At 59.7% G+C, this 459,155-nt stretch carries 412 protein-coding genes, 8 tRNA genes, 3 rRNA genes, 1 other RNA gene, 5 pseudogenes and 1 riboswitch (2 of these 430 only partly in view); of the genes and pseudogenes, 218 read left to right on the forward strand and 211 right to left on the reverse strand.

Annotated features, from left to right (window positions below):
* From ACA067_RS02610 to ACA067_RS02625, 4 genes are all read right to left on the reverse strand, one after another.
* A protein-coding gene (locus ACA067_RS02610) for a hypothetical protein (protein WP_497460489.1) crosses the window boundary here: on the reverse strand, positions 1-246 show its start. The gene continues 420 nt to the left of window position 1, outside the view; only the first 246 of its 666 coding nucleotides appear in the window; it begins with the start codon at positions 244-246; the stop codon falls past the left edge of the window.
* Between the two features lie 73 nt (positions 247-319).
* On the reverse strand, positions 320-1,087 hold the full coding sequence (locus ACA067_RS02615) for a hypothetical protein (RefSeq protein WP_497460490.1): 768 nt from the start codon (positions 1,085-1,087) through the stop codon (positions 320-322).
* A 165-nt stretch (positions 1,088-1,252) separates the two neighbouring features.
* On the reverse strand, positions 1,253-1,783 hold the full coding sequence (locus ACA067_RS02620) for a ferritin-like domain-containing protein (RefSeq protein ID WP_150763626.1): 531 nt from the start codon (positions 1,781-1,783) through the stop codon (positions 1,253-1,255).
* A 134-nt stretch (positions 1,784-1,917) separates the two neighbouring features.
* Positions 1,918-2,850, reverse strand: a complete 933-nt coding sequence (locus tag ACA067_RS02625; protein WP_497460491.1) for a LysR substrate-binding domain-containing protein — start codon at positions 2,848-2,850, stop codon at positions 1,918-1,920.
* Between the two features lie 124 nt (positions 2,851-2,974).
* Here ACA067_RS02625 and ACA067_RS02630 point away from each other — a divergent pair, with 124 nt between their 5' ends.
* The 3 genes from ACA067_RS02630 to ACA067_RS02640 all read left to right on the forward strand — a co-directional run bounded on the left by ACA067_RS02630 (position 2,975) and on the right by ACA067_RS02640 (position 4,917).
* The gene (locus tag ACA067_RS02630; RefSeq protein ID WP_497460492.1) at positions 2,975-3,613 is read left to right on the forward strand and encodes an FMN-dependent NADH-azoreductase; all 639 of its coding nucleotides are present in this window, start codon (positions 2,975-2,977) and stop codon (positions 3,611-3,613) included.
* Complete coding sequence (locus tag ACA067_RS02635) at positions 3,614-3,919, forward strand: DMT family transporter (protein ID WP_497460493.1); 306 nt, start codon at positions 3,614-3,616, stop codon at positions 3,917-3,919.
* A gap of 107 nt (positions 3,920-4,026) precedes the next feature.
* Positions 4,027-4,917 carry an esterase/lipase family protein gene (locus ACA067_RS02640; protein ID WP_497460494.1) on the forward strand — a complete coding sequence of 297 codons (891 nt, stop codon included), beginning with the start codon at positions 4,027-4,029 and terminating at the stop codon, positions 4,915-4,917.
* Positions 4,918-5,034: 117 nt separating this feature from the next.
* Here the strand turns inward: ACA067_RS02640 and ACA067_RS02645 are convergent, their stop codons facing one another.
* Entirely contained in the window at positions 5,035-5,922 is an 888-nt protein-coding gene (locus tag ACA067_RS02645) for a DMT family transporter (protein WP_497460495.1), read from the reverse strand.
* Between the two features lie 96 nt (positions 5,923-6,018).
* Between ACA067_RS02645 and ACA067_RS02650 the strand changes: the two genes are divergently transcribed.
* The 3 genes from ACA067_RS02650 (at position 6,019) to ACA067_RS02660 (ending at position 8,447) form a co-directional block, all read left to right on the forward strand.
* Positions 6,019-6,807 carry an AraC family transcriptional regulator gene (locus ACA067_RS02650; protein WP_497460496.1) on the forward strand — a complete coding sequence of 263 codons (789 nt, stop codon included), beginning with the start codon at positions 6,019-6,021 and terminating at the stop codon, positions 6,805-6,807.
* Positions 6,808-6,878: 71 nt separating this feature from the next.
* Positions 6,879-7,184 carry a PsiF family protein gene (locus ACA067_RS02655; RefSeq protein WP_497460497.1) on the forward strand — a complete coding sequence of 102 codons (306 nt, stop codon included), beginning with the start codon at positions 6,879-6,881 and terminating at the stop codon, positions 7,182-7,184.
* Positions 7,185-7,433: 249 nt separating this feature from the next.
* Positions 7,434-8,447, forward strand: coding sequence for an AI-2E family transporter (locus ACA067_RS02660; protein WP_128874339.1), 1,014 nt, complete (start codon positions 7,434-7,436; stop codon positions 8,445-8,447).
* A 141-nt stretch (positions 8,448-8,588) separates the two neighbouring features.
* On the opposite strand, the gene ACA067_RS02665 is transcribed toward ACA067_RS02660, so the two are convergent.
* Positions 8,589-9,863: an Hsp70 family protein gene (locus tag ACA067_RS02665; protein ID WP_497460498.1), complete on the reverse strand. Its 1,275-nt coding sequence runs from the start codon at positions 9,861-9,863 to the stop codon at positions 8,589-8,591.
* A gap of 297 nt (positions 9,864-10,160) precedes the next feature.
* On the opposite strand from ACA067_RS02665, the gene ACA067_RS02670 reads away from it, so the two are divergent.
* Positions 10,161-11,108 (forward strand): DnaJ C-terminal domain-containing protein, encoded by a 948-nt coding sequence (locus ACA067_RS02670; RefSeq protein ID WP_497460499.1) that lies wholly within the window; start codon positions 10,161-10,163, stop codon positions 11,106-11,108.
* 23 nt (positions 11,109-11,131) lie between these two features.
* Positions 11,132-11,437 (forward strand): chaperone modulator CbpM, encoded by a 306-nt coding sequence (locus tag ACA067_RS02675; RefSeq protein ID WP_497460500.1) that lies wholly within the window; start codon positions 11,132-11,134, stop codon positions 11,435-11,437.
* A gap of 82 nt (positions 11,438-11,519) precedes the next feature.
* Here ACA067_RS02675 and ACA067_RS02680 read toward each other — a convergent pair whose 3' ends face one another.
* Positions 11,520-12,644 carry a sensor histidine kinase gene (locus ACA067_RS02680; protein WP_497460501.1) on the reverse strand — a complete coding sequence of 375 codons (1,125 nt, stop codon included), beginning with the start codon at positions 12,642-12,644 and terminating at the stop codon, positions 11,520-11,522.
* Positions 12,645-12,898: 254 nt separating this feature from the next.
* On the opposite strand from ACA067_RS02680, the gene ACA067_RS02685 reads away from it, so the two are divergent.
* Positions 12,899-18,142, forward strand: a complete 5,244-nt coding sequence (locus tag ACA067_RS02685; protein WP_497460502.1) for an NEL-type E3 ubiquitin ligase domain-containing protein — start codon at positions 12,899-12,901, stop codon at positions 18,140-18,142.
* A 64-nt stretch (positions 18,143-18,206) separates the two neighbouring features.
* Here ACA067_RS02685 and ureC read toward each other — a convergent pair whose 3' ends face one another.
* The 19 genes from ureC to cbiE form a co-directional block, all read right to left on the reverse strand.
* Complete coding sequence (ureC, locus tag ACA067_RS02690; RefSeq protein WP_497460503.1) at positions 18,207-19,907, reverse strand: urease subunit alpha; 1,701 nt, start codon at positions 19,905-19,907, stop codon at positions 18,207-18,209.
* A 173-nt stretch (positions 19,908-20,080) separates the two neighbouring features.
* Positions 20,081-20,389 carry an urease subunit beta gene (locus ACA067_RS02695; RefSeq protein ID WP_008011171.1) on the reverse strand — a complete coding sequence of 103 codons (309 nt, stop codon included), beginning with the start codon at positions 20,387-20,389 and terminating at the stop codon, positions 20,081-20,083.
* The gene (locus tag ACA067_RS02700; protein ID WP_497460504.1) at positions 20,389-20,922 is read right to left on the reverse strand and encodes a GNAT family N-acetyltransferase; all 534 of its coding nucleotides are present in this window, start codon (positions 20,920-20,922) and stop codon (positions 20,389-20,391) included. Before ACA067_RS02700 ends, ACA067_RS02695 begins: the two co-directional genes overlap by 1 nt.
* A gap of 5 nt (positions 20,923-20,927) precedes the next feature.
* The gene (locus ACA067_RS02705) at positions 20,928-21,461 is read right to left on the reverse strand and encodes a GNAT family N-acetyltransferase (RefSeq protein WP_497460505.1); all 534 of its coding nucleotides are present in this window, start codon (positions 21,459-21,461) and stop codon (positions 20,928-20,930) included.
* A gap of 9 nt (positions 21,462-21,470) precedes the next feature.
* Positions 21,471-21,773: an urease subunit gamma gene (locus ACA067_RS02710; RefSeq protein WP_497460506.1), complete on the reverse strand. Its 303-nt coding sequence runs from the start codon at positions 21,771-21,773 to the stop codon at positions 21,471-21,473.
* 182 nt (positions 21,774-21,955) lie between these two features.
* Positions 21,956-22,795, reverse strand: coding sequence for an urease accessory protein UreD (locus tag ACA067_RS02715; RefSeq protein WP_497460507.1), 840 nt, complete (start codon positions 22,793-22,795; stop codon positions 21,956-21,958).
* A gap of 55 nt (positions 22,796-22,850) precedes the next feature.
* The gene (gene urtE, locus ACA067_RS02720; protein WP_497460508.1) at positions 22,851-23,549 is read right to left on the reverse strand and encodes an urea ABC transporter ATP-binding subunit UrtE; all 699 of its coding nucleotides are present in this window, start codon (positions 23,547-23,549) and stop codon (positions 22,851-22,853) included.
* A gap of 146 nt (positions 23,550-23,695) precedes the next feature.
* Positions 23,696-24,565 carry an urea ABC transporter ATP-binding protein UrtD gene (gene urtD / locus ACA067_RS02725; protein WP_497460509.1) on the reverse strand — a complete coding sequence of 290 codons (870 nt, stop codon included), beginning with the start codon at positions 24,563-24,565 and terminating at the stop codon, positions 23,696-23,698.
* A complete protein-coding gene (gene urtC, locus ACA067_RS02730) occupies positions 24,562-25,641 on the reverse strand; it encodes an urea ABC transporter permease subunit UrtC (protein WP_497460510.1) in 1,080 nt (359 codons plus the stop codon). Before urtC ends, urtD begins: the two co-directional genes overlap by 4 nt.
* Positions 25,641-27,143 (reverse strand): urea ABC transporter permease subunit UrtB, encoded by a 1,503-nt coding sequence (urtB, locus tag ACA067_RS02735; RefSeq protein ID WP_497460511.1) that lies wholly within the window; start codon positions 27,141-27,143, stop codon positions 25,641-25,643. The genes urtC and urtB overlap by 1 nt, the downstream gene beginning before the upstream one ends.
* 160 nt (positions 27,144-27,303) lie before the next feature.
* A complete protein-coding gene (gene urtA / locus ACA067_RS02740) occupies positions 27,304-28,569 on the reverse strand; it encodes an urea ABC transporter substrate-binding protein (RefSeq protein ID WP_497460512.1) in 1,266 nt (421 codons plus the stop codon).
* A 351-nt stretch (positions 28,570-28,920) separates the two neighbouring features.
* Positions 28,921-30,297 carry a PepSY-associated TM helix domain-containing protein gene (locus ACA067_RS02745; protein WP_497460513.1) on the reverse strand — a complete coding sequence of 459 codons (1,377 nt, stop codon included), beginning with the start codon at positions 30,295-30,297 and terminating at the stop codon, positions 28,921-28,923.
* Between the two features lie 211 nt (positions 30,298-30,508).
* Positions 30,509-30,979 carry a DUF2946 domain-containing protein gene (locus ACA067_RS02750; protein WP_497460514.1) on the reverse strand — a complete coding sequence of 157 codons (471 nt, stop codon included), beginning with the start codon at positions 30,977-30,979 and terminating at the stop codon, positions 30,509-30,511.
* Positions 30,980-31,000: 21 nt separating this feature from the next.
* Positions 31,001-31,480 carry a copper chaperone PCu(A)C gene (locus ACA067_RS02755; protein WP_497460515.1) on the reverse strand — a complete coding sequence of 160 codons (480 nt, stop codon included), beginning with the start codon at positions 31,478-31,480 and terminating at the stop codon, positions 31,001-31,003.
* Positions 31,481-31,528: 48 nt separating this feature from the next.
* A complete protein-coding gene (locus ACA067_RS02760) occupies positions 31,529-31,927 on the reverse strand; it encodes a DUF2946 domain-containing protein (protein ID WP_497460516.1) in 399 nt (132 codons plus the stop codon).
* 97 nt (positions 31,928-32,024) lie between these two features.
* On the reverse strand, positions 32,025-32,315 hold the full coding sequence (locus ACA067_RS02765; RefSeq protein ID WP_497455125.1) for an addiction module antidote protein: 291 nt from the start codon (positions 32,313-32,315) through the stop codon (positions 32,025-32,027).
* Between the two features lie 132 nt (positions 32,316-32,447).
* The gene (locus ACA067_RS02770) at positions 32,448-33,176 is read right to left on the reverse strand and encodes a cobalt-precorrin-6A reductase (protein WP_497460517.1); all 729 of its coding nucleotides are present in this window, start codon (positions 33,174-33,176) and stop codon (positions 32,448-32,450) included.
* Positions 33,173-34,270: a cobalt-precorrin-5B (C(1))-methyltransferase gene (locus ACA067_RS02775; protein ID WP_497460518.1), complete on the reverse strand. Its 1,098-nt coding sequence runs from the start codon at positions 34,268-34,270 to the stop codon at positions 33,173-33,175. The genes ACA067_RS02770 and ACA067_RS02775 overlap by 4 nt, the downstream gene beginning before the upstream one ends.
* The gene (gene cbiE, locus ACA067_RS02780; protein WP_497460519.1) at positions 34,263-35,474 is read right to left on the reverse strand and encodes a precorrin-6y C5,15-methyltransferase (decarboxylating) subunit CbiE; all 1,212 of its coding nucleotides are present in this window, start codon (positions 35,472-35,474) and stop codon (positions 34,263-34,265) included. The genes ACA067_RS02775 and cbiE overlap by 8 nt, the downstream gene beginning before the upstream one ends.
* Before the next feature lie 166 nt (positions 35,475-35,640).
* Between cbiE and ACA067_RS02785 the strand changes: the two genes are divergently transcribed.
* From ACA067_RS02785 to ACA067_RS02810, 6 genes and pseudogenes are all read left to right on the forward strand, one after another.
* Positions 35,641-36,393 (forward strand): hypothetical protein, encoded by a 753-nt coding sequence (locus ACA067_RS02785; RefSeq protein WP_497460520.1) that lies wholly within the window; start codon positions 35,641-35,643, stop codon positions 36,391-36,393.
* Between the two features lie 130 nt (positions 36,394-36,523).
* Positions 36,524-37,837: pseudogene (cobG, locus tag ACA067_RS02790) on the forward strand (precorrin-3B synthase); the annotation flags it as partial.
* Complete coding sequence (locus ACA067_RS02795; protein ID WP_497462717.1) at positions 37,838-38,464, forward strand: precorrin-8X methylmutase; 627 nt, start codon at positions 37,838-37,840, stop codon at positions 38,462-38,464.
* Positions 38,461-39,195 carry a precorrin-2 C(20)-methyltransferase gene (locus ACA067_RS02800; protein ID WP_497460521.1) on the forward strand — a complete coding sequence of 245 codons (735 nt, stop codon included), beginning with the start codon at positions 38,461-38,463 and terminating at the stop codon, positions 39,193-39,195. Before ACA067_RS02795 ends, ACA067_RS02800 begins: the two co-directional genes overlap by 4 nt.
* Complete coding sequence (gene cobJ / locus ACA067_RS02805; RefSeq protein ID WP_497460522.1) at positions 39,195-40,898, forward strand: precorrin-3B C(17)-methyltransferase; 1,704 nt, start codon at positions 39,195-39,197, stop codon at positions 40,896-40,898. The genes ACA067_RS02800 and cobJ overlap by 1 nt, the downstream gene beginning before the upstream one ends.
* A gap of 412 nt (positions 40,899-41,310) precedes the next feature.
* Positions 41,311-42,102, forward strand: coding sequence for a hypothetical protein (locus ACA067_RS02810; RefSeq protein WP_497460523.1), 792 nt, complete (start codon positions 41,311-41,313; stop codon positions 42,100-42,102).
* A gap of 60 nt (positions 42,103-42,162) precedes the next feature.
* Here the strand turns inward: ACA067_RS02810 and ACA067_RS02815 are convergent, their stop codons facing one another.
* The 14 genes and pseudogenes from ACA067_RS02815 to ACA067_RS02880 all read right to left on the reverse strand — a co-directional run bounded on the left by ACA067_RS02815 (position 42,163) and on the right by ACA067_RS02880 (position 60,858).
* Complete coding sequence (locus tag ACA067_RS02815) at positions 42,163-42,759, reverse strand: MarC family protein (protein ID WP_497460524.1); 597 nt, start codon at positions 42,757-42,759, stop codon at positions 42,163-42,165.
* Between the two features lie 64 nt (positions 42,760-42,823).
* Entirely contained in the window at positions 42,824-45,601 is a 2,778-nt protein-coding gene (locus ACA067_RS02820) for a hybrid sensor histidine kinase/response regulator (RefSeq protein ID WP_497460525.1), read from the reverse strand.
* Positions 45,602-45,700: 99 nt separating this feature from the next.
* The gene (gene purD / locus ACA067_RS02825; protein ID WP_497460526.1) at positions 45,701-46,996 is read right to left on the reverse strand and encodes a phosphoribosylamine--glycine ligase; all 1,296 of its coding nucleotides are present in this window, start codon (positions 46,994-46,996) and stop codon (positions 45,701-45,703) included.
* Positions 46,997-47,149: 153 nt separating this feature from the next.
* The gene (gene purH / locus ACA067_RS02830) at positions 47,150-48,757 is read right to left on the reverse strand and encodes a bifunctional phosphoribosylaminoimidazolecarboxamide formyltransferase/IMP cyclohydrolase (protein WP_497460527.1); all 1,608 of its coding nucleotides are present in this window, start codon (positions 48,755-48,757) and stop codon (positions 47,150-47,152) included.
* Positions 48,758-48,838: 81 nt separating this feature from the next.
* On the reverse strand, positions 48,839-49,159 hold the full coding sequence (gene fis / locus ACA067_RS02835; protein WP_007907419.1) for a DNA-binding transcriptional regulator Fis: 321 nt from the start codon (positions 49,157-49,159) through the stop codon (positions 48,839-48,841).
* Positions 49,156-50,166, reverse strand: coding sequence for a tRNA dihydrouridine synthase DusB (gene dusB / locus ACA067_RS02840; RefSeq protein ID WP_497460528.1), 1,011 nt, complete (start codon positions 50,164-50,166; stop codon positions 49,156-49,158). The genes fis and dusB overlap by 4 nt, the downstream gene beginning before the upstream one ends.
* 185 nt (positions 50,167-50,351) lie before the next feature.
* Positions 50,352-51,566, reverse strand: coding sequence for a DUF3426 domain-containing protein (locus tag ACA067_RS02845; protein ID WP_497460529.1), 1,215 nt, complete (start codon positions 51,564-51,566; stop codon positions 50,352-50,354).
* Between the two features lie 30 nt (positions 51,567-51,596).
* Positions 51,597-52,475 carry a 50S ribosomal protein L11 methyltransferase gene (gene prmA, locus ACA067_RS02850; protein WP_497460530.1) on the reverse strand — a complete coding sequence of 293 codons (879 nt, stop codon included), beginning with the start codon at positions 52,473-52,475 and terminating at the stop codon, positions 51,597-51,599.
* Positions 52,476-52,805: 330 nt separating this feature from the next.
* Complete coding sequence (gene accC / locus ACA067_RS02855) at positions 52,806-54,164, reverse strand: acetyl-CoA carboxylase biotin carboxylase subunit (protein ID WP_084319199.1); 1,359 nt, start codon at positions 54,162-54,164, stop codon at positions 52,806-52,808.
* A 17-nt stretch (positions 54,165-54,181) separates the two neighbouring features.
* On the reverse strand, positions 54,182-54,643 hold the full coding sequence (gene accB / locus ACA067_RS02860) for an acetyl-CoA carboxylase biotin carboxyl carrier protein (RefSeq protein ID WP_054044024.1): 462 nt from the start codon (positions 54,641-54,643) through the stop codon (positions 54,182-54,184).
* A 48-nt stretch (positions 54,644-54,691) separates the two neighbouring features.
* Positions 54,692-55,144 (reverse strand): type II 3-dehydroquinate dehydratase, encoded by a 453-nt coding sequence (aroQ, locus tag ACA067_RS02865; RefSeq protein WP_017336343.1) that lies wholly within the window; start codon positions 55,142-55,144, stop codon positions 54,692-54,694.
* A gap of 141 nt (positions 55,145-55,285) precedes the next feature.
* Positions 55,286-57,025, reverse strand: a complete 1,740-nt coding sequence (locus tag ACA067_RS02870; RefSeq protein ID WP_497460531.1) for a protein-disulfide reductase DsbD — start codon at positions 57,023-57,025, stop codon at positions 55,286-55,288.
* 160 nt (positions 57,026-57,185) lie between these two features.
* Positions 57,186-57,695, reverse strand: a pseudogene (locus ACA067_RS02875) (methyl-accepting chemotaxis protein); the annotation flags it as partial.
* A gap of 1,492 nt (positions 57,696-59,187) precedes the next feature.
* The gene (locus ACA067_RS02880) at positions 59,188-60,858 is read right to left on the reverse strand and encodes a diguanylate cyclase (protein ID WP_497460532.1); all 1,671 of its coding nucleotides are present in this window, start codon (positions 60,856-60,858) and stop codon (positions 59,188-59,190) included.
* Positions 60,859-61,146: 288 nt separating this feature from the next.
* Between ACA067_RS02880 and ACA067_RS02885 the strand changes: the two genes are divergently transcribed.
* The 6 genes from ACA067_RS02885 to ACA067_RS02910 all read left to right on the forward strand — a co-directional run bounded on the left by ACA067_RS02885 (position 61,147) and on the right by ACA067_RS02910 (position 67,798).
* Entirely contained in the window at positions 61,147-62,214 is a 1,068-nt protein-coding gene (locus ACA067_RS02885) for a DUF2333 family protein (protein ID WP_497460533.1), read from the forward strand.
* Between the two features lie 3 nt (positions 62,215-62,217).
* Positions 62,218-62,790, forward strand: coding sequence for an NUDIX hydrolase (locus ACA067_RS02890; protein WP_497460534.1), 573 nt, complete (start codon positions 62,218-62,220; stop codon positions 62,788-62,790).
* Between the two features lie 183 nt (positions 62,791-62,973).
* Complete coding sequence (locus tag ACA067_RS02895) at positions 62,974-63,345, forward strand: translation initiation factor Sui1 (protein WP_150744004.1); 372 nt, start codon at positions 62,974-62,976, stop codon at positions 63,343-63,345.
* Between the two features lie 214 nt (positions 63,346-63,559).
* Positions 63,560-65,473: an arginine decarboxylase gene (gene speA / locus ACA067_RS02900; RefSeq protein WP_064675709.1), complete on the forward strand. Its 1,914-nt coding sequence runs from the start codon at positions 63,560-63,562 to the stop codon at positions 65,471-65,473.
* A gap of 232 nt (positions 65,474-65,705) precedes the next feature.
* Positions 65,706-67,019 carry a contractile injection system protein, VgrG/Pvc8 family gene (locus ACA067_RS02905; RefSeq protein WP_497460535.1) on the forward strand — a complete coding sequence of 438 codons (1,314 nt, stop codon included), beginning with the start codon at positions 65,706-65,708 and terminating at the stop codon, positions 67,017-67,019.
* Entirely contained in the window at positions 67,016-67,798 is a 783-nt protein-coding gene (locus ACA067_RS02910; protein WP_497460536.1) for a DUF4123 domain-containing protein, read from the forward strand. The genes ACA067_RS02905 and ACA067_RS02910 overlap by 4 nt, the downstream gene beginning before the upstream one ends.
* Before the next feature lie 28 nt (positions 67,799-67,826).
* Here the strand turns inward: ACA067_RS02910 and ACA067_RS02915 are convergent, their stop codons facing one another.
* Complete coding sequence (locus ACA067_RS02915) at positions 67,827-69,176, reverse strand: MATE family efflux transporter (RefSeq protein ID WP_497460537.1); 1,350 nt, start codon at positions 69,174-69,176, stop codon at positions 67,827-67,829.
* A 168-nt stretch (positions 69,177-69,344) separates the two neighbouring features.
* Positions 69,345-69,638: a hypothetical protein gene (locus tag ACA067_RS02920; protein WP_497460538.1), complete on the reverse strand. Its 294-nt coding sequence runs from the start codon at positions 69,636-69,638 to the stop codon at positions 69,345-69,347.
* A gap of 303 nt (positions 69,639-69,941) precedes the next feature.
* Between ACA067_RS02920 and ACA067_RS02925 the strand changes: the two genes are divergently transcribed.
* Genes ACA067_RS02925 through ACA067_RS02940 form a run of 4 tightly spaced genes read left to right on the forward strand, consistent with a single transcriptional unit; the run spans position 69,942 to position 72,237 of the window.
* Complete coding sequence (locus ACA067_RS02925) at positions 69,942-70,244, forward strand: MazG-like family protein (RefSeq protein WP_150797278.1); 303 nt, start codon at positions 69,942-69,944, stop codon at positions 70,242-70,244.
* On the forward strand, positions 70,244-70,993 hold the full coding sequence (locus ACA067_RS02930; protein ID WP_497460539.1) for a methyltransferase domain-containing protein: 750 nt from the start codon (positions 70,244-70,246) through the stop codon (positions 70,991-70,993). The genes ACA067_RS02925 and ACA067_RS02930 overlap by 1 nt, the downstream gene beginning before the upstream one ends.
* A 12-nt stretch (positions 70,994-71,005) precedes the next feature.
* Entirely contained in the window at positions 71,006-71,629 is a 624-nt protein-coding gene (locus ACA067_RS02935; RefSeq protein ID WP_497460540.1) for a DUF4136 domain-containing protein, read from the forward strand.
* A gap of 53 nt (positions 71,630-71,682) precedes the next feature.
* Entirely contained in the window at positions 71,683-72,237 is a 555-nt protein-coding gene (locus ACA067_RS02940; RefSeq protein ID WP_497460541.1) for a DUF4136 domain-containing protein, read from the forward strand.
* Positions 72,238-72,405: 168 nt separating this feature from the next.
* Here ACA067_RS02940 and ACA067_RS02945 read toward each other — a convergent pair whose 3' ends face one another.
* Together ACA067_RS02945 and ACA067_RS02950 are read right to left on the reverse strand one after the other, a co-directional pair.
* A complete protein-coding gene (locus ACA067_RS02945; protein ID WP_497460542.1) occupies positions 72,406-73,260 on the reverse strand; it encodes a MaoC family dehydratase in 855 nt (284 codons plus the stop codon).
* Positions 73,261-73,262: 2 nt separating this feature from the next.
* Entirely contained in the window at positions 73,263-74,615 is a 1,353-nt protein-coding gene (locus ACA067_RS02950) for a 3-oxoacyl-ACP reductase (RefSeq protein WP_497460543.1), read from the reverse strand.
* A gap of 273 nt (positions 74,616-74,888) precedes the next feature.
* On the opposite strand from ACA067_RS02950, the gene ACA067_RS02955 reads away from it, so the two are divergent.
* Together ACA067_RS02955 and ACA067_RS02960 are read left to right on the forward strand one after the other, a co-directional pair.
* A complete protein-coding gene (locus tag ACA067_RS02955; protein WP_497460544.1) occupies positions 74,889-76,166 on the forward strand; it encodes an acetyl-CoA C-acetyltransferase in 1,278 nt (425 codons plus the stop codon).
* A gap of 209 nt (positions 76,167-76,375) precedes the next feature.
* Complete coding sequence (locus ACA067_RS02960; RefSeq protein ID WP_497460545.1) at positions 76,376-77,167, forward strand: AraC family transcriptional regulator; 792 nt, start codon at positions 76,376-76,378, stop codon at positions 77,165-77,167.
* A 13-nt stretch (positions 77,168-77,180) separates the two neighbouring features.
* Here ACA067_RS02960 and holA read toward each other — a convergent pair whose 3' ends face one another.
* From holA to leuS, 3 genes are all read right to left on the reverse strand, one after another.
* Positions 77,181-78,218 (reverse strand): DNA polymerase III subunit delta, encoded by a 1,038-nt coding sequence (gene holA, locus ACA067_RS02965; protein ID WP_497460546.1) that lies wholly within the window; start codon positions 78,216-78,218, stop codon positions 77,181-77,183.
* A 39-nt stretch (positions 78,219-78,257) separates the two neighbouring features.
* Entirely contained in the window at positions 78,258-78,863 is a 606-nt protein-coding gene (locus ACA067_RS02970; RefSeq protein ID WP_497460547.1) for an LPS-assembly lipoprotein LptE, read from the reverse strand.
* A gap of 88 nt (positions 78,864-78,951) precedes the next feature.
* Positions 78,952-81,558 (reverse strand): leucine--tRNA ligase, encoded by a 2,607-nt coding sequence (leuS, locus tag ACA067_RS02975; protein WP_497460548.1) that lies wholly within the window; start codon positions 81,556-81,558, stop codon positions 78,952-78,954.
* Between the two features lie 278 nt (positions 81,559-81,836).
* On the opposite strand from leuS, the gene ACA067_RS02980 reads away from it, so the two are divergent.
* Both ACA067_RS02980 and ACA067_RS02985 read left to right on the forward strand, forming a co-directional pair.
* Positions 81,837-82,157: a hypothetical protein gene (locus ACA067_RS02980; RefSeq protein WP_064675724.1), complete on the forward strand. Its 321-nt coding sequence runs from the start codon at positions 81,837-81,839 to the stop codon at positions 82,155-82,157.
* Between the two features lie 106 nt (positions 82,158-82,263).
* On the forward strand, positions 82,264-83,025 hold the full coding sequence (locus ACA067_RS02985; RefSeq protein ID WP_497460549.1) for a YdcF family protein: 762 nt from the start codon (positions 82,264-82,266) through the stop codon (positions 83,023-83,025).
* Positions 83,026-83,149: 124 nt separating this feature from the next.
* Here the strand turns inward: ACA067_RS02985 and lnt are convergent, their stop codons facing one another.
* The 5 genes from lnt to miaB all read right to left on the reverse strand — a co-directional run bounded on the left by lnt (position 83,150) and on the right by miaB (position 88,571).
* A complete protein-coding gene (lnt, locus tag ACA067_RS02990) occupies positions 83,150-84,673 on the reverse strand; it encodes an apolipoprotein N-acyltransferase (protein ID WP_497460550.1) in 1,524 nt (507 codons plus the stop codon).
* A 14-nt stretch (positions 84,674-84,687) separates the two neighbouring features.
* On the reverse strand, positions 84,688-85,527 hold the full coding sequence (locus tag ACA067_RS02995; RefSeq protein ID WP_064675727.1) for a CorC family transporter: 840 nt from the start codon (positions 85,525-85,527) through the stop codon (positions 84,688-84,690).
* A 5-nt stretch (positions 85,528-85,532) separates the two neighbouring features.
* A complete protein-coding gene (ybeY, locus tag ACA067_RS03000) occupies positions 85,533-86,027 on the reverse strand; it encodes an rRNA maturation RNase YbeY (RefSeq protein WP_497460551.1) in 495 nt (164 codons plus the stop codon).
* Positions 86,020-87,036: a PhoH family protein gene (locus tag ACA067_RS03005; RefSeq protein ID WP_497460552.1), complete on the reverse strand. Its 1,017-nt coding sequence runs from the start codon at positions 87,034-87,036 to the stop codon at positions 86,020-86,022. The genes ybeY and ACA067_RS03005 overlap by 8 nt, the downstream gene beginning before the upstream one ends.
* Before the next feature lie 206 nt (positions 87,037-87,242).
* Positions 87,243-88,571 carry a tRNA (N6-isopentenyl adenosine(37)-C2)-methylthiotransferase MiaB gene (miaB, locus tag ACA067_RS03010; protein WP_165934008.1) on the reverse strand — a complete coding sequence of 443 codons (1,329 nt, stop codon included), beginning with the start codon at positions 88,569-88,571 and terminating at the stop codon, positions 87,243-87,245.
* Positions 88,572-88,705: 134 nt separating this feature from the next.
* On the opposite strand from miaB, the gene ACA067_RS03015 reads away from it, so the two are divergent.
* Positions 88,706-89,035: a DUF1820 family protein gene (locus ACA067_RS03015; protein WP_007894425.1), complete on the forward strand. Its 330-nt coding sequence runs from the start codon at positions 88,706-88,708 to the stop codon at positions 89,033-89,035.
* Between the two features lie 141 nt (positions 89,036-89,176).
* Here the strand turns inward: ACA067_RS03015 and ACA067_RS03020 are convergent, their stop codons facing one another.
* The 4 genes from ACA067_RS03020 to ACA067_RS03035 all read right to left on the reverse strand — a co-directional run bounded on the left by ACA067_RS03020 (position 89,177) and on the right by ACA067_RS03035 (position 92,725).
* Complete coding sequence (locus ACA067_RS03020) at positions 89,177-89,731, reverse strand: tetratricopeptide repeat protein (protein ID WP_497455167.1); 555 nt, start codon at positions 89,729-89,731, stop codon at positions 89,177-89,179.
* Positions 89,732-89,957: 226 nt separating this feature from the next.
* Positions 89,958-91,241 (reverse strand): glutamate-1-semialdehyde 2,1-aminomutase, encoded by a 1,284-nt coding sequence (gene hemL, locus ACA067_RS03025; RefSeq protein WP_497460553.1) that lies wholly within the window; start codon positions 91,239-91,241, stop codon positions 89,958-89,960.
* A gap of 27 nt (positions 91,242-91,268) precedes the next feature.
* On the reverse strand, positions 91,269-91,895 hold the full coding sequence (gene thiE / locus ACA067_RS03030; RefSeq protein ID WP_497460554.1) for a thiamine phosphate synthase: 627 nt from the start codon (positions 91,893-91,895) through the stop codon (positions 91,269-91,271).
* 32 nt (positions 91,896-91,927) lie between these two features.
* Positions 91,928-92,725: a hydroxymethylpyrimidine/phosphomethylpyrimidine kinase gene (locus ACA067_RS03035; RefSeq protein WP_307338062.1), complete on the reverse strand. Its 798-nt coding sequence runs from the start codon at positions 92,723-92,725 to the stop codon at positions 91,928-91,930.
* Between the two features lie 302 nt (positions 92,726-93,027).
* Here ACA067_RS03035 and ACA067_RS03040 point away from each other — a divergent pair, with 302 nt between their 5' ends.
* The 4 genes from ACA067_RS03040 to ACA067_RS03055 all read left to right on the forward strand — a co-directional run bounded on the left by ACA067_RS03040 (position 93,028) and on the right by ACA067_RS03055 (position 99,548).
* Complete coding sequence (locus ACA067_RS03040; protein WP_497460555.1) at positions 93,028-95,412, forward strand: 7TM diverse intracellular signaling domain-containing protein; 2,385 nt, start codon at positions 93,028-93,030, stop codon at positions 95,410-95,412.
* Between the two features lie 75 nt (positions 95,413-95,487).
* Entirely contained in the window at positions 95,488-97,137 is a 1,650-nt protein-coding gene (locus tag ACA067_RS03045) for an acyl-CoA dehydrogenase family protein (RefSeq protein WP_497460556.1), read from the forward strand.
* A gap of 191 nt (positions 97,138-97,328) precedes the next feature.
* A complete protein-coding gene (gene amn, locus ACA067_RS03050) occupies positions 97,329-98,828 on the forward strand; it encodes an AMP nucleosidase (protein WP_497460557.1) in 1,500 nt (499 codons plus the stop codon).
* Between the two features lie 75 nt (positions 98,829-98,903).
* A complete protein-coding gene (locus ACA067_RS03055) occupies positions 98,904-99,548 on the forward strand; it encodes a pseudouridine synthase (RefSeq protein WP_497460558.1) in 645 nt (214 codons plus the stop codon).
* Here ACA067_RS03055 and ACA067_RS03060 read toward each other — a convergent pair.
* Both ACA067_RS03060 and ACA067_RS03065 read right to left on the reverse strand, forming a co-directional pair.
* Entirely contained in the window at positions 99,540-99,749 is a 210-nt protein-coding gene (locus ACA067_RS03060) for a DUF2788 domain-containing protein (RefSeq protein ID WP_064675738.1), read from the reverse strand. The genes ACA067_RS03055 and ACA067_RS03060 overlap by 9 nt on opposite strands.
* 211 nt (positions 99,750-99,960) lie before the next feature.
* A complete protein-coding gene (locus ACA067_RS03065; RefSeq protein ID WP_497460559.1) occupies positions 99,961-100,440 on the reverse strand; it encodes an Lrp/AsnC family transcriptional regulator in 480 nt (159 codons plus the stop codon).
* Between the two features lie 434 nt (positions 100,441-100,874).
* On the opposite strand from ACA067_RS03065, the gene ACA067_RS03070 reads away from it, so the two are divergent.
* Positions 100,875-101,906: a DUF6515 family protein gene (locus ACA067_RS03070; protein WP_497460560.1), complete on the forward strand. Its 1,032-nt coding sequence runs from the start codon at positions 100,875-100,877 to the stop codon at positions 101,904-101,906.
* A 46-nt stretch (positions 101,907-101,952) separates the two neighbouring features.
* Here the strand turns inward: ACA067_RS03070 and ACA067_RS03075 are convergent, their stop codons facing one another.
* Both ACA067_RS03075 and pmcY read right to left on the reverse strand, forming a co-directional pair.
* Positions 101,953-102,846 carry a cation diffusion facilitator family transporter gene (locus ACA067_RS03075; protein WP_497460561.1) on the reverse strand — a complete coding sequence of 298 codons (894 nt, stop codon included), beginning with the start codon at positions 102,844-102,846 and terminating at the stop codon, positions 101,953-101,955.
* A 29-nt stretch (positions 102,847-102,875) separates the two neighbouring features.
* A complete protein-coding gene (pmcY, locus tag ACA067_RS03080; protein ID WP_064675741.1) occupies positions 102,876-103,295 on the reverse strand; it encodes a periplasmic Zn2+ metallochaperone PmcY in 420 nt (139 codons plus the stop codon).
* A gap of 109 nt (positions 103,296-103,404) precedes the next feature.
* Here pmcY and hrpB point away from each other — a divergent pair, with 109 nt between their 5' ends.
* From hrpB to argE, 4 genes are all read left to right on the forward strand, one after another.
* Positions 103,405-105,921, forward strand: coding sequence for an ATP-dependent helicase HrpB (gene hrpB, locus ACA067_RS03085; RefSeq protein WP_497460562.1), 2,517 nt, complete (start codon positions 103,405-103,407; stop codon positions 105,919-105,921).
* Between the two features lie 499 nt (positions 105,922-106,420).
* Positions 106,421-106,780 (forward strand): DUF6124 family protein, encoded by a 360-nt coding sequence (locus tag ACA067_RS03090; RefSeq protein WP_497460563.1) that lies wholly within the window; start codon positions 106,421-106,423, stop codon positions 106,778-106,780.
* Between the two features lie 117 nt (positions 106,781-106,897).
* Positions 106,898-107,575, forward strand: a complete 678-nt coding sequence (locus tag ACA067_RS03095; protein WP_338921677.1) for a DUF1028 domain-containing protein — start codon at positions 106,898-106,900, stop codon at positions 107,573-107,575.
* Positions 107,568-108,731 (forward strand): acetylornithine deacetylase, encoded by a 1,164-nt coding sequence (argE, locus tag ACA067_RS03100; protein ID WP_497460564.1) that lies wholly within the window; start codon positions 107,568-107,570, stop codon positions 108,729-108,731. The genes ACA067_RS03095 and argE overlap by 8 nt, the downstream gene beginning before the upstream one ends.
* A gap of 96 nt (positions 108,732-108,827) precedes the next feature.
* Here the strand turns inward: argE and ACA067_RS03105 are convergent, their stop codons facing one another.
* On the reverse strand, positions 108,828-109,748 hold the full coding sequence (locus ACA067_RS03105) for a LysR family transcriptional regulator (protein ID WP_497460565.1): 921 nt from the start codon (positions 109,746-109,748) through the stop codon (positions 108,828-108,830).
* A gap of 229 nt (positions 109,749-109,977) precedes the next feature.
* Here ACA067_RS03105 and ACA067_RS03110 point away from each other — a divergent pair, with 229 nt between their 5' ends.
* The 6 genes from ACA067_RS03110 (at position 109,978) to ACA067_RS03135 (ending at position 117,734) form a co-directional block, all read left to right on the forward strand.
* Positions 109,978-111,468, forward strand: a complete 1,491-nt coding sequence (locus ACA067_RS03110) for an aldehyde dehydrogenase (RefSeq protein WP_497460566.1) — start codon at positions 109,978-109,980, stop codon at positions 111,466-111,468.
* Between the two features lie 149 nt (positions 111,469-111,617).
* Complete coding sequence (locus tag ACA067_RS03115; protein ID WP_497460567.1) at positions 111,618-112,673, forward strand: gamma-aminobutyric acid-binding protein; 1,056 nt, start codon at positions 111,618-111,620, stop codon at positions 112,671-112,673.
* A gap of 101 nt (positions 112,674-112,774) precedes the next feature.
* Positions 112,775-114,220 (forward strand): amino acid permease, encoded by a 1,446-nt coding sequence (locus ACA067_RS03120; protein WP_497460568.1) that lies wholly within the window; start codon positions 112,775-112,777, stop codon positions 114,218-114,220.
* A gap of 28 nt (positions 114,221-114,248) precedes the next feature.
* The gene (locus ACA067_RS03125; RefSeq protein ID WP_497460569.1) at positions 114,249-115,631 is read left to right on the forward strand and encodes an aspartate aminotransferase family protein; all 1,383 of its coding nucleotides are present in this window, start codon (positions 114,249-114,251) and stop codon (positions 115,629-115,631) included.
* A 335-nt stretch (positions 115,632-115,966) separates the two neighbouring features.
* Positions 115,967-117,232, forward strand: coding sequence for a flavin-containing monooxygenase (locus ACA067_RS03130; protein ID WP_497438792.1), 1,266 nt, complete (start codon positions 115,967-115,969; stop codon positions 117,230-117,232).
* A 76-nt stretch (positions 117,233-117,308) separates the two neighbouring features.
* Positions 117,309-117,734, forward strand: a complete 426-nt coding sequence (locus ACA067_RS03135) for a RidA family protein (RefSeq protein ID WP_064675753.1) — start codon at positions 117,309-117,311, stop codon at positions 117,732-117,734.
* Positions 117,735-117,769: 35 nt separating this feature from the next.
* On the opposite strand, the gene ACA067_RS03140 is transcribed toward ACA067_RS03135, so the two are convergent.
* Both ACA067_RS03140 and ACA067_RS03145 read right to left on the reverse strand, forming a co-directional pair.
* Positions 117,770-118,846, reverse strand: coding sequence for an endonuclease/exonuclease/phosphatase family protein (locus ACA067_RS03140; RefSeq protein WP_497460570.1), 1,077 nt, complete (start codon positions 118,844-118,846; stop codon positions 117,770-117,772).
* A gap of 75 nt (positions 118,847-118,921) precedes the next feature.
* Positions 118,922-119,596, reverse strand: a complete 675-nt coding sequence (locus ACA067_RS03145) for a YciC family protein (protein WP_497462718.1) — start codon at positions 119,594-119,596, stop codon at positions 118,922-118,924.
* A gap of 178 nt (positions 119,597-119,774) precedes the next feature.
* On the opposite strand from ACA067_RS03145, the gene ACA067_RS03150 reads away from it, so the two are divergent.
* The 3 genes from ACA067_RS03150 (at position 119,775) to ACA067_RS03160 (ending at position 121,877) form a co-directional block, all read left to right on the forward strand.
* The gene (locus tag ACA067_RS03150) at positions 119,775-120,533 is read left to right on the forward strand and encodes a DUF2076 domain-containing protein (RefSeq protein WP_497460571.1); all 759 of its coding nucleotides are present in this window, start codon (positions 119,775-119,777) and stop codon (positions 120,531-120,533) included.
* Between the two features lie 230 nt (positions 120,534-120,763).
* Positions 120,764-121,243, forward strand: a complete 480-nt coding sequence (locus ACA067_RS03155) for a LabA-like NYN domain-containing protein (RefSeq protein WP_497460572.1) — start codon at positions 120,764-120,766, stop codon at positions 121,241-121,243.
* A gap of 22 nt (positions 121,244-121,265) precedes the next feature.
* Positions 121,266-121,877, forward strand: coding sequence for a 3'-5' exonuclease (locus tag ACA067_RS03160; RefSeq protein ID WP_064675758.1), 612 nt, complete (start codon positions 121,266-121,268; stop codon positions 121,875-121,877).
* Between the two features lie 118 nt (positions 121,878-121,995).
* Here ACA067_RS03160 and ACA067_RS03165 read toward each other — a convergent pair whose 3' ends face one another.
* The gene (locus ACA067_RS03165) at positions 121,996-122,451 is read right to left on the reverse strand and encodes an Lrp/AsnC family transcriptional regulator (RefSeq protein WP_497460573.1); all 456 of its coding nucleotides are present in this window, start codon (positions 122,449-122,451) and stop codon (positions 121,996-121,998) included.
* Positions 122,452-122,614: 163 nt separating this feature from the next.
* Here ACA067_RS03165 and yedA point away from each other — a divergent pair, with 163 nt between their 5' ends.
* A complete protein-coding gene (gene yedA / locus ACA067_RS03170) occupies positions 122,615-123,541 on the forward strand; it encodes a drug/metabolite exporter YedA (protein WP_497460574.1) in 927 nt (308 codons plus the stop codon).
* A 78-nt stretch (positions 123,542-123,619) separates the two neighbouring features.
* A complete protein-coding gene (gene rhlE1, locus ACA067_RS03175; protein WP_497460575.1) occupies positions 123,620-124,954 on the forward strand; it encodes an RNA helicase RhlE1 in 1,335 nt (444 codons plus the stop codon).
* A 129-nt stretch (positions 124,955-125,083) separates the two neighbouring features.
* Here the strand turns inward: rhlE1 and ACA067_RS03180 are convergent, their stop codons facing one another.
* Both ACA067_RS03180 and ACA067_RS03185 read right to left on the reverse strand, forming a co-directional pair.
* On the reverse strand, positions 125,084-126,325 hold the full coding sequence (locus tag ACA067_RS03180) for a TIGR03862 family flavoprotein (protein WP_497460576.1): 1,242 nt from the start codon (positions 126,323-126,325) through the stop codon (positions 125,084-125,086).
* A gap of 294 nt (positions 126,326-126,619) precedes the next feature.
* Entirely contained in the window at positions 126,620-127,540 is a 921-nt protein-coding gene (locus ACA067_RS03185; RefSeq protein WP_155000552.1) for a histone deacetylase family protein, read from the reverse strand.
* A gap of 85 nt (positions 127,541-127,625) precedes the next feature.
* Between ACA067_RS03185 and ACA067_RS03190 the strand changes: the two genes are divergently transcribed.
* From ACA067_RS03190 to ACA067_RS03200, 3 genes are all read left to right on the forward strand, one after another.
* The gene (locus ACA067_RS03190; protein ID WP_497460577.1) at positions 127,626-128,195 is read left to right on the forward strand and encodes a GNAT family N-acetyltransferase; all 570 of its coding nucleotides are present in this window, start codon (positions 127,626-127,628) and stop codon (positions 128,193-128,195) included.
* 104 nt (positions 128,196-128,299) lie between these two features.
* A complete protein-coding gene (gene tesB / locus ACA067_RS03195) occupies positions 128,300-129,169 on the forward strand; it encodes an acyl-CoA thioesterase II (RefSeq protein WP_497460578.1) in 870 nt (289 codons plus the stop codon).
* Positions 129,166-129,759: an HAD family hydrolase gene (locus tag ACA067_RS03200; protein ID WP_497460579.1), complete on the forward strand. Its 594-nt coding sequence runs from the start codon at positions 129,166-129,168 to the stop codon at positions 129,757-129,759. Before tesB ends, ACA067_RS03200 begins: the two co-directional genes overlap by 4 nt.
* A 134-nt stretch (positions 129,760-129,893) precedes the next feature.
* Here the strand turns inward: ACA067_RS03200 and ACA067_RS03205 are convergent, their stop codons facing one another.
* The 5 genes from ACA067_RS03205 to ACA067_RS03225 all read right to left on the reverse strand — a co-directional run bounded on the left by ACA067_RS03205 (position 129,894) and on the right by ACA067_RS03225 (position 135,474).
* Positions 129,894-130,853: an alpha/beta hydrolase gene (locus tag ACA067_RS03205; RefSeq protein WP_497460580.1), complete on the reverse strand. Its 960-nt coding sequence runs from the start codon at positions 130,851-130,853 to the stop codon at positions 129,894-129,896.
* Positions 130,853-131,743, reverse strand: coding sequence for a KPN_02809 family neutral zinc metallopeptidase (ypfJ, locus tag ACA067_RS03210; protein WP_497460581.1), 891 nt, complete (start codon positions 131,741-131,743; stop codon positions 130,853-130,855). The genes ACA067_RS03205 and ypfJ (ACA067_RS03210) overlap by 1 nt, the downstream gene beginning before the upstream one ends.
* A 151-nt stretch (positions 131,744-131,894) precedes the next feature.
* On the reverse strand, positions 131,895-132,761 hold the full coding sequence (gene ypfJ / locus ACA067_RS03215; protein ID WP_497460582.1) for a KPN_02809 family neutral zinc metallopeptidase: 867 nt from the start codon (positions 132,759-132,761) through the stop codon (positions 131,895-131,897).
* A gap of 147 nt (positions 132,762-132,908) precedes the next feature.
* Positions 132,909-133,742, reverse strand: coding sequence for an aldo/keto reductase (locus ACA067_RS03220; protein WP_497460583.1), 834 nt, complete (start codon positions 133,740-133,742; stop codon positions 132,909-132,911).
* The gene (locus tag ACA067_RS03225; protein ID WP_497460584.1) at positions 133,726-135,474 is read right to left on the reverse strand and encodes an FAD-dependent oxidoreductase; all 1,749 of its coding nucleotides are present in this window, start codon (positions 135,472-135,474) and stop codon (positions 133,726-133,728) included. Before ACA067_RS03225 ends, ACA067_RS03220 begins: the two co-directional genes overlap by 17 nt.
* A 167-nt stretch (positions 135,475-135,641) precedes the next feature.
* On the opposite strand from ACA067_RS03225, the gene ACA067_RS03230 reads away from it, so the two are divergent.
* The 4 genes from ACA067_RS03230 (at position 135,642) to ACA067_RS03245 (ending at position 139,472) form a co-directional block, all read left to right on the forward strand.
* Positions 135,642-136,418: an IclR family transcriptional regulator gene (locus ACA067_RS03230; protein WP_497460585.1), complete on the forward strand. Its 777-nt coding sequence runs from the start codon at positions 135,642-135,644 to the stop codon at positions 136,416-136,418.
* Positions 136,419-136,673: 255 nt separating this feature from the next.
* A complete protein-coding gene (locus tag ACA067_RS03235; protein WP_497460586.1) occupies positions 136,674-137,729 on the forward strand; it encodes a Gfo/Idh/MocA family protein in 1,056 nt (351 codons plus the stop codon).
* A 2-nt stretch (positions 137,730-137,731) separates the two neighbouring features.
* Complete coding sequence (locus tag ACA067_RS03240) at positions 137,732-138,547, forward strand: sugar phosphate isomerase/epimerase family protein (protein WP_497460587.1); 816 nt, start codon at positions 137,732-137,734, stop codon at positions 138,545-138,547.
* A 46-nt stretch (positions 138,548-138,593) separates the two neighbouring features.
* Positions 138,594-139,472 (forward strand): DMT family transporter, encoded by an 879-nt coding sequence (locus ACA067_RS03245; protein WP_497460588.1) that lies wholly within the window; start codon positions 138,594-138,596, stop codon positions 139,470-139,472.
* 135 nt (positions 139,473-139,607) lie between these two features.
* Here the strand turns inward: ACA067_RS03245 and ACA067_RS03250 are convergent, their stop codons facing one another.
* Positions 139,608-140,942, reverse strand: a complete 1,335-nt coding sequence (locus tag ACA067_RS03250) for an MFS transporter (RefSeq protein ID WP_497460589.1) — start codon at positions 140,940-140,942, stop codon at positions 139,608-139,610.
* Between the two features lie 632 nt (positions 140,943-141,574).
* Between ACA067_RS03250 and quiC the strand changes: the two genes are divergently transcribed.
* Together quiC and ACA067_RS03260 are read left to right on the forward strand one after the other, a co-directional pair.
* Positions 141,575-143,476: a 3-dehydroshikimate dehydratase QuiC gene (gene quiC, locus ACA067_RS03255; RefSeq protein ID WP_497460590.1), complete on the forward strand. Its 1,902-nt coding sequence runs from the start codon at positions 141,575-141,577 to the stop codon at positions 143,474-143,476.
* Between the two features lie 102 nt (positions 143,477-143,578).
* Complete coding sequence (locus tag ACA067_RS03260) at positions 143,579-144,256, forward strand: TetR/AcrR family transcriptional regulator (protein WP_497460591.1); 678 nt, start codon at positions 143,579-143,581, stop codon at positions 144,254-144,256.
* 103 nt (positions 144,257-144,359) lie between these two features.
* Here ACA067_RS03260 and ACA067_RS03265 read toward each other — a convergent pair whose 3' ends face one another.
* The 5 genes from ACA067_RS03265 to ACA067_RS03285 form a co-directional block, all read right to left on the reverse strand.
* On the reverse strand, positions 144,360-145,214 hold the full coding sequence (locus ACA067_RS03265; RefSeq protein ID WP_497460592.1) for a shikimate dehydrogenase: 855 nt from the start codon (positions 145,212-145,214) through the stop codon (positions 144,360-144,362).
* Between the two features lie 5 nt (positions 145,215-145,219).
* Positions 145,220-145,660, reverse strand: coding sequence for a type II 3-dehydroquinate dehydratase (aroQ, locus tag ACA067_RS03270; RefSeq protein WP_497460593.1), 441 nt, complete (start codon positions 145,658-145,660; stop codon positions 145,220-145,222).
* A gap of 341 nt (positions 145,661-146,001) precedes the next feature.
* The gene (locus ACA067_RS03275) at positions 146,002-146,913 is read right to left on the reverse strand and encodes a LysR family transcriptional regulator (RefSeq protein ID WP_497460594.1); all 912 of its coding nucleotides are present in this window, start codon (positions 146,911-146,913) and stop codon (positions 146,002-146,004) included.
* Between the two features lie 167 nt (positions 146,914-147,080).
* Positions 147,081-148,160 (reverse strand): tRNA (uridine(54)-C5)-methyltransferase TrmA, encoded by a 1,080-nt coding sequence (gene trmA, locus ACA067_RS03280; protein ID WP_497460595.1) that lies wholly within the window; start codon positions 148,158-148,160, stop codon positions 147,081-147,083.
* Positions 148,157-149,452, reverse strand: a complete 1,296-nt coding sequence (locus tag ACA067_RS03285; RefSeq protein WP_497460596.1) for an NCS2 family permease — start codon at positions 149,450-149,452, stop codon at positions 148,157-148,159. The genes trmA and ACA067_RS03285 overlap by 4 nt, the downstream gene beginning before the upstream one ends.
* Positions 149,453-149,674: 222 nt before the next feature.
* Between ACA067_RS03285 and ACA067_RS03290 the strand changes: the two genes are divergently transcribed.
* Together ACA067_RS03290 and ACA067_RS03295 are read left to right on the forward strand one after the other, a co-directional pair.
* Complete coding sequence (locus ACA067_RS03290; protein ID WP_497460597.1) at positions 149,675-150,121, forward strand: DUF4879 domain-containing protein; 447 nt, start codon at positions 149,675-149,677, stop codon at positions 150,119-150,121.
* 54 nt (positions 150,122-150,175) lie between these two features.
* On the forward strand, positions 150,176-150,727 hold the full coding sequence (locus tag ACA067_RS03295; RefSeq protein WP_497460598.1) for a DJ-1 family glyoxalase III: 552 nt from the start codon (positions 150,176-150,178) through the stop codon (positions 150,725-150,727).
* 6 nt (positions 150,728-150,733) lie between these two features.
* Here ACA067_RS03295 and ACA067_RS03300 read toward each other — a convergent pair whose 3' ends face one another.
* The 3 genes from ACA067_RS03300 to ACA067_RS03310 form a co-directional block, all read right to left on the reverse strand.
* Entirely contained in the window at positions 150,734-151,021 is a 288-nt protein-coding gene (locus tag ACA067_RS03300; protein ID WP_150744330.1) for a HigA family addiction module antitoxin, read from the reverse strand.
* A 13-nt stretch (positions 151,022-151,034) separates the two neighbouring features.
* Positions 151,035-151,313 (reverse strand): type II toxin-antitoxin system RelE/ParE family toxin, encoded by a 279-nt coding sequence (locus ACA067_RS03305; protein WP_497438764.1) that lies wholly within the window; start codon positions 151,311-151,313, stop codon positions 151,035-151,037.
* Between the two features lie 74 nt (positions 151,314-151,387).
* A complete protein-coding gene (locus ACA067_RS03310; protein ID WP_497460599.1) occupies positions 151,388-152,626 on the reverse strand; it encodes an MFS transporter in 1,239 nt (412 codons plus the stop codon).
* Between the two features lie 360 nt (positions 152,627-152,986).
* Between ACA067_RS03310 and ACA067_RS03315 the strand changes: the two genes are divergently transcribed.
* Genes ACA067_RS03315 through ACA067_RS03325 form a run of 3 tightly spaced genes read left to right on the forward strand, consistent with a single transcriptional unit; the run spans position 152,987 to position 155,662 of the window.
* Positions 152,987-154,426 carry a cytochrome ubiquinol oxidase subunit I gene (locus ACA067_RS03315; protein ID WP_497460600.1) on the forward strand — a complete coding sequence of 480 codons (1,440 nt, stop codon included), beginning with the start codon at positions 152,987-152,989 and terminating at the stop codon, positions 154,424-154,426.
* A 3-nt stretch (positions 154,427-154,429) separates the two neighbouring features.
* On the forward strand, positions 154,430-155,437 hold the full coding sequence (gene cydB / locus ACA067_RS03320) for a cytochrome d ubiquinol oxidase subunit II (RefSeq protein WP_497460601.1): 1,008 nt from the start codon (positions 154,430-154,432) through the stop codon (positions 155,435-155,437).
* A gap of 57 nt (positions 155,438-155,494) precedes the next feature.
* The gene (locus tag ACA067_RS03325; protein ID WP_064680606.1) at positions 155,495-155,662 is read left to right on the forward strand and encodes a DUF2474 domain-containing protein; all 168 of its coding nucleotides are present in this window, start codon (positions 155,495-155,497) and stop codon (positions 155,660-155,662) included.
* Positions 155,663-155,740: 78 nt separating this feature from the next.
* Here the strand turns inward: ACA067_RS03325 and ACA067_RS03330 are convergent, their stop codons facing one another.
* Complete coding sequence (locus ACA067_RS03330; protein WP_497462719.1) at positions 155,741-156,865, reverse strand: methyltransferase; 1,125 nt, start codon at positions 156,863-156,865, stop codon at positions 155,741-155,743.
* Between the two features lie 179 nt (positions 156,866-157,044).
* Positions 157,045-157,776, reverse strand: coding sequence for an autoinducer binding domain-containing protein (locus tag ACA067_RS03335; RefSeq protein ID WP_497462720.1), 732 nt, complete (start codon positions 157,774-157,776; stop codon positions 157,045-157,047).
* 323 nt (positions 157,777-158,099) lie between these two features.
* On the opposite strand from ACA067_RS03335, the gene ACA067_RS03340 reads away from it, so the two are divergent.
* Positions 158,100-158,876 carry a ferredoxin--NADP reductase gene (locus ACA067_RS03340; protein WP_497460602.1) on the forward strand — a complete coding sequence of 259 codons (777 nt, stop codon included), beginning with the start codon at positions 158,100-158,102 and terminating at the stop codon, positions 158,874-158,876.
* Positions 158,877-158,915: 39 nt separating this feature from the next.
* Here ACA067_RS03340 and mscL read toward each other — a convergent pair whose 3' ends face one another.
* Positions 158,916-159,332, reverse strand: coding sequence for a large-conductance mechanosensitive channel protein MscL (gene mscL / locus ACA067_RS03345; protein WP_497460603.1), 417 nt, complete (start codon positions 159,330-159,332; stop codon positions 158,916-158,918).
* A 640-nt stretch (positions 159,333-159,972) separates the two neighbouring features.
* Between mscL and radA the strand changes: the two genes are divergently transcribed.
* Complete coding sequence (gene radA / locus ACA067_RS03350) at positions 159,973-161,340, forward strand: DNA repair protein RadA (RefSeq protein ID WP_064675792.1); 1,368 nt, start codon at positions 159,973-159,975, stop codon at positions 161,338-161,340.
* Positions 161,341-161,469: 129 nt separating this feature from the next.
* Here the strand turns inward: radA and ACA067_RS03355 are convergent, their stop codons facing one another.
* Positions 161,470-161,838: a PilZ domain-containing protein gene (locus tag ACA067_RS03355; RefSeq protein ID WP_497460604.1), complete on the reverse strand. Its 369-nt coding sequence runs from the start codon at positions 161,836-161,838 to the stop codon at positions 161,470-161,472.
* Positions 161,839-161,996: 158 nt separating this feature from the next.
* On the opposite strand from ACA067_RS03355, the gene ACA067_RS03360 reads away from it, so the two are divergent.
* The 3 genes from ACA067_RS03360 (at position 161,997) to yjiA (ending at position 165,411) form a co-directional block, all read left to right on the forward strand.
* Entirely contained in the window at positions 161,997-164,063 is a 2,067-nt protein-coding gene (locus ACA067_RS03360; protein WP_497460605.1) for a carbon starvation CstA family protein, read from the forward strand.
* 15 nt (positions 164,064-164,078) lie between these two features.
* The gene (locus tag ACA067_RS03365; RefSeq protein WP_054616680.1) at positions 164,079-164,276 is read left to right on the forward strand and encodes a YbdD/YjiX family protein; all 198 of its coding nucleotides are present in this window, start codon (positions 164,079-164,081) and stop codon (positions 164,274-164,276) included.
* A 163-nt stretch (positions 164,277-164,439) separates the two neighbouring features.
* Positions 164,440-165,411, forward strand: a complete 972-nt coding sequence (gene yjiA / locus ACA067_RS03370; RefSeq protein WP_497460606.1) for a GTPase — start codon at positions 164,440-164,442, stop codon at positions 165,409-165,411.
* Positions 165,412-165,540: 129 nt separating this feature from the next.
* Here yjiA and ACA067_RS03375 read toward each other — a convergent pair whose 3' ends face one another.
* The 3 genes from ACA067_RS03375 to ACA067_RS03385 form a co-directional block, all read right to left on the reverse strand.
* The gene (locus ACA067_RS03375) at positions 165,541-166,269 is read right to left on the reverse strand and encodes a GntR family transcriptional regulator (protein ID WP_497460607.1); all 729 of its coding nucleotides are present in this window, start codon (positions 166,267-166,269) and stop codon (positions 165,541-165,543) included.
* A 26-nt stretch (positions 166,270-166,295) separates the two neighbouring features.
* The gene (locus tag ACA067_RS03380; RefSeq protein WP_338921726.1) at positions 166,296-167,000 is read right to left on the reverse strand and encodes a FadR/GntR family transcriptional regulator; all 705 of its coding nucleotides are present in this window, start codon (positions 166,998-167,000) and stop codon (positions 166,296-166,298) included.
* A gap of 67 nt (positions 167,001-167,067) precedes the next feature.
* Positions 167,068-168,396 carry a C4-dicarboxylate transporter DctA gene (locus ACA067_RS03385; RefSeq protein ID WP_497462721.1) on the reverse strand — a complete coding sequence of 443 codons (1,329 nt, stop codon included), beginning with the start codon at positions 168,394-168,396 and terminating at the stop codon, positions 167,068-167,070.
* Positions 168,397-168,398: 2 nt separating this feature from the next.
* On the opposite strand from ACA067_RS03385, the gene ACA067_RS03390 reads away from it, so the two are divergent.
* Positions 168,399-168,806, forward strand: a complete 408-nt coding sequence (locus ACA067_RS03390) for a hypothetical protein (protein ID WP_497460608.1) — start codon at positions 168,399-168,401, stop codon at positions 168,804-168,806.
* Here the strand turns inward: ACA067_RS03390 and glyA are convergent.
* Complete coding sequence (gene glyA / locus ACA067_RS03395) at positions 168,766-170,019, reverse strand: serine hydroxymethyltransferase (protein ID WP_497460609.1); 1,254 nt, start codon at positions 170,017-170,019, stop codon at positions 168,766-168,768. The two genes, ACA067_RS03390 and glyA, sit on opposite strands and share 41 nt — an antisense overlap.
* Before the next feature lie 366 nt (positions 170,020-170,385).
* Here glyA and ettA point away from each other — a divergent pair, with 366 nt between their 5' ends.
* Both ettA and gdhA read left to right on the forward strand, forming a co-directional pair.
* Positions 170,386-172,050 (forward strand): energy-dependent translational throttle protein EttA, encoded by a 1,665-nt coding sequence (gene ettA, locus ACA067_RS03400; protein WP_497460610.1) that lies wholly within the window; start codon positions 170,386-170,388, stop codon positions 172,048-172,050.
* A 349-nt stretch (positions 172,051-172,399) separates the two neighbouring features.
* Positions 172,400-173,737 carry an NADP-specific glutamate dehydrogenase gene (gdhA, locus tag ACA067_RS03405; RefSeq protein ID WP_497460611.1) on the forward strand — a complete coding sequence of 446 codons (1,338 nt, stop codon included), beginning with the start codon at positions 172,400-172,402 and terminating at the stop codon, positions 173,735-173,737.
* On the opposite strand, the gene ACA067_RS03410 is transcribed toward gdhA, so the two are convergent.
* The 4 genes from ACA067_RS03410 to ACA067_RS03425 form a co-directional block, all read right to left on the reverse strand.
* A complete protein-coding gene (locus ACA067_RS03410) occupies positions 173,734-174,228 on the reverse strand; it encodes a GreA/GreB family elongation factor (protein ID WP_497460612.1) in 495 nt (164 codons plus the stop codon). The two genes, gdhA and ACA067_RS03410, sit on opposite strands and share 4 nt — an antisense overlap.
* Positions 174,229-174,298: 70 nt before the next feature.
* Entirely contained in the window at positions 174,299-174,655 is a 357-nt protein-coding gene (locus tag ACA067_RS03415) for a hypothetical protein (RefSeq protein WP_497460613.1), read from the reverse strand.
* 215 nt (positions 174,656-174,870) lie between these two features.
* On the reverse strand, positions 174,871-176,724 hold the full coding sequence (locus tag ACA067_RS03420; RefSeq protein WP_497460614.1) for an Lnb N-terminal periplasmic domain-containing protein: 1,854 nt from the start codon (positions 176,722-176,724) through the stop codon (positions 174,871-174,873).
* Between the two features lie 218 nt (positions 176,725-176,942).
* The gene (locus tag ACA067_RS03425) at positions 176,943-177,431 is read right to left on the reverse strand and encodes a DUF3015 domain-containing protein (protein ID WP_138964178.1); all 489 of its coding nucleotides are present in this window, start codon (positions 177,429-177,431) and stop codon (positions 176,943-176,945) included.
* 274 nt (positions 177,432-177,705) lie between these two features.
* On the opposite strand from ACA067_RS03425, the gene ACA067_RS03430 reads away from it, so the two are divergent.
* A complete protein-coding gene (locus ACA067_RS03430) occupies positions 177,706-180,144 on the forward strand; it encodes a Lon protease family protein (RefSeq protein WP_497460615.1) in 2,439 nt (812 codons plus the stop codon).
* Between the two features lie 271 nt (positions 180,145-180,415).
* Positions 180,416-180,754 carry a PA4575 family protein gene (locus ACA067_RS03435; RefSeq protein WP_150764916.1) on the forward strand — a complete coding sequence of 113 codons (339 nt, stop codon included), beginning with the start codon at positions 180,416-180,418 and terminating at the stop codon, positions 180,752-180,754.
* 5 nt (positions 180,755-180,759) lie between these two features.
* Here ACA067_RS03435 and ACA067_RS03440 read toward each other — a convergent pair whose 3' ends face one another.
* Positions 180,760-182,580 carry a hypothetical protein gene (locus tag ACA067_RS03440; protein WP_497460616.1) on the reverse strand — a complete coding sequence of 607 codons (1,821 nt, stop codon included), beginning with the start codon at positions 182,578-182,580 and terminating at the stop codon, positions 180,760-180,762.
* 160 nt (positions 182,581-182,740) lie between these two features.
* Between ACA067_RS03440 and ACA067_RS03445 the strand changes: the two genes are divergently transcribed.
* The 3 genes from ACA067_RS03445 (at position 182,741) to bamJ (ending at position 184,412) form a co-directional block, all read left to right on the forward strand.
* The gene (locus ACA067_RS03445) at positions 182,741-183,229 is read left to right on the forward strand and encodes a TIGR00645 family protein (protein WP_150734735.1); all 489 of its coding nucleotides are present in this window, start codon (positions 182,741-182,743) and stop codon (positions 183,227-183,229) included.
* A 133-nt stretch (positions 183,230-183,362) separates the two neighbouring features.
* A complete protein-coding gene (locus tag ACA067_RS03450) occupies positions 183,363-183,674 on the forward strand; it encodes a DUF6482 family protein (RefSeq protein ID WP_497460617.1) in 312 nt (103 codons plus the stop codon).
* A gap of 120 nt (positions 183,675-183,794) precedes the next feature.
* A complete protein-coding gene (gene bamJ, locus ACA067_RS03455) occupies positions 183,795-184,412 on the forward strand; it encodes a BamJ family beta-barrel-assembly machinery protein (RefSeq protein WP_497460618.1) in 618 nt (205 codons plus the stop codon).
* A 111-nt stretch (positions 184,413-184,523) separates the two neighbouring features.
* Here bamJ and ACA067_RS03460 read toward each other — a convergent pair whose 3' ends face one another.
* The 3 genes from ACA067_RS03460 to ACA067_RS03470 all read right to left on the reverse strand — a co-directional run bounded on the left by ACA067_RS03460 (position 184,524) and on the right by ACA067_RS03470 (position 186,549).
* Positions 184,524-184,781, reverse strand: a complete 258-nt coding sequence (locus tag ACA067_RS03460) for a PA4570 family protein (protein ID WP_128874481.1) — start codon at positions 184,779-184,781, stop codon at positions 184,524-184,526.
* Positions 184,782-185,033: 252 nt separating this feature from the next.
* The gene (locus ACA067_RS03465; protein WP_497460619.1) at positions 185,034-185,375 is read right to left on the reverse strand and encodes a zinc ribbon domain-containing protein YjdM; all 342 of its coding nucleotides are present in this window, start codon (positions 185,373-185,375) and stop codon (positions 185,034-185,036) included.
* Positions 185,376-185,580: 205 nt separating this feature from the next.
* Entirely contained in the window at positions 185,581-186,549 is a 969-nt protein-coding gene (locus ACA067_RS03470) for a polyprenyl synthetase family protein (protein ID WP_497460620.1), read from the reverse strand.
* Positions 186,550-186,789: 240 nt separating this feature from the next.
* On the opposite strand from ACA067_RS03470, the gene rplU reads away from it, so the two are divergent.
* The 5 genes from rplU (at position 186,790) to ACA067_RS03495 (ending at position 190,549) form a co-directional block, all read left to right on the forward strand.
* Positions 186,790-187,104 carry a 50S ribosomal protein L21 gene (gene rplU, locus ACA067_RS03475; RefSeq protein WP_003176051.1) on the forward strand — a complete coding sequence of 105 codons (315 nt, stop codon included), beginning with the start codon at positions 186,790-186,792 and terminating at the stop codon, positions 187,102-187,104.
* Positions 187,105-187,138: 34 nt separating this feature from the next.
* Positions 187,139-187,414 carry a 50S ribosomal protein L27 gene (gene rpmA / locus ACA067_RS03480; protein WP_007943982.1) on the forward strand — a complete coding sequence of 92 codons (276 nt, stop codon included), beginning with the start codon at positions 187,139-187,141 and terminating at the stop codon, positions 187,412-187,414.
* Between the two features lie 193 nt (positions 187,415-187,607).
* Positions 187,608-188,831: an Obg family GTPase CgtA gene (gene cgtA / locus ACA067_RS03485; protein ID WP_064675815.1), complete on the forward strand. Its 1,224-nt coding sequence runs from the start codon at positions 187,608-187,610 to the stop codon at positions 188,829-188,831.
* Positions 188,832-188,954: 123 nt separating this feature from the next.
* Positions 188,955-190,073 carry a glutamate 5-kinase gene (gene proB / locus ACA067_RS03490; protein ID WP_497462722.1) on the forward strand — a complete coding sequence of 373 codons (1,119 nt, stop codon included), beginning with the start codon at positions 188,955-188,957 and terminating at the stop codon, positions 190,071-190,073.
* 11 nt (positions 190,074-190,084) lie between these two features.
* Positions 190,085-190,549 carry a CreA family protein gene (locus ACA067_RS03495; protein WP_497460621.1) on the forward strand — a complete coding sequence of 155 codons (465 nt, stop codon included), beginning with the start codon at positions 190,085-190,087 and terminating at the stop codon, positions 190,547-190,549.
* Positions 190,550-190,759: 210 nt separating this feature from the next.
* Here ACA067_RS03495 and rpsT read toward each other — a convergent pair whose 3' ends face one another.
* Positions 190,760-191,038 carry a 30S ribosomal protein S20 gene (rpsT, locus tag ACA067_RS03500; RefSeq protein ID WP_008154937.1) on the reverse strand — a complete coding sequence of 93 codons (279 nt, stop codon included), beginning with the start codon at positions 191,036-191,038 and terminating at the stop codon, positions 190,760-190,762.
* 252 nt (positions 191,039-191,290) lie between these two features.
* Between rpsT and murJ the strand changes: the two genes are divergently transcribed.
* From murJ to ispH, 6 genes are all read left to right on the forward strand, one after another.
* Positions 191,291-192,829 (forward strand): murein biosynthesis integral membrane protein MurJ, encoded by a 1,539-nt coding sequence (gene murJ, locus ACA067_RS03505; protein ID WP_497460622.1) that lies wholly within the window; start codon positions 191,291-191,293, stop codon positions 192,827-192,829.
* A 129-nt stretch (positions 192,830-192,958) separates the two neighbouring features.
* Positions 192,959-193,909, forward strand: a complete 951-nt coding sequence (gene ribF, locus ACA067_RS03510; protein WP_497460623.1) for a bifunctional riboflavin kinase/FAD synthetase — start codon at positions 192,959-192,961, stop codon at positions 193,907-193,909.
* Complete coding sequence (gene ileS / locus ACA067_RS03515; RefSeq protein WP_497460624.1) at positions 193,910-196,741, forward strand: isoleucine--tRNA ligase; 2,832 nt, start codon at positions 193,910-193,912, stop codon at positions 196,739-196,741.
* Positions 196,734-197,246: a signal peptidase II gene (lspA, locus tag ACA067_RS03520; RefSeq protein ID WP_497460625.1), complete on the forward strand. Its 513-nt coding sequence runs from the start codon at positions 196,734-196,736 to the stop codon at positions 197,244-197,246. Before ileS ends, lspA begins: the two co-directional genes overlap by 8 nt.
* A 7-nt stretch (positions 197,247-197,253) precedes the next feature.
* On the forward strand, positions 197,254-197,691 hold the full coding sequence (fkpB, locus tag ACA067_RS03525) for an FKBP-type peptidyl-prolyl cis-trans isomerase (protein WP_497462723.1): 438 nt from the start codon (positions 197,254-197,256) through the stop codon (positions 197,689-197,691).
* A gap of 135 nt (positions 197,692-197,826) precedes the next feature.
* Complete coding sequence (ispH, locus tag ACA067_RS03530) at positions 197,827-198,774, forward strand: 4-hydroxy-3-methylbut-2-enyl diphosphate reductase (protein ID WP_150747772.1); 948 nt, start codon at positions 197,827-197,829, stop codon at positions 198,772-198,774.
* Here the strand turns inward: ispH and ACA067_RS03535 are convergent.
* Positions 198,751-199,293: a GspH/FimT family pseudopilin gene (locus tag ACA067_RS03535; RefSeq protein ID WP_497460626.1), complete on the reverse strand. Its 543-nt coding sequence runs from the start codon at positions 199,291-199,293 to the stop codon at positions 198,751-198,753. The two genes, ispH and ACA067_RS03535, sit on opposite strands and share 24 nt — an antisense overlap.
* 131 nt (positions 199,294-199,424) lie before the next feature.
* Here ACA067_RS03535 and ACA067_RS03540 point away from each other — a divergent pair, with 131 nt between their 5' ends.
* Genes ACA067_RS03540 through thiO form a run of 7 tightly spaced genes read left to right on the forward strand, consistent with a single transcriptional unit; the run spans position 199,425 to position 206,241 of the window.
* Positions 199,425-199,898: a GspH/FimT family pseudopilin gene (locus tag ACA067_RS03540; RefSeq protein WP_497460627.1), complete on the forward strand. Its 474-nt coding sequence runs from the start codon at positions 199,425-199,427 to the stop codon at positions 199,896-199,898.
* A complete protein-coding gene (pilV, locus tag ACA067_RS03545; protein ID WP_497460628.1) occupies positions 199,895-200,344 on the forward strand; it encodes a type IV pilus modification protein PilV in 450 nt (149 codons plus the stop codon). Before ACA067_RS03540 ends, pilV begins: the two co-directional genes overlap by 4 nt.
* Positions 200,341-201,066 (forward strand): PilW family protein, encoded by a 726-nt coding sequence (locus ACA067_RS03550; protein WP_497460629.1) that lies wholly within the window; start codon positions 200,341-200,343, stop codon positions 201,064-201,066. Before pilV ends, ACA067_RS03550 begins: the two co-directional genes overlap by 4 nt.
* Before the next feature lie 11 nt (positions 201,067-201,077).
* Positions 201,078-201,557, forward strand: coding sequence for a pilus assembly PilX family protein (locus tag ACA067_RS03555; protein ID WP_497460630.1), 480 nt, complete (start codon positions 201,078-201,080; stop codon positions 201,555-201,557).
* The gene (locus ACA067_RS03560; protein WP_497460631.1) at positions 201,544-204,663 is read left to right on the forward strand and encodes a pilus assembly protein; all 3,120 of its coding nucleotides are present in this window, start codon (positions 201,544-201,546) and stop codon (positions 204,661-204,663) included. The genes ACA067_RS03555 and ACA067_RS03560 overlap by 14 nt, the downstream gene beginning before the upstream one ends.
* A gap of 14 nt (positions 204,664-204,677) precedes the next feature.
* Positions 204,678-205,085: a type IV pilin protein gene (locus ACA067_RS03565; RefSeq protein WP_497460632.1), complete on the forward strand. Its 408-nt coding sequence runs from the start codon at positions 204,678-204,680 to the stop codon at positions 205,083-205,085.
* A 55-nt stretch (positions 205,086-205,140) separates the two neighbouring features.
* Positions 205,141-206,241, forward strand: a complete 1,101-nt coding sequence (gene thiO, locus ACA067_RS03570) for a glycine oxidase ThiO (RefSeq protein ID WP_497460633.1) — start codon at positions 205,141-205,143, stop codon at positions 206,239-206,241.
* Positions 206,242-206,425: 184 nt separating this feature from the next.
* Here the strand turns inward: thiO and ACA067_RS03575 are convergent, their stop codons facing one another.
* The 4 genes from ACA067_RS03575 to ACA067_RS03590 all read right to left on the reverse strand — a co-directional run bounded on the left by ACA067_RS03575 (position 206,426) and on the right by ACA067_RS03590 (position 210,742).
* Positions 206,426-207,772 (reverse strand): sigma-54-dependent transcriptional regulator, encoded by a 1,347-nt coding sequence (locus ACA067_RS03575; RefSeq protein ID WP_497460634.1) that lies wholly within the window; start codon positions 207,770-207,772, stop codon positions 206,426-206,428.
* Positions 207,769-209,358 carry a sensor histidine kinase gene (locus ACA067_RS03580; RefSeq protein WP_497460635.1) on the reverse strand — a complete coding sequence of 530 codons (1,590 nt, stop codon included), beginning with the start codon at positions 209,356-209,358 and terminating at the stop codon, positions 207,769-207,771. Before ACA067_RS03580 ends, ACA067_RS03575 begins: the two co-directional genes overlap by 4 nt.
* Entirely contained in the window at positions 209,348-209,581 is a 234-nt protein-coding gene (locus tag ACA067_RS03585; RefSeq protein ID WP_128870787.1) for a PP0621 family protein, read from the reverse strand. The genes ACA067_RS03580 and ACA067_RS03585 overlap by 11 nt, the downstream gene beginning before the upstream one ends.
* A 138-nt stretch (positions 209,582-209,719) precedes the next feature.
* A complete protein-coding gene (locus ACA067_RS03590) occupies positions 209,720-210,742 on the reverse strand; it encodes an outer membrane protein assembly factor BamD (protein WP_497460636.1) in 1,023 nt (340 codons plus the stop codon).
* A 151-nt stretch (positions 210,743-210,893) separates the two neighbouring features.
* Between ACA067_RS03590 and rluD the strand changes: the two genes are divergently transcribed.
* The 7 genes from rluD (at position 210,894) to ACA067_RS03625 (ending at position 215,987) form a co-directional block, all read left to right on the forward strand.
* The gene (gene rluD, locus ACA067_RS03595) at positions 210,894-211,856 is read left to right on the forward strand and encodes a 23S rRNA pseudouridine(1911/1915/1917) synthase RluD (RefSeq protein WP_046048807.1); all 963 of its coding nucleotides are present in this window, start codon (positions 210,894-210,896) and stop codon (positions 211,854-211,856) included.
* Positions 211,853-212,578: a peptidoglycan editing factor PgeF gene (pgeF, locus tag ACA067_RS03600; RefSeq protein WP_497460637.1), complete on the forward strand. Its 726-nt coding sequence runs from the start codon at positions 211,853-211,855 to the stop codon at positions 212,576-212,578. Before rluD ends, pgeF begins: the two co-directional genes overlap by 4 nt.
* Before the next feature lie 130 nt (positions 212,579-212,708).
* Complete coding sequence (clpB, locus tag ACA067_RS03605; RefSeq protein WP_497460638.1) at positions 212,709-215,273, forward strand: ATP-dependent chaperone ClpB; 2,565 nt, start codon at positions 212,709-212,711, stop codon at positions 215,271-215,273.
* Between the two features lie 298 nt (positions 215,274-215,571).
* Positions 215,572-215,647, forward strand: a tRNA-Asn gene (locus ACA067_RS03610).
* Between the two features lie 9 nt (positions 215,648-215,656).
* A tRNA-Pro gene (locus tag ACA067_RS03615) sits at positions 215,657-215,733 on the forward strand.
* 5 nt (positions 215,734-215,738) lie between these two features.
* Positions 215,739-215,814, forward strand: a tRNA-Lys gene (locus ACA067_RS03620).
* A gap of 96 nt (positions 215,815-215,910) precedes the next feature.
* Positions 215,911-215,987, forward strand: a tRNA-Pro gene (locus ACA067_RS03625).
* 118 nt (positions 215,988-216,105) lie between these two features.
* On the opposite strand, the gene ACA067_RS03630 is transcribed toward ACA067_RS03625, so the two are convergent.
* The 5 genes from ACA067_RS03630 to ACA067_RS03650 form a co-directional block, all read right to left on the reverse strand.
* Positions 216,106-216,507 carry an HvfA family oxazolone/thioamide-modified RiPP metallophore gene (locus ACA067_RS03630; protein WP_497460639.1) on the reverse strand — a complete coding sequence of 134 codons (402 nt, stop codon included), beginning with the start codon at positions 216,505-216,507 and terminating at the stop codon, positions 216,106-216,108.
* A 318-nt stretch (positions 216,508-216,825) separates the two neighbouring features.
* Positions 216,826-218,124, reverse strand: a complete 1,299-nt coding sequence (locus ACA067_RS03635) for an NAD(P)/FAD-dependent oxidoreductase (RefSeq protein ID WP_497460640.1) — start codon at positions 218,122-218,124, stop codon at positions 216,826-216,828.
* A 60-nt stretch (positions 218,125-218,184) separates the two neighbouring features.
* Positions 218,185-218,358: a DUF3094 domain-containing protein gene (locus tag ACA067_RS03640; protein ID WP_064675841.1), complete on the reverse strand. Its 174-nt coding sequence runs from the start codon at positions 218,356-218,358 to the stop codon at positions 218,185-218,187.
* A 55-nt stretch (positions 218,359-218,413) separates the two neighbouring features.
* On the reverse strand, positions 218,414-218,941 hold the full coding sequence (locus ACA067_RS03645) for an MOSC domain-containing protein (RefSeq protein WP_497460641.1): 528 nt from the start codon (positions 218,939-218,941) through the stop codon (positions 218,414-218,416).
* On the reverse strand, positions 218,938-219,564 hold the full coding sequence (locus tag ACA067_RS03650) for a DUF1780 domain-containing protein (RefSeq protein ID WP_007970534.1): 627 nt from the start codon (positions 219,562-219,564) through the stop codon (positions 218,938-218,940). Before ACA067_RS03650 ends, ACA067_RS03645 begins: the two co-directional genes overlap by 4 nt.
* Positions 219,565-219,814: 250 nt before the next feature.
* Between ACA067_RS03650 and ACA067_RS03655 the strand changes: the two genes are divergently transcribed.
* Genes ACA067_RS03655 through ACA067_RS03665 form a run of 3 tightly spaced genes read left to right on the forward strand, consistent with a single transcriptional unit; the run spans position 219,815 to position 223,684 of the window.
* Positions 219,815-221,182 carry an aromatic acid/H+ symport family MFS transporter gene (locus ACA067_RS03655; RefSeq protein WP_497460642.1) on the forward strand — a complete coding sequence of 456 codons (1,368 nt, stop codon included), beginning with the start codon at positions 219,815-219,817 and terminating at the stop codon, positions 221,180-221,182.
* Positions 221,179-222,399 carry a benzoate/H(+) symporter BenE family transporter gene (locus ACA067_RS03660; protein ID WP_497460643.1) on the forward strand — a complete coding sequence of 407 codons (1,221 nt, stop codon included), beginning with the start codon at positions 221,179-221,181 and terminating at the stop codon, positions 222,397-222,399. The genes ACA067_RS03655 and ACA067_RS03660 overlap by 4 nt, the downstream gene beginning before the upstream one ends.
* A gap of 16 nt (positions 222,400-222,415) precedes the next feature.
* Positions 222,416-223,684: an OprD family porin gene (locus ACA067_RS03665; protein WP_497460644.1), complete on the forward strand. Its 1,269-nt coding sequence runs from the start codon at positions 222,416-222,418 to the stop codon at positions 223,682-223,684.
* Positions 223,685-223,692: 8 nt separating this feature from the next.
* On the opposite strand, the gene ACA067_RS03670 is transcribed toward ACA067_RS03665, so the two are convergent.
* Positions 223,693-223,935, reverse strand: a complete 243-nt coding sequence (locus ACA067_RS03670) for a DUF2790 domain-containing protein (protein WP_497460645.1) — start codon at positions 223,933-223,935, stop codon at positions 223,693-223,695.
* A gap of 121 nt (positions 223,936-224,056) precedes the next feature.
* On the opposite strand from ACA067_RS03670, the gene ACA067_RS03675 reads away from it, so the two are divergent.
* Together ACA067_RS03675 and ACA067_RS03680 are read left to right on the forward strand one after the other, a co-directional pair.
* Positions 224,057-224,989 (forward strand): LysR family transcriptional regulator, encoded by a 933-nt coding sequence (locus tag ACA067_RS03675; protein ID WP_497460646.1) that lies wholly within the window; start codon positions 224,057-224,059, stop codon positions 224,987-224,989.
* Positions 224,990-225,065: 76 nt separating this feature from the next.
* Positions 225,066-225,755, forward strand: a complete 690-nt coding sequence (locus ACA067_RS03680) for an energy-coupling factor ABC transporter permease (protein WP_497460647.1) — start codon at positions 225,066-225,068, stop codon at positions 225,753-225,755.
* A gap of 39 nt (positions 225,756-225,794) precedes the next feature.
* Here ACA067_RS03680 and yacG read toward each other — a convergent pair whose 3' ends face one another.
* From yacG to pilB, 5 genes are read right to left on the reverse strand one after another with little or no spacing between them, the layout of a single operon-like run.
* Positions 225,795-225,995, reverse strand: a complete 201-nt coding sequence (yacG, locus tag ACA067_RS03685) for a DNA gyrase inhibitor YacG (protein ID WP_123367803.1) — start codon at positions 225,993-225,995, stop codon at positions 225,795-225,797.
* Complete coding sequence (coaE, locus tag ACA067_RS03690) at positions 225,992-226,615, reverse strand: dephospho-CoA kinase (protein WP_497460648.1); 624 nt, start codon at positions 226,613-226,615, stop codon at positions 225,992-225,994. Before coaE ends, yacG begins: the two co-directional genes overlap by 4 nt.
* Positions 226,612-227,484 (reverse strand): prepilin peptidase, encoded by an 873-nt coding sequence (locus tag ACA067_RS03695; RefSeq protein WP_497460649.1) that lies wholly within the window; start codon positions 227,482-227,484, stop codon positions 226,612-226,614. The genes coaE and ACA067_RS03695 overlap by 4 nt, the downstream gene beginning before the upstream one ends.
* Before the next feature lies 1 nt (position 227,485).
* Entirely contained in the window at positions 227,486-228,703 is a 1,218-nt protein-coding gene (locus tag ACA067_RS03700; protein ID WP_497460650.1) for a type II secretion system F family protein, read from the reverse strand.
* Between the two features lie 2 nt (positions 228,704-228,705).
* Complete coding sequence (gene pilB / locus ACA067_RS03705) at positions 228,706-230,406, reverse strand: type IV-A pilus assembly ATPase PilB (protein ID WP_497460651.1); 1,701 nt, start codon at positions 230,404-230,406, stop codon at positions 228,706-228,708.
* Positions 230,407-230,632: 226 nt separating this feature from the next.
* Here pilB and ACA067_RS03710 point away from each other — a divergent pair, with 226 nt between their 5' ends.
* Together ACA067_RS03710 and ACA067_RS03715 are read left to right on the forward strand one after the other, a co-directional pair.
* On the forward strand, positions 230,633-231,043 hold the full coding sequence (locus tag ACA067_RS03710) for a pilin (protein WP_497460652.1): 411 nt from the start codon (positions 230,633-230,635) through the stop codon (positions 231,041-231,043).
* Between the two features lie 315 nt (positions 231,044-231,358).
* Complete coding sequence (locus ACA067_RS03715) at positions 231,359-231,712, forward strand: BON domain-containing protein (protein ID WP_497460653.1); 354 nt, start codon at positions 231,359-231,361, stop codon at positions 231,710-231,712.
* A gap of 203 nt (positions 231,713-231,915) precedes the next feature.
* Here ACA067_RS03715 and ACA067_RS03720 read toward each other — a convergent pair whose 3' ends face one another.
* The 15 genes from ACA067_RS03720 to dksA all read right to left on the reverse strand — a co-directional run bounded on the left by ACA067_RS03720 (position 231,916) and on the right by dksA (position 252,440).
* Positions 231,916-232,212: a DUF2845 domain-containing protein gene (locus ACA067_RS03720; protein ID WP_497462724.1), complete on the reverse strand. Its 297-nt coding sequence runs from the start codon at positions 232,210-232,212 to the stop codon at positions 231,916-231,918.
* Positions 232,212-235,163: a DUF748 domain-containing protein gene (locus ACA067_RS03725; RefSeq protein ID WP_497460654.1), complete on the reverse strand. Its 2,952-nt coding sequence runs from the start codon at positions 235,161-235,163 to the stop codon at positions 232,212-232,214. Before ACA067_RS03725 ends, ACA067_RS03720 begins: the two co-directional genes overlap by 1 nt.
* A gap of 92 nt (positions 235,164-235,255) precedes the next feature.
* On the reverse strand, positions 235,256-236,272 hold the full coding sequence (locus tag ACA067_RS03730; RefSeq protein WP_497460655.1) for a class I SAM-dependent rRNA methyltransferase: 1,017 nt from the start codon (positions 236,270-236,272) through the stop codon (positions 235,256-235,258).
* Positions 236,273-236,431: 159 nt separating this feature from the next.
* Positions 236,432-237,304 carry an oxygenase MpaB family protein gene (locus ACA067_RS03735; protein WP_497460656.1) on the reverse strand — a complete coding sequence of 291 codons (873 nt, stop codon included), beginning with the start codon at positions 237,302-237,304 and terminating at the stop codon, positions 236,432-236,434.
* Between the two features lie 119 nt (positions 237,305-237,423).
* Positions 237,424-239,361: an acetate--CoA ligase gene (gene acs, locus ACA067_RS03740; RefSeq protein ID WP_497460657.1), complete on the reverse strand. Its 1,938-nt coding sequence runs from the start codon at positions 239,359-239,361 to the stop codon at positions 237,424-237,426.
* Between the two features lie 171 nt (positions 239,362-239,532).
* Positions 239,533-241,197 carry a glucose-6-phosphate isomerase gene (gene pgi, locus ACA067_RS03745; RefSeq protein WP_497460658.1) on the reverse strand — a complete coding sequence of 555 codons (1,665 nt, stop codon included), beginning with the start codon at positions 241,195-241,197 and terminating at the stop codon, positions 239,533-239,535.
* A gap of 289 nt (positions 241,198-241,486) precedes the next feature.
* Complete coding sequence (gene panC / locus ACA067_RS03750; protein ID WP_497460659.1) at positions 241,487-242,347, reverse strand: pantoate--beta-alanine ligase; 861 nt, start codon at positions 242,345-242,347, stop codon at positions 241,487-241,489.
* On the reverse strand, positions 242,344-243,144 hold the full coding sequence (gene panB / locus ACA067_RS03755) for a 3-methyl-2-oxobutanoate hydroxymethyltransferase (protein WP_497460660.1): 801 nt from the start codon (positions 243,142-243,144) through the stop codon (positions 242,344-242,346). Before panB ends, panC begins: the two co-directional genes overlap by 4 nt.
* Positions 243,145-243,511: 367 nt before the next feature.
* Positions 243,512-243,997: a 2-amino-4-hydroxy-6-hydroxymethyldihydropteridine diphosphokinase gene (gene folK / locus ACA067_RS03760; protein ID WP_497460661.1), complete on the reverse strand. Its 486-nt coding sequence runs from the start codon at positions 243,995-243,997 to the stop codon at positions 243,512-243,514.
* Between the two features lie 3 nt (positions 243,998-244,000).
* Positions 244,001-245,401, reverse strand: coding sequence for a polynucleotide adenylyltransferase PcnB (locus ACA067_RS03765; protein ID WP_497460662.1), 1,401 nt, complete (start codon positions 245,399-245,401; stop codon positions 244,001-244,003).
* An 837-nt stretch (positions 245,402-246,238) separates the two neighbouring features.
* Positions 246,239-247,675: a sigma-54-dependent transcriptional regulator gene (locus ACA067_RS03770; protein ID WP_497460663.1), complete on the reverse strand. Its 1,437-nt coding sequence runs from the start codon at positions 247,673-247,675 to the stop codon at positions 246,239-246,241.
* Between the two features lie 22 nt (positions 247,676-247,697).
* Positions 247,698-250,652: a sensor histidine kinase gene (locus tag ACA067_RS03775; RefSeq protein ID WP_497460664.1), complete on the reverse strand. Its 2,955-nt coding sequence runs from the start codon at positions 250,650-250,652 to the stop codon at positions 247,698-247,700.
* Entirely contained in the window at positions 250,636-250,812 is a 177-nt protein-coding gene (locus tag ACA067_RS03780; RefSeq protein ID WP_003176118.1) for a hypothetical protein, read from the reverse strand. Before ACA067_RS03780 ends, ACA067_RS03775 begins: the two co-directional genes overlap by 17 nt.
* Positions 250,813-250,889: 77 nt before the next feature.
* A complete protein-coding gene (gluQRS, locus tag ACA067_RS03785) occupies positions 250,890-251,786 on the reverse strand; it encodes a tRNA glutamyl-Q(34) synthetase GluQRS (protein WP_497460665.1) in 897 nt (298 codons plus the stop codon).
* A 213-nt stretch (positions 251,787-251,999) separates the two neighbouring features.
* Positions 252,000-252,440 carry an RNA polymerase-binding protein DksA gene (gene dksA, locus ACA067_RS03790; RefSeq protein ID WP_007902025.1) on the reverse strand — a complete coding sequence of 147 codons (441 nt, stop codon included), beginning with the start codon at positions 252,438-252,440 and terminating at the stop codon, positions 252,000-252,002.
* Positions 252,441-252,772: 332 nt separating this feature from the next.
* Between dksA and ACA067_RS03795 the strand changes: the two genes are divergently transcribed.
* Entirely contained in the window at positions 252,773-253,945 is a 1,173-nt protein-coding gene (locus tag ACA067_RS03795) for a pyridoxal phosphate-dependent aminotransferase (RefSeq protein ID WP_497460666.1), read from the forward strand.
* On the forward strand, positions 253,945-254,658 hold the full coding sequence (gene sfsA, locus ACA067_RS03800) for a DNA/RNA nuclease SfsA (protein ID WP_497460667.1): 714 nt from the start codon (positions 253,945-253,947) through the stop codon (positions 254,656-254,658). The genes ACA067_RS03795 and sfsA overlap by 1 nt, the downstream gene beginning before the upstream one ends.
* On the opposite strand, the gene ACA067_RS03805 is transcribed toward sfsA, so the two are convergent.
* Positions 254,655-254,972: a Rieske (2Fe-2S) protein gene (locus ACA067_RS03805; protein WP_497460668.1), complete on the reverse strand. Its 318-nt coding sequence runs from the start codon at positions 254,970-254,972 to the stop codon at positions 254,655-254,657. The two genes, sfsA and ACA067_RS03805, sit on opposite strands and share 4 nt — an antisense overlap.
* Positions 254,973-255,139: 167 nt before the next feature.
* Between ACA067_RS03805 and ACA067_RS03810 the strand changes: the two genes are divergently transcribed.
* The 5 genes from ACA067_RS03810 (at position 255,140) to ACA067_RS03830 (ending at position 259,384) form a co-directional block, all read left to right on the forward strand.
* Positions 255,140-256,012, forward strand: coding sequence for a heme/hemin ABC transporter substrate-binding protein (locus ACA067_RS03810; protein WP_497460669.1), 873 nt, complete (start codon positions 255,140-255,142; stop codon positions 256,010-256,012).
* A 50-nt stretch (positions 256,013-256,062) separates the two neighbouring features.
* On the forward strand, positions 256,063-257,046 hold the full coding sequence (locus tag ACA067_RS03815; protein ID WP_497462725.1) for a FecCD family ABC transporter permease: 984 nt from the start codon (positions 256,063-256,065) through the stop codon (positions 257,044-257,046).
* Positions 257,046-257,813 carry a heme ABC transporter ATP-binding protein gene (locus ACA067_RS03820; RefSeq protein ID WP_497460670.1) on the forward strand — a complete coding sequence of 256 codons (768 nt, stop codon included), beginning with the start codon at positions 257,046-257,048 and terminating at the stop codon, positions 257,811-257,813. The genes ACA067_RS03815 and ACA067_RS03820 overlap by 1 nt, the downstream gene beginning before the upstream one ends.
* A 21-nt stretch (positions 257,814-257,834) precedes the next feature.
* Entirely contained in the window at positions 257,835-258,713 is an 879-nt protein-coding gene (locus ACA067_RS03825) for a ChaN family lipoprotein (RefSeq protein ID WP_497460671.1), read from the forward strand.
* A 386-nt stretch (positions 258,714-259,099) separates the two neighbouring features.
* A complete protein-coding gene (locus ACA067_RS03830; protein ID WP_497460672.1) occupies positions 259,100-259,384 on the forward strand; it encodes a DUF6124 family protein in 285 nt (94 codons plus the stop codon).
* Positions 259,385-259,698: 314 nt separating this feature from the next.
* Here ACA067_RS03830 and ACA067_RS03835 read toward each other — a convergent pair whose 3' ends face one another.
* The 3 genes from ACA067_RS03835 to ACA067_RS03845 form a co-directional block, all read right to left on the reverse strand.
* Positions 259,699-259,971: a TfoX/Sxy family protein gene (locus tag ACA067_RS03835; protein WP_096515175.1), complete on the reverse strand. Its 273-nt coding sequence runs from the start codon at positions 259,969-259,971 to the stop codon at positions 259,699-259,701.
* A 284-nt stretch (positions 259,972-260,255) separates the two neighbouring features.
* Positions 260,256-260,600, reverse strand: a complete 345-nt coding sequence (locus tag ACA067_RS03840) for a pentapeptide repeat-containing protein (RefSeq protein ID WP_497460673.1) — start codon at positions 260,598-260,600, stop codon at positions 260,256-260,258.
* A gap of 91 nt (positions 260,601-260,691) precedes the next feature.
* Entirely contained in the window at positions 260,692-262,248 is a 1,557-nt protein-coding gene (locus tag ACA067_RS03845; protein WP_497460674.1) for a bifunctional aminoglycoside phosphotransferase/ATP-binding protein, read from the reverse strand.
* A 118-nt stretch (positions 262,249-262,366) separates the two neighbouring features.
* Here ACA067_RS03845 and mrcB point away from each other — a divergent pair, with 118 nt between their 5' ends.
* Genes mrcB through ACA067_RS03860 form a run of 3 tightly spaced genes read left to right on the forward strand, consistent with a single transcriptional unit; the run spans position 262,367 to position 265,777 of the window.
* Positions 262,367-264,691, forward strand: a complete 2,325-nt coding sequence (gene mrcB / locus ACA067_RS03850; protein ID WP_497460675.1) for a penicillin-binding protein 1B — start codon at positions 262,367-262,369, stop codon at positions 264,689-264,691.
* A gap of 16 nt (positions 264,692-264,707) precedes the next feature.
* The gene (locus tag ACA067_RS03855; RefSeq protein ID WP_497460676.1) at positions 264,708-265,442 is read left to right on the forward strand and encodes a tetratricopeptide repeat protein; all 735 of its coding nucleotides are present in this window, start codon (positions 264,708-264,710) and stop codon (positions 265,440-265,442) included.
* Positions 265,442-265,777, forward strand: a complete 336-nt coding sequence (locus ACA067_RS03860; protein WP_497460677.1) for a YqcC family protein — start codon at positions 265,442-265,444, stop codon at positions 265,775-265,777. Before ACA067_RS03855 ends, ACA067_RS03860 begins: the two co-directional genes overlap by 1 nt.
* Before the next feature lie 3 nt (positions 265,778-265,780).
* Here ACA067_RS03860 and ACA067_RS03865 read toward each other — a convergent pair whose 3' ends face one another.
* Positions 265,781-266,203: a DUF4124 domain-containing protein gene (locus ACA067_RS03865; RefSeq protein ID WP_497460678.1), complete on the reverse strand. Its 423-nt coding sequence runs from the start codon at positions 266,201-266,203 to the stop codon at positions 265,781-265,783.
* Between the two features lie 399 nt (positions 266,204-266,602).
* On the opposite strand from ACA067_RS03865, the gene ACA067_RS03870 reads away from it, so the two are divergent.
* From ACA067_RS03870 to ACA067_RS03935, 14 genes are all read left to right on the forward strand, one after another.
* A complete protein-coding gene (locus ACA067_RS03870) occupies positions 266,603-268,327 on the forward strand; it encodes an acetolactate synthase 3 large subunit (RefSeq protein ID WP_497460679.1) in 1,725 nt (574 codons plus the stop codon).
* 2 nt (positions 268,328-268,329) lie between these two features.
* On the forward strand, positions 268,330-268,821 hold the full coding sequence (gene ilvN / locus ACA067_RS03875) for an acetolactate synthase small subunit (protein WP_003176102.1): 492 nt from the start codon (positions 268,330-268,332) through the stop codon (positions 268,819-268,821).
* Positions 268,822-268,869: 48 nt separating this feature from the next.
* Positions 268,870-269,886 (forward strand): ketol-acid reductoisomerase, encoded by a 1,017-nt coding sequence (ilvC, locus tag ACA067_RS03880; protein WP_122540428.1) that lies wholly within the window; start codon positions 268,870-268,872, stop codon positions 269,884-269,886.
* Between the two features lie 144 nt (positions 269,887-270,030).
* On the forward strand, positions 270,031-270,885 hold the full coding sequence (pssA, locus tag ACA067_RS03885) for a CDP-diacylglycerol--serine O-phosphatidyltransferase (protein ID WP_497460680.1): 855 nt from the start codon (positions 270,031-270,033) through the stop codon (positions 270,883-270,885).
* 58 nt (positions 270,886-270,943) lie between these two features.
* Positions 270,944-271,957: a protein-methionine-sulfoxide reductase catalytic subunit MsrP gene (gene msrP, locus ACA067_RS03890; protein ID WP_497460681.1), complete on the forward strand. Its 1,014-nt coding sequence runs from the start codon at positions 270,944-270,946 to the stop codon at positions 271,955-271,957.
* Positions 271,957-272,577 (forward strand): protein-methionine-sulfoxide reductase heme-binding subunit MsrQ, encoded by a 621-nt coding sequence (msrQ, locus tag ACA067_RS03895; RefSeq protein WP_497460682.1) that lies wholly within the window; start codon positions 271,957-271,959, stop codon positions 272,575-272,577. The genes msrP and msrQ overlap by 1 nt, the downstream gene beginning before the upstream one ends.
* A 544-nt stretch (positions 272,578-273,121) precedes the next feature.
* Positions 273,122-274,658: ribosomal RNA gene (locus ACA067_RS03900) — 16S ribosomal RNA — on the forward strand.
* Between the two features lie 124 nt (positions 274,659-274,782).
* A tRNA-Ile gene (locus tag ACA067_RS03905) sits at positions 274,783-274,859 on the forward strand.
* Positions 274,860-274,893: 34 nt separating this feature from the next.
* Positions 274,894-274,969: transfer RNA gene (locus tag ACA067_RS03910), tRNA-Ala, on the forward strand.
* 239 nt (positions 274,970-275,208) lie between these two features.
* A 23S ribosomal RNA gene (locus ACA067_RS03915) occupies positions 275,209-278,101 on the forward strand.
* A gap of 151 nt (positions 278,102-278,252) precedes the next feature.
* Positions 278,253-278,368: ribosomal RNA gene (rrf, locus tag ACA067_RS03920) — 5S ribosomal RNA — on the forward strand.
* Together the 16S, 23S and 5S rRNA genes with 2 tRNA genes alongside form the textbook arrangement of a ribosomal RNA operon.
* 148 nt (positions 278,369-278,516) lie before the next feature.
* Positions 278,517-279,176 carry a paraquat-inducible protein A gene (locus tag ACA067_RS03925; RefSeq protein WP_497460683.1) on the forward strand — a complete coding sequence of 220 codons (660 nt, stop codon included), beginning with the start codon at positions 278,517-278,519 and terminating at the stop codon, positions 279,174-279,176.
* The gene (locus ACA067_RS03930) at positions 279,163-279,786 is read left to right on the forward strand and encodes a paraquat-inducible protein A (RefSeq protein ID WP_497460684.1); all 624 of its coding nucleotides are present in this window, start codon (positions 279,163-279,165) and stop codon (positions 279,784-279,786) included. The genes ACA067_RS03925 and ACA067_RS03930 overlap by 14 nt, the downstream gene beginning before the upstream one ends.
* Positions 279,779-282,082 carry a PqiB family protein gene (locus tag ACA067_RS03935; protein WP_497460685.1) on the forward strand — a complete coding sequence of 768 codons (2,304 nt, stop codon included), beginning with the start codon at positions 279,779-279,781 and terminating at the stop codon, positions 282,080-282,082. The genes ACA067_RS03930 and ACA067_RS03935 overlap by 8 nt, the downstream gene beginning before the upstream one ends.
* Positions 282,083-282,310: 228 nt before the next feature.
* On the opposite strand, the gene mksF is transcribed toward ACA067_RS03935, so the two are convergent.
* Genes mksF through mksB form a run of 3 tightly spaced genes read right to left on the reverse strand, consistent with a single transcriptional unit; the run spans position 282,311 to position 287,128 of the window.
* On the reverse strand, positions 282,311-285,151 hold the full coding sequence (mksF, locus tag ACA067_RS03940; RefSeq protein ID WP_497460686.1) for an Mks condensin complex protein MksF: 2,841 nt from the start codon (positions 285,149-285,151) through the stop codon (positions 282,311-282,313).
* Positions 285,148-285,849, reverse strand: a complete 702-nt coding sequence (gene mksE, locus ACA067_RS03945; protein ID WP_497460687.1) for an Mks condensin complex protein MksE — start codon at positions 285,847-285,849, stop codon at positions 285,148-285,150. The genes mksF and mksE overlap by 4 nt, the downstream gene beginning before the upstream one ends.
* Positions 285,839-287,128, reverse strand: a complete 1,290-nt coding sequence (mksB, locus tag ACA067_RS03950; RefSeq protein ID WP_497460688.1) for an Mks condensin complex protein MksB — start codon at positions 287,126-287,128, stop codon at positions 285,839-285,841. Before mksB ends, mksE begins: the two co-directional genes overlap by 11 nt.
* Before the next feature lie 238 nt (positions 287,129-287,366).
* On the opposite strand from mksB, the gene ACA067_RS03955 reads away from it, so the two are divergent.
* Both ACA067_RS03955 and rimI read left to right on the forward strand, forming a co-directional pair.
* Positions 287,367-288,107 (forward strand): energy transducer TonB, encoded by a 741-nt coding sequence (locus tag ACA067_RS03955; RefSeq protein ID WP_497462726.1) that lies wholly within the window; start codon positions 287,367-287,369, stop codon positions 288,105-288,107.
* Positions 288,100-288,552 (forward strand): ribosomal protein S18-alanine N-acetyltransferase, encoded by a 453-nt coding sequence (rimI, locus tag ACA067_RS03960; RefSeq protein WP_497460689.1) that lies wholly within the window; start codon positions 288,100-288,102, stop codon positions 288,550-288,552. The genes ACA067_RS03955 and rimI overlap by 8 nt, the downstream gene beginning before the upstream one ends.
* A 146-nt stretch (positions 288,553-288,698) precedes the next feature.
* Here the strand turns inward: rimI and ACA067_RS03965 are convergent, their stop codons facing one another.
* Positions 288,699-289,103 carry a serine kinase/phosphatase gene (locus tag ACA067_RS03965; protein WP_497460690.1) on the reverse strand — a complete coding sequence of 135 codons (405 nt, stop codon included), beginning with the start codon at positions 289,101-289,103 and terminating at the stop codon, positions 288,699-288,701.
* Between the two features lie 169 nt (positions 289,104-289,272).
* On the opposite strand from ACA067_RS03965, the gene can reads away from it, so the two are divergent.
* The gene (gene can, locus ACA067_RS03970; RefSeq protein WP_338921788.1) at positions 289,273-289,917 is read left to right on the forward strand and encodes a carbonate dehydratase; all 645 of its coding nucleotides are present in this window, start codon (positions 289,273-289,275) and stop codon (positions 289,915-289,917) included.
* 6 nt (positions 289,918-289,923) lie between these two features.
* On the opposite strand, the pseudogene ACA067_RS03975 reads toward can, so the two are convergent.
* From ACA067_RS03975 to ACA067_RS03990, 4 genes and pseudogenes are all read right to left on the reverse strand, one after another.
* Positions 289,924-290,058: pseudogene (locus tag ACA067_RS03975) on the reverse strand (lysine methyltransferase); the annotation flags it as partial.
* Between the two features lie 65 nt (positions 290,059-290,123).
* On the reverse strand, positions 290,124-291,314 hold the full coding sequence (locus ACA067_RS03980) for a hypothetical protein (protein WP_497460691.1): 1,191 nt from the start codon (positions 291,312-291,314) through the stop codon (positions 290,124-290,126).
* Between the two features lie 182 nt (positions 291,315-291,496).
* Positions 291,497-291,817, reverse strand: a complete 321-nt coding sequence (locus ACA067_RS03985; protein WP_497460692.1) for a hypothetical protein — start codon at positions 291,815-291,817, stop codon at positions 291,497-291,499.
* Between the two features lie 310 nt (positions 291,818-292,127).
* A complete protein-coding gene (locus ACA067_RS03990) occupies positions 292,128-293,546 on the reverse strand; it encodes a short-chain fatty acid transporter (protein WP_497460693.1) in 1,419 nt (472 codons plus the stop codon).
* A gap of 201 nt (positions 293,547-293,747) precedes the next feature.
* On the opposite strand from ACA067_RS03990, the gene ACA067_RS03995 reads away from it, so the two are divergent.
* Both ACA067_RS03995 and ddlA read left to right on the forward strand, forming a co-directional pair.
* A complete protein-coding gene (locus ACA067_RS03995; protein WP_497460694.1) occupies positions 293,748-295,061 on the forward strand; it encodes an MFS transporter in 1,314 nt (437 codons plus the stop codon).
* Between the two features lie 29 nt (positions 295,062-295,090).
* Positions 295,091-296,185, forward strand: coding sequence for a D-alanine--D-alanine ligase (gene ddlA / locus ACA067_RS04000; protein ID WP_497460695.1), 1,095 nt, complete (start codon positions 295,091-295,093; stop codon positions 296,183-296,185).
* Between the two features lie 82 nt (positions 296,186-296,267).
* Here the strand turns inward: ddlA and ggt are convergent, their stop codons facing one another.
* Together ggt and ACA067_RS04010 are read right to left on the reverse strand one after the other, a co-directional pair.
* Entirely contained in the window at positions 296,268-298,100 is a 1,833-nt protein-coding gene (gene ggt, locus ACA067_RS04005) for a gamma-glutamyltransferase (protein WP_497460696.1), read from the reverse strand.
* 274 nt (positions 298,101-298,374) lie between these two features.
* Positions 298,375-298,451: transfer RNA gene (locus ACA067_RS04010), tRNA-Met, on the reverse strand.
* 320 nt (positions 298,452-298,771) lie between these two features.
* On the opposite strand from ACA067_RS04010, the gene ACA067_RS04015 reads away from it, so the two are divergent.
* Complete coding sequence (locus ACA067_RS04015) at positions 298,772-299,989, forward strand: MFS transporter (protein WP_497460697.1); 1,218 nt, start codon at positions 298,772-298,774, stop codon at positions 299,987-299,989.
* Positions 299,990-300,203: 214 nt separating this feature from the next.
* Here the strand turns inward: ACA067_RS04015 and ychF are convergent, their stop codons facing one another.
* The 8 genes from ychF to ACA067_RS04055 form a co-directional block, all read right to left on the reverse strand.
* On the reverse strand, positions 300,204-301,304 hold the full coding sequence (gene ychF / locus ACA067_RS04020) for a redox-regulated ATPase YchF (protein ID WP_497460698.1): 1,101 nt from the start codon (positions 301,302-301,304) through the stop codon (positions 300,204-300,206).
* A gap of 22 nt (positions 301,305-301,326) precedes the next feature.
* Positions 301,327-301,911: an aminoacyl-tRNA hydrolase gene (pth, locus tag ACA067_RS04025; RefSeq protein ID WP_046030136.1), complete on the reverse strand. Its 585-nt coding sequence runs from the start codon at positions 301,909-301,911 to the stop codon at positions 301,327-301,329.
* Between the two features lie 170 nt (positions 301,912-302,081).
* Positions 302,082-302,684, reverse strand: coding sequence for a 50S ribosomal protein L25/general stress protein Ctc (locus tag ACA067_RS04030; RefSeq protein WP_497462727.1), 603 nt, complete (start codon positions 302,682-302,684; stop codon positions 302,082-302,084).
* Positions 302,685-302,825: 141 nt separating this feature from the next.
* Positions 302,826-303,767: a ribose-phosphate pyrophosphokinase gene (locus ACA067_RS04035; RefSeq protein WP_003208392.1), complete on the reverse strand. Its 942-nt coding sequence runs from the start codon at positions 303,765-303,767 to the stop codon at positions 302,826-302,828.
* A 45-nt stretch (positions 303,768-303,812) separates the two neighbouring features.
* Positions 303,813-303,887, reverse strand: a tRNA-Gln gene (locus ACA067_RS04040).
* A gap of 36 nt (positions 303,888-303,923) precedes the next feature.
* Positions 303,924-304,775: a 4-(cytidine 5'-diphospho)-2-C-methyl-D-erythritol kinase gene (gene ispE, locus ACA067_RS04045; protein WP_497460699.1), complete on the reverse strand. Its 852-nt coding sequence runs from the start codon at positions 304,773-304,775 to the stop codon at positions 303,924-303,926.
* A gap of 2 nt (positions 304,776-304,777) precedes the next feature.
* Positions 304,778-305,395, reverse strand: a complete 618-nt coding sequence (gene lolB / locus ACA067_RS04050; protein ID WP_497460700.1) for a lipoprotein insertase outer membrane protein LolB — start codon at positions 305,393-305,395, stop codon at positions 304,778-304,780.
* A 4-nt stretch (positions 305,396-305,399) separates the two neighbouring features.
* Positions 305,400-307,124 carry a tetratricopeptide repeat protein gene (locus ACA067_RS04055; protein ID WP_497460701.1) on the reverse strand — a complete coding sequence of 575 codons (1,725 nt, stop codon included), beginning with the start codon at positions 307,122-307,124 and terminating at the stop codon, positions 305,400-305,402.
* Positions 307,125-307,439: 315 nt separating this feature from the next.
* Here ACA067_RS04055 and hemA point away from each other — a divergent pair, with 315 nt between their 5' ends.
* From hemA to ACA067_RS04085, 6 genes are all read left to right on the forward strand, one after another.
* Positions 307,440-308,729 (forward strand): glutamyl-tRNA reductase, encoded by a 1,290-nt coding sequence (gene hemA / locus ACA067_RS04060; protein ID WP_497460702.1) that lies wholly within the window; start codon positions 307,440-307,442, stop codon positions 308,727-308,729.
* Positions 308,726-309,808 (forward strand): peptide chain release factor 1, encoded by a 1,083-nt coding sequence (prfA, locus tag ACA067_RS04065; protein ID WP_128873681.1) that lies wholly within the window; start codon positions 308,726-308,728, stop codon positions 309,806-309,808. Before hemA ends, prfA begins: the two co-directional genes overlap by 4 nt.
* A complete protein-coding gene (gene prmC / locus ACA067_RS04070) occupies positions 309,809-310,639 on the forward strand; it encodes a peptide chain release factor N(5)-glutamine methyltransferase (protein ID WP_497460703.1) in 831 nt (276 codons plus the stop codon).
* Positions 310,633-311,388 (forward strand): molybdopterin-synthase adenylyltransferase MoeB, encoded by a 756-nt coding sequence (locus ACA067_RS04075; protein ID WP_497460704.1) that lies wholly within the window; start codon positions 310,633-310,635, stop codon positions 311,386-311,388. Before prmC ends, ACA067_RS04075 begins: the two co-directional genes overlap by 7 nt.
* Complete coding sequence (murI, locus tag ACA067_RS04080; protein ID WP_497460705.1) at positions 311,381-312,172, forward strand: glutamate racemase; 792 nt, start codon at positions 311,381-311,383, stop codon at positions 312,170-312,172. The genes ACA067_RS04075 and murI overlap by 8 nt, the downstream gene beginning before the upstream one ends.
* A gap of 118 nt (positions 312,173-312,290) precedes the next feature.
* Positions 312,291-312,809 carry an acyloxyacyl hydrolase gene (locus ACA067_RS04085; RefSeq protein WP_497460706.1) on the forward strand — a complete coding sequence of 173 codons (519 nt, stop codon included), beginning with the start codon at positions 312,291-312,293 and terminating at the stop codon, positions 312,807-312,809.
* Positions 312,810-312,948: 139 nt separating this feature from the next.
* Here ACA067_RS04085 and ACA067_RS04090 read toward each other — a convergent pair whose 3' ends face one another.
* From ACA067_RS04090 to ACA067_RS04120, 7 genes are all read right to left on the reverse strand, one after another.
* Positions 312,949-313,254: a YkgJ family cysteine cluster protein gene (locus ACA067_RS04090; RefSeq protein ID WP_008153413.1), complete on the reverse strand. Its 306-nt coding sequence runs from the start codon at positions 313,252-313,254 to the stop codon at positions 312,949-312,951.
* Positions 313,255-313,405: 151 nt separating this feature from the next.
* Positions 313,406-314,653, reverse strand: coding sequence for an NAD(P)/FAD-dependent oxidoreductase (locus tag ACA067_RS04095; RefSeq protein WP_497460707.1), 1,248 nt, complete (start codon positions 314,651-314,653; stop codon positions 313,406-313,408).
* On the reverse strand, positions 314,650-315,432 hold the full coding sequence (locus ACA067_RS04100) for an SDR family NAD(P)-dependent oxidoreductase (RefSeq protein WP_497460708.1): 783 nt from the start codon (positions 315,430-315,432) through the stop codon (positions 314,650-314,652). The genes ACA067_RS04095 and ACA067_RS04100 overlap by 4 nt, the downstream gene beginning before the upstream one ends.
* A gap of 114 nt (positions 315,433-315,546) precedes the next feature.
* Positions 315,547-316,992, reverse strand: coding sequence for a deoxyribodipyrimidine photo-lyase (gene phrB, locus ACA067_RS04105; protein WP_497460709.1), 1,446 nt, complete (start codon positions 316,990-316,992; stop codon positions 315,547-315,549).
* Between the two features lie 21 nt (positions 316,993-317,013).
* Positions 317,014-317,955: a MerR family transcriptional regulator gene (locus ACA067_RS04110; protein WP_497460710.1), complete on the reverse strand. Its 942-nt coding sequence runs from the start codon at positions 317,953-317,955 to the stop codon at positions 317,014-317,016.
* On the reverse strand, positions 317,955-318,914 hold the full coding sequence (locus ACA067_RS04115) for a YbgA family protein (protein ID WP_497460711.1): 960 nt from the start codon (positions 318,912-318,914) through the stop codon (positions 317,955-317,957). Before ACA067_RS04115 ends, ACA067_RS04110 begins: the two co-directional genes overlap by 1 nt.
* 231 nt (positions 318,915-319,145) lie before the next feature.
* The gene (locus ACA067_RS04120) at positions 319,146-320,132 is read right to left on the reverse strand and encodes an NAD(P)/FAD-dependent oxidoreductase (RefSeq protein ID WP_497460712.1); all 987 of its coding nucleotides are present in this window, start codon (positions 320,130-320,132) and stop codon (positions 319,146-319,148) included.
* 196 nt (positions 320,133-320,328) lie between these two features.
* On the opposite strand from ACA067_RS04120, the gene ACA067_RS04125 reads away from it, so the two are divergent.
* Together ACA067_RS04125 and hemH are read left to right on the forward strand one after the other, a co-directional pair.
* Positions 320,329-321,231 carry a TIGR01777 family oxidoreductase gene (locus ACA067_RS04125; RefSeq protein ID WP_497460713.1) on the forward strand — a complete coding sequence of 301 codons (903 nt, stop codon included), beginning with the start codon at positions 320,329-320,331 and terminating at the stop codon, positions 321,229-321,231.
* Between the two features lie 13 nt (positions 321,232-321,244).
* Positions 321,245-322,267, forward strand: coding sequence for a ferrochelatase (gene hemH, locus ACA067_RS04130; RefSeq protein WP_497460714.1), 1,023 nt, complete (start codon positions 321,245-321,247; stop codon positions 322,265-322,267).
* Between the two features lie 130 nt (positions 322,268-322,397).
* Here hemH and ACA067_RS04135 read toward each other — a convergent pair whose 3' ends face one another.
* Together ACA067_RS04135 and upp are read right to left on the reverse strand one after the other, a co-directional pair.
* Positions 322,398-323,672: a uracil-xanthine permease family protein gene (locus ACA067_RS04135; RefSeq protein ID WP_497460715.1), complete on the reverse strand. Its 1,275-nt coding sequence runs from the start codon at positions 323,670-323,672 to the stop codon at positions 322,398-322,400.
* Between the two features lie 2 nt (positions 323,673-323,674).
* The gene (gene upp, locus ACA067_RS04140) at positions 323,675-324,313 is read right to left on the reverse strand and encodes a uracil phosphoribosyltransferase (RefSeq protein WP_497460716.1); all 639 of its coding nucleotides are present in this window, start codon (positions 324,311-324,313) and stop codon (positions 323,675-323,677) included.
* Between the two features lie 177 nt (positions 324,314-324,490).
* Between upp and ACA067_RS04145 the strand changes: the two genes are divergently transcribed.
* The 4 genes from ACA067_RS04145 (at position 324,491) to ACA067_RS04160 (ending at position 326,527) form a co-directional block, all read left to right on the forward strand.
* Positions 324,491-325,048, forward strand: coding sequence for a hypoxanthine-guanine phosphoribosyltransferase (locus ACA067_RS04145; RefSeq protein ID WP_064675926.1), 558 nt, complete (start codon positions 324,491-324,493; stop codon positions 325,046-325,048).
* 4 nt (positions 325,049-325,052) lie between these two features.
* Positions 325,053-325,526, forward strand: coding sequence for a WbuC family cupin fold metalloprotein (locus tag ACA067_RS04150; RefSeq protein WP_497460717.1), 474 nt, complete (start codon positions 325,053-325,055; stop codon positions 325,524-325,526).
* A 165-nt stretch (positions 325,527-325,691) separates the two neighbouring features.
* Positions 325,692-326,177: a hypothetical protein gene (locus ACA067_RS04155; RefSeq protein ID WP_497460718.1), complete on the forward strand. Its 486-nt coding sequence runs from the start codon at positions 325,692-325,694 to the stop codon at positions 326,175-326,177.
* A gap of 62 nt (positions 326,178-326,239) precedes the next feature.
* The gene (locus ACA067_RS04160) at positions 326,240-326,527 is read left to right on the forward strand and encodes a PA4642 family protein (RefSeq protein WP_497460719.1); all 288 of its coding nucleotides are present in this window, start codon (positions 326,240-326,242) and stop codon (positions 326,525-326,527) included.
* 65 nt (positions 326,528-326,592) lie between these two features.
* Here the strand turns inward: ACA067_RS04160 and mqo are convergent, their stop codons facing one another.
* Together mqo and ACA067_RS04170 are read right to left on the reverse strand one after the other, a co-directional pair.
* Positions 326,593-328,101: a malate dehydrogenase (quinone) gene (gene mqo / locus ACA067_RS04165; protein ID WP_497460720.1), complete on the reverse strand. Its 1,509-nt coding sequence runs from the start codon at positions 328,099-328,101 to the stop codon at positions 326,593-326,595.
* A gap of 739 nt (positions 328,102-328,840) precedes the next feature.
* Complete coding sequence (locus ACA067_RS04170; RefSeq protein ID WP_497460721.1) at positions 328,841-329,074, reverse strand: hypothetical protein; 234 nt, start codon at positions 329,072-329,074, stop codon at positions 328,841-328,843.
* Between the two features lie 199 nt (positions 329,075-329,273).
* Here ACA067_RS04170 and ACA067_RS04175 point away from each other — a divergent pair, with 199 nt between their 5' ends.
* Together ACA067_RS04175 and ACA067_RS04180 are read left to right on the forward strand one after the other, a co-directional pair.
* Positions 329,274-329,858: a YajG family lipoprotein gene (locus ACA067_RS04175; protein ID WP_497460722.1), complete on the forward strand. Its 585-nt coding sequence runs from the start codon at positions 329,274-329,276 to the stop codon at positions 329,856-329,858.
* Positions 329,859-330,155: 297 nt separating this feature from the next.
* Positions 330,156-330,434: a hypothetical protein gene (locus ACA067_RS04180; RefSeq protein ID WP_497460723.1), complete on the forward strand. Its 279-nt coding sequence runs from the start codon at positions 330,156-330,158 to the stop codon at positions 330,432-330,434.
* Between the two features lie 159 nt (positions 330,435-330,593).
* Here the strand turns inward: ACA067_RS04180 and ACA067_RS04185 are convergent, their stop codons facing one another.
* The gene (locus ACA067_RS04185; RefSeq protein ID WP_497460724.1) at positions 330,594-331,760 is read right to left on the reverse strand and encodes a 1-acyl-sn-glycerol-3-phosphate acyltransferase; all 1,167 of its coding nucleotides are present in this window, start codon (positions 331,758-331,760) and stop codon (positions 330,594-330,596) included.
* Positions 331,761-331,899: 139 nt separating this feature from the next.
* Between ACA067_RS04185 and ACA067_RS04190 the strand changes: the two genes are divergently transcribed.
* The 4 genes from ACA067_RS04190 (at position 331,900) to ACA067_RS04205 (ending at position 333,984) form a co-directional block, all read left to right on the forward strand.
* The gene (locus ACA067_RS04190; RefSeq protein WP_008153387.1) at positions 331,900-332,082 is read left to right on the forward strand and encodes a CPXCG motif-containing cysteine-rich protein; all 183 of its coding nucleotides are present in this window, start codon (positions 331,900-331,902) and stop codon (positions 332,080-332,082) included.
* A gap of 13 nt (positions 332,083-332,095) precedes the next feature.
* Positions 332,096-332,356 carry a putative signal transducing protein gene (locus ACA067_RS04195; protein WP_497460725.1) on the forward strand — a complete coding sequence of 87 codons (261 nt, stop codon included), beginning with the start codon at positions 332,096-332,098 and terminating at the stop codon, positions 332,354-332,356.
* Between the two features lie 35 nt (positions 332,357-332,391).
* A complete protein-coding gene (locus ACA067_RS04200) occupies positions 332,392-333,015 on the forward strand; it encodes an SOS response-associated peptidase (RefSeq protein WP_497460726.1) in 624 nt (207 codons plus the stop codon).
* Between the two features lie 150 nt (positions 333,016-333,165).
* Positions 333,166-333,984, forward strand: a complete 819-nt coding sequence (locus ACA067_RS04205; protein ID WP_150797326.1) for a M48 family metallopeptidase — start codon at positions 333,166-333,168, stop codon at positions 333,982-333,984.
* A gap of 129 nt (positions 333,985-334,113) precedes the next feature.
* On the opposite strand, the gene ACA067_RS04210 is transcribed toward ACA067_RS04205, so the two are convergent.
* The 3 genes from ACA067_RS04210 to ACA067_RS04220 all read right to left on the reverse strand — a co-directional run bounded on the left by ACA067_RS04210 (position 334,114) and on the right by ACA067_RS04220 (position 336,960).
* The gene (locus ACA067_RS04210; protein ID WP_497460727.1) at positions 334,114-334,698 is read right to left on the reverse strand and encodes a TMEM165/GDT1 family protein; all 585 of its coding nucleotides are present in this window, start codon (positions 334,696-334,698) and stop codon (positions 334,114-334,116) included.
* A gap of 88 nt (positions 334,699-334,786) precedes the next feature.
* Positions 334,787-334,911: riboswitch (yybP-ykoY riboswitch) on the reverse strand.
* Between the two features lie 51 nt (positions 334,912-334,962).
* Positions 334,963-335,961, reverse strand: a complete 999-nt coding sequence (locus ACA067_RS04215; protein WP_497460728.1) for a methyltransferase — start codon at positions 335,959-335,961, stop codon at positions 334,963-334,965.
* A 33-nt stretch (positions 335,962-335,994) separates the two neighbouring features.
* Entirely contained in the window at positions 335,995-336,960 is a 966-nt protein-coding gene (locus ACA067_RS04220; protein WP_497460729.1) for a 2-hydroxyacid dehydrogenase, read from the reverse strand.
* A 91-nt stretch (positions 336,961-337,051) separates the two neighbouring features.
* Between ACA067_RS04220 and ACA067_RS04225 the strand changes: the two genes are divergently transcribed.
* The 5 genes from ACA067_RS04225 to ACA067_RS04245 all read left to right on the forward strand — a co-directional run bounded on the left by ACA067_RS04225 (position 337,052) and on the right by ACA067_RS04245 (position 346,181).
* Positions 337,052-337,681, forward strand: coding sequence for a LysE family translocator (locus ACA067_RS04225; RefSeq protein WP_497460730.1), 630 nt, complete (start codon positions 337,052-337,054; stop codon positions 337,679-337,681).
* A gap of 234 nt (positions 337,682-337,915) precedes the next feature.
* On the forward strand, positions 337,916-339,598 hold the full coding sequence (locus tag ACA067_RS04230) for a fatty acid--CoA ligase (protein ID WP_497460731.1): 1,683 nt from the start codon (positions 337,916-337,918) through the stop codon (positions 339,596-339,598).
* A 338-nt stretch (positions 339,599-339,936) separates the two neighbouring features.
* On the forward strand, positions 339,937-341,874 hold the full coding sequence (locus tag ACA067_RS04235) for a DUF1302 domain-containing protein (RefSeq protein WP_497460732.1): 1,938 nt from the start codon (positions 339,937-339,939) through the stop codon (positions 341,872-341,874).
* Between the two features lie 28 nt (positions 341,875-341,902).
* Positions 341,903-343,267 carry a DUF1329 domain-containing protein gene (locus ACA067_RS04240; RefSeq protein WP_497460733.1) on the forward strand — a complete coding sequence of 455 codons (1,365 nt, stop codon included), beginning with the start codon at positions 341,903-341,905 and terminating at the stop codon, positions 343,265-343,267.
* A 175-nt stretch (positions 343,268-343,442) separates the two neighbouring features.
* Positions 343,443-346,181 carry a winged helix-turn-helix domain-containing protein gene (locus ACA067_RS04245; protein ID WP_497460734.1) on the forward strand — a complete coding sequence of 913 codons (2,739 nt, stop codon included), beginning with the start codon at positions 343,443-343,445 and terminating at the stop codon, positions 346,179-346,181.
* 116 nt (positions 346,182-346,297) lie between these two features.
* On the opposite strand, the gene ACA067_RS04250 is transcribed toward ACA067_RS04245, so the two are convergent.
* Both ACA067_RS04250 and gltP read right to left on the reverse strand, forming a co-directional pair.
* Entirely contained in the window at positions 346,298-346,588 is a 291-nt protein-coding gene (locus ACA067_RS04250; RefSeq protein ID WP_497460735.1) for a hypothetical protein, read from the reverse strand.
* Positions 346,589-346,692: 104 nt separating this feature from the next.
* The gene (gene gltP / locus ACA067_RS04255) at positions 346,693-348,024 is read right to left on the reverse strand and encodes a glutamate/aspartate:proton symporter GltP (RefSeq protein ID WP_497460736.1); all 1,332 of its coding nucleotides are present in this window, start codon (positions 348,022-348,024) and stop codon (positions 346,693-346,695) included.
* Positions 348,025-348,701: 677 nt separating this feature from the next.
* On the opposite strand from gltP, the gene ACA067_RS04260 reads away from it, so the two are divergent.
* From ACA067_RS04260 to ACA067_RS04275, 4 genes are all read left to right on the forward strand, one after another.
* Positions 348,702-349,970: a malic enzyme-like NAD(P)-binding protein gene (locus ACA067_RS04260; protein ID WP_030129218.1), complete on the forward strand. Its 1,269-nt coding sequence runs from the start codon at positions 348,702-348,704 to the stop codon at positions 349,968-349,970.
* A 525-nt stretch (positions 349,971-350,495) separates the two neighbouring features.
* Positions 350,496-351,548, forward strand: coding sequence for an AraC family transcriptional regulator (locus ACA067_RS04265; RefSeq protein ID WP_497460737.1), 1,053 nt, complete (start codon positions 350,496-350,498; stop codon positions 351,546-351,548).
* A 222-nt stretch (positions 351,549-351,770) separates the two neighbouring features.
* On the forward strand, positions 351,771-352,415 hold the full coding sequence (locus ACA067_RS04270) for an MBL fold metallo-hydrolase (RefSeq protein WP_497460738.1): 645 nt from the start codon (positions 351,771-351,773) through the stop codon (positions 352,413-352,415).
* A gap of 115 nt (positions 352,416-352,530) precedes the next feature.
* Positions 352,531-353,259: a YiaD family glycine zipper/OmpA-like lipoprotein gene (locus tag ACA067_RS04275; protein ID WP_497460739.1), complete on the forward strand. Its 729-nt coding sequence runs from the start codon at positions 352,531-352,533 to the stop codon at positions 353,257-353,259.
* A gap of 293 nt (positions 353,260-353,552) precedes the next feature.
* Here the strand turns inward: ACA067_RS04275 and ACA067_RS04280 are convergent, their stop codons facing one another.
* A complete protein-coding gene (locus tag ACA067_RS04280; protein ID WP_497460740.1) occupies positions 353,553-353,987 on the reverse strand; it encodes a Z-ring associated ZapG family protein in 435 nt (144 codons plus the stop codon).
* A gap of 144 nt (positions 353,988-354,131) precedes the next feature.
* On the opposite strand from ACA067_RS04280, the gene ACA067_RS04285 reads away from it, so the two are divergent.
* The 3 genes from ACA067_RS04285 to zapE all read left to right on the forward strand — a co-directional run bounded on the left by ACA067_RS04285 (position 354,132) and on the right by zapE (position 357,326).
* Positions 354,132-354,761 carry an alpha/beta hydrolase gene (locus tag ACA067_RS04285; RefSeq protein ID WP_497460741.1) on the forward strand — a complete coding sequence of 210 codons (630 nt, stop codon included), beginning with the start codon at positions 354,132-354,134 and terminating at the stop codon, positions 354,759-354,761.
* A 24-nt stretch (positions 354,762-354,785) separates the two neighbouring features.
* Positions 354,786-356,141 (forward strand): tryptophan--tRNA ligase, encoded by a 1,356-nt coding sequence (locus ACA067_RS04290; RefSeq protein ID WP_497460742.1) that lies wholly within the window; start codon positions 354,786-354,788, stop codon positions 356,139-356,141.
* Positions 356,142-356,231: 90 nt separating this feature from the next.
* Complete coding sequence (gene zapE / locus ACA067_RS04295; protein WP_497460743.1) at positions 356,232-357,326, forward strand: cell division protein ZapE; 1,095 nt, start codon at positions 356,232-356,234, stop codon at positions 357,324-357,326.
* 226 nt (positions 357,327-357,552) lie between these two features.
* Here zapE and ACA067_RS04300 read toward each other — a convergent pair whose 3' ends face one another.
* The 5 genes and pseudogenes from ACA067_RS04300 to ACA067_RS04320 form a co-directional block, all read right to left on the reverse strand.
* Complete coding sequence (locus ACA067_RS04300; protein WP_497460744.1) at positions 357,553-358,533, reverse strand: asparaginase; 981 nt, start codon at positions 358,531-358,533, stop codon at positions 357,553-357,555.
* Between the two features lie 65 nt (positions 358,534-358,598).
* Positions 358,599-359,816 carry a hypothetical protein gene (locus tag ACA067_RS04305; protein WP_497460745.1) on the reverse strand — a complete coding sequence of 406 codons (1,218 nt, stop codon included), beginning with the start codon at positions 359,814-359,816 and terminating at the stop codon, positions 358,599-358,601.
* Between the two features lie 16 nt (positions 359,817-359,832).
* The gene (locus ACA067_RS04310) at positions 359,833-360,720 is read right to left on the reverse strand and encodes a nitrilase family protein (protein WP_497460746.1); all 888 of its coding nucleotides are present in this window, start codon (positions 360,718-360,720) and stop codon (positions 359,833-359,835) included.
* A 176-nt stretch (positions 360,721-360,896) separates the two neighbouring features.
* Positions 360,897-362,844 (reverse strand): annotated as a pseudogene (locus ACA067_RS04315) (flavin monoamine oxidase family protein).
* Positions 362,845-363,094: 250 nt separating this feature from the next.
* Positions 363,095-363,991, reverse strand: coding sequence for a GlxA family transcriptional regulator (locus tag ACA067_RS04320; RefSeq protein ID WP_497462728.1), 897 nt, complete (start codon positions 363,989-363,991; stop codon positions 363,095-363,097).
* 244 nt (positions 363,992-364,235) lie between these two features.
* Between ACA067_RS04320 and ACA067_RS04325 the strand changes: the two genes are divergently transcribed.
* Positions 364,236-365,372: an acyl-CoA dehydrogenase family protein gene (locus ACA067_RS04325; RefSeq protein WP_497460747.1), complete on the forward strand. Its 1,137-nt coding sequence runs from the start codon at positions 364,236-364,238 to the stop codon at positions 365,370-365,372.
* Positions 365,373-365,518: 146 nt separating this feature from the next.
* Here ACA067_RS04325 and ACA067_RS04330 read toward each other — a convergent pair whose 3' ends face one another.
* The gene (locus ACA067_RS04330; protein WP_497460748.1) at positions 365,519-366,559 is read right to left on the reverse strand and encodes an NADP(H)-dependent aldo-keto reductase; all 1,041 of its coding nucleotides are present in this window, start codon (positions 366,557-366,559) and stop codon (positions 365,519-365,521) included.
* A 245-nt stretch (positions 366,560-366,804) separates the two neighbouring features.
* Here ACA067_RS04330 and rplM point away from each other — a divergent pair, with 245 nt between their 5' ends.
* From rplM to ACA067_RS04365, 7 genes are all read left to right on the forward strand, one after another.
* Complete coding sequence (rplM, locus tag ACA067_RS04335; protein ID WP_007905295.1) at positions 366,805-367,233, forward strand: 50S ribosomal protein L13; 429 nt, start codon at positions 366,805-366,807, stop codon at positions 367,231-367,233.
* A gap of 14 nt (positions 367,234-367,247) precedes the next feature.
* Entirely contained in the window at positions 367,248-367,640 is a 393-nt protein-coding gene (gene rpsI / locus ACA067_RS04340) for a 30S ribosomal protein S9 (protein ID WP_003216038.1), read from the forward strand.
* Between the two features lie 266 nt (positions 367,641-367,906).
* Positions 367,907-368,500, forward strand: coding sequence for a ubiquinol-cytochrome c reductase iron-sulfur subunit (gene petA, locus ACA067_RS04345; protein WP_497460749.1), 594 nt, complete (start codon positions 367,907-367,909; stop codon positions 368,498-368,500).
* Complete coding sequence (locus ACA067_RS04350; protein ID WP_497460750.1) at positions 368,500-369,711, forward strand: cytochrome b; 1,212 nt, start codon at positions 368,500-368,502, stop codon at positions 369,709-369,711. The genes petA and ACA067_RS04350 overlap by 1 nt, the downstream gene beginning before the upstream one ends.
* Positions 369,711-370,493, forward strand: a complete 783-nt coding sequence (locus ACA067_RS04355) for a cytochrome c1 (RefSeq protein ID WP_497460751.1) — start codon at positions 369,711-369,713, stop codon at positions 370,491-370,493. Before ACA067_RS04350 ends, ACA067_RS04355 begins: the two co-directional genes overlap by 1 nt.
* A gap of 150 nt (positions 370,494-370,643) precedes the next feature.
* Positions 370,644-371,261, forward strand: a complete 618-nt coding sequence (locus ACA067_RS04360) for a glutathione S-transferase N-terminal domain-containing protein (protein ID WP_497438610.1) — start codon at positions 370,644-370,646, stop codon at positions 371,259-371,261.
* 16 nt (positions 371,262-371,277) lie between these two features.
* Positions 371,278-371,691: a ClpXP protease specificity-enhancing factor gene (locus ACA067_RS04365; RefSeq protein WP_497460752.1), complete on the forward strand. Its 414-nt coding sequence runs from the start codon at positions 371,278-371,280 to the stop codon at positions 371,689-371,691.
* Positions 371,692-371,763: 72 nt separating this feature from the next.
* Here the strand turns inward: ACA067_RS04365 and ACA067_RS04370 are convergent, their stop codons facing one another.
* The 4 genes from ACA067_RS04370 to ACA067_RS04385 all read right to left on the reverse strand — a co-directional run bounded on the left by ACA067_RS04370 (position 371,764) and on the right by ACA067_RS04385 (position 375,210).
* Entirely contained in the window at positions 371,764-372,342 is a 579-nt protein-coding gene (locus ACA067_RS04370; protein WP_497460753.1) for a BON domain-containing protein, read from the reverse strand.
* Positions 372,339-372,932 (reverse strand): phosphoheptose isomerase, encoded by a 594-nt coding sequence (locus tag ACA067_RS04375; protein WP_007972584.1) that lies wholly within the window; start codon positions 372,930-372,932, stop codon positions 372,339-372,341. Before ACA067_RS04375 ends, ACA067_RS04370 begins: the two co-directional genes overlap by 4 nt.
* A gap of 104 nt (positions 372,933-373,036) precedes the next feature.
* Positions 373,037-373,399, reverse strand: coding sequence for a YraN family protein (locus ACA067_RS04380; protein ID WP_221109653.1), 363 nt, complete (start codon positions 373,397-373,399; stop codon positions 373,037-373,039).
* Entirely contained in the window at positions 373,399-375,210 is a 1,812-nt protein-coding gene (locus ACA067_RS04385; RefSeq protein ID WP_497460754.1) for a penicillin-binding protein activator, read from the reverse strand. Before ACA067_RS04385 ends, ACA067_RS04380 begins: the two co-directional genes overlap by 1 nt.
* A gap of 176 nt (positions 375,211-375,386) precedes the next feature.
* Here ACA067_RS04385 and rsmI point away from each other — a divergent pair, with 176 nt between their 5' ends.
* The 18 genes from rsmI to lpxC all read left to right on the forward strand — a co-directional run bounded on the left by rsmI (position 375,387) and on the right by lpxC (position 394,903).
* On the forward strand, positions 375,387-376,292 hold the full coding sequence (rsmI, locus tag ACA067_RS04390; protein ID WP_497462729.1) for a 16S rRNA (cytidine(1402)-2'-O)-methyltransferase: 906 nt from the start codon (positions 375,387-375,389) through the stop codon (positions 376,290-376,292).
* 75 nt (positions 376,293-376,367) lie between these two features.
* Positions 376,368-376,721: RNase P RNA component class A (gene rnpB, locus ACA067_RS04395), an RNA gene on the forward strand.
* 354 nt (positions 376,722-377,075) lie between these two features.
* Entirely contained in the window at positions 377,076-377,531 is a 456-nt protein-coding gene (gene mraZ, locus ACA067_RS04400) for a division/cell wall cluster transcriptional repressor MraZ (RefSeq protein WP_008147486.1), read from the forward strand.
* Positions 377,528-378,475 carry a 16S rRNA (cytosine(1402)-N(4))-methyltransferase RsmH gene (gene rsmH / locus ACA067_RS04405; protein ID WP_497455376.1) on the forward strand — a complete coding sequence of 316 codons (948 nt, stop codon included), beginning with the start codon at positions 377,528-377,530 and terminating at the stop codon, positions 378,473-378,475. The genes mraZ and rsmH overlap by 4 nt, the downstream gene beginning before the upstream one ends.
* Positions 378,472-378,765 carry a cell division protein FtsL gene (gene ftsL / locus ACA067_RS04410; RefSeq protein WP_137803789.1) on the forward strand — a complete coding sequence of 98 codons (294 nt, stop codon included), beginning with the start codon at positions 378,472-378,474 and terminating at the stop codon, positions 378,763-378,765. The genes rsmH and ftsL overlap by 4 nt, the downstream gene beginning before the upstream one ends.
* On the forward strand, positions 378,765-380,504 hold the full coding sequence (locus tag ACA067_RS04415; RefSeq protein ID WP_497462730.1) for a peptidoglycan D,D-transpeptidase FtsI family protein: 1,740 nt from the start codon (positions 378,765-378,767) through the stop codon (positions 380,502-380,504). The genes ftsL and ACA067_RS04415 overlap by 1 nt, the downstream gene beginning before the upstream one ends.
* A complete protein-coding gene (locus ACA067_RS04420) occupies positions 380,504-381,967 on the forward strand; it encodes a UDP-N-acetylmuramoyl-L-alanyl-D-glutamate--2,6-diaminopimelate ligase (protein WP_497460755.1) in 1,464 nt (487 codons plus the stop codon). Before ACA067_RS04415 ends, ACA067_RS04420 begins: the two co-directional genes overlap by 1 nt.
* Positions 381,960-383,327 carry a UDP-N-acetylmuramoyl-tripeptide--D-alanyl-D-alanine ligase gene (locus ACA067_RS04425; RefSeq protein WP_497460756.1) on the forward strand — a complete coding sequence of 456 codons (1,368 nt, stop codon included), beginning with the start codon at positions 381,960-381,962 and terminating at the stop codon, positions 383,325-383,327. The genes ACA067_RS04420 and ACA067_RS04425 overlap by 8 nt, the downstream gene beginning before the upstream one ends.
* Positions 383,327-384,409: a phospho-N-acetylmuramoyl-pentapeptide-transferase gene (gene mraY, locus ACA067_RS04430; RefSeq protein ID WP_150767359.1), complete on the forward strand. Its 1,083-nt coding sequence runs from the start codon at positions 383,327-383,329 to the stop codon at positions 384,407-384,409. Before ACA067_RS04425 ends, mraY begins: the two co-directional genes overlap by 1 nt.
* Positions 384,410-384,414: 5 nt before the next feature.
* On the forward strand, positions 384,415-385,761 hold the full coding sequence (gene murD / locus ACA067_RS04435) for a UDP-N-acetylmuramoyl-L-alanine--D-glutamate ligase (RefSeq protein WP_497460757.1): 1,347 nt from the start codon (positions 384,415-384,417) through the stop codon (positions 385,759-385,761).
* Positions 385,758-386,975: a putative lipid II flippase FtsW gene (gene ftsW, locus ACA067_RS04440; protein ID WP_497460758.1), complete on the forward strand. Its 1,218-nt coding sequence runs from the start codon at positions 385,758-385,760 to the stop codon at positions 386,973-386,975. The genes murD and ftsW overlap by 4 nt, the downstream gene beginning before the upstream one ends.
* Complete coding sequence (gene murG / locus ACA067_RS04445) at positions 386,965-388,035, forward strand: undecaprenyldiphospho-muramoylpentapeptide beta-N-acetylglucosaminyltransferase (RefSeq protein WP_497460759.1); 1,071 nt, start codon at positions 386,965-386,967, stop codon at positions 388,033-388,035. The genes ftsW and murG overlap by 11 nt, the downstream gene beginning before the upstream one ends.
* Positions 388,028-389,488: a UDP-N-acetylmuramate--L-alanine ligase gene (murC, locus tag ACA067_RS04450; RefSeq protein WP_497460760.1), complete on the forward strand. Its 1,461-nt coding sequence runs from the start codon at positions 388,028-388,030 to the stop codon at positions 389,486-389,488. The genes murG and murC overlap by 8 nt, the downstream gene beginning before the upstream one ends.
* Entirely contained in the window at positions 389,485-390,465 is a 981-nt protein-coding gene (locus ACA067_RS04455; RefSeq protein ID WP_497460761.1) for a D-alanine--D-alanine ligase, read from the forward strand. Before murC ends, ACA067_RS04455 begins: the two co-directional genes overlap by 4 nt.
* A gap of 4 nt (positions 390,466-390,469) precedes the next feature.
* Positions 390,470-391,339 (forward strand): cell division protein FtsQ/DivIB, encoded by an 870-nt coding sequence (locus ACA067_RS04460; RefSeq protein WP_497460762.1) that lies wholly within the window; start codon positions 390,470-390,472, stop codon positions 391,337-391,339.
* 15 nt (positions 391,340-391,354) lie between these two features.
* On the forward strand, positions 391,355-392,614 hold the full coding sequence (gene ftsA, locus ACA067_RS04465) for a cell division protein FtsA (protein ID WP_033061341.1): 1,260 nt from the start codon (positions 391,355-391,357) through the stop codon (positions 392,612-392,614).
* Positions 392,615-392,685: 71 nt separating this feature from the next.
* Positions 392,686-393,879: a cell division protein FtsZ gene (gene ftsZ, locus ACA067_RS04470; RefSeq protein WP_064675982.1), complete on the forward strand. Its 1,194-nt coding sequence runs from the start codon at positions 392,686-392,688 to the stop codon at positions 393,877-393,879.
* 112 nt (positions 393,880-393,991) lie between these two features.
* The gene (lpxC, locus tag ACA067_RS04475; RefSeq protein WP_064675983.1) at positions 393,992-394,903 is read left to right on the forward strand and encodes a UDP-3-O-acyl-N-acetylglucosamine deacetylase; all 912 of its coding nucleotides are present in this window, start codon (positions 393,992-393,994) and stop codon (positions 394,901-394,903) included.
* A 147-nt stretch (positions 394,904-395,050) separates the two neighbouring features.
* Here lpxC and ACA067_RS04480 read toward each other — a convergent pair whose 3' ends face one another.
* From ACA067_RS04480 to ACA067_RS04505, 6 genes are all read right to left on the reverse strand, one after another.
* Positions 395,051-396,547 carry a GGDEF domain-containing protein gene (locus ACA067_RS04480; protein WP_497460763.1) on the reverse strand — a complete coding sequence of 499 codons (1,497 nt, stop codon included), beginning with the start codon at positions 396,545-396,547 and terminating at the stop codon, positions 395,051-395,053.
* 309 nt (positions 396,548-396,856) lie between these two features.
* Complete coding sequence (locus ACA067_RS04485) at positions 396,857-397,081, reverse strand: hypothetical protein (protein WP_497462731.1); 225 nt, start codon at positions 397,079-397,081, stop codon at positions 396,857-396,859.
* Between the two features lie 224 nt (positions 397,082-397,305).
* Positions 397,306-398,670, reverse strand: coding sequence for a heavy metal sensor histidine kinase (locus ACA067_RS04490; RefSeq protein ID WP_497460764.1), 1,365 nt, complete (start codon positions 398,668-398,670; stop codon positions 397,306-397,308).
* The gene (locus ACA067_RS04495) at positions 398,660-399,337 is read right to left on the reverse strand and encodes a heavy metal response regulator transcription factor (protein WP_150746174.1); all 678 of its coding nucleotides are present in this window, start codon (positions 399,335-399,337) and stop codon (positions 398,660-398,662) included. The genes ACA067_RS04490 and ACA067_RS04495 overlap by 11 nt, the downstream gene beginning before the upstream one ends.
* A 9-nt stretch (positions 399,338-399,346) precedes the next feature.
* Entirely contained in the window at positions 399,347-402,448 is a 3,102-nt protein-coding gene (locus ACA067_RS04500; RefSeq protein WP_497460765.1) for a multidrug efflux RND transporter permease subunit, read from the reverse strand.
* A complete protein-coding gene (locus ACA067_RS04505; RefSeq protein WP_497460766.1) occupies positions 402,445-403,605 on the reverse strand; it encodes an efflux RND transporter periplasmic adaptor subunit in 1,161 nt (386 codons plus the stop codon). Before ACA067_RS04505 ends, ACA067_RS04500 begins: the two co-directional genes overlap by 4 nt.
* Before the next feature lie 347 nt (positions 403,606-403,952).
* On the opposite strand from ACA067_RS04505, the gene ACA067_RS04510 reads away from it, so the two are divergent.
* On the forward strand, positions 403,953-404,210 hold the full coding sequence (locus ACA067_RS04510) for a hypothetical protein (RefSeq protein WP_007905458.1): 258 nt from the start codon (positions 403,953-403,955) through the stop codon (positions 404,208-404,210).
* Between the two features lie 147 nt (positions 404,211-404,357).
* On the opposite strand, the gene ACA067_RS04515 is transcribed toward ACA067_RS04510, so the two are convergent.
* The 5 genes from ACA067_RS04515 to norR all read right to left on the reverse strand — a co-directional run bounded on the left by ACA067_RS04515 (position 404,358) and on the right by norR (position 408,840).
* Positions 404,358-405,107: a YkgJ family cysteine cluster protein gene (locus tag ACA067_RS04515; RefSeq protein WP_497460767.1), complete on the reverse strand. Its 750-nt coding sequence runs from the start codon at positions 405,105-405,107 to the stop codon at positions 404,358-404,360.
* An 82-nt stretch (positions 405,108-405,189) separates the two neighbouring features.
* Positions 405,190-405,516, reverse strand: a complete 327-nt coding sequence (locus ACA067_RS04520) for a hypothetical protein (protein ID WP_497460768.1) — start codon at positions 405,514-405,516, stop codon at positions 405,190-405,192.
* Between the two features lie 179 nt (positions 405,517-405,695).
* On the reverse strand, positions 405,696-406,154 hold the full coding sequence (locus tag ACA067_RS04525) for a GNAT family N-acetyltransferase (protein WP_497462732.1): 459 nt from the start codon (positions 406,152-406,154) through the stop codon (positions 405,696-405,698).
* Between the two features lie 27 nt (positions 406,155-406,181).
* Positions 406,182-407,084 carry a chemotaxis protein CheV gene (locus ACA067_RS04530; RefSeq protein ID WP_497460769.1) on the reverse strand — a complete coding sequence of 301 codons (903 nt, stop codon included), beginning with the start codon at positions 407,082-407,084 and terminating at the stop codon, positions 406,182-406,184.
* Positions 407,085-407,289: 205 nt separating this feature from the next.
* A complete protein-coding gene (gene norR, locus ACA067_RS04535; RefSeq protein WP_497460770.1) occupies positions 407,290-408,840 on the reverse strand; it encodes a nitric oxide reductase transcriptional regulator NorR in 1,551 nt (516 codons plus the stop codon).
* Positions 408,841-408,993: 153 nt separating this feature from the next.
* Here norR and hmpA point away from each other — a divergent pair, with 153 nt between their 5' ends.
* Positions 408,994-410,175 carry an NO-inducible flavohemoprotein gene (gene hmpA, locus ACA067_RS04540; protein ID WP_497455397.1) on the forward strand — a complete coding sequence of 394 codons (1,182 nt, stop codon included), beginning with the start codon at positions 408,994-408,996 and terminating at the stop codon, positions 410,173-410,175.
* Between the two features lie 225 nt (positions 410,176-410,400).
* Here hmpA and ACA067_RS04545 read toward each other — a convergent pair whose 3' ends face one another.
* The 5 genes from ACA067_RS04545 to ACA067_RS04565 form a co-directional block, all read right to left on the reverse strand.
* A complete protein-coding gene (locus ACA067_RS04545; RefSeq protein ID WP_497460771.1) occupies positions 410,401-411,057 on the reverse strand; it encodes a helix-turn-helix transcriptional regulator in 657 nt (218 codons plus the stop codon).
* Positions 411,058-411,146: 89 nt separating this feature from the next.
* On the reverse strand, positions 411,147-412,274 hold the full coding sequence (locus ACA067_RS04550) for an NAD(P)/FAD-dependent oxidoreductase (protein WP_497460772.1): 1,128 nt from the start codon (positions 412,272-412,274) through the stop codon (positions 411,147-411,149).
* A gap of 143 nt (positions 412,275-412,417) precedes the next feature.
* Entirely contained in the window at positions 412,418-413,365 is a 948-nt protein-coding gene (locus tag ACA067_RS04555; protein ID WP_497460773.1) for an ornithine cyclodeaminase family protein, read from the reverse strand.
* Between the two features lie 139 nt (positions 413,366-413,504).
* Complete coding sequence (gene rhlB, locus ACA067_RS04560) at positions 413,505-414,992, reverse strand: ATP-dependent RNA helicase RhlB (protein ID WP_497460774.1); 1,488 nt, start codon at positions 414,990-414,992, stop codon at positions 413,505-413,507.
* A 98-nt stretch (positions 414,993-415,090) separates the two neighbouring features.
* Positions 415,091-415,747 (reverse strand): alpha/beta hydrolase, encoded by a 657-nt coding sequence (locus ACA067_RS04565; RefSeq protein ID WP_497460775.1) that lies wholly within the window; start codon positions 415,745-415,747, stop codon positions 415,091-415,093.
* 468 nt (positions 415,748-416,215) lie between these two features.
* Here ACA067_RS04565 and ACA067_RS04570 point away from each other — a divergent pair, with 468 nt between their 5' ends.
* The 6 genes from ACA067_RS04570 to ACA067_RS04595 all read left to right on the forward strand — a co-directional run bounded on the left by ACA067_RS04570 (position 416,216) and on the right by ACA067_RS04595 (position 422,585).
* Complete coding sequence (locus ACA067_RS04570; RefSeq protein ID WP_307338855.1) at positions 416,216-417,244, forward strand: amino acid ABC transporter substrate-binding protein; 1,029 nt, start codon at positions 416,216-416,218, stop codon at positions 417,242-417,244.
* A 65-nt stretch (positions 417,245-417,309) separates the two neighbouring features.
* Positions 417,310-418,491 carry an amino acid ABC transporter permease gene (locus ACA067_RS04575; RefSeq protein ID WP_497460776.1) on the forward strand — a complete coding sequence of 394 codons (1,182 nt, stop codon included), beginning with the start codon at positions 417,310-417,312 and terminating at the stop codon, positions 418,489-418,491.
* A gap of 10 nt (positions 418,492-418,501) precedes the next feature.
* Positions 418,502-419,599: an amino acid ABC transporter permease gene (locus tag ACA067_RS04580; protein WP_497460777.1), complete on the forward strand. Its 1,098-nt coding sequence runs from the start codon at positions 418,502-418,504 to the stop codon at positions 419,597-419,599.
* An 11-nt stretch (positions 419,600-419,610) separates the two neighbouring features.
* Positions 419,611-420,375 (forward strand): amino acid ABC transporter ATP-binding protein, encoded by a 765-nt coding sequence (locus ACA067_RS04585; RefSeq protein WP_038981658.1) that lies wholly within the window; start codon positions 419,611-419,613, stop codon positions 420,373-420,375.
* 256 nt (positions 420,376-420,631) lie between these two features.
* Positions 420,632-421,318 carry a FadR/GntR family transcriptional regulator gene (locus ACA067_RS04590; protein ID WP_497460778.1) on the forward strand — a complete coding sequence of 229 codons (687 nt, stop codon included), beginning with the start codon at positions 420,632-420,634 and terminating at the stop codon, positions 421,316-421,318.
* A complete protein-coding gene (locus ACA067_RS04595; RefSeq protein ID WP_497460779.1) occupies positions 421,281-422,585 on the forward strand; it encodes a CynX/NimT family MFS transporter in 1,305 nt (434 codons plus the stop codon). The genes ACA067_RS04590 and ACA067_RS04595 overlap by 38 nt, the downstream gene beginning before the upstream one ends.
* Before the next feature lie 6 nt (positions 422,586-422,591).
* Here the strand turns inward: ACA067_RS04595 and ACA067_RS04600 are convergent, their stop codons facing one another.
* The 5 genes from ACA067_RS04600 to ACA067_RS04620 all read right to left on the reverse strand — a co-directional run bounded on the left by ACA067_RS04600 (position 422,592) and on the right by ACA067_RS04620 (position 427,982).
* The gene (locus tag ACA067_RS04600) at positions 422,592-422,717 is read right to left on the reverse strand and encodes a hypothetical protein (RefSeq protein WP_497460780.1); all 126 of its coding nucleotides are present in this window, start codon (positions 422,715-422,717) and stop codon (positions 422,592-422,594) included.
* Positions 422,718-422,784: 67 nt separating this feature from the next.
* Positions 422,785-423,927, reverse strand: coding sequence for a DUF1120 domain-containing protein (locus ACA067_RS04605; protein ID WP_497460781.1), 1,143 nt, complete (start codon positions 423,925-423,927; stop codon positions 422,785-422,787).
* Between the two features lie 10 nt (positions 423,928-423,937).
* Positions 423,938-426,406: a fimbria/pilus outer membrane usher protein gene (locus ACA067_RS04610; protein ID WP_497460782.1), complete on the reverse strand. Its 2,469-nt coding sequence runs from the start codon at positions 426,404-426,406 to the stop codon at positions 423,938-423,940.
* A gap of 139 nt (positions 426,407-426,545) precedes the next feature.
* Entirely contained in the window at positions 426,546-427,262 is a 717-nt protein-coding gene (locus tag ACA067_RS04615) for a fimbria/pilus chaperone family protein (RefSeq protein WP_497460783.1), read from the reverse strand.
* Positions 427,263-427,340: 78 nt separating this feature from the next.
* A complete protein-coding gene (locus tag ACA067_RS04620) occupies positions 427,341-427,982 on the reverse strand; it encodes a DUF1120 domain-containing protein (RefSeq protein ID WP_497460784.1) in 642 nt (213 codons plus the stop codon).
* 348 nt (positions 427,983-428,330) lie between these two features.
* Between ACA067_RS04620 and ACA067_RS04625 the strand changes: the two genes are divergently transcribed.
* The 4 genes from ACA067_RS04625 (at position 428,331) to ACA067_RS04640 (ending at position 430,920) form a co-directional block, all read left to right on the forward strand.
* Entirely contained in the window at positions 428,331-428,963 is a 633-nt protein-coding gene (locus ACA067_RS04625; protein WP_497460785.1) for a response regulator, read from the forward strand.
* A 110-nt stretch (positions 428,964-429,073) separates the two neighbouring features.
* Complete coding sequence (locus ACA067_RS04630; protein WP_497460786.1) at positions 429,074-429,544, forward strand: nuclear transport factor 2 family protein; 471 nt, start codon at positions 429,074-429,076, stop codon at positions 429,542-429,544.
* Between the two features lie 40 nt (positions 429,545-429,584).
* Positions 429,585-429,896 carry a GIY-YIG nuclease family protein gene (locus ACA067_RS04635; protein ID WP_497460787.1) on the forward strand — a complete coding sequence of 104 codons (312 nt, stop codon included), beginning with the start codon at positions 429,585-429,587 and terminating at the stop codon, positions 429,894-429,896.
* A gap of 88 nt (positions 429,897-429,984) precedes the next feature.
* Complete coding sequence (locus ACA067_RS04640) at positions 429,985-430,920, forward strand: glutathione S-transferase family protein (protein ID WP_497460788.1); 936 nt, start codon at positions 429,985-429,987, stop codon at positions 430,918-430,920.
* A gap of 180 nt (positions 430,921-431,100) precedes the next feature.
* Here ACA067_RS04640 and ACA067_RS04645 read toward each other — a convergent pair whose 3' ends face one another.
* Positions 431,101-431,451, reverse strand: coding sequence for a glutaredoxin family protein (locus ACA067_RS04645; RefSeq protein ID WP_497460789.1), 351 nt, complete (start codon positions 431,449-431,451; stop codon positions 431,101-431,103).
* The gene (yejK, locus tag ACA067_RS04650; protein ID WP_497460790.1) at positions 431,451-432,455 is read right to left on the reverse strand and encodes a nucleoid-associated protein YejK; all 1,005 of its coding nucleotides are present in this window, start codon (positions 432,453-432,455) and stop codon (positions 431,451-431,453) included. Before yejK ends, ACA067_RS04645 begins: the two co-directional genes overlap by 1 nt.
* A gap of 394 nt (positions 432,456-432,849) precedes the next feature.
* Here yejK and ACA067_RS04655 point away from each other — a divergent pair, with 394 nt between their 5' ends.
* Positions 432,850-433,131, forward strand: a complete 282-nt coding sequence (locus ACA067_RS04655; protein ID WP_007905514.1) for an HU family DNA-binding protein — start codon at positions 432,850-432,852, stop codon at positions 433,129-433,131.
* Positions 433,132-433,340: 209 nt separating this feature from the next.
* Here the strand turns inward: ACA067_RS04655 and rlmF are convergent, their stop codons facing one another.
* From rlmF to ACA067_RS04685, 6 genes and pseudogenes are all read right to left on the reverse strand, one after another.
* Positions 433,341-434,363: a 23S rRNA (adenine(1618)-N(6))-methyltransferase RlmF gene (gene rlmF, locus ACA067_RS04660; protein ID WP_497460791.1), complete on the reverse strand. Its 1,023-nt coding sequence runs from the start codon at positions 434,361-434,363 to the stop codon at positions 433,341-433,343.
* Positions 434,364-434,629: 266 nt separating this feature from the next.
* Positions 434,630-437,476, reverse strand: coding sequence for a valine--tRNA ligase (locus ACA067_RS04665; RefSeq protein ID WP_497460792.1), 2,847 nt, complete (start codon positions 437,474-437,476; stop codon positions 434,630-434,632).
* Between the two features lie 256 nt (positions 437,477-437,732).
* Complete coding sequence (locus ACA067_RS04670; RefSeq protein WP_497455420.1) at positions 437,733-438,119, reverse strand: DNA polymerase III subunit chi; 387 nt, start codon at positions 438,117-438,119, stop codon at positions 437,733-437,735.
* Between the two features lie 8 nt (positions 438,120-438,127).
* Positions 438,128-438,556: a DNA polymerase III subunit chi gene (locus tag ACA067_RS04675; RefSeq protein WP_497460793.1), complete on the reverse strand. Its 429-nt coding sequence runs from the start codon at positions 438,554-438,556 to the stop codon at positions 438,128-438,130.
* A gap of 60 nt (positions 438,557-438,616) precedes the next feature.
* On the reverse strand, positions 438,617-440,107 hold the full coding sequence (locus ACA067_RS04680; protein WP_497460794.1) for a leucyl aminopeptidase: 1,491 nt from the start codon (positions 440,105-440,107) through the stop codon (positions 438,617-438,619).
* Positions 440,108-440,242: 135 nt separating this feature from the next.
* Positions 440,243-440,323 (reverse strand): annotated as a pseudogene (locus ACA067_RS04685) (outer membrane lipoprotein carrier protein LolA); the annotation flags it as partial.
* 164 nt (positions 440,324-440,487) lie between these two features.
* Between ACA067_RS04685 and lptF the strand changes: the two are divergent.
* From lptF to pdxJ, 8 genes are all read left to right on the forward strand, one after another.
* Positions 440,488-441,606, forward strand: coding sequence for an LPS export ABC transporter permease LptF (gene lptF, locus ACA067_RS04690; RefSeq protein WP_497460795.1), 1,119 nt, complete (start codon positions 440,488-440,490; stop codon positions 441,604-441,606).
* Complete coding sequence (gene lptG / locus ACA067_RS04695) at positions 441,599-442,660, forward strand: LPS export ABC transporter permease LptG (protein ID WP_497460796.1); 1,062 nt, start codon at positions 441,599-441,601, stop codon at positions 442,658-442,660. The genes lptF and lptG overlap by 8 nt, the downstream gene beginning before the upstream one ends.
* 171 nt (positions 442,661-442,831) lie before the next feature.
* Positions 442,832-444,631, forward strand: a complete 1,800-nt coding sequence (gene lepA / locus ACA067_RS04700; RefSeq protein WP_162441056.1) for a translation elongation factor 4 — start codon at positions 442,832-442,834, stop codon at positions 444,629-444,631.
* Between the two features lie 5 nt (positions 444,632-444,636).
* Positions 444,637-445,491, forward strand: a complete 855-nt coding sequence (gene lepB, locus ACA067_RS04705) for a signal peptidase I (protein WP_497460797.1) — start codon at positions 444,637-444,639, stop codon at positions 445,489-445,491.
* Between the two features lie 184 nt (positions 445,492-445,675).
* Positions 445,676-446,365, forward strand: coding sequence for a ribonuclease III (rnc, locus tag ACA067_RS04710; RefSeq protein WP_033053426.1), 690 nt, complete (start codon positions 445,676-445,678; stop codon positions 446,363-446,365).
* Entirely contained in the window at positions 446,358-447,260 is a 903-nt protein-coding gene (gene era / locus ACA067_RS04715) for a GTPase Era (RefSeq protein ID WP_150746885.1), read from the forward strand. Before rnc ends, era begins: the two co-directional genes overlap by 8 nt.
* A gap of 166 nt (positions 447,261-447,426) precedes the next feature.
* Complete coding sequence (recO, locus tag ACA067_RS04720) at positions 447,427-448,110, forward strand: DNA repair protein RecO (protein WP_497460798.1); 684 nt, start codon at positions 447,427-447,429, stop codon at positions 448,108-448,110.
* Positions 448,111-448,159: 49 nt separating this feature from the next.
* Positions 448,160-448,903: a pyridoxine 5'-phosphate synthase gene (pdxJ, locus tag ACA067_RS04725; protein WP_497460799.1), complete on the forward strand. Its 744-nt coding sequence runs from the start codon at positions 448,160-448,162 to the stop codon at positions 448,901-448,903.
* 125 nt (positions 448,904-449,028) lie between these two features.
* Here the strand turns inward: pdxJ and mltF are convergent, their stop codons facing one another.
* Positions 449,029-450,489, reverse strand: a complete 1,461-nt coding sequence (mltF, locus tag ACA067_RS04730) for a membrane-bound lytic murein transglycosylase MltF (protein ID WP_497460800.1) — start codon at positions 450,487-450,489, stop codon at positions 449,029-449,031.
* 286 nt (positions 450,490-450,775) lie between these two features.
* Here mltF and purL point away from each other — a divergent pair, with 286 nt between their 5' ends.
* Both purL and ACA067_RS04740 read left to right on the forward strand, forming a co-directional pair.
* Positions 450,776-454,672, forward strand: coding sequence for a phosphoribosylformylglycinamidine synthase (purL, locus tag ACA067_RS04735; protein WP_497460801.1), 3,897 nt, complete (start codon positions 450,776-450,778; stop codon positions 454,670-454,672).
* Positions 454,673-454,677: 5 nt separating this feature from the next.
* On the forward strand, positions 454,678-454,989 hold the full coding sequence (locus ACA067_RS04740) for an NGG1p interacting factor NIF3 (protein WP_497460802.1): 312 nt from the start codon (positions 454,678-454,680) through the stop codon (positions 454,987-454,989).
* Positions 454,990-455,173: 184 nt separating this feature from the next.
* Here the strand turns inward: ACA067_RS04740 and nagE are convergent, their stop codons facing one another.
* Together nagE and ptsP are read right to left on the reverse strand one after the other, a co-directional pair.
* Positions 455,174-456,889, reverse strand: a complete 1,716-nt coding sequence (gene nagE, locus ACA067_RS04745; protein ID WP_497460803.1) for an N-acetylglucosamine-specific PTS transporter subunit IIBC — start codon at positions 456,887-456,889, stop codon at positions 455,174-455,176.
* A gap of 29 nt (positions 456,890-456,918) precedes the next feature.
* Positions 456,919-459,155: the 3' portion of a phosphoenolpyruvate--protein phosphotransferase gene (ptsP, locus tag ACA067_RS04750; RefSeq protein WP_497460804.1), read on the reverse strand. Its footprint extends 280 nt past the window's final position; the window shows 2,237 of its 2,517 coding nt (coding positions 281-2,517); the start codon falls outside the window, past its right edge; it ends in the stop codon at positions 456,919-456,921.

Genomic DNA, 459,155 nt, shown 5'->3' on the forward strand with positions numbered 1-459,155 from the left:
CAGTAAGCTGCCAGGGATGAACTCGCTTCGCTGGACCACCTGGCTATTCAACGTCCATTTGAGATTGCCGACAAGTTCCTTATAGGTTGACCAGGATTTTTCCCGGGAACTACTTCGCTGTGCTGCCACCAGCTTTGCATATAAACTTGAATTTATAACGTCGCTCTTGAAAGTGTCATCAGGTGTGTTGCAAAAAACCATGAGGTTTTCAGCAACAAGATAGAGATCGAAAGTTGATCTGTCCATGAGTCCTTGTCCAAATGTAAAGCGGGAAGTGGTTGAATCGGCATTTTTTGCCGATTCAATTATTTAGAGTTCATTAAAAATCGGGAAGATCTTTAATGAACTGTTTTCCGGCTTCAGTGTACTTGTTGTAAAGGTCGCTACGCAGGCGCGAAAACGTGTTGGTGTCAAGGTAGGTGCGCACGGCACCGGATTTTATCGTGGTGGACTGCTTGGTGGATTTCCAGAACAGGATGCCGCTAGTGCTTTCGCGCGCGTCTAGGGAGATGCAGTTGAGTACCATGTTCGGCTGGTTGTTTTTATCCACCCAGACCGGCGCAATGTCGAACTTTGATTGTTTTCCGAGTTGGCTATTGCGGTCAAAGATTTTGATGGCGCCAGGATCTTTTTGCACGAGATCTACTGCCTGTTTTGCAACAACTGCGAGCGTTGCAGCCGCAGGAGCTCCGATCAGACTTGCTGCGATTTCAAGAGCGATCTGATCCATGGTCAGTCCAATTTTTTGAATGGTGATTTCTTGTAAGTTTTTGTTTTGAATGACCCAGCCCAGCTTGTCCAGACCGTCTACATAGTATTTGTACCACTCAAAAATTTGCGCGTCGTCCGGATAGAGTTTGGTGGCGGCATTTTGCATCACTAACTTGCATAGGTTGACGTCGTCAATGATGTCCTTTGAAACGCCAGGCAGAAATGCATCAATGGTGTCGGGCATGACACTGGCGGTGGGTTTGTTAATGTCATGCGCTGGTGCGCTGGCAAATGAGCGAGGCGTAATAATCAGTTCGTCAGAAACTGGCAGTGCGGGTAAAGAGTCAACGAATTCAAGTCGTTCTTCTACGTGCATACTGTATTCCTTTACTTGTTTTATTAAACAACCGACGGGTTGTGGTCGTTAGAATAAGTCCATATTGAATAAAGTCTAGATGTGGTTTGTAACTTAAGGTTTGAGTTTGCTGGAGTATAAATAAAAGCCTCATCGCGATTGGCGCGATGAGGCTTTTACTGAGGATTATAGGTCTTTCAGAATATCGGCCATGTCATCCGCATGCTCTTCTTCCTGAGCCAGAATGTCTTCAAAGATGCGGCGGGTAGTAGGGTCTTGTTCGCCGATGTACTGAATGATCTCGCGGTAGCTGTCGATGGCGATGCGCTCGGCGACCAGGTCTTCATAGACCATTTCCTTGAGCGAATTGCCGGCCACGTATTGTGCGTGGGAGTTTTTCGACAGCAGGTCGGGGTTGAACTCGGGTTCACCACCCAGCTGCACGATGCGTTCGGCCAGGCGGTCGGCGTGTTGGGCTTCCTGGGTCGCGTGCTCGAGGAATTCGTCGGCGGCGACCTGGGCTTTGAGCCCGTTGGCCATGAAGTAGTGACGTTTGTAGCGCAATACGCAGACCAGTTCGGTGGCCAGCGATTCGTTGAGCAGACGTAGCACTTCTTCACGGTCGGCGCTGTAGCTTTCGGTCACGGCACCGTTCTCGACGTTCTTGCGCGCACGTTCGCGCAGGGTGGTTACATCAGACAAATGCATGTCGCTCATCTCGATCTCCTGGAGGCTAATCCGTTTTGCGTCACCTTCTGTGGAAGTGATCGCTACTTAAGGTGTGAGTAATGAGGGACACAAAAAGTTTTATGTATTTTGGCATTGGAAAAGATCGCAACCTGCGGCGGCTCCTACAGGGAAATGCGTGCGGGGAAAGCCTGCGATCCGGGCATCAGGCCAGACAATCGGGCTTCTTCCTGCAGCCATGCAAAAAACGCCCGGACCGGCGGATGCCGTTCGCGACCCGGCACGCAAAGAGCGCTGTACCCGGCACCGTTGACCTGAATGTCGCCCCGATAAGCCACCAGTAAACCGCTGGACACACTCTCGGATACCAGAATATTACTCGCCAGCACCAGGCCTTGCCCGGCGATGGCGGCTTGCAGGGCGTAATGTTCTTCATCGTATTCCCGGACCGCCGGTTGCCCCGTCAGCCAGGTTTCGCCGGACTGCGCGCACCAGGCAACCCAGCCATGGGCGTAGAGCCTGGAATTGTGCCAGCGTACGCTGATCAGCGTGGGTGCCCGCCGCCCGGCCAAGGCCACTTGTTCCGGCGAGCCATAGACACCGAAGGATTCGTCGAAAAGGCACAAGCCATAAAGGTTCGGATAGTCATCGAGGCTGTAGCGCACTGCCAGGTCGACGCTGGCGTCCTGATGCAAGTCGACGACCTCGCAATGAGTGTCGAGCCGCAGGCTGATCGTAGGGTGGCAGGCGTAAAAGCGTCCAAGACGTGGCACCAGCCAGAGGGCGGCGAAAGCGGCGGTGGTGGAAATCGTCAGGCTCGCAACGCTGCGTTGCGGGCGCAAAGTGTCGACGCTTTGCGCAATGTCCAGCAAGGCGCCGTGCAGGCTGTGGAATAGCCGTTCACCGCACGCGGTAAGGCGCACTTGTCGTGGCAGCCGCTCGAACAGCGGCACACCGAGCCAGCTCTCCAGCGAACGAATCTGATGGGAAACCGCGGTTGGGGTTACCGAGAGCTCTTCAGCAGCAGCCTTGAAGCTCAACAAGCGTGCAGCGGATTCAAAGGCACGCAGGGCAGTGAGCGGCAGCGAGGCAAACATATTAATAACTCCATAAATGAAATCAATTCATCCAGAATGATTTTTGTTCATTTGAAGAGGGACGGCTTCGCGCTGCAATCTGCAAGACACAAGCAGATTGAGTTTAATCCTTCAGGAGATTCAGATGAGAAAAATTCTAGCCATTCACGCCAGTCCCCGTGGCGAGCGTTCTCACTCCCGGCGCTTGGCTGAGGTGTTTCTTTCGGCCTGGCAGGCCAGCCATCCGCAATCACATTTGACCCGCCGCGAAGTCGGCAGGGCCCTCATTCCGCCGGTCAATGAAGCCTTCGTCGCCGCGGCGTTTTATCCCGACCCCGAGGCGCGGCCGCTGTCGATGCAGGCCGATCTGGCATTCAGCGATGAGTTGGTTGGCGAGCTGCTTGGTCATGATTTGCTGGTTATCTCCACGCCGATGCACAATTTCAGCGTGCCCAGCGGCCTGAAAGCCTGGATCGATCAGGTCGTACGGCTTGGGTTGACCTTCAATCACACCCTGGACAACGGCGTCGCCCAATATGAACCGCTGGTACGCGGAAAAAAGGCCCTGATCGTCACCAGTCGGGGCGGATTCGGTTTCGGGCCTGGTGGTGAACTGGAAGCCATGAACCATGCCGATCCGTTGCTGCGCACGGCGTTGGGTTTCATTGGCATTACCGACATCACGGTGGTGGCCGCCGAGGGTGAAGAGTCCGCCGAGCGCACTTTTCAGATTTCCGCGGCCGAGGCCGAGCAGCGTTTACTCACACTGGCCAGGGAGTTCTAGATGGCCTGGCTGTTTTTACTGATCGCCGCCGGGTTCGAAGTCACCTTCGCCATGGGCATGAAGTACGCCGATGGCTTCACTCGACTTTGGCCCTCGCTGATCACGGTGGCAGCCGCGGTGGGCGGGATTTACTTCCTGACTCTGGCCATGCGCGAGCTGCCGGTGAGCATCGCTTACCCGATTTGGACCGCCATTGGCTCACTGGGCACCGTATTCCTGGGGTTCGCGCTGCTCGGAGAAAGCCTGACGGCCGTTAAATTGGTGTCGGTGGGGTTGATTGTGGCGGGAGTGGTGGGGTTGAAATAGGGCGATTGTCATAGACTGGTCGTCGAGTCGTCATATTCGATGTCGAAGCTTGGCGGATGTTTTGCCTGCCGCCTTGCTTCATCTCACCGATCACAAGGATGTTGCCCATGTCACAAGGTTCTGCCACCCGGTACCCGTTGGTACTGGTCCCGGGAATGCTCGGGTTTATCCGTCTGCTGCTCTATCCGTACTGGTACGGGATCATCTCGGCGCTGCGCCGGGATGGGGCGACCGTGATTGCGGTGCAGGTATCGCCGCTCAACTCAACCGAGGTGCGCGGTGAGCAACTGCTGGCGCGGATCGAGGAGATTGTGCGGGAAACCGGGGCCGAGAAAGTCAATCTGATCGGCCATAGCCAGGGCTCGCTCACCGCCCGTTATGCCGCCGCCAAACGCCCGGATCGGGTCGCCTCGGTCACGTCGGTGGCCGGGCCCAATCACGGTTCGGAGCTGGCGGATTACCTGCACAGGCACTACCCGACAGACAGCGCCAAGGGTCGGCTGCTGGGCTTTTTGCTGTGGCTGATCAACGCGTTGATGAGCCTGCTGGAAACCGGCTATCGCGGGCCGAAGCTGCCCGTGGATATCCCGGCTTCGCATCAATCGCTGACCACTGAGGGTGTGGCGCTGTTCAATCAGCATTATCCACAGGGGTTGCCGCAAACCTGGGGCGGGCAGGGGCCGGAAGAGGTCAACGGCGTGCGCTATTACTCCTGGTCCGGGACCTTGCAGCCGGGGAAAACCGATCGGGGGCGCAATCTGTTTGACGGGACTAACCGCAGTTGCCGGTTATTTGCCAGGACCTTCGTGCGCGAAGTCGGGCATTGCGACGGGATGGTCGGGCGGTACAGCTCGCACCTCGGGACGGTGATTGGCGATGAGTACCCGCTGGATCACTTCGACATCGTCAATCAGTCGCTGGGGTTGGTGGGCAAAGGCGCGGAGCCGGTTCGGTTGTTTGTCGAGCATGCGGCGCGGTTGAAAGCAGCGGGGGTTTAGACCGCGTTATCGTTCATCGTCGGAATGCCGCCCAGACCAAGCCCGCTCCCACAGGGACCGCGCGTGACTTGTGGGAGCGGCGGTGCGGCGATCCGACTTGCCCGCGATGGCGCCAGATCAGGCAATGCTGACCTTACGGCCCAACACGGTGGTCCAACGTTCCGACAGAATCACCCCACCCAAGGTCAACACCCCACCCACCAGGTGATATGTCGCCAATTGCTCGTGCAGCACCACCGCCGCAATCAACGCCGTGATCAACGGCAGCAGATTGAAAAACAGTGTGGTCCGGCTCGGCCCCAGGCGCATAACCGCCTGCATCCACGCCAGCGGCGCAATCATCGAGGCGAGCAGGCAGGCGTACACCACCAGCGGAATGTTTTGCAGAGTCAGGCCGATTTTCGGTGAGGCCAGGAACAGTGGAAACAGCACGACCACCGCCACCAGCACCTGCAAATACAGCAACACCAGCGGTGGCAAGCGCAGTTGCCACTTTTTCAGCAGGGTGCTGTAGATCGCATAGGCCAGGGTAGCGATCAGCATCATCGCGTCGCCCAGGTTTACCCCGTGCTCGAGCAATGCACTGAGGCTGCCGGACGACACCACCACCAAAACTCCCGCAAGCGACAGTACGGCACCGGCCAACGCACCAGCGGTCAGGCGCTGGCCGAGGCTGATGATCGCCATGGCCAGCGACATCAGTGGCATCAGTGACAGGATGATCCCCATGTTCGTGGCCGAGGTCAGCGTCGCGGCGAAATACGCCAGGCTTTGATAGACCGCCATGCCCAGCACACCGAGGATGAAGATCTTGCCCAGGTTTGGGCGGATCGCCGGCCAATGGGTGATCACCGGTTTGAGCATGAATGGCGTGAACAGGATCCCTGCCAGCAGCCAGCGGTAGAAGCCAATCTCGGCGGGGAAAATCGCTCCAGCCGACATTTTGGTGATCACGGTGTTGCCGGCCCAAATGAAAATGGCCAGCAGGGGATAAGCGTATTGCATTGGAAAAAACCAGAACATTAATGAGGCGTGATTATCTCCTGTCTGGATACAAGCCTATACTGAGATCCGGACAACCTGCCCCTGATGACAGACAGCATGAACAGCAAACACATTGACCTGCTGGATTTCAGCGAACTGCCTTCGCCGGTGTACTTCCGTTATGCCGACTTCGATGCGCACCGCTACGCCTCGGCTCACCGTCATCCCTGGGGCACGCTGGAGTATTCGGCCCACGGCGTACTGCACATGGAAATCGGCGGCAGCCGCTTCATGTCACCGCCGCAATACGCGGTGTGGGTACCGCCGCAGACCGAGCACAGTTTCTACAGCAATCAGCCGATCAATTATCGTGCGGTCTGTCTGGCTCCGATCTTGTGCCACGACCTGCCGCAACAGGCCTGTACGCTGGCGATCAGCGACATTCTCAAAGCGATCCTCAAGGACTTTGCCACCCGGGATGTGAAAATTCCCGAGCATGAAGCCGACAAGCGTCTGGCCCAAGTGCTGGTGGACCAGCTGCAACAGGCACCGGTGCATGAGTGTTTCTTGCCCTATGCCAGCAGCCCCGGATTGCTCGGGATTCTGGAATCCTTGCAGGCGGAACCGGGCGACAATCGACCTTTGGCATACTGGGCGGCGCAGATTCACGTCAGCGAACGGACCCTGGCGCGGCAGTTTGTGCGCGAGTTGGGCATGAGTTTTGGCGAGTGGCGCCAGCGTTTTCGCTTTCTGGCGGCGATTGAAGCGCTGGACAGCCATCGCAGCATCCAGGAAATCGCTTTCGACATGGGCTACAGCACAGGGTCGGCGTTTATCGCGATGTTTCAACGCCAGGCCGGATGCACACCGGAGCAGTATCGACGCAGCCACCTGGAGCGCCGATGAAGGTGTAACAGGTGTTGTCTACACTGCAGACGAGGCCGCGCCCCTCGCTGCGGCAACAAGGAGAAAACTCCATGAAGATGTTGCATGTCCCTTTGTTGATGATCGGTGTACTGATGTGCGCCCAAGGTTTCGCCGCCACTGACCAACAGAACAAGATGACGACCTGCAACGCCGACGCCACCGCAAAAAGCCTCAAGGGCGATGAGCGCAAGGCCTTCATGAGCACTTGCCTCAAAGCTGCGCCGGCAGCGGATGCCGCCAAACCCATGACTCCCCAGCAAGAAAAGATGAAAACCTGCAACGCCGATGCCGCGACCCAGGCGCTCAAGGGCGATGCGCGCAAGGCGTTCATGAGTGAGTGCCTGAAGAAAAAATAAGTCATCGGCTAGGGGCGAGATATTTGCGGTGACCATGCTGGCCCCATCGCGGGCAAGCCCGCACCCACAGGTATCTGTGCTGCACAAAGAATGTGCAGGCGTCGAGATCCCTGTGGGAGCGGGCTTGCCCGCGATGAGGCCTGAAAGAACGCTGAAAGTCCGACAAAGGTCGACCTACACAATCCCTAGTGCTGTCACCGGAACGCTGGCAGACTGCCAATCCTTTTACGCCGTTCGTTTTGAGGCTGTATGCCAACGTTTTCTCAACGCCAAGTCTTGCTGATAATCAGTTGGGTCATCATCTTTGGTGGTTTGCTGCTGGTGATCCCGTTGCGACTGCTGCCCAGCCTGCTGGCCGGGCTGCTGGTGTTCGAACTGGTCAACATGCTCACCCCGCAGTTGCAGCGGCTGATCGAAGGTCGGCGTGCGCGCTGGCTGGCGGTGGCGTTGCTGGGCACATTAGTGGTGAGTGTGCTGGCGTTGATCTTTGCCGGCGCGATCAGCTTTCTGCTGCATGAGGCGGAAAACCCCGGCGCTTCCCTCGACAAATTCATGGGCGTGGTCGACCGGGCGCGGGGGCAACTGCCGCCGTTCATCGACGCCTATCTGCCTGCCAGTGCCGCCGAATTCCGCGTGGCGATCGGCGAGTGGATGAGCAAGCACCTGAGTGACTTGCAGCTGGTGGGCAAGGACGCGGCGCACATGTTCGTGACGCTGCTGATCGGCATGGTGCTGGGGGCGATCATTGCCTTGCAGCGGGTGCCGGACGTGACCAAGCGCAAGCCTCTGGCAGCCGCACTCTTCGATCGTTTACACCTGCTGGTCCAGGCGTTTCGTAACATCGTGTTCGCCCAGATCAAGATTTCCCTGCTCAACACCTTCTTCACCGGGATTTTTCTGGCGGTGGTTCTGCCGATGTTCGGCATCAAGCTGCCGCTGACCAAGACCCTGATCGTGCTGACCTTCCTGCTCGGCTTGTTGCCGGTGATCGGCAACCTGATGTCGAATACCCTGATCACCATTGTCGGTTTGTCGCTGTCGATCTGGGTGGCGGTGGCGGCGCTGGGTTACCTGATCGTTATCCACAAGCTCGAATACTTCCTCAATGCGCGCATTGTTGGCGGGCAGATCAGTGCCAAGTCGTGGGAGTTGCTGTTGGCAATGCTGGTGTTCGAGGCCGCATTCGGCCTGCCGGGGGTGGTGGCAGGGCCGATTTATTATGCGTATCTGAAGAGTGAATTGAAGCAGGTGGGGATGGTTTGATCAGGTAGAGATGTGTTGCCTGATCCGACGCTTTCGAGGGCAGGCTCGCTCCCACAGGTTCGGTGTCGTGCCCAATGCCGGCGAACGACACAAAACCTGTGGGAGCGGGCTTGCCCGCGAAGGGCGCGACTCGGTCTCAGATCAATCCATCGCGCCGTAACGCTTCATTGCCTCAATCGCCAACCCGCTACCAATGCTGCCAAAGATGTTCCCCTCCACATGCCGCGCATTCGGCAACATCGCCGAAACACTGTTGCGCAGCGCCGGAATCCCGCTCGAGCCACCGGTGAAGAACACCGTATCCACCTGATCGACCCGCACATTGGCATCGTTGAGCAACTGCGTGACGCTGTTGCGCACGCGCTCGAGCAGGTTGTCGATGGCCGATTCGAACAGTGCCCGGCTCAGCTCCACGCTCAATCCCGGCTCGATGCGGTCCAGCGGCACATGGCGGCTGTCGGTGTGGGTCAGCTGGATCTTGGTTTCTTCCACTTCCATGGCCAGCCAATGCCCGGCGCGCTGGTCGATCAGCTTGAACAGACGGTCGATGCCGCCGGTGTCTTCGATGTCGTAACGCATGCTGCCCAGGGCCAGGGTCGACTTCTGCGAGTACACCGAGTTGATGGTGTGCCAGGTCGCCAGGTTCATGTGGTGGCTGGTGGGCATGTAGGCGCCGCTCTTCATGCGGCTGCCGTAGCCGAACAGCGGCATCAGGCCCTGCAGGCTCAGCTGCTTGTCGAAATCGGTCCCGCCGATGTGCACGCCACCGGTGGCGAGGATGTCGTCATGACGGTTGTCGTGGTCGCGGCGCTCAGGAGACAGGCGCACCAGCGAGAAGTCGGAGGTACCACCGCCGATGTCGACGATCAGCACCAACTCTTCCTTTTCGATGGTCGACTCATAGTCGAACGCCGCTGCAATCGGTTCGTACTGGAACGACACATCTTTGAAACCGATGGCGCGGGCCACATCCACCAAGGTGTTTTCCGCTTCCTGATCGGCCATCTCATCGTCGTCGACGAAGAATACCGGACGACCCAGTACCACTTCATCGAACTCCCGCCCGGCGGCCGTTTCAGCGCGCTTCTTCAATTGGCCGATGAACAGCCCGAGCAGGTCCTTGAACGGCATCGCGGTGCCAAGGACGCTGGTGTCGTGCTTGATCAGCTTGGAGCCCAGCAGGCTCTTTAGCGAGCGCATCAGGCGGCCTTCGTAGCCTTCGAGGTACTCGTGCAGCGCCAGCCGACCGTACACCGGGCGACGTTCCTCCATATTGAAGAAGACCACTGACGGCAGGGTGATCTTGTCGTCCTCCAGCGCGATCAGCGTTTCCATGCCGGGGCGCAGCCAGCCGACGGTGGAGTTGGACGTGCCGAAGTCGATACCACAGGCACGGGCTGGAGATGCGTTTTTCATGTCTTTCAGGTTCCGGTTAAAAAACGGCCGCGCAGTGTATGTCACCGCGGCACAGATTCGAAGGCCGACTATCCGCTAAATCTCAGCTATTAGCGCCTTGAAAGACTATCCTTTGCCCCAAACTTGTCTGCATTGGGCCTGGCAGCCACAGGACGGTCGCAAAAACCGCCCACTGCTGCCGATAAACTTCTGATGCGCTGCCCGGTCACAACCTTGAGATCGGTCAAACCCTGCGCTGCAAATAAGTGCATGCTCTGGCAGGTGGCGCGATATCGATAACGGATGGTGATTCCTTCGATGGACTTCAAAGACTATTACAAGATTCTCGGTGTGGAGCCGACAGCAGACGATAAGGCGATCAAGGCCGCCTATCGCAAGCTGGCGCGCAAATACCACCCCGATGTCAGCAAGGAAAAGGACGCCGAGGCCAAGTTCAAGGACGCGTCGGAAGCCTATGAGGCGCTGAAAAGTGCGGACAAGCGCGCCGAATACGACGACTTGCGCAAGTACGGCCAGCACGGCCAACCGTTCCAGGGGCCGCCGGGTTGGCAGGGGCGAGGCGCTGGCGGTTTCGGTGGTGGTCAGGACACGGGCGATTTTTCGGACTTCTTCAGTTCGATCTTCGGCGGCCGCGGTCCTGGTTTTAATGGTGGACAGTCGCGTCGCAGCACCGGACGTCGAGGGCAAGACGTGGAAATGGAATTAGCGGTTTTTCTGGAAGAAACCCTGTCGAACGAGTCGAAGAAGGTCACCTTCCAGGTGCCGCAGTACAACGCTGCCGGCCAGCATGTCAGCAATACCAGCAAAAGCCTGAACGTGAAGATCCCGGCCGGCGTGGCCGACGGCGAGCGTATCCGCCTCAAGGGCCAGGGTGCACCGGGTGTCGGCGGCGGGGCCAATGGCGACCTGTATCTGATCATCCGTTTTGCGCCGCACCCGAAATACGATGTGGAAGGCGAGAATTTGATCATCACGCTGCCACTGGCACCGTGGGAGCTGGCGCTGGGCACTGAAGTCGCGGTGCCGACCCTGACCGGCAGGATCAATCTCAAGATCCCGGCCGGCAGCCAGAACGGCCAGCGCATGCGCGCCAAAGGCCACGGCCTGATGAACAAGACCGGCGAGCGTGGTTACCTGTTCGTGCAACTCAAGGCCGTCATGCCGAAAACCTCGGACGACGAGGTCAAGGCGCTGTGGCAGGAACTGGCGAAAAAAGCCGCTTTCAATCCACGAGAACACTTCTGATCCAAGAGACGGAGTAGCCCATCATGAGCAACCCCCTGATCGTTCAACTGGACATGGCAGAATTCTGTGAGGCGACCGACCTGTCGGACGTCTACGTGATCGAAATCGTCGAGCACGGCATCCTCGAACCTCAGGGCGAAGAGCCCAAGGATTGGCGTTTCAACGCTTATGAGCTGGCGCTGGCCAAGCGTGCCGCCAAGCTGCGGCACGACCTGGAGCTGGAGTGGGAAGGTGTTGCCCTGGCGCTGGACCTGCTTGAAGAGGTCCAGCAGCTAAGGGCGGAGAATCGGATGTTGAAGCAGCGGTTGGGGCGGTTGGTGGTGGAATAACCTCTCAACATCCTGATGTACGGACTGCTGACCGTAGGGGCAAGATCGCAGCCTGCGGCAGCTCCTGCACAAAGCCCTTGTTTCAGATCTGGCGGGGCAACACCACGGTAAATAGCGTGCCGTTGGCCTCATTGGAGCTGACCTCGATCGTCCCCGCGTGGGCGTTGACCACTTCCTTGACGATAAACAGGCCCAGGCCGAGGCTGGTGGAGGGCTGGCCGAGCTCTTCATCGGCATTGCGTACCAAAGGATCGAAGATGGTGCCAATGGCATTCTCGGGAATCGGCGTGCCGTAGTTGTGCACCGTGAGACGAACCGTATCTGGCTCGCCAGTGAGGCTTATCGTCACATCCCGCTTGTTCAAACCATGCTGCAATGCGTTACCGATCAGGTTTTGCAGGAGTTGATCCAGGCGCCCGGCATCCCAGACGCCTCGGGTGTCTCCCGATTTGTTCAGTGTCGGATCGCATTCCGGGTTTCCTGCACAGGCTTCGGCAATCGCGGCATGGGCCGCGTCGGCCAGGTCCATGGGCACAGGCTCGATCGGCAGGCTCTTGCCCAGGCGACTGCGCACCAGCTCCAGCAAATCGCCGACCATCACCGCCATGTGCCGCGCACCGCGCTTGATGTTGATCGCGCACGTCAGCGCATCGCCTTCGAGCTTCGCCTTGCGCAGCAGCAGTTCGGTGGACATGCTCACCGCTTGCAGCGGCGCACGCAGGTCGTGGCCGAGGATTGCCAGAAAGATATCTCGCGAGCGATTGACCTGTTCGGCATAGGCCGCGGTGGACTCGGCGAGGGCTTCGTCGATCGCTTCGTTGAAACGGATCATGTCCTGGAAATAGGTCATGTCCGGCGATTCCAGGCTGTCGACCCACAGACGGATCACGCAGGCGCGCAAATGGCGGAACTCGGACGTCATTTGCACCAGATCGAACCCGACGTTGTGGCGCAGCTCGCCATGACAGGCCGCGGCCCGGTCCAGGCTCGGGGTTTTCTCCGGGCCTTCGCCTTTGGCTTTGGCCGCCTGTTCGCTGGCGGTCTGTGCCTTACGCATATCGGCTGATGCGGCGAGCAGGATCGACTTTGCGTGATCGCGCAATGTCGTGCGGTCCAGCGAATCGTCGACGCTGATGGTTTCGGCAAATGTTTCCCATTCATCAACGATGCGATCGACGTGCTGCACGATGAATTCAGATAAACGCATGGCTGGGTATCTGCATTGGCAATGATAGCCAAAGAGTGTGGCGCATCCTGGCGCCCTTGTCGTGTTCCTGCTGCAAGCGCCGATGAAAAGGTGTTGATGTGAGTGTCAGGTGTTATTTAGTTATTTTTTAATGCTGTTAATTGAATGGTTATGACAGTTTGTTCAGGTGTTGTCCGGTGGCTTTTTGATTTGTTGTTTTGGAGCTGTAGTGAGTAAATTGGAAGTTCAATTGAATTGCATAGGGATTATGCGACATGTCTGAACCTCTAATGGAAAAAGCCACAGTTGATGAACCCGGCGATCCTGAAAAGGGCCGCCACTTCGATTTCATAAAAAGCACTATTCCCGAATGCCTGATCCAGGCGTCGCCGCTACGGCGCAAGGTGCTCAAGGATACCAAGCCCACCCTTCCACAATGGTATGAAAATAGCTCGACAGATCAGCGAAGTGCCCTGAAAGCATTAATTGAAGCGGACTGTCACGCGCAAAATAAATGGGATAAGACGATTGCTGCCGTGGACAGTGTCACCGCGTATGCAAAGCCCTTGTTGATCGCGGCATTGGCGGAAGCAGGTATTGAACTGGATGTCGAGAACACCTGGATGCGACTCTATTACCCGGTAGATTACAAGTTTTTCGGTATTGCGACGGGCGTGAACACCGGCGATGTGCGCAGCAGAACCTTATCACTGTTGCAGGCGGCGTTGCATAACTTCGAAACTTTCGAGTCCGAGGAGCGTTACTTCGACAGCGACTCTACATTTATTACAGAACCCGATGCGCAGGGGCGATTCGACGTTCTGCATCTCGCGCTGAAAATACCGCAGTTCGTGACAATCTGTCGCAACCTGGATATCGGTGGCCAGTATGAAAAATACATCAATGATTTTCTTTATGAAGGTGCGGCCGCACATCAGCAGGCGTTGAGTCTGGCCTTCATCGATGGCAAAAAAACAGCAATGAAGGCCGCGGCTTATGCAGCATTCGTGAAAAATGATATTGAACTTAAACATTACGAAATGTTGGTCGAGCTAATCAACGAGCAAGAGATCGTCAGGGATAAGGACAGCCGACGGAGTATCAGCTATAGCCCGCTACAGCTGATGGGTTACGAAATCGCCGACTGTGCAGTGTTCTTTCCAACCCACGCCAATCGTTACGATGGCAGTTATGTCATTGCCTACATTCCGGACGATCCCGAGCACGCGTTAAAAAAATACGCGTCGTTCGCTGACTTCGAAGCGCAACTGACCCACCAACTGATGTACCGGCCACCGGGCAGCCGTATCGATAGCGCCAAGGACGCGCTCACCGACTATCAACGCTTCTTCAGCCGGTTCATCAGCGAAAAGGACCGGGGTCGTTTTTTTCTTCGATTTACCCAGAAGGTCCTGGACGCACCGTCCGGTACCTACTGGAAAGACCAGGTGCGGGGTTATCTGAAGTACTTGAGCCCGGTTTCAAGACTGGTCGGTCCCATAGCGGATCGGCACTGGCGGCGCGACCCGCAGGAGAATATCGATTTGCATGCCGCGCTTTCACTGAATTTTCAGTGGGTCGGCATGGCCGGTATCTGGACTGAAATGTTCCGCCAGAAACGTCGGCATATGCTTGAGGATGCGCAAGTACTTGCCGTTTCCACCGCCACCGAGGATGACATCACCCGCGACCGTCGGCTCTCCAATTACCTGAATATCGGCATGTCTGTCATCGGTATCGCCGCGTTCTTTGTGCCGCCGGTAGGCGCCGCCATGCTGCTGGTCACCGCGGATCAGTTGTTGTTCGAGACGATCGAGGGCGCGCGCGAGTTGAGTCAAGGCGATAAGGAAGCGGGCTGGGCACACATCACCGATGTGCTGGAGAACCTGGCGACGATGGCGGCACTGGCGCCGGTGTTTCACTACACGGTTTCGCCTTTCATCGAAGGTTTGAAGTCCGTCACCCTGCCCAGTGGCAAGACGCGGTTGTGGAAGCCCGATCTCAAGCCCTATGAGCGGAACATCAAGCTGCCAGCAAACTCCCGACCCGACAAATTGGGGCTGCATCAGCATGACGGCCAGAATATTTTGCCGCTGGAGGGAAAGCACTACGCATTGAAAGAGGAGTTGCGCTCCGGAAAATACCGGATCCAGCACCCTACCCGGGAGGATGCCTACCAACCGGAGGTGAACCATAACGGCAACGGAGCCTGGAATCACGAGATGGACGCGCCGCTGGAGTGGCCGAAACGCACTTTGTTACGACGTCTGGGACCTTCGGTGGATGCTTTCACCGAGAGTGAACGCGAACACATGCTCAGGGTCAGTGGCACACAGGAGGACGTGCTGCGTCGCATGCATGTCGAGGGTGAAACGACGCCGCCCCTGCTGGTCGACACCATCACGCGATTTCAGGCCTATGCCGATGCCGGCGAAGTGGGGGAGCAGATTCGTGCCGGGCAGCTTCAGGATGATCTTTGCGGTTATGCCGCTGCCTTGATGGTCGAGCTGCCGGAATGGCCTCCTGCTAAAGCGATAGAGGCGTTCGAGGAGGCGGATTTGAGCGGCAAGTCCGTTCAGTATGGTGATATCGCCGCACCGGCTTCAGACGTCATCAGGGTCAGCCGGGCCGAGCTTATAGCGGGGCAATTGCCCAAGCGTGTCCTGTCCTCCCTCAGCGAGGAGCAAATCAAAAGCCTGGTCGGCCAACAGGTTGCGCCGGACCAGCAGACCCAGACCTTGCAAACGCGACTGGCGGATCAGGCAGTTCAGGCCAGGGCGCGAATATTCCAGAGTTTGCTCAAAGACCGGGAGGCATTGGGAAATCCCCGGACTCAACTGATCCAGCGTCAATTTTCCTCGGTGTCAACCAGGCTCGCACACGAGCTATTGGAGGATGCGACGCCCACCGAATTGCGCCAGATGAAAACCACCAAGCGCCTGCCATTGCGGCTGGCGGAGAAAGCTCGTCTGGTACAGCAAGAGGTGCGCCTGGCAAGCGCTTATGAGGGGCTTTATCTGGAGGCGCTGGCTGCGCCGGACACGGAAATCCTGGTCCTGCATACATTGGACACATTGCTCGGCGGATCTGACGATTTGCGCATTGAAGTCCGGGATGGCTCCTTCACGGGAGCCCTACGCGCCAGCGTCGGCCCCGAGGATGCTCTTGAGCGCAAAGTGCTGGTGCGTATCGGCGATGGGCAGTACGAGGCGCGCGATGCCAGCGACAATCATTTACACGGACGGGATGATCTATACGCCACCCTTCAGCACGCCTTGCCGGATGCTCAGCGTCGGGCGCTGGGCTTGCCCCATGTGGGTCAAGGTGCCGATCTCAAGACACTGATCCAACAACGGGCGCTCAGCCGTGATGAACTGCGCCCGGTCCTGAAGATGCAGTCACCGCGTCAGCCGTTCTTCAAGCCACTGACGGTGTTGCCTGACGGTCGGCGCGGCTACCCTTTGAGCGGTCGCGGTCAGAATCAATGGGAGCGGATTATCGAAGAGCGGGTCAGAACGCTCTACCCAGATTTCACCCTTGAGGAGCTCGATGATTTCGTCGCGGCCCTGAATGCTCAAGACGACTCGCCAGACCGCCAGCTGAAGCGACTCGAGCGGGAGTACAAGCAACTGGATCACCGCCTGCAAACCTGGTTGAAGGCGCCGAACGAGTATTCTGGCGTCAGAGACAGCCCGCAGTACGTCAGAGAGTGGGGCGCGAGGATTAAAATCGTCAGAGCCCTCAAACAGGCCTGGCAAAGGACCGGTCCGAAAGATTATGACGCCTACGGCAATTATCGCGGCCAGAGCATTGATCTGAGTGACACCTCGCTGCAATGGCAACTGCGCAGCTTGCCGCCGCTGGAGGCGAATTTCGATCATGTCACCCGGCTGCGATTGAATCGTTCGCAATTCAGCAATGAGGTGGAGGGGTTTGTTGGACATTTTCGCCAACTTCGCGCGCTGGATCTGTCCAGTAACCAGCTGACCCGGCTTCCTGCAGCGATCAGCGACATGACGCATCTGCTTGAATTGCATGTGGGCAATAACCAGATCATGTTGATCGGGCCGGCCATCGAGAGCATCAAGAACCTGACTCGGTTAAAAGTTCTGGGGATGGAAAACAATCCGTTGGCCATGGCGCCCAATGTCAGCCGAATGCCTGACTTGCACATACTGAACTTGTCGAACACCGGTATCGCCACCTGGCCTGACGGGACCTTTTCCCTGCCTCGACCCCGGCACTTCGACTTGAGGTTGGTTAATAACCCAATCACCCAGATACCCGTGGTAGCTCCGGGGTCCTTCCGGGCTGAAATAGTGGCGCGCACGCTGATCAGTCGTGAGCCGCCATGGCTTTCGCCAGCAAATCTTCAAACGCTGCAAACCTACATCGAATCGGTAGGACTCGATCCTGACCGGCGATGGCCCAATTCGGTGATATCCGATAGCCGTTTCTGGATTAATGCGTTGCCGCCGCAGGAGCGAGCGACGCCCGAATTACGAGCGTTAAAACGTGATCTCTGGGCGGCGGTTGCAGATGAGTTCGGTTCCGAAGATTTCTTTGAAGAAATCGGAAAACTCGTCGACGCCTCGGATACTTCTCCCGAATACAGAACCGATCTCGCCGACAAGGTCTGGCGAATGATTTCAGCTGCAGCTGAAAGCACCGAACTGCGCGAAAAGCTCTTCAAAGATGCGCTCGTGCCCTCCACGTGTGTCGATTCCAGCGCACAGGTTTTTAACGCCATGGGCCTCGAAGTACTGATTTATGAGGCCTATGCCCTTGTCGACAAGGGCTTGGTGGAGTCGGACCTGGTGAGTCTGGCCAGAGGCAAGTCACGTCTGAATGAACTGGGCAAGATCGCCCGAGCGAGAGTCACGGAGCTGCTGGAGCAAGGCCGAAAATTTCCTGAATTTGATCGCAACGGCGACCCGATCCGTCAGATGGATGAGGAGGGAAACTACATCAGGACTATTGATGAAGTGGAAATTCACCTTGCCTATGCAACAGCCCTGGCTGAGCGCCTGGAGTTGCCTTGGCAGTCACGCACCATGAAGTTCAATGAGCCGGATGTCACGCTGCCGATGATAGAGGCCGCCTGCAAGCGAATACTCGCGCTTGAAGAAGGAGATCTTCTGCGAGATTCAATTATCGAGCAGGATTTCTGGAGCCAGTATATCCAGGGTGCCAACCGCAAAGCGTTCAACAATTTGCGACGTAAAATCGACGCTTTGTTAGACCTGCAAGTCGCACAACAACAGTGGACGCAGACCACCGATTTATCAGCGCGTACTCTGCTGCGCGAAAAAATCACGACACTCGCGGCGCAACTCGGCAAAGAGCCAGCCGATGTCGCGCCTGGTCGCGTGATGACGGATGATGAATACACGGCGGAGCTGGTTTTGATCAATACCGAAAAGTACGAGCTGCTGAAGAAATTGACCCGGGAAGCGATGGACAGGGCCAAACTTCAAAGAGTCGAAATCCCTTTCACGGTGCAGTCGGATAATAGTTGAATCGTCTTTTAATCGAAGGCCTGGGTGCAGATTTTTGCACTCAGGCCTTTTTATTCCCGGCATGTCAGAACAGGAAATACCGCTGGGCCATCGGCAGCACATCCGCCGGTTCGCACCACAACAGCACGCCGTCGGCCTTGACCTGATAGGTCTGCGGATCGACGTCGATGTTCGGCAGATAATCGTTGTGAATCAAGTCGGTTTTCTGCACGTCGCGACAACCTTTGACCACGGCGATTTTCTTCTTCAAGCCCAATGCTTCCGGCAGGCCTGCCTCCTGCGCCGCCTGGCTGATAAAGGTCAGGCTGGTGGCGTGCAACGAGCCGCCGTAACTGGCGAACATCGGACGGTAGTGCACCGGTTGTGGCGTCGGGATCGAGGCGTTGGCATCGCCCATCAGGCTGGCCGCGATGGCGCCGCCCTTAAGGATCAGCGTCGGTTTCACGCCGAAAAAGGCCGGGCGCCAGAGCACCAGATCCGCCCACTTGCCGACTTCGATCGAGCCCACTTCATGGCTGATGCCATGGGTGATCGCCGGGTTGATGGTGTATTTTGCGATGTAGCGTTTGGCGCGGAAGTTGTCGTTGCCTGCACCGTCGCCCGGCAGCGCGCCACGCTGCTTCTTCATCTTGTCGGCGGTCTGCCAGGTGCGCGTGATGACTTCGCCGACCCGGCCCATGGCCTGGCTGTCGGAGCTGATCATCGAGAACGCGCCGAGGTCGTGCAGGATGTCTTCGGCGGCGATGGTTTCGCGGCGGATGCGGCTTTCGGCGAAGGCCACGTCCTCGGCGATGCTCGGGTCCAGGTGGTGGCAGACCATCAGCATGTCGAGGTGTTCGTCGATGGTGTTGCGGGTGAACGGCCGGGTCGGGTTGGTGGAACTCGGCAGCACATTCGGGAAACCGCAGGCCTTGATGATGTCCGGCGCATGACCGCCGCCCGCGCCTTCGGTGTGGTAGGTGTGGATGGTGCGGCCCTTGAAGGCGGCGAGGGTGGTTTCGACGAAACCCGATTCGTTGAGGGTGTCGGTATGGATCGCCACCTGCACGTCGTATTGGTCGGCGACGTTCAGGCAGTTGTCGATGCTCGCTGGCGTGGTGCCCCAGTCTTCGTGCAGCTTGAGGCCGATGGCGCCAGCCTTGACCTGTTCGATCAAGGGCTCCGGCAGGCTGGCGTTGCCCTTGCCGGTGAAACCGATGTTCATCGGGAACGCGTCGGCAGCCTGGAGCATCCGTGCCAGGTGCCACGGCCCGGAGGTGCAGGTGGTGGCGTTAGTGCCAGTGGCCGGGCCGGTGCCACCGCCGATCATGGTGGTGACGCCACTCATCAGCGCCTCTTCGATCTGCTGCGGGCAGATGAAGTGGATATGGGTGTCGATGCCGCCGGCGGTGAGGATCATGCCTTCACCGGCGATCACTTCGGTGCTGGCGCCGACGGCGATGGTGACGTTCGGCTGGATGTCCGGGTTGCCGGCTTTGCCAATGGCGGCGATGCGCCCGTCCTTGAGGCCGACGTCGGCCTTGACGATGCCCCAGTGGTCGATGATCAACGCGTTGGTGATCAGGGTGTCGACGACGTCGGCGGCCAATAATTGACTTTGGCCCTGGCCGTCGCGGATGACTTTGCCGCCGCCGAATTTCACTTCTTCGCCGTAGGTGGTGAAGTCCTTTTCCACTTCGATCCACAGCTCGGTGTCGGCCAGACGGACCTTGTCACCGACGGTGGGGCCGAACATGTCGGCGTAGGCTTGTCTTGAAATCTTCATGGGGTTGCCTTGGGATTCAATGGTTTTTGAGACCGCTCGCGTAGCTCGCTATCGCAACCTCGCTGCGCTCGACAGCTCCTACAGGCGTTCCCGCAAATGTCCGGTTGCTCTCGGTCTCTGTAGGAGCTGTCGAGCGAAGCGAGGCTGCGATCTTTTCGGGCGCACCACAGATGTCAGTCGAGGTCACCCATGATCCGCCCGGCAAACCCGAACACCCGGCGATGCCCGGCCAGGTCGACCAGCTCGACCTCGCGGCTCTGCCCCGGTTCGAAGCGCACGGCGGTGCCGGCGGGGATGTTCAGGCGCATGCCGCGGCTGGCGGCGCGGTCGAAGGTCAGGGCGTCGTTGGTTTCGAAAAAGTGGTAATGCGAGCCGACCTGGATCGGCCGGTCGCCGCTGTTGGCCACCTTCAGGCTGAGGGTGCGGCGGCCGACGTTGAGTTCAATGTCGCCGGGCTGGATCTGGTATTCACCGGGAATCATCAATGGGCCCCCTGGAGGATCTTGTAGTAGAGCGCGGTGGGTTTGTACCGGCCGCTCGGGTCGCAGGCGTAGTCGGGGATTTCACCGGCGCGGGTGTAACCCAGGGCCTTGTAGAAATCCTCGGCGGGGGAGCCGGCTTCGGTATCGAGGTAGAGCATGCCGCGCTTGTGCTGGAGGGCGGCCGTTTCCAGTGCACTCATCAACTGCTGACCCAGACCCCGGCGACGCGCCTGTTCGCGCACCAGCAGTTTCTGCACTTCGGCGCGGTTCAGCCCGTTGGCTTTCTGGCACAGGGTCAGTTGCACGCTGGCCTGGACCTGTTCGTCGTTGACCACTACCCACAGCAGCACGTTGCCCTTGTTCAGGTTCTCTTGAACGTCATCAAAGTAGGCGCGTGCCTGAGTGGCGTCCAGATTGGCCATGAACCCGACGCTGGCGCCATAGCCCACGGCATCGAGCAGCAGATCAATCAAACCCTGGCGATAGTGCGCAAAGCTTTCAACATTGACGCGGCGCAGTTGGGCGGCGTTCATCGGCGTTACTCCTTGCTGGCGGCCGGCGGCTGCGCGCCAGGATTGAGGGTCAGTTGCATGAAGGTGAGGTCCAGCCAGCGGCCGAACTTGGTGCCGACCTGGGGCATCTGCCCGCTGGTCACGAAACCGGCTCGTTCGTGCAAACGGATTGATGCGGCGTTACCGCTTTCGATGGCGGCAACCATCACATGCTTGTCGCAGCCTTTGGCGCGCTCGATCAGCACGTCCATCAATTGTGGGCCCAGACCATTGCCGCGCTGATCGCTGCGCACGTAGACCGAGTGCTCGACGGTGTGGCGGAAACCGTCGAACGGCCGCCAGTCGCCGAATGACGCGTAGCCCAGCACCCTGTTATCGCTGTCGACGATCACCAGAATCGGATAACCCTGGGATTGCCGGGCGCTGTACCAGGCCTGGCGGTTGCCCAGGTCGACGACCTTCTCGTTCCAGATCGCCGTGGTATTGAGTACGGCATCGTTGTAGATATCGCGGATCGCCGGCAGATCGGCATGCACTGCATCGCGGATGTGGTAAGTCATGGCGCGACCTCAGGCGATCGGTTGGTGAACGGTGACCAGTTTGGTGCCGTCGGGGAACGTCGCCTCGACCTGGATCTCGGGGATCATTTCCGGGATGCCTTCCATCACTTGCTCGCGGCTGAGCAGGTTGGTGCCGAAGTGCATCAGCTCGGCTACGGTCTGGCCGTCACGGGCGCCTTCGAGCAACGCCGCGGAGATGTAGGCCATGGCTTCCGGATAATTGAGTTTCACGCCGCGAGCCAAACGCCGCTCGGCCACGAGGCCGGCGGTGAAGATCAGCAGCTTGTCTTTTTCGCGTGGGGTCAGGTCCATCGTTTGGAATCCATTTTTGGCAGAATGAAAATCTAATGCGTCTTGCACCCTGTAGGAGCTGGTAGGAGCTGTCGAGCGGAGCGAGGCTGCGATCTTTTCATCTTGATCTTTTTCGACTCCGCTGAAGATCAAAAGATCGCAGCCTCGCTCCGCTCGACAGCTCCTACAGGGTGGAATCGTGTTCATGTGGCCCATATTCGTGGTGGGACGGCTTCTCGGCCGAGCAACGCAGGCCTGAGCAACCGCCACACATCAATCAACCAGCCCCGCGCCAACAACGCTTCACTGGCCAGGCACCGGGCAACCAGAATTCCCGGTAACTGGGTCAAATCCCCGCGCACGTCATGAGTCAGTGAACGGCACTTCTCCAGCAATTCATTATCTACGTCGCCAGTCACCAGCAGGGTCGCAAACACCGGTTGCCCATCCAGGCCAATCGGCGAATCGAGCAAACCATCCCCGCCGACAATGCGCTGGCGTTCGTGCCAGAGCAATCGGCCGTCGCGACGGATGTCGAGTTGCGCCTGAAAATGCCCCAGGTCGAAGCGTTCGCCGCTGGCCGGTCGGCCCAGTGCCACCACGTCCCAGTAAAACAACCGGGCATCGCCTTCAAGCTCGACGCAGGTGCTGAGTTCGGCCTGCGCAGCACTGAAAATGATGGTCTCCTGCGGCAACCATTCCAGTGTTGCACCGCTCGCCACTTTCAAGGCCAGCTGCTGATAAGCGGGCCCGGCTGCGCGATACCACTTGGCCGCGCCAGGACTGGTGATTTGCGCCCAGGCATCGCGACCGACGCTGGCCGAGATGTCCAGCCGGTCACCCCCCGCAATCCCGCCCGGCGGATGAACGATGATGTGCTGACAGACGTGCGGTCCTTCGGCATACAGATGCTTCTGCACCCGCAGCGGGCCTTTGTGCCGACGCTGAACCGGGCGCGTGCTGTTGCCGAATCGGGCGTAGCTCAGTTCCAGCTCGGCGTGCCAGCTCGGGGTAAACAGGACAGCGGGGGCAGGTAGATTCATGGTTTCCAGTTATCGTCAGACGCTGTAGATCAGACCGCAGCCTTATATCGTAGCCTTATATGGTAACCAAGCCGCGCACACCCTCGGCTTCCATATTTTCTCCACGGCCCTGCTGCACGATCTCGCCCCGGGACATCACCAGGTACTGATCGGCCAGTTCAGCGGCGAAATCGTAGAACTGCTCTACCAGCAGAATCGCCATGTCACCACGGGCTGCAAGTTGCTTGATGACGGCGCCGATCTCCTTGATCACCGAGGGCTGAATGCCTTCGGTGGGCTCGTCGAGAATCAACAACCGTGGACGGCTGGCCAACGCCCGGCCAATCGCTAATTGCTGCTGCTGGCCGCCGGACAAGTCACCACCGCGCCGTTGCTTCATCTGCAGCAGTACCGGGAACAACTCGTAGATGAACGCCGGGACTTCCCTGGCCTCGGATGCGGGAAATCGCGACAAGCCCATCAGCAGGTTTTCTTCCACCGTCAGTCGGCCGAAGATTTCCCGCCCCTGGGGTACATAAGCAATCCCCGCGTGAACCCGTTGGTGCGGCTTGAACGTGGTGATCGGTTTGCCTTCCCAGTTCACCGCGCCTTCCTTGGCCGGCAACAGGCCCATCAGGCACTTGAGCAGGGTGGTCTTGCCGACACCATTGCGCCCGAGCAGGCACGTGACTTCTCCGACCTTCACCTCAAACGTCAGTCCCCGCAGGATGTGGCTCCCGCCGTAATACTGGTGCAGTTTGTCGACTTGCAGCATTCTCCGATTCTCCTCAATCCCCCTGTAGGAGCTGCGGTGCGGCGATCCGACTTGCCAGCGAAAGCGGTGTATCAGTCGACATATTTATCGCCTGAAAGTACGCTTTCGCTGGCAAGCCAGCTCCTACAGGGGTTGTATTTGCGGGCCTATCGACCGAGGTAAACCTCGATGACGCGCTCGTTGTCCTGCACCTGCTCCAGCGACCCTTCCGCCAGCACGCTGCCCTGATGCAACACGGTGACGTGGTCGGCAATCGACCCGACAAAACCCATGTCGTGCTCCACTACCATCAGCGAGTGTTTGCCGGCCAGGCGTTTGAACAGTTCGGCGGTGAATTCGGTTTCGGCATCGGTCATGCCCGCTACCGGCTCATCGAGCAGCAGCAATTGCGGGTCCTGCATCAGCAACATGCCGATCTCCAGAAACTGCTTCTGACCGTGGGACAACAAGCCCGCCGGACGATTGACCGAGGTGGTCAGGCGAATGGTGTCCAGCACCTCGCTGATGCGATCTCTTTGTTCGCCACTCAGACGAGCGCGCAGGCTGGCCCAGACCGACTTGTCGGTTTTTTGCGCCAGCTCAAGGTTTTCGAACACGCTCAAGGCTTCGAACACTGTCGGCTTCTGAAACTTGCGCCCGATGCCGGCCTGGGCGATCTGCACTTCGCTCATCTGCGTCAGGTCCAGGGTTTCGCCGAACCAGGCCTTGCCGTGACTGGGTCGGGTCTTGCCGGTGATGACGTCCATCAGTGTGGTCTTGCCCGCGCCGTTGGGGCCGATGATGCAGCGCAGTTCACCGACGCCGATGTACAGGTTCAGATTGTTCAGTGCCTTGAAACCATCGAAGCTGACGCTGATGTCTTCCAGGGTCAGGATGGTGCCGTGGCGGGTGTCCAGGCCGGGGCCGACACTTTGACCGAGGCCGATGGCGTCGCGGCTGCTGCCGGCGTCCTTGTTGGGCTCCACCGGGAAAAACGCCGGTTCGAGCATGAATTCAGCCGTCGCAGTGACTCTCATTGCTCACCTCTCTTTTTAAGCAGGCCGATCACGCCTTTAGGCAGATACAACGTCACGACGATGAACAGCGCGCCGAGGAAGAACAGCCAGTATTCGGGGAACGCCACGGTGAACCAGCTCTTCATGCCGTTGACCACACCCGCGCCGAGCAGCGGACCGATCAAGGTGCCGCGACCACCCAGTGCAACCCAGACGGCAGCCTCGATGGAGTTGGTCGGCGACATTTCACTCGGGTTGATGATGCCGACTTGCGGCACATACAACGCGCCCGCCAGGCCACACAGCACCGCACTCAACACCCAGACAAACAGCTTGAAACCACGCGGATCGTAGCCGCAGAACATCAGGCGATTTTCCGCATCGCGCAGCGCGGTCAAGACCCGACCAAACTTGCTCTGGGCCAAGCGCCAGCCGATAAACAGGCTCGCCACCAGCAACACCACCGTGGCGAAAAACAGCACCGCGCGAGTGCTCGGTTCGGTAATGCCGAAGCCGAGAATGGTGCGGAAATTGGTGAAGCCATTGTTGCCGCCAAACCCGGTTTCGTTGCGGAAGAACAGCAGCATTCCGGCGAAGGTCAGGGCCTGGGTCATGATCGAGAAATACACGCCCTTGATCCGCGAACGGAAGGCGAAGAAGCCGAACACCAACGCCAATAATCCCGGGGCCAATACCACCAGGCACATCGACCAGAGGAAGCTGCTGGTGCCGGTCCAGTACCACGGCAATTCGGTCCACGACAGGAAGGTCATGAACCCTGGCAAGCCATCGCCCGAGGCCTGGCGCATCAGGTACATGCCCATCGCGTAACCGCCGAGGGCGAAGAACAGGCCGTGGCCCAGAGACAGCAGGCCGGCGTAACCCCAGACCAGATCCAGCGCCAGGGCGACGATGGCATAGCAGAGAATCTTGCCCACCAGCGTCAGCGTATAAGCCGAAACGTGAAACGCACTGTCGGGTGACAACAGCGAGAGCAGCGGCAACGTCAGCAGCAAAACGAGGACCACCGCACCGACAGCGATAGTGACTTTTGGGCCGGCCTTTTGGCTGGCGGTAAGCATCAGAGGCTGGTTCATCAGTCGATCACCCGTCCTTTCAGTGCGAAGAGGCCTTGCGGACGTTTCTGGATGAACAGAATGATCAGCGCGAGGATCAGGATCTTGCCGAGCACGGCACCGATCTGCGGTTCGAGAATCTTGTTGGCTATCCCTAGGCCGAAGGCGGCCAGGACACTACCGGCCAACTGACCGACACCGCCGAGTACCACCACCAGGAACGAGTCGATGATGTAGCTCTGGCCGAGGTCCGGGCCGACGTTACCGATCTGGCTGAGGGCCACGCCACCGAGACCGGCAATACCCGAGCCCAGGCCAAAAGCGAGCATGTCGACGCGCCCGGTGGGCACCCCGCAGCAGGCGGCCATGTTGCGGTTCTGCGTGACGGCGCGAACGTTCAGACCCAGGCGCGTTTTGTTCAGCAGCAACCAGGTCAGCACCACCACGAACAATGCGAAGGCGATGATCACGATGCGGTTGTAGGGCAGCACCAGATTCGGCAAAACCTGAATCCCACCCGATAGCCACGCCGGGTTGGCCACTTCGACGTTCTGCGCACCGAACACCAGCCGCACCAGTTGAATCAGCATCAGGCTGATACCCCAGGTGGCGAGCAGGGTTTCCAGCGGACGGCCATAGAGGTGGCGAATGACTGTGCGTTCCAGGGCCATGCCGACTGCGGCGGTGACGAAAAATGCCACTGGCAAGGCGATCAATGGATAAAACTCGACGGCTTGCGGAGCGTAGCGCTGGAACATCAACTGCACGACATAGGTCGAGTAGGCGCCGAGCATCAGCATCTCGCCGTGGGCCATGTTGATCACGCCGAGCAGGCCAAAGGTGATCGCAAGACCGAGGGCCGCGAGCAGCAGAATCGAACCGAGGGACATGCCGCTGAAGGCTTGGCCAAGCATCTCGCCGATCAGCAGTTTGCGCTTGACCTGGGCGAGGCTGGTTTCGGCGGCGGTGCGAACCGTGGCATCGGCTTCGACGGCGGGTTCGAGCAAACCTTCCAGGCGGGTGCGGGCCAGTGGATCGCCGGTTTCGCCGAGCAGCCGGACGGCGGCGAGGCGCACGGTCGGGTCGGTATCGACCAGTTGCAGGTTGGCCAACGCAAGGCTTAACGCTGCGTGAACGCTTTCATCTTTTTCGCTCGCCAGTTGCTGATCGAGGAATGTCAGCTGCGCGGGTTTGGCGCTTTTCTGCAATTGCTGCGCGGCGGCCAGACGGGTGTTGGCGTCGGCAGCGAGCAACTGGTGGCTGGCCATGGCGGTGTCGATCAGACCCCGCAGGTGGTTGTTCAGGCGCAGGGTTTTCGTCTGGCCATCGATGGTCAATTCGCCTTGTTGCAGGGCGACGATCAGTTCGACACGGGCCGGATCGGGTTGCGCGGCCCAGGATTCGAGAAGCTTGGCTTGTTGCATGGGATTGGCCGCGACGAAGTCTTCGGCGTCGCCGGAATGCGCAGCCATCGGCAACAACAGCGCGATGGCGAGAATGATGCGGTAAAGGGCGGTGGGCATAGAAAGTCGCCTTGCACGGACATTGTGGGAGCTGGCTTGCCTGCGATGCAGACGACTGGATGTATCTGATGCACCGAGGTGATGCCATCGCAGGCAAGCCAGTTCCCACAGGGATTTATGTCGGTCCTGAACGAAGTGTTCAGCCCCGACATCCAGTGGCTTAGTTGCTCTTCACCGCATACTCCGGCTTCTTGTCGTTGCCCGGAATGAACGGGCTCCACGGCTGGGCACGGATCGGCCCTTGCGTCTGCCACACCACGTTGAACTGACCGTCAGCCTGAATCTCGCCGATCATCACCGGCTTGTGCAGGTGGTGGTTGGTCTTGTCCATGGTCAGGGTGTAACCGGACGGCGCGGCAAAGGTCTGGCCGGCCAGGGCTTCGCGGACTTTGTCGACGTCGGTGGACTTGGCTTTCTCGGCCGCCTGCGCCCACATGTGGATGCCGACGTAGGTCGCCTCCATCGGGTCGTTGGTCACCGCTTTGTCGGCGCCCGGCAGGTTGTGTTTTTTGGCGTAGGCTTTCCAGTCGGCGACGAACTTCTTGTTCGCCGGGTTCTCGACCGACTCAAAGTAGTTCCATGCTGCGAGATTACCCACCAGCGGTTTGGTATCGATGCCGCGCAGTTCTTCTTCACCGACCGAGAACGCCACGACCGGAACGTCGGTGGCTTTCAGCCCCTGGTTGGCCAGTTCTTTATAGAACGGCACGTTGGAGTCGCCGTTGACGGTGGAGATCACCGCCGTCTTGCCCCCGGCGGAGAATTTTTTGATGTTGGCCACGATAGTCTGGTAATCGCTGTGGCCGAACGGGGTGTAGACCTCTTCGATGTCCTTGTCTGCCACCCCTTTGGCGTGCAGGAACGAACGCAGGATCTTGTTGGTGGTGCGCGGGTAGACGTAGTCGGTGCCCAGCAGGAAGTAGCGCTTGGCACTGCCGCCTTCTTCGCTCATCAGGTATTCCACCGCCGGGATCGCCTGTTGGTTCGGTGCGGCGCCGGTGTAGAACACGTTCGGCGACATCTCTTCGCCTTCGTATTGCACCGGGTAGAACAGCAGGCCGTTGAGTTCTTCGAACACTGGCAATACCGATTTGCGTGACACCGAGGTCCAGCAACCGAATACCACGGCCACTTTGTCCTGGGTCAGCAACTGCCGGCCCTTTTCGGCGAACAGCGGCCAGTTCGACGCCGGGTCGACTACCACGGGTTCGAGCATCTTGCCGTTCACGCCGCCCTTGGCGTTGATCTCGTCGATGGTCATCAACGCCATGTCCTTGAGCGAGGTCTCGGAGATCGCCATGGTCCCGGACAACGAATGCAGGATACCGACCTTGATGGTCTCGGCGGCCTGGAGGGTCCAGGTCATGCCCATCGCGGCAATGCTTGCCGATAGTGTGAAAGCCTTGATCAAGCTGCGACGCTTCATTGTGCGATCTCCATGAACGTTAGACATTTTTCTTGGTTGGCAGATGCGGGCTACTGAAGAGTCTTTAGCAAGGGCTGTGCCTGGTCGGCAAAAGGCAGGGAAATGTCGTATTAGAGCGGTTGCCGCGATTGGCGCCGCACCATCGAGGGACGAGGCTGGGGCAGTGGTGCGTCGAGGTGCGCCACATTGGGGCGCGGATATCGCTGTACGAACTGTAGGAGCTGTCGAGTGAAACGAGGCTGCGATCTTTTGATGTTGTTTTTTAAGAGCAAGATCAAAAGATCGCAGCCTCGTTTCACTCGACAGCTCCTACGGGGGGTGGTGCGTACATTCAGTGGGAATGTGTCTGTTTCATGATGAATAGGGGGCGGATTCGGTTTGCCGGTTGAATCGCGACAGCAGCCGATCCAGCAGCCACACCACCACCAGCGAAGCACCCACCAATGGAAACGCCACCGCCAGCCCGAACATGATGACCATCGCGGTTTTCCATTTCGGCAAGTCGTGACGCAGGGGCGGAACCCCGAGCTTGCCCTGCGGGCGACGCTTCCACCAGATCACCACGCCGCTGACAGCGCTGAGCAGGATCATCAGGCAGATCAGCAGCACGATGATCTGGTTGAACACACCGAACATCTTGCCTTCGTGCAGCATCACGCCCATTTCCGTGGCGCGGGCGACGTTGCCGTAATGCTCCCAGCGTACGTCGGCGAGGACGTCGCCGGTGTATTGATCGACGTGCAGGGTGGCGTCGTTGCGCGGGTCGTCGGCGAATACGGCGATGGTGAAGACACCGGTGGCCGTGGTCGGGAAGGTGATGCTGTAACCCGGTTCGACCTTGCGTTGCCCGGCGATATTCTGCACGTCTTGCAAGCTGATGGTGGGTGCGGCGGGACCGGCTTGGGCATTACCGTGGGCCATGTGTTCAGCGTGGTCGCCGGACATCGGCATCGGCGTGTTTTCCATGGCCCACGGCACGGTCTGGCGCGTAGCGCTGTTGAGGCTACGCGCCTCGACGTCGGATTTGGGCATGTCATTCCACATTGCATCCGGGAATACGTTCCACACGCCGGCGTATTGCTTGCCCCAGAACCCGGTCCAGGTCATGCCGCTGAGCAGCATCACCAGCAGAAACGCGGCGCCCCAGAACCCGGTGACTGCGTGCAAGTCACGCCAGAGCACGCGTCCGCGACTGCTCAGGCGCGGCCACAGGACGCCGGCTGCCTGGCCTCGTGGCCACCACAGGAACACCCCGGAGACCACCAGTACAATGCCCCAACCTGCGGCCAGTTCGACCAGTCGATCGCCGACGGTGCCGATCATCAGCTCGCCGTGAATGGCTCGTGCCACCGCTTGCAGGTTCTTCTTGGCGTCCTGCTCGCCGAGGATGTCGCCGTGGTACGGATCGATGAAAACGTTCAGCTCCTGGCCGGCATTGGTGACGACGAATTGTGCGCTGCGTTCGGCGTTCACCGGTGGCAGGTACTGCTTGATCGTTGCTTGTGGATAAGCATCTTTGACCCGCTTGAGCAGCTCGTCGGCCGGAACGCTGTGATGCCCGGCAGGGACGTTCAGCAAGCTGCCGTACATCAACGGATCGAGTTGCGGTTTGAACAGGTAGATGACGCCGGTCAGGGCCAGCATCACCATGAAGGGCGCGACGAACAGACCGGCATAGAAATGCCAGCGCCAGGCCAGGTTGTAGAAATTCGGTGTGGGCTGTTTCATCGGTTGTGCTCCGCTTGGCGAATCTATTGCCTGTAAAAGATCGCAGCCTCGTTTCACTCGACAGCTCCTACAGGGTGTACGCGCTCCCATGTAGGAGCTGGCGTAGCCTGCGATCCTTTGACTTTTCTTGTTAGAAACTCATGTCCAATGCCGCACGACACGGCCGGCAGCTGCGGCTGTCTTCTGGACCGTGTGAGATCGGAGGCGGCGTTTACGCGACGATGGGCGGGGCGCGGGTGCGGGCGCCGGGGAAGAAGGTTGCCCGGGCGTGACCCAGACGGGTGGGGAGGGTGGTGTAGGTGGTCGCTGTTGGTGGGTCGAATGCGACGAAGGACTGGCCGCCGGTGAGCGCTGGGCAGTTGAACAACAGGCTGCAATAGCCGCATTTCTCCCACAGCGCGTGATGTTCGGCCAGCGGCGGACAATGCTCGGCGGTGGCCGGGGCGCCATGCCCGGCGTGCTCTATCGCCGACATATCCCTACCCATATCCATGTTCATGTCCATCGACATGCTCATGGATATTTTCATCACTGCCGACGCGCGCTGATCCATCGGCATCGACTGAGAAATCAGCGGGCCGATAAAGATCATCAACATGGCGAACAGGCCGATCCAGCGGCCGCGGGTCAGGCTCGATGGCTGACGACGGCTCGTGGATGACCTGGCGCTAAGTGGGCGCATGGGCGTGTTCAGCTCTTCTGGCTACTGGACATGCGCATGGGATTGCATGCCATCCGGTGCCTTTTTCTGCACCGTGACTTCAACGGTCACGTCACCGGATTTTTCGAAATGCATCGTCAACGGGAAACGCTTGCCATCGCTGAGCAGGCTGCGGTCTTTTAGCTCCAGCAGCATCACGTGATAGGCCATCGGGGCGAAAACGACTGTGCCGCCAGTCGGGACTTCGACGCTCGGCACCTGCTGCATTTTCATCAGATCGTTCTGTTTCACATGCTCATGCAACTGGGCAATGCCGGCAATGGGCGACTCGACACTGAGCAGTCGGTCAGCGGTTTTGCCGCTGTTATGAATTTCGAAGTAAGCCGCGACGGTCGGTGCATTGGGCGGTAACTCCTGCGACCAGGGGTGAGCGATTTCCAGCTCCCCGGCCTTGTATTCATGGGCATTGGCAAAACAGGCAGGCAGCAGCAACGCAGCCAGAACGATGAGTTTGTTCAACATGGCAGTTCTCCGGAACGATTCAAGACGCAGGTCAATTGCGAGAAGAAATCACACCAGAGGAGAAGCGCGGGGGTTGAGGCTCGGCCATTGCTGGCGTGGAGTGGGCGATTCAAGAGCGGCGGCGGGCTGGCTTCGATTGGCATCGAACAGCGCGAAATATAGCTGCTGCACATGCCCGGGCAACGCCACCAGTGGTGCCGACCCGGAGCAGCACCAGCAATGCTGCATGTTGGAATGATCGTCGCCCTGCGGGGCTTTCTGCTCGATATCGCCCAGGGAAATCGCCACCATCTTCGTGCCGCTGGACGAACAGAAACTCCCCCACAGCAACTGGTCCGCCGGCGATTTCGCCGTCTGCGCCATCGCTCCCGTCATCGGCATGGCGAGCATGTTGAACAGCACTGCGAAGCAGGCGATCCAGGCAATTGCGAGCCGTTGTCGGGACATGGGACGGATCCGGTGGGTGGGCGATCAGGCGCGGCTATTTAGCCTGATCAGGGCCGATAAGTAAAAATGCGGCGTGCGGTGTGGTGTCGCAGCGCCGTCAGATAGCGATGGCATGCAAGCGCAAGCCCAAGGCTTTCATCACCTTCATGATAGTCGCGAATTCAGGATTGCCGGTACTGCTCAACGCTTTGTACAGACTCTCACGACCCAGGCCCGTATCTCGGGCAATCTGTGTCATTCCCTGTGCTCGGGCTATGTCGTTAAGTGCCGCGCGTATCAGAACACCGTCGCCTGCATCTTCTTCAAAGCAAGCGTCCAGATAAGCGGCCATTTCTTCTGGCGTTTTGAGAAAATCGGCGGCATCGAAACGGGTGAATTGTTCGGTCATGATTTACTCCTCATTACCGGGTTGGTGTACCTGATTAGTGCAGGGCACCCGGACTGTAGAAGTGAAGGCACAGAGTAGATAGCCGGCTCCGTCCGAGAGTGATGCCGGCAAAGTCGCGATGTTATGTAGGCTTCAGGAGTCGTCTGACACTGACAGGACTTTTAGCAGCTCACCCACCGAACCAAATTCCCGATCAACCCCCGGCAACACCGGCCGCTTCAAAACAATCACCGGCACGCCGCGCTCCCGCGCCACTTCCAGCTTCGGCTCGGTAGCCGTGCTGCCGCTGTTCTTGCTGATCAGCACATCAATCTGCCGACGTTTAAACAGCTCGCGTTCATGCTCGATCAGAAACGGTCCACGCGCGCCGATCACTTCGCTGCGCTCGTTGCCCGGATAAACCTCCAGCGCGCGCAAGGTCCAGAATTGCTCCGGCGGGATTTCATCCAGGTGCTGCAAGGGTTCGCGGCCGAGGGTGAACAGCGGTCGCCGGAAGGGTTTGAGTGCTTGGATCAGCTCGGCCCAGTCGCTGACTTCGCGCCAGTCATCCCCGGCTTGTGGTTGCCAGGATGGACGCCTCAGCGCCCAGCAGGGAATACCGCTTAAACAAGCGGCGGTCGCCGCGTTCTGACTTATTTGTGCGGCGTAGGGGTGAGTCGCATCCAGCAACAGATCGATCCCTTCATCGCGGATGAACTGCGCCAACCCCTCTGCGCCACCATAGCCGCCGACGCGAACCTGGCAAGTCAGATCAGTCGGTACGCGACCGACTCCGGCCAGACTATAGATGTGTTCCGTCCCAAGGGTTCGGGCGATGGCCAGGGCCTCCGTCACTCCGCCCAGCAACAAAATGCGTTTCATTGAAAGGCTCCTGCGTGGCCGACAATCCCGCCCTGGCGATCGATGGCAAACACTTCGACCTGCACCTGCGCCGGCACCACGCTACGGGCAAATTCCAGCGCGTGCCGACACACCGCATCACCGAGGGCAATCCCGGCGGCGCTGGCCATGGCCAGGGCTTGCTGGCTGGTGTTGGCTTCACGGATCGCCTGCTGCAACGCCTCGTCGGCGCCGACGGCAGCAGCCCACTCGGCCAGTTGCGGCAGGTCGATGCTCGAATGCCGACTATGTAAATCCATGTGCCGGGCGGCCAGTTTGCTGATCTTGCCGAAACCACCACAAATACTTAGCTTGTCCACCGGCACTTTGCGCAGGTGTTTGAGCACTGCACCCACGAAGTCGCCCATTTCGATCAGGGCAATTTCCGGCAAGTCGTAGACCTGGCGCATGGTGTCTTCGCTGGCGTTGCCGGTGCACGCTGCGATGTGCAGGTAACCGTTGGTTTTGGCCACATCGATACCCTGATGGATCGAGGCAATGTAGGCGGCGCAGGAGAACGGCCGGACAATGCCGCTGGTGCCGAGAATCGACAGACCGCCCAGAATGCCCAGGCGCGGGTTCATGGTTTTCAACGCCAACGCCTCGCCGCCCTCGACGTTTACGGTGACCTCGAAGCCGCCGCGATAATCGAGTTCCTCGGCGAGCAGGGTCAGGTGGTCGCTGATCATCTTGCGTGGCACCGGGTTGATCGCCGGCTCGCCGACGCCCAGCACCAGACCTGGCCGGGTGACGGTACCGACACCACGGCCGGCATTGAAGCGAATGCCCGGCGCGGCATCGAGGCGTACCTGCGAGTACAGCAGGGCGCCGTGGGTGACGTCCGGATCGTCACCCGCGTCCTTGAGGGTTCCGGCTTCGGCGCCCTCATCCAGCAGCCGACAGAATTCCAGGCGCATCTGTACCTGCTTGCCTTTGGGCAAAACGATTGCCACGGCATCTGCGCTCACTCCGCTCAGCAGCAGGCGAGCAGCCGCGAGGCTGGTGGCGGTGGCGCAGCTGCCAGTGGTCAGGCCGCTGCGCAGCGGTGCGGGTTGTTCGGCGGTTTCGTCACGCATCGAAGGGCTTGACCACGTCCAGCAATGTGATCGGCAACGCCTGGCGCCAGGTATCGAAGTCGCCCAACGGCTGCGCCTGGGCGATATGAATTCGCGTCAGCTCCCCGCCGTGTTGCTCGCGCCAGGCCATGAGGGTCATTTCGCTCTGCAGCGTGACCGCGTTGGCGATGAGTCGCCCACCAGGTTTCAGCTGAGCCCAGCAGGTGTCCAGCACGCCGTCGCGGGTCACGCCTCCGCCAATGAAAATCGCATCCGGGCGTTCGAGTCCGGCCAGCGCTTGCGGCGCACTGCCGCGAATCAATTGCAGGCCGGGCACGCCGAGGGCATCGCGGTTGTGCTCGATCAATTGCTGGCGCCCTTCATCGGCTTCAATCGCCAGTGTGCGGCAGCCGGGGTGCGCGCGCATCCACTCGATGCCGATCGACCCGCTGCCGGCGCCGACGTCCCACAGCAGTTCGCCGGGAACCGGGGCGAGACGGGCGAGGGTGATGGCGCGTACGTCGCGCTTGGTCAATTGACCGTCGTGCCTGAAGGCTGAGTCCGGCAGGCCGGCCAGTCGCGACAGGCGCGGCGTGTTCGATTCGGCGATGCATTCGATGGCGATCAGGTTCAAGTCGGCGACTTCTGGATCAGTCCAGTCGTTGGCGACACCGTCGATGCGTCGCTCGGCTTCACCGCCAAGATGTTCCAGCACGCTCAGGCGACTCGGCCCGAACCCGCGCTCGCGCAACAGCGCGGCGATTGCGGCAGGGCTGTGGCCGTCGTTGCTCAGTACCAGCAGGCGAACGCCGCTGAATAATTGTGCGTTGAGCGCGGCGATGGGGCGGGCGACCACCGACAGCGTCACCACGTCCTGCAATGGCCAGCCCATTCGCGCCGCGGCCAGAGAGCAGGAAGAGGACGCCGGCAAGATCAACATTTCATTGCTCGGCAATTGCCGAGCGAGGCTGGCGCCGACGCCGAAGAACATCGGATCGCCACTGGCCAGCACGCAAACCGGCTCGCCTCGCATGGCCAGCAACGCATCGAGGGAGAACGGACTGGGCCAGGTGTGGCGCTCTCCGCGGATGCAGGGTGGCAACAGGTCCAACTGTCGTTGGCTGCCGAAGATCTTCGACGCGGCCAACAACGCATGCCGGGCAGACTTGCCCAAACCTGTGAAGCCGTCCTCACCAATACCTGTCACGGTCAGCCAGCGTGCCATAGGTGTTCTCTATTCATCTGCATAAAGCGGCACATGATAACGCGGCGGCAGTAAATTGGAGTAATAGAATGTTTTAAGTTGGCTGCGCTGGTCAGTGGCTGGTGGTTCTGAAGTTGTATAACCTGATTTTTATGGAAGGATTTATTAATAGTCAAACGGATGAGCTATGGATCTTGATAAAATAGCAGGCCTGGACTTGGCGGCTTATTCTGAAGCGTTTGAACGTGATTTTGCAGTGAGAAAGATAAAGGCCGTTCAACATCGTGCCTTGCTGGATCAACGAGCGGCCGCCGGATCGCTCTTGGGCGGTAATCTGATCAGTACGGCAAGGGGCATGACACGACAGGACAAGCGAGACGTCAACTCAAGCGTACGGTATGCCCAGTGGTATGCCAGTCAGGCGCGCAATCGTGAAACAGACGCTCAGGGCTGGTTTTCCCTGTTTGCCGTCGTGCTAGGGGACATGGGTTGGGAGGTCGACGAAAAACGTGTCGTCGAGCAAAGTTACAATAACTTTTCAGGCAGGGTAAGTCAGACTTATTTGAGCAGGATTGCAGCGATTAACAGCCAAATGGCAAAAGTTACCCAAGAGATGTTTGAAACGCTATTGGTTAATACTTCGGTGCTGGGGTCATTGTCCACGGAAAGTCGGCGTGGCAGGGAGTTTGCGATCGCCCCCGCTGAATATGACAGTCAGGGGCGGTTGTCACTGGATTTGAGTGATTTTTCGTTGAAGGCTCGATCCCAGCGAGAAAATTTTCTGTTTTGGGACTGGAACGAGGGGAATGTGACGCTCATGCATCGAGCGGCACCTTTTACCCTGAACAGAGGCAGATTTGAAGAAGTCCGATCGCAGTTGAGTGACCGGCTCGATCGGATCGCTGACGCCATATTCGAGTTCTATCAGGAGCGTCTGTGAGGGAGGCCGCATGATTGGCTGGAGGCCGGAGCATTTGCGACACGCGGACTTATGATGCTGCGCGGTAAAGCAGGCATAATACGGCTCGCCTCCGTCAGGAGGTGCGTCCACTTCTGATCCGGTCATCCCTTTGAACAAACTCCCTGTATCCCGCGCTTTACGCCCCTCGGCTTGTCCGGGGTTGCTGCGTATCGTACAGGCCAGAGATGGTGGTATCTGCCGGATAAAACTCGCAGGCGGCGCCATCAGTGCAGTGCAGGCCAATGCCGTTGCCGAGGGTGCGCAGCGTTATGCCCGTTCAGTGATCGAGGCAACCAACCGGGCTAACCTGCAGATTCGCGGCATCGCCAATGAGCAGGCAGCGTTGATCGAAAGTCTGCTCGCCGCGGGCCTTGGCCCTTCGAATGCGGCGGGCGACGATGTGCGTAATCTGATGCTGAGTCCGAGCGCGGGAATTGATCGACAGATGCTGTTCGATACACGTGACTTGGCCCGGCGGATCCTCGCCACCCTGCAAGGGCATGCACCCTTTCACGACCTCAGCGCCAAATTTGCCGTGCAACTCGATGGCGGCGAAGGTTTGGCGATGCTCGAACACCCCCATGATGTGTGGTTGTCCGCTGTCGAGCATGAGGGCGAGCGGCGGTTGGCTTTCGGCCTGGCGGGATGTCCCACCGATCGGCCGGCGGGTTCTGTTGCACTCGAAGACGGCCATGCTCTGGTGGTCGCAGTGCTCGAATTATTCCTGGAACTGGCGGATCCCGATCAAACGCGGATGCGGCATTTGCTGATCAGCGTGCCGGCCGCCGAGTTCCTCGCTCGACTGGCCGAACGCGTGTCCTTCGAACCTGTTGCAAAGTGGCAGCGTTCATTGAATTCAAACGTTTTGCACATTGGCGCTCATCCGCAGGCGCAAGCCGATCATGTCTATGTCGGCGCCGTGCCGCCGCTGGGCCGGCTCGATTGCGCCATGCTCCGAGGCGCCGCTCAACTGGCGCAGGAATACGGTGATGCAACGCTGCGGTTCACGCCATGGCAAAGCCTGCTGTTGCCGAACATTCGCAGCGAGAACGCAGCCGAAGTCATCCGCCGCCTGCATCAGTTGGGCCTGTTGTGCGAAGCCGATCAAGCCTTGTCGCGGTTGATCGCCTGCACAGGTTCAACAGGATGCGGCAAAGGCCTGGCCGACACCAAGGGTGATGCCCTGCAACTGGCGGCTGTACTGCAGGGCCATTCTCAAGTCTTAAACGTTCATCTGTCCGGTTGCTCGCGCTCCTGTGCCGCTGCGCATGTTGCTCCGGTCACGCTGCTGGCTGCCGGCCCCGGTCACTACGACCTCTATTTTCGCGATGCGCGGCAGCCGGGTTTCGGCGCCCTGCACGCACGCAACCTTACTATTGAAGCGGTCGGCGCCTTGCTCGACGCCCGTTCACGGAGCCCCTTGATGCTTGATTACATTCGCGACGGTCAGGAGATCTATCGCAATTCCTTCGCGATTATTCGCGCCGAGGCCAATCTCGACCGGATACCCGCCGATCTGGAGAAACTAGCGGTACGGGTGATCCACGCCTGCGGCATGGTCGATGCGATAGACGGTCTGCAGTTTTCCGAAGGCGCGGGCAAGGCCGGACGTGAGGCGCTGGCCGCAGGCGCACCGATTCTGTGTGATGCGCGGATGGTGTCTGAAGGCGTGACCCGCACCCGTTTGCCAGCGAACAACCAGGTCATCTGCACCCTGCGCGATGACAGCGTTCCCGAACTGGCCCGCGAGTTGGGCAACACTCGATCCGCCGCCGCGCTCGAACTGTGGCGACCGCACCTGGAGGGCAGCGTAGTGGTGATCGGCAACGCACCGACCGCGCTGTTTTATCTGTTGGAAATGCTCGACGCTGGCGCCCCGAAACCCGCGCTGATCCTTGGCTTTCCAGTGGGCTTCGTCGGCGCCGCCGAATCCAAGGCAGCGCTGGCGGCGGACAGTCGCGGTGTGCCTTTTGTCATCATGCAAGGCCGGCTGGGCGGTAGCGCCATGGCCGCCGCCGCCGTCAATGCCCTCGCCACGGAGATCGAATGATGCAGACACCTGGACGGTTGATCGGCCTTGGCGTCGGCCCCGGTGATCCGGAGTTGATTACAGTCAAAGCCCTGCGTCTGCTGCGCGAATCGCCAGTGGTGGCGTACTTCGTCGCCAAGGGCAAGAAGGGCAACGCGTTCGGGATTATCGAAGCGCATCTGCAGGACGCTCAAACCTTGCTGCCCCTGGTGTATCCGGTGACGACCGAAGCGTTACCGGCGCCGCTGTCTTATGAGCAAGTGATCAGCGATTTCTACGATACGGCCGGCCAGGAACTGGCTGCGCATCTCGACGCCGGCCGTGACGTGGCGGTGATCTGTGAAGGTGATCCGTTCTTCTACGGTTCCTACATGTACCTGCACGATCGTCTGGCCGAGCGTTACGAGGCCGAAGTCGTGCCGGGTGTCTGTTCGATGCTCGGCGGCGCTTCGGTACTCGGTGCGCCGTTGGTGTATCGTAACCAGAGCCTGTCAGTGCTGTCCGGCGTGTTGCCGCACGATGACCTCAAGCGACGTCTGGCGGATGCTGATGCGGCGGTGATCATGAAGCTGGGGCGCAACTTCCCGAAAGTCCGTCAGGTATTGAAAGAACTCGGCTTGGCCGAACGTGCGCTGTACGTCGAACGTGCGACCATGGCCAATCAGAAGATCGTGCCGCTGGATCAGGTCGAGCCGATGTCGTCACCATACTTCTCGCTGATCATCGTCCCTGGTGAAAGGTGGCAAGGCTGATGACTCGTCCAGCTCCGGCGATTGTCATTCTCGGCAATGGCAGCCTCGCGACCGCGCGTAAAATTCAGCAGGCTTACCCCGGCGCGTCGATCCACGGTCTGGCCGAACGGGTCGAGGGTGCGGATCGTGAGTATCACGAATTTGGCACCACCTTGCGCGAACTCTATCAGCAAGACACACCCATCATTGCCCTGTGCGCAGCCGGCATCGTGATCCGCACCCTGGCGCCACTGCTGGTTGAAAAGGGCGCCGAGCCGCCGGTGCTGGCCGTTGCCGAAGACGGCAGCGCGGTGGTGCCGCTGCTCGGTGGTTTGGGCGGCGTGAATGTCCTGGCGCGAGAAATTGCTACTGTGCTGGACGTGGCGGCGGCCATCACCACCAGTGGTGAATTGCGTTTCGGAACTTGCCTGCTCAATCCGCCAAGCGGTTATGCCCTCGGCGATCTGGAACTGGGCAAACGCTTCGTTTCCGATTTGCTGGCGGGTGAAACGGTTCGCATCGAGGGTGCGGCCCCGTGGTTGGCGCAAGCACAGTTGCCTGAAAATCCGCGAGCACGGCTGGCCGTGCATGTCGGTCATGCCGAGCGTGAGCCTGCGGCCAACGAACTGCTGATCTATCCGCGTAACGTTGTGGTCGCGGTGAGTGCCCACGCAGTCAGTGTGCCCGGCGCCGTTCGCGACGCGTTGCATCGGGCAAAAATCGCCGTGCAGTCGGTGGCCTGTCTGCTGGCTGCCGACACCGAAATGGCCAATCCGACGCTGCGTGAAGCGGCGCTTGAACTGGGCGTGCCGTTGCGCTTTGCCGACGATGTCGGTGCGGTCAGCGCGCTGGCAAGCAACGCCATCGAGCCGCCTGTATTGATCTTGGGTGATGAGGCCATTGCCATCGCGGTTGCCGAGAAACCTTTGGATCCCTTGGCGATTGGCCGTCTGCGCGGCCGACTTGCGGTGATCGGTCTTGGCCCTGGCGCTGCCGAACTGATGGTCCCGGCAGTCAAGGCCGAGCTGGCTCGCGCCAATGACGTGCTGGGCTATGAAACCTATGTGCGCATGGCCGGCCCATTCCGCGCTGACCAAGTGATGCACTGCACCGACAATCGTGAAGAGATGCAGCGTGCGCGTCACGCTTTCGCGCTGGCGGGGCAAGGGCGTTCGGTTGTAGTGGTTTCATCGGGCGACCCGGGTGTTTTTGCCATGGCTGCGGCGGTGCTGGAAGCACTACACGAGTCCACCGATCCGGCGTGGCACAACGTCGATCTGGAAATTTTGCCGGGCGTTTCCGCGTCCCTGGCGACAGCCGCCCAGGCCGGTGCTCCCTTGGGTCATGACTTCTGTGTCCTGTCGCTGTCTGACAACCTCAAACCGTGGGACATTATCGAGAAGCGCCTCGATCTGGCGTCACAGGCTGACCTGGCTCTGGCGTTCTACAACCCGATTTCGCGTTCCCGTCCATGGCAGCTTGGCCGGGCGCTGGAAATTGTCGCTCGACATCGTACGCCTCAGACGCCGGTCGTCCTGGGGCGCGACATCGGTCGCCCAGGACAGACGCTACGAGTGACGACGCTTGGCCAGTTGACTCCGGACCAGGTGGATATGCGCACCATGGTTCTGGTGGGATCGTCTACTACCTGCGTATTTGCACGTCCAGGTGGCGGTGATTGGGTGTATACCCCACGCTGGTACGGAGAGAAGCCCACCTCCTGACGCCTTGCTCGTTGTTCAAAAAAGCCATGGCAGACGAGTGTTTACTCCAGTTGCTGTGGCTTTTTCTTTTTGATCTCGTGAAAAAATACGCCAGAGTATGTAGGTTAATTCTTCTCTGGCCAGGGATACGTTACTCGCTAATTATCTTGGTGATTCGGATTGTTTACCTTTGCGTGTAGGTCGACTTCTCGCTTTTTTATAGAGTTGTGCTGAGGCGTGCCTGGTTGTTAGGTTTTGCTTTTTTTGAAGTGTTTATTTTGTGGGTGTTTGTTGTGAGTTGCTGCGGGTAAGTTGATGTTTGGGTCTTTTTTTTCAGTTTTGATGGTGTTGAAGTTCTCTGTTCGGTGCGATAGGTTTTAGTGGAGAGCTAATTCAGGCTGTCTTGAATATTTAAATAAAAGGATTTATTGAAATGGATAAGATGAATGAAGTAGAGGCGAGTGCTTATTTCGATCAATGTCTTGAGCAGTGTCGAGCCAAACTTGAGCTTGTCGGTCCGAAAGCTCGTGTGCGTTCAGCGGCTACGTTACCTATTGATAGGGATGAGCTGAGTGCCGCGGTTATGGGTAGCGCTGTGGTTGGTTTTCTGGAGGGGATGAGTCGACGCAACAAGCGTATTGTAAAAAACACATACGCTTATGCCGATATTGCTTCAAGGTTCTTATACCCAGGTAAAACAGAGAAACTGGCGTGTTATGAGTGCTTCAAAAATCTTATGTTTTCGATGGGCTGGACCGAATATCACGGTGCTTTCACTGAATACAAGTCCAGCACCGCAAAGCTTACATTGGATAATGTAGCCCTGGATATTATTCACTCTGCTGCCGGTGGTTTGGCGGGTTCCGCTGCGAGTGCGCTGAAAGTTGTCGCGGACAAAACCTTTGAAGCGTTAAAGAAACAACCTGATGCCGTCAAGCTTCTTGAGCATCATGCGGCTGAAGCCAACGGTGCAGGCTTCGGTGTGTCTGCTTGCAAACAGGACGATGATGCTGAGGTGACGATGGTCGTGGGTACGCTGCGTTATGACTCATCGGCGAGTAATACAAAAATTCTTTTTGTGGAATGGGACAGTGCCGATGTCCAAATCTATCAAGGTAGAGCTCACTTCAGTATTCACGAGGAAGACTTGAGAAAAGAGGCTGAGTGCATCAAGTATCTCGACGATCTTAGAGAAGTCATATTCATGGAGTTCGCGCCGGTTTAAATGAAGTTCAGTTGCCAGAGGCGTCGGGCTCGGGCCTCTGGCTTTCAGTCGCGACTGCCGCTAAGGCACCAGATACCCCTTCACCCCGGTAAAAATAATCTGCGCCGCCAGCGCGCACACAAACAACCCCATCAGCCGACTGACAATCTGCAAACCCTGGTCACCCAGAATTCGCTCAATCCGGTTGGACAGATAAAGCACCACACCGACGGTGAGGCTCGCCAGGGCGATACTGAGGATGGCCATGAGCTTGTCGTCCCAGTGTGGTTGGCTCACGCCCATCACCAGCAAGGCGCCGATGGTGCCGGGGCCGACCGTCAGGGGAATGGTCAGCGGAACGATGGTCACGTCCTGTTGCACGTTATCGGTCTGCACCGCCGACTTGCCCTGCGCCATGCCCAGCGCCGAGATGAACAGCACGCTGCCGGCGCCGATGCGGAAGGCGTCCACGGTGATGCCGAAGACATTGAAAATCACCCTTCCGAACAGGTACAGCAAGACGCTGGAAACCAGCGTGGCCGTCGCCACTTTCCAGGCCAGCCGACGTTGTTCCTTGCGCGAATAACCGCGGGTCAGACTGATGAAGCAGGACAACACGAAGAATGGGCTGTAGAGCACCAGCATCTTCAGGTAAACGCTGAACAACACGTGGAGCATGGTGCAAGCTCACTGGCGAGGGAAGTCGAGGGGGAGTCTATCAGGCACTGCGGAGTCTGTCGGCTCAGGACGTTTGCGTCGCCGCCCGGTTCTGCTCATCGCGCTGGGCAACCCAGTGTTCGATCAGTTCACGCAACTGCGACAGCTCGACCGGTTTGGCCATGTGCCCGTCCATGCCGGCCTGGCGCGCGCGTTCCTTGTGCTCGGCGAGGATGTGCGCGGTCAACGCGACCACGGGGGTGCGGGTTCGCTGGTTGCCGACTTCCCAGGCGCGCAATTGCTGGGTGGCGGAGAAACCGTCGAGGATCGGCATTTCACAATCCATCAATACCAGGTCGTAACGTTGGGCTTTCATCGCTTGCAAGGCCTCTTCGCCATTGCTGGCGGTATCGGGTTGCAGGTTGAGTTTGCCCAGCATGCCGCGGATCACCTTGGTCGAAATGCTGTTGTCTTCGGCCACCAGAATGCGGAAGTCGCTGGGCACCTTGACCGGCAGGGCAGGGCCGGGAGGCAGCTGATGCGAAGCGACGAGCCCCTTGTCACGCTGGTTCAGTTCATCCGCCAGTGTCGTCTTGAGGGTGTAGCCGGCCACCGGCTTGGCGAGGATGCGTTTGATCCCGGAATTGCGCGCGATGATCTTGCTCGGCGCATTGCTGATGCCGGTGAGCATGATCAGCAGGATGTCGTGGTTGAGGCTCGGGTCTTCCTTGATCTTGGCCGCCAGTTGCATGCCGGTCATGCCGGGCATGTTCTGGTCGAGCAGTACCACGTCGAAATAATCGCGCAAGTGGGCCTTGGTGCGCAGCAGCGCGAGGGCCTCCTTGCCCGAAGCTACGGCGCTGACGTTCAGGCCCCACGCGCTGCACTGCTGCACCAACACCTTGCGGCAGGTGTCGTTGTCGTCCACCACCAATACCCGTGCGCCCTGTAGCGGACCATCGAGGTCGGAGGTGGGGTGTTCGAGACGGTCAGGGTCCAGCGGCAAGGTCAGCCACAAGGTACTGCCCTGGGTGCTGCCGCTCTTGATGCCGAACTCCCCGTGCATCAAACGGATCAGCTGGCGGGCGATCACCAGGCCCAGATGGCCCCCCAGGCGGGAGGCCGAGAGAAAGTTTTTGCTGTGCAGTTCGGCGTGCATCAGCGCGTCGCGTTCTTCGGTGTCCATGGGCTCGCCGCTGTCCTGTACGGCAATGCGCAAGCGCGGTTTGGCGCTGCGCTCGTCGAGGGCGACGACGATCAGGATTTCACCTTCATCGGTTTTTTTCAGAGCGTTTTCCAGCAGGCTCAGCAGGGTCTGGCGCAGGCGCGTCGGGTCACCGCTGATCACCCGAGGTACTTGCGGCTGGATAAAGCTGATCAGCTCTACGTTCTGCTGCTCGGCCTTGGCGCGGAAGATGCTCAGGCAGTCTTCGATCAGCGCGTTGAGATCGAACTGGACGTCATCCAGCTCGATCTGCCCGGATTCGAGCTTGGAGATGTCGAGGATCTCGTTGATCAATGTCAGCAGTTCATTGCCGGCACTGTGGATGGTTTGCACGTAGTCGCGCTGCTTGACCGAGAGTGGCGTGCCCAGCAGCAGTTCGGTCATGCCCAGCACGCCATTCATCGGGGTGCGGATTTCGTGGCTGATCTTGGCCAGGAATTCGGCCTTGGCATTGATCTCGGCGTTGCTGGCGGCCAGATCGCGGCTGAGGCTGAAACGGTCTTCGGTGATACTGCGCTGGCGTTCGCTCAGGGCAATGCTCATCAGCAGGCCGCTGATGCAGATGAACACCAGCAGGGCGGTGATCAGGCCTTGCGGCTCGACCAGGGTCAGCCCCAGCAGGGCGGGCAGGATAATCAGCGTGCCGACGTTGAATACAACCATCGCCAACACGAAAAGGCGGGCGGGACGATAGCCTTTTTGCCAGTGGTGGACGCTGACGAACAACATGCTCAGGCCCGCCAGTGCGACCAGGGCGTAGGTGATGATGTTCAATGGCAGCGTGTTGACGAACAACAGCAGCAGGCCGCAGACGATGATGACCACGATGTCGCCTAGCAACAGTTTGTTCAGCGGGTGCGGGCCGAGCGGGGCGAAAAAGCGATAGGCGAACATCAGGCCGCACGGAGCGGTCAGCAGCAGGGCGAGATAAGCGCCAGGCGTCTGGACCGCTTGCCAGTCCGGCAACCATGGCCCCGCGAGGTTCAGCAGCAACACCAGGCTGAGCATCAACAAGGCTTCACAGCCAGACAGCCACAGGCAGCTGCGCGACCGGGTGTACGCGTAGCGGATCAGGTTGTGCAGGATCAGCATCCCGAGGCAGCCGAACAGCAGGCCGTAGATCAGGGTCTGGTTCTGATTGGCCGCGATCATGATTGCCGATTGCAGGGTGATGTAAGGTCGCATCTGGTGTTCGGAGACCAGGCGCAGGTAAACGTCGAGGGGTTTGTCGCTTTGGGGTAACGGCAACATGAAGTCGCTGTTGGGCAATGGCCGGTCAACCTGAGGCTGTTCCGCGCCGCTGTCCAGCTCCTCGATCAGGCTGTCGCCTTCCAGTACATAAAGATCGAGGTCGGAAAGGTCGGGAGCGAACACCCGCAGCAACTGTTCGTGTTTGCCGGGTGCGAGCCTGAAACGCAACCATAGCGCACCATCGGGCTCAGCGGCGGAAAGGTGTTCAAGCTCGATGGGGCTGAATTGATTGGAGTAGCGAGCGGAGCGGATGTCACTCAGCTGCAGGTCGCCCTGTTCGTCGAGCAATACCGCCCAGCCACTGCCTTGCGCGGCCAGGGCCGGTAGCATGCAGAGCAGTGTCAGCAGAGTGACAGTGAAACCTATGGCAATCCTGAGCCAGCGCACGGCGAAATCCCTTCGTAGGTTGATGCCAGAATATAACTATGCGCGGCCCCGGAATAGCCCGGCAAGGGCCTGAAGCCCTTGCCCTGCCGAATGGATGGCTTATTCCTGATTTTCGCCACGCTCGCGGGCAATGGCGCGGTAGCCAATGTCCTTGCGATAGAAACAGCCTTCCCAGTCGATCCTGCCCGCCAACGCGTAAGCCTGTTGCTGAGCAGCATCGACGCTGGCACCCATGGCAGTGGCACAGAGCACCCGACCACCGGCTGTCACCACTTGACCGTCCTTGAGTGCAGTGCCGGCGTGGAAGACTTTGCCTTCCAGTTCCGCGGCTGCATCCAGACCGTTGATGGCCGCGCCTTTGGCGTAGTCACCAGGATAGCCGCCAGCGGCCAGCACGATGCCGACGCTCGGACGTGGATCCCATTGTGCTTCGACCTTGTCCAGGGCTTGCGCCAGGGCAGCTTCGACCAGCAACACCAGGCTCGACTGCAGACGCAGCATGACCGGTTGGGTCTCGGGGTCACCGAAACGGCAGTTGAATTCGATGACTTTCGGGTTACCTGCCTTGTCAATCATCAGGCCGGCGTACAGGAAACCGGTGTAAACGTTGCCTTCCTCGGCCATGCCGCGCACGGTAGGCCAGATCACCAGGTCCATGACGCGCTTGTGCACTTCGCTGGTGACTACCGGAGCTGGGGAGTAAGCACCCATGCCACCGGTGTTCGGGCCGGTGTCGCCGTCGCCGACGCGTTTGTGGTCCTGGCTGGTGGCCATTGGCAATACGTTCTTGCCGTCGACCATGACGATGAAGCTGGCTTCTTCGCCGTCGAGGAACTCTTCGATCACCACGCGCGAACCGGCGTCACCGAAAGCATTGCCCGCGAGCATGTCGCGTACGGCGTCTTCGGCTTCTTCCAGGGTCATTGCAACGATCACGCCTTTGCCGGCGGCCAGGCCATCGGCCTTGATCACGATCGGTGCGCCTTTTTCACGCAGATAAGCCAGGGCCGGCTCGATCTCGGTGAAGTTCTGGTAGTCGGCGGTCGGGATCTTGTGGCGAGCCAGGAAATCCTTGGTGAAGGCTTTCGAACCTTCCAGTTGCGCAGCGCCAGCGGTCGGACCGAAGCAATCCAGGCCGCGGGAGCGGAACAGATCGACGACGCCGGCGACCAGTGGCACTTCCGGGCCGACGATGGTCAGGGAAACGTTCTTCTGCGCAAAATCTGCAAGCTGCTCAAGGGCGAGCACGTCGATGGCGACGTTCTCGCACTTGGCTTCGATGGCGGTGCCGGCGTTGCCCGGGGCAACGAAAACCTTCTGCACGCGCGGATCCTGAGCCACTTTCCAGGCCAGGGCGTGTTCACGGCCACCGCTGCCAATGATCAAAACATTCATTTCAAAAACCTCGGATGACGCTAATTCTGGAGGCAGCACTGAAGCTGCTTTTCTGTGGGAGCTGGCTTGCCTGCGATAGCATCTCCTCGGACTGCCTGACAGACCGAGGTGCCTGCATCGCGGGCAAGCCCGCTCCCACAGTGATCGTCGTACTTAGTGACGGAAGTGGCGCATGCCGGTGAATACCATCGCGATGCCAGCCTCGTCAGCTGCCGCAATCACTTCGTTGTCACGCATCGAGCCGCCTGGCTGGATCACCGCAGTGATGCCGACCTTGGCCGCATTGTCCAGGCCATCGCGGAACGGGAAGAAGGCGTCGGAGGCCATCACCGAGCCTGCTACCTGCAACCCAGCATGCTCAGCCTTGATCGCAGCAATGCGCGCGGAGTTCACGCGGCTCATCTGGCCAGCGCCGACGCCGATGGTCTGACGGTTCTTGGCGTAGACAATGGCGTTGGACTTGACGTACTTGGCAACTTTCCAGGCGAAGATCAGGTCGTGGATTTCCTGTTCGGTCGGAGCACGCTTGGTCACGACTTTCAGGTCATCGGCGCTGATCATGCCGATGTCACGGCTTTGTACCAGCAGGCCGCCGTTGACACGCTTGTAGTCCCAGGCAGCAGCGCGGTCAGCCGACCACTCGCCGCAGGCCAGCAGGCGCACGTTGGCTTTTGCGGCCACGATGGCGCGAGCTGCTTCGCTGACGGACGGGGCGATGATCACTTCGACGAACTGACGCTCGACGATAGCCTTGGCGGTTTCAGCATCCAGTTCGCGGTTGAAGGCGATGATGCCGCCGAACGCGGATTCGGTGTCGGTGGCGTAGGCCAGCTCGTAGGCCTGACGAATGCCGCCTTCGGCGTCCGGGCTCACGGCCACGCCGCATGGGTTGGCGTGCTTGACGATGACGCAGGCCGGCTTGACGAAGCTCTTCACGCATTCCAGCGCGGCGTCGGTGTCGGCCACGTTGTTGTACGACAGTTCCTTGCCTTGCAGTTGGGTCGCGGTAGCGATGCCGACTTCGGCAGGCTTGGTTTCCACGTAGAACGCCGCGCTCTGGTGCGGGTTCTCGCCATAGCGCATTTCCTGGGCTTTGACGAACTGGCTGTTGAAGGTGCGCGGGAATTCGCTACGACCTTCGGTGCTGAGTGTTTCAGCGGCCTGGTTCACGGTGCCCATGTAGTTGGCGATCATGCCGTCGTAGGCGGCGGTGTGCTCGAAGGCCTTGAGCATCAGGTCGAAGCGCTGAGCGTAGGTCAGGCCACCGGCCTTGAGGCTTTCCAGGACGTTGGCGTAGTCGCTGGCATTCACCACGATGGCCACGTCCTTGTGGTTCTTGGCGGCCGAACGGACCATGGTCGGGCCGCCGATGTCGATGTTCTCGATGGCGGTCGGCAGGTCGCAGCCTGGCTTGTTGATGGTCGCTTCGAACGGGTACAGGTTGACCGCTACCAGGTCGATCGGCTTGATACCGTGCTCGTTCATGATGGCGTCGTCGATACCGCGACGACCGAGGATCCCGCCGTGGATTTTCGGGTGCAGGGTTTTCACCCGCCCGTCCATCATTTCTGCGAAACCGGTGTAATCCGCGACTTCCACTGCGGCAACGCCATTGTCACGCAGCAGCTTGAACGTCCCGCCAGTGGAGAGGATCTCGACGCCCAAGGCTTCAAGCTCCTTGGCGAATTCGAGGATCCCGGTCTTGTCGGAAACGCTGATCAAAGCGCGGCGGATCGGCAGGCGGGTAGTCTGGTCGGTCATTTCAATTTCCATCAAAAGCAAAGGAGTCAGCAAAAAAGGCGACCGTTTTTACGCGGGCGCCTTTCTGGTTTGATTGAATGCTTACAGCAAATCGTACTGCTTGAGTTTCTTGCGCAGGGTGCCTCGGTTCAGTCCGAGCAGCTCGCTGGCCTTGGTCTGGTTGCCCTTGACGTAGTTCATCACGCACTCGAGCAGGGGCGCCTCGACTTCGGACAGCACGAGGTTGTACACATCCGTGACGGCAGCGCCCTCAAGGTGGGCGAAATAATTGTGCAGCGCCTTCTCGACACTCCCGCGAAGGGTCTGGCCTTCTTCGCTCGGCGTATTGAGGTGCTGTTTCAAATTCACGTTGTCGCTCACGGGTGTTGTTCCACTCACTAAAGTCTCGGTCATCATCGTCATGCGGCCACCTCGTCTCCGTCCCCTGTCAGGCTCTTGTAACGTTCGGCGAAGAAGCCCTGAACGTTGGCGCATTGTGCTTCCGTATCTTCCAAACGATTGAAGCGGGCGCGAAATTCCCTGGCGCCCGGCAAGGTTGCGAGATACCAGCCCACATGCTTTCGAGCGATGCGTACGCCCATGACGTCTCCGTAGAAAACGTGCAGCGCAGCCAGATGCTCAAGCAGAATGCGTTCCACCTCGATCAGGTCCAGTGCCGGGAGTTTCTCGCCGGTGCGCAGGAAATGATCGATCTCACGAAAAATCCATGGCCGCCCCTGGGCAGCCCGGCCTACCAGCAGGCCATCGGCACCGGTCGCGTCGAGCACGTACCGGGCCTTCTCGGGTGAATCGATATCGCCGTTGGCGAAGACCGGAATCGACACCGCCTGCTTGATCGCGGCAATGGTGTCGTACTCGGCTTCGCCGGTATACAAATCGGCACGGGTGCGGCCATGAACCGCCAGCGCCGTGATGCCTGCCTGCTCGGCGATCTTCGCCACGGTCAGGCCGTTCTTGTTGTCCCGGTCCCAGCCGGTGCGGATCTTCAGGGTGACCGGCACATCAACCGCAGCCACCACGGCCTGCAGGATCTCGGTCACCAGTGCTTCATCTTTCAACAGGGCGGAACCGGCGGCCTTGTTGCAGACCTTCTTCGCCGGACAGCCCATGTTGATGTCAATAATCTGCGCGCCCAGTTCGACGTTGGCCCGGGCCGCATTCGCCAGCATCTGTGCATCACCACCGGCGATCTGTACCGAGCGTGGCTCGGGATCGCCTTCGTGGATCATGCGCATGCGCGATTTGCGGGTGTTCCACAAACTCATGTCGCTGGTGACCATTTCCGAGACTACTAGCCCCGCGCCCAGCCGCTTGCACAGCTGACGAAAGGGCTGGTCCGTGACACCCGCCATCGGGGCGAGAATCAAGCCGTTGTGTAATGTGTATGGACCGATGCGTACCGCCGACATAGGGCTTCCCTGTTGTGGGGCCGGATCATGAGACTTCGAAAAAGGGTTGGCATGATACCCGCTCTCGATGACTGGATAAAGGCTGAATTGAACAAAATCTGAACAGTGATTCTGTTATTGCCAGCGGTTTGGTACGAGCGGTCAAAGTCAGAAATATGCCGTCAAAGCCGTAACACTGAACCGTTTCACTCGGGTGAATGGAAGCTCAGGCTGTAATTCACCGCTTTGGAGCCTGGATCGAGAATATCCAGCGCGATGTGGATCGGCGTTTGCGGAGGCATCTCCGCCATCCCTTCAAGATCACCATTGAGGTACTCGCCAGGCTTGAAGCGACGGCTGGCGATCAGGTGGCCGTTGAGGTCGGCAAAACGCAACTCCAGCAGCGGGAAAGGCTGGGAGAAGGTGGCGCGGTTGTAGATGATCGCATCGACCACCAGTGCACCGCTGAAGTCCGGGTGGCTGCGCACCACCAGGTTGCTGCTCTTGATTTTCGCGATGTCGACTTTGGACGGCACGGTGCAGCCGATTTGCGGGCACGCCTGCTGGAACCACGGTCGGTACTGGTCCTGGCGCGCCAGTTCATCGAAGTGGTAGGCAATGTACTGGCCGGCGAGGGCGGCGGCGCCGAGCAGGATCAACAGTAGCCAGAAAAGCCGGCGGCCCCAGGGCGATCGGCGTTTTTGCCAGTCGAGTTGCAGCGGATCGACAGTCAGGTCCTGCAGGACTTCGGCGCGTACCGCCGGGTCGCTGCGTTCGCGCCGCTTGCGCAGGGGCTCGATCGAGGGCAGGTTGTCGTCGATCTCCTCGGTGGCCGACAGGCGTTCGTGATGGATCGGAGCATCGAGTGGATCGTGCAGGCGCAGCTTCGGCGGCTCGTCGTCGAAGTCGACGGGTTCCAGGGACAGCGAAGGTTCGGTGCGCGAGAGTATGCCCGTCTCGATCAGCGGTTCTGGCGGGACGGTGGTTTCGGTCGCCTGCGCGCGATCGGCGGCCGATTCGCTGAACAGGCTGTCGGACCATGGATCTTCGACGTGCTCGGCGGTATCCCGGCGAGCGCTCAGGCTGTCTGCGCGATGGCGAACAAATTCCGTTGTCGGCTGAATTTCCCGCTGTTCGAGGCGGGCGAGTTCTTCATCCAGGTCGAGGCTGTCCAGGTCGAGCTCGGCGGCGCTCCATTGCTTCTGGCTGATGGCTCGCGGCTGCGGTGTCTTGACGATGGCCGGGGCAACCGGCGTGACTGCTTCTTTGCCAGCCCGTTGCTCAAGTAGCTGCTTGGCGGCGTTGAACACCTGCAAACACGAACCGCAACGAACGACTCCGCGGGCCACGCTCAATTGAGAGTGGCTGACACGGAAGCTGGTTTGGCAATGCGGGCATTGAGTGACGAAGCTGTCGGTCATGCGGCAATCCGGTTTATGCAGAGGCTCATTCTAGCGCCGACGGCCGGTAATACGCACCCAGCCATCGCGATTGGCGATCGGGTCCAGGTCGAAGTCCCGGGCGTAGGCGTTGGCAACGTCTTCACCTTGTTCGGCGAGGATGCCCGACAGCGCCAGGCGACCGCCCGGCTTGACCAGGCTGGACAATTGCGGCGCCAGGGAAACCAGCGGCCCGGCGAGGATGTTGGCCACCAGCACATCGGCCTGAACCTGGGGCAGATCTTCCGGCAGATACAGCGGGAACAGCTCTTCGGCAATGTTGTTGCGCCCGGCGTTATCGCGGGAGGCTTCCAGCGCTTGCACGTCGATGTCGGTGCCGACGGCTTCCCTGGCACCCAGCAGCAGGGCGGCAATGGCGAGAATCCCCGAGCCGCAACCGAAGTCCAGCACGTTGCAATCCTTGAGGTCCTGACCGTCAAGCCATTCCAGGCACAGCGCGGTGGTCGGGTGCGTGCCGGTGCCGAACGCCAGGCCCGGGTCCAGCAGCAGATTGACGGCGTCGGGTTCCGGCGCGGCGTGCCAGCTCGGGACGATCCACAGGCGCTGACCGAAACGCATTGGCTGGAAACCATCCATCCAGCTGCGCTCCCAGTCCTGGTCCTCAATGACTTCGCTGTGATGCTCGGGCAGCGGGCTGCCGGTCAGCAATTCAAGATGAGCGAGCACGGTGGCGGCTTCGGTGCCGCCTTCGAACAGGGCCAGCAGGTGCGTGTGCGACCACAATGGCGTGGTGTTGAGTTCCGGTTCGAAGATCGGCTGATCTTCGGCGTCCATGAAGGTCACCGACACGGCGCCCACTTCGAGGAAAGCGTCTTCGTAGGTTTCGGCTTGTTCTGGGCTGATGGCGAGACGGACTTGCAGCCAAGGCATGGCGGGCACCTTTGAAAAATATTGATTGCAGCCTAGCGGGCTGCGAGAAGCGCGCAAGTTTACGCGAGCGCGCGGCGTTTGTGGGAGCCGCTTGAACTGCATTCACCGCGCAGTTCCTGAATGATCCAGGACCCCTGTGGGAGCGAGCTTGCTCCGGGCGGCGTTCCGACGATGACGGCATGCCAGGCAACATTAATTGCGAATGTGATGGCCTCATCGTCGGAACGCCGCCCGGAGCAAGCTCGCTCCCACAGGGGATGTGTGTTGCTCGATGACACATGCAGAAACAACAAAGCCGCCCGAAGGCGGCTTTGTTGATCGGGCTAAAGCTTAGTGCTTGTCGCCTGCCAGCTTGTGTTCCAGGTAGTGGATGTTGATTCCACCTTTGCAGAAGCCTTCATCGCGAACCAGGTCGCGGTGCAGCGGGATGTTGGTCTTGATCCCGTCGACAACGATTTCGTCCAGTGCATTGCGCATGCGCGCCAACGCTTCGTCACGGGTTGCGCCGTAGGTGATCAGCTTGCCGATCAACGAATCGTAGTTCGGCGGAACGGCATAGCCACTGTACAGGTGCGAATCGACGCGAACGCCGTTGCCGCCTGGTGCGTGGAAATGCTTGACCGTGCCTGGGCTCGGCATAAAGGTTTTCGGGTCTTCGGCGTTGATCCGGCATTCCAGCGCGTGACCGCGGATGACCACGTCATCCTGGGTGTACGACAGCTTGTTGCCAGCGGCGATGCTGAGCATCTCCTTGACGATGTCGATGCCGGTGACCATTTCCGAAACCGGGTGCTCAACCTGAACGCGGGTGTTCATTTCGATGAAATAGAACGCGCCGTTCTCATACAGGAACTCGAAGGTACCGGCGCCACGGTAGTTGATGTCAATGCAAGCCTTGACGCAGCGAGCGAGGACTTCAGCGCGTGCTTTCTCGTCGATGCCCGGTGCCGGTGCCTCTTCCAGAACCTTCTGGTGACGACGTTGCAGCGAGCAATCGCGGTCGCCCAGATGGATGGCGTGGCCCTGGCCGTCGGATAGGACCTGGACTTCCACGTGACGTGGGTTGGTCAGGAACTTTTCCAGATAGACCATCGGGTTGCCGAACGCCGCGCCCGCTTCGGAGCGGGTCAGTTTCGCCGAGGAGATCAGGTCTTCTTCTTTATGCACGACGCGCATGCCGCGACCACCGCCGCCGCCAGCGGCTTTGATGATCACCGGGTAACCGACTTCGCGACCGATGCGCAGCGCGGTTTCTTCGTCTTCAGGCAGCGGGCCATCGGAACCCGGAACAGTTGGAACGCCGGCAGCGATCATGGCGTGCTTGGCCGATACCTTGTCGCCCATCAGGCGAATGGTGTCGGCTTTCGGGCCGATGAAGGCGAAGCCGGAGTTCTCCACCTGTTCGGCGAAGTCGGCGTTTTCCGCAAGGAAACCGTAGCCTGGGTGAATGGCGGTAGCGCCAGTCACTTCAGCCGCGGCGATGATGGCCGGAATGTGCAGGTAAGAGTGGGCGGCCGATGCCGGACCGATGCAGACGGATTCGTCTGCCAGGCCCAGGTGCATCAGTTCCTTGTCGGCCTTGGAGTAAACGGCGACAGTCTTGATGCCCATTTCTTTGCAGGCGCGCAGGATCCGCAGGGCGATCTCACCGCGGTTGGCGATCAGAACTTTTTCCAACTTCGCAGTCATCAAAGGCTCTCCGCGGTTCAAACGATGGTGAACAGCGGTTGGTCGTACTCAACCGGCTGGCCGTCTTCGACGAGGATGGATTCGATCACACCGCTGGTTTCAGCTTCGATGTGGTTCATCATCTTCATGGCTTCTACGATGCACAGGGTGTCGCCTTTCTTCACGGTCTGGCCGACTTCAACGAAGGACGGCGAGGACGGCGAAGATTTGCGATAGAACGTGCCGACCATAGGCGAACGGGCAACGGTGCCGTTCAGCACGGGTGCGGCCGGAGCAGCAGGAGCGGCAGCAGCAACCGGGGCAGCAGCAACAGGCGCTGGTGCAGGAGCATGCATTGGAGCGGGTGCGTAGTATTGCTGGGCCGGAGTCTTGCTGTGGCGGCTGATGCGTACGGACTCTTCGCCTTCCTTGATCTCGAGCTCATCGATGCCGGACTCTTCCAGCAATTCGATTAGTTTCTTAACTTTACGGATATCCATGAATCATCAACTCCCAAGGGTCGGTCAGGGGCGTTTAACGCTTGTTGTTCAAGCCGTTGCCTGTCTTTCAAGCTGCTCTAGTGCGGCCTCCAGGGCCAGTCGATAACCGCTGGCGCCAAGGCCGCAGATCACTCCCACCGCTACATCGGAGAAGTAAGAGTGATGGCGGAAAGGTTCGCGTTTGTGCACGTTAGACAAATGCACTTCGATGAATGGGATGCTCACCGCCAGCAGCGCGTCACGTAATGCGACGCTGGTGTGCGTAAAAGCGGCCGGGTTGATCAGAATGAAGTCCACACCTTCGCTGCGGGCAGCGTGGATGCGGTCGATCAATTCGTACTCGGCGTTGCTTTGCAGGTGTAGCAAATGGTGGCCGGCTTCACGGGCACGGCGTTCCAGGTCCTGGTTGATCTGCGCCAGTGTCGTAGCGCCGTAGGTGCCCGGTTCACGGGTGCCGAGCATGTTCAGGTTGGGTCCGTGCAGAACCAATAGCGTCGCCATCTGCTGTTCCTTGTGATCTGTGTGCAATTGTCAGAACCCGGCGACTATGCCGCAAAGCCTTTGTGACTGTCCAGTTCTATGCAATAGCCCGCACGATGGCCGATGTTTGCGCGAAATATATGACCGGGGTATTAAATCCGGTCATTTGCTTTTGCCGCGCGCTTGCGCAACACGTTCGGCGAAGTCCGCTGCGTTGATCTCGCCGATCACCCGCGCATCGACCTGTTCGGTGCCGTCTTTGCCGAAAAACATCAGCGCTGGCGGGCCGAACAGTTTGTAGCGGTCGAGAAGGGCACGTTGCTCGGCATTGCTTTCGGTGATGTCGAAGCGAATCAATCGATAGCCCTTGAGCCGTTCCATGACCGTGGCATCGTTGAGCACCTGGTGTTCGATGACTTTGCAACTGATGCACCAGTCGGCGTACCAGTCCAGCAGCAACGGGATACCGGAGGACTTGGCTTCGGCGAGTACGCGATCGAGCTCTGCCGGGGTGCTGATGGTTTGCCAGGCGCTGCTGCCCTGCGCTTGCTCACTGTTGGTGACAATGCGCGGCTGGCCGATCGGATTGAGCGGATCGGTCTGGCCACTGAATGCGCCATACCAGCAGGCCAGCGCGTAAAACAGCAGGAACATCCCGAGTAATTGCCCCAGGCGTTTTCGAGGAGGTTTGTAGACGAACTCCAGCGCGCCCATGAACAAACCGACACCGCCGGCGAGCAAACCGATCAGCAGCAGAGTGATCTGGCCCGGCAACACCCGACTGAGAAGACCGATCGCTAACCCCAGCAACAATACCCCGATCGCGTTTTTCACATAGATCAGCCATGGCCCGCTTTTCGGCAGCCAGGCAGCGCCTCCGGTAGCCACCAGCACTAACGGTGCGCCCATGCCGAGGCCAAGCATGAACAGTTTCAAGCCGCCGCCGAGTGCATCGCCGCTTGCACTGATGTACAGCAGCGCACCAGCCAGTGGCGCCGATACGCAAGGCGAGACCAGCAGGCTGGAGACTACGCCAAGTACCGCCGCACCCCACAACGAGCCGCCTTCGGTGCGGCCGGCGATTCGGTCGAGTCGACTGCTGATGGCGTGCGGCAGCTTGAGTTCGAATGCCCCGAACATTGCCAGGGCAAACAGCGCAAAGAACGTCGCGAACGGCACCAGCACCCAGGCCGATTGCAGGCGCGCCTGGAGATTGAGCTGCGCACCAAACATGCCCATCAACGCACCGAGCAGGGCGAAACAGATGGCCATTGGCAACACGTAGGCCAGGGACAGATTGAAGCCGCGTAAACCGCCGACCTGGCCGCGCAACACCACGCCGGAAAGGATCGGCAGCATGGGCAGTACGCAGGGCGTGAACGTCAGACCCACACCGGCGAGGAAGAACAGGGCGAGTTCCCGCCAGCCCCAGCTCGTGGCGCCAGCGGCGCCCTCTATGTCCAGGCGCTCGGTCTCGGGCGGATAGCACAGGCCTTTATCGGCGCAGCCCTGATAGGTAACAGCCAGCGTGAAGGCGCGTTGATCGATGCGCGGCACCTCTACCTCGAGAATGCCGTGGTAGACCTCGACATCGCCAAAATACTCATCGTGCTTCTGTTCGCCCTTGGGCAGTTGCGGGGCGCGGAGGCCGACATCGGCAGGTTCGGCGCGAAACTGGAAGCGGTGGCGGTAGAGGTAGTAACCCTCGGTGGCGACGAAACGCAGTTTGATCGATTGCGGCGTGGTTTCTACCAGGCTCAGTTGAAAGGCTTCGCGTACCGGCAGGAAGTCGGCGCTGTTGTTGATCGCGCCCAGGGTGGAACTGGGCCGACTCTCCAGCAAACCGGCGGCGGAGGCCGGCAGGGCGAGCACAAAAAGCAGCAGGCAAAGCAAACGGCGCATGACAGTCTCGCGTGTCGAAAGTGAGGGCATGATAGCGGACGTCGGGCGGGTGTGCAGAACGGGAAATGTGTGGTGAACGGGCTGACGTCATCGCGGGCAAGCCCGCTCCCACAGGGTCATGCGCGGTCCATGTGGGAGCGAGCCTGCTCGCGAAAGCGGTCTATCTGACGCGGAAGGCTTGGACGGCGGTATGCAGCCGTCCGCCTAGCACCAAAAGATTCTCCCCTTGCTCGCGCCCTTGGCCAATGCGCAGCAAGTTATCCCCACCCAACTGGTGAATCCGCTCACTGTGATCGCGGATTTCACTGACAGCGCCGCTCTGCTGGGCGGTCACATCGGCGATGCGCACGGCGGTTTCGGAAATGGTCTGGATCGCCCCGACGATTTTATCCAGCGCGCCGTCAGCCGCTTGCGCCTGATTGGCGGTGGCTTCGGCGTGGTCGACCTGGGCGCGCATGCCTTCCACCGATTGCCGCGCGGCGGTTTGCAGGCCGGCGATCAAGGTTTGAATCTCTGCGGTCGCCCGGGCAGTGCGTTGCGCGAGCGAGCGAACCTCTTCGGCCACCACCGCAAACCCACGACCCATTTCTCCGGCACGGGCCGCTTCGATGGCGGCGTTAAGGGCCAGCAGGTTGGTCTGGTCGGCAATTGAACGGATCACCGTCAGCACGCCACCGATGGTTGCCGATTCCTCGGCCAAGTGTTCGATCATCTGCGCGTTGCCCTGCACTTCACCCACCAACGCATGCAGCCCGGTGAGGCTCAGGCCGATGACTTTCTGCCCGTGCTCCACCGCCAGTCCGGCATGTCGACTGGCGTCGGCGGCCCGGCTGGCATCGCCGGCGACTTGTTGAATGGTCGCCTCCAGTTCGCCGAGGGAATCGCGGATCAGTGCCGTGTCGCCGGCCTGATGCTCGGCGCCGCTGTGCAGGTCGTTGCTCAACTCCGCCAGGGTGCGGCTACTGCCGGCGACCTGCTCGGCGTTGAGGCGAATGGTGCCCACCAGATCCACCAGATAAGCCCGCAGACGATTGAGCGAGGCTTGAATGTCATGCAGTTCGCGGTTGGTCTTGCCCAATTCAATGTCCTGGCTGAAATCGCCCTCGGCCCAGGTCGACAGGGCCGGTGCCAGATTGGTCAGGGTCCGGGCCAGGCGTCGTTGCAGGGTATCGATCAGCAGCGCGATCAGCAGAATCAGGCCGATCATTACCCCCTGCATCAGTCGCACTTCGCTCTGGATTTGCCCGTGCTGGGCACGGACCACCGGTTCCAGCCCTGCGATGGCCTGCTGCACGGCGGCGATTTTCAGGTGAGTGGCGACGCTGAGGTCGGCGCGTTGGCGAATCTGTTCGCGGGTGCGGGCAAGTTCCGAAGGATAGCGGGTCAACAGGTTATTGAGTTCACGCTTGAGGCCGACGCCAGCCTCTTCGGCGACCGCTTTTTCGGAGTTCTCCAGGCCCATCATGGCGGCGAAATCATCCGTGTTCGATTGACTGCTGGTGGTGATGCCCAGCAGTGGCAAGGCGTCCAATTGTTCGGCTTGAGTGCGCAGGTTGCTGACTTCGCGCTCGACATCGGCGGCCAGTTCGCTGCGACCGCTGCTGACCAGCTTCTCCCGGGCCAGCGACAGTTTGCCCAAGTGCTGGGACGCGGCGAGCAATGGTGTCAGGTAAGCCGCATTAACGCTGGCGTACTGGCTCAGCTGATCAAGGCTGGCCCCCAATTCGCGTTCGGCCTGCAGCAGCAGAGCCTGTGGATCGCCCGCGAGCTTACCGGCAGCCAACAGGTCGGTTTTGCTGAATTCATCCAGATTCGACAGGCTCGGGCGCAAGGTATCGGCCAATGCCGGCGGCAACTCACCCAGTTCCTTTTGCAGGCGGTCGATGGCTTGGCCGCCGCTGCTCAGGCGCAGGGCATCACCGCTGGCAAGGTAATCTTCGATGTTGCGCGCGACGTCATCCTGAAATTGCCGGGACAGGCCCAGGTAGCGCTCCATCAATAGATAGGGACGTTCCAGGGCCTTTTGCGACCACCACAGAGTGGCGCCAAGGGCCACGCACACGGCGACTAACAGGAGGGTATTGAGATTGGTCAGCAACTTCAGGCGCATCGCGGGACTACCAACGGCAGACTGGTAAGTGCCTGAAGTTATTGCGTTTGTGTTACAGGGTTATGACCGATTCGGTCGATTCCGCTGAAAAGGTGGCACTTTGCTTTGATGTTCGCACTGCCTGTACGCGGTTGCGTCCGGCATGTTTGGCGCGGTACAGCGCCTCGTCCGCCTGGCTGGCCATCATCAGGCCGTCGCAGTTTTCGCACAGCTCGACTACCCCGGCACTGAAGGTGCACCAGAGGTCCTGCGGCTGGGCCGGGTAATGAATTTCGGCGAAACGCTGACGGATTTCTTCGAGCACTTTGTAAGCCGATTCGAGGTCGGTGTCCGGCATGACGATGGCAAACTCTTCACCCCCATAGCGGCCGATGAAGTCGGTCTTGCGCAAGCGTTGCTTGAGGAACAGTGCCAGGCTTTTGATCACACGGTCGCCCATGGGGTGACCGTGGCTGTCGTTGACCCGTTTGAAGTGGTCGATGTCGAGCATTGCAAAGCTCAGGGGCTTGCTTTCACGATGGGCGCGGAAGCTGCAATCTTCGAGCAGTTGCAGGATGTGGGTGTGGTTGTAGAGGCCGGTGAGGCTGTCGCGAACCATCCGCGCCTTGAGGTTGCGCGCCCGCGCCGCGCGATTACGCACGGTGGTGATCAAATGTCGGGGCTTGATCGGTTTGGTCAGAAAATCGTCACCGCCCTCGCTCATGGCGTCGAGTTGCTTGTCCAGATCGTCTTCGGCGGACAGGTAGATGATCGGCACGCTGACGTAACGATCATTGTGGCGGATCACCTTGGCCAATTCAGTCCCGGTGCAGGCCGGCATATACATGTCGAGGATGATCAGGTCCGGCTGGAAGTCTGCCAGCTCGGCCATTGCCTGAATCGGCTCGAGCAGCGTCCGTGTGACGATCCCGGCGCTGTTGAGCAAGCGTTCGGTGTGCAACGCCTGGGCGCGGGAGTCATCGATGATCAGCACTTTATAAGGTTCGTACTGGGCGACGCAGGTCAGGACTTCGATTTTCTCCAGCAGACTCGACGCCTCGAGGGTGCCGGTCAGGAACTCCTGGCCACCGGCGCGCACCGCGGCGAGGCGTGTCGGCGTGTCGGTTTCCTGCTGGCTGAAAAACAGCAGCGGTAATGGTTCATCCAGGCCGATCTGGGCTTCGGCAGCCAGTTTCAGGCCGATGCCGGCGCCACTGAAGTCCACGTCCATGACGATCGCCGCGGGCAAGCGCTCGACCATCGATGAGCGAAATGCCGCCACGCTGTCCAGGGATTGGGCGCTGAGCCCGAAAAACTCCAGCTGTCTGGCCAGACGCTCGGCGCGGTCGTGATCCTGCAACATCACATAGATTGGCTTGCGCAACGGTGGCAGGAAGGTGTGTTCGAGCTGATCGCCATGGCGCAGGCCGGTGCGCGACAAGCGCTGCATCAAGTGATTGAGGTCATTGATCAGACCGCTGCTCAGGCGTCCGCGATTGGCGTAGACCGCCTGCAGCGACTGGCCGATGTGGCGCGCCAGCCGGGTATGTTCCGGTTGTTCGAAGCGCTCGGCGAAACGTAGCAGGCGCAGATTGGCCTCGCTCAGCTCCGATAAGTCAGTGTTGGACCACTCATTGCGTTGCAGGCGCTGCCATATTTCGAGAATTTGACGTGCCTGATGAATCACCCGCTGGGCAAAGTGGTGCTTGAGGCGCTCACGGCTGGGGTCTTCTGGCTCGGTCATATCCTGACTACTGGGTAGGGTGCATGCTGAGATCGACTGGTGGCTCTATGCTAGCATCTCTTTTCAATGGCATCAGTGTCGTCCATCAATAATCTGTAAAGCGACCTCATTCAGTTTCTGGCCGACTGGTCGGATAGGCTGGCGGCTGTGCTTCATTTATAGTGGCCGCTCGATCGCGCTCGTTGTATGGCTCGTCGCACGCGCCGGATTTAATGCGCGGCAAACGAGGCACGATGGCGTAGGGTTGTGGTCGAACCGATGAACTCAAGTGATTGAAAGGATATCGCCATGCTGGACTGGAAGAACCGCGCGGGCAGCGCGCCTGAACGTGCCGCTGAACCGAAATCGGCCACCCGCAGTTATTTTGGCGGCCTGTTGTTCAGCCGGGCGTTGGCCACGCTGATCGGCCTTTACCTGCTGGTTGCGATTGCGCTGGGTTGGTACTGGAGCCAGGAACCTGCGCTGTTCCCGGTTCAACAGAATGCCCAGGTGGCTGCCGAGAAAGAAGGCAAGCAGATGGTCATCGGCTATACCACGGTGGAAACGCTCAAGACCGTCGCCGATACCTTGCTGACCAAACCAGGCGGTTATATTTCCAATGACCGTTTCCCGCCGGGCCTGTGGATGGATAACACGCCGAGCTGGGAATATGGCGTGCTGGTCCAGGTCCGTGACCTGAGCCGTGCGCTGCGAAAGGACTTCGCCCGCTCCCAGTCGCAGTCCACCGAAGACGCCGACCTGGCCAAGGCCGAGCCGCGTTTCAACTTCGACAATAGAAGCTGGGTGCTGCCCTCCAGTGAGTCTGAATATCAGGAAGGGATCAAGTCCCTGAGCCGTTATCAGGCACGCTTGTCCGATCCGAGTCAGAAAAGCGCATTGTTTTACGCCCGCGCCGACAACCTGAACAACTGGCTGGGCGATGTCGGCACCCGCCTGGGTTCGTTGTCGCAAAGGCTGTCGGCCAGCGTTGGCCGGGTCAAGCTCAATACCGCGTTGAAAACCGAAGTCGTCGCGCCCGGTCAGGTACCGCAGGTCGACGAAGAAATCGTCGAAACCCCGTGGATGCAGATCGACAACGTGTTCTACGAGGCCCGTGGCCAGGCTTGGGCGCTGTCCCATCTGCTGCGCGCCATCGAAGTAGACTTCGCCGATGTACTGGCCAAGAAAAACGCCACGGTCAGCGTGCGCCAGATCATTCGTGAACTGGAAGCCTCGCAGGAACCGGTCTGGAGCCCGATGATACTCAACGGCAGCGGCTTCGGTGTGCTGGCCAATCACTCGCTGGTCATGGCCAATTACATCTCCCGGGCTAACGCCGCAGTCATCGATTTGCGTCAGTTGCTCAATCAGGGCTGAGTCATGGTTGATAGCTCCATCGATAGCTCCATCGATAGCCTGCGCGAGGCCGCCCATCGCGCGGCCTCGGATGCCGAACAGATCGCCTGGGTCGACGAGCAGGACAACCTGCTCGGTGCCCTGGTCCGTTCCGAGCTGCGCGAGCGCGGGCTGATCGGTCGTGGCACCTACATCATGCTGTTCAATTCCGTCGGTGAACTCTGCGTGCATCGGCGCACCCTGAGCAAAGCGATTTATCCCGGCTTTTGGGACGTGGCGGCGGGGGGCATGGTGCTCGCCAGCGAAACCTACGCCGAATCGGCTGCCCGGGAGCTGGAAGAAGAGTTGGGTGTGAGTGGCGTGGAGCTGATCGCCCATGACCACTTTTACTTCGAGGACACTGGCAATCGGCTCTGGTGTTCAGCCTTTTCGGCGGTGTGGGATGGCCCCTTGATCCTGCAACCGGAAGAGGTGCTCGAAGCGCGCTTCATGCCCATCGATCAGGTCATGCTGGAAATCCAGCAGAAGCCTTATTGCCCGGACTCTCTGGCGGCCTTGCAGCGCTATCTTCGGGCTCGTGGGCCGGACGTCGCATAAGCGGCATAAATTGGCGCCGATTGGCTCTTAGCAAGTCGGCTTTTTGCCGTTACACTGCGCGACCTTTTCAAACTGAACCGGTATTGCTTGCCGGTTCAGTAGCGCTGCCCCTGCCTGAGTGGGGCTTCGCGGTCGATGGCACACCTGCCGCGACCAGTCTTTGTCCTCCCAAGAGGATTGCCGGTGGCCAAAAAAGCCGCATCCTTCGCCGCCCTTGGTGGCCTGGTATTTTCCACCGACGCAGGTCGTCATTGCCCGGATTGCAGTAAACCGGTGGATGCCTGCATCTGCAAACAGACCGTTATCCCGGCCGGCGACGGCATCGCTCGCGTGCGTCGCGAAAGCAAGGGGCGTGGCGGCAAGACGGTGACCACCATCACCGGCGTGCCGTTGAACGAAGACGCGCTCAAGGACCTGGCGACCACGTTGAAAAAACGTTGTGGTACCGGCGGGGCGTTGAAAGACGGAATCATTGAAATCCAGGGCGATCATGTCGAGCTACTTTTGGCCGAACTGATCAAACACGGTTTCAAGGCGAAGAAGTCCGGCGGCTAGCAGCTTCTGTGAAAACCACCCTCGGCTTGATCCGGTCCTGACAGCAGGCCTGGCGTCGTCCACATGGTTTTCACAGAGCCTGTTCTGACCGGTTTCTAAACTCACCGCGATCAGCGAGGTCTATCCCCTCGTTGACGAACCGTCATTTTCATTCTTTAGACTGCGCCGGCCTGAACCCAGGCGACGCTCTATGACTTCTTTATAGGGGACTTCAATGTCCGTACGACGCACACGCAAAGACGATGGCAGCCAATGGACAGTTGCGGACAGCCGCAGTGTTTACGGGATTCGCCATTGGGGGGCCGGGTATTTCGCGATCAATGACGCCGGTCGCGTCGAAGTTCGTCCGAACGGTCCGGCCAGTTCGCCTATCGACCTGTTCGAGCAAGTCGACCAGCTGCGCCAAAGCGGCCTGTCCTTGCCATTGCTGGTGCGTTTCCCTGACATTCTGCAAGACCGCGTGCGTCAGCTGACCGGCGCCTTCGACGCCAACATCGAACGCCTGGAATACCAGAGCAAATACACCGCGCTGTACCCGATCAAAGTGAACCAGCAGGAAGCGGTGATCGAGAACATCATCGCGACCCAAGACGTGTCCATCGGCCTGGAAGCCGGCTCCAAGCCGGAGCTGCTGGCCGTACTGGCCCTGGCGCCGAAGGGCGGCACCATCGTTTGCAACGGTTACAAGGATCGCGAGTTCATTCGGCTGGCGCTGATGGGCCAAAAGCTTGGCCACAACGTGTTCATCGTGATCGAGAAAGAATCCGAAGTCGCCCTGGTGATCGAGGAAGCTGCCTCGCTGAAGGTCAAGCCTCAGGTCGGTCTGCGCGTGCGCCTGTCATCCCTGGCGTCGAGCAAGTGGGCGGACACCGGCGGTGAGAAATCCAAATTCGGTCTGTCGGCGGCACAACTGCTGTCGGTGGTCGAGCGCTTCCGCGCGGCGGGCCTGGATCAGGGTATTCGCCTGCTGCACTTCCACATGGGTTCGCAGATCGCCAACCTGGCGGACTACCAGCACGGTTTCAAGGAAGCTATCCGTTACTACGGCGAGTTGCGCAACCTCGGCCTCCCGGTGGATCACATCGACGTCGGCGGTGGGCTGGGCGTGGATTACGACGGTACCCACTCGCGCAACGCCAGCTCGATCAACTACGACATGGACGATTACGCCGGTGTCGTGGTCGGGATGCTCAAGGAGTTCTGCGACGCGCAGAGCCTGCCGCACCCGAACATCTTCTCCGAGAGCGGCCGTTCCCTGACTGCGCACCACGCCATGCTGGTGGTGCAGGTGACCGACGTCGAAAAACACAACGACGACGTGCCGCAGATCGAGAACAAGGAAGCGCTGCCGGAAACCGTGCAGTGGCTGGTTGACCTGCTGGGTCCGACCGACATCGAGATGGTCACCGAAACCTACTGGCGCGCCACGCACTACATGAGCGACGTGGCCACCCAGTACGCCGACGGCAAGCTGACCCTGGCCGAGAAAGCCCTGGCCGAACAATGCTACTTCGCCGTGTGCCGTCGCCTGCACAACTCGCTGAAGGCCCGTCAGCGTTCGCACCGTCAGGTGCTCGACGAGCTCAATGACAAGCTGGCCGACAAGTACATCTGCAACTTCTCGGTCTTCCAGAGCCTGCCGGACACCTGGGCCATCGGTCAGGTGCTGCCGATCCTGCCGTTGCATCGTCTCGACGAAGAGCCTTTGCGTCGGGCGGTGCTGCAGGATCTGACCTGCGACTCCGACGGCAAGATCAAGCAATACGTCGACGAGCAGAGCATCGAAACCAGCCTGCCGGTGCACGGTTTGAACGAAGGCGAAGACTACCTGCTGGGTATCTTCCTGGTGGGCGCCTATCAGGAAATTCTCGGCGACATGCACAACCTGTTCGGTGACACCGACTCGGTGAACATCTACCAGAATGCCGACGGCAGCGTTTACCACGCGGGTATCGAAACCCACGACACCATCGAAGACATGCTGCGTTACGTGCACTTGTCGCCGGAAGAGTTGATGACCCACTACCGCGACAAGTGCGCCAGCGCCCGCATCACTGCCGCCGAGCGCACTCAGTTCCTCGACGCTCTGCGTCTGGGTCTGACCCGTTCGTCGTACCTGTCCTCTTGAGGTAAGTCGTCGTTCTCACCAGGTTGTCTGAAAATGTTCCGTTCACTGCGGAAGTTTCGGATGACCTGGTAGGACGGTTCTCTATTTTCAAGGGAAATTTCCCCACTTTTGGCTATTAAAGCCATTCGGTCTTCTTTTCGCGTAGGCCATTTCCTAAGTTGTATTTCGGCACTCTACTCGGCCATGGCTCTCGGCGAGAATCCCCGGCCGCCCCTCCTGTAGAGAATCGCCGATGTTCGATCCAGTCAACGAGCCTTCATTTCGTCTGGATGTAGCAGGTATGTCCGACGCCTTCGAAGTCTTGGCCTTTACCGGTAGAGAAGCCATCAGCGAGCCTTTTGTGTTCGATGTGGATCTGCTGATAGATGACCCGACGCTCGACCTTGCCAGCCTGCTCTACCAACCGGTCTCTCTGCACTTCGGGCCAGCGGGGCATGCGATCCACGGACAACTGCACGAACTCGTCCAGCGTGACCATGGTCCGGCTGTCCGGCTCTGCCGCGTGCGGCTGGGGCCGAAGCTGGCATGCCTTTCCCAGCGCTTCAGTCAGCGAATCTTCAGCGCCTGCTCGGTGCCGCAGATCCTCAGTCAAGTACTCAGGGGGCATGGCATTGCCGACAAGGATCGGCGTTTCGAGCTGAGTGGCGATTACCCGCCCCGTGATTTTTGTACGCAGTACCGGGAATCGGACCTGCAATTTCTCCAGCGACTGTGCGCTCAGGAGCGGCTTAACTACCATTTCGAGCACCATGCAGATGGGCATTGCGTGGTCTTCGGTGATGGTCAGGCGCATTTTCGCCTTGGCGAACTGGCGGATTTCCGGGTCGACTGCGAGCAACCGGCGGTGCGGCAGTTTCAGCTTCAGGGCCATCGAACCGCGCAGAGTGCCGAAGGCCGTACGGACCTGGCGACGCTGCGCAGTGGTCAACTGATGTCGCTGTCCGGCCATCCGATTGCCAACTGGAATCAACTGTGGCTGTTGACCCACATCGAACATCAGGGGAGCCAGGATCCACTGGCCCCCTACAGCAATCGGATCCGTGCGATTCACTGGGAAGCGCCCCTGGTGTCGCCCCATTGCGCAACGAAACCACGCATGCACAGCCTGCAACGGGCTTGGGTAGTCAATGTCGAAGAGTCTCGACCGGATCCCTCCAGGCCGGTTGCCGTGCAATTCGATTGGCTTTACCAGGGCGAGGGCGCGATCCCCACCCACTGTTGGCTGCCCTTGGCAACTGAGCTGGGCAGCGCAACGGATACGCCGCTGAGTGAGGGCGTCGAGGTGGTGGTGAGCTTTATCGAGGGCGATCCGGATCAGCCGCTGATTACCGGTTTTCTTCACCTGCCAAAGGCTGTCGAAGAGGCTGAGGAGCCCCGCGCGACAGACGACTGCCCGCCCGACGAAGGCTTGCTCCGAATGCTGCGCTCCGGCGAGCCCTTGATGCTGCTGTGCCTGCTGCCGGGTGGCGGCAGTTTCACTCATTGCGCTCAGGTTTTCTGCACCTGCCGGGCGGCGACGCGGTTTGGCCGGAGCGGTGCGGCATGATCGCCGCGAGCCCGCAATGGCTATTGCTGGATGTGCCGGGTGCGCCCCTGGCGGGGGCGACACTGCGGCAAACGTTTACCCATGCGCGGTGGTTCTGGTTGTTCGAAGGTACGGAACTGCATGCATCGCGCGAACAGGGTCCGGTTCTGGTCGACCTGGGCTCATGCCCGGCGCTGGCCGAGTTGTGCTACAGCGAAGCGCAACACTGGCGTGGACTGTTGGTCTTCAGTGGGGCGCCGCCGTCGCCGTTGCTGGCGCATTTGCGCCGTATGCTCACGGTCACGGTCGGCGTGCATCACCGCGCTTTGTTGAACTACTACAACCCCAACACTGCCAGTTACTTTTTCGATGCCTGCGATGCCCGGGAGCTGAGTCGCTGGCTGGGGCCGATCAGTCAATTGCACTGGTTCGGCGGGACCTGGGCGGATCGCGCGATCGGCTGTCAGAGTTGGCAACAGCTGCACAACCCGGGGCTCGCCGTCAGCCCGTTAGCCGTCGAAGAAAGCCTCAGCCCCGGTCAACAGGAAAAGCTGCAAACCTGCCTGCTGGAACAGCACGCGTGGCACTGGAGCCAATCCACCGGGGCCGATTATTACAGCCTGTGGTCGCATATGCAGGAAGGGCTGGCGCTGGGTTTCAACGAACGTTCGGTGCTCGATGACTGGTTATGGCTGCGCTTGCAATACCCCCGCGCCGCGCTGGTGCTGCCTTTGTCGGGAGTGACCCAGCAGGAGCGTCTCGACCGCCTGCGCGACCGATGGCAGACCGATCGACACTGACCCCGGCGTTCGTCACGGCCGCGCCGGATCAGTGAGTCCGGCCGGTAAACCAGCCGTCGTTCTTGCGCAGAAACCAGGCAAAAGCGCCAAGGGTCAAACTGCGCAGGGCCATGAACCACAGGAACGTTAGCCACAGGCCATGGTTGCCCAAGCCTTGCAGTGCCCAGGCGAACGGCAGTAACAAAATCATCGTCAACAGCATGCCGTTGCGCATTTCCCTGGCGCGCGTGGCGCCGATGAACAGACCGTCGAGCAGGTAACTCCAGACCGCAATCAGCGGCAGGGCGGCAAGGTAAGGCAGGTAGATGAATGCGGTGTCGCGCACGCTTTGAATGTCGGTCTGCATCTCGATGAACAGATGGCCGGCGAACAGAAACAGCGCGGCAAAGCCCAGGCTCGCCAGCAACGACCAACCACAGGCCACCACCAACGAGCGACGCAGGGCGTCCCGGTCGCGAGCGCCGATGGCGTGCCCGCAAAGGGCCTCCACGGCGTGGGCCAATCCATCGAGTGCATGGGCAGTCAGCAGCAGGCCGTTGAGCAATAACGCGTTGGCGGCGACTGTGGCATCGCCCAGTCGCGCGCCTTGCACGGTAATGAGAAAAAACACCGATTGCAGGACCAGGCTGCGGATGAAGATGTCGCGGTTGACCGCCAACAGCGGTCGCCAGCTCTGCCACAGCGCCAGCGCAGCCCAGGCGATATGGCCAGGGTAGGCGCGCAGGGCGTTTCGAGTCATCAGCAGACCGATCAGTGCACCGGTCCATTCGGCGATCACCGAGGCACGGGCAGCGCCGACCACGCCCCATTCCAGCCCGAGGACGAACCACAGGTTCAAGGCAATGTTGACCAGGTTGGTGCTCAGCAGAATCGCCAGTGGCGCCCGGGCATTCTGGGTGCCGAGGAACCAGCCGACCAGGGCATAACTGGCCAGTGCCGCCGGCAGGCCGAACAGCCGCGTGTGGAAAAATTCGCGGGTCAGTTGATCCAGTTCGGCCGAGGGTTGCATGAAGTGCAGCGCGACGCCGCTCAACGGTACGCCCAGCGCTCCCAAGACAATGGCCAATACCATGGCGAGCAGCAAGCCCTGCAACAAAATTTGCCGCAACGCCGCGCCATCCCCGCGTCCCGCAGCCTGGGCGGCGAAGCCGGTGGAGCCCATGCGCAGAAAGCCCATGGCCCAGGCGAGAAAGGTATACAGGCTGGCTCCGACCGCGACGGCGCCCAGCTGATGGGCGTGGGGCAGGTGACCGATGACCGTGCTGTCGACCAGCGCCACCAGCGGTACGGAAATGTTCGACAGAATCATGGGTGCGGCGAGCGCCCAGACCCGGCGGTGAGTAGGGCGGTCGCGCCAGTCGGCGATCAGGTTGGACATGCAGGCTCCTTGGGGAGCGGGCATTGTAGCGACACTATTCGGAATCTACTGCGATCCATTGTGGGAGCGAGCCTGCTCGCGAAGACGGAGTATCAGGCGAGATCATTAGTGACTGGACGGCCGCCTTCGCCGGCAAGCCGGTCTCGCTCCCACAGGGGAATGGTGGTGTTAGTGGATGATCCAGCTCAACAACCAAAGCCCCAGCAGCAACCAGATAATCCCCATGATGATCGACGCACTCATGAAGGCGCGAATCGCCGCCCACAACAGCATCAACCCCACGATCAACGCGATGATGCTGATGATCGAAGCGTCCATGCCCAGCGCCCGGGACAGGCCTTCGACAAAGTTGCTGCCGGCATGGCTCAACAGATTGAACAGCCCGCTGAGGGCATCGACGATGAACCGGATGATCGAACCGAGTACCTGGCCGAGCCATTCGAAAAAACTTTCTACCTGCATGTGGACGTCCTTGATGACAGTGGTGGCAGGGTTGCCGGACTTGAGGCTTGGGCATGGATCGCAGTGGCGAGTTCCCTGATACCTGGATCGTTTGAGTATGACGCAAAGATTCCTGATCTGTTGATGAACCCCTGTGGGAGCGAGCTTGCTCGCGATAGCGGTCAGTCAGCCAACATCTATGTTGAATTTCAATCCGCTATCGCGAGCAAGCTCGCTCCCACAAAAACCATTCCTGCCAGGCAATCTCTGCCCCTTGCCATCCCCGGCCATCCCCCCGAAGCTATACGCCTTCAGGAGAGCCCGATGAACCTTGTTGAACTGACCGAACGCCTGCACGCCATCCGTGACCGCAATGACTGGCGGCAATTTCACAGCCCGAAAAACCTGGCCATGGCCGCGAGCGTGGAGATGTCAGAGCTGGTAGAGATCTTCCAGTGGCTGACCGAAGACCAGTCGCGTCAGCTGCCAGCGGACAAACTGGCCCACGCCGGGCAGGAAGTCGGCGATATCGTGCTCTATCTATTGCTGCTGTGCAGCGAGTTGGGGCTGGACATGAATGAAGTGGTGAACAGCAAGCTTGCCGACAGTGAACGGAGGTTCAGCTGATGAGCGACCGTCATTTCGATCAACTGGCGACCCGCTTCGCCGAAAAAATCTATGGCGGTGCCAAAGGCGCGATCCGTCTGGCCGTGCTTCAGGCCGACCTGGCCGAAACCCTGCCGGACCGGCCATTACGGGTACTCGACATCGGTGCCGGCCTGGGTCACATGTCGTTGTGGCTGGCTCAGCGCGGCCATCAGGTCACGCTCGCCGAACCCGCCGGGCCGATGCTTGAAGGCGCCCGCCAGCGCTTCGCCGACGCCGGGCAGACCGCGACCTTCATTCAGGCACCCTGGCAGGCGCTGCTCGGACAACTCACCGAGCCCTACGACCTGGTGCTGTGTCACGCCGTGCTGGAATGGCTCGCCGAACCCCACGCGATCCTGCCGGTGCTGCATCAGCTGACTAAACCCGAAGGTTGGTTATCCCTGGCTTTCTACAACCGCGATGCGCTGATCTACCGCAATCTGCTCAAGGGGCACTTTCGCAAGATGCGCAAGAACGACATGGCCGGAGAGAAGCAGAGCCTGACCCCGCAGCAGCCCCTTGATCCGCGTGAACTGGCGGCGCAACTTGAAGGCCTGTGGCGGGTCGAAACCCAGAGCGGGGTACGGGTTTTTCACGACTACATGCCGGTGGAATTCCAGGCCCGCGCCGAATTGGTGGACTTGCTGGAGATGGAGCTGGCCCACCGTCGCCACCCAAGCTTCGCCGGGCTTGGGCGCTACTTGCACTGGATCTGTCGGCCAGTCTGATCGGAGCGTGAAATGAAAAGTCGTTCAGGGTTACTGGTGATCTGTCTGGGGTTGGCGGCCTGTCAGGGCAGCAATCCTTATGTGGCGACATCCAACCCCTTGCCGCCGGCACCGCCTCAGGCGGCCAACACCTTCGACCGCAGCGCTTACCCGGCGCCACCGCGTGATTATGGGCGCTACCGCAGCTGGGCCTGGCTCGATGGGCGACTGCCGCCAGGTACCGCCTGGGCGGACTCGGCGCAAGTCGCCGAAGCTGTCAGCAATGCGCTGGATCAGCGCGGCTTGCGCCCGCTGCATGACAATCGTCCGGCGGACTTGTTTGTCAGCGCCGACCTGCGTCTGGAGACCCGCCTGCGGCAAGTCCGCGATGACTATGGGTACTACGGCGGCGGGTACGGCGGGTACGGTGGGTACAACCGCTATGGCAGCGGTTATGGCATGTACAACACGGTGCCGATCGTTCGAACGTATCAGGAGCAAGTCGTGGTGGTGCGGGTGGATTTGTTCGATGCCCAAAGCGGTCAGCCGGTGTGGAGTTCCAGCGCCGAATCCAGTCAGCGGGGCAGCCAGGGCGCGCAGACCGACGCCATACGGGAGGCTGTAGAAAAGGCAATGTCGGCGTATCCTCCTAATTAGCTTCGTCACCATGAAGCATTGCGCAGGTTCATGTCTTCAACCGGAGAACTATCATGTTCCGCCGTCTCGCTTTACTGGCCCTGGCCGCGCTGCTCAGCGCCTGCGCCTCCCAGGTCAATCATGACTTTGATGCCAGCCGCGACTTTTCCGCCTATCGCAGCTGGAGCTGGAAAGAACCCGCCCTGCAATATCGACCCGATGACCCGCGGATCAAGAGCGACCTGACTGAACAGCGCGTGCGCCAATCGGTTGCCGATCAGCTTGATCAGCGCGGTTTGCGTCCGGCAGCCCCCGGCACCCGGGGTGATGTGAGCGTGCAGACCTACCTGATCGTCGAGGAACGCCAGCAACAAGTGACCACCAATTATGGCGGCGCTTGGGGCAACCCATGGAATGGCTACTGGGGCGGGCCGATGTATAACGAAACCCGCAACGTCAGCTACAAGGTGGCGACCATCCAGATCGACCTGCTCGATGGCAAGGACGGCAAGCTGGTGTGGCGCGGCAGTGATGAACAAATGCTCAGCCGCACACCGAATCCCGCTGATCGCAGCGCGGCGATACGCGAAACGGTTGGACGGGTACTGGCCAACTATCCACCCAGATAAGCATCACGGCCTTTCATGTTGTCTGGAATGGCATGTTGCCAGCGCCCGTGACCCCTTTCGCCGAAGGCGGCAATCTTCGCGCTTTGGGTTTGGTGTGGGGACGTCGCACCTGCGCGTGGTCAAGCCCCACGTTCTGGCTGGTTTCTGATGTCGCTGATGTCGAGCAAGTCAGGCAACAGGCCGCCAATGCCCCACCATATGCTCAAGATCCCCCGCGCCCACCAACTGAAAATCGCCACTGGAACCGGCCGCGCTGGACAGCAATGTCACCTCGCTCGGCAGCCGCACCGGCTTCCTGAACTGCACCGCAAGCTCGACATTCGCCGCCGGCAGATGCTCGCTCAACGCCGCGAGTGTCCGGGCCTTGTTCCACAACCCATGGGCAATGGCTGTCGGGAAGCCGAACAGCCTGGCGCTGACGGCACTCAGGTGAATCGGGTTGTAGTCGCCGGACACTTTGGCGTACTGCCGGCCAATGTCCGCCGGCGCTTGCCACCGGGTCACCTCCATCAGCTCCAGCGTCGATGCCAACACTTCCTCGACAGGCTCGCCGTCCAGTTTTACGCCCCGGCACAGCATCTGGCTTTCAGCTTCCCACAACACGCCCAACTGATCGTCGAGAGTCGTCACCAGGTCAAACGTTGCACCCTTGGCATGGGGTTGCAGGTTCTGCACCTGCACGCTGACCCGCGCGCGATTGACCCCGCCCATTGGCCGCAAGATGCGAATGCGGTTGCTCAGGTGTATCAGCCCCAGCAGCGGGAACGGAAATTCCCGTGTGGTGAGCAATTGCATCTGCAAGGCGAACGCCAGGATGTGAGGATAAGTCGGTGGTAGCAAGCCGTTATCGGAGAAACCGCAGACTTTGCGATAGGCCGCCAGGCGCTTCGGATCGACATCGATCCAGCAGCGCAAGCCCGAATCGGGCAGCGTGGTGCCTGTGATTTTGCGTCGCGTCGCGGCCTTCACATAGAGGTCCGGGAGGCTCGGTTCGCGGTTGAGTGTGTGCCAATCGATGATCATGCCTAAGCCCCCAAAACACTTTGTCCACAGACGCGCAATGCTTGCCCGGTGAACGCCCCGGTGCCCGGTTGCGCCAGCCAGGCCACCGCTTCGGCGACATCTTGCGGCAGGCCACCCTGGCCGAGGGAACTCATGCGTCGCCCGGCTTCACGCAGGCCGAACGGCAGGTGCGCGGTCATCTGGGTTTCAATGAATCCTGGCGCCACCGCGTTGATGCTGATACCGCGCGCTTTCAACAGTGGCGCCCAGGCCTGAGCCAGACCGATCAGCCCGGCCTTGCTCGCCGCGTAGTTGGTTTGCCCGCGATTGCCGGCGATGCCGCTGATGGAGGCCAACAGAATCACCCGGCCGTTGTCCTGCAAGGTGCCGCTGTCGAGCAGCGCCTTGGTCAGCACCTGCGGTGCATTGAGATTGACCGCCAGCACGGCGTCCCAGAATTCCGGGGTCATGTTAGCCAGGGTTTTGTCCCGAGTGATGCCGGCGTTGTGCACGACAATGTCGATGCCGTCGGGCAATTGTTCGATCAGCTGCGCGGCGGCGTCTTCGGCGCAGATGTCCAGCGTGATGCCGCGCCCGCCGAGGCGGGCGGCGAGGGCCTCGAGGTCGGTCTTGGCCGGCGGCACATCCAGCAGGATCACGTCGGCGCCGTCACGGGCGAGGGTTTCGGCGATGGACGCACCGATGCCGCGCGCCGCGCCGGTGACCAGGGCCCTGCGACCTGACAGCGGGCGAGTCCAGTCCGTCACCTGAGTGTTACAGGCGGTCAAGCCAATCACTTGTCCGGAAACAAAAGCGCTTTTGGGTGAGAGGAAAAACCGCAACGGGCCTTCCAGTTGATCCTCGGCACCTTCACCGACATGGATCAGCTGCAAGGTACCACCGCTGCGCAACTCCTTGGCCAGCGACCGGCTGAAACCTTCCAGGGCCCGCTGGGCGCTGGCGGCGAACGGGTCGCTCAAGGTCTGCGGTGCTCGCCCCAGGATCACCACGTGAGCACTGTGATCAAGATTTTTCATCAGCGGCTGGAAGAATTCGCGCAGCTGTTTGAGCTGGTCGGTCTGCACCAGATCGCTGGCATCGAACACCACGGCCTTGAGTTTCGGTCCGTGACCGGGAATCCACGCCGTGGCCATTGAAGGGTCGGTGCCGTAGCTGTAAATCGCGTCGGTCAGGCGATTGGCGAAGGCGCTGACTTTTTCCGCCAGCGGTCCGCCGCCAATCAGCAACGCCCCCTCGACCGGGCGCAGCCGCCCGGCTTGCCAGCGCTCCAATCGTACCGGCGACGGCAAACCCAGGGCCCCGACCAGGCGATGGCCGATGGAGGAATTGGCGAACTCGATATAGCGGTCAGACATGGAACGCGCTCCAGCAGCTGGGGTTCAAAGTGTGGACCACGAATGGCAATCAGTCGTTCGATCCACGAGATAAGGCCTACGCTTGAACATTGCAGCGTAGTTGAACCCGGGTTTGGCAGGATTATCAGCGAACGCAAAACCTGTGGGAGCGAGCTTGCTCGCGAAGGCTGAGTATCAGGCGAAATAGATGCTGAATGTGCTGGCCTCTTCGCGAGCAAGCTCGCTCCCACAGGGATTGGGTTTAACGTTCAAATATTTCATCAGGAGCTTTTCATGACTCAACCGCGCCGCGTCGCGATTATCGGCGGTAACCGTATCCCTTTCGCCCGCTCCAACGGGCCATACGCCACCGCCAGTAACCAGGCGATGCTCACCGCCGCGTTAGAGGGCCTGATCGAACGCTACAACCTGCACGGCCTGCGCATCGGTGAAGTGGCAGCCGGGTCGGTGCTCAAGCATTCCCGGGATTTCAACCTGACCCGCGAGTGCGTACTCGGCTCGCGGTTGTCACCGACCACCCCGGCCTACGATATTCAGCAAGCCTGCGGCACCGGTCTTGAGGCGGCGCTGCTGGTGGCGAACAAGATCGCCCTTGGCCAGATCGAATGCGGCATTGCCGGTGGCGTCGACACCACATCCGACGCACCGATCGGCGTCAACGAAGGTTTGCGCAAGATTCTGCTGCAAGCCAATCGCGCCAAAACCACCGGCGACAAACTGAAAACCTTTCTCCAACTGCGCCCCCATCATGTGATCCCCGAACTGCCGCGCAACGGCGAACCGCGTACCGGCCTGTCCATGGGCGAGCACTGCGAGCTGATGGCCCAGACCTGGGACATTCCACGGGACGAGCAGGATCAACTGGCCCTTGAAAGCCACCAGAAAATGGCCGCGTCCTACACCGAAGGCTGGCACAACGATCTGATGACACCGTTCCTCGGCCTGACCCGTGACAACAACCTGCGCCCGGACCTGACCCTGGAAAAACTCGCCTCGCTCAAACCGGTGTTCGAGAAAAGTGCCACGGGCACCCTGACCGCGGGCAACTCCACGCCGCTCACCGATGGCGCGTCGCTGGTGCTGTTGGGCAGTGAAGAATGGGCGAAGGAACGTGGCCTGCCGATCCTCGCTTACCTGCGCGATGGCGAAGCGGCGGCGGTGGACTTTGTCAACGGTGCCGAAGGGCTGTTGATGGCGCCGGTCTATGCCGTGCCGCGCTTGCTGGCGCGCAATGGCCTGGCCTTGCAGGACTTCGATTACTACGAAATCCACGAAGCCTTCGCCGCGCAGGTGCTCTGCACATTGAAGGCCTGGGAGGATCCGCACTATTGCCAAACCCGCCTTGGCCTCGCCGCGCCGCTCGGTTCCATCGACCGCAGCCGGCTCAACGTCAAAGGCAGTTCACTGGCGGCCGGGCATCCGTTTGCTGCCACCGGCGGGCGCATTGTCGCCAGCCTGGCGAAGTTGCTCGATGCCGCAGGCAAGGGGCGGGGCTTGATCTCGATCTGCGCCGCGGGTGGGCAGGGTGTGACCGCGATTGTCGAGCGCTGAGGCTGTACGCAATACCTGTGGGAGGCGAGCTTGCTCGCGAAGGCGGAAGATCAGCCGATAGAAATGTCGAATGTGCGGACCTCTTCGTCGGATCGCCGCCCGGAGCCGGCTCGCTCCCACAGGGAATGGCGGCAGAAAATAGGTTTGTAAGACAGTGAAACTTGGCCTACTGTCCGCCTTATTACTGTCTTGCGATATAAGGCCAGTCAATGCCGACTAACGGACAACTCACCCTCGAACGGACGATTCCGACGCTGACGGCGCTGCCCCGCCCGCTGTTCGCCCGGGCGGAAAGCCTCAATGCCGGTTCCTGGACACCGTCTCATCGCCACGACTGGGTGCAGTTTTCCTACGCCATCAGCGGCGTTCTTGGCGTACACACCGCCGAGGGCAGTTTCTTTGCTCCGCCGCAGTGGGGCATCTGGATTCCAGCGGATCTCGAACACCAGGTGGTGACTTCGATGCGCGCCGAAATGCGCAGCCTCTATGTGCGCCGCGAGGATTGCGCATGGGCGGACGGGCGTTGTCGGGTACTCGAGGTGACGCCGCTGGCTCGGGAGCTGATCAAGAGTTTTTGTCTGCTGCCGGTGGAATATCCACAGGGTGATAGCCAGGAAACGCGGCTGGTGAATGTGCTGCTGGACCAGTTGGCGAGTCTGCCGGAGGTGGCGTTTTCCCTGCCGTTGCCGCGTCATGAGCGGTTGCTGGGGTTGTGCAACGAGCTGCTCGAAAGCCCTGAGCGGAACGTGACCTTGCAGGAGTGGGCGCAGCGGCTGGGTACGTCGGAGAAAACCCTGATGCGGCTGTTCCAGCGGGAAACCGGGTTGAGCTTTCGAGGGTGGCGTCAACGGATGCGGCTGCTGTCGTCGTTGAGTTTGCTGGAGGAGGGGAACAGCGTGACCAACGCCGCGCTGTCTTGCGGGTATGACTCGACGTCGGCGTTTATTGCGGCGTTCAAGGGGTTGTTCGGGTTTACCCCCGGCGAGCTCTTCAGGCAGTGACGATATTTTGAGCTTATTCAGCAGGTAACGATAATCGTTGGCCCGCCATCAACAACGACAACCGACTCAAACTCATCCACGGTGAACCCGCGGCCTGGCCCTTGATCTGCGCATCAATGCGCTGCGCTTCCAGCAACAACTGCGCCCAGCGCTGCGCGGAGTAGCGTTGCAGAGCTTTGCTCATCAGCGGTTTGCGCTTGTCCCAGATCGGCGGTCGCGCAGAGCTGAAGGCTTTGTCCAGCGGCACGCCCTGGCTGTACTGCAATGACAGGTTGGCCAACAGGCGCAGCTCCCGGGCCAGGGCCCAGAGAATCACCGGTGGCTCGACGCCTTCACCCCGTAGTCCTTCAAGCATGCGCAAGGCATGCGCCGCTTCACCGTTGAGAATGGCATCGGTCAGCCCGAAGACATCGAAGCGCGCACTGTCGGCCACCGCCGCTTGCACGGTTTCAACGGTGATCTGGCCACCCTCGGCCATCAGCTTGAGTTTTTCGATTTCCTGGGCGGCAGCCAGCAAGTTGCCCTCGACCCGGGCAGCGATCAGCTCCACGGCGTCCTGGCTGGCGGACAGTCCGGCCTGGGACAACCGTTGACGGATCCAGCTCGGCAACTGGTTGGCATCCACCGGCCAGATTTGCACGAATTGGGTGTGCTGGCCTTCAACCAGTGCCTTGCCCCACTTGGTTTTCTGCGCGCTGCCGTCCAGCTTGGGCAGGCTGATCAACAACACCGTGTCTTCGGCGGGACGCGAGCAGTACTCGATGAACGCGGCGGCCCCTTTGTCACCGGGTTTACCGGATGGCAGACGCAATTCCAGCAGACGTTTTTCGGCGAACAATGACATGCTCGCGCCGGCCTGCAACAACGTCCCCCAATCGAAACTGGCATCGGCGGCGAAGACTTGTCGTTCGTCGAAGCCCTGTTGGCGAGCGGCGGCACGAATGGCGTCGGCGGCTTCCTGACACAGCAATGGGTCATCGCCACTGATGATGTAGACCGGCGCGAGGGTGCCTTGCAGGTGCTTGGCGAGTTGGGCGGGAGCGAGTTTCATAGGAGAGGGCGAACGGGGCGCCGAGGCGCCCCATAACGCTTACTGCCGTGGCAGTTCGACAGGCGACTGACGCGGCGTTTGCGCTTCAGCCTTCTGCGCCGCTTCCAATGCCGCGGCTTCAGCCCTGGCGCGGGCCTCGGCGGTCTGTTGCAGCTGGTCCAGCTGAGTCGGAGTGAGCTGCTGCAGGCGCAGCATCATGCGTTGAACCAGTTCACGACGCATTTCCTTGCGAGCGTCATTGGCTTCCTGATCGGAGCCCACCAGGTTGTTGCCATCGTGGATAAAGACTTTCTGCACTTCGAGCTTGTCGCTCAATAGTGGCAAGTTGCCCTGGCCATTGATGTCATAGCTGAGCACGGTACTGATCTGATACTCGCCAGTGCGGCCGGCACCTGCGTAGCTGAGGATGCGCTGGCTTTCCTGTTCGCCGGTCAGCATCAGTTTGTAAGGGGCGCCGCTGTAGAGCTTGACGCCGCTGCTTTCCAGCACCTGACGCATTTGGGTCACGGTCGGGCCGTAGGCATCACGGGCGCTCAGGTCGAGTTCCTTGATCGCCAGCTCGGTGGTGCCGGTGCCACGCAGCTGGAAACCGCAGGCGCTCAGCAGAATGGCGAGGCCCATCACCAGCAGATTGCGTTTGATCATCTTGTTGTTCCCCTTGAAACCAGGTGGGCCGATCATGCGACCCGAAAGGTTTTACTCGGCGCCAGGCTGGACCTGGCGCCTGATCCACTTAGCTGGCGACGATATTGACCAGTTTCCCGGGCACTACGATCACTTTACGAATAGTCAGACCGTCGACAAAGCGCAGCACGTTCTCGTTGGCCCGTGCGGCGGCTTCGACTTCTTCGCGGCTGGCGCTGGCCGGCATTTCGATGTGTCCACGCAATTTGCCATTCACTTGAATGACCAGCTGCAGGCTGTCCTGTACCAGAGCACTTTCGTCCAGCACCGGCCAGCTGGCGTCGATCACCGGATCGGCGTGACCCAGCCGATGCCACAGCTCATGGCTGATGTGCGGAGTGATCGGTGCCAGCAACAAGACCACGGTTTCCAAGCCTTCGTGAATCAGTGCGCGATCCTGCTCGGTGCCTTGCGGGGCTTTTTCCAGCACATTCATCAGCGTCATCACTTGGGCGATGGCGGTGTTGAATTTGTGGTTCTGGCCGACGTCGTGGCTGGCCTGCTTGATGGCCTGGTGGATCGAACGGCGAATGACTTTGTGCTCGTCGTTCAGGCCGGCGACGTCCAGTGTGCCCGGCAGGCCTTGAGTGACGTGCGCTTGAGCCAGGCGCCAGACACGCTTGAGGAAGCGGTGCGAACCTTCTACGCCGGAGTCGGACCATTCCGCGCTCATGTCAGGTGGCGAGGCGAACATCATGAACAAGCGGCAGGTATCGGCGCCGAACTGGTCAATCATCGACTGTGGGTCGACACCGTTGTTTTTTGACTTGGCCATCTTCTCGGTGCCGCCGATTTCCACCGGCAGGCCGTCTGCGATCAGCTTGGCGCTGATGACCTTGGCCTTGCTGTCGCGCTCGAGTTCGACGTCCGCCGGGTTGAACCAGGTGTAGGCACCGTTGGCTTCGCGACGATAGTAGGTCTCGGCGATCACCATGCCCTGGGTCAGCAGGTTCTTGAACGGCTCGTTGGAGCTCACCAGGCCTTCGTCGCGCATCAGCTTGTGGAAGAAGCGCGCGTAGAGCAGGTGCAGGATCGCGTGTTCGATACCGCCGATGTATTGATCCACCGGCAACCAATGGTCGGCCGCGGATTTCTCGACCAGGCCGCCTGCATAGTGCGGCGAGGCGTAACGGGCGTAGTACCACGAGGATTCGACGAAGGTGTCCATGGTGTCGGTTTCACGCTTGGCAGGCTGGCCGCATTTCGGGCAGCTGCACTCGTAGAACTCGGGCATGCGCGCCAGTGGCGAGCCCGCACCGTCCGGTACCACGTCTTCCGGCAGTACCACAGGCAATTGATCTTCCGGGACCGGCACATCACCGCAGGTATTGCAGTGGATGATCGGGATCGGGCAGCCCCAGTAGCGCTGACGGCTGATGCCCCAGTCGCGCAGGCGGAACTGGGTGCGCGAGGCGCCGAGGTTTTTCTTGATCAGCGCCACTTCGATGGCATCGAAGGCGCCCGCGAAATCGAGGCCGTCGAATTCACCGGAATTGATCAGCGTGCCATGCTCGCCGTAGGCGTCCTGCCATGGCGCCGGGTTGGTGTCGCCTGCACTTGTGCGCACCACGGACTTGATTGGCAGGCTGTACTTGGTGGCGAATTCGAAATCGCGCTCGTCGTGCGCCGGAACAGCCATGACCGCGCCGTCGCCGTAGTGCATCAGCACGTAGTTGGCGACCCATACCGGGAGTTTCTCACCGGTCAGCGGATGCTCGACCAACAGCGAAGTCGGCAGGCCTTTCTTCTCCTGGGTGGCGACGTCGGCTTCGGCAACGCTGCCGCCTTTGCATTCAGCGATGAACGCTTGCAGCTCAGGGTTGTTCTGCGCGGCCAGGGTGGCCAAGTGGTGCTCGGCGGCCACGGCGACGTAAGTCGCGCCCATCAGGGTGTCCGGACGGGTGGTGAAGACTTTCAGTGCACCGGCTTCGCCAATCGAATCGACGTTGTACGGGAACTGCACTTCCATGCCACGAGACTTGCCGATCCAGTTGCGCTGCATGGTCTTGACCTGTTCAGGCCAGCCAGTCAGTTCGTCGAGGCTCTCCAGCAGCTCATCCGCGTAAGCGGTGATCTTGAAGTAGTACATCGGGATTTCGCGCTTTTCGATCAGCGCGCCGGAACGCCAGCCGCGACCGTCGATCACTTGTTCGTTGGCCAGCACGGTCTGGTCGACCGGGTCCCAGTTCACGGTGCCGCTTTTTTTGTAAATCACGCCTTTTTCGAACAGGCGAGTGAACAGCCATTGTTCCCAGCGATAGTAATCCGGCTTGCAAGTGGTGACTTCGCGGGACCAGTCCACCGCGAGGCCCAGGCTGCGCAGCTGGGTTTTCATGTAGGCGATGTTTTCGTAGGTCCACTTGGCGGGCGCTACGTTGTTCTTCATCGCGGCGTTTTCCGCCGGCATGCCAAAGGCGTCCCAACCCATGGGTTGCAGGACGTTTTTGCCTAGCATGCGCTGGTAGCGGGAGATCACGTCGCCGATGGTGTAGTTGCGCACGTGCCCCATGTGTAGCTTGCCGCTGGGGTAAGGGAACATCGACAGGCAGTAGAACGTCTCCTTGCCTGGCTGTTCACTGACTTCAAAGGACTTTTGCTCGTCCCAGAACGACTGGGCGGCGGCTTCGATTTCACGGGGCTGATATTGTTCGTGCATGGCTACTTTTGAACTGAATAGGGGTGGCCTAGTCCTCTTCGATACACGCTGGACGGTGATTGCGCCAGATCGGCGCTTCGGTGTCCAGACGAGCTGGAAGTGGAGTTACAGGAAGCGTCGTAGCATACATGACCGCACTCTACCGAGGGAAACCCTGATTACTGCCCAAGGCCTGGCAAAACCCCCTGCGAGGGCCGTTGGTCGCGGCACCCAGCCGGTTTGTTCATGGAAGCTAAGCTCTAAAAGGGGAGCGAGTCTTATCTTCAATGAGGTGAGGGATGGTTGAGTCACGGCAAAAAGTTACAAAACCGGAGCTGTACGAAAGACTGATCGATCGTCTGGGCATGGCCCTTGACGCGGCCAAAACCGCTGACCGGCTGCGCGATGAACGTCCCTTGGAACTGGAACTGCGTGGCCTGAGCCCCGCAGAGTTTGCACTGGTCAAAGCGTATCTGGATCGCAGTGAACGTGAATCACACGGATACTTGTCAGAGGCAGTGAAGCAACTCGACGCACCACGTTCGGCCAAGATCATCTGGCTCAAGGACAAGGCACCTGGCAGGGACGCGGTAAAGGTCCGGTCTTTGCAATTCAAGTAAGGGCACTTGAAGCCATGAAATATGGTTTTTTAAAGCATAGTCCTTCCGCATTTGTTGTCGCATCGCGTCAACCCACTTAGGCTTCGGGCATCTCTGGAGATGCCCGATGCCTTTTCGCTATTTCGTCAAACAACTTCTACTGCCTCCCGGCATTCTGTTGCTGTTATTGCTGCTTGCCTGGTGGTTGCGCCGCTCAAGGCCGCGACTGGCGGGTTTGTGCTTTGCCTTGGGCGTAGGTGGCTTCTGGTTGATGAGCCTGCCGATAGTAGTGGAGTGGAGCGCCAGGGCGCTTGAGCGTGAACCGCCGCTGGCACGCAATGATTGGGCAACACTGGGTCGGCATGCGGACGCGATCGTGGTGCTGGGGTCGGGGCGCGAACGTGGCGATCCGGCCTGGGACGCCGACCAGCCGACCGGTATCGGCCTGGAGCGCCAGCGCTATGCGGCGCGGCTGGCCAAGGCGTCGGGCTTGCCGATCCTCACCAGTGGCGGGTTGCATTACGGCACACCGCCGACCGAAGCCGGGCTGATGGCGGACTCATTGCTCGATGATTTCGGCGTAACCGTGCGCTGGCAGGAAGGGCGCAGTCGCACGACCTGGGAGAACGCGCAGTTCAGCGCCGAAGTGTTGCTGCCCCAAGGCATCAAGCGTGTCGTGCTCGTGACGCACGCCTCGCACATGCCGCGAGCGGTCTGGAGTTTCCAGCAGGCGGGATTCGAGGTGGTGCCGGCGCCGATGGGGTTTCTGGGGAGGGACAACGCCCGGCCACTGGGCGGCTGGCTGCCGGAGTTCAAGGCGCTCTGGCAGAGTGGGCAGTTGATGAATGAGGCGGTGGGACAGATCGGGTATTCGCTGTTCTACCGCTGAAGATCGATCGTTCCCACGCTCCGCGTGGGAATGCAGCTAGGGACGCTCCGCGTCCCAAAGGCGGACGCAGAGCGTCCGGTGAGGCATTCCCACGCGGAGCGTGGGAACGATCAACATGATGCAGTCAGACGGTCTTGGCCATCCGGCTAGCGATCAACGCCCAGCCAAACAACAACATGCAAACAATGAGCAGCGGCCACGAACGCCATTGCAGGTAAGGCGTCAGGTTGTGCATCGGCACCACTTCGCCGTACAAGATGCCGCGTTCGAACTGCGGGATCTGCACCGTGATCTGCCCGAACGGGTTAATCAAGCCAGTGACCCCGTTGTTGGTGGCACGGATCATCCAGCGTCCGGCTTCCAGTGCGCGCATCTGCGCCATCTGCAAATGTTGCAGCGGGCCGATGGAGGTACCGAACCAGGTGTCGTTGCTGATGGTCAGCAGCAAATCGCTACGGGCCGCGAGGCTGGCGGCGAATTCCGGATAGACCACTTCGTAGCAGATGTACGGCGCGATCTGGTACCCCTTGGCTTGCAGCATCGGCTGATCGGCAGGGCCACGGGCAAAGTCCGACATCGGCAAGTCGAAAAAGGCGATCAGCCCGCGCAACACCTCCTGCAACGGCACATATTCGCCAAACGGCACCAGTTTCTGCTTGAGGTAAGTGCCATCGCCTTCGCCCACGACGGTGATACCGTTGAAAAAGCGTTTCTGTTGATGCAATTCCTGACGGATCGGCACGCCGGTAATCAGTGCGGATTTACGCTCTGCGGCGAAGTCTCCCATCATGTTCAGGTAGCCCTCGGCGGACTCCTTGAGCACCGGGACCGCGGTTTCCGGCCAGATCAACAGGTCGACCGGCTTGGAGCTAAAGCTCATGTCGCGGTACAGCGCCAGCTGCGCATTGAGCTGTGCCGGGTCCCACTTCATGCTCTGTTCGACATTGCCCTGGATCGCCGCGACGCTCAGCGGCGCCCCCGCCGGGCTGGTCCAGGCATGTTCCTTGAGCGCCATGCCGGCCACCCATGGGCCGATCAGCAGCAGCACGCCAGCGGCGATGAAGCCTTTACGACCGGTTTTCATCAAAGGCAATGCGTTGTAGATCAGCGCGGCCGTCAGGGCCAGGGTAAACGAAATCAGCCACATCCCGCCGACGGGTGCGAGCCCGGAAAGAGGGCCATCGAGTTGGCTGTAACCGGAATAGAGCCACGGGAAGCCGGTGAGAAACCAGCCACGAAAGGCTTCCTGGGCGACCCACAGCGCGGCGAACGCCAAGGCATCGGCCAGTGGCGCTTCGTTGCGGCGCAGCCAGCGCACCCAGATCCAGGCGGGCAGGGCAAAGAACCAGGCAATCGCCGCGGTGAAGATCAGCATCAGGAAGCCGGCCAGTAGCACCGAAGCGCCACCGAAGTGGTGGATGCTGTAGTAAATCCAACTGGTACCGGCGCCAAACAGACCAAATCCGAAACACCAGCCACGGCCCAGGGCCTGACGAGGGTTCAGTTGACGTAAGCCGGCATAGAACAAGCCGACCGCCAGCAATGCCAACGGCCAGATATCGAAGGGTGCCAGGGCCAGGGTGGTGATTGCACCGGCCGCCACGGCCAGCAGGTTACCGGGCCAGCCGGGGCGGGTTATCCAGCGCATTTCTATCCTTAGTATTACCGAGCAATAGGCGTCAGGCGAAGCAAGTGAATCCGACGGCTGTCGGCGTTCAGGATGCGGAAGCGATAAGGGCCGATTTCAGTGATTTCGTTGCGTTTTGGCAGGTGCCCGAACGCACTCATCACCAGGCCGCCGACGGTGTCGAATTCGTCATCGGAGAATTGGCTGTCGAAGAACTCGTTGAAGTTCTCGATCGGCGTCAGGGCCTTGATCAGGAAGTCACCGCTGGGCAGCGGCTTGATGTAGCTGTCTTCTTCGACGTCATGCTCGTCTTCGATGTCGCCGACGATCTGTTCCAGCACGTCTTCGATGGTCACCAGGCCCGCCACACCGCCGTACTCGTCAATGACGATGGCCATGTGGTTGTGGTTGGCGCGGAACTCGCGCAGCAGCACATTCAGGCGCTTGGACTCGGGCACAAAGGTGGCCGGACGCAACAGATCCTTGATGTTGAAGTTGTCGCCGTTCTCCTTGAGGATCAACGGCAGCAAGTCCTTGGCCAGCAGCACGCCCATCACGTCATCATGGCTTTCGCCGATGACCGGGTAGCGGGAGTGGGCCGAGTCGACCACGGCGGGCAGGAACTCACGGGGGGTCTGGGTCGCCTTGATGCTGATCATCTGCGAGCGCGGGACCATGATGTCCCGTACTTGCAGGTCTGCAACCTGGATGGCGCCTTCGACGATGGCCAGCGCTTCGCTGTCCAGCAGTTTGTTCTGGTGTGCATCGCGCAGCAGCTCCAGCAGCTCCTGGCGGTTCTTCGGCTCGTGGGCAAAAGCCTGGGTGAGCTTACCCAGCCATGACTTTTGCCCGTTGCTCGATCGATCTTCGCTCATAGCGATTACTCTGAATCCTTTGTTGTAACGATAGGGGGTTCGTCTGTCTCGTCGTCCGTATACGGGTCCGGATGACCCAGCTCTGCAAGCAACGTTCGTTCCAGTGCTTCCATTTCTTCAGCCTCGTCGTCATCTATATGGTCGTAACCCAGCAGATGCAAGCAGCCGTGGATGACCAGATGCGCCCAGTGGGCGTCGAGCGCCTTGCCCTGTTCGGCGGCTTCGCGCTCGACCACGGCCACGCAGATCACCAGATCGCCGAGCAGCGGGATGTCGAGAAACTCGTCGGGCACGTCGGCAGGAAACGACAGGACGTTGGTGGCGTAATCCTTTTGCCGCCAGGTGCTGTTCAGTTCGCGGGCCTCTTCTTCATCGACCAGACGGATGGTCATTTCGGAGTCGGCAGTACGCTGGCGCAGGGCCAGCTCGCACCATTGGCGGAATTTGGCTTCGCTTGGGGCGGTTCCCCGGCTTTCAAGCTGCAGATCAAGCTCAAGCATCGTGGCGATTGTCCCTGGAAGAGAACTTCGCCGGTTCATCCGCCACGCGATTCTCGAAGCGCTCGTAGGCTTCGACGATACGCTGCACCAGTGGATGGCGCACGACGTCCTTGGGCTGGAAGTGGGTGAAGGTGATGCCCGGCACGTCCTTGAGGACCTCGATCACGTGGTGCAGCCCGGACTTGGTGCCTTTCGGCAAGTCGACCTGGGTGATGTCACCGGTGATGACCGCCGTGGAACCGAAGCCGATCCGGGTCAGGAACATTTTCATCTGCTCGACCGTGGTGTTCTGGCTTTCGTCGAGGATGATGAAGCTGTTGTTCAGCGTCCGGCCGCGCATATAGGCCAGCGGCGCGACTTCAATGACCTGGCGCTCGATCAGCTTGGCCACGTGTTCGAAGCCGAGCATTTCATAGAGTGCGTCGTAGAGCGGGCGCAGGTACGGGTCGATCTTCTGCGACAGGTCGCCGGGCAGGAAGCCGAGCTTTTCGCCCGCCTCCACTGCCGGACGTACCAGCAGGATGCGGCGAATCTGCTCGCGTTCCAGCGCGTCTACCGCGCAGGCAACGGCCAGATAGGTCTTGCCGGTACCGGCCGGGCCGATGCCGAAATTGATGTCGTTCCCGAGGATTTCCTTCACGTAGCGCAACTGATTCAAGCCGCGAGGGCGAATCATGCCTTTCTTGGTGCGCAGGGCGACGGACGGTTCGGCGGGGGAGTGGTTGTCCAGCTCTTCGACGGCCGATTCCTGCAGGAACAGGTGAACCGTGTCCGGTGACAGCTCGGTACCCTTGGTTTCCCGGTACAGGCGACGCAAGAGGTTTTCCGCGGAGGTGGTGTGTTTGGGCTCGCCGATCAGTTCGAACTGGTTTCCGCGGTTACGGATCTCGATGGTCAGGCGCTGCTCGATCAAGCGCAGATGCTCGTCGAATTGCCCGCACAGATTGGCGAAGCGGCGAGCTTCAAAAGGCTCGAGGATAAAACGATGTGGTTCTATGGGTGCGTTCAAGGTCGTATTTAGCCGCCCTGGGGCAATTGAGATGAAATCAAGGATAACGCCAGTGGGCTGGGTGCGAAAGCTCTTATACAGACCAATGTTGAACACCTTCCCCTGTGGGAGCGAGCTTGCTCGCGATGACGGTCTGACATTCAACATTTAAGTTGTCTGAGCTGGCGCCATCGCGAGCAAGCTCGCTCCCACAGGGTAATGAGGTGTTACTGGATCAGCGAGCCCCGTAGCGAGTGCGGCTGGGCGGCATCGATGTGCACGTCGGCAAACTGGCCAATCAGCGTGGGATTGTCGCAGCGGAAGTTGACGATGCGATTATTTTCGGTCCGGCCTTGCAGCTCGCCAGGGTCTTTTTTCGAATAATCGGTCACCAGAATCCGCTGGATCGAACCGACCATTTGTCGGCTGATCTCGAAACCTTGCTGATTGAGGCGATGTTGCAGCGCATTCAGGCGCTCTTTTTTCAGTGCTTCCGGCGTTTCGTCGGCCAGATCGGCCGCCGGGGTGCCCGGGCGCTGGCTGTAGACGAACGAGTAGGAGAAGTCGAAACCTACGTCTTCAATCAACTTCATGGTCTGTTCGAAGTCCTTTTCGGTCTCGCCCGGGAAGCCGACGATGAAGTCCGAACTGATGCAAATCCCCGGCACGGCAGCACGCAGTTTGCGCAGTTTGGATTTGTATTCCAGCGCGGTGTGGTTGCGCTTCATCGCCGCCAGGATCCGGTCCGAGCCCGATTGCACGGGCAAGTGCAGGTGTTTGACCAGTTCCGGCACGTCGGCGTGGGCCTGGATCAGGCTATCGGAGAACTCCAGCGGGTGTGAAGTGGTGTAGCGGATGCGGTCGATGCCATCGACGGCGGCGACGACGCGGATCAGTTCGGCCAGGTCAGCCAAACGACCATCATGAGTGGTCCCGCGATAGCCATTGACGTTCTGTCCCAGCAAGGTCACTTCGCGCACGCCGTTTTCAGCCAGGTGGATGATCTCGGCGATCACGTCATCGAAAGGTCGGCTGACTTCTTCGCCGCGGGTATAAGGCACCACGCAGAACGTGCAGTACTTGCTGCAGCCTTCCATGACCGACACGTAGGCGCTTGGCCCATCGACGCGCGGCTCGGGCAAGTGGTCGAACTTTTCGATTTCCGGGAACGAGACGTCGACTTGCGGCAGCTTGGTAGCGCGGGCGGCGTCGATCATTTCCGGCAGGCGGTGCAAGGTCTGCGGACCGAAGACCACGTCCACGTAGGGCGCGCGGTCGCGAATGGCTGCACCTTCCTGGCTGGCTACGCAACCGCCAACGGCAATGACCATGTCCGGGTTGGCCAGTTTCAGTTCGCGCCAGCGGCCGAGCTGGGAATACACCCGGTCCTGGGCGCGTTCGCGGATCGAGCAGGTATTGAGCAGGATCACGTCGGCATCTTCAGCGCGAGCGGTGACTTCCAGGGCCTGATGTTCGCCCAGCAGATCGACCATGCGCGAGCTGTCGTACTCGTTCATCTGGCAACCGTGGGTTTCGATGTAAAGCTTCTTGGCCATGGACAGAGTCATCACGTGATTCAAAGAACCGCGCATTATAGGGAACATGTCCCAAGGTTCCTACCGCTGTGCGTCCGGTGGCTATGCTATAGTTCGCGCCCTCATTTTTATCCCCGATGTGTTGCTCGCCCACCATGACCAAACGTGAAGCTCCAATCTACAAGGTGATTTTCCTCAATCAGGGCCAGGTGTACGAAATGTACGCCAAGCAGATCTATCAAAGTGATCTGTGGGGCTTCCTGGAAGTGGAAGAGTTCGTCTTTGGCGAGCGCACCCAGGTAGTCGTCGACCCTAGCGAAGAGAAGCTCAAGGCTCAGTTCGAAGGCGTTGTGCGCAGCTTTGTGCCGATGCATTCGATCGTGCGCATCGACGAAGTCGAACGCCTTGGCACACCGAAAATCAGCGAAGCCCGCGGCGCGGTCGGCAATGTCATGCCGTTTCCGATGCCGATGCCTGAGAAGTAGGTCGCAAGACCGAGTCGCCCCCAATCGCGAGCAAGCTCGCTCCCACAGTTGATCTCTGGCGTTCACAAAACTTGTGTTCACAGAAGATCCAATGTGGGAGCGAGCTTGCTCGCGATGAGGGCAGTCAGAACGACGCAGAATTCAAGGCAGTGGCGAAAACGGCGTGCGCCCATCCGCGCTCTGCAATTCCATCAAATACTTGCGGAAAATTTGCCCTAGCACCTGCGTCGCCACCTCAAGTTCTTCCCGAGGCATCTTTTCGGCGACTTCATCCGCCGTATCCAGCGCATCTTCAGCGCCGTTGACCGCGGCCATTTTCAACACGATATATGCCTGAACGTTATTGGCCGGCACGCCTTCGCCGTGGAAAAACATGGTACCCAGTTTGAATTGTGCCTGGGCATGGCCTTGCAGCGAGGCCTTTTCGAAGTAGCTCAGGGCTTTATTGAGGTCGCGCGGCGCATTTTTACCGTCGTAGTAGAACTCACCCAGCTCGTATTGCGCTTGCGCATCCCCTTCATCCGACGCTTTCTGGCAGGCCGCGAGGGCCTGTGCCAGATCTTGCGGCTGAGTATTGAGGGTGCAGCGACCCATCGCTGGGATTAACAACGAGTTGCCGCCTGCCTGTGCGAGCGCGAGCAGGGGCTGAAGGAGCAACAGGCAGCCCAATGCAAGGGTGCGGCCGGTGCGGTTCATGGGAATCGACTTACCTCTGGAGGGCGCGCGGACCCATCGAGGGGGATCCAATAAGCGCGCATTATGAAATAAGCAGGGCCAACCTTACAAAGTCTTTACTCGTTTTTCTGCTGCGCGGGGAATATATCGATCACTTTGCCGGGGATTATTGGCAGGTGAGTAGGAAAAAGGGTGGAAGTGTAGGAAAAAGCTGACGCTGGCAATGGCCAACGTCAGCGGCACCGGGTTATTTCAATGCGGCGAATGCGCGCTCGGCAGCATCCAGCGTCAATTTCAGCTCGGTTTCGCCATGGGCGATCGAAGTGAAGCCGGCTTCGAAAGCACTCGGCGCCAGGTATACGCCACCTTCAAGCATCAGGTGGAAGAAGCGCTTGAATAGATTGGCGTCGCTGGACATCACATCATCGAAGGTCACGATGTCATCGGCGCCGCTGAAATACAGACCGAACATGCCGCCGGCCTGGGTGGTCACGAACGGGATGCCTGCTGCATCGGCGCGTTGTTGCAGGCCGTCGAGCAGGCGGCTGGTGTAGTCGGTCAATTCATCGTGGAAGCCGGGACGGCTGATCAGGCGCAGAGTCGTCAGGCCGGCAGCCATCGCCAGCGGATTACCCGACAAGGTGCCCGCCTGGTAGACCGGGCCCAGTGGCGCGATGTGCGACATGATTTCCCGTTTGCCACCGAAGCAACCGACCGGCATGCCGCCACCGATGATCTTGCCAAAGGTACTCAGGTCTGGCGTTACGCCGTAGTGGGCCTGGGCGCCGCCGAGGGCGACACGGAAACCGGTCATCACTTCGTCGAAAATCAGCACCACGCCGTGCTTGTCGCATAGCGTCCGCAGGCCTTCGAGGAAACCAGGTGCGGGCGGTACGCAGTTCATGTTGCCGGCCACGGGCTCGACGATGATGCAGGCCACGTCCTGGCCAACGTCGGCGAGCATGGTTTTTACCGCGTCGATGTCGTTGAACGGCAGGGTCAGGGTGTGTTTGGCGAACGCCGCCGGCACACCGGCCGAGCTCGGCACGCCCTGGGTCAGCGCGCCGGAACCGGCCTTGACCAGCAGGCTGTCGGAGTGACCGTGGTAGCAACCTTCGAACTTGATGATGCTGTCGCGACCGGTGAAACCACGGGCCAGGCGAATGGCGCTCATGGTCGCTTCGGTACCGGAGCTGACCATGCGCACCATTTCCATCGACGGCACGATCGAGCAGACCAGGTCGGCCATCTCGGTTTCCATCTCGGTCGGGGCGCCGTAGGACAGGCCGTGCTCAAGCTGTTTACGCACTGCGTCCAGTACGTCCGGGTGGCTGTGACCGAGAATCATCGGACCCCAGGAACCGACGTAATCGACATAACGCTTGTCGTCTTCGTCGGTGACGTAGGCGCCTTCAGCGTGTTTGAAGAACAACGGTGTGCCGCCAACGCTCTTGAAGGCGCGAACAGGCGAGTTCACGCCACCGGGAATGTGTTTCTGGGCATTGGCAAACAGCGTTTCGGAACGAGACATGATCGGGCTCTCAAATCAGACTTTAAGCTACTTAATAGAAAGCAGTTCGTTAAATGCGCGGGCGCGGCGGGTCACTTCAGCCGTGCTCTGGGCGCCGAACAGGCCATGGACCACCGCCAGCAGATCGACCCCATGGGCCACCAGGGGGGCGGCGTTATCCAGGGTGATGCCGCCAATCGCGCAGATCGGCAGGTGCAATTTGCTGCGGGCCTGGTCGAGCAGGTCGAGGCTGCAGGTCGGTGCGCCGGGTTTGGTGCTGGAGTTGAAGAAGCGGCCGAAGGCGACGTAACTGGCGCCTTCCTTGGCCGCTTGTTCGGCGAGTTCGAGTTGCGCGTGGCAGGTCGAACCGATGATCGCCTGGCGACCGAGCAGAGCGCGGGCCGGGGTCAGCGGCCCATCGGTCTGGCCCAGGTGCACCCCGACGTTCAGGCGTGCGGCCAGTTCAGCGTCATCATTGATGATCAGTCGGGTCTTGTAGCGCTCACACAGATCGCGCAGGGCCTCGGCCTCACGCAGGCGGCGGGCCTCGTCGCTGCTCTTGTCGCGGTATTGCAGCAGAGTGACGCCGCCTTCCAGCGCCGCCTCCACGTACGACAGAAATTTACCTGCCAGCAACTGGCTGTCGGTAATGGCGTAAAGGCCACGTAGTTTCATCGGACAAGCCTCTGCGCTTCACGCATCAAAAGTTACGAACAGAAATCCAGCGGCAGGCGGCGCGGCACGAACTGGCCTTTGCCCAGCTGCTCCGCGTCACGCAGGGTACGCCAAGTGTAGTCAAGCGCGGTTTTCACGGCGCTGGCGAGGTTTTCACCCAGGGCCAGACGACCGGCCAAGGCACTGGCCAGGGTGCAGCCGGAACCGTGATAACTGCCGGGCAGGCGCTGGCAGGTAAAGGTTTCGCTGCGGCCATCACGGCTGTACAGACGATTATGTATTTCGTCTTCATCGCCATGACCGCCGGTGATCAGCAGGTGCTTGACGTACGGCAAGAGTTTTTCAGCGCATTGGTCCGCGGTGCCTTCTGGCAGTTCGGCAAGAATGCGCGCTTCGGGAAGGTTGGGGGTGGCAATGATGGCCAGGGGCAGAAGACGCTCGCGCATGGCATAACCGACTTCATCCTTGCCCAGTCGTCCGCCGCCGCCGGCGCGCAGCACCGGGTCGCAGACCATCGGCAAATGCGGGTGCGCCTGCAGCAGTTCGACCACGGTGTCGACCATTTCCAGGGAACCGAGCATGCCCAGTTTGACTGCCGCGACTTCGGAATCGTTGAGCACGGCATTGGCCTGGGCCAACACCCACTCACGGTCGAGGACGCGGAAGTCAGTGACGTTGACGGTGTCTTGCACGGTCAGGGCGGTGACGGCCGGGGCCGCATGACAACCCTGAGCGAGCAGGGCTTCGATATCTGCCTGCAAGCCGGCGCCACCACTTGGGTCGTGGCCGGAGAGACAGAGGACAACAGGGCGAGAGCTGTAGATATTCATGGTGCGCGAGCTTACCACCAAACATCGTTTTTCGGGTGTCGACAGATCAACCTTGCAAGAGGAAAACCCATGCCCTTTCGAGGCGTTGTCACAATCTGACCGGGGAAACAGCTCTAACTCAGGGTATGCAGCTGGAACGCCCGTGCTAGAGCCTTTGTAGGAAAAATTTCCATGGTGTTCAAAGGCCATCAACGGCTATGCTAAGGTGGATCCAAGCTAATACAGGTAATACCGGTTTTACGTCTGCTCAAAGGGAATGAGGGGCTTCCTGAGATAACCGGACAGGCCACGCTGGGGCTTAAATGCGCTATTTGCTGATGTTGCTGTTGTGCTTGCCCCTCATGGCGAGCGCTGTCGAGTTCGATGAATTCACCCAAAGCCTTGCGCTGGGCCGAACCCTGCAAGTGTTCGAAGACGCCAGTGGTCAGGCGAGCATTGCCGATGTTCGCGCGCAAGCCGCAGCGGGGCATTTCAAAACCCACGATAAAGACACCCTCAACGCCGGTTATTCACGTTCGGCGTTCTGGCTGAAAATCGATCTGCATTACCGCCCCACCCACCCGTTGGCGCAACGGACCTGGCTGCTGGAACTGGCCTATCCGCCCCTTGATCACCTTGATCTGTACGTGCCCGATGCGGTCGGGCGCTACCGGTTGGCCAGGCAGACCGGCGATGCCTTGCCGTTCGCCAGTCGCGAGATTCGCCAGAACAATTACTTGTTCAATCTGAGTTTCACGCCTGATCAATCGCAAACCGTCTATCTACGCCTGGAAAGCGAAGGCTCGATCCAGGCGCCGGTGACGTTGTGGTCGAGCACCGCTTACCTCGAAGACCAGCCGGTGCGCCTTTATGTGCTGGGCGTGATCTATGGTGTATTGCTGGGGATGCTGGTCTACAACCTGTTCATCTACCTCAGCGTACGTGACACCAGTTACCTGTATTACATCTTCTATATCGCCTCATTTGGCTTGTACCAGCTGTCGGTGAATGGCGCGGCCGTGGAGTATTTCTGGCCGGACAACCCCTGGTGGGCCAACGCGGCGACGCCATTCTTCATCGGTTGTGCAGGGCTGTTCGGCAGCCAGTTCGCCCGCAGCTTCCTGCAGACCGCGACCTACAGTCGCTGGCTCGATCGCTTGCTGTTGGCGCTGATTGCGTTGGGCGCGGTGGTGGTCGGGCTATCGTTGATGGCCAGTTATGCCCTGGCCCTGCGCCTGGCGACGGCCCTGGCGCTGACGTTCACCCTGGTGATTTTTGCCGCGGGGATTTTCGCCTGGTTGCGCGGCCTGCGGGTGGCGCGGTATTTCATCATCGCCTGGTCGGCGTTTTTGCTCGGGGGCATCATCAATACGCTGATGGTGCTGGGGTATCTGCCCAACGTGTTCCTGACCATGTATTCCAGCCAGATCGGCGCGGCGATTGAAGTGGCGCTGCTGTCGCTGGCCCTGGCCGACCGCATCAATGCCATGCGCGAGCAGCAGGCGCAGACGTTGCTTGACGCCGGGCAAAAGCTCGAAGTACTGAACCAGCAACTGGCGCACAGCAACAAGCTCAAGGATGAATTCCTGGCGACCCTGACCCACGAACTGCGCACACCCATGAACGGTGTGATCGGTTCGCTGGAACTGATGCAGACCGTCGAGATGGGCGCCGAGCTGGAGCAATACCAGCAAACGGCGGCGGGCTCGGCGCGCGACATGATGCGCATGGTCAATGGCATCCTGACCCTGACCGAACTGCAGGCCGGCAAGCTCAAGGCTGTTGCGGCTAACTGCAGTTTGCGCGGCGTGGTCGACGCCTTGCGAGTGCAGTTCGAGGGCAATGCCTCGGGCAAGTCGCTGGATTTCAAGGTCGACGTGGCGCCGGGGCTGCCGGATCGTCTGCACGGTGACAGTGCGAGGTTGGCGCAATGCCTGGAATGTCTGCTCGATAACGCCATCAAGTTCACCCGGATCGGCGGGGTGGCGCTGCGGGTGACGGGTAAACCCGTGGGGTCCGACCGACTGGCACTGTCCTTTGTGGTGATCGACACCGGCATCGGTTTCACCGACCTGGGACAGGCGACCCTGTATCAGCGGTTTTTCCAGCTCGACGGTTCGATGACCCGTGAATACGGTGGCCTGGGCATCGGCCTGGCGATCTGTCGGCAACTGATCGAATTGCTGGGCGGGCGTCTGACTCACCGCTCCGAGCCCGGGCGCGGCAGTCGCTTTCAGCTCGACGTCGAATTCGAACTGCCCGCGGTGGAGCGCTCATCAGTGCCTTCGACGACTCGGGCGTTCCCTAGCCTGCGACTGCCTCAGGACTGCACCGTGCTGTTGATCGATGACAACAGCCTCAATCAACTGGTGATGCGTGGCATGTTGCTCAAGTTGGGGTTCCGGGTGCGCACGGCCGACAACAGTAGCGCTGCGCTCGATCATTTGCTGCATGAGGCCGTTGACGCCGTATTGCTCGATAGTCAGTTGCCGCTACTGGATGGCATGTCCGTGCACTGCCGGATCCGCACATTGGCGGGTTGCGCCGAATTGCCGGTATTCGTGGTTGCCCTGGGCACTGCTCGGGAACGTTGCCCGACTGGCGCTTTGATCGACTACCTGAGCAAGCCGGTGAAGTTCGAGGATCTGCAAGCCGCTCTCTATCGCCGGGTGCTTTGCCCGGGACAAGGCGAAAGCGCCGACAGTTAGGCAGATATGACACTTTGTTCAGCTGTGGGGCGGTGCTTAACTGAAAATCCCTTGGCTGACCAAAGGAGCCCCGTCATGAACCTGCATCAGTTCGCCGAAACCCACGAAGTCACCAACCAGCCACCCTCGCTGGACGGCACCAACCTGTATCGCATCGACCTGCCCCTGCAGGAGTGGTCGCGGCGTTTTGGCGCCGGTTGGGCCGCGTCGCGGATCGACGCCTATGGCGCACTGGCCGGCGGGCCGCTGATGGAAGCGGGTTTTTTGGCCAATCAGAACAAACCGGTGTTCAGCAGTCACGACCGTTACGGGCATCGCGTCGATCTGGTGGAATTTCACCCGGCGTATCACCAGCTGATGCGCACGGCGGTCGAACACGGCTTGACCTCATTGCCCTGGGCGCATCCGCAGTCCGGCGCCCACGTCGCCCGCGCCTCCATGACGTATCTGCACAGCCAGGCCGAAGCCGGCAGTGGCTGCCCGTTGACCATGACGTTTGCCAGTGTCCCGGCGATGCGCCTGCAACCGGATCTGGCGCAGCTGTGGCTGCCGAAAATCCTCGCCACCGACTACGACCCGCGCAACGTCGGCATGGCCCACAAGGCCGGTGTCACCATCGGTATGGCCATGACCGAGAAGCAGGGCGGCACTGATGTGCGGGCCAATACCACCAAGGCCTATCCGGTCGGCGCCAGCGGTCCGGGCCAGGCCTATGAACTGGTGGGCCACAAGTGGTTCTGTTCGGCACCGATGTGCGATGCCTTCCTGACCCTGGCCCAGACTGACAAGGGTTTGACCTGTTTCCTGCTGCCGCGCCATCGTCCGGACGACACGCGCAACCAGTTCTATATCCAGCGCCTGAAGAACAAACTGGGCAATTGCTCCAACGCCTCCAGCGAAGTGGAGTTCCGTGGAGCCCTGGCCTGGATGATCGGCGAAGAAGGCCGAGGGGTTCCCACCATCATCGAAATGGTCGCCATGACCCGCTTCGATTGCATGGTCGGCTCCAGCGCCCTGATGCGCCAGGCATTGACCCAGGCCAGCCATCACTGCGCTCATCGCCGGGTGGGTGGCAAACTGCTCAGCGCACAACCCTTGATGCAAAACGTATTGGCCGACCTGGCGCTGGAAAGCGAGGCGGCCCTGGCCTTGAGCCTGCGCATGGGCCGGGCGCTGGATCATCTGGATGACAGCCACGAAGCGACATTCGCCCGGCTGGTCACGGCGGTGGGCAAATACTGGATCTGCAAGCGCGCGCCCGCCATGATCAACGAAGCCGCCGAGTGCATGGGCGGCGCCGGTTATGTCGAAGACAGCATCCTGCCACGGCTGTACCGTGAGGCGCCGGTCAACTCGACGTGGGAAGGCTCCGGCAACGTGCAATGCCTCGACGTATTGCGCGCGTTGTCCAAAGAGCCGGGTGTGCTTGATGTGTTGTTCAGCGAATTGGGTGATGGTCATGGCGACAAACGCCTGGCTGCGCACATCAGTCAATTGCAGGTGGCGTTCAAGGACACCGACGACATTCAGTACCGCGCCCGGCAGTTGACCGAAGATATCGCGCTGGGGCTTCAGGCCAGGCTGTTGTTGGAGGCGGGTAATGCGGCAGTCAGCGATGCCTTCATCGCCAGCCGCCTGGGTTCGGCCGGCCGGGTGTATGGCGCGTTGCCGCGTGGGCTGGATGTGGAAGCGATTGTCGCCCGTTCGACCCCACAGGGATTCTGACCACAATTAAATGAACACCACTGAAACCTGTGGGAGCGGGCTTGCCCGCGATTGCGGTTTAACATTCAACATCAATGGTGTCTGACACACCGCTATCGCGGGCAAGCCCGCTCCCACAGGGTTTATCTGTGACTCAGAATTGGTGTACAGCCAACACGCCACTGTTCCCGTAAAGCAATGTTGCAGGCAAGATGAAGCTCTGCAAGTCAGAACACAGGATGCTGATCGTGACCGAAGCTTTTATTGTCGTTCAAACCGCCGAGCAAGCCGTGGATCGGCTTGCGCTCTTGCACAATCGTGCAACCACCGCGCTGACCCAGGCGCTCAAGCGTTACCTCAAGGATCGAGTCGAACCGGACGCCGAACAGCGTGCAATGTTTCGTTATCCCGAACTGCGTCTGACCTACCACTGCCAGGGCGAAGTCCCGCAGACCACGCGCGCGTATGCCAAGGTTCAGCTGCCCGGAACCTACAGCGTCACCGTCACCCACCCGGCCGCTTTCCGCAAATACCTGCTGGAACAACTCGTTCCCCTGATGCACGACTTCACCGTGACCGTGGAAGTGGGCATCAGCCAGCAGAACATTCCTTATCCCTACGTGGTCGAGCAGGGCGATGAGCTGGCCGGCTCCGGCGTCACCGCCGCCGTGCTGGCGCGGGTCTTCCCCAGTACAGACCTGTCGGCCGCGACCGACGGTATTGCCGATGGTCTGTACGATTGGGAAAACACCGACCCGCTGCCGCTGGCGCTGTTCGATGCCGCGCGGGTGGATTTCTCCCTGCGGCGCCTGGTGCATTACACCGGCAGCGACTGGCGTCATGTGCAGCCGTGGATTCTGCTGACCAACTACCACCGCTACGTCGACCAGTTCATCGTCCATGGCCTGGAGCAGTTGCGCAGTGATCCGCGTTTCGTGCGTATGGTCTTGCCGGGCAACGTGATCATCGAAAAGAGCATGGACCACGGCGAAGCCTCGGCGATTGCCGCGGGTGTGGTCTGGCACCGTTACCAGATGCCGGCCTATCACCTGATCGCCAGCGATGGCCACGGCGTGACCCTGGTGAACATCGGCGTCGGCCCGTCCAACGCCAAGAACATCACCGATCACCTGGCCGTATTGCGCCCGCATTGCTGGCTGATGATCGGTCACTGCGGCGGCTTGCGTCAGTCCCAGACCATTGGCGACTACGTGCTGGCTCACGCTTACATGCGCCGCGACGGGATTCTCGACCGCGTGGTGCCGCCGAACATTCCAATCCCGGCCCTCGCCGAAGTGCAGATGGCCTTGCAGCAAGCCGCGGCGAACATTACTGGCGAGAAGGGCGACGAGCTGAAGAAACGCCTGCGCACCGGTACCGTCCTCACCTACGACGACCGGAACTGGGAATTGCGCTGGGCCCAGGAACGACCGTTGATCAACCTGTCCCGCGCGGTGGCGGTGGATATGGAAAGTGGCACCATTGCTGCCCAGGGTTATCGCTTGCGGGTGCCGTACGGCACGTTGCTCTGCGTGTCCGACAAACCACTGCACAGCGAAATCAAACTGCCGGGCTCGGCCAACGCCTTCTATGAACGTGCGGTCAGCCAGCACTTGAAGATCGGTATCGAGGCGGTGGATCTGTTGCGCACCGAGCTCAACTCGCTGCACTCGCGCAAACTGCGCAGCTTCGACGAGCCGCCGTTCCGCTGATAGAGAGTTGTCATGGTCATTTGGCGGTCAGGGCACTAGCATTAGCAGCCCTGACCGTTAGATGTTCACTTCGCCATGTCCCGTCCACCTCGTCCCGTTTCCCGTCGCCCTGGCGTGAAACCCGCGCCATCCTCATCAGCCCCGCGCCGTGTCGCCAAAGCGCCGCCGGCCGAACCGAAGCTGATTCTGTTCAACAAGCCGTTTGATGTGCTGACGCAATTCAGCGACGGCGAGGGGCGGGCAACGCTCAAGGATTTCATCGATATCCCCGGGATTTACCCGGCAGGACGGCTGGATCGCGACAGCGAAGGCCTGTTGTTATTGACCAACGACGGTCAGCTGCAGGCTCGGATCGCCGACCCGAAACACAAATTGGCCAAGACCTATTGGGTGCAGGTGGAAGGCGAGCCAAGCGCCGGGCAGTTGCAGCGTTTGCGCGATGGCGTCGAGTTGAACGACGGTATGACCTTGCCCGCCGAAGCGCGGCAGCTTGAAGAGCCGACATTATGGCCGCGCAATCCACCGGTGCGCTTTCGCAAGAGCGTGCCCACCAGCTGGCTTGAGCTGGTGATTCGCGAGGGCCGCAACCGCCAGGTGCGGCGCATGACAGCGGCGGTCGGCTTGCCGACGTTGCGTCTGGTGCGGGTCAGAATCGGCGACTGGTCGATCGAAGGGCTTGATCAAGGCCAGTGGAAAGAAGTGCCGGCGCGTTTAAATTGAGCCGGATTCGATCAGGCCGATGACCACACTTTTGATCACGAACGCGGCCACGCCCAGGCCAAGCACGAAGAACAGGATGAACGAGCCAAAGCGCCCGGCCTTGGATTTTTTCGCCAGGTCCCAGACGATGAAACCCATGAAAATGATCAGGATGCTGACCAGTCCGGTCATCATCCACTCTTCGAATACTGCAGGATCCATTGGACATCTCCAGTGCGGGCGGGGGAAAAAGGCGCTGGAGTATACGACATGGGGGAATGGTGGGGGATTGACCTGCGGCAGTGTGTCGCAGCTATTCGTCGCCTTTGCCGGCCCCATCGCGAGCAAGCTCGCTCCCACAGGGTTTAGTGCCGATCGCATTATCGTGAACGACACAGAACCTGTGGGAGCGAGCTTGCTCGCGATGGCGTCCTCAGTTGCGCAGATGGGTCAACGGCAACTCCGTGCTATTGAGCACCTGATTCAACACAAAACTCGAGCGCACACTGGTCACCCCATCAATCCGGGTCAGATGCCCCAGCAGCAGTTTCTGATAGTGATCCATATCCGGCACCACCACCTTGAGCTGGTAGTCCGCATCCATCCCCGTCACCAGACTGCACTCCAGTACCTGAGGCAATGTCCGGATCGCAGCTTCGAAGTTCTCGAACCGCTCCGGCGTATGCCGGTCCATACCGATCAGCACATAAGCCGTCAGGCTCAGACCGAGCATTTTTCGGTCCAGCAGCGCCACCTGGCGGGAAATGTAGCCGTCGTCTTCCAGCTGCTTGACCCGGCGCGAGCAAGGCGAGGGTGACAGGCCGATGCGTTCGGCCAGCTCCTGGTTGGAAATGCGCGCGTCGCGCTGCAATTCCGCCAAAATGCTCAGGTCGTATCGGTCGAGTTTGCTCATCAATCAGGCCTTTGTCATATCAATTGCGGCAGATTATCTATCCAGGGTTAAAAATTGCGCAAGTCATGTTTATTTGAGCAATCTTCGCAATCCTCTGCCGAGGCCTCCAGCCTATTCTTATCACCAGAATCACTGCTCGGACAAACAGTCCACAGCGGCTCGCCCAATCAGGCCAGCCGCGGTCGCCACCCCCACAGGGGATGAGCCGGCCCCCGAGCTGCACACTGTCCAGAAGACGGCGTGAGGTGAGCCGACGTCAAAAGCGTCGAGCACGGACGAAGTTCTCAAGGGGAGGCCGACGGGTCTCCCTTTTCTTTTGCCCGCCATTTACCTCCCGTCCTGATAAATAAGTTTCGTGACTGATAACCTGTTGCAGAACCGGCCGCCGCTTTCCCAGTCTCATGTACAGGCCCTGACCCGCAGTGAGGAAAAGCATGAAGTCGCGCATCTGGCGTTTGGCCGGAGTTGGTTTGCTGTGTGTCAGTGTCACCGCGCAATCGCTGGCCGATGAACCGCAAAACCGTGGTCCAGACGGCGGACAACGGGGTTCCGATGGCCATCAGGGAAACAATCAGGGCCATGGTGGCAACAATCAGCCGCGCCCGCAAAATTATCAGCAACAGAATCAGCCGCGTGTGCAGAACAACGACATCATTCGAGGCGACAACAGTCGTCAGTTCGAACACAACGGTCAGAATCAACAGAACCGTCAGCCTCGCGACTACAACAGCCCGGTTCGGCCACCCCCCCCACCGCCACAGCTACCGGCCAATGACCTGCCGATCCAGGGCCGGCCCGACACCGTGCGCCAGACCCAGCAACCGCAGCGCGGTTACTACCAGGATGCTCCACGGCGCAACGACAACACCCCGCATTGGCAAAGTAACGGTCCGCGGCCCGATGACCGTCGCTGGCCAGGCCGTCCGGACGGACATGGCAACGGCTGGGGTCCGGGCCCGCAATACCGTCCAGGTCATGTGATCGATCGCTTCCCGGACCGCGACTACCGGGTGCCTTATGGTGGTCGAGACTATTTCTATTCCGGTGGCTACTGGTATCGCCCGCAGGGTCCGCGTTATGTAGTGGTTCAACCGCCGCGCGGCATTCGTGTCAGCTACCTGCCCGATTACGCCCGTGAAGTGTGGATCGGTGGTGCGCTGCTGTTCCTGGCGGCCGGTTCCTATTACGCCTATCAGGAAAGCACTCAGGATTACGTGGTCGTCGAACCGCCCGTGCAACCGCAACCGCAGCCAGTCAGTAATGGTTACGACGTGGTGGCGTATCCCGCCAACGGTCAGTCGCCGGAACAGGTCAACCAGGACGGTTACGAGTGCTACCAATACGCGGTGCAGCAGAGCGGCTTCAATCCACGGACGGCCACCTACCAGCCGGACCCCTCCGTGGTGCAAGTCTACCGCCAGGCCCAGGGCAACTGCCTGAGCAGCCGCGGTTATCGGGTTCAGTAGCGGTTACAAGCTGCAAGCTATGAGCAATGCGCCTCAAACTTGCAGCTTAAAGCTTGGAGCTTGCAGCCGCTTTAATAGGATCGGCGTGCACCAGCACTTCGGCTCGCGGATAAGCCGCGTGAATCGCATCGGCGGCTTGATCACTGATGCCGTGGGCGACTGACAGCGTCAGGTCGCCGGGCAATTCCAGGTGCAATTGCACAAACCACTGGATACCGGAAACCCGCGTGCGCAGGTCGTGCGCGCCCAATACGCCCGGCACGCTGCAGGCCAGTTCGAGCATGTGCTGGCTGACATCCGGCGGCAGTTCTTCATCCATCAGCACCGTAAAACTTTCCCTGGCGATCTGAATCGCGCTCCAAAGAATGTAGGCGGCGATCCCCAGGCCGAACCAGGGGTCGACCTGATGCCAGCCAAACCCGGCCAGCACCAACGCCACCAGAATGCTGCCGTTGAGCAACATGTCCGAGCGGTAATGCAGGGAGTCGGCACGTACCGCGTTGGAACCGGTGGCCTTGACCACCCGATGTTGCAGCATCAGCAGCGCCAGGGTCAGCGCCAGGGAAAATACGATGACCCCGATACTGATCCATGGCGCTCCCACCGGTTCCGGATGCTGCAACCGGTCGACGGCCTGCAAGGCGATCAGCACCGCGCTGCCGCCAATGAACAGGGCCTGTGCCATACCCGCCAGCGACTCGGCCTTGCCATGCCCGTATCGGTGATCCTCATCAGCGGGGCGCAAGGCGTAATGCACCGCCAGCAGATTGAGCAGCGAAGTGACGCCGTCGAGTGCCGAGTCGGTCAGCCCGGCGAGCATGCTCACCGAACCGCTCAACCACCAGGCGATGGCTTTGGCGACGATCAACGTACAGGCCACCGCCACCGAGGCACGGGTCGCCAGCCGCAGCAGGCGGGCGTGTTCGGAGCTGGAGATCATAGGGGCGGCGTGTCCTTTGAGTGGGCGAATTATGCGGCGGGTTGCAGGCCGAACATCGCCAATTGCTGGGCGCTGCCCTTGTGCTGGATCAGGCGTGGGTCATCCAGCGGGAAGCTGCGGCCCAGTTCGGTTTCGAGAATAGTCTGCAACTTATGGTTATCGACCTTGCCGTCGGCACCGATGGCTTCCTGGAGTTTTTCCGGGGCCACCTGGGCGGTCTTGCCTGGCTCGAAGTAAATCGCGCCGGTGGCGAAGTCCACGGCAAAGGCGATCAGGCCGGGGATGATGTAGAACAACAGGCCCACGGCATCCAGCGCGGCGATGGCCGGGTCGATCTTGCCGTCGATCTGGCCACGACGGTCAGGGTAGAAAATCGAACCGCAGGCGGTGACCTGGGTCAGCAACGTCGCGATCAGTACACCGCCAATCAAGCGAAAGGGAGCACGCATAAGAAATCTCCTGGGTAATTTCAAAACGAAAAGGCGTCTGTATGAATTAGGACCCTGATAAACGCCGGGCAGTTCGCCGTTATACTCGCGCCTCTGTTTGGGAGCCAGCATGATTTCTTTGCCGATTGATGAAGTTTTACCCGCCCTGCGTGAAGCCTTGGCTACACGCCACGAAGCCGTGCTCGAAGCACCGCCCGGTGCCGGTAAGACCACCCGCGTGCCTTTGGCTTTGCTCAACGAGCCCTGGCTGGCCGGGCAGACCATCCTGATGCTCGAACCGCGCCGGTTGGCCGCGCGGGCGGCGGCGGAGCGGCTGGCCAGCGAGATCGGCGAGAAAGTCGGTGAAACCGTTGGCTATCGCATTCGTCTCGATAGCAAAGTCGGCCCCAAGACCCGCATTGAAGTGGTCACCGAAGGCATTCTCACCCGCCGTTTGCAGGACGACCCGGCGCTTGAAGGCGTGGGCCTGCTGATCTTCGATGAATTCCACGAGCGCAGCCTCGACGCTGACTTGGCATTGGCCCTGAGCCTGAATGGCCGGGAATTGTTTCGCGACGATCAGCCGCTGAAAATCCTCTTGATGTCGGCAACCCTGGAAGGCGAACGCCTGGCCGGGTTGCTCGATGACGCGCCGATCCTGCGCAGCGAAGGCCGCATGTACCCGGTGGCGATGCGCTGGGGCCGGCCATTCCAGCCGGGCGAGTTCATCGAACCTCGCCTGGTGCAGACCATTCTCGACGCCTTGAACGATGAAACCGGCAGTGTGCTGGTGTTTTTGCCGGGTCAGGCGGAAATCCGTCGGGTGCACCAACAACTGGCCGATGCGCTGGGTGAAAGCACGCAGGTGTTGCTCTGCCCATTGCACGGTGAACTGGACCTGGCGGCCCAACGTGCAGCAATCGATCCAGCCCCGGCAGGCAAGCGCAAAGTGGTGTTGGCGACCAACATCGCCGAGACCAGCCTGACCATCGACGGCGTGCGCGTGGTGATCGATGCCGGGTTGGCGCGAGTGCCGCGTTTCGATCCCGGCAGCGGCATGACCCGGCTCGACACCCAGCGCATCTCCCGTGCCAGCGCCACGCAACGCGCGGGCCGGGCAGGGCGGTTGGAGCCGGGGGTGTGTTATCGGTTGTGGTCGCAGGATCAGCATGAACAACTGGCGGCCTATGCCAGTGCGGAAATTCTCTCGGCGGACCTCGCCGGCCTGGCCTTGCAACTGGGTCGTTGGGGAGTGGCACCGGGGCAACTGGTGTGGCTCGATGTGCCGCCGGCCGCCGCTTATGCACAGGCTCAGGACTTGCTTGAGCGCCTGGGCGCCCTGGACGGTGACGCGCTGACACGTCACGGCCAGGCCATGGCCGAACTGCCGGCGCATCCGCGCATCGCGCATTTGTTGTTGCGCGGTCAGGCACTCGGCCTGGCGGACATGGCGTGCGATGTCGCGGCGCTGCTCGGCGAGCGGGATATCTTGCGCGGCGCCGGGGCGGATCTGCACAGCCGGTTGGCGCTGTTGTCCGGCGAAGAACGCGCCGCACGCGGCGCTCAGGGCGGGGTGCAACGGGCCCGGCAACTGGCGCGGCAGTACCGCGGTTATCTGCGCGGCAAAGCAGCGGAACCGGTCAGCGATCCCGATCATCCGCGCTGGCTCGGCGCGCTGCTGGCGCTGGCTTATCCGGATCGGGTTGCGCAACAGCGACGGGCCGGTGGCGCGGAGTATCGTCTGGCCAACGGTCGTGCGGCGCTGTTCGCCGAAGCCGACAGCCTGATGAAGCAACCCTGGCTGGTGATCGCCGATCTCGGCAGTCGTCAGGGCCAGCGTGAGGAGCGGATTTACCTGGCGGCGGACTTCGATCCGGCGCTGTTCGATTCAGTGTTGGCGGAGCAGGTGCGCTATGTCGATCAATTGGATTGGGACGAGCGCGAAGGCGTGTTGCGCGCCGAACGCCAACGCAAGGTCGGGGAACTGATCCTCAGCCGTGAACCCCTGACCGGCCTCGATGAAAGCGCCCGCAGCCAGGCGCTGGTGAATCTGGTGCGGCGCAAGGGCCTGGAACTGTTGCCGTGGACCCCGGAGCTGCGTCAGTGGCAGGCGCGCGTCGCGTTGTTGCGTCAGCTGGATTTGGCCGGCAAGGGCGAAAGCGAATGGCCGGATGTCAGCGACGCCGCGTTGCTCAAAAGCCTTGAACACTGGTTGATGCCGTATCTGGGCAAAGTCTCGCGGCTCAGTCACTTCACCAATCTCGACCTCTCGAGCATCGTCCACAACCTGCTGCCCTGGCCGCTGCCGCAACGGCTCGATGAGTTGGCGCCGCATCACTTGAGCGTGCCGTCGGGCTCGTCGATTCGTCTGGACTACAGCGAGCAGCCGCCGATTCTCGCGGTGCGCTTGCAGGAGTTGTTCGGCCTGGCTGAAACCCCGCGCATCGCCGGTGGCCGGCAAGTGGTCAAGCTGCACCTGCTGTCCCCGGCGCGACGCCCGGTGCAAGTGACCCAGGACCTGGCGAACTTCTGGCGCAGTACCTACGCCGAAGTGAAGAAGGATTTGAAGGGGCGCTACCCGAAGCACTACTGGCCGGATGACCCGTTGGTGGCCGAGGCAACCGCGCGGATCAAACCGCGCAAGTAAACCTGTAGGAGCGAGCTTGCTCGCGAAGGTCATGAACGATAACGCGTAAAACCAGATGCCCAGCGGCGTCCTTGAGACTTTCGCGAGCAAGCTCGCTCCTACAGTTTTTAACCTTTTGTGAGGCTATGCGTCAGCTCGTTAACATCGGCAGAGAGCGCGTGTTTAAAGGTGTTTAAGGATACTTCCTGCAAGCTACAAGACCTTGCGCCGTTGCCTACGGGTACGCCAGAATCCGCCGGCTTGTGCGCTTTGGAGGTCATCGGTAACTTGATTCGTGTCACTGCTCATCAGTGATCGGGTTTAGTCGCCCGGCTATCCATCCGCGGTTGCACAAGTGTCATCCAGTCAGGTGTTCGCCTGTACTTGATGGTGGTTGTGCGCATGGCGCCCTCGGGCGCGCCGGGTTTGGGTGGCTTACCGGTCGACTAACTTGCGCACAGCCGCCTCCCTTTCGTTTAGTCGCGAGATGGTCACGGCCCCACTTAGAGGTCAACTGCCCATGTTCAAACCTACACCTAATCCGCCGGACACCGATCCCGCTTCCCCATACGAACCCGATTCCAAAAAACTCAACGAGGCCGCCGAACGCGCCCTCAACTTCCACTTCCCCTCGATGGCCGACATCAAAGCCACGCCGCGCACACCCAACAACCTGTTTACCATCAACCCAGAGGCCACAACCGAAACCCTTGTGGTGTATCTGGTCGAAACGCTGGCCTCGGTCGATGTAATGGTCCATCAATTGGTCGATCACCTCGACGGCGGATCGCGCAATGCCCTGCTGGGGATTTCCAACAGCGTGATGCTGGCGGAGATCACGGCGAATCGGGTGCTGGATCAGATTGATCCACCCGGGTAAGACTGCGGGGTTGACCAGTTTTTTCCTTCCCCAAAGCCACAAAAAACCTGCTTTCTCCGATTCCAGTGCATGCACAGAATGCAATTGCGCGTGCATTGGAATTTTAAGGAGTGAGTCATGACGTTCTCGATTATCGGACGCTGCCCTGAAACCGGTCAGCTCGGTATTGCCATCAGTTCTTCCAGCATTGCGGTCGGCGCACGCTGCCCTTGGGCACGGGCGGGTGTTGGTGCTGTCTCCACGCAGAACATTACGCTGCCGGCGTTAGGCCCGCAGATCCTGGACCTGCTGGAGCATCAGCATCTGGAGCCTGACGCGGCACTGGACAAGGCACTCACGTCCAACGGCTGGAGCCAGTACCGACAGGTCACGGTGATCGATGCGTCAGGCCGGATTGCGCTGTTCAGCGGCAAGGAGTCGTTGGGCGTGCATAACGCAGTGAAAGGCGAGCAATGTGTCGCGGCGGGTAACCTGCTCAGCGATGTACGGGTCATCGAGGCCATGGTCGAGGCGTTCGAGGCCGAGCCGGGTCAGTTGGCGGACCGTTTGCTGGCGGCCATGCACGCGGCCATGGCGGCCGGTGGCGAAGCGGGGCCGGTGCATTCCGCCGCGCTGAAAGTGGTGGGTGACCACACCTGGCCGATCATCGACTTGCGGGTGGACTGGGCCGAGGAAGATCCCATCGGGCAGCTTGATGGCCTCTGGCAAGCCTATCGACCGCAAATGCAGGACTACCTGACTCGCGCGCTCAATCCGACGACGGCGCCGAGCTACGGGGTGCCTGGGGATGAGTGATGCATCCAGTCGCGAGCTGCTGGATCGCCTGATTGGTTTCGCCACTGTCAGCCGCGATTCCAACCTTGAGTTGATTCGTTTCATCGAGGCCTATCTGGCCGAACACGGGGTTCCGAGTGAGCTCTTCTTCAACGAAGAAGGCACCAAGGCGAATCTGTTTGCGACCATCGGCCCGCTTACCTCGGGTGGGGTGGTGCTCTCCGGTCACACCGATGTGGTGCCGGTTGACGGACAGGCGTGGACGGTCGATCCGTTCCGGCTGACTGAAAAGGATGGGCGCCTGTACGGACGTGGCACCGCAGACATGAAAGGCTTCATCGCCTCGGTCCTCGCGGCGGTCCCGACCTTCGTGCAGCGTCCGCTTGTGACGCCGGTGCACCTGGCCTTTTCCTATGATGAAGAAGTGGGTTGCCTGGGCGTCAGGCCGATGCTGGCCGAGCTGGAGAAGCGGCCATTTAAACCGCGACTTTGCTTGATCGGCGAACCGACAGAGCTCAAACCTGTGCTCGGCCACAAGGGCAAACTCGCGATGCGTTGCGAAGTGCGCGGTGCAGCGTGCCATTCGGCGTATGCGCCTTATGGGGTGAACGCGATCGAATATGCGGCGCAGTTGATTGGCCGGCTGGGTGTTATCGGTGAACAGCTCGCGCATCCAGATCACCACGACTCGCGTTTTGATCCGCCGTTTTCGACAGTGCAAACGGGTGTGATCAAGGGTGGCCGGGCGCTGAACATTGTTCCCGCTGAATGTGAGTTCGATTTCGAGGTCAGGGCGTTGCCGGACTTTGATGCTCAGGAAGTGGCGGACCAGTTGCAAGCGTTCGCCCACGTGCATGTATTGCCCAAGATGCGCGCGGTGCAAGCGGACACCGACATCCGTCTGCGGCCGCTGAGCGCTTATCCCGGATTGGCGACACCGCCCGAGAGTGAAGCGGCGCGGCTGCTTGCACTGTTGAGCAACTCTTCAGAGTTTGGAACGGTCGCGTTTGGCACCGAGGGGGGGCTGTTTCATCAGGCTGGAATTCCCACGGTGGTCTGTGGTCCGGGCAGCATGGATCAAGGGCACAAGCCTGACGAGTTCATTGCGCTGGATCAGTTGAGCGGTTGTGATGCGATGCTGATTCGGTTGGCTGACTACCTGTGTGGCGAGATTTAATTGTGGGAGCGAGCCTGCTCGCGATGGTCGTTAACGATAACGGGTGCTGTCTGAGTAAACGCGGCGCCTGCATGTTCTTCGCGAGCAGGCTCGCTCCTACAGGGGGCCTGCAACTTTCTGGCTCAATTGTTCGCGGCAAAAATCCACGAACAACTGTGCAGGCTTGGTCAGTTGACTGCGTTTCAGATGGGCGGACGCCAGGCCGGACATTGTGACCGGCTCTTTTATGTTCACGGAGATCACCTTCTTTCCATCATAAGTGCACTCGGAATGCGGGCGGGTGACCAATATGGAAAACCCGAACCCCTGGCCAACCATGCCGCGCACCATCTCGATCGAGGGCGAGCTGAACACGATGTTGGGCGTCAGTTCCAGTTCGTGGAACAGGCTGACAAAGTAGGTCCGGCTCGGTTGCACATCGAGAAGAATCATCGGCTCGCTGCACAGGTCCCGTAGCGATACCTCCTTCTGGTCGGCAAAGCGGTGCCCTTCTGGCAACAGGACATAAGGCTTTTGCGGTGGCATCAGCGGCGTGGTCTGGATGGTGCCGTCCAGACCGTGGTCGTAGAGGAATGCCACGTCGAAAGTGCCTGCGGTCAAACCTTGCACCAGCTCTTGTTGCTCGCCATCGCGAATGCGTATGTCCACGCCCGGGTAAAGCTTGCGAAAGCCGGCGATCAGCTGCGGCAGGTACAGCGGGGCGACGGTCTCGAAGCAGCCGATGTCGATCTGTCCGGAGACCGTGTCGTTATCGGCCAGCGCGTTCTGTTCAAACTCCCTGGCCATGCGCAGCAGTTCTTGCGCCTTGTGATAGAAACGCGTGCCGGTGGGCGTCAGCGAAACGCCCTGGGCATGGTGGCGGATGAACAGCTGGACGTTGAACGACTCTTCCAGACTCTTGATCGCCGTCGACACCGAGGGCTGCGCGATATACAGCTGCCGCGAGGCCTCAGCGACGCTGCCGGCTTCTACCGTTGTGACGAAATACTTGAGTTGCCGCAATGTATAGGAAGCCACACGCACCTCGTTCTGCTCTGTTTTGCGGTGAAAGCCCGGATGGCCGTCGCTCAGATTATTGACTGAACCTTACCCTATGCGGGTTCCGGACTGGGTCTGCGCTTACCTAGTTTTTTCTTATACCCCGAGCACATTTTTAATAATTTTCCTCTTCGCACGGTTGACGCACTATCTCTACAACCTCTGATAACAACCCCGACCACCCTGGCGGTCGTAAAGGGAGCGTAGCGTGTTCGACCTCGACTATTGGCAGCAACGAGCTGCCCGGCAAACCTTCTCTGACAAAGCCTTGATCGATGGCCGGCAGGTGGCTGCGTCTTCGGGCGCAACATTCGATTCGATCAACCCGGCGACGAATCAGTTGCTTGCCCGTGTCGCCGCGTGTGGCGAAGTGGAAGTGGAACTCGCCGTGCGCAGTGCGCGCCGTGCTTTCAACGAAGGCCCTTGGGCGCGGATGGCACCGGTTGAGCGCAAGCGGGTGATGCTGCGTCTGTCTGAGCTGGTGCTTGCCCATCGCGAAGAGCTTGCCTTGCTCGACTCGCTGAACATGGGCAAACCGGTGATGGATGCCTACAACATCGACGTCCCCGGCGCCGCGCATGTGTTCGCCTGGTACGGCGAGTCGCTGGACAAGCTTTACGATCAGGTCGCGCCGACGGCGTCATCGGCGCTGGCGACCATCACCCGTGAAGCGCTGGGCGTGGTGGCGGCCGTGGTGCCGTGGAACTTCCCGCTCGACATGGCGGCCTGGAAACTGGCACCGGCCTTGGCGGCCGGCAATAGCGTGGTGCTCAAGCCCGCCGAGCAATCACCCTTTTCAGCACTGCGTCTGGCCGAGTTGGCGCTGGAAGCCGGTTTGCCGCCCGGCGTGCTGAACGTGCTGCCGGGGCTGGGCGAGTCCGCCGGCAAGGCGCTGGGCCTGCATCCTGATGTCGATTGCCTGGTATTCACCGGCTCGACTCAGGTGGGCAAATACTTCATGCAGTACGCCGCGCAATCGAACCTCAAGCAAGTCTGGCTTGAGTGCGGGGGCAAGAGCCCGAGCCTGGTGTTCGACGACTGCCGTGATCTTGATCTGGCGGCGGAGAAAGCGGCATTCGGCATCTTCTTCAATCAGGGCGAGGTGTGCTCGGCCAACTCGCGACTGTATGTCCAGCGTTCGATCAAGGATCAGTTTATTGAGCGTCTTCTGGAAAAAGCCAAAGCCTGGATGCCCGGCGATCCACTGAATCCTGCGAGCGCCGCTGGCGCCATTGTCGATTCGGCACAGGCATCGCGTGTGATGAGCTTTATCGAACGCGCCCACGAAGACGGGGCCCGACTGCTCACCGGCGGCCGTCGCTTGAGCTTCAACGGTTCCGACAACTTTATCGAGCCGACCATTTTTGCCGACGTCGCCCATGAATCGCACCTGTCCCGCGAAGAAGTGTTCGGGCCGGTGCTGGCGATTTCCACGTTCGACACCGAAGAGCAAGCGGTGCGGCTAGCCAACGACAGCATCTATGGGCTGGCCGCCTCAGTGTGGAGCGATGACCTGAATCGCGCGCACCGGGTTGCACGGGCGCTGAAGGCCGGCACCGTTTCGGTGAACACCGTGGATGCCCTCGATGTCAGCGTGCCATTCGGTGGCGGCAAGCAATCGGGTTTTGGCCGGGACCTGTCGTTGCACTCATTCGATAAATACACCCAATTGAAAACAACCTGGTTTCAATTGCGTTGAGCGTCTCCTGAACAATTAACCGCACGCTGATTGTGTGCGTTTTAAAGAATAAAAAGATGTCATCACGCGGAGAGTCATCCGTGTACTTGCGGCTGCGTGGCCGTGACTGCCTCAGTAACTAACCACAATTAAAAAGTGAGGGAGCTTTCATGTTCAGATATTCGTCTTCGAGCGTTACAGCAGCGGCGGGTTTAACGGCGCTTCTGGTATTGACGGTGCCCGTTGTTGCGCACTCCGAAAGTCTTACGGTCATTTCGTTCGGCGGTGCCACCAAGGCAGCGCAAGAGGGGGCTTATTTCAAACCCTTCGAACAAAGTGGCGCTGGCAAAGTTGTCGTTGGCGAGTACAGCGGAGAACTGTCCAAAGTCAAAGCCATGGTCGATGTTGGCCAAGTCAGCTGGGACGTTGTCGAAGTCGAAAGCCCGGAACTGCTGCGCGGTTGTGAAGAAGGGCTGTTCGAGCGGCTGGATCCGGCGCTGATCGGCGATTCAAAAAACTATCTGGCTGGCGCCGTCAGCGAGTGTGGCGTGGCCAGTTATGTCTGGTCGATGGTGCTCGCCTACAACTCGAACAAGGTGAGCGCGGCGCCAACCTCCTGGGCGGACATGTGGAACCTGCAGCAATTCCCTGGCAAGCGCGGCCTGCGCAAGGGCGCCAAGTACACGCTGGAAGTGGCGCTGCTTGCCGACGGGGTCAAACAGGATGATCTGTACAAAGTGCTGGGCACCAAGGAAGGCGTGGATCGAGCGTTTCACAAGCTCGACCAGATCAAGCCCTCGATCCAGTGGTGGGAAGCCGGAGCGCAACCACCGCAATGGCTCGCGGCAGGCGACGTCGTGATGTCGGCGGCCTACAACGGCCGGATTGCCGTCGCGCAAAAGGAAGGCTCGAAACTGGCCATTTCATGGAATGGCCACCTCTACGATCCCGATCACTGGGCCATCGTTCGCGGCAGTCCGAACAAGGCGCTGGCCGAGCGTTTTATCGTGTTTGCCAGCCAGGCGAGTGGGCAGAAGTCCTTCTCCACGCAGATTCCCTACGGACCGATCCGCAAGGATGTGCTGGCGCAGCTACCGGCCGACACGCTCGCCCAATTGCCCACGGCTCAGGCCAATCTGGCTGAAGGTCAGTTGGTCGATGCCACGTTCTGGGTCGATCACGGCGAAGAACTCGAGGAACGTTTCAACGCTTGGGCGGCCCGCTAAACCGCTGCTGTCGCTAATCGCAACTCAAGGATGAGTCGCGATGTTTATCCCTGCCTTCCACGTGAAGGCAATCAACAACAAGAAAACACGGGGAGTTTGTCATGAGTTCAAGTACAACCGCGTCCATCCAGGGACAGTCCGGCGGATTGCGCCGGGTCCTGGGACTGGGCTCGTTGCTGGCCGTTGCGGTGGGCGTCGTGGTCTCGCAGGGCGTCATGGTGCTGATGCTGCAAGGCGCGGGCATCGCCGGTTTCGGTTTTATCATTCCGTTGGCCATCGCGTATGTGCTGGCAATCACCTACGCCTGGTCGTTTTCCGAACTGGCCTTGATGATCCCGAAGGCGGGCAGCCTCAGCAGTTACACGGAAGTGGCGATCGGGCATTTCCCGGCCATTCTGGCGACCTTCTCGGGATACATGGTGGTGGCGATGTTTGCGCTCTCCGCCGAACTGCTGTTGCTGGATCTGGTGATCAGCAAGGTCTACCCGGATGTCATTCCGCACATGCTGGTGGCCTACGGGGTGCTGGGGCTTTTCACCGTGCTGAATCTGTTCGGTATTGATGTGTTCGCCAAGCTGCAGAACGTGCTGGCGCTGGTGATGGTGGTGATCCTCGTCGCCATGGGCCTGGCTTCGCTGAGTAACGGTCAGGCCAGTCTGCAGTTGCCGCTCGATCAGGGTTGGAACCCGTTGGAATTCGGCGCAATCACCCTGGCGGCCATGGCGGTGTGGGGATTTGTCGGGGCTGAGTTCGTTTGTCCGCTGGTGGAAGAAACCCGCAATCCCGAGCGCAATATTCCGCGTTCGATGACCATCGGTTTGACAGTGATCTTCGGCGTGATCGCGCTGTATTGCTTCGGCGCATTGCTGTGCATTCCGCGTGAGCAACTGGCCAGTGATGCGCTGCCTCATTACCTGCTGGCCACCACGGTTTTCGGTGAGGCAGGCAAGTTGTTCCTCGTCGTCGCCGCCATTACCGCCACTTGCAGCACCGTGAATTCGTCCTTGGCGGCGTTGCCGCGCATGCTCTACGGCATGGCGCAAAATGGCCAGGCCTTCCCGCAATTCAAGAAACTCACCGCTCGTGGCCGTACGCCTTGGGTGGCGGTGCTTTTTGTTGCTGCGATCACCGGCCTGCCGATCCTCATTCTGGGGCACGACGCGGCAGCCATCAGCCTGCTGCTGTTGGCAGCCGCACTGGCCTGGCTGCTGGCCTACATCATCGTGCACATCGATGTGATCGCCTTGCGCCGCCGCTATCCCCATCTGGCCCGTCCATTCCGCTCACCGTTCTATCCTTGGCCACAAGTCATTGGCATCGCCGGCATGCTGTTTGCGATCTACCACGTGTCGCCAACTCCGGAGATGACTGCCAGTATTTTTGGCTGTGCCGGCGTAGTGCTGGGCGTGATTTCGGTAATCGCCGTGGTATGGGTCAAGTTCGTGATGCGCAAACCGCTGTTTACGCCGGAGCCGCTCATTCAAAACGAATCTCAAGGCAACGACGTGCCGAAAATGACTCCGATCGCTACGGTGTCCGGGAACTGAACCTTTTTTCACTTCAGGAGAATAAGAAATGACAACAGACTACAAACCTCAGCGCGAAACCAAGGACTACCAAGCGGCCGATGCCGCCCACCACATTCACGCATTCCTCGATCAGAAGGCGTTGAACGAAGAGGGGCCGCGCGTCATTGTCGGTGGCGACCGCCTGCATCTGTGGGATAACGACGGCAATCGTTACCTCGATGGCATGTCCGGTTTGTGGTGCACCAACCTCGGCTACGGACGCAAGGATCTCGCCGCGGCGGCGACCCGTCAGCTGGAGCAATTGCCGTACTACAACATGTTCTTCCACACCACTCACCCGGCGGTGGTAGAGCTGTCCGAGCTACTGTTCAGCCTGCTGCCCAAGCACTACAGCCACGCGATCTACACCAACTCCGGCTCTGAAGCCAACGAGGTACTGATCCGTACTGTGCGCCGTTACTGGCAGGTTCTCGGCAAGCCGCAGAAGAAAGTCATGATCGGTCGCTGGAACGGATACCACGGCTCTACCTTGGCCGCCAGCGCGATGGGTGGCATGAAGTTCATGCACGAAATGGGTGGTGTGATTCCGGATGTCGCGCACATCGATGAACCATACTGGTTTGGCCATGAAGGTGATCAGACGCCCGCCGAGTTTGGCTTGCGCGCGGCTCAGCAACTGGAGACCAAGATTCTCGAGCTGGGCGCGGAGAACGTCGCGGCCTTCATCGCCGAGCCGTTCCAGGGCGCTGGCGGCATGATCTTCCCGCCAGAGAGCTACTGGCCGGAAATCCAGCGCATCTGCCGCAAGTACGACGTGCTGCTGTGTGCGGACGAGGTGATCGGTGGCTTCGGGCGTACCGGTGAATGGTTTGCGCACCAACACTTTGATTTCGAGCCGGACACCCTGTCGATTGCCAAGGGCCTGACCTCGGGTTACATCCCAATGGGCGGCCTGATTCTCAGCCGGCGCATGGCCGAGGTACTGGTGGAGCAGGGCGGCGTGTTTGCCCACGGCCTGACCTATTCCGGTCACCCGGTGGCGGCCGCGGTCGCTATCGCCAACCTCACGGCGCTGCGTGATGAGGGTGTGGTCACCCAAGTGAAAAATGACACCGGCCCGTACCTGCAGCAGTGTCTGCGCGAGGTGTTTGGCAATCACCCGCTGGTGGGTGAGATTCAGGGTGTCGGCCTGGTGGCGGCGTTGCAGTTTGCCCAGGACAAGGCGACCCGCAAGCGCTTCGCAAATGAAGGCGACATCGCCTGGCGCTGCCGCACGATCGGTTTTGAAGAAGGCGTGATTATTCGCTCGACGCTGGGCCGCATGATCATGGCGCCGGCACTGATCGCCACGCGCGCTGAAATCGATGAACTGGTTGCCAAGACGAAGATTGCCGTTGATAGAACTGCTAAAGAAATTGGCGTGCTCTAAATAACGATCAGGCTCGCTCCAGTTTACTGTAGGAGCGAGCCTGCTCGCGATGGTCGTTAACGATAATGCGTGTTGTCTGGATGAACGGCGCTTTCATGTTTATCGCGAGCAGGCTCGCTCCTACAGGTTTTGCGTTTATCCAGTTAATACCGAGTTTAGTTGTTAGTTAGTTTTTTCATGGGCAACAACTACAAAAATCATATTTTCGCTATTGGCATTCGCTAAGCACAATAAAACTACCCCGCCAGCAAAGTTGTCTACGCGGAATTAATTGTTGAAACAGCTGATCTGTCGCGACTTGCCGCGCCATAGTCGCCTCTTTGAAGGACACAAGCATGAATGATAAAAAGATAGAAATAGATACGCTTGTCGTTGGGGCCGGCCAGGCTGGCGTCGCCATGAGCGAACACCTGAGCAAACTCGGTGTACCGCACTTGGTGCTGGAGCGTAACCGCATCGCTGAAGCGTGGCGCACCGGGCGTTGGGATTCGCTGGTGGCAAACGGCCCGGTGTGGCATGACCGCTTCCCCGGACTGGCCTTCGAAGACCTGGAGCCCGATGCCTTCGCCTCTAAAGATCGCGTAGCGGCTTACTTCGAAGCCTACGCCGAGAAGTTCGAAGCGCCGATTCGTACCGGTGTAGAAGTCAAGAAAGTGGTGCGCAACAGCGATCGTCCAGGCTTCACCATCGAAACCTCCGATGGCGTGATTCAGGCCAATCGCGTGGTGGCGGCGACCGGTCCTTTCCAGCGTCCGGTCATCCCGCCGATTGCGCCGAAAGACAGCACGATCACGCAGATTCACTCGGCCCAGTATTTCAACCCGCAGCAGCTGCCCGAGGGCGGTGTGCTGGTGGTCGGTGCGGGCTCTTCCGGTGTGCAGATCGCCGATGAATTGCAGCGTGCCGGTAAACAAGTCTACCTGTCGGTCGGCCAGCATGACCGTCCGCCTCGCGCCTATCGCAACCGTGACTTCTGCTGGTGGCTGGGGGTGCTTGGGCTTTGGGATGCCGAAGTGATGGAGCCGGGTCGTGAGCACGTCACCATCGCAGTGAGCGGTGCGCGTGGCGGGCAGACCGTCGATTTTCGTGGGCTCGCCAAACAAGGCGTGACGCTGGTGGGGCTGACCCAATCGTTCAACGACGGCGTGGTGACTTTCCAGCAGGATCTGGCGCGCAACATCGCTGCGGGCGACGCGAATTACCTGTCGCTGCTGGACGCGGCGGATGCCTACATCGCACGCAACGGACTCGACCTCCCGGAAGAACCCGAAGCCAGGTTCATGCTTCCCGATCCAGAGTGCGTCAGCAACCCGATTCTCGAACTGAATCTGGCCGAGGCGAGTATCACCTCAATCATTTGGGCCACCGGCTACGCCGTCGATTACAGCTGGTTGCAGGTCGACACCTTTGACGAGAAGGGCAAGCCGCGTCATCAGCGTGGGGTCTCGAACGAGCCAGGTGTCTACTTTGTGGGGCTGCCGTGGCTGTCGCGTCGCGGATCGAGCTTTATCTGGGGCGTTTGGCATGACGCCAAACATGTGGCTGGCCACATTGCCACCCAGCGCCAGTACCTCGAATACCGCGACCCGTCGCAGCGTTAAGAATCGATCGAGGGAATGGTCCTTTGGCCATTCTCGATCTACACCTTCATTACTCAAGTTTCAGGGGACTCAGTTGATGCCGACTCACACACGCATTCGCATGTTCAATACCAAGGACACCTATCCCAACCAGTCGCTGGACAATGATCTTTGCCAGGCTGTACGGGCCGGCAACACGGTTTATGTGCGCGGCCAGATCGGCACCGATTTCGATGGCAACCTGGTGGGCCTTGGCGACCCGGGTGCACAAGCCGAACAGGCGATGAAAAACGTCAAGCAGCTGCTGGAAGAGGCGGGGAGCGATCTTTCCCATATCGTCAAAACCACCACTTACATCATCGACCCGCGTTACCGCGAGCCGGTTTATCAAGTCGTGGGCAAGTGGCTGAAGGGGGTTTTTCCGATTTCGACGGGGCTGGTCATTTCCGGGCTGGGTCAACCGCAGTGGCTGATGGAAATCGATGTGATCGCCGTCATACCGGACGACTGGCAAGCGAACTGACATTGGGTTTGACACGATCCTTGTGGGAGCAGTCGTTATGGCGCAGCCGGCAACAGGAACCGCGCTATCACCGGCAAGTGATCGGAAATGCGCAACGTATCGTCCTGCCTCACCATCGCCTCGACCCGTTTGATCCGCGGGCTGTAGAACAAGTAATCGACCGTCCGGTCCGGGCCGTTCAAGCCCGGGTCATTCGGATAATGGGTCAGCCAGCGCGCCCGCTCGACACCGCTGGCTTCGTTGTTGGTCGGGATCATCGGGTACTTGTCCCACAACACATGCAGCGCGCTGTCGGCAGAGTAGACCGCGCGTTGCGCGTCGGGCAGGCGTCGATATTGCCCCAGCGGCAACAGATCGAAGTCACCGCCGATCAGCCACGGTGTACCGCGGCTTTCGAGCTTGTCGAGGACTTTGGCCACGGCGCTCACCTGGGCCAGCAGCGTATCGTCGGGGGGGATGACGCGGTCCAGATGGGTATTGAGCACTGCGACCCGAGCGCCGTCGCTCAACGGCAGGTACGTGACCAACAAGGCATTTTTCGGTTTGAACTGGCGGCTGATCAGGTTGGCCGGCACCACCGGTAATTGCAGGCGTTCGGCGTGTCCGATCCGGTAGCGGCTGAGGGTCGCCAGTTGCCGGCCGACGCTGCCGAAGATATGCGGTTCAGGCACGAAATCGGCCTTCCAGTCGAAGGCGTGAGTGCTGCACGGATACAGGTCGGTGAGCCGTTCCTGGAGCAGTTTGAGCTGGTTCTGGTAGTCGGTGGCCTTGGCGCCGTCGTCGAGCTCTTGCAACAGCACGATGTCCGGCTGTTCGTCACGGATCACCCGTGCCACTTCATCAAGACTGAAGGCCATGTCTTCGGCGGTGGGGCTTTCGTCGTTGCCGGCGGCCAGGTCATTCCAGAACACATAGCGCTTGCCCGCCAGAAACTGAACGTTCCAGGTCATCACCTTCAACGCCTGGCCGGGGACCAGGGTTGGCGCCTGGGCGCTGCAACTGACCGGCTGCGCTTCCCTGGCTTCGGGGCGCCAGGTCAGGCTGTAGATCAGCACGCCAATCAGAGTGACGATCAGCAGGGCCAGCAGGGTGTAGCGCAGTAGACGGGTCATGGCTCGGCTTATCGCGTTACAAAAGTTGCCCCGAGCATAACCGAGAGCCGAGCCCAAGCCCATGGGGTAGAGCGGTCAGAGTGACCCGTTGGTTTTCTCGGGCACGACGCTGATCAGCATGAACAAGCGGAACAGCACCACGCTGGTGAACAGTTGCAAAAAGCTGTGGGCACTGTCGATCAGCACGGCAACCACCGGGTTCTGCGGCTCCGGATAAACCTCCAGGGTCACGCCCTTGAGCAGCCACAACGGGGCCATCACACACAGAATGCACACCAGGATGCGCAGGAAGTTGCCGCGGGTCAGGCGCAGGCTTTCCTTCATCGCCGCCAGCGGGGCCATGCCGCGCAATACCAGCAGGTATTCGCCGAACGCCAGCGTCACCATCAGCCAGATGCCCGGCAGGAAATACAGCGACAGTCCGATCAGTATCAGCAGGGTATTGAGCGCGGTGAGCAGGGCGAAGCGTGGCCACAGGGTCGCGGACATGGCCAGCAGGTCACGGTTGCGCGGTGACTCGCCACGGCTGCGGGCATCGAGAAACAGAATCAGCGCGGCGGTGTACAGCGGATAGACCAGCAAGCCGACCATCACGCCGATGCCGGGGAAACTGTCCGGCTCGGTGGAATGGTCGACCACTTGTTGCAGCAGAGCTTCGAAGATCACCAGCGGCAGGCACAGTTGAACGATCTGGCCCAGATTGCGCTTGAAGAAATACAGGGAGTCACGCAGTACATCTAACGGATTCATCAGTCGGTATCGCAGGTTGAAAGCAGTGGCCCACTTTAACCGATGAAAGCCTTTGGGGCGCAAACGTAAACGTTCGGTAAAGGTCATTGAAACATCCTGTATCAGCCTCCATTACGGATGAGCATCTTATCCACAGTGGATGAGGGCGCCGATATTCCCGGCAATCTACGAGGTCGCCATGAACAGCGAAGAACAAACCCTGATCGATGGACTGTTTTCCCGGCTGCAACAGGCCGAAACGGACTCAGCCCCGCGCGACGCGCAGGCCGAGGCGCGGATCAAGGAACACCTGACTCGCCAGCCAGCGGCAGGCTATTTCATGACCCAGGCGATTCTGGTGCAAGAAGCAGCCATCAAGAGTCTCGACGACCAGAACAAGCAGCTCGCCCAACAAGTCCAGCAATTGCAGACAGAACTGCAATCGGCCAAGGCTCGGACGGCGGCTCCGGCACCGGCCAGTGGTGGCTTTTTGTCGAGCATTTTCGGCGGCGGCCCACGTGATCCGCAGCCCGCACCGACTCAAAGTGCGCCCGTGTCGAGCGGGGGCGGCTGGCGTGAACCGGCGCGGCCGTCGTTCAATTCGCAGCCGCCCCAGCAAAACTTTGGTGCCGCACCACCTCAGCATAACTACGCGCCGCAACAACAGGCCGGCAGCGGTTTTCTCGGCGGGGCTCTGAAAACGGCGGCTGGCGTGGCTGGTGGCGTGATGCTGGCACAAGGCATCAGCAGCTTGTTCCACCACGATCAGCCGCCAGAAGTGGCTGAGGTCATCAAGGAAGAACCGGCTCAGGTCAACGATCAGGGCGACAGCGGCAATGGCTGGGGCGACGACCAGCGGGTGGCTGACAACACCAGTGATCAGGGCGGATTCGTTGACGCTGACTACAGTGACGACAGCTCATCGTTCTTCGGCGGTGACGACGATTCCTTCGTCTGACACGCCTGTGGCGAGGGAGCTTGCTCCCGCTGGACTGCGCAGCAGGCCCCTTGGATTCTTGAGTAGGGGAGCGCTTCGCGCTGGAGCGCCAGCCCGGCTCAGCGGGAGCAAGCTCCCTCGCCACATGGCCGATTATTCGCGGAACAACCCTTCAGGCTGGCATACTGGGCCACTTTTCGGGCCTGGTGCCTGATCCTGTCCGCGCGCCAGCGCCCCAATGAGGATGCACGGTGAAAAAGATCGCAGTATTCGCCGATGTCCAGAACCTCTATTACACCGTGCGTCAGGCCTATGGTTGCCACTTCAACTATGCCGCGCTGTGGGCCGACATCAGCAAGCAGGGCGAGATCGTCGAGGCCTATGCCTACGCGATCGATCGCGGCGACAGCAAACAACAACAGTTCCAGCAGATCCTGCGCAATCTCGGTTTCACCGTGAAGCTCAAGCCCTACATCCAGCGCAGCGACGGCTCGGCCAAGGGCGACTGGGACGTGGGCATCACCCTCGATATCATGGACGCCGCCGATCATGTCGATGAAGTGGTGCTGGCCTCGGGTGACGGTGATTTCGACATGCTGCTCGAGCGCATCATCGCCAAGCACGGCGTGCGAGCGGTGGCCTACGGCGTGCCGGGCCTGACGGCCAACTCGCTGATCCGTGCCGCCAGCCGCTACGTGCCGATCGAAGGCGCGTTGTTGCTCAAGAATTGATTTTTACGGAGTTGAAACAGGTTTGGAACGCATAGCAGTCATCGACTTTGAAACCACCGGAATCTCCCCGAGCAGCAGCTGCCGGGCCACGGAAATCGCCGTGGTGATCCTTGAACAGGGGCGCATCGTCGAGCGTTACCAAAGCCTGATGAACGCCGGCGTGCGCGTGCCGGCCTTCATCGAGCAACTCACCGGCATCAGCAACGCCATGTTGCGCACCGCGCCATCGGCCGAGCAGGTGATGAACGAGGTCAACGAGTTCGTCGGCATCACCCCGCTGCTGGCCCACAACGCCGCGTTCGACCAGAAGTTCTGGGACTTCGAGCTGGGGCGGATCAAACGTACGCGTTTGCAGAACTTTGCCTGCTCGCTGCTCCTCGCCCGCCGCTTGATGCCGGCGGCGCCGAACCACAAACTCGGGACCCTCACCACCTTCGCCAAACTGCCCCACACCGGCCAGGCTCACCGGGCCATGGCCGATGCCGAAATGGCGGCCAACCTGACGGCGCACCTGGCTCAGGAACTGCGGCACAAGCATGGGTTGCGGGAGCTGTCCCATGAGCTGCTGGTCAGCTTGCAGAAAGTGCCGGCGGCGAAGATCAATGAGCATCTCAAGCGCCATCGCGGGTTCTGAATCACGCATAAACCTGTAGGAGCCGGCTTGCTGGCGATTGCGGTTCATCATTCACTATTGATGTTGACTGATACGCCGCTATCGCCAGCAATCCGGCTCCTACAGGGTTCGTGTCGTATCAAACTTTTCCATTTCCCTCGATGTGCCCCAACGGCACCCGCTTCTCTATCGCGCTCGACAACACGATCGACGTCTTGCTGAACCCGAACTTGGCAATCGTGTTGATCAACTCCTCCAACTCCGGCATCGACCCCACCGCCGCCTGCATGATCACGCACGGATCGCCCGTCACCCGGTGGCACTCCGTCAGTTGCGGGATTTTGATCAGCTCGTCGTAGGCCTTCTGGTTGCCGTGCTGGTTCAGGCGCAGTTCAATGACGCACTGGATCGGCAGACCGAGTTTGGCCATGTCGACTTTCGCTTGATAACCGGTAATCACCCCGCAGGCTTCAAGTTTGGCCACGCGCTCGGCCACGGCCGGGGCCGACAGGTTGACCTTGCGCGCCAGGTCGGCGTAGGACGCACGACCATTTTCCAACAGGGCGCTGAGGAGCATGCGGTCGTATTTATCCATCGTCTTACTCCTGAAAAATACCCGACCTTCGAAAACACGGTTTATAGCCCTGATTTCCATGTTTTGAAAAGTGTACCGGCGCTATAAACAGGTTTTGTAACTTATTTTCTGCTGTTGGCCTTTCTAAAATAGCTGTTCACCTGTCTTGCCTGCGAGCTGCCCAATGCCTGGCCTACGTCGTTTCCCCGTACCGTTGATCGCCGCCTTTTTTGCGTTGTACGTGATTTGGGGCTCGACTTACCTGGTGATTCGCATCGGCGTGGAGTATTGGCCGCCATTGCTGCTTGCCGGTATTCGCTTCGTGATCGCCGGTTCGCTGATGTACGCCTTCCTGCGCTGGCGCGGGGCGCCGGCACCGACCTGGGCACAGTGGAAAGCGGCGGGGATCATCGGCGTTTTGCTGCTGACGTGCGGCAACGGGGCGGTAAGCGTGGCCGAACATACGGGCGTGGCCTCCGGCGTGGCCGCGCTGGCAGTGGCGACGGTGCCGCTGTTTACCTTGCTCTGCGGCTATTTCTGGGGCGCGCGTAATACCCGTCTCGAATGGGCCGGGATTGCGCTCGGGCTCATCGGTATTGCCATGCTCAACCTCGGCTCGAACCTGCAATCAAGCCCGCTGGGCGCCGGATTGCTGATCTTCGCGGCAGCTTCCTGGGCCTTTGGTTCGGTGTGGAGCAAACACTTGCCGTTGCCCCAGGGCGCGATGGCCAGTGCCGTGGAAATGCTGGTGGGCGGCGTAGCCCTGCTGATCGGCAGTGCGCTGAGCGGTGAGCATCTGGAGGCCATGCCGCCGATCGAAGGTTGGGCAGCCCTGGCCTACCTGACGTTCTTCGGCTCGATCATTGCCTTCAACGCTTACATGTACCTGTTGAAAAACGTGCGTCCGGCGGCGGCCACCAGTTATGCCTACGTCAACCCGGCGGTGGCGGTGTTGCTGGGGATCGTGTTTGTGGGCGAGACCATTGGTATCGAAGAAGCGTTGGCCATGTTGGTGATCATCAGTGCCGTGGTGTTGATCGGTTTGCCGCAGTGGCGCCGGGCTCCCGAACGACCTGCTGCCGTGGTACGGACAGAATCGAGCGTGAATTAGGGTAAACTGCGCGCCATTGCATCTTGTTTTGCACACTTGTTTTGAAAAACCCGCGCTGAATTTTCCTACGGTAATCCCATGACTTTCGCCTCCCTTGGCCTGATCGATCCCTTGCTGCGCTCTCTCGAGACGCTCGGCTACCAGACCCCGACGCCGGTTCAGGCGCAAGCCATTCCGGCAGTGCTGGACGGTCGCGACCTGATGGCTGCCGCCCAGACCGGCACTGGCAAGACCGCCGGTTTCGCGTTGCCGCTCCTGCAATTGCTGGCCATGGAAGGTCCGAAAGTCACCGCCAATTCGGTGCGTGCCCTGATCCTGGTGCCCACTCGCGAACTGGCTGAACAGGTTCACGAGGCCGTGCGCCAGTACGCCGATAACCTGCCGTTGAGCACCTATGCGGTGTACGGCGGCGTCAGCATCAACCCGCAAATGATGAAGCTGCGCAAAGGCGTCGACCTGTTGGTGGCGACTCCGGGGCGCTTGCTTGACCTGTTCCGCCAGAACGCCCTCAAGTTCAACCAGCTGCAAACCCTGGTGCTGGACGAAGCCGATCGCATGCTCGACCTGGGTTTCTCCGAAGAGCTGGGGAACATTTACCGGGTGCTGCCGAAGAAACGTCAGACGCTGTTGTTCTCCGCGACCTTCTCCGATGCGATCCGCCTGCTGGCCGGGCAAATGCTCAACGATCCGCTGAGCATCGAAGTCAGCCCGCGCAACGTTGCTGCCAACACTGTTAAACAGTGGGTGGTCACAGTGGACAAGAAGCGCAAGCCGGAGCTGTTCGTGCACTTGATGCGCAAGGGCAAGTGGAAGCAGGTGCTGGTGTTCGCCAAGACCCGTAACGGCGTGGATGCATTGGTGGAAAAACTGCAGGGCCTGGGCATCAATGCCGATGGCATCCATGGCGACAAACCTCAAGCAACCCGCCAGCGCGCACTGGACCGTTTCAAGGCCAGTGAAGTGCAGATTCTTGTGGCCACCGACGTTGCGGCCCGTGGTCTGGATATCGAAGATTTGCCGTTGGTGGTCAATTTCGACCTGCCGATCGTGGCCGAAGACTATATCCACCGGATCGGCCGTACTGGCCGCGCGGGTGCAACCGGGGAGGCCATTTCCCTGGTGTGCGCCGATGAAGTGAACCTGCTGTCGGCCATCGAGACCTTGACCCGTCAGACGCTGACTCGCCAGATGGAACAGGATTTCGAACCCGAGCACCGGGTACCGGATACCGATGCCAGCGGTCAGGTGGTCAAGAAGCCGAAAAAACCGAAAAAGCCGAAGACCTCGGGCGGCGGCAAGCGCAACCTGGGTAAATGGGTCGAGAGCGGTGACGCGTCGGCGCCGGAACCTTCGATCAAGCCTGTGCGAAAAGTGCCGGTGTTCAACACTGGGCCGCGCAAGCGTAAGCCTTGAGTTAATGCGGCATCAGTTAAGCCGCCTTCGCCGGCAAGCCGGTCTCGCTCCCACAATGACCGAATTCTCTCGGGAAGAACTCGGTCACCTGTGGGAGCGAGCTTGCTCGCGATGGGTGCGCCTCGGTCTTCAGGCTGTACGCTTCAACCACTCCACCATCCCCAACCCGGCCGCCCGCCCGCTGGCGAAACACGCGGTCAGCAGATAGCCACCTGTCGGCGCTTCCCAATCCAGCATCTCTCCGGCACAGAACACGCCGGGCAGTTGCTTGAGCATCAAACGTTCATCCATCGATTCGAACATCACCCCACCGGCGCTGCTGATGGCCTCGTCCAGTGGGCGGGTTTTCACCAAGGTCAGTGGCAATGCCTTGATTGATTTGGCTAGCAACGCTGGATCAGCGAAGCACTCGGCCGCCGTCACTTCTCGCAGCAACGCCGCTTTCACACCATCTAGCCCAATCTGACTGTGCAGGTGCTTGGCCACGGAGCGCGAACCCCGTGGCTTGTTCAGCGCCGCCTGGACTTTATCCACAGGCCTGCCCGGCAGCAGGTCGAGATGAATAGTCGCCGAGCCCTGCAGGTTGATGGCTTCGCGGATCGGTGCAGACAGGGCGTAGATCAAACTGCCTTCAATACCCGTCGCAGTAATCACACATTCCCCGAGCCTTGGGACGTCGTCATTAAGACCAATCGCGATATTTTTCAACGGGGCACCGGCGAATTTACTGACCATCAACTCGCTCCAGGCCTGCACTTCGAAACCGCAATTGCTCGGTTGCAACGGCGCCAGTTCCACGCCGCGCTGCTCCAGCGGTAGCATCCAGGCACCGTCCGAACCGAGGCGCGACCAGCTGCCACCGCCGAGGGCCAACAAGGTTGCGTCGGGTTGAAGGGTTTTATCGCCGTCAGGGCAAGACACTTTCAGGCTGCCATCGCCATTCCAGCCGAGCCAGCGGTGGCGGGTGTGGATAACGACTCCGGCGTCTCGCAGGCGTTTGAGCCAGGCGCGTAACAGGGGCGCGGCTTTCATGTCGGTTGGAAACACCCGGCCGGAGCTGCCGACAAAGGTGTCGATGCCCAGGTCATGAATCCACTGGCACAGTGCGTCGGCGCCGAATGAGCGCAACAGCGGTGCAATCTGCGGCGCCCGTTCGGCATAGCGTGAAAGGAATGCCGGGTAGGCTTCGGAGTGGGTGATGTTCATGCCCCCGACTCCGGCCAGCAGGAATTTTCGCCCTACCGAGGGCATACCGTCGTACAGGTCGACCTTGATCCCGGCCTGGCTCAGCACTTCAGCCGCCATCAGGCCGGCGGGGCCGCCGCCGATGATGGCGACGTGAGGGAGGAGGGGAGTCGAGGGCTGAGTCATGGAATGCGCTGCGGTTCGGCGGAATGAAGCCAGGCATTCTATCAGCACAGATCCCTGTGGGAGCGAGCTTGCTCGCGATGAGGCAGGCACATTCAGCATCTTTGTTGACTGACAGTCCGCTATCGTCGGAACGCCGCCCGGAGCAAGCTCGCTCCCACAGGATCGTCGGTGTGCTCAAGTACTGATCAAAAAACAACCACCGCTCTGAAGCCTATACCCCGCATGGCCTGCAGCCTCTTTCACTCAGGTTATCCACAGGCGGCTCCACAGCCATTGTGGGTAAAGACCCACACCTCAATGACAACCTGATGACTGCCAGACCCTTTGGGCGCTGTGATGGAGGATCCCATGACGACGCGCCAGGGCCTTGCGGTCCTTGCTGTAGCCGCCACCAATCACCCCCACCACCGGAATATCCCGGCCCAGGCAATGCCGCATCACGCTTTCATCGCGAGCGGCGACGCCTTCGTCCGTCAGTTTCAGGTAGCCGAGTGCGTCATCCTTATGCACATCGACGCCAGCGTCATACAGCACCAGGTCAGGCTGGTAGAGCGGCAGCAAATAGTTGAGCGCATCGTCCACGACCTTCAGGTAATCGGCATCGCCCATGCCCATCGGCAGGGGAATATCCCAGTCGCTTTCGGCCTTGCGTGCAGGAAAATTCTTTTCGCAGTGAAGGGAAACGGTTATGGCCTCCGGGGTGTTGTGCAGGATTCGTGCAGTACCGTCACCCTGATGCACATCGCAGTCGAAGATCAGCACCCGATTCACACGGCCACTTTCCAGCAGGAAATGGCTGATCACCGCCAGGTCATTGAAGATGCAGAACCCGGCGGGATGGTCGTAGTGCGCATGGTGGGTGCCGCCCGCCAGATGACAGGCCAAACCATGTTCCAGCGCCTGCTCGGCCGCCAGCAGGGAACCGCCAACCGCCCGCACCGTGCGCCGGGCCAGGGCTTCGCTCCAGGGCAGGCCGAGACGCCGCTGGTCTTCGCGGGACAACTCGCCGCCCATGTAGCGTTCGATATACGCAGGGTCATGAGCGAGGGCGAGAATCTCTGGCGGGCAGAGGTCCGGGCGCAGCAGGTCGGTGTCTCGGGTCAGTCCGCTGTCCACCAGGTGATCGCGCAGCAGGCGAAACTTGTCCATGGGGAAGCGGTGATCCGCCGGGAACTCGGGACTGTAGTCTTCGTGGTAGATCAACGGCAGGGGCATGACTGATTTATCTGGGAAGGCATGTAGGAATGAATGAAGGATCCTACCAGCGATCTAGACTTGCGGCATGGGAAAGGGGGATACGATGGAACCGATACGGGAACTCGAGAGCGCGCGACTGCTGTTGCGGCAGTGGCGTGACGAGGATTTGCCGGCGTTTGCGGCGATGTGCGCCGATCCGCAGGTGATGCGCTATTTTCCGGCGCCCTTGAGTCGACTGGAAAGTGCTGCGCTGATCGGACGGGTTCGTGGCCACTTTGCCGAGCATGGCTTCGGTCTCTGGGCGCTGGAGCGCAAGGACACCGGCGCCTTTATCGGGTTTACCGGATTGGGTGTGGTCGGCTTCGACGCGCCGTTCAGCCCGGCCACCGAAATCGGCTGGCGCCTGGCCCGCGAGCATTGGGGCCTGGGCTACGCCAGTGAAGCGGCGTGGACCGCTCTGCGCTGTGGCTTTGACCGGTTGGCGCTGAATGAGGTCGTGTCTTTCACCACCGCCACCAACATGCCTTCGCAGAAAGTCATGCAGGCGATCGGCATGCACCATGATTCAGCAGATGATTTCGAACACCCCAGGCTCGCGATCGATCATTCCCTGCGTCACCATGTGCTGTACCGCATCACTCGGGAACAATGGCTGCAAACCTTGCATGGATAAGCTGGCACGGACGTTTACAATGACTCTCATGGGCCCTGGCCGGAAATTGAATCGACCGCCGCAGCCAAGACTGCGCGGCATTGCGTTATGTGAGGAGCGTCTGAATGAGCCAAGTGTTGGATGATCTGGTCGACTTGCTGACCCTGGAGCCGATCGAAGAAAACCTGTTCCGTGGTCGTAGCCAGGATTTGGGTTTTCGTCAGCTGTTCGGTGGCCAGGTGCTCGGCCAGTCCCTGTCCGCAGCCAGCCAGACCGTCGAAGAAGCGCGCCATGTGCATTCGATGCACGGTTATTTCCTGCGTCCGGGCGATGCCGGGCTGCCGGTGGTCTATCAGGTCGACCGGGTGCGGGACGGCGGCAGCTTCAGTACACGGCGGGTGACGGCGATCCAGAAGGGCAACCCGATCTTCACTTGCAGCGCGTCGTTTCAGTACGACGAAGAAGGTTTCCAGCACCAGAGCGTGATGCCGACAGTGGTCGGTCCGGAAAACCTGCCGTCAGAACTGGAACTCACCCAGCAGCGCGCGCACCTGATCCCTGAACACATGCGCGAAAAATTGCTGTGCCCGAAACCGATCGAATTCCGACCGGTGACCGAGGAAGATCCCTACAACCCGCATCCGTCCGACCCGATCAAGTACGTCTGGTTTCGCGCCGACGGTGCCTTGGCCGATTCCCCGGCGTTGCATAAATACCTGCTGGCCTACGCCTCGGACTTCGGCCTGTTGACCACCTCGATGCAGCCCCATGGCAAGTCGGTCTGGCACAAGGACATGCAGGTTGCCAGCCTCGATCACGCCCTGTGGTTCCATGCCGATCTGCGCGCCGATGACTGGTTGCTGTACGCGATGGATAGCCCATGGGCCGGCAATTCACGTGGATTTTCCCGCGGGAGCGTGTTCAATCGCGCCGGGCAACTGGTGGCTTCGGTCACCCAGGAAGGCCTGATTCGTCACCGCAAGGATTGGGCATGAGCCTGGCCGAGGTGCGGCACTGGGTGTTCGACATGGACGGCACCCTGACGGTGGCTGTGCATGACTTTGCGGCAATCCGCGTGGCGTTGGCGATCCCTGCCGAAGACGACATCCTGACCCACCTCGCCGCGCTGCCGGCCGATGAAGCGGCGGCCAAGCACGCCTGGTTGCTGGAACACGAACGCGACCTGGCGCTGGGTTCGACAGCGGCGCCAGGTGCGGTGGCGCTGGTGCGTGAACTGGCCGGACGGGGTTATCGCCTGGGCATTCTCACGCGCAATGCTCGCGAGCTGGCGCACGTCACGCTGGAGGCGATCGGCCTGGCCGACTGCTTCGCGGTGGAGGATGTGCTGGGCCGGGATGAAGCGCCGCCCAAACCTCATCCGGGTGGTTTGCTGAAACTGGCCGAGGCCTGGAACGTACCGGCGAGCGAGATGGTGATGGTCGGGGATTACCGCTTCGATCTGGATTGCGGTCGCGCGGCCGGGGCGCGGACGGTGCTGGTGAATCTGCCGGATAATCCCTGGCCGGAGTTGACTGACTGGCATGCGGCCGATTGTGGGGTGTTGCGGCAGATGCTTTCGGCTTGAGGAAATGGTTACCTGATCCACCGCCATCGCGGGCAAGCCCGCTCCCACATTTAACCGCATTCTTCATGTGGAACCTTGGTCGAATGTGGGAGCGAGCTTGCTCGCGAAGGGGCCCTGCCAGGCACCACAAAAATTCACTGACCAAACAACGCTTTCTGCCCCTCAGGCGAATTGAACATCCCATCCCCATCATGCCCGACCCCGGGCACTTCGATCAGTTGCTGATTCATCCCTTGAGGATACAGTCGCTTCAGATAATCAAAATAATTGCGCCCGCGCGCCAATCGATTCGCCCCCTGGGCTTTTGCCTCACAACGTTTATCCAGCGCCGGATGATTCGGGTCGGTGTCCTGCTGCCCCAGTAGATAAACAATGTCACGCCTGGCGTAATTTTCCTCCAACTGCGCGGGTGTTTGTCCTTCGGCATAGGCGGGTAGATCCGCCAGCCCGTACTTCCAGCGATTGAAATCCGGGCAACCGGCGTGACTGAATGCCACGGGCCGACGTTCATCGAAGTACGCATAAGAAGATGGATTGGCGACGACGTAACGCACCTGCACGCCGGCCGCCTTGAGCTCGGGCTGATCGTGACCCAGCAACGCATAGCGCTGAACCACCTGGGCGCCACCGGAGTGACCGGCGATGATGACCTGCTTCACATCGGGAAACTGTCGACGATCGCCGATTCGGGCGACGACTTCGTCGAGTGCAGCGTAAGAACTCAGGGTAAACGGCGCAGTGGACAAGCCGCCAGCCATCCAGTCATTGCCTTGCCAGCGCAATACGCTGTCAGCCACTGGGTGAAGCGCGATGTCGGACTCATTGAGAAATTGCGGAGCAATCACCAGGGTGGTCGCGCTTTGTCCTGCCAGTTCAGCCGCGTGTTCTGCACTCTGGCGATAGGCTTCGGCATTGCGCAGGCGACCATGGATGATGATCAGCACCCGTTCGATTTTCGTCGGTGCCGGGCCGATGCCCACCGCGATCTCACCCGAGGTCAACAGCAGGCGACCGGGGCTGAGTTCCTTGACCCCATGCTCGGCAGCCTGGGTGCTTGCGCAGGTGAACAGCAGAGCCAGCAGCCACTTTTTCATCACAGGTTTTTCGCCGCAAAGGTATCGCACTGGCCGACCTGGCCCTGTGCGAATCCGGTTTTGAACCAGCGCACCCTTTGCGCCGACGTACCATGGGTAAACGAGTCTGGCACCACGCGACCCTGGCCTTGCTGTTGCAGACGGTCGTCGCCAATGGCGTTGGCGGCGTTCAAGGCTTCTTCGATGTCACCCGGTTCCAGCCAGTTCAGGCGTTGCTGGGCATTATGGGCCCAGACCCCGGCCAGGCAATCGGCCTGGAGTTCCTGGCGCACCAGCAAGCCACCGTCGCCTTCCATTTGCCGGCCTTGTTGGCGAGCGGTCTGAATTTTCGCCGATACACCGAGCAAGGTCTGCACGTGGTGCCCGATTTCGTGAGCGATCACGTAGGCCTGTGCGAAATCGCCCGCAGCGGAAAAGCGTTGGGACATCTCCTGGAAGAAACTCATGTCCAGGTAGACTTTCTGGTCCGCCGGGCAATAGAACGGACCGGTGGCCGACGTCGCCAGGCCGCATGCCGAGTTGACGCGGTTGCTGAACAGCACCAGGGTCGGGTCCTTGTATTGACGGTCGGCCTGCTGGAAAATCTGCCGCCAGGTGTCTTCGGTATCGCCCAGGATCGAGCGCACGAATTCGGCCCCTTCATCATTGGCCGGTGGCGCCTTGCGGGTTTGCGTCGGAGCCGGCGCCGATTGCTCGCTCATCTGCCCGGTGAGTTGCCCGAGTATCTGCAAGGGGTCCTGGCCAGTGAGCCAGCCGATCCCGACGATCAGAACGATCGCCGTCAGGCTCAGGCCCTTGCCGCCACCGAAACGCATCCCGCCACCGCCGCCGACATCATCGCCCCGGGCATCGACCACGTTGTCGCTGCGTCGGCCTTTTTTCCATAGCATGTGGGGAATCCTCTTTTCTTGCTGGGTGAAGGACCGTGCTGGTGAGTGTTGCTGGTGAGTGAGAGCGGCGCCAGTCCGGTCGTCAGACAGCCTTGAGCGGCGCCGGTTCTACATACGCGGTGACATTAGTGGTTCGGTGGACGGGCGGGGATCAGAGGTCCGCAGCGGCGAAGGTGTCGCAAGCGTCGGTCCGGCCTGTGGCGAAACCGGATCTGAACCAGTTCGCGCGCTGCTGCGAAGTGCCGTGACTGAACGTCTCTGGCCGGACTTTGTCGTTTCGGGAGCGTTGCAGGCTGTCGTCACCGAATGCTGCCGCGGCCTGCAAGGCGGCCTCGATATCCCCAGGCTCCAGCCAGTCCAGGCGTTGTTGCGCATGGTGCGCCCAGACGCCGGCCAGGCAATCGGCCTGCAACTCCGCACGCACCTCCAGGCCGCCATCGCCGGTGACGGGCTGCTGGTCCAGCAAGGCTTTCTCGAAGGGTTCGGAAAGTCCCAGCTCGAGTTGCACGTGATGGCTGACTTCGTGAGCAATGATGTAGGCCCGCGCGAAGTCGCCGACCACTGAAAACTGCTGCTCCAGTTTGGCGAAGAACGCCAGATCGAGGTACACCTGCTGATTGCTTGGGCAGTAGAACGGGCCACTGGCGGAACTGGCGTAGCCGCATCCCGAGACCACGCCATTGTCGAACAGCGTCAGCGTGGGTTCCGGATAGTGGCGCCCGGTTTGCGCAAAAAGTTGTTTCCAGGTGTCTTCGGTATCGCCCAGTACTGACTGAACAAACCTCAGTTGCGGATCTTCGGTCTCAATCGAAACGGCGACGCCGGGTGGGTTCAGCGTGTTCGAGGAGGCGAGGGGAGCCTCGTCCGGTGTCGTACCCAGTGTCGAATAAAGCCCTACGCCAGCCAGTGCGACGGCGGCCAGTCCGGCGCCCAGCGTTTTCCCTGTGAGTGTGCGGGCATCCTTGCCCTCCCGAGTGTCGTTCACGTTGTCGCTGCGTCTTGCCTTGTTCCATAACATGGTTGCGGTCTCTCATGGATGATGGGGCGTGTATCGCCGAATCCATGAATAACCGCACTGCCAAAGATATGTGGGTGAAATGTGTAAGGATTGGTAAGACCATAGTCGTCGCGACGGTGTCGCGGGCCGAAAGTGGCCATTTCACGTTTACTGGTCGAAGGCGTCCCACGCTGGCGCAAAGTCCGGGTTGACCTGGCGTTCGCGCTTGGACAGGCCGGCGATCAACGCTCGATCCTGATCATCCAGATTGACTTCGAGCGCTGCCAGGTTGGCCAATTGATTGGCCTCGCTGCTGGCTTTTGGAATAGCGGCCACGTTCGATTGATCAAGCAGCCATTTGAGCGCCACCTGAGCCGGCAGAACCCCGTGCTTGGCGGCGATCTGCTGGATCTGCGCAATCTCCGACACCTTGTTGCGTGCCAGTGGGCTGTAGGCCGTCAGCGCCAGGTCATGTTGGCGGGCGTAGTCCAGCAGAGCGTTTTGTCCGAGCAGTACGTGGTATTCGACCTGGATGGCTGACAGCGGTGCGCCGAGTTCTTCGACAACTTTGCGCAGCAGCGGCAGCGGAAAATTCGCCACGCCGATGTTACGCGCCAGCCTTTGCTCCTTGAACGACACCAGGGTCTCGATCGTACGTGGCAGGTCCCAGTCGGTGGTCGGCCAGTGGATCATGAACAGGTCGACATAATCGCTGCGCAAGGCCTTGAGACTTCGGTCCATGGAATGGCGCATGGCGTCGGGATGCAGCTGGTCCCACCAGACTTTGGTGGTGACGTGGATCTGATCGCGAGGCGTAGGACTGTTCACCAGCGCTTGACCGACAGCGTCTTCATTGTTGTAGGCCGCAGCGGTGTCGATATGCCGATAACCCAAGGCAAGGGCCTGTTCCACGGCGCTGGTGCATTCCTCGCCAAGCATCGGCCAGGTACCCAGGCCGAGTTTTGGCATGTTCAAACCCTGGGCGTTAACGATGTGCTGCATGGTCGATCTCCTGTTCGTCAGCTGTAATGCCTGCGATATGTCGTGCGGCGATGTAGCCGAACGTCAATGCCGGGCCGAGATTAATGCCGCCGGCGGGGTAGTGCCCACCCATGATGCTGGCCATGTCGCCACCCGCTGCGTATAGCCCGGCGATGACCTGACCGGATTCGCCGAGGACCTGGGCGTGTTCGTTGACCTTCAGGCCGGCAAAGGTGCCGAAGCAGCCGGGCTGGACCTTCACGGCATAGAACGGGCCTTGTTCGATCGGTGCGATGCAAGGGTTGGGGTGCTGCAGCGCATCCCCCTGCTTGCGGTTGTAGGGTGTCGAACCGCGACCGAACGAGGGATCCTCACCGTTGCGCGCGTGGCGGTTGTATTCCGCCACGGTGCTGCGCAGGCCGTTCGGGTCGATGCCGCAGGCCCGCGCCAATTCCTCCAGGGTCTTGCCGGTTTTCAGATAGCCGCTGCGGATAAAGGGCGACAGAGGCACCGGAAAAGGCCGGGAAATTCCGAGGCCATAGCGCCGCTGAAAACCATGGCTGCAGATCAACCAGGAGGCGACTTCCTCGCCCTGCGGTGCGGCGGCGACCATGGCCGTCACGTAGTCGTAGTAGCCGTTGGCTTCGTTGACGAAGCGCTGGCCATTGCTCAATACCCCGATGATTCCCGGTTTACCGCGCTCGATGATGTGCGGGAAGTGGCCGATGCTGCCGTCTTTGTGCGGTACTTGCGAAACCGGTGCCCAGGCTACGGGCGATGCCATGTTGGTGTTGACCCGGGCGCCGGCGCTTTCGCCCAGGCGCAGACCATCGCCACTGACGCTTAAGGGCGGCAGTGCCAAGTGTTCATGACCTGTGGGTGTGCGAGGGAACAATGCCTTGCGCCGCTCGATGTCATTGGCGAAACCACCGGCGGCGAGCACCACTGCCTTGCGCGCATGGATGCGGATCTTGCCCTTGGTGGTACTGATCACCGCGCCCCGGACCTGATCGCCCTGTTGCAACAACTCGGTCACGGGCGCCGATTCCCAGAGCAATACGCCAAGGTCTTCGGCGGACTTTGCCAGCCGAGCCACCAGCGCCACGCCGTTGACCAGTTGCATCGCCCGGCCATGCAAGGCGAGGTCGAGCAGGTGACGGGTAAAGCGCCGGGTCACATGCCCGGCTGCCGACAGCGAGCGTGTGAGGTTGAGAAATGCGCCAAGGTCCGCGCCCGCCATGATCGGCATGCCCATGAACGAAGTTTCGCGCATGGTTTTGCGCAGACGCTTGAGCAGCTTGCCGACTTTTCGTCCGTCATAAGGCGCCGCGATCACCGAGCGCCCGCCGGTGCCTGCTCCCGGGGTGTCGCCATGAATGTCGGCAATCGCGTTGCCGTCGGCGAATTGCAACGAGGTGTGCTGTTCGAAGAACGCGACCATTCGCGGGCCGGCCTCGAGGAACGCATTGATCATCGCTGGCTCGTAACGCTCGCCCAGTTCATGTTTCAGATAGGTGCGCGGTTGCTCGACGTCTTCGACGATACCCGCGCGACGGGCCAGGGGGTTGCACGGTATCCATGCCCAACCACCGGACCAGGCCGTGGCGCCGCCAAACACCGAATCCTTCTCGACCACAATGACTTTCAGGCCATGCCACGCAGCAGTGACTGCAGTAGACAGTCCGGCGGCACCGGAGCCAATGATCAGCACGTCGCAGTCAATATCCGGAGCGTTGTGTGGTTCGGCAGGCATATTTGAAACTCATGTTTTTAGAATTTGATTCCAGAAAATATATGAGCATGATCTGACTCGGCAACCATCGACCGGTGCAAAGCGGGCGGTTATCGGACAGCGGGTTCCAGATTTCGTATTAGGCAGTTTGTCTTTTAGAATCGGACACATTTTGCGGGGAGCCTCTCATGGCCGGCAGTCAGATCGAACGTGTTTTCAGTGTGCTGGAAAGCCTCACCAGCGACCCTCGCGGTCTGCCGATGCAAACGCTGGCAGAGCAACTGGATATTCCCAAAAGCGCGACCCATCGCCTGCTCGCCGAACTGATTCGGCTGGGCTACGTACGGCAGAATCCGGAAAATTTGCGCTATCACCTGTCCACCAAGCTGGTGGCCATGGGGTTCCGTTACCTGTCGAGCAGCGGCGCCGATATCGTGCAGCCGGTGCTCGATCGCCTGGCTCGGGAAACCGGTGAGCTGGTGCGTCTCGGGGTGATCGAAGGCGAGCGACAGACGTGGATCGCCAAATCCCAGGGGGCCCGCTCCGGTCTGCGTTACGACCCGGATATGGGCCGTGACGCGCCGCTGTTTTATACCGCTTCGGGGCATGCGTGGCTGGCGAGCATGAGCGATGCCGAAGCCTTGTCGCTGGTGGAGCGCCAGGGCAGTGACCGCCCGAAAGACCTGGGGCCGAATGCCCCGCGCTCCAACATCGAGTTGCTGGAACGGCTGCGTCTGGCGCGGGAACAGGGTTACGCCTGGGTCGAGGAGAGTTCGGCGGTGGGGACTTCGGCGATTGCGGCGGTGGTACGGCACCAGGGTGATGGCCGGGTGATCGGAGTACTCAGTATCGCCGGCCCGAGCGCGCGGATGCCGGGGGCGAGGTTGCATGAGTTGGCGCCGTTGTTGTTGAAGTACACCGAGGAGTTGTCCGCGGCGAGTCAGGCTTCGGAGTTGTTCAGTTAATCCTTGTGGGAGCGGCGGTGCGACGATTCGACTTGCTCGTGAATGCGCAGTGGCAGTCAACATATTCCTTGACTGTCAGATCGCCTTCGCGAGCAAGTCGAATCGTCGCACCGCCGCTCCCACACTAGATCTTCGAACGTCCCAAAATGTGCGTTGTTCGCACACTTTTATGGTTTATCTGTGTAAGAATCTGGAACCTGGTTCTAAATTGTTGAAAGTCATTCCTTCCAACAATAAGCACAAGAGGACCCTCCCTTGAACTCGCCCCTTCGTATTGCCCTGATCGGCGCTGGCAACATGGGCCAACAGCATTACCTGCATTTGAAAGCCCTGACCGAAGCAACCTTGTGTGCAGTGGCCGACCCCGGGTCACAGGCGGCGGCTCTTGCGGCGCAATGGGGCGTGGCATATTTCGCCGAACACCGTCAGATGCTGGAGCAGGTGCAGCCGGACGCAGTGATTGTTGCCAACCCGAACACCCTGCACGTCAGCACCGCACTGGATTGCCTCGCGGCTGGCGTGCCGGTGCTGCTGGAAAAACCGGTGGGCGTACACATGGACGAAGTTCGCCAGCTGGTGAACGCTTCGAAAGCCACGGGCGTGCCGGTGTTGGTGGGGCATCATCGCCGCCACAATCCACTGATCGTCCGTGCTCACGAACTGATCCAGAGTGGCGCCTTGGGTCGATTGACCACGGTCACGGCGCTCTGGCAGTTGCGCAAACCCGACAGTTATTTCGAGACGGCCTGGCGCCGCGAACCCGGTGCGGGAATGTTGCTGACCAACCTGATTCACGATCTCGATTTGCTCCGGCACCTGTGCGGCGAAGTGCGGCAAGTGCAGGCAATCACCAGCAATGCGGTGCGCGGCTTTGCCAACGAAGATTGCGCGGCGGTACTGCTGCAATTCGACAGTGGCGCACTGGGGAGCCTGACCGGTTCCGATGCGGTGGCGGCCCCCTGGAGTTGGGAGCTGGATTCCGGGGAGAACCCGGTATATCCGCGTCAGGCCGATCAGCCCTGTTATTTGTTGGCCGGGACGGGCGGGGCATTGAGCATTCCGCAACTCAAGCGCTGGCACTACGCTGATATTGACGGAGGGTGGCATCAACCGTTGTTGCTGGAGCGGGAAGGTTTCAGTGCCGATGAGGCGTTGCGTTTGCAGTTGCAACATTTCGTGCGCGTTGTTCGTCGGGAGGTCGAGCCATTGGTGAGCGTCGCCGATGCTGCCCGTACGCTGGCACTGATTGACGCGATTCGCGAAGCCGCCGAAACCGGTCGCGCCTGCGCCCCTTCATTGATCGAGGATTGAACATGAGTGAACGGATTCTTTCCCTGGCGAGTCTGACGGTACTGGAGTTGTCACCGCCAGAAATGGTCGAGGTCGCGGCGCGAGCAGGCTACAGTCATGTCGGGCTACGGCTGGTACCGGCGACACCTGAAGAACATCACTTTGCGCTGGTCGTCGATGATGATTTGCGGCGCAGGACGTTGGAGCGTTTGCGCGATACCGGCGTTCGTGTGCTGGATGTGGAAATCCTGCGGCTCAAGCCGGACACGGTCGTCGCTGGTTTCGAGAAGATTCTGGCCGTAGGCGCCGAGTTCGGTGCGACTGAATTACTGGTGGCGGGTAACGATTCTGACGAGCAGCGGCTCACCGAAAACTTCGCAAGACTCTGTGATCTGGCGGCACCTTACGGCCTTCATCCACACCTGGAATTCATGCCCTGGACCGATGCACGCAATCTCGAACAAGCGGTGCGTATCGTCGAAAATGCCGATCGAGCAAACGGCGGGGTGTTGGTGGACGCGTTCCATTTCGACCGTTCGCAGTCGCGGCTGGAAGACCTGGCCAGGGTTGCCCCGTCACGGTTACGGTATGCCCAGTTGTGCGACGTCGCGGGGCCGCGGCCGACGGACATGACGGAAATTCTGCGCCAGGCACGTAATGAGCGGCGCTTCCCGGGGGAGGGCGATTGTGATCTGGCGGGGTTGTTGCAGTGTCTACCCGTCAATGTTCCGTTGAGCCTTGAGATACCTACCCTGAAGTTGATGGAGCAAGGTGTGAGTGGGTTGCAACGGGCGCAGATGGCGTTGGATAAAACCCGTGAATTGATGGCGCGGCTGTAAGCGGTACTGTGCACCTGTCGCTTTTGACTTTAAGTAAGGAAACCCAATGACCCTCAGCACCCCGCTTTCCGGCGTCAATCAGCCCTTCAAGGGGATCATGCTGATCGTTGTCGCGACCTTTCTGTTTTCCAGCCATGACGCGTTGTCGAAATTTCTTTCAGGGTTCTACCCGATCATCATGGTGGTCTGGGCCCGATACCTGGTTCACACTTTGTTGATGGCCGGGATTTTTCTGCCGCAATCCGGGCTGAGTGTCCTGCGGACCAGGCGGCCGTTGCTGCAGTTGCTCAGGGCGTTATGCCTGCTGGGCACCAGTTTGTTTTTCACCACCGGTTTGCAGTACATCCCGTTGGCCGAAGCCACGGCAGTCAACTTCCTTGCCCCGGTCCTGGTGACCGCACTGTCGGTGCCGTTGTTGGGCGAGCGCGTCACCCGTGGCCAATGGATCGCGGTGATTTGCGGATTTATCGGTGTAGTGATCATTGTCCACCCCGGCGGCGACCTGTTCACGCCAGCCGTGTTGTTGCCGCTCTGCTCGGCACTGTTTTTCTGCTTCTATCAATTGCTCACCCGCAAGCTCAGTAATATCGACAGCCCGACCACCAGCAACTTCTTTGCCGGCCTGTGCAACACCTTGGTGATGAGCGCGCTGGTGCCGTTCTTCTGGCAAGTGCCCAGCCTTGGGCATGGTTTCATGATGGTGGCGCTGGGGGCTTGCGGGATGACGGCGCACCTGTTTTTGACCCAGGCTTTTCGTCACGCTGCACCCGCTCTGCTGGCGCCGTTCGGCTATTGTCAGATTGTCTTTGCCGGTCTGCTGGGCTGGTTGCTGTTTGCCCACACGCCGACCCTGACCACAGTGGTCGGGATCGCGGTGATTTGCTGCAGCGGGTTGGCGGCGGCCTGGCAACAAAGCCGTCGGTAAAAACGGTGAACGACCTGTGGGAGCGAGACCGGCTTGCCGGCGAATGGCGATGTATCAGTCAACATCCATGTTGAATGACAGTCCGCCTTCGCCGGCAAGCCGGTCTCGCTCCCACAGGGGATTGCGTCGGGGGTATCAGTCGATAACGGTAGGAATCTTGCGCGGTGCCATGAAGTACATCCAGATCAGCGCGATGAAGTACATCGCCGGAATCATGGTGAACAGCACGGTGTAATTGTTGTTGGTGATGGTCAGGATGTGTCCGACCAACTGGGTCATGAACATCCCGCCGATGGCAGCGCACATGCCGCCGAAACCGAACACCGTACTCATCATGTGCTTGGGCGTGTAGTCCATCACCAGGCTCCAGATGTTCGCAGTCCAGGCCTGGTGCGCACCGATGGCCAGGGAAATGGCGGCCACGGCAACCCACAGATTGCTCGAGCCTGCCGCCATGATCACGCCGATGATGCAGCAGGCGAACAGGAACATGGACATCAGTCGCGCCTTGATCGGGTTCATTCCGCGGCCGATCAGGAACGAGGACAGGATCCCGCCGCCGACGCTGCCGAAGTCGGCCGTCAGGTAGATGATGATCAGCGGAATACCCATCTGGGTCACGTTGATCCCCAGGTTGTATTGCTGATTGAGGAACGGTGGCAGCCAGTAGAGGTAGAACCAGAACACCGGTGCGGTCATCGAGTAGGCGAGGGCGAAGGCCCAGGTGCCACGCATGCGCAGGATTGTCGAGAACGGCACGCGGGTCTGTTCCGGTTCGACTTCATTCTGGATGTAGTCCAGTTCCGATTGTTTAACGCTTGGGTGATCCTCCGGGTTGAAGTATTTCAAGCCCCAGAACAGCAACCAGATCCCGCCCAGTGCCGACATGCACAGGAACGCTGCCTGCCAGCCCCACACGTGGAGGATCAGCGGCAGCAGCATCGGCGTGAACATCGCACCGACGTTGGTGCCGGCATTGAAGATGCCGGTGGCCACGGCACGTTCACCGGCCGGGAACCACAACCGCGTGGTTTTCACGCAGGCCGGGTAGTTGGCGGCTTCGGTCAGGCCCAGGATGAAGCGGCAGACCATGAAACCGACCGCCGATGTGGCCAGGCCGTGGGCGCCCGTGGCCAGGCTCCAGAGCAGTACCGCGCAGAAGAACACGCGTTTCACGCCGACCCGGTCGATCAACCGGCCTTGCAGCACGAAACCGATGGCGTAACCGACCTGGAACCAGAAGTTGATATTGGCGTAGTCCATCGCCGTCCAGCTCATTTCCTTGGCCAGGATCGGCTGCATCACGCCCAGTGCGGCGCGGTCGATGTAGTTCAGGGTGGTGGCGAAAAACACCAGCGCCAGCATGCCCCAACGGGTTTTGCCGACCGCCATGGCGCCGCGGATCTTGTCGCCGATGCCGCCGGCGGTGCCGATGGCCGGAGCCATGCGTGAACTCTGAGAAGGAATCATCTGTGCCATCCGTTCAATGACTGACAAGCGAAGCTCGTCGGGACTTCAAGGGCGCGTGATCAATCGATGGCGATAGACGCGGGGATTGATCGGCTGAGGTGCTTTGGTCAGCTGACGAAAGCGCGTTATTCAGCGAGCGGCACGGTTCGGCCTGAGGCGCGAGACGTTCGGATGGACGCCAGGCAGGGCGTGTGAGGATTGGAGCGAGGGAGCAAGGCGTTGAATGAGTGCATGAGCGTGTACCCGTTTTTTGAAATTTTTATGTGGTGTTCAGGGTCTTTTGTTTACCGAGACCGGGTTCATGACCGGACTCAATGTGATGTCGATGTTGCGCATTGGGCAAAAAATCGTCAATTCGCTAACAGCCATTGTGTTCGATAATCGCACGGAAAACTAACTAGGTAGTACGCTTTGAATTGCTGTGTGAGACCACCAGGCCAATAATTCACCTCAAGACAAAACGCTATCCCCTGTAGGAGCTGCCGGAGGCTGCGATCTTTTGATCTTCAGCGATAGGTCAGGGGCCAAGATCAAGATCAAGATCAAGATCAAAAGATCGCAGCCTTCGGCAGCTCCTACATCAAGCGTGTGATGCCTCTAACAATATTGCCTCCACCACCGGGAGTCGAAATATGCAGCGTTCCATTGCCACCGTGTCCTTGAGCGGTACCTTGCCGGAAAAACTCGAAGCCATTGCCGCCGCCGGTTTTGATGGAGTGGAGATTTTCGAGAACGACCTTCTCTACTACGACGGCAGCCCGCGGGAAATCAGACAGATGTGCGCCGATCTCGGGATCGCCATCACCCTGTTCCAACCCTTCCGGGACTTCGAAGGCTGCCGCCGCGACCGTCTGCCACGGAACCTGGAACGGGCCGAGCGCAAGTTCGACCTGATGCAGGAACTGGGTACCGACCTGGTGCTGGTGTGCAGCAACGCCTCGGCCGACGCCATCGGTGATGAACAGATTCTCGTCGATGACTTGCGCCTGCTGGCTGAACACGCCGGCGCCCGTGGCCTGCGGATCGGTTACGAAGCGCTGGCCTGGGGCCGGCATGTGAACACTTGGCAACAGGTGTGGAACATCGTCCGTCAGGCGGACCACCCGAGTCTGGGCGTGTTGCTGGACAGCTTTCACACACTGTCGCTCAGGGGCGATCCGAGCGCCATCGCCGACATTCCCGGCGACAAGATTTTCTTTGTGCAAATGGCTGACGCACCGATCCTGGCCATGGACGTGCTGGAGTGGAGCCGGCATTTCCGTTGTTTCCCGGGCCAGGGTGAATTCGATTTGCCAGGTTTCCTCGCTCCGATCATCAAGAGTGGCTACACCGGGCCGTTGTCGCTGGAGATCTTCAACGATGGTTTTCGTGCGGCTCCGCCTCGGGCCAACGCCGCCGACGGTCTGCGTTCCTTGCTGTACCTGGAGGAGAAAACCCGCGAGCGTCTGGCGCAGGAAGCCCAACCCCCGGCCAACCTCGATATCCTGTTCGAGACACCCACAGCCTGCGAATACAACGGCGTCGAATTTCTCGAGTTCGCCGTGGACGAAAGCCTTGGCGCCAAGCTATCCCATTGGCTGGAGCGACTCGGTTTCGTCAAGGCCGGGCAACACCGCTCCAAGAGTGTGAGCCTGTTGCGCCAGGGCGATATCAACCTGATCCTCAACTCCGAGCCTTACTCGTTTGCCCACAGCTTTTTCGAAGCTCATGGACCCTCGCTGTGCGCCACCGCTGTGCGCGTCAAGGACAGCGCCAGCGCGCTGGCCCGGGCCGTGGCTTACAAAGGTCAGCCGTACCGCGGACTGGTCGGCCCCAACGAACTGGAGCTGGCCGCCGTACGCGCGCCGGATGGGAGTCTGATTTACCTGGTAGACCAGGACGCCGACGTTTATGGCACCGATTTCAATCTGCAGCCAACAGCCGTGGCCAGTGGCGGTCTCAAGCGCATCGACCACATGGCCATGGCGTTGCCGGCCGACAGCCTCGACAGTTGGGTGCTGTTCTACAAGAGCCTGCTGGATTTCGAAGCGGATGATGAAGTGGTGCTGCCCGACCCGTATGGCTTGGTGAAGAGCCGGGCGTTGCGCAGCCGCTGCAGCTCGATCCGCTTGCCGCTGAATATTTCCGAGAACCGCAACACCGCGATTTCACACGCGCTGTCGAGTTATCGCGGCTCTGGCGTGCATCACATCGCGTTTGATTGCGACAATATCTTTGCCGAGATCAGTCGTGCGAAAGAGGCAGGCGTACCGCTGCTGGATATCCCCCTCAATTATTACGATGACCTGGCTGCGCGCTTCGATTTCGACGACGAGTTCCTCAGCGAGCTGGCGTATTACAACGTGCTTTACGATCGCGATGCCCAGGGTGGTGAGCTGTTCCATGTGTACACCGAACCGTTTGAAGGACGGTTCTTCTTTGAAATCATCCAGCGCAAGAATGGCTACGCCGGTTACGGTGCGGCCAACGTGGCGGTTCGGCTGGCAGCCATGGCTAAATCGCGCAGTGGTGCCATTCGTCAGGCAAAGTTGTAGGAAATTCGTAAACGCGGGGTTAAACCGCTGCCGCGCGGCTTCCTTCACTGTGCGGCGCGGCCCATAATCGCCAGCCTGTGCAGTGATGGCCGTGAGCCCGCAATGACAATAACTTCAGAACTCTCAGCAGCGCCCGACGAACCAATTGCAGAGCCTCGCAAGAGTCGCAAGAACAATCCGGAAAAGACTCGCGAGAATATTCTGCAAGAAGCCATTGTAGAGTTCGTCCAGCAGGGGCTTTCCGGCGCTCGCGTCGATGCGATCGCCGAGCGCATCCACACCTCCAAGCGCATGATCTATTACTACTTCGGCAGTAAGGAACAGCTCTACGTCGAGGTGTTGGAGAAGCTCTACGGCGATATTCGCAGTACCGAGAACCGTCTGCACCTGGCTGAGCTGGCGCCGGTGGAGGCGATTCGGCGGCTGGTCGAGTTCACCTTCGATCACCATGACCGCAACGTCGATTTCGTGCGTATCGTCAGCATCGAGAACATTCACAACGCCGACTATGTGAAGCGCTCCGATGCGATCAAGGCGATGAACAACACCATCCTCGATTCACTGGGCGAGATCTTGCGTCGCGGGGCCGAGCAGGGCGTGTTCCGTGCAGGGCTCGAGCCGTTGGATGTGCACCTGCTGATCAGTTCGTTCTGCTTTTATCGCGTGTCGAACCGCCATACCTTCGGTGAGATTTTTCAGATCGACTTGCCGGACGAAAGCATCAAGCAGCGTCATCGGGAGATGATCTGCGAGTCGGTTTTGCGATACCTGCAGGCCTGATCGATTTTAAAAGATCGTCCGAACGCGGCCCGAACCTTCGGGAGCTCCTACAGGAGTACGCGTAACAATGTAGGAGCTGCCGCAGGCCGCGATCTTTTGATCTTCAACCATTCATGCTCTGAAAATGCGCCAGCATCCGCTGCGCATCCGGCACTACGCCGCTGAACAATTCAAACGCCTTCACCGCCTGAAACACCGCCATGTTGCCGCCATCCAGTGTCCGGCTACCCAAGGCACGGGCGTTGCGCAGCAGTTCGGTTTCCAACGGGAAGTAAACGATCTCCGCCACCCACAGCTCACCTCGCAACAGCTCCACAGGCACCGGCGTGCCCGGCAGTTTTTTCATGCCCATGGGCGTGGTGTTCACCAGACCGTCGGCCTGGGCCAGGGTGCCCGGCAGATCATGCCCGGCGACCGCGCGACCAGCGCCGAAGTGTTGATTGAGGTTGTTCGCCAGCGACTGCGCGCGGCGAGTATCCACATCAAAAATGCTGAGCAGCTGTACGCCTTCGCTCAATAACGCATGGGCCACCGCTGCGCCTGCACCACCTGCGCCCATTTGCACCACGCGTTCAAGGGCAACGCCCTGCAAGCCACGGCGAAAACCTTCGGCAAAGCCCAGGCAATCGGTGTTGTGGCCAATGCGTTTGCCGTCCTTGAGTACCACTGTATTGACTGCACCGATGCCGCGGGCTTCCGGCGACAGTTCGTCGAGCAGCGGGATGATTGCCTGTTTGCACGGAAAAGTGATGTTCAGTCCGGTGAAATTCATTCGCTCGGCTGCCAACAACAGGTCGGGCAAGGCACTGCTGTCGAGTTTCAACGGATCGAGATCGATCAGGCGATAGAGATAGCGCAAACCCTGGGCATCGCCTTCATGCTCGTGCAGTGCCGGGGTGCGGGAAGCCTGGATGCCGGCACCGATCAGTCCGGCCAGTACGGTATTGTTCTGGTTCATGGCGTTCACCCCTTCAACCGCAGGCTGAAATGTTCCAGCGCCAGCCGATAACCGTGGCTGCCGAAACCGGCCATTACTGCGGTGGCAATGGCTGAAACTAAGCTGTGGTGCCGGAATGGCTCGCGGGCATGGACGTTGGAGAGGTGGACTTCGATCACCGGCAGTTCGCTGGCGACCAGGGCATCGCGGATCGCAACCGAGGTGTGTGTCCAGGCAGCCGGGTTGATGACGATTCCAGCGCAACGGCCGCGGGCGGCGTGAATCCAGTCGAGCAGTTCGCCTTCGTGATTGGTCTGGCGAAACTCCACCGCCAGTCCGAACTCTTGGGCCGCACGTGCGCACAATGCCGAAACGTCGGCCAGGGTTTCGTGACCGTATGTGGCCGGTTCACGGGTACCGAGCAGGTTCAGGTTGGGGCCGTTGAGCACCAGGACGATAGGGGGCATCGGTTGTCTCCACTTATTATTTTTGGAATCGGCCGAGGGTTCCGGCCTGTGGAGATAAAATGTACTGAATGGTTAATTTGGTCAATTGAAGAGGGGGTGCAGCGTTTTTTTGTGTGCGGTGATCGGACATACGCAAAAGATCGCAGCCTGCGGCAGCTCCTACATTTGGAATGCATTCTCGTGTAGGAGCTGGCTTGTCGGATCGCCGCACCGCAGCGAAGACGTCCGTTCAGCGATAATTATGTTGACTGACCCGCCGCTTTCGCTGGCAAGTCGGATCGCCGCACCGCAGCTCCTACAGGTCTTGCGCGAGACCTCAATCCCGAACACCCTGCGATCTTTCAGCGCGGAAGATGCTCGACCAGAAAATCGATGAAAGCCCGCAGTCGCAACGGCACATGACGACTTTGCGGATAGAGCAGGGTGAATGGCCGTGAGCGCCCGCCATAAGGCTTGAGCACTTCCACCAGCGAACCATCGGCCAGTTCGTTTTCGACAATGAAGCGATAAGTCTGAAACAGCCCCGCCCCATGCTTGGCCAGGGTCACGCCACCGAGCACGTCGTCGGAACAACTGAGGCTGCCCTCGGCAAGAATCTCTCGCTGCACGCCATCGTCGTTGAACAACCAGGCAATGCGCCGACCGCTGCTGGGCAGTTCGTACTGAATGCATTCATGCTGTGGGAGGTCGTCCAGGGTTTGCGGGATGCCGGCACGTTTCAGGTAGTCGGGACTGGCGATCATCACCAACGCTGCGTCTTCCAGGTGCCGGGCGATGAGGCCGGAATCCGGAATCGCCCGCACGCGAATGGCCATGTCATAGCCTTCACCAACAAAATCGATGTTGCGATTGCTGATGTGCGACTCGACTTTCACCGCCGGGAAGCGTTCCCGAAACGCTGGCAGCAACGGCAGGATGCGGTGATGGGCATACGTGGTGGGGATACTGATGCGCAAGGTGCCGGAAGGCTCCTGCTGCTGGCCCATGACCTCGCGCTGGGCCTCGACCAGTTGCGCCAGCGCCTGGCGACACTCTTCGTAATACCGCCGGCCACTGTCGGTCAGTTTTACGCTGCGGGTGGTGCGCGCGAACAGCCGCACGCCCAGGCGTTCTTCCATGCGCGACACCGATCGGCTCACGGCTGCCGGTGTCACGCCGGCCACCAGCGCGGCAGCGGTGAAGCTACCGGCCTCGGCGGCCAGGCAAAACAGCTCGATGCTGCCCAACTGAAGATCGTCGAACTGTCGCTGCATGATTGATTACACCGGGGATCAAATGGAGTGGTTGATTCTGTATTTATCAAATTCCGCCACACAAATACAGGGCGTCTGGATTGGCAGCCGGTTCGGGCAAATCGGCGCTTTGAATGGCCACAAAAAAGCCGTCGTGATGACGGCTGATTCGTAGGCGGCAATTGCGATCAACGACGGGTCAACAACACCCCGGATTCCATGTGATGGGTCCACGGAAACTGATCGAACATCGCGCAGCGAGTGATGCGATGGGTGTCGTGCAGTTGGGCGATGTTGGCCGCCAGCGTTTGCGGATTGCAGGAAATATACAGAATGTTGTCAAAGCGCCGGGTCAGTTCGCAGGTGTCCGGATCCATGCCCGCACGAGGCGGGTCGACGAAGACGCTACCGAATTCGTAGCTTTTCAAATCGATGCCGTGCAGGCGACGGAACGGGCGCACTTCGTTCAACGCCTCGGTCAGTTCCTCGGCGGACAGGCGCACCAGGGTGACGTTATCCACCGCGTTATCGCTGAGATTGCTCAGTGCCGCATTGACCGAAGACTTGCTGATTTCGGTGGCCAACACTTTGCGTACGCGGGTCGCGAGCGGCAGGGTGAAGTTGCCGTTGCCGCAGTACAGCTCCAGCAAATCGTCAGATCGATCGCCCAGCGCATCGTAAGCCCAGTTGAGCATCTTCTGGTTCACCGTGCCGTTGGGCTGGGTAAACGCACCTTCCGGCTGGCGGTAGCTGAACGTGCGGCCGCCGACCTCCAGTTCCTCGATCACGTAATCATGACCGATGACTTCGCGCTTGCCCTTGGAGCGGCCGATGACGCTGACATTCAGCTCCGCTGCCAGTTTCGAGGCGGCTGCGTGCCAATGCTCGTCCAGCGGACGGTGGTAGCACAGCGTGATCATTGCATCGCCGGCCAAGGTGGTCAGGAACTCCACCTGGAACAGCTTGTGACTCAGGGCTGCACTGGCCTGCCAAGCCGCTTTGAGCTGCGGCATCAGTTGATTGATGCGCAGGCTGGCGATCGGAAACTCTTCGATCAGGATTGGCGTGCGTTTGTCTTCCTGGGAAAACATCGCGTAGTGACGTTCGCCGGCTTCGCGCCACAGGCGAAATTCTGCGCGCAGGCGGAAGTTCTTCAGCGGCGAGTCGAACACGGCAGGTTCTGGCGCATCGAACGGGGCCAGGAGATCACGCAGGCGCGTGACCTTTTCTTCGAGCTGAACGGCGTAAGCCTGGGTATCAAAAGTCATGCGTTGAACCAACCCAACTTGATCACGAACAGAATCGACAGGATCACCAGCGCAGAATTCAATTCACGGCCGCGACCGGACAGCAGCTTGATCGCGGTCCAGGAAATGAAACCGAAGGCGATGCCATTGGCGATGGAATAAGTGAATGGCATGGCCAGGGCGGTGACCACGACCGGTGCAGCAACGGTGATGTCCTCCCAGTCTATTTCGGCCAGGCCGGATGTCATCAGTACCGCGACGAACAGCAGGGCAGGTGCCGTGGCGAATGCCGGAACGCTGGCGGCCAATGGCGAGAAAAACAACGCCAGCAGAAACAGAATCGCCACTACGACAGCGGTCAGGCCGGTGCGGCCACCGGCACTCACGCCGGCGGCGGACTCGATGTAACTGGTCGTCGTTGAAGTCCCCAGCAAGGAACCGGCCATGGCCGCCGTACTGTCGGCGATCAGGGCGCGACCCATTTTTGGCATGTGGCCATCCTTGCTCATCAGGCCGGCGCGCTTGGCAACACCAATCAGGGTGCCGGAGTTATCGAACAGGTCGACGAACAGGAACGCGAAAATCACGCTGACCAGGCCGATGTCCAGTGCGCCTTTGATGTCCAGTTGCAGGAAGGTCGGCGCCAGCGACGGTGGCATCGACATGACGCCGCCGAACGGGGTGAAACCCATGGCGATAGAGGTGATGGTCACCGCTAGAATGCCGATCAGCACGGCGCCGCGGACCTTCAGGGCTTCGAGGGCGACGATCAGGGCAAAGCCCAGGGTGGCGAGGATCGGTGCCGGTTGCTTGAGGTCGCCGAGGCCGACCATCGTCGCCGGGTTGCTAACCACGATGCCGGCGTTGTGCAGGGCAATCAGCGCCAGGAACAGGCCGATACCGGCAGCAATGGCAGAACGCAGCGGCAAGGGGATGCTGTTGATGATCCACTCCCGGATACGGAAGATCGACAACAGGAAAAACAGCACGGCCGAGATGAACACCGCACCCAGTGCCACTTGCCAGGTGTGGCCCATGTGCAGGACGACGGTATAGGTGAAGAAGGCGTTCAAGCCCATGCCCGGCGCGAGGGCGATCGGGTAGTTGGCGATCAGGCCCATCACGGTGGAGCCGATGGCGGCTGCCAGGCAGGTCGCGACAAACACCGCCCCCTTGTCCATGCCGGTCTCGCCGAGGATGCTCGGGTTGACGAACAGAATGTAGGCCATGGCCAAAAAGGTCGTGACGCCCGCCAGAATCTCGGTTCGCACGTTGGTGTTGTGTGCCTTGAGTTGAAACAGCCTTTCCAGCATGTCTGCTCCCCGTGGCGCGCCAGGCGCCGTGAATGTATCGACTTCAACAGCAAAGCACAGACCACCGCAGGCGCCCGGTAATTTGCTGTAGGTCGGAAAAAGCCGCGCATCATACCAGCAGTGTGGGGTTATGACTGCTTATGGCTGCGATCGTCGTCGATGTTTTGCGCTAAAGCCAAGTGAGCCATACTGCGCGCTGGTTTGGGGGGACTTATGTATTGCATGAGAAAAGGGCTGGTTGTCGGATCCGGACTATGGATGGCCCTGTTTTCGGGGGCGCAAATCGCCTCGGCTGCCTCGGCGCCGCCGTTGAGCCAGGTGAAGGTGCTCAAGGTCGAGTCACCGGGCTGTGGTTTTGAAAGCATTGCACAGGGACAGGAGCAGACACGCTGCAATCACAGTGGCGCGAACATCAGAGTCTACGTGCTGGAAGTCGGCTACGGTCGTGGGGCGCATGTCGGGCTGGACGGTTTCGAGGTGAACGGTACCCGGACCCCGATCTGTGCTTTTGAGAATGGCAACCTGACTGAATGCACTGTAGGGAAAAAAACCGTCGGCTATTTGTATGTCTTCGATCTGGCAGGTAAACAGGAGGGAGCGTTCACCTTCAGCAATACCTCGATCAACGCCCCAGGCAACACCTTGTCGACGCAGCTTTACATCAAGTAGCGGCAAGCCGGGAAAGCTGGCTACGCTTTAAGGATCATTCAGCGGACTGCGCCCATGACCTTTAGAGCTCTGATTACCCTCGCCGAGGGCATCGATGACCTGCAAGCAGTGACCCTGATCGATGTGCTGCGCCGTGCCAAAGTGGAAGTGGTGGTGGCCAGCATCGAGGGGCGGCGCATGCTCACCTGTGCCCGTGGCACCCGAGTGACGTCCGATGCGATGCTGGTGGACTTGCTGGCCCAGCCGTTCGACCTGATCGTCCTCCCCGGTGGGGCCGTGGGTGCGCAACATCTGGCGGCGCATCAACCCTTGCAACAATTGGTCAAGGATCAGGCGGCGGCCGGGCGCCTGTTCGCCGGCATCGCCGAGGCCCCGGCGCTTGCGCTGCAAGCCTTTGGCGTACTGCGCCAGCGGCGTATGACCTGCCTGCCATCGGCCAGCCATCAACTGTTGGGCTGCAACTTCGTCGACCAGCCGGTGGTCGTCGACGGCAACTGCATCACCGCCCAGGGCTCGGGCGCCGCACTGGTGTTTGCGCTGACGTTGGTGGAACAACTCTGCGGCAAGGCCACGCGGACCAAGGTGGCGGTGGAGTTGGTGGTTTAGCGGTTGTCAGGCGTGGACCGCAATGGGTTGGATCACTGGTTGCTCACGATGCTCCGCTTGCCAGAGATCGTAGTCGGTTTGAACCCCCAGCCACATGCGTGCCTTGCCAATTCCGGCCCGCTCCAGACGTACTGCCAGATCCGGACTGATCGGTGCGTGGCCATGCAGTACCCGTGATAGATGCGGGCGCGCAAACCCCAGGTGCCGGGCCAGCTCTGTGACGCTGATGCCCAGCTCGGGCAATATATCCGTCAATAGTGTTTCGCCAGGGTGTGGCGGGTTGTGCATGGGCATGTCCTGCCTCCTGTCAGTGGTAGTCCAGGTAGTCGACCAGCTCGATATCCGAACCTGTAAAACGAAAAATGACGCGCCAGTTTCCTGAAACGCTCAGGGACCAGTACTCAGCCAGTTCTCCCCTCAGAGGATGCAGCCGCCATCCTGGAAGATCGAGGTCACCAGGCATTTCTGCGCGATCCATAAACTGCAGCATGCGAGCCAGACGCTTCGCATGATCTGCTCGAATCCCCCGAGTCGAACCGGTTTCATAGAAGCCGCGAAGGCCTTTGTGCTGAAAGGATTTGATCATGGATCGAGTGTAAGGCGATACATTACACTTGATGCACTATCTTTGTATTGCCAAATTTGTGTTTGGCAACTGCTTCAGGCTTGGACTTCTTCCGCCGGCACATGCATGCGGTCACGGCTGGCCAGGCTCGGGAACAGTTTGATCCAGACCCCGGTCACCACCAGCGTGCCGATGCCGCCCATGACCACCGCCGGCACAGTGCCGAACCAATGGGCGGTCAGGCCGGATTCAAACTCGCCCAATTGGTTCGAGGCGCCGATGAACAGACCGTTCACGGCGCTGACCCGGCCGCGCATTTCGTCCGGGGTTTCCAGTTGCACGAACGAGGCACGGATCACCATGCTGATCATGTCCGCGGCGCCCAACACCACCAGTACGGCGAGGGAAAACCAGAAGGAGGTCGACAGGCCGAACGCAATAGTCGCCACGCCAAAGACGCCCACCGCGGTGAACATCACTCGCCCGACCTTGCGATCCACGGAAAACCGCGCCAGCCAAAGCGACATCAGCAACGCCCCCACCGCCGGGGCCGAACGCAACAGGCCCAGGCCCCAAGGGCCCGTCAACAGAATGTCCTTGGCGAACACGGGCAGCAACGCCGTCGCGCCACCGAGCAGGACCGCAAACAGATCCAGGGAAATCGCCCCGAGGATATCCGGACGGCTACGAATGAAGCGGATGCCGGCCAGCAACGAATCCAGGGTGGCCTTGCCCTTATTCAGCGGTGTCTGCCTGCCGGGCAGGTTGAGCATCAGTACACAGGCGATGACGTAGAGGATCACGGTCGGGCCATACACCCAGACACTGCCGAAGGCGTAGAGCAAGCCGCCGAGGGCCGGGGCGACGATGGTCGCCGATTGTTGGGCTGACTGAGCGGCGGCGACGGCACGGGGAAACAGCGCACTGGGCACGATACTCGGCAGCAGGGCCTGGGTGGTCGGCATTTCGAAGGAACGTGCGGCACCCAGCAGGAACGCGAGGATGAAGATCATTTCCCGGGTGACATGGTCGGTCGCACTGCCGATGGCCAGTGACAGGGCAATCAGGGCTTGCAGGGATTGGCAGATTGCCGCGACCTTGCGCCGGTCATAACGGTCCGCGACATGCCCGGTGTGCAGCATGAACAGCACCCGCGGGGCAAATTCCACCAGGCCGACCAGGCCCAGGTCGAGCACATTGCCGGTCAGCTGATACAGGTTCCAGCCGATGGCCACGGTGAGCATCTGAAAGCCGCTGGCGGTAAATACCCGAGCCAGCCAGAACGCGATGAAAGGGCGATGATGACGTAACAGCAAGGGGGCTTGGCTGGGCATCGGAGGGCAAATCTGCGCAAAGGGAAGGGCGAGATTATCACCAACCTGTAACCAGAAGTTGCAGCGGTGGGGAATTTAGTTAGCTAGACACCGATATGCCTGGCCGCCATCGGTGAGGCAACCTGTCACGCGGCAAAAGACCACACCGTCCATCGCCGAAAACCGGACTACTCTTTTACCCATGCTTGATCCAGATCAAGACCCTTGGTGGAAATGATCCGGCGGCCAGATGGCCAGACTCCCTACGTTGTGATGTTTGCAAAAAAAGAACGAATTCGAATTCGCCACACTCCATATCCGTGGGGGCAGTGGGTGCAGGCCGCAGGCCTTCAGCCGGTATCACCTGACAGAGGAAGACTTATGTTCGGTTTGGAGGCACTTGATCTCGCCCGAATTCAATTCGCATTCACTATCTCGTTCCACATTCTGTTCCCGGCCATCACCATCGGCCTGGCGAGTTACCTGGCGGTGCTCGAAGGGCTGTGGCTGAAGACGAACAACGACACTTACCGCGATCTGTACCATTTCTGGTCGAAGATCTTTGCCGTCAACTTCGGCATGGGCGTGGTCTCCGGGCTGGTCATGGCCTACCAGTTCGGCACCAACTGGAGCCGCTTCTCGGACTTCGCCGGTTCTGTGACCGGGCCGCTGCTGACGTATGAAGTACTGACAGCGTTTTTCCTCGAAGCCGGTTTCCTCGGGGTCATGCTGTTCGGCTGGAACAAGGTCGGGCGAAATCTGCACTTCTTCGCCACGGTGATGGTCGCCATCGGCACCCTGATCTCGACCTTCTGGATTCTCGCTTCCAACAGCTGGATGCAAACCCCGCAAGGCTACGAAATCGTCAACGGCCAAGTGATTCCCGTCGACTGGCTGGCAGTGATCTTCAACCCGTCGTTTCCTTACCGCCTGTTGCACATGTCGACGGCGGCGTTCGTTGCGACCGCGTTCTTTGTCGGTTCCTCGGCGGCCTGGCACTTGTTGCGCGGCAAGGACAACCCGGCGATCCGCACCATGCTCTCGATGGCGATGTGGATGGCCTTGATCGTGGCGCCGATCCAAGCCGTCATCGGTGACTTCCACGGTCTCAATACCCTCAAGCATCAGCCGGCGAAAATCGCCGCGATTGAAGGCCATTGGGAGAACCACGGCGATGAACCGACCCCGCTGATCCTGTTCGGTTGGCCGGACATGAAAGAAGAGCGGACCAAATTTGCGGTCGAGATTCCTTACCTGGGCAGCCTGATTCTCACGCACTCGCTGGACAAACAGGTGCCGGCGCTCAAGGAGTTCCCACCTGAAGACCGGCCGAATTCGACCATCGTGTTCTGGTCGTTCCGGGTCATGGTGGGACTGGGCATGCTGATGATCTTTACCGGGCTGTGGAGCCTGTGGCTGCGCAAAAGCGACAAGCTGTACACCTCGCGGCCGTTCCTGTATCTGGCGTTGTGGATGGGCCCGTCCGGCCTGATCGCGATCCTCGCCGGTTGGTTCACCACTGAGATCGGTCGTCAGCCGTGGGTGGTCTACGGCCTGATGCGCACGGCGGATGCATCCTCCAATCACAGTTTCATGCAGATGAGCATCACGCTGGTCCTGTTCGTGGTGGTGTATTTCGCGCTGTTCGGTGCCGGTCTGGGCTACATGATGCGCCTGGTGCGCAAAGGGCCGAAGATCGACGAAGGAGCGGAAACGCCCGAGGGTGGTCCTGGCAAGAAACGCACACCGGCTCGTCCGCTTTCCGCTGCCGACGATGACGCCGACGCTGATAGCAGCCCCAGCCTGACCAAGGAGATTTGAGTCATGGGTATTGATCTTCCGCTGATCTGGGCCGTGATCATCATCTTCGGCATCATGATGTACGTGGTCATGGACGGCTTCGATCTGGGCATCGGGATTCTCTTCCCGTTCATCCCGGGCAAGACAGACCGTGACGTCATGATGAATACCGTCGCGCCAGTCTGGGACGGTAACGAAACCTGGCTGGTGCTGGGCGGCGCGGCGTTGTTCGGCGCCTTCCCGCTGGCCTATTCGGTGGTGCTCTCGGCGTTGTACCTGCCGCTGATTTTCATGCTGATCGGGCTGATTTTCCGCGGCGTGGCCTTCGAGTTCCGCTTCAAGGCCAAGGACGACAAGCGCCACCTCTGGGACAAGGCATTCATCGGTGGTTCGATCGCCGCCACTTTCTTCCAGGGTGTGGCGCTAGGTGCGTTCATTGATGGGTTGCCGGTGGAAAATCGTCAGTTCGCCGGTGGCTCGCTGGACTGGCTGACGCCGTTCACGATGTTCTGTGGTGCGGCGCTGGTGGTGGCTTATGCGCTGCTCGGGTGCACCTGGCTGATCATGAAAACCGAAGGCAAGTTGCAAGAACAGATGCATGACCTGGCGCGGCCATTGGCGTTTGTGCTGCTGGCAGTGATCGGTATCGTCAGCATCTGGACGCCTTTGGCTCACGCCGACATCGCCGCTCGCTGGTTCAGCCTGCCCAACCTGTTCTGGTTCCTTCCTGTGCCGATTCTGGTGCTGGTCACCCTGTACGGGCTGATTCGTGCGGTAGCCCGCAATGCGCATTACACGCCGTTCCTGCTGACCCTGGTGTTGATTTTCCTCGGCTACAGCGGTCTGGGTATCAGCTTGTGGCCGAACATCGTGCCGCCCTCGATCTCGATCTGGGACGCCGCGGCACCGCCGCAAAGCCAGGGCTTCATGCTGGTGGGGACATTGTTCATCATCCCGTTCATCCTGGGTTACACCTTCTGGAGCTACTACGTATTCCGCGGCAAGGTCACCCACGAAGATGGCTACCATTAGAGAACACGATAATGGCGCAGGCCTGATGCCTGCGCCGTTTTAGAGGAGATCACGATGATGGCTGGCAAACATTCCCTGCAGGAAATCGAAGCCGCAGAGAAAAAGCCGCTGTGGCAACGACTGGGCTGGCTGGCGATGATCTGGACCGGCAGCGTGGTGGCGTTGTTCATCGTCGCGAGCCTGATGCGCATGTTCATGAACGCCGCGGGCTTGTCGACTCACTGATTTCGCAACATCCCATCCCGTTGCCTTGCGGCACGGATTTACAACCCTCCTTTAGCGGAGGGTTTTTTTTGCCTGAGATTATTTTCGGGCTTTGAGGATCACGAACTTGGGCGTGGCGGCCACTTGTTCGACGCCGCGAAACAGGCGCGCGAGCTTGCTGTGATAACCCAGGTGACGGTTGCCGACGATGTACAACGCGCCGCCCACCACCAAGGCTTCCCGTGCCTGCTGAAACATCCGCCAGGCCAGGAAGTCGCCGACCACCTGTTGCTGGTGAAACGGTGGGTTGCACAGCACCACGTCCAGAGACTGGGGTTCCTGCCCGGCCAACCCATCGCCGGCACGCACGATGACTGGCCGATCACCCAGCGCCTTGTGCCAGTTGTCGGCCGCCGATTGCACGGCCATGAACGACTCGTCCACCAGCGTGTAAAGAGCTTCAGGGTTTTGCAGAGCGCTGGCGATGGCCAGAACACCATTACCGCAACCGAGGTCGGCGACCCGCGCCGCGCCGAGGTTCCTGGGCAAGTGCGGCAGAAATGCCCGCGTGCCGATATCCAGCCCTTCGCGGCAGAATACGTTGGCGTGGTTGAGCAGTTCGATCGCAGGCTCGTCGAGTCGGTAGCGAGTCGGGTAGGGAGAGATAGCGGGAACCTTGGCTTCAGCGTCAGCGATCAACAGGCGGGCTTTCTTCACCGCCAGCGAGGCGTGCACCGGCCCGATGTAACGCTCCAGCAGATCGCCCGCAGCGCGGGGCAGATGCTTGATCATGGCGCCGGCAATCACTTGGGCGCCCGGTGCCAACTGACCTTGCAGACGGATCAGTTGCTCCTCCAGCAAGGCCAGGGTTTTCGGCACCCGGACCAATACCCGGTCAAACGGACCCGTGAGCGCTTCGCTGGCAGGGACGCTCGGCACCGCATCAAATGCCTGGCCGTTACGGATCAGATTCTTTTCCAGCCCTTGAAAGGCCAGGAACGAATCGCCGCTGCTGATCACCCGGACCTTGCCCTGCAGACTGGCGGCCAATGCGCCGAAGCTGTCGTTGAGCACCAACACTCGAGAGTCCGCGCCCGGTTGCTGTTCGGCCAGATAAATGAGCAGGTATTCATCCGCCGCATCAAACGCCTGCAGCGGTTCGTTCTGCTGTTCTGGCTGGCGGATCAGGTCAAGTCGGGCGAAGGGTGTTTCGAGCAAGGGCATGGCGCGGGGACTCTGGGAAATCAACAGGGGCAATCAACAGGTCTCCCGCGGCCTGGTAGGCTTTTGTTGCGCGCGAGACCCTCCGAGCGTACTGCGTCGTGAAGCTTCACACGCCATCACTCAGGAAGGACCGCAAATGGTACGTTTTTTTCTTTTGGATTACTCGCAGGTTTTATCGATCAACGCATTGCATTGCTGCTGAGATAGCCTTCCTTGGCTGCGGTGATGACTGCCGCAATCTTGTTGTTGACGCCGAGTTTCACAATCGCGCTCTGCACATGAAAATTGATGGTGCGCGGGCTGAGGTTGAGAATTCTGGCGCTCTCATACGCAGTCTTGCCATCGGCTGCCAGTTTCAATACGTCGATTTCCCTGTCGGTTAAATGCAGGGCGGGCGGTGTCTCGGCTTTTTTTGGCAAGGTCTGCGCGATCAGGGCATGCAGATGGCGGCCCATGAATACTGAGAAGCCAAGATGTTCATACAGCTCGAACGCAGTGATCGGACAATGGCTCCTCGCCAGGCTCAGAATACTGCAAAACCCGCGGTCCTCGTCATGAATGGCGTGTGACCATCCATGCTGAAGGCCCTGGGTTTCAAGCGCTTCCCACAGTGTTGGAACTGCAGCGAAGAGCTCTTCACTCCAAAGAACAGGCAATGTGGAGTGATTGCAATGAGCTACTACCGGGTCGATTACGCGCATTTGCTTCTGTTCATATTCCTTGTTCCAGGCAGCAGGGTAGTTGTTGAACTTGATAGTGTCGTATTGGTCGAGTTTAGTTTGATAAGTTGTTGAAAATGCGAAAAATTTGAATCCTATATTTTTCGCGAAGCCTAGTGCAATACGGTAGGCGGTATCGATCTCCGTCGTGCACGACAGTTGGTTTAATTGTGACTCCATCCACCTTTCCATCATGAGTCTCCATTGTCTTGCCGTTTGGTGCCAAATTGGATCCGAGATCCGGCACGCCTCGATTGTAGGACGAATCCTACGGCGTGGTGAGACTTTTTAGCTTGGCCGGTGCATTAAAATCTAAATATCCGGTTCTAACAAAACATGGAGTTTGAATGTCGCGTTTAATATGATTTGCCTGTTACTGAGTGAATGCAGGTAGTTGTGAAAAAAATGTGAATTCGATGTAGTCGCTTATCCTGGATAAAGGCACTACAAATCGTCGGTGTTTAATTGCCTTGCTTTGCGGGACACTGGACGCTATCAGTTGTATGGAGCGACCCATGACCGCCAGTGTAGAAAAATTCACGCGCCAGACCTTGCTCGACGTTCAGCCATTGACCCCGAACCTGTTTACCCTGCGGACCACCAGGGATCCGGGGTTTCGCTTTCGAGCGGGGCAATTTGCCCGGTTAGGCGTGACCAAGGCTGACGGCAGCACGGTATGGCGCGCTTACTCCATGGTTTCGTCACCCTATGACGAATTCCTCGAGTTCTTCTCAATCGTGGTACCGGGGGGGGAATTCACCAGTGAACTGAGCCGGCTGGAAGTCGGCGATACGTTGCTGGTCGACCGTCAGGCCTTTGGCTACCTGACACTGGATCGCTTTATCGACGGGCGTGACCTCTGGTTGTTGTCGACAGGCACCGGGTTGGCACCGTTCCTGTCGATTCTGCAGGACTTCGAGGTCTGGGAAAAATTCGATCGAATCATCCTGGTCTACAGCGTGCGCGAAGCCCGGGAACTGGCTTATCAGGAGCTGATTGCGGGCCTGGCGCAGCGTGACTATTTAGCGGAGCACGCACACAAGTTGCAGTTCATCACCACTGTCACTCGCGAGCAGTATCCTGGGGCCCTGAGTGGCCGGATCACCACGCTGATTGAAAAAGGTGAGCTGGAGCAAGCGGCCGGTGTGGCGCTGACGCCAGAGCATTCGCGGGTCATGCTCTGCGGCAACCCGCAGATGATCGATGACACGCGAAAACTGCTTAAACAGCGTCACATGCACTTGAGTCTCAACCGGCGACCCGGGCACGTGGCGGTGGAAAACTACTGGTAAAAAAACGGCTCCCGAAGGCGCCATTGTTGCCTGCACACATCAAGAAGGCCGATCGTTCTGGGTCTTCAGCAGGTCGCGGATCTCGCTCAGCAGCTCTTCTTCCTTGGTGGGGACCGGCGGCAGGGTTGGCGCAACGGCTTCTTCGCGCTTCAGGCGGTTGATGGCTTTGACGCCCATGAAGATCGCGAAGGCGACGATGATGAAGTCGATCATGCTCTGGATGAATTTACCATACGCCAGCACCACCGCCGGGACGTCCCCATTGGCGGCCTTGAGCGTGATGGCCAGGTCGCTGAAATCCACCCCACCGATCATCAGGCCAATGGGCGGCATGATCACGTCGCCGACGAACGACGAAACGATCTTGCCGAAGGCGGCGCCGATGATGATACCGACGGCCATGTCGACCACATTGCCTTTGACCGCGAAGGCCTTGAACTCATTGATCACGCCCATGGGTTATGTCCTTGTTACAGATGAGGTAGGTGCCAGCAGTGTAATTCAGCAAAATGCTTCTTGCTCGAAACACCTGCTTACAGTGCTCGCTTGCTATCGACCGGAACATCGGTAAAAAGTTTACAAAACGCCATCATTTGTGAGCGAGCTGAACCTGTGGGGCGGACCTTCCCAGGTGGATTTCGCTATCCCATTCGGTCATTTTTTCCGTCGCTCAATGGTTCGACTGGTCGCAGTGGAGCGCTTGAATCGGATAAAACAGGCGGTACCTGATTATGTCAGGGTAAGTGCAGAGATGTTTCACTGGTTCGCAGGGTTTAGATAAAGGCTCCTCGAAATATTCACGGGGCGAGGTCAAGGTTAGTCATATGCCGAGTAACGTTTATCCATTCGACTTGTTGTGGTGGCATTGTACGTTCAGACGTCAGGGAATAAGGGTTTGTATAAGTTTGATTGGTGTTTTATGGATAAAACCTGCTGTTGGTATGAGCGTAAGTGTGACGCTGTATAAGTTTTTCTGAGTTGTAATAGGTGCATGTACTTGGATGCCTTCAACTTGCTGTAGCCGATCCGTTGGGTAACTGCGTCGCGCTGATTCAGTCCAGCTGAGCTATCATCGCGGTTTTTGCCGGGAGTTCAGATGGCCAAGGCCAAGCGCATGTACGGCTGCACCGAGTGTGGCTCAACCTTTCCCAAGTGGGCCGGCCAGTGCGGTGAGTGCGGTGCCTGGAACACCCTGACGGAAACCATGGTCGAGAGCGGCGGCGCCGCAGCTCCCAGCGGTCGCACCGGCTGGACGGGTCAGCAGGCGCAGATCAGGACCCTGGCCGAAGTCAGCGTCGAAGAAATCCCGCGCTTCTCCACCGCTTCCGGCGAACTTGATCGCGTCCTGGGCGGGGGCCTGGTGGACGGTTCGGTGGTATTGATCGGCGGCGACCCCGGTATCGGCAAATCGACCATTCTGTTGCAGACCTTGTGCAATCTCGCCAAGAGCATGCCCGCCCTGTACGTCACAGGCGAAGAATCCCAGCAACAAGTGGCCATGCGCGCCCGACGTCTGGGCCTGCCTCAGGATCAATTGCGGGTCATGACCGAAACCTGCATCGAAACCATCATCGCCACGGCCCGGCAGGAAAAGCCCAAGGTCATGGTGATCGATTCGATCCAGACGATTTTCACTGAACAACTGCAATCGGCGCCGGGTGGTGTCTCCCAGGTTCGCGAAAGCGCAGCGTTGCTGGTGCGCTATGCCAAGCAGAGCGGTACGGCGATTTTCCTGGTCGGCCACGTGACCAAGGAAGGCGCATTGGCCGGGCCGCGGGTGCTGGAGCATATGGTCGACACTGTGTTGTATTTCGAAGGCGAGTCCGATGGGCGCTTGCGTCTGCTGCGGGCAGTGAAGAACCGGTTCGGCGCGGTCAACGAGCTGGGGGTGTTCGGCATGACCGACAAGGGCTTGAAAGAAGTGTCCAACCCGTCGGCGATTTTCCTCACCCGTGCGCAGGAAGAAGTGCCTGGCAGCGTGGTCATGGCGACCTGGGAAGGGACCCGGCCGATGCTGGTGGAAGTCCAGGCCCTGGTGGATGACAGCCACCTGGCTAACCCGCGTCGGGTAACGCTGGGGCTGGATCAGAATCGCCTGGCGATGTTGCTGGCAGTGCTGCACCGTCACGGCGGCATTCCGACCCACGATCAGGACGTGTTCCTCAATGTGGTCGGTGGGGTGAAGGTGCTGGAAACGGCCTCCGACCTGGCGCTGATGGCGGCGGTCATGTCCAGTTTGCGCAATCGGCCACTGCCGCATGATTTGCTGGTGTTCGGTGAGGTGGGTCTATCGGGCGAAGTGCGTCCGGTGCCGAGCGGCCAGGAGCGCTTGAAAGAAGCCGCCAAGCACGGCTTCAAGCGTGCCATCGTGCCCAAGGGCAATGCGCCGAAGGAGGCACCGCCGGGGTTGCAGATTATTGCCGTCACTCGCCTGGAACAGGCCCTCGACGCGTTGTTTGAATAAAATCCCGGTAGAACACGGTCCTGTGGGAGCGAGCCTGCTCGCGAAGACGATGTTACAGGCAGCATGAATGTTGAATGTGATGCCCTCTTCGCGAGCAGGCTCGCTCCCACATTGGGAAGTGCAGGGTCATCAAATCTCGATGAGTGCGCCCAATTCCCGCTCCAGCTCCTGCGGATTGCCCAGGTTGAGTTCGATCAAGCGCCGAAGACGCTCTATTGATTCCAGGCTGATGTGTTTGCAGACAAATCCAAGCTGGCCGTGATCTTCGTGGGTCAGCTGCACATCCATCTTGATGTCGATTTCATCGCTCAGATGAATGTCGACGAAAAAATCCTGCTCCCGATCCCCCAGCCACGTCTCGGGACGCTCGATCAGCACCCCCTTGAGGGACAAGTCGATCAGCTTCACCGGCCAGATAAACTCCCCCTGACCCAGTTCGGTTCGGGCATCGAAGGCAATACGTTTGAAGCGGCGGCGATCGGCAGGGTGCTCGCTCATGGCGCAATCCTCGAGATGTTCGCTGACTATAGACCTGTCACGGCAAAGCCTGCGAGCCAGGCAGGCGTCCAGACCACTATCGGGGTATGGCCTTTGTTGTCAGGCGAGCTAAACTCGGGATGGCTGTCTTTCTTGTCCACCCTGGCTGGAATCATAAAATGAAAAATAATAATAGCCTGCTACGCCACATACCCTGGCTGCTGCTGGCAATCGTGGGCGCGTGCGCGCTTGGCGTCGTGGCATTGCGCCGAGGCGAGGCGATCAACGCCTTGTGGATCGTGGTCGCCGCCGTGGCCATTTATCTGGTTGCGTACCGTTACTACAGTCTGTTCATCGCTAACAATGTGATGCAACTCGATCCGCGACGGGCCACCCCCGCCGTGATCAACAATGACGGCCTGGACTACGTGCCGACCAACAAACACATCCTTTTCGGTCACCACTTCGCCGCCATTGCCGGTGCGGGACCGCTGGTGGGACCGGTCCTGGCGGCACAGATGGGCTACCTGCCCGGTACGCTGTGGCTGATTGCCGGCGTGGTGCTGGCTGGCGCGGTGCAGGACTTCATGGTCCTGTTCCTGTCGACCCGGCGTAACGGCCGCTCCCTGGGTGACATGGTCCGCGAAGAAATGGGCCGTATCCCCGGCACCATCGCGCTGTTTGGCTGCTTCCTGATCATGATCATCATTCTCGCGGTGCTGGCGCTGATCGTGGTCAAGGCCCTGGCCGAAAGTCCGTGGGGCATTTTCACAGTGATGGCGACCATCCCGATCGCGATGTTCATGGGCATCTACATGCGCTACATCCGTCCGGGCCGCATCGGTGAAATCTCGGTGATCGGCGTGCTGTTGCTGCTGGGTTCGATCTGGCTCGGTGGGCAGATTGCTGCCGACCCGGTCTGGGCCAAGGCGTTCAGCTTCACGGGTGTGCAGATCACCTGGATGCTGATCGGCTACGGTTTCGTTGCTGCGGTATTGCCGGTGTGGCTGATTCTGGCCCCACGTGACTACCTGTCCACCTTCTTGAAAATCGGCACCATCGTCGCCCTGGCGATCGGCATTCTGATCACCATGCCCGATTTGAAAATGCCGGCATTGACCCAGTTCATCGACGGCACGGGACCTGTGTGGAAGGGCGGTCTGTTCCCGTTCCTGTTCATCACCATCGCCTGTGGTGCGGTCTCGGGTTTCCATGCGCTGATTGCTTCGGGCACCACGCCGAAACTATTGGCCAATGAAAGTCATGCCCGCTACATCGGTTATGGCGGCATGTTGATGGAGTCCTTCGTGGCCATCATGGCGATGGTTGCCGCTTCGGTGATCGAGCCGGGTGTGTACTTTGCCATGAACAGCCCGGCGGCGATTGTCGGTAGTGACGTGGTGTCTGTGGCGCAGATGGTCAGCAGCTGGGGCTTTGCGATTACGCCGGAAGCGCTGCAAGCGGTGGCCAAGGACATTGGTGAGACCACCATCCTGGCCCGTGCCGGTGGTGCGCCGACCCTGGCGGTCGGTATCGCGCAGATCCTGCACAGTGTCCTGCCGGGTGAAAACACCATGGCGTTCTGGTACCACTTCGCGATCCTGTTCGAAGCGCTGTTCATCCTCACCGCGGTGGACGCCGGTACCCGTGCCGGACGCTTCATGCTCCAGGATTTGCTCGGCTCCTTCGTGCCGGCGCTGAAACGCACCGAGTCCTGGACCGCCAACCTGATCGCCACCGCCGGTTGCGTAACCATGTGGGGCTGGTTGCTGTATCAGGGCGTGATCGATCCGCTGGGTGGCATCAACACCTTGTGGCCGCTGTTCGGTATCTCCAACCAGATGCTGGCCGGGATCGCATTGATGCTGGCGACCGTGGTGCTGATCAAAATGAAACGCCAACGCTACGTCTGGGTCACCATGCTGCCCGCGGTATGGCTGCTGATCTGTACCACCACCGCCGGCTTCATCAAGCTGTTCGACGCCAACCCGGCGATCGGTTTCCTGTCGCTGGCGAAGAAATACAGCGATGCCCTGGCCAATGGCCAGATCCTCGCCCCGGCCAAGGACATCACCCAGATGCAGCACGTGATCTTCAACGCCTACACCAACGCCACGCTGACGGCGCTGTTCCTGTTCGTGGTCTTCAGCATCCTGTTCTATGCACTCAAGGTCGGCATTGCCGCCTGGGGTACCAAGGAACGTACGGATAAAGAAGCACCGTTCCAGGCCCTGCCGGATGCTTGATCGAGGATTGCAAACATGTTCAATGACCTGAGTCGCCTGGGTAAATACCTCGGTCAGGCCGCGCGCCTGATGGTCGGCATGCCCGACTACGACAACTACGTCGAGCATATGCAAAACAAACACCCGGACAAACCGGTGATGAGCTACGAGATGTTCTTCCGCGAACGTCAGGAAGCGCGTTACGGTGGCAAGGGTGGGCCCAAGTGCTGTTGACCTGACGTCAGGTTGACGCAATACCTCTGTGGGAGCGAGCCTGCTCGCGAAGGCAATCTGTCAGTCGACACTGATGTTGACTGACACACCGCTTTCGCGAGCAGGCTCGCTCCCACATTTGTTGTTGTGTTGCTTTCTAATTTTGCGAAACAGGAGACTCCAGTTGTCCTCTCCCATCCCGGTCACAATCCTCAGCGGCTTCCTCGGCGCGGGGAAAACCACGCTGTTGCGCCACCTGCTCAAAGCCGGGCACGGCCTGAAAATCGCCGTGATCGAAAACGAATTCAGCGACGCCGGCATCGACACCCAACTATTGGGCGATGAACCGGTGCAAGTGATGACGTTGTCCAACGGCTGCGTCTGCTGCACCATCCATACCGACCTGACCAAAGCGCTGTACCTGCTGCTGGAACGCCTCGACAGCGGCGAAATCGCCTTCGACCGCCTGGTGATCGAATGCACCGGCCTGGCCGATCCGGCACCGGTGGCGCAAACCTTCTTCATTGACGAAGAGTTGCGCGAGCGTTACATCCTCGACGGCATCATCACCCTGGTGGACGCGGCGCACGCCGACACACACCTGACCCAGACCATCGCCCAGGCCCAAATCGGTTTTGCCGACCGCCTGCTGGTGAGCAAGCGCGATCTGGTGGACGAGGCGACCTTTACTGCATTGAGTGAGCGCCTGACCCGGATCAACCGTCGCGCGCCAATCCGCGTGGTCGACCACGGCAAGATCGACCTGGCCGAATTGCTCGATGTACGCGGTTTCAATCTCAACGCCGACCTCGGAGGCGGCGTGAGTTTGCGGCCCGTCAGCAAGGCGCCTTCCATCGACCGCATTTCCAGCCTGGTGCTACGTACCGACAAGCCGCTGGATATCGACAGGCTCAGCGAGTTCATGAACGAATTGCTGGAAGAGCATGGCAAGCAATTGCTGCGCTACAAGGGTGTGTTGAACATCGTTGGCGAGCCGCGGCGCATGGTGTTTCAGGGTGTCCTGAAGTTGTACGGGTTCGATTGGGATACCGAGTGGGCGGACGATGAAGTGCGCGAGAGTGTGATCGTGTTTATTGCCGATGATTTGCCGGAAGAGAAGATTCGTGAGGGGTTTGCCCGGGTGGCTGCTGAGTAGGCTAAAGATTTTCAGCGAGCTTTAGGCCGCTTTCGCGAGCAAGCCCGCTCCCACATTTGATCGGTGTTGCGCACTCTATCCGGGGCGACGCAGATCAAATGTGGGAGCGGGCTTGCTCGCGAAGGCGATTTAACCGGCAACACGATTCCGGCTGGGTATCGGTTGTGAGTTGAGAAATACAGCCTCCAGATGATCCAGATAACGGTTCAGCAATGTCACCGCCATCGCTGCATCGCCACAATCAACCGCATCCACTATCCCTTCGTGCACCTGCCATCCGCAATATTCCTCCACCTGAGCATCAAACTGCGCAATCGCCAACGAAGTCAGCGGCACCAGGCTGCCAAGAAAATGCGCCAAGGGTGCATTCCCCGCCATATCGGCCAATGCCAGATGAAATTCCCCAGCCAACCGAATCGCCGGGCCACGCTGGTCGCGCTCCAGGCACTGGCGTTGGCGCTTGACCAGTTCGCGCAGGCGTTGCACATCCTTTACTTGAGGCTGCTGGCAGGCAAGCTGTACCAAGGTGGTCTCGGTTAGCCGTCGGGCGTGCAGCGTCTGCCGGGTTTGTTCGGCATCCGGTGCGGCGACACGTGGCCGGTGATGGGTGCGCAGGATGATGACCTGCTGATGGGACAGCTTCTCCAGCACGCCACGCATGATGCTGCGGCTGATACCGAACATTTGCCCCAGGCTTTCTTCGGTGAACCGACTGGCGGGGGCGATGCGCTGCTCGAGAATGGCATCAAAGACTCGCGGGTAAACATCATCCACCGAGGGTTTCTCGCACTGAGCGCGGGAGAAGGGCACGGCCGTGAGTATGTCCCGGTTGTGTCGCGGTGAAGCGAAGCTATTCATGGCCTGTCTCCAGTTCGAAGAGTGGGTCAACTGACGAGATTATCGTCCGGGATGTTCAATTCGATGCCCATCCGCTGGCCTTCGCGAAGGATGTGCCGACGCATTTCGGCACTGGCCTGAGCGCTGTTTTTGCTGCGGATGGCCCGCACCACGGCTTCGTTTTCTTCGAGCCGTTCCGCCAGATGCTCCGGAGAATTGCGCAGCACTTCGGCGCTTTGCTTGAGGGCATTACTGGTCTGCTGCACCACACTCTGGAAGATCGGGTTCGAGGTCAGGGTGAACAGCTCTTCGTGGAACGCGATGTAGGCGTTCACCCCGGCTTCGCTGTCATTGGCCTCCAGGGCTTCGCGCATATCCATGAGTGTCAGGCGCAGTTGCCCGATCTCCTTGCTGCTGATGGACTGTGCCACCAGGCCGACAATGAACGGCTCGAGGGTATAACGCAGTTGCAGCACGTCTTCCAGGCTCGCCCCGGCCACCGCGCTGTCGTGACTCTGGCTGTCACTCAGATTGGCCTCCAGCACTACCACGCCTTTGCCAGGCATGGAGCGCACCAGTCCGAGGGTCTCCAGCACGGTCACTGCTTCACGCAGGCTCGGGCGGCTGATGCCCAGTTGTTCGGCCAGTTCCCGTTGCCCCGGCAGCATTTCACCGGAGCGCCACTGACCACGGGCCAGAGCGGCCCGAAGTTTTTCTACGACTGAATTCACAACGGTCGACGAGGTGATCACTGTTCGCTCCATGAGCATCCAAAACGGTAGATGGCCGTACCTGCCCGCGGGCAGGCACGGCGATTATTCAAAATTCCTGCTGATGTGCCGGGCCGACAGGTTTTCTCGGCTGGAAGGTATAACCCAGCTGACCGGAAAGTACTTTGTTCGCCCGTTCGATATCGATGTCTTTTTCCCAGCGCGCGATGGCCACCGTGGCGACGCAGTTGCCGATCAGGTTGGTCAGCGCCCGGCCGATGCCCATGAACCAGTCCACCGCCAGCACCAGCACCAGGCCTACCACCGGGATCGCCGGGATCGCCGTCAGGGTCGCCGCGAGAATCACCAGCGCCGAGCCGGGAATGCCATGGGCACCTTTGGAGGTGATCAGCGACACCAGCAGAATCGTCAACAGATCGGTCATGGCCAGCGGCGTGCCGGTGGCGTTGGCGATGAACACGATAGCCAGGGTCAGATAGATCGAGAAACCGTCCAGGTTGAACGAGTAACCCGTAGGAATCACCAGGCCGACTGTCGAACTGCCGATGCCCAGATGCTCCAGCTTGCGCATGATTTGTGGCAGCACGGCGTCGGAAGAGGCGGTCCCCATTACGATCAGCAGTTCTTCGCGCAGGTACTTGAGCAATGGCCACATCCGCAGGCCGGACAGGCGCATCACCAGCCCTAGAATCAACGACACGAACGCCACGCAGGTCAGGTAAAACAGGCCGACCAGACTGCCCAGGTGTTGCAGCGAGTCCAGGCCATATTTGCTGGTAGTGAAGGCAATCGCACCGAAAACACCGATCGGCGCCAGGCGCACAATCATGCCCATGATGCGGAAAATTACGTGGCTCAGCTCATTGATCAGCCGGGAAATACCGGAAGCCGCTTCACCCACCAGGTTCAGCGCGCTGCCGAACAACACGGAAAACAGCAGGACCTGCAAAATGTTGTTGTCGGCAAAGGCGCCGATCACCGAGGTCGGGATCAGGTCCATCAGGAACTGCGTGGTGGTGTGCATGTGCTGGCCGCGCTGGGCGATGTCACCCATGTCGGCAGCGGAAAGCTGATCCAGATGAATGTTCGCGCCGCTGCCGATGCCGGTGCTGAAGGCGAAGACCAGGCCGATCACCAGAGCGATGGTGGTCAGGACTTCAAAGTAGATCACTGATTTCAGGCCGATGCGTCCGACCTTCTTCAGGTCGCCGGCACCGCTGATGCCGCTGACCACCACGCAAAACACGATCAGACCGATGAGCATCTTGATCAGTTTGATGAAGCCATCGCCGAGCGGTTTGAGCTGGGCGGAGTATTCAGGAAGGGTCAGTCCGCAGACGATGCCGAGCACCAGTCCGAGAACCACTTGGAGGAAGATTGAGCGCGAGCACCATCTGAGCATGGGAGGAGTCCTGATCGGTGTCCTGGCTGCCGTGCGCTCAAGCGCATCAGATTCAGGACTTAATTATTGTGGTCTTACCGGTATGTCCAGTGCAGGCGCAGTGTAGGCTGGTTTTTTTCGGTATTACAAGCGGAAAAAGAAAAATCGGCATGACCGGTCTGACCGGTTGCCAAAGTCGTGTAGGAGCTGCCGAAGGCTGCGATCTTTTGACCTTGATTTTGGCGCCCAGGAAACCGATGCAGATCAAGATCAAAAGATCGCAGCCTGCGGCAGCTCCTACCAAGATCGCGTCCAGCCGTCATATCGAAAGTGAGGAATTTCAGACGAAAAAAAAACCGGCCATCTCTGGCCGGTTTTTTCATTGCTTGCGGTTTAGCGGACTGATTAAGCGCCGTACACCGGCAGCTTCTTGCAGATGGCCTTGACCTTCTCGCGAACGGCGTCGATCACCGCTTCGTTGTTCAGGTCCGCCAGGATGTCGCAGATCCAGCCAGCCAGTTCCTTGCACTCTGCTTCCTTGAAGCCACGAGTGGTCACGGCCGGAGTACCGAAGCGCAGGCCGGAGGTGACGAACGGGGAGCGTGGATCGTTTGGCACGGAGTTTTTGTTCACGGTGATGAACGCCTTGCCCAGCGCGGCGTCGGCGTCCTTACCGGAGATTTCCTGCTTGATCAGCGACAGCAGGAACAGGTGGTTTTCAGTACCGCCGGAGACCACGTCGAAACCGCGCTCGATGAACACGCTGGCCATGGTCTGGGCGTTTTTCACCACTTGTTGCTGATAGGTCTTGAACTCAGGCTGCAGTGCTTCCTTGAAGCAGATCGCTTTAGCGGCGATCACGTGCTCCAGCGGGCCACCCTGGGCGCCCGGGAATACCGCGGAGTTCAGCTTCTTCTCAATGTCGGCGTTGGCGCGAGCCAGGATCAGGCCGCCACGTGGACCGCGCAGGGTCTTGTGGGTGGTGGTGGTCACGACGTCAGCGAATGGAACCGGGTTCGGGTAGACACCAGCGGCGACCAGACCAGCTACGTGGGCCATGTCGACGAACAGGTAAGCGCCCACTTTGTCGGCGATAGCGCGAAAGCGCGGGAAGTCCAGGATCTGCGAGTAGGCAGAGAAACCGGCCACGATCATTTTCGGCTTGTGCTCGACCGCCAGACGCTCGACTTCGTCGTAGTCGATCAGGCCGTTGGCATCGATACCGTACTGCACGGCGTTGTACAGCTTGCCGGAGGACGAAACGCTGGCACCGTGGGTCAGGTGACCGCCGTGGGCCAGGCTCATGCCCAGGATGGTGTCGCCCGCTTGCAGCAGGGCCAGGTACACGGCGCTGTTGGCTTGGGAACCGGCGTGCGGCTGAACGTTGGCGTAATCGGCGCCGAACAGTTCCTTGGCGCGGTCGATCGCGAGTTGCTCGACCACGTCGACGAACTCGCAACCACCGTAGTAGCGCTTGCCCGGGTAGCCTTCGGCGTACTTGTTGGTCAGTACCGAGCCTTGAGCTTCCATCACCGCAGGGCTGGTGTAGTTTTCCGAAGCGATCAGCTCAATGTGCTCTTCCTGGCGCTGAGCTTCTTGCTCCATGGCGGCGAAGAGATCGGCGTCGTACTTGGCAATAGTCAAATCACGGCTGAACATGGCGGTCCTCAAGGATCGGGGGCAGAAAAGGGGGGCATTCTAACCCAATGGGTTTTAGATGGCATATGAAAGGACATCATGTCGCAGACAAGTGGTGTTCATGCGGGGATCGGCGACGCGCACTATAAGCCGGACGCCCGGAGGGGGGGCTGGCATGTCTTGGGTTGTGGCAAAGTGCCAGTCCTGCCCGGCTGGACTGCCTTTCGTCATTCAGGTAGCTTTGCCGGTTACGCGGAGCGTTCCAGCTCCTAAACTCAGACTTTTTCAGCGCGCACGCATTGGTCCACATCAAGCGGCAATGCGCACAGTCTGGCCGGGCATCGCCTGCGCTCCAATCATTCATCAGTCACTGACCCAAGGTTCTCCATGGCTCAATACGTCTTCACCATGCATCGGCTGGGTAAAGTTGTTCCGCCGAAGCGGGAAATCCTGAAAAACATTTCGCTGTCGTTCTTCCCGGGCGCCAAGATTGGCGTACTCGGTCTTAACGGCTCGGGTAAATCCACGCTGTTGAAAATCATGGCGGGCGTCGATACCGAGTTCGACGGTGAAGCCCGTCCGATGCCGGACCTGAACATCGGCTACCTGCCGCAAGAACCGATCCTGGACCCGATCAAGACCGTGCGTGAAGTGGTCGAGGAAGCGGTCAGCGTGATCAAGAACGCCCAGGCACGCCTGGACGAGGTCTACGCGGCTTACGCTGATGAAGATGCCGACTTCGACAAGCTCGCGGCAGAGCAGGCCAAGCTCGAAGCCATCCTGCAAGCCAGCGACGGTCACAACCTGGATCGCCAACTGGAAGTCGCCGCCGATGCGCTGCGTCTGCCAGCGTGGGATGCCAAGGTCGAATTCCTGTCCGGTGGCGAGAAGCGTCGAGTGGCCCTGTGCCGTCTGCTGCTGTCCGCGCCGGACATGCTGCTGCTCGATGAACCGACCAACCACCTGGACGCCGATTCCGTCGCCTGGCTGGAGCACTTCCTGCACGACTTCCCGGGCACTGTGGTCGCGATCACGCACGACCGTTACTTCCTGGACAACGTTGCGGGCTGGATCCTCGAACTCGACCGCGGCGCCGGTATCCCGTACGAGGGCAACTATTCGGGTTGGCTTGAAGCCAAGTCCAATCGTCTGGCTGCCGAATCCAAGCAGCAGTCGGCCCACGAAAAAGCCATGAAGGAAGAACTGGAGTGGGTGCGCCAAGGCGCCAAGGCCCGCCAGTCCAAATCCAAGGCTCGTCTGCAACGCTTCGAAGAAATGCAGTCGCAGGAATTCCAGAAGCGCAGCGAAACCAACGAGATCTACATCCCGGCCGGTCCGCGCCTGGGCGACAAGGTCATCGAGTTCAAGAACGTCTCCAAGGGCTATGGCGATCGCGTGTTGATCGACAACCTGTCGTTCTCTATGCCTAAAGGCGCCATCGTTGGCGTGATCGGCGGTAACGGCGCCGGTAAGTCGACCCTGTTCCGCATGCTGATGGGCAAGGAAACACCGGATTCGGGCACCATCGAAGTCGGCGAAACCGTGCAGCTTGCTTGTGTGGATCAGAGCCGCGAAGACCTGGACGGCAGCAAGACTGTGTTCCAGCAAATCTCCGAGGGTTCGGATCAGATCCGCATCGGCAACTATGAGATCCCGTCGCGTACCTACGTCGGGCGCTTCAACTTCAAAGGCGGCGATCAGCAGAAGTTCGTCAAGGACCTGTCCGGTGGTGAGCGCGGTCGCTTGCACCTGGCGCTGACCTTGAAAGAGGGCGGCAACGTCCTGCTGCTCGACGAACCGTCCAACGACCTCGACGTTGAAACGCTGCGTTCCCTGGAAGAAGCCCTGCTGGACTTCCCGGGCGCCGCCATTGTGATCTCTCACGATCGGTGGTTCCTTGACCGAGTCGCGACGCACATCCTGGCGTACGAAGACGACTCGCAAGCCGTGTTCTTCGAAGGCAACTACACCGAGTACGAAGCCGATCGTCGCAAGCGCCTGGGCGAAGCGGCTACCCAGCCACATCGTGTACGGCACAAGAAACTGGCCTGATTTCGGGTTGGTTGCATGAAAAGCGGAGCCTTCGGGGCTCCGTTTTTTTTTGGGGATTCAGATAGACCGCGGCGCGGCCTTCGCCGGCAAGCCGGTCTCGCTCCCACAGTCGATCGCATTTCAATGTAGGAGCGAGCCTGCTCGCGAAAGCGGTAGATCAGGGGGGGTGCAAAACTAAACTTGCGAATCCCTGTAACGGTGCAAAAACATCGGTAAAACGGATTAATTTATATCCAATGCACCATTTAATTTCACATTCGCGACATTTGGCGCTGTCATGGTGCGCGATCAGTTTGTTAAAGTCCGGCCCAATCTCTTCCAACGACAACAAATTTGCCGAGACTTTTCCATGATCGAATCCGTCGAATCCTTCCTTGCCCGCCTGAAAAAGCGCGACCCTGACCAACCCGAATTCCATCAGGCCGTGGAAGAGGTCCTGCGTAGCCTCTGGCCGTTTCTTGAAGCCCATCCGCACTATCTAACCTCCGGCATTCTGGAGCGCATGTGCGAGCCGGAGCGGGCGATTGTTTTCCGGGTGTCCTGGGTCGATGATCAGGGCAAGGTACGGGTCAATCGCGGTTTCCGTATCCAGATGAACAGCGCCATCGGCCCTTACAAGGGCGGTTTGCGTTTCCATCCTTCAGTGAACCTCGGCGTATTGAAGTTCCTCGCATTCGAACAGACCTTCAAAAACTCGCTGACCTCGTTGCCCATGGGGGGCGGCAAGGGCGGTTCGGACTTCGACCCGAAAGGCAAAAGCGACGCTGAAGTCATGCGTTTCTGCCAGGCCTTCATGAGCGAGTTGTATCGTCACATCGGCGCGGACGTTGACGTTCCCGCCGGTGATATCGGCGTCGGTGCCCGGGAGATCGGTTTCCTGTTCGGCCAGTACAAGCGCCTGAGCAACCAGTTCACCAGCGTGCTGACCGGCAAGGGCCCGAGCTACGGTGGCAGCCTGGTTCGCCCGGAAGCCACCGGTTTTGGCTGTGTGTACTTCGCTGAAGAAATGCTCAAGCGCAGCGGCGAAACCGTGGAGGGCAAGCGCGTCGCCATCTCCGGTTCCGGCAACGTTGCCCAATACGCAGCACGCAAGGTCATGGACCTGGGCGGCAAAGTGATCTCCCTGTCGGACTCCGAAGGCACTTTGTACTGCGAGGCTGGTTTGACCGAGGAACAATGGCTGGCGCTGCTGGAGTTGAAGAACGTCAAGCGTGGACGGATCAGCGAGTTGGCCAGCGGTTTTGGCCTGGAGTTCCGTGCTGGCCAGTGCCCGTGGGAGTTGGCCTGCGATATCGCGTTGCCGTGCGCCACCCAGAATGAACTCGACCTCGAGGCCGCCCGCGCGCTGTTGCGCAACGGTTGTGTCTGTGTAGCGGAAGGCGCGAACATGCCGACCACCCTGGAAGCGGTGGATCTGTTCATCGAGGCGGGTATTTTGTTCGCCCCGGGCAAGGCCTCCAACGCCGGTGGTGTCGCGGTGAGCGGACTGGAGATGTCACAAAACGCCATGCGCCTGCTGTGGACCGGTGGTGAAGTGGACAGCAAGCTCCACGCCATCATGCAATCGATCCACCACGCTTGCGTGCATTACGGCGAAGAAGACGGCCGGATCAACTACGTCAAAGGCGCGAATATCGCCGGCTTCGTCAAAGTCGCCGACGCCATGCTCGCCCAAGGTGTGGTTTAAGCCGGCTCGATTCGGATGATCTCGATCCGCTGATCGCCGGCCGGGCGTTGCCACAGCACCTCGTCACCGAGTTGCGCCCCGAGTAACGCCCGGCCCAGTGGCGAACCCCAGTTGATCAGGCCTGCCGCAGCGTCGGCCTGATCCTCGCCGACCAGTTGCACCCTTTGCTCGCCATCGTTTTCATCGACGAACGTCACTCGGCTGCCGATCTGCACTTTTTGGGTCGAACTGGCGGTAGTCACTACCTGAGCGCTTTGCAGTCGCTGGTTGAAATACCTCAAATCCCGCTCAAGGTCGGCCAGGCGCTGCTTGTCTGCCTGTTCACCTTTGGCCGATTGCTCACTGTGCAACTGTTGCAGTTCAGCGACTTTCGCCTGCAACTGGGCCAGGCCCGTGGGTGTGACGTAATTGGGCTGATCACTGACCTGCCGTTCGACCGGCTGGTCGGCTTGCGCGGCGGCGTTATCTTCATTGACGAAGGCACGACTCATGGTTTTCTCCCGTTATTGGGTTTGGGCCATGGTCGCAGGCTTTTAGTTTCGACGGATGCCTGTCAGCGACTTATTGGGAGCGATAGGCACGGGCGGCGTCCTGATCTTTTTGCTGCTGCCAGGCTTTTTCCCGCTCATCCCAATGATGGCTGCGATAGTCCTCGCGGTCCTCGCTTTCGCGCATGGCCTGGCACTGGCGGAAGCCATCGCTCCAGCCTTCGGCATACTGCTTGTCCTTGAGGTAGCGCGGGACGTTCTTGCGGAACTCACCGGTGATTGCCCCGGCGGCTTGCCGGCCGCTGCTGCAGCCATCATCGAAGCCATCGGCGAATGCCGGCGGGTAACCCTTGGCGATCAAGTCTTCATGGGTCGTCTGGCAACCTGTGATCAACATCAACAAACCCACCACACCTACGCAACGCCACATCTCGGACTCCCGGGCCGTTCAACGGCCTATAGGAGAAGTCTAGGAGTGGATTCGTGAGGCGTTTGTGAAAGGCCCGTGATTAATCCGTTGGGGAGCGCAAATCCCCTGTGGGAGCGAGCTTGCTCGCGATGAGGGACTCACATTCAACAACTGTATCGGCTGACAGTCAGCTATCGCGAGCAAGCTCGCTCCCACAGGGATGGTGGTCTGTCAGGTCAGTAGTGATACCACTTCAGCTCAAGCATCACTTCGTTCTCGGGTGAGGCCAGGTGGCTGAATTCACGCTGTGCGCTCAGACGAAGCCCCAGGTTGCGCGACAACTCCCACTGTTGATTCAGACTGACGCTACGGCGCACTTCACCATTGGTGAAGAAGTCTCCCTTGGTCTCCAGGCTGAAGTTGCCCAGCGGGTTTTTCCACAGCAGGCCGCTGTTGAAACCGGCCGCTGGGGCAATGAAGCCTGCAAAGTCATTGTTGTGCTCCACGCGCACGGTGCCCAAGGCAAAACCGAGCATGTCGTCGCCCAGTTGCCAGGTACCACCGCCACCGCCGTTGACGTGGCTGACCAGGGTTTCGTCGTCGTGCTTGCCCGGCACGCGCTCCAGGCCGCCGGTGACTTGCCACGAGAGCGGTTGCAACAGCTCATTGCGCGGGGTCAGGGAGCGGATGGTCGCCAGGTCCAGTTGCTGCAGCTGCCACTGATTGCCTTCGTACTGGCGCAGTTTCATCTGCAGGATTTCAATCTGCGCACCGAGCGGGAAACTCTCAGCGTTGTCGTTAAGGTCGTGATAGGCCATGCGCAGGCCGTATTCGCCGAAAGCCTTGTCGCCCCGAGTGCCGATCCCCGCCTGCCAGGTGCGGGATTCATGGCCGTCCTCGGGCAGGCCGGGTTGCGGGATGTCCAGCTCCGGTGCCGGATTCTGGTTGATCGCCCGCAGCAGTTCGAAACTGCGCTGTGCCCGTTGCGGGTCGCGTTCCTGGCCGTTGGCGCGGTAGCGCTCCAGTCGGTACGCGGCATCGATGATCAGCGCCTGGCGGTCGCGGGCTTGAGCCTTGAACGCCGGGGTTTGCAATTGCTTCTGGTCGGCGCTGACCTTCAACACCCACTGCTGCTCTTTATCGGTCAAGGGTTCGGCGCGGCTGAGCAATTCACGTTCCCGCGACGGACGATACTCAATGGATTCCACCAGCCCGGCTTCTTTCACGGCCTTGACGGTGTCGGTGGGAATCGCGGTCAGTGGGAATTGTTCGGTCAGTCGCAGGCTCGGGCGGGCCACCTGCAGCAGTTCCAGCAGGCGATAAGAGCAGTTTTCGTCGAAGAAGAAATAATCGAACTGGATCTGTTTCAGTTCCCAGACATGCTCGACCATGCGCTCGGTTTCTTGTTGAGTCAGATTCAGCCGGTATTCCCACAGGTCACGGTTTTCGAGACTGCGGTACTCCGAGAGTTTTTCCTGGTAAGGCACCAGTGCAAACAGGCCCGGATAGCCGCCCATCAAGCCTTTCCAGGCATACAGGATGCTGTTGTCCGAGCCTTCGATGTAGGCACCGAAGTTGATCGCGTAACTGAGCAAGGCGGTTTGATCGCGCTGCACGTCAGCCTGATCGATGCGCAGCAGGGTATGGCCGAACATCGATGAGGGGCTGTTCAGATAGGCCGCGGGGAAAATCATCACCGCGCTGTGGGGCGAGACATCCTTGAACCATTGCTTGAATTCGCTGCAGTCCAGCGCCGGCAGATCGTTCAGGTCGAGCTGCACCTTCAGCCAGCGGGTGCGGGCGGGATAGACGCATTGTGCATGCTGTTCGCCGGCACTTGCGGGGGCGTACAGCGCCTGGACCGTCGCGGCAAGCTCACGGTCGGGGTGTTCGTTGCCGTCGGGAGCGAGGAAGAATTTCCTGTCACTGACATAGCTGCGCCAGCCGCCGAGCTTGGCGGTTTCGTAATGGCCCAGGGATATCCAGAAAGGGTCGTTGGCCAGTTGCTGCAAACGTTGATTGTCAATGTGTGGCGCGGCAGACAGCGGGGCACAGACACAGAGCGCCAGCCAGGCAAGGCGTTTGAGCATAGTGGGCAACTTAATCTGATAAAAACAAAGACCCGGCGCGGTTTATGCCGTTTGCCCGTAGGAGCTGTCGAGTGAAACGAGGCTGCGATCTTTTGATCTTTAAAGCAAAGATCGCAGCCTCGTTTCACTCGACAGCTCCTACAGTGATTGGCATTACCCAAAGAGGGGCAGGTCCAAAAAATAAAGCCCGCTCCCCAAAAGGTGCGGGCGGGTCGAGCTTAAGCTTGAGTGGCGTACTTGACCAGACGAGGATCGTTTTTCAGGACGGCCAGGGTGTTGGTATGCACGTCTTCAGCGGTCACGTCAGCCTTGCTGAAGATCTGCTGGAAGTGCTCGTGAGTCACGGCGGCGAAGTGCGCACGGTCTTCCGGCGCCACGCCCAGTACCACGGCGTAAGTGGTCAGCGCTTCGCCCTGACCTTTAGCCATGTCTTCGGACAGCTCGTTCATCATGCCATTCATGGCCAACCAGGATTTGCCGCCATAGGTCAGCGACGCATTAGTCGAGCAACCGTTGGTACCGGAGGTCATACCGAAGGTCGCGTTGCCGGAAGTGCCGTTGGTGGTGGATGCCAGGAAGTGAGCCGGGGTGCCACGCTGACCTTCGAACAGCATGTTGCCCCAACCGCAATCCGGGCCGCCTGGCGCCTGAGCCATGGCGTTGATGGATACAACGGTGAAGAGAGTACCGAGAAGAATCCGTTTCATAGCTATGTTCTCTTTGTGTGCATACCAATGGACAGGGTCTGGCCCGATCTGGCGCCAGTGGGCCGGTTATTGTTCCAGCCGCGCAGTTTGGAGTTTAGGCACGTTCCAGGGGTTCCGTGATTTTTTGCAATACATTCGTTGAAAACATTGATCTAGGCCCGGTCCGGCTGGAGATGTCACTTTGACTATGCTTTGGCTTGAGGCGCGCCTTGCAAGTGAACCATGGGCAGCGCCAGAATGCCGCTATCTGCCCCGCCTGATGTAAGGAAGCCCGATGCCTGATCCTGTTGCTGCCAGCTTGCGTCTAGCGCCCGAAGCGCTGACCCGTCCGTTTTCCGCTGAACAGTTCAGCTTCTCTACCACCAATGATCTGGAGCCCTTCCGCGGTGTGCTTGGCCAGGAACGTGCGGTCGAAGCATTGCAGTTCGGTGTGGCCATGCCACGCCCCGGTTACAACGTATTCGTCATGGGCGAGCCCGGCACTGGCCGGTTTTCGTTCGTCAAACGCTACCTGAAGGCCGAAGGCAAACGCCTGCAGACCCCGGCGGACTGGGTCTACGTCAACAATTTCGAGGATCCTCGCGAGCCGCGCGCCCTGGAATTGCCCTCAGGCACCGCCGGTGCCTTCATCGATGACATCAACGGTCTTATCGATAACCTGCTGGCGACTTTCCCGGCCGTGTTCGAGCACCCGTCGTACCAGCAGAAGAAGAGCGCCATCGACCGCGCTTTCAATCAGCGCTATGACAAGGCATTGGACGTGATCGAGCGCCTGGCGCTGGAGAAAGACGTCGCGCTGTACCGCGACAGCAGCAACATCGCCTTCACCCCGATGTTTGAAGGCAAGGCCGTGGACGAAGCGGAATTCGCCCAGTTGCCGGAAGTCGATCGCGAGCGTTTCCACGACGACATTTCGTGGCTGGAAGAGCGGCTGAACGAAGAACTCGCCAGCCTGCCGCAGTGGAAGCGCGAGTCGAGCAATCTACTGCGTCAGCTCAACGAAGAAACTATTACCCTGGCCTTGCAGCCACTGCTTGCGCCGCTGTCGGAAAAGTATGCGGAAAACGCCGCTGTTTGCGGCTACCTGCAAGCGATGCAGGTGTACCTGCTCAAGACCGTGGTCGAGCAACTGGTGGATGACAGCAAGCCTGATGCGGTCGCGCGCAAACTGCTGGAAGAGCAATACGCCCCGAGCCTGGTGGTCGGTCATCCGTTCAGCGGCGGTGCGCCAGTGGTCTTTGAGCCGCACCCGACTTACGAAAATCTGTTCGGCCGCATCGAGTACACCACCGATCAGGGCGCGCTTTACACCACGTATCGCCAGTTGCGTCCGGGTGCGCTGCACCGCGCCAACGGTGGCTTCCTGATTCTCGAAGCGGAAAAAATGCTCAGCGAGCCGTTCGTGTGGGATGCGCTCAAACGCGCTCTGCAATCGCGCAAGCTGAAAATGGAATCGCCGCTGGGCGAGATGGGCCGTTTCGCCACCGTAACCCTTACGCCGCAACACATTCCGTTGCAGGTCAAAGTGGTCATCATCGGCGCCCGGCAGCTGTACTACACGCTGCAAGACCTCGATCCGGACTTCCAGGAGATGTTCCGCGTCCTGGTGGATTTCGACGAAGACATTCCGATGGTCGACGAAAGCCTGGAACAGTTCGCCCAGTTGCTGAAGACCCGCACCTCCGAAGAGGGCATGGCACCGCTGACCGCCGATGCGGTGGCGCGCCTGGCGACTTACAGCGCGCGCCTGGCCGAACACCAGGGGCGTTTGTCGGCACGGATCGGTGATCTGTTCCAGCTGGTCAGCGAGGCGGATTTCATTCGCCACCTGGCGGCTGACGAGATGACCGACGCCGGGCACATCGAGCGTGCACTCAAAGCGAAGGCCACCCGCACCGGGCGCGTTTCGGCGCGGATTCTCGATGACATGCTGGCCGGAATCATCCTCATCGACACGGACGGTGCAGCCGTTGGCAAATGCAACGGGCTGACGGTACTGGAAGTGGGTGACTCGGCCTTCGGGGTGCCGGCGCGGATTTCCGCCACGGTCTATCCGGGTGGCAGCGGCATCGTCGACATCGAGCGCGAGGTCAACCTCGGCCAGCCGATTCACTCCAAGGGCGTGATGATCCTCACCGGGTATCTGGGCAGCCGTTACGCCCAGGAATTCCCCCTGGCGATTTCCGCGAGTATCGCCCTGGAGCAATCCTACGGTTACGTCGATGGCGACAGTGCATCGCTGGGCGAGGCCTGCACCCTGATTTCGGCTCTGTCGAAAACCCCGCTCAAGCAGTGCTTTGCGATTACCGGCTCGATCAACCAATTCGGTGAAGTGCAGGCGGTGGGCGGGGTCAACGAGAAAATCGAAGGCTTCTTCCGACTCTGCGAAGCCCGCGGACTGACCGGTGAGCAGGGAGCGATCATTCCGCAGGCCAACGTTGCCACGCTGATGCTCGACGAGAAGGTGCTGGCCGCAGTGCGCGCGGGGCAGTTCCATGTGTACGCGGTACGCCAGGCCGACGAGGCGCTGAGCCTGCTGGTCGGTGAGCCGGCGGGTGCGCCGGACGAAAATGGCGAGTTCCCTGAAGGCAGCGTTAATGCGCGGGTGGTGGAGCGTTTGCGCGTGATCGCGGAAATGATCAGCGACGAAGATCTCAAGGAAGCCGAGAAGGAGATGGCGCAGGAAGCCTTGGTGGAAACGAAACCGGCCTGACGTACACCTGACTTGAAATCATGTAGACCCCCTGTGGGAGCGAGCTCGCTCCCACAGGTTTTTGTGTATTGGCAAAATCGACATTCCACCTCAAAAGTGCCATCAGTCTGGCGTCAATGTTCGCACAATGACCATTCGGCGCCTTGTGGTCTTACTTGACGTGCTAGTCAGACTTTTCTTCTATGATCAGCTAAGGATATCGACAGTAATCACTGGATCGAGACAGCCTTCCCGTGGGGGCTGAATACCGGATCTACCGAGGGTCGCCGCCATGTCGCGCAACCTCTGCCTCACCCGTCAATGCCTGGGTCTTGTGACTCGTATCGAATGTGCCATCCGCCCATTGGCGGGGGATACGGGCATGTGGACCTTGCTTTTCGCCGCCGGAATGGCCGGCGAACAACCTTCAGCCATCAAAGCCCAGGGCCCGTTTCATGGTCCCTTCGTGGCTGAGTCGATCCTCGACACCATTGTTGAAAGCCTGACCCTGCATGGTTACGAGCTGGCTGATGACCCACAAATCTGGTGCCTGCACCTGCAAGCCCAGTTGCGGGAAATCAATGGTGGCCGTTCGCGCAATCTCGGCTTCGAGTTCCGGCCCGACCACTGAGATGACTATTGGGCAAGGTCAGCCTTGTCCAGTTTGACCTCGAAACCATATTGCACGGTGACGAGGTCAGTTCGCTGGTAGGTTTCCAGTTGGGTGGGCTGGCCGTAGAAGTAATGCACAGCGAATATTGCCGGGCCTTCTGCGCTCGCATCGTGACTGACCGACAGGATCTCCTTCAGATAATGGCCGCTGCCGTCCCTGGCGAAAAATCGCCAGTCCTGGGCGGGGAACGATTTCGAGTCAACCACCAGTGCGTTGCCTTTGATCTTCAGTCCTTTGGGTAATTGGTGGGCGTCGATGGTTTTCTTGTCGACTGTGGCCTTGAACAGGGGAAAGGAGCCGACCGCGTAGGCCGGTGTTTCCGGAAACAGGTTCAGGTCATAGGTGATAGTGCCGCGCGGTGGGTCGACCTGGTACGCCTGCGGCGGCAATTCGATCGGCCCGTCGCGTTTGCCGTCAGCGTCTTCGGTAAAGAAAGTGACCGGGCTTTTGCCAGCGTTCAAGGCGGTGCCGAGCAGTTCATCGTTGAAGCTTCTGGGGTGATCGAACTCAATGCGCGCGGCACTCGGATCATCGACTGACTGGCTGATGCTGACACTCTTTTTCAGTTGTTCCTCGCCCAGCGTCGCCCCCTGGAGCCAGGCAGGGGCCTGGTCGTCGTACACCACCACCGGCAACGTCAGCGGCTGGATGGTTTTTGCCGTGGTGTGCCGGTCGAAGCGGCGTACCGGCAAGTTCAGGTTCTTGCGGGTCACCGTGGCAGCCGAAAAATCCAGCACGCTGACTTCCAGCGTCTCGATCGGCCCGTTGAAGTACACCTTGGAGTAATGCTGTTTCTGTTGCTGCTCAAAGGCGCGTTGCGCTTCATCGAGCTGTTTTTCGAATGTCTCGTTCCAGGCCTTCTGCTGTTGCATATTCGCCAGTTGCTTTTGATAGAAGGCTATTTGCGCAGCGGTTTCATTGATCGAGCCTGAACGCGAGAGGAATTGCCCGGTGCTGTCTTTGGCCTGGACGATCAACGGGTTCAACGCTGTGTCGCTGAGCTCGGCGGCCAGGGGCGCGCTGTTGCTGAATTCGATTTCGGCGTAGTTGTTATCCATTTTCAGCAGGGTGATGCTGAGGTTGTCGTTGGTACGGGTCTGACCGACGTCCTTTTTCGTCAGGCCGAAGCTGTAGAGCCGGCGCGGCGCGATGACTTCCACTTTGCCCTGCAGGCTCACCGGTTGTGGCTGGTGCTTGTTTTCGACGTCCAGGCCATCAATGAAAGGGTAGGTTACCGTCAGGTCATCGGGGTTGGTCAGGCTGGAGCTCGACGGACTCAGCTGAATGCCGGGATCGGTTTCCGACCATTCCGGCTGGAACGGGATGACGCGTTTGTTGCTCAGGGTCACCGACTGCCATTCCACGCCATGGGGAAAGAGAAACGCCGCTGGAATGTTGAAGTTGAAGGGGAACACCGGCTGCAGATCGGTCAGGTAGTCGGAGCTGGAGTCTCTGTGCAGCACGAACAGACCGTTGATGTAGGTGTCGACCAGATCCTGTGGCGTAGGGTAGTGCTTGAGCACGGCGAGGACGTCTTCGTCGTATTCGGTTTCCACAGGTTTGCTCTCGAGCTTGAGCTGAGCACGCTCGAGCAACAACAGTGAACCGCCGAGTTCGGCCACGGCATCCTTGAGTTTCGGGTCCTGAATCGCGTCCAGAGACTTCTCGAACTGCGCCGTCTTTTCCTCGAGGCTGACCGGGTTCTTGGCATCACTCGGTGAGCAGCCACTCATCAGCAGGGCCAGGCAAATTCCCGCGCTCGTTAAAGGCAATCGCACATCCATTTTCCCGTTTTCCTGTCCGATGTCGCTGAGCTGTCAATGACTTGGACACTAGCAGAAAAACCTTGTCACACACGCGCAGGTTACGGATTTTTCGGTTGTTTCTGGGTGTAACAGGTGGCTGGTATACTCGCGTCCATTTCCAGCCCAACTGTGAGATTCAATGGAACGCTTTATCGAAAATGCAATGTATGCCTCCCGCTGGCTGCTGGCGCCGATCTACTTCGGTCTGTCCCTTGGGCTGTTGGCCCTGGCGTTGAAATTCTTCCAGGAAGTGTTTCACGTCATCCCCAACGTGTTCTCGATGGCCGAGTCGGACCTTATTCTGGTGCTGCTGTCGCTGATCGATATGGCGCTCGTTGGCGGTTTGCTGGTGATGGTGATGATTTCCGGCTACGAGAACTTCGTGTCCCAACTGGATATCGACGACCACAAGGAAAAGCTCAACTGGCTGGGCACCATGGATTCGTCTTCGTTGAAGATGAAAGTGGCGGCCTCCATCGTGGCGATTTCCTCCATCCATCTGCTGCGGATCTTCATGGATGCCAAGAACGTCGATCCCGAGCACTTGAAGTGGTACGTGATCATTCACATGACCTTCGTGGTCTCGGCATTTGCCATGGGCTATCTGGACAAGCTGACCAAGCACTGATCGGTTTTTTTTTGCATTACATACCGCCCGTCCGTTGCGAAACAGACGGGCGGTATCGTTTGTGGCTTGTGCTTTGAAGCGCCGAAGCCTATGCCTGTAGGAATCCTGGCTCGCCACAGTGTGAGGTATGTTCATGAACCTGCAAGAATTGAATGCCTATGCCATCGCCGGCAAAGTCGATGAGCTCAACCTGATCTCGATGGAGGGTGGGATCTATCTGCTGGAAGCGCGCATGCACGGCTCGGCCTATCCCCTGAGCGATGCGCGCGGCCAGGCCTTTCATCTGCGCTCGGTCGAGCATGCCCGTGAAGTGCTTCGAGCCTTTCCCACCTTGCCGTTCAACCTTGTGCACACCTCGGTTCATGACGAAATGTGCGGACTCGTTGCCAGTTCGGAAGAAAGCCTGAAGGTACCGATCGCCTTCCGTACCGGGTGGCAGCACTGACACCCCTGATCAACGCGATGGCATCTGTGCTAGTCTGCTGGCCCTTTTTTGTGAAGGGCTTTTCTGAAAGTGTTAGACGAAAATTTAACTTTCAGGGATGCCCCCCAGCGGAGCAGTGTCATGTCCGAAGTAAATCTGTCCACCGACGAAACTCGCGTCAGCTACGGTATTGGCCGTCAGCTGGGCGACCAACTGCGCGACAACCCGCCACCGGGCGTCAGCCTGGACGCGATCCTGGCTGGCCTGACTGACGCCTTCGCCGGTAAAGAAAGCCGTGTAGGTCAGGAAGAAATGTCCGCGAGCTTCAAAGTCATCCGCGAAATCATGCAGGCCGAAGCGGCAGCCAAGGCTGAAGCAGCGGCGGGCGAAGGCTTGGCCTTCCTGGCTGAAAACGCCAAGCGTGATGGCATCACTACCCTGGCTTCCGGCCTGCAATTTGAAGTGCTGACTCAAGGCGAAGGCGCCAAGCCGAGCCGTGAGGATCAAGTGCGCACCCACTACCACGGCACTCTGATCGACGGCACTGTGTTCGACAGCTCCTACGATCGTGGCCAGCCTGCAGAATTCCCGGTTGGCGGCGTGATCGCTGGCTGGACCGAAGCCCTGCAACTGATGAACGCCGGCAGCAAATGGCGTCTGTATGTGCCGAGCGAACTGGCTTACGGCGCTCAAGGCGTTGGCAGCATTCCCCCGCACAGCGTACTGGTATTCGACGTCGAACTGCTCGACGTTCTGTAAGACCAATGTGGGAGCGAGCTTGCTCGCGATAGCGGCTTATCAGTCGGCAGAGATGTTGAATGCTAGCCAGTCATCGCGAGCAAGCTCGCTCCCACAGTTTTTTGCGGTGTCTCATATTTCAATCTTGTGGTTCAGATCGCTGGTCGGGCGCAACGCCCGGGCATAGCAGAACAGAAACAGATTGCGCACCAGCTCCTTGAGCACCACCGGCTCGCTGGAACTCAAGCCGTTGACGTCCAGATCACCCTGATCCTGCAGCTCGTTCAAGGCTTCTTCTTCAAGCACTGCACACACTTCCCCGGTCTCCCGATGCAGGATCCTGAGGTAAGGGTGTGGGCGGTCCAGCCAGGCGTCGATCAAATAAGTCATGGTTCTCATCTCCACTGAAGGGTTCAATGAGAATAATTCTTATTCATCAAATAGCAAGGACCTATTGGTGGTTTGTGCTTTTTTCCGGGTGAAGATTGCGTTACCTGTAGGAGCCGGCTTGCTGGCGATGCAGGCGACAGGGTTCAGACTTGAAACCGAGTGGATGCAATTCGCCAGCAAGCCGGCTCCTGCATGAGGCGAGGAGGGAGAAGCACCATCCCACGCAGGGCGCGGGATGGTAATACAGCAGGGTCAGACTTTTCTGACGAACTCGGACTTGAGTTTCATCGGGCCGATGCCGTCGATCTTGCAATCGATGTCGTGATCGCCCTCACACAGGCGGATATTCTTGACCTTGGTACCGACCTTGACCACCAGCGACGTGCCCTTGACCTTGAGATCCTTGATCACGGTGATGGTGTCGCCGTCCTGCAGGACGTTACCGACCGAATCCTTTTTTACGGTGTCATCGGACGCTGCTTCCACTTCGCCGCCAGCGGACCACTCGTGGGCGCACTCGGGGCAGATCAGCTGCGCGCCGTCTTCGTAGGTGTATTCGGAATTGCATTTCGGGCAGCGTGGCAACGTGCTCACTAAAGCTCCTTGGATTCAGGATCGCTAAAAAGCGCACATTGTATAGGGTTTTAGATGGGAGAGGGCGGAGCGCTGAAAAACCGGTATGGAACAAAAAACTGTGGGAGCGAGCTTGCTCGCGATGGCGGTGTGTCAGTCAACATCACAGTCGACTATCAGATCGCCATCGCGAGCAAGCTCGCTCCCACAGGGTATTGCAGTGTTTTTAATGTGTGCGGGCTACCGCGAACTCGCTCAATTCGACCAGTGCATCGCGATATTCGCTGGCAGGCAACGCGTCAAGGCATTTGATCGCGCGGGCCACATATTGCCGTGCAAGCTGCGCGGTGTACTCGAGGGAACCGGACGCTTCAACGGCCTCGCGGATGCTCTCCAGGTCTTCGATGCCACCTTTCTGGATCGCCTTGCGCACCAGGGCAGCCTGTTCCGGCGTACCTTCACGCATGGTGTAGATCAGCGGCAGGGTCGGCTTGCCTTCGGCCAGGTCGTCACCGACGTTCTTGCCGAGGGTCTCTGCGTCCCCTTTATAGTCCAGCAGGTCATCGACCAGCTGGAAGGCGACACCCAGGTGATCGCCGAAGGTGCGCAGCGCTTCACTCTGTTGCGGTGTGGCACCGGCCAGGGCAGCGGCACTGTGGGTCGAGGCTTCGAAAAGCATCGCCGTCTTGCCGCGGATGACTTCCATGTAGGTTTCTTCGGTGGTGCTGGCGTCACGGACCTTCGACAGCTGCAGCACTTCGCCTTCGGCAATGATCCGCGTGGCTTGCGAAAGGATCTTCATCACCGGCATGGAGCCCAGTTCGACCATCATTTCGAAGGAGCGCGAATACAGGAAGTCGCCGACCAACACGCTCGGAGCGTTGCCCCACATGGCGTTGGCGGTCGAGCGGCCTCGGCGCATGCCGGACATGTCGACCACGTCGTCATGCAGCAAGGTAGCGGTGTGCAGGAACTCGATGGTTGCGGCCAGCAGACGCAGGTCATCGCCTTCGCGACCCAGGGCCTTGCCACACAGCAACACTAATAACGGGCGCAGGCGTTTACCGCCGGCCGAGGTAATGTAGTCGCCGATCTTCGACACCAGCGGCACTCGGGAAGTCAGCTGCTTCTTGATGATGCCGTCGACGGCTTTGAAATCGTCCGCCACCGCGCGGTAGAAAGCTTGGGGTTGCATCAGAGACAGTTGCTCCAGAAGGGTTGCGCGGCATGCTAGGACCCACGTCGGCGGGTGTCAAGGTACGATGGACGGCCTCTTGCATCGCCCTGTCAGCTTGCGTACAATCGCGCACCCTGAACTTCCTGGGCAGCACCTGCCTTACGCAATTGCAAACGGGCCTTCCAGCCTTATGCAGCCATGCCAGCCAATACCTCTTCTTATAAAGAGCTGGGTGAGCAGGATTATCGGAGAAATACCATGTCGTACGCAGTAATTGTTACTGGTGGCAAGCAATACAAGGTCGCCCCAGGTGAATACCTGAAGATCGAAAAACTGGAAATCGCTACCGGCGAATCCGTTACTTTTGATCGCGTTCTGTTGGTCGCCAATGGCGATGACGTGAACATCGGCGCTCCAGTTGTTGCAGGCGCTACCGTTGTGGCTGAAGTGATCTCCCAAGGTCGTCACGATAAAGTCCGCATCATCAAGTTCCGTCGCCGTAAGCACCACATGAAGCGTATGGGCCACCGCCAGTGGTACACCGAGATCAAAATCACCGGTATTCAGGCTTAATTTCAGCCTAATTCCTCACTAGGAGAATTGACTCATGGCACACAAAAAAGCTGGTGGTAGTACCCGTAACGGTCGCGACTCAGAAGCCAAACGCCTTGGCGTGAAGATGTATGGCGGCCAGGTTATCATTCCGGGCAACATCATCGTGCGTCAGCGCGGCACCCAATTCCACGCTGGTTACGGCGTTGGCATGGGTAAAGATCACACTCTGTTCGCTAAAATCGACGGCGTGATCAAGTTCGAAGTAAAAGGCGCTTTCAACCGCCGTTACGTGAGCATTGTCCCGAAGACTGACGTCGTCGCGGCATAATTACGTAGTTGCTGGAAAAGCCCTGTCTCGCGACGGGGCTTTTTCGTTTGTGGGGTGAGTCTCTTGCAAAGCTGTTTGTGATGGGCTCCAGCGCTGGATTTGCGGTCGTTGATTGAGGTCGCTGCGCTCATTTTTGCAAGAGTCTTATGTCTAGGTTTTTTCGGCTCGTCCGTATGACGAGAGGCGTTTTGTTATGAAGTTTGTTGATGAAGTATCGATTCGAGTAAAGGCTGGTGACGGCGGCAACGGTTGCATGAGCTTCCGTCGCGAGAAATTCATTGAAAACGGTGGCCCGAACGGCGGCGACGGTGGTGACGGCGGCTCGGTCTACATGATCGCCGACGAAAACCTCAATACCCTGGTGGACTACCGTTACACCCGGCACTTCGATGCCGAGCGTGGTTCCAACGGCGGCAGCACCGACTGCACCGGCAAGAAAGGTGAAGAGCTGGTGCTGCGTGTACCGGTCGGCACCACTGTTATCGACGCTGGCACCCAGGAAGTGATCGGCGACCTGACCAAGGCTGGCCAGAAACTGCTGGTGGCTCATGGCGGCTGGCACGGTCTGGGCAACACCCGTTTCAAATCCAGTACCAACCGCGCTCCGCGTCAGACCACTCCGGGTAAGCCGGGTGAGGCGCGTGACCTCAAGCTGGAAATGAAGGTGTTGGCTGACGTCGGCCTGCTGGGCTTGCCGAATGCTGGCAAAAGTACCTTCATTCGTTCGGTGTCGGCTGCCAAGCCGAAAGTCGCCGACTACCCGTTCACCACGCTGGTGCCAAACCTGGGCGTGGTCAGCGTCGATCGCTGGAAGAGCTTCGTGGTCGCGGATATTCCGGGCCTGATCGAAGGCGCTTCCGACGGCGCGGGCCTGGGGATTCGCTTCCTCAAGCACTTGTCGCGTACCCGTTTGCTGCTGCACCTCGTCGACATGGCGCCACTGGATGACGCCAGTGCCCCGGATGCGGCTGAAGTGATCGTCAGCGAGCTGACCAAGTTCAGCCCGTCCCTGGCCGAGCGTGACCGTTGGTTGGTACTGAACAAGTGCGACCAGATCCTTGAAGAAGAGCATGACGCGCGCGTCAAGGAGATCGTCGATCGCCTGGAGTGGACGGGTCCGGTCTACGTGATCTCGGCCATCTCCAAGCTGGGCACCGAGCGTCTGTGCCACGACATCATGCGCTACATGGAAGATCGTGCCGATCGCCTGGCCAACGACCCGGCCTACAAGGAAGAGTTGGCCGATCTCGATCAGCGCATCGAAGACGAAGCCCGTGCCCAGTTGCAGGCCCTGGATGATCAGCGCGCCCTGCGCCGCAGCGGCGTGAAGTCGGTCCATGACATTGGCGACGATGATTGGGACGAAGAAGATGTGGATGACGAAGACGGTCCGGAAATCATTTACGTGCGTGACTGATTCGTTGCGATAAACTTAAGCGCCGCTCCCTGGAGCGGCGTTTTAGTATCTGGAAATCAGCAGTCACGAATAATGTCACGGGCAGCGCTGGGTCGCGCTGCCCTCAAGCTAAGGTTGAAGATGATGCGGAGCAAGGTGGCAGGTGCGCAGCGTTGGGTCGTGAAAATCGGCAGCGCGTTGCTGACGGCGGACGGCAAGGGCCTGGATCGCGCGGCAATGGGTGTCTGGGTCGAGCAGATGGTGGCGTTGCATGAGGCTGGCGTCGAGCTGGTGCTGGTGTCCTCCGGGGCGGTAGCGGCAGGCATGAGCCGTCTGGGCTGGACCGTGCGACCCAGTGCGATGCACGAGTTGCAGGCGGCTGCCGCCATCGGCCAGATGGGCCTGGTGCAGGCCTGGGAGTCGAGCTTTGCCGAGCATGGCCGGCATACCGCACAGATTCTCCTGACGCACGATGACCTGTCTGACCGCAAACGCTACCTGAACGCCCGTAGTACCTTGCGTGCGCTGGTCGAACTCAAGGTTATCCCGGTTATCAACGAGAACGATACCGTGGTCACCGATGAGATTCGTTTCGGCGACAACGATACCCTCGCGGCGCTGGTGGCCAATCTGGTCGAAGCTGACTTGCTGGTGATCCTCACCGATCGCGATGGCATGTTCGACGCCGACCCGCGTAACAATCCCGACGCCAGTCTGATTTACGAAGCCCGTGCCGATGATCCGGCGCTGGATGCGGTGGCGGGTGGTACCGGTGGTGCGCTGGGTCGCGGCGGCATGCAGACCAAATTGCGGGCTGCGCGACTGGCGGCCCGCTCCGGTGCGCACACGATCATTGTTGGCGGGCGTCTTGAGCGGGTGCTGGATCGCCTCAAGGCGGGCGAGCGCATCGGCACCTTGCTGTCGCCTGAGCGCGGCATGCTGGCGGCGCGCAAGCAATGGCTGGCCGGGCACCTGCAGACCCGCGGCACGCTGGTGCTGGATGCTGGCGCGGTGACGGCGTTGTCCCAGGGCAACAAAAGTCTGCTGCCGGTGGGCGTCAAGCTGGTCCAGGGTAGCTTCCGGCGTGGCGAAATGGTGGTCTGCGTCGCGCCGGACGGTCGTGAAATCGCCCGAGGCCTGGCCAACTACAGCGCGCTGGAGGCACAAAAAATCATAGGTCAATCGTCTGAGGCGATTGTCGGTCTGTTGGGTTACATGGCGGAGCCGGAACTGGTTCACCGCGATAACCTGATCCTGGTCTGAAGGAATACTGAATGCGCGTGGCAAAAGGATGGTTAGGTCTGCTGTTGGTGATGCCACTGCTGGCCTCGGCCGAGGAGATCGGTCAGGTGTCGACAGTGTTCAAGTTTGTCGGCCCGAACGACCGTATCGTCGTTGAGGCATTTGACGACCCGAAAGTGGAGGGCGTGACCTGCTACCTGTCGCGCGCCAAGACGGGCGGTGTGAAGGGCGGTCTGGGGTTGGCTGAGGATCGCGCCGAGGCCTCTATCGCTTGCCGTCAGGTCGGGCCGATCAGCTTCAGGGGTGAGTTGAAGGATGGTGACGAGGTGTTCAAGGAGCGCACGTCGCTGGTGTTCAAGACCATGCAGGTGGTGCGCTTCCTCGACAAGAAGCGCAATACACTGGTGTATCTGGTCTATAGCGATCGCTTGATTGAAGGCAGTCCGCAGAATGCGGTCACCGCAATCCCGATTTTGCCATGGGCGCACGCCCAGTAATCTGATGTAAATCGAACTGTGGGAGCGAGCTTGCTCCGGGCGGCGTTCCGACGATAGCGGATATTCAGCCAGTACAAATGCTGAATGTTGATCCGTCATCGTCGGAACGCCGCCCGGAGCAAGCTCGCTTCCACAGTTTTTTTGTGTGTGCATCAAATCGCAGGCAATAAAAAACCGACCCTGAGGTCGGTTTTTTAACAAGCTTATCGCTTATGCGGCAACAGCAAGGTTCAGAGCCTTGACGTGACCGTTCAGGCGGCTCTTATGACGAGCGGCCTTGTTCTTGTGGATGATGCCTTTATCGGCCATACGGTCGATAACTGGCACGGCCAGAACGTAAGCAGCTTGAGCTTTTTCAGCGTCTTTTGCGTCAATGGCCTTAACTACATTCTTGATGTAGGTACGAACCATGGAACGCAGGCTGGCGTTGTGGCTGCGACGCTTCTCAGCCTGTTTTGCACGTTTTTTGGCGGAAGGTGTGTTGGCCACCGTCGAGCTCCTCGAAAGACTTTTTAGGAAATAGCAAACAAAATAGGCCGCGAATCATGCCGATGAGTTGATGTCTTGTCAAGGGCGGTTGAGACGTTCCGCTAAGTGGTAGGTATAAAGAGGCGGGATATTTATTTCCGGCGCTTGACCTGTAAACTCGCGAGCTTTGGCTCTGTGCTGCTGCGGCGCGGAGTATCGCATAAGTGGGCGCTTTGTTCGCCTGCTGTTTATCGACAGGCACAAACTCTTTCAATGAATCTGCTCAAATCGTTGGCCGCTGTCAGCTCTATCACAATGCTTTCCCGGGTTCTGGGGTTCGTTCGTGACACGCTTATCGCGCGTGCATTTGGCGCGGGGATGGCGACTGACGCCTTCTTCATCGCCTTCAAACTGCCCAACCTGCTGCGGCGAATCTTCGCCGAGGGCGCTTTTTCCCAGGCTTTCGTGCCGATTCTGGCCGAATACAAAAACCAGCAAGGCGAGGAGGCGACTCGAACTTTTATCGCCTACGTCTGCGGCCTGCTGACCCTGGTACTGGCGCTGGTCACCGCGCTGGGCATGATCGCGGCGCCGTGGGTCATCTGGGCGACTGCGCCGGGTTTCACCGATACTCCGGAAAAGTTCGAGCTGACCGTCAGCCTGCTGCGGGTGACGTTTCCCTATATATTGCTGATCTCCCTGTCTTCATTGGCCGGTGCGATCCTCAACACGTATAACCGCTTCTCGGTGCCGGCCTTTGTGCCAACGCTGCTCAACGTCAGCATGATCATCTTTGCGGTGTTCCTGACGCCGTACTTCGATCCGCCGGTCATGGCCCTGGGTTGGGCGGTACTGGTCGGTGGCCTGGCGCAATTGCTCTATCAACTGCCGCACCTGAAAAAGATCGGCATGCTGGTACTGCCGCGCCTGAACCTGCGCGACAGCGGGGTCTGGCGGGTGTTGAAGCAGATGGCGCCGGCGATTCTCGGCGTTTCGGTCAGCCAGATTTCGCTGATCATCAACACCATCTTCGCCTCCTTTCTGGTCGCCGGTTCCGTGTCCTGGATGTATTACGCCGACCGCTTGATGGAGTTGCCGTCCGGTGTGCTGGGCGTGGCTTTGGGCACGATCCTGCTGCCGACCCTGGCCAAGTCCTACGCCAGCAAGGATCGCCACGAATACTCGCGAATCCTCGACTGGGGTCTGCGCCTGTGCTTCATACTGGTGTTGCCGTGCTCGCTGGCGCTGGGGATTCTGGCGGAGCCGCTGACGGTTTCACTGTTCCAGTACGGGCAGTTCAGTGCATTTGATGCGGCCATGACTCAGCGTGCACTGGTCGCCTATTCGGTCGGTCTGCTGGGGATTATCGTCATCAAAGTGTTGGCGCCGGGCTTTTATGCGCAACAAAATATCCGCACCCCGGTAAAAATCGCGATTTTTACTCTGGTCTGCACCCAGTTGTTCAACCTGGTGCTGATCGGCCCGCTGGCCCACGCCGGCCTGGCCCTGGCCATCAGCGCCGGTGCCTGCCTCAACGCCGGCCTGTTGTTCTATCAACTGCGCAAACAGCAGATGTACCAGCCGCAGCCTGGCTGGGCGAAGTTCGGGGTTAAACTGGTGGTCGCAGTGCTGGTGATGTCCGCGGTCTTGCTGGGCGCGATGCATTTCATGCCAGCTTGGGATCAGGGGCACATGCTCGAACGATTCCTGCGTCTGGGCTCGCTGGTGGCGGCTGGCGTGGTGGCGTATTTCGGCATGTTGCTGTTGATGGGCTTCCGTTTGCGCGACTTCAATCGCAAGGCGCTGAGCTGAAGTTGCGACCTCGATAAACACGGGCGGGCCGGCGGTTTTGTCGGTTCGATCACTTTGGGTTACGGTGTTGCCTGTCGTCGGCCGCCGTGTGTGGTTATAATCGACCACTTTATGAGCAAGAAGCGCGTTATGCAGCTGGTTCGAGGCCTCCACAACCTGCGCCCCCAGCATCGGGGCTGTGTCGCCACTATTGGCAACTTTGACGGTGTTCACCGTGGCCACCAGGCTATCCTGGCGAGGCTACGTGAGCGTGCGCTCGAGTTGGGCGTGCCCAGCTGCGTGGTGATTTTCGAGCCGCAGCCGCGAGAGTTCTTCGCCCCGGACACGGCACCCGCCCGTCTGGCCCGCCTGCGAGACAAATTGCAGCTGCTGGCCCTGGAAGGTGTCGACCGGGTGTTGTGCCTGGCGTTCAACCAGCGCCTGAGCAAGCTCAGCGCCAGCGAATTCGTCGATACCATTCTGTTGGACGGCCTCGGCGTCCAGCATCTGGAGGTCGGCGATGACTTCCGGTTCGGTTGTGACCGGGTAGGGGATTTCGTATTCCTGCAGCAGGCCGGCGTCCTGCAAGGCTTTACCGTCGAAGCTGCACAGACGGTCGAACTGGACGGTATTCGCGTCAGCAGCACCCAGGTCCGCAATGCATTGGCCGCTGCCGATTTTGCCCTGGCCGAGCGACTGCTCGGTCGTCCGTTCCGGATTGCCGGGAGGGTCCTGCATGGCCAGAAGCTTGCGCGCCAATTGGGTACGCCCACGGCCAACATACAACTCAAGCGCCGTCGCGTGCCGTTGACCGGGGTTTACCTGGTCAACGTCGACATCGACGGCAAGACCTGGCCGGGCGTCGCCAATATCGGCGTGCGACCAACGGTCCAGGGTGATGGCAAAGCCCACCTTGAAGTCCATCTTTTAGATTTTGCCGGCGATCTGTATGACCGGCGTTTGACGGTGGTTTTCCACCACAAGCTGCGTGAAGAGCAGCGTTTCGCCTCTCTGGAGGCGCTTAAGACGGCGATCAATGCGGATGTTGCCGCCGCCCGTGCCCTGTCGCACCTAGCGCCAATCGCTAATGAAGAGCCTTAAATGACCGACTATAAAGCCACGCTAAACCTTCCGGACACCGCCTTCCCGATGAAGGCCGGCCTGCCTCAGCGCGAACCGCAGATTCTGCAGCGCTGGGACAGCATTGGCCTGTACGGTAAGTTGCGCGAGATTGGCAAGGATCGTCCGAAGTTCGTCCTGCACGACGGTCCTCCGTACGCCAACGGCACGATTCACATCGGTCATGCGCTGAACAAGATTCTCAAGGACATGATCATCCGTTCGAAAACCCTGTCGGGTTTCGACGCGCCTTATGTCCCGGGCTGGGACTGCCACGGCCTGCCGATCGAGCACAAAGTCGAAGTGACCCACGGCAAGAACCTGGGCGCGGACAAGACTCGCGAACTGTGCCGTGCCTATGCCACAGAGCAGATCGAAGGCCAGAAGTCCGAATTCATCCGTCTGGGCGTGTTGGGCGACTTTGCCAACCCGTACAAGACCATGGATTTCAAAAACGAGGCCGGTGAAATCCGTGCCCTGGCGGAAATCGTCAAGGGTGGTTTCGTGTTCAAGGGCCTGAAGCCTGTGAACTGGTGCTTCGACTGCGGTTCGGCCCTGGCTGAAGCGGAAGTCGAGTACGAAAACAAAAAGTCCTCGACCATCGACGTAGCGTTCCCGATTGCCGACGAGGCCAAGCTGGCTGCCGCTTTCGGCCTGCCTTCGCTGGGCAAACCCGCTTCGATCGTGATCTGGACCACTACCCCGTGGACCATCCCGGCCAACCAGGCGTTGAACGTTCACCCGGAATTCAACTACGCCCTGGTCGACGTCGGCGACAAACTGCTGGTACTGGCTGAAGAGCTGGTCGAGTCGTGCCTGGCCCGTTACAGCCTGGAAGGCTCGGTCATTGCGACCACCACCGGTAAAGAGCTGGAACTGATCAACTTCCGTCACCCGTTCTACGATCGCCTGTCGCCGGTTTACCTGGCCGAGTACGTTGAACTGGGCGCTGGCACCGGCGTGGTTCACTCCTCGCCAGCCTACGGCGTGGACGACTTCGTGACCTGCAAGAAGTACGGCATGGTCAACGACGACATCCTCAACCCGGTGCAGAGCAACGGCGTCTACGCGACGTCGTTGGAGTTCTTTGGCGGCCAGTTCATCTGGAAGGCCAACCCGGCCATCGTCGACAAGCTCACCGAAGTCGGTGCGCTGCTGCACACCACCGTCATCGAACACAGCTACATGCACTGCTGGCGTCACAAGACCCCGCTGATCTACCGCGCCACCGCGCAGTGGTTCATCGGCATGGACAAAGAGCCTGCAACCGGCGAAACCCTGCGCAAGCGGGCAATCAAAGCCATCGAAGACACTAAGTTCGTTCCGGCCTGGGGCCAGGCGCGCCTGCACTCGATGATCGCCAACCGTCCGGACTGGTGCATCTCCCGTCAGCGTAACTGGGGCGTGCCGATCCCGTTCTTCCTGAACAAGGAAAGCGGCGAGCTGCACCCACGTACCGCCGAGCTGATGGAAGAAGTCGCCAAGCGCGTCGAAGTCGAAGGCATCGAGGCCTGGTTCAAGATGGACGCCGCCGAGCTGCTCGGTGACGAAGCGCCGCTGTACGACAAGATCAGCGACACCCTGGACGTCTGGTTCGATTCGGGCACCACGCACTGGCACGTCCTGCGCGGTTCGCACGCGATGGGCCACGAGACCGGTCCACGTGCCGACCTGTACCTGGAAGGCTCCGACCAACACCGCGGCTGGTTCCACTCGTCGCTGCTGACCGGTTGCGCCATCGACAACCACGCGCCATACCGCGAACTGCTGACTCACGGCTTCACCGTCGATGAGTCTGGTCGCAAGATGTCCAAGTCCCTGGGCAACGTGATCGCGCCACAAAAGGTCAACGACACCCTGGGCGCCGACATCATGCGCCTGTGGGTTGCTTCCACCGATTACTCGGGTGAAATGGCGGTTTCCGAGCAGATCCTGCAGCGCAGTGCGGACGCCTACCGGCGGATCCGTAACACCGCGCGCTTCCTGCTCTCGAACCTGACCGGCTTCAACCCGGCCACCGACATCCTGCCGGCCGAGGAAATGCTCGCCCTGGACCGTTGGGCCGTGGACCGCACGCTGCTGCTGCAACGCGAGTTGCAAGAGCACTACGGCGAATACCGCTTCTGGAACGTCTACTCCAAGATCCACAACTTCTGCGTGCAGGAGTTGGGTGGTTTCTACCTGGACATCATCAAGGACCGTCAGTACACCACTGGCGCCAACAGCAAGGCGCGTCGTTCGGCGCAAACCGCGCTGTACCACATCTCCGAAGCGCTGGTGCGCTGGATCGCGCCGATCCTGGCGTTCACCGCCGACGAGCTGTGGCAGTATCTGCCGGGCGAGCGCAACGAGTCCGTGATGCTCAACACCTGGTACGAAGGCCTGACCGAGCTGCCGGAAGGCGTCGAGCTGGACCGTGCCTACTGGGAGCGGATCATGGCGGTGAAGGTCGCGGTCAACAAGGAAATGGAAATCCAGCGCGCGGCCAAGGCCGTCGGCGGCAACCTGCAAGCCGAAGTGACGCTGTTCGCCGAAGAGGCGCTGAGCGCCGACCTGGCCAAGCTGAGCAACGAACTGCGCTTCGTATTGATCACCTCGACCGCCACCGTTGCGCCTTTTGTTCAGGCACCAGAGGACGCGGTAGTCACCGAAGTCGGCGGTTTGAAGCTGCAAGTGGTCAAGTCGAGTCACGCCAAGTGCGCCCGGTGCTGGCACTGCCGTGAAGACGTCGGCGTGAACCCGGAGCATCCGGAAATCTGCGGTCGTTGCGTCGACAACATCAGCGGCGCTGGCGAGGTTCGTCACTATGCCTAATGCTGCTGGCCGTTTCGGACGGCTGAGCTGGCTCTGGTTGAGTTTGCTGGTCCTGGTCATTGACCAGGCCAGCAAGTTCTACTTCGAAGGCAAGCTCGAAATGTTCCAGCAGATCGTGGTGATCCCCGATCTGTTCAGCTGGACCCTGGCCTATAACACGGGTGCGGCATTCAGCTTCCTGGCCGACAGTTCCGGCTGGCAGCGCTGGCTGTTCGCATTGATCGCGATTGTGGTCAGTGCGGTGCTGGTCGTCTGGCTCAAGCGTCTTGGGCGCAATGAAACCTGGCTGGCTGTCGCCCTGGCTCTGGTATTGGGTGGCGCGCTGGGCAATCTGTATGACCGCATTGCCTATGGCCATGTGATCGATTTCATTCTGGTGCATTGGCAGAACCGCTGGTATTTCCCGGCGTTCAACTTTGCCGACAGTGCAATCACTGTCGGTGCCGTAATGCTTGCGCTGGACATGTTCAAAAGTAAGAAGACCGGAGAAGCCGTTCATGACTGAACAGGTATTGGCTGAGCAACGCATCCGCCAGAACACGGAAGTCACTTTGCACTTTGCACTGCGCCTGGAGAACGGCGACACCGTCGACAGCACCTTCGACAAAGCCCCGGCGACCTTCAAGGTCGGCGACGGTAACCTGTTGCCAGGTTTCGAAGCGGCGCTGTTTGGCTTCAAGGCGGGTGACAAGCGTACGCTGACGATTGCGCCGGAAAATGCTTTTGGCCAACCGAACCCGCAGAACGTCCAGATCATCCCGCGCTCGCAGTTCAAGGACATGGAACTGTCACCGGGGTTGCTGGTGATCTTCAACGATGCGGCCAATGCTGAGTTGCCAGGCGTGGTGAAAGAGTTTGATGATGAGCAAGTGACCATCGACTTCAATCACCCCTTGGCTGGCAAGGCATTGACCTTTGACGTCGAGATCATCAGCGTCATAGCGCTGTAACTGACCCGCTTTTTGTAGGAGCGAGCTTGCTCGCGATAAACGTTAACGATAACGCGTTCTTTCTGAATTAACGCGGTGTCCTTAAGTCCATCGCGAGCAAGCTCGCTCCTACAGGGGCAAGACACGAGGCACAGCATGCAAATCAAACTCGCCAACCCCCGTGGCTTCTGCGCTGGTGTGGACCGGGCGATCGAAATCGTCAACCGCGCCCTGGAAGTGTTCGGGCCGCCGATCTATGTGCGCCACGAAGTGGTCCACAACAAGTTCGTCGTCGAAGACCTGCGTGCTCGCGGCGCGATTTTCGTTGAAGAACTGGATCAGGTGCCGGACGACGTCATCGTGATCTTCAGTGCCCACGGTGTTTCCCAGGCGGTACGTACCGAAGCTGCCGGCCGTGGCCTGAAGGTCTTCGACGCGACCTGCCCGCTGGTCACCAAGGTGCACATCGAAGTCGCGCGCTACAGCCGCGACGGCCGTGAATGCATCCTCATCGGCCACGCCGGTCACCCGGAAGTGGAGGGCACCATGGGCCAGTATGATGGCAGCAATGGTGGCGCGATCTACCTGGTCGAAGACGAAAAAGACGTCGCTGCGTTGCAAGTCAACAACCCCGAAAAACTGGCGTTCGTGACCCAGACCACGTTGTCCATGGATGACACCAGTCGCGTCATCGATGCCCTGCGTGCGCGCTTCCCGGCGATTGGTGGTCCGCGCAAGGACGACATTTGCTACGCCACGCAAAACCGTCAGGACGCGGTCAAGCAACTGGCCGACGAATGCGACGTGGTGTTGGTGGTCGGCAGCCCGAACAGCTCCAACTCCAATCGCCTGCGTGAGCTTGCTGAACGCATGGCGACTCCGGCTTACCTGATCGACGGCGCCGAAGATCTGCAGAAGAGCTGGTTCGACGGTGTCGAGCGCATCGGCATCACCGCTGGCGCGTCCGCACCGGAAGTCCTGGTGCGTGGCGTGATTCAGCAGTTGCAGGCCTGGGGCGCTACCGGGGCCGATGAACTGGCGGGTCGCGAGGAGAACATCACGTTCTCCATGCCTAAGGAATTACGCGTCCGCTCCTTGCTTTGAGTCTTTTCCTCCCGCGCACAATGCCTGCTCGGTTTTTTGACTGCGCAGGCTGACGCGACCGTTCGAGGCCAGCACCACCTGGTGTTGGCTAACCGGCTCGCGGAGCGCGCAAACATGCAATGTCCCCGCTTGAAAGCCATTGTGCAGCGGTTCGCCCAGATTGCTGAAGCGTATGGAAGTCCTGACATATTGATTGCCGAAAATCGGCACCCGGGTGCCACTCCGGCGTTCGACCAGCAACGGATTGCTGCTGTCCTCGTATCCCTTGCCATTAACATCCACAATGATCCGCCAGCCTTGGCTCCAATCGCCGTTGATGGCGTGAATCATGACGGTCTGGCTACGCATGATCGCTTCGCTCCTGGCGCTGCGCAGGCCAGCGACCAGCGAATTCGCCGCTTCCTCGCGATGGTTCGCCTCGGTGAGTGCCGCTAAAGCCGGACTGACCAATGACAGAACAATCCCGGTAATCGTCAGTCCCATAAGCAGTTCGATCAGGCTGAAACCTTGCTGGCGCATGACAACTCCCTCCCTGGGGTGGTGTACCTCGCGCGATCCTTGCGCAAGTAATGGCAAATCAACCGTACATCTGCCGGTCGGATGTTCTAGCGTGTAGAAGCAGGTATAGCCGACGGCTATGGAGGGCAACGATGGATCATCGTACAAAAGGTTTCACGCTGATCGAGTTGCTGGTCACGCTCGCGGTTTTGCTGATCCTGATCACGATGGCCGTTCCGGCATTTACCCGTTCGGTGCAAAGTACCAAGGCCGACACCGAAATGGGTGATCTGCAACGCGCTCTGAATTTCGCCCGACTGGAAGCCATCGACCGGGGCATTACCACACGCCTTCGTCCGACAGAAATCGGCAAAGTCTGGACCGGGGAGTTGGCTGTTTACGACGCTAGTGTCAATCCGCCCATTGTATTGCGGGTTGTTCCGGCAATGAGCAGCGGCGCGACTCTGACGCTAACCTCAGGCGTGACCGCTATCGATTTCAACAATCTGGGCGGGTTGTCGGCACCCTCTACGCCAGTGGTGATCAGCTACGTATTGGGGGCGCAAAGCAGGACGCTGAATGTGTGTTTGAATGGACGAATTCAATTGGGTGGAAGTTGCGGATGAGGGGATGGAGCAAGCGTGCACAGGAGGGCATGACGCTGATCGAGGTCCTGGTGGCGTTGGTGATACTGAGCGTCGGTCTGTTGGGGGCGGCGGCGATTCAACTCAACGCGCTGAAGTACACGGACAGCTCGCGGATGACCACCCAGGCCAGTTTTATCGCCTACGACCTGATGGACCGCATTCGCGCCAACTCCGGTGCCGATTACACCGTCACGCCACCGACCTCGGGCAACCTCGGCGTCGCCCGGGATCAGGACTTGTACGACTTCACCTCCAACATCGTCAGCGCCCTCGGCGCCACCGCGACAGGCAGCGTCACGCGCAATCAGCGGGTATACACCATCACCATCACCTGGGACGACTCGCGAGCGGCCAATACTGCCAACTCGCGGCGCAGCTATGTGCTGACCAGTCGCGCCACCGTCGACCCGGTGTCGACGCCATGAAGAACGCCAGCAAAGGTTTCGGCCTCATCGAATTATTGATCGCCCTGGCGTTGAGCCTGATCGTGGTGCTGGGTGTCGCGCAGGTTTTTATCGCCGCCAAGAACACGTACGTCAGCCAGAACGCGGCGGCCAACATGCAGGAAGATGCACGTTTCGTGTTGAGCAAGATGATTCAGGAAATTCGCATGGTCGGCATGTTCGGTTGCCTGGGGACGATCACCGACGCCAGTTCGGTGGGCGACTTCAACGCCAGTCAGATCACACCGATCAGTTGGGACAATGCAAAACAGAATTTAACCCTGGTGACGGCCGATGTCGTGCGCAGCGGAGGGACGCCAACCTGGACGGTGGTATCCAGGTGTGGGCCAGCCGCCGGCACCGGCATCGAGACCGGATTCGCTTACACGGGTGTACGAGCCCCTGGGGAGGGGCAGATGGCATTTCCAATCCGGCGGCTGATCTACAGCCTCAAGAATAACCAACTGACAATGGGGGTCGGCAGTGATACACCGACTCAGGCGGTGCTGGTCGACAACGTCAGTGCCTTCAATGTGAGCTTCGGCATCGAGGGTTCGACCGGAGTCTTGAGTTACAGCAGCAACCCGTCCGATACGAGCTTGATTCGCAGCGTACGCCTGACGTTGACCCTCAGCGACCCGAACGCTCGGGTGCGCGATCAAACCTTCAACGTGGTTGCCGCTTTGCGCAATCGGTTGCCATGAGGGGAGGGACGATGAATTTTTCTCCCGTGCCCCCTCACTCCCAGCGCGGCATGGCGCTGTTGGTCAGCCTGGTGTTTCTGCTGCTGCTGACATTGATCGGCATTTCATCGATGCAGAATGCCACTCTTCAGGAAAAAATGGCCGGCAGCGTTACCTTGCGCAATCAATCGTTCCAGGCCGCCGAAGCCGCGCTACGCGTCGGCGAAAGTGCCGTGCAGCTGGAGACCTATTCACTGCCGGTTTGCACCAGCGTTCTTCAGTGCGCGCCGCCGGCGGAGTCGTCGCAAATCACCGCCGCCGGGTTCTACTCCTCCTCGGGTGTGACCTGGATCGCCTCCAGTAACGGCTTTTACGGCGTGCAGTACCTCGGCACTACCAGGGGGGCGGTGAAACTGCCGACGGATGACACGGTGAAGCTGTACCGGGTGACCGCAGTGGGCATCGCCGGTAATTCGCGCAGTGTGGTGGAGAGTATCTATGCGAAATACTGAGCGGCGCGCCGGGTTGTGGCAATGGTTGTGTGGCGTGCTGTCGGGACTTTACTTGTCAGCACCGGCCTATGCATTCACGCCTTCGGACTCACCGCTGTTGAGTGCCGCCGCCGTCCCGCCAAACGTGATGCTGCTGATCGATGACTCGGGGAGCATGAACAACATCATTTGGGCGCCAGGGTTCGATCCAACGGCCAACCGCGCGCAGATCGCCAATTGCAGTTCCAACACCTCATGCTTCAGCGGTCAGAATCTGGACATGAGCAACACCAACATCCTCTTGTCGAGCCTCAACCGGGGAGGGTGCTCAACCAGCGGCAATTGGTACGGTTTCTATCGGGGCTTTCTGGGGTTGTCATCAATATGCCTCAAGTTGCCCGACCCGGTAGGCAATGAAAATACGCGCTACACCGCCGACTACTTGTCTTATCTGGTAAGCCTGGCCAATGGTTCGAACAAGGATTTCACCACTGGCACCGACGCGATCCCCAACGATTACCGCATCAGCGTGGCGCAGGATGTGTCGACAAACCTGGTCAGCAGCAATCGCGCGCTGCGTATCGGCCTGGCGACGTTTAACCCGCCCACCAGCAGCAACTCCGGCCCCGGCGGTTTTATTGCACGCCCGGTCAGTGACCTGTCTCCCGTCAGCGGCAGCGTCACCCAGGCCCAGGCCAACACCAACTACAGCGCCCTGATCGCCTCGATCAGTGGCTTGAGTGCCATTGCCAATACCCCATTGGCGGAATCCTATTACGAGATAACCCGGTACATGCGCGGCATGGCGCCGTACTACAACTCCACACCGACTACCTACACCAGCCCGATCCAGTATCGCTGCCAAAAGAACTACGGCGTGGTGATCACCGACGGCCTGCCCACCTTCGATCGGACCTTTCCCACCAATGACCCACTCGGCGGCAGCCGTTTGCCGAACTGGGACGGCAACAGCACCAACGATGGCGACAACCTTTTCGGTGACGCAGAGGGCGATACCCTGTACCTGGATGACATTGCCAAATTCGCCTTTGACATCGACATGCGCACCACCGGTACCGACGCCGCGGGCAAAAGCTGGAACGCGGTGGACTTCCCCAAGCAGAACATGAACACCTACACCGTAGGTTTCACCGCAGCGAACCAGATGTTGTCGGACGCTGCCAGTTACGGGCAGGGCAAGTACTACCAGGCGACCGACAGTGCCGGCCTCAATACGGCATTGTCATCGGCCTTGAGCGACATCACGTCCAAGGCCGGTTCCGGAGGCAGCGGCATCACCAGCAGCTCGATCGTCGGGGTCGGCTCCTCCTATTACCAGACCAGCTATGACCCCAAAGACTGGCGCGGCACGATCAAGTCCTATGGGTTCACCTCCAGTGGCACAGTGAATACCGCCTCGGTGCTCTGGACAACCGACACGGCCATCGTGCCCGGCGCCACGGCGCCGACCTATCAGTCCTGGAATACTCTGACCAACGCACCCGTGACCCTGGCTTTTGGCAACTTCTCCCCGGCGCAGCAGACGATCCTCAGTCAGGGGTTGCCTACCGGCATTACCGGAAGCGATCTGGTGGAGTGGAGCAAGGGCATCAACAAAACCGGGTTGAAAGTGCGCAGCGTATTACTCGGCGACATCATCAATTCACCCCTGGTACTGGCGTCGCCATCGGACAAGACCGCCTCCGACCTGGTGGGCGATACCAGTTACAGCACCTACCTGACCACCAAAGCCGCCAACATGACCGCCAGTCTGGTGGTAAACGCCAATGACGGCTTTGTAAACGTCATCAACCCGGCCAACGGCACCAGGCGTTATGCCTACATGCCGTCGAGTGCGCTGCCATCGCTGCGCACTATCGCCGACACCGCCTACCTCAACGGAGTCGGTCACGAGTTTCTGGTCGATGGTCAGCTCGGAGTGTTCGATGCCCAGCTTAACAGTGCCTGGAAAACCCTCGCGCTGGGCGGTACCGGCGCTGGCGGCAAGACATTTTACGCCGTGCAGCTGTACGACGCTTCGGCCGGCAACGTGACCAAGGCATTATGGGAAATCAGTGCGCCGACCACGGCCAATACGGCGAACGTGTTCAATGACCTGGGTTATGCCTACGCCCGTCCGGAGGTGGCACGCTTGGCCGATGGGCGTTGGGCGGCTTTCATCTCCAATGGCTATGGCAGCAGTTCAGGGGTGGCGGCGTTGTACGTGGTGGACATTCGTGATGGGTCGCTGATCAAGAAAATCGTCATCGACAGCACCGAAACCACCAACGGCCTGTCCTCGGTGAAGCTCAAGGTCAACTCGCAGAATGTGGTGCAGGCCGCCTATGGCGGTGACCTGAAAGGGCGGTTGTGGAAGTTTGACCTGAGCGGCGTTACCACAGACACCTGGGGTGTGGCGTTTTCCGGCAAGCCGTTGTTTACCACCGCGGGGGGCGCCACTCAGCCGATCACTGCGCAACCGCTACTGGCGGACAACACCCTGGGCGGCAAGGTGGTATTTTTCGGCACCGGAAAATTCAACGAGACTGCCGACAAGACCAACAAGGATCTACAGGCGTTTTATGCAGTGTGGGACGCGAACGGTGGCACCGGGCAGATCACCACCTCCAGTTTGCAGGCCCAGGCGGTGACGGGCGTGTTTTCGGGAAGCTCGGGGCAGTTCATAACCACCAGCCAGAACGAAGTGACCTATCCGGCCGAGAAGGGCTGGTACCTGCCACTGGTCTACAACAGCGTGTTGAACGGGGAGCGGGTGATCAACCAGGCGGCTTTGGTTCTGGGACGAATCGTATTTACCACCGCCAGTGTCGACACCACGGACCCTTGTGCCAGTTTCGGCACCGGCAAACTGATCGAACTGGATGCATTCAGCGGTAAAATGTTCAACTACGCGGTACTCGATACCAATGGCGATAACCTGGTCGACAGCAGCGACACGATTTCCAGCGGGGTGATTTTCACCGGCGGGATACCGGTATTGAACGCCATCGTCAACGGCGGCACCGCCAAGATCGTGGGCGATTCCAGTGCGACGGTGACCAGGCTGACTGAAAAGGGCGGCGGCAGCGGTGACAGTCGTCGCATCATGTGGCGACAAATACAGTAAGTGAGAGTTGAGGCATGCGCAGAACCAACCGAGGTTTTACCCTGATTGAAATCATGATCGTGATTGCGATCATCGGGATCGTCATCACCATTGGCTACCCGAGCCTCACCGAGTACGTGAAGAAAGGTCGCCGGACTGAAGTGGCGGGTTTGCTCTCCGAGCAGGCGCAAATTCTTGAACGGTTTTATTCGAGCTCGAAGACGAGTGTCTATACCGGTGCCTCTGGCCTGAGCGCCGGCAATGATTTCTATACGATCACTCCGGCCTTGACCGATCAGGCCTTCAAGTTGACGGCTGTGCGCAAGACCGGCAGCGCCATGGCGACGGACAAGTGTGGGGATTTCACTATCACCAACACCGGCGTCAGAAGCATGGATAATGCTGCAGCTGGCCTGACCACCAAGGATTGCTGGGGTCGCTGAATTCCTTTTCGGGCGCCTTTTTCGCCCTCTGTCTATTTAACGATTGGATCAGAACATGACCAGGCAACAGCAAGTGGTGATTGTCGGTGGCGGCGTAATGGGTTTGCTGACGGCATTCAATCTCGCGTCCGAAGTGCAGAGCGTTGTATTGCTGGACCGCGCGAATGTCGGTCAGGAATCCTCCTGGGCCGGTGGCGGTATCGTTTCGCCGCTCTATCCATGGCGCTACAGCCCGGCGGTCACCGCGTTGGCCCATTGGTCCCAGGACTTTTATCCGCAGCTGGGCGAGCGGTTGTTCGCGGCGACCGGGATTGATCCCGAGGTGCACACCACCGGTTTGTACTGGCTGGATCTCGATGACGAAGCCGAAGCGTTGGCCTGGGCCGAGCGTGAAAATCGGCCGTTGCGGGCCGTGGATATCTCGGCGGCCCACGATGCGGTGCCGGTGCTCGGTGCCGGTTTTGCCCGGGCGATCTACATGGCCGATGTGGCCAATGTGCGCAATCCGCGGTTGGTGAAATCCCTCAAGGCTGCGTTGCTGGCACTGCCCAACGTGACGATTAATGAGCAGTGCGAAGTCGACGGGTTCATCCGTGAAGGCGTGGCTGTAGTCGGGGTGCAAACCTCGGCGGGCGCCATTCGTGGCGACCAGGTGGTTCTGACGGCTGGCGCCTGGAGTGGTGATTTGCTCAAGAGCCTGGGCCTGGACCTGCCGGTCGAGCCGGTCAAAGGACAGATGATTCTTTACAAGTGCGCGGCGGACTTTCTGCCGAGCATGGTACTGGCCAAGGGGCGTTATGCGATTCCCCGGCGCGACGGGCACATTCTGATTGGCAGTACGCTGGAGCATGAAGGTTTCGACAAGACACCGACCGAGTCTGCGCTGGAAAGCCTGAAGGCGTCGGCGGTGGAGTTGATTCCGGCATTGGCGGAGGCCGAAGTGGTCGGGCATTGGGCGGGGCTGCGGCCGGGTTCACCGGAGGGCATTCCTTACATTGGCCGGGTGCCCGGGTTTGAGGGCCTGTGGCTCAACTGCGGGCATTACCGCAATGGGCTGGTGTTGGCGCCGGCGTCGTGTCAGTTGTTTGTGGATGTGATGTTGGGCAGGACGCCGATTATTGATCCGGCGCCTTATGCGCCAGAAGGGCGGATCTAGCCGCAGGATTTTCAGCGCCTGTCAGATCGCTATCGCGGGCAAGCCCGCTCCCACAGGGATTTTCTTTGTTGCACATGTCAGGTGAACACCTAAGAGTCTTGCTTCCACAGGGATCTTCTTTGTTGCACATAACATGTGAACACTGACGCCTCCTGTGGGAGCGAGCCTGCTCGCGAAGGGGCCCTCAATCCAGCCCGAGCTTCTTCAGTCTGTAACGCATCGACCGAAATGAAAGATTCAACCGCTGAGCCGCCGCCGTCCGGTTCCAGCGGGTTTCCTCCAGCGCCTGGAGGATCAGTTTGCGCTCGACGTTTTCCAGATAATCCTCCAGGTTGTCGATCTGCGTCAGGTCCGGCACACCGCCTTGCGCGGCGCAGTTGCTTTCGGCCAATCGCAAGTCGCCGGCTTCGATCTGTTGGTTTTCACACAGCGTGTGAGCCCGTTCGAGCATGTTCTCCAGCTCCCGCACATTGCCCGGAAAACGATAGCTTTTCAGCGCGTCGAGGGCGTGTGGGTGGAGTCTTGCGGCGGGCTGGCCGCTGCCGGCTGCCAGGCGTTTGAGAACATGGATGGCCAGAGTCTCTATATCGTCACGACGTTCGCGCAAGGACGGAACCCGCAGTTCGATCACGTTCAGCCGATAGTACAAATCCTGGCGGAAGCGCTCGGCGGCGACTTCAGCGTCGAGGTCTTTGTGGGTGGCGCAGAGGATGCGCACATCGACCACGGTTTCCTGCTGACCACCGACACTGCGCACGGCTTTTTCCTGAATTGCCCGCAGCAGTTTGACCTGCATCGCCAGTGGCAAGTCAGCCACTTCGTCGAGGAACAGCGTACCGCCATGGGCTGCCTGGAACAGGCCGGGCTTGTCTTCGATGGCACCGCTGAAGCTGCCTTTGCGGTGGCCGAAAAACTCGCTTTCCATCAATTCCGAGGGAATCGCCCCGCAGTTCACCGGGATAAAGGGTCGGTTGGTCCGCGGCCCCTGTTCGTGGATCAGTCGCGCGACCAGTTCCTTGCCGCTGCCAGACTCGCCGCTGATGTACACCGGGGCCTGACTGCGGGCCAGTTTGTCGATTTGTTTGCGCAGGCTGCGCATGGGCAATGAGTCACCCAGCAACTGCCGATCGACGGTGCTGCTGGCGCCGCCCGGCGCGGTCAGGCGCAGGGCGCTGGCGACCAGTTCCCGCAGACGGGAAAGGTCTACCGGTTTGGTCAGGTAGTCGAAGGCCCCGGCCTTGAGTGCATTGATCGCTGTTTCAAGGCTGCCATAGGCAGTAATCATGGCCACCGGTACCTGTGGATGGCGTTGCTGGATGTAGTGCACCAACTCCAGGCCGGTGCCGTCCGGCAGACGCATGTCGGTCAGGCACAGGTCGAACGGCTCGCGTGTCAGCAGAGCCTGGGCTTCGCCAAGGTTGCGAGCACTGAAGGTGTCGAGTTTCATCCGTCCCAGGGTGATTTCCAGGAGTTCTCGGATGTCCGGCTCGTCGTCGACGATCAGGACTTTTTGCCGTGGGCTTGTATTCAACTTTGTTTCCGTCCGTGAGCAAAGGTGATACGAAAGCAGCCGCCGCCTTGGCGTGGTTTGAAGTCTAGGCGGGCCTGGTTGCTTTCGCACAGCTCACGGGACAGATAAAGTCCAAGCCCCGTCCCTTGGGTGCTGGTGGTGAAGAACGGTTCGAATAGCTGTGCCTGATGGTCCGGTGCCACGCCGGTTCCATCGTCCCGGACCTCGAGAATCGGCAGCTGGCTGTCACGGTCGACAAACAGTTCGAGCCAGACCTGCGCCTGGTCGTGGACCTGGACGCTATGGCGCCAGCCATTGCGCACCAGATTGTCGAGTATCTGGGTCAGCTGGTTCGGGTCCATCAGGGTTTTGAAGTCGCCCGAACCTATGTGCAGGTGAATCTGCTGACGCTCGGTCGCGCGCGCTCGGGTTTCGGCGACGAACTGTTCCAGCCACGGCTTCAGGTCGAGCCGTTGTGCCTCGGTTTGTTGGCGACGGGACAGTTGCAGGACGTTTTCGATAACCCGATTCATTCGCTGAGAGTGGTCTTGAATAATCTGGGTCAGACGTCGATCCGCGCCATTGAGTTCCTCTGATTCCTGTAATAGCTGCGCGGCGTGACTGATGGCGCCCAGTGGATTGCGGATTTCATGGGCGATGCCGGCTGTCAGGCGGCCGAGGGCGGCGAGTTTCAATTGTTGGGCCTGTTGGGCGATCTGGGCGAGGTCTTCGAGAAACACCAGATTCTGGTAGTGGGGGCTTTGGTCCAGGGCAATAAAGCTCGGTTGCAGCTCCAGGCCACTGCCGTCGACTTTAACGCTCTGAGGGCGCAGCGTCGGATTGTTACGCCACAGTTGCAAGCGTTCGACCAGAGCAGGCGAGTAATTATCGATAAGATTGCCTTCAAGCCCGTCCCGCCCCAGCAGTGTCAACGCGCTGTGGTTGGCCAGTTGCACCCGTCGCTGGTCGTCGAGTACCAGGATGCCGGTGCGCATGCGTTGCAGGATCAGCGCATTGAGGGCTTCGAGGCCGACCACTTCGCTGGCCCGTTGCTCGGCCAGGCTTTCACTGACTTCCAAACGCCGGGTCAGGCCTTGTACCAAGAGTGCTGCGGCGAAGCACAGGGCGCCCAGCGTGCCGACTTGCAGGTAGTCGTTGGGTCTGGCCGGATGGCTGAAGTTTATCAGCAGGCTCAGCCCGACGATGCCGAGCGCACCGACAGCGGCAATCAGCAAGCCAATACGCCGCCGCAACAAGGTGTTGCTGATCGCCACCGACACGATCAGCAGATTGCCGATGGCGCTGGCCACGCCGCCTCCGGCGTAGAACAGGCCACACAGCAGCAGTACGTCGGTCAGCGCCAGACTGAACAACTGCGCCGGGCGACGGGTGTTCTCAAGAAATACCACCAGCAGAATATTGAGTACCAGGTACAGCCAGCTGCCGGTGCGCAGCAAGTCGTCATTGGCGAACTTCAACAACTGGTTGTCCATGTTGCTGGAAATCAACAACACCAAGGTGAGGCCGACGCTTAAACGGTAAAGATGATAGAGACGCAGCAGTCGCTGGGCCTGTTTGCTGCCGGGACTGGACGTCTCAGCGATCACTTGAACCCGGGCCTTGCTCAAGGTGAGCCTGGCTGCAATACCACTGTTGTTGAAGGTTCAGCGCGCGGTCGCGGGGCAGGTGGACGCCGCAATGCGCGCAGCGGACCATTGGCGCCGCTTCCAGCTCGGCGGAGGACTTGGGGGCGGAGGAAGAAGCCTTGAACTTGCGCCAGAACCATACCGCAGCGGCAATCAGGGCGATCCAGAACAATAAACGAAGCATGGTGAGCTGCTTTATTAGCTAGTGATCAGGCAGTTTAGCAAGGACATGACCTGCGCACAGCCAAATAGCTCTCCACAAACAAAACGCAATAAAAAAGGGAGACCAAGGGTCTCCCTTTTGTACAGATTGTCGGTCGTATCAGTCGAACACGCCGAAGGTCATGTAGCTGAACCACGAGCGGTCGCTGTTGTTGGCTTCAGGCTCAGGTTCCTCTTCTTCGATCACGTCGCCATCTGCATCTTTAGGCTTGAGATCGCTTGGAATCGCGTCCTTGGCTTCCTGGAACTGCTTCTGCACGTCCTGGTTGGCGCGGGTTTCGCCCGGCGGCAGCGGCGGACGGGACTCGATAAGGCCCAGGGTGGCCTTGCTCAACCACGAACGGTTGTCGGCTTCGTCGACCGAAGGCTTGAACTGACCGTCGACCAGGCTTGGATGGTTCGGGTAGTTGAGCTTCAGGGTTTCGAGGCTGGTGTTGGCCAGTTCGTCCAGGTGCAGACGCTGGTAGGCCTCGGTCATCACCGCCAGGCCGTCACCGACCGACGGGGTTTCCTGGAAGTTTTCCACCACGTAGCGACCACGGTTCGCGGCGGCGACATAGGCCTGACGGGTCAGGTAATAATCGGCAACGTGAATTTCGTAAGCGGCCAGCAGGTTGCGCAGGTAGATCATGCGCTGCTTGGCGTCAGGCGAGTAGCGGCTGTTCGGGAAGCGGCTGGTCAGCTGGGCGAACTCGTTGTAGGAGTCGCGAGCGGCACCCGGGTCACGCTTGGTCATGTCCAGCGGCAGGAAGCGCGACAGCAGGCCGACGTCCTGGTCGAAAGAAGTCAGACCCTTGAGGTAATAGGCGTAATCGACGTTCGGGTGCTGTGGGTGCAGACGAATGAAACGTTCGGCGGCGGACTTCGCAGCCTCGGGCTCGGTGTTCTTGTAGTTGGCGTAGATGAGCTCGAGTTGAGCCTGATCAGCGTAGCGACCGAACGGATAACGCGACTCCAGGGCCTTCAGCTTGGCTGTGGCGCTGGTGTAGTTGCTATTGTCCAGATCGTGCTGAGCCTGCTGGTACAGCTCGACTTCGCTCAGGTTTTCATCTACGACTTCCTTCGATGAGCAAGCAGCGGTCAATGCGAGGATGGCGATCAGCAGCAGGTGTTTCACTTGCATGGCGGCTTGCGTCCCTATGACGGCCGCTGTCTTGGGCGGGGCCGTCCTGTTATGATGAGCGCCCCGATGAATAGCTTCGGGGCAAAAGACGCCGTATTTAACCACAAGCGCGCAGCCGAAACCAAAAGCTGTGCCGACGCCTAGTCTGAGCATGTCCGATAAAATTGAACTTCGCGCAGAGGTGCCGTCCGAATTGGGCGGCCAACGCCTCGATCAAGTCGCCGCACAATTATTCGCTGAGCACTCGCGCTCGCGCCTTTCCGCCTGGATCAAAGACGGCCGCCTGACTGTGGATGGGGCGGTTATCCGCCCGCGAGACATCGTTCACGGTGGCGCCATTCTTGAACTGACTGCCGAGCAGGAAGCTCAGGGCGAATGGATCGCTCAAGACATCGAGCTGGACATCGTCTATGAAGACGACGACATCCTGGTGATCAACAAGCCTGCGGGCCTGGTGGTGCATCCGGCTGCCGGTCATGCTGATGGCACCTTGCTCAACGCCTTGCTGCACCATGTGCCGGACATTATCAATGTGCCCCGCGCCGGTATCGTGCATCGCCTGGACAAGGACACCACCGGTCTGATGGTGGTGGCCAAGACCATTCAGGCGCAGACCCAGCTGGTCACGCAACTGCAAAGTCGCAGCGTCAGCCGGATCTACGAATGCATCGTGATCGGTGTGGTGACAGCCGGCGGCAAGATCAACGCGCCGATCGGTCGTCATGGCCAGCAACGCCAGCGCATGGCCGTGATGGAAGGTGGCAAGCAGGCCGTCAGCCATTACCGCGTGCTCGAGCGTTTCCGCTCCCACACTCACGTGCGGGTCAAGCTGGAAACCGGTCGTACGCACCAGATTCGTGTGCACATGGCCCACATCAACTTCCCGTTGGTCGGAGATCCTGCCTACGGCGGTCGTTTCCGTATCCCGCCGGCAGCCAGTGTGACCATGATCGAATCGTTGAAGGCTTTTCCGCGTCAGGCACTGCATGCGCGGTTCCTGGAGCTGGATCATCCGACCACCGGTAAACGCATGAGTTGGGAATCGCCACTGCCGGACGACTTCGTCTGGTTGCTGACGCTGCTCAAGCAGGACCGCGAGGCGTTCATCGGATGAGTGACTGGCTGATTCCTGACTGGCCTGCGCCGGCCGGGGTGAAAGCCTGTGTGACCACCCGTGCGGGCGGCGTCAGTCTGGCGCCGTTCGACAGCCTCAACCTCGGCGATCACGTCGACGACAGCCCCGAAGCCGTTGCCGAAAACCGCCGGCGCCTCACCGATCATTTCTCTATTCAACCGGCCTGGTTGCAGCAGGTTCACGGCATTGCCGTGGCTCATGCCGACCCGAGCCTGGTGGCTACCGCCGACGCCAGCTGGACGGCAACGCCCGGTATCGCCTGCACGGCGATGACCGCCGATTGTCTGCCAGTACTCTTCTGCGACCGTGCCGGCACTCGTGTGGCTGCGGCCCATGCCGGCTGGCGCGGGCTGGCGGCGGGCGTGCTGGAAGCCACCCTCGACAGTCTGGCCGTGCCGCCTGCCGAAGTGCTGGTCTGGCTCGGCCCTGCCATTGGCCCGCAAGCCTTTGAGGTCGGCCCGGAAGTGTGCGAAACCTTCGTCCTGCAACTGCCTGAGGCCGCCAAAGCCTTCGTGCCCAGTGCAAATGCTGGCAAATTCATGGCTGATATCTATGAGCTGGCGCGATTGCGCCTGGCTGCCCGCGGTATCACTGCCGTCTATGGCAGTGGTTTCTGCACCGTGACCGATCCGCGCTTCTTTTCTTACCGCCGTAGTCCACGCACCGGTCGGTTTGCCTCCCTGATCTGGCTCGAACGCTAGACTTAGCTGACTTGCATCAACGTCAAGACGCTTGAATCTCCCAGAATTGACCACATCTAATGAGGTATCTGGCAGGTTTCTTCATTCAGGATGTTTTATCGGTCCGGCCTGCTCAAAAGGAAGGTGACCCATGCGTATAGACCGTTTAACCAGCAAATTGCAGTTAGCTCTATCCGACGCCCAATCTCTGGCCGTCGGCCTTGACCATCCCGGCATTGAGCCGGCGCACTTGATGCAGGCCATGCTTGAACAGCAGGGTGGTTCGATCAAGCCACTGCTGATGCAGGTGGGCTTCGACGTCAACAGCCTGCGTAAAGAGCTGACCAAAGAGCTCGATCAGCTGCCCAAAATCCAGAACCCGACCGGCGACGTCAATATGTCGCAGGATCTGGCGCGCCTGCTCAACCAGGCCGATCGCCTGGCACAACAGAAGGGCGACCAGTTCATTTCCAGCGAACTGGTGCTGCTCGCCGCCATGGACGAGAACAGCAAGCTTGGCAAGTTATTGCTTGGTCAGGGCGTGAGCAAAAAAGCCCTGGAAAACGCGATCAACAACCTGCGTGGCGGTGAGGCCGTCAATGACGCCAACCACGAGGAGTCGCGCCAGGCCCTGGATAAGTACACCGTCGACCTGACCAAGCGCGCCGAAGAAGGCAAGCTCGACCCGGTGATCGGCCGTGACGATGAAATTCGCCGGACCATCCAGGTGCTGCAACGTCGCACCAAGAATAACCCGGTGCTGATCGGTGAGCCTGGCGTCGGTAAAACGGCGATCGCAGAAGGCCTGGCCCAGCGCATCATCAACGGTGAAGTGCCCGATGGCCTGAAAGGCAAGCGCCTGCTGTCGCTGGACATGGGGTCGCTGATTGCCGGTGCCAAATATCGCGGCGAGTTCGAAGAGCGCCTCAAATCCCTGCTCAACGAGCTGTCGAAGCAGGAAGGGCAGATCATCCTGTTCATCGACGAACTGCATACCATGGTCGGCGCCGGCAAGGGCGAAGGTTCGATGGATGCCGGCAACATGCTCAAGCCGGCACTGGCTCGCGGCGAGTTGCATTGCGTCGGCGCAACCACGCTCAACGAGTACCGCCAATATATAGAGAAGGATGCCGCCCTCGAACGGCGCTTCCAGAAAGTCCTGGTGGATGAGCCGAGCGAAGAAGACACCATTGCTATCCTGCGTGGCCTGAAAGAGCGCTACGAGGTTCACCACAAGGTGGCAATCACCGACGGCGCGATCATTGCCGCCGCCAAGCTCAGCCATCGCTACATCACGGATCGTCAATTGCCGGACAAGGCCATCGACCTGATTGACGAAGCCGCCAGCCGCATCCGCATGGAAATCGACTCCAAGCCGGAAGTGCTGGACCGTCTGGAGCGGCGCCTGATTCAGCTGAAGGTCGAATCCCAGGCGCTGAAGAAAGAAAGCGACGACGCGGCGAAGAAACGCCTGGAAAAACTCCAGGAAGAAATCGCCCGCCTCGAACGTGAGTACTCGGACCTGGAGGAAATCTGGAACGCGGAAAAAGCCGAGGTTCAGGGGTCGGCGCAGATCCAGCAGAAAATCGAACAGTCCCGTCAGGAACTGGAGGCGGCGCGCCGCAAAGGCGACTTGAACCGCATGGCCGAGTTGCAGTACGGGATTATCCCGGATCTGGAGCGTAGCCTGCAGATGGTCGACCAGCACGGCAAAAGCGAAAATCAGTTGCTGCGCAGCAAGGTGACTGAAGAAGAGATCGCCGAAGTCGTGTCGAAGTGGACCGGTATTCCGGTGTCGAAAATGCTCGAAGGCGAGCGCGACAAGCTGATGAAGATGGAAAGCCTGTTGCACCAGCGTGTGATCGGCCAGGACGAAGCGGTGGTTGCCGTTTCCAACGCGGTACGGCGTTCGCGGGCCGGGTTGTCCGACCCGAATCGCCCGAGCGGCTCGTTCATGTTCCTCGGCCCGACCGGGGTCGGTAAAACCGAGTTGTGCAAGGCACTGGCCGAGTTCCTCTTTGATACCGAAGAGGCGATGGTGCGCATCGACATGTCCGAATTCATGGAGAAACATTCCGTGGCTCGACTGATCGGCGCACCACCAGGCTACGTAGGCTATGAAGAAGGCGGTTACCTGACCGAGGCGGTGCGTCGCAAGCCTTACTCGGTGATCCTCCTGGACGAGGTCGAGAAGGCCCACCCGGACGTCTTCAACATCTTGCTGCAAGTGCTTGAAGATGGCCGCCTGACCGACAGCCATGGCCGCACGGTGGATTTCAAGAATACCGTGATTGTCATGACGTCCAACCTGGGGTCGGTGCAGATCCAGGAACTGGTCGGTGATCGTGAGGCGCAACGCGCGGCGGTGATGGATGCGATTTCCACACACTTCCGGCCGGAGTTCATCAACCGGGTCGACGAAGTGGTGATCTTCGAGCCGCTGGCGCGGGATCAGATCGCGGGCATTACCGAGATCCAGTTGGGGCGTCTGCGCGCTCGTCTGACCGAACGGGAACTGAAGCTGGAACTCAGTCCGGAGGCGATGGACAAGCTGATCGCAGTCGGCTACGACCCGGTATACGGTGCACGACCGCTCAAGCGAGCGATCCAGCGCTGGATCGAGAACCCGTTGGCGCAGCTGATTCTGTCGGGTCGTTTCATGCCCGGCGATACCGCCAAAGGTGTCGTGGAAAACGACGAAATCGTATTTGGTTGATCCACGGCGGCCGTAAAAGTGAAGAGGCCTCGCATTGCGAGGCCTTTTTTTCGTTAGGCTGTTGAACTGAAAGGAAAAGGCTTGTAAAGTGCGCCCCGCAGTAAGTCGCCCGCCAGGGTTTCTGCTCCCCAAGCAGGAATCTAAAATAAGTTGCAAATCATTAACTTGAAAGCAATTTGGGGGTTGACAGAGGTTGTGAAGATTGTAGAATAGCGCGCCTCAGACACACGAACGCAGCGATGCGATCGGGTCGAAGAGACCGCAGTAAGCTTCACCGTTGTAAATTGAAATATGTAGTTCCGTGATAGCTCAGTCGGTAGAGCAAATGACTGTTAATCATTGGGTCCCAGGTTCGAGTCCTGGTCACGGAGCCAATTTCAAACCGGGGTATAGCGCAGTCCGGTAGCGCGCCTGCTTTGGGAGCAGGATGTCAGGAGTTCGAATCCCCTTACCCCGACCATTTTTGGGTCGTTAGCTCAGTTGGTAGAGCAGTTGGCTTTTAACCAATTGGTCGTAGGTTCGAATCCCACACGACCCACCATTTTTGAAACCAGTTAACGCTGGGATCAGATCTTAAGATCAGAGGCCAAAAGCGCTGATCGAAGAAGGCGACTTGTAAAGGTCGCCTTTTTTTTACCGGGGTATAGCGCAGTCCGGTAGCGCGCCTGCTTTGGGAGCAGGATGTCAGGAGTTCGAATCCCCTTACCCCGACCATATTAAAAATCCTCGTATCGAAAGATACGGGGATTTTTTTTGTCTGCTGAAAAGCAGTGCATACACAAAACCCCGCGCTTCCTGGAAGAAAGGCGGGGCGGGTTCGTTGCTTCAGGGCTTAACTATTGTCTTTCAGGTGCTCGAACAAGCCTTTTGGCATTTTTTTGCCATTGGCTTCGTAGTTGGCCTTCACGTTATCAAAAGCCTCTTGTTCGTCGATCTGGCCATCATGGTTGGTGTCGATCTTGTCGAAGTCAGCCTTGGGCGCCACTTTCAGGAATTCCGCGCGGGATACCTTGCCGTCACCATCGGTATCGGTCCGGGCCATCGATTCATCGCCACACTTGCCTTCGCCACATTTACCTTCCGGGGTTTTCACCACCTGTTCGGCCGAGGCCAGCAGATAGCCCTGAGTCAGGGGCTGTGAAGCGAACACGGAACCGGACAACATCATGCCGCCGGCCAAGACAGCGCCAAGCAGGCCAATGGTGTTCTTGCCGAGAGTGGTGGTACGGGACATTTGAAATCTCCTGGGTTGCACGACACAACCGTTCGATAAAGGACGCCACGTAAGTGCGGCGATAACCTGTGCAGGCGGGGTGCCTTGCTCGGGTGTGGCCATTTAGCGGGGTGGGTGTATCGCTACTGTGTCGCGCAAGGGGGAGTTTGTAAGCGAAAAGAAGTATTCGGGGGAGAGATACAGTGAGACACAGATCTCCAGATCATTGAAGAGTTAATGTGGGAGCGAGCTCGCTCGCGATAGCGGTCTGACATTCAGCGCATCTTTTGAATGTTAAGCCGTCATCGCGAGCAAGCTCGCTCCCACAGTGGATGGGTGTCAGTGCAGCTTGAGCCGCGGCTCAGTCCCACGCCCGATCTTGCTGCCCAGCATCAGCATCGCCGTGCGAAACGCGCCGTACAGTGCCATCTGGTGCATCCGGTACAACGACACGTAAAACATCCGCGCCAGCCAGCCCTCGAGCATTACGCTGCCGGTCAGGTTGCCCATCAAGTTACCCACAGCCGAAAAACGCGACAGCGAGATCAACGAGCCGTAGTCGGTGTACTTGTACTCTTGCATTGCCTTGCCTTCGATCCGCAATTTCAGCGATTTGGCCAGCAACGACGCCTGTTGATGTGCAGCCTGGGCCCGTGGCGGCACGTTGCGATCGGTGCCCGGCTGCGGGCAGGCCGCGCAGTCACCGAAGGCGAAGATGTTTTCGTCGCGGGTGGTTTGCAGGGTCGGCAGCACTTGCAGTTGATTGATGCGGTTGGTTTCCAGGCCATCGATGTCCTTGAGGAAGCCCGGCGCACGGATTCCGGCCGCCCAGACTTTCAGGCTGGCGTTGATCACTTTGCCATCGGCGGTGATCAGGCTGTCGGCCGTCACTTCGCTGACCGCGGCATTGGTCATGACATTGACCCCGAGTTTCTCCAGGGTTTTATGCACAGGCCCGCCAATCCGTTCCGGCAGCGCAGGCAGCACCCGTGGCCCGGCTTCGATCAGGGTGATGTGCATGTTTTCCGGTTTGATCCGGTCCAGGCCATAGGCCGCCAGTTCATGGGCGGCGTTGTGCAGCTCGGCGGCCAGTTCGACCCCGGTGGCGCCGGCACCGACGATGGCGACGCTGATCTGCTCGACCGTGTCGGTTTGCCCGGCGTGGGCGCGCAGGTAATGGTTGAGCAATTGCTGATGGAAGCGCTCGGCCTGTTTGCGGGTGTCGAGGAACAGGCAATGCTGCGCCGCGCCCTGGGTGCCGAAATCGTTGGTGGTGCTGCCAACGGCAATGACCAGCGAGTCATAGCCCAGTTCACGGGCCGGGACCAGCTCCACGCCGGCTTCGTCATAGGTCGCGGCCAGCTGGATTTTCTTCTGGGTGCGATCGAGCCCGCTCATGCGCCCCAGCTGGAACTCGAAGTGGTTCCATTTTGCCTGGGCAACATAGTTGAGTTCGTCTTCGGAAGAGTTCAGGGAACCGGCCGCCACTTCGTGCAACAGCGGTTTCCAGATGTGGGTCAGGTTCGCGTCGACCAGCATTACACTGGCCGTGCCGCGCTTGCCCAGAGTCTTACCCAGACGGGTAGCCAACTCCAGACCGCCGGCGCCGCCGCCAACGATGACAATACGATGAGTCATGGGGATATCTCGCAAGGCTAAAAGAAATCGGTGCAATTACCCGAGCGAGCGCAAGGCAGCTCATAGCGTCAGGTAACTGATAAATCGGCTCAACAGGCCAAGACCTATGGTCACTGCCAATACCACCACCAGGAGCATCCACGGCCGAAAAGGCCGGCGCTCGACACGGTGCTGGGACAGTCGCAGGTACTCTTCGACATGCTTCTGGTCTTCTGGTTTCAGGCGGCTGGTCATATCGGGCCTCGTCAGGGGTAGACGTTGCTAAATGTAGGGAAGCTACAAGCGCGGTTTATCCCGCATTGAACGCAGCATAGCCGCTGGCCGGAATGGGCTCGACGCTCACTGTATCGTCCAGGCGAATGATTCCACTTTGTAACACCCGGGCGGTGATTCCGCCATGTCCGCGCACGGCCTGAAAGGTCCCGGGACCGAGGTTGGTTTGCAGGCGAGCACAGGGCTGACACCAGCCGGTGGTTTCGAAAATCGCCTGACCGATCCTGAAGCGTCGGCCTTTGAGGCTGAACAGATTGATGCCGCTGACGACTATATTGCGCCGCAGGTCCTGAGGTAGCACCGGGTGGTCATCCGCGCGGCCCATCAGCGAACTGATTACGGCCAGGTGCTCCCATTGAATCAGCGTCACCTGGCGCGCATTGCGTATGCCCGGGCGGGCGCGATCACCGGTCAAGCCAACCTCGAGACGTGCTTCCACAGCCTCGAGCTCGATCATTGGCGCATGACGCTCCGGTCGCACGCCGATCCATCGAACGCGGCCCTGTTGCGGCACTTCGGCAATCAATTCCTGCAATGGACTCACAGGCTGATCCCGACGTCGAACACAATGCTGCGACCCAGGTTGCTGCGCAGGAAATCCGGCGCATCCGGGTGCGCGAACAGCACGCGGGCAAAGGTAGGACCGACCAGTGACAACGAACGCCAGCCCTGACGCAGGTACTCGGTAGGCGGCGGGAAATGGCTGTTGAGGTCCAGCACTTCGCGCTTGAGGCTGGCGAAGGCGATGATGTCCAGCTCCCCCAGGTCCATGCCGCGTTCTTTGTAGTTATGCGCTTTTTTGCGCAAGGTCGGTGCCAGTCTCAGCAAGAACTCATTGGCCGGAATGCGTCTCGGCTTGGCCTCGCGGCGCACCAGCTGGCTCAGGGAGAATGCGCTGCGCCGTCGTTGCAGTTCATCGCGCCACTCGTCGTTGAGGCGCCGGCCTTCATCGAGAACGAAGAACACCTCGAAACTGGCGTCACGGAACAGCACGTCCGGCGGCTCTCCGGCCGGAGCGAATTCGTCGGCGCGGTAGGGAATGTTCAGGCCCTGCAACAGGCGCTGGCACACCCAACGCTCACGCTCCCATTTGCGGGCATTGGAGAGAAACGCGTTGGCTTGCTCGGCCGCAATGGTCAGCAGGCGTAAGTAATCTGAATCATCCATAGGCCCAAGCTTAGCGTTCAAATGCGCTCGCAAAGAAGACAGTTTATCGGAGAGGGTCAGAAATCTGCCGGATCTGGCGCACGTCACCCTCGCAACACCTGCATCCCGCGCCCGGTTCGGGCATTGCACAAAACGGATAGTGATCTGCGTAAAGCGGATATTTGCGCGTGCCTGGCAGCTTTACCCTCGGCTTTACGGGACGTTAGCCGCGTTAACGACGCTCTTAAAACAACAACAAGAGACAGATGCCATGCGCAAGATCGACGTACATGAGGTTATCGACAACGCACGATTCAACCGTTTTCACTGGATGGTGCTGTTCTGGTGTGCCCTGATCATCATCTTCGATGGTTACGATCTGGTGATCTACGGCGTAGTCCTGCCGATGCTGATGAAAGAATGGGGGCTCAGTCCCCTGCAAGCGGGCGCACTGGGCAGTTATGCACTGTTCGGAATGATGTTTGGCGCGTTGTTCTTCGGCCCGCTGTCGGACAGGATTGGCCGCAAAAAAGCCATCACGATCTGTGTGATGCTCTTCAGCGGTTTTACCGTGCTCAACGGATTTGCCCGCAACCCCACCGAGTTTGGCGTTTGCCGATTTATTGCCGGGCTTGGCATTGGCGGGGTAATGCCCAACGTCGTGGCGCTGATGAACGAGTACGCACCGAAGAAAATCCGCAGCACGCTGGTGGCGATCATGTTCAGCGGCTACTCGGTGGGCGGCATGCTTTCGGCGGGGCTCGGTATCGTGCTGATCCCCAGTTTTGGTTGGCAGTCAGTGTTCTACGTGGCGGTGCTGCCGTTGCTGTTGTTGCCGTTGATCATGTACTTCCTGCCCGAGTCGGTGGGTTTCATGCTGCGCCAGGGGCGCAATGCAGAGGCGCGCACGATCCTGCAGCGGATTGATCCGGCTTACGTCGAGCAAGCCGGCGATCAACTGCACATGAACGACGTGAAAGGGACTGGCACTCCGGTACTGCAACTGTTCCGCGAGGGCCGAGCGCTGCGCACGCTGATGCTGTGGCTGGCGTTTTTCTGCTGCCTGCTGATGGTCTACGCCTTGAGTTCCTGGCTGCCGAAACTGATGGCCAACGCCGGTTACAGCCTGGGCTCGAGTCTGTCGTTCCTGCTGGTACTCAACTTCGGTGCCATTTTCGGTGCGGTGGGTGGGGGTGTGCTGGGTGACAAACTCAACTTGCCGCGGGTGCTCGCGGTGTTCTTCGCCGGTGCAGCCGTATCGATCACCCTGCTGGGATTCAACAGCCCGATGCCGGTGCTGTACCTGCTGATCGCCATTGCCGGCGCCACGACCATCGGCTCGCAGATCCTGTTGTACGCCTGCGCTGCGCAGTTCTACTCCATGACCATTCGCTCCACCGGTCTGGGCTGGGCGTCGGGCATCGGGCGCAACGGCGCCATCGTCGGACCGCTGCTGGGCGGCGCCTTGCTCGGGATCAACCTGCCGCTGCAGCTGAACTTCATGGCCTTTGCCTTGCCCGGTGCAGTGGCCGCGATCGCCATGACCGTGTTCGCCATCAGCAGTCGGCGCAGTGCCCGGCAACCGCTACCGGGCGCGCAGCAAGGATCGCCTGACGGGGCTGTCGGCGAGGTTTCATGAAAGTGTTATTCCGGGACTTTTCCCTGTCGGCGGCAGTCGCCGGATTTATCGCCACGGTGATTTCCTACGCAGGCCCGTTGGTGATCATCTTCCAGGCGGCCGAGACCGCGCACCTCTCGCGAGAAGTGTTGTCGTCCTGGGTCTGGGCGATTTCCATCGGCAGCGCCGTGCTCGGCATAGGTCTGAGCCTGCGTTATCGCGTACCGGTGATCATCGCGTGGTCGGCACCGGGTTCGGCGTTGCTGGTGGCGCTGTTGCCCGGGATCTCCATGCCGGAGGCCGTGGGGGCTTACCTGGTAAGCAGCCTGATTATCTTTCTGGTCGGGGTGTCCGGGGCGTTTGACCGGATCATCGGCAAACTGCCCGCGGCCATTGCGGCAGCGATGCTGGCGGGGATTCTGTTCAGCTTCGGCACCGGTTTGTTCGTCTCTTTGCAGGGCAAGCCATTGCTGGTGCTGGCGATGTTCGCCACCTACCTGATCTGCAAGCGGGTGATGCCGCGTTATGCGGTACTGATGGTGCTGCTGGTGGGGTGTTCGCTCGCCTTTCTTGCCGGTGATCTGCACCGTGAAGCGCTGGTGATCGGTTTTGCCACGCCGGTATGGATTACCCCGACGTTCAGCCTGAGTGCGACCCTGAACATTGCCCTGCCGCTGGTGATGGTGGCGCTGACCGGCCAGTTTGTTCCCGGCATGGCAGTGCTGCGAGCCAGCGGTTACTCGACGCCGGCCGGCCCGATCATCGCCAGCAGTGCGTTGGGCACGGCGCTGTTGGCACCGTTCGGTTGTCACGGGCTGAATCTGGCGGCGATCACCGCGGCCATTTGCACCGGCCGCGAGGCCCATGAAAATCCCGGCAAACGCTATGTGGCCGGCGTCGTGGGTGGCCTGTGTTACCTGGTGCTGGGGATCTTCGGCGCCACCCTGGTTTCACTGTTTTCGGCGTTCCCCAAAGAACTGATCGCAGCCCTGGCCGGGCTGGCGCTGTTCGCCGCGATTGCCGGGGCGTTGGCCGGCGCCATGGCCGTGCCCAAGGATCGCGAAGCGGCGCTGGTGACCTTTCTCACCACGGCGTCGGGCATGTCGTTGTTGGGGTTGTCCGCTGCATTTTGGGGGCTGATTTTCGGCATGGTCACCCACTTGCTGTTAAACGCCCGTCGTCCTGTTCCTCGCAGCGAAACCGCTGCGGCTGAAGCACTTCAACCTGTCGATCAATAAAAACAAGAGAACAACGATGAAACAGATTCTTCCAGCAACCGGTTCCGTGTTGTCCATGGCTGTCGTCTCGAGTTTCTCCGCCGGTGCGATGGCCACCGAGGGCGGCTTCATCGAAGACGCCACGGCGACCTTGCAAGCGCGTAATTACTACTTCAGCCGGGACTTTTCCGACATCGTCGGCGCCAACCAGCAATCGAAGGCCGAGGAGTGGGCGCAGGGCTTCATCCTCAACGTCAAGTCCGGTTACACCCAAGGCCCGGTCGGTTTTGGTGTGGATGTCATCGGCCTGCTCGGCCTCAAACTCGACAGCAGCCCGGACCGGGTCAATACCGGTTTGCTGCCGGTGCAGGATGACGGCCGTGCGGCGAATGATTACAGCCGACTGGAAGGCGCGTTGAAGGTGCGCTACTCCAAGACCGAACTGAAGGTGGGTGAATTACAACCCAACGTGCCGGTGCTGGCCTTCAGCGATATCCGTCTGCTGCCGCCCAGCTATCAGGGCGCAAGCATCAGCTCGAACGAGATCAATGGCCTGACCTTGCAAGGCGGTCACTTGAGATCAACCAGCCTGCGCAACGAGGCCGGCGACGAAAAGATGCAAGCCATGCTCGGTCATGTACCGCAGCGCCAGGTCAGCAGTGATGGCTTCAACTTTGCCGGCGCCGATTACGCCTTCAATGAAAAGCGCAGCTCGGTCAGCGCCTGGTTCGGGCAACTGGAAGACATCTACAACCAGCGCTTTCTCGGCCTCAAGCACAGCCAGCCGCTGGGCAACTGGACCCTGGGCGCCAATCTCGGTTACTACGATTCGCGCGAAGACGGCAAACAGCTGCTGGGCAATATCGACAACCAGGCGTTCTTCTCCCTGCTGTCGGCCAAGCGCGGCGGCCACACGTTTTATCTGGGTTACCAGGGCATGTTCGGCGACAGCGCCTTCCCGCGGGTCTTTGCCAACATCTCACCCTTGGGCAATGAAGTGCCGACCTACGAGTTTGCCTACACCGATGAGCGCTCCTGGCAGGCGCGTTACGACTACGATTTCGCGGCCCTCGGCATGCCGGGGCTGACCAGCACTGTGCGCTACATCACCGGCAACAATGTCGACACCGGCCTGGGTTTTGAAGGCAAGGATCGCGAACGTGATCTCGATCTCGGCTATGTGCTGCAGAGCGGCAGCCTCAAGGGCCTCGGTATCCGCGTGCGCAATGTGATGGCGCGATCCAACTACCGCAGTGACATCGATGAGAACCGTTTGATCCTCAGCTATACGTGGACGTTGCTATGAAGCGGCGATCACAGATTGCTCATGCAGTTGCCCATCACCTGATACGTCACGCGATGGGTCTGGCCCTGATGATCGATGTAGACCATAGTCGCTGGCACAACGTCGCAGGCGGTTGCGGTGTCGGTCACTGAAACCACTTCGGCGATGTCCAGCGGCTGCGCCGGGTTGTACGGGGTGGCGGTCGGCTCGTTGCCGGCGGCCATGGCCGAGGTGGCGACAAGGGTCAGAAACAGGCTGATCAGGGTTTTCATTGTTCCGTGCTCCATGTTGATTCCGATACCTGAATTCTAGTCTTTGCCCCCGCCTGATAAAGAGGCCTGCGCCTGATGCAGCCTTACAGGAAACGTAACAATCTTCGCCGCTGGAGGGCCCATGGATCTGCTCAATAACTTGCGGGTGTTCGTCCGCGTGGTGGACTGCGCAAGTTTTACCGCTGCCGCCGATGCGTTGGATCTGTCGACCGCGCAAGTGTCGCGACTGGTGGCGGATCTGGAGCAGCATGTGCAGGCGCGCTTGCTGCAACGCACTACGCGGCGGTTGAGCCTGACCGAGGCCGGAGAACGCTTCCTGCTGCGCAGTCGGCAAATTCTTGAAGAAATGGAAGAGGCAACGGCAGAGGCGCGCGGCGCTCATCTCAAGCCGAGTGGACGGCTGCGGGTGCACAGCATGAATGGCCTGGGCGTGTTGATCACGCCATTGATCGCCCGTTACAGCGAGCTTTACCCCGATGTGGTGTTCGAACTGACCCTGTCGCAGCGCAATCCCGATCCGCTGGAGGAAGGGCACGATGTGGTGATTTCGATCGCCCATGAACTGGCCGATTCGCAATTGGTCGCCCAGGCCATCGGGCAGATCTACAGCGTGCCCTGCGCCTCCCCGGCGTACCTGCAACGGCGTGGCGTGCCCCATACACCGCTGGCGCTGAACGAGCATCAGTGCCTGCGCATGCTCGACCCGTTGTACGGCGATGAATGGGTCTTCCAGGACGAGCATGGCGAACAGGCGGTCAGCCCGGCGAAGACCTTTCAGTGCAACGTCGCCGAGTCGATGGTCAAGGCGTCGGAGGCCGGCATGGGGATCAGCCTGATTCCGTTCTATATCGCATCGCGCCCCTTCAGCGATGGCACCTTGTTGCGTTTGCTGCCGGCCTGGCGCCCCCGTCAACGCAAGGTGTATGCGCTGTACCCGTCACGGCGTTTTCTGGATGCCAAGGTCCGGACCTGGGTGGACTTTCTCAAGGCCGAATTACCCAGACTGTTCGCCGAGCACGAGGCGGTGATGGACGATCCACGGCATTGGGCCTGACGTCGAAGGGCGTGCGAAGGTCGGTGTAGACTGAGGGTCTGTTCTCTTTCGGCAAGACAAGGGAGTGTGCCCAGCGATGATCGGCGCCGAGTTACTGTCACCTGAATCCCTCGCGGTAGGGTGGTTGATCTATGTGCCGGTGCTGATCTGGGCGGTTGCGCGAGCGCCGTGGGTCGAGCTGTTCAGCGATAGCCGCCGCCAGCATTTACTGTTTGGTACAGTGTTCGCGCTGTTCATGCTGTGGCTGGTGCGACGGGATTTCGATACCGGCGTCTCCTACCACTTCATCGGCATGACCGCCGTGACCCTGTTGCTCGACTGGCCATTGGCGATTGTCGGCGGATTGGTCGCGCAAGCGGGGCTTGTGCTGCTCGGCCGCCAGGATCTGGCGGCGATGGGGGTCAACGGCGCGCTGCTGATTCTGCTGCCGGTGCTGGTCACCGAGTGCTGCGCGATCCTGGTGGAGCGAGCGCAGCCGCGAAATCCCTTTGTGTATATCTTCGTTTCCGGTTTTTTTGCGGCGGCGCTCTCGGCGTTGTTGTGCCTGCTGCTGGCGCTGTGGTTGTTGTGGTTCGACGAACGTTTTGCCATGCCCTATTGGCTGGAAGACTTTGTCGGTTACTTGTGGCTGATCATTTTTCCGGAGGCCTTCATCAACGGCATGGTGGTCAGCGCGCTGGTGGTGTTCTGTCCCGAGTGGCTGGAGACCTTCAATCGTACACGCTACCTTTCGGCGCCCTGGAAAGACGACGATCCCAAATCTTGATCCGCCGATTACGGCTTCATGCGGCACTAATGCCCGGTATCAGTGACGCGGTTCGAAATCTTCGCTGAACAGGTCGTCTTCGGCGTCCGGACTGACCGGAATCTTGTGTTCTTCCGACGCCCAGGCACCCAGGTCAATCAGCTTGCAACGGTCCGAACAGAATGGCCGGAACTTGCTCTCGGGGCTCCATTCCACAGGGGCGCCACAGGTTGGGCAATCGACGGTTGGGGTTTGGCTCATGACTGGCCTCCACGCAAAGTAAGGTAAAAGTGATGCAGGCGTTCGACCTCGCTGTGCAGCCAGGCGAGGTCGCGGTCGTTGACCACCACATCGTCGGCATGGCTCACGCGATCCTGGCGGCTGGACTGGGCCTTGAGGATCGCCTGGACCTGTTGCTCGCTGATCTGGTCGCGCTGCAGGGTGCGTTCGATCTGTAGTTGTTCGGGCGCGTCGATCACCAACACCCGTTGGGTCATGGCGTACTGTCCCGACTCGATCAACAGCGGCGAAACCAGAATCGCGTAAGGCGATTGTGCCTTGCTTAGATGATCGGCGATCTCCGTGGCGATCAGCGGGTGCAAGAGCGCTTCGAGCCAGAGACGTTGTTCAGGCACTTCGAAGATCAATTTGCGCAACGCTGCGCGATCCAGTTGCCCGTCGGCTTGCAGCACGCCGGTGCCGAAGTGTTCGGCGATCTTCGCCAGAGCCGGTCGGCCCGGTTCCACTACCCAGCGCGACGCATGATCGGCGTCCACCACGTGCACGCCCAAATCGATAAAGTGCTCGGCAGCCGCGCTTTTGCCGCTGCCGATGCCGCCGGTCAGGCCGAGAATCCAGGGTTTTTCCACAAGGGTATTCATTTCAAACCGACAAACTGCCAATAGAAGTCGGTTATTTGACCACCCCAGAGCAAGGCAATCCAGCCGGCAATCGCCAGATAGGGCCCGAAAGGGATCGGCGTCGAGGTTTTCGCGTCGCGCACACGCAGCAAAATCACGCCGATAACGGCACCCACCAACGATGACAACAGGATAGTCAGCGGCAAGAGCTGCCAGCCGCCCCAGGCGCCCAGCATCGCCAACAGCTTGAAATCACCGTGGCCCATGCCGTCCTTGCCGGTGACCAGCTTGAACAGCCAGAACACCGACCACAGCGCCATGTAGCCGGCAACCGCGCCCCACAACGCCTCATGCAACGGCACGAACAGCTCGAAACTGTTGACGATCAGCCCCAGCCACAACAGCGGAAGCACCAGTACATCCGGTAACAGTTGGTGCTCGGCATCGATCAGGCTCATGGCCAACAGGCCCCAGGTCAGGACCAGCGCCATGCACGCCGGCCAACCGAATCCGAAGTGCCAGGCGATGAACGCCGACAGCAGACCGCAGGCCAGTTCGGTCAATGGGTAGCGTTTGCTGATCGGCGTCTTGCAGCTTGAGCAGCGTCCCCGTAGAAACGTATAACTGAGCAGCGGGATATTTTCCCAGGCGCGAATCCGGTGGCTGCAGTGCGGGCACTGAGAGTGGGGCAGCAGCAGGTTGTAAATCGGCAGGGGCGTTTCGTCAGGCAAACCCAGAATATCGTGGGCCTGTAGTCGCCACTCGCGCTCGAGCATTTTCGGCAGGCGCCAGATCACCACATTGAGGAAGCTGCCGACCAGCAGGCCGAGCACTGCCGCAATGACGACGAAGGCCAGCGGATAGATCATCAGGATTTCGTTCAAGGGCATGTCAGATCGCAGAGCCGAGTTGGAAGATGGGCAGGTACATCGCAACCACCAGGCCACCGACTACAACCCCCAGCACCACCATGATGAACGGTTCCATCAGGCTGGTGAGGTTATCGACCATGTTGTCCACTTCGTCCTCATAGAAACTCGCGACCTTGTCGAGCATGTCGTCCAGTGCCCCGGACTCTTCGCCAATGGCCGTCATCTGGATCGCCATGTTCGGAAAGATACCGGAGGAGCGCATGGAAAAATTCAGCTGCATACCGGTCGACACGTCCTGCTTGATGCGCAGCACCGCACGCTTGAACACGATGTTGCCGGTCGCGCCCGCCACTGACTCCAGGGCCTCGACCAACGGCACGCCGGCGGCGAAGGTGGTCGACAGTGTACGGGCATAACGGGCCACCGCGGACTTGTACATCAGCGTGCCAACCAACGGCAGTTTCAGCAGCCAGGTATCCGTCCGGTCCCGAAAGACTTGGGACGTCTTGAAGGCGTGGCGCAGGCCGAAGACCGCCGCGATCAGCATGCCGAGCATCACCCACCACCAGTCCTGCATGAATTCCGACAGGCCGATGACCATGACGGTGAAGGCCGGCAGTTCGGCACCAAATCCCTTGAACACCGACTCGAACTGCGGCACCACCTTGACCAGCAGAATCCCGGTCACGATGATCGCGACGAACACCACGGCGAGCGGGTAGGTCATGGCTTTCTTGATCTTCGCCTTGAGGCTTTCGCTCTTTTCCTTGTAGGTCGCGACCCGTTCCAACAGGGTGTCCAGGGCGCCGGCCTGTTCGCCGGCATCGACCAGATTGCAGTAGAGCTCATCGAAATACTGGGGCTTTTTGCGCAACGCCGCGGCAAAGCTGTTACCCGCCGCGACTTCCTGTTTCACCTCATCCACCAGTTTGCGCATGGCCGGGTTATCGAAGCCTTCGCCAATGATGTCGAACGATTGCAGCAGCGGCACGCCGGCTTTCATCATGGTCGCCATCTGCCGGGTGAACAGGGCAATGTCCTGGGCCTTGATGCGCTTGCCCAGATTGAAGATCGAGGCGGATTTCTTGCGCACCTTGCCGGGATTGATGCCTTGCTTGCGCAACTGCGCCTTGATCAGCGCCGGATTCTGACCGCTGAGTTCGCCGGTCATTTTCGAGCCTTTCCTGTCCGTGCCTTCCCAGGCATACACGCTGATTTTTGCTGCTTTGACCGCCATGTTCAGTCCTTGGTGACCCGGTTGATTTCTTCAAGGCTGGTGATGCCCTGCATGGCCTTGATCAACCCGGAAGTACGCAGGTCGTTGAACCCGTCTTTACGCATCTGGGTATCGATTTCCAGCGAATTGCCCTCGGCCATGATCAGCCGTTGCAACGCGGGTGTGTTCTTCACCACTTCATAAATCCCTACGCGCCCTTTGTAACCGCCGTTGCAGTGATCGCAACCGATCGGTTCATAGATCGTGAACGAGCCGATGCGTTCCGCGGGGAAACCCTCCTTTAGCAGCGCCTCCCGGGGAATCTCGATCGGTCTCTTGCAATGGCTGCACAGTTTACGCGCCAGGCGTTGGGCGATGATCAGGCTGACCGAGGTGGCGATGTTGAAGCCCTGGATGCCCATGTTGTGCAGGCGGGTCAGGGTTTCCGCGGCGCTGTTGGTGTGCAGGGTCGACAGCACCAGGTGCCCGGTCTGGGCGGCCTTGATGGCGATTTCCGCCGTTTCCAGGTCACGGATTTCGCCGACCATGATGACGTCCGGATCCTGACGCAGAAACGAGCGCAGCGCCTGGGCAAATCCCAGTCCCTGCTTGGGATTGACGTTGACCTGGTTGATGCCTTCCATGTTGATCTCCACCGGGTCTTCGGCGGTGGAGATGTTGATGTCCACGGTGTTGAGAATGTTCAGGCCGGTATAGAGCGACACGGTCTTGCCCGAGCCGGTGGGGCCGGTCACCAGGATCATCCCCTGTGGCTGCTTGAGCGCGGCCATGTACAAGTCTTTCTGGTCGGGCTCGTAGCCGAGGGCATCAATGCCCATTTGCGCGCTGGACGGATCGAGGATCCGGATCACCACTTTCTCGCCCCACAGGGTCGGCAGGGTGTTGACCCTGAAGTCGATGGACTTGCTCTTGGACAGGCGCATCTTGATCCGCCCGTCCTGGGGCCGGCGGCGTTCGGAGATGTCGAGGCTGGCCATGACTTTCAGCCGCGAAGCGATGCGGTTGGCCAGCTGAATCGGTGGTTTGGCGACTTCACGCAGCATGCCGTCGGTGCGCATTCGCACGCGGTAGGTTTTTTCATAGGGCTCGAAATGCAGGTCGGAAGATCCGCTCTTGATCGCATCGAGCAACATCTTGTGAACGAAACGCACCACGGGCGCGTCATCGGCATCCTGTCCGGCGATGGCGTCTTGATTGTTGTCATCGATCGACTCGATGTCCACGCCATCGAGGTCAACGTCGGCCATGTCTTCCAGGCCGGTACTGTGGTTGTCGAAGAATTTCTCGATGGCGTCCGTGAGTTTTTCGTCTTCGACCAGAATGGCTTCGGTACTGAGCCCGGTGCTGAACTGGATATCGTTGATGGCCTGGTGATTGGTTGGATCGGAAACCCCCACGAACAGTTTGTTGCCGCGCCGCCACAGGGGTAGGGCGTGGTGCTGGCGGACCAGTTTCTCACTGACCAGGCCCTTGGGTTGGCTTTCCTTGTCCAGGCAATTGAGGTCCAGCAGCGCCATGCCGAAGTGCTCCGAGGCAATCTCGGCGACCTGACGGCTTTTCACCAGCTTGTTTTGCACCAGGTAGCTGACCAGAGAAATCCGGTTGCGCTGGGCTTGCTGGTACGCCTGTTGCGCGCTTTTATCAGTGAGCAGTTCGGCCAGGACCAATTGCTTGGCCAGGCCGCTAAGGGCGATGTCATTCATGGGGATACCGGACGCAAACAATGCATGACTTATAGCCTAGTCAAGCGGCGGAGCCAAACCAGTGGGACTGAGGTGACAATAATTGTCAGATAGTGCGGATCCTGGGGGTAGGAAAAGGCGATTGCCTCGGCTCAACCCCCCGAAAGCAGCAGGTGACGGGTTTGGCATGGGCTGTGCTGTGGCTAATTCAGGTCATGAGATTTCGACTCATGCATGGAGCTTGTCTATGAATACTCAGAAAGGTTTTACGCTTATCGAACTGCTGATCGTGGTGGCGATCATCGGGATTTTGGCGACGTTTGCGTTGCCGCAATATGCCAAGTATCAGGCAAGGGCTAAGGTTACTGCGAGTATGGCCGAGATAGCTGCATTGAAAGTGCCATTTGAAGACATTATTAATCAGGGCACGGATCCGTCGATTACGTCGATCGGTGGAACGGGCACTACAGGTAACTGCACCATTACCGCTTCGGGAACGGCTTCCAGTGGAGTGGGCACTATTGGTTGCGTCATTCTTAATGCGCCGGGTCAGGTACTCAACAAAACCATCACACTCTCACGGACGATGACGGGAGGGTGGACGTGTGGGACAACAGTCGAACAGGAATATGCGCCTAAAGGTTGCAAGGGCGTTTGATGTGATTGTCGGTTAGGTTGATCAAAACCCGCGTCCCACGATGCGGGTTTTTTATTAATGACGCGCGACTTCTCTACAAAACAGAAAAATCCCGACAATTCATGGCCTTAGGCCCACGCCAAAACCCGCAACTTGCATGTAGATAATTTCGAAGTCATGCATTTTGCATGATTCCGAAAATTGAGAGGATTATTAAGTTGTTGATTTATAAAGACTTATTGGCTGTCTCAAAGTTGGCATAGCGTTCGCAATATACCCAGTAACCCTGCTGACAAGACACGCAGCAGACTTTATGAAAAAACAGGAGTTACTCGTATGAAGAAGTTCGCTATCACTGCCGCTGCTGCTACCGCGCTGACCCTGACCCTGGCCAACGCTGCATTTGCCCAGACTCAAGCCACTCAAGCGCCAATGGTGCTGGCTGCCGGTGAAGTCACCGAAGCCAAAGAAGCCACTTCCGATACCTGGATCACCACCAAAGTCAAAGCAGACCTGGTCACCGAAAAAGGCATTCCTGGTACTGACATCAAGGTTGAAACCAACAAAGGTGTTGTTTCCCTGTCGTCTACCACCGCAGTGACTGAATCTCAGAAAGACGTCGCCGTGGCTATCGCCAAGAAAATCAAAGGCGTCAAAGCGGTCTCCGCTGACGGCCTGAAAGCCGAGTAAGGCAAGACTTCTCGCCTGGACCGGGAGAAGGCGCGGTAGACGAGCCGAGTCATGCGTCTGCCGCAACTTGAGAGTTCATGCGAAAGGCCACAAGGACGTGGCCGTTACAGGCCTCGGACATTCGTGTCCGGGGCCTGTTCTATTATGGGCGTCCCAAAACAACTGTAGGAGCAAGCTTGCTCCTACAAAGATTTATGTCGTGCCTAATTACCGCGTTTGCTGGTGATCTGCTTCAAACGATTACCTTCAAACCGCAGGTACTGGTACATCCCGCCGTTGGGCCCGTAGGTCCATTCCTCGACCTGGAACTCTTCCCGTCGGTCGGCGCTGCGTTTGTAGCCCAGCAGATCACGGCTGACCGGTTCACCGCATTTCTGCAGCACCTCGCCGGACCTGTCCCCGACGCTGATCAATTGACTGCCGCAGCGCAGGGTCTCAGCGGCGCAGGCGTGACTCGCGGCCAGCGCCAGGGCCAGGCCTGTCAGCAATCGTCTGAGCATCATTCGGCGTCCAGGTGCAGTGGCGTAATCACCCGACCGTCACTTTCCGCCTGACCCAGGCTGGCGTCGACGAAGTACACGCGCTCGTCGGCCAGTTGAGCCTTGTCGACCAGATAATCCTTGATGCTGCTGGCGCGATCCTGACCCAGCTGCCGCAACAACACGTCGCTGGTACTCCAGAATTTGATCACGCCCTCACGCATTTTCGCGGTGCGTTCTTCCTTGCCCAGATCCTTCCATTCGGCGGGGGGCTGAGTCTTCAGGCGCGTGCGGTAAATGCCTTCCAGCAGCGGACCTTTCTCGCTGTCCGGTACTTCCACCAGCGCGGCGTTAGCCGGCACCTTGTCACCACGGCGCTGCAGCATTTTGTAGTAGTTGTACTTGTATTCCCGTTCCAGGCGTTGCTCGGCAATCAGCGGGCCATCGCTGCTTTGCGCAGCAGTCCCTTCGATCTCCAGGCGCAGGGCCGGACGTTCCTTGAGCGCCTGGGACAGTTTGATCAACGAGCCCTCGGCCTCCTTGCTCAGGTCGCTGGAACCCGGTGCAAACGAGACAGTGCCCAGATCTTGCGAACCACCGCCACTGACCAGGCCACCAATCATTTTGAAGGGTGCGGCGGCGGCCTTGACGATCAGGTTGCGCAGAGTCTGCCAGATAATAGGCATGACGCTGAACTGTGGATTGTTCAGGTCACCGGTCACCGGCAGCTCGATGGAAATCTTGCCGTCGACGTCCTTGAGCAACGCGATGGCGAGTTTCAAGGGCAGGCTTACCGCATCCGGACTGTCGACCTTTTCACCCAGTTGCAGCTGCTCGACCACCACCTTGTTGTCGGCCTTGAGCTGGCCTTTGGTGATCAGGTAATGCAGGTCGAGATTGAGCCGGCCCTTGCGGATGCGGTAGCCGGCGAATTTGCCGGAGTAGGGCGTCAGGGTCGTCAGTTCCACCCGTTTGAAACTGGTGGCGATGTCGAGGCTGGCCATCGGGTCGAACGGGTTGACCGAGCCCTTGATGGTCACCGGTGCATAGCGGTCGACCTTGCCTTTGATGTCGACACTGGCCGGTTTCGCCTGGCGACTGTCGATGGTGCCGATCTGTCCATTGAGCTGTTGAATGACAGTGGCGAAGTTCGGCGTCAGGCTGAAGTCGGCGAAGTTGGCCGAGCCGTCATTGATGGCAATGCCGCCAATGTGGATGCCCAGTGGTTTGTCTTTGCCGGCGGGTTTGGCGGCGGCGGTTTTGGCGCCGGAGTCAGGCGGTTGCGGGATCAGCAGGTCATCGACGTTAGTGGTGCGGTCGTCGTTGATCATGAAGCGCGCATAGGGCTGGAACAGGTTGACCTTGTCGATCGACAGGCTGTCGCCGTGCTGATAGTTCAGGCCTTCGAGCACCAGTTGCTGCCACTTGAGGAAGTCGCGGGTTTTCAGGGTGTCGAGGGTATGCAACTGATCGACCTGAGCGCGCCCGGTGACGCTGAACGCCAGCGGCTCGGTGCTTTTCAAATCGACTGCCAGCTCACTGCCGAGCATGCCGCTGCGCAGTTCGAGGCGAATGAACGGGTTGATGTAGGACTGCGCGACCCGCAAGTCGATGTCCTTGGTGTGCACGTTCAGTCTGGCGCTGACCGGAGCCAGGTTGACCTCGCCGTCCGCCATGATCTTGCCTTGCTTGCCCACGCCCGTATCGAGCTTGAGGTTGAAGGGCGAGCCATTGAGGCTGTCGAAGTTCTGCAGGTCCAGGTTCAGCGGGCCGACGTCCAGGGCTACGGGCGGTTGTGCCTTGCGGTCAGCCAGATGCACCTGGTAATCGCGCAGTTGCACGTCTTTGAGCAGCACCTGCCACGGCTTGCTCGGCGGAGCAGGTTCAGGCTTGGGGGAATCGGCGGCGGCTGGAGCACTCGCCGGTTCGGCGTTGGCTTTGACCGCCGCTTTGGACGGTTGGCTGGCGAACAGCTTCTGCCAATCGAGTTGTCCGTCCGCTTCCAGGGCCGCCCAGGTTTCCAGTTTATTGCTGCGGATCTTGCCGACCACGACTTGCTGCTTGGCCAGGTCCACCGTGGTGTCGCTGACGTCCAGGCGCGCCAGTTTCGCCAGCGGCCGACCGTCCGGTGCCTTGATGGCAAATGGCGCGATACTGACCGCAACATTGCTCAGCAGCAGTTCGGTTTCCTTGGACAAGTTGAGCTTATAGTCGGTGCTGAGGTCAATGACGCCGTCTTCGAGCACCAGTGGCACCGCGTCACGTACATAGGGCCAAAAGGCTTTCATCTTGCCATCGGTGATCTTCAGCTTACCTTCAGAGGCAATCGGGATCAGGCTGAAGTTGCCGGTCCAGTCGAGCTGTCCACCTCCCGGGCCGACGGCCATCAACGTCATGTCGGCACTGTCTTCGGGCAGCGTGCTGAGGTTCTTCAGCTCGAAGTCGAGTTTGTCGTAGAGGAATTCGATGGGCTCGCTGGGGCGTGCATCCTGAAAGTGCACGTAACCGTCAGCCAGTCTGATGCGCTCGACCCGCAAGGGGAAGGGGTTGGCATCCGGGTCGGCCGGCGTCGGCTCGCTGGCGGGCAGTTTGAACAATCCCAAAAGGTTGAGCTTGCCGTCCTTGCCGAAGAGGATTTCGGTCTTGGGTTTGTCCAGTTCGATATCGGACAGGTGCAGCGCCTTGGTCCAGAGGCTGTCGATCTGCAGATTGGCATACAGCCGCTCGAAGCCGACCTGTTCCTTGCCCGGCTCGCCAATGACCAGGCCCCAGAGGGTGACTTCAAGGCTGAACGGGTTGAGCTCGATCCGCTGGATCGTGGCGGGTGTCGTTGCGTAGTTGGCCAGCTGCTGGTTGGCCACCCGCAACGCGATACCCGGCAAAATCAGAAACCCCAATAGGCTGTAGAGGGCCAGCGCGGTCAACAGAGCGCCAATGGCGCGAATCAATCCTTTGGGCATGTGCGGCTTCATTTGTCTGAATCGGAGTGCCTTGGAGTATGGCACGCGATTCTGGTTCCGAAGTCACTGCGCTTTCAGGATTTGTTTTACGCTATTGCTGAATCTCAGAACTGCAGGATCAGCGTTTTCAGCGGCGGCTGTTGATCCATGGACGGAAAATCGCCGCCCGGTTTCATCACTGTCCACTCACGCACCGGACGCCCGGCTTTCTCGGCACACCGCAAAACCTGTTCGCGCCAGTCGTCCATGCTGACTTTTGCCAGGTTGTTGCAGCAGATCAGCACGCCATCGTCGGCGGTGGTCAACAACGCCGGTTTCAGCAGGCTCTGGTAGTCGCGCAGCAGGTCGACGGTGCCGAATGCGCTCTTGGCCCAGGCCGGCGGATCCAGTAGCACCAGATCGTACTGGCGCGGTTCCACACGCTGATAGCTCGGCAGTTTCTGCCCGCGACGCTGGCTGATGGGCAGGCCGGCCAACTGCCGGATCGCCGGGAAGTAGTCGGACTGGATAAATTGCATGGTCGGCAATTGCGGATTGAGCAGACCGTTCTCGCGACCGACCGCCAGGTTGCCTTCGGCAAAGTCCAGGTTGCACACCTCGCGGGCGCCACCGGCTGCGGCGCTCAAACCGACGCCGCAGGTATAGGCGAACAGGTTCAACACCGTTTTGTCTTGGCTGTGCGCCTTGACCCAGCCCCGGGTGTTGCGCAGATCGAGGAACAGCAGTGGGTCCTGGCCTGGATGGCGACCGCGAACCCTATAGTTCAGGCCCCATTCATGGCCGATCAGGTCTTGCAGGGCGGCTTCATCGGCGCGGTAGACCGTGTCTTCGCGGTCGATGCGCGAGTGACCCCGGGAGCGGTCGTTGTACACCAGCAGGGTGTCGAGGCCGAGGTGCTGATTGACGGTGTCGTGCAGTTGCAGCAGGGCATCCCGCTCCAGGGGCTGGTGAAAGCTTTGCACCAGCAGTTGCGGGCCGTAGCGGTCGATGGTCAGGCCGCCAGCGCCTTCCTGGCTGCCATGGAACAGCCGATAGCAATCGGTGCCCTGCTGGTGCAGCTCGGCGAGCAGGTCCTGGCGACGATCGAGGGCGGCGCGCAGCGCCTGATTCAAGGAAGACATGCTGGGCGCCTTGCAGGGGGAATTTGGCGCGGGAGTTTAACAGCTTGAGCCATGAAGAACCTGTGGGAGCGTGGCTTGCCCGCGATGAAGGATAACGCGATTCGTCAGATGAACCGTGGTGCGACCGTCGCGGACAAGCCACGCTCCCACAAAGAAGGGTTAACTCAGCAACCCCATCCGTCGCCTGGCCCGCTGCACCGACCCATTACGCACCGCCCAGCGCAACATCGGTGCACTGCGATTGACGCTGGCGCGGATCAACTTTCGTTGCAGCGGGCCCTGGTTCACACCCAACATGTCGCTGGCCCAGTCCGGCAGCAGGTCAATCCCGGCCTGCATCATCAAGCCGCCGAAAGGCTTGGCCAGGCGGCTGGGGGCGGGGGCGTCCAACAGCAGCCGCAACACTTCTCGACTGCGCTCGTCGCACAGCAGTTGTGGGCGCATGTGCTCAAGGTAATCGGCAATGTCCCGTCGTGACCGGGGTACATCACGTGCGCCCAGACGCTCTGCAACCATGGCGATTTCGGCGTAATAGCGATCCTGATCGGCCAGGGACAGCTTCGGGTTGCGGTAACGCAGGTGCGCGGCGAGGAAATTGCTGACCTCGGCCACGTGTACCCAGGTCAGCAGCCCGGGGTCGCTGGCGGCATAAGGCCGGCCATCAGGGGCAGTGCCGGTCACTTGCAGGTGGATGGTGCGGACTTTCTCGATCAGCCAGTCGGCGTCCTTTCGCGAACCGAACGTGGTGCCGGAAATGAATTGCCCGGTGCGACGCAAGCGGCCGAGCATATCCTGGCGAAAATTCGAATGGTCCCAGACCCCGGCCAGGGCCAGTGGATGCAGGGCTTGCAGCATCAGGGCACTGATGCCGCCGATCAGCATACTGCTGAAGTCGCCATGCACTTGCCAGCTCACCGAATCGGGTCCGAACAGGCCGGGATCGCCCTTGGGGTTTTCCAGGTCGAGCTTGCCCAGGGACAGACCGGTCAGGCTCATGATCTGGGTTTCGATGCGGCTGCGGATGAATTCCATGGCGACCTGTAGGAGCGAGCTTGCTCGCGAAAAGCGTGAGGGCAACGCGTTGATCCAGACAACGCGCGTTATCGTTAACGTCCATCGCGAGCAAGCTCGCTCCTACAGATACCGGTGGGTTACTGGTTCAGGCGTTTATCGACCAGCTCCTGAACCACGCTGGGGTCAGCCAGGGTCGAAGTGTCGCCCAACGTGTCCAGCTCGTTGCAGGCAATCTTGCGCAGGATCCGCCGCATGATCTTGCCCGAACGGGTTTTCGGCAACGCCGGGGCCCACTGGATCAAGTCCGGTTTGGCGAAACTGCCGATTTCCTCGCTGACATGCGCCAGCAATTCTTTCTTCAGTTCGTCGTTGGGTTCGGTGCCGTTCATGGGGGTGACAAAGGCATAGATGCCCTGGCCCTTGACGTCGTGGGGATAGCCGACCACCGCCGCTTCGGCGATGCTGTCATGCAGCACCAGGGCGCTTTCCACCTCGGCGGTGCCGATGCGGTGTCCGGATACATTGATCACGTCGTCGATGCGCCCGGTGATCCAGTAGTCGCCGTCTTCGTCGCGCCGCGCGCCGTCGCCGGTGAAGTAATAGCCGGGGTAAGGCTTGAAGTAAGTGTCGACCATCCGTTGCGGGTCCCCGTAGACACTGCGAATCTGCGCCGGCCAGCTGGATTTGATCGCCAGTACGCCGCTGCCGGCACCCTTGATCTCCTTGCCCACTTCATCCAGCAACACCGGCTGCACGCCGAACATCGGTTGCGTGGCGCAGCCGGGTTTGATCCGTTGGGCGCTGACCAGGGGGCTGAGCATGATGCCGCCGGTTTCGGTCTGCCACCACGTGTCGACGATCGGGCAACGCTGCTCGCCGACGGCATTGAAGTACCATTCCCAGGCTTCCGGGTTGATGGGCTCACCGACACTGCCGAGTAATCTGAGGCTCGCGCGGGTCGTTTCCTTCAAGGGCTCGAGGCCTTCGCGCATCAGCGAGCGCAGGGCGGTCGGTGCGGTGTAGAAGATGTTCACGTGGTGCTTGTCGATGACCTGCCAGAAGCGCGAGCTGCTCGGGTAGCTGGGTACGCCTTCGAAGATCAGGGTGGTGGCGCCGTTAGCCAGCGGACCGTAGACGATGTAGCTGTGGCCGGTGACCCAGCCGACGTCGGCGGTGCACCAGAAAACCTCGTCGTCGCGGAAGTCGAGTACGTACTTGAAGGTCATCGCCGCTTGCAGCAGATAGCCACCCGTGGTGTGCAGCACGCCTTTGGGTTTGCCAGTGCTACCGGAGGTGTAGAGGATGAACAGCGGGTCTTCGGCGTCCATCGGCTCAGGCGGGCAATCGTCGCTGACGTCGCGCAGCGCCTGGTGATACCAGAGATCGCGACCTTCGACCCAGTCAACCTCGCCCTGGGTGCGCTCGACCACAATGACCGTGCTGACGTTCGGGCAACTTTGCAGCGCCTTGTCGACCTTCTGCTTGAGCGGCACGACTTTACCGCCGCGCACACCTTCATCGGCGGTGATCACGGTGCGGCAGTCGGCGTCGAGAATACGGTCGCGCACAGAGTCCGGGGAGAAACCTCCAAACACCACCGAATGCACCGCACCGATCCGGGTGCAGGCGAGCATGGCATAAGCCGCTTCGGGGATCATCGGCATGTAAATGCATACCCGATCGCCTTTTTTCACGCCACGGCTTTTGAGCACATTGGCCAGGCGACAGACGTTGTGATGCAGTTTTTTGTAGGTGATCTGTGTGGATTCAGCAGGGTCGTCGCCTTCCCAGATGATTGCGATCTGATCGCCGCGCTTTTCCAGGTGGCGGTCGATGCAGTTGTAACTGACATTCAGCTTTCCGCCGGCGAACCAGCTGGCCTCACCGGTTTTCAGGTTGTAACGCTGGACGGTGTCCCAGGGCGTACTCCAGTCGAGAAAACGAGTGGCCTGTTCGGCCCAGAAGGTGCTGGGATGTTCGATGGATTGGCGGTACAGGCGCTTATAGTCGTCTTGACTTAATTGAGCAGCCCGCCGGACGGCATCGGCTTTGGGGAACGTGCTGATATCGAACATGACGGTTCCTTATTCTTGTTTTGAGACAAGAGGGGAGCTACACGACCCTCGTAGGAGCTGGCTTGCCAGCGAAGGCGGCGTATCAGTCGACACACATGTCGAATGACACACCGCCTTCGCTGGCAAGCCAGCTCCTACAAGGTTAGTACCTCCTGCAGGAGTGGCGTCAAATCACCCGCGGTGACGACCGCGGAAGTAGTTGATCAGGCCTTGGGTGGAAGCATCGTCAGCCGGGGTTTCTTCTTTGCCGACCAGGCGGTTGTAGACGCCTTTGCCCAGCTCCTTGCCCAGCTCCACGCCCCACTGGTCGAAGGCGTTGATGCCCCAGACCACGCTTTGCACGAAGACTTTGTGTTCGTACATCGCCACCAGCGCGCCAAGACGACGCGGGCTGATGCGCTCGACCACCAGGGTGTTGCTCGGACGGTTGCCCGGAATCACCTTGTGCGGTGCGATTTTCTGCACGTCTTCTTCGCTCACGCCCTTGTCACGCAATTCGGCTTCTGCCTCGGTGCGGTTCTTGCCGAGCATCAGCGCCTGGCTTTGCGACAGGCAGTTGGCGTACAGCCACTGATGGTGGTCGGACACCGGGTTGAAGCTGACGATCGGCACAATGAAGTCGGCCGGGATCAGTTGGGTGCCCTGGTGCAGTAACTGGTGATAGGCGTGCTGACCGTTGCACCCCACGCCACCCCAGATCACCGGACCGGTGTCGGTGGACACGGGAGTGCCGTCCTGACGCACGCTCTTGCCGTTGGACTCCATGTCCAGCTGTTGCAGGTGTTTGGTGATGTTGCGCAGGTAGTGGTCGTACGGCAGGATCGCATGGCTCTGCGCGCCCCAGAAGTTGCCGTACCAGACGCCGAGCAACGCCAGCAGCACCGGCATGTTCTGATCGAATGGCGCGCTCTGGAAATGCTGGTCCATGGTGTAGGCGCCGGACAGCAGTTCCTTGAAGTTCGACATGCCGATGGCCAGGGCAATCGGCAGGCCGATGGCCGACCACAGCGAGTAACGCCCGCCGACCCAATCCCACATCGGGAAGATGTTTTCTTCGCGGATACCGAACGCCACGGCCGCCGCGTTGTTGCTGGAGACGGCGATGAAGTGACGATACAGCTCGGCCTCCGAGCCACCTTGAGCCAGGTACCAGGCACGCGCGGCCTGAGCATTCTTCAGGGTTTCGAGGGTGTTGAAGGACTTCGACGAGACAATGAACAGCGTGGTCTCGGCGCGCAGCTTCATGGTCAGTTCGTGGAACTCGGTGCCATCGATGTTCGCCAGGTAGTGGCAGCGCACGCCTTTCTGCGCGTAGGACAGCAGCGCTTCGGAGACCAGTTCCGGGCCGAGGAAGGAGCCACCGATGCCGATGTTCACGACGTCAGTGATCGGCTTCTCGGTGTAACCGCGCCACAGACCATCGTGAATACGGCCCACGAGGTCGGTGATCTGGTTCAGTACCTTGTGCACTTCCGGCATCACGTTGACGCCATTGACCGACAGCTTGTCGCCCACCGGGCGGCGCAGGGCGGTATGCAAGGCCGGACGACCTTCCGAGGAGTTGACGATTTCGCCGTCGAACAGCGCCTTGATTGCGCCCTGGAGGTCGACTTCGTTGGCCAGGCCCACCAGCAGATCGCGGGTCTGGGCGTTGATCAGGTTCTTCGAATAGTCGAGAAACAGACCACAGCTGCTGAGGGTGAATTGAGTAAAGCGCTGCGGATCGGCATTGAAGGCTTCGCGCATGCTGAAATCCTGCATGGCTTGGCGGTGGTCATTCAACGCTTGCCAGGCGGGCAGAGCGGTCACATCGTGGGGAGTGCGGTAGTACGCCATCGCTGCGGGTTTCCTTTTTACTTGAACGGCCTTTTGAACACTAAAAATCCCGGAGCGCTGCGGGTGGGCGGTCCGGTCAACTGCGTCGACACGATTTCATGGCGCAGGGCGAATACAGTAACTCCCGCGCGGTGATCTGTCTTGACTTTGTCTGACCTGTTTCCGGTACTTTTTTGACATCGAACCGAGGAGCAGTCCGACAGACGGAGGGGAGGAAGCACTACGTTATGAATATAGCCGCAGATCTAATGTGGGAGCGGGCTTGCTCCCACAGGGGGATGGTGGTGATTCAGGCAGACGCGTCGAGGTTCAGGTGCAGGTTGTCGATCAACCGCGTGGTGTCGAGGAAAGCCGCCACCAGAATCACCAGGTCCCGATCCTGCGCAGTCGCCGGGCGCAATGTCTGGGCATGGCGAATTTCCAGGTAATCAGGACGCAGGCCAGCCGCTTCAAGCTGCTTGATCTGCGCAGAGATCAACGCAGGGAAATCGCGGTCGCCCTGTTTGATCGCCTCGGCGACTTGGGTCAGTGCGCGATATACAACAGGCGCAACGGCCCGCTGCTCTTCGCTGAGGAAACCATTGCGCGACGACAGCGCCAGGCCGTCGGCCGCACGCACGGTCGGCTCACCAATGATCTGGATCGGCATGTTCAGGTCATGGACCAGGGATTTGATCACCGCCAGTTGCTGGAAATCTTTCTGACCGAAAATCGCCAGGTCCGGCTGGACCATGTTGAACAACTTGCTGACGACCGTCGCTACCCCTTCGAAATGCCCGGGACGGCTGGCGCCGCACAAACCTTCGGAGAGTTGCGGAACACTGACTCGGGTCTGGCCGGCGATACCGTCGGGGTACATTTCTTTGACGGATGGCGCAAACAGCAAATGGCAACCGGCCTGGAGCAATTTTTCCTGGTCGGCGGCGAGGGTCCGGGGGTACTTGTCGAGGTCTTCGCCAGCGCCGAATTGCAGCGGATTGACGAAAATGCTCGCGACCACGAAATCCACCCGTTGGGTGGCTTTGGTAATCAGCGCGACATGACCGCTGTGCAGGTTACCCATGGTCGGCACGAAGCCGATGCGTTTGCCTTCGCTGCGGGCACGGGCTACGGCGGCCCGCAGTTCGCGTACGGTTTTGACGGTGTTCATGCAGAGAATCCGTGTTCGATACCTGGGAAAGATGCCGCTTTGACTTCAGCGACGTAAGCGCTCAAGGCCCCGTGAATGCTGGTCTGGCCAGACATGAAGTTCTTCACGAACTTTGGCACGCGGCCGGTGATGGACAGGCCCAGCATGTCGTGCAGAACCAGCACCTGGCCATCGGTGCCGCTGCCGGCGCCGATGCCGATCACCGGGATCTTGACCGCCTGGGTAATTTCTTCGGCCAGTTCACTCGGCACGCATTCGAGCAGCAGCATTGCCGCGCCGGCCTGTTCGAGGGAGATTGCGTCGGCACGCATCTGCCGCGCCTGATTTTCGTTGCGGCCCTGGACTTTGTAACCGCCAAGGATGTTCACCGACTGCGGCGTCAGCCCCATGTGCGCGCAGACCGGAATGCCGCGCTCGGCCAGCAGGCGGATCGAGTCCGCCAGCCACAAGGCACCTTCGACCTTGACCATGTGCGCACCGGCCTGCATCAACAGCGCGCTGTTGGTCATGGCTTGTTCGGTGGTGGCGTAGGCCATGAAGGGCAGGTCGGCAAGAATCAACGCATCGGCGTTGCCGCGTTTGACGGCTGCCACGTGATAAGCCATTTCAGCGGTGGTGACCGGCAGGGTGCTGTCGTGACCCTGTAAAACCATGCCGAGGGAGTCGCCCACCAGCAGCACTTCGACACCCGCTTCATTGCAAGCGTGGGCGAAAGTTGCGTCATAGCAGGTCAGCATGGTGATCTTTTCACCTTTTTGCTTGAGACCTTGCAGCGTGGTCAGGGTGATGGCTGGCATGAAAAGTTCCTCATTCAGGCGCTGTGGAAACTACTGCGAGTAACGCGCGTGATTCTTCGTTAAATACAGGCGCACGGTCTGTTGTCGTGCTTTGAAGGCCTGGATTGCGCCCTTTAACGCCGTATTGGCGGCAGCGGGACGCCTATAGTCGTGAGGAGAACTCGGGAAGTCAATTGGGTGTGTTACCGCGTTGTTACGTGTGGGGTGTTACCGGGGTAACTGATGCGTTTCAGCAACTACCGATCTCATGTTCGACACAAAACCAATGTGGGAGCGAGCTTGCTCGCGATAGCGGTGGATCAGCCAGCATCAATGTTGAATAACAGGCCGCTATCGCGAGCAAGCTCGCTCCCACAGGGGGGTGGCGTCAATTTTGGGAGAGGCGTTCCAGGCCGACGAACGGGCAGCTGGCGAGTAATTCTGTGAGGCTGCGGCCATCGGCCAGACGCAAGTCCACAGGCGCCAGTTCGGCCAGCGGATACAGCACGAAGGCCCGTTCCTGCAGATGGTAGTGAGGCACCTTGAGCCGAGGCTCGTCGATCAGCCGATCACCGAACAGCACAATGTCGAGATCCAGCGTACGCGGCCCCCAACGTTCCAGGCGCTCGCGGCCCTGTCCATGTTCGATCGCTTGTAGCGCATCCAGCAGCTCCAGCGGGGGAAGCGTGCTATCGAGGGCGGCAACCGCATTGGTGTAACGCGGTTGGCCGGGCAGCAGTGAATCACTTTGATAAAACGCGGAAACCCCGACCAGTTCGGTCTGCGGCAATTGTGCCAGCGCATCAACCGCGCTGCGCAATTGTTCGGCGGGGTCAGCCAGGTTGCTGCCCATGCCGATGTAGATGCGTTCCATGGATTACTCGCCCGTGGCGCTCGGTGCGCCAGCTGCGCGTTTGCGCTTGGCGCCACCACTGCGGCGACGTTTGCGCGGGGCGCCGGTGCCGTCATCCTTGCCGCTGAGGTCGCGGATCATGTCCCGACGTTCGCTGTCGTTGGCGTCCTGATAATCCGTCCACCATTCGCCCAGGCCATCGGTCTGCTCGCCGGCGCTTTCGCGCAGCAGCAGGAAGTCGTAACCGGCGCGGAAGCGCGGGTTGTCCAGCAACAGGTCGGCACGTTTGCCACTGCGGCGGGGCAGGCGCTCCTGCATGTCCCAGATCTCGCGGATCGGCATGGTGAAGCGTTTCGGAATCGCGATCCGCTGGCACTGTTCGGCAATCAGCTCATGGGCCGCTTCCTGCATGGCCGGAATGGGCGGCATGCCACGCTCCTGCAAACGCAGGACTCGTGCCGGCAGGGCCGGCCAGAGCAAGGCAGCGAAGAGGAACGCCGGGGTCACCGGTTTGTTCTGCTTGATCCGCAGGTCAGTATTGATCAGCGCATCACTGATCAGCGTGTGGGTGTACGTCGGGTTGTATTCCAGCGCTGCCGCACTGGCCGGGAACAGCGGGTCGAACAACTGCAGGTCGACCAGCATCTCGAAGGTGTCCGCGGCATGACCGGAGAGGAACAACTTGAGCACTTCTTCGAACAGGCGGGCCGATGGAATCTCGCGCAGCATCGGCGCCAGTTCGCGAATGGGCGCGGCGCTGTGTTTTTCGATGCCGAAATTCAGCTTGGCGGCAAATCGAACGGCCCGCAACATCCGCACCGGGTCTTCCTGGTAGCGTTGCTTCGGATCGCCAATCAGGCGGATCAGATGATTGCGAATGTCGTGTACGCCATTGGCGTAATCGAGAATGCGTTCGCTGACAGGGTCGTAGTACAGGGCGTTGATGGTGAAGTCGCGGCGTTGCGCGTCCTCTTCCAGCGTGCCGTAGACGTTGTCGCGCAGGATGCGTCCGCTCTCGTTGCGAGAAGACTGGTTGCTGTCTTCTTCCTCGTCATTTTGCGGATGATTGGCACGAAAGGTCGCGACTTCAATGATTTCACGGCCAAAGTGGATGTGAACCAGTTTGAATCGACGCCCGATGATCCGCGCATTGCGGAATTCGGCCCGGACTTGTTCCGGTGTGGCGCTGGTGGCGACGTCGAAGTCTTTTGGCGTGATGCCGAGCAGCATGTCGCGCACACAACCACCGACCAGGTAAGCCTGGTAACCGGCGTTCTGCAGGCGTTCGACGATATTCACCGCGTAACGGCTGAACTGCGCCTTTTGCAGCGAATGTTGGCCGCTGTTGAGCACTTCAGGCGTGCTGCGAATGTGTTGCGTATGACGCTTGGGAGAACGGAATGACTGGAACAGCTTCTTCAGCATGGGATGCACTGTTTGAAGGAATGTTCGGCCATAACGAAGAATGACCGCATGATGGGCGGGGATTCTAGCATTTAGTCGGGGGATGGTGTAGGAGACAGCAGATATGAGCTGTAAGCCGCATGCTGCTGGAGCACGCTTGCTCGCGAAGGTCGTGAACGATAACGCGGTAAACCAGATGCCCAGCGATGCCCTCGGGTTTTCGTCGGAGCGCCGTCCGGAGCAAGCCCGCTCCTACAGTCAGCAGGTGCGAGGAGGTCGTTGAATCTCAGAAACTACAAGGGGAGCCGAAGCTCCCCAAGAAAGTAGTTGCATGCTCTATTTTTATTTTTGATTCGGGCTTCTTGTTTTTGTTGAGTGCCCTCGCCATGAAGTTTTTCCTTCATGACCCTCCCAATCGGGAGCCAAGAGCAAACGGATTGCTTTGGTCGCTGTGTTGCAGTGATCTTGCGATCCAACCAGTTCAGGCACTGTCTGAGGACAGTTTTTATTGTTCTCGGCCTGGTCGTGGGGCATGCCCCAAATACAACGCCTCTCCAAAAGAATCAGTTAGCTGCGCCTCTCGCCGTCTTGTTTTTATTGTGCGTGAGTCGATTCGTCTTATTTTTATTGTCTTGTGCATTGCTTGTTATTGTTCTTGTACCAAACATATAGCAGGGGGCGTGCCAACTTTTGTGAGCCCCAGCAAAACAAGGGGTTGCGTGGTCTGGGCGGGTTTTTCGAGGCCCAAAAAAACCGGGGCTTCGTTACCGTAAGCCCCGGCTTCTGTTACGTGAGAAAGCTGAGGTAACAGTTTCTTCACGTTTGTCAGGTGTTACCCGCACATCGGACAGCTGCGGTTCAGCTCTCGCTGGCGACGCCGGTCTTGCGCCGCGGAATGCCCAGGCGCTGGCGGCGTTCCCACAGGCATTTGCGACTGACCCCGAGTTTGCGGGCCAGCTCGGTTTCGGTCATGTGGTCTTGATGTTCGAGAACGAAGTGCTGGAAGTAGTCTTCCAGTGACAGGTCTTCGGTCGGCTCATGGCTGTTGTTCCCGGCGTTGTTACCCTGTTGCGGCGCCAGGCCGATGAAGTCGTCTTCTTCCAGATCGCTCAGCTCGATGTCGATACCCAGCAGTTCGGCGGAAATCTCCGGGCTCTCGCACAGGATGACCGCGCGCTCGACGGCATTTTCCAGCTCGCGAACGTTACCCGGCCAGGAGTAGTGACGAATCGCCTGCTCGGCGTCCGCGGCAAACCTCAGGTCGGTGCGATTGACTCGTGCGCTCTGCCGCGCCAGGAAGGCATTGGCAATTTCGTTGACGTCCGCACCGCGCTCGCGCAGGGCCGGCAGTTTCAAGGCGATCACGTGGAGGCGGTAGTACAAGTCTTCCCGGAACTGGCCGATCTTCGCCAGGCTCTTGAGGTCCCGGTGAGTCGCGGCGATCAGGCGTACATCGACCTTCTGCGACTGCACCGAGCCAACCCGACGAATTTCGCCTTCCTGCAGCACGCGCAGCAGGCGGGCCTGGGCTTCCAGCGGCAGTTCGCCGATTTCGTCAAGGAACAGGGTGCCGCCATCGGCCGCTTCCACCAGGCCCGCACGCCCGGCGCTGGCGCCGGTGAACGCGCCTTTTTCGTGGCCGAACAGTTCGGACTCGATCAGGCTTTCCGGAATGGCTGCGCAGTTCACCGAAATCATCGGCGCCTTGGCGCGTCTGGACAGGTTGTGCAGGGCACGCGCCACCAGTTCTTTACCGGTACCGGACTCGCCCTGGATCAGGACATTGGAGTCGGTCGGCGCGACTTTGCGGATCTTGCTGTACAGATCCTGCATGGGCGGACACGAGCCGATAATGCCGATCTCACCGTTGCTGTTGTCGATACCCGGTTTTGCCGCGCCATTGCTGGCTTTGCCAGCGACAGGTTCGCTACTGGTTTGCGCCGATTGCCGGTCACGCAGGATGCGCGCGACGGCCTGGAGCATTTCGTCATGATCGAAAGGCTTGGCGATGTAATCCACCGCGCCCATCTTCATCGAGTCGACCGCCGAACGCAGGCTGGCGTAGCTGGTCATGATCAGCACCGGCGTGCCCTGGCCAAGCTTGATCAGCTCGGTGCCCGGTGCGCCAGGCAGGCGCAGGTCACTGACGATCAGGTCGAACGTGGGAATAGTGAAGCGTTCTTGTGCTTCCTGCACTGAACCGGCTTCGCTGACCTGGTACTGGTTACGTTCCAGCAGGCGGCGCAAGGCGGAGCGGATGATTGTTTCGTCTTCGACGATCAAAATGTGCGGCATTGATTCGATACTCTCGACGGTCTCAGTTCACAGCGGACGTCGCTTCGACATGACGCGGCAATGTCACCCGGATACGGGTGCCGCGTTGGCTTTGTACATCAGCCGGGCTGTCGATGGTGATTTGTCCATAATGCTCTTCAACGATGGAATAGACCAGTGCAAGGCCCAGACCGGTGCCTTCGCCAGGATCCTTGGTGGTGAAGAAAGGTTCGAACAGTCGGTCCATGATGCTCGAGGGAATACCGCTGCCTTCGTCTTCCACGATCAGATCGACCGTGTGTTCGCCGGCTTCGCTTTTAACTCGCACCGCACTGCCGGGAGGCGAGGCGTCACGGGCGTTCGAGAGCAGGTTGATCAGTACTTGCGCCAGGCGCTGCGGATCACCTTCGACCCAATGATCGGGGTCGCACAGATTATAGAACTGCACTTCGAAATTGCGTCGGTTCAGGGCCAGCAGGCCAATGGCATCCTGAGCCACTTCGGCCAGACAGACGGGCTCGTCGCTGTGCTGATGACTGCCGGCGTGGGCGAAGCTCATCAGCGACTGGACGATACGTGACACGCGTTTGGTCTGTTCGAGGATCTGCCCGCTGATTTCCTTCAGTTCGCTGTCTTCTTCGCGCTCTTCACGCAGGTTCTGCGCCAGACAGGCAATGCCGGTGATCGGGTTGCCGATTTCATGGGCCACGCCGGCGGCCAGGCGGCCGATGCTGGCCAGTCGCTCGGAGTGCACCAGTTTGTCTTCGAGCATCTGGGTTTCGGTCAGGTCTTCCACCAGCAGCACCAGGCCACTGTTACCCGGCGCCAGGGGTTCATCGATCGCCGCTTTGTGCAGGTTCAGCCAGCGGGTCTGGCCGTCGAGGGCCAGATGCTGCTTGTGCAAGTGCTCGTCGGGCAGATTGATGAAGCCTTGCAGCAGTGCTTTCCACGGATCGGCGATGGTGCTCAGGCGCGAGCCGACCACACGTTGTGCGGCAATCCCGGTCAATTCCTCCATGGCTTTGTTCCACATGAGGATTTCCTGATCCTTGGCCAGCGAGCAGACGCCCATCGGCAATTCCTGCAAGGTCTGACGGTGGTAGCGGCGCAGGGCATCGAGTTCGGCGGCAAGGCCGGTGAGGCGCGAATGGTAATCCTCGAGCCGGCTTTCGATGAAGTGGATGTCTTCCGTCACGTAGTTTTCGCCGCCGGCCTTATAGGGCAGGAAGGTTTCGACCATGTCCTGGGCCACGCTTGGCCCCATCAGGCCGGACAGGTTGGCTTCGATTCGGTCACGCAACCGGCGCAGGGCGTAAGGCCGGCGCTCGTCGAATGGCAGATAAAGGTCGCGCAGGGCTTGCTCGACTTCTTTCTGTGCAGCCTTGGCGCCCAAGGGTTTTGCCAGCTGCGTGGCGAACTCCTGGGGCGAGGCGGCGTGCAGTTCCCGGCGTTGCGGGCGACGCACATTGTCCACGGCGCAGGCTTCGGCGGCGCTGGCCTCTTCGGCGCTGGCATTGGTGAACAGCGAAATCAGGGTGAACATCAGCACGTTGGCCGCCAGCGACGCGATGGCCGCCATATGCCAACTGGTGTCGTCCAGCACGTAGATCATGTTCAGCAGCGGAATATAGAAACCCTGCAGATTGCCCACCAGCGGCAGCAACATGGTGACCAGCCACACCAGAATCCCGGCGAGCAGACCGGCGATGAAACCGCGGCGGTTGGCGGTCGGCCAGTACAGGACCGACAGCACGCCCGGCAGGAATTGCAGGGTGGCGACGAAGGCGACGATGCCAAGGTTAGCCAAGTCCTGCTCGGCGCCCAGCATCAGGTAGAAACCGTAGCCTGCCATGATGATCGCGACGATCAGTGCCCGGCGGGTCCACTTCAGCCAGCGGTAGATATTGCCTTCGGCCGGCGGCTGGTAGAGCGGCAACACCAAGTGGTTCAGCGCCATCCCGGACAGCGCCAGGGTGGTGACGATGATCAGCCCGCTGGCCGCCGACAAGCCACCGATGTACGCGAGGAGCGCCAGGGCTTTGCTGTTGGCGGCGATACCGATGCCCAGGGTGAAGTATTCCGGGTTGGTGGTGGCGCCGAGTTTCAAGCCAGCCCAGAGAATCAACGGCACGGCCAGGCTCATCAGCAGCAGGAACAGCGGCAGGCCCCAGCTGGCGCTCACCAGAGAGCGCGGGTTGAGGTTTTCGGTAAAGGTCATGTGATACATGTGCGGCATCACGATCGCCGAGGCGAAGAACACCAGCAGCAGCGTGCGCCATGGTCCTTCCTGTAGCGGCGTATGCAGGGCGGCGAGGGCGGTCTGGTTTTGCAGCAGCCAAAGCTCAAGCTGTTGCGGGCCGTCGAACACGCCATACAGGGCATACAGGCCGACACCGCCAATGGCGATCAACTTGATCACGGATTCGAAGGCAATCGCGAACACCAGGCCTTCATGCTTCTCGCGGGTGGCAATATGGCGCGAACCGAAGAAAATCGTGAATAAGGTAATCAGGGCGCAGAAGCTCAAGGCCACGCGATGCTGGACTGGTTCGCGGGTGAGGATGCCGATGGAGTCGGCCACCGCCTGGATCTGCAAGGCCAGCAATGGCAGCACGCCGATCAGCATGAAGATGGTCGTCAGTGCCCCGGCCCAGGTGCTGCGGAAGCGGAACGCGAACAAATCGGCCAGAGAAGACAGCTGATAGGTGCGGGTGATCTTCAGGATCGGATACAGCAACACCGGCGCCAGCAAAAACGCCCCGGAGACCCCGAGGTAACTGGACAGAAAACCATAGCCATACTGGTAGGCCAGGCCCACCGTGCCGTAAAACGCCCAGGCACTGGCGTAGACGCCCAGCGACAGGGTGTAGGTCAGCGGGTGGCGAATGATCGCCCGCGGGATCATGCCCCGTTCGCTGACCCAGGCGACGCCGAACAGTACCGCCAGGTAGGCGGCGCTGATCAGGATCATCTGGGTCAGGCTAAAGCTCATCGGCATCTTTTTGGCTCTGCAGGATGAAGGTCACGACGATCAGGATCAGCCAGAGCAGATAGGGGCGATACCAGGCGCCAGTAGCGTCGATCCACCAATCCATGATGGCCGGGGAAAACAGATAAATCCCCACTACCAGGAGCAGGACCAAGCGATAGATGTACATCCCGGCCTCTCTTCTTTATGCGCGTGCCCGAAAACGTGCGGCGATGGTAACGGATGGGCGCGCCACTGCAAGTGGGATCACTGTAGTTGCGCTTCGGGCAAGTTGGGGGTGCGCGGGATCTTCAGTGCATCCCAGTGGGCGATGCCCCAGTCCAGCACTTCCCGTGGTGTGGCGTATGCCAGATCGGCGCCCGGGTCTTGTCCGAGTGCGCGCAATGCCCGCAGCAACAAGGGCGTCGCCTGATCTTCGCTCAACGGCGCCGAACGGTAGGACTTGCCGAGCTTGTTGCCGTCGGGCTGGGTGATCAGCGGGATATGCAGGTAGCGCGGTTGCGGCAGGCCAAGCAGTTCTTGCAGGTAGAGCTGACGCGGGGTGGAGTCCAGCAGGTCGGCGCCCCGGACAATATCGGTGATGCCTTGCCAGGCATCGTCCAGCACCACCGCCAGTTGATAGGCGTAGAGTCCGTCGCGGCGGCGGATCACGAAATCACCGACTTCCCGCCCCAGGTGCTGGCGGAATTCACCCTGGACCCGGTCGATGAAGTGGTATTCCAGCTCGGGGACACGCAGGCGAATCGCGGCATTTTCGGTGCCGTGACCGGCGTTGCGGCACAGGCCCGGATAAATTCCGTGATAGCGCTCCAGTTGTTTGCGCGAACAGGTGCAGGCGTAGGCCAGGCCATGATTGAACAGACGATTGAGCACTTCGGCGTAGGCCTCGTGCCGGTCACTCTGTCGGACCATCTCGCCATCCCATTCGAACCCATAGCTTTCCAGGGCCTTGAGAATGGCCGCCTGGGCACCGGGTTCTTCCCGCGGCGGATCGAGATCTTCCATGCGCATCAGCCAGCGACCACCCACCGAGCGCGCGTCGAGGTACGAAGCCAGTGCGGCGACCAGCGAGCCGAAATGCAGATGGCCGCTTGGCGTGGGGGCGAAGCGTCCGATGTAGGCGGGGGAAGTGATGGCAGTCATGGCTGGATATTACTTTGTTGGCGCCTGATAAGCGCACGGCTTGATACCGCTATCGCGAGCAAGCTCGCTCCCACATTTGATCTGCGGCGTTCACAAATCCAGTGTGGGAGCGAGCTTGCTCGCGATGGCGATCTTAAAGTCACAGCAGGTATCAGCGAATATCAGAAACAAAAACGGAGCGTTCGCACGCTCCGTTCATCGTTCAAGTCGAGATTACTTGCCGACTTGTTTTTCCTTGATTTCCGCCAGGGTCTTGCAATCGACACACATGTCGGCAGTAGGGCGGGCTTCCAGTCGCTTGACGCCGATTTCGACGCCGCAGGACTCGCACCAGCCATACTCTTCGTCTTCGATCAATTGCAGGGTCTTGTCGATTTTCTTGATCAACTTGCGCTCGCGATCACGGGCGCGCAATTCGAGGCTGAATTCTTCTTCCTGGCTGGCACGGTCTGCCGGATCCGGGAAGTTGGCCGCTTCGTCTTTCATGTGATCAACCGTACGGTCGACTTCCTGCATCAAGTCCTGTTTCCACTTGTTCAGGATCTTGGTGAAGTGAGCGCGCATGGGCTTGCCCATGTATTCCTCGCCCTTCACTTCTTTGTAGGGTTCGAAACCGCTGATCGACTGATTTTGCTGCTTTGCTTGGGTGGGCATGAAATGGACCGCCTCTACTCTTGTAATCCATTGCGCAGGATTGCTCCATCACCGACACCTGCCGGCCCTGCGGCTGCAAGCGGGCGAACTTACCAGATCAAATCGGGCCGCGCTACTCCCGGATGTCGAGGCAGTGGCCTTCAGTGCTTGCAAATGTATGAGAAGCCTTGTCTGGTGGTGCTGGAGGCCTGATCAAATATTGATTTTAGTCAAACCTGGGACACACGCTTGAGTCGTTTGAGACCAGAGTTATATGGCTCTGACCGCTTTAGGTTCTCGCTCGTTCCTGCGCTTGGGTAGAATCGATTCTTTTCCCTGTTGAAGGAAGGCTAATGGCTCAGCCCTACAGTGCCCGCAGTCGCGCGATCGAACCTTTCCACGTCATGGCGCTGCTGGCGCGGGCCAATGAACTGCAAGCCGCCGGCCACGACGTGATTCACCTGGAAATCGGCGAGCCGGACTTCACCACCGCCGAGCCGATCATCCAGGCCGGCCAGGCGGCACTGACGGCGGGCAAGACCCGTTACACCGCTGCCCGCGGCATCCCTGAATTGCGCGAGGCCATTTCCGGCTTCTATCAGCAGCGTTACGGGTTGAATATCGATCCGCAGCGCATCCTCATCACCCCGGGCGGCTCTGGCGCGCTGTTGTTGGCCAGCGCCCTGCTGGTGGACCCGGGCAAGCACTGGCTGCTGGCGGACCCGGGGTACCCGTGCAACCGGCATTTCCTGCGGCTGGTGGAAGGCGCGGCGCAGCTTGTTCCGGTCGGTCCGGACGTGCGTTATCAGCTGACGCCGGACCTGGTGGCCCGTCATTGGGATCACGACAGTGTCGGTGCGCTGGTGGCGTCGCCGGCCAATCCAACCGGGACGATCCTGACTCGCGACGAGTTGGCGGGCCTGTCCGCCGCCATCAAAGTGCGCCACGGTCATCTGGTGGTGGACGAGATCTATCACGGCCTGACCTACGGCACCGACGCGGCCAGCGTGCTGGAAGTCGATGACAGTGCCTTTGTCCTGAATAGTTTTTCAAAGTATTTCGGGATGACCGGCTGGCGACTCGGCTGGCTGGTGGCGCCCGAAGCCGCGGTCGGTGAGCTGGAAAAACTCGCCCAAAACCTCTACATCAGCGCCCCAAGCATGGCCCAGCACGCCGCACTGGCCTGCTTTGAGCCAGCAACCATCAGCATCCTGGAAGAGCGTCGCGCCGAATTTGGCCGGCGTCGGGACTTCTTGCTGCCGGCCTTGCGGGAATTGGGCTTCGGCATCGCCGTGGAACCAGAGGGGGCTTTTTACTTGTACGCTGATATCAGCAAGTTCGGCGGTGATGCCTTCGCGTTCTGCCGACATTTCCTCGAAACCGAGCATGTGGCGATCACCCCTGGACTGGACTTCGGACGTTATCAGGCCGGGCATCACGTGCGGTTTGCCTATACCCAGAGTCTGGTGCGCTTGCAGGAAGCGGTCGAGCGGATTGCGCGCGGTTTGCGCAGCTGGCAAGGCTGATGCGCTTTCATCCTCCACTCGAAGAAGGTCGCCTGATCCGTCGCTACAAGCGTTTTCTCGCGGATATCGAGACCGTTGACGGCGAGTTGCTGACCATTCACTGCCCGAACACCGGTTCCATGCTCAATTGCCAGGTCGAGGGCGGACAGGTCTGGTTCAGTCGATCCAATGATCCGAAACGCAAATTGCCCGGCACCTGGGAAGTTGGCGAAACCCCGCAGGGGCGGCTGTTTTGCGTGAACACCGGGCGGGCCAACGGCTTGATCGAGGAGGCGTTGCGGGCCGGCGTCATCACCGAGCTGAACGGCTTTAGCGGGCTGAAGCGCGAAGTAGCCTATGGCCAGGAAAGCAGCCGCATCGATTTCCGCCTCGATTACCCGAGCGGACCGGCCTATGTGGAAGTCAAAAGTGTCACCCTGGGCTACGACGGCTCCTTGGTGGCGGCATTCCCCGATGCGGTGACCCAGCGCGGGGCCAAGCATTTGCGGGAGTTGGCCCATTTGGCCCGGGATGGGATTCGCGCGGTGCAATTGTATTGCGTGAACCTCACCGGTATCGATGCGGTGCGTCCCGCAGAAGAAATCGATTCAGCCTACGCCTCTGCGCTGCGTGAGGCGGTGGCCTGTGGGGTCGAGGTATTGGCCTACGGCGTTCGGTTGACCCACGAAGAGATGGTGGTCGATCGACGACTGGACGTGTTGCTCAACGGCTAAAGACTGACCCAGATCCCTTGGTCGTCCTCGCGGCAGGCGACGCTCGACAGGGATTGCCCGGCGCACGGGCCGGCGACGCATTCGCCGTCTTCAATCAGAAACAGTGCGCCGTGGGTGGCGCACTGGATCAGGCTGTTGCTGGGGTCGAGAAACTGGTTGGGGGTCCATTCCAGCCCGACGCCACGGTGCGGACAGCGATTGATATAGACGTAAACCTGGCCGCCCCGGCGCACGGCAAAGAGTTTCTGGCCGTCGATGTCGAAACCGCGGCTGCTGTTATCGGCCAGCTCGACGCCGGTACAAAGAAACTTCATGTCTATCCTCAAGTGCCACGTCTGGTGACCGGATATGTCCGAGCTTGACGTTCAAATGCAAACAATTATCAAATGGCCGTTTCACCCATTGGGCGTGCAGGTGCCGGATGCCGAGGATACTTGGCCTGTCATCTCGATGCCTGGGAAAACTTTCAAGGAAGCTTTTTATGCGCCTGAGTACCCGCGTTGCTGCGCTCTGTGTCGGACTTCTCGTCAGTCATCACGCCGCAGCGGCCGAGTTGCCACAACGTTGGGTCAGTGCCGGTGGCGCGCTGTCGGAGTGGGTCAGCGCGCTGGGTGGCGAATCAAAACTGGTGGGTGTCGATACCACGAGCCAGCACCCTGAATCCCTGAAGGCCCTGCCCAGTATCGGTTATCAGCGGCAATTGTCGGCGGAGGGTATTTTAAGCCTGCGCCCGCAGATCCTGATCGGCACCGAAGAAATGGGGCCGCCGCCGGTGCTTTCGCAGGTTCGCAGTGCCGGCGTGCAAGTCGAACTGTTTTCCGCCCAGTCGGATCTGCCGACCTTGCAGGCTAATCTGCAGCACTTGGGCAAGTTGCTTGGCGCGCAAGACCGGGCGGGGCAATTGCTGCTGGAGTATCAGCAGCAACTCGAGCAGCAAAAGGTCCGGGTCACCCGGGCGCAGTTGAAGGAAAAGTCGCCGGGCGTGCTGATGCTGCTCGGCCACGCAGGTGGCAAGCCGCTGATCGCCGGCAAGGACACCGCCGCCGACTGGTTGCTGCAAAAAGCCGGTGGGCACAATCTGGCAACACATACCGGCTATAAACCTTTTTCTGTTGAATCGCTGGTCAGTCTGGATCCTGACGTGCTGGTGTTTGCCGATCGTGCGCTCACAGGCGACGCCGCGCGGGCAGCCCTGTTCAAGGAAAATCCGATTCTGTCCTCGACCCGCGCGGCCAAGGACGGACGAGTCATGGAGCTCGATCCGACCTTGCTGGTGGGTGGTCTCGGGCCGCGGTTGCCCGAAGCGTTGAAATCATTGTCTGACGGCTTCTTCCCCGGTTCTGCCGGCCAATGACCATCCTGGTTAAACCACGTGCGTTGTTTATTGGCCTGAGCCTGCTGTGTTTGCTGGCGGTCTGGCTGTCGTTGGCGCTTGGCCCCGTCAGCTTGCCGCTGTTCGATACCTTGCGCGCGGCGTTGCGGCTGATCGGCTTGCCCATTGCGGCCGACGGGCTGGAGCAGGCCGAACTGATCCTCGGACAGATTCGCCTGCCGCGCACGCTGTTGGGTTTGGCGGTGGGGGGCGTGTTGGCATTGTCCGGCGTGGCGATGCAGGGACTGTTTCGTAACCCGCTGGCAGATCCGGGGTTGGTCGGCGTTTCCAGCGGCGCGGCGCTGGGCGCGGCGATCGCAATAGTCGGCGGTTCGATATTCGGCGGCCTGCCGGAAGCCTTCGGGCCGTATCTGTTATCGCTCTGTGCATTTATTGGCGGGCTCGGCGTCACGGCGCTGGTGTATCGGCTGGGCCGGCGCAATGGGCAGACCCATGTCGCGACGATGCTGTTGGCGGGTATCGCGTTGACGGCGCTGGCCGGTTCCGCAGTGGGGCTGTTTACCTACCTGGCCGACGACGCGACCCTGCGCACGCTGACGTTCTGGAACCTGGGCAGCCTGAACGGCGCCAGCTATTCGCGACTCTGGCCGTTGTTGCTGATCACGGTAGGCGTAGCGCTGTGGCTGCCGCGCCGGGCCAAGGCGCTGAATGCGTTGCTGCTGGGAGAGTCGGAAGCCGGTCACCTGGGCATCGATGTCGAAAGGCTCAAGCGTGAGCTGGTGTTCTGCACGGCGCTGGGTGTCGGCGCGGCAGTCGCGGCGGCAGGGATGATCGGCTTTGTCGGCCTGGTGGTGCCGCACCTGGTGCGACTGCTGGCGGGGCCTGATCATCGCGTGCTGTTGCCGGCGTCGGTGCTGGCCGGTGGCAGTCTCTTGTTGTTTGCCGATCTGGTCGCACGACTGGCGCTGGCGCCGGCCGAGTTGCCCATCGGGATCGTCACGGCCTTCATCGGTGCGCCGTTCTTTCTGTATTTACTGCTCCGAGGGCGTGCCTGATGTTGCGAACGCAAAATCTGCAAATCCGTCGGGGTCGCAAGATCGTATTGACCGACATCACGCTCGAGGTCAAGCCGGGCGAAGTCCTTGGCGTATTAGGACCGAACGGTGCCGGAAAAAGCACCTTGCTCGGCGCCTTGTGCGGCGAGTTGCAGGCTGACCAGGGCAATGTGTGGCTCGATGAGCGCGAGTTGAGGCACTGGACCGGGGCACTGCGCGCCCAGCGCCTGGCCGTGCTGCCGCAGGTATCGACCCTGGACTTCGCCTTTCGCGTCGAAGAAGTGGTCGGCATGGGCCGCTTGCCCCATCAGAGCGGCCGGGTCCGCGATGATGAAATTGTCGCCGCCGCGTTGCAGGCTGCCGATGCCGGTCATTTGACGGGTCGCAGCTACCTGGCCTTGTCCGGCGGCGAACGCCAGCGGGTGCATCTGGCGCGGGTGCTGGCACAACTCTGGCCGGGTGAGGCGGGGCAGACCCTGTTGCTCGATGAGCCGACCTCGATGCTCGACCCGCTGCATCAGCACACCACCCTGCAAGCGGTGCGCGAGTTTGCCGATCGCGGCGCGGCGGTATTGGTGATCCTGCATGATCTGAACCTGGCGGCGCGCTATTGTGATCGCCTGCTACTGCTCGAAGGCGGGCGCCCGGTGGCACTCGATACACCGGAGCAGGTGTTGCGTCCGGAACCGCTCAAGGCGGTCTTCGGCCTGGAAGTACTGGTGCAACAGCATCCGGAGCGTGGGCATCCGCTGATCATCGCCCGCTGAGTGTCTGATAGGGGTGAGCCCATGCGTGTGATGTTGATTCTGGCAGTACTGGTGCTGAGTGCTTGTCAGCATGTTTCGGCACCGCCCCCGGTCGCCGGTGAGATCCGCGACTTGCGCAGCGGCCGGAGCCTGACGCCGCAGGAACTGGTTGCGCAATTGGCCAAGCCTTCGCGGCTGATCGTCGGCGAGCAGCATGACAATCGCGATCACCATGCACTGCAACTGTGGTTGTTGCAGTCACTGGGTGAGCGCCGGCCGCAAGGCAGCCTGCTCCTGGAAATGCTCACACCGGACCAGCAGCCACGCGTCGATGAAGTTCGCCAGGCTTCGGCACCGCCGGCGGATTTACCCGGTGCGTTGGCCTGGCTGGAGGGTTGGGATTGGGATTTGTATGGGCCGATCATTCGATTCGCCCTGAGCCAACCGTATCCGCTGCTGTCCGCGAATCTGACCACTGCGCAAGTCCGGGCTATCTATACCAACCCTCCCACCTTGAGCGGCTCACGTTCCAACGCGTCCTCGGTCAAGGAAGAACTGCTGCAGCAAGTCAGCGATTCCCATTGCGGTCTGCTGCCCAAAGCACAAATGCCGGCAATGCTTGCCGTTCAGCAGCAACGTGACCGGCGCATGGCTGAGCGCCTGCTGGCGGCACCTGAGCCTTCAGTGCTTTTTTCCGGGGCTTACCATGCGCGCAAGGACGTGGGCGTGCCGATTCATGTGCTGGATCTGGGAGCACCCGCGGCGCCGACGGTATTGATGCTGGCTCAACAGGGCAGTGAGATCACGGCGGCGATGGCCGATTACGTCTGGTACACGCCGGCTATGCCAACGCCGGATTACTGTGAGCAGATGCGTAAGCAGTTCGGCAAGCAACGAGGCCCCGTAGGAGCTGTCGAGTGAAACGAGGCTGCGATCTTTTGATCTTGCCGTGGTCGCTTGGCTGAAGTTGTAGGATTGCTCTGACGATGACTTCCTGAAAGCTACAGCACCTTGCGTCGTTGCCTACAGGTACGCCAGAATCCGCCGGCTTGTGCGCCTTGGGCCTGCTCGGTAACTTGATTCGCGTCACTGATCGTCAGTGATCGGGTTTAGTAGCCCGTGGTATTTGAAGAGTGCACAAGCGACTACCAGACAGGTATTTCCATACCTGAACTTGATGGTGGTTGTGCGCAGGGCGTCTTCGGGCGCGCCGGCTTTCTTCATTTCCCCGGTCTACTAACCTGCGTACAGCCGCCACCCCTTGTATTAGTAGCGAGGCGTGGCTGCACAATCAGGAAATGAAAATTATGTCCAAGGTAACGCCTGATCCGCCGGACGCTGATTCGGCCTTCAACATCATGTCTACCCCGCGAACCCCCTGCGGCTTCTTCACCGTCAACCCTGAACTCGATACCGAAACACTGCTGGCCTATGCGTGTGAGTCGCTGGCGTTGGCGAATGTCATGGCCACAGACTTGGTAGATCATCTGCAGGGGACGTCGCGCAACGCTTTGCTGGGCATTGCGCAGGTCATCATGCTGGGTGAGCTGGCGGTAAATCGGGCGTTGGATCGGATCGAGTCGCCTGAATAGCGACTGTCCTGTAACAATCAAGATCAAAAGATCGCAGCCTCGCTTCGCTCGACAGCTCCTACGGGCAGGTTGGAATACAAACCGTTCGCCCAAAAAAAGACCCGGCAAGAGCCGGGTCAAATAACCGTGATTAGCCTGATGAGGAGATATCTGAGAGTCCGAACCAAGGGCTTTTCAAATATCGACCAGTCTCGCGACCAGCTGTGATAATCATAGCGATTCTCATTACCATGTCAACAGCTGATTCTTTCATTTACTTCAAATTCGCCATCAGTCCATTGGAAAGGCCTGTAGTCATGGGGTCGGAGTTCATTTCAAATTTTGTGGCGCGACGAAATCGCTTCGAGCTGTTTGTTCAGGGCTTCCTTGCGCTCGGCAGGAATGTCGTTCCAGTGCACGTCCATCAAGGCGCCTTCGATCGCATACAACAACACCTTGGACGCCCGGAACCCGCGCGTGCGCACGGCCCGGTAAGCGTCCACCGCCCCCAGGCGACGCAAGTCCGAGGCGCTGTGGATGCCCACGGCATGCAGCCACTGCGCTGACGTCTTGCCAAGATTCTTCAGGTGCTGCAGTTCATCATTCATCAAGCCTCCTTGCGACGGCCGAACGGTGCGTGGGCGAGCTTCTCAGGAGTGTAGCCATCAGCAGGAAAAGCGTGATTGTTTGCTTGGTTTCGATGCAAAAGCTTCTAAGGAGGGCGCGCCTGGCGCTGAAGGAATACAGTAGAGGAGGGCAACACAAAACAGGGTGGGAGCGGGCTTGCTCGCGAAAGGCGGTTTAACCTTCACATTCATGTCGACTGACACTACGTCTTCGCGAGCAAGCCCGCTCCCACAGGGATTTGCGCCGTGTCAGGAGGTGAAGCGGGTTAGCGGGTGCGGTATCGCAGGCGTGTCCCGAAATTCATCGACATCAGAATTTCATCCGCACTCAACTCCGGCGGAAAGTAGGCCCCGGAGATCTGCGCGTGGGCCAGGCTTGCGCCTTCCAGGATCGAGGTGCTGAAGTCGATGCCGCGCAAGTCGGCGGAGCGAAAATAGGCATCGGTGAAGTCGATGCCGCGGGCATTCAGCTCTCGCAGGTCAAGCCCTCGGAAATCCCCACCGACCATGTCGATGGTTCCTTCCAGGGGGCGTTCATTGTTGAAACCTGTGATGTCGTCTTTGTGCAGCAAGGCAAAAAGCGCTGTGTCGAGAAGTTTGGGCTGGCTCATGTCACATCACCTGTTGGTTTTATGACGCCAGTGTAGTGCCGCTATTTGACAACCGTGAAGCCGGTAAGGGCTTCACGGCTGAAATACCGTCTTACAGACCCGGCAGGCGTTGGCGGATTTGCGCGACAACGGTGTCGAGGGTTCCGCTTTCGTTGGTCTGCACCCGTTTGCTGCAGAGAATCTCTGCGGGCGTCAACGGTTCGCGATTGGCTTGCTGCGCTTCGATAATGGCCAGGTTGGCGTCGGACGGGTCCTTCTTGTCAGCCTGACGCAGCGCCAGCCAGCTTTCGATCACCGCTTGCGGTGCATTGCAATCCAGGATCAGGAAGGGCGCACCGGTGCCCTCGGCGATTTTCGCTGCGCTGTCGCGCTGTTCGCGCTTGAGGTAGGTGGCATCGACCACCACCGGGAAGCCGGCATGCAGGATCACCGCGGCAATTTCATGCAGGCGGCTGTAGGTCGCGACGCTGGCGTCGGCACTATAGATGCCGGCCTGCGGGTCGTTGACGACGGTTTGTTCGCCGAACAGGCGTTTACGTTCTACGTCCGAGCGCAAGCGAATGGCGCCCAGTGCTTCCACCAGACGCAGGGCCACTCGGCTCTTGCCGACCGCCGACACACCATGGGTTATCGCCATGAAGCGCGAAGGAATGGTGCTGTAGCTTTCCGCCAGGTTCGCGTAGTTGCGGTACTGGCGCAGGGTGGTGGCGCGTTGCACCGGGTCGGCCTCGGCCGGCATGCTGAACAGGCTGACCTTGGCGCGTACCAGTGCGCGATAGGCTTTATAGAAGTTCAGCAGCTCAAGCCCCTGGTAATCACCAGTCAGCTCCAGGTATTGGCTGATGAAGCGACGCGCCAGGCTCTTCAGGCCGCGGTCTTCGAGGTCCATCGCCAGGAAACCGGTGTCGGCATAGACGTCGGTGAAACGGAACGGTTCGTTGAACTCGATGCAGTCGAAGATCACGACCTTGCCGTCGATTTCCGTGGCGTTGCCCAGGTGGATGTCACCGTGGCATTCGCGGATGAAACCGTCCGCCTTGCGCTGGGCGAACAGTGGCTTGAGGCGTTCGAAGCTGCTTTCGGCCCAGGCTTGCAGGGCGTCGAGTTGCAGCAGGTCAGCCTTGTCGCTGAGAAACGGACGGATCTGTTCGAAGTTCTGGCGCACCGGAGCCATGACGCTGTCCGGGGTGCCGGCATCGTGTTCGGCGGGCACTTTCGGCGCATTGAGGTGGAATTGCGCGATCTGTGCGGCCATCTCGTCGATGTGCGTGGTGGTCAACTCGCCGTTGGCCTGCAGCGTGCTAAGCAATCCGCTCTGTGGGAATTGACGCATTTTCAGGGCGTAATCGACGACCGGGCCATCGCCGCCCAGCTGGGGGGCTTCGGCGCTGCCGGTGATTGGCAACACTTCGAGGTACAAATCGTGGGTCAGGCGCTGGTTCAGACGCAGCTCTTCACCGCAGAAATGCTCGCGAGCGTCGAGGCTGGTGAAGTCGAGGAAGCCGAAATTGACCGGTTTCTTCAGTTTATAAGCAAAGGGGCCTGTGAGAATAACCCAGGAGATATGCGTTTCGATGACCTGGAACCCATCCACGGGATGTGGATAGAGGGCGGGGTTTTGCAGGGCAGCGATCAGGGACTGGCTCACAGGCATTCCTTCAAAGTCTGGGGAAAATTCACGGCCGTCATTATGGCCGCAAGTCCGCCGGACGCAAACCTCGGAGGGCTTCTGTCGAGTATCGATAAAGTGCGTATAATCCGCCGCCATGACTCGTACTCGATCCCCCCGCACCCCCAAAAAACCACCTTCCAGAGGCCTGAGCCCCTGGCTGGGCTGGGCCCTTAAACTCAGTCTGGTCGGCCTCGTGGTGCTCGCCGGATTCGCGGTTTACCTCGACGCCGTAGTCCAGGAGAAGTTTTCCGGCAAGCGCTGGACCATCCCGGCCAAGGTGTACGCGCGCCCGCTCGAGCTGTTCGTCGGACAAAAGCTCAGCAAGGCTGACTTTCTGACCGAACTCGATGCCTTGGGCTATCGTCGCGAAGCCGTGAGCAACGGCCCCGGCGCTGCCGCGGTCAACGGCAATACCGTCGACTTGAATACTCGCGGCTTCCAGTTCTATGAAGGACTGGAAAGCGCCCAGCCCGTGCGTGTGCGATTCTCTGGCGACTATGTGGCTGAACTCTCGGGGGCCAAGGGTTCGAAGGTTTCCGTGGTGCGGCTGGAGCCGCTCCTGATCGGCGGGATTTACCCCAAGAATCTCGAAGACCGCATTCTGATCAAGATTGATCAGGTGCCGCCGTATCTGCTGGAAACCCTGGTTGCCGTGGAAGACCGGGACTTTTACAGCCATTGGGGCGTGTCGCCCAAGTCGATTGCCCGGGCCGTCTGGGTCAACACCTCTGGCGGCAAGATGACCCAGGGCGGCAGTACCCTGACGCAACAGCTGGTCAAGAATTTCTACCTGACCAGCGAGCGCAGCCTGTCCCGCAAACTCACCGAAGCCATGATGGCGATGTTGCTTGAGCTGCATTACGACAAACGAGAAATTCTTGAGGCTTACCTCAATGAAGTGTTCGTCGGTCAGGATGGGCAGCGAGCAGTGCACGGTTTCGGTCTGGCCAGCCAGTTCTTCTTCGGGCAGCCGTTGTCCGAGCTGAAACTGCATCAAGTCGCCATGTTGGTGGCCATGGTCAAGGGGCCTTCCTATTACAACCCGCGCCGCAACCCGGAGCGGGCGCTCGAGCGACGCAATCTGGTACTCGATGTCCTTGAACAACAGGGTGTCGCCACTGCCGAGCAGGTCGCGGCGGCGAAGAAAATGCCACTGGGCGTGACGACTCGCGGCAAGTTGGCCGACAGCTCGTTCCCCGGTTTCCTCGACCTGGTCAAGCGTCAGTTGCGCCAAGACTATCGCGACGAAGACTTGACCGAAGAAGGCCTGCGGATTTTCACCAGCTTCGATCCGATCCTGCAGATGAAAGCCGAGGCCTCGGTCAATGACACCTTCAAGCGCCTGGCCGGGCGCAAGGGCTCGGATGAAGTCGAAGCGGCCATGGTCGTGACCAACCCGGAAACCGGCGAAGTCCAGGCCATGATCGGCAGTCGTCAGGCGGGTTTTGCCGGTTTCAACCGGGCGCTGGATGCGGTGCGGCCGATCGGTTCGTTGATCAAGCCGGCGGTTTATCTGACAGCCCTCGAGAAACCGAGCCAGTACACCCTGACCAGTTGGTTATCGGACGATTCGTTCTCGGTCAAAGGTGCGGATGGTCAGGTCTGGAAACCGCAGAACTATGATCGTCGTTCCCATGGCACGGTGTTCCTTTATCAAGGCCTGGCACATTCCTACAACCTGTCGACCGCACGTCTCGGTTTGGCGGTGGGCGTACCCAATGTGCTCAAGACGCTGGCACGCCTGGGGGTGAGTCGCGAGTTCCCGGCCTTCCCGTCGATGTTGCTGGGCGCTGGTGGCCTGACACCGATCGAAGTGGCGACTATGTATCAGACCCTGGCCAACGGCGGCTTCAATACGCCCATGCGCGGGATTCGCAGCGTGCTGACGGCCGAAGGCGAGCCGCTCAAGCGTTATCCGTTCCAGATCCAGCAGCGCTTCGATCCGGCGTCCATTTACCTGGTCCAGAACGCAATGCAGCGGGTCATGCGTGAAGGCACCGGCAGTTCGGTTTATAACGTGTTGCCCAAGACCCTGACGCTGGCCGGCAAGACCGGTACCAGTAACGATTCGCGAGACAGCTGGTTCGCCGGTTTCAGCCAGGACTTGCTGGCCGTGGTCTGGCTGGGGCGTGATGACAACGGCAAGACGCCCTTCACCGGTGCCACCGGTGCGTTGCAGGTCTGGGCCAGTTTCATGCGCAAGGCCGATCCGCTGCCGCTGGACATGCCGCAGCCGGACAACATCGTTCAGGCCTGGGTCGATTCGCGTACGGGACAAGGCTCCGATGTGAACTGCCCAGGCGCGGTGCAGATGCCGTATATTCGCGGCAGTGAGCCACCTCCCGGTGCCGCCTGCGGTGGCGACAGCCCTGTATCCGGCGAAACGGTGATGGATTGGGTCAAGGGCTGGATGAATTAAGCAAAGAGGGTTTCAAGTGGACAAGTGGTTGATTCCAGCGGTTACCGCCGTGGCTTTGCTCAGCGGTTGCTCCACCGTACAGCGCGGGTCGATTCCGGTGGTGGATTCCGGCAGCGCCGTTTCCAATAGCGAACGGATTCAGGCGAATGGCGGTTACCGTCAAACGACGGTCCAGCGCCCCGCGCAAAACCAGACCCAGGCGATTCCGCAGGGCGACACCGGTGTGGTCGTGATGGTGCCGGGTGGCGGTGCAGTGACATCGGCACCGATCAGCACGGCGCCGATCACTCCGGGGCCGATTACTCCCGGTCCGGTTAACACGGCACCGGTCCAGTCCGCGCCGATCAACCAGGGCAGCTACAGCATGCCGTCGACGCCAAGCGGGATCCCGTCGACAAGCTCGGGTGGCCTGTCCGCCGATGAGCAACTGGACGGTCCGGTACTGGCTTTGCTGACCACCGCTCAGCAGCAACAGGCAGGCGGCGATCTCAATGGCGCGTCCTCCAGCCTTGAGCGCGCCCAGCGTGTTGCGCCGCGTGAGCCGCAGGTGCTTTATCGCCTGGCTCAGGTACGCATGGCTCAAGGCGATGCAGCTCAAGCCGAGCAATTTGCGCGTCGCGGCCTGACCTTGGCCAATGGTCGTCCGGCACTTCAGGCCAGCCTGTGGGAGTTGATCGCCCAGGCGCGGGAGAAGCAGGGCGATTCCGCCGGTGCGGCATTGGCCCGTCAAAAGGCCAAGGTTTCGTCGTGATGGATGCACGCTTTCCGAAGATTGCCGAGCAGTTGCTGCTGATCGAGCGTGAACTGCGGATTCAGGGTTGGTGGGACGATGTCCCACCCTCCGCTGAAGCACTGTCCAGTGTCGAGCCGTTCTCGGTCGATACGCTGGATTTCGAGCAGTGGCTGCAATGGATTTTCCTGCCGCGAATGAAGACCATCCTCGAACAGGATCTGCCATTGCCCAATGCATCGGGGATTCAGGAGATGGCCGAAATGGTCTTCGCCGCCCGCAATGTCCAGGGCAGGGATCGGCAATTGCAGGTCTTGCTCAAAGAGTTCGATCTGCTGATCACCGCCTCCCGCTGACGCCTACTGGCAGTTTTCCGCAATCTGTTTCTGTGCTTCGGTGATGCGCTCCTGACGGGTCTGGTCGGTCAGGCGGCGCATCTCGCCGTCAATCTCTTCCCGTAGTCGTGGATTGTTCTGCAGTTGAGCGAGGTTGGTCCGCGCCTGCTCACAGAACACCTTGAGCTGGGCTTGCTGCTCGGCGACCTGTTTTTTCACTGTCTTGTCGATGGCCTGCTGATCGCCGATCGCATCGCTGCGCGGCAGTGCGGACGGCTTGCCGGCAGGTACGCTGGGAGTGACCACGCTGGTGGCTTCCTGGTCCTGGGGCGGCTGCGCACCGAAATGGGTAACACCCTGGGCGTCGACCCATTTGTAAATCGGACCAGCCATGCACAAAGGGCTCATGCCGAGCAGCAGGCCGACGGCCAGGAAAAACGTTCGCATGCCATTTCCTTGTCTTGGGTTGCGCAATTGAAGCTAACACAGTTGCTGTTTAGCGGTTTTTTCTTGCTTTCTCATGTACTTGGTTCAATAAAGCACATAGACGACTTGACTTGCAGAGGACGAAACAGAAGAATCCAAAGTCCGCTGTAGAGGGACTGCCAGAAGCAGACCCACTCGGCAGATCATGAGGCGCACATCCGCGCCGACCTGTTACACCCGCAACGCGTTACCTCGCGCTGGGTGGGAAAGGCCCGCAACACTTGGGACGATCCCAATACTTGCTCAGTCAGTGCTGACGTAGTCGGCGACCACCGTCGCTCATGCTCTGCCGAGAAGTAAACCTATTAAGACCCGTCCTCTTTGAGTGGACGGTATTCTGGCGTTTTAGAGGTGAACAACGTGGAGCTTTTATCTGGCGGTGAGATGCTCGTCCGCTTTTTGCGTGACGAAGGCGTCAAGTACATCTACGGGTACCCGGGTGGTGCTCTTCTTCATGTCTACGATGCCCTGTTCAAAGAACCGGAAGTGACCCACATCCTGGTTCGTCACGAGCAGGCTGCGACCCATATGGCTGACGGCTATGCCCGTGCCACCGGTAAAGCCGGCGTGGTACTGGTGACCTCAGGTCCGGGCGCAACCAACGCCATCACCGGTATTGCCACGGCCTACATGGACTCCATTCCGATGGTGATCATTTCCGGCCAGGTGCCTAGCACCATGGTAGGCACCGATGCGTTCCAGGAAACCGACATGATCGGTATCTCCCGGCCGATCGTGAAGCACAGTTTCATGATCAAGCACGCTTCGGAAATCCCGGAAGTCATGAAGAAAGCGTTCTACCTGGCGCAATCCGGTCGTCCTGGCCCGGTCGTTGTCGATATTCCGAAAGACATGACCAACCCGGCCGAGAAGTTCGAATACATCTTCCCGAAGAAAGCCAAGCTGCGTTCCTACAGCCCGGCCGTTCGCGGTCACTCCGGGCAAATCCGCAAGGCGGCAGAAATGCTCCTGGCGGCCAAGCGTCCTGTGATGTACGCAGGTGGCGGCGTGATCCTCGGTGGTGGCTCCGCGCCGCTGACCGAATTGGCGAAGTTGCTCAACCTGCCCGTGACCAATACCCTGATGGGCCTGGGTGCCTACCCTGGCACCGACCGTCAGTTTATCGGCATGCTCGGCATGCATGGCAGCTACACGGCTAACCTGGCAATGCACCATGCCGACGTGATCCTTGCAGTTGGCGCTCGTTTCGACGACCGCGTGATCAACGGCCCGGCCAAGTTCTGCCCGAACGCCAAGATCATTCACATCGACATCGACCCGGCTTCGATCTCCAAGACCATCAAGGCCGATGTACCAATCGTTGGTCCGGTGGAGAGTGTCCTGACCGAAATGGTCGCGATCCTCAAGGAAATCGGCGAGACCCCGAACAAGGAGTCCGTTGCCAGCTGGTGGAAGCAAGTTGATGAGTGGCGCGGTGAGCGCGGCCTGTTCCCTTATGACAAGGGCGACGGCAGCGTCATCAAGCCGCAGACCGTGATCGAAACCCTGTGCGAAGTCACCAAGGGCGATGCCTTTGTGGCCTCCGACGTGGGCCAGCACCAAATGTTTGCGGCGCAGTACTACACGTTCAACAAGCCGAACCGCTGGATCAACTCCGGTGGCTTGGGCACCATGGGCTTCGGTTTTCCGGCGGCCATGGGCATCAAGCTGAGCTTCCCGGATGACGACGTCGTCTGCGTGACCGGCGAGGGCAGTATCCAGATGAACATTCAGGAACTGTCCACCTGTCTGCAATATGGCTTGCCGGTGAAAATCGTCATCCTGAACAACGGTGTTCTGGGTATGGTTCGCCAGTGGCAGGACATGAGTTATGGCAGTCGCCACTCGCACTCGTACATGGAATCGTTGCCTGACTTCGTCAAACTCGCAGAAGCTTACGGTCACGTCGGCGTGCGCATCACCGAGTCGAAAGATCTGAAGTCGAAGATGGAAGAAGCGTTCGCCATGAAAGATCGTCTGGTGATCATCGATGTTTCGGTTGATACCAGCGAGCACGTCTACCCGATGCAGATCAAAGACGGCTCCATGCGCGATATGTGGCTGAGCAAGACGGAGCGTACTTAATCATGCGGCACATTATTTCCTTGCTTCTGGAAAACGAACCGGGCGCTCTGTCTCGTGTAGTCGGCCTGTTCTCGCAGCGCAACTACAACATCGAAAGCCTGACCGTGGCGCCAACCGAAGATCCGACCCTGTCGCGTCTGACGCTGACCACGGTGGGTCACGATGAAGTCATCGAGCAGATCACCAAGAACCTGAACAAGCTGATCGAAGTGGTCAAACTGGTCGACCTGTCGGAAAGTGCTCACATCGAGCGCGAACTGATGCTGGTCAAGGTCAAGGCCACCGGCGCCCAGCGCGCCGAGATCAAGCGCACTACCGATATTTACCGTGGGCAGATAGTCGATGTCAGCGCCAGCGTGTATACCGTTCAACTGACCGGTACCAGCGACAAGCTCGACAGCTTCATTCAGTCCATTGGCACCGCCTCGATCCTGGAAACCGTCCGTAGCGGCGTAACCGGTATTGCCCGCGGCGACAAAGTACTCAGCATCTAAACCAAATTAGCGAATGGCCTGAACGGCCTGGATATATAGGGGAATTTCATGAAAGTTTATTACGAAAAAGACTGCGACCTGTCGATCATCCAGGGCAAGAAAGTTGCCATCATCGGTTACGGTTCCCAGGGCCACGCTCAAGCGTGCAACCTGAAAGACTCCGGCGTTGACGTTACCGTTGGCCTGCGTAAAGGTTCGGCCACCGTGGCCAAAGCCGAAGCTCACGGCCTGAAAGTGACTGACGTTGCTTCCGCCGTAGCCGCTGCCGACCTGGTCATGATCCTGACCCCGGACGAGTTCCAGTCCGCGCTGTACAAGAACGAAATCGAGCCGAACATCAAGCAAGGCGCCACCCTGGCCTTCTCCCACGGCTTCGCGATCCACTACAACCAGGTTGTTCCGCGCGCCGACCTCGACGTGATCATGATCGCGCCGAAAGCACCGGGCCACACCGTGCGTTCCGAATTCGTCAAAGGCGGTGGTATCCCTGACCTGATCGCTATCTACCAGGATGCTTCGGGCAACGCCAAGAACGTCGCACTGTCCTACGCCGCCGGCGTTGGTGGCGGTCGTACCGGCATCATCGAAACCACCTTCAAGGACGAGACCGAAACCGACCTGTTCGGCGAACAAGCCGTTCTGTGCGGCGGTACCGTCGAGCTGGTCAAAGCCGGTTTCGAAACCCTGGTTGAAGCTGGCTACGCGCCGGAAATGGCCTACTTCGAATGCCTGCACGAACTGAAGCTGATCGTTGACCTCATGTACGAAGGCGGTATCGCCAACATGAACTACTCGATCTCCAACAATGCCGAGTACGGCGAGTACGTGACCGGTCCGGAAGTGATCAACGCCGAATCCCGTCAGGCCATGCGCAACGCCCTGAAACGTATTCAGGACGGCGAATACGCCAAGATGTTCATCAGCGAAGGCGCGACCGGCTATCCTTCGATGACCGCCAAGCGTCGCAACAACGCCGCTCACGGTATCGAAATCATCGGCGAGCAACTGCGCTCCATGATGCCGTGGATCGGTGCCAACAAGATCGTCGACAAAGCCAAAAACTAAGTCGCGCACTTGTACGGAAAACGCGGCCTAGGCCGCGTTTTTTCGTTTGGGGGGCCGGTTCTGGTATAAAGCTGCATCGTTTGCGGCCGAACCCTCGTCCCAGACGCCTGTCAAAACTCTCCACCCTGTTGCAAGGTAATGTCCATGAGCGAACGTCCCGAAGAGCCAAACCAGGCTTCTGACGCCGAAAGCCTGCTGCCCATCGATGAACATATCGAGGAAGGGCATGACGCTGAAGGCCGTAAAGTCCGGCATCGTGGTATCTATCTTCTGCCGAATCTGTTCACCACTGCGAACCTGTTCGCGGGTTTCTATTCGATCATCAACTCGATGAGCGCCCAAAGCGCCTTGAGTGCCGGCGACGCCATCGGCGCGAGCAAGTATTTTGCCTTTGCCGCGATCGCGATTTTCGTCGCCATGGTGCTCGACGGCCTCGATGGTCGCGTTGCCCGAATGACCAATACCCAGAGCGCCTTCGGCGCCGAGTACGATTCGCTGTCGGACATGGTGGCCTTTGGTGTCGCGCCGGCTTTGCTGGCATTCGGCTGGGCCTTGGGCGACATGGGCAAGGTCGGCTGGATGGTTGCGTTCATCTATGTCGCAGGCGCGGCCTTGCGTCTGGCGCGTTTCAACACCCAGGTCGGCACCGCGGATAAACGCTACTTCATCGGCCTGGCCAGTCCGGCTGCCGCGGGTGTGGTCGCAGGCATCGTCTGGGCGTTCAGCGACTACGGCATCCAGGGCTCGAAGATGTCCTTCCTGGTGGCGTTGATGGTCGCGGCCGCTGGCATGCTGATGGTCAGCAACATCAAGTACAACAGCTTCAAGGAGCTGGACTTGAAGGGGCGTGTGCCCTTCGTGGCGATCCTCGCCGTGGTCCTGGTGTTTGCCGTCGTGTTCAGCGATCCGCCGCGCATTCTGCTGCTGGTTTTCCTCGCCTATGCAGCCTCTGGTCCGGTGCAATATCTGTTACGACTTCGTCGGCACAAGAACGTGTAATTTCCCCCATACTCCGCAGTCTATTGGTACATAGGTCCTCCAATGCTGCGGAGTTGTCATGCTGATCAAAGTCCCCAAGGCGTCTGACTGTCATGAGTCGGACGTCACGCCCGAACCCTTCTATCTATCTCGACGCAATGTGCTGAGTGCCGCTGTCGCCGGTCTGGCTGTGAGCAGCCTGCCACGGTGGGCGAGCGCCGCCGATGCTGCGCGTTATCCAGGCGTAGAGCCTGGCAAGGCGCCATCCTGGTTTGCCGAAAAGCTTCCTGCTACCCAGTGGGGGGCGGTGAACGTCAAGGATGAGGCAGTCACGCCGTTCAAGGATGCAACCCACTACAACAATTTCTACGAGTTCGGCGCCGATAAAGGTGATCCGGCGGCGAACGCCGGTGCGTTGAAGACCGAACCCTGGAGTGTGGTGGTGGACGGCGAGGTGGGTAGGCCGGGACGGTATGCGCTGGAGGACCTCATGAAGCCCTATCAGCTGGAAGAGCGCATTTACCGTCTTCGCTGCGTGGAAGCCTGGTCGATGGTCATCCCGTGGATCGGTTTTCCCATCTCGGCTTTGCTCAAGGAAGTCGAACCGACCTCCAAGGCCAGGTTCATTCGTTTCGAAACCCTGCAGGATCCCAAAACCATGCCGGGGCAGCGCTCTGGTTTTGCCTTGATCGACTGGCCTTATGTAGAGGGGTTGCGTCTGGATGAGGCAATGAATCCTTTGGCCATTCTTGCAGTGGGCATGTACGGGCGTGAGCTGCCTAACCAGAATGGCGCGCCACTGCGTCTGGTGGTGCCGTGGAAGTACGGCTTCAAGAGCATCAAATCCATCGTGCGGATCAGTCTGGTCAGCGAGCAGCCAAAAACCACCTGGCAGAGCATTGCTTCGGATGAATATGGCTTTTATGCAAACGTGAATCCCACGGTCGATCACCCGCGCTGGACCCAGGCCCGTGAAAGACGGTTGCCCAGTGGTCTGTTCAAGCCCAATGTGCGTGACACGCAGATGTTCAACGGCTACTCGGATGAAGTCGCTTCTTTATATACAGGGCTCGATCTGCGGAAAAACTACTGATGCGATATCCGTTCTGGCGAATCGGGGTCTTCATCGCCGCCGCGGTGTGGCCACTGCTTTGGTTGTATCAGGCCTGGGAGGATGTGCTGGGGCCCGATCCAGGCAAGGTTTTGGTTGACCGTCTGGGCTTGGGGACGCTGGTGTTGCTGCTGATTACCTTGAGCATGACGCCTCTGCAGAAACTCACCGGTTGGGCGGGGTGGATTGCTGTTCGGCGACAACTGGGATTGTGGTGTTTCGCCTACGTAGTGCTGCATATGAGTGGTTATACGGCGTTCATCCTCGGCTTCGATTGGTCGCAGCTGGGTGTCGAGTTGCGCAAGCGGCCGTACATTATTGTCGGGGCGCTGGGCTTTCTCTGTTTGCTTGCGTTGGCGGTGACCTCCAATCGATACAGTCAGCGGCGTTTGGGGGCGCGCTGGAAGAAACTGCATCGGCTGGTCTATGTGATTCTCGGGCTTGGTTTGTTGCATATGCTATGGATTGTGCGCGCCGACCTGAAGGAGTGGGCGATCTATGCTTCTATAGGTGTGTTGCTATTAGTGCTGCGGTTACCGCCCGTAGCCCGCCGAATCCCACGACTAATCGCTAAAAAGACACCTTCTGCACGAAAGGTGTAATTAAAGGTTGACGGCAGATTCTGTAAGTCTATAATTCGCCCCACTTCCGGCGCAGTCGAAACGGAAAACTCCTTGGTAAACAAAGAGTTACGCAGTTTTCGACAGCGAGTTGCTTCAGTTCATCGAAGCCCAGAAGGAGTTGAAAGAGCGGTGATGTTTGGCTCTTTTGACGGTTCGATCTTCTCGGTCGAAAGCGGAGAAAAAGAGGTGTTGACAGCAGCGAGTAACGCTGTAGAATTCGCCTCCCGCTAACGAGAGATCGGAAGCGCAAGTGGTTGAAGTTGCAAAGGAAACTTTGAAAACTTCTGAAAATAACCGCTTGACAGCAGCAGAGGAAAGCGTAGAATGCGCGCCTCGGTTGAGACGAAAGATCTTAACCAACCGCTCTTTAACAACTGAATCAAGCAATTCGTGTGGGTGCTTGTGGAGTCAGACTGATAGTCAACAAGATTATCAGCATCACAAGTTACTCCGCGAGAAATCAAAGATGTAACCAACGATTGCTGAGCCAAGTTTAGGGTTTCTTAAAAACCCAAAGATGTTTGAACTGAAGAGTTTGATCATGGCTCAGATTGAACGCTGGCGGCAGGCCTAACACATGCAAGTCGAGCGGTAGAGAGAAGCTTGCTTCTCTTGAGAGCGGCGGACGGGTGAGTAATGCCTAGGAATCTGCCTGGTAGTGGGGGATAACGCTCGGAAACGGACGCTAATACCGCATACGTCCTACGGGAGAAAGCAGGGGACCTTCGGGCCTTGCGCTATCAGATGAGCCTAGGTCGGATTAGCTAGTTGGTGAGGTAATGGCTCACCAAGGCGACGATCCGTAACTGGTCTGAGAGGATGATCAGTCACACTGGAACTGAGACACGGTCCAGACTCCTACGGGAGGCAGCAGTGGGGAATATTGGACAATGGGCGAAAGCCTGATCCAGCCATGCCGCGTGTGTGAAGAAGGTCTTCGGATTGTAAAGCACTTTAAGTTGGGAGGAAGGGCAGTTACCTAATACGTTGCTGTCTTGACGTTACCGACAGAATAAGCACCGGCTAACTCTGTGCCAGCAGCCGCGGTAATACAGAGGGTGCAAGCGTTAATCGGAATTACTGGGCGTAAAGCGCGCGTAGGTGGTTTGTTAAGTTGGATGTGAAATCCCCGGGCTCAACCTGGGAACTGCATTCAAAACTGACAAGCTAGAGTATGGTAGAGGGTGGTGGAATTTCCTGTGTAGCGGTGAAATGCGTAGATATAGGAAGGAACACCAGTGGCGAAGGCGACCACCTGGACTGATACTGACACTGAGGTGCGAAAGCGTGGGGAGCAAACAGGATTAGATACCCTGGTAGTCCACGCCGTAAACGATGTCAACTAGCCGTTGGGAGCCTTGAGCTCTTAGTGGCGCAGCTAACGCATTAAGTTGACCGCCTGGGGAGTACGGCCGCAAGGTTAAAACTCAAATGAATTGACGGGGGCCCGCACAAGCGGTGGAGCATGTGGTTTAATTCGAAGCAACGCGAAGAACCTTACCAGGCCTTGACATCCAATGAACTTTCCAGAGATGGATTGGTGCCTTCGGGAACATTGAGACAGGTGCTGCATGGCTGTCGTCAGCTCGTGTCGTGAGATGTTGGGTTAAGTCCCGTAACGAGCGCAACCCTTGTCCTTAGTTACCAGCACGTTATGGTGGGCACTCTAAGGAGACTGCCGGTGACAAACCGGAGGAAGGTGGGGATGACGTCAAGTCATCATGGCCCTTACGGCCTGGGCTACACACGTGCTACAATGGTCGGTACAGAGGGTTGCCAAGCCGCGAGGTGGAGCTAATCCCAGAAAACCGATCGTAGTCCGGATCGCAGTCTGCAACTCGACTGCGTGAAGTCGGAATCGCTAGTAATCGCGAATCAGAATGTCGCGGTGAATACGTTCCCGGGCCTTGTACACACCGCCCGTCACACCATGGGAGTGGGTTGCACCAGAAGTAGCTAGTCTAACCTTCGGGAGGACGGTTACCACGGTGTGATTCATGACTGGGGTGAAGTCGTAACAAGGTAGCCGTAGGGGAACCTGCGGCTGGATCACCTCCTTAATCGACGACATCAGCTGCTCCATAAGTTCCCACACGAATTGCTTGATTCATTGAAGAAGACGATAGAAGCAGCTTCAAGCTTTAAGCTACACGCTTCAAGTTTGATTGCGAAAGCATCAAAATTGGGTCTGTAGCTCAGTTGGTTAGAGCGCACCCCTGATAAGGGTGAGGTCGGCAGTTCGAATCTGCCCAGACCCACCAATTTTGCCTGTGTGGGAAACGCCTGTAGAAATACGGGGCCATAGCTCAGCTGGGAGAGCGCCTGCCTTGCACGCAGGAGGTCAACGGTTCGATCCCGTTTGGCTCCACCATTCACTGCTTCTGACGTTAGAGTTTAGAAATGAGTATTCCACTGTGAATATTGATTTCTAGTCTTTGATTAGATCGTTCTTTAAAAATTTGGGTATGTGATAGAAAGATAGACTGGACAACACTTTCACTGGTGTTGGATCAGGCTAAGGTAAAATTTGTGAGTTGCTCTTTATGAGCAAGAATCGAATTTTCGGCGAATGTCGTCTTCACAGTATAACCAGATTGCTTGGGGTTATATGGTCAAGTGAAGAAGCGCATACGGTGGATGCCTTGGCAGTCAGAGGCGATGAAAGACGTGGTAGCCTGCGAAAAGCTTCGGGGAGTCGGCAAACAGACTTTGATCCGGAGATGTCTGAATGGGGGAACCCACCTAACATAAGTTAGGTATCTTAAGCTGAATACATAGGCTTAAGAAGCGAACCAGGGGAACTGAAACATCTAAGTACCCTGAGGAAAAGAAATCAACCGAGATTCCCTTAGTAGTGGCGAGCGAACGGGGACTAGCCCTTAAGTGGCTTTGAGATTAGCGGAACGCTCTGGAAAGTGCGGCCATAGTGGGTGATAGCCCTGTACGCGAAAATCTCTTAGTCATGAAATCGAGTAGGACGGAGCACGAGAAACTTTGTCTGAATATGGGGGGACCATCCTCCAAGGCTAAATACTACTGACTGACCGATAGTGAACTAGTACCGTGAGGGAAAGGCGAAAAGAACCCCGGAGAGGGGAGTGAAATAGATCCTGAAACCGTATGCGTACAAGCAGTGGGAGCCCACTTTGTTGGGTGACTGCGTACCTTTTGTATAATGGGTCAGCGACTTATTTTCAGTGGCGAGCTTAACCGAATAGGGGAGGCGTAGCGAAAGCGAGTCTTAATAGGGCGTCTAGTCGCTGGGAATAGACCCGAAACCGGGCGATCTATCCATGGGCAGGTTGAAGGTTGGGTAACACTAACTGGAGGACCGAACCGACTACCGTTGAAAAGTTAGCGGATGACCTGTGGATCGGAGTGAAAGGCTAATCAAGCTCGGAGATAGCTGGTTCTCCTCGAAAGCTATTTAGGTAGCGCCTCATGTATCACTGTAGGGGGTAGAGCACTGTTTCGGCTAGGGGGTCATCCCGACTTACCAAACCGATGCAAACTCCGAATACCTACAAGTGCCGAGCATGGGAGACACACGGCGGGTGCTAACGTCCGTCGTGAAAAGGGAAACAACCCAGACCGTCAGCTAAGGTCCCAAAGTTATGGTTAAGTGGGAAACGATGTGGGAAGGCTTAGACAGCTAGGAGGTTGGCTTAGAAGCAGCCACCCTTTAAAGAAAGCGTAATAGCTCACTAGTCGAGTCGGCCTGCGCGGAAGATGTAACGGGGCTCAAACCATACACCGAAGCTACGGGTATCACTTAGGTGATGCGGTAGAGGAGCGTTCTGTAAGCCTGTGAAGGTGAGTTGAGAAGCTTGCTGGAGGTATCAGAAGTGCGAATGCTGACATGAGTAACGACAATGGGTGTGAAAAACACCCACGCCGAAAGACCAAGGTTTCCTGCGCAACGTTAATCGACGCAGGGTTAGTCGGTCCCTAAGGCGAGGCTGAAAAGCGTAGTCGATGGAAAACAGGTTAATATTCCTGTACTTCTGGTTATTGCGATGGAGGGACGGAGAAGGCTAGGCCAGCTTGGCGTTGGTTGTCCAAGTTTAAGGTGGTAGGCTGGAATCTTAGGTAAATCCGGGATTCTAAGGCCGAGAGCTGATGACGAGTGTTCCTTTTGGAACACGAAGTGGTTGATGCCATGCTTCCAAGAAAAGCTTCTAAGCTTCAGGTAACCAGGAACCGTACCCCAAACCGACACAGGTGGTTGGGTAGAGAATACCAAGGCGCTTGAGAGAACTCGGGTGAAGGAACTAGGCAAAATGGCACCGTAACTTCGGGAGAAGGTGCGCCGGTGAGGGTGAAGCATTTACTGCGTAAGCCCATGCCGGTCGAAGATACCAGGCCGCTGCGACTGTTTATTAAAAACACAGCACTCTGCAAACACGAAAGTGGACGTATAGGGTGTGACGCCTGCCCGGTGCCGGAAGGTTAATTGATGGGGTTAGCTAACGCGAAGCTCTTGATCGAAGCCCCGGTAAACGGCGGCCGTAACTATAACGGTCCTAAGGTAGCGAAATTCCTTGTCGGGTAAGTTCCGACCTGCACGAATGGCGTAACGATGGCGGCGCTGTCTCCACCCGAGACTCAGTGAAATTGAAATCGCTGTGAAGATGCAGTGTATCCGCGGCTAGACGGAAAGACCCCGTGAACCTTTACTATAGCTTTGCACTGGACTTTGAATTTGCTTGTGTAGGATAGGTGGGAGGCTTTGAAGCGTGGACGCCAGTTCGCGTGGAGCCAACCTTGAAATACCACCCTGGCAACTTTGAGGTTCTAACTCAGGTCCGTTATCCGGATCGAGGACAGTGTATGGTGGGTAGTTTGACTGGGGCGGTCTCCTCCTAAAGAGTAACGGAGGAGTACGAAGGTGCGCTCAGACCGGTCGGAAATCGGTCGTAGAGTATAAAGGCAAAAGCGCGCTTGACTGCGAGACAGACACGTCGAGCAGGTACGAAAGTAGGTCTTAGTGATCCGGTGGTTCTGTATGGAAGGGCCATCGCTCAACGGATAAAAGGTACTCCGGGGATAACAGGCTGATACCGCCCAAGAGTTCATATCGACGGCGGTGTTTGGCACCTCGATGTCGGCTCATCACATCCTGGGGCTGAAGCCGGTCCCAAGGGTATGGCTGTTCGCCATTTAAAGTGGTACGCGAGCTGGGTTTAGAACGTCGTGAGACAGTTCGGTCCCTATCTGCCGTGGACGTTTGAGATTTGAGAGGGGCTGCTCCTAGTACGAGAGGACCGGAGTGGACGAACCTCTGGTGTTCCGGTTGTCACGCCAGTGGCATTGCCGGGTAGCTATGTTCGGAATAGATAACCGCTGAAAGCATCTAAGCGGGAAACTAGCCTCAAGATGAGATCTCACTGGGACCTTGAGTCCCCTGAAGGGCCGTCGAAGACTACGACGTTGATAGGTTGGGTGTGTAAGCGCTGTGAGGCGTTGAGCTAACCAATACTAATTGCCCGTGAGGCTTGACCATATAACACCCAAGCAATTTGTGAACTCGAAAGAGACCAGATTGCGGTGTGTGAAGACGAAACGAACCGAAAGTTCGAGACCTCACAAAACACCGAAAGCTATCACATACCCAATTTGCTGAAACGTCGAAAGACGGTTCAGTACCCGAATTTCTTGACGACCATAGAGCATTGGAACCACCTGATCCCATCCCGAACTCAGCAGTGAAACGATGCATCGCCGATGGTAGTGTGGGGTTTCCCCATGTGAGAGTAGGTCATCGTCAAGATTAAATTCCGAAACCCCTATCTGCGTATGCAGGTAGGGGTTTTGTTTTTGCCTGGAATAAAGCGCGCTTCGGCCTATACAAATTTGCACAGTTATTTTCGTTTTAGAGCACTAGAATAGGTCCAACTTTTTCGGAGGCCAGAGCCTTTATGCCAGATTCGGTTGACGCCCCCGGGCTGTCAGAATTACCGCTGGACGACTTGGTGGCGTGTCACGAGTGCGACTTGCTGATGCGCAAGCCCGAACTCGCCCATGGCGAGAAAGCCCTGTGTCCTCGCTGCGGTTACGAGCTCTACGCCCATCGGCACAACGTTGTGCAGCGCAGTCTGGCTTTGGTTATCGCCGCTCTATTGTTGTTTGTCCCGGCGAACTTTTTACCCATCATGCAGCTCAATCTACTCGGGCAATCGTCGAACGATACCGTCTGGAGCGGCGTTGTCGGTCTTTTTGATTCCGGCATGCAGAGTGTTTCGCTGATTGTGTTCCTGTGCAGCATGGCAATCCCCTTGATCAAGCTGCTCTGCCAGCTGGCCGTATTGCTCAGTATTCGTTTTGATGTCGGACGCAGCTACGGCTTGTTGATCTACCGCATTTATCACCATCTACGCGATTGGGGAATGCTTGAGGTCTACCTCATGGGCGTGCTGGTGGCGATCGTCAAACTGGCAGATATGGCCGCCGTTACCGTCGGCCTTGGCCTGGCGTGCTTTATCAGTTTGTTGTTGGTCCAGGTCTGGTTGGAGGTGGTGATGTCGCCCCATCAGATCTGGCAGGCTTTATCAGGAGAGGATGCCCATGCGGGCGATTGATGCAGGCATTCTGATTTGCACCGAATGCCATGAGTTGAACAAGCAGGAAGCTGACACCGACGAGCAAGCCTGCACCCGTTGTGGCGCGCTGGTTCACGCCCGCAGCCCGAATAGTGTGGTGCGCACCTGGGCGCTGCTGATCACCGCGGCGGTGCTCTACATTCCGGCCAACGTACTCCCGATCATGACCGTCAGCTCCCTGGGCAAAGGCGACCCCAGCACCATCATGTCCGGTGTGATCCAACTGGTTCAGCACGGGATGATTCCAATTGCGGCGGTGGTGTTTATCGCCAGTATCCTGGTACCGACGTTCAAGTTGGTGGGCATCGCGCTGCTGTTGTTTTCGGTGCAGCGCCGTCAGCCGCTCTCGGCTCGTCAACGGATCTGGATGTACCGTTTTATCGAGTTCATCGGCCGTTGGTCGATGCTGGATATCTTCGTGATCGCCATCCTGGTGGCGGTTGTGAATTTCGGACGGCTTGCCAGCGTCGAAGCCAATCTTGGCGCCATCGCTTTCGCCAGTGTGGTGATTCTGACGATGCTTGCCGCCGTTACTTTCGATCCCCGACTGATTTGGGATAACACGGAGTCGGATGACGACCATGACTGATTTGCCTACAGCGAAAACCCGACCGGCCTCGAACTGGTCCGCTATCTGGGTGTTGCCCCTGATCGCCTTGATCATCGGCGGCTGGCTTGGCTGGCGCGCCTACAACGAGACGGGCATCGAGATTCAGGTGCGTTTCGAAAGTGGTGAAGGCATCCAGGCCAACAAGACCGAGGTCGTCTACAAAGGCATGTCCGTGGGTAAGGTAAAAACCCTCAAACTCGACGACGAAGGCACCTCCAAGGGTGTCATCGCCACCGTCGAGATGAACAAGGACGTCGAGCAATACCTCAAGACCAGCACGCGCTTCTGGCTGGTCAAGCCGAGCGTGACCCTGGCCGGTATCACGGGCCTGGAAACCCTGGTGTCGGGTAACTACGTCGCGATCAGCCCGGGTGAAGGCGAACCGACTCGCAAGTTCAAGGCGCTGGCCGAAGAACCGCCGCTGTCCGACGCGCAGCCCGGTCTGCACCTGACCATCAAGGCTGATCGTCTCGGCTCGCTGAACCGCGGCAGCCCGGTGTTCTACAAGCAGATCAGGGTCGGGCAGATCAAAAGCTACCTGCTGTCCGAAGATCAAGGCACCGTTGAACTCAAAGTCTTCATCGAACCCACCTACGCCAAGCTGGTGCGCAAACACACGCGTTTCTGGAATGCCAGCGGCATCAGCATCGACGCCAACCTGTCGGGCGTGAAAGTGCGCAGCGAGTCCCTTGCCAGCATCGTCGCCGGCGGTATCGCGTTCGCCACGCCGGAGAATCGCAAGGACAGCCCGGCCACCGATCCGAGCTTGCCGTTCCGTCTCTACGAAGACTTCGATGCCGCTGCTGCCGGTATTCGGGTCAAGGTCAAACTCAGTGACTTCGAGGGTCTGCAGGCCGGTCGCACGCCAGTGATGTACAAAGGCATTCAGGTCGGCACGCTGAAAGCGCTGAAGATCGATCCGGATCTGTCCGCCGCCAGTGCCGAGTTGACCCTTGATCCCCTGGCCGAGGATTACCTGGTTGACGGCACTCAGTTCTGGGTGGTCAAACCGTCGATCTCCCTCGCCGGTATTACCGGCCTGGAAGCATTGGTCAAAGGTAACTACATCGCCGTACGCCCCGGCGACAAGGGTGCCGCACCGCAACGCGAATTCGTGGCACGGCCCAAGGCGCCGCCGCTCGACTTGCGTTCGCCGGGGCTGCACCTGGTGCTGTTCACCGATAACCTGGGTTCGCTGGATGTCGGTAGCCCGATTCTCTACAAACAGGTCAAGGTCGGTTCGGTCCAGAGCTATCAGTTCTCGCGGACCAAAAAACAGTTGGTGATCGGCGTACACATCGAGAAGGAATACGAAGGCCTGGTCAACGCTTCGACAAGGTTCTGGAATGCCAGCGGCATTACGCTCACGGGTGGACTGACCGGCGGAATCCAGGTTAAAAGTGAATCGCTGCAAAGCCTGATGGCTGGCGGCATCGCCTTCGAAACGCCGCTGGCAACAGCGCCATTGCAGAAGCGGATTCCGCGATTCCGTCTGCACGCCAACCATGAAGAAGCCAATCAGAAAGGCACTGTGGTAACGATCAAGGTGGAACGCGCCGATGGCTTGCGCAGCGGCACGCCGATTCGTTTCAAAGGTCTGGATGTCGGCAAGATTGAAGACGTCGACCTCAGCGATGACCTGCAATCGGTATTGCTGACGGCGCGCATTACCGAGGTGCCGGAGCGTATTGCCCGGGCTGGCAGTCAGTTCTGGGTGGTCAAGCCTGAATTGGGCCTGATCAAGACGTCCAATCTCGAAACCCTGGTTACCGGGCAGTACATCGAAGTGCAGCCGGCGGCGAAAAACCTGGGGCCGCAAAAGAACTTCGTGGCCTTGGCCAATCCGCCGGAAACCGCCCAACAGGAAGCCGGTTTGAGCCTGGTCTTGAGCGCTGCCCGCCGTGGTTCGCTGAAGACCGGGGTGCCGGTGACGTATCGTGAAATCACCGTGGGCAAGGTGACAGGATATGAGCTGGGCCAGACCGCTGATCGGGTGTTGGTGCGCATTCTGATCGAGCCGAAATATGCACCCTTGGTGCACAGCGGCACACGTTTCTGGAACTCCAGTGGCTTCGGTTTCGACTATGGCTTGTTCAAAGGCGCGACGATGCGAACCGAATCGCTGGAGACGCTGATACAGGGCGGTATCGCCTTTGCCACGCCGGACGGGGAACGCATGGGCAGTCCGGCGCGCCCCGAGCAGACGTTCCCGTTGTTCGACAAGTTTGAAGAGGAATGGCTGACCTGGGCGCCGAAAATCGCGATCGGCAAGTAGGGAGTTGGCGTCTGTAATGACGCCTTCGTCGGAACGCCGCCCGGAGCAAGCTCGCTCCCACATTGGAACGGTGCCAGTCACAGATTCTGTGTTCACAGCATCCCTTGTGGGAGCGAGCTTGCTCGCGAAGAGGCCCTCAAACTCACTGAAAGCCTCGAGAATGTACCCAAATAAAAAGGCCGCGATCCATTGGATCGCGGCCTTTTTATCGCCAACAACTCATGCGGATCAGACCGCATCCAGCTCCGGTTCATCGGCTTCGACATTGACCGCTGGTTTCACCTCATCATGCCGACGAATGTACTTCCAGTCCGCCTCGTCGATGTAGATCCCGTTCGGCCCGCTGCCACCTTCCAGGTCGATGGCAACACTGGCGCAGACTTGCGGCTTCACACTGGCCAGAATCGGCACGAAGCCCAGTTGCAGACTGGTTTCCAGCAGCGCGGCCTGGTTCTTCTCATCGATGTCCGCCGCCTCGTCGAGGTAGTACGGCAGGCGCACGCGACCGGCCTGGTCGCGGTCCATCAAGTGCAGCAACAAGTACATGTTGGTCAGCGCTTTGATCGTCATCGTGGTGCCGTTGGACGCCGCACCATCGATGTCGGTGTGAATCACTGGCGATCCGTTGACCTTGGTGATCTCGAATGCCAGTTCGAACAAGTCCTTGAGGCCAAGCTGGTTTTGATTCGCCGCCACCAGCCGCGCCAGGTATTCCTTGGCTTCTTCGTTCTTGTTGTCCTGATCGGCGCTCTGGTTCAGGTCGAAGACGGAAAGGGTTTCGCCTTCTTCATACTGGCCAGCGCTGTGGATGATCTGGTCAATGTGCTTGAGCGCTTCCTTGTTCGGCGCGAGCACGATGCGGAAGCTCTGCAGGTTGGACACCTGGCGCTTGTTGATCTCGCGGTTGAACAGCGCCAGTTGGTGTTCGAGGCTATCGTAGTCGCTGCGGATATTGCGCAGGGTCCGGGCGATGTCGGTAACGGCCGCACGGCGGGCCTTGCCGAGGGTCAGGGCTTCGTCGGTGCGGTGCGCGTAGGCATTGATCAGCAATTGCAGGCGACGTTCCATGTCGTCTTCACTGTCGAACTTGGCCACGCCCTTGAGGCGAACCTGGGCGTAGAGCGCCTCAATCTGACCGTCGCTGCGCAGCAGGCCCTGCCAGCTGTCCTGATAGTCGTTGAGCAGCGGCAGCAGGTTGTCCATGGAATCGTCGACCGGGTCCATGAAAGGCGTGCCGAACGGCAGGTCCGCCGGTAACAGCTGTCGGCGGCGCAGGGCGTCGTCGAGGGTGCGTTGCTTGGCTTCCATGTCGCCGATCTGCCGGCCAACCAATTGCAGCTTGGCCGACAGTTGCTGGACGCGCTCGGTGAAGGCATCGCTGGAACGCTTCAACTCGTCCTGCGCCGCCTCCATCTGCGCTAGTTGTTCCAGCTTGTCGCCTTCTTCGGCGCTCAAGGTTTGCGCGCGACGGAAATCTTCCAGGGCTTTCTGTGCATCCAGCACTTGCCGGTACAGGGCTTCGGTCTGGGTCTTGCTCGCGGCACGGTCGGTGGCCACCGCGGCCTGGGTTTTAAGCTGCTTGAGTTCTTTTTCCAGACGCTCTTTCTGATCGCGCAACGCGGCGCGGTCAGCCAGGGCCTGCAGGGCGGGCGGTTCGATAGACGACAGATCAATGGACAGGCCCGGTACTTCGAAGCGCTCGCCCTTGAAGCCGTCGAGGATCAGCTCCATGGATTTGACCCAGGCACCGTCCTCATCCAGCGTGATGCCATGCTCGCCCAGCGGCAGGCTGAACAAGGCGCTGTTGAACAGGCGCATCAGACGTTCGACGTCCTGTTGCGAGAACTCTTCGCGCAGACGGGCGTAGCTGTTGTTGTCGGCGTGATCGAGTTGCTGCCTGACCGACTTCAGGCGTTTTTCCAGATCCCGCAGACGCTCATCGAGGTCTTCGGCACTGAACTGTCGCGACTGCGCCAGTGCGCCGGCGAGTTCATCGTGGGCGTCCTTGGCCGCGAGCAGTTGCTGCTCAAGGACTTTGACGTCTTCGACCAGGGCGAAGCGATGCTTGAGCACCGACAATTCGCCGAGCCAACGCTGGATGCCGGCGATTTCCCGCTCCAGGCGCATCAGCTCCTGAGTGCCGCCGCGCTGATTGTTTTGCAGGGCATCCTGCTCGTTGCGGTAGTGCTCGGCCTGGATCGTCAGCTCTTCCTTGCGCGCACTGGCGTAGTCCGACCAGGTGCCGAGCAGGGAATCGAGCAATGGCGAGATCCTGTGCAGTTTGCCGCGCAGGATGTCCCGTTGTTTCACACCGTTGGCCAAGGCCTCGACCAAAGGGCCGGCCGCGACCAGCGAGTTGTAGTCCTGCTCCATGCGTCGTACATCGCGGAAGGCTTCTTCGCAGGCGGCAATGTAATCGACGCTGCCGGAACGCAGGCTGTGTTCGAAGGCATCGAGGAACAGCTGCTTGAGCTTGGCCGCGGTGATTTCGCGCATGTGCAACAGGTTGATGAACAGGGCGCGGAAGGTCTTCAGGCTTTGCTCGCTGGTGGAGCGCAGCGGGATCAACGTCAGGTCCAAGGGGATCGAGGTGTGGCCGCCGACCAGCAAGCGACGCAGTTCATCCGGTTTGAGTTCGTAGGCTTTCAGCCCTTCGCGCTCGAGGTTGGTGAACAACTCTTTCTGGCGCAGACAGGTGTCGTTTTTCTGGTAATGGGCCAGGTCCAGCTTGCCGGCGTAGGCAAAGAACTGGTGACCGAAACCGCCGCCGGGGCCGCGACCGACCACACCGATCACATGCGGGCCGTGGGGCAACGAGACTTCGACCAGAATGTAGCTGGTGTCCGAAGCAAAGTAGAAGCGCCGCGATTGTTCCAGGCTGTACTTGCCGAAACTCATGTCCGACATGCGCGCCAGGATCGGGAACTGCAACGCGTTGATCGAGGCGGATTTACCGAGGTTGTTCGCGCCATACACCGACAGCGGCTCTTCCAGCGGGAACAGGCCGAGGCTGTAACCGGCGGTATTCAAAAGGGCAAAGCGGCGAATGCCGTAGCGTTCCTTGCTCATGCATCGGTCTCCTGTTCTTCGGCAATGGCGCGGGCCAGGGCGTCTTCTTCGTTTTCTTCCTCGAAGTCAGTGAGGTCCAGCGGGTCATCGGTTTCCAGCAGCTTTTCATCGCTGTCGTCATCGATCAGTACCGGTGCCGGCAATGGCAGCACGCTGTGCAGGCTGGCCGCCAGATCACGGTCCTGCTGCACCGACAGGCAAACGTCGAGGAAGCGATGCATCGGCGGCAGAAACCGGTAGACACCATTTTCTTCGCCGGCGAAACCGAGCTGGGTCATGCGGCGCATGATTTTTTCTTCGAGCTCTTCGACAGTCTGCACTTCGGCCTGGATGAACAGGTCGCGGTATTTTTCCAGCAACGACGGCAGTTCATCGCGACCAAGGCTGCCACCGTCGAGCACGGCGACCGGGTCGCGGCCCTGGTCCGCCAGGTGTTCGACCAGGATGAAAGTGAACAGCGCCAGGCGTTGCGCGGTCTTGTTCACCGCCGCCGCGGCGAGGTCCGGCACGAAATAATAGAAACCACGGGTGTCGCAGACCAGTTCAAAGCCCAGGGCCTTGAACAGCGTGCGGTACTGATCCTGGAAGTTCGACAGCTGCGCGTACAGCTCAGGATCGCGGCGGCTGACATGGTAGCCCTTGAACAGCTCGCGAAAGATCGGTGCCAGCTGAGACAGTTCGGATAGATCAAGTTGCATGGGAAGTACTTGCATAGAGGGTGCTCGCAGAATCCTCGGCGGCGTCGCGGGCCGAGAGCAGGGCGAAGGAGCGCAGGCTGACCTGGTGCTCGAGAGTGTGGTAATCGCGACGTTCCAGACGCTCGCGTTTGAAGCGTTTCTCCCGCGACAGGCGCGAGAACCAGTAGAGCAACTCGTCGGTGGCGCCGTCCGGTTCCTGCTCCAGCAGCCAGGTCATCAGGTCCGGCATCGGCAGGGCGTCTTCGCAGCGTTCGAGCATCTCCCGAACCGTGCGTGGCGCGCGCGGGGCTTCGTCTTTCTGGGTTTTGTGGGCCTTGGGGAAGCGCGCCGGCTTCGGCTCGAAACGGGCCAGGGCGTACACGTAGGCTTCTACCTGGCTGGCACTGCCGAGGAAGGTGCTTTGCGGGCGGGTGAACATCGGCATCGCCGCTTGTGGCACCGCATCGATGCCTTTGCGCCGGATGGCCGCCAGGGCCAGCGCCGCGCCACGGGTTACGGCATTGTGCCGGCGGGCTTCTTCACGCAGCGGCAGCAGCAGTTCGCGGGCATGGCGCAGGGTCAGCTGGGCGCTGGTCTGCATTTCGAGGATGCGCGCGTGGGTACGCAGCAACATATCGTCATCGACCAGGTGCCCGAGACGCTGCTGTTCGGTGAGCATCTTCAGCAGCACGTTTTCGACCTTGCGCACGCCTTGTTCGAAGGCGCCGTCGGCGTTCACCAACTGGATCATCGGCTCGACATATTCATCCCAGGTCGCCAGCACTTCAGCGTAACGCTGGCGCAGCGGAATCTGTCGGTCGCTGGTCTTGGCGCGTTCGGCGACGGCCACCAGGGCCTGTTCGTCGTTGGCGAGCTTCTTCAATACGTCCCGCACGCGCATGTCGAGCAGGCGCAGCTGGCGCGCGAGGTCGTTGCCGTCGCGGATGTCGAAGGCGTCCTGGATGTAGCCGGCCAGACGCTCGAGATGGCGCAGATAGGCTTCGATTTCCAGGCACAGGCCCAAGCGGTGTTCACGGCGCAGGTAAGCGAGAAAATCGTGAATCTGCGCGTTGAGCTCGAAACGGTTCGGGCTTTTCGCCACAGGAACCAGAATGTCGAGGCGAATCCACACGTCCAGCAGGCTGGTGATGTCCTGCGGTGTACTGTCCAGTTGCTGGGCGGCCAACTGTGAACGCAATTCGTTGAGGCTCAGGGTGCCTTGGTCGAAGTGCTCACACAGTGGCTCCAGAAGTGCCCAGTGTTCAGCGAGGGCGCGCAAGACGCGCTTGGGTTCGATCATCGGGATGGCCGGCTGTCTGACGATTGAAAGCCGCGATTGTACTGCATCGGGGCCGATGCAAATCACTCTCGGGATGGGCTGTCGCCTTTTTTCATAGGTGGAAAGACTATCGGTGAAGTCTATCGATCAACAGCGCGGGCGATCTTGAGCGAAGGGCGGTAGAATCCCTGCACTTTAGTTATCCACAAGTGGCCGACCTTTGCTTATCGAGTCCCGTCGCCGCGCTTATTTGGCCGCCATGCAGGTGGTCAACTGGCTGCCGCGCACCGAATTGCCCTTTGCTGCGCCTTCGCGGCCCGAGCTGCTGCAACCGCTCGATCCGGTGGTGGTCGCCCCGGTTGTGGCGGCGCCATTGGCTGAGTCCCCCGTGGAACCAGTGGTCAAACCTGCCGAACGGGTGAAGATCGAGGTGCCGCGGCCATCGTTGGCCAGCACGCGCACGAACGCCAAGGTCGAAGAAGAGGCCGCCCCGGTCACGATCAGGGCGCCGATCGTGCCGCCGCCACGTTTCGCCCTGCAATTGCTGCGGGCCGGTCGCTGCCTGTTGCTGGTGGAGTTACCCACAGGCGAAACATTCCAGGCACGCGATCCCGCCTATCTGCTGCTCAAGGACATGCTGCGCGCCGCCGGTCTGCCGGACAGCCCGCAAATCGTCGGCGAGCCGGTGCGCTGGCCGCTGCTGGCCCGCGGCACCCTGGATCAGGGCCCGGAAGCCGCCCGTGATTTTGTTCAAGGATTTCTCTCGGCACGGCTGGAAGACGCCCCGTGCGTCTGCCTGTGGCTGATCGGCCTGCCTGCGATACGTTTTGCCGGTGAAGCGAATGCCGAAGCATTCAACCGTGAACTCCAGGTCGAAGGCCTGGGCTCGGTCTGGGCCCTGCCGGGTCTGGAATTATTAATGGAAGAGCCACAGCGTAAGGCTGATGTCTGGCAAGCCATGCGTCGGCTGATGGCGCGCTGGAAAGAACCCAATGAGTGACGCTGTATCGTTCCGCCCAATGACCGAAGCAGACCTGGACGCTGTACTGAACATTGAATACGCGGCCTATAGCCATCCCTGGACCCGCGGGATTTTTCTCGATGGCCTGGGCAAGTATCAGATCTGGCTGATGTTCGAAGGGCAACAGCAGGTTGGTCATGGCGTGGTGCAGATCATTCTCGATGAAGCGCATCTTTTGAACATCACCGTCAAACCGGAGAATCAGGGCCGTGGTCTGGGTTTGACGCTGTTGGAGCATTTGATGTCGATTGCCTACAAAGCCGAGGCGCGGGAGTGTTTTCTGGAAGTGCGCGACAGTAATCGGTCGGCGTTTCGGTTGTATGAGCGGTATGGGTTTAACGAGATAGGCCGTCGGCGGGATTACTACCCGGCGGTGGGTGGACGCGAAGATGCGGTAGTCATGGCCTGTACCCTGGTCGACTGAACACCATTCTTACGAATTGAACGCCGATTCCACTGTAGGAGCTGCCGAAGGCTGCGATCTTTTGATCTTTTGTTGCGCGACATGGAAAGATCAAAAGATCGCAGCCTTCGGCAGCTCCTACGTTTAGATCCAGTCGGACAGGTGGATCAACGATTACCGTCCATCGGATCCTGCCGCGCCATCTCCTCTTCATCCAGCCCGTTGCCCCCACCAATGTCATCTTCATCGACAATGCTCAAATCCCAATCCGCCTGGTCACCTTCACCGGCTTCATGAGCATCCCGCGCACCGTCTTCGCGGATCAATGTTTCCGGGCTCATGTCGTCGTCGGTGGATTCATGATCATCGGTCGAGGCCCCGGTCATGCCGGCTTCCTGCACGCGTTCCCGGGGCATCAGTCGCGCGCGCTCCGCTTCCGGCAGCTCGTCGCCGATTTTGGCGCTCGGTTCTTCCTCATCGAAATCCAGCTCATGCATCGTACCCATGCGGTCTTCGTTGTCGTCAATGGGCTCGGGTTGCGCCGCATCGTACGGACGTCGTGTATCAGTCATGGTAATTCCTCATACTGTGGGCCTTACTACGGTGGACCCACTGGGCTGCTCAGAATTCCGCCGGCCTGGAACACCGGTAATATGCATCATCGGCAATCTGCATCTCGCGCGTGACCCCGACGGGCGGCTGTCTGTCAAATCAGCGCATCATTCACGAGGCTTTCATTGCATGAACGAATTACAAGATCTGATTGATAACAACGAACGCTGGGCTGAAGCGATCAAACAGGAAGATCCGGACTTCTTCTCCAAGCTGGCTCGCCAACAGACGCCGGAATACTTGTGGATCGGTTGCTCCGACGCCCGCGTGCCGGCGAACGAGATTGTCGGCATGCTGCCCGGCGACTTGTTCGTACACCGTAATGTGGCCAACGTGGTGCTACACACTGACCTCAACTGCCTGTCAGTGATCCAGTACGCGGTCGACGTGCTCAAGGTCAAACACATCCTTGTCACCGGCCACTACGGTTGTGGCGGTGTGCGCGCCTCGATGCAGGATCGCCAGTTGGGCCTGATCGACGGCTGGCTGCGCTCCATTCGCGATCTGTACTATGAAAAACGCGAAGAGCTCGCCCAATTGCCCACTGAAGAGGAGCGGGTCGATCGTCTCTGCGAACTCAACGTGATCCAGCAAGTGGCGAATGTCGGACACACCAGCATTGTGCAAAACGCCTGGCACCGCGGGCAGAAACTGTCGATCCACGGCTGCATCTACGGCATCAAGGACGGTCGCTGGAAGAGCCTGAACACGACCATCAGCGGTTTCGAGCAGTTGCCGCCGCAGTACCGATTGCGTCCGGTAGAGGCGTTGTAAAAGCCTTCAGCCGCGACCTGGTCGATGCCAGTGTTGAAGAAACTGCCGGCCATTGTCATTCGGCGACTCATCGTAGCCGATGATCCAGCCCCGGCAGCCGGGACAGCCACAGCGGCAGGCAAACTGCCGCTGCAGCTTGTCGACTGACAGAGGCAAAGCGCGCTTTTCCGCGTCAGCCATGGCTTACGCGGGAAAGCCGTTCATCGTTACAGACTCGGCGCAGAATTCGCACGCACAGGTGCAGGGACCTTGAGCTGTGTGAGCTGGGACTTGATCGGGGTCGTCGCGCATTTGGCCACGGCTTGTTCAGGCGTCAGGTTGCGGATCGAGGTGTAGAACAGTTCGCAGGTTTTTTCTTTGCGGGTCACCTGCCAGGTCTGGGTGCAGCTTTTGAGCTGAACGTTCGGGTCGCTGCCCGGTTTGCTGCCCATCCCGGCCTGCCAGCAGGCGGCGCTCAAATCCTGGCCCATGATTTTCAACCCGGCGGCATCGGCCTGGGCCTGGGTATCGTCGCCGGTGTAGCTGTCCGGATTGGCGGCGTACCAGATGTAACTCGGGTGGTTGGAACCCAGCACCGGCACCTTTACCCCTTCGCTGGGACTGATGGTCGCCAGCCCCAGGACGTTTACGGTCGGGCCATATTGCTGCTTGATCCAGTTACGCACCGGCGCACCAAAGGCGACCATGGGCAATGTCGCGCCACTGGCGTTCTGGCTGACGTCCTTGACCATGGTGGTCTGGTAGTCCTTGAAGTAGTCGTAGACGCCTTCCAGGTCCTTGCCGGCGCTGGACGGCGCGGCAATCGGAGCGATGTCGATGATGGTCTGGTAGCCCGGCGTCTGTTCGGCGGGGATGCCGTTGTCGGTGAGCAGCGTGGCCCAGCGATCGGTGGTGGCGGACCTCAGGTAGTCCTGAGCCTGGGTCAACGAGTAATCAGGCGGGAAGTGCAGCAATTCGACGCTCTTGCGGTTTTCCAGGGCCATGCCCAATGGCAGGAACAGGTTCCAGCTAAAGGCCCACTTGCCATCGGCATTCAATTTGCTGGCACCGGTGTAGGCCAGATCGCCAGCGTCGAGCAGTGCGGCCAACGGTTTCTCATAGCCGTCGGGAACGCCGCTTATTTCGGCGTAGAGCTGATCGTTGTCGGTTTTGACCCGCACTGTCGCCGCGCTGTAGCCATCGCGCTTGACGCTTTGGCTCAGGTAATGCTCGACGGTTTGCTCCAGCGTCCAGTTGCGAAAGCAGATGACGTTGCAGTTGTTGGGGTAAGCGAACAGGCGGGTGACGCGTTCGGTACTGCCCAGTTTCAGGTCGACATCGGCATGGGCGGCGGCGCTTATGGTAAGGGTAAGGGTAAGGGCGAGGGTAGCGAGGGTGAGTCCTGCGAGTTTGAACATGCTCAGATCCTTTTCAGCGTGGTCCCGTTGATGGGGTACACGCCATAGTGGATCAGCGGCGATACACAGAGAAGCAAGCGTGCAGTTTTTTTGCCTCGCAATTGCATCGTGCATTTACAGGACTCATGGGTTTGGAGTTCGCCCCGCGAACGTGTATCTACGGGTCAGGGGACGTCGAGGCGTTACAACAGTTTCAAGGCCAGATGAGTGCCGGCGCGTAAATACTCCACTTGAGCAACGAGGGCGTCCTTGACGATCGCCTCCCCGGTATCGGTCAGCCTGGCTTTTTTGGCATCGATGACGGACGTTTGCACCAGCTGCATCACCACATCCATGGCTTTTTGAAGTGCCGTCAGATTGTTGTGCAGGCCGAACTCGCAAACGACAGCGTCCATACGACGGTCCGCGTCATCACGCAGTTTTTTATATTCGACGACTGAAACCCTACCATCCTGGTAAGTTTCGTGAATCATCTCTTCCAGCGTTTTTGAGATTAAAGACATGTGCTTGATCATCCTTGTTCAGTGCTGTTTTGACTTTGAAAAGTGCTTGAGCCCTCGCAGTTTACTCAGCGATTTGCAAGATGGAGATAGGAACCGGCCGGGTGTGATGTCAGGCGCAATCGAAGCAATACGTAGGATTAATCTTTATGCTTGTCTTGTCTCGACGGGTCGCGTTTCTGGAGCAGGCTCGTCCCGTATGACCGAGAACCGTCTCGGCGATTATCTTGACCCTATGCGTCAGGCCGCTGGTGATGCGCCCGCCGATAAAACCTGATTGCACCTGCGTCGCAGCAGGTGCAATCCAGCTCGTTTACGGCATCACTGGCGGCGTGTACGTCAGCGTCGTCCCCAACGCCCACAGCAGCACCAGCACCAGCGGCGTGTGCACCAGCAGCTGCACGAACGAGAATCCGATCAAGTCCCTTGCCTTCAACCCCAGCACGCCCAGCAGTGGCAGCATGTAGAACGGGTTGATCAGGTTGGGCAGGGCCTCGGCGGCGTTGTAGATCTGCACGGCCCAGCCCAGGTGGTAGTTCAGGTCGTTGGCCACTTGCATCACGTACGGTGCTTCGATGATCCACTTGCCGCCGCCGGACGGGATGAAGAAACCGAGGATCGCCGAGTACACCCCCATCAGCAGCGCATAGGTGTCGTGGGAAGCGATGCTGACGAAAAAGGTCGAGATGTGGTGGGCCAGAGTCTGGGCGTCCGCACCTTTGACGGTGGTCATCAGCGCGGCGATCGAGCCATACAGCGGGAACTGGATCAGTACGCCGGTGGTCGTCGGCACTGCGCGGGCCACGGCATCGAGGAAGCTGCGCGGGCGCCAGTGCAGCAGGGCACCGAGCATGATGAACAGGAAGTTATAGGTGTTCAGCCCGGAAATCGCGCTGATCGCCGGTTTGGTCGAGAACTCGTGGAACAGCCATCCGGCCGCCAGCAGCACCAGCAAAATAGTCAGCAACGGGCTGTGCTCCAGCCATTCGCCGGGGCGGGTGCGCGGTTGCAGCGGCGGCAGGTTGAAACTCGGGTCGATACCGCAGGCTTGCGCATCACGGGCGGAATTGGGGCCGGGAGCGGTGGCATAGGCAATGATCAGCGAGATCACGATCAACGCCAGCAACATCACGCCGGACTGCCAGAGAAAGATGGTTTGGGTGAACGGAATCACCCCGGTGATCGACAGAATCGACGGCGGCAGACTGCCCGGGTTGGCCTGCAATTGCGCCGCGGAGGACGACAGGCCCAGGGCCCACACCGCTCCCAGACCCAGATAGGCGGCGGCACCGGCAGCGCGGTAATCCATTTTCAGATCGGTACGGCGGGCGAGGGCACGCACCAGCAAACCGCCAAACACCAGCGACAAGCCCCAGTTCAGCAGCGACGCGACCATGGAGATCAGCGCGACCCAGGCCACGGCAGAACGGCCGTTTTTCGGGAGGCGCGCCAGGCGGTCGATCAGTTTCACCGCCGGTGGTGAGCTGGCGACCACGTAACCACCGATCACCACGAAGGCCATCTGCATGGTGAACGGGATCAGGCTCCAGAAACCGTCACCGAAGGCCATGGCGGCATCGGTGGGTTTGGCGCCCATGGCCATGGTGGCGACGGCGACGATGATCACTGCCAGCGCGGCAAACACCCAGGAATCGGGGAACCAGCGCTCGGCAAAGCTTGAGCAGCGCAGGGCAAAACGGGCAGAGCGGCTATCTTCGATATCAGCGGCCACGGGAGTACCTCGGATTTTTATGTTTATTGAGGTCTTCAGGGCCACACAGGCCCGTCTGAACAGCTGCCAACAGTAATTCAATCGACCTTTTTTTGTGACCAAGTTTTACCAGTATTGGACTTTGGTCTAACGGGTTGTCCGCTGGCGCGTTTGCGTAGACCATGTGCGCCTTGGTTTTTGACCTGTGCCAGAGTTCTGTTCATGACTGCCAATACCGATTCGCGCCCGGCGCCGTTCACCCGCTCCGACTACAAGACCCTTGGCCTTGCAGCCTTGGGTGGCGCGCTGGAAATCTACGACTTCATCATTTTCGTGTTTTTCGCGCTGACCCTCAGCCAGCTGTTCTTTCCGCCGGAAATGCCCGAATGGCTGCGCTTGCTGCAAAGCTTCGGGATTTTCGCCACCGGTTATCTGGCACGGCCCTTGGGCGGGATCTTGATGGCGCATTTCGCCGACCGGCTGGGACGCAAGAAAGTCTTCAGCCTGAGCATCCTGATGATGGCGCTGCCGTGCCTGCTGATCGGCATCATGCCGACCTATGCGCAAATCGGCTATTTCGCCCCGCTGCTGCTATTGGCCCTGCGAATCCTGCAGGGGGCCGCAGTCGGCGGGGAAGTGCCGAGCGCCTGGGTGTTCGTCGCCGAGCACGCACCCGTGGGCCATCGCGGTTATGCCCTCGGTTTCCTGCAGGCCGGCCTGACCTTTGGCTATCTGATCGGCGCCCTGACGGCGACCTTTCTCGCCCAGGCGTTCACCCCGGCGGAAATCCTTGATTACGCCTGGCGTTATCCGTTCCTGCTGGGCGGTGTGTTTGGTGTGATTGGCGTCTGGCTGCGTCGCTGGCTCAGCGAGACCCCGGTGTTCATGGCCATGCAGGCCCAGCGCGATGCCGCGGTCGAATTGCCGCTGCGCACAGTCTTGCGTGAACATCGCCTGGCCATGCTGCCGGCGATGCTCCTCACCTGCGTGCTGACCTCGGCAGTGGTGGTGTTCGTGGTCATCACCCCGACCATGATGCAGAAATCCTTCGGCATGACGGCCAGCCATACCTTCGCCCTGAGCGCGCTGGGCATCGTTTTCCTTAACATCGGTTGTGTGCTCGCCGGGCTGCTCGTTGACCGCATCGGCGCCTGGCGCACAGTGATGCTCTATAGCCTGCTGCTGCCGTTGGGCATCGGCGTGCTCTATACCTGCCTGATCGTCGGTGGCAGCTGGATCGGTCTGGCATACGCGGTGGCCGGCCTCGGTTGCGGGGTGGTGGGCGCGGTGCCGTCGGTGATGGTCAGCCTGTTTCCGGCGCGGATTCGTGTCTCGGGCATCTCCTTCACTTACAACATTGCCTACGCCGCGTGGGCGAGTGTCACCCCGCTGCTGTTGATCGGTCTGATGCCATGGAGCCCGTGGATCTGTGTGATTTTCAGTGCGGTGATGGGCGTTGTTGGCGTGAGCACTGCGGCGTATTTCGGCGCGCGGATGCCGCGTACCGGAAGTTGCCCGGCCGCGAGCGTTATGTAATCGGATGGCCAATCGCTGAGGAGTCTTGAATGAGCAAGCTGCGGGTGGGGATTATTTTCGGAGGCCGTTCGGCCGAGCACGAAGTGTCGTTGCAGTCGGCGAAAAATATTGTCGATGCGCTGGATCGTGCGCGTTTCGAGCCGGTGCTGATCGGTATCGACAAGCAAGGCCACTGGCACCTTAACGATCCGTCGAACTTCCTGCTCAACCAGGAAAATCCTGCGCTGATCGCCCTCAACCAGTCCAACCGCGAGCTCGCCGTCGTGCCGGGCAAGGCCAGCCAGCAATTGGTCGAAACCTCCAGTCAGGAACTGCTGGGCCATGTCGACGTGATCTTCCCGATCGTCCACGGCACCCTGGGTGAAGACGGTTGCCTGCAAGGTTTGCTGCGCATGGCCGACCTGCCGTTCGTCGGCTCCGATGTGCTCGGTTCGGCGGTCTGCATGGACAAGGACATCAGCAAGCGCCTGCTGCGTGATGCCGGCCTGGCGGTCACGCCGTTCGTGACCCTGACCCGGGCCACGGCGGCGCGCACCGGGTTCGCCGAGGTCCAGGGCAAGCTCGGCCTGCCACTGTTCGTCAAACCGGCGAACCAGGGCTCTTCCGTGGGCGTGAGCAAGGTGAGCGATGAAGCCGAGTACGTGGCGGCGATCGAACTGGCACTGGATTTCGATGAAAAAGTCCTGGTCGAGTCTGCCGTCAGCGGCCGCGAAATCGAATGCGCGGTACTTGGCAACGAGGACGCCATCGCCAGCGGTTGTGGCGAGATCGTGGTGCGCAGCGGGTTCTATTCCTACGACAGTAAATATATCGACGATCAGGCGGCTGAGGTGGTGGTCCCGGCCAACATCAGCACTGAGGCCAGCGAACGCATTCGCGCGCTGGCCGTCGAGGCGTTTCAGGTGTTGGGCTGTTCCGGGCTGGCGCGGGTCGATGTATTCCTGACTGACAGCGGTGAAGTGCTGATCAACGAGATCAACTCGCTCCCCGGCTTCACCCGCATCAGCATGTACCCCAAGCTGTGGCAGGCCACCGGGATGACCTACAGCGAGCTGGTCAGCCGTCTGATCGAGCTGGCGCTGGAGAAGCACAAGGCGCGACAGGCGCTGAAGATCTCGCGTTAGGCTGTATGTGCCAGCCTGACTTTGGTTATCCATAAAAAAGGGCCTACCTCCCGGTAAGCCCTTTCGCGTTCCAGTGCACGAATCAATCCCCCAACGCTTCCCCCTCACGCCGCGGATCCGCCCCACCCGCCAGCGCTGCTTTCCCCTGCGCATCCTTGACCCGAACAATCGCCTGGGTTCCGCTGGTCATGTCGATCTCGGTCACGTTGTGGCCTTTGTCCTTCAATGCCTGGATCAGCCCGGCGCTGAACTGTCCCCGTTCCAGCTCCGTCGGGCCATTGCGGCTGCCGAAGTTGGGCAGGGCGATGGCGGTTTGCGGGTCGAGGTTCCAGTCGAGCAGGCCGATGGTGGATTTGGCGACGTATTCAATGATCTGCGAGCCGCCGGGGGAGCCGAGGGTGGCGAGGAATTCGCCACTCTGGCGGTCGAAGATCAAGGTCGGTGCCATGGACGAACGCGGACGCTTGCCGGGCTCGACGCGGTTGGCGACCTTCTGCCCGTTCTCTTCGGGGATGAACGAGAAGTCGGTCATCTGGTTGTTGAGCAGGAAGCCCTGCACCATCAGGTGCGAACCGAAGGCGGATTCGACGGTGGTGGTCATCGACACCGCACCGCCCAGGTCGTCGACCGCCACCACTTGCGAGGTGGAGATGCGCAGCGGCGAACGGTCCGGCGCATAGGCGACCCGGATGCCCGGTGGCGTGCCGGGTTTGGCCATGCCCATGCTGCGGTCACCGATCAGGGCGGCGCGGCTGGCCAGGTAGATCGGGTCTACCAGACCTTTGACGGGGACGGGCACGAAGTCCGTGTCGGCGACATACTGCGCGCGGTCGGCGTAGGCCAGGCGCTCGGCTTCGGCGATCAGGTGCACGGCGTGAGGGGGCGGCTCGAGCCCCGCAGGCTTGTCCGTCTTGAGCGGTTTCAAGGGCGCCAGGGCCAACCGCGGATCGCGGGTTTCCAGGGCCTGCAAGGTGCCGAGGATCTGCGCCACGGCGATCCCGCCCGACGACGGCGGTGGCATGCCGCAGACTTGCCAGCGTTTGTAGTCGGTGCACAGCGGCGCGCGTTCCTTGGCGCTGTAGCCTTGAAGATCGTTCAGCGAAAGGCTGCCGGGGTTGGCATGGCCTTGAACCTTGGCGACGATCTCTTGGGCGACGGGGCCTTTGTACAGCGCATCGGGACCCTCCTTGGCGATGCGTTTGTACACGGCAGCCAGTGCCGGGTTTTTCAGTTGTGTGCCCGCGGCTTTCGGGCTGCCATCGGCATTGAGAAAATACGCCGCCATGTCCGGCGAGCGGCTGACGGACGAGTCCGCTGCAATCAATCGGTGCAGGCGCGGCGAGATGGCGAAGCCTTGCTCGGCGAGTTCGATCGCCGGCTCGAACAGCTGTGCCCATGGCAGGCGGCCGTGTTTGTGATGAGCCAGTTCAAGTGCGCGCAACACCCCCGGCGTGCCCACGGAACGACCACCGATCTGCGCCTGGGTGAATGGCATCGGTTGGCCGTCGGCCTGCAGGAAGAGTGTCTCGGTGGCGCCGGCCGGTGCGGTTTCGCGACCGTCGTAAGTGCGCACGGTCTTGCCATCCCAGAGCACGATCAACGCACCGCCGCCGATGCCCGAGGACTGCGGCTCGACCAGCGTCAGTACGGCTTGCATCGCAATGGCTGCATCGATGGCCGAACCGCCTCGGCGCAGTATCTCTCGCCCGGCTTCGGCCGCCAGAGGATTGGCCGCTGCCGCCATGTGTTTCGAGGCGTGCCTGGTGTGCAGGTCGGTGCGATAGCCCGAGGCGGCTTCCGGTGCGACCGGCAACGTCGAAGTGGGCGGGGCATTGCACGCTGCAAGAATCGAAGCGGTGGCAATCAGCGACAGCGCTGACAGGCGATAGCGGCTCAAGTCAAAGGCTGAGAACACGCGGGGCACTCCGTCCGTGGGAAAAGATCCGAGGACTTTATCGGCCGACAGCGAGTGACGCAAACCATGGCCCACGGCAAAGATGCATTTGTCCTTCATGCGTCAGCGAATTTTCTGTAGGGGGAGGGCACCGGGAATGGTCCGCACTCATGCCGAAGGCAGCCCACACAGTCATGCCGGCGGAAGATGCGGGTGCTCAGCGCTCAGCGGTTCTGGCCACTTTTCTCCAGGCATAAAAAAACGGCCTACCTTTCGGTAAGCCGTTTTTAGTACTTGGTGGCTACACAGGGACTTGAACCCCGGACCCCAGCATTATGAATGCTATGCTCTAACCAACTGAGCTATGTAGCCAAGTGGCGCGCATTATTCACCGCAAACGACAATGCGTCAAGCGTAAATATAAAATATTTCTCTGCGCTTTCAACCGCTTATCCCTCTGGGCCGAAAAGTCGGGTCGGGGGAGGGCATCAATTGAGCTGTAATCTCCCGGTATTTGCGCTCACGGCCTTGCTGTCCTGGCTCAGGGTGCCCGCTGCCTGGTTCACCGCCCGGGCGTCTTCGAGCAAGCGTAGCGATGTCGTTAGCAGGCTAAGGGGATGGCGCTGCGGCACTGAAAAATGGCACATTGACGCACCTGCCTGTGTGCACCCATCCGCTGTACGGAAATTCTCATGGCTCTCAGCAATGTCCAGACCGGCGCTCAGCCGGCATCCGCGACTTCACAAAGCAGCCCTTTGGTCATGCGCATCATCGGCGCCGTGGCCCTGGCGCATTTGATCAACGACCTGATCCAGTCGGTGCTGCCGTCGATTTACCCGATGCTCAAGGCCAACTATGGCCTGACCTTCACCCAGGTCGGCCTGATCACCCTGACGTTTCAGCTGACGGCCTCGCTGCTGCAGCCGTGGGTCGGTTACCACACCGATCGCCATCCCAAGCCCTGGCTGCTGCCGGCCGGGACGGTGTGCACGCTGATCGGCATTCTGATGATGTCGGTGGTCGGTACTTTTCCGTTGATCCTGCTGGCAGCAGGGCTGATCGGCATCGGCTCCTCGACCTTCCACCCGGAAGCGTCTCGCGTGGCGCGACTGGCTTCGGGCGGGCGTTTCGGCCTGGCGCAATCGACTTTTCAGGTCGGTGGCAATGCCGGGTCGGCCTTCGGTCCGTTGCTCGCCGCAGCAATCATCATTCCTTTCGGTCAGGGCCATGTGGCCTGGTTTGGATTGTTCGCGGTATTTGCGCTGTTCGTGCTCTACCGGATCAGTCGCTGGTACGCCAATCACTTGAGTCTGTTCAAGCTCAAGCAGGGTCAGGCGGCGACGCACGGCTTGTCGAAAAACCGGGTGATCAGTGCCTTGGTGGTGCTGGGGTTGCTGGTGTTCTCCAAGTATTTCTACATGTCCAGTTTGACCAGCTACTTCACCTTTTACCTGATCGAGAAATTTGACCTCTCGGTGGCCAGTTCACAGCTGCATCTGTTCCTGTTTCTCGGAGCGGTGGCGGCGGGGACCTTCTTCGGCGGGCCGATCGGCGACAAGATCGGGCGTAAGGCAGTGATCTGGTTCTCGATTCTTGGTGTGGCGCCTTTCACCCTGATCCTGCCTCATGTCGACCTGTTGTGGACCAGCATTCTCAGCGTGGTGATCGGCTTCATCCTTGCTTCGGCGTTTTCGGCCATCGTGGTGTATGCCCAGGAGTTGGTGCCGGGCAATGTCGGGATGATTGCCGGGGTGTTCTTCGGCTTGATGTTCGGTTTTGGCGGGATTGGTGCGGCGTTGCTGGGGTATCTGGCGGATGTTCACGGCATCGAGTACGTGTACTACCTGTGTTCGTTCCTGCCGTTGTTTGGCGTGCTGGCGATCTTCCTGCCAAGAACCAGAAAAGCCTGAGCCATACAAAGCCCCCTGTGGGAGCGAGTTTGCTCGCGACGACGGTGTATCAGTCAACATTTCATTTGGCTGGCAGTCCGCTATCGTCGGAACGCCGCCCGGAGCAAGCTCGCTCCCACAGTTGATCGGCGGTGGGGCGGATAAATCTTTCAGGCACAAAAAAGCCGCGTATCGAACGCGGCTTTTTCTTGGGCGGGTGCTTCGTCCTGAAAACTTAGACGTTGAAACGGAAGTGCATCACGTCACCGTCTTTAACGATGTAGTCCTTGCCTTCCAGACGCCATTTACCAGCTTCCTTGGTGCCGGCTTCGCCCTTGTACTGGATGAAGTCGTCATAGGCGATGACTTCGGCGCGGATGAAGCCTTTTTCGAAGTCGGTGTGGATCACGCCGGCGGCTTGTGGCGCGGTGGCACCGACGCGGACGGTCCAGGCGCGGACTTCTTCGACACCGGCGGTGAAGTAGGTCTGCAGGTGCAGCATCTCGTAACCGGCGCGGATCACGCGGTTCAAGCCAGGCTCTTCCAGGCCCAGGGCTTCGAGGAACATGTCTTTCTCTTCGCCGTCGTCCAGCTCGGCGATTTCGGCTTCGATCTTGTTGCAGACCGGAACCACCATGGCGCCTTCTTCTTCGGCGATGGCCTTGACGATGTCCAGCAGCGGGTTGTTCTCGAACCCGTCTTCCGCGACGTTGGCGATGTACATGACCGGCTTGGTGGTCAGCAGGTGGAAACCACGAATCACCGCTTTCTCGTCGGCGTTCATGCTCTTCATCAGGGTGCGCGCTGGCTTGCCGAGTGTGAAGTGAGCGATCAATTGCTCCAGCATGGCTTTCTGGACCACGGCGTCCTTGTCGCCCCCCTTGGCGTTGCGGGTGACTTTCTGCAGTTGCTTCTCGCAGCTGTCGAGGTCGGCGAAGATCAGTTCCAGGTCGATGATCTCGATGTCGCGTTTCGGGTCGACGCTGTTGGAGACGTGAATCACGTTCTCGTCTTCGAAGCAGCGGACTACGTGGGCGATGGCATCGGTTTCACGGATGTTGGCCAGGAACTTGTTGCCCAGGCCTTCACCTTTCGAGGCGCCAGCCACCAGGCCGGCGATGTCGACGAATTCCATGGTGGTCGGCAGGATGCGCTTGGGATTAACGATGGCCGCCAGGGCTTCCAGACGCGGATCCGGCATCGGCACGATACCGGTGTTCGGTTCGATGGTGCAGAAGGGGAAGTTCTCGGCCGCGATCCCGGATTTGGTCAGGGCGTTGAACAGGGTGGACTTGCCGACGTTAGGCAGGCCGACGATGCCGCAATTGAATCCCATGGTGTTTCCCCTCGGGTAAAAGTCAGGCCTTCTGGCTGTGCAGGTTTTTCATCGCGCGGTTCCATTCCCCGGCGAGGATATCCGGCAGCACGCCGAGGGCAAAGTCGATGCTGGCATCGAGTTTTTCCTGTTCGGCGCGTGGCGCACGACCCAGGACGAAATTTGAAACCATACTGGCAACGCCCGGGTGGCCAATGCCAAGCCGCAAGCGGTGAAAGGTATTCTGATTGCCCAGTTGCGCGATGATGTCGCGCAACCCGTTGTGACCGCCGTGGCCGCCGCCCTGTTTGAGCTTGGCAACGCCCGGAGGCAGGTCGAGTTCGTCGTGCGCCACGAGGATTTCTTCAGGCTTGATGCGGAAGAAACCAGCGAGTGCCGCTACGGCCTGGCCGCTGCGGTTCATGTACGTGGTGGGAATCAGCAGACGAACATCCTGACCCTGATGCGAATAGCGCCCGGTCAGGCCGAAATATTTGCGATCCGCCACAAGATTTACGCCTTGTGCGTTCGCGATGCGCTCAACAAAAAGGGCCCCTGCGTTATGCCGGGTCTGTTCGTATTCAGCGCCTGGATTTCCCAGGCCAACGATCAGTTTGATGGCGGTCACGATAGGGGCCCTTCCTTGGAGTGGTGGATAACATCGCCGCAATCGGTGTGTGCGGCGAAAGTGGACGACAAGTGCTCATTTACCATTATGTAAACTCCGCGTTCTCGCCCGCTTTCTCGCTACGTTCCAGTCCGCGATGTTACTTGATCACTCCGGCATCACAGAGTGAATTACTCTGCTGCGCCTTCTTCGGTAGCTTCTGGAGCAACACGTGGAGCGTGAACGTTGGCAACTGCCTTGTCGTCACCGTGTGCCAGAGCAACAAACTCAACGCCTTTAGGGGCTTTGAGGTCGGACAGGTGAATGATCGAGCCGATTTCGGCGTCAGCCAGGTCGACTTCGATGAATTCAGGCAGGTCTTTCGGCAGGCAGGTCACTTCGATTTCCGAAACAACGTGCGAAATTTCGCCGCCTTTCTTGATCGGAGCTTCTTCACCAACAAAGTGTACAGGCACGATAGCGGTCAGTTTCTGGCCAGCTACAACGCGTACGAAGTCGGCGTGCAGCACGTGGCCTTTGGCCGGGTGACGCTGCAGAGCTTTGATGATTACGTTTTGCTTGGTGCCGCCAACGTTCAGCTCGATGATGTGGCTGTAAGCCGCTTCGTTTTCGAGCAGTTTGGCAACTTCTTTAGCCAGCATGCTGATGGATTCAGGGGCTTTTTCGCCACCGTAAACTACAGCTGGTACCAGGCTTGCGAGACGACGCAGGCGGCGGCTCGCACCTTTCCCCAGGTCGGAACGCACTTCAGCATTCAGAGTAAAATCGTTCATGTTGTATCTCCAAAATAACCACATTCGCCCCAGCGTTTGCGACCAGCGCTAAAGGCGATATGGGCAAAAAAGCCCCGCCCCGACAGGAATGCCGGGGCGGGGCGCTTTTCGTCAACGAGATAGTCGAGAAGGGCAGCGCCCTTAACGGAACATCGCGCTGATCGATTCTTCATTGCTGATGCGGCGGACCGCTTCGGCAACCACCGGCGCGATATCCAGTTGACGGATACGCGAGCAGGCTTGAGCAGCAGCGGACAACGGGATGGTGTTAGTCACCACCAGTTCGTCCAGCATGGAATTTTCAATGTTTTCGATCGCCCGACCGGACAGCACAGGGTGTGTGCAGTAGGCGAAAACCTTGGCAGCGCCATGCTCTTTCAGGGCCTTGGCCGCGTGGCACAGGGTGCCGGCGGTATCGACCATGTCATCGACCAGAATACAGGTACGCCCTTCGACATCACCGATGATATGCATCACTTCAGAGTGATTGGCTTTCTCACGGCGTTTGTCGATGATCCCGAGATCCACACCCAGGGATTTGGCAACGGCACGTGCACGCACGACGCCGCCAATGTCCGGGGACACGATCATCAGGTTTTCGAAGCGCTGATCTTCAATGTCATCCACCAATACCGGGGAGCCGTAGATGTTATCTACCGGAATATCGAAGAAGCCCTGGATCTGGTCAGCATGCAGATCAACCGTGAGAACACGGTCGATGCCGACTACGGTAAGCATGTCAGCGACAACTTTCGCGCTGATAGCCACACGTGCGGAGCGCGGACGGCGATCCTGACGGGCATAACCAAAGTAAGGAATAACAGCAGTGATACGAGTAGCCGAGGAGCGGCGGAAGGCATCAGCCATCACTACCAGTTCCATCAGGTTATCGTTGGTCGGAGCGCAAGTCGGCTGAATAATGAAGACATCTTTACCGCGGACGTTTTCATTGATCTCGGCAGTAATTTCGCCGTCGGAGAACTTACCGACAGAGATGTCACCGAGAGGGATATGCAGCTGACGTACGACACGCCGAGCCAGATCGGGGTTAGCATTCCCCGTAAAGACCATCATCTTGGACACGCGCAGTACCTAGAGGCTGAGGGTAACCTGGATGAGTATAGAAAATGGCAGGGGCGGCTGGATTCGAACCAACGCATGGCAGGATCAAAACCTGCTGCCTTACCGCTTGGCGACGCCCCTGTATCTGTTGCAACGAGTACCCAGTACTCGGTTCCTTTAGAGCAGACCTTGCAGCTTGCGATGCAACATCGAAACGTTGCTTCCTTTTGCTACAAACCCTGTAAGGGTCTCTGTAAGAAGGGCCGAGACTTTATCAGCTTCAGCTTTGCTTGGGAAGCCCCCAAACACACAACTTCCAGTTCCGGTGAGTTTTGCTTCGGTAAATTTACCTAACAAATTCAAAGCGTTACGTACATCTGGATAACGCCTTGCTACCACCGGTAAGCAGTCATTTCGACTGTTTCCCTTGGGAACGGGGCGCACTTTAATGGGAGAAGAGTTACGTGTCAACAACGGATCTGAAAAAATTTCTGCTGTACTTACAGATACTTGCGGCACAAGCACGACATACCACGGTTCTTCGGGGTCTACAGGGGTCAGTTTCTCCCCCACGCCTTCGGCAAAAGCCGCGTGGCCACGCACGAAAACCGGGACATCGGCGCCCAGCGTCAAGCCCAGCACGGCCAGTCGATCCTCATCCCAATCCAGTTGCCAGAGATGATTCAAACCGAGCAAAGTCGTCGCGGCATTGGAGCTGCCGCCACCGATTCCACCGCCCATGGGCAGGATTTTTTCGATCCAGATGTCGATACCGAGCGAACAGCCGGATTGCGCTTGAAGTTTTTTTGCCGCCCGAACGATCAGATTACTGTCGTGCGGTACACCGTCGAATTCGGTGTGCAAACGAATTACGCCATCGTCGCGCACGGCAAAGGTGATTTCATCGCCGTAATCGAGAAACTGAAAAATGGTCTGCAGTTCGTGGTAACCGTCTTCACGGCGACCAAGGATGTGCAGCATCAGATTGAGTTTGGCCGGGGAGGGCAGCGTCAAGCGAGGAGCGGTCATGGTCATTGCCCCAGTTTGCGAGGTTGCCATTCCTTGATCACCAACGTGACGTCAAGGTCGGTGCCATGCAGTTTGATGCGCTCGGGCAGCCAATAACCGTTTTGCTCGGCGTAACTGAGGTACTCCACCTGCCAGCCATCCTGTTCGAGATTGGCCAGACGGCTGTCGGTGTCCAGGGTCAGGCGACTTTTGCTGTCCGGGGCCGGAAGCCCGCGCACCCACCAGGCCAGATTGGACACCGGCAACTTCCAGCCGAGCTGTTCTTCAACCAGCGCTTCGGGTGTCGTTGCGTCATAGCGGCCCTGATTGGCAACTTCCAGCGAGACTTTGCCAGGGCGCCCGGTCAAGCGAGCTGCACCGCGCCCCAGGGGGCCGGAAAGGCGGATGTCGTAATAATCCTGCCGCTGGAGCCAGAACAGCGTGCCGCTGCCTGAATCTTTTGGTGCGCGGATGCCGATCTTGCCGTTGATCTGCCAGCCATCAAGGCCAGTGAGCTGCTGTTTGTACTCGCGCCATTGGGCCGGGTTGCCTTGACCCTGGACCGATTCGCGGGCACCGAAGCCCGCGCAACCGGCGAGCAGGGCGATGAAGGTGAAAACGATGATGTGGCGTATGAACATAAATTTAAAGAGTCTCTGATCCGGTCAGGCGCTTGATGGTGCTGCGCAGGATAGGGCTGTCGGGCTGTTCCTTGAGGAACTTGCCCCAGATTTGCCTGGCTTCGCGTTGCTTGCCGTTGGCCCACAGGACCTCGCCCAGGTGAGCGGCGACTTCCTGGTCGGGGAAGCGCTCCAGCGCCAGGCGCAAGTAACGTTCGGCCTCATCGAGATTGCCCAGGCGGTAATTCACCCAGCCGAGGCTGTCGAGTACTGCCGGATCTTCCGGATTGATCTGGTGCGCCTGTTCGATCAAGGCCTTGGCTTCGGCGTAACGCGTTGTACGGTCGGACAGGGTATAACCGAGGGCGTTCAGTGCCATCGCATTGTCCGGGTCGCGCTTGATGATCAGCCGCAGGTCTTTTTCCATCTGCGCCAGGTCATTGCGTTTTTCCGCCTGCATGGCACGGGTGTACAGCAGATTCAAGTCGTCCGGGTATTTCTCCAAGGCTTGCTGCAAGACTTTCCAGGCCTTGTCCCCCTGTTTGTTGGCGGCCAGGGTTTCGGCTTCGATCAAATACAACTGAATGACGTAATCGGGCTGTTCATCGCGCTCTGCCGCCAAACGGCGTTGGGCTTCGGCGGTCTTGCCGTTATTGATCAGGATATCGGTCAGGCGCAATTGTGCCGGCAGGTAATCGTTACCGGGTTTGACCTGGGCGTACTCGATCAGTGCACCTTGGGGGTCGTTGCGCTCTTCAGCGATACGGCCGAGATTCAAGTGAGCCGAATCGACATGGCTGTCCCGGGCGATCAGGTCTTCCAGATAACCCTTGGCCTCGTCCCAGGCCTTGGCTTCCAGGCACACCAGTGCCAGCGAATAACGCAGTTCGTCGTCTTCCGGGTACTGCTGAACCAGGCTCGAGAACTCGACTTTGGCCTCGTCCATGCGGTCCTGTTCAACCAGCATGCGCGCGTAAGTCAGGCGCAGGCGTTTGTCGTCCGGGTACTGCTTGATGCTTTTTTTCAGCAGCGGCAAGGCTTCATCGCCACGATCGAGCGATTGCAGCAGGCGTGCGCGCAGCAGGATCGGGGCAATTTCTCCTTCGTCCGGCGGATTGTCTTCCAGCAGGCCCAGCGCGCCCTTGGCGTCACCGTCCTGTTGCAACAGCAAGGCCTTGCCGAAAATCAGCTGGCTGTTGTTCGGGTGGCGCTGCAACAGACGGTCGAAGCTTTTCATCAAGCCGTTGCGCGTGTCCTGATCGGTATCGGCCGCGGACAGGGCGAGGAAGTCGAAATGCGTGTCGCCCTTGCCTTGCAGGACTTTCTCCATGTAGTGCATCGAATCGTCATAACGCCCGGCGCGAGCCAGCTGCACTGCGGCGGCCCGTTGCGCCTCGAGGTCGTCCGGGGCGTTTTTCGCCCAGATCAGCGCGGTGTCCAGCGCGGCCTGATCGGCGCCCAGATACTCGGCGATACGAAATGCCCGCTCGGAAATGCCCGGATCCTGGGTGTTGATCGCCTGGGTCACGTAGTTGTCCAGGGCAATGTCGAAGCGATTGCGCTGGCCAGCCAGTTCGGCGCTCAACAGGCTGAAGACGGTATCTTCGCTGAATGAGCTGTATACCTTGGGCTTTTCAGGGGCTGGAGTGCTGTCTTCGACCGGCGGCGTACCGTCCGGCGAAACGGGTGCCAAAGCCTGGCAGCCGCTGAGGAAGACAAGAGCGAGGAGCAACGCGGAGGATCTATTCATATAGGAAGAGGACGACTAACCTGCGGTCGGATCATCATGACACAAGCCTTCGGCCAAACATAACCGACCCGCCATTTTCCCGTGATCACCCTGTAGGAGCTGCCGAAGGCTGCGATCTTTTGATCTTGTTTGTAAAAATCACAGTCAAAAGATCGCAGCCTTCGGCAGCTCCTACACAGAAGCTCGTTGCCTGTGTAAATAAGAACCGCTCGCACGCTTGGGTATCGTCTACCAGGGCGATAGAGATCGAGTAGTTGTTCTGGCTCTGTCGAAGTAGGACAATTGCCGGCTTCACGTCACCATCAGCGACCTTGAATGGCCTTCCTTGCACTCGGTATCAACCACAAGACTGCTTCAGTAGACGTCCGCGAGCGCGTGGCCTTTACCCCTGAGCAGCTGGTGGAGGCCTTGCAGCAGCTCTGCCGACTCACCGACAGCCGCGAAGCTGCGATCCTCTCCACCTGCAATCGCAGTGAGCTCTATATAGAACAGGATCACCTTTCGGCTGACATCGTGTTGCGCTGGCTGGCCGATTATCACCATTTGAGCCTTGAAGAGCTGCGCGCGAGCGCTTATGTGCACGAAGATGATGCGGCAGTTCGTCACATGATGCGGGTGGCCTCCGGGCTCGATTCGCTGGTGTTGGGCGAACCGCAGATTCTCGGTCAGATGAAATCGGCCTACGCCGTGGCCCGCGAAGCCGGCACCATCGGTCCGTTGCTCGGGCGGCTGTTCCAGGCCACGTTCAATGCGGCCAAGCAAGTGCGCACCGACACCGCCATCGGTGAGAACCCGGTGTCCGTGGCGTTTGCCGCGGTCAGCCTGGCCAAACAGATTTTCAGCGACTTGCAACGCAGCCAGGCCTTGCTGATTGGCGCCGGCGAGACCATTACCCTGGTCGCCCGCCATCTGCATGAGTTGGGTGTGAAGCGCATTGTGGTCGCCAACCGGACGCTGGAGCGCGCGAGCATCCTGGCCGAGCAGTTCGGCGCCCACGCCGTGTTGCTCTCGGATATCCCGGCCGAACTGGTGCGCAGCGACATCGTCATCAGTTCCACGGCCAGCCAGTTGCCGATCCTGGGCAAGGGTGCGGTAGAAAGTGCCCTGAAGTTACGCAAGCACAAGCCGATCTTCATGGTGGATATCGCCGTGCCGCGGGATATCGAGCCGGAAGTCGGCGAACTGGACGACGTTTACCTGTATAGCGTCGACGATCTCCACGAAGTGGTCGCCGAAAACCTCAAGAGCCGTCAGGGTGCAGCCCAGGCGGCAGAGGAGATGGTTTCGGTCGGTGCCGAAGACTTCATGGTCCGCCTGCGCGAACTGGCGGCAGTGGATGTGCTCAAGGCTTATCGTCAACAAAGCGAGCGCCTGCGCGACGAAGAATTGCTCAAGGCCCAGCGCATGCTGGCCAATGGCAGCAGCGCCGAAGACGTGTTGGTGCAACTGGCACGCGGCCTGACCAATAAACTCTTGCACGCCCCAAGCGTGCAATTGAAAAAGCTCTCTGCCGAAGGTCGCCTCGATGCGCTGGCCATGGCCCAGGAACTCTTTGCCCTCGGTGAGGGCTCATCGGATAGCTTTTCGGATAAGAAACCGCAATGAAAGCGTCACTGCTCAATAAGCTGGACATCCTCCAGGACCGTTTCGAGGAATTGACTGCCTTGCTTGGCGATGGCGAGGTCATTTCCGATCAGGCCAAATTCCGCACCTATTCCAAGGAATATGCGGAAATCGAGCCGATTGTCGAAGCCTATAAACAGTTGCTCAAAGTGCAAGGCGACCTCGAAGGCGCCCAGGCACTGCTCAAGGACAGCGACCCGGACATGCGCGAAATGGCCGTGGAAGAAGTCCGCGAAACCAAAGAGCAACTGATCGAAATCGAAGCCAGCCTGCAACGCATGCTGCTGCCCAAGGATCCGAACGACGGCCGTAACGTGTTCCTCGAAATCCGCGCCGGCACCGGCGGTGACGAAGCGGCGATTTTCTCCGGCGACCTGTTCCGCATGTATTCGCGTTACGCCGAACGGCGTGGCTGGCGGGTAGAAATTCTCTCCGAGAACATCGGCGAACACGGCGGCTTTAAAGAAGTCATCGCCCGGGTCGAAGGCGACAACGTCTATGGCAAGTTGAAATTCGAATCCGGTGCACACCGCGTGCAGCGGGTTCCGGCCACTGAATCCCAGGGGCGTATCCACACCTCGGCTTGCACCGTGGCGGTATTGCCCGAACCGGACGAGCAGGAAGCGATCGAGATCAACCCGTCCGATTTGCGGATTGATACCTACAAGTCCTCCGGTGCCGGCGGTCAGCACGTCAACAAGACCGATTCGGCGATCCGCATCACGCACTTGCCGTCCGGCATCGTCGTCGAGTGCCAGGAAGAACGTTCCCAGCACAAGAACCGCGCACGGGCGATGTCCTGGTTGTCGGCCAAGCTCAACGACCAGCAAACCAGCGCCGCCGCCAATGCCATTGCCAGCGAGCGCAAATTGCTGGTGGGTTCGGGAGATCGTTCCGAGCGGATCCGCACCTACAACTTTGCCCAGGGCCGGGTGACTGACCATCGGGTCAACCTGACGCTGTACTCTCTTGACGAAATCCTCGCGGGTGGCGTCGATGCGGTGATCGAGCCGTTGCTGGCCGAATACCAGGCCGACCAATTGGCGGCCATAGGTGAGTAAATGACGATCATTGCCAGTTTGTTGCGCGCCGCCGATTTGCCCGACTCGCCCACGGCGCGTCTGGATGCCGAATTGCTGCTGGCAGCGGCTTTGGGTAAATCCCGCAGTTTCCTGCACACCTGGCCGGAGCGCATCGTCCCGAGCGATGCCGCATTGACGTTTGCCGGTTTTTTGCAGCGTCGTCGTGGCGGAGAACCGGTGGCGTACATTCTTGGCCAGCAAGGTTTCTGGAAACTCGATCTGGAAGTGGCGCCGCACACGCTGATCCCGCGCCCGGACACCGAGCTGCTGGTGGAAGCCGCGCTGGAATTGCTGCCGGCGACCCCTGCCAGTGTGCTCGATCTGGGCACCGGCAGCGGCGCCATTGCCCTGGCCCTGGCCAGCGAGCGTCCGGCGTGGAAGGTCACGGCCGTGGATCGCGTGCTCGAAGCCGTGGCCCTGGCCGAGCGCAATCGTCAGCGTCTGCACCTGAACAACGCCACGGTACTGAGCAGTCATTGGTTCAGCGCGCTGCAAGGTCAGCGCTTTCAAATGATCATCAGCAACCCGCCCTACATCGCGTCCACCGATCCGCATCTGGTCGAGGGCGACGTCCGCTTCGAACCGGCCAGTGCCCTGGTGGCCGGTGTCGACGGGCTCGACGATCTGCGTCTGATCGTCGCCCAGGCGCCGGATTATCTTGAGGCGGGTGGCTGGCTGATGCTCGAACATGGTTATGATCAAGCCAGCGCAGTACGCGATTTGCTGCTGCTCCACGGCTTTGAACACGTCCACAGCCGCACCGATCTGGGCGGTCACGAACGCATCAGTCTGGGGCGCCTGCCATGCTGAATGATCAGGAATTGTTGCGCTATAGCCGGCAGATTCTGTTGCAACACGTCGATATCGATGGTCAGTTGCGACTCAAGGAAAGCCGCGTGTTGATCATCGGTCTTGGTGGTCTTGGCTCACCGGTGGCACTGTACCTGGCCGCCGCCGGGGTCGGTGAACTGCATCTGGCCGACTTCGACAGCGTCGACCTGACCAACCTGCAACGCCAGATCATCCATGACACGGATAGCGTCGGGGTCAGCAAGGTCGACTCGGCCATCCGCCGTCTAGGCGCGATCAATCCCGAGATTCAGTTGATTGCCCATCGCGCGGCGCTGGACGAAGACTCCCTGGCCGCCGCCGTGGGCGCAGTGGATCTGGTGTTGGACTGTTCGGATAATTTTTCTACCCGTGAAGCGGTCAACGCCGCCTGTGTTGCTGCGCGCAAGCCGTTGGTCAGCGGCGCGGCGATTCGCCTCGAAGGGCAATTGTCGGTGTTCGACCCTCGGCGTCCGGACAGTCCGTGTTACCACTGTTTATACGGGCACGGCAGCGAAGCCGAACTGACGTGCAGTGAAGCCGGCGTGGTCGGGCCTCTGGTTGGGCTGGTGGGCAGCCTCCAGGCGCTGGAAGCCATGAAACTGTTGGTGGGTTTCGGCGAGCCGCTGGTGGGGCGTCTGTTGTTGATCGATGCCTTGGGCACGCGTTTCCGTGAGCTGCGGGTCAAGCGTGATCCGGGTTGCAGCGTCTGTGGTACCGCCCATGCGTGAAGCGCCAATCGGCGTGTTCGACTCCGGCGTCGGTGGGCTTTCGGTGCTGGCCGAGATCCAGCGTTTACTGCCCAATGAGTCACTGCTATACGTTGCCGATTGCGGCAATGTTCCCTATGGCGAAAAAACGCCGGAGTTCATCCGGCACCGTTGCAGTGTAATGGCCGAATTTTTTCAGCAGCAGGGTGCCAAGGCCCTGGTGCTGGCGTGCAACACGGCCACGGTCGCCGGTGTTGCGGATTTGCGGCGCGATTATCCCCAGTGGCCGATTGTCGGTATGGAGCCGGCGGTCAAACCCGCCGCCGCGGCTACCCGCAGTGGCGTGGTCGGTGTCCTGGCCACCACCGGCACGTTGCAGAGTGCCAAATTTGCCGCGTTACTCGATCGCTTCGCCACGGACGTGCGGGTGATCACTCAACCGTGTCCCGGGCTGGTGGAGTTGATTGAAAACGGTGATCTGCACAGTCCTGCCCTGCGTGAGTTGCTGGCCAGGTATGTCGGGCCGCTGCTTGCCGCGGGTTGCGACACGATAATTCTCGGCTGCACGCATTACCCCTTCCTAAAGCCATTGCTAAAGCAGATGATCCCTGAGGACATCAGCTTGATCGACACCGGCGCCGCGGTGGCACGGCAACTACAGCGTCTGTTGACCGAGCGCGAATTGCTGGCCGATGGGGCTGCGCGTGCTGCGCAATTCTGGACGAGTGCCGATCCGGAGCATTTCAGAAATATCTTGCCGATACTGTGGAATACCTCGGGGGTTGTGCAAAGCTTCAACCAGTAGATAAATCTTGGGGAAAACGAGTAATTGGGTGAACTTCTGATTAAACGTCGACTTCTATAGTTCTATCGAGAGATACAAAAAAAACCACACGATACTCGTTCGGAAAAGGATGTTTCTAATGAAGCGACTATTCTGCTTGGCCGCGATTGCGGCCGCACTAATGGGGCACAGTTTTACCGCTCAGGCGGCAGGCGTAGAGTTCGCGCTCGGCCAGACCAGCGAGTCGACCATGACCTATCGGCTGGGCATGCAATTCGATTGGGACAAGAGCTGGCTGCAAAGTGACGTCGGTCGTTTGACCGGTTACTGGAGTGGCGCCTACACCTATTGGGAAGGCGACAAGAGTTCCAGCAACCACAGCCTGTCGTTCTCGCCGGTGCTGGTTTACGAGTTTGCCGGACAGAACGTCAAGCCTTACGTGGAGTTGGGCGTTGGCGTAGCGGCATTCGCCAATACCGAAGTCGAAAACAACCAGCTCGGCAGTGCGTTCCAGTTTGAAGACCGGTTCGGCTTTGGCCTGCGCTTTGCGGGCGGACATGAAGTCGGGATTCGTGCGACGCACTACTCCAATGCCGGGATCAGCAGTCCGAACAACGGTGTGGAAAGCTACGCGCTGCATTACACGATGCCGTTGTAACCCTCGGTTAATGTGGGAGCGGGCTTGCTCGCGAAAGCGGTGTGCCATTCAGCATTTCTGTCGACTGATACACCGCTTTCGCGAGCAAGTCGAATCGTCGCACCGCCGCTCCCACACTGGATCTTCGGTGATGTTGAATTCAGCGATACGCCGTGGTTATCCCCTGGCGCTCATCGATGCATTCCGGAGCCCCCATCTCGAACTCCCGGCAGATCAACGGGCGTTTTTCGTAGATGGTGCACATCATGGTGTTGCGATCCAGCGCGGCGCACCAGCCGTCATCCAGACGCAGCATGACTTCCCCACCCCAATCATCGGTATCGATAAACCGCTCGGGCACACCGGTGTCGGTGATCAGCATGACTTCTAGCTGGCAGCAGCACGCTGCGCAGGTCGAGCAAGTGACCGCCGGTTCGGCGATTTGCGTGTGGGGGATGGTCTTCATGGGGCGCAGTGTAAGGCAGCGCGGCGGTGCTGTGTGAAAGGCCTGACGGACGCTTGGCTGCATAGGCGTACAGCAGGCTGATCCACTAACGGTATTCGCCAGGCTTGGGTCCACCGCAGCAGGGCTGTTCAGCTGCAGAAAGCGGGCGCTGTCACAAGGCTTCCCCGAACGAGCGGGCAACACGCAACGCGCTGATCACGCCGTCTTCGTGGGACCCACTGACCCAATAGGCGCCGCAAAAGTATGTGTGGTGCGCACCGTTCAATTCTTCCCAGCGCTCCTGGGCGGCGACGGCCGTCAGGCTGAATTGCGGGTGGGCATACGTGTATTGGGCGAGCACCTTGAACGGGCTGATGCCGGCACTTTGATTGAGGCTGACACAGAACGTCGTGTCGCTCTGGATGCCCTGGAGAATATTCATATCGTAGGTGACCGCCGCCCGTGTATGGCCGGGGCCGCCGAGGCGATAGTTACAACCGGCCCAGGCAAGCTTTTGCTCCGGCAGCACACGCGTGTCGGTGTGCAGCACCACTTCATTGTCAGCGTAGGGCAGGGCACCAAGGATCGACTGTTCGGCGTCGCTCGGCCTGGCCAGCAGTTTCAGTGCCTGATCGCTGTGACACGCGAACACCACTTTATCGAATCGCTCGCTGCCGCCGGCGCTGTGGATAATCACGCCATCTCCATCGCGTTCGACTCGATTGACCGGATCATTAAGCCTGATCTTCTGTTTAAAGCTCGCCGTCAACGGTGCGATATAGGCGTTCGAACCCCCTTCGATCACGCACCATTGCCGGCGATTGCCAGGGGACAGCAGACCATGATTGTTGAAGAACCTGACGAAGATTCGCATGGGAAAACCCAGGATGTCCGCCATGGACATCGACCAGATCGCGGCCCCCATCGGCACGATGTAATGCAGGATGAACCGCTCGCCGTAGGCGCCCGCTTTCAAATAGTCATCCAGCGTGGTGTCTGCCGCGATTCGTCCTTCAACCAGGTCGCGCTGTGCCGCTTTATTGAAGCGCACGATGTCCCGCAGCATGCCCCAGAACCCCGGTGACAACAGATTGCGACGCTGGGCAAACAGGCTGTTGAGGGTGTTGCCGTTGTACCCGAGGCCAGTGTCCGGGTCGGTGACAGAGAAACTCATTGGCGTCGGCTTGAAAGCCACGCCAAGTTGACCCAACAGGCGAATGAAATTCGGATAGGCCCAGTCGTTGAACGCCATGAAACCGGTGTCCACCGAGTAGCTTCGGCCATCGACTGTCACGTTTACGGTATGGGTATGACCGCCGACCCGGTCGCTGGCCTCGAACAGGCTGATTTCGTGGCTGCGATTGAGCAGGTAAGCGCTGGTCAGCCCCGAAATGCCGCTGCCGATGATGGCGATGTTCACGGCTGATCCTTGATCGGCGGCTGGCTCCCTATCATCCGTTTACCGATCGCCAGTTTTCCGCTGTCGGGCATTTTCGACAGCGGCCAGAGTGCAGCCATGAACAGCGCAGGCAGGGCGATCTCCGGGGGGCGGTGCTTGAGTTCGTCGAAGATATGCCGAGCGGCTTTATCCACGGGCCAGGAAAGGGCGGGCGGCACGTCGTTGTTCGCTGCCGGCGGTGTGTCGACGAAGCCTGGGCTGACTATGGTGACTTCGATGCCGTCCGGGGCCAGATCGATGCGCAACGACTCGAACAAGTAACGCAGGCCGGCTTTTGAAGTGCCGTAGGCTTCGGCCCGGGGCAGCGGCAAGTAAGTTGCCGCACTGGCCATGCCCACCAGATGCGGCGCAGTGCCGGCCCGCAGCAAGGGCACGGCAGCTTCGATGCAATAACTGCTGGCGAGCAGGTTGGTGCGTACGACGTGCTCAATGATTGAAGCATCCAACTGCCTGGCGTCGACATATTCGCACGTGCCGGCATTGAGGATCACCGAATCCAGCGACCCCCAGTCCTCGGCAATCTGCTCGCCGATTTCACGCACGGTCTGGCTGTTGGTCAGGTCACCGGCCACTACCATCACCTGCCCTGGATAGCGCCTGGACAAGACTTTCAATGGTGCTGCCGACCGTGAACTGACCGCCAGGTGGGCGCCGGTTTTCAGTATTTCTTCGGCCAGCGCCGCGCCAATACCGTTGCTGGCGCCGGTCAGCCAATAGCGTCGTGGAAGTGAAAAGCTCATCCCATGCTCCTTTTCAGCCAGCCACATGGCCGGCCCAATACGGGTAGATGTTCATGAAACAGTTCCCCGGCATCGAAGGAATCCCGGTGGCAATAAATCCTGTCGCGCAGGAGATCACTCATCCCCACCCCCTGCGTTCTGTCGCGACGGTAGCTGCCTGAACGCGGCCAGTGCTCGCATGCGGGACGTGCTCAGATTGACGATGGGGGGCGGATAGTCCACAACACCCGGCAGCCCGCCGAGGTTTGCCGGGTTGTGCACGTCTTTTGGGTTCAAATCGGCCAGTTCTGGCAGCCAGTGCTTGATGAATACGCCCTCGGCGTCAAATTTTACCGACTGGCTCAACGGGTTGAAAATCCGGAAATAGGGGGCCGAATCGGTGCCGGTGGACGAACTCCACTGCCAGCCACCGTTGTTTGCCGCAAGGTCACCATCGATGAGGTGGCGCATGAAAAAGCGTTCGCCTTCGCGCCAGTCGATCAGCAGGTTCTTGGTCAGAAACATCGCCACTACCATACGCAGACGATTGTGCATCCAGCCGGTTTCAAGCAATTGGCGCATGGCCGCATCGATGATTGGCAGGCCGGTGCGGGCTTGCTGCCAGGCCAGGAGTTCTTCAGGAGCATCGCGCCAGGCCAGGGCCTCGGTTTCGGGGCGGAAAGCGCGGTGACGGGAGACCCGTGGGTAGCCCACCAGAATGTGTTTATAAAACTCGCGCCACAACAATTCGTTGATCCAGGTGACGGCGCCCGCCTTGCCGCTGTCGAACTCGCCCTGATTGCTGTGCAGGGCCGCATGCAGGCATTGCCGAGGAGATATCACGCCGGCAGCGAGATAGGCCGAAAGCTGACTGGTGCCCGGTTTGGCCGGGAAGTCCCGCTCGCTTTGGTAGTAGTCGATCTGTGCGTCGGTGAAGGTGTTGAGGCGGCGCCGGGCTTCGCGTTCACCGGCCGGCCAGAGGGCGCGCAAGCTGTCGCCGGGCGTTTCGAAGCCCGCGATGCTTGCGGGGATCTTGTCCGGTTTGAGGTTGAATGAAGCTTGCACCCTTGGCGCGTTCACCAGACTCGGCAGCGCATGCAGCAGGCGTTCATGGCAAACCTTGCGGAATTGACTGAAAACCTGGAAATAAGTGCCGGTCCTGGTCAGGACGCTCCCGGGTTTGAACAACAGCTGGTCGAGATAGCTGTGAAACTCGATACCCTTGGCCTTCAGCGCGTCGGCCACCGCCAGATCCCTGCGGGTTTCATGAATGCCGTATTCCTCGTTGACGTGTACCGCATCAATCGCCAACTGCCGACAGAGATCGAGCAAAACACTCGAAGCGTCATTCCAGCGTGGCGCATGGCGGATCAGCAAGGGAATGTTCAGTTCGTTCAGCGCCCGGCTTAATTCGCTCAGGTTGCGTAGCCAGAAATCCACTTTGCACGGCGCATCGTCGTGTTCCAGCCATTGTTCCGGGCTCAGCAGAAACACCGCCACGCTCGGCCCCCGCGCGGCGGCGGCCGAGAGGGCGGTGTTGTCATGTAGGCGCAAGTCGCTGCGCAGCCAGATCAATTGCATGGTGGTGTCCATTGATAACAATTAAATGAGCCCGCGCTGGACCAGATCCTGGTGAGCCGATAACGGATCTTCGGCCAGGAACACGTCAGCAATCTCGTTGGCTCTTGCAGACAACTCGGCATGGTGGATGCACACCGTCGGTCCGGCAATTAGTTTTGGGCAACTGACGCTATTCAAAAGTTTCGTCAGCTGCGAAAGGTTCATGGCTTTGCTGGAATACAGCAGTACGCCGCGTGCTTTCAGGTGATCGACCGCCAGCGCGAGTTCGCCGGCGGGGAGTGGCCAGTCGAACACCTCCACCGGGCAATCGGCGCTGCTGACCAACCAGGCGGTGAGCCACAGGTGAGGTTCCAGCATCAGGTCCGAGTGATTGATCAACAGCAGCGGCGCACTGCGCAACTGACGGTTGTTATGGTAGATGCGTGCACCGAATTTGCTGCGTAGCCAGGATAAGAAAAACACCCGCTCCATCTGTGCGCCGAACTGGCCTTGCCAGCGTTGTTCCAGTGCCGCCAGCAATGGCATCAGCAGTTGCTCGCACACAATTCGCGGTGGATACAGCGCCATGGCCTGGTTGACGGTGTCATCGAGTGTGCGTTCGCTCAATTGAGTCACTGCGTGCAGCAGTGTGTGGCGCAGCACATGCCAATCGTTTTCGACCGATTCGGTCAAGGCTTGTGGGGTGTCGAGCAGTTGCTTGACCTGGCTGACGGCAACGCCGCGATCGAGCCAGGTAAGAATCGTCAGGATGCGTTGAACATGTTCGGCGCGGAACAGCCGATGACCCTTGGGCGTTCGTTGAGGCACGATCAGGCCATAACGCCGTTCCCAGGCGCGCAAGGTCACGGCGTTGACGCCGGTCTGGCGGGCCACCTCACGAATGGGCAGCCAGCCTTCATCGAGGGCCGTTGCGAAGTCGGCGCCCACGTCTGCGCTGGCGCTGGTGTCGAGTGGGGTTTTCATCAGATCGCGTTTCGCAGGCTGAGATTTTCCGGATGCGGTTGCAGGTAAACCTGCTGCGCGATGTACGGATCCGGATGCTGGCGAAAATAATGTTTGAGCAGGGTCAGCGGTACCACCAGCGGCACGATGCCTTGGCGGTACTGGCTGATGACGTGCTGCACTTCCTGCTTGTCTTGCGCGCTGATCGCCTGTTTCAGGTAACCACTGATGTGCTGCAGGACATTGGTGTGGGTGCGGCGCGTGGCGCATTTCTTCAAGGCGGCCATCAGTTCGCTGAAATAGCGTGGACCCAGTTCGCCGGGATCGCTGCGGCCCATGTTGCCCAGCAGATTGCCCAGGATTTTGTAGTGCACCGGGTTGTGGGCCATCAGCAGGTATTTGTAGCGCGAGTGAAAGTCTGTGAGGCCGCGGCGGGTCAGGCCTGCTTGTAGCAACTGCTGCCAGGCGCTGTAGGCGAATACGCGGGTCAGGAAGTTTTCCCGCAACACCGGATCGTTGAGTCGACCGTCTTCTTCCACAGGCAAATCCGGATGCAGGGCGCAAAAAGCCTGGGCGTAGATGCCGCGACCACCGCCGTCCACTGGCGCCCCGTTGGAGTGGTAGACCTTGACCCGTTCCAGTCCGCATGACGGGGATCTCTGCATAAAGATGTAGCCGCAGATATCGCTGAGCTCGGCCGCCATTTTCTGGCCATATTCAGCCAGTGGCCGAGTGACGTTGATAGCGGGATCGACTGTGCCGATGGCGTCGGGCTGTTCGGGGCTGCCGACCAGACGGATAGGTTGACGCGGGATGCCGAGGCCGATGGCAACTTCCGGACACACCGGGACGAAATCGAAGTAGTCAGTGAGGGTGCGACTGCACAGCCGCGATTGCTTGTGCCCGCCGTTGAAGCGCACCTCGGCACCCATCAGGCAGGCGCTGATGGCGATTTTCGGTTTAACGGTGGGGTGGGGCATCGGGGCACCTCGAATCCAGGCCTGTACAGAGTTTCTGTTCTGTACAACATTACTTGATCATAGATTCAAAGGTGTACAAGTCAAATTGTTTGTACAGCTTTTCCGCGCTATACGCCAATCCCCCTACGGCCACGTTCCCCCTGTAGGAGCTGCCGCAGGCTGCGATCTTTTGATCTTGTTTGGGGGCCGCTGAAGAGATCAAGATCAAAAGATCGCAGCCTGCGGCAGCTCCTACTGTAGATGTGCATGTAAGCGCCTGGCGGCTTCCTGACCGCTGAGCCAGGCACCTTCGACACGCCCGGACAGGCACCAGTCGCCGCACACATAGAGACCCAGATCGGCATCGGCCAGCACACCCCATTCATGGCTGCTGGCGGGTCGGGCGTAGAGCCAGCGATGGGCAAGGCTGAAGGTTGGAGGGGGCATGGCGTCGTGCAGCAGTTCAGCGAACGCACCATGCAACTGCTCGATCACCGCTTCCTTGGACAGGTCGATATGCTGCCGGCTCCAGGCACTGGTGGCATGCAGGACCCAGGTGTCCAGGGTGTTGTCGCGTCCGGGTTTGCTACGGTTGCGGGCCAGCCAGTCGAGCGGGCTGTCCTGCACGAAGCAGCCTTCCATGGGCGTATCCAGCGGCGTTTCGAACGCCAGTGCGACCGCCCAGGTCGGGTCCATTTTCACCCCGGCGGCAGCCCCGGCGAGCTTCGGCGCGGAGGCCAGTAGCGCGGTGGCCTGCGGCGCCGGCGTGGCGATCACCACATGGCCGAACGGGCCGTGGGTGAAGCCTTCGGCATCCTGTAGATGCCAGTGCTCCTCGCCGCGATAGACTTCGGTGATCCGACAGGCGAACTGCACTTCCAGATCGCCAAGCAGGCCGCGGGTGATGGCGCTCATGCGTGGCGTGCCGACCCAGCGGGTCTGTTCGTCCGGCGACAGGTTGAGTTGACCGCCGTGGTAGGTGTAGAGCTGGGGCGTCCACTCGGCGACCCAGCCGTTGGCTTGCCAGCGCTGGACCTCCGTGACGAATCGGCGATCGCGAGCAGTGAAATACTGCGCGCCCATGTCCAGGGCGCCCGCATCACTGCGCTTGCTCGACATGCGTCCGCCACTGCCGCGGCTTTTATCGAAAAGTTGAACGACATGCCCGGCCTCCGTAAGGGCCTGAGCGGCTGAAAGTCCGGCGATGCCGGTGCCGATGATTGCGATAGGTACAGTCATAGGGGCCTCGTTTACCTTTCTGTACAGACTACGCCGGGGTTTAAACCTGTACAATATTGTTTTTTGGTATAACTTTTAGCGTTCTCGTTCTGAGAGCTTGGCCTATTGTTAAACACAGAGCCTGCCCGATACCAAAGATCCCTGCTTATAAAAATAGACTAGTGATCAGGGTAAAACGCCACGCGAGGAAGAAGTCATGCACATATTGCTGACCGGCGGTACTGGTTTGATAGGACGTCAACTATGCCGACACTGGTTGAGTCAGGGCCATCGTTTGACTGTGTTGAGTCGCACGCCGGAAAAAGTCGCAAAAATTTGCGGGGCACAGGTGCGCGGCGTCGCACTGTTCGAAGACCTCGGGCAAGAAACCGTCGATGCCATTATCAATCTGGCGGGTGCACCGATTGCCGACCGACCATGGACCACCAAACGCAAAGCGCTGCTCTGGAGCAGCCGGATCACGCTGACCGAAACCCTGCTGGCCTGGCTCGAAAGCCGCGAGCAGAAACCGCAGGTATTGATCTCGGGCTCCGCCATTGGCTGGTATGGCGACGGTGGTGAACGGGAATTGACCGAGGAATCGCCCCCAGTCATCGATGATTTCGCCAGTCAGTTGTGCATAGCCTGGGAGGAGACCGCGCAGCGTGCCGAAGCCTTGGGCATTCGCGTGATCCTTATTCGTACCGGGCTGGTGCTGTCGGCCGAGGGCGGCTTTTTGTCGCGGCTGCTGCTACCGTTCAAACTGGGGCTGGGCGGGCCGATCGGCAACGGTCGACAGTGGATGCCGTGGATCCATATCAACGATCAAATCGCCCTGATTGATTTTCTTCTGCATCAGAAAGACGCCAGCGGTCCTTATAATGCCTGCGCGCCCCAGCCGGTGCGCAATCGCGAGTTTGCCAAGGCGCTGGGCAGCGTGTTGCATCGCCCGACGTTCATGCCGATGCCGGCCCTGGCTTTAAAAGTGTGTCTGGGCGAGTTGTCATTGCTGTTGCTGGGCGGCCAGAAGGCCGTACCGGCTCGCTTGCTGCAAGCGGGATTCACCTTCCGGTTCACTGAGTTGCGCGCGGCTCTGGACGATCTGTCCAGCCGCCTCTGAAATAGGACGTTGCATGACCGATCACGCATTGCTTCTGGTCAACCTGGGTTCTCCTGCCTCCACCTCGGTGGCAGATGTGCGCAGTTACCTCAATCAATTTCTGATGGACCCTTATGTGATCGACTTGCCATGGCCGGTGCGACGGTTGCTGGTATCGCTGATCCTGTTCAAGCGCCCGGAGCAATCGGCCCACGCCTATGCCTCGATCTGGTGGGAGGAAGGCTCGCCGCTGGTGGTGCTCAGCCGTCGCCTGCAACAGGCCATGACCGCGCAATGGACCCACGGCCCGGTGGAACTGGCGATGCGCTACGGCGAGCCGTCGATCGAGTCGACGCTGGTGCGCATGGCGGGGCAGGGGGTCAAACGCATTACCTTGGCGCCTCTGTACCCGCAGTTCGCCGACAGCACGGTGACCACGGTGATCGAAGAAGCCAAACGGGTCGTGCGTGAGCACAACCTCGATGTGCAGTTCTCGATTCTTCAGCCGTTCTACGACCAGCCGGAATACCTTGACGCGCTGGTAGCCAGTGCCAAGCCGCATTTGCAGCAGGATTTCGATCACTTGTTGTTGAGCTTCCATGGCTTGCCCGAGCGGCACTTGAAGAAACTCAACCCCGGCCACAGTTTTGAGGGCGGCGGCGATTGCTGCGCCGGTGCGCCACCGGAAGTGGTTGCGACCTGTTATCGCGGTCAGTGCCTGCGTACTGCATCCGAGTTTGCCAAGCGTATGGGGTTGCCGGACGGCAAGTGGTCAGTGTCGTTCCAGTCGCGGCTGGGCCGGGCCAAGTGGATCGAACCCTACACCGAGGCGCGCCTCGATGAGTTGGCGGGAATGGGCGTGAAGAAGGTGCTGGTGATGTGCCCGGCGTTTGTCGCCGATTGTATTGAGACGCTGGAAGAGATTGGTGATCGCGGGAAGGAACAATTTCGCGAGGCGGGGGGAGAGGAGTTGGTGCTGGTGCCGTGCCTGAATGATGATCCGCAGTGGGCGCGGGCGTTGAGCACCTTGTGCGAGCGAGCGCCGTTGGCCCTGTAAAAGCATCGCGAGCAAGCTCGCTCCCACAGTGGATTTTCTGTGAACACACTATTTGTGAGCACTACAGATCAAATGTGGGAGCGAGCTTGCTCGCGATAGCTATCCAACTGACTGCAAATTTCTCAAGCCATTACAGTAACGACTCACCCGCCTTCTTGCGCTTCCAGCTGTCATTACCCGGCAGTAACAAATTCAGCGCAATCGCCGTCACCGCGCACAGCGCAATGCCTTTGAGGCCGAAGTCGTCCGGGCCAGTGCCGGTGCCGACCAGCACGCCGCCAATCCCGAATACCAGGGTCACCGAGACAATCACCAGGTTGCGCGCCTCGCCCAAGTCGATTTTATGGCGAATCAGCGTGTTCATCCCCACCGCCGCGATCGAGCCAAACAACAGGCACAGAATCCCGCCCATCACGGGCACCGGGATGCTTTGCAGCAGCGCACCGAATTTGCCGACGAACGCCAGGCTGATGGCGAAGATCGCCGCCCAGGTCATGATTTTCGGGTTGTAGTTCTTGGTCAGCATCACCGCGCCCGTCACTTCGGCGTACGTGGTGTTGGGCGGACCACCGAACAGGCCGGCTGCGGTAGTTGCAATCCCGTCACCGAGCAGGGTGCGGTGCAAGCCAGGTTTTTTCAGGTAATCGCGACCGGTCACGCTACCGACCGCGATAACGCCGCCGATATGCTCGATGGCCGGGGCCAGGGCCACCGGCACGATGAACAGAATGGCCTGCCAGTTGAATTCCGGCGCGGTGAAGTGCGGAATCGCAAACCACGGGGCTGCGGCGATCTTCGCGGTATCGACTACACCGAAATAAAACGCCATCGCGAAGCCCACCAGCACGCCGGAGATAATCGGCACCAGGCGAAAAATGCCTTTGCCAAACACCGCGACGATCAGGGTGGTCAGCAACGCCGGCATCGAGATCAACATCGCCGTCTGGTAATGAATCAGCTCGGTGCCGTCGTCCGCCTTGCCCATCGCCATGTTCGCGGCAATAGGCGCCATGGCCAGGCCGATGGAGATGATGACCGGGCCAATCACCACCGGTGGCAGCAAGCGGTCGATGAAACCTGTGCCTTTGATTTTTACGGCCAGGCCGAGGAAGGTGTAGACGAAACCTGCCGCCATCACACCGCCCATGGTCGCCGCGAGGCCGAATTGGCCCTTGGCGAGAATGATCGGGGTGATAAAGGCAAAGCTCGACGCCAGGAACACGGGCACCTGACGCCCGGTGACGATCTGAAACAGAATCGTCCCCAGGCCTGCCGTGAACAGCGCCACGTTCGGATCGAGACCGGTAATCAGCGGCATCAACACCAGCGCACCGAACGCCACGAACAGCATCTGCGCACCCGACAGCACCGTGCGCCAGAGCGGATCGTTGAACTCATCCTGCATGGTCACGCGTCCTTCTGCTTGGTACCGAAGATCTTGTCACCGGCGTCGCCCAGGCCTGGGATGATGTAACCGTGTTCATTCAATTTTTCATCAATGGAGGCGGTGTAGATGGTCACGTCCGGGTGAGCCTTCTCCACGGCGGCGATGCCTTCCGGCGCAGCGACCAGCACCATGGCGCGGATGTCGCGGCAACCGGCCTTCTTCAGCAGGTCGATGGTGGCGACCATGGAGCTGCCGGTGGCAAGCATCGGGTCGATGATCATCGCCAGGCGTTCGTTGATTTCCGGAACCAGCTTTTCCAGGTAGGTATGAGCCTGCAGGGTTTGTTCGTTGCGGGCCACGCCCACGGCGCTGACTTTGGCGCCCGGGATCAGGCTGAGCACGCCTTCGAGCATGCCGATACCGGCGCGCAGGATCGGCACCACGGTAATTTTCTTGCCGGCGATTTTCTCGACCGTCACAGTGCCGGCCCAACCTTCGATATCGTAGGTTTCCAGCGGCAGGTCTTTGGTGGCTTCGTAGGTCAGCAGAGCACCGACTTCCTGAGCGAGCTCACGGAAATTCTTGGTGCTGATGTCGGCGCGGCGCATAAGGCCGAGTTTATGACGGATCAGCGGATGGCGGATCTCGAGGATGGGCATGGGAAAGGCTCCGGCGGCGGGCAAAAAAACCGGCCTAGATTAATCTATCCGAGGGTGTTGTCCTATAGACATAGAGTACGTTAGTCCACAAACGCTTGATCTGGCCGTGCGGGATGCGTACCTTTGCCCGCTTTTCCTCACTTAGTCCCCCCCGTTACCACCCCCCAGGAGAGCGCCATGTCCGCTGATCTCGAGCATATCCGTCAAATCATGCGAGAGGCTGACTGCCTGTACACCGAAGCTGAAGTCGAGGCGGCCATCGCCCGCGTCGGTGCACACATCAACGACCAGCTGGCCGAAAGCAATCCGGTGGTGTTCTGCGTGATGAACGGCGGGCTGATCTTCGCCGGCAAGCTGCTCACCCATTTGCAATTCCCGCTGGAGGCGTCCTACCTGCACGCCACCCGATATCGCAACGAAACCAGCGGCGGCGACCTGTTCTGGAAAGCCAAGCCGGAAGTCTCGTTCATCGATCGTGACGTGCTGATCATTGACGACATCCTCGACGAAGGGCACACCCTGGGGGCGATCATCGACTTCTGCAAACACGCCGGCGCGCGCAAAGTGCACACCGCCGTGCTGATCGACAAAGACCACGACCGCAAGGCCCGCCCGGACCTGAAAGCCGATTTCGTCGGCCTGCCGTGCATCGACCGCTACATCTTCGGTTACGGCATGGACTACAAAGGCTACTGGCGTAACGCCAACGGGATTTTCGCTGTCAAAGGAATGTAAGCACATGACCACGCCGAGCTTTCTTGATCAAACCCTGTTCACTGAATTGGCCGAGAAAGCGGCGGCTAATCCTCGCGGGCGTCAGCATCACAACTTCCATCAGATGGAAGATGCCTGTCACCGCATGGCAGTAGGGTTGCAGCCGAACACCTACATCCCGCCTCACCGCCACCTGGGCGATAACAAGGCCGAAACCTTGCTGGTCCTCAAGGGGCGGCTTGGCCTGTTGATTTTCGACGAGTCCGGCTTGGTGGTGAGCAAGCGAGTCCTGCAGGCCGGTAGCGACTGTGTCGGCGTGGACCTGCCAACGGGTGTGTTCCATGGCCTGGTGGTGCTGGAAGCTGACAGCCTGATGTTCGAGTGCAAGGCCGGCCCTTATCGCCCCGTAGGTGAAGGTGAGCTTGCTCACTGGGCGCCGCGTGAAGGTGAGCCGGGGGTTGCCGAGTATCAGGCGTGGATGCGCGCGCAGTTCGATTGAGATTAAAGCAAGATCAAAAGATCGCAGCCTGCGGCAGCTCCTACAGAATCCGCGTTCAACGCAAAAATTGCGTAATGGCGCGGTCCCTGTAGGAGCTGCCGCAGGCTGCGATCTTTTGCTTTTAATCCCGTGCTAGAGTGCCCGGCCTCGACTTCGGAGCCTGTCATGAGCCTATTGATCCGCAGCTGCGCCGCCTTGTTGCTGACCCTCAGTTTGCCCCTGGCCGCCGCACCGGCGCCGATGCACGCGCAGTTCCTGCCTTCGGACGACCTGACCCTGCGTGACGCGGCTCCCGAGCAGCAACAACTGCTGCAGGTCACCGAATACGCCGTGGTGGTGGGCAGCCAACGCCAGTCCAACCAACAGCCGATCCCGGTCACTTCACCCTTGCTGATCCGCCTCAAGGGCAAACCCTTGAACAAGGGCGCGACCATCAATCAGGTGCTGGTCAACTTCGATGGCGAAAGCAAAAGCCTGAAAAAGCCGGTCTACGACGACAAGAGCAAAACCCTGACGCTGTTTTACCCGATGGCCCAGTACCGGGTGGTGATCGATCTTTTGCGCAACGATACGGTGTATTGCCAGTTCCTCAGCTACGCCAATGGCCATGTCTGGGCCGATCTGCACACCGGTAGCGTTCGTCCGCGTTGAGCCTGGCCGCAAGTGAGGGGTAAACTGCCCGCCCGTGAAATGTCTGCGAGCTGGAGTCGGCAATGCGTAAAGATAAGAAGCAAGTGATTGGTGACGAGATCGGCGATGCGCAGATCAAACTGTTCCTCGATTTTGAGCCGGTCGACGCCACTTCGCCGTCGCTGCACAAGTTGATCAAGGCTTATCGCGGTTTGCGCATCGATGATTTCGAGCGTTTTCTGACGTTTTTCGTCGAGGCCGGTCTGGATCTGGACGGCAAGGATGAGCACGGTAATGACTTCGTTGCTTTGATCAAGGATCAGCGCAATGCGGCTGAGTACATCGAGTTGATCGAAAAAGCTCGCGCTTAAGATTTTAAGCAACATAAAAAAACGCCCCGCTCCTACAGGAACGGGGCGTTTTTTATACGGCCGAATCAGGCGTAGCTAGGCGTTTCGCTGCTTTCTTCGACCAGTTCCAGCGCGATGTTGTTCTGCACATTGATCTTGCGATACAGCGCAGCATCGGTTTCCAGAACCTTTTCCCGGGCCGGGAAGATTTCCGCCAGTTTGGCAGCCCATTCGCCGGAAGCTTTGTTCGGGAAACATTTTTCGATCAGCTCAAGCATGATCGAAACCGTCACCGATGCACCTGGCGAAGCGCCGAGCAGTGCCGCCAGGGAACCGTCCTGGGCCGCGACCAGTTCGGTACCGAACTGCAGGACGCCGCCTTTTTTCGGATCTTTCTTGATGATCTGCACCCGTTGGCCGGCCACTTCCAGACGCCAGTCTTCGGCTTTCGCCTGAGGGTAGAAGCGACGCAGGGATTCCAGGCGCTGCTCCATCGACTGCATGACTTCGCTGACCAGGTACTTGGTCAGGTCCATGTTGTTTTTCGCCACGGCCAGCATCGGGCCGATGTTACCGGCGCGAACCGACATCGGCAGGTCCATGAAGGAACCGTGCTTGAGGAACTTGGTGGTGAAACCGGCGTAAGGCCCGAACAGCAGGGACTTCTTGCCGTCGACCACACGGGTGTCCAGGTGCGGCACCGACATCGGTGGCGATCCGACTGCAGCCTGGCTGTAGACCTTGGCCTGGTGGTGCTTGACCACTTCCGGGTTGTCGCAGCGCAGCCACTGGCCACTGATCGGGAAGCCGCCGAAGCCTTTGCTTTCTTCGATGCCCGAAGCCTGCAACAGCGGCAGGGCCGCGCCACCGGCGCCGAGGAAGACGAATTTGGCATCGACTTCGCGGGTGTTGCCGCTGTTGACGTCCTTGATGCTGACGGTCCAGCCACCGTTGTTACGCTTGAGGCCGGTGACGCGCTTGCAGTACTTGACCTGGGCATCGGGGGCGCTGGTCAGGTGCTTGAGCAATTGATTGGTCAGGGCACCGAAATTGACGTCGGTGCCATTGATGACGCGGGTGGCGGCGACGACTTCGTCGGCCGGCCGGCCGGGCATCATCAGCGGCATCCACTCGGCCATGGTGGCCTTGTCTTCGGTGTATTCCATGTCCGCGAAGGCGTGATGTTTGCTCATCACCTCGAAGCGTTCCTTGAGGAAGGAAACGCCAGCGTCACCCTGGACGAAGCTCAGGTGCGGCACCGGGCTGATGAAGGTCTTGGACGAGCCGAAGGTGCCTTTTTTGGTCAGGTAGGTCCAGAACTGCTTCGACACCTCGAACTGGGTATTGATGTGCACGGCTTTCTTGATGTCGACGGTGCCGTCGGCGGCCTGCGGCGTGTAGTTGAGCTCGCACAGCCCGGCGTGGCCGGTCCCGGCGTTGTTCCACGGGTTCGAACTCTCCGCGGCACCGGAATCCATCAGCTCGACGACTTCCAGCTTGATCGCGGGGTCGAGCTCTTTAAGCAGTACAGCCAGGGTGGCACTCATGATGCCGGCCCCCACCAGTACTACGTCGACTGCTTCGTTATGCGCCATTTAACGCGTCTCCAAAATCTGCAGCACCAAATTGTCGGCATGGCTGCCAGGCGTTCAGGGGCGTGTCAGTGATGCCCCAGGTACCCATGGCAGTATCGCCATGTCCGAATCTTCGCAATTTTTCGCAACTTCGACGGACGCTACCGGCCGGGTCCAAAAAGAGTTACATGAACTCACTTCGACACGCGGTTGGCAATTCGACTTATGGTCGATACATCCGTTTGTGCAACCAAATCCGTAGCGGACAGGCTTCAGGCTCCGGTGTTCGAGGAATACTCGGTCCTGTGTCGTTGGGCTGTTTCAGACGCTAATGGTGCATGTTCAGACGCAAAACTATTCATTTGCTCGCCACACTCTTGTGAAGTTGTGAAAACCCGTTTTTTTCACGCTCTTTTGAAGACGTGAACCTCAAAAAGGGCTGTCCCAGCCTGGCACTGGGCCCGGATGGATGGCCGCCATGCAATACATGACAGTCAAAACGGGCAAACAGCTCAGTGACCGAGCGTAATGACAGCTCTGCAGATTCGCGAAAAGTGGGGGTTTTGCTTAAGGGACAGCAAGCACGCCAGCTTCACTCGATCTGTGTGGGCGGCTCTCTGTGGGCGGTGCGGGGTGCCAATACCTGGGCATTGACGATGCTGCGAGGCCCGATCAGGAGACGTCCTTATAATCGGGGGGAGATTGTAGCGAAGAAACGCAGGGAAATGGTCGAGTTTGATGAGTTTTATTAGGCGTTCGGTCAGGTGGTCAACAGATATTGCACCCGCGCGCGTGGTTGGCGCTGGTTGACGCGTGCATTGGCGGGCAGGGGATGGTGCAGCCAATTGAGGCGGATTTCCTCGATTTCGACCCAGCCATCGCCCATGGGCTGGAGGCTGCACTGCTTGAATGCCTGGCAATGGCCATTGCGGTCGAGCAGGGCGAAGCAGCGATGCAGCGGGCGTGGCGCGAACAGCGAGATGAGATAACGCATGGCGAAGTACCTTGGGGAGACTGCTGTGAAGATTGGCATTGAGTCGTGACGCGAAAGTGTATGGGCGATGACAGGTGTGTGACAGGTATCGCGGTCTGAAAGGTTTGTCGGACTTTTCCGTAATGGTTGCGCTGGTTCGCTGCAGTGGCGCACCGCTATACTGCGGGCTTGTTTGTGCCTGAATTCTGGAGAGAAGAGCATGTTGCAACGCCTGTTGTTCGGTTTGATTACTGTGACCAGTTTGACCCTGGTCGGCTGCGCCCACAGCCCGCAACAACTGAATCCGGAACCGAAGCTGACGACGCAGCTGGCGCCGGTCGGTCGTGGCCAGCCGGTGGTGGTGCGCGTGGTGGACGGTCGCCCGTCGCCAACCCTGGGCACCCGCGGTGGCTTGTATCCCGAGACCAGCGCAATCACCGTGCAGGGCGCGCAGATTCTGCCGAAGTTGCAGGCTCAGGCCGAAGCAGCCGTGCGGTTGCTGGGCTTTACCCCGACGTCCAACGCGCTGAATGCGCCGCAGCTGACCGTGACCCTGGCGGAGCTTAAATACCAATCGCCCAAGGAAGGCATGTACGTGACCGAGGCGACCATTGGCGCGACCTTCCGCTCCGATGTGCAGAACAACAACCGCCGTTACAGCGGCCGCTACGGTGCATCCCTGGATCAGCGTTTTGGTATGGCGCCCAATCAGGAAACCAACACCAAGCTGGTCAGTGATGTATTGAGCGATGCGTTGACGCGTCTGTTCAAGGATCCGACGATTGGCCAGATTCTCAACGAATAATGCGAGCCCCTTTGTAGGAGCTGGCTTGCCAGCGAAGGGGCCGTTGGATTTTGCGGTGATTTTGAGATCGCCTTCGCTGCGGTGCGGCGATCCGACAAGCCAGCTCCTACAGGGGGACGTTGGGTTCGGCGGATAGTGGACGACAGGCTGGCGGATCCGGATGACGCAGGACAGTAATCTGCCAAATGGTGAGTTATTTGTCGCAAAGGGCGGGGCAGCAGCGCAGGGCTTTCGGTAGAATCCGCGCCGCGGTCGTCGGTCCGGCGTCTGCCACACCTGTTTTTTCCGAGGTTCGTGATGTCGCTGCATTTGATGACGCTGTTTACCGCCCATCCCGCCAAATTGATCAACCTGCTGGCCTTGCTGTTTGCCTTCCCTGGCAGCTGGTTGCTGCATGCGACCCGTCGTCGTGAGCAGCGTGCGCTGGCGAGCATCGAGGCGCAGCGCCAGCGTCGTCCTGGCGAAGAGCCCAATCTGGATTGGGCGACCTTGCGCATGAACCGGTTTTTCTACCGCTTCGGTTTCGCCTGCCTGGGGGTGGCGTTGCTGGTGTCGTGGATCAGCACACAGGTCTAGATCGTTAGAAGCAAAAGATCGCAGCCTGCGGCAGCTCCTACAGGGACCGCGTCATTACGCAATTTTTGCGTTGAGCGCGGATTCCGTAGGAGCTGCCGCAGGCTGCGATCTTTTGATCTTTTGATCTTTTGATCTTTTGATCTTTTGATCTTTTGATCTTTAAAGCGCCAATCCCGCCTTCACCCGATATTGATTACGCACCGGCGTCGCATATTGCAGCACGAGGAACGGGCGATGTTCTTCCGGGCATGCCTCCAGGCGTCGTTGCCATTCCTCCTGCGCCTTGACCAGTTCATCGGCCGTGAACACTTCGGTGGCTTTCGGCACCTGCAATTGCGGGTCGGCGTCTTTCCACTGTGCATACGCCAGGTAATGCACCGGGAATAACCGATAGCCGCCGAGAATCTGCTTGTCCATCTCGATCGCCAATTGCTTGGTGTCTTCGAACAGCTGCGTGATCGGCGCGGCGAAGTTCACATGGACGCGGCCCTTGTAGCCGGTGATGCCCTTGGCGATGCTCACGTCGTCCTCGCCCGGCGCTTTGGTGTAGCTGCCAGTGGTGGCGCGGATGAACAGCTCGCGAGCCTTGGCCTGGTCGCACGGGTCGTACTCGTAGCTGATCGACACCGGGGTGACGTTCAGCGAGCGGATGACTTCGCCGAACGGCTCGTCCTTGCGGCTCATGTGGAACATCTTGAGGATCGCCGATTCGGTGCGATCGTCGCCGTCCTTGGCCCTACCTTCGGCCTGGGCGATCCAGATCGATGCGCAATCATTGCGGATCGAGTGGTTGATATAGGCCGACAGCAGTTGATAGGCCGCCATCTTCTCGCGCCGACCGCTGATCGAACGGTGCACGATGAAACTCTTGTTCAGGCGCATCAGGTCGCTGACGAAGGGCTTTTGCAGCAGGTTGTCGCCAATCGCGATGCGGGGTGTCGGCAGGCCGGCGTGGTACACCGCGTAGTTGACGAAGGCCGGGTCCATCACGATGTCGCGATGATTGGCGATGAACAGATAGGCGCTGCCGGACTTGAACTGCTCGACGCCGGTGTACGTCACGCCGTCGGTGGCCCGCTCGATGGTGTGGTCGACGTAGAACTCGACTTTGTCCTGCAACGTGGCCACCGAATTGACGCCGGCGAACTCACGGCGCAGCCGATGAGCTATAAGAGGTTTGAGCATCCAGCCGAAGGCACCGGCATAACGCGGGAAGCGGAAGTGGATGAGGATATCTAGAAACGCCTTGTCACCAAGCAGCCGGTTCAGCACTGCCGGGACTTCGCTATCGTCGTAAGGTCGGATGGCATCGAATTCGCCCATCATGCTCTCTTGTTGGAAACGGCTAGGGTAAGTAAAGGTTTTGATCGAAAACCAACGGGGCACGGTCTGAAAAGGTAGCCAGACAAAAATAGCCCTGCAAATAGACCGGCGATTATACGCACAAGTCACCCGGGAGACCGCGATGCTGGAAACCGAGCGCTACGAATGTCCGTATTGTGGTGAAGAGGCTGAAGCTGTTCTGGACTTGTCCGGCGGCGATCAGACGTATATCGAAGATTGCCCGGTGTGTTGTCGCCCCATTACGTTTGTCCTGCAGACCGACGGTCAAGAATGGTTGCTCGAAGTTCACAGCGAAAACGAATGAAAAGGGGCGCCCCATGCAGCGAATCTACGAGCCGGAAAACCTGATGGAAGGGGAGCTGCTGCAAGGCATGTTGGCCAGCGAGGGCATCGAGGCGCATCTGGTGGGACGTGATTTGATCGGGGGCACCGGCGAATTGCCGATCTTCGGTCTGCTGGGGCTGTCGGTCGATAACGATCAGGCTGACTACGCCAGGGAACTGATCACTGCGTACAATGCAGCACTGCCGCTGTCCGGCGATGAACCGGAGAGTTTTCCCGGCACGCTGGTCTGTTAGGCTGGTGTTCGTTTTATCTAGAGTTGTGTTGCCCCATGTGTGGACGTTATGCCCTATTTCGCTGGAACCCGGCCTTCGCGGCCCTGCCTGGTTTCCCCGCCGATCAACAGGCCCAGTGGAATATTTCTCCCAACGATTCGGTGTTGATGCTGCGCGCCGGCAGTGATGGCCAGCGTGAGTTGGCCCGTGCCCGTTGGGGGCTGACCCCACCGTGGCTGACCGACCTGTCCCGCACCCCGGCCCATGCCCGCGCCGAAACCGTGGCCGAACAGCCGATGTTCCGCGAGGCCCTGCGTTCGCGTCGCTGCCTGCTACCGGCCAACGGTTTCTACGAATGGCGCGGCACCACCCGCAAGCGTCCTTACTGGCTGACCCCGGCGGAGGGCTCGGCGCTGTTTTTTGCGGCGATCTGGGAAGCCTATCCGGTGCAGGAACAGGTATGGTTGAGTACGGCGGTGATCACCCAGCCGGCGGCGAGCCAACGTCGGCCGCTGATTCTCGACGCAGCGGGGCAGGAGGCATGGCTCAATCCTGAGACACCGCTGCATGGGTTGCAGGCGTTGCTTGCCAGAGAGCCCGCGACGTTGCGCGAGCGGGTGCTGGCGAACATGGTGAATGATCCGAAGCTCAATGGGCCGGAGTGTTTGACCCCGGGTTAATGGAGCGTTTGTGCTGACGCCATCGCGGGGAAGTTTTTTTACTGCAGCGATGGGAGCTTTATCCGAAATATCAGTCTGCATATCTGATGTATCTGGCGCCGATACCAATCCACGCCTAGGATACCCGGCATGTTTTCAGGGAGTTTTTTGATGAGCAAGACATTGGTTTTGTGTGCGCTGAGCGCAGGTTTGCTGCTCGCCGGTTGTCAGTCGGTCAATACCACCAGCGGTGGCGCTGTGGGCGTTGAGCGCAAGCAGTACATGTTCAGCATGTTGTCGACTGATGAGGTCAACCAGATGTATGCCCAGTCTTATCAAAAGACAGTGGGCGAGGCGACCAGCAAAGGTGTGCTGGACAAGACCAGTAACGACGCCAAACGCGTCCAGGCGATTGCCGATCGGCTGATTGCCCAGGCGCCGAAATTTCGTCCGGATTCGGCGCAGTGGAAGTGGGAAGTCAATCTGATCAAGAGCGATGAACTCAACGCCAATTGCGGGCCTGGCGGCAAGATCATTTTCTACACCGGGCTGATTGACAGCCTGAAACTGACCGACGATGAAATTGCTGCGATCATGGGCCATGAAATCGCCCACGCCCTGCGCGAGCACGGTCGGGAAGCGATGTCCAAGGCCTACGGTATCGAGATGGCCAAGCAGGGTGCAGGTGCCTTGTTCGGCCTGGGCCAGGATAGCCTGGCGCTGGCGGACACCGTGGCCAACTACGGCATGACCCTGCCCAACAGCCGTTCCAATGAAAACGAGGCGGACCTGATCGGCCTGGAACTGGCCGCACGCGCCGGTTACAACCCGAATGCCGCGATCACCCTGTGGAACAAGATGAGCAAGGCCTCGGAAGGTTCGCCACCGGAGTTCATGAGCACTCACCCGGCTTCGTCGAGTCGTATCGCTTCATTGCAGGCAGCGATTCCGAAGGTCATGCCGCTGTACGAGCAAGCCAAGAAATCCTGAGCCGATGATCGTTCCCACGCTCCGCGTGGGAATGCCGCCCTGGACGCTCTGCGTCCGCTTTAACGTCGTGACGCGGAGCGTCACGGGATGCATTCCCACGCGGAGCGTGGGAATGATCAGCGTGTGGAGTTACAACCACCCACTGCTCTGCATCGCCTTGTACACCGCGACAATGGCCAGGATGAGGAACGCCGACGCCGCCAGGCGACGGATCAAGGTCAGTGGCAATTTGTCCGCGGCAAAGTTACCCGCCAGTACCACCGGCACGTTGGCAATCAACATGCCGGCGGTGGTGCCGATGATCACCAGCCACAGGTCCGGGTATTGCGCGGCGAGCATCACGGTGGCGACCTGGGTCTTGTCACCCATCTCCGCGAGGAAAAACGCAATCAGCGTCGTCAGGAACGGTCCGAACTTGCGGGCGGTGCTGGCTTCGTCGTCGTCCATCTTGTCCGGCACCAGGGTCCACAGCGCCGTCGCGGCGAAGCTGGCGGCGAGGATCCAGTGCAGCGTCGCATTCGAGAAGAAACTGCCGAACCAGGCGCCTACCGCACCGGCTGCCGCATGGTTGGCCAGGGTCGCGGCGACGATGCCGGCGATGATTGGCCAGGGTTTGCGAAAACGGGCAGCGAGAATGAGCGCGAGCAGTTGCGTCTTGTCGCCGATTTCGGCCAAGGCAACGATTGCGGTAGGAACGAGTAGAGAATCCAGCATCAGGGTTTTCCTAAGGGGCGGGTCGACACGGCTATGACACGTACAGCCTTCCCGCCCCGGGTAAGGTGTTCGTGTCATAGGTCTTGTCAAACCCTGCGTTCCGTCTGATGCGGACGCTTGGGTCGCATACGCCATGGTCTTTTGACCAAGTATGTTGACGTATGCCGGACGAGCATGGCGCTCGTGGGAGACTACTCCCCTAGGACGGAGCGGATTCTGCCTAGGCAAATCCGATTGGGCAAGCCTCTTTTTTTAAAAGAAGTGTCAGCCGCGCTTGGCCCGGTAGATTCTGAACCCTTGCCCCTCGGCCTTGATTGCACAGACACCCAGGTGCTCTTCGATCAATGGTTGATACTTCAGGAAGCTGTTCGCTACCAACCGCAGTTCGCCACCATTTTTCAGATGTTTGGCTGCTTTTCGCAGCAAGTTCTCCGTAGCGTGATAATCGGTATGGACCCCGACATGGAAGGGCGGGTTGCTCAAGATGGCACTTAAACCCATGGGGGCGGCATCGATTCCGTCACCGGTAATAACGTCCGCCTCAAGACCGTTGGCAGCCAAGGTCAGACGACTGCTGGCAGCGGCAAACGCATCCACATCAAGCAAAGTGACCAGGTTGTGCGGATAACGACGTTTCACCGCCGCCCCCAACACACCGGCGCCGCAACCGAAGTCCAGCAGGTGGCCGCTCGGCAACTTATCCAGGTGTTCCAGCAGCAAGGCGCTGCCGCGATCCAGCCGGCCGTGGCTGAACACACCTGGCAGGCTGATGACTTTCAATGGGCCTTCGGCCAGCGGCAGTTCATATTCCTGGGCCAGGCTTTCCAGTGATTTGGCTTGCGGCGCATTGGCCACGGTGACCTGCCACAGCTGGCAATGCCGTGCGCTGTCGAGTTTGCGCGGTTTGCCGAACGGGTTCAGTTGCTTGGCCGCACCCTCGATGCCACTGCGTTTTTCGCCGACCAGATACACCTCGCGACCGGCCAGGCGCGAGGCGACGGCATTGAGAATGTAATCGGTCAGGTCCTTGGACTTGGGCAGAAACACCACGGCAGTATCGAACTCACGCTCCGGCACCGTTACGCCAAAATAGCTGCGCTCGGCGAACCGCGCGTCCAGCGCCGCTTGATCGCCGGCATGCCAGCACCAGCCATGGGCCTCGGGCAGACGGCCCAGCAGATCGTCGGCGGGCAAGCCGGCCAGCAACACCGAACCCTGGAATAACTCAGCCTGACGAAGCAGTACTTCACTGCGCGGATCCATACTCTGCTCCTTGAAAAAAAGTGCCGCAGTTTATCAACTGACGACCCGCAGCGCTGTACCGCTGAAATATCCCTGAGCATTCTCGGTCAATTGGCCAACGATCCGCTGCCGCGCTTCGCGACTGCCCCAGGCATTGTGCGGAGTGACGATCAGTCGTGGGATGTCCTGGGCCAGCAACGGGTTGCCAGCGGTCGGTGGCTCGACGCTCAGCACGTCGGTGGCCGCGCCGCCCAGATGACCGTTGCGCAAGGCATCGGCCAAGGCCTGTTCGTCGATCAGGCCACCGCGAGCGGTGTTGACCACGAAGGCGCCGGGTTTCATCGACGCAAGTTCACGGGCACCGATGAAGTGGCGGGTGTGTTCGTTGAGCGGGCAGTGCAGGGTCAGCGCGTCGATTTGCGGCAGCAGCACATCCAAAGGCAAGCGATCCGGCCGGGCCGGGCGTCCCGGAATCTGCCCCAGCAACACGCGCATGCCGAACGCTTCGGCCAGCCGTGCGACCGCGCCGCCCAATTCGCCGTGACCGAGCAAGCCGAGGGATTTGCCTTCCAGTTCGACAATCGGATAGTCCAGCAGGCAGAACTGTTTCGCCTGCTGCCAGCGACCTTCGCCGACGGCTTTCTGATAGTCGGCCAGGCGTGTCGCCAGATTGAGCAGCAACATGATCGTGTGTTGAGCCACCGACGGCGTGCCGTAACCCTGACAGTTGCACACGGTTATGCCATGGGCGCGGGCAGCGACGAGGTCGACGTTGTTGGTGCCGGTGGCGGTGATCAGGATCAACTTCAGCTCGGGGCTGGCGGCAATGGTATCGGCATCGATCGGGATTTTGTTGCTGATGGCGACGGTGGCGCCCTTGAGGCGGTCGATGACCTGGTCAGGCGTGGTCTGCGCGAACAGCTGCAGTTCGCTGAAACAGGCGCGCAACGGGCTGAGGTCGAGATCGCCCAGGTCCAGGGAGGGATGGTCGAGGAAAACGGCGCGGCGAGAGTTCGTCATCAACTGTACCTTTTGTGCGTTGAACTGAAGGCGTAATCTGCCGAGCCTACCAGATGAAACAAACAGTTACGCTTGGCCAAAAGGAGTTCCCATGTACTGGACAGAGTTCTTGACCGTTGCCCTGATTCATTTGCTGGCCGTCGCCAGCCCCGGCCCGGACTTTGCCGTGGTGGTCCGTGAAAGCGTGACCCACGGTCGTCGCGCCGGCACCTGGACGGCGCTGGGTGTCGGCACGGCCATTTTCCTGCACGTCGGTTACTCGTTGCTCGGCATCGGTCTGATCGTGTCGCAGTCGATCGTGTTGTTCAACGCCTTGAAGTGGGCCGCTGCCGCTTATCTGTTGTATATCGGCTTCAAGGCCCTGCGCGCGCAGCCGGCCAGGCCGGTGAAGGACGATCTGCACCAGGAAGCAGGCGAGCGTACGGCCCGTGGTGCCTTTACCTCGGGTTTCGTGACCAATGGCCTGAACCCGAAAGCCACGCTGTTCTTCCTGTCGCTGTTCACCGTGGTGATCAATCCGCACACGCCGCTGGCGGTACAGGCGGGCTACGGGCTCTATCTGGCGCTGGCCACGGCGGTGTGGTTTTGCCTGGTGGCGATGCTGTTCAGCCAGCAGCGTGTCCGCGCCGGTTTCGCGCGCATGGGCCATTGGTTCGACCGGACCATGGGCGCGGTGCTGATCGCCATCGGTGTGAAGCTCGCGTTTACCGAGATGCATTGATCGCCTGTAGGAGCTGCCGAAGGCTGCGATCTTTTGATTTTCAGCGGTATTGAAATCGCCAAAGATCAAAAGATCGCAGCCTGCGGCAGCTCCTGCATTTGCAATGTGGATGATGGCGCAACGCTATCATTTGCTCGGTCGTGCAAATCATTCCTTTGGCTGATTTGGCTGGCGCCCAAGGGCACTAGAGTGCTTACTTTCAGTCACGACCGTGTAGTCAGAAAAGGGATTCTTATGTTGCAGACTCGCGTTATCCCCCCAGCCGAAGGCGCTTACCAGTATCCGCTGTTGATCAAACGGCTGTTGATGTCCGGCGCGCGTTACGAGAAAACCCGCGAGATCATTTACCGCGACCAGTTGCGCTACAGCTATCCGACTCTGATCGAACGGGTCGCACGGCTGGCCAACGTACTCACGGCAGCCGGCGTCAAGGCCGGCGATACCGTAGCGGTCATGGATTGGGACAGCCATCGATACTTGGAGTGCATGTTCGCCATCCCGATGATCGGTGCGGTGATCCACACCATCAACGTGCGCCTGTCTCCGGAGCAGATCCTCTACACCATGAACCACGCCGAGGACCGCTTCGTGCTGGTCAACAGCGAGTTCGTCGGACTGTACAACGCGATTGCCGGGCACCTGACCACGGTAGAGAAGACGCTGCTGCTGACCGATCTGCCGGAAAAAACCGCCGACTTGCCGAACCTAATCGGCGAGTACGAGCAACTGCTGGCGGCCGCGAGCACCCGGTACGACTTCCAGGACTTCGACGAAAACTCGGTCGCGACCACCTTCTACACCACCGGCACCACCGGCAATCCCAAAGGCGTGTATTTCACTCATCGGCAACTGGTGCTGCACACCATGGGGGTGTCGACGATCATGGGGGCCATCGACAGCGTAAGACTGCTGGGCACCAACGACGTGTACATGCCCATCACCCCAATGTTCCATGTGCACGCCTGGGGCCTGCCGTATGTGGCGACCATGCTCGGTCTCAAGCAGGTCTATCCCGGTCGCTATGACCCGGAATACCTGGTGGAGCTGTGGCGTAAGGAGAAGGTCACCTTTTCCCACTGCGTGCCGACCATTCTGCAAATGGTCCTCAATTCCAAGGCGGCACAAGGCACGGATTTCGGCGGCTGGAAGATCGTGATCGGCGGCAGTGCGCTGAACCATGCGCTGTACGAAGCGGCCAAGGCCAAGGGCATTCAGCTGACCGCCGCCTACGGCATGTCGGAAACCGGGCCGCTGGTGTCGTGCGCGCACCTCAACGATGAACTGATGGCCGGCACCGAAGACGAACGCACCACGTACCGGATCAAGGCCGGTGTGCCGGGGCCCCTGGTAGAAGCGGCCATCGTCGACACCGACGGCAACTTCCTGCCCGCCGATGGCGAGACCCAGGGCGAACTGGTGCTGCGTGCGCCGTGGCTCACCGAGGGATATTTCAACGAGCCGCAGAAGGGGGCCGAACTCTGGGCCGGGGGCTGGCTGCACACCGGTGACGTGGCGACCCTGGACAGCATGGGGGTGATCGACATTCGCGACCGGATCAAGGACGTGATCAAGACCGGCGGTGAGTGGATTTCCTCACTGGACCTGGAAGACCTGATCAGCCGCCACCCGGCGGTACGCGAAGTAGCAGTGGTGGGCATTGCCGATCCGCAATGGGGCGAGCGGCCGTTTGCCTTGCTGGTGGTCCGCGAAGGCCAGGTTATCGGGGCCAAGGAACTCAAGGAGCACCTCAAGCCATTCGTGGAGCAGGGGCACCTGAGCAAGTGGGCCATTCCGAGCCAGATCGCCCTTGTTACTGAAATTCCCAAGACCAGTGTCGGCAAACTCGACAAGAAGCGGATTCGCGTCGACATCACCGAATGGCAAGCCAATAACAGCACCTTCCTCTCGACGCTTTAAGCGTCCCCTGGCGTGCCCGAAAAGGCACGCCAGGCCCACCAAGCAAGCGCTTGGCTTGTGAAATCCGAATTTTCAGCCATCCTTGCCGTGCCGACAGGTGTCGGATTGGCGAAAGGACTGTTCCAGAGTGGTTGGCCGCTGCAAATCACACTTTAGAGGGATCAAGCAGTACTACCTGCTGGCTATAGTCCGCTCAAGGATTTTTAAGAACGGAAGCACACGCACACACCGGGGCGATGCAACTTTGGAATGACTTAGGGCCACCTTGGCGCCCAGTCATCCATCGCGTTTTTAAGAGTGCTAATTGCCATAACAATAATGCACATGGAGTAGCGTCGATGACATCAGTAAACCAGTTCTGGCGCAGGGCGAAACTGCCCCTGGCGGTCAGTCTTGCCTCTACGCTCGCCGGGCCAGCATTCGGCGTCAGTTTCAACGTTGGTGAGATCGAAGGTCAGTTCGACTCATCCCTGTCGATCGGAGCCAGTTGGTCTACCGAGAGTGCCAACAAGAACCTCATCGGCGTCAACAACGGCGGTCGCGGCCTGTCCCAGACCTCCGATGATGGTCACTTGAACTTCAAGAGCGGGGAAACGTTCTCGAAGATCTTCAAGGGTATCCATGACCTTGAATTGAAATATGGCGACACCGGCGTTTTCGTCCGTGGCAAATACTGGTATGACTTCGAACTCAAGGACGAAAGCCGTCCGTTCAAGGACATCAGCGACAGCAACCGCAAGGAGGGCGCCAAGTCCTCCGGCGGGCAGATCCTCGATGCCTTCGTCTACCACAACTACTCCGTTGCCGATCAGCCGGGCTCCGTGCGTCTGGGCAAGCAGGTCGTGAGTTGGGGTGAAAGTACCTTCATCGGCGGCGGCATCAACTCGATCAACCCGATCGACGTTTCCGCTTTCCGTCGTCCAGGCGCCGAGATCAAGGAAGGCCTGATCCCGGTCAACATGTTCTACGTGTCCCAGAGCCTCACCGAGAACCTCTCGGCCGAAGCCTTCTATCAATTGGAATGGGACCAGACCGTTACCGACAACTGCGGCACGTTCTTCTCGCAACCGGACGTGATCTCCGATGGCTGCGACAACAACCTCGCGGTATTGCGCACCCGCAACGGCCTCAACGGTGCACTGGCGGCTGCGGGGCTGCCGGCTGGGCTGCGTAATGCCAGCATCAACACACTCGCTGCCAGGGGCGTGACCTGGGGCGATCCGGATGAAGGCGTGATCGTTCGTCGTGGTCCGGATCGCGATGCACGGGACAGCGGCCAGTTCGGTGTGTCCTTCAAATACATGTTCGATCCGCTGGACACCGAATTCGGCGCCTATTTCATGAACTACCACAGCCGTGCACCGATTTTCAGTGGTCATGGCGCACCGGCGAGCGCCTACAGTGGAGCAGGTCTGGTGGGGGGGCTGGTGGGCGCCGGTGTACCACTGGGTGTCGCCGCTGGCCTGGCTCCAACTTTGCTGCCGTTGGTGGTGGCGGGCAACTCCAGCTACTACGTCGAATACCCTGAAGACATTCGCCTGTACGGTCTGAGCTTCTCCACCACATTGCCTACAGGTACTGCGTGGAGTGGTGAAGTCAGCTACCGGCCGAATGCGCCGGTTCAGCTCAACACCACCGACATCCTCTTTTCCGGCCTGACGCCGCTGAACCCTAACGTCTCCGTGCTTCAAGGGCAGCCAGGGCAGGATCAACAAGGCTATCGCCGCAAGGAAGTGACCCAGCTGCAGACCACCCTGACCCACTTCTTCGACCAAGTGATGGGCGCCGAGCGCCTGACTCTGGTGGGCGAGGTCGGCTTTACTCACGTCGGCGGCCTGGAAAGCACTTCCAAGGCGCGTTACGGCCGAGACCCGAGCTATGGCCCTGGTCCGTTGAATGCTGGCCAGTGCGTGGCACTGAATACTTCCACGCTGGCTGGCGGACCGCAAAACAACGTCAGTCGCTATTGCGAAAACGATGGTTTTACCACCGCCAACTCCTGGGGTTATCGCGGTCGTGCGATCTGGGAATACAACAGCGTATTTGCCGGGGTGAACCTCAAGCCGAACGTGGCCTGGTCCCATGACGTTGAAGGCTACTCGCCTGGCCCTGGCGGCAACTTCGAGGAAGGTCGCAAAGCGGTCAGCCTGGGCGTCGATGCCGAGTACCAGAACACCTACACCGCGAGCCTGGCATACACCAACTTCTTCGACGGCAAGTACACCACCACGGATGACCGCGACTTCGTTGCGCTCAGCTTCGGCGTGAACTTCTAAGCACTGTATTTTCAGGACGAACACATATATGAAAATAACAAAGAGTCTGTTCCACGTCGGTGTTCTGGGGCTTTCGCTGCTGGCGACAGGCGTGATGGCTGCGGTCCCTGCGGCTGAAGCGGACAAGCTGGGCAAGAGCCTGACCCCGATGGGCGCCGAGATGGCGGGCAACGCCGACGGGTCGATCCCGGCCTGGAAGCCCATGGCGAAAAACGCCGGTAACGTCGACGGCAAAGGCTTCCTGTCCGACCCGTTCGCCAGTGAAAAACCGCTGTTCACCATCACGGCGCAGAACGTCGACCAGTACAAGGGCAAGCTTGCCCCGGGCCAGTACGCGATGTTCAAGCGTTACCCGGAAACCTTCAAGATGCCGGTCTACCCGTCCCATCGCGGCGCCACCGTGCCGGATGCCGTGTTTGCCTCCATCAAGAAAAACGCCACCAGCACCAACCTGGTGTCCGGTGGCAACGGCCTGGAAAACTTCGAAACTGCGGTTCCGTTCCCGATTCCGAAAACCGGTGTCGAAGTCATCTGGAACCACATCACCCGCTATCGCGGCGGCAGCGTGACCCGGCTGGTCACCCAGGCCACGCCGCAGCCGAACGGCTCGTACAGCCTGGTGTACTTCCAGGACCAGTTCGTGTTCCGCGACAAGATGAAGGATTACGATCCGGCAAACCCGGGCAACATCCTGTTCTACTTCAAGCAGAAAGTGACCGCGCCGGCGCGTCTGGCCGGTGGTGTGCTGCTGGTTCACGAGACCCTCGACCAGGTCAAGGAACCACGTTCGGCATGGGTCTACAACGCCGGTCAGCGCCGTGTACGTCGTGCGCCGCAAGTGTCCTATGACGGGCCGGGTACCGCTGCCGATGGCCTGCGTACCTCCGATAACCTGGACATGTACAACGGGGCACCGGATCGTTACGACTGGAAGCTCGAAGGCAAGAAAGAGATGTACATTGCCTCCGACAGCTACAAGCTCGACGATCCGAAGCTGAAGTACGCCGACATCATCAAGGCCGGTCACATCAACCAGGACCTGGCTCGCTACGAGCTGCGCCGGGTCTGGCATGTGGTAGCTACCCTGAAGGAAGGTCAGCGTCACATCTACGCCAAGCGTGACTTCTATATCGACGAAGACACCTGGCAAGCCGCGGTGATCGACCACTACGACGGTCGTAATCAGCTCTGGCGTGTGGCGGAAGCGCACTCCCAGAACTATTACAACGTGCAGGTGCCTTGGTACACCCTGGAAACCCTGTATGACCTGCAATCGGGTCGTTACCTGGCGCTGGGCATGAAGAACGAAGAGAAGTCGGCGTATGACTTCGGCTTCACCGCGACCACCAGCGACTTCACTCCGGCGGCGTTGCGCCAGGAGGGTGTTCGCTAACGTTTACTGAAACAGAGGCCGCATCCTCGAAAAACGCCCCGACTGGTTCGGGGCGTTTTTTTGTTCGTAGTCTTTTTGTAGCCATTTGTAGCAATAACCTTCATTCCCTCTGCGTTTACCGCTAGTCTGCGGACATCTGCAACGCCGCCATCAGCATTTCAAACAAGAGCCGGCCATGACTGATCTGTCCCCACTCCCGGGCCCTGCAAGCGTCACCGTCGCAGCACTGGACGGGCGCTTTTTTCGGCCGCCGTTGCCTGATGGCCACGTGCTGCGGCCGCGTTTGTGCGAGCGCCTGAGTGCCGGTCTCGGTGGCAGGCTGTTGCTGGTCAGTGCCCCGGCCGGGTTCGGCAAGAGTTCGTTGGCCGTGGAGTTCTGTCAGGGGTTGCCGGCCCATTGGCAAAGCCTCTGGCTGGGGTTGAGTCCGCGCGACAGCGACCCCGGGCGTTTTCTTGAACGGTTACTCGAAGGCCTCCAGGACTACTTTGCGCAACTGGGCAGACAGTCCTTGGGACTGCTGAAGATGCGCCAGCGGCATCAACCCTTCGCCTTCGAAGAATGGCTGGACGGTCTGCTCGACGAGTTGGCCGTGCATGTGTCGCCGACGGCGCCGCTGCTACTGGTACTCGATGATTATCATCTGGCCCAGGGTCCGGTCCTCGATCGTTGCCTGCAGTTTTTCCTCAATCATCTTCCCGACGGCTTGCTGGTGATGGTGACCAGCCGCCAGCGTCCGGACTGGCACCTGGCGCGCCTGCGGCTGTCGCGGCAACTGCTCGAGTTGCATGAGCAGGACCTGCGCCTGACCCACGATGAAGCCTTGACCCTGCTCGATCGACACAGCACCTCCTTGCGCGGCGAAGCGCTGGAGAACCTGATCCAGCGCAGCGAAGGCTGGGTCGCCGGACTGCGTTTCTGGCTGCTGGCGGCCTCCGAAGCGGGCACCGCTGGCGCGTTACCCCAGTCCTTGCACGGCGGGGAAGGGCTGATCCGCGATTACCTGCTCGAAGAGGTCATCGATTGCCTGCCCGCCGAGGTGCAGGCATTCCTGTACGACACCGCGCCTCAGGAGCGCTTTTGCAGCGAGCTGTGCGACGCCGTCCGCGAAGCCCACGACAGTGCCGAGATCCTGCGTTTCCTCTCGGCCCATCAGGTGTTCCTGGTACCGCTGGACGAACAGGGTCACTGGTATCGCTACCACCATTTGTTTTCCGATCTGCTGCGCACGCGGCCTGCCACACCGGCGATGGTACCGGTGGCGAGCCTGCACCTGCGCGCCTGTCGCTGGTTCAATGCCCAGGGATTGCTCGATGAGGCGGTGGAACAGGCGTTGCGGGCCGGGCACCTGGATGTCGCGGCGAACCTGGTGCAAAACCTTTCGGAAGAGCAACTGCTGGCCGAGCAGAACGTCGGCATGTTACTGCGCTGGAAAATGGACTTGCCCGACAGCTTGCTGATCAGCACGCCACGGCTGATCGTGCTGTACAGCTGGGCGTTGGGACTGGCCTGTCAGCTGGACGCCGCCGAGGAGCTGGCCAGTCATTTGAGCCGCTTCCTGCCGGCTCCGTCGGCCACGGCGCAGAAATCCATGCTGGCGCAATGGCTGGCCTTGAGCGGAATCATCGCCCGCGGCCGCGGCAATCGCGAGCTGACGTTGCTTTATTGCGCCGAGGCACTGGAGAGTCTCCCCTCCAGGCGTTACGGCCAACGCCTGATGTGCCTCTCGACCTTGTCCAACCTGGCCATTGCCGACGGTGACCTGTGGCGTGCACGAGGTTTGAACCGTGACTCCCTGGAGTTGGCACAACGGGTCGGCAATCCGTTGTTCGAAGCGCTGGCCCACTACGACCGCGCCCGGGTGTTGCAGGCGCGGGGAGAGATCCTGCGTGCAATGGAAGAGGTCCGTCAGGGGCTGCAACGCCTGCAAGGATTATCCCCGCAACGGCTGTTTGCCGTACGCGCCCGCCTGACATTGTATGAGGGTTTCCTGCTGGCCCTGCGCTTGCAACCACAGACTGCGCGGCTGCGATTGCAAGCGGGTTTGACCGAGGCACGCGCCTGTCGCGATATCAGCGTATTGATCGGCCATTGCGTGATCGCCAAACTAGAAGGCAGCAGCGGCGAATTCGCGAAAGCTTTCGCCGAACTTGCCGAAGCCGAACGCCTGATGCATATCTGGGACGTGCCGCCGATCTACTACCTGGCGATGATCACCCTGGTCAAATGCGAACTCTGGCTGGCCCAGGGCCGTACCGACCTGGCCGAAGCCTGGCTGGCGCGATTGGGCCAGACCTACAACGGCGAGCAGGCAGCGGCGCCTCCGGAATTCCATCCGCAGCTGCCGCTGCACATCGAATTGCAGCAGGCCTTGCTGGAGGTGATCCAGGGACAACCGATGCTGGCCGAAGGTCGCTTGAATGCGTTGCTCGAGAATGGCCAGCAGACAGGCCGGCAGTTGCTCAGCGTGCTGGTGTTGACCCAGAAAATCGATCTGCTCCTGGCGCACAACCGCGAGCCCGAGGCCCGGCAAGCCTTCGTCCAGTCCCTGGAAGCGGCCAGTGGCGGTGCCCTGCAACCCTTCGACGGCTTGCTGAACAAATACCCTGACTGGCTGCGTGAGCAGCTCCAGCACTGTGCAAAATCGCCGATTGTACAAAGCCTGTCAGAGCGCCTGCCCGCCGTCGCTGCACGCATTGCCCCGGAGCCCTTGCCCGCGTGCGAGCAGCTCAGCTCCCGTGAACTGGCCGTGCTGAAACTCATTGCCCAAGGTTGTTCGAACCAGGAAATCAGCGATCAGCTGTTCATTTCCCTGCACACGGTGAAAACCCATGCCAGTCATATCAACAGCAAGCTGGGGGTGGAGCGGCGGACACAGGCTGTGGCGCGGGCGAAGGAATTGGGGGTTTTGGCCTGACGTAATTTGAACAAATGATGTGCCGTCGGTTGGGCTTATCGGTCGGCTGGTTATTAGTAGTGATGCGCAAAGGGATTAGGCAGGTCACCCGTCAGGGGGCCAGATCATGGATGCCTTCACGCACCGTGGGGCAAGCTCTGGATTTTGTCAGCAGTCACAGCCAAGGCCATGCGCACCATTCGACCGCGGTGAATCTCAGTGATGACCCCCGCATCGCGTAAGCCCAAGGCATAGCCCTCGGCACGACCAGCGGCTTCCATCACTAGGTGCATGCGGCTGTCTTCGATGATTTCGAGCAGCAGCTCGCCCCACCGTACCGTCTGCCCACTGCTCAGCCCCATCACTGCGTCATGCGCGGGGGGAGAACTCAACATATTGCTGTCAGCCAGAACATTGGAATTCGACATGAATTAAATATTTTTTTGTTTTTGAGTGTTTTTTTACAGACGACAAACCCGGATTTCCCCGGGTTTGTGTGAAACCGCATTTCCATTTTTCAGGAGCGTGGGTCTCAGTTGTTAGAGGCCTCGCCAGCCGGCAGCTTTTCCTTGCTGCGCCAGTGCGGCAGAGAGTTCCAGTAGCGCTGGCCCTTGGCGTCGTCGTACATGCCTTCCCAGCGGGAGATGACCAATACGGCCAAAGCGTTGCCGATCACGTTCAGTGCGGTGCGCGCCATGTCCATGACGCGGTCCACACCAGCGATGAAGGCCAGGCCTTCCAATGGAATACCGACGCTACCCAAGGTGGCAAGCAGCACCACGAAGGATACGCCTGGCACACCGGCGATCCCTTTGGAGGTCACCATCAGGGTCAGCACCAGCAACAATTGCTGGCTGATCGACAGGTCGATGCCGTATAGCTGGGCGATGAAGATCGCCGCGATGCTTTGGTACAGGGTCGAACCATCGAGGTTGAACGAATAGCCGGTCGGTACCACGAAGCTGCAAATGGCTTTTGGCGCACCATAGGCTTCCATTTTCTCGATCACCCGCGGCAGCACGGTTTCCGAACTGGCGGTGGAGTAGGCCAGTACCAGCTCATCTTTGAAGATGCGCATCAGCTTGATCACCGAGAAGCCGAACAGGCGAGCGATCAGGCCCAGTACCACGAAGGCGAAGAAGGCGATGGCGAAGTAAACCAGGATCACCAGCTTGGCCAGCGGCAGCAAGGACGCGAAACCGAAGTTGGCCACGGTCACCGCGATCAGGGCGAACACGCCGATCGGGGCATAGTTCATGATCATGTGCGTGACTTTGAACATGCTTTCCGAGACACCCTGGAACATCTTCACCAGCGGCTCGCGCAAGTCGGCCTGCAGGCTCGACAAACCGAGACCGAAAAGCACCGAGAAGAAGATGATCGGCAGCATCTCGCCACGCGCCATGGCGGCAAAGATGTTCGACGGGATCAGGTTGAGGATGGTTTCGACGAACGCGTGTTCATGCTGAACTTCGGCCGCCGTGGCCTGGTACTTGGAAATATCCACCGTCCCCAGGGTATTCATGTCAATACCGGTGCCCGGATGCAGCACATTGGCCAGGACCAGACCGACCAGGATCGCAATGGTGGTGACGATTTCGAAATAAACGATGGTTTTGAAACCGATGCGTCCGAGTTTCTTCGCATCACCGACGCCGGCAATACCGACGACCAGCGAAGAAACCACGATCGGGATCACAATCATCTTGATCAGACGGATAAAGATATCGCCCGCTGGTTGCAGGACGTTGCTGATCCACCAGGCTTTTTCGGCACTGAAATGGTTGAGCAGTGCACCGATTGCAATCCCCAGTACCAGACCGATCAGGATCTGCCAGGCGAGGCTAAGCTTTGCCTTCTTCATATTATTTTTTTACCCTTACTTTCAGTTTGACTAAGGCAGGTGCGCGAACTGAAACGCTCATTGGCGGAAAAGTCCGTGCATCTGCCCCCAGATAAGGTCGCTCAGAGATCGTGTTTATGGCTCTCTGGCAGGCGGCGAAGAAGGCGCGACTATTCCGATGTAAGGGAGCGGCGTCTAATGCTGTAAACGCCTACCCCATGCCGAATCAGCATGGTATTTCTTAAACAAAACCATAGTCCCACACTGTTCGAATACGCCATTTCGGCAGACATAAGTGCCGTGAACCGCCTATTACAGGGAGAACTTTGAGCGTTTTTTTGATCAGCGAAATGAAGGGCTAAAACTTAGGAAAGTTCGTACAAGAAATAGCGTAATTTAATCCAGCCTTGCGCCACTTATGCCTGCCGAAATGGCGTATTCGAACAACATGGGACTATGGTTTTGTTTGAGTAATACCATGCTGATTCAGCATAGGGTAGGCGTTTACAGCATTAGACGCCGTTCCCTTACATCGGAATAGTTGCGCTTTCTTCGCCGCCTGCCAGAGAGCCATATATTGGCCCAACGTCGCAGGGCAGAGCGCTTGACAGGATGACTGCTCAGTCTTGTGGGGAACTTTGCAACACAAGTAATCCTCGGCGATCCGTTTGTCCAACAGTAAAAAACGGAATGCCCCTATGTCTGATCTGAAAACTGCCGCTCTCGAATATCACGCCCATCCTCGTCCAGGGAAGCTGAGTGTCGAGCTCACCAAGGCCACCGCTACCGCCCGCGACCTGTCGCTGGCCTACAGCCCCGGCGTAGCCGAACCAGTACGCGAAATCGCCCGCGATCCTGAACTGGCCTACAAATACACCGGCAAGGGTAATCTGGTTGCAGTCATTTCCGATGGCACAGCGATTCTCGGCCTGGGTAACCTCGGCCCATTGGCTTCCAAGCCAGTGATGGAAGGTAAAGGCGTGCTGTTCAAGCGCTTCGCCGGTATCGACGTTTTCGACATCGAAGTCGACTCCGAAAGCCCGCAAGCCTTCATCGACACCGTCAAGCGCATCTCCATCACCTTCGGTGGCATCAACCTGGAAGACATCAAGGCACCGGAGTGCTTTGAGATCGAGCGCGCCCTGATCGAGCAGTGCGACATTCCGGTATTCCACGATGACCAGCACGGCACCGCGATCGTTACCGCGGCCGGCATGATCAACGCCCTGGAAATCGCTGGCAAAACCCTGGCTGACGCCAAGATCGTCTGCCTGGGCGCCGGTGCTGCCGCCATCTCCTGCATGAAATTGCTGGTGAGCATGGGCGCCAACATCGAAAACATCTACATGGTTGACCGCACTGGCGTGATCCATTCCGGTCGTGACGACCTGAATCAGTACAAGGCTGTCTTCGCTCACGCGACCGAGAAACGCACCCTGGCTGACGCGCTGGAAGGCGCCGACGTGTTCGTTGGCCTGTCCGGTCCGAACCTGCTGAGCGCAGAAGGCCTGAAATCCATGGCGGCCAACCCGATCGTGTTCGCCTGCTCGAACCCGGATCCGGAAATCTCCCCGGAACTGGCGCATGCCACCCGTGACGACGTGATCATGGCGACCGGCCGTTCGGACTACCCGAACCAGGTCAACAACGTACTGGGCTTCCCGTTCATCTTCCGCGGTGCCCTGGACGTTCGCGCCAAGCGCATCAACGAAGAAATGAAAGTGGCTGCGGCCAACGCCCTGCGTGAACTGGCCAAACTGCCAGTGCCTCAGGAAGTGTGCGACGCCTATGGCGGCATCAAGCTGGAATTCGGTCGTGAGTACATCATCCCGAAACCAATGGATGCTCGCCTGATCACCCTGATCTCCGATGCTGTGGCCAAGGCTGCGATCGAGACCGGTGTGGCGACCCTGCCGTACCCGAAGAACTACCCGCTCAAAAGCGTGGATGACGTGTTCAATGGCTGAGTAGCAGACCCTAAAAATCCGGCCATTACAAACTGTGTGAAAACCAAGCAATCTGCTCTCCGGTTAAAGAAAATGCCCGTATCGCAAGATACGGGCATTCACTGAAATTCTGCGCAGTCGGATGGCGTGTATGGCCTTGGCCGTGACCGCTGACAAAATCCACAGCTTGCCCCCGATGTGTGATGGCATCCGTGACCTGGCACCTGATCCGGTCGCGTGGTGATCCGCCCAGGCCGCCTCTCAATCGATTTCCTGTAGCTGTGAAGCAGCTGTTCTAGCCCGACCCAGCCTGCCAACACCGCAGAGCAGGTTGAGCCAAAAAAATAAAAACAGATCAAGCAAAAGGATGCTGCAATGAACGACACGCGCGTGTCCCATCAAACCATAGCCTGTCTAAACCACCTGCGATCGCTCATGACGCAATACCACCTTCCCCGGCACACCCAACATTTCCGATAAACATAAGGCCACCGATTTCGCTTGAGTGGCCATGGATGTCTGATTCAACAGGGAGATGGGATCGTCATGTATAAAATGAGTGCAGGCTATGCCAGCGTGCTGGTGAATACACTTTCGGCACAAGGACTGGATCTCGACAGTCTGTGCCAGGAGGCTGGAATTGATATAAAGCTCGCAGATCTATCGGGATCATTTTGTGAACGAAGCACCATCTATCGCCTTTGGGATCTGGCAACGCTGATCTCTGGCGATCCGAACATTGGTTTGAAGGCCTACGAAAACCTCCATCCGGGCATTTTTCAGATCGTCGGCTATACCATGATGTCCAGCCTGAACCTGAAAAAGGCATTCGAACAGCTGATTCATTTCAGCCCGTTGATCGGCACGGGATTCAGCCTGTTTTTTGTTCAGGAACAAGAGCACTATCGCCTGGCCACGCTTGATCATCATCAGCGTGGTTCGATCAAGCCCCGGCAGTACACCGATGCCAGCCTCGCAACACTGCTGGGTTTCTGTCGCTGGCTGAGTGGTGGAAAATTGCCACGCCCGCTGTGTGTGGAGTTCAGCTATCCCCAACCGAAAGACATCCATGAGCATCAACGGTTATTTGGCTGCGAGCTGCGTTTCGGAGCGACTCATGACAGCATTCTTTTCGATGGCCAAGAGCTGCTGCGTCCGTTAAGCATGGCCAACGAAGCGTTGGCCAAGCTTCATGAAAGCTTTGCCAAAGCTCAGCTGGAGCAGTTGAACGACTTCACCATTTTGTGCAGGGTTCGTGCGCTGATCACCGAACGCTTGAGTCAGGTGCAGAGCCAGGGCCAGTGTGATATGGAATCGATTGCGGCCGCACTGAACATCGGCAAGCGAACGTTGCAACGGGCACTGGAGAAGTCGGGCACGCAGTACACGGATGTCCTGAACCATGTGCGCCAGCAGTTGGCAGACTTCTACCTGCGACATTCTCATTTCAATTTGAAGCACGTGACTTTCCTGCTCGGCTTTCATGACCACAGCAGTTTCCACAAAGCTTGCCTGCGCTGGTTCGGCACGACGCCCGGTCAGTATCGAGCCAATCAATCGCCCCATGAGGATAAGGCAGTGCGCTGGAGCAAGAAGTAGCCTCGGCCTCGCTGCGACTGACGAACACGCCTGCACCCATTTCACGCTCAATCATGATCGCCCACGTTTTTGCTTCGAGCCGGGTATTGAATGTGCGTGTCTGTTGGGGCCACCCTTTACGTCTGATTTGAGCGTGCCACTGGTGGGGGCCATTCTTCCTATACGTCGCCATCGATTTTCGCACTGTGCCAAAAATGTGCCATTAACTTCACAGGAACACCCATGGAAGCCGCAAAGCCCACGCTAATACGAGAAACCTTCCCCGTCGGCCCGTTGCAGTGCAACTGCACGATCATCGGCGATCCCATCACGAAAAAAGCCATCGTGGTCGATCCGGGCGGCAATCATGAGCTGATCCTGGCGCGCCTCGACGCCCTGGGTCTGAAGGTGGTCAGCATCATTCACACCCACGCGCACCTGGATCACTTCCTGGCTTCCGGTCAGTTGAAGGAGAAAACCGGCGCCACCCTGCATTTGCACAAGGAGGATCAATTCCTCTGGGACAACCTGGAGATGCAATGCCAGATGTTCGGTGTGCCCTATACACCGGTGCCGTCGCCGGATCGCTGGTTGGCCGACGATGAAGAACTGGCCTGCGGCTGCGGCGTGGCGTTGCACACGCCGGGGCATACGCCGGGGTCCATGAGCTTCTGGTTTGCCGAGGCCAAATTGCTGATTGCCGGTGACACCTTGTTTCGGCGTGGGGTCGGGCGTACGGATTTGTGGGGTGGCGATCAGGCGACCATCGTGCGTTCGATCAAGCAGCGGCTGTATACCCTCGATGAAGAAGCGACGGTGGTGACGGGGCATGGTCCCGACACTCGCCTGGGCGAGGAGATGCGCGAGAACCCGTTTGTACGCGCTTGATGTGCATTTGTGCACAGTCCGGGTGGAATCTTTTCCCGTAAAAATGATCCAACGCCCGCAAAGGCTGACGCCTTGGTCCGTTGCACCACAGAATGCATAAAATCAGGAGCTATAAATGTTCACCAAGCAGCGTTTGATTATTGTCGCTACGGCTGTGGCCCTGCTGTCTGGCTGCGCCTCGCCGAACCCTTACGATAACCAGGGTCAGGCCGACAGTGGTTCCACGGGCATGAGCAAAACCGCCAAATACGGTGGGCTCGGCGCGCTGGCCGGTGCGTTGGCCGGTGCGGCCATCGACCACAACAACCGTGGCAAGGGCGCGCTGATTGGCGCGGCCGTGGTGGGTGCTTCCGCTGCCGGTTATGGTTACTACGCCGACCAGCAAGAGAAAAAACTGCGGGCCAGCATGGCCAACACCGGGGTTGAAGTGCAGCGTCAGGGCGATCAGATCAAGCTGATCATGCCGGGCAACATCACGTTCGCCACTGATTCGGCGAACATCGCCTCGAGCTTCTATCAGCCGCTGAACAACCTGGCGGGTTCGCTCAAGGAATTCAGTCAGAACCAGATCGAGATCGTCGGCTATACCGACAGCACCGGCAGCCGCCAGCACAACATGGACCTGTCCCAGCGTCGCGCCCAAAGCGTGGCGACTTACCTGACGTCGCAGGGTGTCAGTGGTACCAACTTGAGCGCCCGTGGCGCCGGTCCGGATAACCCCGTTGCCAGCAACGGTGACGTCAACGGCCGGGCGCAGAACCGTCGGGTGGAGGTCAACCTGAAGGCGATTCCGGGTCAGCAGTATGGTGGCGAGCAGCAAGGCACCGTTCAGCAATATCCGTAACACCTGCGTAAACCACTGTGGGAGCGAGCCTGCTCGCGAATGCGGTGTGTCAGTCGACATCAATATCGGCTGACACGGCCCCATCGTCGGAACGCCGCCCGGGGCAAGCCCGCTCCCACAGGATATGTGTCTGACCCCTGTCTTATGACCGACACAGACCCCTGTGGGAGCGGGCTTGCCCCGGGCGGCGTTCCGACGATGAGGCCCTGACAGACACCAGAGATATTGGCCCGGAAACAAAAAAACCTCGGACAATCACTTGTCCGAGGTTTTTTGTGTCGCGCGAAACCTGATTACTTCTTCAGGCCATAATGCTCATCGAGCATGCCCGGCGCATTCGGGGCTTTGGGCGCGTAGTCGCGAGGCGGTTCCTGATTGCGCGGTGGCGTCAGGCGTTCCCGTGTAGCCTGCGACGCGTCGGCGTGCAGGGCGGCCAGCAAGCGTTGGCGGGTCTGCTCGTCCAGGGCCAGGCGATTGGCACCCTCGGCGAGATGGTCCTGCACTTCCTGATAGCTCGCAGTCAGTTTCTTGACCAGTGTCGCAGTGCTGTTGAAGTGGGTAACCACCTCGTTCTGATAACTGTCGAAACGTTCCTGAACGTCATCCAGCTGACGTTGCGTGCGGTTAGGCGCGGCATTCGGCACCAGGCGAGCGATCAGGAATCCAATGGCGACACCCACAACCAGGGCAAGAGTCGGCAACAACCAAACTAAGAGCGAGTGTTCCACGAGTCCTTCCTCTATAAACGGCTTTGCTTTACGTTAACGGCTCGAACCTGCGCTGTATACCGCGATTCACTCGCAATAGATTGGCACAGACAATTTGCTAGACGAGTCGACCCGATTCGAGGTCACGGAGTTCCTTCCTTGCTTATGCGCGAAACCCCTGTAGTGATTGATGGCCCGGTCGGTCAACTGGAAGCCCTCTACCTTGACAATGACCAGCCCCGCGGCCTGGCGCTGATCTGCCACCCGAACCCGGTGCAGGGCGGCACCATGCTCAACAAAGTGGTCTCGACCCTGCAGCGCACCGCGCGCGACGCCGGTTTGATCACCCTGCGCTTCAATTACCGTGGCGTCGGCGCCAGTGAAGGCAGCCACGACATGGGCACCGGCGAAGTCGACGATGCTCAAACTGTAGCTCAATGGCTGCGCGCCAGACACCCTGACTTGCCCCTGACCCTGTTCGGTTTTTCCTTCGGCGGTTTTGTTGCAGCAAGTCTCGGCGGGCGCCTGGAAGCCCAAGGCGAGCAGCTCCAGCACCTGTTCATGATCGCCCCCGCGGTCATGCGCCTGGGTGATCAGGATCAACTGCCGCAGCAAGGCGGGCTCACCCTGATCCAGCCGGAAACCGACGAAGTCATCGATCCGCAGCTGGTCTACGACTGGTCCGAAAAACTCGAGCGCCCCCATGAGCTACTGAAAGTGGCAGAATGCGGACACTTTTTTCATGGCAAGCTGACCGATCTCAAGGATCTGATCCTGCCGCGTCTTTCGAATTGATTGCAGTCTGACAAGCGATTACCCATGACGACTCGTACCCGTATCCTTACCGGCATCACCACCACCGGCACGCCGCACCTGGGCAATTACGCCGGCGCCATCCGCCCGGCGATCCTTGCCAGCCGCGACAGCAATGCCGATTCGTTCTACTTCCTGGCCGACTACCACGCCCTGATCAAATGCGATGACCCGCTGCGCATCCAGCGCTCGCGCCTGGAAATCGCCGCGACCTGGCTGGCCGGTGGCCTGGATGTGGAGCGCGTGACCTTCTATCGCCAGTCCGACATCCCGGAAATTCCCGAACTGACCTGGCTGCTGACCTGCGTCGCCGCCAAGGGCTTGCTCAACCGCGCTCACGCCTACAAGGCCTCGGTGGACAAGAACGTCGAAACCGGCGAAGACCCGGACGCCGGCATCACCATGGGCCTGTACAGCTACCCGGTGCTGATGGCGGCGGACATCCTGATGTTCAACGCCCACAAGGTGCCGGTCGGTCGTGATCAGATCCAGCACGTGGAAATGGCCCGGGACATCGGCCAGCGCTTCAATCACCTGTTTGGCCAGGGCAAAGAGTTCTTCACCATGCCCGAGGCGCTGATCGAAGAAAGCGTCGCCACGCTGCCAGGCCTCGACGGTCGCAAGATGTCGAAGAGCTACGACAACACCATTCCGTTGTTCAGTAGCGCCAAGGAAATGAAAGACGCGATCTCGCGGATCGTCACCGACTCCCGCGCGCCGGGCGAAGCGAAAGATCCGGATAACTCGCACCTGTTCACCCTGTTCCAGGCGTTCGCCACTGCGACGCAGGCCGACGAATTCCGCAGCGAACTGCTGCAAGGCCTGGGTTGGGGCGAGGCGAAAAATCGTCTGTTCCAACTGCTGGACAACGAACTGGGCGAGTCCCGCGAGCGCTATCACCAGTTGATCGAACGCCCGGCAGACCTGGAAGACATCCTGCAAGTCGGAGCCAAAAAGGCCCGCTCGGTGGCGACCCCGTTCCTTCACGAGTTGCGTGAAGCGGTTGGCCTGCGTTCTTTCGTCGCCCAGACCCAAGTCGCAGCGACCACCAAAAAGAAAGCCGCAAAAGCCGCGCGTTTCGTCAGTTTTCGCGAGGAAGACAGCAGTTTCCGTTTCCGTCTGCTGGCGGCGGATGGCGAGCAACTGCTGCTGTCGCGCAACTTCGCCGACGGCAAAACCGCAGGTCAAGTGACCAAGCAGTTGCAATCGGGTCAGCCGTTGGATGTGCGCAGTGAAGACCGCAGCTTCAGCGTCTGGCTGGAAGGCGAGTGCGTGGCCGACAGCCCGACATTTGCCGACAACGCCGCTCGCGACGTCGCCATCGACACCTTGCGGGTTGCGCTGACGCCGGTTCAGGAATAATCAACGGCTCGGTCCGACCAAGGGCCGATTGCCATTCCCCCGGGCCGTCGCTACAGTGACGGCCCGTTTTTGTTGCCTTGCTAACGAATTATGACGCCCCTAGAACGATATCAAGCTGATCTGAAACGCCCGGAATTCTTCCATGACGCCGCGCAGGAAACTGCAGTGCGCCATTTGCAGCGCCTGTACGACGATCTGGTCGCTGCGTCGAACCACAAACCGGGCCTGCTCGGCAAACTGTTTGGCAAGAAAGATCAGGCACCGGTCAAGGGCCTGTACTTTTGGGGCGGCGTCGGTCGCGGCAAGACTTACCTGGTCGACACCTTCTTCGAAGCGTTGCCGTTCAAGGAAAAGGTCCGCACCCACTTCCACCGCTTCATGAAGCGCGTGCACGAAGAGATGAAGACCCTGGGTGGCGAGAAGAACCCGCTGACCATCATCGCCAAGCGTTTTTCCGACGAGGCGCGGGTGATCTGCTTCGATGAGTTCTTTGTGTCCGACATCACCGACGCGATGATCCTCGGCACGCTGATGGAAGAACTGTTCAAAAACGGGGTAACGTTGGTGGCAACCTCGAACATCGTGCCGGACGGCCTGTATAAAGACGGCCTGCAACGCGCACGCTTCCTGCCCGCCATTGCCCTGATCAAGCAGAACACCGAGATCGTCAACGTCGACAGCGGCGTCGACTACCGTCTGCGTCACCTCGAACAAGCGGAACTGTTTCACTTCCCGCTGGACGAAGCCGCCCAGGAAAGCCTGCGCAAGAGCTTCCGCGCCCTGACGCCGGAGTGCACGGCAGCCATCGAGAACGATGTGTTGATGATCGAGAACCGTGAAATCCGTGCCGTGCGCACCTGCGATGACGTGGCCTGGTTCGACTTCCGCGAACTCTGTGACGGCCCGCGCAGCCAGAACGACTACATCGAACTCGGCAAGATCTTCCACGCCGTGTTGCTTAGTGATGTCGAGCAGATGAGCGTCACCACCGATGACATCGCCCGACGCTTTATCAACATGGTCGACGAGTTCTACGACCGTAACGTGAAATTGATCATTTCTGCCGAAGTAGAGCTGAAGGATCTGTACACCGGCGGTCGCCTGAACTTCGAGTTCCAACGCACGCTGAGCCGTCTGCTGGAAATGCAGTCCCACGAATTCCTGTCCCGGGCGCATAAGCCATAAGCGTTTCAAAAGAGTAGAACAATTCGGAAAATAAAAAAGGGCCTGCGAATACAGGCCCTTTTTTGTGCGCCGCAGAACCCTGTGGGGGAGCGGGCAGCCCAAAACTCTCTGGCACACCACATACCCTGTGGGAGCGGGCTTGCTCGCGAAAGCGGTGTGTCAGTCGACAACACTGTTGAATGTCAGTCCGCATTCGCGAGCAAGCCCGCTCCCACAGGTCGGTGTGTCAGTCTTGAGTGAGAAAAAATGCCAGATCATCCTGCCGCTGACTGCCAACGAGCAACCACAGCAGGATTCGGGCTTTGCGCGGACAGAGAAATCCAGTCATCAATGCGCCTCTGCGGATCAAATCCATCTCGCTGCCGGTAAAACCATATGTGGATTGAGCGGTGGATCCCGATCCGGTACGGGTCGCAATGAGGACGGGGATTTTTCTTGCGATTTTTTCGATAGCATCAGCCCATTGTTCTGACACATGGCCTGCTCCAAAACCAGCAATCACCAAGCCGTCGTAACCCAGTTCGAGGATGTTGTCCAACAACAGGGTATCGGCCGACAGGGTGCTTTCGAGCAGGGCAATCGCCTGTGTTGCTTGCTGCGGCAGGGGTAAAAGCTTTCGTTGGGACGGCTCGCGCAAATAGCGGACGCTACCTTCCAGAAGCAGGCCCGTGGGACCCACCACCGGTGATGAAAACGCCTGTAACGCCAATGAATCGGTTTTGCGCACGGTATTCGCGTGGTGAACCTGTCCGCCCATGACCACTTGAACGCCGCGGCACCGACTGTTTTGAGCCAGCGCAACCCGGCAAGCATCCAGCAGATTCGCTGGACCATCCGCTCCCACCTGGCTTGCCGAGCGCATGGCACCGGTCAGCACCAGCGGCACATCGTGGCTCCACAAGTAATCAAAAAATGCAGCGGTCTCTTCAAGGGTATCCGTGCCTTGAGTAATGACCACACCCGTCGCACCCTTCTCGACCTGAGCATTCGCCCAGTGGAGAACACTCAACAAAAACTCGAAACTCAACGAAGCACTCGGGTGCAGTCCGAGTGTTTCTACGGTGATCCTCGCCAGATTTTTCAGTTCCGGAACCGTGGTCAGGAGGGTTTCGCCGCTGACTGTCGGGATAACGCCTGCACCGACATGGCTGGCTTGCATGCTCACGGTGCCGCCTAGCGCCGCGATGGCCAGTTTGGGCAGATCCATGTTTTACCTCGCTTGTTGATGACGAGAGCAGGCTGTACTCGTAAGTCCAGCCTGATTTCAGTGCTTCAGTCGGCTATCAGAAGTCCGATAAACGGAATGATCAGCAGGGTACTGATGGCCATGGAGAGGACATTACCGATGTAAGGGTGCATGTCGCTCGGCACCCTCTTGGCAAGGGCGCATGCCAATGGTGGGGCGATAAGTGCGCCTAACAGTGCGCTTGACGCTATGACCTGCCAACTGCCGCCATAGGTCAGAACTGCCGCGGGTACCACCGACACCAGTGGAACGTAGGTGGGATACCAACCGAGTCGCATCCATTGTCGACGCCACATCACCACGCCCAAGGCAGACGTCAGCGCCTGCGCACCGATGAGTTGCGGCAGCAAGCCTGAGCCGTAAGCGGGGCTCATGGGATTCAAGGTGTAGGCCAGCAGTGCACCCAACAACAGACCGATGCTGGCCAGCTCATTACCGAAGAACGGCGCTTCCGAAAAATCCGCCAATACTCGGCGCAGGCTCCAGATGATTCCGTAGTCGGTGGTTTTAGTCTTGGCCGGTTCAGCGTCGGGTGCGGATGCTTCCTTGGGCTGGGTAGTCGGGTCTGACTGCACCAGGCTCGGCACGTAACGGCACAGTAGAAATGCCAGGACGCTGGCAAGCGCCATGCCAGAGACATTGCCGATCACTACGGGTAAGCCCAGTGGATTGCAGACGTAGTTGACGATCAGCAAACACATCGGAGTGACGAGCACGGCGCCCATGATTGCGCCATTGATCGTCACCTTCCAGCCACCGCCAAACATCAGCACCATCGCTGCCGGTAATGAAACAAAGGCTGCAAACGTGGGTTGCCAACTGCTGGCGGTGACCGTCCAGCCCCACAACAGGTTACTCAGCAGCAGTCCAAGCAGCGAACTGGTGATCAGCCACGGCCATAATCCGCTGCCGTAGGAAATGGCAAAGCCTTGCCAGACTTTTCCCTTTCGATTTGCCCAGTAGGCCAGATAGGCTCCAGCCAGCAGCCCGATCGAAGCGAACTCGTGTTTGTAGAATGCAACCTCGCTGATGTCTCCCAGGACCCAGCGCAACCAGGCACTCGGATCGGGGAGGTTCGACACCATGTGGTTATAGTCGGGCCAATGGGCAGACCATGATGAGCGGTGGGTGAATGAAAGCCAGGCGATCAGCAGTCCGGTGCCGATCACTAGCAAGATGATCGAGGTATCAAGTTTCCTGCTGGCAAGCGGATTCAGCCGATGGGTATCGGTAGTGGGTTCCATGGTTGGGCCTCCCCGATCAGCGTGGGAGAGGAGGGTGTTGGGTATAACCGAGCATCTGATCGTAGAGATCGGTGCGACGGTCACGATGCAGATCGTTCAGGTTGTTCCAGATGGGGGCGCTGCGGGAGCTGGTCAGGTCAATATCGGCAAACAGGATTTCTTGTTTGTCCGCTGACGCGACTTCGCCAATTGGCCAGCCGTTGGTGCCGGCAATCAATGAGCAGCCCAGGTAACGAGCACCTCGCTCTTCGCCGATCCGGCTGGCGGCTGCAATAAACACATTGTTGACGTGAGCGGCCGTCATCGTCAGATACGAAGCCATGCATTTGCCGGCGTCGTCGAACAGCGGCGGAGGCGTCCACACCCAGTTGTTCAGGCTGCAAATGATGTCCGCGCCTTGTTGACTCAGGATTCGCGGCACCTCCGGGAACCAGATGTCCCAGCAGATCAACAACCCGATGCGGCCTATCGGCGTATCAAACACCGGGAAGCCCAGGTCACCCGGCGTGAACCACAGCTTCTCGAGGTTCCATAAATGGGCTTTGCGGTACTTCCCGATAAAGCCGTCCGGACCTACCAGGACAGCGGTATTGAAGAGGCGCATACCGTCTCGTTCGGTCAGCCCCGCAACCAGGTAAACCTTGTGTTTGCTGGCGAACTCCATCCAGCTTTGGACGCACGGCCCGCCGGGAACCGCTTCGGAATGTTCGAAAGCGTCCTGTCGGCTGGTAAAGAAATAGCCTGTACTGGAAAGCTCGGGCAGCACGATGAGATTTGCACCGCCATTGACTGCCTCCAGCGCCAATTCCAGGCAGCGGCACAGATTTCCTTCCCGGTTTTCCATGCCGACTTGTGGATCGAACTGCACGACTGCTACGCGAACAGGACTTGTTGACTCGCTCATACGGATGACCTCGTTTTTTATTGTTCTTCAACCTGTTTAATTGCGGGGTTATTAAGCGTCGAAGATTTAAGTGCGAGGAAGTCAGCCGTTTCCTTTTCGGGTGTAGTCCTTTTCCCAAGATTGGCAAAGGCGAGCCAATGCATGGCCTGCATTGGCTCTCGAGCGGCGAGTCGAGATCAGGCCCTGAGCTTGTATTCGGGATAATCTGCCATGGAGAAGCCGCCATTGAAGGTGGCCTCGGTTTTGTTACAGATATGAATGACTGCATCGACCGCGCCGCGAAAGCAAGGCTCAGTCCAGCCCGCATCGACTGAAAAAGACTCTCCAGAAAGGTAGAGGCCAGAGATGGCAGAGTAATCCCTGTTGTATTTCATCAAGCTCACGGCGTCGTAATAAGTGCCAGGCCTATATAATTTTGCACATCCCAAAGCGTTTTTGTCCGTCATCCAGCGATGCACGACAGCTTGTTCGATGCCGATATAAGGTGAAATTCTTTCGTGGATGTTCGCAGAGTTCATGAGTATACGATCAAGCTCTTTTACGCATTTCTTGACCAGCTCCTTGTCCGTGAACAAGGCGAGTTTGGTCGCATCGTCTTCCCATGTGTAGCTCAGTAGAATGCAGTCATAGCTGTAATTTTCATTGTAGCGATAGGTATATACATCATGAATGAAGCTGTCGGTGACAATGGCTTGCGGAATAGTGGTGTTGTTTAATAAAAATGACTTCTTAAGAGGGGCAAAGACTTTACAGCTGGTTTCCCAGTGAGCGGTTTTATAGGCATTTATCGTTTCGAAAGGAAGCATTTCATTGTCGAAATTTTCCAATATTATTCGAGTTTCGAGCAGCCAAGAGGGAAGGGTCATGATAACGGAGTCAAAATCGTCAAATTGTTCCTGAGCTTCTTCCGGGTCGCTGGCTTTCCAGTTGTAATAGACACGTATTTTTTTATTATCCAGTTTTTTCAGTTTGGTGACGGAGGAGTCGGTAAGGAAGCCGTCACTTCTCTCAAGGCTGTGGTCATAAAAAGATTTTCCGGTCACGTCCATTTTTATGAACAGCAGACATTCATCCAGTGCGGCGAGGCCGATATATCGGGGTCTATTCGAATCCCAGCCCCTTGGAGTCAAAAACGGCTTCGCTGCGCAGGTGAGGGGAAGCAATGGGATTGCCAGTCGAGTCCACTCGACCATGAACCAGTTGCAACTGACTGCTGAATCCAAAAATGGCTGTACGCAGGGGATATAGCGAGCAGACATCGTAAAAGGCGCCCCAGCTGCCGTCACCGATTCCTATCGCATAAAAAATGGCGGATTCATCCTGCGTCATGCCCATCCCGCCGAAGTCACCGGGCGAGCTTTCATCCCAAACGGTGATTACGGGCATGCTGACCAAGTCGCGAAACGAAACATTCTCGTATTTTTCGACGATGGCAGCCCACATGGATTCCCATTTCTCGCTGGCGTAGATCTCAGAAATGTGACGACTCATTCGGTCGGCAAAGGCTTTCCATTTGGCGTATACCTTTTGAAGTTCGTCTCCCGGAGGAGGAGTCATGCCATCTTCATTTCTCCAGATCAGCATGTTTGGAAGCGTTCCGCCTCCTACGCTTCCTTCTCGCAGATAAATACCGGTTGACGTTACCCACTGACTGCCTGGGTTGGCGAAGTCTGAAATAGCCAATTCAAATTCACTGGCATAGTAGGCCATCAGGGAGCGGCCTTCTTTCGGTGACTCGTCTGCTCTATTGAAAAAGGGCATTCGCATAGCGCCCATCTCAAAAGGCGTATGGCCTTCTGGCGAGTTACGGCTGCCCGGTACCGTCAGGTGTCTGCCGCCTATCCGTTTAGATTGTTCGATCAGTGTTACATTATTAAAGCCACAGCGATAAAGCTCTCTTGCTGCGGTGAGCCCGGTTACGCCTGCGCCAATAATACATATCTTATGGTTTGGATTGGTTGCTCGTGCGATGCCACTTTCTTGTTCTACCAATGTTCGATAGTCGAAGCATAAGTCCGGCGGGTTCGGGAAGCGAGCGCGCCATTTGTTTTTAGCAGTGCGCTTTGTCCGAGCGATATTCCTGGCAATTTGTGACGGGTATTCGTAGCTGGATCCAATAGTCATTTTTATCTTCCCTGATAGACGGTCGATCTCTGGTAGGGAAGTATGTTTGATTTTTGAATGGTTACATGCAAGAGCAAATCGACACTCTCTGATGCGACGTATTCCTATTTTGTTGTGGGAAAATGATATCGGCAGTTACTAGTGCCTGTAGGAGCAACGCTTGCCCGCAATTATAACGACGCGGTGTATCAGGCAAAACAAGTCGTCGTTCATCGCCAGCAAGCTGTCCTCCTACAGGACGGGCGCGTTCTTATGCCGCCTGCTGAAACTGCTGCCGATACTGATTCGGTGACAACTCCGTATGCTGGCGGAACAGCCGCGCAAAGAAGCTCGCATCGTCGTAGCCCACCTCATAACTGATGGTCTTGATGCTCTTGCGGCTGCCGGACAGCAAGCCCTTGGCGGTTTCGATGCGCAGGCGTTGCAGGTAATGCAGCGGCTTGTCGCCAGTGGCGGTCTGGAAGCGGCGCATGAAGTTGCGGATGCTCATGCCGTGCTCGCGGGCGACGTCTTCGAAGCGGAATTTGTCGGCGAAGTGATCTTCGAGCCAGTGCTGGATCTGCAGGATGATCACGTCCTGGTGCAGTTTCTGCCCGCCGAATCCGATTCGTCCCGGCGAATAGCTGCGCTGTACTTCATAGAGAATGTCGCGGGCCACGGCCTGGGCCACATTGGCGCCACAGAAGCGCTCGATCAGGTAGATGTAGAGATCGCAGGCCGAGGTGGTGCCGCCCGCGCAATACAGGTTGTCGGCGTCGGTCAGGTGCTTGTCCTGATTGAGCTGCACTTTCGGGAAGCGCTCGGCAAAGGCGTTGAAGAAGCGCCAGTAAGTGGTTGCTTCCTTGCCATCGAGCAAGCCAGCTTCGGCAAGCCAGAATACGCCGGTGGCCTCGCCACACAACACCGCGCCACGCGCATGTTGCTGGCGCAGCCACGGCAAGACCTGTGGATAGCGTTGGCAGAGGGTTTCGAAATCGTCCCAGAACGCGGGGAGGATGATGACGTCGGCATTTTCCAGCCCGCCGTCCACCGGAATGATCACGTCGCTGAAGCTGTTCACCGGTTTGCCGTCGGGACTGACCAGCCGCGTTTCGAACGCCGGGGTCAGGCCGTGACCCAGTTGTTTGCCGTAACGCAGGCTGGCCAGGTGGAAGAAATCCTTGGCTTGCATGAGGGTGGAAGCGAAAACCCGGTCGATAGCCAGGATGCTGACGCGCCGCAAGGGCGTGGAGGCTCGGTTAGACATAATTCAACTTTATTCTTATAGGGGAAAGTGGTCACCAGACGGCTGGATCGTCTTATTTTTTGTCTGATGTGTCCAGTGTCCTGTATCGCAAGCGCGGCTTAGTCTCTGAAGGACAACTCCTTCCAGCAATTACGACAGGTGCCGCATGATTCCCAGAACCTTGTTCAGTCCCGAGCACGAACTGTTTCGCGACAGTGTGCGAACCTTCCTCGAAAAAGAGGCCGTGCCCTTTCATGGGCAATGGGAAAAACAAGGCTACATCGACCGCAAACTCTGGAACAAGGCGGGGGAGGCGGGGATGCTCTGTTCGCATCTGCCGGAAGAATATGGCGGGCTGGGGGCGGACTTTCTGTATAGCGCGGTGGTGATCGAAGAGGTGGGACGCCTGGGCCTGACCGGGATCGGTTTTTCTCTTCATTCGGACATTGTTGCGCCTTACATCCTGCATTACGGCAGTGAAGCGCTGAAGCGTAAATACCTGCCGAAACTGGTGTCCGGCGAAATGGTCACCGCCATTGCCATGACCGAACCGGGCGCCGGTTCCGACCTGCAAGGGGTAAAGACCACCGCGGTGCTGGACGGCGATGACTATGTGATCAACGGCTCGAAAACCTTCATCACCAACGGTTTTCTGGCGGACCTGGTGATTGTCGTGGCCAAGACCGATCCGAAGGCCGGCGCGAAGGGCACCAGTCTGTTTCTGGTCGAAGCGGATACACCGGGCTTCGCCAAGGGCAAGCGCCTGGAAAAAGTCGGCATGAAGGCTCAGGACACCTCGGAACTGTTCTTCCAGGACGTCCGGGTGCCCAAGGAAAACCTGCTGGGGCAAGCGGGGATGGGTTTTGCCTACCTGATGCAGGAGTTGCCCCAGGAGCGGCTTACCGTTGCCATCGGCGGTTTGGCCTCGGCTGAGGCGGCGCTGCAGTGGACACTGGATTACACCCGTGAGCGCAAGGCGTTTGGCAAGGCGATTGCCGATTTCCAGAACACGCGTTTCAAGCTGGCGGAGATGGCGACCGAGATTCAGATCGGCCGGGTGTTTGTTGATCGCTGTCTGGAACTGCACCTGCAAGGCAAGCTTGATGTGCCGACGGCGGCGATGGCCAAGTATTGGGGCACCGACCTGCAATGCAAGGTGCTCGATGAGTGCGTGCAGCTGCATGGCGGTTACGGGTTCATGTGGGAATACCCGATCGCCCGGGCCTGGGCGGATGCGCGGGTGCAGCGGATTTATGCCGGGACCAATGAAATCATGAAGGAGATTATTGCGCGGTCGCTTTGATTTTGAGGTGACTGTCAGGCCCTCATCGTCGGATCGCCGCCCGGAGCAAGCTCGCTCCCACAGGGTTCTATGTCGATCACACATGTGTGGCTCGACGCAGATCAACTGTGGGAGCGAGCTTGCTCGCGATTGGGTTTATGAATCCATCAAGGTGCCGGATTCGGGTGATCCTTGTGAATCGCCTCGATCCCCGCCAGCACTTCATCGGAAAGTTTCAGCTCGAAACTCGCCATATTGCTTTCAAGCTGCTCCAACGTCGTCGCGCCAATGATGTTGCTGGTGACGAACGGTTGCTGCGTGACGAACGCCAGCGCCATTTGCGCCGGATCCAGGCCGTGCTCACGCGCCAGCGCAACATATCGGCTGCATGCCGCTTCCGACTGCGGATTGAAATAACGGCTGAAGCGGCTGTAGAGGCTCAGGCGGCCTTTCGGTGGACGTGCGCCGCCTTCGTACTTGCCCGACAGAAAACCGAACGCCAGCGGCGAATAGGCGAGCAATCCGCATTGTTCGCGGATGGCAATTTCCGCCAGGCCGATCTCGAAGCTGCGGTTGAGCAGGTTATAGGGGTTCTGGATCGACACCGCTCGCGGCCAGCCACGGGCTTCGGCCAGGGCGAGAAAGCGCATGGTGCCCCAGGGCGTTTCATTGGACAGGCCGATGTGGCGGATCTTGCCGGCCCTGACCTGTTCGTCCAGGGCTTCGAGGGTGTCTTCCAGCGGCGTGAGGTTGGCTTCGGTCTGGTGTTTGTAGCCCAGCTGGCCGAAGAAGTTGGTGCTGCGCTCCGGCCAGTGCAGTTGATAGAGATCGATGTAGTCGGTCTGCAGGCGCTTGAGGCTGGCATCGACGGCTTCGGTGATGTGCTGGCGGTTGTGCCGCAGGTTTTTGTCGCGGATGTAGTCGATGGTATTGCCGGGGCCGGCGATCTTGCTGGCCAGGATCCAGTCGGCGCGATCGCCGCGGCTCTTGAAGTAATTGCCGATGTAGCGTTCGGTGGTGGCGTAGGTTTCGGCCTTGGGCGGCACCGGGTACATCTCGGCGGTGTCGATGAAATTGATCCCGGCGCCTTTGGCCCGTTCAATCTGGGCGAAGGCTTCAGCTTCGCTGTTTTGCTCGCCCCAGGTCATGGTTCCGAGGCAGATTGCACTCACGTTCAGATTGGTTCGGCCTAGCTGGCGATAGTCCATCGGGTGCTCCTTTGGCAAAACAATCATAAAAGCAGGTTGAATTTTTTTTCGCAATCTGCATAATTGCGCACCTCTTTCTGCAGTGGAAGTGATGCGCCGCCGCCGAAGAATCTTGCCGTTGAACGGACGCGCCGACCCGAGCCCCCGAAAGCGTCTGTATCCGGCTGCCTTTGACTTGTCAAAGTACGCACTATTCAGTAAGATCCGCCGTCTAATTTACAGGGCGGCCCCTGAGGCTATAAAGAATGAAAACTTTTACTGCTAAACCGGAAACAGTACAGCGCGACTGGTTTGTCGTCGACGCTGCAGGTCAGACCCTGGGTCGTCTGGCCACCGAAATCGCGAGCCGTCTGCGTGGCAAGCATAAAGCTGAGTACACTCCTCACGTTGACACCGGCGACTACATCGTCGTTATCAATGCCGAGCAGATTCGTGTAACTGGTGCTAAAACCACCGACAAGATCTACTACTCCCACTCCGGTTTCCCGGGCGGCATCAAGTCGATCAACTTCGAAAAGCTGATCGCTAAAGCCCCTGAGCGCGTGATCGAGACTGCGGTCAAAGGCATGCTGCCTAAGAACCCGCTGGGTCGCGACATGTATCGTAAGCTGAAAGTCTATGCGGGCGCTGTACACCCTCATACTGCTCAGCAGCCCCAAGAACTGAAGTTTTAACGGAATAGTTCATTATGTCGGCGACTCAAAATTACGGCACTGGCCGTCGCAAGACCGCAACCGCACGCGTTTTCCTGCGTCCGGGTACTGGTAACATCTCGATCAACAACCGCACCCTGGAAAATTTCTTCGGCCGCGAAACTGCCCGCATGGTAGTTCGTCAGCCGCTGGAATTGACTGAGACTGTCGAGAAATTCGACATCTACGTCACCGTGATCGGCGGTGGTGTGAGTGGTCAAGCTGGCGCAATCCGCCACGGTATCACTCGCGCACTGATGCAGTACGACGAAACCCTGCGTGGCGCTCTGCGCAAAGCTGGCTTCGTGACTCGCGATGCTCGTGAAGTTGAACGTAAGAAAGTTGGTCTGCGTAAAGCGCGTAAGCGTCCGCAGTACTCGAAGCGTTAATTCGCTTTCGCGTTCAAAAAGAACGCCTGGTTCCTTGCGGAGCCGGGCGTTTTTTTATGGGCGCGATTTATCAGGAAATTGTTCTGTGACAACTTGCCACATCCGCAGAAGCCCTATACTGCAAGGCTTGGCAGTGAAGCCCCTCGGTAATTACCTTGTCAGAATTGGGGCTTTTCATTACCATTCGGCAAAATTTTTATAAGTACATAGTTTTACTTAGTAGATGCCTGATTTAACAGGCCACAAAGCTGATGGGAGAGGACTGAATGAGCAATGACGGCGTGAATGCAGGCCGGCGTCGCTTCTTGGTAGCAGCCACATCCGTGGTGGGTGCTGCAGGAGCGGTGGGGGCTGCGGTCCCGTTCGTGGGGTCATGGTTTCCCAGTGCCAAGGCGAAAGCCGCAGGTGCACCGGTGAAAGTGAATGTCAGCAAAATCGAACCAGGCCAGCAGATGATTGCTGAGTGGCGCGGTCAGCCAGTATTCATTGTCCGCCGAACCGCGGAAATCCTGGGGAATCTGAAGAAGATCGAGGGCCAGTTGTCTGACCCTGCCTCCAAGAACTCGACACAACCGACCTACGTCGATCCAGAAACGCGTTCGATCAAGCCAGAGGTCCTGCTGCTGATCGGTATCTGCACGCACCTGGGTTGCTCGCCGACCTTCCGTCCAGAAGTGGCACCTGCGGATCTGGGCAAGGACTGGGTAGGTGGTTATTTCTGCCCTTGCCACGGTTCCCACTACGATCTGGCTGGCCGCGTCTACAAGTCGCAACCTGCGCCTTTGAACCTGCCAGTTCCCCCGCATTCCTATGAGACCGATGACATCATTGTCGTTGGCGTCGATACGGAGAAAGCGTGATGAGCAAGTTCATGGATTGGGTTGATGCGCGCTTTCCCGCGACCAAAATGTGGGAAGACCATCTCAGCAAGTACTACGCCCCGAAGAACTTCAACTTCTTCTATTTCTTTGGCTCCCTGGCGCTGCTCGTCCTGGTCAACCAGATCGTTACCGGTGTCTGGCTGACCATGAGCTACACCCCGTCGGCGGAAGAAGCGTTTGCTTCCGTCGAATACATCATGCGCGACGTCGAGTACGGCTCGATCCTGCGTCTGCTGCACGCGGTCGGCGCTTCGATGTTCTTCATCGTGGTTTATCTGCACATGTTCCGTGGCTTGCTCTACGGTTCGTATCAGAAGCCGCGCGAGCTGGTGTGGGTCTTCGGCATGCTGATCTACCTGGCGCTGATGGCTGAAGCCTTCATGGGTTACCTGCTGCCGTGGGGCCAGATGTCTTACTGGGGCGCCCAGGTGATCATCTCGCTGTTCGGTGCGATCCCGGTTATCGGCGACGACCTGACGCAGTGGATCCGTGGTGACTACCTGATTTCCGGTATCACCCTGAACCGCTTCTTCGCCTTGCACGTCGTGGCCCTGCCGATCGTGATTCTCGGTCTGGTGGTGCTGCACGTTCTGGCGCTGCACGAGGTCGGTTCGAACAATCCCGACGGAGTGGACATCAAGAAATATAAAGACGAAAACGGCGTACCGCTGGACGGCATTGCCTTCCACCCGTACTACACCGTGAAAGATATCGTCGGCGTGGTGGTGTTCCTGTTCATCTTCTGCTCGATCGTGTTCTTCTTCCCGGAAATGGGCGGCTACTTCCTCGAGAAGCCGAACTTTGAAGTGGCGAACGCCTTCAAGACCCCAGAGCACATTGCTCCGGTCTGGTACTTCACGCCGTTCTACGCGATTCTGCGGGCGGTTCCGGACAAGCTCCTTGGTGTTATCGCCATGGGTGCGGCCATTGCGGTGCTGTTCGTCCTGCCGTGGCTGGATCGCAGTCCGGTCAAGTCGATGCGCTACAAAGGCTGGCTGAGCAAAATCTGGCTGGTGGTGTTCTGCGTATCGTTCGTGATCCTGGGCATCCTGGGTGTTCTGGCTCCGACTCCAGGGCGTACGTTGCTGTCGCAGGTGTGTACATTCCTGTACTTCGCCTACTTCATTCTGATGCCGTTCTACACCAGGCTCGAGAAGACCAAACCGGTTCCGGAAAGGGTGACTGGCTGATGAAAAAGCTATTTGCTGTACTGATTCTTGCTGCCATGCCTGTACTGTCCTTTGCCGCTGAGCACGGTGGTCCAGAGCTGGAAAAGGTCGACATCGACGTTTCCGACAAGGCCGCCCTGCAGGATGGCGCACGTACGTTCGCCAACTACTGCATGGGCTGCCACAGCGCCAAGTTCCAGCGTTACGAGCGTGTTGCCGATGACCTGGGCATCCCGCACGAGCTGATGCTCTCGAACCTGGTGTTCACGGGCGCCAAGATCGGCGACCACATGAGTATCGGCATGCAGCCGGCGGATGCCAAGACCTGGTTCGGCGCGGCACCGCCCGATCTGACCCTGGTCGCTCGCGTGCGTGGCACCGATTGGCTCTATGGCTACCTGAAGTCATTCTACGAAGACCCTGCGCGCCCTTGGGGCGTCAACAACAAGGTCTTCCCGAACGTCGGGATGCCTAACGTTCTGGTCGGTCTGCAAGGACGTCAGGTAGTCGGTTGCAAACAGGTTCAGGTCGTCGAAGACGGCAAGAAGCAATATGATCCGCTGACCGGTACGCCGCTGACTCATGAAGCGTGCGATCAGCTGACCATCGTGCCGAAAAGCGGTGCTCTGACCGAAGAGCAGTTCGATGAGAAGGTCAAGAATCTGGTAACCTTCCTCGCTTACTCGGCTAACCCGGTTAAGCTGCAACATCAGCGCATCGGTACGTACGTATTGCTGTACCTGGCGTTCTTCTTCGTATTCGCCTATTTGCTCAAGCGTGAGTACTGGAAAGACGTGCACTGATAAAGCTTCAAGCAATTGCTGTTAATCGCGCGCGCCCAAGGGCGTCTCTGAAGGTGTAACGAGCCTGGTGATCCAGGCGTTACGGGAGGCGCCCTCTGGGCGCGCTCGTTTTTCCGCTTCCGATAATTTCAACAAGCGAGGAGGACCGCCATGGGCGTGACCAATCGGTTGGCCTGTTACTCCGACCCCGCCGACCACTATTCCCACCGAGTACGTATCGTGCTTGCAGAGAAGGGTGTCAGCGCCGAGATCATTTACGTGGAAGCTGGTCGCCAGCCGCCTAAACTGATTGAAGTGAACCCTTACGGCAGCCTGCCCACCCTGGTCGATCGTGACCTGGCGTTGTGGGAGTCGACCGTAGTGATGGAATATCTGGATGAGCGTTACCCGCACCCGCCGTTACTGCCGGTTTATCCCGTGGCGCGTGCCAACAGCCGTCTGCTGATTCATCGCATTCAGCGTGACTGGTGTGGTCTGGTGGATCTGATCCTGGATTCGCGGACCAAGGAAGCGGCCCGTGTCGTGGCTCGTAAAGAGCTGCGCGAAAGCCTGACTGGTGTGTCGGCGTTGTTCGCCGACAAGCCGTTTTTCCTCAGCGAGGAACAAAGTCTGGTGGACTGCTGCCTATTGCCAATACTCTGGCGATTGCCGATTCTGGGCATTGAACTGCCGCGGCCTGCCAAGCCGCTGCTTGATTACATGGAGCGCTCGTTTGCGCGTGAGGCATTCCAGGCGAGTCTGTCTGGTGTCGAACGCGATATGCGCTAAGGCTTAAGGAGCCGCTATGAACTCCAGTCGACCTTATCTGGTCCGCGCGCTCTACGAGTGGATTGTGGACAACGATTGCACCCCGCACATGCTGGTCAATTCCGAGTATCCGTCGGTACAGGTGCCTCAGGGTTTTGCCAGTGACGGACAGATTGTCCTGAACGTATCGCCGGCGGCCGTGCGCCATCTGCACATGGACAACGAGGCGGTCAGCTTCGAAGGGCGCTTCGGTGGCGTGCCGCATACCCTGTACGTGCCTATCGCATCGATCCTGGGTATTTACGCCCGGGAGAACGGTCAGGGCATGGTGTTCGATCTGGAATCGCCTATGGATGGCGAGGAGGAGATCGAGGCAGATGATGATATTCCGCCACCCGACAGTGAGCCGCCGCGTCCCAGCGGTCGACCGAGTTTGAAGGTGGTGAAGTAATAAAAAAGGCGATCCGAAAGGATCGCCTTTTTTATTACTTCACCACCTTCAAACCTGCAGATCGGTGGTCTATCAGTCGATGTATTCGAACAATTTCACGATCTTCTGCACACCAGAAACGCCTTGCACCAGGTTGGTCGCCTGGGCAGCTTCCTGTTTGGTCAGCAGACCCAGCAGGTAGACGATGCCGTTCTCGGTAACCACCTTGATGCGCGAGCCGGGGATGTTCGGGTCGGTGAGCATCTGGGTCTTGATCTTGGAGGTCAGCCAGGTGTCGTTCTGGCGGGCAAGGAAGCCCGAAGGTGGCAGAACCTGCAGTTCGTTGTGCACCGTCTTCACCCGCTGAACCGCAGCGGCAGCTTGTTCCGCCTTGGCCTTGAGGTCGGCGCGCGGGGTTTGCCCGGCGAGCAGCACGACACCGTTGAAGCTGGTGACGACGATGTGCGAGTCGTTGTCCAGGGCCGGGTCGGCCTTGGCGATGTTCACACCGACCTTGGTGTCGATCAGGGAGTCGTCGATCTTGCTGCCGAAGGTGCGCGTGCCGCGGTCATCCTGGATCGGCGCTTCACGGCTGGCGTTAACCACCGAGGTGCAGCCGCTGATGCCGAGGCACAGGGTCAAGGCCAGTAGGCCTAGGCGATTAGGGGTCATTCTTCACTCCCGAACAGTTGGCTGTCGATCAAGTCGCAAAGGCAATGGATCGCCAGCAGGTGGACTTCTTGAATACGTGCGGTGACGTTGGCCGGTACGCGAATTTCGACGTCCTCGGGCAAAAGCAGCGATGCCATGCCGCCGCCATCACGACCCGTCAATGCTACGACAATCATTTCGCGATCATGTGCGGCCTGGATCGCTTGAATTATGTTTGCCGAGTTGCCGCTGGTGGAAATCGCCAGCAATACATCGCCCGGCTGGCCGAGGGCGCGGATCTGTTTAGAGAAAATTTCGTTGTAGCTGTAGTCATTGGCGATCGAGGTGATCGTCGAGCTGTCGGTGGTCAGCGCGATGGCTGGCAGGCTCGGGCGTTCACGTTCGAAGCGGTTGAGCAGCTCCGACGAGAAGTGCTGGGCATCGCCGGCGGAACCGCCGTTGCCGCAGGAGAGCATTTTGCCCTCGTTGAGCAGGGCGTTGACCATGACCTGGCTGGCTTGCTCGATGTGCGGTGCAAGTACTTCCATCGCCTGTTGCTTGGTGTCGATACTGGCCTGAAAAAGCTGGCGAATTCGCGATTGCATGTCCATCTGTGTGACCTTAATTAGCGCGGCTACTGGGCACATGAATGTGCAGCCCGCAAAGCAAAGAGCAAAAGTGTTGGGTGAAAGTGTCCGGTTCGCGGCACAAGCGATCAGCTGTCGAAGGCATTCTGCAACCAGTTCAACTGATCGAGATTGCTGTCGATGGCAATCACGTCGAAGCGGCAGGGGGAATTGGCCCAACGCGACTCGCGCTGAAGAAAATACTGCGCGGCGAAAATCAGTTTCTGCCGTTTGCGCCCATCGATGCTATCGAGTGCGCCACCCCATTGGGTGTTTTTTCTGTAGCGGACTTCAACGAATACTACTGTATCGCCATCAAGCATGACCAGATCAAGCTCGCCGCGTTTACACAACCAGTTCTGCGCCAGCAGGCGCAGACCCTGTTGCTGAAGGTGCTCGAGCGCGTGGCGCTCGGCATCTTTTCCGCTTTGTTGGCGTGACCTGTCAGGCATCAGCGTGAGGTGTCCGGCAGGCGTTGAACCTGACCATTGACGAACTGGGCCCATGGCAACTGGCGCACCACGCGTTGGTTCTGCGTCATGCCCAGGCTGCCCGATTGACCTTCGATACGGCTGTCCGGCAAGGCCTTGAGTTGCCCCAGGCGTGGAGCCAGGCGATAAGCGTCGACGCCCATCGCGTACAGGCGACCCAGGCTGCCGCCCGCTTGTGGCCATTGAGCGGTGACCTGGCGGCGCAGTGGATCGTTGGCGTCCAGCAACCAAGGGGTTTCGCAGAACCGCACGCCATTCATGTCGTTGTACTGGTTCTGGTCGCCGCTGGCACTGAACACGTGGGAGGTGGCGTAGACCGGTACGTCACCCGCGTATTGGAAATTCAGGGTCGGCTTGATCTGCTGGGCTTGCTGAGGCGTTGCCGCGAGAAAGATGAACTCGATGTCCTGGCGACGCGAAGGCTGGGCAGCGACCTGTCCGCCAACGGTGCTCTGCAGGGTCTTGGCGCGGCCTTCGCTCTGGCGCAGCTGGAACATGTCGGCAATCTGTTGGGCCAGTTGCACCGGCTGATCGACGCGTTCTGTCGCGACGATGCTGCCGCCGTTGGCCTGCCAGTCCTGACTGAAAGCCCTCATGACGCGGTCGCCCCATTCGCCTTTCGGCACCATGATGGCGGCGCGATGCAGGCCATCGGCGCGAGCGCGACGGGATACTTCGCGGGCTTCGTCTTCGGCAGCCAGGCCGAACTGGAACAGCTGTCCCGGACCTTGTTCACCTTCGCTGTAGTTCAGCGCCAGGGTGGTGATCGGCAATTGCGGGCGAGTGCTGAGCTGCTTGACCAGCGGCTTCTCCAGTGGACCGACGACCAGTTGCACGCCATCGGCCTGGGCCTTGCGATAGAAATCGTCCAGGGACGTCAGGCGCGAGCTGTCATAGAACTCGATGGCGGGTGGTTGCTGACCGGCCTGTTGCGCCTGGTAGTGAGCGGCCATGAAGCCTTCGCGCAACGCTTTGCCAACCGCAGCCAACGGGCCGTCCTGCGGCAGCAGCAGGCCGATCTTGCCCAGGGGCTGGCTGGCCAGTTCCTTGAGTTTGGTCAGCGGCAACGGCAGTTGAAGGGCAGCGGGATGCTTTGGATTCTGTTCGCGCCAGTTGTCGATCGCGGCTTGCTGCTGTTCCAGGGTGCCGGCGGTTTTCACCGCCAGGGCCAGGCTCATCCAGCCGCCGAGGTCATCGGCGGAGGTCGGCTGCAATTGATCGGTCGGCAGCGAGGCGATCAGGGTCCAGATCGCTTCGTGGTTCTTGCCGGCCGCTTCACCTTCCAGCATCGGCGCGATGAAGATGCGCGCCCGTGCGGCGGCCAGTGTCTGGCCATCGGCTTCAAGGGCGCGGGCATGCACGGTGCCGGTGCGAACCTGCTGCTCGACAGGCAATTGAGCCAGGTGTTGCAGGCTTGGATGGCTCAGCGCCGTCAGCGCCGCTTTCGGCTGATTGCGGGCCAGGGCCAGTTCAGCCGCCAGGGTGCTGGCGAAAACCTGCGGGCCGGGTTTGAGTTGCTCGACGGGCACTTGTTGCAGGATTTGCGCGGACTGGCCGGCATTGCCCTGACGATAGGCCAGGTCTGCCGCATTCAGGCGCAGCAATGCGGCTTTTTCCGGGTCTTTGCTTTGAGCGGCCTGTTGGAGCAGTTGCTCGATACTGGCATCAGGGGTCCGTGGAAGTTCGCCAAGGCTGGAGGAGGGCGAGCTGGCGCAAGCCGCCAGCAAGGCAGCGAGGCAGAGGGCAGTGAACAGCCGCAGGCAAGCGATCATGTAGTGTTCCTGATACTCGATCAAATTAGCGTGGAATTGTACCCAAGCACTGGCCGGGGCGCGATGTTACTGGTGTGAATCGATCAATTTAGCTCATGCAAATGTTGCAGTACGGCATAAAAGGCAGAAAAACCGAGGATGGCTTGCGCCTGTCGCGAGCGTCGCTACGCGCTACAATGGCGGCTTTTACCGATCATGAGGTGTGCGCTTTGACTGCTCCAGGTGCTTTGAATTCCGCTGCTGGCTCGCTTTATGTGGTGGCGACGCCCATCGGCAACCTGGACGACATCAGTGCGCGTGCACTGAAGATCCTGCGCGAGGTGGCCTTGATTGCCGCCGAAGACACCCGCCACTCGCAGCGGTTGATGCAGCACTTCGGCATTTCCACACCGCTGGCGGCGTGCCATGAACACAACGAACGGGATGAAGGTAGCCGCTTTATTACCCGCCTGCTGGCCGGTGACGACGTGGCGCTGATCTCTGATGCCGGGACGCCGCTGATTTCCGATCCGGGTTATCACCTGGTGCGTCAGGCCCGTGCCGCAGGCATCAATGTGGTGCCGGTTCCCGGTGCTTGCGCATTGATTGCGGCGTTGTCGGCGGCGGGCCTGCCGTCGGATCGTTTCATTTTCGAGGGCTTCCTCCCCGCCAAGGCTGTGGGTCGCCGTGCTCGTCTGGAGTTGGTAAAGGAAGAGCCGCGCACGCTGATTTTCTATGAGGCCCCGCACCGCATCCTTGAATGCCTGCAAGACATGGAGCTGGTCTTCGGGCCGGAGCGTCCGGCGTTGCTGGCGCGCGAACTGACCAAAACGTTTGAAACGCTCAAGGGCTTGCCGTTGGCCGGGCTTCGCGAGTTCGTCGAGTCGGACAGCAATCAGCAGCGCGGCGAATGCGTGGTGTTGGTGGCGGGCTGGTCGGCGCCCGAAACCGAGGACGCCGTCAGCAGTGAAGCGATGCGTATCCTCAATCTGTTGCTCGAAGAAATGCCGCTCAAGCGTGCCGCCGCGTTGGCGGCGCAGATTACCGGCGAGCGCAAGAATGTGCTCTACCAGGTCGCGCTGGATAAACAGAAGGGCGAGTAAAACCCGACGCGAAGGCATGGCCAAAGGTGTTTAGCGCTTGTTCTTCGGCCGCTCTACCGTTAACCTTCGCGGCGGAGAGTCGATCGGACAGTCGCTGCCCTCTATGAAAATTAGGGGGGGGAGGAAAGTCCGGGCTCCATAGGGCGAAGTGCCAGGTAATGCCTGGGAGGCGTGAGCCTACGGAAAGTGCCACAGAAAATAACCGCCTAAGCGCTTTGGCGCCGGTAAGGGTGAAAAGGTGCGGTAAGAGCGCACCGCACGACTGGCAACAGTTCGTGGCTAGGTAAACCCCACTTGGAGCAAGACCAAATAGGGTCCCAAGGCGTGGCCCGCGCTGGGACCGGGTAGGTTGCTAAAGATGTCCAGTGATGGCCATCGTAGACGAATGACTGTTCAAGACAGAACCCGGCTTACAGATCGACTCTCCACCTTTTTTCCAACCTCTGCTTTGCTCACTGGGCAGGGGTGCCGTGATGGCAATTTCCCTCCTTTCAGAATCGTCAGCAGAACCGCTTTCGTAATATCGAAAAAATCTTACTCTTAACAAACTACTTTAACTTCAGAGCCCAACCTTCTGTGTTGGCTCAAGTTATTGAGCAGCTTCGCCTGCCAGATCCTCGTTGCCCCCCCCTTTAGGCTCCTAAATCCAAGTTCTGTAAGGGTTTTCCTTTGATGTGCGCCTTGACGGTGCGGCAGCCGCATTCCTATAGTGTGCACAAGTGGCGGAAAGTGGCATGAAGTGGGTTTTTTGAGCTATAAACGCTACAATCTGGAGAAACGCTCGTGTTTCGCGGAGCTAATGCAATCAGTCTCGATGCAAAGGGCCGTCTCGCCATGCCGAGTCGGTACCGTGACGAGCTGGTTTCGCGCAGTTCCGGTCAGTTGATCGTCACCATCGATGCCGTTGATCCATGTCTGTGTGTTTATCCCCTCGATGAGTGGGAAATTATCGAAACCAAACTGCGCGCACTGCCTTCGCTTCGCGAAGAGAATCGCCGTCTGCAACGTTTACTGATTGGTAATGCCGTCGACCTCGAGCTCGATGGCAGTGGTCGTTTTCTGGTTCCGCCGCGTCTTCGTGAATATGCCAAGTTGGATAAGCGCGCGATGCTGGTAGGCCAACTGAACAAGTTCCAATTGTGGGACGAGGATGCCTGGGATGCGGTTTCTGCCGCGGATCTGGCTGCCATTCAACAACCGGGCGCCATGCCTGATGAACTGCGTGATTTGATCCTGTGACTATTGATAGCGGCTTTAACCACATCACCGTACTGCTTGACGAAGCCGTCGAGGCTCTCGCCGTACGCCCTGATGGCTGCTATCTGGACGGTACGTTCGGGCGTGGCGGACACAGCCGGTTGATCCTCAGCCAGCTCGGTCCCGATGGTCGGGTGCTCGGATTCGATAAAGATCCTCAAGCGATTGCCACCGGGCAAACGCTAGCGGCCGAAGACGGCCGCTTTGTCGTTGTACAGCGTAGCTTTGCCGAGCTCGGTTCGGAAGTCGCCGAACGCGGCCTGGCGGGCAAGGTCAGCGGCGTTCTGCTCGATCTTGGCGTGTCTTCGCCGCAGCTCGACGACCCTGAGCGCGGCTTCAGCTTCCTCAACGATGGCCCGCTGGACATGCGCATGGACCCGTCCCGCGGGATCAGCGCTGCCGAATTCGTCAATACCGCGCCGGTGGAAGAAATTGCCCGGGTGTTCAAGGAATACGGCGAAGAACGTTTTTCCGGCCGCATGGCCCGTGCCGTGGCCGAGCGTCGCGACATCAAGCCGTTCGAGCGCACCGCTGACCTGGCCGAAGTCCTGAAAGTCGCCAACCCTGCGTGGGAAAAGGGCAAGAACCCGGCCACCCGTGCATTCCAGGGCTTGCGCATCCACGTCAACAACGAACTGGGCGATCTGGAGGCCGGCCTCGAAGCCGCCCTGGAATGTCTGGAAGTCGGCGGTCGTCTGGTGGTTATCAGCTTCCATTCGCTGGAAGACCGGATCGTCAAACTGTTCATGCGCAAACTGGTGAAAGGCGAAGCCGACAACCTGCCGCGCAACCTGCCGGTGCGTCACGTCGCCTTCGAACCGAAAATCAAAGTCCATGGCAAAGCGCAGTCCGCCTCCGAGGCCGAACTCAAAGCCAACCCGCGTTCCCGTAGCGCCATCATGCGTGTCGCGGAGAAGCTGCGGTGAGCAAGCTTTTTGCCAAGCCACTTCCTGGCGGAAGCTTTTTCATGCTGCTGCTGTTTATCGGCGTGCTCGTGTCTGCGGTCGGCGTGTCCTACAGCGCCCACTGGAACCGGCAGCTGCTGAACTCGCTGTACAATGAGTTGAGCGTGCGCGACAAGGCGCAGGCGGAATGGGGTCGGTTGATTCTCGAACAGAGCACCTGGACTGCCCACAGCCGTATCGAAGTCCTGGCGACCGAGCAACTGAAGATGCGCATTCCCGGCGCCGCTGAAGTGCAGATGGTGGCGCCATGATGAAACTCGAAGGCGCGCTCTTCCCGTGGCGTTTCCGCCTGGTGCTGGGTTTGCTCGGCATCATGGTCGCGGCCATTGCCTGGCGCATCATCGATCTGCAAGTGGTCGATCGTGCCTTTCTGAAAGGCCAGGGCGATGCGCGCAGTGTTCGACATATCCCGATTCCGGCTCACCGTGGCCTGATCACCGACCGTAATGGCGAGCCTTTGGCCGTGAGTACGCCGGTCACCACCCTGTGGGCCAATGCCAAGGAAATGCAGCTGGCCAAAGAGAAGTGGCCAGCACTGGCCGCGGCGCTGGGTCAGGATCCCAAAGCCCTGGCCGAACGTCTCGAAGCTCAGGCCAATAAAGAATTCATTTACCTGGTGCGCGGGCTCACCCCCGAGCAAGGTCAGTCCGTGCTCGATCTGAAAGTGCCGGGCGTTTATGGCATTGAAGAATTTCGGCGTTTCTACCCGGCCGGTGAAGTCACCGCGCACATGGTCGGATTTACCGACATCGACGACCACGGTCGAGAAGGGGTTGAGCTGGCCTACGACGAATGGCTGGCCGGGGTGCCGGGCAAGCGACAGGTTATCAAGGACCGGCGCGGCCGACTTATCAAGGATGTCCAGGTCACCAAAAACGCCAAGGCCGGTAAGCCCTTGGCGTTGTCCATTGACCTGCGCCTGCAATATCTGGCCAACCGTGAACTGCGAAACGCGATCATCGAGAACGGCGCCAAGGCTGGCAGCCTGGTGATCATGGACGTGAAGACCGGCGAGATTCTCGCCATGGTCAACCAGCCGACCTACAACCCGAACAATCGGCGCAACCTGCAACCGGCGATGATGCGTAACCGCGCGATGATCGATGTGTTCGAGCCGGGTTCGACCATGAAAGCGATCTCCATGAGCGCCGCCATCGAAACCGGTCGCTGGAAACCAAGCGATACCGTCGAGGTTTACCCGGGCACGCTGCAGCTGGGCAAGTACACCATTCGTGACGTTTCCAAATCCGAAGGTCCCGTCCTCGACCTGACCGGGATTCTGATCAATTCCAGTAACGTCGGCATGAGTAAGGTCGCGTTCGACATCGGCGGCGAAACCATTTTCCGTCTGGCACAGAAAGTCGGCCTCGGCCAGGATACCGGTCTGGGTTTCCCGGGCGAGCGCGTCGGCAACCTGCCGAACTACCGCGAATGGCGCAAGGCTGAAACCGCCACGTTGTCCTACGGCTACGGCATTTCCGTGACCGCGATCCAGTTGGTCCACGCCTTCTCGGCCCTGGCCAACAACGGTCGCCTCGCGCCGCTGACGCTGATCAAAACCGACAAGGTACCGCAATCCACCGAAGTGCTGCCGGAAGCGGTCGCGAAAACCATGCAAACCATGCTGCAGCAAGTGATCGAGGCCCCGCGCGGTGTGTTCCGGGCGCAGGTGCCGGCGTATCACGTAGGGGGCAAGTCGGGTACCGCACGTAAAACGTCGGTCGGCACCAAAGGCTATGCCGTGAACTCCTACCGCTCGCTGTTTGCCGGCTTCGGTCCGATGAGCGATCCGCGCTACGCGATAGTGGTGGTGATCGATGAGCCGACCAAGGCCGGTTACTACGGTGGCCTGGTATCGGCGCCAGTGTTCAGCAAAGTGATGTCCGGGACCCTGCGCCTGATGAACATCACACCGGACAATCTGCCACCTGTTCAACAAGCGAACGCAACACCGGTCGTTCCGCTGAAAGCCAATGGAGGGCGCGGCTGATGTCTCTGAGCCTGAACAAGATTTTCGCCCACGCCGGTCGCGATCTGCTGATCCGCGAACTGACCCTGGACAGCCGCAATGTGCGGGCGGGCGATCTGTTTCTAGCCGTTCCTGGCGGCAAGTTCGACGGTCGAGCGCACATTGCCGACGCCTTGCAGCGCGGGGTCGCGGCCGTGGCTTACGAAGTCGAAGGCGCAACAGTGCTGCCGATCACCGACGTGCCGCTGATTCCGGTCAAGGGTCTGGCGGCGCAGTTGTCGGACATCGCGGGGCGTTTTTACGGTGATCCGAGCCGCCATCTGAATCTGATCGGCGTCACCGGCACCAACGGTAAAACCAGCGTAACTCAGTTGGTCGCGCAAGCGCTGGATTTGCTAGGTCAGCATTGCGGCATCGTCGGCACCCTGGGCTCCGGTTTCTACGGCGCGCTGCAAAGCGGCCTGCATACCACGCCGAACCCGATCGCCGTGCAAGCGACCCTCGCCGACCTGAAAAAGGCCGGTGCCAAAGCCGTGGCGATGGAAGTCTCTTCCCACGGTCTGGATCAGGGCCGCGTGACTGCGTTGGCGTTCGATGTGGCGGTGATGACCAACCTGTCCCGTGATCATCTGGATTACCACGGCACCATGCAGGCCTACGGCGAAGCCAAGGCCAAACTGTTTGCCTGGAACGATCTGAAATGCCGCGTGGTCAACCTGGACGACGATTTCGGCCGGCGACTGGCCACCGAAAAACGTGAGTCGCGGCTGATCACCTACAGCCTGGAAAATTCCAGCGCCTATCTTTATTGCCGTGAAGCGCAGTTCGACGACGAAGGCGTACGTGCCACCCTGGTTACACCACAGGGCCAACACCTCCTGCGCAGCGCCTTGCTCGGTCGCTTCAACCTGAGCAACGTGCTTGCCGCCATTGGCGCCTTGCTCGGTCTGGACTACGCCCTGGACGAAATTCTCAAGGTGCTGCCGAAACTCGAAGGCCCGGCCGGTCGCATGCAGCGGCTCGGCGGGGGTTCCCAGCCTTTGGTGGTGGTCGATTACGCCCACACGCCGGACGCGCTGGAAAAAGTCTTGATGGCCCTGCGTCCACACGCCAAAGGTCGATTGCTGTGCCTGTTCGGTTGTGGCGGTGATCGTGATCGCGGCAAGCGTCCGCTGATGGCCGAAGTGGTCGAGCGCCTGGCCGACGGTGTGCTGGTGACCGACGACAACCCGCGTACCGAAGACCCAACAGTGATTTTCGATGACATCCGCGCCGGCTTCACGGCTGTGGATAAAGTCACTTTCGTCGCTGGCCGTGGCCAGGCGATCGCTCAGTTGATTGCCGGCGCTTCGGCAGATGACGTGATTGTCCTGGCCGGCAAAGGTCATGAGGACTATCAGGAAATCAACGGCCAGCGTCACGCATTCTCCGATCTGGTCGAGGCCGATCATGCCTTGACCGCGTGGGAGGTGGCCCATGCTTAAAGCGTTGAAACTGAGCGAACTGACCGGCGCGCTGAACGGCCAGCTGCTCATGGCCGATGCCTCGTTCGATGGCATCAGTATCGACAGTCGTGCCATCAAGCCCGGCCAACTGTTTATTGCCCTGACCGGTCCGCGCTTCGATGGCCATGACTATTTGAACGATGTGGCCAGCCAAGGCGCCGCCGCTGCGTTGGTCGAGCGTGAAGTCGCCGACAGCGCACTGCCGCAATTGCTGGTCAAGGATACCCGCCAGGCCCTTGGGCAACTGGGCGCGATGAATCGTGCCGCGTTCACCCATCCCGTGGCCGCCATCACCGGTTCCAGCGGCAAGACCACGGTCAAGGAAATGCTCGCCGGCATCCTGCGCACGCGCGGTTCGGTACTGGCGACCCGTGGCAATCTGAACAATGACCTCGGCGTGCCGCTGACCCTGCTCGAACTCGCGCCGGAACACACCGCTGCAGTGATCGAACTGGGCGCTTCCCGGCTCGGTGAAATTGCCTACACCGTCGCCATGACCAAGCCGCATGTGGCCGTGCTCAACAACGCCGGGACGGCCCACGTCGGCGAGTTCGGCGGGCCGGAAAAAATTGTCGAGGCCAAGGGCGAGATCATTGAAGGGCTGGAGGCCGATGGCGTTGCCGTGCTCAATCTCGACGACAAGGCGTTCGCCATCTGGAACGCCCGCGCTGCCGGTCGCCAAGTGCTGACGTTCGCCCTGAGCAATGTCAGCGCCGACTTCTACGCCAGCGATCTGGACCGTGACGCTCGCGGTTGCCCGGCCTTCATTCTGCACAGTCCTGAGGGCGAGGAACGGGTTCAGCTGAACCTGCTCGGCACCCATAACGTCGCCAATGCCCTGGCCGCCGCAGCGGCAGCCCATGCGCTGGGCGTATCGCTGTCCGGCATCGTCACCGGCCTTGGCGCGGTGCAGCCGGTCAAGGGCCGCACCGTCGCGCAACTGGCCAGCAATGGCATGCGCGTGATCGATGACACCTATAACGCAAACCCCACCTCCATGTGTGCCGCCGTTGATATACTCGCCGGCTTTTCCGGCCGCACCGTCCTGGTGCTCGGGGATATCGGCGAGTTGGGCGAATGGGCGGAGCAGGGGCACCGCGATGTGGGCGAGTACGCCCGCGGCAAGGTATCCGCGCTTTATGCCGTCGGGCCAATGATGGCTCACGCCGTGAACGCTTTCGGTGAGCAGGCCTGGCACTTCAGCACACAGGCTGAACTGATCAAGGCCCTCGACGCCGAGCAAGACACAAACACCACCATTTTGATCAAAGGCTCGCGCAGCGCTGCGATGGAAAACATCGTTGCCGCTTTGTGCGGGACCCGTCTGGAGAAACATTAATGCTGCTGCTGCTAGCGGAGTATATGCAACAGTTCTACAAAGGCTTCGCGGTCTTCCAGTACCTGACCCTGCGCGGGATCCTCGGTGTGCTGACCGCGCTGGTTTTGTCGCTGTGCTATGGCCCGTGGATGATCCGTACTTTGCAGAACCGTCAGATCGGTCAATCCGTTCGCAACGACGGTCCACAATCGCACCTGTCCAAGTCGGGCACCCCGACCATGGGCGGCGCGCTGATTCTTTCGTCCATCGGCGTCAGCACCTTGCTCTGGGCTGACCTGAGCAATCGCTACGTATGGACCGTGCTGCTGGTGACCTTGCTGTTCGGCGCCATCGGCTGGGTCGACGACTACCGCAAGGTGATCGAGAAGAATTCCCGTGGTCTGCCGAGTCGCTGGAAATACTTCTGGCAATCGGTGTTCGGCCTGGGGGCGGCGATCTTCCTTTTCATGACCGCAACAACGCCGGTGGAAACCACCCTGATCCTGCCGATGCTCAAGGATCACAGCATTGCGCTGGGCGCAGGCTTCATCGTGCTGACTTATTTCGTGATCGTCGGTTCGAGCAACGCGGTCAACCTGACCGACGGCCTGGACGGCCTGGCGATCATGCCAACCGTGATGGTTGGCGGCGGGCTGGGGATCTTCTGCTATCTCTCGGGTAACGTGAAGTTCGCTGAGTACCTGCTGATTCCTTATGTGCCGGGCGCCGGTGAGTTGATCGTATTCTGCGGCGCGCTGATTGGCGCGGGCCTGGGCTTCCTCTGGTTCAACACCTATCCGGCACAGGTTTTCATGGGCGACGTTGGCGCGCTGGCGCTGGGCGCAGCCCTGGGCACCATCGCGGTGATCGTCCGTCAGGAAATCGTCCTGTTCATCATGGGCGGTGTGTTCGTGATGGAGACCCTGTCAGTCGTTATTCAGGTTGCTTCCTTCAAGCTGACCGGTCGCCGTGTGTTCCGCATGGCACCGATTCACCACCACTTTGAACTCAAGGGCTGGCCCGAGCCGCGTGTGATCGTCCGTTTCTGGATTATCACCGTGATTCTGGTACTGGTCGGCCTTGCCACCCTGAAGCTGAGGTAGAACGAGTGTCTCTGATCGCTTCTGACCACTTCCGCATCGTTGTCGGCCTCGGCAAGAGCGGCATGTCCCTGGTTCGCTTCCTGGCGAACCGGGGCGTGTCGTTTGCCGTGGCCGATACGCGGGAAAATCCACCGGAACTGGCCACGCTCAAGCGTGACTATCCGCACGTGGAAGTGCGTTGTGGCGAGCTGGACGTCGAATTCCTGTGCCGCGCCGACGAGCTCTACGTGAGCCCCGGCCTGGCGCTGGCGACCCCGGCCCTGCAGGCTGCCGCCGCCCGTGGCGTGAAATTGTCCGGCGACATCGAGCTGTTCGCGCGTAACGCGAAAGCGCCGATTGTCGCCATCAGCGGTTCCAACGCGAAAAGCACCGTCACCACCCTGGTCGGCGAGATGGCGGCTGCGGCGGGCAAGCGTGTTGCTGTCGGGGGCAACCTCGGCACGCCAGCGCTGGACCTGCTCAGCGACGATGTCGAGCTGTACGTGATGGAACTGTCGAGTTTTCAACTTGAGACCACCGATCACCTCGGCGCTGAAGTGGCGACTGTGCTCAATGTCAGCGAAGACCACATGGACCGCTACAGCGGTCTGCCGGCCTATCACCTGGCCAAGCACCGGATTTTCCGTGGTGCCAGGCAGTTCGTGGTCAACCGTCAGGATGCCCTGAGCCGTCCGTTGATGGGCGAGGGCCAGCCGTGCTGGACCTTCGGCTTGAGCAAGCCCGATTTCAAGGCCTTCGGCATTCGCGAAGAGGATGGCGAGAAGTACCTGGCCTTCGAATTCCAGAACCTGATGCCGGTGCGCGAGTTGAAAATTCGCGGCGCGCATAACCAGTCCAACGCCCTGGCGGCATTGGCGCTGGGCCATGCCGTGGGCCTGCCGTTCGACGCCATGCTCGCAAGCCTGCGCACCTTCGCCGGTCTCGAACATCGCTGCCAATGGGTCCGCGACCTGGATGGCGTGAGCTACTACAACGATTCCAAAGCCACCAACGTCGGCGCCGCCCTGGCCGCCATTGAAGGCCTGGGGGCTGACATCGACGGCAAACTCGTGCTGATCGCCGGTGGCGACGGCAAGGGTGCCGAGTTCAAGGACCTGCGGGATCCGGTCGCGGTCAACTGCCGTGCCGTCATTTTGCTGGGCCGTGACGCCGACAAGATCGGTGAGGCCATTGGCGATGCCGTGCCGCTGATTCGCGTGAATTCGCTGGACGAAGCCGTCGCGCAATGCCGCGCCGTCGCAGCAAAGGGCGACGCGGTGCTGCTGTCGCCGGCCTGCGCCAGTTTCGACATGTTCAAGAACTACGAAGACCGTGGTCACCAGTTCGTCCGCGCCGTGGAGGAACTGGCATGAGCCTGAGAAACATCATCAAGCCGTATCCATCGCCGATCATCACCGGGCGCGGTATCGACCTCGACTTCCCGATGCTGGCCGGTTGCCTGGCACTGCTCGGCCTGGGGCTGGTCATGATCACTTCCGCGTCGTCGGAAGTGGCCGCCGTGCAATCGGGCAACACCCTGTACCACATGATTCGGCACCTGATTTACCTGGTCCTCGGCCTGGGGGCGTGCGTCGTCACCATAATGATTCCGATAGCCACCTGGCAACGCCTCGGCTGGTTGATGCTGCTCGGTGCCTTCGGTTTGCTGGTGATGGTCATCATCCCAGGGATCGGCCGTGAGGTGAACGGGTCGATGCGCTGGATCGGTTTCAGTTTCTTCAACGTACAGCCATCGGAAATCGCCAAGGTATTTGTCGTCATTTACCTCGCCGGCTACCTCGTGCGTCGCCAGAAAGAAGTGCGCGAAAGCTGGATGGGGTTCTTCAAGCCCTTCATCGTGCTGCTGCCGATGGCCGGTCTGCTGCTGATGGAGCCGGACTTCGGTGCCACCGTGGTCATGATGGGCGCGGCGGCCGCGATGCTGTTCCTCGGCGGGGTCGGGCTGTTCCGCTTCACCTTGATGGTGGCGCTGGCAGTCGGGGCGGTGACCGTCCTGGTGCAGGCGCAACCCTACCGGATGGCTCGTCTGATTACCTTCACCGACCCCTGGGCCGACCAGTTTGGTTCGGGCTACCAGCTGACCCAGGCGCTGATCGCCTTCGGTCGTGGCGAGTGGCTGGGCGTTGGCCTGGGCAACAGCGTGCAGAAGCAGTTCTACCTGCCGGAAGCTCACACTGACTTCGTGTTCTCGGTCCTGGCCGAAGAGCTCGGCATGGTGGGTTCCCTGTGCACCGTCGGCCTGTTCGTGTTCGTGTGTGTGCGCGGCATGTACATCGGCTTGTGGGCCGAGAAAGCCAAGCAGTATTTCGCGGCGTATGTGGCCTACGGCCTGTCGTTCCTGTGGATCGGTCAGTTCCTGATCAACATCGGGGTGAACGTCGGCCTGTTGCCCACCAAAGGCCTGACCCTGCCGTTCCTCAGTTATGGCGGCAGTTCGCTGGTGATCTGCTGTGCCTGTCTCGGCTTGTTGCTGCGCATCGAGTGGGAGAGTCGAACCCACCTGGGCAGTGAAGAGATGGAGTTCCAGGAGAGCGACTTCGCCGAGGAGCCGACCCATGGGCGCTAATGTCCTGATCATGGCGGGCGGCACCGGTGGCCACGTGTTCCCGGCGCTGGCCTGTGCACGCGAGTTCCAGGCCCGGGGTTACACCGTGCATTGGCTCGGGACCCCGCGCGGCATCGAGAATGAACTGGTGCCGATGGCCGGTATCGAGCTGCACCGGATCAACGCCAGTGGCCTGCGCGGCAAGGGCAAGTTGTCCCTGCTCAAGGCCCCGTTCATGGTGCTCAAGTCCATTTGGCAGGCACGGGCGATCATTCGCCAGCTGCAGCCGGTGTGTGTGGTCGGCTTTGGTGGTTTTGTGACCGGTCCTGGCGGCGTCGCGGCCAAACTGGCGGGCGTGCCGGTGATCGTTCACGAGCAGAACGCAGTGGCCGGTACCGCCAATCGGTTGCTGGTGCCGTTGGCCGCCCGGGTCTGTGAAGCGTTCCCCGACACCTTTACCCTGTCGGGCAGCCGTCGGACCACCGGTAACCCGGTGCGCACCGAGCTGTTCCTCGATACACCGCGACCCGCCCTGGCAGGTCGCAAGGCACGATTGCTGATCCTGGGCGGAAGCCTGGGGGCGGAACCGTTGAACAAGTTGCTGCCTGAAGCCCTGGCGCAAGTCGCCCCCGACCTGCGCCCGGACGTGTTTCATCAAGCCGGCAAAAACCACGATGAAGTGACCGCAGAGCGCTATCGCGCGGCTGGCGTCGAGGCGCAAGTGCAGCCTTTCATCAAAGACATGGCCCAAGCCTATGGCTGGGCCGACCTGGTGGTGTGCCGCGCAGGCGCGCTGACCATCAGTGAACTGGCTGCCGCCGGTCTGCCCTCGATGCTGGTGCCATTGCCCCATGCGATCGACGATCACCAGACCCGCAACGCCGATTATTTGGCCCGTGAAGGCGCTGCCTTCCTGATGCCACAAAGAACGACTGGCGCAGCGGATCTTGCCGCACGCCTGACAGAGGTCCTGATGCAACCACAACGACTCGCCGACATGGCCACCGCCGCCCGCCGCCTGGCCAAACCCGATGCCACCCGAAACGTGGTCGATACCTGCCTGGAGGTGGCTCATGGTTGAGAATAAGAAAGCCATGCCTCAGCCGGAAATGCGCCGCATTCGTCGCATCCATTTCGTCGGGATCGGCGGCGTGGGCATGTGCGGCATCGCCGAAGTGTTGCTGAACCTGGGCTATGAAGTGTCCGGTTCCGACCTGAAGGCTTCGCCGGTGACCGAGCGTCTGGAGTCCTTTGGCGCCCAGATCTTTATCGGCCACCGTGCCGAGAACGCCGCGACTGCCGATGTGCTGGTCACCTCCAGTGCCGTGAACACTTCCAACCCGGAAGTCGCCACTGCCCTGGAACGCCGGATTCCGGTGGTGCCGCGGGCAGAAATGCTCGCCGAACTGATGCGTTATCGCCACGGCATCGCCGTCGCCGGTACCCACGGCAAAACCACCACCACCAGCCTGATCGCTTCGGTGTTCGCTGCCGGTGGCCTGGACCCGACATTCGTGATCGGTGGCCGGCTGAATGCGGCGGGCACCAATGCCCAGCTCGGCACCAGTCGTTACCTGATTGCCGAAGCCGATGAAAGCGACGCCAGTTTCCTGCACTTGCAACCGCTGGTGGCTGTGGTCACCAACATCGATGCCGATCACATGGCGACCTACGACGGTGACTTCAACAAGCTGAAGAAAACCTTCGTCGAGTTCCTGCACAACCTGCCGTTCTACGGGCTGGCGGTGGTGTGCCTGGACGATCCGGTAGTGCGCGAAATCCTGCCATTGGTCAAGCGTCCGACAGTCACGTACGGCTTCGACGACGACGCCGATGTGCGCGCGATCAATGTGCGCCAGCAAGGCATGCAGACCTTCTTCACCGTGCTGCGTCCCGATCGCGATCCGCTGGATGTGTCGGTGAACATGCCGGGCAACCACAACGTGCTCAACTCGCTGGCCACCATCTGCATCGCCACTGACGAGGGCGTCAGCGACGAAGCCATCGTCCAGGGCCTGTCCGGGTTCCAGGGTGTCGGTCGACGCTTCCAGGTCTACGGCGAATTGCCGGTAGAAGGCGGCAGCGTGATGCTGGTCGACGACTACGGTCACCACCCGACCGAAGTGGCCGCGGTCATCAAGGCCGTGCGCGGTGGCTGGCCGGAGCGCCGCCTGGTGATGGTTTACCAGCCGCACCGCTACAGCCGCACCCGCGACCTGTACGACGATTTCGTCAATGTATTGGCCGATGCCAACGTCCTGCTGCTGATGGAAGTCTATCCCGCCGGTGAAGAGCCGATCCCCGGGGCAGACAGCCGCAAGCTGTGCAACAGCATCCGCCAGCGCGGTCAGCTCGACCCGATCTACATCGAGCGTGGCGTCGATCTCGCGCCGCTGGTCAAGCCGCTGCTGCGTGCCGGCGACATCCTGCTGTGCCAGGGCGCCGGTGATATCGGTGGTCTCGCACCGAAGCTGTTGAAGAGTCCGTTGTTCGCTGGCGCCGTTGCCGCGCCGAGCGTGGGGAAGTTGAAATGACTGCTGTTTACGCCAACCTCGTCTCCACTGTCGCGCCGAAAGACTTCGGCCGAGTCGCCGTGCTGTTTGGCGGCAAGAGTGCCGAGCGAGAGGTATCCCTGAAGTCGGGTAACGCGGTGCTCGACGCGCTGCTCAGCGCCGGTGTCGACGCGTTCGGTCTCGACGTCGGCGATGACCTGTTGCAGCGTTTGCTTGACGAAAAAATCGACCGCGCCTTCATCATCCTCCACGGTCGTGGCGGTGAAGACGGCAGCATGCAGGGCCTGCTCGAATGCCTGGGCATTCCGTACACGGGCAGCGGCATCCTGGCCTCGGCATTGGCGATGGACAAGCTGCGGACCAAACAGGTCTGGCACAGCCTCGGCATTCCGACGCCACGTCACGCCGTACTGAGCAGCGAGGCCGATTGTATTTCGGCAGCGACGGAACTGGGCTTCCCTTTGATCGTCAAACCGGCCCATGAAGGTTCAAGTATTGGGATGGCCAAAGTGACCTCCGCGTCGGAGCTGATCGACGCCTGGAAAGCGGCCAGTACCTACGATTCCCAAGTGTTGGTCGAACAATGGATTCAAGGTCCGGAGTTCACCATCGCCACCCTGCGTGACCAGGTGTTGCCACCGATTGCCCTGGGCACGACGCACAGTTTCTACGACTACGACGCCAAGTACGTGGCCTCCGATACCCAGTACCGGATCCCGTGTGGCCTGGACAGCAACAAAGAAAAAGAACTGATGGACCTTACGGCGAAAGCCTGTGAGGCGCTGGGTATCGCCGGTTGGGGCAGGGCAGACGTGATGCAGGACGCCGACGGGCAGTTCTGGTTCCTGGAAGTCAATACCGCACCGGGCATGACCGATCACAGTCTGGTGCCGATGGCGGCCCGTGCTGCCGGTCTGGATTTCCAGCAACTGGTTCTGGCCATTTTAGCCGCCAGCGTTGCCGGTAACGCTGCAAGTAAATTAGAGCCGCGAGGTTAAGACCATGCAAGGCGCTCAGCTGAGACATCAGCCTCCCGTACCGACCGGCCGCAAGCCGGTGCCGCGGGGTGCCAGCCGAATGGTGGCCAAAGAGCCGATGTCCGCGCGCCTGCCGAAAGCCAATTTTGCTTTTATCAAAAGCCTGTTCTGGCCAGTGCTGCTGGTAGCGCTGGGTTTCGGCACCTACGAAGGCGCGCAGCGTTTGCTGCCGTACGCCGACCGGCCGATCAGCAAAATCGCCGTGCAGGGCGACTTGAGTTACATCAGCCAGCAAGCGGTGCAGCAGCGGATCGCCCCGTTCGTGGCGGCGAGCTTCTTCACCATCGACCTGGCGGGCATGCGCACCGAGCTGGAACAGATGCCATGGATTGCCCACGCGGAAGTGCGCAGGGTGTGGCCGGATCAAGTGGTGATCCGCCTGGAAGAACAACTGCCGGTGGCCCGTTGGGGCGACGAATCGCTGTTGAACAACCAGGGACAGGCGTTCACTCCGCGTGAACTGGCGAACTACGAACACTTGCCACAGCTGTTCGGTCCACAACGGGCTCAACAGAAAGTGATGCAGCAATACCAGGTGCTGAGCCAGATGCTCAGGCCATTGGGCTTCTCGATTGCACGGCTGGAGTTGCGTGATCGAGGCAGCTGGTTCCTGACCACCGGCGCAGGCAGCGCGGGTCCGGGGATCGAACTGCTGCTGGGACGCGGCAACCAGGTGGAAAAGATGCGCCGCTTCATTGCCATCTATGACAAGACGCTCAAAGAACAGATTACGAACATTGCGCGCATCGATCTGCGCTACGCCAACGGCCTCGCTGTTGGCTGGCGGGAACCTGTAGCGCCCACGACGGCCCAACCCGCTGTCGCGAAGAATTAAGAAGAGGCAGGACCCATGGCAAACGTGCAAAGCGGCAAAATGATCGTCGGTCTCGATATCGGCACCTCCAAGGTGGTGGCGCTGGTCGGCGAGGTCTCGGACGACGGCACGCTCGAAATCGTCGGGATCGGTACCCATCCGTCCCGTGGCCTGAAGAAAGGCGTGGTGGTGAACATCGAGTCCACGGTGCAGTCGATCCAGCGCGCGATCGAAGAAGCGCAGTTGATGGCCGGTTGCCGGATCCACTCGGCGTTTGTCGGCGTGGCGGGCAATCACATTCGCAGCCTGAACTCCCACGGCATCGTGGCGATTCGCGATCGCGAAGTCAGCTCCGCCGACCTTGAGCGTGTGCTCGACGCCGCCCAGGCCGTAGCGATTCCGGCTGACCAGCGCGTGCTGCACACCCTGCCGCAGGATTACGTGATCGATAACCAGGAAGGCGTGCGTGAGCCGCTGGGCATGTCCGGCGTACGCCTGGAAGCCAAGGTCCACGTGGTCACCTGCGCCGTCAACGCCGCACAGAACATTGAAAAATGCGTGCGCCGCTGCGGTCTGGAGATCGACGACATCATCCTCGAGCAGCTGGCTTCCGCGTATTCGGTCCTGACCGACGACGAGAAAGAGCTGGGCGTGTGCCTGGTGGACATCGGCGGCGGCACCACCGACATCGCAATCTTCACCGAAGGCGCGATCCGTCACACCGCGGTGATTCCGATTGCGGGCGACCAGGTGACCAACGACATCGCCATGGCGTTGCGCACCCCGACCCAATACGCCGAAGAAATCAAGATTCGCTACGCCTGCGCCCTGGCCAAGCTGGCCGGTGCCGGTGAAACCATCAAGGTGCCAAGCGTCGGCGACCGTCCGCCGCGCGAGTTGTCCCGCCAGGCCTTGGCCGAAGTGGTCGAGCCGCGTTACGACGAGCTGTTCACGCTGATCCAGGCCGAGCTGCGTCGCAGCGGCTACGAAGACCTGATCCCGGCCGGCATCGTGTTGACCGGCGGGACCTCGAAAATGGAAGGTGCGGTCGAACTGGCCGAAGAAATCTTCCACATGCCGGTCCGCCTGGGCGTGCCTCATGGCGTCAAGGGCCTGGACGACGTGGTCCGCAACCCGATCTATTCCACCGGCGTCGGCCTGTTGATGTACGGCCTGCAGAAGCAGTCCGACGGGATTTCGTTCTCGGGCATCAGCAGCCGCGACAGTTACAGCAATGAAGAACCGAAAGTCGCCTTGCTCGATCGCTTCAAGAGCTGGGTCCAAGGCAACTTCTAAAGATGTACCGCAGCACCGTTGTAGATACAGGCAGTAGGCGCAAAAACTAGAGAAATGAAAGGAGAGGGAAAATGTTCGAACTCGTAGACAACATCCCCGCAAGCCCGGTTATTAAAGTTATCGGTGTTGGCGGAGGCGGCGGCAACGCCGTCAACCATATGGTCAAGAGCAACATTGAAGGCGTTGAATTCATCTGCGCCAACACTGATGCCCAGGCGCTGAAAAGCATCGGCGCGCGGACCATCCTGCAACTGGGCACCGGCGTGACCAAAGGTCTCGGCGCTGGCGCCAACCCTGAAGTAGGTCGTCAGGCCGCTCTCGAAGATCGTGAGCGCATTGCCGAAGTCCTGCAGGGCACCAACATGGTGTTCATCACCACTGGCATGGGCGGCGGTACCGGTACCGGTGCTGCGCCGATCATTGCTGAAGTGGCCAAGGAAATGGGGATCCTCACCGTTGCGGTGGTGACCCGTCCGTTCCCGTTCGAAGGCCGCAAGCGCATGCAGATCGCCGACGAAGGTATCCGTCTGCTGTCTGAAAGCGTCGACTCGTTGATCACCATTCCCAACGAGAAGCTGCTGACCATCCTCGGCAAGGACGCAAGCCTCCTGTCGGCTTTCGCCAAGGCCGACGATGTACTGGCCGGTGCCGTTCGCGGTATCTCCGACATCATCAAGCGTCCGGGCATGATCAACGTCGACTTCGCCGACGTCCGTACCGTGATGAGCGAAATGGGCATGGCAATGATGGGCACTGGCTGCGCGAGCGGTCCGAACCGTGCACGCGAGGCCACCGAAGCGGCCATTCGCAACCCGTTGCTCGAAGACGTGAACCTGCAAGGTGCACGCGGCATCCTGGTGAACATCACCGCCGGTCCTGACCTGTCCCTGGGTGAGTACTCCGACGTGGGTAGCATCATCGAAGCCTTCGCTTCCGAGCACGCGATGGTCAAGGTCGGTACCGTTATCGATCCGGACATGCGCGACGAGCTGCATGTGACTGTGGTTGCCACCGGTCTGGGCGCGAAAATCGAGAAGGCTGTGAAGCTCATCGATAATACCGTTCATACTTCCATGGCTTCCCAGCCACAACAACAAGCCCCTGCACGCCAGGAACAGCCAGCGGTAAACTACCGTGACCTGGACCGTCCGACCGTCATGCGCAACCAGGCTCAGGCCGGTGCTGCGGCTGCCGCGAAGATGAATCCGCAAGACGACCTGGACTACCTGGACATTCCGGCTTTCCTGCGTCGTCAGGCCGATTGATGGAATGTATCAGGGCTATGAAGGTGATTGGTGTTCAGCAAAGGCGTGGTCTGCTATTATCGCCAGCCTTTGTTGATACCAGTTCGCAATTTGCGCTGAAGCGGCCCAAGCCATGATTAAACAACGCACACTGAAAAATATTATCCGTGCCACAGGTGTAGGCCTGCACTCCGGGGAGAAGGTATACCTGACCCTCAAGCCAGCGCCTGTCGATACCGGCATTGTGTTTTGTCGTGCCGACCTCGACCCTGTGGTACAGATTCCTGCCCGCGCGGAAAACGTTGGTGAAACCACGATGTCGACCACGTTGGTCAGTGGTGACACCAAGGTGGATACGGTTGAGCACTTGCTCTCGGCCATGGCTGGCCTGGGCATCGATAACGCCTACGTCGAGCTCTCCGCGTCCGAAGTTCCGATCATGGATGGTAGCGCTGGACCTTTCGTATTCCTGATTCAGTCGGCCGGCCTGGAAGAACAGGACGCCGCCAAGAAATTCATTCGCATCCTGCGGGAAGTGACAGTGGAAGACGGCGACAAGCGCGCCACTTTCGTCCCTTTCGAAGGCTTCAAGGTGAGTTTCGAGATCGATTTCGATCACCCGGTTTTCCGTGATCGCACACAAAGTGCAAGCGTGGATTTTTCCAGCACTTCGTTCGTAAAAGAAGTCAGCCGCGCCCGTACCTTTGGTTTCATGAGTGACATCGAGTATCTGCGTAAGCACAACCTCGCACTCGGCGGCAGCGTTGAAAACGCTATTGTGGTCGACGCGGATGGTGTACTGAACGAAGACGGCCTTCGTTATGAAGACGAATTCGTGAAGCACAAGATCCTCGATGCTATTGGTGACCTCTACCTGTTGGGCAATAGCCTGATTGGTGAGTTCAAGGGCTTCAAGTCCGGGCATGCATTGAACAACCAGCTGCTGCGCAAGTTGATTGAGCAGACAGATGCCTGGGAAGTCGTGACTTTCGAAGACGCCAGCACTGCACCGATCTCTTACATGCGCCCAGTTGCGGCCGTGTAAGTAAAAAACCTCTCTAGTTTTTCAAGGCTGCCTTCGGGTGGCCTTTTTTTATGCCCAGCGAATCAGAAGATCAAGAGATCGCAGCCTGTTGCAGCGCCCACAGGCGCGTAGGAGCTGTCGCAGGCTGCGATCTTTTGATCTTCGCTTTTAATCCGCGCTAACCACCCGATTACGCCCACTGTCCTTGGCCTGATACAGCGCCTTGTCTGCGGCAAACAGCAATTGCTCCAGGCTGAGGGCGCTCTTCGTGGTCCAGGTACTGATCCCAATACTGACAGTCATCGGCGACCCTGCATCCCCCGTCAACGGCAATTGCTCGACCGCTGAACGGATATGCTCGGCTATCCGCTGCGCACCCTGGCTGTCGGTTTCGGCGAGAACCACCGAAAACTCCTCGCCGCCATAACGGGCAACCAGATCCGCCGGACGTCGGACATGGGCGCTGATCACCCCGGCCACCGAGCGCAACGCATCATCACCACCCTGATGCCCATGGCGATCGTTGAACGCCTTGAAGTGATCGGCATCGATCATCAGCAGCGACAACGGCATGCCCGAGCGTTGGGCGCGAAACCATTCATGGCGCAGGACCTGATCCAGGGTTCGGCGGTTGGGCAGACCGGTCAACGCATCCGTGGCGGCCAGCTGCGCCAGTTCCTGCTCGGCGTTATGCCGCAGGCGCAATTCCCGACTGAACAACCAAGTCAGCCAGAGCAGGCTCACGCACAGGGCCAAGGTCGCCAGGCTGACCACCAGCGCAGTGCGCTTCCACGACGCATAGACTTCGTCGCTGGACAGGGCAACGATGACGATCAACGGCAAGTCGCCCACCTTGGAAAACGTGTACAGGCGTTGATCCTGGTAGAGGCTTGAAGTGCCGGTGAAGCTGCCGTTGCCTTCTTTGACGATGCGCTGGAAGTTCGGACGGTTGCTGAAGTCCTTGCCGATAAGCACCTCGGCCGGGCGGGGTTGCAGGGCCAGGAGAATGCCGTCCTTGCTGATCAGGGTGACGGTACTGTCGCGACCGATGTTCAAACTGTTGAACAACTGATCAAAGTAGTTCAAGCGCATGGCGGCTTCGGCCACACCGAGGAATTCGCCTTGAGGGCCACTGATCCGGCGGCTGAAACTGATACGCCATTCATGTTCTGCCTCTGCGGACCTGAACGGGCGGCTGATGAACATCCCCGGGGTCCGATCATTCACATGGGACTGGAAATATTCACGGTCGGCAAAGTTGCCCCTTCTGGGTTTCACCGAGGCCGAGTCGGCAATCACGTCGCCCTTGTTGTCGAGCAACAAAATGTCGCCTTTATAGGGCGCAGCCGTGGCGCGGTCGAACAAGGCCAGGTGGCGGATGAGCGGGGATACGGATTTGAGGTCTTCACGCTGCGAGGCGGCAATCAAGCCCAGCAACGACAGATCGTAGAGTTCGATATTGCGCAGCACGTCGGCGTCGATCAATTGCACGATATTGGACGCTGCGCGAGTGGCGGACAACTCGGCGTTGGCGCGTTCACGGATCAGCAGGAAGGCGACAATGCTCAGTATGGCAATCACCAACAGCAAACTGCCGAGAGTCAGAAGCCGTTCCGGTCGCGTCGAACGGATCGAGTGGTGAGGTATCGCATGGCGCACACTCATGGTTCTGACTTCTACTGATTAGGCGATAAGAGACTTCTTGTGCAAGCGCCGGGGCAGAGCGCCGGACACCGATTGCGTTTACAGCGCCTGTATAAATCCCAAGCAAAAAAAAGGCCAGCAAAACATGCTGGCTTTTTTTGTAGCTGGCGTCAGAAAAAGGTGAACGGGTCGTCGATGATCACTCGGTTATCGTTACAGCGATTGCAATGAACCGGCGAAAAAAAGCCGCTGACAGCAGCGGCTTGAAGACAACTTTTCAAAGGTAAGAGCCGATGAAAGTGTCGAGGGAAACAGAGTGATTTCTAACAGTCAGCTGTCTTTCTCCAGGCCTGTCTGGGGCCGATTGGTCGACGCCTGAGGGGTTTGCGCAGCATCCTGAGCCTTGGCCGTCATTTCGCTCTGATACTCTTCGAACGCAGCAGCCCGTGCGTTGTTGTGCGCGACGAAAGTCTGCGACTCTTCAGCCAAGGCGACCGGAGACAGGAACAACGAGGACAAAACGAAAGCGCTGGCAATACCCATTGTGTTGGACATCTTTAAAACCTTCTTGCTTGGCAAGTGCTGTTTGGTGCGGCAAAGATAAGGCGCATTGAGGCGGGGAAAAAGAGCGGATTCATGAAAGGACTGTTGCGGAAAATACAAGGATCGCGCTTCTGTAGGAGCTGCGGTGCGGCGATCCGACTTGCCAGCGAAGGCGCCCTCGACAACACCGCAACGCCAGAAACCGATCGCCAGCAAGCCGGCTCCCACAGAGTCCGTCAGACGGGAAGGTGGATACCGAAGGTGTTCATGCCGTGATCACTGCGCACAAACACGTCCCCGCCATGCATCAATGCAATCGCCTTGACGATTGCCAAGCCCAGGCCGTGGTTGTTGCCACTGTTGCTGCGCGACGCATCGACCCGATAGAAGCGCTCGAACAGTCGCGGCAGATGCTCGCTGGCAATCGGCGATCCCGGGTTCGCGACACCGATGCTGACCTGATGCTCCGCGACCTCGATCCGCACCTGAATCACTTGCCCGGGTTCGGTGTGCTGCACGGCATTGCTCAGCAGGTTGATCAACGCCCGACGCAGATGAGCGATCTCTATCCGCACCTGGGCATCGCCACTGACCTGCACCTGGACCTGGGCGTCTTCGAGGATGAAATCCAGGTATTCCAGGGTGGTTGCCACTTCATCCGCCAGGGAGGTGGATGTCAGCTTGGTGGCCTTGCTGCCCTGGTCGGCACTGGCGAGAAACAGCATGTCGTTGATGATCGAACGCAGCCGCTCAAGCTCTTCGAGGTTCGATTGCAGCACTTCGAAGTAGTGCTCGGCTGAACGGCCACGGGTCAGTGCCACCTGAGTCTGGCCGATCAGATTGGTCAGTGGCGAGCGCAGTTCGTGGGCGACGTCGGCGTTGAATGATTCCAGGCGCGAGTAAGCCTGTTCGACGCGTTCGAGCGTGGAGTTGAAGGAGTTGACGAACTGATTGAGTTCCGGCGGCAATGAGGCCAGTCGCAAGCGCCCGGAACGCAATGGCGGGGCCAGGCGCTGGGCTTCCTGAGACAGCTTGATCAATGGCTTGAGGCCGATCCGCGCCACCCAATAGCCGAGTGCCGAGGCCAGTAACACCCCGATGATCGCCAGGCTGATCAAGGCGATCAACAAATGGTGCTGAGTCTGGAAAAACGTTTCGGTGTCGATGCCGATCATGAAACGCAGCGGCGGTCGCTGATCCTTGGCGGGAAACTGGCTGACCAGCACCTTCAATGGATAAGGCTGATCCGGCAGTTTCAGGTCGCGCATGCCCAGCGGTCCCTGGGCAAAAGCGCGAATCTGCGGCGTCAGGTTGCCGTATTCGTAATGGGGATCGGCGCTGATGATCCAGAAACTGATGCGCTTGTCTTCTTCACCCAGCAGCTTGAGCTTGTTGTTGATCTTCACCCAGTGCTCGGGCGTGCCGTAACGGCCGACGGTGGATTCGAGCACGCTGTAGCGCGCGTCCAGCTCGGCTTCGGGCAGCAACCCCAGGCCTTTGTCGACTTGCTGATAGAGCGCCCAGCCGATCAGCAGGAACACCAGCAGCGCTACCAGCGTGAACATCCCGCTCAGGCGCAGAGCAATCGAATTACTGGACACCACGGCTCTCCAGCACATAACCCATGCCGCGGATGGTGTGCAGCAGTTTCTCTTCGAACGGCCCGTCGAGCTTGGCCCGCAGGCGTTTGATCGCGACTTCGACGACGTTGGCGTCGCTGTCGAAATTGATGTCCCAGACCATCTCGGCGATGGCGGTTTTCGAGAGAATTTCACCTTGTCGACGGGCCAGCACACTGAGCAGCGAGAACTCCTTGGCCGTCAGGTCCAGGCGCATGCCGGCGCGGGTGGCCTTGCGGCTGATCAAGTCGATCCACAGATCGGCGACGCTGACTTGCACCGGTTCATGGCCGCCGCTGCGGCGGGTCAAGGCTTGCAGGCGCGCCACCAGCTCCAGGAAGGAAAAAGGTTTGCCGAGGTAATCGTCGGCGCCGTCGCGCAGGCCTTTGATACGGTCTTCCACTCGCTCGCGGGCGGTGAGCATGATCACCGGGGTTTGCTTGCGCGCACGCAACGCGCGCAGTACGCCGAAGCCGTCGAGGCCCGGCAGCATGACGTCGAGGACGATCACCGCGTAGTCGCTTTCCAGCGCCAGGTGCAAGCCGCCGACGCCGTCGCGCGCCAGGTCCACGGTGTAGCCCTGTTCCGTCAGGCCGCGATGCAGATAGTCCGCGGTTTTTTCCTCGTCTTCGATAATCAGAACGCGCATGACCCCGCCTCAGTCTGTGGTCGCCAGCACCGGTATTGGTGCCGGTTTGGGTCTATGAAATAGCCGCTCGAGCCACAAGTATATGACCGGAGTGGTGAACAGCGTCAGCGCCTGGCTTACCAGCAAGCCGCCGACGACCGCGATCCCCAGGGGCTGGCGCAGTTCGGCGCCGGTGCCGTAACCGAGCATCAGCGGCAGCGCGCCGAGCAGGGCGGCGAGGGTGGTCATGATGATCGGCCGGAACCGGGTGAGACAGGCCTGGTAGATCGCCTCTTCCGGAGCCAGGCCACCTTTGCGCTGGGCTTCGAGGGCGAAGTCGATCATCAGGATGCCGTTTTTCTTCACGATCCCGATCAACAGCACCAGCCCGATCAGCGCCATGATCGAAAAGTCCTGGCCCCAGATCCACAGCATGATCACCGCGCCGAGCCCTGCCGACGGCAGGGTCGAGATGATCGTCAGCGGGTGCACGAAGCTCTCGTAGAGCACGCCGAGAATGATGTACACCGCCACCAGCGCCGCCAGAATCAGCCAGGGCTGGCTGGCCAGCGAACTCTGGAACGCCTGGGCCGCGCCCTGGAAGTTACCGCTGATGGCCGTCGGCATGCCGATTTCGGCCTTGGCCTGATTGAGCATGATCACCGCATCGCCCAAGGCCACGCCGGGTGCCAGGTTGAACGACAGGTTGGCGGCCGGGAACATGCCATCGTGGGCGATGGACAGCGGGCCGATGGTCGGCGCATCGAATTTCGCCAGCGCCGACAGGGGCACCATCTCACCACTCAGCGGCGAGCGCAGGTAGAAGTAGTTGAGGCTTTCGGCTTTGCCGCGTTGTTTGGTGTCCAGTTCCAGGATCACGTTGTACTGGTTGGTCTGGGTCTGGAACTCGTTGATTTGCCGCTGGCCGAAGGCGTCGTACAGCGCTTCGTCGACATCACTGGCGGTCAGCCCGAAACGAGCTGCCGCGCTGCGATCGATGCTGATGTGAGTAATGCTGCCACCCAGTTGCAGGTCGTTGGAAATGTCGCGGAAGGCCGGATTGCCGCGCAGTTTTTCCGTCAGGCGCTGGGTCCAGGTGCTGAGGGTCGCGCCGTCGTTGCTCTTGAGCACGTATTGGTACTGGGCGCGACTCGGGCCGGAACTGAGGTTGATGTCCTGACCGGCGCGCAGGTACAGCACGATGCCCGGGACTTTCATCAGTTGCGGGCGAATCCGGTCGATGAACTCGCTGGCAGAAACGTCGCGATCGCCGCGTTTTTTCAGGGAAATCCAGAAGCGTCCGTTGGCGATGGTCTGGTTGCTACCCGAGACGCCGACCGAGTGGGAAAAAGCTTCCACGGCCGGGTCGGCGGCGACGATTTCGGCCATCGCCAGGTGTTTTTTCACCATGTCGCCGTAGGAAATATCAGCGGCCGCCTCGGTGGTGCCGAGTACAAAGCCGGTGTCCTGCACCGGGAAGAAGCCCTTGGGAATAAAGATGTAACCGGTGATGGCCAGCACGAGGGACAAGCCGAACACGCCGATCATCAATTTCTGATGGGCGAGGGCGCGACGCAGGCCTTTCTCATACCACGCCAGCAAGCGCTCGCCGAAACCCGGTTTGTCGTGGGCGTGATGCACCGGCGCACGCATGAACAACGCCGCGAGGGTCGGTGCCAGCGTCAGGGACACCACCACCGAAATCATGATGGTCGAGGTCGCGGTCAGGGCAAACTCCTTGAACAACCGCCCGACCACGCCGCCCATGAACAGCAGCGGAATGAACGCCGCCACCAGCGAGAAACTGATGGAAACCACGGTAAAACCAATCTCGCCGGCGCCCTTGATCGCTGCCTCGCGCATGCCGTCGCCCGCCTCCAGGTGCCGGTGGATGTTTTCCACGACCACTATTGCATCGTCGACCACAAACCCCACGGCCACCACAATCGCCACCAGCGTCAGGTTGTTCAGGCTGAAACCCATGATGTACATCAGGGCGAAACTGGCGATCAACGACACACCGAGCACGGCGGTCACGATCAAGGTCGCCGACAGTTGGCGCAGGAACATGGCCATCACTGCCACCACCAGCATGATCGCAATCAGCAAGGTGATTTCCACTTCGCGCAACGAGGCGCGGATGGTCTGGGTCCGGTCGACCAGCACCCCGACCTGGACCGAGGCGGGCAGCATGGCCTCCAGCGTCGGCAAGGCCGCCTGGACCCGGTCCACGGTCTCGACGATGTTGGCCCCCGGTTGCCGGAAGATCACCAGGTTGACGCCCGGTTGATCGCCGGCCCACGCCTGGACGTAGGCGTTTTCCGAGCCGTTGACCACTTTCGCGACATCTCTGAGATGAACCGGTGCACCGTCTTTGTAGGAAACGATGAGTTGGCTGTATTCCTCAGGGTGGAATAACTGGTCGTTGGTGGACAGGGTCGAAATGCTCGACTCACCGTACAACGCACCTTTGGCCAGGTTGAGGCTGGTCTGCTGCAGCGCCAGGCGAATGTCCGCCAGGGTCAGGCCGATGGCGGCGAGTTTGTCCGCCGAAGCCTGAACGCGGATGGCCGGACGTTGCTGACCGGTGATGTTGATCTGGCCTACACCATCGATCTGGCTGATCTGACGGGAGAGCAGGGTTTCGACCAGGTCGCTGAGTTCCGTGCCAGGCATCTGGGTCGAGTTGACGCTGAGGATCAGCACCGGGCTGTCGGCCGGGTTGACCTTGCGCCAGGTGGGCAGGGTCGGCATGTCCTTGGGCAGTTTGCCAGCGGCGGTATTGATCGCCGCCTGGACTTCCTGGGCGGCGGTGTCGATGCTTTTGTCGAGGGTGAACTGCAGAGTAAGGTTGGTCGAGCCCAGGGCGCTGCTCGACGTCATCTGGGTCACGCCGGGGATGGCACTGAATTGCACTTCAAGCGGTGTGGCGACCGACGACGCCATGGTTTCCGGACTGGCGCCGGGCAGTTGCGCGGCCACCTGGATGGTCGGGAATTCAGCTTCCGGCAGCGGCGCGATCGGCAGTCGCGGGAAGGCGATGACACCGAGCAATACCAGGGCGAAGGTCAGCAGGATCGTCGCCACCGGGTGATCGATGCACCACGCCGAAACCGAGCCGTGCCCCTTCATGGTTGCGACTCCGATTGCACCACTTGCGGCGGATCAGTCAGTACCTGGACGGTGGAACCTTGCTTGAGGCGCGACTGGCCATCGCTGACGAGCACGTCGCCCGGTTTGACGCCTTTGATGATGTCCTGGCCGCTGCCTTGGTAGACCATTTGCACCCGGACGGTTTCGACCTTGTCACCTTTGACCCGGTAGACGAAATGTTGATCGAGACCGCGTTGTACGACAGTGGGCGGCACCACCAGCGCGTCTTTATCCAGCGCTGTCTGAATCTTTACCGTCACCAGCAGGCCCGGCCAGAGTTTTTGCCCGGTGTTGTTGAATTCGGCCTTGGCGCGGATGGTCCCGGTGTTGGCGTTGATCTGGTTGTCGATCAGGGTCAGATGGCCTTCGCCCAGCAGGTTGCCGGTTTCGCCATCGGTGTCGGCGCCGATGTAGGCCTTGACCCGGGCGCGCTGTGGATCGTTTATCAGGCCTTGCAGGGTCGGCAGCATTTGCTGCGGCAGGGAAAACTCGACGGCGATGGGGTCGATCTGGGTCACGGTGAACAAGCCTTGAGTGTCGCTCATGCGCAGGAAGTTGCCTTCGTCCACTGTACGAATCCCGACGCGACCGCTGACCGGGGAGCGAATCTGTGTGTAGGAAAGCTGCACCTGGGCGGCGTCGATCGAGGCCTGATTACCCTGCGCGGTGGCCTTGAGTTGGTTGACCAGGGCTTGTTGCTGGTCGTAGGTCTGTTTGGAAACGCCGTCGTCGACGCTCAGCAGTTTGTAGCGCTTGAGGTTGACCAGCGCTACCTGCAACTGCGCCTGGCTTTCGCCCAGTTGCGCCCGGGCCAGGTCGAGGCTGGCGCGGATCGAGCGGTCGTCGATGGTCGCCAGCAGGTCGCCTTTGTTCACCAGCTGCCCTTCCTTGACCAGGATCCTGGTGAGAATACCGTCGATCTGCGGACGCACCACGACGCTGTGCAGGGACAACACCGAGCCAATGCCGCTGACGTAGCGGGGTACATCTTTTTCAGCGACGGCGACCACCCGCACGGGGATGGCGGTGGGGGCGGCCAGTTTGGCCGTGGCGGGCTTGGTCAGGTACCAGGTGCCCAGCGCTGCCAAGGCAATCAAAAGACCGGCGATCAAGGCGGGTTTTTTCTGAATTCGCATGCGAGTGGGGCGCCGGGCTGGGTGGTCGGAGTTTTGTCAGGTTTATACCTTCCTTTATAAACCTGTTTGCCCGTCAGGAAGGTGACGGCTAACTGACGGCGCTGTCAGTTTGGGGTTTGTGGTGACTGGTCTGACGCCTTCGCTGGCAAGCCAGCTCCTACAGGGGATTGGCGTACACCACGAACCCCTGTAGGAAGCTGGCTTGCCAGCGAAGAGGCCAGAACAGGCACCACAAAACCCGACAGACTTGCCAGTGGCTTGAAGCTTGCCGCTCCCGAGACAGGTATACTGCCGTCTTTCGCGGCTCGCTGACCGGGCCCGACTCTTTTGCATCACCCGGAGCTTTCATGACTTCCCCGACACAACCGCCGGTTGCCGACGCCTTGAGCGACGACCAGGCAGACCTGCCAGACAGCGTCGACTCCAGCGCAGACAGCGAAACCAAAGCCGCGATTCCTGCGTTCAAGTTCCCGTTCAAACCGGGTGAACTGGCCGCAGCCAAGAATGCCAGTCAGCCCTGGTACAAGAATGGCGCGAAGAATGGCCACACCAAGACTCCGGGCGCTGCGCCTCCTGGGACTCGTCGTTCGATGGGCAAGCGTTAAGGTTTAAGTTCTGCGGTGTCTGATCTGCCGCCTTCGCGGGCAAGCCCGCTCCCACAACGTTGACCGCATTTCCCCCTTGAAATGCGGTCAAAATGTGGGAGCGGGCTTGCCCGCGAAGGGGCCATTACAGGCAGCACACCTCTTGAATCAAGCCGCCCGCAACGAAATAAACGCATAATTCAGCGGCTCATCGGTCGCAACCTGCGCACCAGCCTCCAGCACTTGCCTGGCGATGTCGTCGCCCGACAGATGGAACAGCCATTCGCTGCCCCAGTCATCCAGCGTCTTTCCTGCCACCTGGTCGATCACTGAAGCAAACGCAGCCATGTCCGGCAAATAAGCAGTAAACCCATCACCCTTCAGCGCTGTCGTGCGAATACCCAATAAGGCGCAAATGGCATCCTTGGTCTGAATCTCATCGCGATCCGCCTGACGGGAACGCTGAATCAAATCCACCAACGCCTGATCCACTAATTCGCCACCCACAATCAGGTCCGGTCCTTTTTCCCATGACTCGGGCGGACATTCCTTCAGCGCAGTGTTCAAGGGAATGTGCGGATTGATTTCCATCGGATAGATGCGGCACACCAGCGGCCGCCGTTCGTAGATGCGGCAGCGGTTGTCTTCGTCAAGATTCCGGCAGGGGCCGACGTTGTAGGCGGCAAAGGTGATCGCCACGTACGCTTCGGATTCGCCGCTTCGAACCACCACCGAACGGCGTTCGGCATGTTCGCGTTGCTGCACGGGCAAGCCCAGGCCATTGCCCAGGAAGCCTTCCACCAGCACGATGACCTGACCGCCGTCGGCCGCCCACATCCGGGTCTCGGCCAGAGTCAGGGGGACGTGGTGGTCGTTGCAGCATTTGCCACACCCTACGCAGGAAAACGTCGTATTCATTGAGCAGTCAGTCGCAGGTGAGGGCATGAATGGCGACAGAAAGCCACCGTTAAGGCGGGTGTCAAAGCAAGTAATGCGCCAGTCACTGCGCCTTGGCGGTTGGGTGGATGGAGTCCCACTCGGTCACGTAGGCGGTTTTGCTTTTTTTGTTGAACAGGCACAGCTCGGTGCCTTGCTGGCCTTTCATGTGTTTTTGCGGGTATTGGCCTTGCAGCAGCAGTGCGGTATAGCCGACCCGGTCATCGAACTGTGCGGCGTTGCCGACGGGCTTGGCATTCTTCAGACCGCTGGCCTTGGTGCAACCGGCGAGCACGGCTTTGTCGTGGGCGGCCCAGGCGTCGGGGCTGGAGGCGTGGGCGTGGGTGGCGAGGGCGGTGAGGCAGAAGAAGGTCAGGGTTGCTGCTTTCATGGTTGAAGCATCCTTGGGTATTTGGTTGGCCGAATCCCTGGAGTATGCCTGATGGTTTTGTGTGGAATGTGTCGGCCTCTTCGCGGGCAAGCCACGCTCCCACAGGTTTTGTGTCGTATTCATCCTTCGCGAACGACATACATCCTGTGGGAGCGTGGCTTGCCCGCGATGGCGGTGTGTCAGACCGGAACCGTTTCCCGGCGGACCACATACATCCCGGCACTTTCATACAACCGCTGTGCCCGAAGATTACCTTCCAACACCTTCAAATCCACATAACCTTCACGCCGCTGCTGAAACACCTTGAAAGCATGCAGCAGCAAAGCACGCCCCAATCCCTGACCCTGAGCTCGCGGATGCACCACCAGGTTCTTGATAAAGGCGCTGGTCCAGCACTGGCATACGCCAAGGATGCCCTCGTCATCCAGGGCGATGAAGCACAAGGTCGGATCGTATTCGGGGTCGGTTTCGAAACGCTGTTGCCAGACGTCCAGCGCCGGCACGCGACCGCCACCTTCCTGATAGCCCAGTTGCATCAAGTGATGCACGGCGTGCGCCAGTTCGGGGCGGTAGTCGCTCAGGACAATCCCTTGAGGCCAGATGATGCCGGGCAGCGCCTCGGCAAGGTTACGCCGCAGCAGAAAGCAATAATCCTCGGCCAAAACTCAATGACCTTGTTCGGCAACGGCCTTGGCCGCGTCGATCAGGCATTTGGTCAGTTCTGGCGAGGAGAACTTGGTCAGTACCGCATTGGCCCCGGCCAGTCGGGCTTTTTCGCTGTTCATGGCACTGTTCAGCGAGGTGTGCAGCAGCACATAAAGGTGCGAGAAGTCCGGTGTTTCGCGCAGGGTGCGGGTGAAGGCATAGCCGTCCATCTCCGACATTTCGATGTCCGAGACGATCAAGTTGATCTGCTGGGCGGTGCCTTGCAGGTCCAGCAGGCAGTCGATGGCTTCCCTGGCACTGCGCGCGGTGTGGCATTGCAGCCCGAGGTTGCGCAGGGTGTGCACCGATTGCTGCAGGGCGACCTGGCTGTCATCGACCACCAGGATCCGCGCATTGCCCAGGATTTCGGCATCTTCCATGCTCAGTTCAGTCGGGGCCGTTTCGATCTGCGCCGGGGCGATGCCGTGGATGACTTTTTCGATGTCCAGCACCTGCACCAGGGCGCCGTCGACCGAGGTCACGCCGGTGATGTACGAGCGCACGCCGCCGGAACCGAAGGGTGGCGGACGAATGTCGGTGGACAGGCAGTGGACGATCTTGCTCACCGCCTGAACGTGCAGGCCCTGCTTGGAGCGGCTGACGTCGGTGACGATCAGGCAGCCACCGTTCGGGTCTTCCAGAGGGCGCTCGCCGATGGCGCGGCTGAGGTCGATCACCGACAACGCAGTCCCGCGCAGGGTGGCGATGCCTTTGACGTGGGGATGCGATTCCGGCAACCGGGTCAGTGGCGGGCAGGGGATGATTTCGCTGACTTTCAGCAGGTTGATCGCCATCAGCTTGCCGCTGCGCAAGGTAAACAGCAAAAGCGAAAGTGAGTCTGCGCGGGCGTTGTTGGAAGACATAAAAACCTTCTGTGGAAAAGGTGGTGGGCGATCACGGGATCGCCAACAGCTATCGATGCCGGGTTATCGACTTGTCGGGGGCAGGCTTTAGCTTCAATCAATGCCGGGCAGATCAAAAGATCGTCCGAACGCGGCCCGAGCCTTCGGCAGCTCCTACAGGGGAAATGCGATCGACGTAGGAGCTGCGGAAGGCTGCGATCTTTGCTCATTTCATACCCAATCGCTTGGCCATGCGCCCAAGGTTCGCCCGGTCCAGGCCCAGCTCACGCGCCGTACTTGCCCAGTTGTCATGGTGGCGTTCCAGGCATGCGCTGATCAATTGGCGCTGATAATTTTCGGTGGCCTCGCGTAAATCCCCCGACACCAATGCCACGGGAACGGCAGTCGGTTGCTCGGAGGCGACTTCAACGCTGCCATTGGGTAAATCCAGGTCCGCCGCACTCAAGCTGAGGATCTTCGGCCGCTCCTTGCAGTTACCCAAAGCCTTCAGTGCACTGCGGCCTATCAAGTGCTCCAGCTCCCGCACGTTCCCTGGCCACGCGTACGCCAGCAGTGCAGCCTGGGCGTCGTTGCTCAGGCGCAGGCTGTTGAGTCCCATGCGCGAGCGGTTCTGTTCCAGAAAAAAGCCGCTGAGCAGCAGCACATCGCGCCCGCGATCGCGCAATGCCGGCACCAGCAAGGGGTAGACACTCAGCCGATGGTAAAAGTCGGCGCGGTAGCGACCGCTGCGCACTTCCTCGGCCAGGTCACGGTTGGTCGCGGCAATCAATCGCACGTCGACCTGATGCTCCTTATCCGAGCCCAGGCGCTGCAGCTGACCGCTTTGCAAGACACGCAGCAGTTTGGCTTGCACCGTCAGGGACAGCTCGCCGACTTCATCGAGAAACAGCGTGCCGCCATTGGCCAGTTCGAACTTGCCGCGCCGATCGTTCATTGCCCCGGTAAAAGCCCCGCGGACGTGACCAAACAGTTCACTCTCCACCAGCGTCTCCGGCAGTGCGGCGCAGTTGAGGCTGATGATCGGCTTGTCCGCCCGAGGCGAGGCAGCGTGGATGGCCTGGGCTACCAGCTCCTTGCCGACCCCGGTTTCGCCGGTGATCAGCACGGTCAGATCGCTGCCGCCCACCAGATTGATCTCTTCCACCAACCGTTTGTGGGCCTTGCTCTGGCCGATCATCTCGCGGTTCTGCTGGCCGCTGGCCTGGCGATACACCTCGGCGCGCTGATGTTCGTCTTCGACACGATTGGCCAGGCGTTCGATGCGCTCGGCGGCGTTGACCGTGGCGGCGGCGAGGCTGGCGAAGGCTTGCAGAGCGTCCAGTTCGATGGGTTCGAAGCGCTCGGGGTCGAGGGCGTCGAGCGTCAGCAAGCCCCAAGGCCGCTCGTCGATAAACAGCGGACAGCCGATGCAATCGTGGACTTCCAGATGCTCCTCCAGGCCATCGACCAGCCCGTCGTAGGGGTCGGGCAAATCACTGTCGGCAGCAAACCGTGTTGGCCCCGGGCTGCTGAGCAAGGCTTCGAATCGCGGGTGTTCGCTGATCTTGAAACGTCGACCGAGGGTGTCGGTGCTCAACCCGTCGACGGCCAGCGGCACCAGCCATTCGCCATCGATGCGCAGCAGGGCGGCGGCATCGCAAGGCAGCAGGGCACGCATGGCTTCGAGCAGGCGCCGATAGCGCTCGCCTTCGGGAAGTTCGCGAGACAGGTCGGAAACCAGTGGCAGCAGGGCAGTCAGCAGGGATTTTGCAGTCATAGTGACTCCGTGTAGTCGGTATGACTATAAGTCGGCTATGTCGTTATGACTATCGTATTTTCAAGTTGTTGATTTATAACGATTTAATTGTTGGCATGAAAGCTGATAAGTCTAGGGCATCCCGTTAGATACCCGTCGCTCAGGAGTCACTTAATGCTTAGCGTTCAAGACCGTGCAATCGTCAAATCTACCGTGCCGTTGCTGGAATCCGGTGGCGAAGCCTTGATCACTCACTTCTACCGCATGATGCTCTCCGAATACCCGGAAGTGCGCCCGCTGTTCAATCAGGCCCACCAGGCCAGCGGCGATCAGCCCCGTGCCCTGGCGAACGGTGTCCTGATGTATGCGCGGCACATCGACCAGCTCGACCAACTGGGCGACCTGGTGGCCAAGATCATCAACAAGCACGTGGCCCTGCAGATTCTGCCGGAACACTACCCGATCGTCGGCAGCTGCCTGCTGCGAGCCATCTCTGAAGTGCTGGGTGATGAGATCGCCACGCCGCAAGTGATGGCGGCCTGGGGCGCTGCCTACGGTCAATTGGCCGACATCCTGATCGGCGCCGAAACCAGCATCTACGATCAGAAAGAACAGGCCCCGGGCGGCTGGCGCGGGGCGCGGGAATTCATCGTGGTGGCCAAGGTTGAAGAGAGCGCGGAAATCACCTCGTTCTATTTCGAACCGGCTGACAAAGGCGCGATTCTGGCGGCAGAACCTGGCCAGTACATCGGCATGAAGCTGATCCTCGATGGCGAAGAGATTCGCCGTAACTATTCGCTGTCGGCCCTGGCCAACAAAGGCCAATACCGCATCAGCGTCAAGCGCGAAGAGGGCGGCCGTGCTTCCAATCACCTGCACGATCAACTGCATGTCGGCTCCAGCATCCAGCTGTTCCCGCCATCGGGCGAGTTCACCCTGACCGCCAGCGACAAGCCACTGGTACTGATCAGCGGCGGCGTCGGCATCACCCCGACCCTGCCGATGCTCGAAGCCGCGCTGGCGACCGAGCGCCCGGTGCACTTTATCCACTGCGCCCGCAACGGTAGCGTCCACGCCTTCCGCGACTGGATCGACGGCCTTGCCGAGCGTCATCCGCAGCTCAAGCGCTTCTATTGCTACGACGAAGATGACGGGGTCAGTCCGGCGGCGCATAAGGTCGGGCTGTTGAGCCAGGAGCAACTGGGCGAGTGGTTGCCGCAGCAGCGCGACCTGGATGCTTACTTCCTCGGGCCTAAAGGCTTCATGACAGCGGTCAAGCGCCACCTCAAAGCGCTGGGTGTGCCCGAGAAGCAAAGCCGTTACGAGTTCTTCGGACCGGCTTCGGCGTTGGAATAACCGCTGATCCTGTGGGGGCTCGGCTTGCTGGCGATGGCGATCTTGAGGACGCCTTCGCCAGCAAGCCGGCTCCTACAGGTTCGGATTCGCGTCAAATCCCATGACCTGCGCGGACCCCTGTAGGAGCTGGCTTGTCGGATCGCCGCACCGCAGCGAAGGCGGCCGAAAAATCACCTCAATTCTTCGGGCCCTGATCGCCAGCAAGCCGGCTCCTACGGATTCGTATTAGCCTTTCAATTCCTTCAAATGCTTGTACACCGTCGCCCGCCCCATATTCAGCACGTTCGCCACATAGTTGGAGGCGCTTTTGCCTTTGAAGGCGCCTTCGGCGTGCAGCGCCAGCACCAGTTCACGTTTGTGGTCGCGGGTCAGCAGGTTCAGGCTCAGCTGGCGCTCGCGCAGCCAGGCGTGGAGGAAGGTATTGATCCGCTCCTGCCAGTCATCGCGAAACAGTGAATCCGGCTGCGGAATCAACTTGCTCGGCGACAGGAACAGATCCAATGCCGCCTTGGCATTCTCGAACAACGAAATATTCAGATTGATGCACAGCACGGCCAGCGGATGACCTTCGCTATCGCGCAACACGCTACTGAGGCTGCGAATCTTCTGGCCATCCCAATTGAGCTTTTCGTACGGCCCGATATTTCGTTCGTTGATATCGTCGCTGAGCATGTCTTCCAGTGCCGAATCGTCACCGATTTCCCTTTTCGACAGGTTGTTGGCGATGTAGTCGACCTTTTGCGTGCGCAGATCGTGCAGCACCACTTCGGCATGAGGAAAGAACAGCGTGGCGATGGCATCGGCGATCGCGCGGAAGTTGTCCAGCGGCGAACGTGCCAGCGCAGAGGCATCCAGGGCCGGATCTTGTTCATGGGCGTTCATAGTGGAACTCCAGGCAGCATCGGCACCCTGTGAAACAGGGTGCTGGAAGTTTGCCGCAATCGTGTCGGGACGTCACCTGAGGACGCAACTCAGCCCAGGCGGGCGGGGGAGAGCATTGCGGCGTTCAGACCGAAGCGTGTGAGTGGCTCGGGCAAGGCTTCACCGCGAACCAGCGCGGCGCTCGCCTGACCCATGGCGGGCGAGGTCTGGATGCCGTAACCGCCCTGTGCCGCGACCCAGAACAGCCCGGGCACTTGCGGATCGAAACCGGACAGCAAATCACCGTCAGGTACGAAACTGCGCAGGCCGGCCCAGGTTCGGGTCGGACGGCGGATGGTCAGGGTGGTGGCTTCTTCGATCTGGTAGATGCCCATCGCGATGTCCAGCTCTTCGGGCTGCACGTCGTGGGGTTCCACCGGGTCGGCGTTGGCCGGCGAGCCGAGGAACATGCCAGCGTCGGGTTTCATGTAGAACGACTCGTCGAGACTGACCAGCATCGGCCAGTGGTGGATGTCCACGCCTTCGGGGCCAGCGAAGATGAAGGCTGCGCGCCGCTTCGGTTGCAGGCCCAGTGGCCTGGCACCTGCCAGTTCACCGATCTTGTCGGCCCAGGCGCCTGCGGCGTTGATGATGATCGGGGCGCTGAACGTCTGGCCGTTGGTTTGCACCTGCCACACGCCTTCGGCATCACGGGTCAGACTCAGGACTTCGCTGTCGGTATGCACTTCACCCTGGTTGCGGCGGATACCGCGCAGGTAACCTTGGTGCAACGCATCGGTGTCGATATCGCTGGCGGTCGGGTCGTAGATCGCGCCGTGGACTTTTTCCCGGCGCAGGATCGGCAGGCGCGCGCAGGCTTCGTCGGCGCTGAGCCGTTGCATCTCGGGCACTGTGGCTTTGGCGCTCAGGTATTGATTGTTCAACTCGGCCGGGTCACCCGTGAAGTCCACAGTCATCTCGCCGCGCGGGGTCAGTAACGGGTGTTCGCAGAAACCGGTGGGAGGTGCATCGAAGAAATCGCGGCTGGCCTGGGTCAACGCCCGCACCTGCGGTGTGCCATAGGCTGCGGTGAACAAGGCAGCCGAACGTCCGGTGGAGTGGTAAGCCGGATGGGATTCGCGTTCGAGCACAATCACCCGGGCGTGCCGGGACAGCCAGAAGCCGGTGGAAGCGCCGGCAATCCCGCCGCCGATGATGATGAAGTCTGCCTGGCTCATGAACGTCTCCTGTCGAGCGCAAATGCCAATGGTGTCGGTGCCCCCTGTAGGAGCCGGCTTGCTGGCGATGCAGGCGCCGCGGTTTCAGGTTGACCGCGGTGATGCTATCGCCAGCAAGCCGGCTCCTACAGGGGTTCGTGGTGTTAGTGCTGTAGGCGGTAGAGGGCATTAGCCAGCGCGATGTCTTCCAGGCCCAGGCCGATCGAGCGGAAGAACACGTGACGGTCATAGTCCGGACGCTGGACTTTTTCGCTGAGCAGATCGGGCAGGTCGCCGATGATCGAGCCCTTGTCCCAGCCATACTGTTCACCGGCAATCAGCATCTCGCCGGCAGACCCCGGAGTGGTCAGACGATAGTCGCAGAACACCTGCATGTCATTGAGGCTCTGCGGCGGCACTTCGTGGGCACGCGGGGCGTTGGTGCTGATCGAGGTGATCAGCGCCGGCTTGCTCAAGCTTGAAGGGTCGATCACCGGGCCGGCAGACGAGGTGCAGAGCATGATCACATCGGCGTCTTGAACGACTGCTTCGCGACTGTCGACGATAGTCAGGCGTGGGTCGAGGGCTCGCAGCGATGCCAATGCTTCGGCATTCTTGCCGCTCAGGCTTGGCGAGTAGAGGCTGATGCTCTGCCAGTCGCGCAAACCCTTGACGTAATGCAGGTGCGCCTGGGCCACCTTGCCGCTGCCGATAATCGCCAGGCGCTGCGCCTTGAGCGGTGCGAGGGCATCGACCGCCACCGCGGTCGTCGCCGCAGTGCGGGCCGTGGTCAATTCACCGGCATCGCACAGCAGCAGCGGCTGACCGGTCTGCATCGACATCAACAGCGTCCAGGCCGTCACCAGCGGACCTTGTTCGCGCACGATGTAAGGTGAGGTCTTGACGCCGTAAACACCCTCTGCGGCCAACACGCCCAAATAGTTGATGAAGTCGCCAGCGCCCTGGGGGAACTCCACCAGTTGCTGCGCCGGTTGCACCGCTTGCCCGGCGGCCAGGTCGCGGAACAATGTGCGCAGGATCTGTGGCACGTCGACCTGTGCCAGCAGCTCGCGGGCCTGGTGTTGGGAGATCACGTAAGGCGTACTGGACATGGTCGGCTCCGAAAGAAGATAAACTAATTTGTCCATTATGGACTTTTAGTTGTATCGAGCAAGCGCCTGTTGAAAAAAAAGCCGGGCGAAAAAAAAGCGCAGTCCGTGCCCGGCTGCGCCTTTTTTCAATGCGCCTGCGTTACGGGCGCTTGCGCTCTACCGCCCGCAGCAAATGCGTCGGAGGCGTTTCACAGCTGATCTTGCGGCCCAGCAGCGCCTCGATGGACGGTAGCTGGTAGGAGTCGTCTTCACCGGCAAAACTGATGGATACACCCTCGGCACCGGCCCGACCGGTACGGCCGATGCGGTGCACGTAGTCGTCCGGGACTTCCGGCAAGGTGAAGTTGATCACATGGCTGATGCCGTCGATGTGAATGCCGCGACCGGCAACGTCGGTGGCGACCAGCACGCGGATCTTGCCTTCGCGGAAACCTTCCAGGGTCTTGATGCGCTTGTGCTGCGGCACATCGCCGGACAGCTGCGCGGCATTGACACCATCACGCACCAAACGCTCTTCGATGCGCCGCACTTCATCCTTGCGGTTGGCGAACACCATCACCCGCTCCCAACCGTTGTCGTTGACTAGGTTGTAGAGCAGTTTGTATTTGTCGGCACCGGCCACGGCGTAGATGTGTTGCTCGACGTTTTCGCTGGCCACGTTCTGCGACTCGATCTCGACGATCGACGGGTCGGTAGTCCATTGCTTGGCCAGGTTCATCACGTCTTCGGTGAAGGTCGCGGAGAACAGCAGCGTCTGACGTTCGTTCTTCGGCGGAGTCTGGCGAATGATCTGACGCACTTGTGGGATGAAACCCATGTCGAGCATCCGGTCGGCTTCATCCAGGACCATGACTTCGACCATGTCCAGGTGCACGTCGCCGCGCTGGTTGAAGTCCAGCAAACGGCCCGGAGTGGCGACGAGTATGTCGCAATGACGCGCTTCGAGATGCTTGAGCTGCTTGTCGAAGTCCATGCCGCCGACAAACGTCATGACGTTGAGGCCGGTGTACTTGGTCAGGTCGGCCGCGTCCTTGGCAATCTGCACCACCAGTTCCCGGGTCGGCGCAATGATCAGCGCCCGCGGCTCGCCCATGTAGCGCTCTTTCGGCGGCGGGGTTTGCAGCAACTGGGTGATGATCGAAATCAGGAACGCGGCGGTTTTGCCGGTGCCGGTCTGGGCGCGACCGATGGCGTCTTTGCCTGCGAGGGTAAAGCCAAGCACCTGCGCCTGGATCGGCGTGCAATACGGGAAGCCCAGGTCCTGGATGGCGTGCATCAGTTCGGGGGCGAGTTTGAAATCGTGGAAACGGGTTTTGCCTTCCTGGGGTTCGACGGCGAAGTCTTCGAGTTTCCAGGGGATAACCGGTGCTTTTGGCTTGGGTTCGCGTCGCGGTCGGGCAGGTTTTGCAGCTTCGCTGCGCGGTTCTTCAGAGGCCTGAGCCTCAACGGGTTGGACGGCCGGTGTGGTCATCGGCTCGTGCTTCGGTACCGCTACGGCTGCGGTCCGGCCAGACTGATTACCGTCGGTGCGGTGGCTGGGATGGTGAGACGGAGCGTTGGAGACTGGCGCGAGCTGCTCAGTCTCGCTTTTACCGAACATTTTCTTGAGTGCTTTGAGCACGGTCATCTCATCAATTGGTTAAGGAATATACGCCGGCCAGTGTAATGCAAGAATCGGGCGCGGCGTAGTGGGAGGGATCAATGGGCTGTTTTTCACATAAACAGTTAACGCAAACGCTCGGCGAGCCAGGTGCCGATGTCGCGAATCTCCTCGGGTAACACTTCGTGACCCATTGGGTATTCCTGCCATGTCACGGTGACACCACGCTGCTTTAAATACTCGTAGGCGGTCCGGCCCATGGAGTTTTGCACCACGTCATCGTACTGACCGTGCAAGGACAGCACGGGAATGCGCTGCTGGCTGGCGGAAAGCTCCAGTTCGTCGCTGAAGGTCGGTGCGTAAGTCGAGAGGGCAAGTACGCCACCCAACGGCCCCTGCCATTTCAGGAACGCGGTGTGTAACACCACGGCGCCACCCTGGGAAAAACCTGCGAGAAAAATCCGCGAGGCGTCTATTCCGCCAGCACGCTGCTCTTCGATCAAATCAAAGACCCTTTGCGCGGAGGCTTCCAGCTGCTCGCGGCTGATCGCGCGTGCCGGGCTCATGGCCAATATGTCGTACCAGCTCGGCATCTCGTAGCCACCATTGATGGTGACGGCGCGAGTCGGTGCCTGGGGAAGGACAACGCGGGTGGTCAGCAGTGTTTCCTGCAGCGCTTCGGCCACCGGCAGGAAGTCGTAGCGGTCGGCGCCCAGGCCGTGCAGCCAGATAACGCACGCGTCTGCGGGCTTGACGGGGTGAAGAATCAAGGGCTCGGTCATGGGTGCTCCATAGGTGTGCGTGCGCTCTCGATCAGTGCGAGATCCGGGAGCGCGTCTGGTTGATCCGTTAAGAAGATGTCGCAAGGCTACAAGTTTTGCTATTGACCTGTGCCTGAATCGCTTCGGCAAGCGGTCTGGTACGGGCTTTGCTATGGGAACGCCTGTACGAAATATCCCACGTCTGTCGGTAACACTATCAGGCCATTGTTCGTGGTGGGATAGAAAAAAATCCGGTGATGGATGTTCGCCAGTGGCCGCTACGGGCTTCGCGAACGTGAAAGGGCTACCGCCCGTTCGGCCGATTGGTGAGAAGTGAGTTATCCATGCTGTGGATTTTCTCCTACTAGACTCATAGCGCAGGTCCGACGTCGGTTGACCCTAAAAAAAGCCAACATGGGTCTACAACGCCTCATAAGGGTGCGACAGGACTTACGCTCCGACACAACAAGAGCAAAACTGGAGGTTTGAATGAAGATGTTGAAATCCACCCTGGCCGTCGTGACTGCAGCCGCAGTGCTCGGCGTCAGTGGGTTCGCTCAGGCGGGTGCGACCCTGGATGCAGTGCAGAAAAAAGGTTTCGTACAGTGCGGCGTCAGTGACGGTCTGCCGGGCTTCTCGGTTCCGGATTCCACTGGCAAGATCATCGGCATCGACGCCGACGTCTGCCGTGCTGTGGCCGCTGCCGTATTCGGCGACGCGACCAAGGTCAAATTCAGTCAACTGAACGCCAAGGAGCGCTTCACCGCGCTGCAGTCCGGCGAAATCGACGTGCTGTCGCGCAACACCACCTGGACCAGCTCCCGCGATTCGGGCATGGGCCTGGTGTTTGCCGGCGTGACTTACTACGACGGCATCGGCTTCCTGGTGAACAACAAGCTGGGCGTGAAGAGCGCCAAAGAGCTCGACGGCGCCACCATCTGCATTCAAGCCGGTACCACCACCGAGCTCAACGTTTCCGACTACTTCCGCGGCAATGGTCTGAAATACACACCGATCACTTTCGACACCTCCGATGAAAGCGCCAAATCGCTGGAATCCGGTCGTTGCGACGTGCTGACCTCCGACAAATCCCAGCTCTACGCACAACGCAGCAAGCTGGGCACCCCGACCGACTACGTCGTTCTGCCGGAAACCATCTCCAAGGAGCCCCTGGGCCCGGTCGTGCGTAAAGGCGACGAAGAGTGGTTCAGCATCGTCAAGTGGACCCTGTTCGCCATGCTCAACGCTGAAGAAATGGGCATCACCCAGAAAAACGTCGAAGCTGAAGCCAAAGCCACCAAGAACCCGGACGTTGCTCGTCTGCTGGGCGCTGACGGTGAATACGGCAAAGACCTGAAAGTGAAGAAAGACTGGGTCGTGCAGATCGTCAAGCAAGTGGGTAACTACGGTGAAGTGTTCGAGAAAAACCTCGGCAAGAGCACGCCACTGGCCATCGACCGCGGGCTGAACGCTCTGTGGAACAACGGCGGCATTCAATACGCACCACCAGTGCGCTGATGGTTCTATCACCCGGTGGGCCAACCGCCGGGTGATGTTCTGTTCCATTCTTTGCGGGGCACTTCATGCAAAATTCAATCGGCGCACCAAAGCAGAGGCTCAGCCTCAGCGATCCAAAAGTGCGTGCGTGGCTATTTCAGATCATCACCATTGTCGCGGTGGTCTCGATGGGCTGGTACCTGTTCGACAATACGCAGACCAACCTTCAGCACCGGGGCATTACTTCCGGTTTCGACTTTCTGGAGCGCAGTGCCGGGTTCGGCATCGCTCAACACCTGATCGACTACACCGAATCGGACAGCTATGCCCGGGTGTTTGTCATCGGCCTGCTCAACACGCTGCTGGTGACTTTTATCGGCGTGATCCTGGCGACGATCCTCGGGTTCATCGTCGGCGTGTCACGGCTGTCGAAGAACTGGATCATTGCCAAGCTGGCGACGGTGTATGTAGAGGTTTTCCGTAACATTCCGCCGCTGCTGCAGATCCTGTTCTGGTACTTCGCGGTGTTCCTGACCATGCCGGGGCCGCGCAACAGCCATAACTTCGGCGACACCTTCTTCGTCAGCAGCCGCGGCCTGAACATGCCGGCTGCGTTGGCGGCGGACGGTTTCTGGCCGTTTGTGGCCGCCGTCGTCGTGGCCATCGTCGCCATCGTGCTGATGTGCCGCTGGGCCAACAAGCGTTTCGAAGCCACTGGTGTGCCGTTCAAAAAGTTCTGGACTGGCCTGGCGCTGTTCCTGGTGATCCCGGCGCTGTGCGCATTGATCTTCGGTGCGCCGGTGCACTGGGAAATGCCGCAGCTCAGAGGCTTCAACTTCGTCGGTGGCTGGGTGCTGATCCCGGAACTGCTGGCGCTGACCCTGGCCCTGACGGTGTACACCGCGGCGTTCATCGCCGAGATCGTGCGTTCGGGCATCAAGTCGGTCAGCCACGGCCAGACCGAAGCGGCGCACTCGTTGGGTTTGCGCAACGGCCCGACCCTGCGCAAGGTCATCATCCCGCAAGCCCTGCGCGTGATCATTCCACCGCTGACCAGCCAATACCTGAACCTGGCGAAGAACTCCTCGCTGGCGGCCGGTATCGGTTATCCGGAGATGGTCTCGCTGTTTGCCGGTACGGTGCTGAACCAGACCGGGCAGGCGATCGAGGTGATTGCGATCACCATGAGCGTGTACCTGGCGATCAGTATCAGCATTTCCCTGCTGATGAACTGGTACAACAAGCGCATTGCGCTGATCGAGCGGTAAGGAAAAGCGCATGACGACTCATACTTTCAAACCTGACATGCCACCGCCGAACCGCAGTATCGGCGTGGTGGCGTGGATGCGCGCCAACATGTTCTCCAGTTGGCTCAACACCCTGTTGACCCTGTTCGCGTTCTATCTGATCTACCTGGTGGTGCCGCCGATCCTGAGCTGGGCGATCCTTGACGCCAACTGGGTCGGCACCAGCCAGGCCGACTGCACCAAAGAAGGCGCCTGCTGGGTGTTCATCCAGCAGCGCTTCGGCCAGTTCATGTACGGCTACTACCCGGTGGACCTGCGCTGGCGCGTGGACCTGACCGTGTGGCTGGCGGTGATCGGCGTGGCCCCGTTGTTCGTCTCGCGCTTCCCGCGTAAAGCGGTGTACGGGCTGAGCTTCCTGGTGCTGTACCCGATCATTGCCTGGTGCTTGTTGCACGGCGGCGTTTTCGGCTTGACCCAGGTGGCGACCAGCCAATGGGGCGGCTTGATGCTGACCCTGGTGATCGCGACGGTCGGCATTGCCGGTGCGTTACCGCTGGGAATCGTGCTGGCGCTGGGCCGGCGTTCGAACATGCCGGCGATTCGAGTGGTCTGCGTGACCTTCATCGAATTCTGGCGCGGCGTGCCGTTGATCACGGTGCTGTTCATGTCCTCGGTGATGCTGCCGTTGTTCCTGCCCGAAGGCATGAACTTCGACAAACTGCTGCGGGCGCTGATCGGCGTGATCCTGTTCCAGTCGGCCTACGTGGCCGAGGTGGTGCGCGGTGGTCTGCAAGCGATTCCCAAAGGTCAGTACGAAGCGGCCGCGGCGATGGGCCTGGGTTACTGGCGCAGCATGGGCCTGGTGATCCTGCCGCAAGCCCTGAAGCTGGTGATCCCCGGCATCGTCAACACCTTCATTGCGCTGTTCAAGGACACTAGCCTGGTGATCATCATCGGCCTGTTCGACCTGCTCAACAGCGTCAAGCAAGCCGCCGCCGATCCGAAATGGCTGGGCATGGCCACTGAAGGTTATGTGTTCGCGGCCCTGGTGTTCTGGATTTTCTGTTTTGGTATGTCCCGCTACTCCATGCATTTGGAACGTAAGCTGGACACTGGCCACAAGCGTTAGGAGCGTAGTTTATGAGTGAAGCGATCAAACAGCCTGTGAGCCCTGAAGGCATTATTCAGATGCAGGGCGTGAACAAGTGGTATGGCCAGTTCCATGTGTTGAAAGACATCAACCTGAACGTCAAGCAGGGCGAGCGTATCGTGCTGTGCGGCCCATCGGGTTCCGGCAAATCCACCACCATCCGCTGCCTCAACCGTCTGGAAGAGCACCAGCAGGGCCGCATCGTGGTCGATGGCGTGGAGCTGACCAACGACCTCAAGCAGATCGAATCGGTACGCCGTGAAGTCGGCATGGTATTCCAGCACTTCAACCTGTTCCCGCACCTGACCATCCTGCAGAACTGCACCCTGGCGCCGATGTGGGTGCGCAAGATGCCCAAGCGCAAGGCCGAGGAAATCGCCATGCATTACCTGGAGCGCGTACGCATTCCGGAGCAGGCGCATAAATACCCGGGGCAACTGTCCGGCGGCCAGCAGCAGCGTGTAGCGATTGCCCGTGCGCTGTGCATGAAACCGAAAATCATGTTGTTCGACGAACCGACCTCGGCACTCGATCCGGAAATGGTCAAAGAAGTGCTCGACACCATGATCGGCTTGGCCGAAGACGGCATGACCATGCTCTGCGTGACCCACGAAATGGGCTTCGCCCGCACCGTGGCCAACCGCGTGATCTTCATGGACAAAGGCGAAATCGTCGAACAGGCTGCGCCGAACGACTTCTTCGATAACCCGCAGAATGAGCGTACCAAGTTGTTCCTGAGCCAGATCCTGCATTGATCGACGCCTGGCAGTGAAATAAACCCGGACCTGGTTCCGGGTTTATTTTTGCCTGAAGAAACACACGTTCCCCCTGTAGGAGCTGGCTTGCCAGCGAAAGCGGTGTGTCAGTCACCGTTAATGTTGGATGGAGTATCGCCTTCGCTGGCAAGCCAGCTCCTACAGGGGGCCGTGAAATGCCGGGTTGCCCTCGCGGACAAAGCTGACTAACATGTCAGGAAATTCATCCTATGATTGGATGAAAGGGGCGAATCCTGTGTCAGAAACCTCTCCATTAATCAAACGATCCCTGGTCGATCAGGCCCTGGACCAGTTGCGCCTGCGTATCACCCAAGGCGTTTGGACCGTCGGCCAACGCTTGCCCACCGAGCCTGAGCTGTCTGCGGAACTGGGCATCAGCCGCAACACGGTGCGCGAAGCCATGCGCGTGTTGGCGTTTTCCGGTTTGATCGACATCCGCCAGGGCGACGGCAGCTACCTGCGGGCGGTGCTTGACCCCCTGGACACCATGAAAGCCTTGTCCCGCTGCTCTCCTGAGCAGGCGCGTGAGACCCGGCACATCCTGGAAGTCGAAGCCATCGGCCTGGCGGCGTTGCGCCGCACCGATGAAGACCTGGCGGCATTGCGCGAAGCGTTGGGCGTCAGTGGCAGTCACTACCACGGTGACCTCGACACCTACATCGCCTGCGATCTGGTGTTCCACCGGCGTCTGGTGGATGCCGCGCACAACCCGACCCTCAGCGAGTTGTATCGCTATTTTTCCAGCATCGTCGGCGCGCATTTGCGCCAGACCTTGAATGTCAGCCCCCGACGCCAGGCAGTGTTCGACCTGCATATCGAACTGCTCGATGCCGTCGAGCAACGCGACCCGGAGCGGGCCAAAGCCTTGTCGAGGCGGCTGATCAATGAACCTTGCAACCGAGAATGCCATGTCCAGCAATAGCCACATCACCCAAGCCAAACGCAAGGCGGAGCTCGCAGAACTGCTGATCGACGCTGAGGCCGATGACGAAACGGTCCAGCACAGTCATCCGATCCTGCGCCGTCCGTGGCTGTTATTGCTGGGCCTGATCCTGGTGGCGCTGAACCTGCGCCCGGCACTGTCGAGCATGGCGCCAATGCTCAGCGAGGTGTCGAAGACCCTCGGCTTGTCTTCGGCACAGGCCGGGTTGTTGACGACGTTGCCGGTGCTCTGCCTTGGCTTGTTCGCACCGCTGGCGCCCGTGCTGGCACGACGTTTTGGTGCCGAGCGGGTGGTGTTGGGGATTTTGCTGATGCTCGCTGGCGGGATCATTCTGCGCAGCTCGTTCGGCGAGATCGGTCTGTTTGCCGGTAGCGTGCTGGCCGGCGCGAGCATTGGTGTGATCGGCGTATTGCTGCCGGGTATCGTCAAGCGTGATTTCCCGAAACACGCCGGTACCATGACCGGTGTCTACACCATGGCCCTGTGCCTGGGCGCAGCAATGGCGGCCGGCGCCACGGTGCCATTGAGCGAGCATTTCGACCAGAGCTGGGCATTGGGTCTGGGCTTCTGGGTGATTCCGGCGTTGGTCGCGGCGATTTTCTGGTTGCCGCAAGTGGGTCAGAAACATGGCGCGCACAACGTCGCGTATCGGGTTCGCGGTCTGTTGCGTGATCCACTGGCCTGGCAAGTGACCCTCTACATGGGCTTGCAATCTTCTCTGGCCTACATCGTGTTCGGCTGGTTGCCGTCGATCCTGATCGGTCGCGGCCTGACGCCGACCCAGGCGGGTCTGGTGCTATCAGGCTCGGTCATAGTTCAGCTGGCAAGTTCATTGGCGGCGCCATGGCTGGCGACTCGTGGCAAGGATCAGCGTCTGGCGATCGTCATCGTCATGCTGCTGACCCTTGGCGGCTTGTTCGGTTGCCTCTATGCACCGATCGAAGGCCTGTGGGGCTGGGCGATCCTGCTGGGTCTGGGGCAGGGTGGTACGTTCAGCCTGGCCTTGACCCTGATCGTGCTGCGCTCGCGGGATTCACATGTCGCAGCCAACCTGTCGAGCATGGCCCAGGGCTTCGGTTACACCCTGGCGTCCATGGGGCCGTTCGCGGTCGGCATCGTGCATGACTGGACCGGCGGCTGGACTGCCCTGGGCTGGATTTTCGGCGTGATAGGCCTCGGCGCAATCATCGCCGGTCTCGGCGCGGGGCGTTCGCTGTACGTTCAGGTGGTCAGCGAAAAGGTCTGAACATGGCTACAAGTAGACAACTGTGACAGTCAGATCAGTGCTTGAAGCCGCCAGTGCATAGGGCGCAACGCTGATCAGCACGGTGGAGGAGAGTGCTGCAAGGTACTTTTTCATTTTTTTACCCGCTGTCATGGTTGTTTTCCTTGGTGGTAACGAGGTGCTCCAGTGCGCCCCGTGTTCAGCAGGATTGGGTTGGGTGTTAAAGGTAAATAATCTCGATCGTCCCCGAGCCATCGAGCTCGATGGCGGTACTCAGGTCCAGGCTGTTCATGGGGGCGATGACGGCCTCGACCGCCACGGTGGTCGTGAGGTTCTGAATCGCCACCGGCCCCGCAGTGCTGCCTGCGCTGTCGGTGAAACCCAGGTAGCTGTTTTGGCCAAACGGAATCGGGGTCGAGTTGGCGGTACTCCAGGCGTTGCCGCCGGTGGTGGAGTCGGTTCGATAGAGGCGGGCGAAGCTGTCGGCACTGACGTCAGCCGGGTCGATGTTCAGTGAGTACAGGCCAATCTTGTTGTTGCGGTTATCGACATTCAGGCCGTAGTAAATCTCGCTGTTGACCGTTGCCGAGCCTGAGCGGTTGTCATGCATGATCAGGGCGAATGAAGTGGGCGCATCGCAACTGACCCTCAATGTCAGTGACTTGGGCGGCAGGCGAGTGCTTTTGTCACTGTTAAGGTCGCTTTTACCGAGCGTGCCGAAATCGACCAAGCCGCCGTTGGAAAGCGCCGGTTCGCAGGCTGCCGGAGCGAAACGGGCGCGTAGGGTGGCCTCTCTGGTGAGCCCCACACCCACGGCATCGAACACACCCGAAGCGTCCCAAGTGACTGTGTCACGCACCTGCATCCCTTGGTCTTGAACCCAGGCGGTCAGCTCAAGCTGTGCCGAGAAACTACGACCTTGCAACGGCACACCCGCTTGCACGGGAACAACCCCGTGCTCCGGCCGCCAAATCAGGCTCGCTGCCGTTTCTGCGGGCGGCTGGCCGACACGGGCAATCAACCCGATCTCCACCGATCGGCCATCCAGTACCGCGTCGCGAATACGGACCTGGTAGCTGCCGCGGTCGGCAAAGTGAAAACGTTCGGCGGTTGCTGCCATTGCCCTGTAAAACAGGCTCATGTCAACGGGTTGCGAACAGCTCAGGCTAAGGCTCAAACGACGCTCGCCCAAGGTGCGCTCGGGGGCTGAATCGGGCCGAATCGCCCGGTTCATCAGCCCGTAATCGAGCACGGGCTGACTCAGGTTGAACTGGCAATCATCAGCGGACGCCCAGGTCAGCGGGGTGAATCCACTCAGCGCCAAGGGAACCATGGTCAGAAAAAAGTAGCGGGACAGTTTCATGAAGTCATCCTCAGAGGGCTCGGCACTCGGCGGGGGCGGTCTCGTAATACGCCTCGGTGTCGGCGTCGGTCGGCAATTGGAAACGCAGTTCGCAGCGGTCCAGCCCTGGTGCGGTGATCCACAACTCACGGAGATCGAGGACATTGGGCAGAAACACCAGTCCGCCGTCCTGCACCAAGGTGACGAACTCGCCATCCCCAGTATTCACGGCGGCGCCGCGCGGCAGAGGTGCACCGTTGGCGGTGGTGACTTTGAGCAAGGCACGACGGGTCATGGTGATGCCGAACTCGACGTTGTCAACGGCACCGCGGCCGGCCGCAATCACCGCCAACCCGTTATGGATATCGGCATTGCGCGGCAGGGTTTTGGTGTCGACTTCGACGGGACTGCGACCGTAAGCGCTGACTTGAGGGACCACGGCCTGTCCTTGCCAATCGGTCCAGACCGGGCCGCTGGGCGTTGTCACTTTGATCGCGCTCATGTCACCCACCGAGAGCAGGGCAAAGGTGTCGCTCACAGGATAGGGCGACAGCGTCAAGCCACCGCCGTGCAGCACGGCGCCGCCGCGAGCGCTGGCCTGATAGCTGGAACGTTCGGCATCTGCGCGGGTGTAGTTCAGGTCCAGCTGACTGTAGCGAGGCAGCAGCGAAACGCCGACGGAGGATTGCACCTGTCTGTCGCGCGTATCGTGTTCAACGCCGACGCGGTAACCCAATTGATCATTGATCTGTTCATTCAAGCCCACTCCGCTGCGGTATTCGCCAGCGGAGCTGCGCACCCAGCTGCGCGCCCGGCGGTTCTCTCCCAAGGGAATGCTGAGGTTCAGGTAGACGCTATCATCGCTGCGGCTCGCGCCGCTGAGCTGCCATTCTGCCGTCGCCGAGACCGACACACCGCCGATGTTGGTGCCCCACGAAGCCAGGGCACGGCTGCTGCTTCCGCCGTCGAACGCGCTTGATCGGCTGAAGCCACCGCTGAAGGCGCCCAACCACGGGTGAGACCAGGACAGGCCCGCGCTTTGTTGATCGCGGTAGCGGGATTTACGACTGTCGGTAGTGCCGTCGAACACGGCGTCTTCCAGCTCCCGGTAGCCAAAGGTCCGGTAAGAACTGCCTGCATTGAACGCCCATTGCTCGCTCAATCGGTGCGATACACTCAGATCGGCTTGAAGTCCCTGACTGGCTTCTCTGCCACTGGCGTCAGCGCCTGTCAGCGTGGCTTGAACCTGCGTGACGGGTGAGGGTAGCAGGCCCACGCTTGCACCCGCCGCGCGATAGTCGGCGGCACCGGTCAGGCCTGCGCTGAGCAGGATCTGCGGGTGGAGTGCACCGCTCCAGCCGCCACTGATCACCCAGGGATCGCTGTCCTGTTCGTCACCGATACTGCGCACCTGACCGGCCGCCAGCGAATAACCGGGAGCTGGCAAGCCGATGCCGAGCATCGCCGCAGGGACGGTAAAGCTGCGCTCGCTGCCATCGGCCTCCTTGATGGTGACTTCAACGTCGGAGCGGGTATTGAGGCGACGCACGTTATTAAGCGCAAACGGGCCTGCGGGTACCACCGTAGAATGAATCAATGAACCGTTTTGCCGGACTTCGATCTGCGCCTGACTATGGGCGATACCTTCAATCATCGCGCTTTGTCCTTCTTTCTGCAGCGCTTGCTCGGTCAGGACCTGTACGCCGGTGATCTGCGCGCCGGCCAGTACCGGGTTGTAGAGGTTGATCTGACCCGCTTGCAGCACCGCTTCCAGGCTGGCGAAGGTGCGTTGGGCGTATGCCGCGATATGAGTCGTGCGTGAAACGTCGTCCTGCCAGGTTTGCACCTGGCGACTGCGCACGACCCAGTCACCGGCGTTGAAACCGAGTTCGGTGTTGGCCGAGGCGTAGCGACTCGATTGGTCGCCAGAGCGGCTGTGTAAACCGGTGACGTCGTAATTGAGCAGACCGGCAACGCCACCGGTTTGATAGCCAGAGAAATCCCGGCTGGTCGGGCGTATCGCATCGGTGGGTACGATCAAGGACAAGCCCAGGCTCGCCGGGTCCTGCTCGATGACGGTTTGCGGCGAGGTGTTGAGGAAATCGTGGCAGCGGCCATCGTCCAGCGTTCGAGTGGGCACATTCAGGTTGCCCTCATCGAGCAGGGCGCGATCGAAGCACAACGCGCCTTCGCGATTGAACGTGGCGTCGATCCGGCCATGGCGCTGGCCGTTGACCGTGAGGGTGACCGGGTGCCTTCCGGCCGTGAATCGCGGCGTTTGCATCAGCAAAGTCGCCAGCGCCGGATCGATACCGCGCTGCAGCAACGTGTTTTGGTCGAACGACGGCGGAATCGAAACATCACCGTGGGCGTCGAGCAACATCAAAGCGTTGGTCAGCAGTAATGCTACCGTGGCTCGCCGCCGCAACAGGTGAGGACGGGCGCCGGGCCGAATAGCGGGCACGGCTTCGCCATCACGGTAAATCCATACTGTGTTCATGGGGGGTCACTTGGGTTATGCCTGCGTACTGGCCTGTTTTGCCGTGGCTTCAGGCTCGCTCGTGGCAACGGCTAAACGCCGTCGCTTTGAAACAGCGGCGCTCACGGTGCCTTTGGGGCACTGTGGAATAGTTGTGGTTTCAGAATTTGATGGGCGCCTCGTAGTGCGGTACCGCGAAGCCGTAGACGGTGGCCGGCTGAAAGCGCACTTGTGTGGCGTTCCCTTCAGGCACCGCAATGCTGATGTGTTCGCCGGGCAACACGTACGTTTTTGGCAGCATCGTGTTGCCAGCAGAAGGCAGCAATTGCACTTCCTGGCTCAGACGGACCACGTAAGGTGTTTCGTTGCGCACCGTCAGTTGACCGTCCTGTAGCGACCATTGCAGATCGGTCCAGGGCGTGCGATTAGGCGCCAGGCCTTTGGGGTGAAGGATTACCGGCAAGTTCTGGCGCACCGTTACGCCGACACGGGCATGTCCGGCTTCGGCGGCGGGTTTTCCTTGCGGTATGCCTTCAAAAATCACCCGTTTCAAGCGTTGGGTGAGCAGGGGTTTTTCCGATTGGAGAATGAACCGTACCAATTGGGTTTTCGAGGCTTCGACGCGTGCCAGCGGGGGCGTTACGAACACCAGGGGTTCAGAGTCCTCAGGAATGTTTTCGATAGTGACGTGCATCAACGCCAGGGTGGCGTCAGTGTTGGTGACTGATACGGATGCTTCGCCGTCGGCCTCGTTGACAATCACCACCGAGGTGTCCGGAACCATGCCGTCAGCCTGGGCCTGCGCGGTCAGCAGGAGAGCGAGTGCGCCAATGCCGCCGTGGAGCAGATGGCGCGTGCCAGTTAAAAACATCGTCATGATGTGTCTCTTGGGGTAGTCGAATATGACCCAGTGGGCAACGCAAATGGCCCGGCGCTGCCCGTTAAAGACAATGGTTTATAAATACTTGACTTCGAGGGTTGCATGGCCGTCGATAGGCACCTCGTGGGTCAGGGTCAGGCTGTCAGCACGGGCGATAAATGCGCCTACGTTCATATTTACGGCCAGTTGCTTGATTGCAACTGGCAACCAGCTTCCGGTAGAGCGATCGCCAAAGGCAGCCCACGTACCAGGAGGGATGCCGGCGCCGTCGTAACTTGTCCACGTTTTGCCTTGGTCGATAGAACCTAGCACTTCTTTTGAACCGGTTTCCGTGATTGCACTGTCATACGTAAAATCGAATCCACCGAGCTTTTCGTTGGTGTTGATCAGACCTAAGCCATACATATTGAAAGGATAAATCGATGAATTTGGACGATTGTCTACGAGGTCCAGCGCAAACAAAGTTGCGGCATCGCAAATAACGTTCAATTGCAAGGCGGTGCGACCTAGAAACGTCGCTTCGGTCTGGTTAAGCTTTTTGGCCGAAATTTTTCCATAATCAATTCCACTGCTAGGCAGACTGGGCGTGCAGGCTGCCGGAGTGATGATGCCTTTAATGACCAGGTCCGGGGAAGCGGCAAAAACGGACGAAGCACCGGCCAGTAGCAACGCTGCGGTCAATAGGGGTAACTGTTTGTTCATAAGTTGTATGTTCATATGTTGATTCTTCCTTGAATGATTATTGAGAGTTGTCCTGCGCGGACAGGGCGCACTCTATCGGTCGAGGTAGAGAGGTGGAATGCAACTAATACGAAAATGGACCGCCCGGTGTATGAACGTGTTACGGAGTACTGATCATCAACTTCCGTCGCGTTGTATGTAGCCCTTCGATGTGGGAGATATAGCTTTCAAGTGTAGGGGGTTTCTCTTTGTTTTATAGGAGAAAGAGCAGAGCCTTGAATACATTGGGAGAAGCAGTTTCGCGATATGGATTGGTCGTTGTGATTGGCACAGGACGGCGCTATTTTTCGCGCATTCCAGTCACCAAACAGGACAAATCCGACAATGCGCGTAATTATTGCTGACGACCATCCTGTCGTTCGCATCGGGTTGCGGATGCTCATCGATCTCTGCGGGACATGTGTGGTCGTTGGGGAAGCCGAGGGTCCGGATAGCCTGTTGAGCCTTCTATCAACCACCCCCTGCGATCTGTTGATCACGGATTTCAGCATGCCGGGTGACCTGCAGGCTGATGGCCTGAAGATGCTGGGCACGGTGCGACGTCGCTACCCGTCAATTCGGATTATTCTGGTCACGATGTTTGCCAACGTCGCGACGCTGAGATCAGCACTCACTGAAGGCGTGATGGCGATCGTTGCCAAAGGCGCGTCGGCCAAAGAGTTGCCCACAGCGATCAGATCGGTGAGCGAAGGGCAGCGTTTTGTCAGCGAACTCTTGCGCACGGCGATGGTTCAGGCCGGCACCGGTAATTCGTCAACGAAACCGTCACTGACTGCCAAAGAAAATGAAGTCGTAAGAATGCTCGCCAGCGGGATGACCGTCAGTGAAATCGCCGGCCACTTCAACCGCAGCGTTTCAACCATCAGCAAGCAGAAAAACATGGCCATGCACAGGCTGGGCATTTCCACCGACGTGGATCTCTTTGCCTATGCCCGCGACAGCGGCATGGCCTGTTAGGTCGTCGGCGTGCCCGGGCAGTCACGGTATTCGAGCCACGAATGCCGATGGTCTTCCCTGTGTTTGCAGACTATCGTGCAGGCAATCTCACGAACGTCCGGAGCCTGCCCATGAGTGATGGCCATAGCGCATTGATCACCCAGTTCTACCAAGCCTTCCAGCGGCTCGATGCCGAGGCCATGAGCGCCTGTTACACCGATGACGTGGTGTTCAGTGATCCGGCGTTCGGTGAGCTGCGCGGCCGCGATGCCGGTGACATGTGGCGCATGCTCACCACTCGGGCCAGGGATTTCTCCCTGACATTCGATAACGTGCGCAGTGATGAACGCACCGGCGGTGCGCACTGGGTGGCGACCTACCTGTTCAGCCAGACCGGCAACACCGTGGTCAATGATATCCAGGCACGCTTCGTTTTTCGCGACGGCAAGATTTGCGAGCATCACGATAGCTTCGATATGTGGGCCTGGTCCCGACAGGCGCTGGGTTTCAAGGGGCTGCTGTTGGGCTGGACGCCAGCGGTGCGCAACGCCGTTCGCGCTCAGGCGTTGAAGGGGCTGAAGGCATTCCAGGCCAGTCGCTGATAAGATCACCGTTTGTTTCCTTTCAAGCCTTGATTGTTACGTGACCAGCCTCAGCGAAAAGCCCGTCGACGCCGAAACACCGGTGAGCAAACCCTGGTTCGTCTACCTCGTGCGCGCGGCCAACGGTTCGCTCTACTGCGGGGTCAGCGACGACCCGGCCCGCCGCTTTGCCGCTCACCAGCGTGGCAAAGGCGCGCGGTTTTTCCTGTCCAGCCCGGCCGTGGCGTTGGTATATACCGAAGTCTGCCGCGACAAAAGCGACGCCCTGCGGCAGGAGCGGCTGATCAAAAAGCTCAAGAAAAGCGCCAAGGAGTGCCTGGTCGCGAGTGCGACTGCGGGCTTATCAATCTGACTGATAAGTTCCCATCAGGCAGATCGGTGGGCTGCGGGTGGATTGCGCGCTAAGCTGCGAACTCCTTACCCGTGCGGCGGAGCCGAGCATGTCAGAGTTGATTCTTCATCATTACCCGACGTCCCTTTTTGCCGAAAAGGCCCGCTTACTGTTGGGCTTCAAGGGTCTGTCCTGGCGCTCGGTGAAGATTTCGCCGGTGATGCCTAAACCCGACCTGACGGCGTTGACCGGCGGCTACCGCAAGACGCCGGTGTTGCAGATCGGCGCTGATATTTATTGCGATACCGCATTGATCGCCCGTCGTCTGGAGCAGGAAAAAGCCTTGCCGGCGTTCTTTCCGGAAGGCCAGGAAATGATCGCTGCGACATTCGCGGCCTGGGCGGATTCGGTGGTATTCCAGCATGCGGTCAGCCTGGTGTTTCAACCGGAATCGATCGCCGTACGCTTCGGCTCCATGCCGCCGGAAGCGATCAAGGCGTTCATTGCCGATCGCGCCGGGTTGTTCAGCGGTGGCAGCGCCACACGCTTGTCGGCCGAGCAGGCCCGGCATCAATGGCCAACGATCATGGCACGCCTGGAGCAACAGCTTCAGCGCGAGCAGGGCGACTTCCTGTTGGGCGAGCCGTCGATTGCCGACTTTGCCCTGGCTCATTCGTTGTGGTTCCTCAAGGCGACGCCGGTGACTTCACCGCTGGTTGACACCTATCCGGCGGTTTCGGCGTGGTTGGGGCGCGTGATGGGCTTCGGTCATGGCGCGTTTAGCGAGATGACGTCCAAGGAAGCGCTGGAGGTCGCGCGCAATGCCACGCCGGCGGCGTTGCCGGATGAGCGGTTCGATGAACCAAATGGGTTTGAGGCGGGCCAGCAGGTGGTGATTGCCGCAACCGATTACGGCGTTGATCCGGTAGCGGGGGAGCTGCTGTTCGCGGGCAGCGAAGAGTTGATTCTACGGCGTGAGGACGAGCGTGGCGGCGTGGTGCATGTGCACTTTCCGCGGTTCGGGTTCCGTATCGAAGCGCAGTAAGCGCTAACCACGGATTTCTTGGCTTGCACCCCCTGTAGGAGCTGGCTTGCCAGCGAAGGCGTCCGTCCAGGCGATACATGTGTCGACTGACCCACCGCTTTCGCTGGCAAGCCAGCTCCTACAGGGGATGGGTGTACACCTGTAGGAGCTGCCGAAGGCTGCGATCTTTTGATCTTCGGCTTATTTCAGCGCGGCAAGAATGGCGTCCGGGTCATACCCGCGAATCAATGTCCCGTTCACATCGATGATCGGGATCCCGCCGCCACCCAGCGCCTCATAGGCCTTGCGCGCCTCGGCGTCCTTCTCGATATCGAATTCATTGTAGGCAATGCCTTTCTGGTCGAGAAAACGCCGGGTCAGTTTGCAGTAGCCACACCATTCGGTGGCATAAAGCACGACCCTGGCGTTGGCCCGGGTCTGCTCGGACGCCATCTGCGAGGGGTTGAACACCCGCTCGATCTTGCCCCAGTTCTGGTACACCACAACCACCAGCAGGATCAGCAGGCATTTCTTCAGGACCCCGGGCAGCATCAGTTGCGTCGCTTGAGCTGGTCGGTGAGTTGGGTCGGCAGCCCTTTGATGATCAGCGTGCCGGCTTCTTCGTCATATTCGATCTTCGAGCCCAGCAGGTGTGCTTCGAAGCTGATCGACAGGCCTTCGGCACGGCCCGTGAAGCGGCGGAACTGGTTCAGGGTACGTTTATCCGCCGGAATCTCCGGCGACAGACCGTAGTCCTTGTTGCGGATGTGATCGTAGAAGGCTTTCGGCCTTTCTTCGTCGATCAGCTCCGAGAGCTCTTCCAGACCCATGGGTTCGCCCATTTTGGCCTGGCTGCTGGCGTAATCGACCAGGGTCTTGGTCTTCTCGCGCGCGGACTCTTCCGGCAGGTCTTCGCTTTCGACGAAGTCGCTGAAAGCCTTGAGCAAGGTGCGGGTTTCGCCCGGGCCGTCGACGCCTTCCTGGCAGCCGATGAAATCGCGGAAATATTCCGATACCTTTTTCCCGTTCTTGCCTTTGATGAACGAAATGTACTGCCTGGACTGCTTGTTGTTCTGCCACTCGGAGACGTTGATCCGTGCCGCCAGGTGCAATTGGCCCAGGTCCAGGTGCCGGGAGGGGGTCACGTCCAGCTGTTCGGTCACTGCAACGCCTTCACTGTGGTGCAGCAGCGCGATCGCCAGGTAATCGGTCATGCTTTGCTGATAATGCGCAAACAGCACGTGGCCGCCCACAGAGAGGTTCGATTCCTCCATCAGCTTTTGCAGATGTTCCACCGCCACCCGGCTGAACGCTGTGAAGTCCTTGCCGCCATCAAGGTATTCCTTCAGCCAGCCGCTGAACGGGTGCGCCCCGGACTCGGCATGGAAGAAACCCCAGGCCTTGCCTTGTTTGGCGTTGTAGCTCTCATTAAGGTCGGCAAGCATGTACTCGATGGCGCTCGACTCGGCCAATTCGGAATCGCGAGCGTGGAGAACTGCGGGCGTGCCGTCGGGTTTTTTGTCGATCAGGTGGACGATGCAATGGCGGATCGGCATGGGCTTCTCGGCTGGTTGAAGAGAGGAGGGCGTGCTCCCCGAAAAAGCGCCCAGTGTACCGCAACCATTGGTTTTGGCGCGGCACCAAGGGCAATTCGCAGCCCTGCGACGGTGCTTATGCAGTTTTTTGCAGCTTTAGTGCAATAAAGCTGACCAATTGGGTAGCTAGAGGCGGATATTTCCCCGTCTCTGTGCTAGTTTTGCCCGGTCTTACGCGAAGTCACTGCGTTAAGCGTGCATTCAGCATTTGTCAGGTCGAACCAAACCCTGATTTCGGTATCTATAACCCCGATCCCGTGGTTATTGGCCGAGGGTGCCAGATCCAGAAGATCGGGCTCGATGGCTGACACTGCACTCTGCAATCCATATGAATTTGATAGGGAAGGAACACTACATGGCTCTTACTAAAGACCAACTGATCGCCGACATCGCTGAAGCTATCGACGCGCCAAAAACCACCGCGCGTAACGCTCTGGACCAACTGGGCCAAATCGTTGCCGATCAGCTGGAAAACGGCGGCGAAATCACCCTGCCAGGTATCGGCAAGCTGAAAGTGACCGAGCGTCCTGCCCGTACTGGCCGTAACCCTTCGACTGGCGCTGCCATCGAAATCGCTGCCAAGAAAGTGATCAAGCTGGTTGTGGCCAAAGGCCTGACCGACGCGGTCAACAAGTAAGATTTGTTAAAAAAACCGTGCGACGGAGCAATCCGGGCACGGTTTTTTTGTGTCCGCGATTTACCATAGACACCGGTAGACCAATGTGGGAGCGGGCTTGCTCGCGAAGGCGATGTGTCAGTCGACTTTTATGGTGACTGACACTCCGCCTTCGCGAGCAAGCCCGCTCCCACATTTGATTTTCAGCAGCTCACGAATGAAGCCTTCACTCAGCTCTTGCGCGCCCAGCGTTCGCGCCAGACCTGCTGCTCGGATTTGGTCTGGAAGGTCCAGGCGACAAAGCGGCTTTGCTTCTGCCCCTGGGACATTTCCACCACCTGGCTTTCCAATACGCCGGCCTTTTTCAGCGCCGTCTGGATCGCAGGCAGGTTTGAGGCTTTCGAGACCAGTGTGCTGAACCAAAGCACTTTGTGCTGGAAGTGCGCACTCTCGGCGATCAGTTGCGTCACAAACCGTGCTTCGCCACCTTCACACCACAATTCAGCCGACTGACCGCCAAAGTTCAGCACCGGCAGTTTGCGTTTTGGGTCGGCCCGGCCCAGCGCGCGCCATTTACGCTCGCTACCCTTGGTCGCCTCGTCCATCGAGGCGTGAAACGGCGGGTTGCACATGGTCAGGTCAAAGCGTTCACCCGGTTCCAGCAGGCCCAGCAGAATGTGCTTGGGATTGCTCTGCAGGCGCAACTGGATGGCTTTGTTCAGCCCGTTGGACTGCACGATGGCTTTGGCGGCAGCCACGGCGGTCGGATCAATTTCCGAACCGAGGAAGTGCCAGCGGTAGTCGCTGTAACCGATCAACGGGTAGACGCAGTTGGCGCCCATGCCGATATCGAGCACTTTGACCGGTGCGCCGCGAGGAATCTCGCCGTCATTCACGCTGGCCAGCAGGTCGGCAAGGAAGTGCACGTAATCGGCACGGCCCGGAACCGGTGGGCAGAGGTAATCCGCCGGGATGTCCCAATGGGCGACGCCGTAGAACGACTTGAGCAGCGCCCGGTTGAACACCCGCACCGCGTCAGGGCTGGCGAAGTCGATGCTTTCCTTGCCATATGGGTTGATGATCACAAACTTCGCCAGTTCCGGCGTGGTTTTGATCAGCGCCGGGAAGTCGTAGCGACCCTGGTGGCGGTTGCGCGGATGCAGGCTGGCCTTCTCGCGTGGTTCCACGGCTTTGGCCGGGGTCGCGGATTCGGGCTTCTTGCGCGCAGGTCTGGGTGTGCGGGGGGCGTTCATGGGCGTTGTCGATTCGGGTATGGCTAAAAGTGACGGGTATTGTCCCACATTCAGCTGTTGTGAACTCAATTGTGACGTTCACCGCATGTCCCCTTGTGGGAGCGAGCTTGCTCGCGATGGCGGCCGAGCATCCAGCATCGATGTTGAATGTGATGGCCTCATCGCGAGCAAGCTCGCTCCCACAGGGGATTCACGGTGTTTGGGAGAAAGTGGCAGGCATAAAAAAGGGAGGCCGCCATGCCTCCCGTTTTCATTGCGATTTGCCGTTACAGGCTGGCAATCCGCGCATGCTGCTCGGCCAATTTGCCCAAAGCCTGTTCGGCTTCAGCCAGTTTGGCGCGTTCCTTGTCGATGACTTCGGCCGGAGCCTTGTCGACGAAACCGGCATTGGACAGTTTGCCGCCCACGCGCTGGACTTCGCCCTGCAGACGCAGGATTTCCTTGTCCAGACGTGCCAGCTCGGCGTCTTTGTCGATCAAGCCGGCCATTGGCACCAGCACTTCCATCTCGCCAACCAGTGCGGTGGCGGACAGCGGTGCTTCTTCACCAGCAGCCAACACAGTGATCGATTCGAGGCGAGCCAGTTTCTTCAGCAGGGCTTCGTTCTCGGTGAGACGACGCTGATCTTCGGCGCTGACATTTTTCAGGAACAGGTTCAGCGGTTTGCCTGGACCGATGTTCATTTCGCCACGAATGTTGCGCGTGCCGAGCATCAGGCCCTTGAGCCATTCGATGTCGTTTTCGGCAGCCGGATCGATGCGCTCTTCATTGGCCACTGGCCACGGTTGCAGCATGATCGTCTTGCCTTCGATACCGGCCAGCGGTGCGATTCGCTGCCAGATTTCTTCGGTGATGAACGGCATGAACGGGTGCGCCAGGCGCAACGCGACTTCCAGCACCCGAACCAGCGTGCGGCGGGTGCCGCGCTGACGTTCGACCGGCGCGTTTTCGTCCCACAGCACAGGCTTGGACAGTTCCAGGTACCAGTCGCAATACTGGTTCCAGATGAACTCGTACAAGGCTTGTGCGGCCAGGTCGAAACGGAACTGATCGAGTTGACGGGTCACTTCGGCTTCGGTGCGTTGCAGCTGCGAAATGATCCAGCGATCCGCCAGCGATAGTTCGTAAGCTTCGCCGTTCTGACCACAGTCTTCGCCCTTGTCCAGCACGTAACGCGCAGCGTTCCAGATCTTGTTGCAGAAGTTGCGATAGCCTTCGACGCGGCCCATGTCGAACTTGATGTCGCGGCCGGTGGAGGCCAGCGAGCAGAAGGTGAAACGCAGGGCGTCGGTACCGTAGCTGGCGATGCCGTCGGCGAACTCGTCGCGGGTCTGCTTCTCGATCTTCTTCGCCAGTTTCGGCTGCATCATGCCGGAGGTGCGTTTCTGCACCAGGTCTTCGAGTTCGATGCCGTCGATGATGTCCAGTGGATCCAGGACGTTGCCCTTGGATTTGGACATTTTCTGGCCCTGGCCATCACGTACCAGGCCATGGACGTAAACGGTCTTGAACGGAACCTGCGGCGTGCCGTCTTCGTTCTTCACCAAGTGCATGGTGAGCATGATCATCCGGGCAACCCAGAAGAAAATGATGTCGAAACCGGTGACCAGCACGTCGGTGGAGTGGAATTTCTTCAGGAATTCGGTCTGCTCAGGCCAGCCGAGGGTGGAGAAGGTCCACAGCCCCGAACTAAACCAGGTGTCGAGAACGTCATTGTCCTGTTGCAGCGCAACGTCCGGGCCGAGGTTGTGCTTGGCACGTACTTCGGCTTCGTCGCGACCGACATAGACCTTGCCCGACTCGTCGTACCAGGCCGGAATCCGGTGGCCCCACCACAACTGACGGCTGATGCACCAATCCTGGATGTCGCGCATCCACGAGAAGTACATGTTTTCGTACTGTTTCGGCACGAAGGCGATGCGGCCGTCTTCAACGGCGGCAATGGCGGGCTCGGCCAATGGCTTGGTCGACACGTACCACTGGTCGGTCAGCCACGGTTCGATGATGGTGCCGGAACGGTCGCCTTTCGGCACTTTCAGGGCGTGATCGTTGACGCTGACCAACAGGTCGGCGGCATCGAATGCGGCGACAATCTGCTTGCGCGCTTCGAAGCGGTCGAGGCCGGCGTATTCGGCCGGGATCTTGCCATCGATGCTTTCGTTCAGGGTGCCGTCGAGGTTGAACACCTGACAGGCCGGCAATACAGCTGCGTTCTTGTCGAAGATGTTCAGCAGCGGCAGGTTGTGGCGCTTGCCGACTTCGTAGTCGTTGAAATCGTGGGCCGGGGTGATTTTCACGCAGCCGGTGCCGAATTCAGGATCGCAATAATCATCGGCGATGATCGGGATGCGGCGGCCGACCAGCGGCAGCTCGACAAATTTGCCGATCAAGGCTTGGTAGCGTTCATCGTTCGGGTTCACGGCGACGGCGGCGTCGCCGAGCATGGTTTCCGGGCGAGTGGTCGCGACGATCAGGTAATCATTGCCTTCAGCGGTCTTGGCGCCGTCGGCCAGCGGGTACTTCAGGTTCCACAGGAAGCCTTTCTCGTCGTGGTTTTCCACTTCAAGATCGGAAATCGCCGTGTGCAACTTGGTGTCCCAGTTGACCAGGCGCTTGCCGCGATAGATCAGGCCGTCTTCGTGCAGGCGCACAAACGCTTCTTTAACCGCTTCCGAGAGACCGTCGTCCATAGTGAAGCGCTCGCGGCTCCAGTCCACGGACGAGCCGAGGCGGCGGATCTGACGGCTGATGTTGCCGCCGGACTGATCCTTCCATTCCCAGACCTTTTCGAGAAATTTCTCACGGCCCAGGTCATGACGACTCTGGCCCTGGGCTTCGAGTTGGCGCTCCACCAGCATTTGCGTGGCGATACCGGCGTGGTCGGTGCCCGGTTGCCACAGGGTGTTGCGACCCTGCATGCGACGGAAACGGATCAGGGCGTCCATGATCGCGTTGTTGAAGCCATGCCCCATGTGCAGGCTGCCGGTGACGTTCGGCGGCGGGATCATGATGGTGTAGGACTCGCCCGCGCCTTGCGGGGCGAAGTAATTCTCTGACTCCCAGGTGTTGTACCAGGAAGTTTCAATGGCGTGCGGCTGGTAGGTCTTATCCATGCGCGGCGGGACCCTATTGGCATTTATTCAGGAAAAGCCGGCAAGTATAGCGGGGCATGGGGCGCAGGGCGAGTGAGTGCGGACAAGCCGCAGCCCCGATAACGGCGCAGATCAAATGTGGAGGCTATTTGTGGGGCGGGGCACTTAACCTGTAGGAGCTGCCGCAGGCTGCGATCTTTTGGCGTCTTCAAGAACGCTGAAGATCAAAGTCAAAAGATCGCAGCCTGCGGCAGCTCCTACATTGGAATGGCGGAGGTTATTCGTATTGACTGAGTAGCCGTTCCATCCGCGCAGCGAGGCGGCGTTTGATTTCGGTTTCGATGTGCGGGGCGAAGTCGTCGATCACGTCTTGCATGATCAGCATGGCGGCGGCGCGCAGTTCGCCATCCAGGTGCAACAAGGCATCGGGACCTTTGCTCGTGGTGTCCGGAGCCGGTTCGGCGGCAGGGGTGGGCGGTGTCGGTTCGACGGTAGGCTGGGAAGCGCTGACCGTATCGAACAACATCGGAATCTGTTCCTGGTCATCGTCCTCGACCGTATCGGTCAGCAGGGGCGGTTGCAGGTTGTCGTCGCCGAGCAGTTGCCGGATCGACTCGAGGTCGTCCAGCAGGTGCGCGGACTGTTGCTGTTTTGGAGTGTCCATCGGAATGCTCAGAGTCGCTGTAGACGGTGATCTTGCAGAGGATAGCCCTGTTCGCGGTAGAAGCGGAAACTCTCCCGCGCGGCCTGACGAATCGTCGGATCTTCCACCACCACTTCCGCCACGCGGGCGAATTGCCCGGCGAAGGTCGGGACTTTCAAGTCGAGGTTGACCAGCAGATCCTGGTGCAGACCGCAGTCATCGCCAAGGCCCAGCACGATCACTCCCTCGGGCTCGCTTTCGGCGGGGCCGTGAGGCACGAAGCTTTCGCCCTTGAAGGCCCACAGGCGCGCATCGAGATCGGCCCGCTGGGCGGCATCGCTGCAATGCAGGTAGATGCGGTGGCCCATGCGCCAGGCTTTCTCGGTGAGCTTGCAGGCGAAATCCAGCTGCGCCGACGGATCGGCGCTGGGCAGGATGTAGAAGTCGACTTTGGTCATTGCGGTTCCTGAGCCCCGGGCGGCGTCTCCCGAAAGTGACACCGCCCGGAGTCATCGGTTTCAGACTTTGGCGCGGTCCAGCAGGTATTGGGTCAGCAGTGGAACCGGACGGCCAGTGGCGCCCTTGTCCTTGCCGCCGCTGGTCCACGCCGTGCCGGCGATGTCCAGGTGCGCCCAGTTCAGGTTCTTGGTGAAGCGCGACAGGAAGCAGGCCGCGGTGATGGCGCCGGCTTTCGGACCGCCAATGTTGGCGATGTCGGCGAACGGGCTGTCCAGCTGTTCCTGGTACTCATCGAACAACGGCAGTTGCCAGGCGCGGTCGTCGGCGGATTGGCCGGCGCTCAACAATTGGCCGATCAGTTCGTCGTTGTTGCCCAGCAGGCCCGAGGTATGGGAGCCCAGTGCGACGACGCAAGCGCCGGTCAGGGTGGCGATGTCGATGACCGCTTGCGGCTTGAAGCGCTCGGAGTAGGTCAGGGCATCGCACAGCACCAGACGGCCTTCGGCGTCGGTGTTGAGGATTTCCACGGTCTGGCCGCTCAGGGTGGTGACGATATCGCCAGGGCGCGCAGCGTTGCCGCTCGGCATGTTCTCGGCGCAGGCCAGGATGCACACCAGGTTGATCGGCAGTTTCAGTTCGAGCACGGCTCGCAGAGTGCCGAAGACGCTGGCGGCGCCGCCCATGTCGTACTTCATTTCATCCATGCCGGCGCCTGGTTTCAGGCTGATGCCGCCGGTGTCGAAGGTGATGCCTTTGCCGACCAGTGCGTACGGCTTCTCGGATTTCTTGCCGCCGTTGTACTGCATGACGATCAGGCGCGGTGGCTGGGCACTGCCCTGGCCGACGGCATAAAACGAGCCCATGCCCAGGTCCTTGATCTTCTTCTCATCGAGGACTTCGACTTTCAGGCTCTTGAACTCCTTACCCAGGCTCTTCGCCTGTTCACCGAGGAAAGTCGGGTGGCAGATGTTTGGCGGCAGGTTGCCCAGGTTGCGGGTAAACGCCATGCCATTGGCGATGGCGGTGGCATGGGCCACGGCACGCTCGACTTCGGCCTGGGCTGCCTTGATGGTCACCAGGGTGACTTTCTTCAGGGTGCGGGGCTCGGCTTTCTGGCTCTTGAACTGATCGAAGGTGTATTCGCCGTCCACCAGGGTTTCGGCCAGCAGGCGGGTCTTGCCATAGCTGTCGCGGCCTTTGACCACGACTTCGTCCAGGGCCAGCACGGCATCGTTGCCGCCCAGACCTTTAAGGGTGTTGAGGACGCCGGCGATGATTTTGCGGAACGGTCGGTCGCCCAGCTCTTCGTCCTGGCCAACACCCACCAGCAACACACGCTCGGCCTTGAGGTTCGGCACGCTATGCAGCAACAGGCTCTGACCGACTTTGCCGGCCAGGTCGCCACGCTTGAGCACCGCGCTGATGGCGCCACCGCTCAGTTCGTCGAGTTGGCGGGCGGTGGCGCCGAGCTTGCTGCCTTCGCCGACGGCGACCACCAGCGTGGCGGTCTTCAACGTTTCTGGGCTAACGCTTTTTACAACCAGTTCCATGTCCGGGTCCCTGAATGAATGGTCAACAACGCAAGCGTATGAACTTGCTTATAAATAGAAAGACGCAAGACACGGCCTGCGACAAAGGCCGCAGTTTGAACCTCGCTGCCTGCGCCTGACAACCCTTGGACTTACGATTGTAGGAGCGAGCCTGCTCGCGAAAAACCTGAGACCGCCACGGGGTGCCAGGCTACCCGCGTTATCGTTGACGACCATCGCGCGCGAGCTGGCTCCTACACACCTCCCCGCACCATTGCGCAGTGACAGGCGCACCCAATCACAGGATAATGCGCCAACTTTTTCGGCGGCTCTGCCCTGCGGGCCGTCTGATACGTTTGCTTGTTTGGCCGCCTTAGCCTGACAACCCTGGAGTGTCTGGTTTGATTGTCTTTCGTTATCTGTCTCGAGAAGTCCTGTTGACCTTGAGCGCCGTCAGTGCGGTGCTGCTGGTCATCATCATGAGTGGACGCTTCATCAAATATCTCGCCCAGGCGGCTGCCGGTCTTCTGGATCCAGGCTCGCTGTTTCTGATCATGGGTTTTCGTCTGCCGGGTTTTTTGCAGTTGATTCTGCCGTTGGGCCTGTTTCTCGGGATTTTGCTGGCCTACGGTCGTTTGTACCTTGAAAGCGAAATGACCGTACTGTCGGCCACCGGCATGAGCCAGCAACGCCTGTTGGCAATGACGTTGTTTCCGGCCACCCTGGTTGCATTGGTGGTGGCGTGGCTCAGCCTGAGCCTGGCGCCGCAAGGGGCCAATCAGTTCCAGCTGCTGCTGAACAAACAGGACGCCCTGACCGAGTTCGACACCCTTGAGCCGGGTCGCTTCCAGGCCCTGCGTGACGGGACGCGGGTGACCTACACCGAAACGCTGTCGGGTGACCGCATCAACCTCGGTGGCGTCTTCATTTCGCAAAAGAACATCTCGTCCGACAAGAAGGATCGCGGGATTTCCGTGCTGGTGGCCGAGAATGGCCGTCAGGAAATCCGCCCCGATGGCAATCGCTACCTGATTCTGGAAAACGGCTATCGCTATGACGGTAATCCGGGTCAGGCCGACTACCGGGCGATCAAGTACGACGAGTACGGTGTGTTGCTGCCCAAGCCGGACGTCAGCGATGAAGTCACCGACCGTGACGCGATGACCACCGGTTCCCTGCTGGGCAGCGACGACATCCGTTCCCGCACCGAATTGCAATGGCGTCTGTCATTACCGTTGCTGGTGTTCATCGTGACCCTGATGGCGGTGCCGCTGTCGCGAGTCAACCCGCGCCAGGGCCGCTTCCTCAAGCTGTTGCCGGCGATTCTTCTTTATATGGCTTACCTGACGATCCTGATTGCCGCCCGCGGCGCCCTCGAGAAGGGCAAGATCCCGCCGGCACTGGGGTTATGGTGGGTGCATGCGATCTTCCTGGTCATCGGCCTGGGCCTGCTCTATTGGGAGCCACTGCGCTTGAAAATGGCGAGTCGCCGCAGCGCGCTGGAGGTGGCCCGTGGTTAAGCTCGATCGCTACATCGGTAGCAGCGTGTTCATGGCGATCCTGGCCGTATTGGGGATCATTCTCGGTCTGGCGACGCTGTTTGCCTTTATCGACGAAATGGGGGACGTCAGCGATACCTACACCCTGGTCGATGTGTTGAGTTATGTCCTGCTGACCGCGCCACGCCGTCTCTATGACATGTTGCCGATGGCGGCGCTGATCGGTTGCCTGATCGGCCTTGGCAGTCTGGCCAGTCACAGCGAGCTGACCATCATGCGCGCGGCCGGTGTGTCGGTCGGGCGGATCGTCTGGGCGGTCATGAAGCCGATGCTGGTGCTGATGGTCGTGGGACTGCTGATTGGCGAGTACGTCGCCCCGGCGACGGAAATCACTGCCCAGGCCAATCGCTCCCTGGCGCAGGGCAGTGGCGATGCGCAAAGCGCCAAGCACGGTCTGTGGCACCGCCAGGGTGATGAGTTCATCCACGTCAACTCGGTGCAGCCCAACGGCCTGCTGTATGGCGTGACCCGCTATCGCTTCGATGATCAACGCCACATGCTGTCTTCGAGCTTCGCCAAGCGCGCGGAATTCGATAAGGATCACTGGCAGTTGAGCGACGTCACGACCACGGTATTCCATGAAAAAAGCACGGAAGTGGTGACGACCCCGGTCGAGCGCTGGAGCGTGGCGCTGAGCCCGCAATTGCTCAGTACTGTGGTGATGTCCCCCGATTCGCTGTCGATCACCGGCCTGTGGGGTTACATCCACTACCTGGCTGACCAGGGCCTGAGCAATGGTCGTTATTGGCTGGCATTTTGGGTCAAGGTGTTGCAACCGCTGGTCACCGCGGCCCTGGTGCTGATGGCGATTTCCTTCATCTTCGGTCCGTTGCGTTCGGTGACCCTCGGCCAGCGGGTGTTCACGGGTGTGCTGGTGGGCTTTACCTTCCGCATTGTCCAGGATTTGCTGGGGCCTTCGAGCCTGGTGTTCGGTTTTCCGCCACTCCTTGCGGTGCTGTTACCGGCCAGTATCTGCGCCCTGGCCGGGCTCTGGTTGCTGCGCCGGGCCGGTTGATTCCGGGTATTTTCCGCTCCAGTCGATGACAAAAAACGCCCCTGTCGCAAGACCGGGGCGTTTTTGTAGGCGCCGTCTGACCTGCAAACGTGACGCTTGCGCCGTGGATCAGGTACAATTCCCGGCTATTTTTCGGCGGGCTATGCCTGCAGCCTTTTTGAGTGTTGATCCGTGAGTGATTTGAGTCATATCCGCAATTTCTCCATCATCGCCCACATTGACCATGGCAAGTCGACGCTGGCCGATCGCTTCATCCAGATGTGCGGCGGCCTTGCCGAGCGCGAAATGGAAGCCCAGGTGCTGGACTCCATGGACCTGGAACGTGAACGCGGGATCACCATCAAGGCCCACAGCGTCACCCTGTATTACACCGCTCGCGATGGCATCAAGTATCAGCTGAACTTCATTGATACCCCGGGCCACGTTGACTTCACCTACGAAGTCAGCCGCTCGCTGGCGGCCTGTGAAGGTGCGTTGCTGGTGGTCGATGCCGGCCAGGGCGTTGAAGCGCAGTCGGTTGCCAACTGCTACACGGCGATCGAGCAGGGCCTGGAAGTCATGCCCGTCCTGAACAAGATCGACCTGCCACAGGCCGATCCGGACCGCGTCAAAGAAGAAATCGAAAAAATCATCGGCATCGATGCCACCGATGCGGTCGAGTGCAGTGCCAAGACCGGCCTGGGCGTCGACGAAGTGCTCGAACGCCTGGTTCACACCATTCCTGCGCCGACCGGCAACTACGAAGATCCGCTGCAAGCGTTGATCATCGACTCCTGGTTCGACAATTACCTGGGCGTTGTTTCCCTGGTTCGCGTGCGCCACGGCCGTGTGAAGAAGGGCGACAAGATCCTGGTCAAGTCCACCGGCAAGATCCACCTGGTGGACAGCGTCGGTGTCTTCAACCCGAAACACACCGCCACCGTTGACCTGAAGGCCGGCGAAGTGGGCTTCATCATTGCCGGCATCAAGGACATTCACGGTGCACCGGTCGGTGACACCCTGACCTTGAGCTCCACGCCGGACGTCGACGTGCTGCCAGGCTTCAAACGCATTCAGCCGCAGGTCTACGCCGGCCTGTTTCCGGTCAGCTCCGACGACTTCGAAGATTTCCGTGAAGCCCTGCAAAAGCTCACGCTCAACGACTCGTCCCTGCAGTACACCCCGGAAAGCTCCGACGCCCTGGGCTTCGGTTTCCGTTGCGGGTTCCTCGGCATGCTGCACATGGAAATCATCCAGGAGCGCCTCGAGCGCGAGTACGACCTGGACCTGATCACCACGGCGCCGACGGTCATTTTCGAGCTGCTGCTGAAAACCGGTGAGACGATTTACGTCGACAACCCGTCCAAGCTTCCGGACCTGTCCTCGATTGAAGACATGCGTGAGCCGATCGTGCGGGCCAACATTCTTGTGCCGCAAGAGCACCTGGGCAACGTCATTACCCTGTGCATCGAAAAGCGTGGCGTACAACACGACATGCTGTTCCTCGGTACCCAGGTCCAGGTGACCTACGATTTGCCGATGAACGAAGTGGTGCTGGACTTCTTCGACCGTCTGAAATCCACCAGCCGCGGCTATGCTTCGCTGGACTACCATTTCGATCGTTATCAATCGGCTAATCTGGTGAAACTGGATGTGCTGATCAACGGTGACAAGGTCGACGCGCTGGCGCTGATCGTGCACAAGGATAACGCGCACTACAAAGGTCGCCAGTTGACCGAGAAGATGAAAGAACTGATTCCACGGCAGATGTTCGACGTCGCGATCCAGGCCGCCATCGGCGGGCAGATCATCGCGCGGACCTCGGTCAAGGCACTCAGAAAGAACGTATTGGCCAAATGCTACGGTGGTGACGTTAGCCGTAAGCGCAAGCTGTTGGAAAAGCAGAAGGCCGGTAAAAAACGCATGAAGCAAGTCGGCAACGTGGAAATCCCACAGGAAGCCTTCCTTGCAGTGCTCAGGTTGGATAGTTAGGTCCTATGTCACTAAATTTCCCGCTGTTGCTGGTCATCGCCGTGTTCGTCTGCGGCCTGTTGGCGTTGCTCGATCTGGTTTTCCTGGCGCCGCGTCGGCGTGCGGCCATTACCTCCTATCAGGGCAGCGTCAGCCAGCCTGACGGGTTGGTGGTCGAGAAACTGAACAAAGAGCCGCTGCTGGTCGAATACGGCAAGTCGTTCTTCCCGGTGTTGTTCATCGTGCTGGTGCTGCGTTCGTTCCTGGTGGAACCGTTCCAGATTCCTTCCGGTTCGATGAAACCGACCCTGGACGTCGGCGACTTCATTCTGGTGAACAAGTTTTCTTACGGGATCCGCTTGCCGGTGATCGACAAGAAAGTCATCGAAGTCGGTGAACCGCAACGCGGCGATGTGATGGTTTTCCGCTACCCGAGCGATCCGAACGTCAACTACATCAAGCGTGTGGTGGGCCTGCCGGGTGACCAGATTCGCTATACCGCCGACAAGCGTCTGTTCGTCAACGGTGAGTCGATCGCCGAGCAACTGGTCGGCTCCGAGCCGGGCACGCTGGGCAGTGCCGAGCTCTACAAGGAAAAACTCGGTATCGCCGAGCACCTGATCCGCAAGGAGATGAGCCGCTACCGCGCCGCTCCGGACCATTCGTGGACCGTGCCCGCCGGGCACTACTTCATGATGGGCGACAACCGCGACAACTCGAACGACAGTCGCTTCTGGGATGATCCGAGCATCCCCAAGGATCTGCTGGGCATGGTTCCCGACAAGAATATCGTCGGCAAGGCCTTCGCAGTCTGGATGAGCTGGCCAGAACCCAAACTCAGTCACCTGCCGAATTTCTCGCGGGTTGGCCTGATCAAGTAATCACACACGGCGCTGTTGAACACAGCGCCGAATGCATTTCTGGAACCGGCACAATAGGCCCCAGTTGCATGAAAACAATGATATTCAGGATGTAATTTTTGAACACAGCGTTAATTGTCCCAAGCCTGCGCCGCACCCCGGCGATGGCAGTGGAATCCAGCCACGAACTCAGCGTGGGTAAACCGTGAGCGTCTCCTTAAGCCGTCTCGAGCGTCAGCTCGGTTACACCTTCAAGGACCAGGAACTGATGGTCCTGGCCCTGACTCACCGCAGCTTTGCCGGGCGCAACAACGAACGCCTGGAGTTCCTCGGTGATGCCATCCTCAACTTCGTCGCCGGCGAGGCACTGTTCGATCGCTTCCCGCTGGCCCGCGAAGGCCAGCTGTCGCGTTTGCGTGCCCGCCTGGTAAAAGGTGAGACCCTGGCCGTGCTGGCCCGCGGTTTCGATCTGGGCGAGTACCTGCGCCTGGGTTCCGGCGAGTTGAAAAGCGGCGGTTTCCGTCGCGAGTCGATTCTGGCCGATGCCCTGGAAGCACTGATTGGCGCGATCTACCTGGACGCCGGCATGGACATGGCGCGCGAGCGCGTGCTGGCCTGGCTGGCCGGGGAGTTCGAAGGCCTGACGCTGGTCGATACCAACAAAGATCCGAAAACCCGCCTGCAGGAATTCCTGCAGTCCCGGGGTTGTGAGCTGCCACGTTACGAAGTGGTGGATATCCAGGGTGAGCCGCATTGCCGGACGTTCTTCGTCGAATGTGAAATCACCTTACTGAATGAAAAAAGCCGAGGTCAGGGTGTGAGTCGTCGTATTGCCGAACAGGTAGCGGCCGCCGCAGCACTGATTGCCCTGGGCGTGGAGAATGGCCATGACTGATTCAACTGCAACTCGCTGTGGCTATGTCGCCATCGTCGGCCGTCCGAACGTGGGCAAGTCCACGCTGCTGAACCATATCCTCGGTCAGAAGCTGGCGATCACCTCGCGCAAGCCGCAGACCACCCGTCACAACATGCTGGGCATCAAGACCGAAGGCGCCGTGCAGGCGATCTACGTCGACACCCCCGGCATGCACAAAGGCGGCGAGAAAGCTCTGAACCGCTACATGAACAAGACCGCTTCGGCGGCGTTGAAAGACGTCGACGTGGTGATCTTCGTGGTTGACCGCACCAAGTGGACCGACGAAGACCAGATGGTCCTCGAGCGCGTCCAGTACGTCACCGGCCCGCTGATCGTCGCGTTGAACAAGACCGACCGCATCGAAGACAAATCCGAGCTGATGCCGCACCTGACCTGGTTGCAGGAACAGCTGCCGAACGCGCAGATCATGCCGATCTCGGCCCAGCACGGGCACAACCTCGACACGCTGGAGCGGGTGATCGCCGAGCACCTGCCGGAAAACGATCACTTCTTCCCGGAAGACCAGATCACCGACCGCAGCAGCCGCTTCCTCGCCGCTGAGCTGGTGCGCGAGAAGATCATGCGCCAGCTGGGCGCCGAGCTGCCGTACCAGATCACCGTGGAAATCGAAGAGTTCAAGCAGCAGGGCAAAACCCTGCATATCCATGCCTTGATCCTCGTCGAGCGCGACGGCCAGAAGAAGATCATCATTGGCGACAAGGGCGAGCGCATCAAACGCATCGGCACCGAGGCACGCAAGGACATGGAGCTGTTGTTCGACTCCAAGATCATGCTCAACCTCTGGGTCAAAGTGAAAGGCGGCTGGTCCGACGACGAGCGCGCCCTGCGTTCGCTGGGTTACGGCGACCTGTAACACCGGTTCCTGATACACCGAAGAACCCCTGTGGGAGCGAGCTTGCTCGCGATAGCGGTCTGCCAGTCAACATCGATTTTGAATGTCATGCCCTCATCGCGAGCAAGCTCGCTCCCACATTGGGTTTGGGTTGTTTGTAAAACTGCGTTCCGTCATTGAGAACTCCATGTCCCAACCCCTCGGCCAACCCGCCTTCGTGCTCCACAGTCGCGCCTACCGCGAAAACAGCGCGCTGGTGGATTTCCTCACGCCGCAAGGGCGGCTGCGGGCGGTGTTGCGCAGTGCGCGAGGCAAGGCGGGGACGCTGGCGCGACCGTTCGTGCCTCTGGAAGTCGAATTCCGTGGTCGTGGCGAGCTGAAGAACGTCGGGCGCATGGAAAGTGCCGGCGTTTCCACCTGGCTCAATGGCGAGGCGCTGTTCAGTGGCCTCTATCTCAATGAGCTGCTAATCCGTCTTCTGCCCGCCGAGGATCCCCATCCTGCCGTCTTCGATCACTACGCTGCCACCTTGCTTGCCCTGGCCGAAGGCCGTCCACTGGAGCCGTTGTTGCGTTCTTTCGAATGGCGACTGCTCGACGATCTCGGTTATGGCTTCGCGCTGACGACCGACATCCACGGCGAGCCCATCGCGCCGGACGGTCTCTATCGCTTGCAAGTGGATGCGGGTTTGGAGCAGGTCTATCTGCTGCAACCCGGGCTGTTCAACGGTACCGAGTTGCTGGCCATGGCCGAAGCCGACTGGAGCGCGCCCGGCGCACTGTCTGCCGCCAAGCGCTTGATGCGTCAAGCACTGGCCGTTCATCTGGGCGGTCGTCCCTTGGTCAGTCGCGAGCTGTTTCGCAAGCCCTGATCACCCCGTATGCTGTGCACCGAACTTTCCCTTCTTCAGGAGCGCTTCCGTGACCACCAGCAATCGCATTCTTCTTGGCGTGAACATCGACCACGTTGCCACCCTGCGTCAGGCCCGGGGCACTCGTTACCCGGATCCGGTCAAGGCAGCACTCGACGCCGAAGAGGCGGGCGCTGACGGCATCACCGTGCACCTGCGTGAAGACCGCCGGCACATCCAGGAGCGCGACGTGCTGCTGCTCAAGGACGTGCTGCAAACCCGCATGAACTTCGAAATGGGCGTCACCGAAGAAATGATGGCGTTCGCCGAGCGCATCCGCCCGGCGCACATTTGCCTGGTCCCGGAAACCCGCCAGGAGTTGACCACCGAAGGTGGCCTCGACGTAGCGGGGCAGGAAGCGCGGATCAAGGCGGCGGTGGATCGTCTGGCGAAAATCGGCTGTGAAGTGTCGCTGTTCATCGATGCGGACGAGCGGCAGATCGAAGCGTCCCGTCGCGTGGGTGCGCCAGCCATCGAACTGCACACCGGTCGTTACGCGGATGCCGAGACGCCGACGCAAGTGGCTGAAGAATTGAAGCGCGTGGCCGATGGCGTGGCGTTTGGTCTGGCCCAGGGCCTGATCGTCAACGCCGGCCACGGGTTGCACTATCACAACGTTGAAGCGGTGGCCGCGATCAAGGGCATCAACGAGCTGAACATCGGCCATGCGCTGGTGGCACATGCGTTGTTTGTCGGGTTCAAGTCGGCAGTGTCTGAAATGAAAGCCCTGATCCTGGCCGCCGCAAAAGCCTAAAGCCAAACAGAAAACCCTGTGGGAGCGAGCTTGCTCGCGATGAGGCCACGACATTCAGCAGAGATGTTGACTGTTGGTCCGCCATCGCGAGCAAGCTCGCTCCCACATTTGGTTGGTGGCGGCTGTTAAAGCGGCGGGGTTTCCTGATTCGGCTTGGTCTTGTCGACCCCCGGTACATGCAGGCTGCCCTCGGCGACCTGGTCGCCTTCAAGCTGCGGCTGTGTGACCCAGGTCAGGATGTCGTAGTAACGACGGATGTTTGCCACAAAGTGCACCGGCTCGCCACCCCGGGCGTAGCCGTAGCGGGTTTTGCTGTACCACTTCTTCTCGGACAGCCGCGGCAGGATCTTCTTCACGTCCAGCCACTTGTCCGGGTTAAGCCCTTCCTTGGCCGCCAGTTTGCGCGCGTCATCCAGGTGACCGCTGCCAACGTTGTAGGCCGCCAGGGCAAACCATGTGCGATCCGGTTCCTGGATCGAATTGTCCAGCTGTTCCTTCATGTAGGCCAGGTACTTGGCGCCGCCCATGATGCTCTGTTTGGGGTCGAGGCGATTGGACACGCCCATGGCCTGTGCGGTGTTCTGGGTCAGCATCATCAGCCCGCGCACACCGGTCTTGGAGGTGACGGCCGCTTGCCACAGGGATTCCTGATAACCGACCGCGGCCAGCAGGCGCCAATCGACTTTCTCTTCCTTGGCGTACGCCTTGAAGTGCTTCTCGTACTTGGGTAGCCGTTGCTGCAAATGCTGGGCGAAGGTGTAGGCGCCCACGTAGCCGAGCACATCGACGTGCCCATAATAGCGGTCCTTGAGACGTTGCAAGGTGCCGTTCTTCTTCACCTTGTCGAGGTAGCTGTTGATCTCGTTCAGCAGGCTGTTGTCGTCACCAGCCGCTACGGCCCAGCTCTGATTGCTGGCATTGCCGAGATCGAAGGCCACTCGCACGTTGGGGAAATAGACCTGGTTCATCGCGACTTCGTTGGAATCGACCAGGGTCAGGTCGATCTGATCTTCGTCCACCATGCGCAGCAGGTCGACAACTTCAACGGCGTCGGACTCTTCGTATTCGATGCGGGGGTATTTCTTTTTCAGTTCCGCCAGCTGCTCGGCGTGGGTGCTGCCCTTGAGCACCATGATCTTCTTGCCCACCAGATCCTTCGCATCGGTTGGCCGTGATTGGCCGTTGCGATAGATGATCTGAGGGGTGACTTCCAGATAGGAGTGGGAAAACCGCACTTGCTTCTTGCGCTGCTCGCTGGCGACCAGGCCGGCGGCAGCCAGCACCGGGCCGTTGGGCTTGCCCACCTGGTTGAACAGGTCGTCGAGGTTGTCGGCGGTTTCGATCTTGAGCTCGACCCCCAGATCGTCGGCGAAGCGCTTCACCAGCTCGTATTCGAAGCCGGTTTCACCGTTGCGATCCTGAAAGTAGGTGGCAGGGCTGTTTCGGGTAACCACCCGCAGCACGCCATCCTCCTTTACGCGCTCCAGTGTGTTGGGTTTATCAACACAGCCACTGAGCATCAGGAAGAGTCCGGTTGCGATCAGCCATTTGGCGTATCGCGGACGCAAAGCCGTTGGGGAAAACATTTGCGCAGTATACGCAAAGGACCACGAGCGCCATATCTCGACAGCGAAGGGCTTGTCTGTTAGAGGGTGAAAAACTCGCCAGGAGCCCGCAGGAATGGGCTCGCACGGCATTTTATGACACAAAAAATAACCCCTGACGCGCCTTCCGGAGAGCCTGGGTTACTGCACTGCGCAGGCGCTCCGACGTCCGGGCACAGCCGTGCGTACCGTTTCGAGTGATGTCGCGGCCTGTTTAGGCTAGAATGCACGGCCTCAAAGCACACCCCTTCCCGAGGCTGTCCCGAAGATGTTGATCCTGCGCGGCGCTCCTGCCCTTTCTGCCTTTCGCCACAGCAAACTCCTTGAGCAACTGAGCCAGAAGGTCCCGGCTGTCAGCGGCTTGTATGCTGAATTCGCTCACTTCGCCGAAGTTACCGGCGTCCTGACCGGCGACGAACAGCAGGTGCTCGCGCGCCTTCTGAAGTACGGCCCAAGTGTTCCGGTACAAGAGCCGACCGGTCGTCTGTTCCTGGTGTTGCCGCGTTTCGGCACCATCTCGCCGTGGTCCAGTAAAGCCAGCGACATCGCTCGCAACTGCGGCCTGAGCAAAATCCAGCGCCTGGAGCGCGGCATTGCGTTCTACGTCGCCGGCCAGTTCAGCGACGCTGAAGCCCAGCTGATTTCCGATGCGCTGCACGACCGCATGACTCAGATCGTCCTCGGCAACCTTGAACAAGCCGCCGGCCTGTTCAGCCACGCCGAGCCGAAGCCGTTGACCGCGATCGACGTGCTGGGTGGCGGCCGCGCCGCGCTGGAAAAAGCCAACACCGAACTGGGCCTGGCCCTGGCCGAAGACGAGATCGACTACCTGGTCAACGCCTTCGTCGGCTTGAAGCGCAACCCGCACGACATCGAACTGATGATGTTCGCCCAGGCGAACTCCGAGCACTGCCGTCACAAGATCTTCAACGCCAGTTGGGATATCGACGGTCAGAGCCAGGAAAAAAGCCTGTTCGGCATGATCAAGAACACCTACGTGATGCACAGCGAAGGCGTGCTGTCGGCTTACAAGGACAACGCTTCGGTGATCGTCGGCAACGTCGCCGGTCGTTTCTTCCCGGACCCTGAAACCCGCCAGTACGGTGCGGTACAGGAACCGGTGCACATCCTGATGAAAGTCGAAACTCACAACCACCCGACTGCGATTGCCCCGTTCCCGGGCGCATCCACCGGTAGCGGTGGCGAGATCCGCGACGAAGGCGCAACCGGTCGCGGTGCCAAGCCAAAGGCTGGCCTGACCGGTTTCACCGTGTCCAACCTGCAAATCCCGGGCTTCGAACAGCCATGGGAAGTGCCGTACGGCAAGCCTGAGCGCATCGTCACTGCGCTGGACATCATGATCGAAGGCCCTCTGGGTGGCGCTGCGTTCAACAACGAATTCGGCCGTCCAGCCCTGACCGGTTACTTCCGTACCTTCGAACAATCGATCACCACCCCCCGTGGCGACGAAGTTCGCGGTTACCACAAGCCGATCATGCTGGCCGGCGGTATGGGTAACATCCGTGCCGAACACGTGCAGAAAGGCGAGATCACCGTTGGCTCCAAGCTGATCGTGCTCGGCGGCCCGGCGATGTTGATCGGCCTGGGTGGCGGCGCAGCTTCCTCCATGGCCACCGGCACCAGCTCGGCTGACCTGGACTTCGCTTCCGTACAGCGCGAAAACCCTGAGATGGAACGCCGCTGCCAGGAAGTCATCGACCGTTGCTGGCAGTTGGGTGATAAGAACCCGATCAGCTTCATCCACGACGTCGGCGCGGGCGGTCTGTCCAACGCCTTCCCGGAACTGGTCAACGACGGCAACCGTGGCGGTCGCTTCGAATTGCGCAACATTCCAAACGACGAGCCGGGCATGGCCCCGCACGAAATCTGGAGTAATGAATCCCAGGAACGTTACGTTCTGGCGGTCGGCCCGGCTGACTTCGAACGCTTCCAGGCGATCTGCGAACGTGAGCGTTGCCCGTTTGCCGTGGTCGGCGAAGCCACTGCCGAACCGCAACTGACGGTCACCGACAGTCACTTCGGCAACAGCCCGGTGGACATGCCGCTGGAAGTGCTGCTGGGCAAAGCCCCGCGCATGCACCGTTCGGCCGTTCGCGAAAACGAACTGGGCGACGATTTCGATCCATCGACCCTAAACATCGGCGACTGCGTCGAACGCGTTCTGCATCACCCGGCCGTGGCCAGCAAAAGCTTCCTGATCACCATCGGCGACCGCACCATCACCGGCCTCGTGGCCCGTGATCAGATGGTCGGCCCGTGGCAGGTCCCGGTAGCCGACGTTGCCGTCACCGCCACCAGCTTCGACGTTTACACCGGTGAAGCCATGGCCATGGGCGAGCGTACTCCGCTGGCTCTCCTGGACGCTCCGGCGTCGGGCCGTATGGCCATCGGCGAAACCCTGACCAACATCGCGGCTTCGCGTATCAACAAGATCTCCGACATCAAACTGTCGGCGAACTGGATGTCCGCTGCCGGTCACCCGGGTGAAGACGCGCGTCTGTACGACACCGTGAAAGCAGTCGGCATGGAACTGTGCCCGGACCTGGGCATTACCATTCCGGTGGGCAAGGACTCGATGTCCATGGCCACGCGCTGGAACGACGAGGGCGTCGACAAGACCGTGACCTCGCCGATGTCCCTGATCGTGACCGGGTTCGCGCCCGTGGCTGACATCCGTCAGACCCTGACGCCGGAACTGCGCATGGACAAGGGCACCACCGACCTGATCCTGATCGATCTGGGCCGGGGCCAGAACCGCATGGGGGCCTCGATTTTGGCCCAGGTTCACGGCAAGCTCGGCTCGCAAGCGCCGGACGTCGATGATGCCGAAGACCTCAAAGCCTTCTTCGCCGTGATCCAGGGCCTCAACGCCGACGGTCACCTGCTGGCTTACCACGACCGTTCCGACGGTGGTCTGCTGACCAGCGTGGTGGAAATGGCGTTCGCCGGCCACTGCGGTCTGAGCCTGAACCTCGACGGCCTGGCAGAAACGTCCGCCGACATCGCCGCGATCCTGTTCAACGAAGAACTGGGTGCCGTGATCCAGGTTCGCCAGGACGCTACGCCGGATATCCTCGCGCAGTTCAGTGCTGCCGGTTTGGGTGACTGCGTGTCGGTGGTCGGTCAACCGATGAACAACGGCCAGATCAACATCACCTTCAACGGCGAAACCGTGTTCGAAGGTCAGCGTCGTCTGCTGCAACGTCAGTGGGCTGAAACCAGCTACCAGATCCAGCGTCTGCGTGATAACGCCGACTGCGCCGAACAAGAGTTCGACGTGCTGCTGGAAGAAGACAACCCGGGCCTGAGCGTCAAGCTCAGCTACGACGTCAACCAGGACGTCGCCGCGCCTTACATCAAGAAAGGCATCCGCCCACAGGTTGCCGTGCTGCGTGAGCAGGGCGTCAACGGTCAGGTGGAAATGGCGGCCGCGTTCGACCGCGCCGGTTTCAACGCGATCGACGTGCACATGAGCGACATTCTGGCCGGCCGTGTCGACCTGAACGAGTTCAAAGGTCTGGTCGCTTGCGGCGGTTTCTCCTACGGCGACGTACTGGGCGCCGGCGAAGGCTGGGCCAAGTCGGCGCTGTTCAACAGCCGCGCTCGCGATGCGTTCCAGGGCTTCTTCGAACGTAACGACAGCTTCACCCTCGGCGTGTGCAACGGTTGCCAGATGATGTCCAACCTGCACGAGCTGATCCCGGGCAGCGAGTTCTGGCCGCACTTTGTGCGTAACCGTTCCGAGCAGTTCGAAGCGCGCGTGGCGATGGTTCAGGTCCAGGAGTCGAATTCGATCTTCCTGCAGGGCATGGCCGGTTCGCGCATGCCGATCGCCATCGCTCACGGTGAAGGTCATGCCGAGTTCGCCAGCGAAGAAGCACTGCTGGAAGCCGATCTGTCGGGTTGCGTGGCAATGCGTTTCGTCGACAACCACGGCAAGGTCACCGAAAGCTACCCGGCCAACCCGAACGGCTCGCCGCGCGGGATCACCGGGCTGACCAGCCGCGACGGTCGCGTGACGATCATGATGCCGCACCCGGAACGTGTGTTCCGCGCCGTGCAGAACTCGTGGCGTTCGGAAGACTGGAACGAAGATGCACCGTGGATGCGCATGTTCCGTAATGCCCGCGTGTGGGTGAACTAAGCGCAGTGTACAAGCTCAGCTTTTTCGTTCCCGACAGTCATGTCGAAGTGGTCAAGAGCGCCGTATTCGCCGCCGGTGGCGGACGGATCGGGGCTTATGACCACTGCGCCTGGCAAGTGTTGGGCCTGGGCCAGTTTCGCCCTCTGGATGGCAGTCAGCCGTTTATTGGTGAAGCAGGGCAGGTCAAGCAGGTCGAGGAATGGAAGGTTGAACTGGTGGTGGCGGATGAGTTGATCGTGGCCGTGGTGGCCGCGCTGAAACTCAGCCATCCCTATGAGACGCCGGCTTACGAGGTGTGGCGGTTGGAGGATTTCTGATCTTCCGGATCGCTGAAATGAGAAACCCGCTGATGAAGATCAGCGGGTTTTTTATGGCCTGAAAATTAGCAGAGATGCTGAAGGCCTTATCGCGAGCAAGCTCGCTCCCACATTGGACCTGTGTACACCGAACCATTGTGGGAGCGAGCTTGCTCGCGATGACGGACTGCCAGGCGCCGAAGATCTAAACCTTGGCACTCACCTCACTGCGATTGACCAACGCCTCCAGCGCGTCACTCAAACTCGCTGCCTTGTCGCCAATCAACAGGTGCCAGACACCCCCATCCAACTGACTGACACCCTGACAACCCAACGCCTTCAAATCACACTCTGACAACGTTTTACCGTCCGCCAGCTGCAGGCGAATGCGGGTCATTGCAATGCAGTCCATTTGCAGCACATTGTTGCTACCGCCCAGGGCATTCAGCCATTGCTGCGCTTCCGTTGTCGCAACGGCGGCAGGTTTCGGCGCATCGACAACAGCAGCAGGTGTGGAGACCAACGCTCGGCCCAACGCCGGCATCGCCAGGCGAATCTCATCGGCAATGCTGTCCGCCATCGGCCCGACGACCACTTGCAAGCTCCCGCCCTTGCCCGGACGCACCACCGCCATCGCACCCAGCGCTTTGAGCTCGGCATCCGAAGCCTTGTTGCGATCCACCATGTCCAGGCGCAGCCGTGTGGTACACGCACCCACGGTGATCAGATTCTGCGCACCACCCAGAGCCTTGATGTATGCCTCGGCCCGGTCATTCTCGGCGATCACCACTTTATCGCCCGTGGGAACATCTTCACGCCCCGGCGTCTTCAGCTTGAACCGACGAATACAGAAATCAAACACCCCGTAATAGATCACGGCATACGCCAGCCCAACCGGAACCACCAGCCAGCCGTTGGTGGATTTGCCCCAGCCGAGAATCATGTCGATGAAACCACCGGAAAAGGTGAACCCTAGATGGATGTTCAGCAGATTGGTGATGGCCATCGACAGGCCGGTCAACAGCGCATGCAGCAGAAACAGCAGCGGCGCGAGGAACATGAAGGCGAATTCGATCGGCTCGGTCACGCCGGTCAGAAACGAAGTCAGCGCCATCGACAGGAAGATCCCGCCCATGATTTTGCGCCGTTCCGGCAGGGCGTTGCGGTACATCGCCAGGCACGCGGCGGGCAGGCCGAAGATCATCATCGGGAACATGCCGGTCATGAATTGGCCGCCTTTCGGATCGCCCGCGAAGTAGCGCGACAGGTCGCCGGTGACGAGGGCACCTGTGGTCGGGTCGGTGAAGTTGCCGAAGACGAACCACGCCATGTTATTGAGGATGTGGTGCAGCCCGGTGACGATCAGCAGGCGGTTGAACACGCCGAAGACGAACGCGCCGAAGCTGCCGCTCTCCATCATCAGCGCACCGAAGCCATTGATGCCGTGCTGGATCGGCGGCCAGATCAGGCCGAACACCACGCCCAGGCCGACGGCGGCGAACCCGGTAACGATCGGCACGAAGCGCCGGCCACCGAAGAACGCCAGGTATTCCGGCAACTTGATGTCTTTGAAGCGGTTGTACAGCGCGCCGGCCATCAAGCCGCTGACGATCCCGGCGAGCATGCCCATGTTGATGCTCGCGTCTAGCACCTTGAGGGTGGAGATCATTACCAGGTAGCCAATGACACCGGCGAGGCCTGCGGTGCCGTTGTTGTCCTTGGCGAACCCGACCGCGATGCCGATGGCGAAGATCATTGCCAGGTTGGCGAATATGACTTGGCCGGCGTCATGGATGATCGCGATGTCCAGCAGGTCGGTGTCGCCCAGACGCAGCAACAGGCCGGCAATCGGCAGGATCGCAATCGGCAGCATCAGCGCGCGGCCGAGGCGCTGCAGGCCTTCGATAAAGTATTGGTACATGGCGGATCTCCCTGGGTTCTTTTTGTTGTTCAGCTCAGAGGCCATTGCTGGTGGCTGGCGTGACGCACCGCGCTGGCGCTGCTCAGCTTGAGCAAGTCCTGGCTGATGCGTCGGCATTGGGTGGCGTCGAGGTGACGGACGCGATCCTTGATTTCACCGATCTGCACCGGACTTACCGACAACTCCCTGACGCCCAGGCCGATCAGTACCGGGGTGGCCAGGGGGTCAGAGGCGAGTGCCCCGCAGACCCCGACCCAACGGTCATGCACCGCCGCACCGGTACAGGTCTGGGCGATCAGCCGTAGCAGCGCCGGGTGCAGTGCATCGACCCGCGAAGCGAGGCCGGCGTGATCACGGTCCATGGCCAGGGTGTACTGGGACAAGTCGTTGGTGCCGATGGACAGGAAGTCCGCATGCTCTGCAAGCTGTTCGGCCAGCAACGCGGCGGCCGGGACTTCGATCATCACCCCCAGTTCCGGGCGCTGAGTGAGCTCAAGCTCAGTGCACAGAGCGTCGAGGCGCTGGCGGATGTGGAGCAGCTCATCGACTTCGGTGACCATCGGCAACAGGATCCGGCAACGGGACAGCGGGCAGACATGCAGCAGAGCTCGCAGTTGCTGATCCAGCAGTTCCGGCCGAACTTGAGCCATGCGAATGCCGCGCAAACCGAGCACCGGATTCGCTTCGGCGGGGAGGGGCAGATAGTCCAGTTGCTTGTCGCCACCGACGTCGATGGTGCGGATGATCACTGACTTGTCGCCCATGGCATCCAGCACGGCTTGATAGGCGTGGCGCTGTTCCTCTTCGTCCGGCGCGGTGTGGCGGTCCACAAACAGAAATTCGGTGCGCAGCAGGCCTACGCCGTCGGCGCCATTGGCCAGCGCGTCAGCCGCTTCAGTGCTGGAGGCGACGTTGGCGGCGACTTCGATCTGCACGCCGTCGAGGGTCAGCGCCGGGGTGTGCGCCTGGGCCTGTTGCTCGGCGCGACGTTGTTGATGATCGAGTTGCGCCTGACGGACCTCGGCCAAGCGTTCACTGTCGGGCATCAATTCGAGACGCCCGCCATCGGCATCCAGCACCACCGATTGGCCTTGTTGCTGATCCAGCAGTGTCGCGCCCAGTGCCACCAGGCATGGCAAGCCTTTGCCCCGAGCGAGAATCGCAACATGGGAAGTCGCGCCACCTTCGGCCATGCACAAGCCGGCGACACCTTGCTGGCTCAGCTGCAGCAGGTCGGACGGGGTCAGTTCACAGGCTGCAACGATGGCCCCGGCGGGCACGTCGTAATGCCAGGTTTCACCGAGCAGGGCGCGCAACACCCGCTGCTTGAGATCGCGCAGGTCGTTGGCGCGTTCGGCCAGCAGTGGGCTGCCGAGTTGCTGCAGCACTTCGCACTGCGCGTCGATCGATCGACTCCAGGCATGGGTCGCGGCCATGCCCTGGTCGATGGAGTGGTTGGCCGCGTCGAGCAACACCGGATCTTCGAGCAAGGCGAGGTGGGCGGCGAAGATCGCTTCTTCGTCGGTGTTCTTGTGCTTTTTGGCCTGGGCCAGGGTGCTGTCGATTTCGCTGCGAACCTGGGTCAGCGCGACGTCGAGGACTTGCAGTTGTTGCTCGGGATCATGGTTGCCGGCGTCCACCGGCAGACTGATCGCGTTCAGGCGAAACAACGGCCCGCCGACCAGGCCGGGTGCGGCGCAGACACCGTGCAGCACGCCCGCTTCTGCCGCACGTTTACGCTGGGCAATGGGTGTTGGCGCCATGGCATGGCTGTCTTCAGCCAGCGCTGTGGACAATGCGGCCAACAACGCTTGCACGGCCGCTTCGGCGTCCGGGCCCTGACAACTGACCTGAACCTCGTCCTGCTCGCCGACGGCCAGCCCCATCAACCCGATCAAGCTGTCGCAGGTCGCCGATTTTCCGCCAAAATGCAGCCGGGATTTACTCTTGAAGCCTTGCGCCGTCTGCCGAATCAGCGCCGCCGGCCGGGCATGTAATCCGCCACGATGGGCGATGCGGATGTGGCCGTGGACTTCTTCCCCCGACACGTCCTCTTGAGCCTGTGCACCCGATGGACAGCGGCGAATGATGTGCAGCAGCGGTTCACCCACCTTGACCGACTTCAAGGTGATCGGCCGCGCCTGAAAGTCCTGGCTGTTGGTCAGGATCATCAGGCTGACCAGGCTTTTGCACTGCTGCGCGACCTGGTCCAGGTCGTAGCGCAACAGCGGTTGGCCGTTGACGACTCGCGAACCTTCCTTGACCA

This window comes from Pseudomonas sp. LBUM1674 (assembly GCF_059695635.1).

Bases quoted from the DNA above. Each gene is read 5' to 3' on its own strand.
- ACA067_RS02615 (WP_497460490.1), bottom strand. From the start codon at position 1,087: ATGCACGTAGAAGAACGACTTGAATTCGTTGACTCTTTACCCGCACTG.
- ACA067_RS02620 (WP_150763626.1), bottom strand. From the start codon at position 1,783: ATGAGCGACATGCATTTGTCTGATGTAACCACCCTGCGCGAACGTGCG.
- ACA067_RS02625 (WP_497460491.1), bottom strand. From the start codon at position 2,850: ATGTTTGCCTCGCTGCCGCTCACTGCCCTGCGTGCCTTTGAATCCGCT.
- ACA067_RS02630 (WP_497460492.1), top strand. From the start codon at position 2,975: ATGAGAAAAATTCTAGCCATTCACGCCAGTCCCCGTGGCGAGCGTTCT.
- ACA067_RS02635 (WP_497460493.1), top strand. From the start codon at position 3,614: ATGGCCTGGCTGTTTTTACTGATCGCCGCCGGGTTCGAAGTCACCTTC.
- ACA067_RS02640 (WP_497460494.1), top strand. From the start codon at position 4,027: ATGTCACAAGGTTCTGCCACCCGGTACCCGTTGGTACTGGTCCCGGGA.
- ACA067_RS02645 (WP_497460495.1), bottom strand. From the start codon at position 5,922: ATGCAATACGCTTATCCCCTGCTGGCCATTTTCATTTGGGCCGGCAAC.
- ACA067_RS02650 (WP_497460496.1), top strand. From the start codon at position 6,019: ATGAACAGCAAACACATTGACCTGCTGGATTTCAGCGAACTGCCTTCG.
- ACA067_RS02655 (WP_497460497.1), top strand. From the start codon at position 6,879: ATGAAGATGTTGCATGTCCCTTTGTTGATGATCGGTGTACTGATGTGC.
- ACA067_RS02660 (WP_128874339.1), top strand. From the start codon at position 7,434: ATGCCAACGTTTTCTCAACGCCAAGTCTTGCTGATAATCAGTTGGGTC.
- ACA067_RS02665 (WP_497460498.1), bottom strand. From the start codon at position 9,863: ATGAAAAACGCATCTCCAGCCCGTGCCTGTGGTATCGACTTCGGCACG.
- ACA067_RS02670 (WP_497460499.1), top strand. From the start codon at position 10,161: ATGGACTTCAAAGACTATTACAAGATTCTCGGTGTGGAGCCGACAGCA.
- ACA067_RS02675 (WP_497460500.1), top strand. From the start codon at position 11,132: ATGAGCAACCCCCTGATCGTTCAACTGGACATGGCAGAATTCTGTGAG.
- ACA067_RS02680 (WP_497460501.1), bottom strand. From the start codon at position 12,644: ATGCGTTTATCTGAATTCATCGTGCAGCACGTCGATCGCATCGTTGAT.
- ACA067_RS02685 (WP_497460502.1), top strand. From the start codon at position 12,899: ATGTCTGAACCTCTAATGGAAAAAGCCACAGTTGATGAACCCGGCGAT.
- ureC (WP_497460503.1), bottom strand. From the start codon at position 19,907: ATGAAGATTTCAAGACAAGCCTACGCCGACATGTTCGGCCCCACCGTC.
- ACA067_RS02695 (WP_008011171.1), bottom strand. From the start codon at position 20,389: ATGATTCCCGGTGAATACCAGATCCAGCCCGGCGACATTGAACTCAAC.
- ACA067_RS02700 (WP_497460504.1), bottom strand. From the start codon at position 20,922: ATGAACGCCGCCCAACTGCGCCGCGTCAATGTTGAAAGCTTTGCGCAC.
- ACA067_RS02705 (WP_497460505.1), bottom strand. From the start codon at position 21,461: ATGACTTACCACATCCGCGATGCAGTGCATGCCGATCTGCCGGCGATC.
- ACA067_RS02710 (WP_497460506.1), bottom strand. From the start codon at position 21,773: ATGGACCTGACCCCACGCGAAAAAGACAAGCTGCTGATCTTCACCGCC.
- ACA067_RS02715 (WP_497460507.1), bottom strand. From the start codon at position 22,795: ATGAATCTACCTGCCCCCGCTGTCCTGTTTACCCCGAGCTGGCACGCC.
- urtE (WP_497460508.1), bottom strand. From the start codon at position 23,549: ATGCTGCAAGTCGACAAACTGCACCAGTATTACGGCGGGAGCCACATC.
- urtD (WP_497460509.1), bottom strand. From the start codon at position 24,565: ATGAGAGTCACTGCGACGGCTGAATTCATGCTCGAACCGGCGTTTTTC.
- urtC (WP_497460510.1), bottom strand. From the start codon at position 25,641: ATGAACCAGCCTCTGATGCTTACCGCCAGCCAAAAGGCCGGCCCAAAA.
- urtB (WP_497460511.1), bottom strand. From the start codon at position 27,143: ATGCCCACCGCCCTTTACCGCATCATTCTCGCCATCGCGCTGTTGTTG.
- urtA (WP_497460512.1), bottom strand. From the start codon at position 28,569: ATGAAGCGTCGCAGCTTGATCAAGGCTTTCACACTATCGGCAAGCATT.
- ACA067_RS02745 (WP_497460513.1), bottom strand. From the start codon at position 30,297: ATGAAACAGCCCACACCGAATTTCTACAACCTGGCCTGGCGCTGGCAT.
- ACA067_RS02750 (WP_497460514.1), bottom strand. From the start codon at position 30,979: ATGCGCCCACTTAGCGCCAGGTCATCCACGAGCCGTCGTCAGCCATCG.
- ACA067_RS02755 (WP_497460515.1), bottom strand. From the start codon at position 31,480: ATGTTGAACAAACTCATCGTTCTGGCTGCGTTGCTGCTGCCTGCCTGT.
- ACA067_RS02760 (WP_497460516.1), bottom strand. From the start codon at position 31,927: ATGTCCCGACAACGGCTCGCAATTGCCTGGATCGCCTGCTTCGCAGTG.
- ACA067_RS02765 (WP_497455125.1), bottom strand. From the start codon at position 32,315: ATGACCGAACAATTCACCCGTTTCGATGCCGCCGATTTTCTCAAAACG.
- ACA067_RS02770 (WP_497460517.1), bottom strand. From the start codon at position 33,176: ATGAAACGCATTTTGTTGCTGGGCGGAGTGACGGAGGCCCTGGCCATC.
- ACA067_RS02775 (WP_497460518.1), bottom strand. From the start codon at position 34,270: ATGCGTGACGAAACCGCCGAACAACCCGCACCGCTGCGCAGCGGCCTG.
- cbiE (WP_497460519.1), bottom strand. From the start codon at position 35,474: ATGGCACGCTGGCTGACCGTGACAGGTATTGGTGAGGACGGCTTCACA.
- ACA067_RS02785 (WP_497460520.1), top strand. From the start codon at position 35,641: ATGGATCTTGATAAAATAGCAGGCCTGGACTTGGCGGCTTATTCTGAA.
- ACA067_RS02795 (WP_497462717.1), top strand. From the start codon at position 37,838: ATGCTTGATTACATTCGCGACGGTCAGGAGATCTATCGCAATTCCTTC.
- ACA067_RS02800 (WP_497460521.1), top strand. From the start codon at position 38,461: ATGATGCAGACACCTGGACGGTTGATCGGCCTTGGCGTCGGCCCCGGT.
- cobJ (WP_497460522.1), top strand. From the start codon at position 39,195: ATGACTCGTCCAGCTCCGGCGATTGTCATTCTCGGCAATGGCAGCCTC.
- ACA067_RS02810 (WP_497460523.1), top strand. From the start codon at position 41,311: ATGGATAAGATGAATGAAGTAGAGGCGAGTGCTTATTTCGATCAATGT.
- ACA067_RS02815 (WP_497460524.1), bottom strand. From the start codon at position 42,759: ATGCTCCACGTGTTGTTCAGCGTTTACCTGAAGATGCTGGTGCTCTAC.
- purD (WP_497460526.1), bottom strand. From the start codon at position 46,996: ATGAATGTTTTGATCATTGGCAGCGGTGGCCGTGAACACGCCCTGGCC.
- purH (WP_497460527.1), bottom strand. From the start codon at position 48,757: ATGACCGACCAGACTACCCGCCTGCCGATCCGCCGCGCTTTGATCAGC.
- fis (WP_007907419.1), bottom strand. From the start codon at position 49,159: ATGACGATGATGACCGAGACTTTAGTGAGTGGAACAACACCCGTGAGC.
- dusB (WP_497460528.1), bottom strand. From the start codon at position 50,166: ATGTCGGCGGTACGCATCGGTCCATACACATTACACAACGGCTTGATT.
- ACA067_RS02845 (WP_497460529.1), bottom strand. From the start codon at position 51,566: ATGACCGACAGCTTCGTCACTCAATGCCCGCATTGCCAAACCAGCTTC.
- prmA (WP_497460530.1), bottom strand. From the start codon at position 52,475: ATGCCTTGGCTGCAAGTCCGTCTCGCCATCAGCCCAGAACAAGCCGAA.
- accC (WP_084319199.1), bottom strand. From the start codon at position 54,164: ATGACTGCGAAGTTGGAAAAAGTTCTGATCGCCAACCGCGGTGAGATC.
- accB (WP_054044024.1), bottom strand. From the start codon at position 54,643: ATGGATATCCGTAAAGTTAAGAAACTAATCGAATTGCTGGAAGAGTCC.
- aroQ (WP_017336343.1), bottom strand. From the start codon at position 55,144: ATGGCGACGCTATTGGTTCTGCACGGACCCAACCTGAACATGCTCGGC.
- ACA067_RS02870 (WP_497460531.1), bottom strand. From the start codon at position 57,025: ATGCGCCGTTTGCTTTGCCTGCTGCTTTTTGTGCTCGCCCTGCCGGCC.
- ACA067_RS02880 (WP_497460532.1), bottom strand. From the start codon at position 60,858: ATGACCGAGCCAGAAGACCCCAGCCGTGAGCGCCTCAAGCACCACTTT.
- ACA067_RS02885 (WP_497460533.1), top strand. From the start codon at position 61,147: ATGCTGGACTGGAAGAACCGCGCGGGCAGCGCGCCTGAACGTGCCGCT.
- ACA067_RS02890 (WP_497460534.1), top strand. From the start codon at position 62,218: ATGGTTGATAGCTCCATCGATAGCTCCATCGATAGCCTGCGCGAGGCC.
- speA (WP_064675709.1), top strand. From the start codon at position 63,560: ATGTCCGTACGACGCACACGCAAAGACGATGGCAGCCAATGGACAGTT.
- ACA067_RS02905 (WP_497460535.1), top strand. From the start codon at position 65,706: ATGTTCGATCCAGTCAACGAGCCTTCATTTCGTCTGGATGTAGCAGGT.
- ACA067_RS02910 (WP_497460536.1), top strand. From the start codon at position 67,016: ATGATCGCCGCGAGCCCGCAATGGCTATTGCTGGATGTGCCGGGTGCG.
- ACA067_RS02915 (WP_497460537.1), bottom strand. From the start codon at position 69,176: ATGTCCAACCTGATCGCCGACTGGCGCGACCGCCCTACTCACCGCCGG.
- ACA067_RS02920 (WP_497460538.1), bottom strand. From the start codon at position 69,638: ATGCAGGTAGAAAGTTTTTTCGAATGGCTCGGCCAGGTACTCGGTTCG.
- ACA067_RS02925 (WP_150797278.1), top strand. From the start codon at position 69,942: ATGAACCTTGTTGAACTGACCGAACGCCTGCACGCCATCCGTGACCGC.
- ACA067_RS02930 (WP_497460539.1), top strand. From the start codon at position 70,244: ATGAGCGACCGTCATTTCGATCAACTGGCGACCCGCTTCGCCGAAAAA.
- ACA067_RS02935 (WP_497460540.1), top strand. From the start codon at position 71,006: ATGAAAAGTCGTTCAGGGTTACTGGTGATCTGTCTGGGGTTGGCGGCC.
- ACA067_RS02940 (WP_497460541.1), top strand. From the start codon at position 71,683: ATGTTCCGCCGTCTCGCTTTACTGGCCCTGGCCGCGCTGCTCAGCGCC.
- ACA067_RS02945 (WP_497460542.1), bottom strand. From the start codon at position 73,260: ATGATCATCGATTGGCACACACTCAACCGCGAACCGAGCCTCCCGGAC.
- ACA067_RS02950 (WP_497460543.1), bottom strand. From the start codon at position 74,615: ATGTCTGACCGCTATATCGAGTTCGCCAATTCCTCCATCGGCCATCGC.
- ACA067_RS02955 (WP_497460544.1), top strand. From the start codon at position 74,889: ATGACTCAACCGCGCCGCGTCGCGATTATCGGCGGTAACCGTATCCCT.
- ACA067_RS02960 (WP_497460545.1), top strand. From the start codon at position 76,376: ATGCCGACTAACGGACAACTCACCCTCGAACGGACGATTCCGACGCTG.
- holA (WP_497460546.1), bottom strand. From the start codon at position 78,218: ATGAAACTCGCTCCCGCCCAACTCGCCAAGCACCTGCAAGGCACCCTC.
- ACA067_RS02970 (WP_497460547.1), bottom strand. From the start codon at position 78,863: ATGATCAAACGCAATCTGCTGGTGATGGGCCTCGCCATTCTGCTGAGC.
- leuS (WP_497460548.1), bottom strand. From the start codon at position 81,558: ATGCACGAACAATATCAGCCCCGTGAAATCGAAGCCGCCGCCCAGTCG.
- ACA067_RS02980 (WP_064675724.1), top strand. From the start codon at position 81,837: ATGGTTGAGTCACGGCAAAAAGTTACAAAACCGGAGCTGTACGAAAGA.
- ACA067_RS02985 (WP_497460549.1), top strand. From the start codon at position 82,264: ATGCCTTTTCGCTATTTCGTCAAACAACTTCTACTGCCTCCCGGCATT.
- lnt (WP_497460550.1), bottom strand. From the start codon at position 84,673: ATGCGCTGGATAACCCGCCCCGGCTGGCCCGGTAACCTGCTGGCCGTG.
- ACA067_RS02995 (WP_064675727.1), bottom strand. From the start codon at position 85,527: ATGAGCGAAGATCGATCGAGCAACGGGCAAAAGTCATGGCTGGGTAAG.
- ybeY (WP_497460551.1), bottom strand. From the start codon at position 86,027: ATGCTTGAGCTTGATCTGCAGCTTGAAAGCCGGGGAACCGCCCCAAGC.
- miaB (WP_165934008.1), bottom strand. From the start codon at position 88,571: ATGGCCAAGAAGCTTTACATCGAAACCCACGGTTGCCAGATGAACGAG.
- ACA067_RS03015 (WP_007894425.1), top strand. From the start codon at position 88,706: ATGACCAAACGTGAAGCTCCAATCTACAAGGTGATTTTCCTCAATCAG.
- ACA067_RS03020 (WP_497455167.1), bottom strand. From the start codon at position 89,731: ATGAACCGCACCGGCCGCACCCTTGCATTGGGCTGCCTGTTGCTCCTT.
- hemL (WP_497460553.1), bottom strand. From the start codon at position 91,241: ATGTCTCGTTCCGAAACGCTGTTTGCCAATGCCCAGAAACACATTCCC.
- thiE (WP_497460554.1), bottom strand. From the start codon at position 91,895: ATGAAACTACGTGGCCTTTACGCCATTACCGACAGCCAGTTGCTGGCA.
- ACA067_RS03035 (WP_307338062.1), bottom strand. From the start codon at position 92,725: ATGAATATCTACAGCTCTCGCCCTGTTGTCCTCTGTCTCTCCGGCCAC.
- ACA067_RS03040 (WP_497460555.1), top strand. From the start codon at position 93,028: ATGCGCTATTTGCTGATGTTGCTGTTGTGCTTGCCCCTCATGGCGAGC.
- ACA067_RS03045 (WP_497460556.1), top strand. From the start codon at position 95,488: ATGAACCTGCATCAGTTCGCCGAAACCCACGAAGTCACCAACCAGCCA.
- amn (WP_497460557.1), top strand. From the start codon at position 97,329: ATGAAGCTCTGCAAGTCAGAACACAGGATGCTGATCGTGACCGAAGCT.
- ACA067_RS03055 (WP_497460558.1), top strand. From the start codon at position 98,904: ATGTCCCGTCCACCTCGTCCCGTTTCCCGTCGCCCTGGCGTGAAACCC.
- ACA067_RS03060 (WP_064675738.1), bottom strand. From the start codon at position 99,749: ATGGATCCTGCAGTATTCGAAGAGTGGATGATGACCGGACTGGTCAGC.
- ACA067_RS03065 (WP_497460559.1), bottom strand. From the start codon at position 100,440: ATGAGCAAACTCGACCGATACGACCTGAGCATTTTGGCGGAATTGCAG.
- ACA067_RS03070 (WP_497460560.1), top strand. From the start codon at position 100,875: ATGAAGTCGCGCATCTGGCGTTTGGCCGGAGTTGGTTTGCTGTGTGTC.
- ACA067_RS03075 (WP_497460561.1), bottom strand. From the start codon at position 102,846: ATGATCTCCAGCTCCGAACACGCCCGCCTGCTGCGGCTGGCGACCCGT.
- pmcY (WP_064675741.1), bottom strand. From the start codon at position 103,295: ATGCGTGCTCCCTTTCGCTTGATTGGCGGTGTACTGATCGCGACGTTG.
- hrpB (WP_497460562.1), top strand. From the start codon at position 103,405: ATGATTTCTTTGCCGATTGATGAAGTTTTACCCGCCCTGCGTGAAGCC.
- ACA067_RS03090 (WP_497460563.1), top strand. From the start codon at position 106,421: ATGTTCAAACCTACACCTAATCCGCCGGACACCGATCCCGCTTCCCCA.
- ACA067_RS03095 (WP_338921677.1), top strand. From the start codon at position 106,898: ATGACGTTCTCGATTATCGGACGCTGCCCTGAAACCGGTCAGCTCGGT.
- argE (WP_497460564.1), top strand. From the start codon at position 107,568: ATGAGTGATGCATCCAGTCGCGAGCTGCTGGATCGCCTGATTGGTTTC.
- ACA067_RS03115 (WP_497460567.1), top strand. From the start codon at position 111,618: ATGTTCAGATATTCGTCTTCGAGCGTTACAGCAGCGGCGGGTTTAACG.
- ACA067_RS03120 (WP_497460568.1), top strand. From the start codon at position 112,775: ATGAGTTCAAGTACAACCGCGTCCATCCAGGGACAGTCCGGCGGATTG.
- ACA067_RS03125 (WP_497460569.1), top strand. From the start codon at position 114,249: ATGACAACAGACTACAAACCTCAGCGCGAAACCAAGGACTACCAAGCG.
- ACA067_RS03130 (WP_497438792.1), top strand. From the start codon at position 115,967: ATGAATGATAAAAAGATAGAAATAGATACGCTTGTCGTTGGGGCCGGC.
- ACA067_RS03135 (WP_064675753.1), top strand. From the start codon at position 117,309: ATGCCGACTCACACACGCATTCGCATGTTCAATACCAAGGACACCTAT.
- ACA067_RS03140 (WP_497460570.1), bottom strand. From the start codon at position 118,846: ATGACCCGTCTACTGCGCTACACCCTGCTGGCCCTGCTGATCGTCACT.
- ACA067_RS03145 (WP_497462718.1), bottom strand. From the start codon at position 119,596: ATGAATCCGTTAGATGTACTGCGTGACTCCCTGTATTTCTTCAAGCGC.
- ACA067_RS03150 (WP_497460571.1), top strand. From the start codon at position 119,775: ATGAACAGCGAAGAACAAACCCTGATCGATGGACTGTTTTCCCGGCTG.
- ACA067_RS03165 (WP_497460573.1), bottom strand. From the start codon at position 122,451: ATGGATAAATACGACCGCATGCTCCTCAGCGCCCTGTTGGAAAATGGT.
- yedA (WP_497460574.1), top strand. From the start codon at position 122,615: ATGCCTGGCCTACGTCGTTTCCCCGTACCGTTGATCGCCGCCTTTTTT.
- rhlE1 (WP_497460575.1), top strand. From the start codon at position 123,620: ATGACTTTCGCCTCCCTTGGCCTGATCGATCCCTTGCTGCGCTCTCTC.
- ACA067_RS03180 (WP_497460576.1), bottom strand. From the start codon at position 126,325: ATGACTCAGCCCTCGACTCCCCTCCTCCCTCACGTCGCCATCATCGGC.
- ACA067_RS03185 (WP_155000552.1), bottom strand. From the start codon at position 127,540: ATGCCCCTGCCGTTGATCTACCACGAAGACTACAGTCCCGAGTTCCCG.
- ACA067_RS03190 (WP_497460577.1), top strand. From the start codon at position 127,626: ATGGAACCGATACGGGAACTCGAGAGCGCGCGACTGCTGTTGCGGCAG.
- tesB (WP_497460578.1), top strand. From the start codon at position 128,300: ATGAGCCAAGTGTTGGATGATCTGGTCGACTTGCTGACCCTGGAGCCG.
- ACA067_RS03200 (WP_497460579.1), top strand. From the start codon at position 129,166: ATGAGCCTGGCCGAGGTGCGGCACTGGGTGTTCGACATGGACGGCACC.
- ACA067_RS03205 (WP_497460580.1), bottom strand. From the start codon at position 130,853: ATGAAAAAGTGGCTGCTGGCTCTGCTGTTCACCTGCGCAAGCACCCAG.
- ypfJ (WP_497460581.1), bottom strand. From the start codon at position 131,743: ATGCTATGGAAAAAAGGCCGACGCAGCGACAACGTGGTCGATGCCCGG.
- ypfJ (WP_497460582.1), bottom strand. From the start codon at position 132,761: ATGTTATGGAACAAGGCAAGACGCAGCGACAACGTGAACGACACTCGG.
- ACA067_RS03220 (WP_497460583.1), bottom strand. From the start codon at position 133,742: ATGCAGCACATCGTTAACGCCCAGGGTTTGAACATGCCAAAACTCGGC.
- ACA067_RS03225 (WP_497460584.1), bottom strand. From the start codon at position 135,474: ATGCCTGCCGAACCACACAACGCTCCGGATATTGACTGCGACGTGCTG.
- ACA067_RS03230 (WP_497460585.1), top strand. From the start codon at position 135,642: ATGGCCGGCAGTCAGATCGAACGTGTTTTCAGTGTGCTGGAAAGCCTC.
- ACA067_RS03240 (WP_497460587.1), top strand. From the start codon at position 137,732: ATGAGTGAACGGATTCTTTCCCTGGCGAGTCTGACGGTACTGGAGTTG.
- ACA067_RS03245 (WP_497460588.1), top strand. From the start codon at position 138,594: ATGACCCTCAGCACCCCGCTTTCCGGCGTCAATCAGCCCTTCAAGGGG.
- ACA067_RS03250 (WP_497460589.1), bottom strand. From the start codon at position 140,942: ATGATTCCTTCTCAGAGTTCACGCATGGCTCCGGCCATCGGCACCGCC.
- quiC (WP_497460590.1), top strand. From the start codon at position 141,575: ATGCAGCGTTCCATTGCCACCGTGTCCTTGAGCGGTACCTTGCCGGAA.
- ACA067_RS03260 (WP_497460591.1), top strand. From the start codon at position 143,579: ATGACAATAACTTCAGAACTCTCAGCAGCGCCCGACGAACCAATTGCA.
- ACA067_RS03265 (WP_497460592.1), bottom strand. From the start codon at position 145,214: ATGAACCAGAACAATACCGTACTGGCCGGACTGATCGGTGCCGGCATC.
- aroQ (WP_497460593.1), bottom strand. From the start codon at position 145,660: ATGCCCCCTATCGTCCTGGTGCTCAACGGCCCCAACCTGAACCTGCTC.
- ACA067_RS03275 (WP_497460594.1), bottom strand. From the start codon at position 146,913: ATGCAGCGACAGTTCGACGATCTTCAGTTGGGCAGCATCGAGCTGTTT.
- trmA (WP_497460595.1), bottom strand. From the start codon at position 148,160: ATGACTTTTGATACCCAGGCTTACGCCGTTCAGCTCGAAGAAAAGGTC.
- ACA067_RS03285 (WP_497460596.1), bottom strand. From the start codon at position 149,452: ATGCTGGAAAGGCTGTTTCAACTCAAGGCACACAACACCAACGTGCGA.
- ACA067_RS03290 (WP_497460597.1), top strand. From the start codon at position 149,675: ATGAGAAAAGGGCTGGTTGTCGGATCCGGACTATGGATGGCCCTGTTT.
- ACA067_RS03295 (WP_497460598.1), top strand. From the start codon at position 150,176: ATGACCTTTAGAGCTCTGATTACCCTCGCCGAGGGCATCGATGACCTG.
- ACA067_RS03300 (WP_150744330.1), bottom strand. From the start codon at position 151,021: ATGCCCATGCACAACCCGCCACACCCTGGCGAAACACTATTGACGGAT.
- ACA067_RS03305 (WP_497438764.1), bottom strand. From the start codon at position 151,313: ATGATCAAATCCTTTCAGCACAAAGGCCTTCGCGGCTTCTATGAAACC.
- ACA067_RS03310 (WP_497460599.1), bottom strand. From the start codon at position 152,626: ATGCCCAGCCAAGCCCCCTTGCTGTTACGTCATCATCGCCCTTTCATC.
- ACA067_RS03315 (WP_497460600.1), top strand. From the start codon at position 152,987: ATGTTCGGTTTGGAGGCACTTGATCTCGCCCGAATTCAATTCGCATTC.
- cydB (WP_497460601.1), top strand. From the start codon at position 154,430: ATGGGTATTGATCTTCCGCTGATCTGGGCCGTGATCATCATCTTCGGC.
- ACA067_RS03325 (WP_064680606.1), top strand. From the start codon at position 155,495: ATGGCTGGCAAACATTCCCTGCAGGAAATCGAAGCCGCAGAGAAAAAG.
- ACA067_RS03330 (WP_497462719.1), bottom strand. From the start codon at position 156,865: ATGCCCTTGCTCGAAACACCCTTCGCCCGACTTGACCTGATCCGCCAG.
- ACA067_RS03335 (WP_497462720.1), bottom strand. From the start codon at position 157,776: ATGGAAAGGTGGATGGAGTCACAATTAAACCAACTGTCGTGCACGACG.
- ACA067_RS03340 (WP_497460602.1), top strand. From the start codon at position 158,100: ATGACCGCCAGTGTAGAAAAATTCACGCGCCAGACCTTGCTCGACGTT.
- mscL (WP_497460603.1), bottom strand. From the start codon at position 159,332: ATGGGCGTGATCAATGAGTTCAAGGCCTTCGCGGTCAAAGGCAATGTG.
- radA (WP_064675792.1), top strand. From the start codon at position 159,973: ATGGCCAAGGCCAAGCGCATGTACGGCTGCACCGAGTGTGGCTCAACC.
- ACA067_RS03355 (WP_497460604.1), bottom strand. From the start codon at position 161,838: ATGAGCGAGCACCCTGCCGATCGCCGCCGCTTCAAACGTATTGCCTTC.
- ACA067_RS03360 (WP_497460605.1), top strand. From the start codon at position 161,997: ATGAAAAATAATAATAGCCTGCTACGCCACATACCCTGGCTGCTGCTG.
- ACA067_RS03365 (WP_054616680.1), top strand. From the start codon at position 164,079: ATGTTCAATGACCTGAGTCGCCTGGGTAAATACCTCGGTCAGGCCGCG.
- ACA067_RS03375 (WP_497460607.1), bottom strand. From the start codon at position 166,269: ATGAATAGCTTCGCTTCACCGCGACACAACCGGGACATACTCACGGCC.
- glyA (WP_497460609.1), bottom strand. From the start codon at position 170,019: ATGTTCAGCCGTGATTTGACTATTGCCAAGTACGACGCCGATCTCTTC.
- ettA (WP_497460610.1), top strand. From the start codon at position 170,386: ATGGCTCAATACGTCTTCACCATGCATCGGCTGGGTAAAGTTGTTCCG.
- gdhA (WP_497460611.1), top strand. From the start codon at position 172,400: ATGATCGAATCCGTCGAATCCTTCCTTGCCCGCCTGAAAAAGCGCGAC.
- ACA067_RS03410 (WP_497460612.1), bottom strand. From the start codon at position 174,228: ATGAGTCGTGCCTTCGTCAATGAAGATAACGCCGCCGCGCAAGCCGAC.
- ACA067_RS03415 (WP_497460613.1), bottom strand. From the start codon at position 174,655: ATGTGGCGTTGCGTAGGTGTGGTGGGTTTGTTGATGTTGATCACAGGT.
- ACA067_RS03420 (WP_497460614.1), bottom strand. From the start codon at position 176,724: ATGCTCAAACGCCTTGCCTGGCTGGCGCTCTGTGTCTGTGCCCCGCTG.
- ACA067_RS03425 (WP_138964178.1), bottom strand. From the start codon at position 177,431: ATGAAACGGATTCTTCTCGGTACTCTCTTCACCGTTGTATCCATCAAC.
- ACA067_RS03430 (WP_497460615.1), top strand. From the start codon at position 177,706: ATGCCTGATCCTGTTGCTGCCAGCTTGCGTCTAGCGCCCGAAGCGCTG.
- ACA067_RS03435 (WP_150764916.1), top strand. From the start codon at position 180,416: ATGTCGCGCAACCTCTGCCTCACCCGTCAATGCCTGGGTCTTGTGACT.
- ACA067_RS03440 (WP_497460616.1), bottom strand. From the start codon at position 182,580: ATGGATGTGCGATTGCCTTTAACGAGCGCGGGAATTTGCCTGGCCCTG.
- ACA067_RS03445 (WP_150734735.1), top strand. From the start codon at position 182,741: ATGGAACGCTTTATCGAAAATGCAATGTATGCCTCCCGCTGGCTGCTG.
- ACA067_RS03450 (WP_497460617.1), top strand. From the start codon at position 183,363: ATGAACCTGCAAGAATTGAATGCCTATGCCATCGCCGGCAAAGTCGAT.
- bamJ (WP_497460618.1), top strand. From the start codon at position 183,795: ATGTCCGAAGTAAATCTGTCCACCGACGAAACTCGCGTCAGCTACGGT.
- ACA067_RS03460 (WP_128874481.1), bottom strand. From the start codon at position 184,781: ATGACTTATTTGATCGACGCCTGGCTGGACCGCCCACACCCTTACCTC.
- ACA067_RS03470 (WP_497460620.1), bottom strand. From the start codon at position 186,549: ATGCAACCCCAAGCTTTCTACCGCGCGGTGGCGGACGATTTCAAAGCC.
- rplU (WP_003176051.1), top strand. From the start codon at position 186,790: ATGTCGTACGCAGTAATTGTTACTGGTGGCAAGCAATACAAGGTCGCC.
- rpmA (WP_007943982.1), top strand. From the start codon at position 187,139: ATGGCACACAAAAAAGCTGGTGGTAGTACCCGTAACGGTCGCGACTCA.
- cgtA (WP_064675815.1), top strand. From the start codon at position 187,608: ATGAAGTTTGTTGATGAAGTATCGATTCGAGTAAAGGCTGGTGACGGC.
- proB (WP_497462722.1), top strand. From the start codon at position 188,955: ATGCGGAGCAAGGTGGCAGGTGCGCAGCGTTGGGTCGTGAAAATCGGC.
- ACA067_RS03495 (WP_497460621.1), top strand. From the start codon at position 190,085: ATGCGCGTGGCAAAAGGATGGTTAGGTCTGCTGTTGGTGATGCCACTG.
- murJ (WP_497460622.1), top strand. From the start codon at position 191,291: ATGAATCTGCTCAAATCGTTGGCCGCTGTCAGCTCTATCACAATGCTT.
- ribF (WP_497460623.1), top strand. From the start codon at position 192,959: ATGCAGCTGGTTCGAGGCCTCCACAACCTGCGCCCCCAGCATCGGGGC.
- ileS (WP_497460624.1), top strand. From the start codon at position 193,910: ATGACCGACTATAAAGCCACGCTAAACCTTCCGGACACCGCCTTCCCG.
- lspA (WP_497460625.1), top strand. From the start codon at position 196,734: ATGCCTAATGCTGCTGGCCGTTTCGGACGGCTGAGCTGGCTCTGGTTG.
- ispH (WP_150747772.1), top strand. From the start codon at position 197,827: ATGCAAATCAAACTCGCCAACCCCCGTGGCTTCTGCGCTGGTGTGGAC.
- ACA067_RS03535 (WP_497460626.1), bottom strand. From the start codon at position 199,293: ATGCGCCAGCAAGGTTTCAGCCTGATCGAACTGCTTATGGGACTGACG.
- ACA067_RS03540 (WP_497460627.1), top strand. From the start codon at position 199,425: ATGGATCATCGTACAAAAGGTTTCACGCTGATCGAGTTGCTGGTCACG.
- pilV (WP_497460628.1), top strand. From the start codon at position 199,895: ATGAGGGGATGGAGCAAGCGTGCACAGGAGGGCATGACGCTGATCGAG.
- ACA067_RS03550 (WP_497460629.1), top strand. From the start codon at position 200,341: ATGAAGAACGCCAGCAAAGGTTTCGGCCTCATCGAATTATTGATCGCC.
- ACA067_RS03555 (WP_497460630.1), top strand. From the start codon at position 201,078: ATGAATTTTTCTCCCGTGCCCCCTCACTCCCAGCGCGGCATGGCGCTG.
- ACA067_RS03560 (WP_497460631.1), top strand. From the start codon at position 201,544: ATGCGAAATACTGAGCGGCGCGCCGGGTTGTGGCAATGGTTGTGTGGC.
- ACA067_RS03565 (WP_497460632.1), top strand. From the start codon at position 204,678: ATGCGCAGAACCAACCGAGGTTTTACCCTGATTGAAATCATGATCGTG.
- thiO (WP_497460633.1), top strand. From the start codon at position 205,141: ATGACCAGGCAACAGCAAGTGGTGATTGTCGGTGGCGGCGTAATGGGT.
- ACA067_RS03585 (WP_128870787.1), bottom strand. From the start codon at position 209,581: ATGCTTCGTTTATTGTTCTGGATCGCCCTGATTGCCGCTGCGGTATGG.
- ACA067_RS03590 (WP_497460636.1), bottom strand. From the start codon at position 210,742: ATGCAAGTGAAACACCTGCTGCTGATCGCCATCCTCGCATTGACCGCT.
- rluD (WP_046048807.1), top strand. From the start codon at position 210,894: ATGTCCGATAAAATTGAACTTCGCGCAGAGGTGCCGTCCGAATTGGGC.
- pgeF (WP_497460637.1), top strand. From the start codon at position 211,853: ATGAGTGACTGGCTGATTCCTGACTGGCCTGCGCCGGCCGGGGTGAAA.
- clpB (WP_497460638.1), top strand. From the start codon at position 212,709: ATGCGTATAGACCGTTTAACCAGCAAATTGCAGTTAGCTCTATCCGAC.
- ACA067_RS03630 (WP_497460639.1), bottom strand. From the start codon at position 216,507: ATGTCCCGTACCACCACTCTCGGCAAGAACACCATTGGCCTGCTTGGC.
- ACA067_RS03635 (WP_497460640.1), bottom strand. From the start codon at position 218,124: ATGACTCATCGTATTGTCATCGTTGGCGGCGGCGCCGGCGGTCTGGAG.
- ACA067_RS03640 (WP_064675841.1), bottom strand. From the start codon at position 218,358: ATGACCAGCCGCCTGAAACCAGAAGACCAGAAGCATGTCGAAGAGTAC.
- ACA067_RS03650 (WP_007970534.1), bottom strand. From the start codon at position 219,564: ATGGATGATTCAGATTACTTACGCCTGCTGACCATTGCGGCCGAGCAA.
- ACA067_RS03655 (WP_497460642.1), top strand. From the start codon at position 219,815: ATGCGCAAGATCGACGTACATGAGGTTATCGACAACGCACGATTCAAC.
- ACA067_RS03660 (WP_497460643.1), top strand. From the start codon at position 221,179: ATGAAAGTGTTATTCCGGGACTTTTCCCTGTCGGCGGCAGTCGCCGGA.
- ACA067_RS03665 (WP_497460644.1), top strand. From the start codon at position 222,416: ATGAAACAGATTCTTCCAGCAACCGGTTCCGTGTTGTCCATGGCTGTC.
- ACA067_RS03670 (WP_497460645.1), bottom strand. From the start codon at position 223,935: ATGAAAACCCTGATCAGCCTGTTTCTGACCCTTGTCGCCACCTCGGCC.
- ACA067_RS03675 (WP_497460646.1), top strand. From the start codon at position 224,057: ATGGATCTGCTCAATAACTTGCGGGTGTTCGTCCGCGTGGTGGACTGC.
- ACA067_RS03680 (WP_497460647.1), top strand. From the start codon at position 225,066: ATGATCGGCGCCGAGTTACTGTCACCTGAATCCCTCGCGGTAGGGTGG.
- yacG (WP_123367803.1), bottom strand. From the start codon at position 225,995: ATGAGCCAAACCCCAACCGTCGATTGCCCAACCTGTGGCGCCCCTGTG.
- coaE (WP_497460648.1), bottom strand. From the start codon at position 226,615: ATGAATACCCTTGTGGAAAAACCCTGGATTCTCGGCCTGACCGGCGGC.
- ACA067_RS03695 (WP_497460649.1), bottom strand. From the start codon at position 227,484: ATGCCCTTGAACGAAATCCTGATGATCTATCCGCTGGCCTTCGTCGTC.
- ACA067_RS03700 (WP_497460650.1), bottom strand. From the start codon at position 228,703: ATGGCGGTCAAAGCAGCAAAAATCAGCGTGTATGCCTGGGAAGGCACG.
- pilB (WP_497460651.1), bottom strand. From the start codon at position 230,406: ATGAATGACATCGCCCTTAGCGGCCTGGCCAAGCAATTGGTCCTGGCC.
- ACA067_RS03710 (WP_497460652.1), top strand. From the start codon at position 230,633: ATGAATACTCAGAAAGGTTTTACGCTTATCGAACTGCTGATCGTGGTG.
- ACA067_RS03715 (WP_497460653.1), top strand. From the start codon at position 231,359: ATGAAGAAGTTCGCTATCACTGCCGCTGCTGCTACCGCGCTGACCCTG.
- ACA067_RS03720 (WP_497462724.1), bottom strand. From the start codon at position 232,212: ATGCTCAGACGATTGCTGACAGGCCTGGCCCTGGCGCTGGCCGCGAGT.
- ACA067_RS03725 (WP_497460654.1), bottom strand. From the start codon at position 235,163: ATGAAGCCGCACATGCCCAAAGGATTGATTCGCGCCATTGGCGCTCTG.
- ACA067_RS03730 (WP_497460655.1), bottom strand. From the start codon at position 236,272: ATGTCTTCCTTGAATCAGGCGCTGCGCGCCGCCCTCGATCGTCGCCAG.
- ACA067_RS03735 (WP_497460656.1), bottom strand. From the start codon at position 237,304: ATGGAATTCATCCGCAGCCGCATCGAAACCCAGATCATGAGCCTGACC.
- acs (WP_497460657.1), bottom strand. From the start codon at position 239,361: ATGTTCGATATCAGCACGTTCCCCAAAGCCGATGCCGTCCGGCGGGCT.
- pgi (WP_497460658.1), bottom strand. From the start codon at position 241,197: ATGGCGTACTACCGCACTCCCCACGATGTGACCGCTCTGCCCGCCTGG.
- panC (WP_497460659.1), bottom strand. From the start codon at position 242,347: ATGAACACCGTCAAAACCGTACGCGAACTGCGGGCCGCCGTAGCCCGT.
- panB (WP_497460660.1), bottom strand. From the start codon at position 243,144: ATGCCAGCCATCACCCTGACCACGCTGCAAGGTCTCAAGCAAAAAGGT.
- folK (WP_497460661.1), bottom strand. From the start codon at position 243,997: ATGGAACGCATCTACATCGGCATGGGCAGCAACCTGGCTGACCCCGCC.
- ACA067_RS03765 (WP_497460662.1), bottom strand. From the start codon at position 245,401: ATGCTGAAGAAGCTGTTCCAGTCATTCCGTTCTCCCAAGCGTCATACG.
- ACA067_RS03770 (WP_497460663.1), bottom strand. From the start codon at position 247,675: ATGCCGCACATTTTGATCGTCGAAGACGAAACAATCATCCGCTCCGCC.
- ACA067_RS03775 (WP_497460664.1), bottom strand. From the start codon at position 250,652: ATGCCGATGAGCTTTAGCCTGACCCAGATGATCCTGATCAGCGCCGCC.
- ACA067_RS03780 (WP_003176118.1), bottom strand. From the start codon at position 250,812: ATGTACATCTATCGCTTGGTCCTGCTCCTGGTAGTGGGGATTTATCTG.
- gluQRS (WP_497460665.1), bottom strand. From the start codon at position 251,786: ATGACTGCCATCACTTCCCCCGCCTACATCGGACGCTTCGCCCCCACG.
- dksA (WP_007902025.1), bottom strand. From the start codon at position 252,440: ATGCCCACCCAAGCAAAGCAGCAAAATCAGTCGATCAGCGGTTTCGAA.
- ACA067_RS03795 (WP_497460666.1), top strand. From the start codon at position 252,773: ATGGCTCAGCCCTACAGTGCCCGCAGTCGCGCGATCGAACCTTTCCAC.
- sfsA (WP_497460667.1), top strand. From the start codon at position 253,945: ATGCGCTTTCATCCTCCACTCGAAGAAGGTCGCCTGATCCGTCGCTAC.
- ACA067_RS03805 (WP_497460668.1), bottom strand. From the start codon at position 254,972: ATGAAGTTTCTTTGTACCGGCGTCGAGCTGGCCGATAACAGCAGCCGC.
- ACA067_RS03810 (WP_497460669.1), top strand. From the start codon at position 255,140: ATGCGCCTGAGTACCCGCGTTGCTGCGCTCTGTGTCGGACTTCTCGTC.
- ACA067_RS03820 (WP_497460670.1), top strand. From the start codon at position 257,046: ATGTTGCGAACGCAAAATCTGCAAATCCGTCGGGGTCGCAAGATCGTA.
- ACA067_RS03825 (WP_497460671.1), top strand. From the start codon at position 257,835: ATGCGTGTGATGTTGATTCTGGCAGTACTGGTGCTGAGTGCTTGTCAG.
- ACA067_RS03830 (WP_497460672.1), top strand. From the start codon at position 259,100: ATGTCCAAGGTAACGCCTGATCCGCCGGACGCTGATTCGGCCTTCAAC.
- ACA067_RS03835 (WP_096515175.1), bottom strand. From the start codon at position 259,971: ATGAATGATGAACTGCAGCACCTGAAGAATCTTGGCAAGACGTCAGCG.
- ACA067_RS03840 (WP_497460673.1), bottom strand. From the start codon at position 260,600: ATGAGCCAGCCCAAACTTCTCGACACAGCGCTTTTTGCCTTGCTGCAC.
- mrcB (WP_497460675.1), top strand. From the start codon at position 262,367: ATGACTCGTACTCGATCCCCCCGCACCCCCAAAAAACCACCTTCCAGA.
- ACA067_RS03860 (WP_497460677.1), top strand. From the start codon at position 265,442: ATGGATGCACGCTTTCCGAAGATTGCCGAGCAGTTGCTGCTGATCGAG.
- ACA067_RS03865 (WP_497460678.1), bottom strand. From the start codon at position 266,203: ATGCGAACGTTTTTCCTGGCCGTCGGCCTGCTGCTCGGCATGAGCCCT.
- ilvN (WP_003176102.1), top strand. From the start codon at position 268,330: ATGCGGCACATTATTTCCTTGCTTCTGGAAAACGAACCGGGCGCTCTG.
- ilvC (WP_122540428.1), top strand. From the start codon at position 268,870: ATGAAAGTTTATTACGAAAAAGACTGCGACCTGTCGATCATCCAGGGC.
- pssA (WP_497460680.1), top strand. From the start codon at position 270,031: ATGAGCGAACGTCCCGAAGAGCCAAACCAGGCTTCTGACGCCGAAAGC.
- msrP (WP_497460681.1), top strand. From the start codon at position 270,944: ATGCTGATCAAAGTCCCCAAGGCGTCTGACTGTCATGAGTCGGACGTC.
- msrQ (WP_497460682.1), top strand. From the start codon at position 271,957: ATGCGATATCCGTTCTGGCGAATCGGGGTCTTCATCGCCGCCGCGGTG.
- ACA067_RS03925 (WP_497460683.1), top strand. From the start codon at position 278,517: ATGCCAGATTCGGTTGACGCCCCCGGGCTGTCAGAATTACCGCTGGAC.
- ACA067_RS03930 (WP_497460684.1), top strand. From the start codon at position 279,163: ATGCGGGCGATTGATGCAGGCATTCTGATTTGCACCGAATGCCATGAG.
- ACA067_RS03935 (WP_497460685.1), top strand. From the start codon at position 279,779: ATGACTGATTTGCCTACAGCGAAAACCCGACCGGCCTCGAACTGGTCC.
- mksF (WP_497460686.1), bottom strand. From the start codon at position 285,151: ATGAGCAAGGAACGCTACGGCATTCGCCGCTTTGCCCTTTTGAATACC.
- mksE (WP_497460687.1), bottom strand. From the start codon at position 285,849: ATGCAACTTGATCTATCCGAACTGTCTCAGCTGGCACCGATCTTTCGC.
- mksB (WP_497460688.1), bottom strand. From the start codon at position 287,128: ATGATCGAACCCAAGCGCGTCTTGCGCGCCCTCGCTGAACACTGGGCA.
- ACA067_RS03955 (WP_497462726.1), top strand. From the start codon at position 287,367: ATGCAGGTGGTCAACTGGCTGCCGCGCACCGAATTGCCCTTTGCTGCG.
- rimI (WP_497460689.1), top strand. From the start codon at position 288,100: ATGAGTGACGCTGTATCGTTCCGCCCAATGACCGAAGCAGACCTGGAC.
- ACA067_RS03965 (WP_497460690.1), bottom strand. From the start codon at position 289,103: ATGACTGATACACGACGTCCGTACGATGCGGCGCAACCCGAGCCCATT.
- can (WP_338921788.1), top strand. From the start codon at position 289,273: ATGAACGAATTACAAGATCTGATTGATAACAACGAACGCTGGGCTGAA.
- ACA067_RS03980 (WP_497460691.1), bottom strand. From the start codon at position 291,314: ATGTTCAAACTCGCAGGACTCACCCTCGCTACCCTCGCCCTTACCCTT.
- ACA067_RS03985 (WP_497460692.1), bottom strand. From the start codon at position 291,817: ATGTCTTTAATCTCAAAAACGCTGGAAGAGATGATTCACGAAACTTAC.
- ACA067_RS03995 (WP_497460694.1), top strand. From the start codon at position 293,748: ATGACTGCCAATACCGATTCGCGCCCGGCGCCGTTCACCCGCTCCGAC.
- ddlA (WP_497460695.1), top strand. From the start codon at position 295,091: ATGAGCAAGCTGCGGGTGGGGATTATTTTCGGAGGCCGTTCGGCCGAG.
- ACA067_RS04015 (WP_497460697.1), top strand. From the start codon at position 298,772: ATGGCTCTCAGCAATGTCCAGACCGGCGCTCAGCCGGCATCCGCGACT.
- ychF (WP_497460698.1), bottom strand. From the start codon at position 301,304: ATGGGATTCAATTGCGGCATCGTCGGCCTGCCTAACGTCGGCAAGTCC.
- ACA067_RS04030 (WP_497462727.1), bottom strand. From the start codon at position 302,684: ATGAACGATTTTACTCTGAATGCTGAAGTGCGTTCCGACCTGGGGAAA.
- ispE (WP_497460699.1), bottom strand. From the start codon at position 304,775: ATGACCGCTCCTCGCTTGACGCTGCCCTCCCCGGCCAAACTCAATCTG.
- lolB (WP_497460700.1), bottom strand. From the start codon at position 305,395: ATGTTCATACGCCACATCATCGTTTTCACCTTCATCGCCCTGCTCGCC.
- ACA067_RS04055 (WP_497460701.1), bottom strand. From the start codon at position 307,124: ATGAATAGATCCTCCGCGTTGCTCCTCGCTCTTGTCTTCCTCAGCGGC.
- hemA (WP_497460702.1), top strand. From the start codon at position 307,440: ATGGCCTTCCTTGCACTCGGTATCAACCACAAGACTGCTTCAGTAGAC.
- prfA (WP_128873681.1), top strand. From the start codon at position 308,726: ATGAAAGCGTCACTGCTCAATAAGCTGGACATCCTCCAGGACCGTTTC.
- prmC (WP_497460703.1), top strand. From the start codon at position 309,809: ATGACGATCATTGCCAGTTTGTTGCGCGCCGCCGATTTGCCCGACTCG.
- ACA067_RS04075 (WP_497460704.1), top strand. From the start codon at position 310,633: ATGCTGAATGATCAGGAATTGTTGCGCTATAGCCGGCAGATTCTGTTG.
- murI (WP_497460705.1), top strand. From the start codon at position 311,381: ATGCGTGAAGCGCCAATCGGCGTGTTCGACTCCGGCGTCGGTGGGCTT.
- ACA067_RS04085 (WP_497460706.1), top strand. From the start codon at position 312,291: ATGAAGCGACTATTCTGCTTGGCCGCGATTGCGGCCGCACTAATGGGG.
- ACA067_RS04090 (WP_008153413.1), bottom strand. From the start codon at position 313,254: ATGAAGACCATCCCCCACACGCAAATCGCCGAACCGGCGGTCACTTGC.
- ACA067_RS04100 (WP_497460708.1), bottom strand. From the start codon at position 315,432: ATGAGCTTTTCACTTCCACGACGCTATTGGCTGACCGGCGCCAGCAAC.
- phrB (WP_497460709.1), bottom strand. From the start codon at position 316,992: ATGCAATTGATCTGGCTGCGCAGCGACTTGCGCCTACATGACAACACC.
- ACA067_RS04110 (WP_497460710.1), bottom strand. From the start codon at position 317,955: ATGAAAACCCCACTCGACACCAGCGCCAGCGCAGACGTGGGCGCCGAC.
- ACA067_RS04115 (WP_497460711.1), bottom strand. From the start codon at position 318,914: ATGCCCCACCCCACCGTTAAACCGAAAATCGCCATCAGCGCCTGCCTG.
- ACA067_RS04120 (WP_497460712.1), bottom strand. From the start codon at position 320,132: ATGACTGTACCTATCGCAATCATCGGCACCGGCATCGCCGGACTTTCA.
- ACA067_RS04125 (WP_497460713.1), top strand. From the start codon at position 320,329: ATGCACATATTGCTGACCGGCGGTACTGGTTTGATAGGACGTCAACTA.
- hemH (WP_497460714.1), top strand. From the start codon at position 321,245: ATGACCGATCACGCATTGCTTCTGGTCAACCTGGGTTCTCCTGCCTCC.
- ACA067_RS04135 (WP_497460715.1), bottom strand. From the start codon at position 323,672: ATGCAGGATGAGTTCAACGATCCGCTCTGGCGCACGGTGCTGTCGGGT.
- upp (WP_497460716.1), bottom strand. From the start codon at position 324,313: ATGCCCATCCTCGAGATCCGCCATCCGCTGATCCGTCATAAACTCGGC.
- ACA067_RS04145 (WP_064675926.1), top strand. From the start codon at position 324,491: ATGTCCGCTGATCTCGAGCATATCCGTCAAATCATGCGAGAGGCTGAC.
- ACA067_RS04150 (WP_497460717.1), top strand. From the start codon at position 325,053: ATGACCACGCCGAGCTTTCTTGATCAAACCCTGTTCACTGAATTGGCC.
- ACA067_RS04155 (WP_497460718.1), top strand. From the start codon at position 325,692: ATGAGCCTATTGATCCGCAGCTGCGCCGCCTTGTTGCTGACCCTCAGT.
- ACA067_RS04160 (WP_497460719.1), top strand. From the start codon at position 326,240: ATGCGTAAAGATAAGAAGCAAGTGATTGGTGACGAGATCGGCGATGCG.
- mqo (WP_497460720.1), bottom strand. From the start codon at position 328,101: ATGGCGCATAACGAAGCAGTCGACGTAGTACTGGTGGGGGCCGGCATC.
- ACA067_RS04170 (WP_497460721.1), bottom strand. From the start codon at position 329,074: ATGCGTTATCTCATCTCGCTGTTCGCGCCACGCCCGCTGCATCGCTGC.
- ACA067_RS04175 (WP_497460722.1), top strand. From the start codon at position 329,274: ATGTTGCAACGCCTGTTGTTCGGTTTGATTACTGTGACCAGTTTGACC.
- ACA067_RS04180 (WP_497460723.1), top strand. From the start codon at position 330,156: ATGTCGCTGCATTTGATGACGCTGTTTACCGCCCATCCCGCCAAATTG.
- ACA067_RS04185 (WP_497460724.1), bottom strand. From the start codon at position 331,760: ATGATGGGCGAATTCGATGCCATCCGACCTTACGACGATAGCGAAGTC.
- ACA067_RS04190 (WP_008153387.1), top strand. From the start codon at position 331,900: ATGCTGGAAACCGAGCGCTACGAATGTCCGTATTGTGGTGAAGAGGCT.
- ACA067_RS04195 (WP_497460725.1), top strand. From the start codon at position 332,096: ATGCAGCGAATCTACGAGCCGGAAAACCTGATGGAAGGGGAGCTGCTG.
- ACA067_RS04200 (WP_497460726.1), top strand. From the start codon at position 332,392: ATGTGTGGACGTTATGCCCTATTTCGCTGGAACCCGGCCTTCGCGGCC.
- ACA067_RS04205 (WP_150797326.1), top strand. From the start codon at position 333,166: ATGAGCAAGACATTGGTTTTGTGTGCGCTGAGCGCAGGTTTGCTGCTC.
- ACA067_RS04210 (WP_497460727.1), bottom strand. From the start codon at position 334,698: ATGCTGGATTCTCTACTCGTTCCTACCGCAATCGTTGCCTTGGCCGAA.
- ACA067_RS04215 (WP_497460728.1), bottom strand. From the start codon at position 335,961: ATGGATCCGCGCAGTGAAGTACTGCTTCGTCAGGCTGAGTTATTCCAG.
- ACA067_RS04220 (WP_497460729.1), bottom strand. From the start codon at position 336,960: ATGACGAACTCTCGCCGCGCCGTTTTCCTCGACCATCCCTCCCTGGAC.
- ACA067_RS04225 (WP_497460730.1), top strand. From the start codon at position 337,052: ATGTACTGGACAGAGTTCTTGACCGTTGCCCTGATTCATTTGCTGGCC.
- ACA067_RS04230 (WP_497460731.1), top strand. From the start codon at position 337,916: ATGTTGCAGACTCGCGTTATCCCCCCAGCCGAAGGCGCTTACCAGTAT.
- ACA067_RS04235 (WP_497460732.1), top strand. From the start codon at position 339,937: ATGACATCAGTAAACCAGTTCTGGCGCAGGGCGAAACTGCCCCTGGCG.
- ACA067_RS04240 (WP_497460733.1), top strand. From the start codon at position 341,903: ATGAAAATAACAAAGAGTCTGTTCCACGTCGGTGTTCTGGGGCTTTCG.
- ACA067_RS04245 (WP_497460734.1), top strand. From the start codon at position 343,443: ATGACTGATCTGTCCCCACTCCCGGGCCCTGCAAGCGTCACCGTCGCA.
- ACA067_RS04250 (WP_497460735.1), bottom strand. From the start codon at position 346,588: ATGTCGAATTCCAATGTTCTGGCTGACAGCAATATGTTGAGTTCTCCC.
- gltP (WP_497460736.1), bottom strand. From the start codon at position 348,024: ATGAAGAAGGCAAAGCTTAGCCTCGCCTGGCAGATCCTGATCGGTCTG.
- ACA067_RS04260 (WP_030129218.1), top strand. From the start codon at position 348,702: ATGTCTGATCTGAAAACTGCCGCTCTCGAATATCACGCCCATCCTCGT.
- ACA067_RS04265 (WP_497460737.1), top strand. From the start codon at position 350,496: ATGTATAAAATGAGTGCAGGCTATGCCAGCGTGCTGGTGAATACACTT.
- ACA067_RS04270 (WP_497460738.1), top strand. From the start codon at position 351,771: ATGGAAGCCGCAAAGCCCACGCTAATACGAGAAACCTTCCCCGTCGGC.
- ACA067_RS04275 (WP_497460739.1), top strand. From the start codon at position 352,531: ATGTTCACCAAGCAGCGTTTGATTATTGTCGCTACGGCTGTGGCCCTG.
- ACA067_RS04285 (WP_497460741.1), top strand. From the start codon at position 354,132: ATGCGCGAAACCCCTGTAGTGATTGATGGCCCGGTCGGTCAACTGGAA.
- ACA067_RS04290 (WP_497460742.1), top strand. From the start codon at position 354,786: ATGACGACTCGTACCCGTATCCTTACCGGCATCACCACCACCGGCACG.
- zapE (WP_497460743.1), top strand. From the start codon at position 356,232: ATGACGCCCCTAGAACGATATCAAGCTGATCTGAAACGCCCGGAATTC.
- ACA067_RS04300 (WP_497460744.1), bottom strand. From the start codon at position 358,533: ATGGATCTGCCCAAACTGGCCATCGCGGCGCTAGGCGGCACCGTGAGC.
- ACA067_RS04305 (WP_497460745.1), bottom strand. From the start codon at position 359,816: ATGGAACCCACTACCGATACCCATCGGCTGAATCCGCTTGCCAGCAGG.
- ACA067_RS04310 (WP_497460746.1), bottom strand. From the start codon at position 360,720: ATGAGCGAGTCAACAAGTCCTGTTCGCGTAGCAGTCGTGCAGTTCGAT.
- ACA067_RS04325 (WP_497460747.1), top strand. From the start codon at position 364,236: ATGATTCCCAGAACCTTGTTCAGTCCCGAGCACGAACTGTTTCGCGAC.
- ACA067_RS04330 (WP_497460748.1), bottom strand. From the start codon at position 366,559: ATGGACTATCGCCAGCTAGGCCGAACCAATCTGAACGTGAGTGCAATC.
- rplM (WP_007905295.1), top strand. From the start codon at position 366,805: ATGAAAACTTTTACTGCTAAACCGGAAACAGTACAGCGCGACTGGTTT.
- rpsI (WP_003216038.1), top strand. From the start codon at position 367,248: ATGTCGGCGACTCAAAATTACGGCACTGGCCGTCGCAAGACCGCAACC.
- petA (WP_497460749.1), top strand. From the start codon at position 367,907: ATGAGCAATGACGGCGTGAATGCAGGCCGGCGTCGCTTCTTGGTAGCA.
- ACA067_RS04350 (WP_497460750.1), top strand. From the start codon at position 368,500: ATGAGCAAGTTCATGGATTGGGTTGATGCGCGCTTTCCCGCGACCAAA.
- ACA067_RS04355 (WP_497460751.1), top strand. From the start codon at position 369,711: ATGAAAAAGCTATTTGCTGTACTGATTCTTGCTGCCATGCCTGTACTG.
- ACA067_RS04360 (WP_497438610.1), top strand. From the start codon at position 370,644: ATGGGCGTGACCAATCGGTTGGCCTGTTACTCCGACCCCGCCGACCAC.
- ACA067_RS04365 (WP_497460752.1), top strand. From the start codon at position 371,278: ATGAACTCCAGTCGACCTTATCTGGTCCGCGCGCTCTACGAGTGGATT.
- ACA067_RS04370 (WP_497460753.1), bottom strand. From the start codon at position 372,342: ATGACCCCTAATCGCCTAGGCCTACTGGCCTTGACCCTGTGCCTCGGC.
- ACA067_RS04375 (WP_007972584.1), bottom strand. From the start codon at position 372,932: ATGGACATGCAATCGCGAATTCGCCAGCTTTTTCAGGCCAGTATCGAC.
- ACA067_RS04380 (WP_221109653.1), bottom strand. From the start codon at position 373,399: ATGCCTGACAGGTCACGCCAACAAAGCGGAAAAGATGCCGAGCGCCAC.
- ACA067_RS04385 (WP_497460754.1), bottom strand. From the start codon at position 375,210: ATGATCGCTTGCCTGCGGCTGTTCACTGCCCTCTGCCTCGCTGCCTTG.
- rsmI (WP_497462729.1), top strand. From the start codon at position 375,387: ATGGCGGCTTTTACCGATCATGAGGTGTGCGCTTTGACTGCTCCAGGT.
- ACA067_RS04415 (WP_497462730.1), top strand. From the start codon at position 378,765: ATGAAACTCGAAGGCGCGCTCTTCCCGTGGCGTTTCCGCCTGGTGCTG.
- ACA067_RS04420 (WP_497460755.1), top strand. From the start codon at position 380,504: ATGTCTCTGAGCCTGAACAAGATTTTCGCCCACGCCGGTCGCGATCTG.
- ACA067_RS04425 (WP_497460756.1), top strand. From the start codon at position 381,960: ATGCTTAAAGCGTTGAAACTGAGCGAACTGACCGGCGCGCTGAACGGC.
- mraY (WP_150767359.1), top strand. From the start codon at position 383,327: ATGCTGCTGCTGCTAGCGGAGTATATGCAACAGTTCTACAAAGGCTTC.
- ftsW (WP_497460758.1), top strand. From the start codon at position 385,758: ATGAGCCTGAGAAACATCATCAAGCCGTATCCATCGCCGATCATCACC.
- murG (WP_497460759.1), top strand. From the start codon at position 386,965: ATGGGCGCTAATGTCCTGATCATGGCGGGCGGCACCGGTGGCCACGTG.
- murC (WP_497460760.1), top strand. From the start codon at position 388,028: ATGGTTGAGAATAAGAAAGCCATGCCTCAGCCGGAAATGCGCCGCATT.
- ACA067_RS04455 (WP_497460761.1), top strand. From the start codon at position 389,485: ATGACTGCTGTTTACGCCAACCTCGTCTCCACTGTCGCGCCGAAAGAC.
- ACA067_RS04460 (WP_497460762.1), top strand. From the start codon at position 390,470: ATGCAAGGCGCTCAGCTGAGACATCAGCCTCCCGTACCGACCGGCCGC.
- ftsA (WP_033061341.1), top strand. From the start codon at position 391,355: ATGGCAAACGTGCAAAGCGGCAAAATGATCGTCGGTCTCGATATCGGC.
- ftsZ (WP_064675982.1), top strand. From the start codon at position 392,686: ATGTTCGAACTCGTAGACAACATCCCCGCAAGCCCGGTTATTAAAGTT.
- lpxC (WP_064675983.1), top strand. From the start codon at position 393,992: ATGATTAAACAACGCACACTGAAAAATATTATCCGTGCCACAGGTGTA.
- ACA067_RS04480 (WP_497460763.1), bottom strand. From the start codon at position 396,547: ATGAGTGTGCGCCATGCGATACCTCACCACTCGATCCGTTCGACGCGA.
- ACA067_RS04485 (WP_497462731.1), bottom strand. From the start codon at position 397,081: ATGTCCAACACAATGGGTATTGCCAGCGCTTTCGTTTTGTCCTCGTTG.
- ACA067_RS04495 (WP_150746174.1), bottom strand. From the start codon at position 399,337: ATGCGCGTTCTGATTATCGAAGACGAGGAAAAAACCGCGGACTATCTG.
- ACA067_RS04500 (WP_497460765.1), bottom strand. From the start codon at position 402,448: ATGAAGGGGCACGGCTCGGTTTCGGCGTGGTGCATCGATCACCCGGTG.
- ACA067_RS04505 (WP_497460766.1), bottom strand. From the start codon at position 403,605: ATGCGAATTCAGAAAAAACCCGCCTTGATCGCCGGTCTTTTGATTGCC.
- ACA067_RS04510 (WP_007905458.1), top strand. From the start codon at position 403,953: ATGACTTCCCCGACACAACCGCCGGTTGCCGACGCCTTGAGCGACGAC.
- ACA067_RS04515 (WP_497460767.1), bottom strand. From the start codon at position 405,107: ATGAATACGACGTTTTCCTGCGTAGGGTGTGGCAAATGCTGCAACGAC.
- ACA067_RS04520 (WP_497460768.1), bottom strand. From the start codon at position 405,516: ATGAAAGCAGCAACCCTGACCTTCTTCTGCCTCACCGCCCTCGCCACC.
- ACA067_RS04530 (WP_497460769.1), bottom strand. From the start codon at position 407,084: ATGTCTTCCAACAACGCCCGCGCAGACTCACTTTCGCTTTTGCTGTTT.
- norR (WP_497460770.1), bottom strand. From the start codon at position 408,840: ATGACTGCAAAATCCCTGCTGACTGCCCTGCTGCCACTGGTTTCCGAC.
- hmpA (WP_497455397.1), top strand. From the start codon at position 408,994: ATGCTTAGCGTTCAAGACCGTGCAATCGTCAAATCTACCGTGCCGTTG.
- ACA067_RS04545 (WP_497460771.1), bottom strand. From the start codon at position 411,057: ATGAACGCCCATGAACAAGATCCGGCCCTGGATGCCTCTGCGCTGGCA.
- ACA067_RS04550 (WP_497460772.1), bottom strand. From the start codon at position 412,274: ATGAGCCAGGCAGACTTCATCATCATCGGCGGCGGGATTGCCGGCGCT.
- ACA067_RS04555 (WP_497460773.1), bottom strand. From the start codon at position 413,365: ATGTCCAGTACGCCTTACGTGATCTCCCAACACCAGGCCCGCGAGCTG.
- rhlB (WP_497460774.1), bottom strand. From the start codon at position 414,992: ATGACCGTGCTCAAAGCACTCAAGAAAATGTTCGGTAAAAGCGAGACT.
- ACA067_RS04565 (WP_497460775.1), bottom strand. From the start codon at position 415,747: ATGACCGAGCCCTTGATTCTTCACCCCGTCAAGCCCGCAGACGCGTGC.
- ACA067_RS04570 (WP_307338855.1), top strand. From the start codon at position 416,216: ATGAAGATGTTGAAATCCACCCTGGCCGTCGTGACTGCAGCCGCAGTG.
- ACA067_RS04575 (WP_497460776.1), top strand. From the start codon at position 417,310: ATGCAAAATTCAATCGGCGCACCAAAGCAGAGGCTCAGCCTCAGCGAT.
- ACA067_RS04580 (WP_497460777.1), top strand. From the start codon at position 418,502: ATGACGACTCATACTTTCAAACCTGACATGCCACCGCCGAACCGCAGT.
- ACA067_RS04585 (WP_038981658.1), top strand. From the start codon at position 419,611: ATGAGTGAAGCGATCAAACAGCCTGTGAGCCCTGAAGGCATTATTCAG.
- ACA067_RS04595 (WP_497460779.1), top strand. From the start codon at position 421,281: ATGAACCTTGCAACCGAGAATGCCATGTCCAGCAATAGCCACATCACC.
- ACA067_RS04600 (WP_497460780.1), bottom strand. From the start codon at position 422,717: ATGACAGCGGGTAAAAAAATGAAAAAGTACCTTGCAGCACTCTCCTCC.
- ACA067_RS04605 (WP_497460781.1), bottom strand. From the start codon at position 423,927: ATGAAACTGTCCCGCTACTTTTTTCTGACCATGGTTCCCTTGGCGCTG.
- ACA067_RS04610 (WP_497460782.1), bottom strand. From the start codon at position 426,406: ATGAACACAGTATGGATTTACCGTGATGGCGAAGCCGTGCCCGCTATT.
- ACA067_RS04615 (WP_497460783.1), bottom strand. From the start codon at position 427,262: ATGACGATGTTTTTAACTGGCACGCGCCATCTGCTCCACGGCGGCATT.
- ACA067_RS04620 (WP_497460784.1), bottom strand. From the start codon at position 427,982: ATGAACATACAACTTATGAACAAACAGTTACCCCTATTGACCGCAGCG.
- ACA067_RS04625 (WP_497460785.1), top strand. From the start codon at position 428,331: ATGCGCGTAATTATTGCTGACGACCATCCTGTCGTTCGCATCGGGTTG.
- ACA067_RS04630 (WP_497460786.1), top strand. From the start codon at position 429,074: ATGAGTGATGGCCATAGCGCATTGATCACCCAGTTCTACCAAGCCTTC.
- ACA067_RS04640 (WP_497460788.1), top strand. From the start codon at position 429,985: ATGTCAGAGTTGATTCTTCATCATTACCCGACGTCCCTTTTTGCCGAA.
- ACA067_RS04645 (WP_497460789.1), bottom strand. From the start codon at position 431,451: ATGCTGCCCGGGGTCCTGAAGAAATGCCTGCTGATCCTGCTGGTGGTT.
- yejK (WP_497460790.1), bottom strand. From the start codon at position 432,455: ATGCCGATCCGCCATTGCATCGTCCACCTGATCGACAAAAAACCCGAC.
- ACA067_RS04655 (WP_007905514.1), top strand. From the start codon at position 432,850: ATGGCTCTTACTAAAGACCAACTGATCGCCGACATCGCTGAAGCTATC.
- rlmF (WP_497460791.1), bottom strand. From the start codon at position 434,363: ATGAACGCCCCCCGCACACCCAGACCTGCGCGCAAGAAGCCCGAATCC.
- ACA067_RS04665 (WP_497460792.1), bottom strand. From the start codon at position 437,476: ATGGATAAGACCTACCAGCCGCACGCCATTGAAACTTCCTGGTACAAC.
- ACA067_RS04670 (WP_497455420.1), bottom strand. From the start codon at position 438,119: ATGGACACTCCAAAACAGCAACAGTCCGCGCACCTGCTGGACGACCTC.
- ACA067_RS04675 (WP_497460793.1), bottom strand. From the start codon at position 438,556: ATGACCAAAGTCGACTTCTACATCCTGCCCAGCGCCGATCCGTCGGCG.
- ACA067_RS04680 (WP_497460794.1), bottom strand. From the start codon at position 440,107: ATGGAACTGGTTGTAAAAAGCGTTAGCCCAGAAACGTTGAAGACCGCC.
- lepB (WP_497460797.1), top strand. From the start codon at position 444,637: ATGTCACTAAATTTCCCGCTGTTGCTGGTCATCGCCGTGTTCGTCTGC.
- era (WP_150746885.1), top strand. From the start codon at position 446,358: ATGACTGATTCAACTGCAACTCGCTGTGGCTATGTCGCCATCGTCGGC.
- recO (WP_497460798.1), top strand. From the start codon at position 447,427: ATGTCCCAACCCCTCGGCCAACCCGCCTTCGTGCTCCACAGTCGCGCC.
- mltF (WP_497460800.1), bottom strand. From the start codon at position 450,489: ATGTTTTCCCCAACGGCTTTGCGTCCGCGATACGCCAAATGGCTGATC.
- purL (WP_497460801.1), top strand. From the start codon at position 450,776: ATGTTGATCCTGCGCGGCGCTCCTGCCCTTTCTGCCTTTCGCCACAGC.
- nagE (WP_497460803.1), bottom strand. From the start codon at position 456,889: ATGTACCAATACTTTATCGAAGGCCTGCAGCGCCTCGGCCGCGCGCTG.